Here is a 444,714-nt window from a genome sequence, read left to right on the forward strand (position 1 = left end):
CGCTTGCCGAACAGGTCCTCGGCGACGCTTTCGGGATGCAGGCGCACCGGGATGTCGACGCCGTCGCGGATATCGCCGAAGACGACGGCGAGATGCTGCATCGGGTCCCAGGGCAGCGAATAGGTATGCGCCCGCGCCTTGCCGAACGGCGTCTCGATATCGAAGCTGTCCCCGAGCTCGATCAGGGTTTCCTTGCGCTGGCGGTAGGCGATGAGATCGGCGACGGAAACGAGCTTCAATCCGTGCTGCTCGGCGAATTCGACCACCTGCTGGCCGCGCGTCACCGTGCCGTCGTCATTGACGAGTTCGCTGATGACGCCGATCGGCGGCAGGCCGGCGAGCCTGCAGAGGTCGACCGCGGCTTCCGTATGACCGGAGCGCATGAGCACGCCGCCTTCGCGTGAGACGAGCGGAAAAATATGGCCCGGGCGGACGAAATCGTTCGCGCCGACATTCGGATTGGCGAGGTTGCGCACCGTCAGCGTCCGGTCGTCGGCGGAAATGCCTGTCGTCGTGCCGTGCTTGAAATCGACGGAGACGGTGAAGGCCGTCGTATGCGCGGAATCATTCTCCGCCACCATGGCGTTGAGGTTGAGCCGCTTGGCTTCCTCGCGCGGCATCGGCGTGCAGACGATGCCGGACGTGTGCCGGACGATGAAAGCCATCTTTTCGGACGTGCAGTGAACGGCGGCGACGATCAGGTCGCCTTCGTTTTCGCGGTCGTTATCGTCCATGACGACGACGATCTCGCCGGCCTCGAAGGCCCGGATGGCATCGACAACGCGCTTCTGGTCGTAAGACATCTCGAAATTCCTACCTCTGCTGGCCCGTCTGGCCGCGATCCCTCAGATAATGGTCGGCAACGGCGCAGGCAACCATCGCTTCGCCGATCGGTACGGCGCGAATGCCCACGCACGGATCGTGGCGGCCCTTGGTGCGCACATCGACATTGTTGCCGTCGGCATCGATCGACTGGCGTTCCGTCAGGATCGAGGATGTCGGCTTGATGGCGAAGCGCGCGACGATCGGCTCGCCGGTGGAAATGCCGCCCAGAATGCCGCCGGCGTGATTGGACAGGAAGATGCGCTTGCCGTCATTGCCCATGCGCATCGCATCGGCATTTTCCTCGCCTGTCAGTTCGGCGGAGGCGAAGCCTTCGCCGATTTCGACGCCCTTGACGGCATTGATCGACATCAGCAGCGAGGCGATATCCTGGTCGAGCTTGCCATAGATCGGCGCGCCGAGCCCTGCCGGCACGCCTTCGGCCACGACTTCGACCACGGCGCCGATCGAGGAGCCGGCCTTGCGGATGCCGTCGAGATATTCTTCCCATACCGGCACGATTTCAGGATCCGGGGCAAAGAACGGGTTCTGGTTCACCTGCGCCCAGTCCCAGTTGGCGCGGTTGATCTTGTGCTTGCCGATCTGTACCAGCGCGCCGCGGATCGTCACGCCGGGCACGACGAGGCGGGCGATGCCGCCGGCCGCGACGCGTGCCGCCGTCTCGCGCGCCGACGAGCGCCCGCCGCCGCGATAGTCGCGGATGCCGTATTTGACGTCATAGGTATAGTCGGCATGGCCGGGGCGGTAGCTCCGGGCGATCTCGCCGTAATCCTTCGAACGCTGGTCGGTATTCTCGATCAGCATCGAGATCGGCGTGCCGGTCGAGATCATCGTCTCGCCGTCCTCGTCCATCATCACGCCCGAGAGAACCTTGACGAGGTCGTCCTCGCGCCGCTGTGTGACGAAGCGGGATTGTCCCGGCTTGCGCTTGTCGAGCCAGGCCTGAATGTCTTCGAGCTTGAAGCGGAGGCCGGGAGGGCAGCCATCGACGACGCAGCCGAGCGCCGGGCCATGGCTTTCGCCCCAGGTGGTGACGCGGAAAAGATGACCGAATGTATTGTGCGACATGGGAAACGACCGGTTTGCTGCAGCCTGATGAACAGACCGCCTTTTCTCTCTTGCAATTGCGGCACACTCATAGAGCATGATGCCGAAAAGTGTAAGCGGTTTTCGGGCGACATCATGCTCTACTTATTTGTTTGATTCCAATGCTAGATGATCGAGGCCGAACCGACCTCGATCATCTGGCAGAGCCAAAAGGCCGACAAGACAAAATCTTTCTTTTCGCCGCTGAAGAAGCGCCGCCCGATGCCGTCTCCCGCCGGTCATCGGTATGGTAAACAAAGATTAATCCGCACTGTGGATTGTGACGGCGCATTCACCAATTGGGCGAGCTAAGCCACTATTGGGGGCAACTTCCGCCATATTCGACGTGTTTTCTACGCCGCATAAGAAATCACAATCAAATGACCTGAAGGGTGACGACCATGCGCTTTTTTGTAGCGACGCTTTTGGCCACGGCAAGCCTGCTTGCGCCCGTCGCAGGCTTTGCCGAAAGCGCCGATGTCGAGGCAACGATCAAGAAGGTCGATGCGAAGAATTTCAGCATCACCCTGGATGACGGCAAGAATTATCAGGTGCCGGAGGATTTCGATTTCAACGGCTTACAGGCCGGCGTGAAGGTTGTCGTCTTCTACACGGAAGTCGACGGCAAGCGTGTCGTCAACGATCTCGATATCGTTCGGTAAATGACGGTGCCGCCCGGCGGCTCGGAAATAATTCAAAGCTTCAGGAAACGGTCGTTCCTTCGCGGTTTTGCAGACCACATCGCCCTCGGTCTTGCCGCTCTACATCCAGCCGATAATCCTCATGTCCGGATCGACCCTCAGAATCTGGTCCTGGTGAATCGGGATTTCGGCGGCCTCTTCCTTTTCGACATCGCCGATCAGCCGGAATAGCGTGCGGATGACGCCGCCATGCGAGACGCAGACAGTTGGCCGGTCGATGGATGTCAGCCATGAGCCGACGCGCCAGGAGAGGATTTCGTAGCTTTCGGCATCATCGCCCGGTGGGATGAAATCCCATTTGTTCGCCTTGCGCTCGGCAAGACGATCGGGCTCGGTCGCCTTCAGTTCCTTGAGGGTGAAGCCTTCCCAGGCGCCGAACGACAGCTCGACCAGCCTGTCGTCGGTGCTATAGTCCTTGGGCGGCAGGCCCATGGCGTCCCTGGCGATCTCCATGGTCTCGCGCGTGCGGCGCAGGGGACTAGCGATGAAATCGAAGGGCCGGTTTTCGAAGGCGAGGATTTCTGCAAGATCGATGCCGTTCTGCCGCGCCTGTTCGCGGCCGATGGCATTGAGATCGATATCCCTCTGCCCCTGCAGCCGACGCTCGGCATTCCAGTCGGTCTGACCGTGACGTATCACATAGAGGATGGGCGACACGGTCAGTCTTCCTGTTGGTCAGTCCTTCGCGACGGAAATGTCAGGCGCGTCCACGGCCTTCATGCCGACCGTGTGGTAGCCGGAATCGACATGGTGGATTTCGCCGGTAACGGCCGTCGACAGGTCGGACAGCAGATAGAGGGCGGAGTTGCCGACTTCGTCGATCGTAACAGTCCGCTTCAGCGGAGCATTATACTCGTTCCACTTCAGGATGTAGCGGAAGTCGCCGATGCCGGAAGCTGCGAGCGTCTTGATCGGGCCAGCCGAAATCGCGTTGACGCGGATGCCGCGGCCGCCGAGATCGACGGCGAGGTAGCGTACGCTTGCTTCCAGAGCCGCCTTGGCGACACCCATGACGTTGTAATGCGGCATGACCTTCTCCGCACCGTAATAGGTGAGGGTGATCATCGAGCCGCCGTCATTCATGATTCGCTCGGCACGCTGTGCAACCGCGGTGAAGGAATAGACGGAGATGTCCATCGTCTTCGTGAAGTTGTCGCGGCTGGTATCGAGGTAGCGGCCGGTCAGCTCGTCCTTGTCGGAGAAGGCGATGGCGTGCACGACGAAGTCGATCTTGCCCCATTTCGCTTCCAGCGTGTCGACGACTGCATCGATCGTTGCCGGCTCGGTCACGTCGCAATGGCCTGCCATGAAGGCGCCGAGTTCCTGAGCGAGCGGCTCGACGCGCTTCTTCAAAGCGTCGCCCTGCCACGTCAATGCGATTTCGGCTCCGGCATCCGAACAGGCTTTGGCAATACCCCACGCTATCGAACGGTTGTTTGCTACGCCGAGGATGACGCCGCGCTTGCCTGCCATGAGGCCAGTGGATTGAGCCATATTCTGCTCCCTTGAACTTTCGAATGACCCTGCCTATGGCATAGGCCGTTCCCCTGTTCAAGCATCGTAAAGATCATCAACTGTTAGGGATCGTAACAAAGGGTGCTGTTGTCACCAAAATTTCACAGGAAAAGCCCTTCACGCATGCTGCGCATCAGATCGGTAACCTTATCATCCGGTTTTTCCCACAGCATCAGCCGCAATTCGACGACGAGATCGCCTTTTCCGCCGTCGCCGTCGGGCAATCCCTCGCCAGGAATGCGAACGATCTGATCCGAACCGGACCAGGCCGGCACCGTGATCTTGACCGGCCCGTTCAGCCCTTCGACGGTCGTTTCGCAGCCGAGGACCGCATTCTCGATGGTGACGGGCAATATGGTGCGCACATCGCCGCCGTCGAGCGTGAAGCGCCCATCGGTGGACAGATGTACTGTGATGGCGACATCGCCACGCAGCATGCCCTGCAGCTTCAACCCCTGGCCCTTCAGATGCAGCACCTGGCCGTTGCCGATATCCGTCGTCGCCTGGAAGCGCGCCTCGCGGCCATCCGACAGCGGAACGGTGATCCAGCGGCTCTTCAACATGTCGTCGAGCGTCACTGTGGCTTCGGCGGCAACTTCGGGCGTCTTTTCGGGCGGCTTCTCCTGGACACTGCCGCCGGTGAAGCGGCGTACGAGCGAACCGAGAATGCCGAAACTGGAGCGTGGACCGGCGGGAGAGGTTCCCGTCGCCAGCAGTTCCTCCTCGGCAGCGGTTTCTTCCGCCGCGGCTGCGTTGGCCTCCTGCTGCTTCTCGGCGTGCTGCGCGACCGTCTCGGCTGCGGCCTGGTCTTGTTGTTGCGCGCGACCGGATTTTACCCCGAATATGCGCTCGACCACGTCTTCAGGCGTCTCGCTTGTCGCATTGTGCTGAGCTGATGCGGCGGAAGCGGCTGCCTTGCGCGCATTCGCGCGGGCAAGTTCCTCCATGATCTTGTCGGCATTGGCGCGGGCGGCCTTGGCACGCTCGGCAGCCTGGCGCGCCGCCTGCCGCTGCTGCATGATCGTCTGCTCCTGGCTCTGGCCGTTCGCGTCCGCCATGCGCGCGATCTGATCGTAACGGCTGCGCTTCTGCGGATCCTTCAGCGTCTCGTAGGCAAGGCCGATTTCGGCGAAACGCTCCGACGCCGTCGGGTCGCCCGGATTGTGATCGGGATGGGCGGACTTTGCCAGTTTGCGCCAGGCAGCCTTGATTTCGTCGGCTCCAGCATCTTTCTTAACGCCCAACACCTTGTAAGGATCGCGCATATTTCCCGCCATCGTTTATGGACATGCCCGGCCCCGTCGGAGCAGCCCAAACAAAGAAACCTGTTGATCGCGCGTCGACACCCCTGCTTCCGTTGAGGAGGCATGGTGCATGCGCGGATGAACTGATCCTGCGGGAAGAGTTGCTAATCATGAGTTACGCCGGACGGGGGCCATCGACCTCCATTTCGGCGCATGGTTAGCCGATCGCTAACGACGAATGCCAGGAAGTGGTAACGGCATCACGCGTCTATCATTCTGCCGTTCGGCAGGATCGATGGCACGCGGGAAAAGAGGGTGAAAAGGCGCGATCAGCCGGCCTGCTGGAAACTCAGCAGCTGCCATTCGCCCTGGCCGACGAGGCAGGTCCTGCCGGAAAAATTGGCGATGCCCTGATAGGAGTGGCGGCTGGTGCGGAACTGGCGGCAAACCACGCCGGACGCATTGCTTTCGACGATCGCGTCGATGACGCCGGCGCTGCCTGTGGAGGCGTTCGCCCAGGGGATGGATTGGCCGTTGAGCTTGTGCAGATCCGCCGAGGTCACCGCATTGCGTACCGTGGTTTCGTCAGAAATGCTGTCCGTGGTTACAGGCGCCGTCGGCACCGTGCCCGTCGATACGCTGCGATCCACCTTGGCCGAGCTCAGATAGTCCATGCCGCCGCCGACGCAGCCGCCAAGGGTGAAAAGGGAGACAAGGACGACAGTCATCGTCACGCCTTTTGCAAGCTTGCGCTTTGTATGAACGGTCGACTTTGCTATGACTTCCACCCGAGCGTTTTTTGGCCTGCCAGAGGGGCCGGCGGTTATTAGGAATTGCGGAGTATTTGAACTAATATGTCGGAAAACGAGTTAACAACCGGTGACTTCACCGAGCAGAACGAACCTTTCACTCTTTTCGCGGCCTGGCTGCGCGAAGCAGAGACCACGGAGCCGAACGATCCGAATGCGGTCGCCTTGGCAACGGTGGATAAGGATGGATTGCCAAATGTCCGCATGGTTCTTCTGAAGGGTTTTGATAGCGACGGATTCGTCTTCTATACGAACTTCGAAAGCCAGAAAGGTCAAGAAATTCTTTACCACAAGAAAGCGGCCATGTGTTTCCACTGGAAATCGCTGCGCCGCCAGGTGCGCCTGCGCGGTTTGGTTGAAGTGGTGAGCAATCAGGAAGCGGATGAGTATTTCAAGACCAGGGCGCGCGGCAGCCGCATCGGCGCCTGGGCCTCGAAGCAGTCCCGCCCGCTCGAGGGTCGTTTTGCGCTGGAAAAGGCGGTTGCCGAATATACCGCCCGCTATGCCATCGGCGATATTCCGCGCCCGTCTCACTGGTCCGGCTTCCGCATCCGGCCGCTCTCGATCGAGTTCTGGCACGACCGCCAGTTCCGTCTGCATGACCGCATCGAGTTTCGCCGCGAGGTGCCGGAAGGCGCCTGGCAGAAGGTGCGGATGTACCCGTAAGATTTATGCCGTTAGATTTATGCCGTTTCCTGGCGCCCCATCAATCGCATGGGGATGCCGGAGGCGAGAGCCGATGCATATCGAGGCTTCTGGTAATGGCCATTCAGCGATAGCCGCGGCAGGAGCATAGGTCCTGTTCCATTCGTCGGCATGATCGTGCCGGCGCGCGTCGTGACGCCGACGGAAAAGCCGAGTTCTGCCGCGAGCCGGCCCTCGCGTGGCGAAACGGCCTCCAGCGTGCCATAGGGATAGGCGATCGAGATCGGCCGCCGTCCCGTGATATCGGCGACGTAATCGGCCGAAAGCGCCATTTCCGCCGCTGCCTCCGCCTCTGGCAGCCGCGACAGCGCGCGGTGGCTCACGGTATGCGCGCCGAGCGAGGCGAGGGGATGGCGAGCGAGCTGCCTCAACTCGGTCCGATCCATGATCGATGCGCTGACGATGTCGAGCGGTTCCAGACCGTGGCGCCGGCCAAGCTCGTCGATCCGGCCGACGGCTTCGCTTTCCTCATGGCCGTGGACGAAGGCGGCGAAACGGGCAAATGCCGCATGCTTGTGGCTCTCCTTGCCAAGCGGCAGGAATTCCTCGCCGGAGCCGAAATCGAATGTCAGCCGATCCAGCCGGCCGAGTAGTTCGGCGAGCGTTTCCCACCATATGCTGTGGCGCCGCTCCGAGAACCCTTGCGCGACAAAGACGGTAAAGGGCACATCGTGACGCGCGAAGACCGGCAGGGCGTGATCGAGGTTGTTCCGATTGCCATCGTCGAGCGTGAAGGCGACGAAGGGCGGCTTGTCCGCGGCATTCGCCAGCCGTGACGGAAGAGCGTCAAGGGCGATGAATTCATAGCCATCCTTTTTCAGCCGTGCGATCGTGCGGTCGAGAAAGTCGGGCGAAACCTCGAGATGCGCATTGGGCGCAAAGCTGCGGGAAAAGGCAGGGCGGACATGATGAAGGGTGAAGATGACACCAAGGCCGCCAACATCGCGCATCAGGCCGGCGCCCTTCAGTATTGCGGCAGCCTCCAGCCCGCTGGAAATCATCGCGCGCTTGAGGCGGACCTTGATGCCCTGTTCCATGCGGATCGACCCGGTTGACCAACGTCAACGCTGTAGCGCATCCCCGTTAAACCTTACTGAATCTTTGTCATAATTTCCAATGCGTTAATGGTTATTTTACCAGGAACGGCAAAATTGAAGAACTATCGAGGCTGTTGCCTCAATATCGCACCGGTATCAGGTTTTTTGTCGCAAAATCATACAGGGATTGATGCGGTGTGTTGGCATTCTTTCGGTTGGGGACAATTATGAAAAGACTTTTGATGGCTCTGTCTGCGGCCGTCTTGCTGTTGAGCGCTCCCGCGGCGAGCCTCGCGGGCAGCGCCTATTTCATCATGGATGCGAAGACCGGCAAGGTACTTGCATCCAGCAATGCCGATGACCTCAACCATCCGGCATCGCTGACCAAGATGATGACCTTGTACATGGCCTTCGAGGCGATCCATCGCGGCAAGCTCAGCTGGAACACAAGGATAGCGGTATCGCACGCCGCCGCCGCCAAGCCGCCGACCAAGCTCGGCCTGAAGCCCGGCAGCACTGTGACCGTCCGCGAAGCCGTCGACGGCATGATCATCAAGTCCGCCAACGACGCCGCAGCCGCCATGGCGGAAGCGCTCGGCGGCAGCGAAAGCGGCTTTGCCCGGCTGATGACGCAGAAGGCGCGGGAAATCGGCATGCGCCGCACCGTTTTCGTCAATGCTTCCGGTCTTCCGAACATGCAGCAGGTGACGACGGCACGCGATATGTCGACGCTCGCCGTCGCGCTCATCAATAATTATCCCCAGGAATACCGGCTCTTCTCGCAGACGAGCTTCAACTATCGTGGCCGCAGCGTGCGCGGTCATAACAACCTGATGTATCGCTATGAAGGCATGGACGGGATCAAGACCGGCTATACCAATGCCTCCGGCTTCAATCTCGTCAGCGCCGTGCGCCAGGGCAATCGCCGGGTCATCGGCGTCGTCATGGGCGGCGCCACGGCGCGCGGGCGCGATGGGCTGATGGCATCGCTGCTGGATCGCAATATCCCGAAGGCTAGCTCCGTTTCGTCATCGCGCCTGGTGGCAAGCGTCGGCGGCGGCAAGGTTCCGACGCAGGTCGAAGTGGCCTCCGCCTCCGATGATGTTGGGGTCGATGTCGATACCCAGACCACGTCCACGACGACGCCAGCGCCGGCGCGCAAGCGCGTCGAGGTCGTGCCGATGGCATTTGCCGCGGCCTCGAACGTCACCGTGCCGATGGATCGCCCGGCTGCGATGGATGAGATCCTCGTCGCCAACAAGCCGGCTGCGACCGGCAGCTGGCAGGTGCAGATCGCCGCAACCCCGACCGCCCAGGCCGCAAAGGATCTGCTTTCGGAAGCGAAGTCCAGGGCCGGCAATGCGCTCGCCAACGCTTCACCCTATACCGAAGCTGTCGGCAAGGGCGGCAACACGGTCTATCGCGCCCGATTCGTCGGTTTCGCAAGCCGCGACGATGCGAATTCCGCTTGCTCCGCTCTGAAGCGCAAGGACTTCGATTGCATGTTGCTGCCGAGCAAGGGCTGAGCATAGTCCCACTTGGATAAAGTCGAGCCGGCGGGGCAAGCCTCTGCCGGCTCGACTTTTTTGTAGGAATCGTTCATCAATGCATGGAACATAAGAGGAACGATATCGATGCTGTCAGATCTGATGAAGCAATTCGAAGCGGCTTCGGCAGCCTATGCCGCCGATAATGGCCTGGAACGCGACGACGATTGGTTCGTCCTGAAGCTTCAGGAGGAGATGGGCGAACTGGCCCAGATCTGGAACAAAGTCACAGGCCGCGGACGCCGCAAGGGCATGAGCGAGTCCGAACTGGCGACGGCGTTGGCGGACGAGACGGCCGACGTGCTCGGCCATATCCTTCTCTTCGCGCACCGCAACGGCCTGGATCTCCACGCCGCAGTCGAGCGAAAGTGGCGCTTCCGCCCACGGGACTAGCGAGGGCAGGGGGCCGGCTTAAGCCTTGGTGCCGCCCACCGTGATCTGATCCATCCGCAGATGCGGCTGGCCGACGCCGACGGGCACCCATTGGCCCGCCTTGCCGCAATTGCCGATGCCGGTATCGAGCTTCATGTCGTTGCCGATCATCGAAACGCGCTTCATGGCATCCGGCCCGTTGCCGATCAGCATGGCGCCCTTGATTGGCGCGCCGATCTTGCCGTCCTCGATGAGATAGGCCTCGGTGCAGCCGAAGACGAATTTGCCGGACGTAATATCCACCTGGCCGCCGCCGAAGGAGACGGCATAGATGCCCTTCTTCACCGAGGCGATGATTTCTTCCGGCGTCTTGTCGCCGCCGAGCATGTAGGTGTTGGTCATGCGCGGCATCGGCGTATGGGCATAACCTTGGCGGCGGCCATTGCCGGTCGCCTTCATGCCCATCAGCCGCGCATTCTGCCGGTCCTGCATATAGCCGACCAGCTTGCCGTTTTCGATCAGGACGTTGTAGGCCGAAGGCGTGCCCTCGTCATCCACGGTGATCGAGCCGCGGCGGTTCTCGATCGTACCGTCATCGACGACGGTGACGCCCGGTGCGGCAACCATCTGGCCCAGCAGCCCCGCGAAAGCCGACGTCTTCTTGCGGTTGAAATCGCCTTCCAGCCCGTGGCCGACGGCTTCGTGCAGCATGACGCCCGGCCAGCCGGAGCCGAGCACGACGTCCGTCGTGCCGGCGGGCGCTTCGATCGCCTCGAGATTGACGAGTGCTTGGCGCAAGGCCTCGTCGGCGCCGCGATGCCAGTTGTCCTGGGTGACGAAGTCGCCGAAGCCAACGCGCCCGCCGGTGCCGAAGGAGCCGGCTTCCTGCCGGTCGCCGTCACCGACGATCACGGAGATGTTGATGCGCGTCATCGGACGGATATCGCGCACGCGATGCCCGTCGGCGCGAAGGATGTCGACCACCTGCCAGCTCGCGGCGATCGATGCCGTCACCTGGCGCACCTTGTCGTCCTTGTCGCGCAGATAGCTATCGATCTGCTGCAGGAGCTTTGCCTTTTCCTCGAAGCTCGGCGTGCCGATCGGGTTCTCGTCGCCGTAAAGCACCTTGTTGGTGCGCTGGGGCGCCGCGGCGTAGGAGCCGGCATAGCCTGAAGTGACCGCGCGCACGGCATCGGCGGCGCGTTTCAAGGCGGCCTCGGAAAGATCCCCCGCATGGGCATAGCCCACGGCTTCACCGGCAACGGCGCGAAGGCCGAAGCCCTGTTCCGTGTTGAAGCTGCCGCCCTTCATCCGACCATTGTCGAATGTCAGCGATTCCGCCTGGACATGCTCCACGAAGAGCTCGCCGTCATCGGCGCCCGACAGCGCTTCGGCAACGATGCCGCGCAGCTTGGCTTCGTCGGCATCGAAAAGAGTAAGGAGATCGGTATTCATGGGTCAGTGCTCCGTTCAGAGCCGATGTAGGCCTCGCATGGCGCAAGAGCAAGCCCATCCCGTCAGGGAAGGGCGTCGTAGCCGTCCGCGAAGCCCTTCAAGTCCACAGGAATACCGATGCCTTCCTCCGGCGACTGGAAGACGATGAAGGTTGCCGTCGCGCCGCTGCGCAGCGTCTTCAGCAATTCGTCCTCGAGCACGACTTCGGCGTAGCAGCCATCGGAGAAGCAGCGCACGAAATAGGCGCGGCCGATATCCTTGCCGTCGATATTGAGGCCGAGACCGTTCGGCAGCAGCACGCCGAGCGGCGCAAGCACGCGCAGGATCTTCGACTTGCGGTCAGCCGTCTTCAGCACGACAACGGAAAGGCCGATTTCCGGACGGTCCTCGGCAATCACGTTCTGCATCAGCGCGCATTGCTCGGTCGCTGCACCCGCCGGCTTGTCGCAGACGACGGACCACGCGCCGTGGCTGGAGCGTACCGTGCCCGGAGGTTGCGGAACCTGGCTTGTCGGAACCTGCTGCGTATGCGGCTGTGGCTGGCCCTGCTGTTCGGGCTGCAACTTCTGGGTCTGCTGCGCCGGCGGCTGAGTCTGTTGCGCCCATGCGGGCGCCGCAACCGCAGCAGCGACGCTGCTGGTAACAAGCAAAAGCCGGGCGAGGGAACGAAAGCCCATGGAAACCTCTAGATTCGAATCAGTGCCGATATTGTTGAAGCCCAGGCCGGCAAATGAAAAGCCCCGGCTGCTGGATTCCAACCGAGTGCGGCGGAAATACGACGTCTACTCCATTTTGTCCCGGCGGCGCCATGGACCATCATGCAATTTTTCGTATGATGATGAAATGCTTGCCATGTCCGGGGCGGGCATGGGGGATATTCGCGCAAAAATGCCGCACTAACAAATCTCTTGAGTTGTTGCGGAGCACCCCAAACTGTGGTTTGAAGCGCAGTGGATTGTAGGGATACTGCGTTTGAGGAAGATCTGGGATCAAACGCTGGAGGGAGAGACATCGTGATTAAAAGAGCTTACGCGGCTCTGACGGCTATGATCTGTCTGCTTTTCGCGACAGGCAGTTATGCCGATCAGCCGAGACCCTGGGAAACCGGTATGCAGCAGGCGGCGACCGGCAACATGCATCAAATCCGCTGGTTTGAGGCATACACGCTTTGGTTTATCATTCCGATCACGCTGCTGGTTCTCGTCCTCCTGGTGGTGGTCATGGTGAAGTTCCGGGCTTCCAGGAACCCGGTTCCGTCCAAGACGAGCCACAACACCTTGATCGAAGTCATCTGGACCATCGGCCCGGTTCTCGTCCTTCTCTTTCTGGCCATTCCCTCCTTCAATCTTCTCACAGATCAGCTGACATTCCCGGAGCAGACGGATGTAACCGTCAAGGCGACGGCGACGCAGTGGCAGTGGAATTACGAATATGAGAACGGCGGCCCCACGCCGGTCGCTTTCGATTCCTTCATGCTGAAGGAGCAGGATCGCACCGCCGCCGGCAAGGACGACAAGTCGAAATATCCGCGGCTTCTCGCCGTCGACAACGAAATGGTTGTGCCGGTCGGCAAGAACGTCCGCGTCCTCGTCACGGCCGCGCCGGCCGACGTCATTCATTCCTTCGCAATGCCTTCCTTCGGCGTCAGGATCGACGCCATTCCCGGCCGCCTGAACGAAACATGGTTCAAGGCCGACCGCGAAGGCCTGTTTTATGGTCAGTGTTCCGAGCTCTGCGGCAAGGATCACTCTTTCATGCCGATCGCCATCCGCGTCGTCTCCGATGATCAGTACAAGCAGTGGCTGACCTCAGCCGCAACTGATCTGAGCAAGGCGAACAAGGCTCTGATGGCCGCCGTCGACGAACCGACGACCGTCAAGGTCGCCGAAAACACGGCCAAGTAAGAGGGGTAGGAACAATGGCTGGATCCAAGGCACACGACGATCACTCGCACGATCTTCAAGACGCGCACGCGCATGACGATCACCATGCGCACAAACAGACCTTCGCCGAGCGTTGGCTGTATTCGACGAATCACAAGGACATCGGCACGCTCTACCTGATCTTCGCGATTTTCGCGGGCGTGATCGGCTTCCTCCTGTCCGTTGCCATCCGCATGGAATTGCAGGAGCCCGGCATCCAGATCTTCAGCGGTCTGGCGTCGATGGTCTATGGCTTTTCGGGCGATGCCGCCATCGATGGCGGCAAGCAGATGTACAATGTTTTCGTCACCGCCCACGCGCTGATCATGATCTTCTTCATGGTCATGCCGGCGATGATCGGCGGTTTCGCCAACTGGATGGTGCCGATCATGATCGGCGCGCCTGACATGGCCTTCCCGCGCCTGAACAACATCTCGTTCTGGCTTCTCGTCCCGGCCTTCCTGCTGCTCATCCTCTCGATGTTCGTCGAAGGCCCCGCGGGCGCCTATGGCGCGGGCGGCGGCTGGACGATGTATGCGCCCTTGTCCGGCACGGTCGGCCATCCGGGGCCGGCGATCGATCTGGTCATCTTCGCGCTGCATATCGCGGGCGCTTCCTCGATCCTCGGCGCGATCAACTTCATCACGACCATCCTCAACATGCGCGCTCCGGGCATGACGCTGCACAAGATGCCGCTGTTTGCCTGGTCGGTTCTGATCACCGCCTTCCTGCTGCTGCTGTCGCTGCCGGTTCTGGCCGGCGCCATCACCATGCTGCTGACGGACCGCAACTTCGGCACGACCTTCTTCTCGCCGGAAGGCGGCGGCGACCCGCTGCTCTACCAGCACCTCTTCTGGTTCTTCGGCCATCCGGAAGTCTACATCCTGATCCTGCCCGGCTTCGGCATGATCAGCCACATCATCTCCACCTTCTCGCGCAAGCCGATCTTCGGTTATCTCGGCATGGCCTACGCCATGGTCGCGATCGGCGCCGTCGGTTTCGTCGTCTGGGCCCACCACATGTATGTGACCGGCCTTTCGCTCGACACGCAGCGCTACTTCGTCTTCGCCACGATGGTCATCGCCGTCCCGACGGGCGTGAAGATTTTCTCCTGGATCGCGACGATGTGGGGCGGTTCCATCGAGTTCCGCACGCCGATGATCTGGGCGCTCGGCTTCATCTTCCTGTTCACGCTCGGCGGCGTGACCGGCGTTCAGCTCGCCAATGCCGGCCTCGACCGTGAATTGCATGCGACCTACTTCGTCGTCGCTCACTTCCATTACGTGCTGTCGCTCGGCGCCGTCTTCGCCATCTTCGCCGCCTGGTATTACTGGTTCCCGAAGATGACCGGCTACATGTACAATGAGCGGATCGGCAACTGGCACTTCTGGATCACCTTCATCGGCGTGAACATGGTGTTCTTCCCGCAGCACTTCCTCGGCCGTGCGGGCATGCCGCGCCGCTACATCGACTATCCGGATGCCTACGCCGGCTGGAATTTCGTCTCCTCCATCGGTTCCTATGTCGCAGCCGTGGGCCTTTGCTTCTTCTTCTGGGGCGTTATAGATGCATTCTCGAAGAAGCGCGTTGCAGGCAACAATCCCTGGGGCGAAGGCGCAACCACGCTCGAGTGGCAGCTTTCGTCGCCGCCGCCTCACCACCAGTGGGAAGAGCTGCCGCGCATCAAGTAGCCTGTTTCCGGACGCCGTGATAAACGGCGTCCGGCTCAACTGACAATTGGAAGAAAGAATGACGCTCATCGACAATCACGAAGCGCTCGCAAAGAAAGGCGAAACCGGCCTGTCGGAAGCGAGTGCGCGCGATTATTTCGAGCTTCTGAAGCCGCGGGTCATGTCACTGGTCGTCTTCACCGCCTTCACCGGTCTGGTGCTGGCCCCCGGTCACATCAATCCGGTCCTCGGCTTCATCGCCATTCTCTGCATCGCCGTCGGTGCCGGCGCATCCGGCGCTTTGAACATGTGGTATGACGCCGATATCGACGCCGTGATGAGCCGCACCGCGCGCCGGCCGATACCGTCAGGTCGCATCAAGCCATCTGAAGCACTGGCCTACGGCCTCGTGTTGTCAGGCTTCTCGGTGACGATCCTCGGCCTTGCCATCAATTGGCTTTCCGCCGGCATCCTCGCCTTCACCATTTTCTTCTATGCCGTCGTCTACACGATGTGGCTGAAGCGCTCGACGCCGCAGAATATCGTCATCGGCGGTGCCGCCGGCGCCTTTCCGCCCGTCATCGGCTGGGCCTGTGTGACCGGCAGCGTGACGATCGAGAGCGTCGTGCTCTTCCTCATCATCTTCCTGTGGACGCCGGCGCATTTCTGGGCGCTGGCCTTGTTCAAGATGGGCGACTACGAGGCCGTCGGCGTGCCGATGCTGCCGAATGTGGCCGGCATCCCGACGACGAAGAATCAGATCGTCGTCTATGCCGTTCTGACCGCCGTTGTCGGCGTCGTCCCGGCCTTCATGGGCTTTGCGAGCCTGGGCTATGGCGTCGTCGCCGCGCTGCTGGGCGCGATCTTCGTGCACTGTTCGATCGCCGTCTGGCGCATGGCCGACGGCGACGTGAAGATGGTGCCGGCAAAGAAGCTTTTCGGCTTTTCCATCTTCTATCTCTTCGCGATCTTTTCCGCGTTGCTGATCGACCGGCTCGTTGCCGTGCTGATGTCGGGCGGCGTCGGAGGCTGGCTATGATCGAGCTCGTCAAACTGACGGATGCGCAGAGGAAATCGCGGCGCGGGCGCAATATCGCGCTCGGCCTGGTGCTTGCTGGCCTGGTGGTGCTGTTTTACGCGATCACCATCATCAAGGTCGGTTCCGGACACGTTTGAGGAGGCGTGATGGAGGGGGAGGTCACAAAGAGCACAAAAGCCGGCGCCCGTAACAACGGGATGATCGTTGCCATGTGCCTGAGCTTCGTCATCGGCATGAGCGCCATGTGCGCCGCCGCCGTGCCGCTCTATCGCATGTTCTGCCAGGTGACGGGTTATAACGGCACGACGCAGCGCGTCGAGCAGGTGTCCAACCTCATCCTCGACAAGCGGATCCAGGTTTCCTTCGACGCCAATGTCGCGCCCGGCCTACCCTGGGATTTCAAGCCGCTGCAGAAGTCGGTAAGCCCGAAGATCGGCGAGACGATCGAGGTCAAGTTCGAGATCGAGAACAAGTCGGACAAGATGGAGCGCGGTCAGGCGATCTTCAACGTCTCGCCGCTGGAGGCCGGGGTCTATTTCAACAAGGTCCAGTGCTTCTGCTTCAACGAAACGGATCTCGCTCCGGGGGAAAAGCGCGAGATGTCGGTGGTTTTCTATGTCGATCCAGAGATCACCAGGGCCGTGGAAACCAAGACGATCAGCGCGCTGACACTGTCCTACACCTATTATCCACGGGAAGGCGCAAAGCCCGTGGCATCCAATGACGGCGCTGCGAAGCCGGTGGAAAAGAAACTTTGATGGAGAGTGCTTTCGGCTTGACCGAAAGCAATATGGGAAAAGTTATTCGGGGATTGCTGATATGGCCGAAGTGCATCAGAGAAAACACGATTATCACATTATCGAGCCCAGCGCGTGGCCGATTACCGCGGCCGTCGGGGCCTTCGTGATCACCTTCGGCGGTGTCTGCTTCATGCGCTACCTCAATGGTGGCGCGGTGCATCTGTTCGGGATCAATTTCGCGCAGCCCTGGCTGTTCTTCATCGGCCTGGCCGTGATCCTCTACGTCATGTACGGCTGGTGGGCCGATACGATCAAGGAGGCGCATCAGGGTGCGCACACCCGCGTCGTGTCGCTGCATCTGCGCTACGGCATGATCATGTTCATCGCCTCCGAGGTGATGTTCTTCGTCGCGTGGTTCTGGGCCTATTTCGACGTCAGCCTGTTCCCGAACGAGGCGATCCAGGCCTCGCGAACGGCGTTCCTGGGCGGCCAGTTCCCGCCGAAGGGCGTCGAGGTCCTCGACCCCTGGCACCTGCCGATCTACAACACCATCATCCTGCTGCTGTCGGGTACCACGGTCACCTGGGCGCACCACGCGCTGCTGCATGGCGACCGCAAGGGGCTGATCCAGGGCCTGACGTTGACCGTCCTGCTCGGTGCGCTGTTCTCCTGCGTGCAGGCTTATGAATATGCGCATGCACCCTTCGCGTTCAAGAACTCGATCTATGGCGCGACCTTCTTCATGGCGACCGGCTTCCACGGCTTCCACGTTCTGATCGGTACGATCTTCCTGCTGGTCTGCCTGGTCCGCGCCATCAGGGGCGATTTCACGCCGAAGCAGCATTTCGGCTTCGAAGCTGCCGCCTGGTACTGGCACTTCGTCGACGTCGTCTGGCTGTTCCTGTTCTTCTGCATCTATATCTGGGGCAGCTGGGGCGCGCCGGTCGCGGCCGGCTGATCGGTATCGATCTTTCGAAAACAAAAGGCGGGCGCCAAGCGCCCGCCTTTTGCATATGAGCCTTACTCTCCCAATGCCAATTTCTCGAAAGCGGTCGGATGGGGTAAGCCTCTTGCAAGCAATCGCCGGATTTCCTCGGCACAGGCCTCAGAACTGCTCACCGACGTATCGACCTCCAGATCGTAGATCCCCGGCCGATGCACTTGCTCCTCCCAGGCAATGACCGGCGCGGGGGCGGGCATGCCGGCCTCAACCTTCACGTAAACCCCTTGTCTGTCCGGTCCTTCCGCCAGCCGCCGCTGCATCACGACATCGATCGGGCAGCGCACGCCGACGAACAAAACGGGCAGCCCCGCCAGCAGCCGGGCGCAATCGGCAAGGATCCCGAGCGGTTGCGAATAGGCGTCGTGATGGCCGAATTCGGCGACGACATTCAGCCCCATGCGGCTGTGCGCGGCGATCGAGGCATAGAGTGCGGCATAAAAGCGCCGAACCAGCGGCTCAAGATCGGCCTGCTCGCCGCCGGGACGCAAACCGATGCCTGGGCGATAGCGTGGGGGCGTCACATGCCGCACATAGGCGTCGACACCGAGATTGACCCATACGCCCTCGAATTCAGCCTGAATCGCCTCGACGATGCTGCTTTTCCCAGATCGCGGCGCGCCGTTCAGAATGACGATGTGGCCGGGCGGCGTGCCTTCGCTGAGCGCCATGGATCCAATCCTTTTGACATGTTTTCCAGACTGACGACGAGGATATCCGAGCTTTTGGATTGGACGGATGCGCGCATCGCGGTTACTGATGGTGGCAGGGGCGAAATCCATATGTTCGCCCGCAATGGCAGGCTGATAGAGACAGAACTTTGAACTCAGAGCAAGACAAGACGCCCGACAGGACATCCCATAGCGACAGCGCTCTCTTTGCGCCCGTCGATCCGTTCAAGGTCGGCATCCAGGGATGTTGTCCGCGCTGCGGCCAGGGCAAGCTCTTCAATGGATTATTGTCGCTGAAGCCGCGCTGCGCCGCCTGCGATCTCGACTATGCCTTCGCCGACGCCGGCGATGGTCCGGCCGTTTTCGTCATCCTGATCGTCGGTTTCATCGTCATCGGCCTCGTCCTGTGGACACAGATCAATTATGCGCCGCCGATCTGGGTCTATATCGTGCTGTTCGCGCCGCTGACCATCATTCTGTCGCTGCTTTCCCTGCGCTGGTGCAAGGGCATTCTGATTGCGCTTCAATATCGCAACAATGCCAGTGAGGGGCGCATCAGCGGTGACTGAGTCAAGCATGCCGGCCCGTCGCGCCAATCCCTTGTGGCAGATCGGCAAGGCATTGCTCCTGCTCGTTGCTCTCGTCATTCTGATCGGGCTCGGCACCTGGCAGGTCGAGCGGCTGCAGTGGAAGGAAGGCCTGCTGGCCGATATCGCTGCGCGCAAGGATGCGCCCGCCGTGCCGCTGTCGGCGATCGAGGCGATGGCTGCCTCCGGCGGCGACATCGAATATCGCGTGGTGACCGCCGCCGGCCATTACCTGAACGACAAGGAGCGGCATTTCCTCGCCACCTATGACGGCGATCCCGGCTTTCATGTCTACACGCCGCTGCAGCTGGACGATGGCCGCTACGTCTTCGTCAACCGGGGCTTCGTGCCCTCCGAGGCAAAGGCGCCTGAAAAGCGCAGGCAAGGCCAGCTGGCCGGCGAACGGACCGTCATCGGCCTCGCACGCGCCAAGCTTGCCGGCCAGCCCTCGGGCATGCCCGATAATGATTTCGCCAAGAACATATTCTACTGGAAGGATCTGGACGTCATGACGTCCAGCGTTGGCTTGCCGAAGGACAAGGTGCTGCCGTTCTTCATCGATGCCGACAAGACGCCCAATCCGCAAGGCTTGCCGATCGGCGGCGTTACCATCATCGATCTGCCGAACAATCATCTGCAATATGCGGTGACATGGTATGGGCTGGCGGTGGCGCTGGTGGCAATCGTCGCCATATCCTGGTGGCGCAAGCGCCATCCGGACGCGCCCTCACAATAGAGATCTGCAATAGAATAGCTTCATTTCGATGGAATATTCGGCTAGAGCATGATCCCAAAAAGTGCGCAGTGGTTTTGGAATAAGATCATGCGGACTAAATAGAGCAGGCGACATAGCGCACCTATCTTGGCTGAGCCATCGTCGCGCATTTCGGAAGAGACATGAACATAGCCGTTTCCAAACCTGACCTGACCATCCGGCTTTGCGGGCCGCGCGGCTTCTGCGCCGGCGTCGACCGCGCCATCCAGATCGTCGTTCTGGCGCTGAAGGCCTATGGCGCGCCCGTTTATGTCCGCCACGAGATCGTGCACAATCGCTATGTGGTCGAAGGGCTGGAAGCCAAGGGCGCCATCTTCGTCGAGGAGCTGAACGAAATCCCGGCCGAGCATCGCGCCCAGCCCGTCGTCTTCTCGGCGCATGGCGTGCCGAAGTCCGTGCCGGCCGATGCCGATGCGCGCAATCTCTTCTATCTCGATGCCACCTGTCCGCTGGTCTCCAAGGTGCACAAGCAGGCCATGCGCCACAATCGCCTCGGCCGCCATGTCGTCCTGATCGGCCATGCCGGCCATCCGGAAGTGATCGGCACCATGGGCCAGCTGCCCGAGGGCACCGTGTCGCTGATCGAGACGGTGGAGGATGCCGACGTCTACGAACCCGTCGACCCCAACAATCTCGGCTTCGTGACGCAGACGACGCTCTCGGTCGACGATACCGCCGGCGTCATCGCGCGCCTGCAGGAGCGCTTCCCCAATTTGACCGCACCATCAGCCGATTCGATCTGCTATGCCACGACCAACCGCCAGGAAGTGGTGAAGGAGGCGGCTCCAGGCTGCGATCTCTTCATCGTCGTCGGCGCGCCGAATTCGTCGAATTCCAAGCGCCTCGTCGAAGTGGCGCTCAGGGCAGGGGCGAAGAAATCCGTGCTCGTCCAGCGCGCTTCAGAGATTGATTGGGATAATATCGGCGACATCAAGACGGTTGGCCTTTCGGCTGGTGCGTCTGCGCCAGAAGTCATCGTCAACGAGATCATCGAAGCGTTCCGCGCCCGCTACAATGCCGTGGTGGAACTCGCTGAAACTGTGAAGGAAACCGAAAATTTCCTCGTCAATCGCGAGTTGCGCAGCATCGAGCTGACGACCGCTGATATGGCTTTCGTCAACGGGGATTGAAGAATCGCCACCTCGTCCTTCGAGGCCTTGCCGCCTGCGCTGACGTTGCATCGGCAAAGCATCTCAGGATGAGGGGACAAGAATTTCGACGCCGGGCGCCAAGGATCAGCCCTCACGGTGAGGAGGCCTTAAGGGCCGTCTCGAACCGCGAGGGGCGGGTGGTTGCGGTGGCTGGCGTGTATCAAGCAGGGAATAGTTCGTGGCTGTTTATACCGATATTACCGAAGACGATTTGAAGTGGTTCCTAACCGAATATGATGTCGGCGAATTGCTGTCCTATAAGGGCATTGCCGAAGGCGTCGAGAATTCGAACTTCCTGCTGCATACGAGCCGCGATCCGCTGATCCTGACGCTTTACGAAAAGCGCGTCGACAAGGGCGACCTGCCGTTTTTCCTGGGCCTGATGCAGCACCTGGCAAGCAGAGGGCTGTCCTGCCCCTTGCCGCTGCCGCGCCGCGATGGCGAGCTGCTCGGCCATCTCTCCGGCCGCCCGGCTGCTCTGATCTCCTTCCTCGAAGGCATGTGGCTGAGGAAGCCCGAAGCGCAGCATTGCCGCGAAGTCGGCAAGGCGCTGGCCGCCATGCACGTTGCCGGCGAGGGTTTCGACATCCGCCGCCCGAACGCGCTGTCGCTTGAGGGCTGGCAGGCGCTCTGGGAAAAGTCCGAGGCGCGCGCCGACGAAGTCGAAACAGGCCTGCAGGGCGAGATCCGCAGCGAGCTCGATTTCCTCGGTCAGCATTGGCCGAAGGATTTGCCCGAGGGGGTCATCCATGCCGATCTTTTCCCGGACAACGTCTTCTTCCTCGGCGATAGGCTCTCCGGCCTGATCGATTTCTATTTCGCCTGCAACGATCAGCTCGCCTACGACGTCTCCATCTGCCTCAACGCCTGGTGCTTCGAGAAGGACCATGCCTACAACATCACCAAGGGCATGGCATTGCTCGAAGGCTACCAAAGCGTGCGGCCGCTGAATGCTGCCGAAATCGCCGCATTGCCGACGCTTGCGCGCGGCTCGGCGCTGCGCTTCTTCCTGACGCGGCTCTATGATTGGCTGACGACGCCGGCCGGCGCGATGGTCACCAAGAAGGACCCGATCGAATATCTGCGCAAGCTGCGCTTCCACCGCCAGATTGCTTCCGCCGCCGAATACGGGCTGAAGGCATGAAGCACGTCGATATTTTCACGGACGGCGCCTGCTCGGGCAATCCCGGTCCCGGCGGCTGGGGGGCTGTGCTTCGCTACGGCGAGGTGGAGAAGGAACTCTCCGGCGGCGAGGCGGATACGACCAACAACCGCATGGAGCTGATGGCGGCGATCTCGGCCCTCGGCGCCCTGAAGGGGCCGTGCGAGGTCGATCTCTACACCGACAGCGTCTACGTCAAGGATGGCATCACCAAGTGGATCTTCGGCTGGAAGAAGAACGGCTGGAAGACCGCGGACAAGAAGCCGGTGAAGAATGCCGAACTGTGGCAGGCGCTGGACGAGGCCTATGGCAGGCACAAGGTGACGCTGCATTGGGTCAAGGGCCATGCGGGACACCCCGAGAACGAGCGGGCCGACGAGCTGGCCCGCAAGGGCATGGAGCCTTTCAAGCGGAAGTAGCCCACTGGCGATAAGCCTGGACTAGCCGCGCCGGCCTCGAAGCGATCAGGTCAGGATGTGATCGAGCGCACTTTTCACTCTCGGCCTTTCGGCTGCGGAGAGTGGCAGGATCGGGCGCGGCGGATCGGCACGGCAAAGATCGAGCGCTTCCGCAATCGCATACATGACGCGGAAGCTGCCGAACTCCTTGAACAGGCTCCATAGCGGCTGAAACGCCTGATCGAGCCGTTCCGCTTCGGCAGTGTCGCCGGCTTGGGCCGCTCGCGTGAGCGCCAGTGCTTCGGCGGGCAGGAGGCCGGCGATCACGCTGTACCAGGCGTCACAACCCGCCAGCAGGCCGGCCGCTGCTCCCCAATCGCCGCTATAGCCGATGGAAAAGCCCTGTGGTGTCTCCTGGCGCAAAAGCGCCAGCTCTCCCTGGAAGTCGCCCCCTTGCGGCAAGGGCATCTTGACCGCCGCGATATTTGCCACCTTTGCCAGCCGCGCAATCAGCTCATTGCTGAAGGTAAATTTCGTCGTGCCTGGATTGTTGTAGATGCAGAGCGGCAGGTCGCCGGCCTCCGCGACGGCGGCGAAATGCTGGTAGACCTCTTCCTCCAGCAGTGGCGTATAGGACATGGGAGCCAGAAGCAGCCCGTCCGCGCCGGCCGCCTTGGCGTCACGCGCCAATGCCTGCGCTTCGTCGGTTCGCAGCGCTCCGACGCCGACGATGACGGGGATCTTGCCGCCGACGCTTGTGATCGCCGCCTGCACGGCGCGCCGGCGCTCCTCGCGTGAAAGAAAAGCGTAACCGCCGGTGCTGCCGAGCAATCCGATGGAATCGGCGCCGGCCAGATGGATGCGGTCAAGCAGGCGCGTGAGTGCTGCAATATCAACGCGTCCGGAAGCATCGGTCGGGGTGATGGGAAAGGCCGAAAGACCGGTAAAGAGCGTCACGATTGTCTTCCTTCTTTGTCAGGCTTCGGACAACCGCAGCGATCGGAAATCGGCTGTTTGCCCATGAATACGCCGCGCAAGTCATACCCCGCTCAATAGTTTGGTGGCAATCATCCACATGGTAAAAGCGATGAGCGTTTCCAGAATGCGCCAGGACAAGGGTTTCGCGAAGATCGGCCTCAGCCACCTCGCGCCAAAACCGAGCGAAAAGAAAAACAGGAAAGAGCCGGACATAGCGCCCGCCGCAAACGAAATCTCATGCCCGGGAAACCGGGTCGAGATCGTGCCGAGTAGCGCAACGGTATCGAGATAGACATGCGGGTTGAGCCAGGTGAGCGCCAGGCACATGGCGAGCGTCTGCCGAAAGCTCGATGATTTCGCCTCTCCGGCGGCCAGCACTGCAGATGAACGCAAGGCGGAGTAGAGGCTCTTGGCCCCATACCAGATGAGGAAAGCCGCTCCCGCGTAGCGCATGACCGGATCGAGCCAAGGCAGCAGGGCGGAAATTTGGCGAAAGCTCGTCACCCCAAGCACGATGAGAGCTGCATCCGACAGGGCGCAGGCAAGGCAGACGGCGAACACATGCTCGTTGCGGAGGCCCTGACGCAGGACGAAGGCGTTTTGCGCGCCGATCGCGACAATCAGGCTGAGGCCCATCGTGAGGCCCGTCATGTAAATCGAAAAATTCATGCTTAGAGCAATTCCAGGAAAAGTGCGAAGCGGTTTTCCGTCCGGAATTGCGCGAAAACGAAAGGCTCTAGCGAAATGCTCCGAAACGAATGAGTATTTCGGGTATCGCCACAAGAGGATTTAGGCTAGTTAATGTTGCTAATCCGGATTAAGCAAAACTAAGCAATGCTCGACTATTCCGCTCTCCGTGCCGTCTCCATGGTCGTACAAACCGGCAGCTTCGAAAAGGCCGCGGGCATGCTGAACGTGACGCCTTCGGCCATCTCCCAGCGGGTGAAGCAGCTTGAGGAGCGCCTCGGCGTCGTCCTGATCGTCAGGGGCAATCCCTGCACCGCGACGGAGAAGGGCGAATGGCTCTGCCGCCATATGGAGAATGTCGGCATGCTCGAAGACGAGCTGTTCGGGCGCCTGCCGGCGCTCGTCGATCCGGGCGAGCCCAAGCAAAGGGTAACGCTTCACATCGCCACGAATGCCGATAGCCTCGGGACGTGGTTCTTAGAAGCCATTTCGGGTTTTGCCAAACGCTCTCCCTATCTGCTGAATATCGCCATCGATGATCAGGATCATACCGCCGAATGGCTGCAGCGCGGGCGGGTGATCGCAGCCGTCACCGGCCTGGAAAAGCCGATCCAAGGATGTCGGCGCATATCCCTAGGCGCGCTTCGCTATCAAGCGACTGCAAGCCCTGATTTCATTGCCCGGTATTTTAAAGCGGGTGTGACCCCGGAAGCGATCATGGATGCGCCGGCCTTGACCTTCAACCAGAAGGACAGGCTTCAAAGCCAGTGGATACGCCAGACATTCGGAAAGGATTTTGCCCATCCGAGCCACTGGCTGCCGTCGACACAGGGTTTCGTCGATGCCAGCCTTTCAGGCATGGGGTGGGGCATGAACCCCATCCAGCTCGTGCGGGAACATCTGGAGGCCGGACGCCTGGTCGAGCTGGTCCCCGGCTCCCCGTTGGACATTCCATTATATTGGCAGGTGAATCGTCTCGCCGCCGATCGGCTTGCCGAATTGACGCGCGAGATCACCGCGACAGCCAAATACCATCTGTTGGCGTGAGCTATGCTTCGAGCCGAACACGCTGCCATTCGCCCCGCCACCTCGAACGCAATGTTCGCGAATCCGTGCCTTGCCCCGCTGCCCTTTCCCTCTATGCTGGCCGCGATTTCCAGGGAGTTTCACTCATGATCCTGCATTGCGTTTTTCTTCGGCTCAAATCCGCCATGACACAGGACGAGAAGAGAGCGCTCTTCGAATCCGTCGCCGCCTTGCAGAAGGTCATTCCGGGCATTGTCGACGTGAAATACGGGCCAAACGTCTCGCCCGAGGGCCTGCATGGCGGTTTCGCGGATGGATTTGTCGTCACTTTTGAAAGTGTCGAAGCACGCGATGCCTATCTGGTGCATCCCGATCACGTCGCTGTCGGCGAGCGGATCGTGTCGTCCACGGATGGCGGCCTGGCCGGCCTGATGGTCTTTGATTTCAATCTTTAGGCCGGGAAGGGGGCCGCAGGTAAAATATACCTGCAGCCCCGATCGCGTGATGTTCGCTTAGCTCGATTTCGCCATCGCCGCTGCGAGCTGGTCAACGTTATAACGGAACATTTTTTCGTAAGTCGAAGCCGGTCCGTTGGCCTTTGAAAGCGATTCGACATAAAGCTCGCCGCCAGGCTCCGCGCCGGTTGCCTTGGCGACCTGCTTGACGAGGCGCGGATCGTTCGAGTTTTCGAAGAAATAGGTCTTCACATGCTCGGTCTTGATCTGCTCGATCAGCTTGGCGACCTCGGCGGCCGACGCTTCCGTTTCCGTGGAAACGCCAAGCGGCGACAGGAAGCTGACCTTGTATTCGCGGCCGAAATAGCCGAAGGCGTCATGGCTCGTCAGCACCTTGCGGCGATCATCCGGGATCTTGTCGAACTTGCTGTGCGCATAGGTGTCAAGTTCGGTCAGGACCTTCGTATAGCGTTCGGCATTGGCCTTGAAGTCGGCGGCGTCGGCCGGATCGGCTGATGACAGCGCCTTCTCGATGTTGGCGACCCAGATCTTCACATTGACCGGGCTGTTCCAGACGTGCGGGTCGGTGACCGTCTTGCCGTCATCGACCATGGTGCGGGTGTTGATGCCCTCGGAGGCGACAACAGGCGTTCCCTTATAGCCGGATGCAGTGATCAGCCGGTCCATCCAGCCTTCCAGGCCCTCGCCGCTGACGAAGACGACCTTGGCGGCATTCAGCGTCTTGGCATCGGCCGGCGAGGGCTCGAATTCATGGGGGTCGCCATTTGGGCCAACGAGGCTCGATACCTTCACATGGTCTCCGCCGACATGCTTGACGACATCGGCAAGCACGGTGAAGGACGCGACGACATCGAGCGTCTCGGCGGAGGCCGGACGGGCGACGCCGAAGGCGACGAAGGCTGCCGCCGCGGCCGAGAGGAGCAGTCTCTGTTTATTCATGCGAGTCTCCTTGTTTGGATTAGCCCCGGAGATGGGGACGGGGGAAAAACCGCCGGGCAAGGCCCGAAGGTGCGAAGAGAATGGAGAAGCCGTAGATCAGGCTGGCGGTGATGATGATCGTCGGGCCGGAGGCAAATTCGAGATGGTAGGAGGCAATGAGACCGAGATAGCCTGAAGCCATCGCCGTGCCCGTGGCGATCGCCATCATCGCAGGCAGGCTGCGCGACCAGAGCTGCGCGACGGCGGCCGGCAGCATCATCAGCCCGACCGCCATCAGCGTGCCGAGCGCCTGGAAGCTGGCGACGAGGTTGAGCACGACAAGCAGTAGGAACAGGAAGTGATAGAGCGGCCCGCGCCCGCCGACGGCACGCAGAAAGCCGGGATCGAAGCACTCCATGACGAGCGGCCGATAGATGACGGCGAGCGCCAGCAGCGTCACCGTCGTGATCGCGCCGATCTGGTAGAGGGCAGGCGCATCGATTGCGAGAATGGTGCCGAAGAGCACATGCATCAGGTCGATGTTGGAGCCGCGCAGCGACACGATGAGAACGCCGAGCGCCAGCGAGGTGAGATAGAAGCTCGCAAAGCTCGCATCCTCCTGCAGCACCGTCGCGCGGCTGACGAGGCCTGATAGCAGCGCCACCGAAAGACCGGCGACAAGGCCGCCAAGCCCCATGGCCGTCAGCGACAGCGAGCCGGCAATGAGATAGCCGATGGCCGCCCCGGGCAAGACGGCATGGCTCATGGCGTCGCCCATCAGGCTCATGCGCCTGAGCATCAGGAAAACGCCGATCGGCCCGGAGCCGAGGCCGAGGCAGACGCAGGCAATCAGCGCGCGCCGCATGAAACCATAATCCGCGAAGGGCGCGAGGAAGATATCGTAGACGGTCATTCGGCCGGCTCCCTCTTTGCCAGGCCGCCTTCGTCATGCTCCTCTTCCGGCAGGCATGCTTCGGCTTCCTCATCCCAGCGTTCGGCCATGGCGCGCGCCTTGATGAGATTGGTTGCGCTCATGACTTCTTCCGTCCCTCCCCATCCCACAAGTTCGCGGGCAATCAGCAGCGTTTCGGGGAAATAGGCTCGTACCTGCTCGAAATCGTGCAGCACGGCGATGACTGTGCGTCCTTCCTTGTTCCATCGCAGCACGAGGTCGAGAAGATCGCGTGTCGTGCGCTGATCGATCGCCGTGAACGGTTCGTCCAGCAATATGACGCGGGCATCCTGCAGCAGCAGCCGCGCAAAGAGGACGCGCTGGAACTGCCCGGCCGAAAGCGAGCCGATATGTCGGCTTTCGAAACCGGAGAGCCCGACGATGCCGAGCGCCTCGCGCGCCCGTTCGGCATCCTTTCGGGAGACTTGGCCGAAGGCGCCGGCATTCTTCCAGGCGCCGAGCATGACAGTATCGGCAACCGAAATCGGAAAGCGTCTGACCATCTCGGCCGCCTGCGGCAGATAGCCGAAGTCGTTGCGCGTCAGCGCGCCGCGATCGATCGAGCCCGCCGCCGGCCGCAATTCGCCGACGATCGCTTTCAGAAGCGTTGACTTGCCTGCCCCGTTTGGCCCGGCAATCGCCGTCAGGCTGCCGGCGGCAAAGCCGCCCGAGATATGGTGCACGGCTGGGTGACGCTCATAGGTGACGGTGAGATTGCTGAGACGGATCAGATCGTTCATGCCAATGCCACCGCCCAGCCGATGGCCGTCCAGAGCACCACAATGCCGATCGCCACATAGGCAAGGCGCGTCAAGGCGGAGCGCGCCATAAGGGACGGCGCGAAAGGATCACGATCAAAAGGCATTCTGGGGCTTTTAATAATGTAATAACATTACATCTAGTAGCCGATGAAATACGGCAAAAAAGAGGCGAAGTGTGGATCGATGGTGGTTGAGCACCGGCAATTGGCGCTCCCTGTCAATAATGCTATAAATAGCGCATTATCTGTTATTCATCGGCCTGACTTGACGGGAGAGATGCTTATGAATGTTTCTATCGGCGAGCGTTGGGAAAAATTCGTGGAGAAAACGGTGGAAGAGGGACGTTATAGCTCCGCCAGTGAAGTGGTACGGGAGGGTCTCAGGCTCGTGGAGGAACGTGAGACGAAAATTGCGGCCTTGCGGCATACTCTGGAGGCATCGATCGCTCGTGGAGGCGATATATCCGACGAGGAGCTGGGTGCCGCTTTGGAAGCTAAGGCTGCTGAACTGGCAAAGGAAGGTTATTAGGTGGCTCGGCTTCGTTATACAGCCGACGCTCAAAGTAATATTCTTGATATTCTCATATATATAACGCGCCAAAGTGGCAGCCAAAAAGTCGCTTTGAAATTTACTGAGCAACTGCGTCGCAAGTGCGCAAATCTTGCGGCTTTGCCAGGCCAAATAGGCCGCCTGCGGCCAGAGCTAAGAGACGATATGCGCAGCTTTGCATTTCGTGGTTATGTAATCTTCTTCCACTATATCGATGGTGTCTTCGAGGTTTTGAATGTGCTCGAGGGACACCGCGATTTCGATACTCATTTCATCGAAGAAGAATAAAGCAGGAGCGCCTCTGAGGCGCTCCGCTTCTTCCATCTGGATAATATCAGAGCTGCTCGATCATCGCGGCTGCACCCGAGACCGTCGCCTGGCCGGGGCTTTCCTCGATGTTGAGCGTCTGGACCACGCCGTCTTCCACCAGCATCGAATAGCGCTTCGAGCGGACGCCGAGACCGCCGGCGGAGAGGTCGACGTCGAGACCAAGTGCCTTGGTGAAGGAGCCGTCCCAGTCGGCAAGGAAATGGATCTTGCCGAGGCCGCCTGACGATTGCGCCCAAGCGCCCATGACGTGCCAGTCGTTGATGGAGACGACCGCGATGTCGTCGATACCCTTGGCGAGAATGGTGTCGCGGTTTTCGAGGAAGCCCGGCAGGTGATTGAGCGAACAGGTGGGCGTGAAGGCGCCGGGAACGGCAAAAAGCACGACGCGCTTGCCGGCAAAAAGCTGCTCGGTGCTGATCTCGACCGGGCCGTCGGCGGTCTTTTCCTTGAAGGTGGCGTCAGGCAGCGTGTCGCCGATGGCGATAGACATGGTTCTCTCCTTGGGTCGTGGTTTCGGGGCGCTCGAACGGCCGCCGATGGCATGAAGGCGGTTTCGCGAACTATAGATCCGGACTATTCGAGCGCAAGTGTGGTTTCCATCGCCCGATCGCCGTCGACCACCAGAATGCCCCAGCTCTTGCCCTTCGGATCATAATTCTTCGGCAGCTTGCCGACCTCGATATCGGTCGAGAAACTGCTCCCATCCCGCTTTGCATTGATTTGCTGGAAGAAGACATAGCCCGACGGTCCCGTCACGTAGATCGTCGGCGCGTCGCCGGTTGCCTCCGGCAATGTCAGGCGCAGCGAAAGTTTCTTGGCATCGGCGGAGATTTTGTGGCTCTGGATGGCGAAATCGGATGAAGGGGCTTCCGGCAGCAGCGCTTTCGCCGCATCCAGCAGGGCCAGCTCATGCGATGTCGGCTGCTCGCCTGCCGGCAGCGGCAATGAATAATCAGCCTGGAAGGGGATGCAGATCTCCTTGCAGAGACCCACGAAAGCGGTCAGCTTGAGTTTCGCCGGTATCTTGTCGGTAACGCGAAAATCGAGCGGCAAGATCACCGGTGCATCATAGCCGATCTCCTTGATATTGCCGACCGTAATCTGCTTCGGCACGGGATATCCGGCCTTTTCCAGCGTCACGCCACTATCGGGCGCCAGCGTCACCTGGGGCGGAATTCCGCCCTGGCCCGGCTCGCGCCAATAGGTGATCCAGCCGGGTTCCGGTTCGATCTGCAGGGCTGCGCGGATATGCCCTTCCGCGTCCGGCGCCAGCGCTACCAGGCGCATGCGTCCGCCTTGATTGTCCACCCATTCGCTCGTGGCGGCATGGGCCGTTGCGGCGGTGAATAGGATAGAGACGAACAATGCCGAAAGGCGTGCAAGGGTGCTTATTCCAATCATGAAACAAGGATTTAGCGGATTGGATGGCCCGGAGCCAGCACGACAGGAGAGGGAAATGATCATTTTCAGTTGATTGATTTATGACATTGCCCCATCTTGATTATAGGCGGTGCAGTTGCGGACTGCGGTCAGGAGGCACAATGTCCCTATCGACGCTGGAGAATAGACGCGAAAGAGGTTTTCTCGACGGTCAGTTCCTGATCGCCATGCCCGGCGTGGAGGATCGGAACTTCCATCGGACGGTGGTTTATATCTGCGCCCATTCCGATGCCGGTGCGATGGGGTTCGTCATCAATCGGGGCCAGAAGCTGACATTCACCGACGTCCTCTTGCATCTCGAAATGATCAAGGACGACGATGCCATCGTGCTTCCTAAGGTGGCGCGAGATTTTCCCATCCAGACCGGCGGTCCCGTTGAAAGCGGCCGCGGCTTCGTTTTGCATTCCGACGATTACATCAGCGACAGCAGCATTCCGGTCAGTGACGATATCAGCCTGACGGCGACGCTCGATATCGTTCGGGCCATTTCCAAGGGGAGCGGTCCGAAGCGCGCGACAATGCTGCTCGGCTATGCCGGCTGGGGCGCCGGTCAGCTTGAGGCGGAGATCGGCAATAACGGCTGGCTGAACTGCCCGGCGAATGAAGAGCTGATCTTCGATCGCAGCCTCGACAACAAGTATGATCGCGCCTTGGCGCTCATGGGCATCAACGCAGCAATGCTCTCGCCGCACGCCGGCCACAGCTGAGCCGATTTGCGTTATTTCGGAACGAAATAGCGGGTGTGGCGTTTCCCAGGCACGCAACGGCAATTTCGCCGTGCCAGCCAGGGAGGCGTCAGACATGAGCAGCACGACCGACAAGGTGTCCGGTAAGGTGAACGAAATGGCCGGCAAGGCCAAGCAGATGACCGGCAAGGCGACCAACAACAAGGAAATGCGCGCCAAGGGCGCTGCGCAAGAAGCCAAGGGCAAGGTCCAGACCGCCGTTGGCAAGGCCAAGGACAAGGTCAAGGGCGCAGTCGACCGGATGTGACCGGATGCTTGTATTGCCAATCCATGGTCGTTGCTCCGTTTGAATTGACGTTGTAGCAGCGATGTTGGGAGGAAGAGCCTGTTACGGAAACGTGGCAGGCTCTTTGTTCTCGCCAATAGGTCTTTTCGAGGGGAGCATGCGGCTTTTCACCTGTGACCATTGTGGCCAGCCCGTCCATTTCGACAACAGGCAGTGTGTCCGCTGCGGCCATCAGCTCGGCTTCGTTCCCGATCGCCTGGCGATCTATGCACTCGACGCCGATGACGATGCGACGTGGCATCCGGTTTCCGAGCCCGAGCGGCATGTGCGTTTCTGCGCCAATGCCGAACTCGATATCTGCAACTGGCTCGTCGATGCCGACGATCCGCAGCCCTATTGCATCGCTTGCCGCCATAATCGGCTGGTACCGAATACCGGCACACAGCAGGGCATAGACCGCTGGCGGCGTATCGGTCAGGCTCAGAGGCATTTGTTCTATTCCCTGCTGCGCTGGAATTTGCCGCACCCCGATCGGCAGCAGGATCCGGATGGCGGCCTGGTGTTCGATTTCCTTGAGGATGAAGTGCAGGGCGACATCATCGTCCCGGCCAGGACCGGCCACGAGGAGGGGCTGATCGCCATTCGTGCCGCCGAAGCGGATGACGCGACGCGCGAACAGACGCGCACATCCATGAACGAGCCCTATCGCACCTTGCTCGGTCACTTCCGCCACGAGACCGGTCATTTCATCTGGAACAAGCTTGTCCGCGACCGCGGACGGTTCGATGGCTTCCATGCCGTCTTCGGCGACGAGCGCGCCGATTACGGCATGGCGCTTCAGGCCCATTACGACAACGGTCCACCCGCGAACTGGCAGGAGAGCTTCATCAGCGCCTATGCAAGCGCCCATCCATGGGAGGATTTTGCCGAGTGCTTCGCGCATTATTTGCACATCGTCGATACGCTGGAAACAGCGCGTTCCTTCGGCCTGGCGATCGACCCCTATCGCTATCACGACATGGCCGCGGAAGTGGATTTCGATCCCTATAAGGCTGAAAGCGCCGAACAGCTCGTCAATTCCTGGATCCCGTTGAGCGTGGCGATCAATTCGATCCAGCGCAGCATGGGGCAGCCGGATTCCTATCCCTTCATCCTCTCGCCGGCGGTGGTCGCGAAGCTCGACTACATCAGGCAAGTGATTGACGGTCCGTGATCATTACCCTCCCCTTGAGGGGGAGGGTCGGAGCAACGCTCCGGGGTGGGGTGATTTCCGAGCGGGGTCACCCCCGCCCGCGCGTTCCGCGCGACCTCCCCCTCAAGGGGGAGGTGGACTTTGTTGTTAGGCGCGCTTCGTCAGCGGAAAGCGTTCCTTCAATAGACGGAGCACCGAATCCGAGCCCATCGGCGGTCCGAAGATGAAGCTCTGGCCATAGGTGCAGCCGATCTTGGCAAGCTCCAGCGCATCCTCTTCCGATTCGATGCCCTCGGCGACGACGCGCATATTAAGTTCGCGCGCCATGGAAATGACCGAACGCAGCAGGACGGCCTTCTTGTCGCTGTCGTCGCGGACCATGGCCTTGTCAAGCTTGATCGTATCGAAGGGGAAGCGGGTGAGATAGGCGAGCGACGAATAGCCCGTGCCGAAATCGTCGAGCGCCAGACCGATGCCGGCGTCGCGCAGCTTCTCGAGCACGAGCCGCGCCTGTTCCGGATTCTCCATCACCTGCGATTCCGTCAGCTCCAGCTTGATACGGCTTGGGTCGCAATGGGTCTTGGCGAGCAGGGCACGGATATCGTCGTAAAGCTCGTTGTTGAGCAGCTGCACGCTGGAAAGATTGATGGAGACGAACAGCGGCAGGTCGCCGGTCTGTCGCTGCCAGGCCTTCAGGTCATTGGTTGCCTGTTCGAGCGCGAACATGCCGAGCGGGCCGATGATGTCGGACGCCTCCGCGATCGGAATGAATTCCGTCGGCGGAATATTGCCGCGCTTGGGATGCTCCCAGCGCATCAGCGCCTCGAAGCCGGCGACCTCGGCATCTTCCAGGCGGACGATCGGCTGATAGACCAGCGAGAGTTCCTTGCGCTCGACGGCGCGGCGCAGATCGGTTTCGAGCTGCAGCCGGTCGGTACCGAAGCTGCGGAAGGCCGGCTGGAATGGCTCGACGCGATTGCCGCCGGCGCGCTTGGCGCGGTACATGGCGAGTTCCGCATCGCTCAGCATGCCGGCCGCATTTTCCTGCTGGTCGACCCACGATGTCAGCCCGACCGACGCCGTCAGGATGATTTCGCGATTGGCGAAATTGATCGGCACCATGATCGCCTTGCTGATCGCATCGGCAAAATCCGCGACCTTGGCCGGATCGCGTTCGGAAATGAGGATGAGGCCGAACTGGTCGCCGGAAAGGCGAGCGAGCGTATCCTGCGGCTTCATCAGGCGGCGAAGGCGCCGGGTCAGCGCGATGAGAATGTTGTCGCCCGCGGCGAAACCAAGGGTATCGTTGACCAGCTTGTAGCGATCGATATCGATGACCATGACCGTCGGCCTGAGTTGATTGCCATCCGACGCGAGCGTCAGAACGGCCTGCAGGCGGTCGAGGAAGACCTGGCGGTTCGGCAATCCGGTCAGGTTGTCATGCACGGCGTCGTGCAGCAGCCGTTCGACCGAATTCTTCTGCTCGGTAATGTCGACGATCGTGCCGACGCAGCGAATGATCTCGCCGTTCGATCCCAGCACCGGCCGGGCGCGGATCGACAGCCAATGGAAATGCCCATCCTCCGCACGGATGCGGAATTCGTGGTTCAGCCGGCCGCGGCGATGCTCCAGAAGCACGTCGAGAGTCGCGCGGAAGCGGTCACGGTCGTCGGGATGCAGCCGCGGCAGCCAGTTGCGTGCCGCGCCGTGCATGCTGCCGGGGGAAAGGCCGAGCTTCATCGAGATATCGGGCGTCGTCACGACGCGGTCGCGCGCCACGTCCCAATCCCAGACGGTGTCGCCGGAGCCGGTGAGCGCCAGGGATTGCCGCTCCAGATCCGAGAACAGGCCCTGCTGGAAGGCACCGCCGGCAAAGGCGTGCTGCATGACGGTGAAGCCGATCAGCAGGACGATGAGCACGAGGCCGCCGCCGAGTGCGGGCTGGATGATGTCGTTGTCGAGCTTGCCCATGACCGTCATCCAGGCTCCGAACAGCCAGACGAGGATCAGTGCCCAGGCAGGCACGAGCAGGATGGCGCGGTCATAACGGCTGAAGCCGAGATAGATGATCAGCAGCAGGCCCGCCGTCGCCGTCAGCGCCAGCGACAGCCGGGCGATGCCGGCCGCAATCGACGGATCGTAGATCGCCACGCCGAAGAGCAGGGCAAGGCCGAGAACCCAGGCAAGCGTCACATAGCCGAGATGCGCATGCCAGCGATTGAGATTGAGATAGGTGAACAGGAAGATCACCAGGCTCGATGCGAGTGCCACCTCCGCACAGGCGCGCCATATTCGCTGGTCGCCGGAGGTTATGGTGATGAGCTTGCCGAGGAAGCCGAAGTCCACGCAGATATAGCCGAGCACCGCCCAGGCGAGAGCCGCCGTCGCCGGCAGCATCGACGTGCCCTTGACCACGAAAAGGATGGTCAGGAAGACAGCCAGCAGGCCGGCAATGCCGAGCACGATGCCGCGATAGAGCGTGAAGGCGTTGACCGTGTCCTTATAGGCGTTCGGTTCCCAGAGATAGAGCTGCGGCAGGTTCGGCGACGAAAGCTCGGCAACGAAGGTTACGACGGCGCCGGGGTTCAGCGTGATGCGGAAGACATCGGCCTCGTCGCTGGGCTGCCGGTCGAGCGCAAAGCCTTCGCTCGGCGTGATGGCGACGATGCGCTGCGAACCGAGGTCCGGCCAGAAGACTTTCGAGTTCACCAGGCGGAAATGCGGGGCGACGATGACGCGTTCCAGCTGCTCTTCGGACACATTGGCGAGCGCGAAGACAGCCCAATCCCCCTGATGGTTCGGCGAGGAGGATCGTACCTCAATGCGGCGCCGAATACCGTCGGCGCCGGCGGCTGTCGAGACCTGAAATGCCTCACCCTGATTGGTGTAGATCTCGGTCGTCGCCGTCAGGTCGAGTGCGGTGTCGTCGCGGGAAATCTTCACGGGCTCGGCGGCGTGCGCCATACCGACAAAAAGCAGCAGCAGGGCGGCGGCAAGTGTCGCGAGCAGCGCGCCGAACCGCTTGGCGATCGGCATTGTCAGTATCATTCCTGCGGTCATCGCTGGTCGTATTTTCTGTTCGGGTCGGCATCCCCTGCCAACCTGGAAAACATCACATGATCTCGCCACTGACCGTTGATTTTCAGATAACCGCGCAAATGACCTTCCCGCTGGAAACCGGCTTTTTCCAAAAGCCGCATGCTACGCTCATTGTCCGGAATACAGGCTGCTTCAATTCGGTGCAACTCAAGTCCGGAAAAGATATAGGGTATAACCAATTGAAGTGCGGCGAACATATGGCCCTGGCCGGAATAGCGCTCGCCCATCCAATATCCGATCATGCAGCTCTGCGCGGCACCGCGGCGAATATAACCGATCGTAATCCCGCCAACCAGCGTCATGTTTCCCCTGAGGAAAATGAACAGCGGGATGGCCTGGCCGGAACTGTATTCCTGCTTGCCGCGAATGACGCGTGCCCGATAGGCGCCCTCTGTCAGCTCGTCGTGCCGCCAGGTCGGCTCCCAGGGTTCCAGGAAGCGGCGGCTCTCCGCCCGGAGCCTGTGCCATTGGTTGAAATCGGAGTAGCGCGGCAGGCGCAGCAAATATGTGTCGTTTTCGAGTTCAACCGCGTCCGGATGACGTGAGAGAAACCGAAAGACAGATTTTTGCATGCCGCCAAGCACCCCCCCGAGAATTAAACCCATCGGCCCGCGGCGAGCCCTTAGCCGCTTGCGCTTTTGGAAGCAGGTGCCGGCGACGACAATGACGTGATGATGTCTTCCATCGGCGCGAGCTGCTCCAGCGGCCCGATCGCCGAAAGCGTCGGTACTGTATCGAAGAACAGCCGGCCGGCAAGATCCGTCAGACGGTCGATCGTGATGCCTTCCAGGCGTTCCAGCATCTCCTGGTTCGGGATGGTGCGACCATAGAGCATCATCTGCCGGGCGATCTGGCCGGCGCGAGCGGCCGGGCTTTCCTGGCCCATCAGTAGCTGCGCACGGATCTGGGCGCGGGCGCGCTCGATTTCCTGCTGCTGGATGTCATGGGAAGACTTGCGCAGCTCATCGACGATGACGGGCAGCAATTCCGGCAGGTTCTCGCCGCCGGTCGCTGCGTGGATGCCGAAGATGCCGGTGTCGGAGAAGCCCCAGTGGAAGGCATAGACCGAATAACAGAGGCCGCGGAACTCGCGCACTTCCTGGAACAGGCGCGATGACATGCCGCCGCCGAGGATGTTGGCGAGGATCTGCGAACAATAGAAATCGCGGGTGTGATAGGCCCGGCCTTCGAAGCCGAGCAGGATCTGCGCATCCATCAGGTCGCGCGTTTCCCGGATGTTGCCGCCGATATAGCGGGCCGGCTCGATAACGGGCGGCGCGGACGGTTTCGTCGGCAGGCTGGAGAAGCGCTCCTCGACCTGACGCACGAAGCTTTCATGATCGACCGCGCCGGCGGCCACCACAAACATGCGATCGGTCGTGTAGTTGCGGCCGAGATAATGGCGGATCTGTTCCGGCGAGAAGGAGACGACGGTTTCCGGCGTGCCGAGAATGGCACGTCCGAGTGTCTGGCCGCGATAGGCGACCTCGGAAAACTTGTCGAAGACGACATCGTCAGGCGTGTCGTTCGCGGCATTGATTTCCTGCAGGATGACCTGCTTTTCGCGCGCCAGCTCTTCCTCGTCGAAGGCCGACTCCGTCAGGATATCGGCAAGGATATCGACGGCGAGCGGCACGTGATCCTTCAAAACGCGCGCATAATAGGAGGTGGTTTCGGTCGAGGTAGCGGCGTTGACTTCGCCGCCGACATTCTCGATTTCCTCGGCGATCTCGCGGGCGGTGCGCCGCCCCGTGCCCTTGAACGCCATATGCTCGAGCAGATGCGCGATACCGTGTTCTGCTTCAGTCTCGTTACGCGAACCCGATTTGATCCAAACGCCGAGCGCCACGCTTTCGAGGTGTGGCATCGATTGGGTCGCTACTGTCAGCCCGGACGCAAGCCGGGTGCACTCCACTGTCATCGCTTGTCTTTCCGCGTCTGTTATTCGCCGGTCCGGGCGTGCTTGCCGATAAAGTTTTCAACGGCTTTGAGTTCCGGATCGAGAATGTCGAAACGCTCCTCCCTGGTCATCAGACCAGCAAGCCACGTCGGAAGCGCCGGGTCAATACCGGATGCGGATTTTACTGCGGCGGGGAATTTTGCCGGATGCGCGGTGGCAAGCGTCACCATCGGGCTGCTGGGACGCTCGTTCTTCCCGGCGACGAAGACGCCGATAGCGGTATGCGGATCGAGCAGATAGCCTGTATCGGCGAGGGTTTTGCGGATGGTTTCGGCCACCTGCTTCTCGCTGGCCCGACCGGCGCGGAAATCCTTCTTGATGAACTTCACGGCCTCCTCGCTGATCGAAAAGCCGTTCGATTGCTTCAGGCTTTCCATGGCGGCGCGCACCTTGGACGCGTCGCGGCCGTTCGCTTCGAACAGCAGCCGTTCGAAGTTGGAGGAGATCTGGATATCCATCGACGGCGAGGTGGTGGCCTTGACGGAACGCATCTCGTAGCGGCCGGTCTTCAGCGTGCGCGCCAGGATATCGTTCTCGTTGGTGGCGATGACCAAGCGTTCGATCGGCAAGCCCATGCGCTTGGCGACGTAGCCCGCGAAAATATCGCCGAAATTGCCCGTGGGCACGGTGAAGGAAATCTTCCGGTCCGGGCCGCCAAGGGCGACTGACGTGGTGAAGTAATAGACCACCTGCGCCATGATTCGCGCCCAGTTGATGGAATTGACGCCGGAAAGCTTGACCTTGTCGCGGAAGGCGGCGTCGTTGAACATGGCTTTGACCAGGTTCTGGCAATCGTCGAAATTGCCCTTGACCGCCAGCGCGTGAACATTGGCCGCTGTCGAGGTGGTCATCTGCCGCTGCTGTACCGGCGAGACCTTCCCATGCGGGAAGAGAATGAAAATGTCGGTGCGCTCGCGTCCGGCAAAGGCGTCGACCGCGGCGCCGCCGGTATCGCCCGATGTGGCGCCGACGATGGTGGCCCGCTGCCCGCGCTTCTCCAGCGCATAGTCCATCAGCCGCGCCAGCAGCTGCATGGCGACATCCTTGAAGGCGAGCGTCGTGCCGTGGAAGAGCTCCATGACGAAGCTGTTCGGCCCGGTTTGCACCAGCGGCGTCACCGCGGGATGCCGGAAGGTGGCGTAGGCATCGTCGATCATGCCACGGAAGACATCCGCCGGGATCTCGCCATTGGTGAAGGGCGAGAGGACCGCGAAAGCGACCTCCTGGTAGCTCTTGCCGCGAAAGGCACGGATTTCCTTCTTCGTCAGGACAGGCCATTCTCGGGGAACATAGAGCCCGCCGTCGCGAGCAAGGCCGGCCAGAAGGGCGTCGCAGAAGCCAAGGGCAGGGGCTTCTCCCCGCGTTGAAATGTAATCCACGGTCTTAGAATTCCTTTGGTCGCAAAATTGCCTGAGTGATCGATTGAGAGGGTAGAGGAGCGAAGCGACGGCGGCCTGTCTTTTTGCGTCGAATCAGCCGCGTGATTTTCGCGTTTGCGCAAGGCGCGTGGGATCGGCGCCATGCGGCGGCTGTCTATGGCAATGTGCCGATCTCGAAAAGTGAGCCAAAACGGTGTCTACCCAATCGATTTTTCGCTGCGTCGCTGGTATAGACCATCGCCAAGTGTCATAAAAGGCCCGTTTGACGGGCTGCAGGCCGATAATGTGAAATATATGGAGAGGGTGGAATAATAGTGTTTGGCAAGGTTTCGCGTCGTCTTTTCTCCGCTTCGCTTCTGGCATTGCTGACGGGTTGCAGCACTCTCGGTATCGGTGGCAATAGTGAAAAACAGCCGGCAACGGATGTAACGGTTGCGCCGCAAGCCGGGACCGCGACCGCGGCTCCGACCGGTGGTCAGACCTACGTCGCCGGCAAATGCCCGCAGGCTGTCATTCGCGACGAAGACTCGGTCTATCGCGTTTACGCCAAGGGCGCCAAGGACGATCCGAACCAGCTGGCCTATCAAGCCTCGCTCGCGCAGGCGACCCGCCAGTGCACCAGCGACGGCACCAGCCTCGGCATTCATGTCGTCGCGCAAGGGCGCCTGGTTGCAGGCCCGATGGGCAGCTCCGGCAAGGTCACCTTGCCCATCCACGTTGCCGTCATGGACAATGACAAGGCCCTTTACAGCAAGACCATCATGTATACGGCGGAAATTCCGCCGGGCGACACAACGACCCAGTTCCTCTTCACCGATGACGATATCCAGGTTGCCGGCGGTTCCGGCGGCTTCACGATCGTCCAGCTCGGCTTCGACCAAGGCCCGCAGAAGCCTGTAAAGGGCGAGAAGCCGGCCCGCAAGAAGCGTCAGTAAGGTTGGGATCAGGCAGTAGGCAGTAGGCAGTAGGAAAAGATCATCTTGTCCTTGCTACCGTCGGCACCATAGCGGCAACATTTATTGCCTATTGCCTATTGCCTATTGCCTATTGCCTCATAAAACGCCGTCCCATTCAGCCAGCGCCATCACCACACCGGGCAGGTCGGCCATGCGGCTGACGACGGTCTCGGCGCCCGCATCGGTCAGCCGGTCGGCATGCGAAGGATAGGTATGCGACGCGCCGGTGAAGCCGATGACGCGCATGCCGGCGGCTCGCGCCGCCTGGACGCCATGAACCGAATCCTCGACGACGATCGTATTGGCCGGGCTGACATTCATCTCTCTGGCGCCGTGCAGGAAGATGTCCGGCTTCGGCTTCACGCGGTCGGCGCCGAGATCCTTGGCGGAGTAGATATGCGGCGCAAACAATTTGATGTAGCCGACTTTGGTCAGCATCATGTCGAGGCGCGCGGCGCTGGAGTTCGAGCAGATGCAGCGTGGCATCGGCAGTCGCGACAGTGCAAGCGGAACGCCTGGTATCGCCTGAACCTCATTGGCAAGCTTCAGGTCGAGCAGCTTTTCCGACTTGTCGAGCAAGGACGCGGAGAGCGGGATGCTCGCCTCGCGCTCGACTTCGAGCAGGATGTTGTGCCAGGTCATGCCGGCGAAGCGTTCACCCATTTCCTCGGTGCTGATCGGGTAGCCCGCATCGGTCAGCAGTTTCGATTCGACCTGTGCCGCGATGATTTCCGAATCGACCAGAACGCCGTCGCAGTCGAAGATGATGAGGTCGAAGCTGTTGCTCATGAGAGTTGCTGCCTTTGATATGGGCTGAATTCGGCATGCTTCACGGAAGGCCGTCGGTGGCTCGGAGCATGCTCTGGAAAATGACGGTGGGGCTTTACACGATATGTCGCCAAAGCTCAACCAATTGGCCGGCATGGCTGCGCTGCAGTTAGCGAAAGGGTCGAAATGTACAAAAGAGGTGATGACTTTTGCTTGCCGCTCGACATCCGGCAGGCCCGCCTTTAAGGATCGGCCATGGCCAAGGAGCGCGACGACACCATTGCCAGCCGCATCAGCAGGGTGCTTGCCGACCGCATCATCCGTGGAGAGATCGCGCCCGATGCCCGCCTGCGGCAGGATCACATCGCCGAGGAGTTCGGCACCAGCCATGTGCCGGTGCGCGAAGCGTTCCGGCGGCTGGAGGCGCAAGGACTGGCGATCAGCCTGCCGCGCCGCGGCGTTCGCGTCGCCTCCTTCGATCTCAAGGAAGTCCGCGAGGTCGCGGAAATGCGGGCGGCACTCGAAGGCCTTGCGCTCAAACATGCGGCCCCGCACCTGACGCCTGCCATTCTCGATGAGGCGGAGCAGGCGACGCGCGATGGCGACGCCGCCGGCGATGTCCACGCCTGGGAGGAGGCCAATCGCCGCTTCCACCGGTTGATCCTGGCGCCATGTGGCATGGCGCGGCTGCTAGCCGCCATCGATGACCTGCACGCCGCCAGCGCTCGCTTTCTCTTTTCCGCCTGGCAATCCGGCTGGGAGAAGCGCACGGATCACGACCACCGCGCCATTCTGGCGGCGTTGCGCCAGGGGCGGGCCGACGAGGCGGCGGCGATCCTGCAGAAGCATGTGCAATGGATCGGCCGCGCGCCGGTGCGCACGCCCTCGGGATCGACGCGCGAAGCCTTCGCAATCGTCGGCTAACTGCCTCTATAAATCATGGGCGATTTCGCGCTAGGCTAGTGGGTTTTTAGCCTACAGCGCCGCGCATCATATATGATGCGCAAAGGTCGCTGTAGCACTTTAAATCTGCTGCATAATTTTATCCTTAAATCGATTCCGATTTAAGGAATTATGCAGTAGGGGTGTCACTCGTCTCGAGCGGAAAGAGTGCCAGAAAGCGGCGCTCGCCCTCGGGTGTGAAGAAGATCGAGCGGCTGTTTTCGGTTCGCCGCGCCCAACCATTGTCGAAAAAGTTTGAAAGCAGTGCCTTGCCAAGGCTGCCGGCCAGATGCGCCCGTCGCTCGCTCCAATCCAGGCAGGATCGGCAAAGCGGACGGCGGTTGGAGCGCAGCCCGGAGACATCGATGCCGATCGATCCCAAATGCTTCTCGCCTTGCGTCGTCAGGCTGAGACCTTCGCCCATGACGGAAATCGATCCGGCCTCAACGAGGCTGTCGAGCATGCGCACGCCGTAATCGCCGGCAAGGTGGTCGTAGCAGATGCGCGCCTTGCGCAGGGCCGGTTCCTTCGGGCCGGGGCGGTGGCGCAGATGTCCGCGGCTTGCGGCAAAGCCCATGATCCCTTCGAGCAGCTTGCCGACGCGATCGTCGGCAAGCGCGAAGTAGCGATGGCGGCCCTGCTTGCGTTGCGCCAGCAAGCCGCCCGCTTCGAGCTTGGAAAGATGGGCGCTTGCGGTCTGCAGCGTCACGCCGGCGGCACCCGCAAGTTCCGTTGCCGTCAATGCGCGGCCGCCCATCAGCGCCGTCAGCATGTTCGCCCGCGCGGGATCGCCGATCAGCGAGCCGATCTGCGCAATGTCAGGACCTTCTTTCATACTTCGATCGTAACCGAAGCATCTCCGTTCCGCAATGTGCGAAAACATCGTCATCAGCAAAGGAGAAAGCCAATGATCACCTGTCTCATCCGCTATCAGATCGACCCGTTCAAGCAGGAAGCCTTCGCGGAGTATGGCAAGGCCTGGGGTCAGGTCATCCCGCGCAACGGCGCGGATCTGATCGGTTACTTCGCGCCGCATGAGGGTTCGCTGACGACGGCCTACGGCATCTACAACATCGAAAACCTGGCCGCCTATGAGACCTATCGAAAGAGCCTCGCCGCCGATCCGCTGGCGCGGGCCAATCACGATTTCTCCCGCCGCGAGCGTTTCATCTTGCAGGAGGATCGTATTTTCCTGAAAAATATATCCTTGCCACATGCTCCGAGGATATCGCCATGATCGCAGTTATTTTCGAAGTCGTCCCGCATCCCGATGAACGTCAGCACTATCTCGACATTGCCGGACGGTTGCGCTCCGAACTCGAAACCATCGACGGCTTCGTCTCCATCGAACGCTTCGAAAGCCTCAGCCAGCCGGGCAAGATCCTGTCGCTTTCCTTCTGGCGCGACGAGGCCGCCGTTCGTGAATGGCGAAACCGCGAGGCCCATCGCGCCGCGCAGAAAGCGGGCCGCAAGACGGTATTTGCCGATTATCGTTTGCGCGTCGCGCAAGTGCTTCGCGACTACGGGATGACGGAACGGGCCGAAGCGCCCGATGACAGCCACGCAGTGCACGACATCCAAAGCATGTCGCGCAAAAGTGTGTAGCGGTTTTGCGACAACGATATGCGCAAAATCAAAGATCTAAAGCGCGAGAAGCGAATCTGAAAGATCGCCACGCGCTTTAGGGCTTTCAAGACGATAGCGCCTTTCGACGAGGCCCGCATTCCCGGGAACTTGTTCGAGAATTTGGAAAATATGCCGCCGCTTTAGCCTTTGGTAACCAAGTTAGGTAACCATAACACTCAATTAAGAACACCGAGTAAGTGTAACAGCGAGTATCACATGGCGTCAGTTTTCCCGCTTGCCGACCTCAGGACCTCCGCAGTTCCGGGTTCCTGGATCGACACGATCATCAAGGGCGATTGCGTGGCCGCTCTTGAAGCACTGCCCAATCAATCCGTCGACGTCATCTTCGCCGACCCACCCTACAATCTCCAGCTTGGCGGCACACTGCATCGTCCGGACCAGTCGCTGGTCGACGCCGTCGATGACGAGTGGGACCAGTTTGCCTCCTTCGAAGCCTATGATGCCTTCACTCGCGCCTGGCTGCTTGCCTGCCGCCGCGTGCTGAAGCCGACGGGCACGATCTGGGTCATCGGCTCCTATCACAACATCTTCCGCGTCGGCGCGACCATGCAGGATCTGAACTTCTGGATTCTCAACGACATCGTCTGGCGCAAGACCAATCCAATGCCGAATTTCAAGGGCCGCCGCTTCCAGAACGCCCATGAGACGATGATCTGGGCGAGCCCGAACGCCAAGGCGAAGGGCTATACCTTCAATTACGATGCGATGAAGGCCGCCAACGACGACGTGCAGATGCGCTCCGACTGGCTGTTCCCGATCTGCAACGGCAATGAGCGGCTGAAGGGCGACGACGGCAAGAAGGTGCATCCGACGCAGAAGCCGGAAGCGCTGCTTGCCCGTGTTATCATGGCTTCCTCCAAGCCTGGCGACATCATCCTCGATCCCTTCTTCGGATCGGGCACGACGGGCGCCGTTGCCAAGCGCCTCGGCCGTCATTTCGTCGGCATCGAGCGCGAGCAGGATTATATCGATGCGGCAAGTGCCCGCATCGCCGCCGTCGAGCCGCTCGGCAAGGCGGAGCTGACCGTCATGACCGGCAAGAAGGCCGAGGTGCGCGTGGCTTTCAACGTGCTCATCGAGAGCGGCCTGATCAAGCCTGGCCAGGTGCTGACGGATGCGAAGCGCCGCCATAGCGCCATCGTTCGCGCCGACGGCACGGTTGCCTCCGGCGGCGAGGCCGGTTCTATCCATCGCCTTGGCGCGAAGGTCCAGGGCCTTGATGCGTGCAACGGATGGATGTTCTGGCACTTCGACGACGGCAGTTCCCTGCGCCCGATCGACGAACTCAGGGCGATCATCCGCAGCGATATGGCAAAGGTGGGGTAAGCCTCAGTCATTTCCCAGAAGCATACCCGCTTTCTTCCGTCGTGTACCTCCAGTTAGGGAAGAAGGTGAAACGCCCAGGGCCTTGCCGGATATGTCGTCCGGCAAGGCCCTGGGCGTCTTTAGTTTCAGATCTCAGAATTCCTGATAGTCCGTGACGTCGACGCGCACGACGCGGCCGTCTTCGTTGAACGTAATCGTTTCCTCGCCTTCGCGGATCAGCGGCTTGCCCGTCTTGCTGTTGGTGGCGCGAACCGACCAGACGGCACGGCCAGAAAGCGGCGTCAATGTCTCCACCAGGGAGTTCGATGCCGTCTGATCGGGATAGGTGTCGAAATAGCCGCGGAACGCTTCCATGATTGCCGCGCGGCCGGCAAGACTGCCGACACCGTTGGAGACGTAGGTGGCATCCTCGGCGAAGAAGTTCTCGATCGCCTCATAATCGAGGCGATTGATGGCGTCGTGGAAAAGATCGATGCGTTCTGCGGGATCGAAGATCATCGGCTCAAACCTTTATGCTATGGGCGGCGAGATCGCTGCGCAGCTTCTCGGCACCGGTGAAGTGAACTGCATGCCAGCCGGCGGCCCGTGCGCCTTCGACGTTCGGATAGGAATCATCGATGAAGATCGTCGAAGCCGGATCGAGGTCGAAGCTCCTCGCGTGGGTATCGTAGATCGCGACATCCGGCTTGATCAGCCCGATATCGCCGGAAACCGTAACGCCGCGCGGCTTATTGAGGAACGGATAGCGCAGCTGTGCCTCGCGAAACGTATCGGAGGCGAAATTGGTCAGCATGGTGACGTCACGTCCCTCAGCGATCAATCCTTCGAAGATCGCGACGCTGTCTTCGTAAGGATGCGGGACCATCTCGTGCCAATATTTGCGGAAGGCGCGGATCTGCTCTTCGCGCTCGGGATGGTCGGCGATCAGCAAGGCTTCTGCATCTCCCCAGGTGCGGCCGCGATCCTGCTCGAGGTTCCATTCATGGGTGCAGACGTTGGCGAAAAACCACTCGCGCTCGGCATCGTCCGGAATGATGCGGCTGTAGGGAAGGCTTGGATCATAGTGAAGCAGAACCTTGCCGATATCGAAAACGATGTGCCGTATTTCCGTCGTCATGAATGAATTCCTGATTTTTAGCCTATGCGCATTTTTGCGAACGCATTGGGAATAGCCTGAGCGATCGCTTTTTTCATGACTGTCGGCAGGGCCTGCCCTTCAAGATTTGTAACCGGCGCCCACCATCCGTCATGGTTGTCTTTCTCGGAAACGGCCTTCGCCCGCCAGATCGACAGCCGCAGCTCGAAATGCGTGAAGACGTGCGTCACCGTGCCCGCTGGCTGCCAGTCGGCCGGGAAGGGGGCTGCCTCACTGCCGGTCTCGCCGTCGATGCGCGCCGTCCACCCCGTCGTCGGCACTTCGGTCATCCCCCCAAGCAGGCCGCTTTCGATGCGGCGCCGCAGAAAGATTTCGCCCTCGTCGTTAACGGCGACGAAGGCCGCTCCGTGGCGCACTGGCCTGTCCTTCTTGGCGGCCTTGACCGGGAAACGCTCGGGATCGTGCCCGGCCAGCGCCTGACAGGCGCCGTTGAAGGGACAGAGCGAACAGACCGGGCGCTTCGGCGTACAGATCGTCGCGCCGAGATCCATCATCGCCTGAGCGAAATCGCCCGGCCGGTCGGCTGGTGTCAGCAAGGCGACCTTCTGCTTCATCAGTGGCTTGGCGCCGGGCAGGGGCGTCGAAATCGCGTAGAGGCGGGAAATGACCCGCTCCACATTGCCGTCCATCACGGCTGCCTGGCGATTGAATGCAATGGCGGCAACGGCGGCAGCGGTATAGTCACCAATGCCGGGGAGGGCTCGCAACCCATCCTCGGTATCGGGAAAGCGGCCGTTGTGGCCTGTCGCCACCGCCTCGGCGCATTTCTTCAGGTTGCGGGCGCGGGCGTAATAGCCGAGCCCCGCCCAGGCGGCCATGACGTCGTCGTTCGCGGCTGCAGCGAGATCGTTGACCGTCGGCCAGCGCTCCAGGAATTTCGCGAAATAGGCTTTGACCGCCGGTACCGTCGTCTGCTGCAGCATCACTTCCGACAGCCAGATGCGATAGGGATCGGGTTTGACGCCGCGTGCCGCCATGGGCGGTGAGACGCGCCAGGGCAGGTCGCGATGGTGTCGGTCGTACCAGGCAAGCAGGGATGCGGCCGTGGGGGATGCTTGTGATGAAAGATCCATAATTCCCTTCGGTGAAGCGTTTACTCCAGCCTCCTTAGACACAATTGTTTGGTGGGTGAACGTCGAAAAATACGAGGCCTCTTAACAGGGGCCATGAAAGGAGAATCATCATGCTCTTTGAGCTCTTCGATCGTCTGCTAAATGTGAGTCCCAATCTGCAGCTGTTGAACCATTGCGTGTTGGAGATTCTTTTCCTGCTGTCCGCGTATTATATGATTTGGAAGTTGTTGCACACGCAGCCGTTCAAACCTCTCGTAACCTACCTCAAGAAGGAGTTTCAGGCGCAGTCTACGAAGCGCTCTCGCCGATGGCAGCTATTTCATCACGCATTTGGTATGTTTCTGTTTCTCCTTATGGCAATAGGCGTATACATTGTTTCATCGATGGTTTTACTCGTTGCCGCCTGGCACACGGGCCAAAAGGACGTTTTCCCGTTACAACTTCTGGCGCTGGGATTTTTCTTCGTTGGCCTTGTTGTAAGCGCGCTGATGCGTGAGAATGCAAGGAAAGAGTGGACGTCGTTTCGCGCCCTTTTTGCAAATGGAAGAGGCGGGTCACTTTGACGTTCCAACCGAAGATAATGGCTTGTTGCGATTACGAGAAGCGGACAGCCACGTCGAAATGAGCGAATATGGCGTGTTGAAAATGTCGCGTCGTGGCGTACGGCAGATTTCCGAGCTGACCAACGGCATCGTCGATCCGGTGCTGGCAAAGCGTGCCGGCATCAACACGACGCTGCTCGGCTGCTGGGATGAGATCGCCGGCGAAGACTTTGCCGACTGCACGCGGCCGGAAAAGATCGCCTGGGCGAAGCGAACCGGCCCCGGCATGGACGACCGCTATCAGCCGGGCGTGCTGACGATCGCCTGCGAGGGCGCCCGCGCGCTCTTTTTGACCCATGCGCAGGGTGAGCTCATCCAGCGCATCAATAGCTTCTTCGGCTTCTACGCCGTCAATCAGATCCGCATCGTGCAGAAGCCGGTCTCCGTCGCGTCCAAACGTTCCCGCACGCCGCCTCCATTGAAGGGTGAGGCGGCACGCAAGCTGGCCGACATGATGGATGGCATCGAGGATGAGAAGATCAGGGCTGCCGTTCAGCGTTTGGGCACGGCGATGGTGTGGAAGCGGGGTAGGACGTAACGGACTGAGATATCAAAATCGAATTGGATATCTGTTCCCGACTTGCTATATCTGTATAGCACGATGGAGTTAAACGCGATGTTGGCCCTAAGGCTTCCGCCGGAAATTGAAGCAAGACTCGATGAACTCGCCAAGCGTACCGGGCGCAGCAAAAGTTTCTATGCGCGCGAAGCAATTCTTGAGCATCTTGATGATCTTGAGGATATCTATCTGGCGGAGAAACGTCTGGAAGAGTTTCGCCGCGGCGAGAATGGCAGCGTTTCGCTGGCCGAACTGATGGCGCGGTATGGCGTGGCGGATTGAGTTTCAACGAGCTGCCGAGCGCGAACTGGACAAACTTGGGCACGAGGCTTCCCGCCGGATTTTGAGATTTCTCCATGACCGCGTTGCCAAGCTGGATGATCCGCGCGCCATCGGAGAAGCGTTGAAAGGCTCGGAGCTCGGCAATTTCTGGAAATACCGAGTGGGGGATTATCGAGTGATCGCGCACATCGAAGATAGTACCGTTCGGATACTGATTGTTCGAATTGGAAATAGGCGCGAAGTCTATCGAAAATAATCCGAAACAAGGCCCCATCGACGGCTTGAGACGATTCCGACCAAAATTTAACCTCTCCGTCTTTGCCAGGTCACAATTCTTTGAAGAAAGTTGGTCAACCGTGCCTTGTTAGCGGCAAGCTGCCGTTATATCGCATGAATATTCGAAGACCTCTTTCAACGACGGGTGACTCTATGCCGATGTCCGACATGCTCTTGACCAAACGCCATCTGCTGGGCGGCTCTGCCGTTGCAGCCCTTTCCGTGGCGTTCTCTGCCTTCGCTGACACTGCATCCGCCGCAACCGCCGAAGACGAAGTGCCGCTGTCGGACGGCAATGTCGACATGAACGAAGTGCTGAAGCCCGGCCCGCTGCCGGAAATCGCGTTCGGCAAGGAAGATGCGCCCGTCAAGATCGTCGAATACATGTCGCTGACCTGCCCGCACTGCGCGCATTTCGCCGTCACGACCTTCGACACGATCAAGCAGAAATACGTCGATACCGGCAAGGTCCGCTTCATCATCCGCGAATTCCCGTTCGATCCGCGTGCCGCCGCGGCCTTCATGCTGGCCCGTTGCGCCCCGCAGGAACAGTACATGCCGATGGTCGAAATGCTGTTCAAGCAGCAGATCGCCTGGGCTTCGCCCGATGTCGATGGCCGCGCCGCATTGCTGCAGATGTCGAAACTCGCTGGTTTTACTGAGGATAGCTTCACGAAATGCTTGACGAACCAGAAGCTTCTGGATGATGTCAACTCAGTACGGGAACGCGCAGCCAAGGATTTCGGCGTCAATGCAACGCCGACCTTCCTGATCAATGGCAAGCGCTACGCAGGGGACATGTCTGTTGGTGCCATGTCGAAACTTATCGACAGCCTGCTCTGATCCGCGCCTTTTTTCATCACAGGCGGGCGGCCGAGGTCGTGCGCCTGCTTTCTATTACCTCCCCCTCGAAGGGGGAGGTCGCGCTGAAAGCGCGGGTTGGAGCGATTTCTGGGGTGAACGCATGATCACCCCACCCCGGACCTTTGGTCCGACCCTCCCCTTCAAGGGGAGGGTGGAGATCACCCTATGAAATTCAACAGGCTGAGACTTGTCGGCTTCAAATCCTTCGTCGAACCGGGGGAGTTTGTCATCGAGCGTGGCCTGACCGGCGTCGTCGGGCCGAACGGCTGCGGCAAGTCCAATCTCGTCGAAGCGCTGCGCTGGGTAATGGGCGAGAATTCCTATAAGAACATGCGCGCCTCCGGGATGGACGACGTGATCTTTTCCGGATCCGGCAATCGCCCCGCCCGCAACACCGCCGAAGTCGGCCTTTACCTCGACAACAGCGATCGCACCGCGCCGGCAGCTTTCAACGACAGCGATGAGATCCAGGTCACGCGCCGCATCGAGCGCGAGCAAGGCTCGGTCTATCGCATCAACGGCAAGGAGGCCCGCGCCAAGGATGTGCAGCTGCTGTTTGCCGACGCCTCCACCGGCGCCCGCTCGCCCTCCATGGTCGGGCAGGGGCGTATCGGCGAGCTGATCCAGGCGAAGCCCCAGGCGAGGCGCCAACTGCTGGAAGAGGCTGCCGGCATTTCCGGCCTGCATTCGCGCCGGCACGAAGCCGAGCTGCGCCTGCGCGCCGCCGAGAGCAACCTAGAGCGGCTGGATGACGTGACGTCGCAGCTCGAAAGCCAGATCGAAAGCCTGAAGCGTCAGGCCCGGCAGGCCAACCGCTTCAAGACGCTCTCGGCCGATATTCGCGCCCGCGAAGCCATGCTGCTGCATATCCGCTGGGTGCAGGCGAAGGAAGCCGAGGCCGAGGCCGACAGTGCCCTGAACCAGGCAACGGTGCTGGTCGCCGAAAAGGCGCAGATCCAGATGGAGGCGGCAAAGGCGCAGGGCATCGCCAGCTTCAAGCTGCCGGAGCTGCGCGATGACGAAGCGAAGGCCGCCGCCGCCCTGCAGCGTCTGCAAATCGCCCGCTCGCAATTGGAAGAGGATGTCAATCGCATCCTGCGGCGGCGTGATGAATTGATCCGACGCCTGGCGCAGCTGGCCGAGGATATCAGCCGCGAGCAGCGCCTTGTCGCCGACAATGCTTCCATTCTTGCCAAGCTGGATGCCGAAGAAGCCGATCTCACCGACATCCTTGCCGATTCCGGCAGGCTTGCCGAGGAGACGCGTATCGCGTTTGAGGAAGCGGCCACCAAGCTCGCCGACAGCGAGCGCATCTTTACCGCCCTGACCGCCGAACGCGCCGAGACCGCCGCCGCCCGCAATCAGCTGGAGCGCGCCATCCGCGATCTGGCCGACCGCAAGATGAGGCTGGAACGACAGGCGGACGAAGCGAACCGCGAGCTTGCCGCCATCGACGAGAAGATGGCCGATCTGCCCGATCCCAGCGAAAAGCGCGATATGGTCGAGGCGGCGGAAAATGTCGTTGCCGATGCGGAAGGCGAGATCCAGCGCGTCGAAGCGGTTCTTGCCAAGGCGCGCGAAACCGAGGCGCTGTCGCGCGGACCGGTCGAGCAGGCACGGGCGCGTCTGAACGCGCTCGAGACCGAAGCGCGGACCATTTCCAAGATGCTGGCGGCGGGCGATACCTCAGGCGCTTTTTCACCGGTTGCCGAAGAGCTGCGCGTCGACCGCGGCTTCGAGACCGCACTTGGTGCGGTGCTCGGGGATGATCTGGAATCCTCGCTCGATTCCGAGGCGCCGGTCTATTGGTCCGACAATGGCAGCGGCGCCACCGATCCGGCTCTGCCAGAAGGCGTTGCACCCTTGATCACCCATGTCGGCGCGCCGGCGGCATTGACGCGGCGCCTGCGCCAGATCGGTATCGTTTCGGCTGAAGACGCGTCGCGATTGATGCCGGCGTTGAAGCCTGGACAGCGGTTGGTCACCCGGGACGGCGCGGTTTTCCGCTGGGATGGTCATGTGACCGGCGCCGATGCGCCGAGTGCCGCTGCCTTGCGGCTGGCGCAGAAGAATCGCCTCTCCGAGCTGGACGCAGAAGCCGAGCTCGCGCGCGATGTGCTTGTGGAGGCTGAAGAGCGTCTGTCGGCCGCCGCCGAGGCGATCAGAGCCGAAGAGGGACATCTGGCCACTGCCCGCGACGCCAACCGGCTTGCGGCCCGGCATCTGGCCGAGGCGCGCGAAGCGCTCGCCGCCGCCGAGCGGGCCTCCGGCGACCTCATCCGTCGCCGCGATGTCGTCGTCGAGGCCGTCAGCCGGTTGCGGGAGCAGCTTGAAGATGTGGCGATGCAGGATGAGAATGCCCGCATCGAACTGGTAGACGCGCCGGATCTCGACGGTATCGATGTGAAGCTGCGCGACCAGCAGGCGGAGGTCGCGACGGATCGCGGCGCGCTCGCCGAAGCGCGTGCCCGGCATGAAGGCCTGAACCGGGAAAACGAGGCGCGGCAACGCCGCCTCCTGGCGATCCGGCAGGAGCGTGATACCTGGCGCCAGCGCGCGGCCAGCGCCGAGGAGCATATCCAGACGCTGCGCGACCGTGAAGAGGAAGCGCGCGAAGAAGCGGCCGAACTCGATCTCGCCCCCGATGAATTCGACGATAAGCGCCGCGCCTTGATGAACGAGCTGCAGAAGGCAGAGGAGGCGCGCCGCCGGGCTGCCGACCGCCTTGCCGAAGCGGAAGTCGTTCAGCGCGAGGCCGATCGTCATGCGACGACGGCCCTTTCCGAACTGGCGGAAAGCCGCGAGAAGCGTGGTCGGGTCGAGGAGCGGCTGGTCTCTGCCCGCGAGCGTCGGCAGGAGAGCGAACTGCGCATTCGTCAGGCGCTCAATGTCGAGCCGCACGAGGCTATGCGCCTGACCGGCCTTTCGGCAGTGCAGAACGTGCCGGATCTGCGTGAGGTCGAACGCGAGCTGGAACGGCTGAAGATCGAACGCGAGCGTCTTGGTGCCGTCAATCTGCGCGCCGAGGAGGAGAGCAAGGAGCTGACGGAGCGGCTGCAGGCCCTGATCAAGGAACGCGATGACGTCATCGACGCCATCAGGAAGCTGCGCGGCGCGATCCAGAGCCTCAACCGCGAGGGCCGCGAACGTCTGATCGTTGCCTTCGACATCGTCAATGCGCAGTTCCAGCGCCTGTTCACCCATCTTTTCGGTGGCGGCACGGCCGAACTTCAGCTCATCGAGTCGGACGATCCGCTGGAGGCGGGCCTGGAAATCCTCGCCCGCCCGCCGGGCAAGAAGCCGCAGACTATGACCCTGCTTTCCGGCGGCGAGCAGGCGCTGACGGCCATGGCGCTGATCTTCGCCGTCTTCCTCACCAATCCCGCACCCATCTGCGTGCTGGACGAAGTCGATGCGCCGCTCGACGACCACAATGTCGAGCGTTACTGCAACCTCATGGACGAGATGGCCGCCTCGACCGAGACGCGCTTCGTCGTCATCACCCACAATCCCATCACCATGGCGCGCATGGACCGCCTCTTCGGCGTGACCATGGCGGAGCAGGGCGTATCGCAGCTCGTCTCCGTCGATCTGCAGACCGCCGAGCGGCTGCGGGAAATCGCCTGATATTTTCCGTCGCCCGGCGGCAACTTCCGTCAAGGCGTTGATTATCCGGACCAATCCGGGATGAGATTCGTCGCTCCGAAAAGGGTCTTCGGGGGAATTCTCATCGGTAGCCCGTGGGCCGTCGACGCTTTAACCTTTGGCGACAGGCGCCGGCGGCACGGGGAGGATGATTTCGGATGCGACCTTCCAGTCCCTTTTGATCCTGATCCAATTGATGATCATCAGGAACGGCTTCGGCGTGCCGTCCTGACCGGCATAGGAAACCGTAATGTTCATCGGCGCATAGGATTCAGCCATTTCGCGGGTCAATCCGACGACCTTGAGCTTGGAGAAATCGGGCGCAAGCACGACTGGTCCCGACCCGGCGATGTCGTGGAGCTTCCGGTCCACGGCCTCGTTACCCCAAAATCCAGCCCAGTTGCCTTCAGAGGGGATGGCGCTTTTTGCGACCAGAAGCGCGGAAGGTGACTGCCAGAACATGTTGTGCAACGCCTTGAGATCATGCTTGTTCGCCGAATCCATGAGCTGACTGAAATGCGATTTGATCGTGCTCAGCGTCTGAGTGTCCAGCGGATCCTTATGGGCGACTGGCGCTGCCGCCGCTGATCCGGCCGAAAGCACTGCCAAAGCGAAGGCGGCGGAGAGCATTTTTCGCATGTTCAATATCCCTTGCGTTCGTTGATGAGGGGCGAATTCCAAAAAAGAGGAACGGAAAGTCGGGCCGGCCGTGAAACCGACCCGGCACATCCCATTGTTCTTAGCTTTTCCCTTTGGCGGCGTTCGAGGCACCCCAAAGTGAGCCCGGATTGGCGCGATTGGGATAGAGCTCCAGCATGGCGTCGTAGAGCTCACGCGCGGTCGTCGTTGCCTCGTTCAGGCGATTGAAATCGAGAAGATATTGCCGTGTCTCGCCGATGATGCGGGGATCATCGGCGTTTGCCGGCAACTTATGCCCGGCGATCACCGCCCTGGGCTGCAGTGCCTCGAGCTTGTCAAGCGCGGCAATCCATTCAAGCCGGCTCCGCGCATCGGTCTCGCCAAGGTAAAGGTGGATGCCATTGTAGACGACATCCCCGCCGACGATCAGCCCGATCGATGGGGCGTACAAGCAGGTTGAGTGGCTCGTGTCGGTATGCCCGGCGTTCACCACGACAAGCTTATGTCCTTCCAGTTCCAAAGTATCGCCGTCGAGCGGCTCGGCGATCAGCAACCGGTCGGGAATCTGGCCGGGAAAGAGCCTGCGCCAGAAATTGTCGATCGACGCTGGCGACAATTGCGCATGCATGGTCTCGACCACCGCCGGCGTCGCAAGCGCCCTCGCATTGGGAAAACGCTCCAGAAACGGTGCGAGGCCAAAGAAATGATCGCCATGTCCGTGGGTGATATAGATCGTCGTGAGGTTCTTGCCGCTCGCGACGACCCAATCCAGCAAGATCTGCGCGTGCCCGGCTGTAAGAAACGTATCGACAAGGATTGCGTCGCGCTCGCCATGGATGAGCGTCGATGAATTCACCACCCACATCAGCTCTTCCTTGCCAGGCGGCACGTCTCGGCCAAGGCCGGGGCGTTTGATCGTCAGTACATCCCAGTTCAAGCTCGTCTTGGAAAACACGATCACTATCCTTCCAACCAATTGATCTCATTGGATCCGCTCATGTTCGCGATGATCCGAAGGCGCGCTTTGCCGACGGGCGTCCCCAACGAGGATGCCCGTGCCCGCATTCGATCTTCGGTATGATGCGCGTTGGCATGCCGCTCTCTTGACACATGTCCCGAGAGTTGCGATTAATATCGTATGACCGGTTGGTCGGAATTAGTCAAGGGGCCTGAAATGAAATCTCCTGCAGGCGCCAAGCGCGGCCCGAAGCCAAAGCCTGATACGCGTAACAATCTCCTTCAGGTGGGGCTGCGGATGATCCACGCCGAAGGCTATGCGGCGACCGGCATCCAGAGCATCGTGGATGGGGCGAATGTTCCCAAGGCCTCATTCTACAATCATTTTCCGAGCAAGGAGGCGTTCGGAATCGAAGTCATCGATGCCTATTTCGATCGCAACGAGGGCAAGTTGCGTGACTTCTTCTGCAATTCGAATGTCGGGCCGCTGGCCAGGTTGGAGGCTTATTTCGACGATCGCATCGCCGCCTTCAGGGCGAATGGATTTGCGCGAGGATGCCTGCTTGGCAATTTCAGCGCGGAGATCGCCGATCACAGCGAGCTGATGCGCGAGCATCTGGCCGAACATTTGGAAGCGTGGAGCAGTTTCTTTGAAAAATGCATCGCCGAGGCGCAGGAACGGAGACTGATTAGCGACAAATTTCCCGCAGCTTTGCTCGGCCGTTTCGTATTGAACAGTTGGGAAGGCGCGTTGCTGCGTATGCGAGCCGAAAAGAGCGATGCAGCGCTGGTTGAGTTCAAGGAAGTCGTCTTTGGCGGGCTCTTCGCCTAGCGGGATGTCCGGGCTAGATGCCTGGGCGAAATTTCCGTTCGGTCACCATTGCGGTGCGGAAAGCGAGGCTTGCGGAAACCGCTGTCGATGCCGCTTTTCTGCGTATCCCGGCAACATCCCTTGAAAAGGCAAAATGTTTCTCTTATCGACAAGAAATTGCCGTCTTGGCTGCCGTACAGCCGGAAAGCGTGTTAGGTTTCTTTTCGATCAACAACATGGGCGCTGATCCGCCCGGAAGGGAAGTATGTCTGGTTCGGCTGGCGGTATTTTCGATTTCCTCGGAATATTCGCCGTATTGCTGCTTGTCGCCGCCAACGGCTTTTTCGTTGCGGCCGAGTTCTCTCTGGTGTCCGTCCGCCGCAGCCGCGTGACGGAGTTGGTTGCCGAAGGGCGGATGAACGCCAAGGCGCTGCAGAAGGCAGTCGACAATCTCGATGCCAATCTCGCGGCGACACAGCTCGGCATCACCATTTCGTCACTTGCCCTCGGCTGGGTCGGTGAACCTGCTCTTGCTCATCTGCTGGAGCCGCTGCTCAATTTTCTCCCCGGAGCATGGGCCGCGGCCGGATCGCATGCGATCGCCGTCGCCATTTCCTTCATCATCATCACGGCGCTTCATATCGTGCTCGGCGAACTTGCGCCGAAGAGTCTGGCCTTGCAGCGCAGCGAAGGCACCGCGCTCGGCGTCGTGCGGCCGCTCGGCCTGTTTCTCTTTCTGCTACGCCCGGCAATCACCGTGCTCAACGGCCTCGGCAATCTCGTCCTTCGCCTTTTCGGCCTACGCCCCGGCGCCGGCGAGGGCTCGCTGCATTCGCCGGCCGAGATCAAGCTTCTGATCGCCGAAAGCCAGGAGGCGGGCCTCCTGGAACAGGCCCAGCAGGATCTGGTCGAGCGTGTCTTCAACATCGGCAACCGCGATGTCTCCAACATCATGACGCCACGGCTGGAGGTTGACTGGATCGATGCCGACGATACGCCGGAAGAAATGCAGAAAACCATTCGCGACAGCCGCTATGAGCAGCTTCTCGTCGCCCGCGGATCGATCGACGAGCCGATCGGCATGATCCTGAAGAAAGACCTTCTTGATCAGCTCCTGAACGGCGAGCCGCTGAACCCGATGGCCGTCATTCGTCAGCCGCTTGTTGTCCACGAGGCGACGGCGGTCTTCAAGGTGCTCGAAAGCTTCAAGCGCGCACCCGTGCGCCTCGCCATGGTCATCGACGAATATGGCAGCCTGGAAGGCATCGTCACGCAGACGGACCTGCTGGAAGCGATCGCCGGCGATCTGCCTGATATGGAGAACGAAGCCCCTGACGTCGTCGAACGTGCCGACGGATCGCTGCTGATGGAAGGCATGATGCCGGTCTATGACGCCTTTGCGAGGCTGGGACTGCGCTTCAGCGAGGAGGACGTCAATTTCCATACGCTCGCGGGCTTTGCCCTCTACCAGCTCGGCCATCTGCCCGAAGTGGGCGAAAGCTTCTCCTTCGGCGGCTGGCATTTCGAGATCGTCGATCTCGACGGCATGCGAATCGACAAGATTCTGGCTCAACGCGAGCCGCACGCTTAGTCATCTGGAAGCTCGGTCTCGAGGCGAAAACGTTCGAACCGTCGGGTGCTGTGAATGACCCGCAAGCTCCCGGTTTCGATCAATCGATTGAAATCGGAAAGCTTCGCCTCATATTTATTGTGCAACGCAACATTTTGCCGCATTTGTCGATTTTCATTTGTGGCTCAATGAATTAAGTTCAACCGGAGGAGTTGGACGGAGACAATGACGAAGTGGGTCTATACATTCGGCGGCGGCAAGGCCGAGGGAGGCGCCGGCGATTTTGAACGGCTCGGCGGCAAGGGCGCAAATCTTGCTGAAATGTGCAATCTCGGCCTGCCGGTTCCGCCGGGGCTGACGATCGTCAGCGATGTCTGCGCGTTCTACTACAAGAATGGCCGCGACATCCCCGAAGAGCTGAAGCCGCAGGTCATGCAGGGCTTGCAGCGGATGGAAGCCACTACCGGGCGCAAATTCGGCGATACCGAGCGGCCATTGCTGGTTTCCGTGCGCTCGGGCGGCCGCGCTTCCATGCCGGGCATGATGGATACCGTCCTCAATCTCGGCCTCAACGACGCCACGGTGCAGGCGCTCGGCCATGATGCCGGCGACGCCCGTTTCGCCTGGGACAGCTACCGCCGCTTCATCCAGATGTATGCCGATGTGGTCATGGGTCTCGACAATGAGGTCTTCGAAGAGATCCTGGAGGATGAAAAAGCTCGCTTCGGCCACGAGTTCGACACCGACCTGACCGCTGTCGAATGGCAGCATGTGGTCTCGCTCTACAAGACCGTCATCAAGGAAGAATTGGGCGAGGCCTTTCCGCAGGAGCCGGAGGTTCAGCTCTGGGGCGCCGTTGGCGCGGTCTTTGCAAGCTGGATGAACGCCCGCGCCGTCACCTATCGGCAATTGCACAATATCCCCGAGGCCTGGGGAACCGCAGTCAACATTCAGGCGATGGTTTTCGGCAATCTCGGCAATTCCTCCGCCACCGGCGTCGCCTTCACGCGCAATCCCTCGACCGGCGAGAAGGAGCTTTACGGCGAATTCCTCGTCAATGCGCAAGGGGAGGATGTCGTCGCCGGCATCCGCACGCCGCAGAGCATTACGGAGATGGCCCGCATCGCCTCCGGCTACGACAAGCCGTCGATGGAAAAGCTGATGCCCGAGGCCTTTGCCGAGTTCCGGAGCATCTGCACGCAGCTGGAATCGCACTACCGCGAGGTCCAGGATCTGGAATTCACCATCGAGCGCGGCAAGCTCTGGATGCTGCAGACCCGCAATGCCAAGCGAACCACCAAGGCAGCAATGAAGATCGCCGTCGACATGGTCGACGAGGGGCTGATCACGGAAGACGAAGCGGTTTCCCGCATCGAGCCGACGACGCTGGACCAGCTGCTGCACCCGACGATCGATCCGCGCGTCCGCCGCGAGGTCATCGGCTCCGGTCTCCCCGCATCGCCTGGCGCGGCCACGGGCGAGATCGTCTTCACGGCTGAAGAGGCAATTATCGCGGAAGAGGAAGGCCGCAAAGCCATCCTCGTGCGCATCGAGACGAGCCCGGAAGACATTCACGGCATGCATGCCGCCGAGGCGATCCTCACCACCCGCGGCGGGATGACCAGCCATGCGGCCGTGGTCGCCCGCGGCATGGGCATCCCCTGCGTCGTCGGTGCCGGCACCATGCGCATCGACATGCGCAATGAAAAGCTGATCGGCATCGGCATCACCTTGAAGAAGGGCGATATCGTCACGATAGACGGATCCACCGGCCAGGTCCTGAAGGGCGAGGTGCCGATGATCCAGCCGGAACTGTCGGGGGATTTCGGCCGCATCATGGCCTGGGCAGATCGCTCGCGGCGCATGACGGTGCGCACCAATGCCGATACGCCGGCCGACGCGCGCGCGGCCCGCTCCTTCGGCGCCGAGGGCATCGGCCTATGCCGTACCGAACACATGTTCTTCGAGGGCGATCGCATCCATGTGATGCGCGAGATGATCCTCGCCGAAGACGAAAAGGGTCGCCGGGCCGCCCTTGCCAAGCTCATGCCGATGCAGCGCCTCGATTTCACCGGCCTGTTCACCATCATGCACGGCCTGCCGGTGACGATACGCCTGCTCGATCCGCCGCTGCACGAATTCCTGCCGAAAACGGATGAGGAGATCGCCGAGGTCGCCGGCATCATGGGCATGGAGCCGGCCACCCTGCGCCAGCGGGTCGATGCGCTGCACGAGTTCAATCCCATGCTCGGCCATCGCGGCTGCCGGCTGGCGATTTCCTATCCGGAAATCGTCGAGATGCAGGCCCGCGCCATTTTCGAGGCGGCAGTCCTCGCCGCGCGCGAAACGGGGGCTGCTGTCGTGCCCGAGATCATGGTGCCGCTTGTCGGCCTGCGTTCCGAACTCGACTACGTCAAGGCCCGCATCGACGAGGTGGCGCGCGCCGTCATGTCGGAAGCCAGGATGAAGATCGACTATCTTGTCGGCACGATGATCGAGCTACCGCGCGCCGCATTGCGCGCCCATATCATCGCCGAGGCGGCCGAATTCTTCTCCTTCGGCACGAACGACCTGACCCAGACCACATTCGGCATGTCGCGCGACGATGCCGCCGCCTTCATCCCGACCTATCAGCGCAAGGGCATCATCGAGCACGATCCCTTCATATCGCTCGATTTCGATGGGGTGGGCGAACTCATTCGCATCGCTTCCGAGCGCGGTCGCCGCACCCGCAACGACATGAAGCTCGGCATTTGCGGCGAGCATGGCGGCGATCCCGCCTCCATCCATTTCTGCGAGGATATCGGGCTGGATTACGTGTCCTGTTCCCCCTTCCGCGTGCCGATTGCGCGGCTTGCGGCGGCGCAGGCGGCAATCAAGGGACGAGGCTGATTTTCTGAAGATCAGCGGCGCCAGTAGCCGCGATGATATCCCGGGCCGCCGACCACGATTGTCGGTCCCCAGAAGAAATCATCGTTGCTTTCCATGAAGGCCCTTTGATCTGCCCGCCGGCTAAGATCTTGATTCATCAGGCAGTTGGCGAAATTCTCCGACCCGCGCCTGAAGCCGTAGCCGCCGCATCTCGCCTCGTCGGCCGCGCGGATTTCCTCGGCCGTCTGGCAGGAGGAAAGCACGAGCGTAGTGGTGAGGAGGGAGAGGATGGAAGCGGCGATGCGCATGGCTTTATGTCCTGAGTGCAGATGTGCAGGCACGAACTATAGCGCCGCGCGGCATGGCGCGAAAGGCGGATCGGGCCGTAGGCGGGAACGCCTATGCGGCTTCCTTCGGCTTTGCCGGCAATCGCCGCAGCAGATCGACGAAGGCATCGGCAAACCGCAAAAGGTGCTCGGTTTCATCGTCCGGTTGCAGCAACCGGATTTCCGCGCCGTCTTCGTCGAGCGCGGCAAAGAGAGTGCGCGTCGTCGCATCTCCTTCGGGAATGCGGATGACCGCCAGCCTGCGGCAATCGGAGATCAGCCCCGCGGCCGGAAGATCGAACAGGAAGTCGCCGCGTATGGCTGAAGCCGCGTTTCGCACGGCCTCGCAGAAGCCTGGCTCTCCGCCGGAAAAACCTTCGAGCGAAAGCTCCAGTTCCAGGAGTTCCAGCGGCAGGATCGGATCGGCCGCGTCGGTCCCCGCAATGGCCGCTCCCGGCAACCGCTTGCCGATGGCGTCTTGAGAAACTATCGGTTCCATCTCACCAAGTCCTTTCACAGTCTCGATAAAACGCTGAAGAATGGCCTTTTTTGGGAATTTAAGCAAGCGCTCACGTTTTTGGTCTAGGCGTTACTGGTTTCAGCCTTGACGAAACATGGGGCGTTGATGTCGTGACATTCGATTTATTTTCGCCGTTTCTTGATCTAAACATAAGTCGCTTCCTGGGATTCGGTGCATCCGGCTTCCGATCCGACGCGCCGACGAGCCCTTGATGACCATCCGCTTCGACCGTCCCGTTTCACATGCCGCCCGCGCCGCGCGTCTGATCGCTTCGTTTGCCCTGGTGCTCTGCGGCGTGACGCTGATCGGCTATCGCTTCGGGCCGCTGGAAACGCCTTATTTCGTGCTGCTGCTGCTGATTTCTGCCGGCTGCGCCGTGCTTTCGGTGCTGCTGGCGCTGGTCGGCCTTGCACAGCTCTGGCGGAATGCCGCCATCGGCGGCGTCTCCGCCGTCAAGGCGCTCGTCTATGCCGCTTTGCCGCTTGCTATTTTCGGTTTCGGCGCCGAACGCCACTGGAGCCGACCGCCGATCTACGAGATTTCGACCGATCTAAACGAGCCGCCGGAATGGCTGGCAACGCCGGACGCCAGGCAGATGTGGCTGCCGCCGCGCCATCTGGTGACGCAGCAGGAGCGCGAGGCGCAGTTCGACGCCTATCCCGCTTTGATCAGCCGTCGCTACGAGGGGGCTTCCGACCGCGTGCTGGAAGCGGTGCGCAAGGTCGCGCGTGACCGTCACATCACCATCGTCAAGGCTGATGGCGCCGATGTCGCGGATCCGAATGGCAATGTGAAGCCGAAGCGCCGCGCCCGCTCGCGGACCGTCAATCCCGCGCAGAATGACAGTGTCGTCGGCGACGTGCCCGATATCGTCCCGGTGCCGACGCCGCGTCCCTTCCGCGATGGCGTGGCGGAAATCATCCGCCAGAATACCGACGTCATCCTGCAGGGCGAAACCCGCACCCGCATCTTAGGCCTGCCGTGCGACCTGGTGATCCGCATTCGCGAGGAGGCGGAAACGACGCTGGTCGATATCCGCGTCGCCTCCCGCTACGGCCAGAACGATCTCGGCGTCAGCGCCGACCTGGCCGATGGCTACCTGAAGGCGCTGGACGCGGAATTGCTCGGCATCGCCGGAAGCTGAGGCTTGCGCGCCCAAAGGGGAGGGGAAATCGCATATGAGGCATGTCGGCGCCGCAAGCTCCTTCTCCCCGAGGTGGTCCGAAGGACGGGTTGAGACCCGCGGCTCAACCCCGGCGAGGTGGCCCGAAGGGTCGGATGAGGGGGAGTGCGGCAAAGAAATAATTCTTTGAAAAACAAGAATCTTTCTTTCCCGTGGTGACACCCCCTCACCCTGCCCTCTCCCCGAGGGGAGAGGGGGAAATCGTGCCCGCCATTCAAACTTCGGAAATCGCCGATAGCCAGCCGTCCCGGTTCAGGCGGGACGATAGGCCCCGAAAAGCGCCGGCGGCCCGTCGGTTTCCACCTGACCCTTCTCGACCAGATCTTCCAGATGCGCCAGCACCGAAAGGGCGGCCGCTCCATGCAGGCGCGGGTCGGTATCGCGATAGATGGCTTTCACCATGTCCGGGATCAGCCGGTCGCCGGCCTTGATGCGCTCCAGCACGGCGCGCTCGCGCATGCGGCGATGGGTCCGCAATCCTCGCATGAAGGATGCGGGCTCCTTCACCGGCCCGCCATGGCCGGGCAGGAACAGCCGGTCCTCGCGGACAAGAAGCCGCTCCAGCGACGCCATGTAATCCGCCATGGAGCCGTCGGGCGGCGCCACGATCGAGGTCGCCCACGCCATGACATGATCGGCGGAAAAGACGATGCCGGTGCCGTCGAGCGCGAAGCAGGCATGGTTTGCCGTATGGCCCGGCGTCGTGAGCGCCGTCAGCTGCCAGCCGTCTCCGGAGACGCTTTCGCCGTCGGCAAGCACGATGTCTGGCTGGAACTCCATGTCGGAGCTTTCGGCGAAGGGATTGACCTCGCCTTGATGGAGCGGCCGCGCGGCACGATGCGGCCCTTCGCCGACGGTCAGCGCCCCCGTCGCCTCCTTCAGCCTTTTCGCAAGCGGCGAGTGATCGCGGTGGGTGTGGCTGACGAAGATATGCGTGACCTCGCGCCCCTTCAGCGCCGCCATCAAAGCGGCGAAATGCGCCTCATTCTCCGGACCGGGATCGATGACCGCGACGGAAGAGCCGCCGACGATATAGCTGTTGGTGCCGTGAAAGGTGAAGGCGCTGGGATTGTTGACCGTCATCCGCTCGATGCCGGGCGCGACCGGTACGGCGCGGCCGTAGGCGGGTTCGAAGGCAAGGTCGAAGTCAGGCGTGCTCATGATTGCTTGTATTCGATTTCGATAAAGGACATCGGCTCGGCGCCGGCATTGACGACATTGTGCTCGACACCCGCCTCGCGCCGATAGGCGGCACCCTTGGCGATATCGACCCGCCGGCTGCCGCCAGGTTCCTCCAGCAGAAACCGGCAATCGGTCATCGGCACCACGACATAGCCGAGGCCATGGACATGATGCCCGGTATCGGCGCCGGGCTCGAAATCCCAGCGGGTGATGCGGCAGACGGCGTCATCGAGAAGCACGGTGGGCACGGCCGGCGGGCGGGCGCGAAACTGGCTCATCGGATCTCCTCATGCGCAATGCAATGCCGCAAGACCTATCATAGCCGCCCGGAAAGCACACAGAAATATGCATCCGCTCATCACTTAGTCATTGTAGCCGGATGCGACCTTTGCTAATCAGACGCCGATTGGCTGGTGTAGCCGCCATTTCCTCTGTTGGGGCGTCGCCAAGCGGTAAGGCACCGGTTTTTGGTACCGGCATTCCCAGGTTCGAATCCTGGCGCCCCAGCCATTTGCTTTCCAATATTCTAAATCACATGAACTTCATGATCTACGCGTTGCAACAATAGTCTTTGCAACATCAAAGACATTGGCTGAAGAAATTCCCGTCGCGGCCGCCGTTATCTCCACCACTTAAATATTGTTTGACCATTTTCCTCCATCCTGTTCGCCATCATCTCGATACAGGCGATCATGAACCACGCTCCCTACGAATTGCTGCTTTCCATCGTTGCCCCCTGCCACAATGAGGAGGAGGGGCTTGGCGAATTTTGCCGGCGGGCTGTTGTGACGGCGCGGGGGATTGCCGGTGAGGCTTTCGAGATCATCCTGGTGGATGACGGGTCGACTGACGGCACCTGGGAGGTGATCGCCTCGCTTGCCGTGGAGACGCCGCAGGTGCTTGGCGTGCGGCTGATGCGCAATCACGGTCACCAGCTGGCTGCCACCGCCGGCCTTGCCGCCTCGCGTGGCGAGCGGGTGTTGCTGATCGATGCCGATCTGCAGGATCCGCCGGAACTGTTGCTGATGATGATGCCGGTCATGGATCGCGGCGCGGATGTCGTCTATGGCCAGCGCGTGCGCCGGCAGGGGGAGAGCTGGTTCAAGCTCGCTTCGGCCTCGCTCTTCTATCGGCTGCTGTCGCGGCTCGCCTCGGTGGCGATCCCGCGCGATGTCGGCGATTTCAGGCTGATGCGGCGCCGCGTCGTCGATATCCTGCTGGCGATGCCGGAGCGGGACCGTTTTATCCGCGGCATGGTGAGTTGGATCGGCGGCAAGCAGGTGGCGCTGCCCTACGAGCGCGATGCGCGCTTTGCCGGCACCACCAAATATCCACTGCGCAAGATGATCAATTTCGCGCTCGATGCCATCACCAGCTTTTCGACCGTGCCCCTGCGCATCAGCACTTGGCTCGGCCTCGTCAGCGCCGGCTGCGCCGCCATGCTGCTGCTCTATACCCTTATCCGCTGGTTTGCGGGCGAAACGATTGTCGGCTGGTCGAGCATCATGGCGGCCATCACCGCCTTCAGCGCTATCCAGCTCATCTGCATCGGCATCATCGGCGAATATGTCGGCCGGCTGGTGCAGGAGAACAAGCGGCGGCCGATGTTCATGATCGAAAGCCTGCTGCAGGGCGGCCGATCGCTCGATATCCCCAGCGACTTCTCCGATCTGGATGCGACCGGCAAGCGGCAGGCGCTCGAGCGTGTCTTGAGCGGCCCCAGTGAAGGGGCTGACAGCGCGGAGCAGGTGAGGGCGATCCGCTGATGCCGCAACCATCAGCAAGCGCGCTATCGGCCGAAGGCGCGGCCGCTTCCCCGCATGTGCACGAAACAGTCGATACCGATGCCATCATCGTCAGCCAGAAGCCGGGCCTTGCGATTGCCGCCTTTCTGATCCTCGTCGCCATTTTCGTAACCCTCTTCAAATTCCCGCCGATCCTTGATTATCCCAACCACTATGCCCGCATGTGGCTGCTCGCCGGCGGCATCGACACGCCGCCGTTTGACGAGATCTATACGCTCGATTGGAACCGGACCTTCACCAATGTCGGCATCGATCTCGCCGCCTCTTGGCTGGGGCCGCTGATCGGCGTTTCGCTGCTGGCGCGCAGCTTGCTCTTCCTGGCGATCGTGCTGCCGCCGCTCGGCGCGATAGCGCTGCACCGGCGCCTCTATGGCGGCGGCTATTACTGGCAGATCGGCATATTATACTTCGCCTGGTGCGCGACGCTGATCGGCGGCTTCATCAATTTCCAGATCGGGCTCGGCTTGGCGCTGCTTTTCGCCAGCGCCGATCACGCCCTGCAATCACGCAATCCGGCTGTATTGTTTGGCTGGCGGCTGCTGGCCGGCCTGCTGCTGACCGTCATGCATATTTTTTCGCTGGGCTTCTACATGGCGCTCGTCTGCGGCCTCGAATTCTCGCCGACGATGGCCGCCTTGAGATCGCCTGGGGCCTTCCTGCGCCTGTGCGGCAGGCTTCTGATCGCAATGCTCGCCTGCACCCTGCCGGCGATCTGCCTGTTCCTCTATCAGCCTGTCTTGCCGGATGGCGGCGGCGGCCTGGATGCATCCTGGAACGATTCCGTCGTCCTGATCCTGGCAAACCTCATGTCGGCGCTGTGGAGCTATGCGCTGCTCGCCGACATGCTGCTCCTGATCCCGCTGATCCTCGTCTGCACCTATGCGGCGCGCACGCGCCGTCTGACCATCCATGCCGGCATGGCGGTCGCGGCTGCCGGTCTGCTGCTTCTGTCCTGCGTTGCGCCGCGTCATATGCTCGGTACCGGCTGGATCAGCTGGCGCTTCCCCATCATGATGGCGCTTGCGGCCATGGTGACGGTCTGCCCCTTGCCACGCTTGCCGCGTCGCCAGGCTTTCCTCGTCATGCTCGTGCTCTCGACCGTCGTACTGGGACGAACAGCCTGGATCGGTTTCAACTGGTGGCAGGGGGACGCCGATGCCGCCGCCGTTCGCACTGTGCTTGCGGCCGTGCCCGAGGGCGCAGCCGTCCTGCCGGTCATGCGGCAACCGAACGAGCACGGCGTTGCGGATCATCGCTATTTCGCCTGGAACCAGGATACGTTCCGGCATCTGCCGACGCTTGCCGTCCCTTACGCCCATGCCTTCGTGCCGACGGTCTTCACCGCCAAGGGCAAGCAGCCGCTGACCGTGTTGCCGCCCTGGAGCGATATCGCCGTGCCGGAAGGCAACCTGCTCTCCATAAGCCTGCTGGATTGCCCCGACGAGATCAGGGCCGTCAGCGGCATCGCGCCCTATCTCAACGATTGGCGGCGGCGCTTCGATTTCATTCTGCTCGTCAATGCGGATGTCGAGGATCGTTTCGGCGGCGCTGATCCGCAAGGCGTGAGGCTCGCCGCCGAAACGCCCTTTGCCAAGCTCTATGCCATCGACAAGGCCTTCATGCCGGCGGCCGACGTGCCGCCGCCGAAAAGCTGCGCCAAAATCGCGGCTGCCGACGGCTGAGATCTGCAAACGCAACCGGCGGCCCTTGCAGGCCGCCCGCTGGCATTGTCCCGTGATGAAGCTTTACAGCGCCGCGCGTCTTTTAAGACGCGCCAAGGACGCTGTAACACTTTGAAATGCTGCATAATTTTCCCTTAAATCGATTCCGATTTAAGGAATTACGCAGTAGCCTCAGCCGTCCGCTGCTTCTGCCTTTTCCGGCGGAGCCAGAAGCTCGGCGCAATAGGACGAGCCGCTGGCACCCGGCTGGTCGCCGAGAATTTTGACCGAGCGGATCTCGTAGCTCTGGTTGGTGACGATATCGGCCTTGCAGCTGAGAGAGCGCTTGCCGGCCTTCTTGCCGTCCTTGTTGACGATGGTGACGTTCTTGTAGCCGCCGCGCCAGGTGTAGACGCGGCTGCCGCCTTCGTCACGGTCGGAGAGCGGCGGGCCGTAAGCCGCGAAGAAGCGGCCTGCGGATTGGCCCTGCCAGCGATCCTGAACGGGATTCTTCGCAAGCAGCGGCAGGGCTGCTGTCGTTGTCGTCGTCGTGGTGCTGCAGCCGGCCAGTGCCAGCAACAGTCCAGCCGCGGTGATCATGCGGATATTCATCGTGTCGTCCTTGAGCTTCTGTCACGCATTCGGTTGCGGAAAAGCCGCTGTCCCACGGCATTTTCCACCTGTCCCGCCTAGGGCTTTAGCGCCAAAGCCGGCAAAAGAAAATTCCCATCCGCGTGTACAAGCGGGATTTTACTCGATCTGTTGCGTCTTTTGCACGCCCGCATTTTCACCCCCGGTTTCCTGCCGATTTTCTAGGCAGACACGGCTGTAATTTTTTCGTCAAAAATCAAAAGGTTTTTTGAGATTGGTGCTTGTGCATCAAAAATGGCTGGTCTATAGAAGCGCCGCTGGTCACGGAGTGTAGCGCAGTCTGGTAGCGCACCACGTTCGGGACGTGGGGGTCGAGTGTTCGAATCACTCCACTCCGACCAGCTTAAAACACTGATCTCCTTCCCGAAAAATCTCCCCCCGAAATTATGATCTGAGATCCTGTCCGAAGATCGGGCAGTTATTGGCTGATGCGCGATTGCCTTTTCCGCACCGCTACATGGCGGCCTGGAGATCGGCTCGCCTAAGATCGTCTTCAGCGGCCGGATGGCTGGTTTGGAGACTGGATGCATTTCTCCGCCAGCATTACCGGCTAACATCATACCGCGCATCACGCCAGCTTTTGCAAAACCGGCTCTTTTTGTCGCCCGAAGCACTATATACAAGGAAGAGGGGCGTGCATCCGACTCAGACAAGAGTTCGGCTGGCAGGTGCTGGAGCGGAGTGACGGAATGGATTTTGTCGATGGGGCGGCCCGGGTGGCCGGTGAGAAATTTGCGAGCGCGCAAAGGCGGCGTGCTGCATGGTCGGGCGCCATGGGGCGGAGAATGGGGATAGCCACGGGTCTTGGCGTATTGGCGCTGAGCGCGGTGTTCCTGCTAGGCCCCGGCACCAATGCGCTGCGTGCTGGCGATTGCGGCAATGTCGCAGCACCCGGCCTCGATTGGAGCGGATGCAGCAAGACCAACATCATGCTGCCGAACAGCGATCTGCATGGTGCCAATCTCGCCGGTGCCCATCTCGATAGCACCGATTTGAGCGATGCCAACTTGACCTCCGCCAATCTCGAGAAGGCGACGCTGGTGCGCACTTGGCTGAAGAATGCCAAGGCCGACGGCGCGAACTTCGCAAAGATCGAAGCCTATCGCTCCGATTTCAGCAAGGCCTCCGCCAATGGCGCTTCCTTTGCCAATGCCGAATTGCAGCGGGCCGAATTTGCCGACGCGCAGCTCAACAGTGCCGATTTTCAGAAGGCGGAACTCGGGCGCGCCGATTTCGACAAGGCTGTGCTGACGGGTGCGAATTTCTCCTTTGCCAATCTTTCGCGGGCGACGCTGAACGGCGCCGTGATGGACGGCGCAACCTCCTTCAGCGGCGCGTTCATGTATCTCACCCGCATCGAGGGCCTCGATCTGTCGAAGGCAAGCGGCCTGCAGCAGGCGCAGATCAATCTGGCTTGCGGGGACAAGACGACCATATTGCCGTCCTGGCTGAAGGCGCCGTCCAACTGGCCTTGCCCGCCGGATGAAAAGGACTGACGATCTCTCAGACGGGCATCTTCGAAAGGCCAAGCCATGTTCGTGGAAAAAGCGATTCAAAACGACAGCAAGCCTGAATTCTATCGCGAGCTTGCCGATCAGCTGAAGGCCTTGCTTGATGGCGAGCGGGATTCGATTGCCAATGCCGCCAATACCTCCGCGCTGATCTTCCAGATGCTGCCTGACCTCAATTGGGCGGGATTCTATTTCCTGCGGCAGGCAAATGAACTCGTGCTCGGGCCGTTCCAGGGCAAGCCCGCTTGCGTGCGCATTGCCGTCGGCCGTGGCGTCTGCGGGACGGCGGTCGAGAAGGCCCGGTCGGTCCTCGTCGAGGATGTACATGCTTTTCCCGGACATATCGCCTGCGATGCGGCCTCGCGATCGGAGTTGGTCGTGCCGCTCTTCCGCGAGGGAAGGGTCTTCGGCGTCATCGATCTCGACAGCCCGCTTCCAGGCCGTTTCGACGGCGACGATCAGGCCGGCATCGAGGCGCTTGCTGCAATTTATGCCGCCTCATGCAAGGGGAATGGCTGAGGCGCGGGAATGGCAGGGCGTCACGCAGTCGTGATCGATATGGCAAACCGATCGCGTGATGCCTATATTGGCTCTGCAAACACTCCCTTAGCGCTGATCGAGCTTCATCCGGCCTTCTTGCGTCCCTTAGAGGACCCGGCTCAGCTCGGAATGCGTGCCGAGGGGCATGGAGAACAACAATGGGCAAATACAGCAAGACGGCAGAGGCCATAGCCAAGCTTACCCCTGAACAATATCGCGTGACGCAGCAAAGCGGCACGGAACGTCCCGGCTCCGGCGAACATCTCTACAACAAGCAGTCGGGCATCTATGTCGATATCGTTTCCGGCGAGCCACTTTTTGCCTCTGCGGATAAATTCGATTCCGGCTGCGGCTGGCCGAGCTTTACCAAGCCGATCGAGCCTGCCAATGTCAGCGAGTTGACGGATGCGTCGCACGGTATGGTGCGCGTCGAAGTGCGCTCGGCAAATGGCGACAGCCATCTCGGCCATGTTTTCCCGGACGGACCGATCGATCGCGGCGGCCTGCGCTATTGCATCAATTCCGCGTCCCTTCGCTTCGTGCCGCGTGACCGGATGGAAGCCGAGGGCTATGGTGCCTATATCGATCAAGTGGAGGATATAAGATGACAACGGAACGTGCAGTTCTCGCCGGCGGTTGCTTCTGGGGCATGCAGGATCTCATCCGCCGCTATGACGGCGTCATCTCGACGCGCGTCGGCTATAGCGGCGGCGATGTCCGCAACGCCACTTACCGCAACCACGGCAGCCATGCCGAGGCGATCGAGATCATTTTCGATCCGCGGAAGATCGGCTACCGCGATGTGCTGGAATTCTTCTTCCAGATTCACGACCCGAGCACGCGCAATCGCCAGGGCAACGATGTCGGCTTGAGCTACCGCTCGGCGATCTTCTACACCAGCGAAGAGCAGAAGCAGGTCGCGCTCGACACGATCGCCGATGTCGACGCTTCCGGCCTGTGGCCCGGCAAGGTCGTCACCGAGGTCGCGCCGGTCGGTGATTTCTGGGAAGCCGAGCCGGAGCACCAGGATTATCTGGAGCGCTATCCGAACGGCTATACGTGCCACTTCGTCCGGCCGGGCTGGAAGCTGCCACGCCGGCAGACTGATACAACGCAGCGCGCGGCTTCTTGATGAAAGGATCGGCCGGCATCGACCGGCTGAAACCCTATCTCGGGACTTGGGAGGTGAGGCGGCGGATCATTGACCGCTTCAATCGCTTCCTGATCACATTCGAGGGACAGGCGTTCGTCACGCCTGTCCAGTTCGAGGAGCATGGCGATACGCGAAGCGAGCACGCGACGCTAAGAAGCAGTCGCACCTATCGGCTTGATGACGCAGATGACGATGTCGTCGTGCGTTTCCCCAATCTTTCGGAATTCATCCGCATCGGTGAAGGCGCCTCGCAACGCGTCACCCATCATTGCGGCCCCGATCTTTACCGGGGCCGTCTCTTCTTTCGGACATCCGATGCCTGGGCGGAGATGTGGCATGTGCGCGGACCAAGAAAGCATTATCTGAGCCTCGCGCATTATCGGCGTATCTGACCCCAGCCTGTCTCCACGAATGGGAGACGGTTTCAGCGCGCCAGCCGTCGCCGTGCCTGGGCGGCCCTCGCCAGGTCTTCCAGCGTGCGAACGGAAGTCGGCCAGTCGATGCAGCCGTCGGTGATGCTCTGGCCGTAGACCAGCGGCTTGCCGGGCACGAGGTCCTGGCGGCCGGCAACGAGGTTGCTCTCCATCATCATGCCCTTGATCCGCCGATCGCCCGCCGAGACCTGCTCAGCGACGGAAGTCACGACGAGCGGCTGGTTTTCCGGGTTCTTGCTGCTGTTGGCGTGGCTGGCGTCGATGATGATGCGCGGCTCGAGCCCGGCCTTGAGGGACTGTTCCGCCGTCGCCTGCACGCTGGCGGCATCATAATTGGGCTGCTTGCCGCCACGCAGGATGATGTGGCAATCCTCATTGCCGCGCGTCGAGGCGATCGCTGCCAGGCCTTCCTTGGTCACCGCCGGGAAGTGATGCGGCTGCGACGCCGCGACGATCGCGTCGAGCGCGATGCGCACGTCGCCATTCGTGCCGTTCTTGAAGCCGACGGGGCAGGAGAGGCCCGATGCCAGCTGCCGGTGCACCTGGCTCTCGGTCGTCCTCGCGCCGATCGCACCCCAGCTCACCAGGTCGGAAATATATTGCGGCGTGATCGTATCGAGATATTCGCAGCCCGCCGGCAGGCCGATCTCGTTGACGTCGAACAGCAGCTTGCGGGCGATGCGCAGGCCTTCCTCGATACGGTAGCTGCCGTCGAGATGCGGGTCGTTGATCAGGCCCTTCCATCCCACAGTCGTGCGCGGCTTCTCGAAATAGACCCGCATGATGATTTCGAGATCGTCTGAGAAGCGGTCCTGCTGTTCCTTCAGCCGCGCTGCATAATCGAGCGCTGCGACCGGATCATGAATGGAGCAGGGGCCGATGACGACGATCAATCGGTCGTCCTCGTCGCGCAGGATATTGTGGACGGCATTGCGCGCCTTTGTGACGGTGGCCGTCGCTGCCTCGTCGCGGGGAATCTCATCTATGATCCGGGACGGCGGCGTCAGCGCCGTGATCTCGACAATGCGCAAGTCATCAGTGGAATTCAACACGGTATCGGTTCCTTTAAGGGTCATACCGTGGCGACAAAAAAGCCGCCAGGTAGACTAGCGGCTGTTCGGGTCTTTGCTGTCGTGTCTCTTCTAACTACGCACAGGCCCGCCTCCGCTGAGAGCAGCGGTACGAATAAAATCGCGAGGCATATGCGTGAGCGAATGACATGCGCTGTCTCTACGACAAAAAATGCTGGATGTCGATGCGTTGATCGCAGGGAAATGCAGGCAATTGGCCGCGGCGCGGCTATTTGCTCGACAATCGAAGCGATCGCTGGCCGGCTGATTTTCCGGCCTGCATGGGCACGCAATTTTGGCGGCGGAAGCACGCCATTCGAACGGCATCCGCAAAATGAATCGACCCCTTCTCGGAAGGACCGGCCCGACTTCGCTGGAAGTCGGACCGGTCCCCATCCGATCAGGGGTCAAGTCAGATCAGATCTCGGTAAAGAGGTCTTAGAAGCTACGCTGGAAGCGCAGAACGCCAGCCCACTGGTCCTGGTTGATGGAGTCCCAGTTGGTGTAGGAAACTTCCGGCTGAACCAGGAGGTTCTTGACCGGGTTCCAACGAACGTTGGCGGTTGCTGCGAAGATCTTCGAGTCGGTGTAGGCAACCTGAGCGTTAGCCTGCAGCTTTTCGTTGATCGGAACGGTGAAGCCGCCCCAGACAGCCCAGTCGCCCCAGCCGATGCCCTTGGCAGCGCCAGCGCCGTTGGCGTTTGCGTACTTGTTCAGCTTGTCGCCGTCGGTGTTCCAGCCGCCCATCAAGAAGGCCTTGAAGACGCCGAAGTCGGCATCGACGCGAGCCTTGACAGCGCCTTCTTCGACGATGGAGTCATAACCACCGACGATCTTGAAGCCGAAGTTGCCAGCCTTGTAACCAACACCGGCAACAGCGTCTGGAGCGTAGTGGTTGGAGCTGTCTTCGCCGTTGACGCCGGTAGCGCCAGCGCCGGAGTTGCTGTCTTCAACCGAGATCACAGCCGTGAAGCCGTTGCCGGCGTCGTAGTTGTAGGTCAACTGGTTGAGTTCGTACGGGCCGTCATTGACCACGTCGTCGTTGATGACGTTGCCGGCGTAACCGATGTACGAGTTGTACTGCGAGTCGGCCTTACCAACGAGGAAGCCACCGAGGCTGATGTTGGCGAACAGCAGCTTCGTGGTGGTGGAACCACCATCCTGCCAATCGAAGCGGTAGACCGTGTTGGTCTTCAGCGGGCCGTATTCGGTGTCGGTCGCGGTGTCGACGCTCAGCTGAGCGCGCGTGTGCCAAACCGTGCCATTCTTGCTGGTCGGGTTGTAGGCATCGTACCACTTGCCTTCGGTACGGACCATGCCGCCGATCTTGAGGCAGGTTTCCGTGCCCGGGATGAAGAAGTAGCCAGCGCCATATGCGTCGCAGATGCGGACGTATTCGAGCGGTTCCGGCTCGGCAGCAACGATAGCGTCAGCTGCATGGGCGCCAGAAACTACTGCCAGGGCAGCAGCGGAGCCGAGAAGAAGGCTCTTGATGTTCATAAAAACTCCAATCCAATATAGATTGGGCATAGGCCATCGCGCCGAAGAATCGACGTGCCTTACCCTATCCCTGTTTAAATACCCCGACTCGGGAGAAACGGGCCCCACCCGCTTCTGGTCCTTATTAGAGACGAATACCGAGAAAGTTATGTGATATATTTTTATCAGAATGCCTTTTTCGAGATTTTTAAATTTCAGTTGCAGGAAAGCCACATCTGCAAATACAGATAGTAAGTCACGCATAATATTGGCTACGTAATAGTCATCTCGAGGTACGAAATGACCGCCATCTCGATTTCAGTCTTCTTGCGGATACTGTGAGATGAGATCGAACGGCCGCGACTGGCGGCCATTTTACGTTTAACCGCAACGGTCATACTCGACCGGCGGCAGAAAGCGCCCCGTCGAAAGAACTGCTGGTTGTTTCAGTAGGATGCAGGCCGCTTCGAGGCGGAGACGATCAGCTTGCTGAGGGCCGAACCGATCATGATGCCCCAGAGCCCGCTGGTCATCCCGACGATGATATCGAACGTCGAGCCATAGTTGCCGTTCGCCACGAAATGCGACACGGAAAGAGCAAGCACGCTGCCGATCATCAGAAGGCAAGTGAAGGAGGGGGATTGCGGGTAGGCGAGGCGGGCAAGCATGCCCGCTATGCAGAGCGCGCCGGCACGAAAGATATCGAACGGATTGCCAAATGCGGCCTGCCAATCGAAATGCGCAAGGGTTACGCCGATGAGCGCCGCTATGTAGGTCCAGGCAATAGTTTTCAAAAACCGGTCTGATATCATGGGGATATCATATAACAGCAGTGCATATGAACGCCAACCTCGCGCCGTTCCGCAAATTGTCCGCGCACCTCTTCGGTGCGCACATTTTATGTGGTGGCGAAACATTCTGTTGCATCGCGCCAGGGTTTTCGGCCCTCCTAGGCCTTTGATTTGCCGTCTTGCTATGCCGCGATCACTGGCCCGACCGCCGAGGCCAAGGCCCCGGCTGACCGAAGACGCTGCCTAAGCTTTCGATGTGCGAAGCGTCTCTTCATCCTCTTGCAATTGATCCGCGTCTTCAGCGGTGACGGTCGATGACGCCCGGCCAAGGAAGGAAAAAACGACGATTGCCGTGACGGCGGTGATGGCCGTCAGGAGCCACAGCAGCGTGCTGAAGGCGTGGCCATAGTCCTGAACAAGAGCTTCATGCCCGATCGCCGGCGCATTCGAGGCAGCAGCGGCCAGATTGCCGGTGACGAGCTGTTGCGCGGCGGCCGAAGCATGCTCTCCCGCCGATATCCCGAGCTTCGACTGGATAAGGGCGGAGAGAACGGCGCTGACGATTGCAAGCGCCACGCCTTCGCCGGCGACGCGGGTGGTGCTGAAGATGCCGGTCGCCATGCCGGCGCGCTCCTTGGGAACGACGCTGACGGCAAGCCCATCCATCAGGCCCCAGGGCAGGCTGATGCCGATGCCGATCGCTAGCAGCGGGCCGATGAGCGCGGCAGGAGCCGAACCCGTTGTGAAATGGCTGAGCCAGAACAAACCCGCAGCCGAGATGACAAGGCCGGTGCCGCAAATCATTGCGGGGCTGAACCAGCGGGTCAGAAGGCCGGCGACGATCGGCAGGATGAGCAGCGGCGCCGACAGCGCAACCATCATCCGCCCGGCGGCGATCTCGCTCATGCCCTCGATGCCGACGAAGCGAACCGGCAACAGGATCAGCAGCACGACGAAGGCATAAGCGGGCGCCGCCGCCAGCAGCTGCACGCCGACGAAGCGCGGATAGCGAAACAGGCTGAGATCCAGCATGGGCCGCTTCACGATGCGCTCGATGATGCCGAAGGCAAGGAAGAGCAATGCGGCGCCGACCAGCAAGGCGATGACGAACGGATCGCTCCAGCCGGTTTCGGGCGCGCGCAGCATGCCGTAGGTGAACAGCGTCAAGGCGAGGGTGAAGCTCAGCGCGCCGGGCCAATCCAGCCCCGCCGCATCCGGATCACGGGACTCGCGCAGGAAATAGGCACCGAGACCGAGGGCGAGCAGCGCCAGGAAGACAACAAGGAGGAAGATCGACGGCCAGCCGAAGGCATCGATCATCAGGCCGGAGGCGATCGGCCCGAAGGCGAGCCCGACGCCGAAGCTGGAGCCGACGATGCTGAAGGCCCGCATACGCGCCGCGCCGTCGAATTCCTGCGCGAGCGAGGCCATACCGCCGGAGAAAGCGGCTGCGGCGCCGAGACCCTGCAAGGCGCGTAATATATCGAACCAGACGATATCGCCGGCAAATGCCAGCCCGGCCGAGAACAGTGCGAAGCAGCCGACACCGGAAAGAAAGATGCGGCGCCGGCCAAAACTGTCCGCCAGCGCGCCTGATGCCATCAGGCAGCTGCCGAAGGTCAGCATGAAGGCGTTGGTGACCCAGTTGAGGGCGATCGGGCTGCCGCCGAGCGTTCGGCTGATAGCCGGCAAAGCGACGGCCGGGCCGGTGAATGTGAGCGGCATCGCCGCCGCGGCGCAGCAGACGGCGACGAGCACGAAGAACTTTTCGGTCGGACTTGCGACCTTCATGTCGGTTGAGGTCATCGGATTACCATTGGGTTTGAGCAAGGGGAAAGCCGCGGGCAATCCTGGGAGTGGTGCTGGCCAAAGGGCCATCGTCCGCGGGCTTCAAATGACCCGAGCAAGATAGTTTTGCTGCAATCGGATGATAATAGCACTACAACTCCATATATACTGGAATAAAACTCTCGAATGGAATGTGCCCATGGATCGCTTGAGTGGATTGACGGCTTTCGTTCGCACGGCGGATCTCGGCAGTTTCGCTGCCGCAGGGCGCGTCCTCGGTCTTTCGGCCTCCGCCGTGGGCAAGGCGGTCAGCAATCTGGAACGCCAGCTTGGCGTTCGGCTGCTGCAGCGCTCCACGCGCAGCATCCGGCTGACCGAGGAGGGGCGCCTCTTTCACGAGCGTTGCCGGCGCGTGCTCGATGATCTCGACGATGCGCAGGCCTCGCTTGCCCAGGCGGTGGCCGTGCCGCGCGGGCGGCTGCGCGTCAGCGTGCCGATCGTCAGCTATCATTTCCTGCTGCCTGTCGTGCCGGAATTTGTAGCTCGCTACCCCGAAGTCGAACTCGATATCGATTTCAACGATCGCATCGTCGACATGATCGAGGAGGGGGTCGATGTCGCCATCCGCAGCGGCGACCTGCCGGATTCGCGGCTAATATCGCGCACGTTGCGGCCATTTCAGATGCTGCTCTGCGCCGCGCCCTTCTATCTTGAACGCTTCGGCATTCCCGATTGCCCGCGCGCGCTCAATGAGCATCTGGCCGTCAGGTTTCGCTTTCCCAACAGCGGCAAGCTACAGGATTGGCCGCTGACCATGCCGGAAGGCGAGCCGGAGCTGCGGATGCGGACGGCTTTTGCCTGCAACAACATGGAGGCGGTGCGCGGCGCGACGGTCGCCGGCCTCGGCATCGGCTGCATGCCCGATTTCCTCGTGCGCAGCACGCTTGCGGAGGGGAAGCTCAGAACCGTTCTCGATGATTTCATCGATGAGCCCGGCCATTTCCATCTCCTCTGGCCGTCCAATCGTCACATGTCGCCCAAGGTCCGCGTCTTCGTCGATTTCCTGAGCGAGCGGCTTTTCGCAAAAAGCTGCGAGGCTTTGCCGGCAACGGCTACTGTTTGAGAAAGAGACCTGGCAGCCGGTTTGAAGCCTGCATGCGCTCAGGCGGGATATTTTCCAGAATCGTCTTCGAAACGGTTGTCGCAGGAATTCGATTTTGCGACGGTAGAGATCTTACATTTAATTTGCCGCGTCGATCCGAGATCGGCGGCGGCCAGGTTGGAAATCACGATGAGCCGTTTCTGGAGTCCGATTGTTCATTCCTTGACCCCCTATGTCGCCGGCGAGCAGCCGACCACAGGCGGCATAATCAAGCTGAACACCAATGAAAGCCCTTACGGCCCTTCGCCGCTTGCGCTGGAGGCAATTTCGAAGGCAGCGTCCGACACGCTTAGGCTCTATCCGGACCCGACGGCGCGGGAGTTGCGCGCCACGATCGCCGAGAGCTTCGGGATCGACAAGGACGAGGTCTTCGTCGGCAACGGATCGGATGAGGTTCTGGCGCATACGTTCCAGGCGCTCCTCAACCATGAAAAGCCTCTGCTTTTCCCCGATATCACCTACAGCTTCTACCCGACCTATTGCCGCCTCTACGGGATCACGTTCCGGCAGGTTCCCGTCGATGCGGAGATGCGTGTTCGCCTTGACGATTATCGCCAGCCCTGCGGCGCGATCATCCTGCCCAATCCTAATGCTCCCACCGGGATCGGCTTGCCCTTATCGGATATCGAAGCACTCGTCCGGAAGCATCCCGATCAGGTCGTGGTCATCGATGAGGCCTATGTCGATTTCGGCGGCGAGAGCGCCGTCTCGCTCGTCAAGTCATATCCGAACCTTCTGGTGATCCAGACATTGTCGAAATCTCGCGGGCTTGCCGGTCTGCGCGTCGGTTTCGCCGTCGGGCAGCGGCCCTTGATCGAAGCCCTGGAAAGGGTCAAGGACAGCTTCAATTCCTATCCCATCGACCGGCTCGCCTTGGCGGGCGCCGTTGCGGCCTGGAAAGATCGCGACTGGTTCGAGCATCATCGCGCCCTGATCATTGCGAGCCGCGAGCGTCTGGCCGTCGGGCTCAAGGAACTCGGCTTCCACGTCCTCCCGTCATCCACCAACTTTCTGTTCGCGCGGCATCCAAACAGGCCGGGTGCCGATCTGGCGGCGGAGCTGCGGAGCAAGGGGATTTTGATACGGCGATTTTCGGCGGAGCGTATCAGCGATTTCCTGCGCATCAGCATCGGCACGGATGAGGAATGCGACCGCCTGCTGGCGGCGCTCGGCGAGATATTGCGGTGATCTGAAACCTCGAACGATCGCTCCGAGGTAGATTGTTAGCCTTCGGGCGGGGCAGCTCCTCCAAATAAAAAAGGCGGCCGGGCCAAGCCCGCCACCTTCTTTTTGTTATGCTATAGCGATCAGATGTCGCTTGCGGCATTCGTCCAGATTTCCGCGGCCTGTGCTGCGGTCACGCGGCGCACATCCGTTTCATCGCGGCGGCTGGCGAAGAGTTCGCTTGCCATGATCTGCTCGGCGAGATCGGCCGGCAGGGACAGGAGAACGCGCTGGCCTTCCTTATGGATGCCGCCAAGGTCGGAACGCCTGCCGGTGATCATGCCGCCGGCAACGGTGTTGTTGCTTTCGGGATCGATCAGGATGAAGGAACCGGTCGAGCGGTTCTGTTCGTAGGGGTCGAAGATGGCGCTCTCGTCGAACGTCAGGCGGACCTTGCCGATCGCGTTCATCCAGAGCGCCTGCGCCGGTGCCCATGCGCCCGTCTTGAGTTCGAGCTGGGCGATCGGCTGAACCTGCACGCGCTGGCGGCGGCTGCCGCTCTTCAGCCAATAGCGCTTGCCAGGTTCGATCCCTTCCGGCTGCAGCGCGACGATCTGGGCATCGAAGGAGAGGCCAGCCTGCGGCTGGCTGTCGATGGCGACGATCATGTCGCCGCGCGGCACGTCGACCTGACGATCAAGGACGAGGGTGATGGCATCGCCGGCAACGGCCGCATTGCGCACCAGATCGAAGGTCACGATCTTCGAGACATTGGCGACCATGCCCGACGGCAGGATCATGACGCTGTCTCCCGGCTTCACCGAGCCGCCGGCAACCGTGCCCTGATAGCCGCGGAAGCTCTCGCCGGGGCGGGAGACGCGCTGCACCGAAAGACGGAAGCCGACCGCCTGCGCCGAGCGGACGGTCGCCAGTTCCAGCGCCTCGACCAAGGTCGGGCCGTTGTACCAGGGCATGACGGCCTGGCCAGAATAGACGACGTTCTCGCCCTTCAGCGCCGACATCGGAATAGCCGTGATCTGCTTCACGCCGAGCGAAAGGGCGAATTCGCGGAATTCGTTGGAGATCTTCTCGAAGCCGGCGCGGTCGTAATTCGTCAGGTCGATCTTGTTGATGGCGACCACGAACTGCCTGATGCCGAGCAGCGAGGCGATGGTTGCGTGCCTGCGGGTCTGTTCGAGGATGCCCATGCGCGCATCAACCAAAAGCACGGCAAGATCGGCCGTCGAAGCGCCGGTTGCCATGTTGCGGGTATATTGCTCGTGGCCGGGTGTGTCGGCGACGATGAAGGAGCGCTTGTCGGTCGAGAAATAGCGATAGGCGACATCGATGGTGATGCCCTGTTCGCGCTCGGCCTGCAGGCCGTCGAGCAGCAGCGCGAAGTCGGGCAGGCCGAGATCGTTCTGCTTGCCGGTGGAATCGCGCTGGAGCGTGGCGGCCTGGTCTTCCTTGACCGCCTTGGTATCCCAGAGAAGACGGCCGATCAGCGTGGACTTGCCGTCATCGACGCTGCCGCAGGTGATCAGGCGAAGGGGGCGCGAGTCGCGAAGGGCTTTGGCCGGTTCGGCAGCAGGCCCAACAGCGGGAATCGTGACGACGTTGGCGTTTACGGTCATCTCAAAAATATCCTTCGCGCTTCTTCTTTTCCATGGAGCCGGACTGGTCACGGTCGATGGCGCGGCCCTGTCGTTCGGAAACCGTAGCGATTTCCAGCTCTGCAATAATGTCTTCCAGCGTCGTCGCTGTTGAACGGATGGCCCCAGTCAGCGGGAAGCAGCCCAGCGTACGGAAGCGGATGAGTTCTTCGCGCTTGGCTTCGCCCGGCAGCAGCTCCAGCCGCGGATCGTCCGCCATGATCATCATGCCGTCGCGCTCGACGACGGGACGCTTCGCAGCGAAATAGAGCGGCACGATCGGAATATCCTCGGCCTGGATGTAGCGCCAGATATCGACTTCGGTCCAGTTGGAAAGCGGGAAGACGCGAACGCTTTCGCCCTTGCGGATCTGGCCGTTATAGACGTTCCAGAGTTCCGGGCGCTGGTTGCGCGGATCCCAGCGGTGGTCCGGCGTGCGGAAGGAATAGATGCGCTCCTTGGCGCGCGAGGCTTCCTCGTCGCGGCGGGCACCGCCGAAAGCGGCGTCATACTGGCCGGCATCGAGCGCCTGGCGCAATGCTTCGGTCTTCATGATATCGGTATAACCAGCCGAACCATGGGTGAAGGGCGTAACATTCTCCGCCTTGCCGCGCGGATTGATGTGCTCGATCAGATCGAGATCGTACTTCTTCACGATCTCGTTGCGGAAGGTGATCATCTCGGCGAATTTCCAGCCGGTGTTCACATGCAGCAGCGGGAAGGGGATGCGCCCGGGATAGAAGGCCTTGCGCGCCAGATGCAGCAGTACCGAAGAATCCTTGCCGATCGAATAGAGCATCACCGGACGCTCGAATTCGGCAGCAACCTCGCGGAAGATATGGATGGCCTCGTTTTCCAGCGCCTTTAGATGCGGATCGAGCGGCGGCTTGATGCTTTGCGGATTGGAAATTTCCGTATCCGGACGGCTATCGGGCATTGATGACTCCAGAACTTTCAAGTGTCCCGACCGGAATATGGGCCGGAAAGAATGGACGCTTTGGCTCCCGGCAGATCGGCGGCGTAGGAAACGCGCCTTGGATCGAAAGACGAGAGCCGGCGGGTATTTTACTGTGCGGCGCCCGTGGCTTCTTCATGAACGTGCAGACCGCATTCGCGCTTTTCGTCGTTTTCCCACCACCAGCGGCCGGCCCGTTCGGGCTCGCCGGGCTTGATGGCCCGCGTGCAGGGCTCGCAGCCGATCGAGGGATAGCCGCGGGCATGCAGCGGGTTCACCGGAACGCTGTTGTCGGAGACATAAGCGCGGATGACATCGATGTCCCAATCGGCCAGCGGATTGATCTTGATCAGGTTGCGCTCGGGATCGAATTCGGCAAAGGCCGTATCGGCGCGGTTGGCGGACTGGCCGCGGCGCAGGCCGGTGATCCAGATGGTGGCGCCGGCGAGCGCTCGCGCAAGCGGCTTGAGCTTGCGCACGCCACAACAGGCATGCCTGGCTTCGACGCTCTCGTAGAAACCGTTCAGACCGTATTTTTCAGCATAGGCATCGATATCGGCCTGTTCCGGCTCGTAACGGATGATGCGGATATCGTATTGGCTTTCCGTCTCGTCGATGAGGGCGAGCGTTTCCGGAAAGAGGCGGCCTGTCTGCAGGGTTGCCACCTCGATCGGCAGGCGGTGATTGCCGATCTCCGCCGTGATCACCTGATCTTCTATCCCGAGCGACGTCGTGAACACGGCGCGGCCACCGAGGCCGGCGACGAGGGACAGACGGCCAGCAAGATCGAGCGATGCGAGCTGGCTGTTGAGCGTCGCGGCGTCTTCAATTGATGTAATGGCAGTCATGGTGGATCCTGTCCTGATGTTGGCAGGAGTATCGCAGCTCGTAACGTTCGCGGACAGAAAAATAGATTTCGAAACGAAGCGGATGGAGAGTAAATATCTCCATGAAGCAGCACCGATAAGGAAAAGCGAACGCCTCGGCTTTGAACCAAGGCGATTTGCCGCCGGCAGCGGCTCTTCGGAAGCACTTGATATGGCTGGCCATGTTTAAGTGCTTGCTTTAATGTCTATAGAAATAGTAGAGTTACACATAGCTTGTCAAACGGAAATCGGAAGTGATGCCCAAAATGATGCGCAGCGGCGGATTTTGCGCTAAACTATGGGCATAGCGACAAAGAATGACAACAAGTCTGGGTTGCTAGCGTCTCCTGGCGTTGCGCCATGGGTGTGAGTGCTTCGAAATTGCCCCGGGGACGAGGGCTGAGGAGTTCTGGAGCGGACCGGCTGAATCGATCGGCCGAACGTACCCGCATGTGTGTGTGAAGCGGTTCGAAATGATTACTCAGAAAGCAAAATATGCGCTGCGCGCGCTTTCGGCTTTGGCGCAATCCGAGGCCGGCGAGCCGATGATGATTTCCGAGATCGCGGCCCAGCAGAAGATCCCGAAGAAATTCCTGGAACAGATCCTTCTCGACCTGAAACATCAGGGCATCGTGATCAGCCGTCGCGGCAAGCAGGGTGGTTATTTCCTGCGCAAGCCGGCGGATGAGATCACATTCGGCGAAATCCTGCGCCTCATCGACGGTCCGCTGGCGCCGCTGCCCTGTCTGTCGCTCACCGCCTATCGCCGCTGCGACGATTGCGACGGTGAGCAGACCTGCGAAATCCGGCATGTCTTTGCCCGGGTGGCGGATGCGACGCGCAAGGTCCTTTTCTCGACGACCATTGCCGACGCCATTGCTCAGCCCGATGGGGCTGAGGTCACGAGGTTGATGGCCTAAAGCATGTCGCGCAAAAGTGCGCAGCGGCTTTGCGAGAACAGCATGCGCAAAAACAATGAATTAAAGTGTGCAAAGCGAATCCGAAGGATCGCGTCACGCTTCAAGTATCTTGTCCTGGTTGAGATGATACGGCTCTCGACATCTCGATCCGCATCGCGGCAATTCAGTCGGTTGCCGCTGCGAGTATGGGGCCACCCTGTTGCTCCTGAACCAGAATTGCGGTGCGAAGCTCATCCGGTGCTTTCGAGAAATCGAACGTGGTAGGCTTTCCATCCCATTGCCCGAGATGCTTCAACGCATGCACGACGTGGGTGTGGGGCAAAGTGCTGCCGGCGTTTTCGCCACGCGCGATCGGCACATTGATGAGGTTTGGATCATATCGGATCAACCAGACGTCCGCTGCCGATCTCGGGGCTTCACCGCCCCCTATCCGAGCGCCGCTCTGGCTAAGGGCAATGGACGGTCCCTTCAAGCGGGAGACGGTTGCCAGAAGCTGGGTCACATCGGCCAGGTTGTTTCCAACGACTGTCCTCGTTCCGTTGACGACCATCTGAGGGGTATAGGGCCCTGACTGATGGAGCGGGGCCTCATACGCAACCTGCCTGTCCGTAAATTCCTGTTTGTCGAAAATGTCCTTCCAGCCGAGATAATCCCAGTATGTCACGGCGAAGCTCAAGGTGAGGACGTCATCACGCTTGCTGAGCTTTATGAGGTTCGCGTTCGCCGGAGGACAGGACGAACATCCCTGGCTCGTGAAGAGTTCGACAACCGTGAGGGAGCGGCTATCGCTTGATGCGCCATACGAAACACTCGCCATGACACACACAGCTGCTCCGGTGATCAACAGTCTTGTTAGTTGCTTCATCGCTTCTCTCCCAATGGCTTCATCATGGGCTTCGTGAAGAAATCGCCACTTGTTACACGCTCACAGTTTTGTGACCGAGTGGATCGGGCGTCTTTGGCCGGGTAGCCCCTGAGCGTTCAAGCGGAATGGCGGGGTTCGCCCCCAAAAATTATTTCGCCACGCCTGTAACAACCGCACTTCATCGCTCGTATTCCCTAGCAGCACAGCCGTGTAGCTGGCGCGAGAGGAGCGACCATGGCCACCGTGGACCACCTGGATACATCACCGCCGGCCGGCCCGACGAAGATATTGATTCGACGGCATTCACTCGTCACCCGGATCACCCATTGGCTCAACGTTATCTGTCTCAGCCTGCTTCTGATGAGCGGCTTGCAGATATTCAATGCCCATCCCTCGCTCTATTGGGGGCAGTACGGTGCCGATGCCGATCCATCCTGGCTTTCGATCGGGTCCGTCCAGGATGGGGACAGCACCCGCGGTGTCCTCCGCATCGGTCGCCTGTCCGTCGTGACAACAGGCATTCTCGGCGTCTCGCGGGAGGGCGGCGAGCTGACGGAGAGGGGTTTCCCAACCTGGGCGACCATCCCGAGCTATCAGGATCTCGCGACCGGCCGCCGGTGGCATCTATTCTTTGCCTGGCTCTTCGTGATCAATGGATTGATCTATGCGCTGTACGGCTTTGTCGGTGGTCATTTCCGGCGCGATCTCGCACCGAGCGCTGAAGAACTCTCACCCGGCCATCTGAAGCAGGAGATTGCCGACCATGCGCGGCTGCGCTTCCCGAAGGGGGAAAAGGCGCGGCGCTACAATGCCCTCCAGAAGCTCACCTATCTGATCGTCATCTTTATTCTGCTGCCGCTGATGCTCGCAACCGGGCTGACCATGTCGCCGGGCATGGATGCCGGTTTTCCCTTCCTGCTCGATGTCTTTGGTGGACGACAGTCGGCACGCTCCATCCATTTCATTTGCGCCTGGTCGATCGTGCTCTTCGTTCTGGTGCATGTCGCCATGGTCATCCTCTCCGGCCTTTGGAACAACATGCGTTCGATGATCACCGGCCGCTACAGGATCGAAAGCGAAGGGGTCCGGAAATGACATTCTTCATCACACGACGCCGCCTGTTGATCGGATCAGCGGCTGGGCTGAGTGCAATCGGCCTGACCGGCTGCGACGGCGTCGTCCAGAACATCAAGGTTCAAAATGTACTGGCGATGGCGGAAAAACTGACGATGAAAAGCCAGCGGCTTCTCGTCCCCAAGGACAAGCTTGCCCGTGAATTTTCCGAGGCGGACATTTCACCGACCTTCAGGCCGAACGGCACGAGCCAGCCCGACAGCGAGGACTATGCCCGGATGATGGCGACGGGCTTTGCGGACTGGCGATTGAAGATCGACGGGTTGGTCGAGCATCCGGTCGAGCTCTCATTGGCGGATCTGAAAAAATTGCCGTCGCGCACACAAATTACCCGACATGACTGCGTGGAGGGTTGGAGCGCCATCGGGAAATGGACGGGCGTACCGCTCGGACCTATCCTCCAGAGTGCAGGCTTGAAGCCAGGAGCCCGCTACGCCGTGTTCTACTGTGCCGACCAGCTCGAGCAGACGATCGACGGCAGCGGTACCTACTACGAAAGCATCGATCTGATCGACGCCTTTCATCCGCAGACAATTCTTGCCTATCAGCTCAACGGCAAAGACCTCGAAGTGGCTCATGGTGCACCGCTCAGACTGAGAGTCGAACGGCATCTTGGCTACAAGCACGCAAAATACCTGATGCGCATCGAAATCAAGGACAGCTTCGCCAGCCTTTGGGGTGGCAAGGGCGGGTTCTGGGAGGACCGCGGCTACGAGTGGTACGCGGGAATATAGCCGTTCGGAAAACGTTTGACTGCGGGCAATGATGCCCATCACAAGGAGAAGACCATGTTGAAGATTACTGCGGTAGCCATCGTTCTTGCATCCGCCTTCACGCTTCCGGCTTTTGCCGATGACACAATGATGGCCACGAAGTGCGACGACGCATCGATGATGAAGATGCAAGCGAGCATGGACAAGATGACCGACCCGATGATGAAGGACAAGAAGGAAATGGCCTCCAAGGAAATGATGATGGCCAAGGACTCCATGAAGGCCCACAAGATGGACGATTGCAAGATGCACATGGACAATGCCATGAAGAGCATGGGCAAGATGTAGCAATGATCCGTGGCGGCCGGGATTATCCGGTCGCCACATTCCTTACAGTATTGCCGGGGCCGTCTGCACGGGGCTCTTCGCCAGGATGCGATGCCAATTCTCAGTGGATATCGGCAGCGTCCACAACGCAAACATCCGATCGAGATCGACATAGATATAGCGGCGGTTTGCTGTCCGGAATTGCGTGAGACTACTTTGACGCTTAGTGAGCGGCGTGTTCTTCGCCGGCTTCTTTCTCCATGGCGCGCCGGGCGCGAATAGCCGCCGCAATGAAGACGCGCGACAGGCCGTGATAGAGCGGCTCGCGCGACAGCAGCCGCGAGGTCACATAGCCGATCATCGATACCGCCATGATCGGGATAACGGCCTGATGGTCGCCTGTCATTTCCAGGATGATGACGAAGGCGGTCATCGGCGCCTGGACCACGCCAGCGAAATAGCCTGCCATGCCGAGGATTGCCGCAAGCGCCACGCCCCCGCCGACCAGCGTGCCGACCGTGCTGCCGAAGCCGGCGCCGACGGCCAGCGACGGGGCGAAAATGCCACCGGGAATGCCCGAGATCATCGACAGGAAGCTCGCCAGCAGTTTTTCGAGAAAGAAGAGCAGCGGCAGCGCATGCCCTTCCACCGCGCCGCGAGCCTGCTCGTAACCGGTGCCGAAGGTCTGGCCGCCGGACATCACGCCGATGGCGGCAACGACAAGGCCGCAGAGGCCGGCAAGGATCAGCATGCGCCCAAGTGGCTGCGGCTGCGCCCAGCGGCGGATGCGGATGCCGGCATAGAGCGCCAGCCCGCTGAAAGTGGCGCCGAGCGCGCCGCCGCCAACGCCGCAGATCAGCATGACGATCCAATCCCGAAGCATCGTTGGGGCGACATCGGCCGTGCCGAAATAGTTGTAGCTGCCGGAAAGTCCGAGTGCTGCCAAGCCGGAAAGAATGACGGCGGTCAGAACGAGGCCATTGGCGCGGGATTCGTAGGTGCGGCTCATCTCCTCGATGGCAAAGACGATACCGGCAAGCGGCGTGTTGAAAGCGGCCGCGATGCCGGCAGCGGAGCCGGCGAGAATCAGCCCCTTTGCCTGCGCCATGCCGCTGAAGCGAGCGACAGCCAGCATGAAGGAGGCGCCGACCTGTACCGTCGGCCCCTCGCGGCCGATCGAGGCGCCGCTTAGGAGCCCCAATATGGTCAGCGCGATCTTACCGAAAGCGAGCCTGAGCGAGAGCAGTTTCGTGCGATCCTCGTCATGATGCAGATGCCGTGCGGCAATCGCCTGCGGAATGCCGCTCCCTTGCGAATTGGGAAACAGGGTCGCCGCGATATAGGCCGACAGCACGAAACCGAGCGGCGTCAGCAGCAGCGGCAGCAGCCACATCCACTCGCCCGATTGGGTCGCGCCGGTAAAGGCGCGCTGCGCCAGATCCGCCAGCTTGGCAAAGCCGACGCTGATCACGCCGATCGCCAGAGCACCCGTCCAGAAGACCAGGCGCGGCCGCCAGAGATTGAACGAGCCCCAGAAAACGCGGGAACGGCGCAGCAGCTTGGATTTGCGGTAGATAGGGGGCATGGGCTGCTCTTCAGCGCAATGGGAATCGGACAACGCTATTCCGTCCTGGCAACCGATCTATGCACCGATTGCCGAGCCAATGCCACAAAACGTTGTTTCACTTCGTTAAAAAGACTTGGCGGCAATGGCCCGAGATAACCGCTATCCGTGTCTGCTGGACGAATATCCGGTCCCGGCCAAGCAAAATAGTTGCTTTCAGAAAGTATGATCCATGAGGGTCTGTCGTCCAGACCGAGGCGGAATTTGACCGGTGAAGGAAGTTCGATGGCCATGGATGCAGTCTCCGGCGGCGAATGCGTGATGGGAAGAACACGAACCTGCTTGTTTCCATCCGCATCATTGATGACAAGCGCCAACACGAGACAGGGGCGATCTTTTACCCCTTCTTCGCGCCCCTCCAGCCGCTCCCTATGCCAGAGATAAGAATAGCGAAAAACGAAGCCGACTTTCACCTCAGCGGGTAGCATGCGGCTTTAGTTCATTGTCAAGATGCTCATGCCCGGCTTCCATCTCGGACGCTTCGACCGCGGCAATATCGGCCTCTGAAAGATCTGCTGTCAGTTGGACCTGTCTATCTCGTCGCAGCAGTCGCTGATAGTCTTCATAAGCGAGCAGAACCGTTCGCGGTCGGCCGTTCTTGGTAATAACAACCGGATCGCGCATGGCCGCATCCTGAAATGCGCCAAAATTCTTGGAAGCTTCGGCGGCAGTTACCGTTTTCATGATAAATCTCCTTGCCGGAAATATACGGATTTTCCGTAAATCCCGCAAGTTATTTGGCTAAAACCGGCGCTGTCTGGCGGCTGCCTACCGATCGCTCGTCTCCCACCGCGGATTGATCCACGGCTCCTGGTTCGAACGCGACAGCCGCGGCTTGCCGAGGATATGATCGGCCGCCTTTTCGCCTGTCATGATCGATGGGCCGTTCAGGTTGCCGTAGGTGACATGCGGGAAGATCGAGCTGTCGGCGACGCGCAGGCCATCGACGCCGATGACGCGGGTATCGGGATCGACCACCGCCATCGGATCCTCCTTCGAGCCCATCCGGCACGTGCCGCAGGGATGATAGGCGCTTTCGAGATGCTCGCGCAGGAAGGCGTCGATCTCATCGTCCGTCTGGACGTTTGCTCCCGGCTGGATCTCCGCTCCGCGATAGTCGTCGAAGGCCTTCTGCGTGAAGATCTCGCGGGTGAGGCGCACGCAATGGCGGAATTTTTCCCAGTCTTCGGCGTGGCTCATATAGTTGAAGCGGATCACCGGGTCGGCTTTGGGGTCGGAGGAGCGCAGCGTCACCGCGCCGCGCGATTTCGACAGGTTGTAGCCGACATGCACCTGGAAGCCGTGGCTCTTGGCCGCCGCCTTGCCGTCATAACTGATGGCGACCGGCAGGAAGTGATACTGGATGTCGGGTTGCTTGACGCCGGGCGCCGAGCGCAGGAAGGCGCAGGCTTCGAATTGGTTCGACGTGCCGAGGCCTGATTTGAAGAACATCCATTGCGCGCCGACGATCCCCTGCATGTACCAGGGCAGCCAGGAATAGAGTGAAACCGGCTTCAGGCTGGTCTGTTGGAAATAGAATTCCATATGATCTTGCAGGTTTGCGCCGACGCCCGGCCGGTCCACCTTTACCTCGATGCCCATATCGCGCAGATGCTGCCCCGGCCCGATGCCCGAGAGCATGAGCAGCTTCGGCGAGTTGAACGAGGAGGCGGAAATGATCACCTCGCGGTTCGCCTTGATGATCTCGACCCTACCGCCGCGCTCCACCTCGACGCCGGTGGCACGGCCGTTTTCGATGACGATCTTGCGGGCGAAGCAGCGGATGAGTTCGACATTCGGCCGCCTGAGGGCCGGCTTGAGATAGGCCGTGGCAGCGGACCAGCGCCGGCCCATCCAGGTCGTCTGCTCCATCAAGCCGAAGCCTTCCTGCTTGCTGCCGTTATAATCCTCTGTCGCCTCGAAGCCCGCCTGCTTGCCGGCTTCGATGAAGGCGTGGAAGAGCGGGTTGCGGGCGTCGCCCCGGCGCACATGCAGCGGGCCGTCCGTACCGCGCCAGCCGTCCTCGCCGCCATGCGAATGCTCCATCCGCTTGAAGTAGGGCAGCACGTCGGCATAGGCCCAGCCCTGAGCGCCGAGCTCTTCCCAACGGTTGAAATCCTCCGCATGGCCACGCACATAGACCATGCCGTTGATCGAGGACGAGCCGCCGATTACCTTGCCGCGCGGCGCGGTGATGCGGCGGTTGTTGAGCTGCGGCTCGGGCTCGGAGAGATAGCCCCAATTGTAGCGGTCCATGCTCATCGGCCAGGCAAGGGCTGCCGGCATCTGGATGAAAGGGCCGAAGTCGCTGCCGCCGAATTCCAGCACGATCACCGAATGCTTGCCGTCTTCCGACAGACGCGCAGCCATGGCGGAGCCGGCCGAGCCCGAGCCGACGATGACGAAATCTGCTTGCTGCATGGTTATCTCCCTGTGGCCGCCCCGATCCTTCGAGGCCCGCCTTTGGCGAGCACCTCAGGATGAGGCGGATCATCGTCCGTGCTTGGGTTGGTCGCTCTCGACCTCACCCTGAGGTGCCGCCGTAGGCGGCCTGAGGTGCCGCCGTAGGCGGCCTCGAAGGGCGAGGGCGAGCCCCGAGGTTGCATCAATAAGGCGCCTGTACCGGCCCCATGCCGACATAAACGGTCTTCAGTTCCGAATAATGCTCCAGTGCCGCCAGCGAATTCTCGCGGCCGAAGCCGGATTGCTTGGAGCCGCCAAAGGGAATTTCCACCGGCGCGAGATTGTAGCTGTTGATCCAGAGCGTGCCGGCCTCGAGCTGGTCGACGACGCGGTGGGCGCGGGTGAGATCGGCGGTGAAGACGCCGCCGGAAAGGCCGAACTCGGTGGCATTGGCGCGGGCGATCACCTCGGCCTCGTCATCGAAATCGAGGACGCACATGACCGGGCCAAAGATCTCTTCGCGCGCGATCGTCATGTCGTCGGTGACATCGGCAAATACGGTCGGCTGGATGTAATAGCCTTCGCCGGAGACGTTGTTCGGGATGCCGCCGCCGGCCACCAGCGTCGCGCCCTCGGCCTTGCCCTTCTCGATGTAGGCAAGTACCTTTTCGCGCTGCGCCCAGGACACCATCGGACCGATCTGCGTGGCCTCGTCCATCGGGTCGCCGATGAGCATGGCGTCGGTGCGGGCCTTCAGGCGCTTCAGGAATTCGGACTTGATCTTGCTGTTGACGAAGACGCGCGTGCCGTTCGAGCAGACCTGGCCCGTCGAGTAGAAATTGCCGAGCATCGCGCCGCCGACGGCGCTGTCGATATCGGCATCGTCGAACACGATCAGCGGCGACTTGCCGCCGAGTTCCATCGTGACATGCTTGAGGTTGCCGGCGGCCGATGCCGCCACCTTGCGGCCCGTCGGCACTGAGCCGGTCAGGGACACTTTCGCCACATCCGGATGGTTGATGAGCAGCGGCCCGGTTTCGCGATCGCCCTGGATGACGTTGTAGAGGCCCTTCGGCAGCCCGGCCTCGATCAGGATCTCGGCAATCTTGAGTGCGCCGAGCGGCGTATTTTCCGAAGGTTTGAACACCATGGCGTTGCCGGCGACGAGGGCTGGCGCACCTTTCCAGCAAGCAATCTGCTGCGGATAGTTCCATGCGCCGATGCCGACGCAGACGCCGAGCGGCACGCGCTTGGTATAGGCGAAATCGCCGCCGAGCGGGATGTAGGAGCCGTTGAGACCGGCTGCCGCGATGCCGCCGAAGAATTCGAAGCTGTCGGCGCCGGAGGTCGGGTCGGCGACGATGGTTTCCTGGATCGGCTTGCCGGTGTCGAGCGTCTCCAGCTCGGAAAGCTCGCGGTTACGCTCGCGCATGATCTCGGCCGCCCGTTTCAGGATGCGGCCACGCGCCGTCGGGCTCATGGCGGCCCATTCCGGCTGCGCGCGCCGGGCAGCGGCGATCGCTCGTTCGACGATGGCAGGCGTTGCCGCATGCAGGCGGGCGATCACCTCGCCGGTGGCGGGATAGATGCTTTCGATAAGAGTGCCGTCGGTGTCCTCGACATATTCTCCGTCGATGAAATGCGAGGCTTTCGGTTGTGCGCGCATCATAGAACCCTCAGTTCTTCATAGGACACCATGACATGCTCTTGAAAAGCAGGTCGTTCGGTCAGGTTTTGGTAGTAGCGCTCAAGCCGCGGATGGGCAGGGCGCTGAATGTCGATGTCGAAATAGCGATAGAGCAGATGCCCGAATTGTATGTCGGCAAGCGTCAGATTATCGCCGGTAAGGAAGCGATGCCGTTCGAGCTGCGACTCGGCGATGTCAAGCTTCGCACCGAGGGCCGCGACAGCCGCAACGATCGCCTTCTCATCGCGCAGGGCAGGGGCGGTGCGCACCACGCGCCAGAACACCGGGCCGGTGAAATTCAAGGCGATGTTGATCTTGGCCCATTCGGCCCATTTATCGATCTGGGCGCGACGCCGCTCGTCCTTCGGCCAGAAGGCATCGTCGCCATATTGCGTGGCGAGATAGCGCAGGATGGCGCCGGTTTCCCATAGCGGCTCGCCGTCGCCGTCCCGCAGCACCGGAACGGTGCCGTTCGGGTTCATCGCCAGGAATTCGGGCGTGTCGTTGACGCCGTATGTGAAGCCGGCATCGATACGCTCGTAGGCAAGGCCTAGTTCGCCGATGCACCACATCAGTGCCTGCACATTGGATGACGATTTGCGGCCCCAGACGGTCAGCATGGTTTTCAGCCTTTCAACGCGTTGAGATGGGTCGTCAGATAGTCTTCGGTCAGTGCGATCGACGCCTCGGTGCTGATCGGCGCGGATCTGAGGCCCTGGCGGATATAGAGCCCGTCGATCATGGCGGCCGCGCCCTCGGCAATCCGCCTGGCGTCGCCGGTCGGGCACAATGGCTTGAGGTTGGCGACCAGATTGGAATGCAGGCGGCGTGCGTAGATGACGAGAAAGCGCCGCGTCTCCTCCGACCGCTGCGCCTCGGCATAGAAGGCGAGCCAGGCGGCGATCGTCTCCGGCGCGAACTGGTCGGCCTGGAAGCTGATGCGGATGATGGCGGAGAGCTTTTCTCGGGGTGTCTTGGCGGCCCGCAGCGCCGTCACGACGCTGTCGCGCAGCCGCTGTAGATGCACACGCACGGTCTCGATCAGCAACTGTTCCTTGCTGCCGAAATAATGATGCGCAAGTGCGGGGGAAACGCCGGCCTGCTTGGCGATTTCGGACATGGTGACGGTCAGCGAGCCGTGATCGCCGATCACGCGCATCGCGGCATCCACCAGCGCCTTGCGGCGCAAAGGTTCCATTCCGACTTTCGGCATGCGTCAATCTCCAAGGCTGAGGCTAAGTGTATTTTTGATTGACTGATCAATCAATAAAAAAATCACGCAACGGGCGATCCGTGCCAAAAAATCCGCAAACTCTTTCCGAGGCGCGTTTCTGTGCCATACTTCGGAAGAGGAGGAGGTGCAGTCATGGTCGATATTCTTGATGAAGTCCCGCCATCCGCAATGCGTAGCAAATGGGGCTGGTTTGTCGGGCTCGGCATATTGCTGCTGATCTGCGGTGGCATCGCCCTTGGCAATCTGTTCATCGCCACCGTCGCCTCGGTCTATTATGTCGGCATGCTGATGTTGATCGGCGGTATCGTGCATCTGGCCCATGCCTTTCAGGTGAGGGGCTGGGAGCACATCCTATTCTGGGTTCTCAGTGGCCTACTCTATACGATTGCCGGCGTGCTTGCCTTTGCCAATCCGTTGCTTGCCTCTGAGGCCCTGACGCTGTTCCTCGCCATAGCGCTGCTCATCGCCGGCACGTTTCGTGTCTGGGTCGGCCGCAAGCTGAAGCCGGAGCGCGGCTGGGTCTGGATCGTCATCAGCGGCCTTGCAACCGCCGTCGCCGGCATCGCCATCGCGGTCGGCTGGCCGGTCAACAGCCTCTGGATCCTCGGCCTTTTCCTGGCATTCGATCTGATCTTCCAGGGTTGGACGCTGGTGGCCTTCGGTCTGGTGCTCAGGCGGTAGGCGATCTCCCAAAAGGGGTAACGAACTGCTGCTTTTTGACAAGGAGCGTGAGCGGCGCTACTCTTCGTCTCTCCGCCGAATAGGGCGGAGCGGCGTTGAGTTGTTGTGACGGCGGTACCTTCATCTGGAAGCATGCATGTCCGAGACATGCCCTGAAGGCACTGGTCGAGGCCGCGGAACATGCTTCCAGCCAGGTTTCCGCGTAACAACGTCAAGGGAGGAATATCATGCCAATGGTAACGGTTTCCATCTCCCCGCTTCAGGCTGCTGGCATCCGTGCAGCGGTCGATACCGGCACCTATGCCTCAAGCAGCGAAGTCGTGCGGGAAGCCTTGCGCATGTGGGATGCGGCCCGTAAGCGCGACGACGTTTGCGATGTGCCGCTTGCGGCCAATGATGGCGGAGACACGGCAAAAGGCGGCCGTTGCGTCGCCGACATGTTTGCCGATTACGACGCGGAACGGCACACGCATAACTAGAGCATTTTCGCGTTTCTTCGAATCGCGAAAGCGCTCTATCTTCTTGTTTTTACGCATTCCGGACGGAAAACTGCTGCGCACTTTTCCTGGAAACGCTCTAGCTCGCAAGCTGCCGGTGACAGCAGCGGCGCTTGCCGGCGCGGCTGCTTTCTGCCCTGACGAATGGTTAATATTGCTTTACCATTCATGAAACTTTCACATACGGGAAAGGTTTCGTTGACGCTTATGGCGCATCTTGGGGCGAAAACGCGGTAAATCCAAAGTTTTACTCAAATAAATTAGAACAGAATCCGCAAAGTGGAGATGGGCATGTCACTGACTGCCACGGTCGAGCCGGGCGTATTGCGCCGATATGCCAGCGACCAGATTGTCACTCTCGCCAAGCTCGTTATCGAGAATGCATTTCAGCCGATCGTCGAGGCCGGCACTGGGGCCGTTTTCGGCTATGAGTCGCTCATGCGCGGACAGGAACGTATCGGTTTCAGCAGCCCGGTCGATATCCTCGACGAGGCCGAGCGGACCGGCCAGCTTCTTGGTTTGGAACAGATGGTCACCAGCCGGGCGCTGGCGAAATTCGCCACGTTGCCCAATATCGCCGCCGCGACCCTTTTCCTCAATCTGGATGTCCGGTTGATCCCGCAAGGCACGGCATTGCTGGATAGCCTGCTGCAGCACATGCGAAAGGCCGGGATTGCGCCTTCGTCCGTCTGCTTCGAATTCTCCGAGCGCTTCGACAATACCATCGTGCCCGGGTTTCGCGATCTGGTCGCCAAGATGCGAAATGCAGGCTTCAAGCTGGCGATCGACGATTTCGGCGTCGGTCACGGCGAGATGAAGCTCCTGTCCGATTATCCCGTCGATTATCTGAAGATCGACCGGCACTTCATCGTCGACATCGACCGCAGTGCCCGCAAACGCCATATCCTCAGGAATCTCGTCAATATCGCCCATGTCCTCGGCACGCGCGTCGTCGCGGAGGGTATCGAGACCGAGGCGGAATTCCTGACCTGCCGCGAATTCGGCGTCGATCTCGTCCAGGGCTGGTTCATTGCCCGCCCGACGGTGCTCGTCAACGAGCTCAAGCCGAGCTTTCCGCACCTCAGGCATCTGGGCAAGACCGCGCGCAACAGCCAGTCGCTGGATGAAATTCTCATCCGCAAACAGATAGAGATGTTGCCGACCATCCGTGAGAGCGACAGCATCGACAGCGTCTTCGAGCTTTTTCGCCGCAATCCGCGCCGCGCCTACTTTCCGGTCGTCAATGCCAATGACGAGCCACGCGGCATCATCCACGAATACCAGCTGAAGGAATATATCTATCAGCCCTTCGGCCGCGATCTCTTGAAGAACAAGGTCTACGAGCGTTCGATCTCGCATTTCGTCGAAATGGCGCCGATCGTCGGCCTCGATTCCGATGCGGATACATTGATGGCGATCTTTGCCAACATGGAAAGCAGCGATTGCCTGATCGTCACGGAAGGCACGCATTATGCCGGCATCGTTTCGGCCGCCTCGCTCATCAAGGTCATCAATGAGAAGCAGCTCAAGATCGCCCAGGATCAGAATCCGCTAACCGGCCTGCCAGGCAACAGGGCGATCCACGATTTCATGCAGCATGCCGGCCGGGACGGCGATGAGATCAGGCATTTCTGCTATTGCGACTTCGACAATTTCAAGCCGTTCAACGATGCCTATGGCTTCCATCTCGGCGACCATGCCATTTCGTTGTTCGCGGCGCTGATGCGCCGCTATTTCTTTGCCGAGCGCCATTTCCTCGGCCATGTCGGCGGCGATGATTTCTTCATCGGCGTCACCGGCTGGAGCACGCAGGAGCTGCGTGAGGTTCTGGACCGGCTTCTTGCCGATTTCCACGCGGACGTTCTCGATTTCTATTCCGCCGAGGATCGAGCGGCCGGCCGTATTCGCGGCCACGACCGCAGCGGCGCCGAGGCGGAATTCCCGCTGATGCGTTGCTCCATAGGCATCCTGCAACTGCCCGAAGGACTGGTGATCGACAATATCAACCGCGTCAGCACCTCCATTGCAGGTATCAAGACCAAGGCAAAGGAGAGCGATACGGGCATCGCATTCCTCGGCCTGGCCGAGACGAATTGACGCCCTCCCGTCCCCGATCCTTTTCAAGCGCCCTGCGCTAAACTATCTCCACTACTTTACTGGGAGAGGAGATAGCGCCATGCCCTTGCCATCTGAAATGCGTTTCGTGGATTTGCCGACCTTTGGCGGGCCGGAGGTCATGACCATCGCCCGCAGGCCTTTGCCGGTCTTGAAGCCGGGCGAGATCCTCGTCCGTGTCGAGGCGGCCGGCGTCAACCGCCCGGATGTGGCGCAACGCCAGGGCAATTACCCCGCACCGAAGGATGCAAGTCCCATCCTCGGCCTCGAAATCGCCGGCGAAGTCGTCGATGTCGCGCCCGGCGTGACGGAATTTGCCATCGGCAACAAGGTTTGCGGTCTCGCAAATGGCGGCGCCTATGCCGAATATTGCGTGCTTCCCGCGGGCCAGGCGCTCCGCTTCCCGAACGGCTATGACGCGGTGCGCGCGGCGGCTTTGCCCGAGACGTTCTTCACTGTCTGGGCCAATCTCTTCCAGATGGCCGGCCTCACGGAAGGCGAAAGCGTGCTGATTCATGGCGGTTCCAGCGGCATCGGCACGACGGCAATCCAGCTCGCCCGCGCTTTCGGCGCGACGGTCTACACCACGGCCGGTTCGAAGGAAAAGTGCGAGGCGTGCGAGAAGCTCGGCGCAAAGCGGGCAATCAACTATAGAGAAGAGGATTTCGCCGAAGTCATCGCGGCGGAGACGGATCAGGGCGTCGATGTCATTCTCGACATGATCGGCGCGGCCTATCTGGAAAAGAATCTCGCTTCTCTGGCGCGCGACGGCTGCCTTTCGATCATCGCTTTCCTGGGCGGTGCAGTTGCCGACAAGGTCAATCTGGCGCCGGTCATGGTGAAGCGATTGACCGTGACCGGCTCGACCATGCGCCCGCGCACGGCCGAGGAGAAGCGCGCCATTCGCGACGACCTTTTCTCCCAGGTCTGGCCGCTGCTGGACGAAGGCACGGTTGCCCCCGTCATCTACAGGACCTTCTCCCTTGACGATGTAGTCGAGGCGCACCGGCTGATGGAGACCAGCGACCATATTGGCAAGATCATGCTGACGCTGGCTTGATCGTGACGGACAGCGCGATGGCGATCAGGCCGGGTATCGCCATCAGGGCATAAAGCCAGGTCACCGCGGAAAGGCTGCCGGCAATGCCGCCCGGATGGGTCAGGCCCGCGCCATTGACGATGACGCCGGCAAGGGCTGCGCCGAACGCGCCGCCCAGCGATTGCGTCATCGAGATCGCAGCGGAGGCCTTGTCCTGTTCGGTTCTGCTGGCAATGCCGATGATCCTGGTCACGAGATGCGCCCAGCCCAGCCCGACGCCGAACCCCATCAGGAACATGGCGATCGCGGCGGGCGCAAACTTGGCGACCTCGTCGAAAGGCGTGGTCGTTGCCAGCAAGGGAATGAGCGATGCGGTCGCGGCGGTTTCCAAGACGCAGCCAGCAATGATGGCGATGGCGGCCTGCCTGCCCGAAAGCGATGCGCTGAAGAAGGCGGCGATCGTCCACCCCAATGCGACGAGCGCAACAAGATAGCCGGAGGCCAGCGGCGTGACGCCATGCAGGGTCTGCAGGAAGTAGGGGATGTAGATGTCGCTCGTCAGCACCATCATGAGCGTGAAGATGGTGAGGTAGAGCCCCGAAATGGGATTGGTGAGTATCACGGCGCCATAGGGAAACAGGCGTGTGTCGCTCTTTCTCTCGATTGCCACCATCACCGCGACGAGTGCGATCGAAGCTGTGATCAGCACCACCTTGGACTCTCCATGCTCGATCGTGCTGGCGATGTTGACGAACAGGACGGCAGTAAGCAGCAGTGCAATCTGGACCAGCGGCGTCCTCGTGTCAGCCCGATCATCCGCAACGTCTGGCAGTAGCCAGCGTGCGGAAAGCGACATGATCAAGGTCAGCGGCACGAGGATGATGAAGGCCTCGCGCCAGGCGCCTCCGGCGGCGAAGAGGCCGCCGAGCGTCGGGCCGAGCACCGTCGCCATACCCCATATGGCGGCATAGAGCGTGGACGCCTTGCGCCAGAGTATTTCCGGATAGACGAAACGAATGAAGGCATAGGCAAGGCCGGACAGCATGCCCGCGCCATAACCCTGCACGGCGCGGCCGGCGAGCAATACCGGCATGGCCGGCGCGACGGCGCAGAGCAGGCTTCCCATGCCGAATGTGATCGCCGCTGCAATATAGACGGCGCGCAGACCCATCCCCTTCGGCCGGGTTGCAACCGTGATCGAGCCGAGTACGCCGGCGGCGACGAAGAGCGTCGTCATCCATGAGAATAATTCGAGGCCGCCGATATCCCGGACGATCGAAGGGGCGATGGTGGCGGTAATATAGGACTCGACGGCATAAAGGGTCACGCCGCCGCCGAGCATCAGCGTCGCGGACAGGAGCTTCGGCGAGAACAAGGCGAAGACGGAGGAGGAGGGAGTGGAAGCGGTGTTTTCGATGCTGGACATCGGAGGATCCTCGGTATTTTCCCTAGCGGTTAATTATTTTCCAAGTTATAGTTTGGAAAACTACATGACAGTCGGATTAAAACAAGAGAAAACTTGGAAAAATGCGTCAATCGCCCGTCAATCGAATTTTGATCCTGTTGAAAACCGAGGGACCGCAACTGGCAGCGGCTGTCGGCGATGCGCTCGGCATATCGTCCGAGGCGGCCCGTCAGCAGCTGACGAAGATGGCGGAGGAGGGATTGGTCGAGCCGGTGGCGGAGGCGGCAGCGGGCAGGGGCAGGCCGCGCCAGCTCTGGCATCTGACGGCTGACGGCAACAAGCAATTTCCCGACGGCCATGCGGATCTGACCGCCACCTTGCTTGCGACCATGGTCAGCCAATTGGGGCAGGGCGCCGTCGACACCGTCATCTCCGCCCGTGAAACGGAAACGCTTCGGCGCTATCGCAGCGAAATCGACCTCGCCGCCGATCTGCCGTCACGCGTCGCAAGCCTCGCCGCCATCCGCACGCAGGAAGGCTATATGGCCGATCATTGGCAGGACGAGGATGGTTCGGTCATGCTGGTGGAAAATCATTGCCCCATCTGCGCGGCCGCATGTGCCTGCTCCGGCTTCTGCCGTTCTGAGCTGGAGGCCTTCCGTATAGTTCTTGGCGCGCGAGTGGAGCGGGAAGAACATATCCTCCTCGGCGCCAGACGTTGTGCCTACAGGATTCGGCCAACCGTTTGAGTTGCGAGGTTTTCGATATCGGCAGGCGTCATCGGCGATTGGCAATCCATGGTGCAGCGGCTATCACTGGCCATCTGGCAAATCAAAGGCTGCATCCCATCATGTCCAATCCGGTCTGCGTCGAAGTCACCCGTGGCAACCAGGTCGAAAGCCTTCATCGCGGCTCCGTCGTCGCGGTCGATGGCGATGGGAAGGTGGTCTTCTCGGTCGGCGATATTGAAAGCGGCGTCTTTCCGCGCTCCGCCTGCAAGGCGATGCAGGCCCTGCCGTTGGTCGAAAGCGGTGCCGCGGATGCCTATGGCTTCGGCAACAAGGAATTGGCGCTCGCCTGCTCCTCCCACAATGGCGAGGATGAGCATGTAGCACTCGCCGCCTCGATGCTGGCGCGCGCCGGCCGCGATGTCGGTACGCTCGAATGCGGCGCGCATTGGTCCTTCGACCAGAAGACCCTCATCCATCAGGCCCGCACCATCGAGAAGCCGACGGCGCTGCATAATAATTGCTCAGGCAAGCATGCCGGTTTCGTCTGCGCCTGCTGCCATCAGGATATCGATCCGAAAGGTTATGTCGGCTATGATCACCCGCTGCAGCAGCAGATCCGCGACACCATGCAGAGCCTGATGGGCGCCATTCTCGGCCATGACAATTGCGGCACGGACGGCTGCTCGATCCCGACCTATGCGGTGCCGCTTAAGGGACTGGCCCATGGCTTTGCCAGGATGGCGACGGGCGTCGGCCTGGAGCCGCTGCGCGCCAAGGCGTCGCGCCGGCTGTTCGAGGCCTGCATGGCCGAACCCTTCTATGTCGCCGGCACCGATCGCGCTTGCACTAGGCTCATGCAGATCGCTCCCGGCCGCATCTTCGCCAAGACCGGCGCCGAAGGCGTGTTCTGCGCCGCAATCCCCGAGCAGGGCATCGCCATCGCGCTCAAATGCGACGACGGCACCGGCCGCGCGGCGGAAGTCATGGTCGCGGCAACGCTGGCCCGTTTCTTCGAAAAGGAGAGCGCGGTTCATGCCGGTCTCATGGCGATGGCCGACAGGTCGTTCAGGAACTGGAACGGCATCCATGTCGGCGATATCATGCCGGCAGCTATACTAACTGCCTAGCCTCCGCTCTCCGGTTCAGCCGATCGTCTGCCGGGCCAGCACATGTTGCTGGACGATCCTGTATTCCTTCCAGATCAGGACCATCACCACCAGGTCGAAGACGGTGAGGATGATGAGCCCGATACCGTGCGTGTCGGTGAAGCGGTAAAGCTGGTAGACGATGAAAAGCCCCAGGGCGATCAGCGATGCCGGATAGGCCCACATCTTGCCCCTGAGCAGCCCGATGACGAGCAGCACCTTCACCAGCCCGTGGCTCAGTAGGTAATAGGCGTAGAAGTTCTTGGTGCCGACGGAGAAATCCTGCGCCCAGGTCAACAGGTGTGTCGCGATGAAATCATGCGACTCGTTGAGCAGCTCGGGCTGCGTGATCCTGTTTGCCAGGCGAAGGATGGACTCGGTGCTGACGAGCGCGAGCACAATGCCGCCGATGCATTCGATCAGGGCGTGCGCGCCCTTCAACAGGACGCTGATTTCGAAGAGCTGATGAATGCGGCGTTCGTTCACGGGCGATCTCTTGGGCATGGTGATGCAGGTTTGACCGGCGACAACGGCAAGACAAGCCGATGTCCGATCGGCATAGGATGAATCTTCGACCGCATCATGATGACGATGACACAAATCCCGGCGTGATATCTCAATTCCGTGAAGCGGATGCGCAACCGGCGTCAGGCCAGCAAGAGCGGAACCTCGGTCTCCCGATAGGGCGCCAGGTTTTCCTCCGCAACATCGGATGGCACGATCAGACCGGAAACGCCCTTCATTGGCAGGATCTGGCATGGGGAGGCGGCGTCGAGCTTTTCGCTCGTCGCCAATACGTAGGTTTCGGCCGAGCATAGCGCGATATGCCGCTTGATGGCCGCTTCCTCGAAATCGCCGGTCGAAAAGCCGCGGGCGGGATGGATGGCAGTGACGCCGAGAAAGAAGATATCCGCCCTAATGGATGCGATCGTTGCCATGGCGGCAGCACCCGTCGCCACCATTGAATGCTTGTAGAGCTTGCCGCCGACCAGGATCACCTCGGCGGCGGCATGATGCTCCAGTTCGCCTGCGATCGTCGGGCTGTGGGTGACGATGGTGACGGCGAGATCCTTCGGGAGCTGGCGGGCGATCTCGGCATTGGTGGTGCCGCCATCGAGGAATACGGTCTGGCCCGGCTGTATCATTTTGGCCGCATAGGCGCCAAGCCGCCGCTTCGCATCCGATGAGACCGCCTGCCGGGCCGTGAAATCCGGCAGATCAGGCGAAAGCGGCAGCGCGCCGCCATGCACCCGCTTCAGCAGTTTCTCCGTCGCCATTTCCCTGAGATCCCTGCGGATCGTGTCTTCGGAGAGGCCGAGATCGTCGGCCAGAGCCTTGGCGATCACCTGGCCGTCCCGGCGCAATCGATCGAGGATGAGGGCTTGGCGTTGGCTGGTCAGCATGTCGGTCTCTGCATGTTATTTCACGAATAATCTTGAATCTATCAGAATCGATTCGACATTCAAGAAAATATGCGCATATTCGTGCAAATTCCTGCAGGAAGCAGGAGTTGGAAATGGAGACATGACATGTTGATCTTGATTGCCGGGCCCTATCGCTCCGGCACCGGCGACGATCCGAAGAAGATGGCCGAAAACCTCAAGCGCCTCGAGGAGCCGTCCTATGCCCTGTTCAAGGCCGGGCATCTGCCCATGATCGGCGAATGGGTTGCCCTGCCGGTATGGCATGCGGCCGGCGGCAAGAGCATCGGCGACGATCTCTACGAGGGGATCTTCCACCCGACGGCGGGTCGCCTGCTGCAGCTTTGCGAGGGTGTCCTGAGACTGCCCGGCGACTCCAAGGGCGCCGACAATGATGTCCGCATCGCCCGCGAGCGTGGCATTCCCGTCTGGTACAGGCTGGAAGACGTTCCCGGCTGCGCATAAACATCGCCGCCCATCCCTGCGGCCCGATGTTGTGGGGATGGGCTTCGATCCGATCGATCAAAACCTTTTGTAGCGCCCATCAGCATCAGCCACTTCCGTATTTGCCGGGTTGCCATTAGCTTCCCTTGGAATCCAATCGAGGAACGGAACATGCTGACATTCTATTTTGCGCCCGGAAGCTGCGCGCTCGCCAGTCTCATCGCCCTGGAAGAGTCGGGTCTTGCTTACGAACATCGACGCCTCAGCCTCGCCAATGGCGATCAGCGCCAGCCGGATTATCTGGCCATCAACCCCAAGGGCCGGGTTCCAGCGCTGGTGACGGACAAGGGCGTCATTACGGAGAATATCGCGATCCTAGCTTACCTCGCCCAGATCGTGCCCGCCGCGAATCTGGCGCCCCTCGACGATCCCTTCGCATTCGCGCAGATGCAGGCATTCAACAGCTATCTGTCGTCGACCGTCCATGTGAACCATTCGCACAAGGCACGCGGCGCTCGCTGGACAGACGATGCCGCTGCCATCGAGACGATGAAGGCCAAGGTGCCGCAAACCATGGCCGAAAGCTTTGCCCTGCTCGAAGGCAAGATGCTGAAAGGACCCTGGGTGATGGGCGAGCAGTATACCGTCGCCGACGGTTATCTCTTCACAACGTCAAAGTGGTTGCCGGGAGACAATGTCGATCGCAACCAGTTTCCGAAGGTGAGCGCCCACTATCAACGCATGCTCGAACGTCCGGCCGTTCAAAGGGCGCTTGCCATCGAAGAGGGCTGATTGCGTCAGCCGAATGTTGCCAAAAGCTTTTTCGGGGCGCGGTGTTGCCACGCCTCGATCAGGCGCTGTTGCAGTTCCTCGTCGCCGATCGCGGTGATGCGCAGGGGCAGGGAAGGCCAGCCGACATAATGATCGGTCTGGAAATAGATCTCCGGCGCCATCTCCATGAGCTGTTCCTTGCGGTCGATCGGCAGCGACAGCACGATGGTCTCGTTATTCTTCACCGTCACGAATGCCTTGCCGCCGACTTTGAGGGCCGGCAGGCCGTAATGCAGGCCAGGTTCAACCGCCGGCAGTCGGGCTTGGGCCAAAAGCCGCTGCAGTCGTTCCACGATGGTGTCCATATTGACGTTCGAAGTCATGCTCGCGTCACGGAAACAGGCTCTCTCAGGCGCATTCTTCCGGCTGAACGCGTCGCTTGTCCATAGGCCGCCCGAGATTTTCCGGCATCAACGGAAGGTCGGCGAGCTCCTCCAGGGACATCGCCGCAAGCATGGGATGCTGCAGCGGATCGTCTTCGGGTTTGCGATCCTCATTCAATAAGTGACTAAAGAAAAGCTTCAAGATCGACATTGCATGCCTCCTTGGATCTCCGCATGGATGCAACCGTAAGGGCATCAGCCGGGCGGGCGGCGGCGGTTTTGAATTCCATGCTGCAATAATCGCGCGAATTATCGCTTCAAGCAATTGAGAATGACGCGATGCTACTATAGTTATTCTATAATGAGAAACCTCAACAACGTGCATCTGAATGGCCTGCGTGCCCTGGAAGCGGTCGGGCGGCTCGGCTCGCTGCAGGCAGCGGCCGACGAACTCGGCGTGACGGTCGGTGCCGTCAGCCAGCAGGTCATCAAGGCCGAGGCGCAGCTCGGTCGCCCGCTTTTCGAGCGCACGCCCAAGGGCATGGCGGTCACGGCTTCGGGATTGGCGGTGCTGGCAAGGCTTGGCGAAGGTTTTCAGGCGCTTACGGCCGCAGTCGCCCTCGCGCAGCACAAGGACGAGAATATCCTCACCATTTCGGTCGCGCCGGTCTTCGCGGCGCGCTGGCTGGTATATCGGCTCGATCGATTTGCCAGCCGCCATCCGGATATCCGCCTGCGCATCGATGCCACCACGCGGCTGATCAGTCCGGCGGCGTCGGATGTCGATATCGGCATTCGGGTCGGCAGCGGGCAATGGCCGGGCGTCAAGGCCGAGCTGCTGCTGGCGCAGGAAGTATTCCCGGTCGTTACGCCGCAGATCGCCGGCACGCTCCGCGAGCCCGCTGATCTCCTGAAAATCCCCGCCGTCATCGACGGACACGCGATGTTCGGCTGGGAAGTGTGGCTGCGCAAGGCCGGGCTTTCAGGCCATTGCATGGAAGAGCGGCACATCTTTAACGACGCGTCGCTCTGTCTGGATGCGGCCATAGCGGGGCAGGGGGTGATGCTCGCCTGGCAGACCCTGGCTGCCTATGCTTTGAAGCAGAAATGCCTCGTCGATCCCTTCGGCATCCGCGCAAAGACGGGTTTCGGCCATTACTTCGTCACGGCCGCGGGCGTGCGCGAACCGAAGAAGGTGACCGCCTTCAAGGCCTGGATCCACGAGGAAATGGAAGAGAGCATGCGTCTCTTCCAATAAGAGCAGTTCCAGGAAAAGTGCGCAGCGGTTTTCCGTCCGGAATGCGCAGCGAAACAAGAAGATAGTGCGTGTCTCGCAAACTGTGCAGCCGCTTTACACTACGCGATTTAAGTGCCGTCAGGCCGGCTCCTTGCCGCGCGTCGCCTGCATGGCCTTGTAGGCATCGCGCGACTGGCAGCGTTCGATCCAGGCTTTCATCTTCGGGCGCGCGTCGAAGAGTTCCTGTTCGGTCTGGGCGTAGCGCATCACTTCCGCAAGGTTGAGATCGGCGGCGGTAAAGCGGTTGCCGACGAGATAGTCCTGATTTTGCAGGTGCTTCTCCAAGACGTCGAGCGGCTTTTTCAGCGAGCGGCAGGCAACCGCGATCCCCGCCTTGCCGGCCTCGCTGTTTTCCTGGGCATTGTCATAGATGCGGACGAGCGCGACGCTGTAGGGCTCGACTTCGGTCGCGGCCCACATGGTCCACATCGACATCTGCCCTTCTTCCTCCACCGTCTTGCCGGCAAGCGGGCCGCCATATTTGCGCGCGAGGTAGAGGTTGATGGCGAGCGACTCATGCATCATAAGATCGCCGTCCTTGATGCAGGGGATCATGCCCATCGGATTGATGGCCAGAAACTCCGGCGACATCGTATTGATCGGCGCATCGGCGGCAAGCGGGTTGGGCAGCCGGCCGGCCTGGATGACCGGCACGGATTCGAACTCGATGCCGAGCTCGTGAGCCATCCAATAGTTGCGCGAAGCGCGCGAGCGATAGACACCGTAGATCGTCAGCATATGCGTCTCCCAGATTCGAGTCGGCGCGACATTATTGGTCGCTTGGGAAGAGCGGAAGGCCTTACGGTTGATATCTCGATGAAAGCTTGTGATGAGTGGTGTATGCTGGGGCCGCCTCGTCCTTCGAGGCTTCGCCCTGTGGGCTCCGCACCTCAGGATGAGGCGGAGTTGGCCGCGTAGTCCGTTGCACATGCGTAAGGGGTTACCACCGCTGCCATGAATGACCAGCCCTCACCCTTGTACGTTGGCGATAGTGTAAGATGGGTGGCGTGACGGAGGTGCGTGTCATCCTTGGGTCTTGAACCCGTACCTCAGCAAGCGCCTCTGTCGCATCCTTTCTGCTCGAACGGTTGGCTGGGCTTCGAGCCCGCGTTGCAAGGAGGAGCACCCATGAATGCCTCACAGGATGTTATGGTCGGGATAGACGTCTCCAAGGCTTATCTTGACGTCGCGCTCGACGGCGCCACATCGGTGGCGCGATGGAACAATGATGCGGCAGGTTGCGATGGGCTTGCAGCCGCGGTCGCGGGAGCTAGTCTGGTCGTCGTCGAAGCAACCGGCGGCTACGAGATGCGCATGGTGCGCACATTGATGGCGGCCGGTATTGCGGTTGCCGTCGTCAATCCCCGCCAGGTCCGCGATTTTGCCAGAGCCAGTGGCCGATTGGCCAAGACCGATCAGGTCGATGCCCGGGTCATCCTGCACTTCGCCAAGGCGATGCGGCCGGCACAGATCCCCCATATCGACGACGGCCGCATCGCCTTGGCCGCGCTGGTGGCCCGCCGTCGGCAACTCATCGACATGGCCGTTGCCGAGAAGAACCGCCTCGAACATGCATCTGCGGATATCGCCGCCCTCATTCACGAGCTGCTTGCCTCCTTCAAGGCGCAGCTTACCCGCATCGACACGGCCATCACCCTGGCCATCGAGACCGAACCCGATATGGTCGAACGGCGCGATCTTTTGCTTTCCGTGCCCGGCATCGGCGAGATCACCGCCGCCATTCTCATCGCCGAACTCCCTGAACTCGGCAGCATCGATGACAAGAAACTTGCCGCCCTGATCGGCGTTGCACCAATGGCCCACGACAGCGGCGCCATGCGCGGCCAGCGCCATATCGCAGGTGGACGGTCCGCCGTGCGCTGCGCCCTCTACATGGCGACCTTGTCAGCCCTCCGCTGTTCGCCAACCATCAAGGCCTTCTACGCAAGGCTGCGCGATGCCGGCAAACCGCCAAAGGTCGCCATCGTCGCCGCTATGCGAAAACTCGCAACCATCCTCAACACAATCGTCCGAAGACGGACACCCTGGATCAACCAACACGGTTGCTGAGGTGGCCCGGAGGGCCCTCGAAGGGCGAGGGCGGGTGGTAGGCATGGAGCAAGCACGAAAATATCAGCCGTCACCCCGAATTCTTTGCAAATCATGCTGCTGATGCCCAGCCTTCGTTCGGAAATTAGCGCCCGCGCATGTTAGATTCGAATCGTGATTTCATTGGAAGCGGTAGGAGGCTTCTGGTGAAAATGGTGACTGCGATCTCGGGAGGAGAGCAGATGCTTGCGACCAGTGTATCGCTAGACGACAAATATACCGCAGAAGAAGGCCGCGTTTTCATGAGCGGCCTGCAGACGCTGGTGCGGCTGCCCATGACCCAGATGCGGCGTGACCGCGCTGCCGGTCTCAATACGGCAGCCTTCATATCGGGTTATCGCGGCTCGCCGCTCGGCGGCTACGACCAGCAGCTTCTGAAAGCCAAGACTTACCTCGACGCCCACGACGTCACCTTTCAGCCAGGCATCAATGAGGATCTTGCCGCGACCGCCGTCTGGGGCTCGCAGCAGGTCGGCCTTTCCCCCGGCGCCCGCAAGGATGGTGTACTCGGCATCTGGTACGGCAAAGGCCCCGGCGTCGACCGCTCCGGCGATGTTTTGAAGCACGCCAATGCCGCCGGCACCTCCAAGCATGGCGGCGTCCTCTGTTTCGCCGGTGACGACCATTCCGCCAAATCCTCCACCATGCCGCACCAGACCGACCATGATTTCATGTCTGCAGTCATCCCGGTCATCTACCCTTCTTCCATCCACGAATTTCTCGAATACGGCCTGCTCGGCATCGCCATGTCGCGCTATTCCGGCTGCTGGGTCGGCATGAAGTTCATCGCCGACACCATCGAAACGACGGCCGCTGTCGATCTCTCGGGCGAGAGGCGGCAATTCGTGCTGCCGACCGATTTCGAGATGCCTCCCGGCGGTCTCAACCTGCGCTGGCCTGATCCGCCGCTGGTTCAGGACGATCGTCTGCAGACCTACAAGGCCTATGCGGCTATCGCCTTTGCCCGTGCCAATCGCGTCGACGAAATCACGCACGATGTGCCGAACGCCCGCTTGGGCATCATCTCCTCCGGCAAGGCCTACGAGGATGTCCTGCAGGCGCTGCGCGAGCTCGAGATCGGCCCGAAAGAAATGGCTGATATCGGCCTGCGTATCCTGAAAGTGCGCATGCCCTGGCCGCTGGAGCCGGAGGCTGTCCGACATTTCTCTGAAGGGTTGGACGAGGTTCTCGTCGTCGAGGAGCGGCGCGAGATCATCGAAAACCAGATCAAGCAGCAGCTCTTCAACTGGCGGGCCGATGTCCGTCCGCGCATCGTCGGCAAGTTCGACGAACACGATAAACCCTATCTCAGCCTGTCTGCGGCACTGACGGTCGGCGCGGTCGCGAGAGCCATTGCGGGGCGCATCGTCAAGCTCGATCTCGATCAAGGCCTGCATGACCGCATCGCCGCCAAGCTCGCCTATCTCGCCGAACGCGGCCAGATCAGCCGCAGCCATGTGGCGCCGCTGAACCGTACGCCGTTCTTCTGCTCCGGCTGTCCGCACAATACGTCCACCCGCGTTCCGGAAGGCAGCCGCGCCATTGCCGGCATCGGCTGCCACTACATGGTCACTTGGATGGATCGCAACACCGAGACCTTCACCCAGATGGGCGGCGAGGGTGTGCCGTGGACGGCGATCGCCCGCTACACCGACGAAAAGCACATGTTCGTCAATCTCGGTGACGGCACCTATTTCCATTCCGGCATTCTCGCCATCCGCCAGTCCGTCGCCTCCAAGGTCAACGTCACCTACAAGCTGCTCTATAACGACGCCGTCGCCATGACCGGCGGCCAGCCGATCGATGGCTACCTGACACCGGAGCTGGTGACGAAGCAGCTGCACGACGAGGGCGTCAAGCCGATCTATCTGCTGTCGGACAATCCGGATGCCTATCGTGCCTCTGAGATGGCCCCCGGCGTCAAGGTGCTGCATCGCGACCATATCGATCAGGTGATGCTGACGCTGCGCGAGACCGAAGGCTGCTCGGCGATCGTCTATGTCCAGACCTGCGCTGCCGAGAAGCGCCGTCGCCGCAGCCGCGGCCTGATGGAAGACCCGGCCAAGCGCGTCTTCATCAATCCGGCTGTCTGCGAGGGCTGCGGCGATTGCTCGGTGCAATCCAACTGCATCTCCGTCGAGCCGCTGGAAACGGAATTCGGCCGCAAGCGCCAGATCAACCAGTCGAGCTGCAACAAGGATTTCTCCTGCGTCAAAGGCTTCTGCCCGTCCTTCGTGACTGTTCATGGCGGCAAGCGCCGCAAGCGGAAGGCGCTTGATCATGCCGATGTCGATGTGCCGATGCCCGAAATCCCGGTCATCGGCGATCGGCCGTGGAATATCGCCATTGCCGGCGTCGGCGGCACCGGCATCCTGACGATCGGCGCCATCCTCGGCATGGCAGCGCATCTGGACGGCAAGGTGCCGATGATCCTCGACATGGCGGGCCTTGCCCAGAAGGGCGGCGCGGTCATGAGCCATCTGCGCATCGGTCACAATCAGGCCGAGGTCACCTCCTCGCGCATCGTCAATGGCGGTGCCGACCTGCTGCTCGCCGCCGATGAGGTGGTCGGCGCCTCGAAGGATGCGATCACGCTCTGCTCGTCGACGCGGACGGCGGCCATCGTCAACACCGGCCTGATGCCGGTCGCCGATTTCGTCCGCAACCGCGATTTCGATTTCAAGGTCGGCTCGATACAGCACACCATCGCCAAGACCGTCAGCGACAAGTCCGTCTTCCTCGATTTCAATCACGTCGCGACCGAGGTGACCGGCGATGCCATATCGACCAATATCCTGCTGACCGGTTTTGCCTGGCAGCGCGGCCTGCTGCCGCTGTCGCTGGAAGCAATCGAAAAGGCGATCGAGCTCAACGGTGTCGCGGTCAAGGCGAGCCTTTCCGCCTTCCAGTGGGGCCGGCTTCTGGCGCATGATCCGCAGGCCGTGCATGCCATGATGGCCGAGCCGGAGGCGGGCAAGACGCTGGCGGAGATGAGCCTCGATGAGCTCATCAAGCATCGCAAAGCGCATCTGACGGCCTATCAGAATGCAGCGCTTGCCGAACGCTATGCCGCCTTTGTTGCCCGCGCCAATGCGCTGGCTGCAAGGGAGCGGCTTTCGGACAAGGTACCCTTTGCCGTCGCCGTCACCTATGCGCGGGTTCTGGCCTATAAGGACGAATACGAGGTCGCCCGCCTGCTGACCGATCCCGCTTTCGAGGCGCATCTGCGCGAAGAGATGGAAGGCGATTTCAAGCTGGCTCTCAACCTTGCCCCGCCCATCCTCGGCGGCAAGGATCCGAACGGCCGGCCAAAGAAGCGGGAATTCGGCGCCTGGATACTGCCGTTGCTGCGGGCGCTCGCGCCGATGAAGCGGCTGCGCGGCACCGCCCTCGATCCCTTCGGCTATATGGCCGAACGCCGGCTGGAGCGCCGCCTGATTGCCGACTACGAAAAGATTGCGGAGCGGGTGCTTGCCGGTCTGCGCCATGACAACGAGGCCGAGGCCCTTGCCATCCTTTCGCTGTTTGATGAGATAAGAGGCTTCGGACCGATCAAGGAGGAAGCCGCTCGCAAGATCATGGTGAAAATCGCTGACAAGCTGAAGGCCTATGAGACGCCTGAGGAGAAGCAAGGCAAGCAGCATGTGCCTGCCGATGCGGCATGACGGCTGCGACGGAAACTTGAAGCGGGCATAAAGAGATATAGGTTCGTAAGGATCATGCGTTCGGAACGATCGGGAGGAGAAGCCGGATGTTTGCAGGGGGATTGAACTTCGCGCTTGGCGAGGACATCGAGGCGCTGCGCGAGCAGGTGCGCCGTTTTGCCGGCAACCGCATCGCGCCGTTTGCCGACGAGATCGACCGCAACAACAGTTTTCCGATGCATCTCTGGAAGGAGATGGGCGATCTCGGCTTGCTTGGGATCACCGTCGACGAGGCTTTCGGTGGCGCGGGCCTTGGTTATCTCGCCCATACGGTCGCCATGGAGGAGATCAGCCGTGCTTCGGCTTCTGTCGGCCTGAGTTACGGCGCGCATTCCAACCTCTGCGTCAACCAGATCCATCGCAACGGCACGACCGCACAAAAAGAGCGTTACCTGCCGAAGCTGATATCGGGCGAGCATGTGGGTGCGCTGGCGATGTCGGAGCCCGGCGCCGGCTCCGATGTCGTCTCCATGAAGCTGCATGCCGAAAAGCGCAGCCGCCACTATGTGCTGAACGGCAGCAAGATGTGGATCACCAACGGTCCCGATGCAGACGTCCTCGTCGTCTATGCCAAGACCTCGCTGGATGCCGGCCCGCGCGGCATCACCGCCTTTATCGTCGAGAAGGGCTTCGCCGGCTTTTCCGTCGGCCAGAAGCTCGACAAGCTCGGCATGCGCGGCTCGAACACCTCGGAGCTGATTTTCCTCGATTGCGAAGTGCCGGAGGAAAATGTTCTGGGCCAGCTCGATGGCGGCGTCAGCGTGCTGATGTCCGGTCTCGATTATGAGCGCGTCGTGCTCTCGGGCGGTCCCATCGGCATCATGGCCGCCTGTATGGATGTCGTGCTGCCTTACATGCATGAGCGCAAGCAGTTCGGCCAGTCGATCGGCGAGTTCCAGCTGATGCAGGGCAAGCTTGCCGACATGTATGTCACCATGAATGCCGCGCGCGCCTATGTCTATGCGGTGGCCGCCGCCTGCGATCGCGGCGAGGCGGCACGCAAGGATGCGGCCGGCTGCATTCTTTACTCGGCCGAGAAAGCGACCGCGCTGGCGCTCGAATGCATCCAGGCGCTCGGCGGCAATGGCTATACCAATGATTATCCCGCCGGCCGGTTGCTGCGCGACGCCAAACTCTATGAGATTGGCGCCGGCACCTCCGAAATCCGGCGCATGCTGATCGGCCGTGAGTTGTTCGGCGAAACGGCCTGATTTTGAATTCCATTTTACTCGATCCGCGAGGCCGCATGACCGTCCTGAAATCGGAGATATCGACGCATACGGATCGCTTTCGCGACAATCGCGCCGCGCTGCTCGAAGCGGTCGGTGTCGCCGGGGCCGCGGCGTCGCAGGCGGCGGAAGGCGGAGGCGCACAGGCGCGCGAGCGCCATATCAGCCGCGGCAAGATGCTGCCGCGCGATCGTGTCGCCGGATTGATCGATCCCGCTACGCCGTTTCTGGAAATCGGCGCGACCGCAGCCCATGGAATGTATGGCGACGAGGCGCCCGGAGCCGGCCTGATCGCCGGCATCGGCCGCGTTTCCGGCCGCGACTGCATGATCGTCTGCAATGATGCTACGGTCAAAGGCGGCACCTACTATCCGATCACGGTGAAGAAGCATCTTCGCGCGCAGGAGATTGCGGCGGAAAACAATCTTCCCTGCATCTATCTTGTCGATTCCGGCGGCGCCAACCTCCCGAACCAGGATGAGGTATTTCCGGATCGCGATCATTTCGGCCGCATCTTCTACAATCAGGCCAATATGTCGGCCGCCGGCATCCCGCAGATTGCCGTCGTCATGGGCTCCTGCACCGCAGGCGGCGCCTATGTGCCCGCCATGTCCGACGAAACGATCATCGTCGAGAAGCAGGGGACGATCTTTCTTGCCGGCCCGCCACTCGTCAAGGCCGCGACGGGGGAGGTGGTCTCGGCCGAGGATCTTGGCGGCGGCGATGTGCATACGCGGCTTTCCGGCGTTGCCGATCATCTGGCGCGCGACGATGCCCATGCGCTTGCGCTTGCCCGGCAGGCGGTCGCCAACCTCAATCGCCGCAAGCCTGAGAGCGTCGAACTTCGCACGCCGGAGGCACCGCTCTACGATCCCGAAGAGATCCTGGGCATCGTCCCCTCCGACCTGCGCACGCCCTATGACGTGCGCGAAGTCATCGCCCGCATGGTGGACGGCTCCCGGCTCGACGAGTTCAAGGCGCGTTACGGCACGACGCTGGTTTGCGGCTTTGCCCATATCCACGGCATTCCCGTCGGGATCATCGCCAATAACGGTGTCCTCTTCTCGGAGTCGGCGCTGAAGGGCGCCCATTTCGTCGAGCTTTGCTCGCAGCGCAAGATTCCGCTGGTCTTTCTGCAGAACATCACCGGCTTCATGGTCGGCCGCAAATACGAGACGGAGGGCATTGCCAAGAACGGCGCCAAGCTGGTGACGGCTGTTGCCACGACCAAAGTCCCGAAGATCACCATGCTGATCGGCGGCTCCTTCGGCGCCGGCAATTACGGCATGGCCGGCCGTGCCTATTCGCCGCGCTTCCTCTGGACCTGGCCCAACAGCCGCATCTCGGTCATGGGCGGAGAGCAGGCGGCCGGGGTGCTCGCCACCGTGCGCGGCGAGGCGCTCGCTCGCGCCGGCAAGCCATGGACGAAGGAGGAGGAGGCCGCCTTCAAGGCGCCGACACTCAAGATGTTCGAAACCCAGAGCCACCCGCTCTATGCCTCGGCCCGCCTCTGGGACGACGGCATCATCGATCCGCGCAAGAGCCGCGACGTGCTGGCTCTCTCGCTTTCAGCAGCACTCAACGCGCCGATCGAAGACACGCGCTTCGGTCTTTTCAGAATGTGAGGAGATGGAGATGAAACGCGATGCCATCAATGCCAAGAATGCGCCGCAGCCCCGCGGCGGCTATTCGCAGGCCGTAAAGCTCGAGAATTTCGAGCGATTGCTTTTTGTCAGCGGCCAGATTCCGACTGATGTCGACGATACTCTGCCGGAAGGTTTTCCGGCGCAGGCTCGTCAGGTCTGGCACAACATCGACGCCCAGCTGAAGGCGGCCGGAATGACCAAGGACGATATCGTCAAGGTCACCACCTTTCTCGCCGACCGCCACCACACCCTGGAGAACCGCGAGATCCGCGGCGAATATCTGGGCTCCCTCACGCCGGCCATGACTGTCGTGATCGCGGGCATTTTCGATAAGGCCTGGCTGCTCGAAGTCGAGGTCATCGCCGCGCAATAGGATCCCGCCGATGTTTTCGAAGATACTGATCGCCAATCGCGGGGAAATTGCCTGCCGGGTCATCCACACGGCAAGGCGCATGGGCATCCGCACCGTCGCCGTCTATTCCGACGCCGATCGGGATGCGCTGCATGTGACGCTCGCCGACGAGGCCGTTCATATCGGCCCGGCGGCGGCGAGCGAAAGTTATCTTTCGAAGCAGAAGATCATCGCGGCGGCTGAGCGAACCCGAGCGGAGGCCATCCATCCCGGCTATGGTTTTCTCTCGGAAAATGCCGATTTTGCCGAAGCGGTCGAGGCGGCGGGTTTCGTCTTCATCGGCCCGTCGCCGGCCTCCATCCGCGCCATGGGGCTCAAGGATGCCGCCAAGGCGCTGATGGAGAGGGCAGGCGTGCCCGTTGTTCCCGGCTATCATGGCGATAAGCAGGAGCCCGGCTTCCTTGCCGAGCAGGCCGAGGGCATCGGCTTTCCTATTCTCATCAAGGCGCGGGCAGGTGGCGGGGGCAAGGGCATGCGCCGTGTCGACGGACCGGTGGATTTCGAGGCTTCGCTGGAGGCGGCAAAGCGCGAGGCGAAATCGGCTTTTGGCGACGATGCCGTGCTGATCGAGAAATATCTGATCAAGCCGCGCCACATCGAAATCCAGGTCTTCGGCGATATCAATGGCAATGCCGTGCATCTCTTCGAGCGCGATTGCTCGCTGCAGCGTCGGCACCAGAAGGTGATCGAAGAGGCGCCGGCGCCTGGCATGACTGAGGAGATGCGCAGCGCCATGGGCGAGGCGGCCGTTCGCGCCGCCCGCGCCATCGATTATCGCGGCGCCGGCACGGTCGAATTCATCGCCGATGTCTCCGACGGCCTGTCGCCGGACCGCTTCTTCTTCATGGAAATGAACACCCGCCTGCAGGTCGAGCATCCCGTCACCGAGGCGATCGCCGGCGTCGATCTGGTGGAGTGGCAATTGCGCGTTGCGAGCGGCGAGCCGCTGCCGAAGACGCAGGACGAACTCACCATAAACGGCTGGGCTTTCGAAGCGCGCATCTACGCCGAAGACCCGGCGCGCGGCTTCCTGCCGGCAACCGGCACGCTCGCGCACTTAAGCTTTCCCGAAGGCGATGTCCGCATCGATGCCGGCGTGCGCGAGGGCGATAGCATCACCCCGCATTACGATCCTTTGATCGCCAAGCTGACGGTGCATGCGCCGGATCGCCCGGCTGCCCTTGCCAAGCTCACGCGAGGGTTGGAGCAGACACAGGTTGCGGGAACCACCACCAATCTCGATTTCCTCATCCGGCTCAGCCGCCAACCGGACTTCGCCGCCGGTCATCCGGATACGGGGCTGATCGATCGGGACATAGAGGCGCTGACCGCGACGCAGCAGCCCGACGATGCGGCGCTTGCCATCGCCGCCATTGTCGAGGCGGGCGGCTTTGCTAAAACCACCGGCAACGACCCCTGGCATTCGCTCGGCGCCTGGCAGCTCTGGGGCGAAGCAAGCCGTCCCGTCACGCTGCATTTTGCCGGCGACCATAGGAATTGCCGGGTGATTGCAAAGGGTCCGGCGCTTTTCAGCGTCACCTTCGATGATCGCTCCATTCTCGTTCGTCTCTTCGAAGATGACGATGTTGCCCGACGCATCGAAATCGACGGCCGGCAGTCCCGCGTCGATATCTTTGAGACGTCCTCAGCCGTGACGCTGTTTCTCGACGGACACACCCATCATTTCCATCGCCTCGATCTGCTCGATGGCGCGGAGGAGGCGGCTGGCGGCGGCGACCGCGTGGTTGCGCCGATGCCGGGCCTCGTCAAGATCGTCCGCGTGCGTGAGGGCGATACGGTGGCGAAGGGCCAGGCACTGGTCGTCATGGAAGCCATGAAGATGGAGCTGACGCTGACGGCGGCGCGCGACGGCATCGTCGAAAGCCTGCATGTCGGCGAGGGGGATCAGACCAGCGAAAGCGCCGTACTTCTGTCACTTCGGCCGGAGGACACGGCATGACCGACAAGCCCCCAAACCACGTCACCATTGTCGAGATGGCGCCGCGCGACGGCCTGCAGAATGAGAAGCAGCCGGTCGATACCGCGCGGAAGATCGAGCTGGTGGATCTGCTCTCCGATTGCGGTTTCGAACGCATCGAGGTTACCAGCTTCGTCAGTCCGAAATGGGTGCCGCAGCTTGCCGATGCCGCCGCCGTCATGGCTGGGATAGAGCGGCGTTCCGGCGTTCGTTATGCAGCGCTGACGCCCAACATGAAGGGCTTCGAGGCGGCACTTGCAGCCGGTGCCGATGAGGTGGCGATCTTTGCATCTGCTTCCGAAACCTTCTCCATGCGCAACATCAATTGCTCTATCGCCGAAAGCATCGAGCGCTTCCGACCGGTCGCGGCAGCCAGCCGGGATCGTGGCGTTCCGTTGCGCGGCTACGTCAGCTGCGTCGTCGAATGCCCCTATGAGGGTGCCGCGCCGCCGCAAAACGTCGTGGGCGTTGCCCGGCAATTGCGGGAGCTCGGCTGTTATGAAATCAGCCTTGGCGATACGATCGGCAGAGGCGAACCGGAGGCGGTGGACAGAATGCTGGACGCCGTTCTTGCCGAACTGCCTGCCGCCATGCTCGCCGGACATTTTCACGATACGTCAGGCCGGGCATTGGACAATATCGGTGTCGCTCTCGATCGGGGTCTGCGGGTATTCGACGCCGCCGCCGGCGGTCTTGGCGGCTGCCCCTTTGCCCCCGGCGCCAAGGGCAATGTCGATACCGTGGCGGTTCACCACTATCTGGCGCTGCATGGCTTCGAGACCGGTCTCGATGATGAGAAACTTGCCCGCGCCGCCGCCTTTGCCCGCAGCCTCAGGAGTGCCTCATGACATCACAAACGATCCGCATCGATACCGATGAGCGGGGTGTCGCCCACCTCACGCTGGCGCGCCCCGAAAAGCACAATGCCCTGTCTGCGGAGATGATCGATGCCCTGACGGCGGCAACGCACGATCTCGCCCATGACAAGGCGGTGAGGGTCGTCGTACTCACCGGCGAGGGCGCGAGCTTCTGCGCCGGCGGCGATCTCGGCTGGATGCGCGCCCAGTTCGACGCAACGCGCGCGGGGCGCATGGTCGAGGCGCGCCGGCTCGCCATGCTGTTCAAGGCGCTGAACGAGCTGCCGAAGCCGCTGGTTGCCCGTGTGCATGGCAATGCCTTCGGCGGTGGCATCGGCATCTTGAGCGTCTGCGATATGGTGATAGCGGCATCGACGGCGCGCTTCGGTCTGACGGAAGTGCGCCTCGGCATCATTCCAGCCACCATCAGCCCCTATGTCATCGCCCGGATCGGCGAGACGAATGCCCGCCCGCTCTTCCTCTCCGGCAAGATCATCGATGCCTGGCAGGCGCATGCCGCCGGCCTGCTGTCGCGTGTCGTGGCGGAGGAGGCGCTGGATGAAGCCGTGGAAGCGGAGGTTCGCCATTTCCTGGCGGCCTCACCCCAGGCGGCCGCCCGCGCCAAGGCCCTGGCACGCTCCGTCGGCAGGCCGGTCACCGATGGCATGATCGATCACGTCGTCGAGCAATTGGCGGATGCATGGGAAACCGAGGAGGCGAAGGAGGGCGTCACCGCCTTCTTCGAGAAGCGTCAGCCGAACTGGCGATCGGCCTAAAGCATGTCGCGCAAAGGTGTGCAGCGGTTTTGCGATAACGACATGCGAAAAATCAAAAGTTTAAAGCGCAGGGAGCGAATCTGAAAGATCGCGACGCGCTTTAAAGGAGCCTGTTGTTTTCGATGGTCAATTGCGGGAACTGCGAGTTCCCCTTTGCCAACTCACCCGATGCCGGCTTGTCCCAGCGAAAGCCCATGATCGCGCCTTGCTCCATCTCCTGGAAGAGATTGCCTGAAATCACTGCCGAGCCGGCACCGTCCGCCACCGAGACGACGCAACCGATGCCGGCATGTCTGACGATATTGCCGGTCGCGACCACGTTGCGGAGATATAGACCCCAGCCAAGCCTTAATCCCCAGAGCGGGGCGTTCTCGATGACATTGTCGGTAACAAGCGTATCGGCTTCGGCCGAAATGCCGATGCCAAAGCCGCCATCCTGCGCATAAGGTGCTGTAAGCGAGAGGTTGCGGATGACATTGCCCGTCACCGCAGCGAGCCTCCCGCCCCTGTCGAAATTGGTGACCGAGATGCCGTTGGCGGCGCCATCGACCAGATTGTCGTTGATCGTGGCGCCGACGAACTCGAATTCGCAATAGATGGCGGTTTCGCCCGAACGCAGGCATTGATTGCCGGAGATCTGCACATTCGATGCCGAGTTGGCGCGGATGGCGGTGAAGGCGCAATCGGCAATCTGGTTGCCCGAAACCGTCACGCCATCGGCGCGGAAGACATTGATGCCGTTGCCGTTCTGGCCGGTGCCGCCGCCGTTGGCGCGGATGCGGGCAATGCGGTTGTTGGTGACGCTGCTGCCATCCTCGGCCTTTTCCCAGCGATGGATGAGGATGCCGCCATTGCCGCAATCCTCGACGCGATTGCCGGTGACAGCCAATCCGGCTGACTGGACGGAATAGATGCCGGCCTCGGCGGCGCCGGAGATGCGGCTGCGTTCGATCCGGCCGCCGCAGCGCTCCAGCTGCAGCGCATGCTTGCGGCTGCCGGTAACATCGCAATTGTCGATCAGCACCTCATCGACGCCGGTAAATTGCAGGAGCCCGCCGGCATAGTCGGCAAGCCAGCGATTGCCGCCGTCAAGCACGAGGCCGGAAAGCTCGATGCGCTTGGCCTTATCCGCATTCATCAGATGGCCGTCACCGCTGTAGACCAGCCGCGAGGCACCGGGAACACCATTGATGCGCGTATTGTTGGGGAGTGTCAGGTTGGAGACGGTGTATGTGCCCGGCGGCAGGAAAAGCGGCATGTTGGTGCGCGCCGCATTGTCGATCATCGCCTGCAGCTTGCCGCTCTTGAAGTCGCTCGCTCCCGGTGTCGTCTTCAACGCAATGGCGTCGATCGGCCCCCGCAGCTCGGCACCCCTCATCCTGGCAAGCGGCGCGGCGAAAACCCGGGGCGCAAGCAAGCCGGCCGCTGCGGAAGCGGTGAGGGAAGCGATAAAGGCGCGGCGTTGGATCATTGTGAACTCCCAGGGCGACACCGACAAAGCAGAAATCATGCCAAGGCTATCTGTCTCGTTTTGGTACGGAGGCGGCTCATCAAACGCGCTTGGCTTGCCCAAAAGCCCCAGATCTTTGCCATTTCATTTACCAGTCCGGCACAGACGAAGCTCCGCCAACGATCGATCCGCGCTAGAGATCGGCAACCCAAACGCGGATTCGATCAAAAAGCTGCTGTCATCGCTACCTAATCGTGCAAATCGCGCTATCCTCATAAGTCATGAGACCCGACCAACTGCTTTATCCGGCGCCTGAGGGATTGTTCTGTCCGATCGGCGGCTTCTACATCGACCCCGTACAGCCGGTCGGTCGGGCACTTGTCACGCATGGCCATTCCGACCATGCCCGTTCCGGCCATGCCCATGTGCTCGCCACGCGCCAGACGCTGGATATCATGCGCATCCGCTATGGCGATGGTTTCGCGGCATCGGAACAGGCGATCGGCTTCGGCGAAGAGGTGACGATCAACGGCGTCAAGGTGCAGTTCCACCCTGCAGGCCATGTTCTCGGCTCGGCGCAGATCGCGGTGGAGAAGGATGGGCTGCGCATCGTCGTTTCGGGGGACTACAAGCGCCGGCCGGACCCGACCTGTGAAGCCTATGTGCCAGTTCCCTGCGATGTCTTCATCACCGAGGCCACTTTCGGGCTGCCGGTATTCCACCATCCCGATCCGATGGCCGAGACACGCAAGCTCTTGGCCTCGCTTCGCCAATTCCCCGAGCGAACGCATCTGATCGGCGCCTATGCGCTCGGCAAGGCACAGCGCGTCATCCGTCTTTTGCGCGATGCCGGCTATGACAAGCCGATCTACATTCATGGCGCGCTGGAAACCCTGTGCGACTATTATGTCAGCCAGGGCATCGCGCTCGGCGAGCTCAAGCCGGCCACCATCGAAAGCCGCGACCAGTCGATCTTCCAGGGTGCCGTCGTCGTCGGCCCGCCCTCCGCTTTCCAGGACCGCTGGGCGCGGCGGTTCCACGATCCGCTTCCGGCCTTCGCGTCCGGCTGGATGATGGTGCGACAGCGCGCCAAGCAGCTCGGCGTCGAGCTGCCGCTCGTCATATCGGACCATTGCGATTGGCCCGAACTGACCGAGACGATCTCCGACTTGAAGCCGAGCGAGGTCTGGGTCACCCACGGCCGCGAAGAGGCGCTGGTGCGCTGGTGCGAGCTGCAGGGCATCGCCGCCAAGCCGCTGCATCTCATCGGCTATGAAGACGAGGGAGACTAGATGATGAGGGTCGTCGTTTGTCTCGCCTTCTCCCCAGCGGGGAGAAGGTGGCCCGAAGGGTCGGATGAGGGGGATTTACGCAAAGATATTGCAACGCTGCAACCTGTGGATGGCGCGAGGGACTACCCCTGCTCCCCCTCATCCGCCCTCCGGGCACCTTCTCCCCGAGGGGAGAAGGAGGCACTCAGATGAAAGCCTTTGCCGACCTCCTCGACCGCCTGGTGCTGACGCCGAGCCGCAACGGCAAGCTGAAGCTGCTGACCGATTATTTCCGCGATACGCCCGATCCCGACCGCGGCTATGGTCTCGCCGCCATCGCCGGCACGCTCGAGGTGCGCAACGTCAAGCCCGCCATGCTGCGCGAGCTCGTTCTCGAGCGCATGGACGATGTGCTGTTCCGCTATTCCTATGATTATGTCGGCGACCTTGCCGAAACGATCTCGCTGGTATGGGACAAGGAGAGCGACATCGAGCGTCCCGCCGGCGAACAGCCGAAGCTCGGCGACGTCGTCCACCGCATGAACGCGCTGGGGCGGACTGAGGTGCGCAGTTTCGTCCGCGACCTGCTGGACCGGCTGGATACGTCGGGTCGTTTCGCCTTCCTGAAGCTTGCAACCGGCGCCCTGCGCATCGGCGTCTCGGCTCGGCTTGCCAAGCAGGCATTGGCGGAGCTTGCCGGCAAGGACGTCGCCGAAATCGAAACGCTGTGGCACGGCCTGCAGCCGCCCTATGAGAGCCTGTTCCAATGGCTTGAGGGCAAGGGAGAGCGCCCGATATTGGCGACGCCGGCGATCTTCCATTCCGTCATGCTCGCCAATCCGGTTGAAACAGGCGATCTCGATGGGCTCGACCCGCGGGATTTCGCCGCCGAATGGAAATGGGACGGCATTCGCGTCCAGCTTTCGCGCTCCGGCGACACGAGCAAGCTCTATTCGCGCTCGGGCGACGATATATCCGGCGCCTTTCCCGACGTCGTGGACGCCATGAATTTCGAGGGCGTCATGGATGGTGAGCTGCTGGTCGGCGGCACCGTGCGCTCGAACAGCCTGACGCGCAGCTTTTCCGATCTGCAGCAGCGCCTCAACCGCAAGACCGTCACGACAAAGATGCTGGAGGAATTCCCGGCCTTCATCCGCGCCTACGATCTTCTGTTCGATGGCGCGGAGGACGTGCGCGCCCGCGGTTTCCTCGATCGGCGCGAGCGGCTGACAGAGATCATCGAGGCTGCGCCGCACGACCGCTTCGATCTGTCGCCGCTCGTCGATTTCGCCTCCTGGGAGGAGCTGGACCGGCTGCGCACCTCGCCGCCCGATCCGGTGATCGAAGGCGTAATGATCAAGCGCAGGGACAGCGCCTATCTCGCCGGTCGCGCCAAAGGTCCCTGGTTCAAGTGGAAGCGCGATCCCTACAATGTCGATGCAGTGCTGATGTATGCGCAGCGCGGCCACGGCAAGCGCTCCAGCTACTATTCCGATTTCACTTTCGGCGTATGGGCCATGACCCCGGAGGGCGAACAGCTCGTACCCGTCGGCAAAGCCTATTTCGGCTTCACCGATGCCGAGCTGGAAGTGCTCGACAAATTCGTGCGCAACAATACGGTCGATCGTTTCGGCCCGGTGCGGGCCGTGCGCGCCGATCGCGATTTCGGCTTTGTGCTCGAGGTGGCCTTTGAAGGCATCAACCGCTCCACCCGCCATAAGTCGGGTGTCGCCATGCGCTTTCCCCGCATCTCCCGGTTGCGACCCGACAAGCCGCCATACGAGGCGGATCGGCTGGAAAGTTTGATTGCGATGATTGACGCCAAGTCTCCGGTTGTCGATGAATAGGACAGGGCGATTCCTCACCACAATGTGAGTTGGCCTTGCCTTTCAACCCGTGCAGATTTGCGCTGCGCCGGGATATTTGGACAGAGCTATGACCATGTCTGACGACCACCTATTCCGTCTCAATCGCCGCGGCGTTCTGGCCGGCATCGCTGTCGCCCTTTTTGCGCCCAATATCATCCGGGCATCCGATGACAGCACGGTCGGGAGCAAGCCCGCCGAAAACAAGGGCGCGATTGCGAGGAGCGATGAAAAGGCCGAGGATGCACCGCCGCTGCAGTCGGGCGACTATGCCAAGGAGCGCCACCTGTTCCGGACCGACCTCCTGAGCAAGGGGCCGGCTCCCGACATCTACGAACCGCTGCTCACGCCCTCGACGGCCGACCAGCTTTTCTATCGCAGCGGCCTCGGCGGCGAACTGGAACTCGTCGCTTGGGTTTCCCGCTATACGCGCTCACTGAAGCCGAAGCCGGCCGTGCTTTTCCTGCATGGCGGCAACGCCATCGGCCAGGGGCACTGGCAGCTGATGAAGCCCTATATCGATGCCGGTTACGTCGTCATGATCCCGTCCATGCGCGGCGAGAATGGCCAGAGGGGCAATTTCTCGGGCTTTTACGACGAAGTTGCTGATGTGCTGGCGGCCTCCAACCGGCTACGGCACCTGCCGGGCGTCGATCCGCATCGCCTGTTCCTGGCGGGACACAGCATCGGCGGCACGCTTGCCATGTTGACCGCCATGTCGACGAAGCGGTTCCGTGCTGTCGCGCCGATATCAGGCAATCCGGATGCCTATGCCTTTTTCGGCCGCTATCCGCAGGATATTCGCTTCAATACGAAGAACACGCGCGAATTCCAGATGCGGTCGCCGCTCTGCTATCCGCACAGCTTCAAAAGCCCGGTAAAGCTGTTCCATGGCACCGAGGAAGCCCATTTCGACTCGCGCCTGGCGCTGCTCTCGAAGCGGGCGACGGCCGCCGGCGTGAAGATGGAGATGGCAACCGTGCCTGGCAGTCATAATTCGGCTCTGCCGGGCGAGATCGAACAGAGCATCGAGTTCTTCAGGAGCGTCGCCGTCTAAATAGCCGCTTACGCCATCAGCTTTTCTGTCAGCGCCGATGCCGCCTGCGCGATCACGGTTCCGGGCGGAAAGATCGCATCCGCGCCCGCCGCTTCGAGGGCTGCGAAATCCTGTGGCGGAATGACGCCGCCGACGGCGATCAGCACCTTGCCGGCATGGCGGCGCGCAAGCGCAGCCTTCAATTCCGGCACCAGCGTCAGATGGCCGGCGGCAAGCGACGATGCGCCGACGATGTCGACCCCCTCGCGCACGGCGACGTCGGCCACTTCCTCCGGGGTCTGGAACATCGCGCCGACGACGACATCGAAACCGAGATCGGCAAAGGCCGTGGCGATGACCTTCTGGCCGCGATCGTGCCCATCCTGGCCCATCTTGGCAATGAGGATGCGCGGCTTCTCTCCCCGTGCCCTGCGGAACGCCTCGACTTTGGCCACCGCCGCATTGAAGACCGGATCTTCAGAGCCGACTTCCTTGCGGTAGACGCCGGAGATGGTCCTGATCTCGGCGACATGACGGCCATAGGCTTTTTCGAGAGCTAGCGAGATTTCGCCGACGGTGGCTCTCGCTCTTGCCGCCTGGACGGCAAAATCAAGGAGATTGCCGGTGCCGTTTCGCGCGGCATAGGTCAAAGCATCCAGGGCTGTTTCGACGGCAGCGGTCTCGCGCGTTCCCTTCAGTTGCTGCAGCTTGGAAAGCTGGCGTGCCCGCACCTCGGAATTCTCGACCTTCAGGACATCGACTTCGATATCCTTTTCAGGCTTGGAAAAATTGACGCCGACGACGGTTTGATGGCCGCTGTCGATGCGCGCTTGCGTGCGAGCGGCCGCTTCCTCGATCCGGAGTTTCGGAATGCCCTTCTCGATCGCTTTCGCCATGCCGCCCAGCGCCTCAACCTCCTCGATGTGGGCAAGGGCACGCGCGGCAAGATCATGGGTCAGCCGTTCGACATAGGCCGAGCCGCCCCATGGGTCGATGATCCCTGTCGTGCCCGATTCCTTCTGCAGGAGGATCTGCGTGTTGCGTGCGATGCGGGCGGAATGGTCGGTCGGTAGCGCGAGCGCCTCGTCGAAAGAATTGGTGTGGAGCGATTGCGTGTGCCCCTGCGTCGCCGCCATCGCCTCGACCATGGTGCGAATGATGTTGTTCATCGGGTCCTGGGCCGTCAGCGACCAGCCGGAGGTCTGGCTATGGGTCCTGAGCGCGAGGGATTTCTGGTCTTTCGGCGCGAAATTCTTCTGCATCAAGGCGGCCCAGATCAGCCGTCCGGCGCGCATCTTGGCGACTTCCATGAAGAAGTTCATGCCGACGGCCCAGAAGAAGGAGAGGCGAGGGGCGAAGCTGTCGATATTGAGCCCCGCCGCGACGCCGGCCCGCGCATATTCTATGCCGTCGGCGATCGTGTAGGCGAGCTCCAGATCCGCCGTCGCACCGGCCTCCTGCATATGGTAGCCGGAGATCGAGATGGAGTTGAACTTCGGCATTCGCCGGCTGGTATAGCTGAAGATGTCCGAAACGATCCGCATCGAGGGTTGCGGCGGATAGATATAGGTGTTGCGGACCATGAACTCCTTGAGGATGTCGTTCTGGATCGTGCCGGAAAGCTTGTCCTCGGAGACGCCCTGTTCCTCAGCGGCGACGATATAGAGCGCCATGATCGGCAGTACCGCGCCATTCATGGTCATCGACACGCTCATCTCGTCGAGCGGAATGCCGTCGAAAAGCTGGCGCATATCGAGGATGGAATCGATCGCCACACCCGCCATGCCGACATCGCCGGCGACACGCGGATGATCGCTGTCATAGCCACGGTGGGTGGCAAGATCGAAGGCGACGGAAAGACCCTTCTGCCCGGCCGCGAGATTGCGGCGGTAGAAGGCGTTGGATTCCTCGGCGGTCGAGAAGCCGGCATATTGGCGGATGGTCCAGGGCTGCTGGACATACATTGTCGGGTAGGGGCCGCGCACGAAGGGTGCCGCGCCGGGATAGGTCTCGAGGAAGTTTAGGCCGGAGAGATCGCTTTCATTGTAAGCGCGCTTGACGCTAATGCCTTCGGGTGTTTCCCACGCTGGGGTATCGGTTGTCGGCGCCGTTGCTTGCGGTTTGGCCCAGTGGATGGTGCTGAAGTTCGGAATCTTGGTCATGGGGCCGAGGCCTCCGTGGATGCCGGACGTGCGACACCCCCCTCTGTCGCTGTCGTGACATCTCCCCCACAAGGGGGGAGATTGGAAACTCGCGGAGCCTTTTCACGCCAAATCGATATCGAATCCGCAGGAGCTAAATTTGATGCTCCTGTGGCATGGAGCAGCTGTTTTGGAACGATCTCCCCCCTTGTGGGGGAGATGTCACGAAGTGACAGAGGGGGGTGCGCAGCCTCCGAGAACGCGATGTTCATTCTCATCCCTCCACCACCGCATCCAGCCGCACCGGCATCAGCCCCATGCCGCCAGCAACCGGCCCCAAAGCCCCCAAAACAGTCACCAGCCGCTCCGTCTTCATGGCAAACAGCGTCGTCCCCACGATTGGTCCAGCGGCACGACCTGCACGCGCCTCGGCAACCATCGCCGCAAGCTCGCCGCTGGCGATCACCTTCGCCAATCCGCCCTTGCTTTCGATATCGGTGAAAATATCCCATGCCCGCTCGGCCAGCGCGTCGGTCAGCGCCTCGATGCCGCCGGCTCCGGCGGCGGGATCGACGACATGATCGAGATGGCTCTCGGCCATGAGGATCGTCTGCGTGTTGCGCGCAAGGCGCCGCGCCAGCGGATCGGGAATGCCGTGCGTCAGGCTGTGCGGCAGAACGGAGATCTCGTCGGCGCCGCCGACGCCGGCTGAAAAGACCGCGATCGTATTGCGCAGAATATTCGTCTCGGGATCGCGGTGGGTGAGCATGCGATAGCTCGTTTCCGCCAGGAGATGCGCCGGCTGCCGATTGGGGACGCCGCAGGCTTCGGCGATCCGGGCGAAGATCAGCCGCGCCGCGCGTGTCTTTGCCATCGTCGTGAACTGGTTCTGATCGGCCGAAAGGCAGAGGCTGGTTGCCCGAAGCGCTGCTTCCGGCGAAAGGCCGGCCTTATCCAGCAATCGCAAATGGCCGACGAGACTTGCCGCCATGACGGCCAGCTCCTGTGCCTCGGTGCCGCCGGCATTGTGCACCACGCGGCCGTCCGCATTGACGATCGTGCCTGGAAATTCGCGCTCGGCGAAGCTCTTGATGTCGTTTGCACTAATAATCTGTTCGCCGCTCGCTGAAAACGCATCGATACCAATATGCAGTGCGTGGGTGCCGTCCGGGAGAGCGGCTGTGAGGGCGTCGATAGAGCCGGGTTCGAAACCGTCAAAGCGCAGGGCAACAGTTCTGTCCGCCATTGCGGCTGCCAGCGCGCCTGAAAAGCCAGGCGCTTGTGCATCGAGGCCAGTGCCGAAGGCGGAAGCCGAACTCTTCGAGACAAGCGAGATGCCGGTTGCGCCATTGGCCAGATCGTCCCCGAGTTGCGCCAGCGCCCGCTCTACGTCCGGATCATCCATACGCTGGCTCACCGTCCAGGGCATGTCGGCCCGCTGGCGCGCAAGCGGCGTGCAATCGCGGCGGCGCTGGTAAAGCGGATCGATGGCAATGCCATCATCGGTCCGCGACACCAGGGTTTCCTGGAAATCCTGGCCTTTCAGCGCCCGTTCCACCAGCTTCAGCCAGCCCTTGCGGTCGGTCTGGTCGAAGGTGGCCGGGTCGAGACTGTCGATATTCATGCGATCCTCCGTCCCGCAATGGTCTAGCCCATGATGCCGCGAGGGAAAACAGGAGTTTGGTCAACCCGGGCAATATCTCGCCGATGACGCCAGCCTCGCTCCAGCCGCGCCGTTCATCATGCGGCTGATCCGATATGTCCCAACTGGTTTCCGATGATGGCCGATCTGCTGCCCGTTTCCCGTCACCTGCTCGCCGCTGCCGCCCTGGCGGCATTGTCCGCCTGCAGCATCATTCCCGATACCGGCGCGACAGACCCGGACCGATTTGCGCAGGAGACCTCGCCGATCTTCTATCGTCCTGAAGGCATCGATCCACAGAAGGTACAGCGCCTGCCGGTGCAGCCGGTGCCGCAGTCGCGTGATCTCTTCCGCACGCAGTTCCATCAGACCTACGGCCTGCCGACCTTCAATCCGGTGCATCAGGCCATGTATGCCCAGCGAAACGAAGACGATTTCATGCTGCCGGCCATACCCTACAAGCGCATCGATCCGCGCTTCCTGCGGCAGGAGGTGGATTATCGGACCAATGAACGGCCCGGCACCATCATCGTCGATACGCGAAGCCACTTCCTTTATTTCGTCGAGCCGGGCGGCAGGGCCATGCGCTATGGCGTCGGCCTCGGCGCCGCGGGATATGCCTGGCACGGCAGGGGCGTGATCCAGTGGAAGCAGAAGTGGCCACGCTGGACGCCGCCCGCCGAGATGGTTGCGCGCGACCCGCAGATCAAGCCGGTATCGGCCGAGCGTGGCGGCATGAATCCAGGGCCGACCAACCCGCTCGGAGCGCGTGCGCTCTATATCTATCAGAGTGGCCGGGATACGCTTTATCGCGTTCACGGTACGCCGGATTGGCAGTCGATCGGCAAGGCGGCGTCCTCCGGATGCGTGCGCATGCTTAACCAGGACGTGATCGATCTCTACAACCGGGTGCCCGATAAGACGGAAATTGTCGTTCTGTAGGGATATTTTATCACAAATTTTCGTGATGTTGCATAAGTGCGATAGCGGGCTCCAGCTACGCTCTTTAGTTTTGCTCCTGTCTCTGCGAACCTCTCGGGGAGCCGAATCAGCTTGTGTGTTGCGGGTTCTTGCTTTCCCTTCAATAGGAACGATGCTGTCGACATGAGTCTGCCTTCATCTCTATCCCGACGTAATTTTCTCGCCCTTGCTGGTATCGGCGCGGTTTCGACGCTCGCCGGCTGCGCTTCCACCATCGACAACGGCCCCGTCGTCAGCCCGGTGCAATATTCCGGCTCGCCAAGGCCGTTCCGCACTTGGTTCTCCAGCTATGATGGCGAGCAGCCGGATCCGGCGGTCATCTATGCGGCCATGGACGATGGCGGTTTCCATATCCCCCCGGTTCCCTACCAGCAGATCGACCGGCGGTTTTATCGTCAGCGCGTCGTGGATCCGACCGGAGAGGCGCCGGGTAGTGTGATCGTCAACACGACTGAGCGCATGCTCTACGTCACTGAGCAGGGTGGCACGGCAATGCGCTATGGTATCGGCGTCGGCCGCGAGGGCTTTGCCTGGCAGGGCCGCGGCGTCATTCAGTGGCGCAAGAAATGGCCGCGCTGGAACCCGCCGGACGAAATGGTCGCCCGTCAGCCGGAGCTTGTGAAGTTTTCTATTTCCAATGGCGGCATGGATCCGGGCCTGAAGAATCCGCTCGGCGCGCGTGCGCTGTATATTTTCGAAGACAAGCAGGATTCGCTCTACCGCCTGCACGGCAATCCCGACTGGCGCTCTATCGGCAAGGCCGTATCCTCTGGCTGCGTCCGCTTGCTGAACCAGGATGTCATCGACCTCTATGATCGCGTGCCGGAGCGCGCGCCGATCCTCGTAACGAGCTGATACGGCACTATCGTAAAAGGGCGCTCGAGGCGCCCTTTGCAGTTTTTGCTGGAAGTGGCAGTTTTACTGGAAGTAGCGGCATCCCGAAGCCAGGTTCAACCCTGAAGCCAGTTCAAATCGTCGTCAGATTGGTTTTCAGCTGCTGCAGCCGGTCGCGCAGATTGGCTATTTCGGTCATGTCGCAGCCGGTCGCCTGGCCGATGGTATCCATGATCATGCCAACCTGGCACCTCAAGCCCGTGCCATTTTCCGTCAGCGAAATGATCACTTGCCGTTCATCCTTTGGATCGCGTGCGCGGCTGATCAGGCCGGCCTGTTCGAGCCGCTTCAGCAGTGGCGATAGCGTTCCGGAATCGAGATCCAGCTTCTCGCCGATGGCCTTGACCGACAGGCAGCCCTTTTCCCACAACACGAGCATGACGAGATACTGCGGATAGGTAAGGCCGACGCGGTCGAGAATCGGCTTGTAGGCCCGGTTAAAGGCATGCGCGGCGCTGTAGACGGCAAAACAAAGCTGGCTTTCCAGCCGCTTTTCCTCGTCGGGTATCATGGTCTGCCCATCCGTCTTGTCCGTCATTGCTGCTCCGCCATTTTTCTTGTTGCCGGCATTGTCACAAATTCACTTTGCAAAATCAAATTGCAAAAAATACATGTTGTGCACGATTAAATCGTGATGTATATAATCGCTATCCAACACGAAAAGGAGACATGACATGCCAATTCTCTACACCACCAAAGCTTCCGCCACCGGTGGCCGCGCCGGCCATGCGGTTTCCGAAAACGGCGTCCTCGACGTCACGCTGACCGTACCGAAGGAACTCGGCGGCGACGGCGCCACGGGCACCAATCCGGAGCAGCTTTTTGCAGCCGGCTATTCCGCCTGCTTCCTCGGTGCCCTGAAATTTGTCGCGGGCCAGCAGAAGGTCAAGATTCCGGAAGACGCAAAGGTAACCGCGACTGTCGGTATCGGCCCGCGCGCGGATGGCAGCGGCTTCGGCATCGAAGTGTCCCTGGCGGTCCATATCCCCGGCATGGACAAGGCCGAAGCCGAAAAGCTTGCTGCCGCCGCCCATATCGTATGCCCCTACAGCCACGCCATGCGCACCTCGACTGAAGTGCCGGTTGCGGTTGTCTGAGGCGGACGGCCACCTACGTCATTGAAAGCTTCAGGAGCAGGGATTTTGTCTCTGCTCCTTTTCTTTTGCAAGAAAGATGCTATATTTTTTCCTAGGAAAGGATGTGGCTATGACAATGGCACAGGCAATAGGCCAGGCAAAACCTGGCGAAGCGCTCGTCATCACCAAGGCGGTTGTCAATGCTGCCGAGCGACTGGGATTGAATGCCCGCATATTGGCCGCCGTCATCGGCGTCTCGGAAGCGACGGTATCGCGCATGAAGCGGCAGGATCATTTGCTGGAGCGCGGCAGCAAGCCGTTCGAACTGGCCGTGCTTTTCGTTCGTCTCTTCCGTTCGCTCGATGCCATCGTGGGTGGCGACGAAGCTGTGGCCCGCCAATGGCTGCGCAACGGCAATCTCGCCTTTGGCGCGGCACCCATCGATAAGATCATCTCGATTTCTGGTTTGACCGATGTCCTTGCCTATCTGGACGCCCGCCGCGCTCTCATCTGAAGCCAGGGCCATTTCCGGTCGTTACTGGCGACTGGTGGAATCGCAGCATCAGGTCTCGACGCTGAAGCTGGTCGATACGCTTGAGGAGCAGACGCTTCTCGAAAGTCTATTGGAGGAGAGCAAGCCAGCCCTGCCGCCGGAGTGCGCCGGTCTCGACTATCTGCTCGCGACTCCCTTCCGCTATGGCGCAATCTATCCGCACGGCTCTCGTTTCCGTCGCGCTGGCCGCACGCTCGGCGTTTTCTACGCTTCCGAGCAGGTGGAGACGGCCCTGGCGGAGATGAGCTTCTATCGGTTGCTCTTTTTCCGCGATTCCCCCGATACGCCGCTGCCCGTCAATGCCGCCGAATATACCGCCTTTGCGGCGGCGATCGCCACGAAGACAGCGATCGATCTGACCATGCCTCCCCTGGATCGCGACTGGCAGCACTGGACGGATCCGGTCAACTACGAGGCATGCCAGTCGCTTGGCGAGGCGGCGCGGGCCGGTGGCATCGAAGCAATCCTCTATCGATCCGTCCGGGATCCTCGGGGCGGCAGGAATATCGCGCTCCTGAGCGCGAAAGCCTTTTCTGGGCGAGAGCCGGTGGAGCGTCAGACCTGGCGCATCCGGCTGTCGCGCGTCGGCGTGCAGGCGCTCTGCGAATTCCCCCGGCGTCGCATCGGCTTCGAAAGGCAGGATTTCGACCGCGATCCGCGGTTGTCGGGGCTGCCGTTCAGAGCAGAATAGCAAGGTCGCGGCGCAAGCGGTCGCCATTGCTGTCGGGCAGCCGCTCTTCGAGGGTCGCATGCGTTGTCTTCCAGGCCGGCACGGCGGCGGCAAGCGCTGCCTTTCCGGATGGCGTGAGGCTGAGAAGGCGGGCTCTTCGGTCTTTGGGATTGGGTACGATGTTGATCCATCCGCGCCGCTCCAGCGGCTTTAAGGCCGCCGTCAGCGTTGTCTGATCTATTGCCAGCAACGCCGTGACCGATCCCATGGATGCCGGCGCCGGCCGGTTCAGGGACATCATCAGGGAAAACTGGCCGTTGGTCAGCCCAAACGGCCTCAGCGCTTCGTCAAAACGACGGGCAAGAGCGCGCGCCGCGCGCTGCACATGCAGGCAGAGGCAGGTATCGCGCACTAACAGTGTGGTTTCAAAAGGGATTTCGACCGAGTTTGACATGATTCATTAATATTGATATCAATGTATTTGTCAAGATTTGGGAATGAAAACGCCGGAGGAGGGCGCTGACAATGAACCAGGTCGTTTCCAGGGAAGTGTGGCTCGAAGCCCGCCGCCAGCTACTCGCCAGGGAGAAGGAGGCAACCCATCTTCGCGATCGCGTCAATGTGGAACGCTTGGCCTTGCCTTGGGTGAAGGTCGATAAGGATTATGTTTTCGACACGACGGCCGGCAAAAAGACGCTTGCTGATCTCTTCGATGGCCGCAGCCAGCTGATCATCTATCACTTCATGCTCGGCCCGGATTGGGAGGCCGGATGCACCGGATGCTCCTTCCTCGCCGATCATTTCGACGGAGCGCTTCCGCATCTCAGCCATCATGACGTCACGCTGGTCGCCGTGTCGCGCGCGCCGCTGGAGAAGGTGGAGGCCTACAAGAAGCGCATGGGCTGGAACTTCCCCTGGGTGTCGTCCTTCGCCAACGACTTCAACTTTGATTACCACGTCTCCTTCACGAAGGAGCAGCTTGCCGGCGAAAAGGTCTTCTACAATTTTACGCCGATGGATTCGGCTGAAGGGTTTGACGAGCTTCCCGGCCTCAGCGCCTTCTACAAGGACGATGCCGGCAATGTCTTCCACACCTATTCGAGCTATGCCCGTGGCCCCGAGGAACTGATCGGCACGCTGATGATCCTCGATCGTGCCCCCAAGGGCCGCAACGAAGACAGCACGATGAACTTCGTTCGTCGCCATGACGAATATGAGGATGCGGCGAAGGCGGATTCCTGCTGCCATTGAGGCATGTGAGGCCGCTGAATTCACGCCATGTGGTGTGGGGCTCGAATTCTTGCGCTTTGTGCCTAGTTAAGACTTTGTGCCTAGTTAAAACTTGGAGCCTGCTTGCCGAGGAACGACGGATCGATCGATTGACCATCGTTCGGCCGTCACTTTCATCGGTCATGATGCGCTTGCGCCGACATCAGGCTCAGGACGAGACGGGTGACCGCAACAATCACAATAGGGAGAGAGATACCATGGCTGAGAAGGGATATTTTGTCTGGTACGAGCTGATGACCACCGATATGAAGGCGGCCGAAGCTTTCTATACCAAGGTTGTCGGCTGGGATGCCGCAGATGCCGGCATGCCGGAAGTCGGCATGGATTATACGCTGTTTAGTGCCGGCGCAGGCCCTGTCGCCGGCTTGATGATATTGCCGGAAGAGGCAAAGGCCATGGGCACGCCGCCTTGCTGGACCGGTTACATCGGCGTTCCCAATGTCGACGAGGCGGCAAAGACGGTCGTTGCCAAGGGTGGCAAGATCTATCGCGAGCCGACGGATATTCCAAGCGTCGGCCGGTTCGCTGTCGTCTCCGACCCCTACGGCGCGGCCTTCTGCCTCTTCACGCCGCTGCCGGGTCAGGATTGGGAGCCCGCGGCGCCCGCTACCCCGGGTTATTTCGGCTGGCACGAGCTCTATGCCGGCGACGGCCCGAAGGCCTTCGATTTCTACAGCGAGATGTTCGGCTGGGAATTGAGTTCCGATTTCGACATGGGGCCGATGGGCAAATACAAGATCTTCAAGATCGGCGACCGAGACTTCGGCGGCATCATGACCAAGCCGGCAGAAATGCCGATGCCAGCTTGGAATTTCTACATCAATGTCCCGGCGATCGATGCGGCGATTACCCGCATCACCGAAGGTGGCGGCGCGATCGCGAACGGTCCGATGGAGGTTCCCGGTGGCAGCTGGATTGTCCAGGCCACCGACCCGCAAGGCGCGTTCTTCTCTCTGGTCGCTCCGGCGCGATAAAACAACACCTCCCCCTTGAGGGGGAGGTCGCTGCAAAGCGGCGGGTGGGGGTGACATTCGGACCTGCAGAGATCGTCGCAGATCACCCCACCCCGGACCTGCGGTCCGACCCTCCCCCTCAAGGGGAGGGTAGCCCTCTATCGCTTCAGGCTGCCGAGGATGCCCCGCACCAAGGCGCGGCCGACTTGCGTCGCGACCGTGCGCGCCATGCTTTTCATCGTTGCTTCCAGTATCGTCTCGCGCTGATAGCCCGAACGACGGCCGGATGGCTTGTTGCTGTCGCCGCCGAAGCCGGGCAGCGTCCAGCCATCGCCCGCGCTCTCGCTCTGCGGCGCGGCTGCTTTGCGCGCACGCTCCGCCAGGATTTCATAGGCGGATTCGCGGTCGATCGTCTCGTCATAGACGCCGGCGACCGGGCTGGCATTGATGACGGCCTGGCGCTCGGCGTCGCTGACCGGGCCGATACGGCCGGATGGCGGGCGGATCAGCGTGCGCTCGACGATCGACGGCGCGCCCTTGCCCTCCAGCATCGACACCAGCGCTTCGCCGGTACCGAGCGTGGTAATGACGGTGGCGCAATCGAAAGCGGGATTGGGCCGGAATGTCGAGGCCGCTGTCTGCACGGCCTTCTGCTCGCGCGGTGAATAGGCGCGCAAGGCATGCTGCACGCGGTTGCCGAGTTGCGCCAGCACCGTCTCCGGCACATCGAGCGGGTTCTGGGTGACGAAATAGACGCCGATGCCCTTGGAGCGGATCAGGCGCACCACCTGCTCGACGCGTTCGATCAGCACCTTCGGCGCGTCGTTGAAGAGCAGGTGCGCCTCATCGAAGAAGAAGACGAGCTTCGGCTTTTCCGGATCGCCCACTTCGGGCAGCTCCTCGAACAGTTCGGAGAGCAGCCACAGCAGGAAGGTGGCGTAGAGGCGCGGGTTCATCATCAGCTTGTCGGCTGCGAGCACCGAAACCTGGCCGTAGCCGTCGTTGCTGACGCGCATGATGTCGGAGATTTTCAGCGCCGGCTCGCCGAAGAAGTTTTCGGCGCCCTGCTGCTCCAGCACCAGCAAGGCGCGCTGGATCGAGCCGACCGAGGATTTCGAGATCAGGCCGAATTTGCTGGAAAGCTCGCTGGCATTCTCGCCCATATAGTTCAGCAGCGCCTGCAGGTCCTTGAGATCAAGCAGCGCCAGCCCGTTTTCATCGGCGATCTTGAAGGCGATGTTGAGCACGCCTTCCTGAGCTTCGGAGGCATCCATCAATCGCGCCAGCAGCAGCGGACCCATCTCGGCGATGGTCGTGCGCACGCGATGGCCCTTTTCGCCGTAAAGATCCCAGAAGATGACCGGGAACTGATCGAACTCATAAGGAGAAAGGCCGATCTCTTCCGCCCGCTTGAGCAGGAAATCCTTGGCCTCGCCCTTGACGGAGATGCCGGAGAGATCGCCCTTGATGTCGGCGCAGAACACGGGCACACCAGCCTTGGAAAACCCTTCCGCCAGCACCTGCAATGTCACCGTCTTGCCCGTACCGGTCGCGCCGGTGACGAGGCCGTGGCGGTTGCCGAATTTCAGCGTCAGGAATTCGTCCTTGTTGATGCTCTCATCCGGATTGCGGCTCGCGCCGACGAAAATCTGTCCATCCTGCTGCGGCATGGTGTCGTCTCCCCTTGGGCGGCGGCACAGCAGCCTTTTTCGGGCTGCCAGGGCCATTCATCGATTTGTCCTGACACTGTTATAAGAACTGACCGGAGCGGGGACAACCATTCGCATCATAGTTCCGCTTCTGGTAGCGTAATGACCCTCCGGCGCGGCTTGTGCCGGTTGCTTCATTCAGTTACGTTGACGTTAACGTCGTAAAGGCAGGAGGCCACAGTGAACGAAGTTATTGATCAGATCGCGACCAAAGCCGGCATCGCTCCCGACCTCGCGGAAAAGGCCGTCGGCATGATTCTCGGCTTCCTGCAGCGCGAAGCTCCGGATGGTCCCGTCACCAAGATGATCGAGTCCATTCCCGGCGCCACCGATCTCGTTGCGCAGTATAACGGCGAAGAAACCACTGGCGGTGGCGGTCTGCTCGGCGGCCTGCTCAGCGCCGTTGGCGGTGGCGGCGGCCTGATGGCTCTCGGCCAGCAGCTGATGAGCAGCGGCCTCAGCATGGGCGAAATCTCCTCGCTCGCCAAGGAGACGATCGCAACCGCCCGCCAGCATGCCGGCGACGAGGTAGTCGACCAGGTCGTCAATTCCGTCCCGGGCCTGCATCAGTTTATTTGATCGGTATTTTTCTAAAGTATGTCGCGGAAAAATACGCCGCAGTTTTGCGATAACGACATGCGAAAAATCAAGAGTTCAAAGCGCACGGAGCGAATCTGAAAGATCGCGACGCGTTTTAGATGCCAAAAAAGCCTCGTGGCGATCCCACGAGGCTTTTGCTTATGAGGAAGGGACTTGCTTCAGCGGATACCGGCCCGTTTTCTGCCCTAAACCCTTCTGCCACTCGGCGTCGCCCCATCGATCTGATGCCAGGTGCGGCCGTCGCGTTCGATAAGTTCGTTGGCGCAGGCGGGACCCGTGCTGCCGGGGGCATAAGGGTCGGGCCGGCCGCCTTCCGCCCAGAGATCGAGGAAAGGCTGCACCGCGGCCCAGCCGGCTTCGATGCCGTCGGCGCGCTGGAACAGGGTCTGGTCGCCGACGAAGAGTTCGTAGAACAGGCTTTCGTAGCCGGTCTGCTTGCCGATATCGAAATTGTCGGCATAGCGGAAGTCGAGCGAGACCGGGGCTGTTTTCAGCACCAGCCCCGGCGATTTGATGGAGATTTCCATGTCCAGCCCCTCGTCGGGCTGCACCTGGATGATCAGCCTGTTCGGCGGCAGTTCGGGGCGGGAGCCGTGGCGCGGGAATTGTGCAAAGGGCACCTGCCGGAAGGTGATGACCACTTCCGTATCGCGTGCTTTCATTGCCTTGCCGGTGCGCAGGTAGAAGGGCACGCCGGCCCAGCGCCAGGTGTCGACGAGGAGCTTCAGCGCCACGAAGGTTTCGGTGTTGCTGTCGGGCGCGACGTCCGCGGTCTCGGTAAAGGCAGGCAAATCCCTGCCGGCAATTGGGCCGGCGGTATAGGCGCCGCGCACGCCGTTCTTTCCCGCTTCTTCGCGTGAATACAGCCGCAGGGCCTTCAGCACCTTGCCTTTTTCGTTACGGATCGATTCGGCGTCGAAACTGTTCGGCGGCTCCATCGCCACCATCGCGAGGAGCTGGAAGAGGTGGTTCGGCACCATGTCCCGCAGGGCGCCGGTCGCATCGTAGAACTTGCCGCGCGTGCCGACATCGACCACCTCGGCCGCCGTGATCTGGATGTGGTCGATATAATTATTGTTCCACAACGCCTCGATCATCATGTTGGCGAAGCGCGTCGTCATGATGTTCTGGACGGTTTCCTTGCCGAGGAAATGGTCGATGCGATAGATCTGGCTTTCCGCAACATGGTTTAGAAGCCGCGCATTCAAGGCCTGTGCGGAGGCAAGATCGTTACCGAACGGCTTTTCGATCGCGATGCGGCGGAAGGCGCCGGTCGCCTCGTTCATCAGCCCGTTTTCGGAGAGCTTTTCGGCGATATCGCCGAAGAAGCGCGGCGGTACGGCAAAATAGAAGGCCGCATTGGCGCTCGGCGCATGCGAGAGGTGATCGGTGATCTCCTTGTAGACGCCATTCTGGGTGAAGTCGCCGGAGATGTAGCTGATGCGCTTGCGCAGGCTCTGCCACGCCGCCTGCCGTTCTGGATCATCCATGTCGCCGGAGGTCTTCAGGAACGATTCCAGGCGCTCCAGCAGCATGTCGACGCCGCCGGTCTCGATGCCGATGCCGAGAATGTGCAAATCCTCTCCGACAAGCCCGCTGCGGGTCATATTGATCAGCGTTGGGATCAGCAGGCGCCGGGTGAGGTCGCCGGCAGCGCCGAAAATCACGAATGTCAGGGGCGGGGCGGGCGCGACGTCGGGGGTGGTCATAGGCGCATCTCCTTCTGGCGGACATAGATCGGGCTTCTGGGCGACATCGACTATCTCCTCGGGCCTGTTGCTGTTTCAGCTCTGGCAGCTGGTGTTCTACTGCATAATTCCTTAAATCGGAATCGATTTAAGGATAAAATTATGCAGCAGATTTAAAGTGTTACAGCGACCTTTGCGCGCCACATGTGGCGCGCGGCGCTGTAGCGCGGGCAGGCGCCGGTTGTCGATGGGATCGGCACGCCGGCCAGCCTGTTTTCGGGATGGATCGGTTGGCTAGAGCGTTTCCGCTTTTCTTCGAATCACGAAAACGCTCTATCTTCTTGTTTCGCTACGCATTCCGGACGGAAAACCGCTGCGCACTTTTCCTGGAATTGCTCTAGTTTTTCACGGCAACGAGGAAAAGCCGCGGGAATCGCAACAGCACCTTGCCGTCGGCGAGCGGCGGATAGGCCTTCTCGATGTGCTTCAGATATTCGGCGGCGAAGGCATCGCGATGCTCCGCGCCGGCATGGTCGAGGTAGGGGCGCAGGCCCGTGCCCTTCACCCATTCGACGATGGCTGCCGCATTCTCCAGCGCGTGATTGTAGTTGGTGTGCCAGATATCGACCCGGGCCGACTTGCCGATCAGCCTGTTGTAATAGACCGAGGGCGCAGGCAGCGGATTGCGCCGCACGCTTTTCTTCTCAAATGTATCGCTCCAGGGTCCGTGCTTGCCGGTCTCTTCCATCATCAGATGGCTGGGTTCAGTCAAATTGTCAGGCATCTGCACGGCAAGCACGCCGCCGGGCTTCAGGCCGTCCATCAGATGATCGAGGATATCGAGATGATCGGGCAGCCACTGAAACACGGCGTTGGCAAAGAGCAGGTCCACGGGTTCTTGCGGCCGCCATGTGGCGAGATCGGCCTTGACGAAGCTCGTGCCCGGCAGACGCTTGCGAGCGGCCTCCAGCATGTTGTCGTCGCTGTCGAGGCCGGAAACGCCGGCTGCGCCATATCGTTCGGCGATCAGCTCGGTCGAGTTGCCGGGGCCGCAACCGAGATCGACGGCGCGCTCGATACGCTCCAGCGGCACCTGCGCCAGAAGGTCTCGCGCCGGGCGCGTGCGTTCATCCTCGAATTTAACATATTGGCCGGCAGACCATGCCATGGACTTATCCTCTTCGTGGATTGTCGTTTCCCCCGCTGCGCATAGCACCGGGATATATCAGAACCGTGTAATGACGCTGATGCCTTTGCCCTCGGCCTTGTCCAGCAACATGAGCGCCGGAATGGCCTCCTCCAGGCTTATCCGGCGGCCGATGAGCTTCTGCGGCGCGATCTTGCCGGCGGCGAGCATGTCGAGCATGGCATCGTAGCGCCAGGCCTGCATGCCGTGGCTGCCGTAGATCTCGAGCTCGTGGCCGATGACTTGCGCCATCGGGATCTGCGGCGTCGCATGCTCGCCAAGCATCAGGCCGACCTGCACATGCCGGCCGCGGCGGCGCAGGTTCTTGATGGAGTTGAAGCAGGTGGTGGGATGGCCGAGCGCATCGATCGAGACATGCGCGCCGCCCTTGGTGATCTCACGCACCGCCTCCGCTACGTCGGCAACGCCGGCCGCATTGATCGTCGCCACCGCGCCGCATTCGCGAGCGAAGGCGAGCTTCTCGTCGGAAATGTCGATGGCGATGGCGTTGGCGCCAAGGGCGCTGGCAATCATGATCGCCGAGAGGCCGACGCCGCCGCAGCCATGCACGGCGATCCATTCGCCGGGACGGGTCTTCGCCTGATCGGCAACGGCGCGGAAGGAGGTGGCGAAGCGGCAACCGAGGCTCGCCGCCGTCGCGTCGTCGACCGCTTCTGGCAGGTGAACGAGATTGGTGTCGGCATAGTCGATCGCGACATATTCGGCAAAGGAACCCCAATGGGTGAAGCCGGGCTGGAACTGGCTGGGGCAGACCTGCTGGTTGCCGGAATGGCATTCGGCACAATGGCCGCAGCCGGATACGAAGGGGACGGTGACGCGATCGCCGACCTTGAAGCGGACGACGCCGCGACCGGTCGCCACCACCTTGCCGGCAAGCTCGTGACCCGGCACGTGCGGCAGCCTGATATCCGGATCATGTCCCATCCAGCCATGCCAGTCGCTGCGGCAGAGCCCGGTCGCGCCAACGGCGATGACGACGCCGTCCTCGCCCGGCGTCGGGTCCGGCAGGTTACGGATTTCGGGTGTTGCCTTGAAGGACTCGTAATACATCGCTTTCATGGGAGTTCTCGCTGTTCCCTGACCTTCAGTCCCATCAATCATTTTTCCTGATGGACCCATTCGTCAAGCTATTGTTTCGACGCATGAAAATTGCGCTATGAATGCGGTATCAGGCGCTTTGTTGCAAATGAATTTTGCCGCGCAGTTTCCGCTTGACCCTGGGATTGCGCGGTTATTTGCTCTTCGCCACCTAGAGCAATTCCAGGAAAAGTGCGTAGCGGTTTTCCGTCCGGAATTGCGAGACAACAAAGAGATAGAGCGGTTCAGAGATTCCGTGAAAAGCTGAACCGCTCAAAGGGAGGAAACCACCATGTCCGTCGATACGTCGCCCCGCACCACCACCTGGACCTATGTCGAAGGAGAATGGCTTTCCGGCAATCCGCCGCTGATCGGGCCGACCTCGCACGCTATGTGGCTGGGATCGACCGTGTTCGACGGCGCGCGCTGGTTCGACGGCATCGCGCCCGATCTCGATCTCCATTGCCAGCGCATCAATCGCTCGGCTGTGGCCATGGGGCTCAAGTCAGTGAAGACGGCCGAGGAGATCGAGGCGCTTGCCTGGGAAGGCATCAGGAAATTCGATGGCAAGACGCCGATCTACATCAAACCGATGTATTGGGGCGAGCACGGTTCGCCGGGCAGCGTCGTCGCCGTCGATGCGGAATCGACGCGTTTCGCACTCTGCCTGTTCGAAGCGCCGCTCGGCGGCACCGGCGGCATCACGCTTACCGTTTCGCCCTTCCGCCGCCCGTCGCCGGAAACGGCGATGACCGATGCCAAGGCCGGCTCGCTCTATCCCAACAGCGGCCGCATGATACTGGAGGCGAGGGGCCGGGGCTTCAACAATGCGCTCGTGCGCGACATGAACGGCAATGTCGTCGAGACGGCATCCTCCAACGTCTTCATGATCAAGGATGGCATTGTCTATACGCCGGTTGCCAACCGCACTTTCCTTGCCGGCATCACACGCGCCCGCGTCATGGGCCTGCTGCGCCAGGAAGGCTTCGAGGTTCGCGAGGAAACCCTGTCCGTTGAGCAGTTCATGGCCGCCGACGAGATTTTCACGACCGGCAACTATTCCAAGGTCGTGAGCGTCAATCGCCTCGATGACCGTGAGTTCCAGACGGGGCCGATCGCCCGCAAGGCATTGGAACTCTACATGGATTGGGCGCACGGCCGCAGCGCCAGCGAGGAATGAATTTGCGGCCCCACGCGATCATGCGGAAGTGATCGCGTGGGGCAAATCATGTCGCTGCTTCGCTGTCAGCCGTCGAGCTCCGCTTCCTTCTTCGGGCTGACCCACCAGCAATAGATGGCGCCGATCGCCAGCAGGACGCAGGTTCCGAGGAACACGGCGCGCATGCCGATATGGCCGCCGACGAAGCCGCCGATGACGGGGCCTGCCACCTGGCCGACATATTGCGACGAGATGGAGAGGCCGAGGATGCTGCCCGTGGACGCGTCAGGCACATTGTGCCGGATGAGGGCCGTGATGCAGGGCAGAAGACCGCCGAGAGCCACACCCATCAGGAAGCGCAGCGCGATCAATTGCCAGGCCGAGGTTACGAAAGCCTGTGGGATCAACAAGAGCGCCGCGACGGCAAGGGCGGCCATGATGACGTTCCAATGGCCGACGCGGTCGGCGAGCTTGCCGAGCCAGGAGGCCGACAGGATGCTGCCGAGCGCCGCGGCGGCCATGACGACGCCGGAGACCATCGTCACCTGCGCCTCGCTGACGAACTGCGCGACATAGACTGTGATGATCGGCTCGATCGACATATTGGCCAGCATCAGCAACAGGCCGAGCGACAGCATGGCAAAGACAGGGCGCTTGTCCGGAATGGAGGCCCAGCCGCCGCTGGCCTTCGCGGCCTTCTTCCGAGCCGTGGATTTCTCCTCCTTGATCAGGAAGGTCGTCGCGAGAAAGGTGAAGAAGATCACGCCGCCGGCAAGCAGGAAGGTGCCGCGGATGCCGATCAGCGGCGGCAATGCGCCTCCGATCAGCGGCCCGACGAGATTGCCGGCCATGATGCCGGAGGACAGCGTGCCGAGTGCCCAGGCCGAGCGATGCTTCGGCGTCTGTGCCGCCACCAGCACCATCGATCCCGATGAGTAGCCGCCGGCAAGGCCAGTGAACAGGCGCAGCGCCACCAGCTGCCAGACATTGCCGGCCATGCCCATCAGCGAGATGGCGATCGTCATGCCGAGGCTCGCGCGTATCAGCATCAGCTTGCGGCCGTAGATATCGCCGAGCCGCCCCCAGAGCGGTGCGACGAAGGCGGCGGCAAAGAAGGTGGCTCCATAGGCGATGCCCGACCATTGCACGATCGCGGCCTTATCGGTGACGCCAAGCTCTTCGATATAGAGCGGCAGGAAAGGGAGCAGCAGCGTCATCGCCACGATCGTCGTGAACGAGCCGACGAGGCAGATGATCAGGTTCCGCATCCAATGAGCGGTTTCCGGCTCGGCTGGTGCTGCCGCATCCCATCTCGTCTCGGTCATTTCTCGGCCTTTGCATTCAATGTGTAAAACAGTTCCCGGCTGCCCGATGCCAGGATATGACCTTTCGCGGCGGCGAAGAGATCGGCGCGGGTGAAGAGATCGGGAAGGTTCAGTCGGTCGACGTCGAGCGCATAGACGGTGACGTGGTAGCTGTGGACGCGCTCGTCGTTCCAGGGCGGGCAGGCGCCCATATAGCCGCCATGCGGTCCGTCTTTCAAGTTGCCGCCGCCGGCGCCGTTCTGGCCGCGCCGTCCGCAGGCGGTGCGCTCGAGCGGCAGGCCCTTGGCTGAGGGGCCGTTTCCGTCGGTGCCTTCGGCAAGGCTGGTGCGCGACGCGGGGATATCGGCCAGCACCCAGTGAACGAATTCCATCCGCTTGAAATCCTTGGGGATGGTCTTGTCGGCCTTGTTGAACAGCGAGAAGTCCGTCGGAACGTCGGGGTCGACCATGGTCAGCGCATAGGAGCGCGTTCCCTTCGGCCCCTTTGACCAGGAGACGCCCAGGCTCTTGTTCGGCCCGGGCGCGGACTTATCGGATCCTGACGAAATGCAGGAGGCATTTTCCGGCAGCAACATCCGGCCGTTGCTTTTTGCGAACGTCACCTTGAGATCGGCCGATAGCGCCGGCGTGGCAATAGCTGCTGCGATGACGGCGGCGTTCAGAAGGTTGAGCATGGTTTTCATGATGTTGCCCTTTCGCGGTTCGCTTCCGTGAGCTTTCGAGGGGACGGTCTAGCAAATTCGCGGCGAGCGCCAGCGTACGAAAACGCTCAAAACACGGCCTAGAACGCTCACGCGCTGCGAAGTCGATGGGCAAAGCGGCGAGGCGAGCGATAGCCGGTGGCAAGGGCGGCTTCGCGCAGGGATAGCCCGTCCTCGGCAAGAAGGGTCGTTGCCAGTGCCACGCGCTCGCTCGCCAGCACCTCCCGCAGGGAAGCGCCCTCGCGCGACAGGCGTCGACGCAGCGTCGCGTTGCTCGTACCGAGTTCGGCGGCGATGAGATCCGCCGTCCACGGGCGATCCGGCTGCCAGCGCACCAGCGCACGCACCGCATCGGCTGTCGTTTCCGGTGCGCCGGGCAGGGCGCCGCGCATGCCGAGCACCATGAGGATTTCCAGGAGCCTATGCTCGATCAGCGGGATCGGCAGGTTGCCGCTGGCAATGCCTTCGCCGGCATGGCCGATGGCAGCGGCCAGCAGCGGATCAAGCTGCAGGTCGATCTGCGACGCGGTTTGGGCCGGCGGAAAGGCTTTTGCAGCCCGCCGGGTCAATTCCTCGGGAAAGGTGATGAAGATCGCCCGATAGAAGCCGGTCTGCGGATCGGGATCGTTGACGACATCGCCGCTCCAGCCGGCCGGCAGGACGAGCACCGTACCGGCCGCAAAATGCCGCTGTCGTCCCATGCTGACGATTTCCTTGGAACCTTCGAGGATGGCAACGATTGAAACCTGAGAAAAGGCCGAGCCGGCAATGCGCTCTCGTTCGCGCGTCACAAAGGTGAAAAGCGTGGAATAGCTGCCGATGCCGCTCGGCGCGACCGTCGGGCGGTTATCCTTTGCCGCCAGGCGGCGCAGCTTTTCCAATATGGGATGATGAGCCTCGGACACCGCGATGGCTTCCTGCTGTTGGGGGTGCCGCGGAGTTTGAACCAGGCGGGCGACAATGCCAAGTCCGCAAAGCGCCTTGTTGGTTCGCTCGTCTCATGTTATAAACTGATTGCAATTTGCAATCAGTTGCAAATTAACTGCTTGTGACCGGACGACCAAAAATCGTCCTGATGCAAAGGAGGAGATACATCATGAATTCTCTCGAAAATGTCCGCTGCGATGCGGTCAAACGCTTGTTTGCCGCCTATGTCGCGCAGCATCCCGATATCGTCGATCCGATGCTGACCCGGAATTTCACCTTTTCCAGCCCGCGCGACGATCATATCGACCGGAAGCGCTATTTCGAGCATTGCTGGCCGAAGGAGAAGGCCTTCCGCGATATTCACATCGAACATCTGGTCGCCGACGGCGATGACGTCATCGTCAGCTACCGCGCCGAGAAGATGGATGGCGGCAGCTTTCGCAATGTCGAGATGATCCGCTTTGCCGGCGACCGCATCGCCGAGGTCAATGTCTATTTCGGGCGGAACTTATAACGAGCAAGCCGTCGCAATTTTCGCTATCGCCGCTGCAAGGGCGGTCGCCGGGCCGGTCATCGGTCGTTCGACCTCTTCGGAAAGAAGATCGGCAGCATCGGTCATGGACGCCTGCGCGAAAGCGATCGTGACCGCGCCTTCGCCATGGGCCACCTTCACCGCATCGGCGATGCAGGAAAGGTAAGCCGCCAAGTTGCCCGCTCGGAAGTGTGTCCATGCGCCGAGAACCAGCCGAACCTCGATCTCGGCACCTGTTGCCTTTGCAGCAGCCTCGAAGAGCGCCGTCGTCGGGATGATGGTTGTTTCGACGGTGCAGAGAACGATGACCTTGCCGCCGGCCTTAACAGCCTGCTCGGCTAGCGTCGCATCCGCCCTGATGATCGGCGCTCCAGCACCGGCCGCGACCTTCGACACGGCCGGGCCGAGCGTCGAGCAGTTGAGCACGACGGCATCGGCATCCTCGGCCAGATGCCACAGGAGGGCTGCCGTTTCCGCTGAAATCTCCTCGGTCAGGCGCCCCACCTTTTCGGCGGCGAGAAGAAGATCGGCGCGGACATGATGACGCAGCGTGCCATCGGGCAATCCGAGTGCTTTTGCCGCCGCCTCATAGACGGCGATGTTGCTTTCGGCGGTGTGCAGGCAGGCGATCGTCACGGCATGTCTCGCAGGTGGCGGAAGATCCGCAAACCTAGCTTTGGCGATGCGCTTTGTCGACGTTTCGGCATTGCCTTTCGCCATGCATCAACACGTCATTTTATGCAATGAGGTAAACTTCTAAGCTGATACTATACATGATTGAAAAATAGGGCAATTTTTGCTCCCGTACGCAACTTTTTTGGCATGTCGCCGGTTGCTCTTCCAGGCGACCGCTCCTATGTTCCGGTTCACCTGCCGACGCAATTTTTTCCCAAGAGGAGATATGACCATGGCTTTCGAATTGCCTGAACTTCCTTATGATTACGATGCACTTTCGCCCTTCATGTCGCGTGAGACGCTCGAATATCACCACGACAAGCACCACAAGGCCTATGTCGACAACGGCAACAAGCTCGCTGCGGAAGCAGGTCTTGCCGACCTGTCGCTCGAAGAGGTCGTGAAGAAGTCTTTCGGCACCAATGCCGGCCTCTTCAACAATGCAGCCCAGCACTACAACCACATCCATTTCTGGAAGTGGATGAAAAAGGGCGGCGGCGGCAACAAGCTGCCCGGCAAGCTTGAAGCAGCCTTTGCTTCCGATCTCGGCGGCTACGACAAGTTCAAGGCCGATTTCGCCGCTGCCGGCGCCACCCAGTTCGGCTCGGGCTGGGCATGGGTTTCCGTCAAGAACGGCAAGCTCGAAATCTCCAAGACCCCGAACGGCGAAAACCCGCTCGTTCACGGCGCCAACCCGATCCTCGGCGTCGACGTTTGGGAACATTCCTACTACATCGACTACCGCAACCTGCGTCCGAAGTACCTCGAAGCCTTCATCGATAGCCTGATCAACTGGGATTATGTCCTGGAGCGCTACGAAGCCGCTACGAAGTAAGGTCTACCGAATAGGCTGGCTTTCGCACCCGGCGCCTCCCAGGCGTCGGGTGTTTTCATATCCGCCAGCTGTCAATGACGCATCCGCACGCCGCTCTTCCGCCCAGGAAGGCAGCCCAAGGAGACTGAATGCCATCAACACCGCTCTTCCGCTTTGGTGTCATCGCCGATCCGCAATATGCCGATCTGGAACCCAATCTGACCCTCAATCGCTATCCGGCAAAAAGCCTCGACAAGCTTCGCGAGGCGATAGAGGAGTTCAACCGGCACGATCTTGCCTTCGTCGTCACGCTCGGCGACATCATCGATCGCGAATGGAAGAGCTTCGACGCCATTCTGCCCGTCTACGAGGCGTTGCGTCATCCCAGGCATTTCCTTCTCGGCAACCATGATTTCGCCGTGGCGCCCGAACATCTGAGCGCGGTGCCGGCCCGTGTCGGCATGCCGGCTGCCTATTACGATTTCGGTCTTTCCGGCTATCGCTTCATCGCGCTCGACGGCAATGAGATCAGCGTCTTCGCTCCGCCGGAAGGCGATCCGCGCCGCCAGGAAGCGAGGGATCTGATGAAGGCGCTGGAGAATGCCGGCGCGCTCAACGGCCAGCGCTGGAACGGGGCGATCAGCAATACGCAATATGACTGGCTTGGCGCGAAACTGCGGGAGGCCAAGGTATCCGGCGAGAAGGTCATCGTCATGAACCACTATCCGATCTTCCCGGATAATTCGCATAATGCGCTCGACAGCGACCGCATGCTGGCGCTTCTGGCCGAGCAAGACCATGTCGTCGCTTACCTCAACGGCCATAATCACGCCGGCAATTTCGGGGTGTCCGGCGGGACCTATTTCGTCAACTTCAAGGGCATGGTCGATACTGAAGACACCAGTGCCTATGCAATCGTCTCGGTCCACGCGGATCGGTTGGAGATTGCGGGATTCGGACGCGAAGAAAGCCGGGTGCTGGCGCTGTAGGCGCCTTACGAGATCTCCGGCAATTTGGTGCCCGTAGGGAACGATCCGTACCGCTGAAAGTTTAGGGAACGGAGGTTGCCCGTGAGGCGGAGCCGATGTTCCCGACGTTGCAAATCCTGACAATCCTGATTGTCGCAGTCGCCATGGCGTTGGCACTGGCGCATGTGCTGGAGCTACCGGGAAAAATGCGGCTGTCGAAAGAGGACTACCTGACAGTTCAGCGCATTTATTATCCAGGCTTTACGATCGGTGGTGTCAGTGAGCCGCTCGGCGCTCTCTTGCTTCTGCTGCTCCTGTTCCTGACGCCAGCCAATACGACCGCATTCTGGCTGTTGGCCGCTGCCTTTGCTGCCATGGTCGCCATGCACGCCGCCTTTTGGCTGCTGACGCAACCGGTAAACAATTTTTGGCTGCAGGATGCGAAACTGAAAGGGATGGGCGCAGGTTTCTTTTCTCACGATCCATTCGGTGGTCATAAGGTCGACGCTGCCGTCAAACCGGACTGGACCACGCTGCGCGACCGCTGGGAATGGTCGCATGCCGTGCGCGCCGCCCTGGGATTGCTGGCTTTTATTCTGTTGGTGACTGCGGTTGCTTTGTAGCGACGCGCAAATCCGATCGTCGGCCCGCCCTCATTCCGCCGCCATTCGCATTGCGGTGACGTCTCTTGGGCGGGATAATCCTCCGGCCCCCGATCGCATCCTCGACGAGCTACAACACCTCAGCCGGTTGCGGCTGGGTGTTCGCCTGCCAGCCATTCACCCAGATCTGCCGCAGGCCGTCGCCTTCGCCCTTGAACCAGAGCCCGGTCGGCTGGCAATCCTCGATCCGGTCGCTGCGGAAATTGCGGATCGCCTGACGCAACTCGCACCAGGCGACGATATTGGCCGTTTCGGCATAATAGATCAGCGCGATCGGCCGGATGATACGTTGGGTCGCGCGGCCGAGCTCGTCGCGATAGGCAAGGTCTAGCTTTTCCTCATCGCGGATGGCGCGGCGCACCAGCGCGAGATCGATCGCCGAGGCCGAAGGTGCCGCAAAGCCCCAGGCATGCAGCGCATTGGCATCGAGGGTTTGGCGCAGCGGCGGCGGCACGGCGCCGGCGATCTTGGCGCTCACGCGCTTGGCCGCCTGCTTCAGCTCGGCGTCGCCAGTGCGCTCCAGCAGCGCCAGCGACAGCACGATCGCCTCCATTTCCTCAATCGAGAACATCAGCGGCGGCAGGTCGAAGCCGGGCCGCAAGATATAGCCGATGCCGCGTTCGCCCTCGATCGGCACCCGCATCGCCTGAAGTGCCGCGATGTCGCGATAAACAGAGCGCACCGTCACTTCCAGCCGGCCGGCAATATCGGCCGCCGTAACCGGCCGCTTGGCGAGCCGCAGGATCTGGATGATCTCGAACAGGCGCGATGCCTTGCGCATTTCTTCCCCTCAAAGACGAAGGCTACTGACACCACCCCGTCAGTTGGCTCGATTTATAAGATCGCCCATTCGCTTGAAAATCAACCATTTCCTCTCCGGCTCTCAAGGAGAGGACGATAGGCAACTGACATGGGTTATACAGAAAATCTCTGGCTCTTCTTTATCCTTCTCTTGGGGATCGTCATCGTGCCGGGCATGGACATGCTGTTCGTGCTCGCCAATTCCTTGACCGGCGGCAGCAATCGCGGCCTTGCCGCGACGGGCGGCATCATGCTTGGCGGCGCGGTGCATTCGCTGAACGGCGCTATCGGCATCGGTTTGCTGATGCATTTCGTGCCCGTCCTCTTCAATCCGCTGCTGATTGCCGGTGGCGCCTATATGGCCTTCATCGGCTATACGCTGATGCGCAGTTCCATCACCGTGGAAAGCGCGGGGCCGGCCGGCAGTCGCTCCGCCTGGAAAGCGTTCCGGCAGGGTGCGGTGACTTGCCTGATCAATCCGAAGGCCTATCTCTTCATCTTTGCTGTGTATCCGCAGTTCCTGAAGCCGGATTACGGCCCGGTGTGGATACAGGCGGTCATCATGGGGGCCATGACCATCGTAACGCAGTTTGCCGTCTATGGCGGACTTGCCATCACTGCCGGGCGCAGCCGCGATCTGCTGATTGCCAATCCCAAGGCAACCGCCCTTGCTGGCCGTGCGGCCGGACTGCTGCTCGTCGCGGTTTCAGTGTTCACGGTCTGGGAGGGCTTGAAAATCGCCTAACGGCTGATGCGGCGAATGAGTGTGTCGATAGCATGACACTGATTTCACTCTGTTCTCACCACTTTGTGACTTCATTGCCGGATGGGAAACCGGCAAACATGTCGCCGTAATCATGCGCCGGCCGCATGGGCGGTCTGATCACTCGGAGAGGTAGGAGTACGAAATGAAGTGGAAAGCGATTGTGGCGGCAACGGCCCTGGCCGGCATCGCGCTGGGTTCGGTCGTCGCGGCCGACGGCACGCATGATGCCCGCATCGGGATGATGAAGAAGATCGGTGGTGCCGCGGGGGCTCTGGGCGCGATTGCCAAGGGCGACAAGCCTTATGATGCCGATGTCGTCAAGGCGTCGCTGACGACGATCGCCGAAACGGCCAAGGCTTTTCCGGATCAGTTCAATCCGCAGAGCGACAAGTCCGATGCCGAAGTCAGCCCGAAGATCTGGGACAATCTCGATGACTTCAAGGTGAAGGCCGCCAAGCTCTCCACCGAAGCCGAGACGGCGCTTGCCCAGCTTCCCGCCGACATGGCCGGCGTCGGCGCGACGCTGAAGACCCTTGGCGGCAGCTGTGGCGCCTGTCATCAGGCCTACCGCATCAAGAAGGACTAAGCGGTAGGTCGGCCTCGTCTAAAAATCGGTTTGAAGTCCGCACCGGTTTTGCCGCCGGTGCGGAGCTTTGTGGCTTTAGAATCAAGGCTAGGGGATAATTGTGATGGCGCGGTTTGTCCGGTGGCTGCTTTGCCTTTTCGGCGTGATCATCCTTGGCTTTGGCGCATTCTACGTCGTCACCGCCCCGTCGCCTTTGCCCGCGAGCCATTGGGCCAATCTCGGCAATGCCGATATCAAGAACGGCGAGCTGGTGTTCTGGGCTGGCGGCTGCACGAGCTGTCACGCTGCGTCAGGTGCTCAAGGCGATGCCAAGCTGGTGCTTTCGGGCGGCCTGCCGCTCACCAGTCCCTTCGGCACCTTCCATGTGCCGAACATCTCGCCGGACGAGAGGGCGGGGCTCGGAACCTGGACGCTTGCCGATTTCGGCAATGCCATGAAGCGGGGCATCGGCAGACAAGGCGAGCATCTCTATCCATCCTTTCCCTACGGCTCCTATGCCCGCTTGAGCGACAAGGACATCAACGATCTCTGGGGCTTCCTGAAGACGCTGCCGAGGAGCAGCAATGTTGCCCCGCCGCACGAGCTGCCCTTTCCCTTCAATATCCGGCTGGCGCTTGGCGGCTGGAAATTCCTCTATTTCAACGATCAGCCACGCGTCGTGCTTGCCAATGCCGACGAGAAGATCAAGCGCGGGCAGTATCTGGTGGAAGGGCCCGGCCATTGCGGTGAATGTCACACGCCGCGCGACAGCCTCGGCGGCTTCGTGAGCGGCCAATGGCTGGCGGGAGCGCCCAATCCGGAAGGCAAGGGCCAGATCCCGGATATCAGGCCAGGCTCTAAGGCGATCGGTAGATGGAGCGCCGGCGATATCGCCAACTACCTCGAGACCGGCTTCACGCCGGATTATGATTCGGCCGGCGGCTCGATGGCCGAAGTCCAGCGGAACATCGCCCACCTACCGGCGACCGATCGCGAGGCGATCGCGGCTTATCTGAAGGCGCTGCCGGCGAAATAGGCATGGGTTGTTCAGGTCACGGCCGAACGCTTGGCGAGATAGAGATGCGTTTCGTAATGTAGCTCGAATTCGCCGCCTTGGGCAGCGATTGCGTCTGCGAGTTCGGAAAGCAAGGCTTCCCTCCGATCGTCAGGTAGGAGCCGGTAGCTTGAGAGCGTGCGCAGCAGATCGGTATAGCTTTGCGCCGTGTGCGATAGGCTCCAACGATAGCAATGATGCGTCGGCGCTTCGAAATAAACCGATTGCCGCAATAGCTCGGCGAACGGGCCGTCGGGCAGATACCAGGCTTCCACGGGCGGTCCCGCAAACTGCGGGGCATGGCGGGCATGGATGTTTGCGAATTTTGCGGCGAGCGGCGCCGCGGGCGGCATCGGCACATTGCCGAAGACGGCGAGTGCTCCTTCCGGCGCGAGGAGAGCGGCCGTCTTGGCGAAGCGCAGTTCCGGCGAAACCCAATGGAAGGATTGAGCTGCTGCTATCAGCTTGAAGCGCTGTCGGTCGCCCGGCCATGCTTCGAAGGTGGTCTGCTGAAACCGCACTTGCGGAAATCCCGCCAATCTTTCCCTCGCTGCCGCAATCAGCTCCGCGCCGGGATCGAGCGCGAGAACGGAAAGGCCTCGGCCGGCAAAACCCTCCGTCGCCTGTCCTGTGCCGCATCCGATTTCGAGAACCTGATCCTTGGCCTCAAGCCCGGCGAAGGCGGCGATGTCGGCGAAAAGCGCATCGGGGTAAGGCGGGCGGGAGATATTGTAGAGGCTGGCGACGCCATCAAATGTGAACCGCTGTTCCAAGGCGCACTCCCTCCAGTTGCAGATCGAAGCCGGCAGCCATTTTTCTAGCGCATTTCCAATCAAGCTTATAGCGGCGAGAGCGTGGGATTCGGCAACGGGAGAGCGACTGTCTTGTTTGTCAAGCGTTTTGCCACGGTCGTGCGTCCCTGATGATGGCGTTGAGGATGGTGAGCAGCTTTCGCATGGTAGCGACGATGGCGACGATCTTTGGCTTTCCGGCTGCCACGAGGCGGTCACGGAAGGCCTTGAGGCTTGGGTTATGGCGGCTGGCGACGAGGGCGGCCATGAACAGCACGGCGCGCACCTTGCCTCTGCCGCCGCCGATGAAGCTCTTGCCTTTCCATTGACCCGATTGCCGCGTCCAGGGCGCAAGCCCTGCCAGTGAGGCGATCTGGCGCCGGTCGAGGCTGCCGAGTTCGGGCAGCTCGGCCAGCAGCGTGCGCGCCGTTGTCGGCCCGACACCTGGCACCGAGACGAGCAGCGTCTCGCGCACCCGCCAGACCGGCGATTTGCGGATATGGTCGTCGAGATCGGCATCGAGGCTTTCGAGTTCGCGCCGCAAGGCCGCAAGCAATCGCTTGATGCTTTTCTGCGCCTGTTTGGCCAGCGCCATGCGCAACCGGTTCTCCTCGGCCACGATCATCTGCACGATCTGGCGCCTGCGGGCCACCAGCTCGGACAGAGCCTGTGTCTCGGCATCGCGCAACGGCCGGATCTCCGGCTTCGTCGCCAGGACGAAGGCGGCGATGACGGCGGCATCGATCGGATCGGTCTTGGCCCTGCGGCCGATCGCATGGGCATAGGCGCGCACTTGCGCCGGATTGACGACGAGAACCGTCAATCCGGCCGATGACAGACCGGCCACCGCCAGCGTCTCGAAGCCGCCCGTCGCCTCAAGCGCAATCACATCGACGCCGACCGCCTGCAGCCGCTCGACCAACGCATCGACACCGGCATGGTCATTGCCAACGGCAAAAACCTCCCCTTGCGGCAGGACTGCAACATCCAGCCGCTCTTTCGAAACATCAATGCCAACAATCGTTTCCATCTGATCCCATCCTTGCCTAAGCGGGCTTTGCTTGCGCAAGCGGCCCTGGCGACTGTTCGGGTTCAATGGAACGGCGGATGAAGACCCAAGCTCTCCCACGGGCTTGGTGTCCCAAAGGTGCATCGGTCTTCCATCCGCCACCGCAACAGGCATTACTACGCCAGCAGCGGGTAAAGGGAAGTTACAAGGGTGGTCCGTGGACGCGAGGGTGACACAAGAGGTTCCTTATTTCAGCCAATGGGAAACGCCTGACATGACGCTGGCTGTCGTGGCCGAGGGCGCGCAGGCTGCCTTGCTGAAGGACCCCCTCTGGGCCTCTTCCGGCGCTGATAGCGTCGAGGACTATGCCCGCTGGGCCGGCAATCTCTGCGGCATGGCCTGCCTGAAGATGGTGCTCACCGCCCGCACCGGCAAAACAATCCCGATCATGGATCTGGCCATGGGCTGCCGGGATTATGGCGGCTATGTCGAGGAGCCGGATGGCAAGATCAAGGGCCTGATCTATGCGCCCTTCGTCCCATTCGTTAAGGCTCGCTTTGATATGAATGCCCGGGTCGTCACCGGGATTTCCGTCGCCGACATCACGGATATCCTTACGCAATCGCAGTTCTTCATCGCCTCGGTGCATCACTCCATCCGCTGGCCCGAGACCGAGCCGCCGGCCAGGGGCGGCCATCTCGTGCTGGTGACATCAATCGATGGAGAGACGATCCGCTTCCACAATCCTTCTGGTCACATCGATGCGACGCGTGAGAACGCAGAAATGCCGCTGGAGATATTCGGGAGGTTCTTTGCCGGCCGCGGGATCGCCATCGATCGCTGATATCGAGCGCTAGACGGCGATCCCGTTAAAGGCCGGCATCAGGCGAGCGCCTGCAGGTAGCGCATACCGGTGACCGGACGCGGCTTGAAATCCATGTTTTCGTAGAAGCGATGGGCCTGGACATTGCCCGTCGCAGCTCCCACGGAAAGGTAGCTGCAGCCGGCCTTGCGGGCGATATCGCGGGCGCGGTCGACGAGATGCTGTCCGACGCCATGGCCGCGATGGCCGTCGCGCACGAAGAGATGATGCAGGTCCATGCCGCGCTGGCCTTCCTGCGCCTTGTAGAGCGGCACGAGGATGGCGTAGCCGATCAGCCCTTGCTCTCCTTCGGCGACGAGCGCCGTGATCCAGGGCAGCGGGCCGAAAAGGTCGCGCTCGAGCTGTTCCGGCGTCGTGCCGGATGGATCGCCGTGATGGGCGGCGAGCAGCCGGATCATGTCGTTGAGATCCGGCAGGTCGCGGGGCTGCGCGTTGCGGATGGTGAGCACGGGCGGGCGGAGAAGTGAGATGTCGCTATCGTCTAGCATGGCATTTTGCGTCCTTGTTTTTCAATGAGCCGTCAGGACGCTGCCGATACAACAAAGCCGCCTGACGGCGGCTTGTTGACAATATGATCTGTCTTGGCCGCCCGTTACAGGTACAGCCAAAAATACGAGCAATTATGGAGCGCGTGCGTGATCATGGGCGCATAGATGATCCGGTTCGGCGCATTTGTCAATGGCCCCCTCAATGCTCCCCTTCGCACAGTCCGTGGTCGGAAAGCGCGCGGATCACGTAGCAGTCTTCGATGCTGTGGCCGTCGCAATGCGAGACGATGCGCTCCAGCTCATGCTCCAGTTTCTTCAGCCTGGCGATCTTGGTGCGTACGTCGTCCAGATGCTCCTTGGCGATGCGGTCGGCGCCGACGCAGGGGCGATCCGGATGCTGACTGAGCGAGATCAGTTCCTTGATGGCATCGATCGTCAGGCCGAGGTCGCGGCCATGGCGGATGAAGGCCAGGCGCTCAAGATCGGTTTTGGAATAGCGCCGCTGGTTGCCTTCGCTGCGGTCGGGCTCCGATATCAGCCCCATCTGCTCGTAATAGCGGATCGTCGGCACTTTCACGCCGGTACGTTTGGACAGGTCGCCGATCGTCAGCATTGCTCGCCTCCAATACCTCTAGTCTCTATAGCATTATATGAGGCCTCGTGCAGAATTTGCAAGGGTTGCCGAGGCCTGCGACGGCCTGTGGTTATTTCCATCACCAATGGGCCTGCATGCCGCTGCCTTGAGAAGGCAGCTTCCAATCCGTTCGCAAAAATAGTATACCCCCCTATATTATAATTCGAGGCCGCAATGTCCCATACCGTTCGTCAGCAAGCCAAGCTTCTCTCCCGCATCCGCCGTCTCAAGGGGCAGATGGAGGCCGTAGAGCGAGCGCTCGAGGCCGAGCGGCCGTGCGGGGAGGTGCTGCAGCTTCTTGCCTCCATTCGCGGCGCCCTGACGGGGCTGACCGGCGAGGTCCTGGAAGATCATCTGCATGAGCATGTGCTCCATGCGGAAAGCGAAGAGGCCCGCCGTCAGGCGGTCGATGAGATAGCCGACGTGCTGAAGACCTATCTGCGATGATCGGAACCTGTCGCGCAAAGCGGCGCGGCGGATTTAACAGGAGACCGATGTCATGAGTATTTCCTCCGAAACGGGCCACAGCCATGTCTTTCTCGGCTCCGACCACCAGCGCAACGAGCGCCGCATCCGGCTCGTCATCGCGCTGACCGCCGTCATGATGGTGGTCGAGATCGCCGCCGGCACGGCCTATGGCTCGATGGCGCTGATTGCCGACGGCTGGCACATGTCCACCCATGCCAGCGCCATGCTGATTTCGGCTCTCGCCTATCTCTATGCCCGCCGGCATGCGTACAATGCGCGCTTCACCTTCGGCACCGGCAAGCTCGGCGATCTCGCAGGCTTCGCCAGCGCCATCGTGCTGGCGCTGATCGCGCTGATCATGGGGTGGGAGAGCATTCTGAGATTGCTCGATCCGGTAGCGATCAACTTCCGCGAGGCCATCGCCATCGCGGTGGTCGGGCTTGTCGTCAATCTCGTCAGCGCATGGCTTCTGCGCGACGATCACAGCCACCATCATCACGGCCATTCCGGCCATGGGCACAGTCACGGTCACGACCATGATCATGACCACCATCACGACCATGATCATGGCGGCGGCAGGGACAACAATCTCCGTTCCGCCTATGTCCATGTCATTGCCGATGCGATGACCTCGGTTCTGGCGATCGTTGCCCTGCTGCTCGGCAGCCGTTTCGGCTGGACCTTCCTCGATCCTATCATGGGCATCGTCGGTGGTCTGGTGATCCTGCAGTGGGCATGGGGCCTGCTGCGCATTTCCGGCGCGGTTCTCCTTGACTTCATTCCGCCGGGTGAAGATCTGCCCGATGAAATCCGTGAGGCGATCGAGACGGACGAGGACCGCATCACCGACCTCCATGTCTGGCAGGTCGGTCCCGGGCATCACGCCGCGATCGTCGCGGTCGCAACGCCCGTCTCGCGCGACCCGTCTTTCTACAAGGCCCGGCTTGCCGCTATTCATGAATTGTCGCACGTTACCGTTGAAGTCACGGTCGACAAGGCCGCATAAAATCCGCTAGCAATCGGTGAAGTCAGAGGCTTGCCATATTCCTCGCATAGCCCAAAATCTGCCCGATTCTGCTGGAGGCCCTTCGCATGCCCACATTGCTCACCCGCCGCCGCCTCATGGCGGGCTCGGCGCTGCTCCTTCCCGCCCTGACGCTTGGCCCCCATGCGCTGTTCGCCCAAGAGAGCGGTGCCCCACCACAGACGCCCCCGGCAACGGATAATTCGGCGGCACCCGACGCAAGCGGCCAGGACATGGAAGGTGGCGGCGGATCGCAGGATAGCTCGCAACTGTCCGACGATGTCGACAAACAGCTTACGGATCTTGAAAAGAAGACCGGCGGCCGGCTCGGCGTCTCCGTGCTCGACACTGAAACCAATATCTCGCTCGGCCATCGCGAGGAGGAGCGTTTCCCCCTGTGCAGCACCTACAAGGCGCTCGCCGTCGGCTTCGTGCTGGCGCGCGTCGATCAGGGCACGGAAAAGCTCGACCGTCGTGTCACCTATGGCAAGGATAAGGTGGTCACCTATTCGCCGGAGACGGAAAAACATGCCGGCACCGACGGCATGACCGTGGCGGAGCTTTGCGGTGCGGCGATCACGCTGAGCGACAATACGGCCGGCAATCTGCTGCTTGAAAGCTTTGGCGGCCCCGCTGCCTTGACCTCCTGGCTGCGCACGACAGGCGACACCGAAACCCGCCTCGACCGCAACGAGCCTGATGTCAACCAGGCGGTCAAGGACGACCCGCGCGATACGACGACGCCGGACGCGATGCTTGACAGTATCGGCCTCCTGACTCTCGGCAATACACTGTCGGAAACCTCCAGGGATCAGCTGGTCAACTGGCTGGTTGCTAACACCACGGGCAATAATCGTCTGCGCGCGGGCCTGCCGAAGGAGTGGAAGGTCGGCGACAAGACCGGCACCGGCAACAACGGCTCCTATGCGGATATCGCCGTGATCTGGCCGCCGGAACGTGGCCCCGTTTTGGTTACAACTTTCGTTGCGGAGGCGACCGCGTCTGCAAAAGACGTAGAGGCTGTCTTTGCCGAGGTCAGCAAGATCGTTACCGGAATGGTCGGTCAGTAGCGAAACATATCAAACGAAAACAAGGCGATACGACCATGATGTGAATCAAGGTCGTATCGCCTTCATCCAGTTTCGTAATTCGTTCAGGCGATGGATAATGCCGAGGTGGTGCTGTCCGTTTCCTTGTCGCCATCGCCGCCGGCATTGCCGACACCGAGCTTCTGCTTGATCTCGGCGGCGATCTGGTCGTTGATTGCCTTCTGGTCGTCCGACGACAATGCCTTGAAGGAATCTTCCGTCAGGCCGTGCGCATCGAGATACTGTGCGCGGATCTTTTCCGCCGGCGTCATATTCGCCCATTTGGCAAACTCGTCCAGAATGTCCTGATCGGATTGCTTGCTCGACGAAGCCGAGCTGCTGCCGGAAGCGCTCGCACTCGACTGATCGTCAGTGGTCCCCGATGCGGAGGATGGCGCCTGGCTGAGCTGGTTGAGCCAGAAGCCGGAGGAAATGGAGGAGGGGACGCCGCTGGACGAGATGGAAGGCCCCTGCGAATCCTTCTGTTGGCCGCCGCCATCACTCAGTAGCGAGAATGCCGAGCTGTCGTCGCTGTCGCTGCTCTGCTGGCTGCGGATTGGCGTGCTGAAATAGTTCTGGGTGCTGTGGTGCACTTTCATCGTCATATCTCCCCATGGGTTGAGGAGACGATGACTCTGCAAGCATGCCCGGGGCTTATGGCGCGGCTTTCTCAGGTGCCGCAGAAGGTCTGCAGCACGCGCTCGCTCGGCAGCGGAGGTTCCGCATAGGGTGCGAAGGCGGGCTGATCTTCATAGGGTGTCGCGAGCACCTTCAGCAATGCCTCGAACAGCGAAAAATCACCGTCTTCGGTGGCGGCTTCGATAGCTTGCTCGATTCGGTGATTGCGGGGGATGAAGGCCGGATTGACCCTGCGCATCGCTGCCGCGCGGGTCGCCGGCGTCTGAGGATCGCGGCTAAGGCGCTCGCGCCAGCGTTCAAGCCACGGCGCCGTTGATTGCGGATCGCTGAACGTGGCGGCAAAATCGGTGACGTCCTCATCCGCGGCGAGGGCGGCAAGCCGGCGGAACGCGAGCGTGAAATCCGCACCTTGCTGCTGCATCATCGCGAGCAGCGACTGGATCAACTCCAGATCGCCGTCCTCCTCGCTTGCAAGGCCGATCTTGGCGCGCATGCCGGAAAGCCAATGGGCCTGGAAGCGCTCGCCATAGGCCTTGATGATGGTGTTCGCCAGCTCGATTGACGTATCGACGGATGGGTCGATCAGCGGAATGAGCGTTTCGCCGAGGCGCGCGAGGTTCCATTGGCCGATGGCCGGCTGGTTGGCATAGGCGTAGCGACCGTTGCGGTCGATCGACGAGAAGACCGTCGCCGGATCGTAGGCATCCATGAAGGCGCAGGGACCGAAATCGATCGTCTCGCCCGAAACGGTCATATTGTCGGTGTTCATCACGCCATGAATGAAGCCGACATGCAGCCAGCGCGCGATCAGCGCCGCTTGCCGCTCGGAAACTGCCTCCAGCAGCGCGAGATAGGGGTTTGCCCGGTCTCTGATCTCGGGATAGTGCCGTGCGATGACGTGGTCCGCCAGTATCCTGACGCTCTCCGTATCGCCGCGCGCGGCAAAGAACTGGAAGGTGCCGACGCGGATGTGGCTCGCCGCCACGCGCGTAAAGATAGCGCCAGGCAGCACCTCCTCGCGATAAACGGGCTCGCCCGTGGTCACCGCCGCAAGCGCCCGCGTCGTCGGGATACCGAGGGCGTGCATGGCCTCGCTGACTATATATTCGCGCAGGACCGGGCCGAGCGCGGCACGCCCATCGCCACGGCGGGAAAATGGCGTCGGCCCCGACCCCTTGAGCTGGATGTCGCGGCGCCTGCCGTTGCGATCCTTGACTTCGCCGAGAAGGATCGCACGGCCGTCACCGAGCTGCGGCACGAAGCTGCCGAACTGGTGGCCGGCATAGGCCATGGCAATCGACTGCGATCCCGGCAACAGCTCATTCCCGGAAAAGATCGCCGCGGCACTGTTCCTCAAGGCATCCACATCGAGCCCGAGTTCCCGCGCCAGGGCCTCGTTGAACTTGATCAGCCTCGGTGCGGCAACCGGTGTCGGCGCCTGATCCGCAAAGAATTGCGGCGGCAGGCGCGCATAGTTGTTGTCGAACTGAATCGGCGTTTGCAGTAGCTGTGTTTCGGACGGAAGAGCGCTCATGTTCCTAAGGTAGGGCCGACAGGGAGGCGGTGCAAGGCGCTTGCTTGGAGTGGTAAATCATCCTACTTTATCCCACCGGATATGAGGAATTCGCGATGAACGAGAAACTGAGTATTTCGCTCCCCAGTGAAATGGTGGCTGCGATCAAGAGCCGGGTGGATGCTGGAGCTTATGCCTCCACCAGCGAGGTGCTGCGCGCCGCCGTGAGAATCTGGTTGCGGGAAGAGGAGGAGTATCAAGAACGCATTTCAGCAATCCGGCAAAAGGTTGCTGCATCCTTGGATGATCCGCGCCCGAACTTGAGCGGACACGACGTAAAACAGCGCCTTGATGCCTTTTTTGACAAGCATCGGTAGACCATGGAACGATATGCGGTCGAGTATCGCCCGGAAGCCATGGAAAATCTGCTTGAGCTCGCAGCTTACGTGTTTGAGCTAAGCCAGAATATCAGAACAACGGAGGGGTATATTGGCCGTATTTACGCACGCTGTGAAAAGATCGGCGATGCTCCGTTTGGAGGCGTTGTTCGAGACGACCTAGGTCCCGGCATTCGTATGGCGGTCTTCGAAAAGAGCGTCGTCATCCTTTATACTATTGTTGAAAATGCAGTCTGGATTACCAACATCTTCTCCGGCAGCAGAGACTACGCAGCACTTGTGACACGTCCCTAGCTCTCCTCCAGCTCGCGCGCCATCTCCGCAAGCTTCCGTACAGTATTGAGATTTCTCGCCGTTCCCGCCTTCAGCGCCGGCAGCTTCAGTTTCGAGCGTCCGGCGCCATCGGGGTAATGCACGTAGATTTCCCTGCCGGCGATATGCACCTCCTCGCCGTCGGGTGCGACGAGCTTGTCCAGCGCATCCCTTGGCGCCGCATCCTGCAGGAAGGCGATCAGCAGGTAGTTCGGTTTGGCGTGCGGAAAGGGCGAATGTTCCGCCGCCCTTTCCAGAGCCTCGCGGCTGCGCAGGATTATGCCCGGAGACTTGCCCATCTTTCGCGCCAGAGCTTCCCGAAGCCTAGCCTGCACCGTCGTCTCGTCCTCATCGGTGCGGAAGACGACGTTGCCGCTCTGGATGTAGGTGCGCACATCCCTGAAGCCGATCTCCTCGCAGAGGGCCCTGAGGTCCGCCATGGGCAGCATGCCGGTGCCGCCGACATTGACGGCACGCAGCAGGGCGACGAAAACGGTCATGGCTTCCTCCCGCCGTTCGGCTTACATCTTCTCGGCGACCTTGACGGCGAAGGCATATTCGAACGCCACTTCCTCAAGGCGCTGGAAGCGGCCCGAAGCGCCGCCGTGGCCGGCATCCATGTTGGTCTTCAAGAGGATGGGTGCGTTGCTCGTCGTTTTCTCGCGCAGCTTGGCGACCCATTTTGCCGGTTCCCAATAGGTGACGCGCGGGTCGGTGAGGCCGCCGAGCGCAAGGATCGGCGGGTAGGGCTTTTCACCGACATTGTCGTAGGGGCTGTAGGTAGCGATCTGCTCGTACTCTTCCTTGCTGTCGATCGGATTGCCCCATTCCGGCCATTCCGGCGGCGTCAGCGGCAAGGTGTCGTCGAGCATGGTGTTGAGCACGTCGACGAAGGGCACGGCGGCGATGATGCCGGCGAATTTCTCCGGAGCCATGTTGGCAACGGCGCCCATCAGCATGCCGCCGGCCGATCCGCCCTCGGCGACGATGTTCGCGTAAGAGGTGAACTTCTCCTGATTCAAATAATCGGCTGCGGCGATGAAGTCCTTGAAGGTATTGGTCTTCTTTTCCATCTTGCCATCTTCGTACCAGGCAAAGCCCTTGTCCTTGCCGCCGCGGATATGGGCGATGGCATAGACGAAGCCGCGATCGGCGAGCGACAGGCAATTGGTGTTGAAGCCGGCGGGAATGGTGACGCCATAGGCACCGTAGCCATAGAGAAGACAAGGCGCCGAGCCGTCGAGCGGCGTATCCTTGCGATAGAGCAGCGTCACCGGCACTCGTTCGCCGTCCCAGGCCGGTGCAAAGACGCGGCGCGTCACGTAATCGGCCGGATCATGGCCCGAGGGCACTTCCTGCGTCTTCAGCAGGGTGCGCTCGCGCGTCACCATGTTGTAGTCGTAGAGCTGGCTCGGCGTCGTCATCGAGGAATAGGAGAAGCGTATGACATCCGTGTCGTATTCCGCGGCCCCCTGCAGGCCGAGCGCATAGGCTTCCTCTTCGAAGGCGATGGCATGTTCCTCGCCGCTGCGGCGATCGCGAATGATGATGCGCGGCAGGCCGTCCTTGCGCTCCAGCCAGATGAGGTGACGGGCATAGGCGAGGTGGCTGAGGATCAGCGTGCCCGGCTTGTGCGCCACGACTTCGCGCCAGTTCTCCTTGCCCGGCTTCTCCGCCGGCGCCTCCATGATCTTGAAATCCTTGGCGCCGCCGTCATTGGTGAGGATGTAGAAGACGTCCCCGCCCTCGGTGATCTCATATTCGATCCCCGTTTCGCGCTCGGCGACGATCTTTGGCTCGGCAGTCAGATCGGAGGTCGGGATGATCCGGTATTCGCTGGTCTCGTGGTCATGGATATCGATGAAGATATAGTCGTCGAGCAGTGAGCCGCCGACGCCCATGAAGAAGCCCGGATCCTCTTCCTCGTAGACGAGCCGGTCCTCGGACTGCGGCCTGCCGATAATGTGATGGAAGATCTTCGAAGGGCGATGGTTCTCGTCCTGCAGCGTGTAGAAGAAGCTCTTGCCGTCGGGCGCCCAGACGGCATCGCCGCCGCTATTCTCGATCACATCGGCCAGATCCTCGCCGGTCTCGAAATTGCGGACCTTCAGCGTGAAATATTCCGAACCCTTGTCGTCATAACCCCAGATGCCGTGGCTGTGATCGGTCGAGTGCTCGAGGCCGGAAAGACGGAAATAGGATTTTCCTTCATTCTCCTTGTCGCCGTTCAGCAGCAGCTTGCGGTCGCCGCCATCGCGCGGTTCGCGGAAGAAGCGGGGCTGCTCGCCGCCGGTCACGAAGAACGTGCCGTAGGCGTAAGGACCGTCCTTGACCGGAATGGAGCTGTCGTCTTCCTTGATGCGGCCTTTCATCTCGCCGAAAAGAACCTTCTGCAGCTCCTTCGTGTCCGCCATCGCGGCGTTCATGTAAGTGTTCTCAGCCTCCAGATGCGCCCGGATTTCCGGCGCCAGGATCGACGGATCCTTGAACATCGCCTGCCAGTTATCGGCGCGCAGCCAGGCATAATCGTCTGTGCGGGAAATCCCGTGACGCGTATCCGTAAGCGGCTTTTTCTCGGCGACGGGCGGGGTGGGAAGATTCTTGAAAACTGGCACGGGAGCACTTTCTCTGGTGTGAAAGTCGGATGTGAAGAGAAGAGAGAAATAGAGGGCGCCGCCCTCAGGTTCAAGCGGCAAGTCCGCTCCTCAAGCTTCATGCAAGCCGTCGATATTAATCTCGACCAAACAGGCGGCTCCTCGAAAACGCGAATGGTGCGCTGCCTTGATGAGACCACATTCTTTATCGAAGTCGGCATACAGTGCGTCGACATGAAGGCGGTCAAGGCCTTCCCGATGGAACGGGCGCACTCAAAATCCAAAAACAATGCAGGGGACCGGTCTTCATGCTGAAACTCTTCGCCATCCTTATTCCAATGGCTTCCGTCGCCACCTCCGCCTTCGCCGTCGATCCGGCCATGAAGAAGCAATTGGAGAAACTCGATCCGTCGGAGCGGATGGAGCAGGCATGCGATGCCGAAGCCATGAAGCGCATCGGCACGGACAAGACGGGATTCAAGCCGGACAAGGTGATCGCCTATACCTTCAGCGACCCGGATATGAAGCCGGATTCGATGGATGCGCCCGGCGCGGTCTTCCGCAGCAAGGGTGATTGGTATCACCTCTCGTATATGTGCGTGACCGGCCCGCAGCACATCCATGTCCGGGATCTGAGCTACCAGATCGGCGACAAGGTGCCGCGCGACGCCTGGCAGCAACATTATCTCTACGACTGAGCGCTTCCGCACCCCTGAAGACTGCTATGGCGACCACATTCCATCTTGATGTCGCCATCGTCCGATGCGACCGAACGTTACCGCCGTCTCTGAGACTCTACGCGGGTCAGCTCTGACAAGATATGCTCCTGTACGTCGGACGGCTGCCGGCAGAGAGCATCCGTCAGCTCGCGCAGCGTCGCCCTGAGGCTGTGAAGCTGATCCACCAGGTCCACGACGACATCGACGCCAGGTTCGTTGACGCCCATTGCGTTGCTGAGATCGAGGATCAGCCGGCCGCGCGCAATATCGGCTTCGCGGAAATTCGGCCCCTGATCCGTCTCTTCCGGCACCAGCCAGCCCTGTGAGATCCAGACTTCCAGCACCGTGGTCTCGATTTGGAGGTGTAGTCGAAACTCGCTCTCGTTCATCGCTTATCCTCCCATGGTCTTTCTGGGATCTTGTTCCTTGCCTGCCTCCCATTCGGAAACGAAGCGTGTCAGCTCCGGATCAGGCGTATCCGGCAGAACGATCTTCAGGGAGACATAGGCATCGCCATTCTCCTTGCCGCGCACGGGTGCGCCCTTGCCCTTCAGCCGGAACACCTTGCCTGTGTTGGAGTTCGGCGCGAGGGTAATGGTCACCGCGCCGGAAGGGGTGGGCACCCGGATCTTGCCGCCGAGCACCGCTTCCGTCAGCGAGATCGGCAGTTCCATCCGGATGTCGTCGCCATCGCGGGTATAGACGCGGTGCGGGCGGACATGCACCGCAATCAGCGCATCGCCGGCGGCACCTCCGCCGAAGCCGGGATCTCCCTTGCCCTTGAGGCGAAGTGTCTGCCCGTCGCGGGTGCCGGGCGGGATCTGGACGTCGAGCGCCGGTCCGTCGGGCAGGCTGATCTGCTTCTTCACGCCGTTGATGGCGTCAAGGAAATCGACCTCCATCGTATAGTGACGGTCTTGACCCTGCATTTTGGTTTGGCCTCGGCTGCGCCGCGAAAAGAAGCTGGAAAATACGTCGTCGGCATCGCCGAAATCGGCAAAGCCGCCGCCATTCTGGTAGCGGCCGCGCTGGCCCTCATTCGCCGCATAGTCACGGTAATAGTTGCGCGGCGCCTGCTCGGCGCCGCTGCCGTCGATCTCGCCGCGGTCGAACCGCGCGCGCTTCTCCTCGTCGCCAAGGATGCCATAAGCCGCCGAGACTTCCTTGAACTTGTCCTCGGCCTGCTTGTCGCCGGGGTTGAGATCGGGGTGCAGCTTCTTGGCAAGCTTGCGATAGGCGCTTTGAATGTCCTTTTGCGGGGCGTCCCGCTTTACGCCCAGAACTTCATAGGGATCGCGACTCATGCATGTCTCTCTTTGGGAGCACGGAAAAATACGCAGATAGTGCTACGGCAACCTCATATCAATCGTAGCATAGACGCCGTCCGGTTGAAGCCCGGAGTTCGCGGCCTTTATGCCTGGCGCACTTGTGATGTGAAATGAGCGTGAACCTCGCCGGTCTGCCATATTTCCGGCGTGTTGCCGGATGATGGCGGCGTTGCAGCTGAAATGGTAATCGTTCGGCCGCCCGATTTCGTTTGTTTGATCAACCCGGTGGCCACCTCGATGAAACGCCTGTTGCCGACATTAATGGTTCTGCTTGCCGCGCGAGCTGTCCTTGCAGCGCAGCCCGAGCAGCCGCCCGCCGGCTGGCCGCAACTGCCGCCGAAGGCGCCGGCCTCGAACATCAAGCTTGTCGAACCGCATCTGCACGTCGATCGGGCGGGCAAGGGCGCACCCCGCATCGCGCTCACTTTCGATGCCTGCATGGGCAAGACCGATCCGCGTATCCTGAGCACCCTTGTCGATCAGCGCATCCCGGCGACGATCTTCGTCACCGCGCGCTGGCTGCGCACCAATCCCGATGCGCTTGCCGTCTTCCTGGCCAATCCCGACCTCTTCGAACTGGAAAATCACGGGCAGAACCACATTCCGGCCGTCGACATTCCGACCAAGGTCTACGGCATCCCCGCCGCCGGCTCGCCGCAGGCTGTCGCGCAGGAAGTCAAGGGCGGTGCCGATGCCATGATCGCAGCCGGGATTCCGCAGCCACGCTGGTTCCGTGGGGCGACCGCGAAATATAGCCCCTCCGCCATCGCGGAGATTCGCGGCATGGGATATCGGATTGCCGGCTATTCGGTGAACGGCGATAGCGGTTCGCTATTGCCGGCCAAGATGGTGGAGAAGCAATATGCCTCCGCCAGGGACGGCGATGTCATCATTTCCCACATCAACCAGCCGACGCATGCGGCGGGCGAGGGGGTTGCCGCAAGCATCCTCGCATTGAAGGCGAAGGGCGTGGAGTTCGTTCGCCTGCAGGATATCCCCGAAAAGGGCGACGACGGCACGACGAATTAGGGGTTTAAGGGGTTAACCCGGCAATTGCGGCTGGACCTTTTCCTCGATGAACAGCTCGTCGATGACCGTCATGACGATGAGCGACAGCGGCAAGGCCAGCATGGCGCCGACGGCACCCCACATCCATGTCCAAAAGAGGATGGCAAGAAAGACGACGAAGGGGTTGATCTCCCATTGGCGGCCCATGATCGCGGGAAAGACGAGGTTTTCAACCGCCAGATGCACGGCGAAAAATGCGATGGCGGGCGCGAGCCCGAAGATGATATCGGAATGCGTGACGATACCGGCGATCGCCAGGGCAATCGTCATCGTCGTGATTCCGAGGAATGGAATGAAACTCGAAACGAAAGCGAAGACGCCCCATAGCACCGGCACGCTCATGCCGCCGACATAGGCGATAACAGTCATCGCGACGCCAATTCCGGCATAGATCAGCGAGGCCGTTGCAAAATAGAAGCCGAGCACCTGTTCCACCGCATTGAGAATCCGGATCGCGGTCAGCCGCGACGCGTGGGTGGAAAAGGCCAGGATGATCGTCTTGCGCAGGCTCATCCTGCCGGCAAGAAACAGCAGCAATGCCGCGAAGAAAATCAGGATTTGCACGATGGCCGGCGTTAGGCTGGCGGATACGACATGCAGGACATTGCCGCTGTTTTCCAGCAGGGTGCTGATCGACATCGGGCCGCCCTGAAGGCTTTCGGATGAAATATGCAGCCATTTGAACCGGTCGAGATAGGGCATCAGCCGGTCGGAGGTGCGCTGGAAGAAGTCCGGCGCTTCCTGGGCGAGCTTGGCGACCGGCCCAGCGAGCGCGTTGATGACGAGGAAGATGGCCAGCGCCACGGCCGAAGACAGGAGAATGGCGTTCAGGATGCGGGGCACGCCGAGCTTGCTGAGCTTCTCCGCCACCAGCCCGAGGATCATGCCGACGACGACCGCGAGCGTCACCGGGATGAGGATCAGCGACATCATGTAAACGCCGGCCAAGGCCAGGATGAGGAAGATGCCTATGGTCGCCCAGGATGCGGCGATGGCGAGCCTGCCGCGCATCGATCCGTGGGACATGTCGAAAATACTGTCCTCGTCGCGCTCATCTTGAGATGTGTTGCGTTCTGCGTCGGTCCTGCCTTCGCGCGTAACTGTTGTTTCCGATCGCGTGGTGACGATTTTATCGACTTCCATGCCTTACAGGTTCCCAAAGGCACAATCGCCTCGCTACTTCAACGCGAAAAGCCCGTTCCGGTTCCGCAACGGGCATGGCGATGGTAGCGACTCAGGCAGATCAAGCGATCAGGTTCAGCCCGATGCCCCAGGGGTCGCGCAGCGAAACGCCGCCGTCGCGCTTTTCCGTCTTGATCTCGTGCTGCTCCAGGGCGGCTACGGCCGTGTGGAGCGCGGCCTTGTCGTTGAAGCGCAGCGTATAGTCGGAAAGTCCGGTCATGTGTTCGGAGCGCAGGCCGGCGCCGCGGCTGTTCCAGGTATTGGCGCCGAGGTGATGGTGGTAGCCGCCGGTGGCAAGGAACGTCGCGCCGGGATAGCGCGCGGCCATGACCTTCATGCCGAGCACGTCGCGATAGAAGGCGTTGGCTTCCGCCACATCGCCCACCTGCAGGTGGATATGGCCGATGGCCGATCCCTCAGCCATGCCATCCCAGCGATCCTGGGGCGCGCTTTCGTAGAGCGTCTGCAGATCGAGCCGGAGGGTGGCCATCTCGACCGTGCCGTCATCGTGGAAGGTCCACTCCCCGTGTGGCCGGTCGGCATAGATCTCGATGCCGTTGCCCTCCGGGTCGGAGAGATAGATGGCTTCGCTGACGATATGGTCCGATGCGCCTTCCAGCACGACATTGTTTTGGGCGGCATGACGAAGCCAGCGCGCCAGCTCGACGCGGCTCGGCATCAGGAAGGCGGTGTGGAAGAGGCCCGCCGCCGTCTTCGGCGCGCGCGTCGCGGCCCGATCCGTCGTCAGCGTCAGCAGGGGATGGTCAGCAACGCCGAGAACGTCGCCACTCGCCGTCTTCTCGATCACCTTCAGGCCGAGCATGTCCCGGTAGAAGCGCGACACCAGCGGCAGGTCGGTGACGACCAGATGCGACTGGCCGACATAGGCGGGGCGGGTGAGCGCGTAGGAAGGGGCGGTTTCGGTCATGGTCAGTTCCAACCTCGATACTATTAAAAGGCAACCGGCGTCGGCGGCAATGGCCGCCAGGGGCGGGTAGGAGGTTTCGCCGGTTGATAGCCTCTTTGGATATCCTATGGCCCGCTGTACTTGCACCCTGATATGGCGGATTTTGATTGTTCACAGAAGACTATAAATTGCGGATTGAGCGTTCGCTTTCCATTGACGCATGGAGTGGATACGCGTGTTTACGAAGATTGATCGATGCGCTCGTTTGGCGCAGTTGCTTCCTCATTGTCCCGGTGCAAAGATCGATTTCGGACGGAAACGGAACCGAATGAAATGACCGAATACAGGGGCATCCGTTGGGCCTATGATCGCTATGAGATTATCGCTGACAGCATCGTCAACGGTGTCGGCGTCGTCTTTGCATTGATCGGCGCGACCGTATTGATCTTCTATGCGACGGTCTGGAGCTCCCACGGAGGGATTGCAGCTGCGTGGATCTATGGTGTTGGCCTGGTGCTGACGCTCGGAATGTCCTTCACCTACAATCTCTGGCCGGTGTCCAGGACGAAATGGTTTCTCCGGCGTTTCGACCACTCCTTCATCTATGTCCTGATCGCCGCCACCTACACGCCCTTTCTCGAGCGGGGAGCCGAGGAACCGCTACTGCTCGGCGTGCTGATCGCCGTCTGGGTCTTCGCCGCCTTCGGCATCATCTTGAAGTGTCTGTTTCCAGGGCGCTACGACCGATTGGCGATCCTGCTCTACCTGGCCATGGGTTGGAGCGGCATCCTTGTCGCCAAGCCGGTTTCCATGCATATCCCATTCGCCTCGATGCTGCTCATCGTCATCGGCGGCGTGATCTACTCGCTTGGCGTCATCTTTCACGTCTGGGAAAAGCTACGTTTCCAGAATGCCATCTGGCACGGCTTTGTCGTCGCCGCGGCCGCCGTGCATTATTCGGCGGTGCTGACCTGCTTCAGCCTGTCGCCGGAAAGCTTTTGACGATCTCAGCCGTCGGCGTGCACTTCCTGGTCGAGCGCAGGCTGCGCACCAGGCGCATGACAATGGCGTCGTAGCGCTGCATATCCGTTTTCGAATAGTCCATCTGGAAGAAGGCCGCCGCTCCGTTGCAGAGCGCGACGCCGCGCACATAGACGATGCGCCCCTGCTTGGTGCCCGAGAAGCTGATGCCGCGCGAGTTCGATTTCGAATAGGAGATCTTCCAGCCGTCATCTCTCGCCAGTGCTACGCGACCATTCGCTTCCGATGCAAAGTCGCCATTGGCGATCGTCGTGCCGAAAACCTGCAGCGTCGCCGAGCGGTCCGCCGGCGACAGCGAGAGCCGATCGATATCGCTGGAAGGAGCCGCAAGATGGAATTCCGGCGGCAGCTCAATCGCATAGCCGAGACCTGCATTGTCATAGGACCGCCAATCCGCGGCAAAGGCCGAGGCGGGGGAAAGAAGGAGGAGAACGATCAGGCGGGTGAGCATTGCGGTTTCCGGGAGGCTGGATCTGCAAACCGATCAAGAGTAGCGCATTTTTCAGCGAAAATTCCATAGCGATTCAAGAAGCGCCCGTAAATTAGCATCGGTTCGTTACAGCTTCGTTGCGAGCTATGCGTAATTGGCAATTGCCCGTCGGCGCCTGCGGTTCGAGAAGAAGCTGCCGCGGCGACAGACACCTGCAACTTCTACAGGTCGCCGTTTCAAAAGCCGATTTCGGTGGTTTACGTCCGGTTTTCCTTTTCCGGGACTTGAGGCGATGTGCCCTTTCGCCTATCCCTTCAGGTCAGCTCCGGTATTGCCGGATTCGATGATCATTCAGCAAAGGGGGGGACATGGCCGCCGCCGCCGCGGGCCTGACATTCCTGGCACTATGCTTGCCCTTTCTCGGTGCATTGATCGCGCCCATCGCTGTTCGGCGGCTAGGTCATAACGCGGCCTGGCCCTTGGCGTTGCTCCCAGCGCTTGCCTTCCTCCATTTTGTGGGATTCCTCCCTGCCATCGCAGCCGGGCGGGTTGAATTGGGCGGCTTCGATTGGGTACCGAGCCTCGGTCTGCGGTTTTCCTGGCTGATCGACGGCCTGTCACTGACTTTTGCCTTGCTCATCACCGGCATCGGCGCGCTGATCGTCCTCTACGCCGGCGGCTATCTGAAGGGGCACGCGGATCTCGGACGCTTCTTTTCCTTCATCTTCCTCTTCATGGGTTCGATGCTCGGCCTTGTCGTTGCGGATAGTTTCCTGACGCTCTTCGTCTTCTGGGAGCTGACCTCGATCACGTCCTTCCTCCTGATCGGCTTTGACCATCAGCGGGAAGCATCTCGCCGGGCGGCGCTGCAGGCGCTTGTCGTGACCGGCGGCGGAGGGCTGCTGCTCTTGGCCGGCCTGCTGCTGCTCTGGCAGATAACCGGCATCGCCGCGATGTCCGATCTATTGAAGGCCGGCGATGTCGTGCGTGCGAGCCCGCTCTATCTTGTGGCCCTGATCCTGGTGCTTGGCGGCGCCTTCACCAAGTCGGCGCAGTTTCCGTTTCATTTCTGGCTGCCGAATGCCATGGAGGCGCCAACGCCCGTTTCGGCCTATCTCCACTCGGCAACCATGGTGAAGGCGGGCGTCTATCTTGTGATGCGGCTCAATCCGGTCCTTGGCGATACGCCGGCCTGGCAGACCATCCTTCCGCTTTTCGGTGCCGCCACGCTGCTCGTCGGAACCCTGCTTGCCATCCGCCAGACCGATCTGAAGCTGAAGCTCGCCTATACGACTGTTTCCTCGCTCGGCCTGCTGGTGATGCTCACCGGCTTCGGTACGGATTATGCCGTCGAAGCCGCCGTCCTCTATCTGGTGGCGCATTCGCTGTTCAAGGGCGCCCTGTTCATGGTCGCCGGCATCGTCGACCACGAGACGGGGACGCGTGATATCACCCGGCTGGGCGGCCTGCGCTCGGCCATGCCGTTGACCTTTGCCGCCGCCTTGGTTGCGGCCGTGTCGATGGGCGGCCTTCCGCCGGCTTTCGGTTTCCTCGCCAAGGAAGAGATCTATGCCGCGCTGGCGCAGACATCGCCGGCCGCGATCATCCTGACCGTCATCACTGTTGCCGGCAACGCGCTGATGTTCGCCATCGCCTTCGCCGTGGCGCTGAAGCCTTTCCTGGGGGCGCGGACCGAGACACCCCGCCACCCGCATGAAGCACCGCCCTTGCTCTGGCTCGGGCCGGTGGTGCTTGCCTCGCTCGGCATCGCTTCGGCCTTGTTCGCGGCTCCGTGGCACGCTTATGTCTCCTCGCCGATGGCGAGCGCCGTCGGTGGCAAGGGTTTGCAGATCGCGGTTTCGCTGGCCCCGCATATCGGCGTGCCCTTGGCACTCTCCATCGTGACCGTGCTGATCGGCATCCTTGTCTATTGGCAGCTCGACCGCGCCCGTTTCCTCATGTCCCTTGTCCTGCGGATGCTGGGACCGGGGCCGGACCGCGGTTTCGACGCATTCATCTCCGGCCTGGTGCGGCTATCGCATGCGGCATCGCGTGTGCTGCAGCCCGGGCGGCTGGAAATCTACGTCACCGTCACCTTCCTCTGCCTGGCCGCGATGCTGCTGATCCCCCTCGTGATCCACGACGAATTGCCTCATGTGCCCGCCTGGCCGAACCTGCAATGGCACGAAGCGGCGATCTTCCTGATCGCCATCATCGGCGTTGCCGCGGTCGTGTTTGCGCGAGACCGGCTGACGGCGATCGTTTCGCTCGGCATTCAGGGCTTTGCCGTCGCTGTCATCTTCCTTTTGTTCGGGGCACCGGATCTGTCCTTCACGCAGTTCATGGTCGAGACCCTTTCGGTCGTGATCCTGGCCCTGGTGATGACGCGCCTGCGCCTCTCGCCTTCGGATCGCCGGCCGCCGCTCGCCAGGATCGCTCATGCCGTACTGGCGATTGCCTGCGGCATCGGCTTTGCTCTCCTGTTGCTGAAGGCGACCCAAGCGCCGTTCGATCTGACGCTGACGGCCTTCTTCAATCAATATTCGAAGCTGATCGCGCATGGCGACAATGTGGTGAATGTCATCATCGTCGATTTCCGCGGCACGGACACGCTCGGCGAGATTGCCGTCGTCGCCATGACCGGCCTTGCGATACTGGCGTTGATCCGCATCCGTGCCGGCGGCGAGCGCAAGCTTGCGACGAACGACCCCGATCTTGAGGAGAAGGCCAGTCTTGGCGACAGGATGGAGGCCGAGCGCTCGTGAATACGCTCATCTTCCGCACCGCCGCACCGTTTCTGACCGCCCTGATGCTGCTCTTTTCCGTTTTCGTGCTGCTGCGCGGCCATAACGAACCCGGCGGGGGCTTTATCGGTGGCTTGATCGCGGCCTCGGCGCTCGCGATCTACGGCATTGCCTGTGGCGTGGCGGCGGTCCGGCGTGCGATCATCTTTCATCCGCTGGCGATTGCCGGCTTCGGCCTGCTGGCGGCGACGCTTGCCGGCTTCCTGTCCGTCTTTTCCGGCGTGCCGTTCATGACCGGCCTTTGGATCTATCCGCATCTCTTCGGCGTCGAAGTGCCGCTTTCGACCGTCATGCTCTTCGATATCGGCGTCTATCTGGTGGTCGTCGGAGCCATCACCTCGATCGCGCTGGCGCTCGAAGAGCGGGAGGTGGATTGATGGAGGCTGTCTTTGCCCTCGTCGTCGGTCTCTTCTTCGCCGCCGCGATCTACCTGATGCTGTCGAAATTCACGATCCGCATCATGCTCGGCATCGCCATCCTCGGCAATGCCGTCAACCTTCTGCTGTTTACCGCCGGCCGGGTCACTCCCGAAGTGCCTCCTATTATCCAGAAAGGCGCGAGCACGCTCGACAATGCAGCCGCCAATCCGCTGCCGCAGGCATTGATCCTGACGGCGATCGTCATTTCGTTTTCGTTCCTCGCTTTTCTGCTGGTCCTGACCTATCGCGCTTATCAGGACCTGCAGACCGACAACACCGGCGAGATGCTGGTGGCCGAACCGGACGAGCGGCCGCTTCCGCCCTTGGGATACTGACGCGATGGCCGGACCGACCGATATTCCCGTCGATCTCTCCGCTGCGCTCGTTGCGGCACCCGTGCCCGTGGGACATTGGCTTGTCATCCTGCCGGTCGCTTTGTGCATCGGGCTCGGTGCCATTCTGCTGATGTTGCGCAACCGCACCGAATGGCATGCCGTGATCGCTATTCCCGGCCTGCTATTGCTAGTGCTCATCGACGCCGCCTTGCTCTACAGGGTTGCCAGCGAGGGCGCCGTGACGATGGTCATGGGACGATGGCTGCCGCCTTTCGGCATCGCCTTCAGCGTCGATATTTTCGGCGCGCTCATGGCGCTGACGGCGGCGATCGTTGCCCTGTTGGCGAGTTTCTACGCGCTCGGCGAAATCAGCGTGAGCGGCCGGCGATACGGTTTCTTCCCCTTCCTGATGATGTTGCTGGCGGGCGTCAGCGGCGCATTCCTGACGGGCGACATCTTCAATCTCTATGTCTGGTTCGAGGTGCTGCTGATCTCGTCCTTCGGTCTGCTGATCCTCGGCTCGGAGCCGCAGCAGATCGACGGCGCACTGAAATATGCCGTCCTCAATCTCATCGCCACCACGCTGTTCCTCGTCTCCGTCGGCTATCTCTATGCTGTCTTCGGCACGCTCAACATGGCCGATATCGCCATGAAGGCGAGGGCTGGTGACGGTAGTGCGCCGCTGACGACCTTGGCCGGCCTGTTCCTGCTGGCCTTCGGCATGAAGGCGGCCGCCTTCCCGGTCAATTTCTGGCTCCCGGCTTCCTATCACACCCCCCGCATCACCGTTTCGGCGCTTTTCGTCGGCCTTTTGACCAAGGTCGGCATCTATGCGCTCATCCGGGTTTTGGTCATGCTGCTGCCTGTCGAGCGGGCGGGCCTCGGCCCGCTGGTCACGGTCATCGCCATCGCGACCATGCTTGCCGGGGTGGTGGGTGCGCTCGGGGCAAACGATATCCGCCGCATGCTGGGCTATATTGTCATATCGGGCATCGGCACGATGCTGGCGGGCGTTGCCCTCGGCAACGCCGACGGCCTCAGCGGAGCGATCTTCTATGCGCTGCATTCGATGGTGTTGATGACCGCGCTTTATCTGCTTGCGGGGCAGGCGGCACGGCTCGGCGGCAGTTTCTCACTCGCGGCTCTCGGCGGGCTTTATCGGCGGAGCGGCTGGTTTGCCGGCCTCTCGCTGGTGCTCTTCTTCGCCATCAGCGGCTTGCCGCCCTTCTCGGGCTTCTGGCCCAAGGTCGTTCTGGTCAAGGCTGCGCTCGCAACGGGCGCCTGGTGGCTCGCCGCAACAATCCTGCTGGCCGGTTTCCTGACGATGATCGTTTTTGGGCGGGTGTTCCTGCTGGCCTATTGGCGACCCGCGGCGGACGGCGGCGTAGCGGCGGAGCCGATCACGTGGCAGGCCGCTTTGCCGCTTCTTGCTCTTTCGCTGCTGGTTGTCGGCGTCGGCCTGTTTCCGGAGTGGCTCCTGCACCTGACGCAGGCTGCCGCCGCCGGCCTTGAGCAGCCATCGGCCTATCTGCACTCAGTCTTTCCCACAGCGGGAGGGGCTCAATGATCCTCTTCATCTTCAATCTGCTGCTTGCCATCGTCTGGGTCGCCATCACCGGCAGCGCCTCCTTCATCAATCTGGTCTTCGGCTTCGTCCTTGCGGCGATTGCGCTCGCGATCGTGCGATCGTCCTACGGAGGCGTGCTCTATCTCGGTCGCATCAGCCGCATCCTTGCGCTGCTGGTGCTGTTCATATCCGAGCTTGCGAAGTCCGCCTGGGCCGTCGCCGTCGCCGTCATGAGCCCCAGGATCGATGTGAAGCCCGGGATTTTCGCCTTTCCCCTGACGGTCGACCGTGATTTCGAAATCACGCTGCTTGCCAACCTCATCACGCTGACGCCGGGCACGCTGTCCGTCGACGTTTCCGATGATCGCAGGACACTCTATGTGCATGCGCTCGATTGCTCCGATCCGGAAACCATCAGGCGCGGCATTGCCGACGGCTTCGAGCGCCGCATCATGGAGGCCTTCCGATGATGGTCGCATCCGTCGTTTCGGCTGCAGCCATGGTGGCGCTCGGCATTTTGAGTATCGCCTTCCTGTTTACGGTCTATCGCGTGGTTGCCGGCCCGACATTGCCGGACCGGGTTCTGGCGCTCGATATGCTGGTGGCAATCGCCATCGGCTTCATTGCCGTCATCGCCATCAAGACCGGCTTCACGCTTTACATCGATATTGCCATTTCGCTGGGCCTTGTCGGCTTCCTCGCCACCGTCGCCTTCGCCCGGTTTATCCTGACGCGGGCGCAATCCGATATTTCGAGCCGCCGTGTCGCGCGCCCGGAAAGTATTGCTGCTTCCGAAAGTAAGAAGACGCGCAAACGGAACAAGCCGCAAAAAGGAGGACGCTGATGGATTTGCTTTGGGCTGTCCTGGTCGCCATGCTTCTATTGGCCGGCGCATTGTTCTCGCTCATTGCCGCCATCGGCATTGTTCGCCTTCCCGATCTCTACAGCCGCATGCATGCGGCATCGAAGGCAGGCACGGTGGGCTCCGGCCTATTGCTACTTGCGGTCGGTATTCATTCGCAGGACCTGTCGATATTGGCGCGGGCGCTGGCCGGATTCGTCTTTTTCGTACTGACCGCACCGATTTCGGCACATCTCCTTGCGCGTGCGGCGCACAAGGCGGGGCATCGCCTAACCGCGCCTTCGGTGCGCGATGAATTGCTGCGGCACGGGCAGTTCGCGAAACGCGCGAATGGAAAAAAGGGCTAACAAACGCAGAAATTGTTAATGAAGAATATCTGTTCGCGTTATTAGTTATCCACTTTTTTGTAGATGAATTTTTTGCGAAGAAATGTTGGGATTAAAAACTGGACATTTGGGTAAAGAGTGCTAATTCAGATTCAAGTAGAGTTCTGATGTTAAGTTAGTCTCGACCGGGTTTAAGCTCTCAATGCTTTTATCTTTCTTTGGTACAAAGCTGAGCAAAACTTTGTTCCGATAAGCGATTAGAGATCGCTATCGTGGTCGCTAACTCTGATATCAGGCAGCAAGGGGCGGTTTTCCCTCGTGTGAAGTCTAGGGGTGGATTTCATGCGGCAGGAAATGTGGCGTTATGCACCGTTTTCTTGCTGATGGCTGCTACGAATACGAGCAATACGTTTGCGCGTATTGCTCGGCGCTGGGAAACTCCGGAATCAGCAGATTTCCGTAGCCAGGCGCAGACTATACAGCAACGCTGTGCCCTGCGCTCTTTTGGAGACTCGGCGCGGCAAGCAAGCCGATGAACAGGAGAACACAATGACAGACGCGGCCCTTGGCAACGGGCAGGAGTTACTGGTTGAACTGACCGCCGACATCGTTGCGGCCTATGTCAGCAACCATGTCGTACCGGTCAGCGACCTTCCGAACTTGATTTCCGACGTACATTCCGCCTTGAGCAGCACCTCGGCTCCGGTTCCCGCCGTAACCGTGGTCGAAAAGCAGAAGCCGGCCGTATCGGTCCGCAAATCCGTGCAGGATGATCAGATCACCTGCCTGGAATGCGGCGGTAGCTTCAAGTCGCTGAAGCGCCATCTTATGACCCATCATGGTCTTTCGCCGGAAGAATATCGCGAGAAGTGGGATCTGGCCGCCGACTACCCGATGGTGGCCCCGGCCTATGCGGAAGCCCGTTCGCGTCTTGCAAAGGAAATGGGCCTCGGCCAGCGTCGCAAGCGCGGCAGCCGCTGAGAGTTCCATTGCTGAACCAAAGAAAAACCCGGCTTTCAAGCCGGGTTTTTGTCAACGGATGCTGTAGATCCGAGTCTATGCCGCGGCTCTGACGCGGGCTTCCTCACGGATGCGCTTGATCATCGACCGCAGCCCATTGGCGCGCTGCGACGAGAGATGCTCCACAAGACCGATCTTGCCGAAGACGTCGAGTGCATCGAGTGCAACGATTTCAGAGGCGGGCTTGCCCGAATAGGTGGCCATCACGATCGCCACCAGACCCCGAACGATATGAGCGTCGGAATCGCCTTCGAACGTCAGGATTGGGTTCTCGGGATCGCCGGAGGCATGCGTGACGAGCCAAACTTGACTGGCGCAGCCCTGAACCTTGTTTTCCAGCGTCCGCTTGTCCTCGGGCAGGTCGGGCAGCGCCTTGCCGAGTTCGATCACGTAGCGATAGCGATCCTCCCACTCGTCCAGGAAGGAAAAGTCCTCGATGATCTTTTCAAGCGATGCCATTGCGATGATCCAGATTGTCCGTATGCCTTGGATATAGGCGAAGTGACAGGCGATTTGAACCCGTGGCAAAAAAGAACGCCGCTGACCATGGTCTGGTCGCGGCGTTCAGGCTGGGCCAAAGGAGAGGGCGTCAGATGCGTGGGCGCGGCGTCGGCAGCGGAACGGAGGATGGCAGCCGGACCGTGCCGGTAACGACCACATCGGCCGTTTCGGCGGCGGTCATGCGCTTGGCCGGCATCGGCTGGGCCATGGCGGCGACCTGATCGCCGCTTGCGCGAGCCGAAGCGGCATTAGCGGATGCATTTGCGGGCTGATCCTTGAAGTGCTGGCCGAGCATGTCGTAGGCGACGCGGGCGCCGTCACCTACCTGATATCCGAGGGCGGTCAGCGTTTCGCCACCCTTTACGCAGACATCCGGCTTTTCGGTGCACATGGCGCCGACATATTGAACGACGCCCGAGGCAGCCGAAATCGCGTCGGAAACCTGCACCGTCGGTTCGCCCGCCGGCCGCGGATCGCCCTGGGGCTTTGCGAAGATCGGCAGGAACATGAGAACCAGCGAAAACCAGAACCCTGCTCTAATCAGAAACCACATCGCCTTGCCCATCCTCTCTGTCGTTCGGCCCGGTGGCCGATTCGGACTTGCCCGTCCGATCTGCTTCGAAGCCTATCCGGCAGAGGACAACAGCGCTTTTCAAAACTCGGCGGTATTTTCCGCTAATTTGATTCAAATTTTAGCTTTCCGACTTTGAGCGGCATTTGGTTCAAATTGTAGCAATTGATGTTAAGCATGTCTCGCCCGATGCCGTTGATATGCAGGGCTTTGCGGCAGCAGCCCTTGCCAGAAAAGTTAACGCGCGGCGGAAATACGAATAAAATCCGTTGCTTACCCGCTGTTAACCACAAAAAACAAAGGTCCGGCATTCTGCGCCAAAACGGGATTTTGGAGCCTTTCGGGCCGTCCGGCGCGTTCCTCCTTTATTCTTTCCTTAAGCCCGCGAGGCCTATTGTGCAGTCCAATAAGTGACCGTTTTGACGGGTTGTAGTGTGCGCGTATTGAGTGACATGGTTGTCGGGGCTGGAGCCTTCGTGGACCGGGTGGGCGGAAGCTGGCTCTCCCGGACGAGCGGGAATGGCGAAGTTCATGGACAGGAGCTGGCGATCCTGCGCCGGCTTGCGCTCGTCTCGTCCGTCGCCGTCTTCGCTGTTCCCGCGGGGCTCTCCTTCATTACCAGCCCGGCCGTGGCCCTGCCCGTGGGTGTCGCCACGGTCTGTGCCGCTTTCCTGTTTTCGGCCGTCGGCAGCATCGCATTGTCGCGTCAGCGGCCGTCGTCCCTTCCCGCGGAGGCCGTCGTCGTCGAGCACCGCGACCTGATGCTGGAAGCCGCCTTCGGCTTGGTATTGCTGCTTGATCCGCAAGGAAACGTGACGACCGTCGGCGGTCGTGACCGTGTCGAATTCCTGAGCTGGATGCGCGATCCCACAGGCCGCGGCTTCGTCGAGCAGATCCACGTCTCGGATCGCATCGTCTTCCTGCAGGCGATCGATGTGCTTCGCCAGGGCAGGGATTCTTACGGCGCAGACCTGCGCCTGGAGCGTTCCGCTGTTGTCGGCGGCGATGCACAGTTCGTCCATGTCCGCATGGAGCTGACGGCGCGCCGCGACGGCGAGGGGCGCCTGACCGCAATCGTCAGCCAGCTGCGCGACATCTCCCAGGATCAGCAGCTTCGTGAAGACGCAGCCCGCAAGACCGCGGAGGCGGAATCGGCCAACGACGCGAAATCGCGTTTCCTTGCCGCTGTCAGCCATGAACTACGCACGCCGCTCAATGCGATCCTGGGTTTCTCCGACATCCTCAGCGGAGAATATTTCGGCAAGCTCGAAAATAACCGCCAGCGTGAATATGTCGGCCTGATCCGCCAGTCGGGCGCGCATCTGCTGTCGGTGGTCAATACCATGCTCGACATGAGCAAGATCGAGGCGGGCCGCTACGAATTGCTGCCCGAATCCTTCTCGATCGGGGATTCCATCGCGACATGCGAAGCGATGCTGGGCCTGCAGGCGAAGGAGAAGGGCCTGACCTTGACGAGCCGCGTCCAGCGCGGCCTTGGCGAGATCGTTGCCGACCAGCGCGCCATCCAGCAGGTCCTCATCAACCTTGTCGGCAATGCCATCAAGTTCACCGATGCGGGTGGCGCGATTACCGTCGATGCGGCATTGACCGATGGCATGCTAAAGCTGTCGATCGGCGATACGGGGATTGGCATCGCAAGCGAGCGGCTGGCCTCCCTCGGTCAGCCTTTCGTGCAGATCCAGAACGATTATACGCGCCGTTACGCCGGCACCGGTCTCGGCCTGTCGCTGGTCAAGGGCCTCGTCGGCCTGCACGGCGGAAGCTTTTCCATTGCCAGCGCACCGGGAGAGGGCACGGTGATTACCATCCTCATTCCGTTCGACGGCTCCGGTGTCGTGACGATGCAGCAGCCTGTGGATGTCAATCGTCCCGTCGATTTTCCGCCGCGCCTGAAACATACTGTGGAGATAGACGAAGGGCGAAACAAGGAAGAGATGAATGGCCCCGCAAAAGCGAAAATCGCCTAAGGGAAGAGGAAAGGGCAGGCGCAAGCAGCCTGGTCTCGCTTCTCGCGGAGCGGTTGCCCTGGGCAGCCTGAGCCTGCGCGGCGGTACCGCGCTGGGCGGCCTCGGCCTTCGCGGTGTGGGCGCGCTCGCCGGTGCGATCGGCGGCGCGGTCGGCCGTCATCCTGCCGTTGCCGGCGGTGTCGCACTCTTCTTCGGTATTTTCGGCTTCGTGACCGCGAATGCACTTTGGTATCAGACCGGTGCGCACCCATCGCCCATGCTGCGCACGCGTGATCCAGGCTCGCCCTATCAGATTCCCGGCCGCAAATCGTTCCTGCATGCACAGCAGGCCGATGGCGGCAACGTCACGACATTCCGGATAGAGCGGCAGGATTCGGCTTCCGATCCCGCCACGCCTGCGTCAAGCGGGCAGATAGCCAACCCGTCCGCTGCCCCATCGAAGCTGGTTGCCGACGTGCAGGCGGAACTTATCCGTCACGGGCTTTATGATGGCGTTGCCGATGGAAAGCCGGGATCGCGCACGACATCAGCCATTCTCTTCTTCCAGGAAGCCTCGGGCCTGGCGCAGACCGGTGTCCCGACGCCGGAGCTTCTGGCGGCTCTGAAGGCCGGCAATGTTGCCGACACGACGCCGGCTGGCGGCAGGGCAGGTGCCGCCGCGGTGCCTGCCGAGCGTCCCGTCAATGTCTCCGCCACCCCGGATGCTGTCGATCCGGTCGCCGCCGCCATTCAGAATGCGGACAAGGGCCTGAAGACCGGTGCCGTCGCGGTGAAGGCCGCCCCGGGCGATGCGGTCAACAAGGTCAATCTGGTCATGCAGATCCAGAAAGGCTTGACCAACATCGCCTATAGCAATGTCAGCATCGACGGCGTTGCCGGAGAGCAGACGAAGGCGGCCATCCGCCGCTTCCAGAAGCACTATCGTCTGCCGGAGACCGGCGAGCCGAACATGGCGGTTCTGAAAAAACTGCAGGATATCGGCGCGCTCTGAGGCCTATCGAGAGCATATCTGCAAACTCCGCATATCGATGCACTCCGAACCGGCTTGAATTGCCTTGGCCGCCTCTCGCCGCTATAGCTCGCCTATGAGATTGCGCAGCGACATCTTTGTTTCCGCTCTAGTCCGCCGCCTATTCGCCCGTGGCGATTTTGCCGCCGTCGAGCGAAAGGGTGAGGAGCAGGCGGGCGCGATCTTCATTCGGCAGCGATTCCGTGATGGATCGGAAACCCTTTACGCACCTGCTCCGCAGAGCCTGTTCGATGGCGAGGGGAGCGGAATGAGGCTCTTCGAAATCCGCAGCGAGCGGAAGGAGCCGCAGGACATCCGCGAGACGCTCGATCGCGAGCTGAAGTTCGATCCGGATTTGTGGATCGTCGAACTGGAGACGGACGATATCGCCGATATAGTCCCTTTAGCCGGTTTGCGCTCCAATCCGCTGGATTGACCCGTCTCTATCGCCGGTTTGCGACGCGCAATTCGCGGATAGAACCGGATTTCGCGCCAAACAATGGCGCTGCGGGCCGCTGTGCCGGCTTTTCCTGCGGCAGATAGGTGTAGCTGTCGGCGCGACGCCACGCCTCGACGCGGGCCTGGCTCTCTTCGGCATCGATGCCGTCGAGCACGAGCCATGCCCGGCTGACGCTGCCGTGCCGTTCCGCCAGATGCGGATAGAAACGCTCGAGCGAATAGACGGCATCCGCGATGCCCATGCCGAGGCTGACGAGCGTGACGGCAAGCTGTTGGCCCGATGTGTCGAGCAGGATGCGTTCCGTAAGCCAGTGGCTGGAGGAGAGCGCGTCGGCAAGCGTGGTCGCAAACTGCCGCGCATCGCGTTCACGCGCAAAACGCACGAGCAGGGCTTCCTGCGTTTCGCTGAGGCTGCGTAGGCCGAGGCGATCCTTGTCGTCGCGGCCCATATGGCGGGCAGCCTGCTTGATCTGCTGGCGTAAGACTTCTTCGCGCGACAGCCGTTCGGTTTCCGTCATCTCTGCCTGCGCCGAAACAGCCTCCGCTTGCTGTTCCGGCATTGTCATGCCGCGCTCCGGCTCGGCCTGGTGCAGGCCAACGAGAGCGTCGATGACCTTGGGGGAGAGAGACGGCCGGCGGACGATGGCCCGCGCATGGACGGCGCCCTGCGTGCGGGCGATGGTGATCAGCGTATCGTCATCGATCGCCGGCGAACCCGTGAGGAAAGGGGCGGCGATGGAGATCGGCTGACAGCCGATGAATAGCGCAACCGCCTGCGGCACTGTCTGGCATTGGGAAAGGGCCGCGACGGCCTGCCGCTTCGCCTCTTCCGAAGACGCCTGGAAGACGGGCGTGAAAAGCTCGGCGAATTGACGGAGTTCCGATTTGGATGGGTGCCCCATGCTTTCGAAGCTGGTGATCGTTGCCATCAGAACCACGTCCTTCTTGCGGACTGTCGCAGGCTCTTCAAGGTCTCGAAACCGGTCACGCACGCCAACACCCATACTGATACTCGGAACAAAAAAGCAGGGAGCCGGATGGCCGACCATGGATCCCGCAGCACTTCTTTCCGATCGTGCCAGACGGCCCTTTCGATGAAGAAGGCGTCTTCGGCGGCGATTGTCGAAACGGGTATGGACACGGTCGTCCTTATCTGGCTTTCGCAAAAGACTAAGGCCGCCAGGGTTAATGGTTCGTGAAAACTTTATTAAAATCCGAATAGAAATTGCGCGTTAAGCTTGCGCGGGGGTAACTGCCTGACATGGGCCGTATCCACGGCGGTTTAACGGGCCAGACCTCCTGTGGATAAGCTTTCGCAGGACGCGCGTCCGAATGGGTGCTCAACCTATGAGGGCTTCGTTTGAAAAGGTTGGGACAGGCATACAACCACGCCTGCGAAACGCCGTCAGGGGCTTCGGCTGGTACCGTGATGGGAGTGAGGATAGTTCAGATGCCCTTATGCTCGCGCATGGCGGCGAGCAGCTTTTCCGCGGTATTGTAGCCCGATTGAAAAAGGCCGATTGCGGCCGTCGCCGCAAACTCGGCTTCGGCACTTTTTATATCGATCCGCTTTTCCAGACACCACTTGTCAAGCGCACCGCGCAGGACGATGACATCCTCTGGAGAAAAGACGGAATTGCCCGCCCCGTTCATTGATCGCCCTCGAATTTCGACCTTACAATACGTTAATTTTTCGTGAGCGCAAATAATATTTGCGTGACGTTTTTCTGCAACGCATCGACTGAATTTCCATTTCCGGTAACCCCATCCGCTTGCGTAAGAATATGATATCGCTTGCTTTCTTATAAAAATTCGCCCTGGCGATTTTTCGCCGGCCGATGAAACTAAAGTCGCCGTCACAGCGTTATTAGAGCATGACGAGTCATGCCGAGGGTGACGAGCGACGATGATTAGCATTCTGTTAACTGCGATATGTCTGAATTCCGGCTGAAAGCAGCGATTGGCAGAATGTGAGCAAGTGTAGAGGGAGCATGGAGGTCGCAAGCGGCAGCCATGCCACGGTGTCAGGGAAATGCCGTGAGAAGGCGCGAATGCCTCTATTGCAGCCGAAAGAACAAGGCTGAAATGGAGGGGAGCGTCAGCCCGCTTCAGCGGCGGGCAGGGTGAAATCAAGTCGCAAGTTCATCCGTCTCGAGACGTAAATGGAGACGAGAATGGCAAAGATCATATCTCTTTTGGATTGGCGATTGCGCTTGACGCCGCGCGCCCAGAAGGAGCCGGTGGAAGCAAAGATACTTTTGTTCACCGGCGTGCGCTACGAACATCTGGACACGCCCACCCATCGACCGGGAGCCGGACCGAAGCGGGCAAAAGGAAAGTAACGCCCTTCCGTTTCGGGCAGAGCGTATCCATGTGCGCACCTACTGGTTGCTGATATAATTCAGCCGTCTCCCCATTGCGGCGAGACGGCGCGCAAGATCGCGCAAATCCCCTTGCCGCCCGAAGTTCAGTTATCTCAGCCTCAGTCATCTCAGCCATTGTCAAATTCGTCGCAACCCGCTTCCGATAGGAATTCGCGGGCGGCGTTATCAAAGCTGCCTTGCGGCGCCATCGTATGCAGCACCGCATAGCCTTGGGCGCGCGGCACTTCCACCAGGATCGATTGGGCGAGGGCTGGCGGCAACGCCTTGCGTATGCCCGTGAGCTGGACGGGGGATGCGAGCAGCAAGTCGAGCGCGCCGCCGACGGACGTGCGGTCGCTCATGCTGAACACTTCATTCGATGCGGCATCATAGACGGCGAGCGACCAGAACGGCACCTTGCCTTTCGCGGTCAAATGAACGGGAGTGTCCTCGATGTCGAATGCGCAGACGGCGGTACGGATATAGGGATCGGTGTTCGAAAGCCCCGCCTCGTCATCCTTTTCGTCGAGCATGTAGAAGTGGTTCTCGTCGCCCTCGTCCGATACGCGGGTATAGGCATCGCGGTCGGAAAAATGCGGCAATGACAGGATGATGACGATGTGCAGCAAAGCTGCTCCGAACAGGCCGGTCAGGATCGCGAAAACGAATCTAAACATTGCCGCACCCGATTTTTTCGAGTTTCGGCATGCCAAGATCGATCAGGCCGGAATTGCCGGCCGCCGGCGAATCCAGCAGCGTCCATATCAGGCGGAAATTCCCGGCCGCCGGCAAGGCGAGCCAGTTGCCCGCCTGGGCATTGGGTGAAACCGTGATGCTGAAGCTTGAATCCGGATTGCGCAGGACGATCCAGGAATTGATAGTGGAAGGACGTCCGGCGGCGCCTTCGATCGGTTGCCCGTCATTGCCCGAGATGAACAGCGTCCAGAGCCTCGCTGGCGGCGTCTGGCCGCTGATGCGATAGCTGCAATTCGCCATCAATCGCGCGCCGGCATCGTCGTCGGAAGCGGTAAACACGAGCCCTTCCGCTGTGCCATAGAGCAACCGCCCGCCACGAGCCCTGTGGGATTTCGCATAAGGATCCGCATCGGCCGTCTGCATTTCCGGAAATGCCTGCCAGGCACCGAGCTTGATCGCACCGAAACCGGAGGTCGCATCCAGCGCCAGGAGCGTGAACACGATACCGCCGCCAAAGGCGATGACAAGCGAAAGCGCAACAAGAAGGGGAACTCGGAACACCCTAAGATCGTCCTCGTGACAAATCAATGTCGATTTATTCCTGATTCTGACGGTAGGGGGAAGGGCAGGACGCTCTCGGACCGCAGTCATACAGAAATGCAGCCGATAGAAGAACAAAGCGGTCCGCGGCCGAAACACCAGCTGCTGTCGGGCCATCAGCCCATCGGTCGGCCTTGATGCGACGCGGCATATTCCCTCGTATTTTCGTTGGAAAACACGTCCGGGAGGCCGCATGTGCGTCCTCCGTTTTCATCTCGCTGGGGTGATCTCTATTCCGCCGTCGCCACTTTCTGCGCTCCGAGCCGGTTCGCGGCTTTCAGCCTTTCGCCGATATTGCGCAGGATGTTCGTCGAATCCACCGAGAGGGAGCGCGGCCGCACGAGCGGAGGCAGGCTGGGACTGGAGGCATCGGCAGGCTTCTTGGCCGCAACGGTTTGCGGCTTCTGGACCGGGAACGGGTTGCTGATGCCAGGTATGGGTTTCAGCACGATGCCCTGATGCGCGTAGTCCATGATCTTCTTGAAGGTCATGGCCGGCAGCGTGCCGCCCGTCATGTTGTTCGTGGAGGTATAATCGTCATTGCCGAACCAGACGGCGCAGGTGTAGTTGCCGGTAAAGCCGATGAACCATGCATCGCGATAGGCCTGCGTGGTGCCGGTCTTGCCGCCGACCACGATGCCGTTGTCGAGCGCGGCTCTGCGGCCGGTGCCGATGACCGGAACCTGCGTTAGCATCTGGTTCATGTAGGACGTCGCCTTTTCACTGAGGACGCGCTTGGCCGACTGCTCGTCGTGACTGAAGTCATAGAGCACCTTGCCGTCATAGCCGGCGATCTGATCGATGCCGTGACGCCGCGACTGCATACCGTTGGCGGGGAAGACGGCATAGGCCGTCGCCTGGTCGAGAACGGTCACTTCCGAGGTGCCGATCGGAATGGTCTTGTCGTTGCGGATCGGCGTTTCCACGCCCATGGCCTTGGCCATGTTGCGAATGGGCTGGATGCCGAACTTCTCCTTCGCCAGCCGCACCGGGATCGTATTGATCGACTGCGTGATCGCCTGCGTCAGCGTCACCTTGCCTTCATAGCGGTTCTCGTAATTGTGCGGGCTCCAGTTGCCCCAGCTGATGGGCGCGTCGACGATGGTGGATGTCGGCGTCATGCCGTTCTCCATCGCGACGGAGTAAGTATAGATCTTGAAGGAGGAGCCCGGCTGGCGCAGCGCCTTGGTCGCGCGGTTGAACTGGCTCTCGCCGTAGTCGCTGCCGCCGACCATGGCGCGAACGGCGCCACCATTTTCGATCATGACGCTGGCGCCCTGCTTGGCATGGTAACGTTCGCCGAACTCCATCAGGCTGGATTGGACGGAATCTTCCGTCGCCTTCTGCAGCCCCATGTCGATGGTGGTGCGAACGATCAGCGAGCGCTCGGGGAACCGCGTCGCGAGCCGCTGCACTTCGTCGAAGGCCCAGTCGAGGAAATAGTCCGGGGATTCGATCTGGGCGCGGTCGACGACGGAGGCCGGATTGCGGCGCGCGGCGATCACCTGCCCCTCCGTCATCAGCCCGCTCTGAACAAGGTTGGAAAGCACATCGTTGGCGCGGGCGCGGGCGGCTGGCAGATTGACGTGCGGCGCATATTTCGCCGGCGCCTTGAACAGGCCGGCCAGCATCGCAGCCTCCGCCAGATTGACGTCGGCAATGCTCTTGCCGAAATAGAATTGCGCGGCTGCCGCCGCGCCGAATGTACCGCCACCCATATAGGTGCGGTCGAGATAGAGGCTCAGGATCTCCTTCTTGGAGAGATTGGCCTCAAGCCAGATCGCCAGAAAGGCTTCCTTGATCTTGCGGTCGATGGAGCGCTCGTTGCTGAGAAAGATGTTCTTGGCAAGCTGCTGCGTCAGCGTCGAGCCGCCCTGGACGACGCCGCCGGCTTGCGCATTGACGGTCACCGCGCGGAACAGGCCGAACACGTCGATGCCGAAATGGTCGAAGAAGCGCCGGTCCTCGGTGGCGAGCACCGCCTTGACGAAATAGTCCGGCAGCTGGTCGACCGGCACGGAATTTTCATGAATGATGCCGCGGTGGCCGATGACATTGCCGTAGCGGTCGAGGAAGGTGACGGCGAAATTGCCGCGATTGCGCCAGTCGCCCTGCGTCGCCTCGAAGGCGGGCATGGCGAGCATCAGCATCACGACCGAACCGGCCGCACCCAGTGTCAGGCCTTCGCCAAGCAGCTCGAAAACGATGCGTTTCCAGCCACGCACGCGGAAACGGCGGAAGAAGATCGTGATCTCCTCCCAGGCTTCCGCAAGACGAAAGCCGGCGCTCCACAAGGTGGAGTCGATCCATGAATCGAGGCGCAGAAAGAAGTAGCGTTTCCGCCGCCGCGGCCTTTCGGCCCCGCTGTCCTTCTGCGTCTCAGGCTCCGCCTTCGGCCCGTTTTCTGGATTGGATGGGTCTTCCACGCTCTACTTCCCGACCACAATATTGCTGTGTGCTTCCTTGCGGCACACACAAAGCTCATTATCTCATAGAACGGCTATTTGAATAATTGGTTGATTTAGAGAAAAGAACAAGAGACATGCATGCCGCAGCCCGAATTCTCCTTGTCGGGTGCGAGGACGACGATGATGACAGACGAGTTACCCTTCTGGAAAACCAAGGCCCTGGCGGAAATGAGCTCGCCGGAATGGGAAAGCCTTTGCGACGGCTGCGGTCTCTGTTGTCTCAACAAGCTCGAGGACTGGGATAGTGGTGACGTCTATTTCACCTCCGTCCGCTGCAAGCTCATGGATGGTGAAAGCTGTCGTTGCACCAGCTATCCGAACCGTTGGGATTTCGTGCCGGACTGCGTGCAGCTGACGCCGGAGAAGGTGCCGGGGCTGGCTTGGCTGCCGCCCACCTGCGCCTACCGTCTCGTCGAGGAAGGTCGTGATCTCTACTGGTGGCACCCGCTGATCTCGGGCGATCCGGAAACGGTGCATATCGCCGGTGTTTCCGCCCGAGGACGCACCGTCAGCGAGAACGATGTCGATGTCGAGGATTTCGAGGATTACGTCGTCGATTGGCCGCTGACCGCGGAAGATGACATGGAGCCTAATCCTCCGGCAAAGCCATAGATTTCGGCGCCACGTTTCGCCATGCGCGATGCACCAGTGACTTGATCGCCTCATGATCGGCATCGTGATGGAACAGCCGCGTAGAGCCCTTCAGGCCCCAGCCGCCCGGCACGGCCATGACGTCGCCAGGCATGGTTGCCAATGCCATTTGCTGCTGGTCGGGTGTCAGCTTGACGACGCAGAAATCCGGGCCTGGAAGGGTCATGAAGATCTTGCCCCGAACGCGAAAATCGCGGGTTCCGAAGTGTGAGCTCTCTGCCGCCTCCGGCAGGCCGAGGGCAAGGGATATAAGATCCTCGTCGGTCATGGCCACGATGATAACACGCTCCGCCGCCATGCGGTAAATGGCAGCCTGCGTGGCCTGCGACGAAACGGCCACGGAAGCGAAGCGGTCAATTTATTGAATTGCGCCTATACGCATGGTATCGCGCCATGCCCTCGCATATGCACAAGGAGCCGCCGCGTGATCCGTCATATCGTCTTCTTCACCGTTCCTGATCGCGCCAATCTCGAGGAGGTCCGCTCCGGCCTCTCGATCCTGACAGCCATTCCGCATGCGCGGCTCCTGGAAATCGGCATGAATGTGAAGACCGACCAGCTCGGAACCGAAGTCGATCTCGTCGTCTATGGCGAATTCGATGATGAGGCGGCGCTTGCCGCCTATAAGGCGCATGCAAACTATCAGCGGTCCATCGAGCGCGTTCGTCCGCTGCGCGAAATGCGGATCGCCGCCGATTATGAGACCACGAAGGCCGTCCGCGAGCCGTTCTGAACGCGCGCCACCGGGACCGGCTCCCGCCAGCCATTTCAATGGATTGGGCATTCGAGCGGAATCGGATTGTTGATCTCTAGACTCTCTGCGTGAGGCTCTTCAATCAACCTTTGAAGTTCCGGACTCGACGTGAGAGGAAATCGCCCCAAGCGATTCAAAGGACTCAAGGAAATCCCCGCGCCTTGCCTCGGCAAAGCGCTTGAAGGCCGGTGTCCATCGGCCTATGGCGGCGTGCATGCCCATGTCGCACCCACGGGCAGATGATAAGCAAGAATGATTAAAAATGACTGAGCCTGCGGCTCGAAGAAGGGTGCTTCGAAGCCAAATATGCACCTCGCTTCGCATATCGCTGATAGATTGTATCGATGCGGGGCGATGGAACGCCAATCGGTTGCCGTCGTGGCGAGCCTGCCACTTTGCATTCAATCATTTCAAATAGTTAAGAAACAGGTTGTGTGCCTTGCTTGCGCAGCGGGCCGAAAATTACAGCCCATTCATTTGCCATTCAGACGTGTTTGGGTAAATAATCACCAAGTTAATATCCCTGTGGGAAGTCCGAAGCATGGCCTCATTTTCAAGCATAGCAGCGGCGGCCCTCGTCATGGCCGGCTCGGCTGTTCTGCCAGCGCCGACGTCGACCCTGGTGGCTCGCGCCAACAGCGACTGTAGCGAGGCTGCCGCCGAGGTCGTTGAGAAGACCGGCGGGCAGCTCCTGTCCGCACAACCGGCCGGCGACAGCTGCATCATCACCGTTTTGGTGCAGGGCAACGGGCAGCGCCCCCGCAAGGTGACGATGAAAGTGCCGATGTGATCGTGGACGCGTTGAATCATAATGCCCGGCGGACGTTCTAAAGCCTTGAATCCCACACAAATTCTTATTGTTTCCGTGATTCCACTGTAGCTCGATTTACAGTAGTGTTTTTCGAACCGGGGAAATTGGGTCCAAACATGCGCATTCTTATTGTCGAAGACGATACCAACCTGAATCGTCAGCTTGCCGAGGCCTTGAAAGAGGCAGGTTATGTCGTCGATACGGCCTTCGACGGTGAAGAAGGGCATTTCCTCGGCGATACCGAACCCTATGACGCGATCATCCTGGATATCGGCCTGCCTGAAATGGATGGCATCACCGTATTGGAGAAATGGCGCGGCGCCGGGCGCACGGTGCCGGTGCTGATTCTGACCGCCCGCGACCGGTGGAGCGACAAGGTGGCGGGCATCGATGCCGGCGCGGACGACTATGTTGCCAAGCCCTTCCATGTCGAGGAGGTGCTGGCGCGCATCCGTGCTCTGATCCGCCGCGCCGCCGGCCATGCTTCCTCGGAAATTGTCTGCGGCCCCGTGCGGCTCGATACCAAGAGCTCGAAGGCGACCGTCGACGGCAAGCCGCTCAAGCTCACCTCCCATGAATATCGCCTGCTTGCCTATCTCATGCATCACAAGGGCGAGGTCGTCTCGCGCACAGAGCTTGTCGAGCACATGTACGACCAGGATTTCGACCGGGATTCCAACACGATTGAAGTCTTCGTCGGTCGTCTGCGCAAGAAGATGGGTGTCGATCTGATTGAAACGGTCCGCGGCCTTGGTTACCGAATCCAAGCTCCGACCAATGCGAATTAAGTCGCTCACCGCTCGCGTCCTGCTGTTGACCACACTCTGGTCTGCCGTGGCGCTGGTGGTGATCGGCCTCGTCATCTCCAATATCTACCGCAAGAGCGCCGAGCGCGGTTTTCAGGACCTGTTGCGTGCACAGCTCTCCAGTGTCATCAATTCGGTCACAATCGGCGATCAGGGTGGGCTATCAGGCAAGCCGGAACTTGGCGACCTGCGCTTCGCCCAGCCGAAGACCGGCTGGTACTGGATAGTCGAGCCGCTCGGCACCTATACCGCGACACCGCTGGTATCGCCGTCGCTGGGTGCGTCGAACCTGCCGGTGTTGTCGGTGCTGGAGGCACCCTTCGACAAGCAATACCAGCGCTATTACATCGTCACGGATGCCTTCGGAAACCGCGTGCAGGTGGCTGAAACCGAAATCCAGTTCGATACGGACCACGCGGCTCGGTTTCGCGTCACAGGCAATGTCGCTGTCGTCGAGGACGATGTCCGTAATTTCTCCCATAGCCTCTATTTCGCGCTGGTCGGCTTCGGTGTCGGCAGTCTCATCGTCAATGCGCTCGCCATTCTTTACGGCCTGAAGCCGCTCGATAAGGCCCGCGCAGCGCTGGAGCGCATCCGTGCCGGCGACAGCGAGCGGCTGCAAGGCGATTTCCCACGAGAGATCCTGCCGCTTGCCAACGAGGTCAATGCGCTGATCGAAAGCAACCGGCGCATCGTCGAGCGTGCCCGCATGCAGGTCGGCAATCTCGCCCACTCGTTGAAAACGCCGATCGCGGTCCTTCTGAACGAATCCCGCGTGCTCGAGCGTTCGCATGGCGATCTGGTGAAGAACCAGGCGGAAGCGATGCAAGGCCAGGTGCAATCCTATCTCAATCGCGCCCGCATCGCCGCGCAGCGTGAATCCGTGCTGGCCCGCACTGAGGCCGAGCCGGCGCTGGAGCGGCTCGTCCGTGTCATGCGACGGCTGAATGCCGACAAGGAATTCGAGCTCACCGTCTCGCCCAATCTGGCGCTCGCCATGGAGCAGCAGGATCTGGAGGAGACCGTCGGCAATCTCTTGGAAAATGCCGCCCGTTTTGCCGAACGCAAGGTGCGCCTTTCTGCGAGCGAAGCGCCGCCGGAAATCAAGGGCATCGATCCCGTGCGACGTCATTGGGTGGAACTGGTGGTCGAAGATGATGGGCCAGGACTAGAGCCGGATCAGATTCGCGAGGCGATGAAGCGCGGCCGCAGGCTGGATGAGAGCAAGCCCGGCACCGGGCTCGGCCTGTCGATTGTCAGCGAGATCACCAATGAATATCAGGGCCGTTTCGAACTGTCCCGGGGCACCTGGGGCGGACTTCGCGCGAGCTTAATTCTTCCGGGCCTGATGAAGGATGTTGCGTGAGGCCCGGCATGATGCCAAAAGACGTTGTGGGTCATGACGATGCCGCAGCGCAGTACCTATGGTTTTGCTTTTTGATACTGGTTCGGTTGTATGAAGCTTCGTACCTTTTCTCTGGTCGCTCCCTCCCTTTTCGCCGCGATTGCGCTTTCCGGTTGCTCGACGACGAGCGGCTTGGGGGGCGGCAAGAGCCTGTTTTCGTCTGCGAAGCCTCCAGCCTCCGCAACCTTCATCAATGCTCTTGATGGCGGCATTGTCGAGCGCACTGGTATCAAGCTCAGCGACGGCGATAAGCAGCGCGCGCTAGAGGCGGAATATCGGGCGCTTGAGACCTCACCTCTTGGCCAGCCTGTGGCATGGAAGGGCAGGAATGCAAGTGGCGAGGTTATTCCCGCCGCGCCCTATCAGGTCGGTTCGCAGAATTGCCGGCAATATACCCACACCGTCACGGTCGACAGCAAACCCACGATGGCAAGGGGTGCGGCCTGTCGCAATGACGACGGCACCTGGACGCCGCTCGAATAGGTTTCCACGTCGAAAGGCGCGGCCAAACGCCTCAAATCTTCGTCAGAAAGGCTTTCTCGGTTGGAATAAGCGCCCCGTTAAAGTATTGGGCGTGTATGCTGTTCTGGATTCTCGTGGCCGTTCTCACGGCTGTTGTCGGCGCTGTGCTGCTCTATCCCCTTCTGCGAAGTGCAAAGGAGGCGGATGACTATCGTTCCGGAGAGACCGAGGTCTATCGCGATCAGCTCCGCGAACTGGATCGGGATCTGGCAGGCGGCTTGATTTCCGCGGAGGAGGCCGGCTATGCCCGCGCCGAGGTCGGCCGGCGCCTCATCGCAATCGCCAAGGACGGGAACATGGCGACGAAATTGCCGGCGCGCGGCAATTATCGCCTTGCCCAGGCCTTCATCATCGTCATTCTTCCGGCAGTCGGGCTCTGTCTTTATCTCGCGAACGGCGATCCGGGATTGCCGGCGCAGCCGCTGCAAGCGCGGCTCGACAAGCCCGGAAACGATCTTGCCATTTCGATCGTCAAGATCGAGCAGCATCTGGCCAGGAACCCGGATGACGGCAAGGGCTGGGAAGTCCTGGCACCGATCTACTTCAAGACCAACCGTATCGGCGATGCCGAGCTTGCCTATCGCAACGTCCTCCGTCTTCTGGGACCGAATGCGGCGCGCCTCGGCGATCTGGGCGAAGTTCTTGTCGTCAAGGCCAATGGCGTCGTGACGGCGGAGGCGCGCAGCGTGCTGCAGCAATCCCTAGCACTCGATGCCGCCAATCCACGTACGCTTTTCTACCTGGCGCTGGCGCTGGAGCAGGAAGGCAAGGCGGCCGAAGCGAAGACCGCCTTCGAGACCCTGGCGAAACAATCGCCGCCGGATGCGCCCTGGCTTGCCGCCGTCGACGCGCATATCATCAAGAATGGCGGCCAGCCTGAAGCATCCGCCAATGGCAATGCGCCCGGCAATCCGACCGCCGAGGACGTCGCCGCGGCGAACGCGCTCAGCGGCGGCGATCGCCAGCAGATGATCCGCGGCATGGTCGATAGCCTCGATGCCAGGCTCAAGGAGGATCCGAAGAATTTCGAAGGCTGGATGCGGCTGATCCGCTCTTATGCCGTATTGAACGACCGGGATCGCGCCGCTGATGCGCTGAAGCGCGGCCTTGCGGCGTTTCCGGCCGATGGAGGGCAGGGCCAGCAGCTTCTGGCGCTGGCGAAGGAATTGGGACTGCCGACGGAGGTGAAGCAGCAATGACCCGCAAGCAGAAACGTCTGGCAGTCATCGCCGGCGGCATGGGTTTCATCGCCGCCGCCATACTGCTCGTGCTCTTCGCCTTCAGTCAGTCGGTCGCCTATTTCTACATGCCGGCGGATCTGGCGAAAACACCGGTCAATGCCGGGACGCTGATCCGCCTGGGTGGCCTCGTCGGCGAGGGCTCGATCGTGCGCGGCCAGGGCACGCAGGTGCAGTTTTCCGTTACCGATGGCACCGATACGATTAAGGTCAAATATGATGGCATCCTGCCGGATCTCTTCCGCGAGGGGCAGGGTGTGGTGACCGAAGGCAAGTTCGAACCGGGCAGCGACGTTTTCGTTGCCGACAGCGTGCTCGCCAAGCATGATGAGCGCTACATGCCGAAGCAGGTCGCCGACAAGCTGAAGGCCGATGGCGTCTGGAAGGGTGAGGAGGCGGCGCAATGATCATCGAGCTCGGACATTATGCCCTGGTGCTGGCGCTCGCGACCGCGCTCGTCGTCTCCATTCTGCCTGTCGTCGGTGCCCGGCGCGGCGATGTCTCGATGATGGATATTGCCCCGGTCGGCGCGATCGTCATGTTCCTGCTGGTCGCCTTTTCCTTCGGCGTGCTGACCTACGCCTATGTGGCCTCCGATTTCTCGGTGCTCAATGTCTGGGCCAATTCCCATTCGCTGATGCCGCTGATCTTCAAGATTTCCGGCGTCTGGGGCAATCACGAGGGATCGATGATGCTCTGGCTGCTGATCCTGGCGCTGTTCAGCGCGCTTGTCGCGCTGTTCGGGCGCAATCTGCCCGATGCGCTGCGCGCCAATGTGCTGGCCGTGCAATCGTGGATATCATCGGCCTTCCTGATCTTCATCCTGCTGACCTCCAATCCCTTCACCCGCCTCAATCCGGCACCGGCGGAGGGCAAGGATCTCAATCCCGTGCTGCAGGATATCGGTCTCGCAATCCATCCGCCCTTGCTCTATCTCGGCTATGTCGGCTTCTCCGTCTGTTTTTCATTTGCCGTTGCTGCGCTGCTGGAAGGCCGCATCGATGCCGCCTGGGCGCGCTGGGTCCGTCCGTGGACGCTGGCAGCCTGGAGCTTCCTGACGCTCGGCATCGCCATGGGCTCCTATTGGGCCTATTACGAGCTCGGCTGGGGCGGCTGGTGGTTCTGGGATCCGGTGGAAAATGCCTCCTTCATGCCCTGGCTTGCCGGCACGGCGCTACTGCATTCGGCGCTGGTCATGGAAAAGCGCGACGCTTTGAAGATCTGGACCGTGCTGCTGGCGATCCTCACCTTCTCGCTGTCATTGCTCGGCACCTTCCTCGTCCGCTCCGGCGTGCTGACTTCCGTCCACTCCTTCGCCAGCGATCCGACGCGCGGCATCTTCATTCTCTGCATTCTCCTCTTTTTCATCGGTGGCGCGTTGTCGCTCTTCGCCTTCCGCGCGCCGAAGCTTGCCGCCGGCGGATTGTTCGCGCCGATCTCGCGTGAGGGCGCGCTTGTGTTGAACAACCTGATCCTGACGGTCGCCTGCGGCACGGTGCTGACAGGCACGCTCTATCCGCTGGCGCTCGAAACGCTGACCGGCGACAAGATTTCCGTCGGTCCGCCCTTCTTCAACATGACGTTCGGGCTGCTGATGACGCCGATCCTCATTGCCGTGCCGTTCGGCCCGCTGCTGGCCTGGAAGCGCGGCGATCTGCTCGGCGCATTGCAGCGGCTCTATGTCGTGGCAGGGTTGGCCTTTATCGCCGGATTGGTTCTGTTTTACATCAGGCATGGCGGGCCGGTCCTCGCCGTTCTTGGCCTCGCCGCCGGCTTCTTCCTGATCTTCGGCGCCTTGGCCGATCTCTGGTATCGCGCCGGTATCGGCAAGGCGGCTGCGAATGTCGCCTGGCGGCGCCTCAGCGGGCTGCCGCGCTCCGCTTTCGGTACGGCGCTCGCGCATGCGGGCCTCGGCATCACCGTGCTTGGCATTATTGCAGTGACGACCTTCGAGGGCGAGAACATCACCAGCATGAAGCCGGGCGAGACAGCTGAACTCGGCGGCTACAGCCTGCGCTTCGAGGGCATGCAGCCCGGCGTCGGTCCCAATTTCACCGAGGATCGTGCCCGCTTCACGGTCAGCCGCAGCGGCGTCGCCTTTGCGGAAATGTCCTCCGCCAAACGTGTCTTCACCGCGAGCCGTACGGCCACCACCGAATCCGGCATTCTTACGCTTGGGCTCAGCCAGCTTTATGTGTCGGTCGGCGATGCCAGCAAGGATGGCGGCATGGTCGTGCGCATCTGGTGGAAGCCCTTCATTCTCTGCATCTGGATGGGTGCGCTCGTCATGGCGATCGGCGGCTTCGTGTCGCTCAGCGACCGCCGCCTGCGCGTCGGAGCCCCCAGCCGCAAGGCGAAGCCGGTTCGCCCGGCGATGGAGCCGGCCGAATGATGCGTTTGAACCAGCCCCCCTCATCCGCCCCCCCGGGAAGAAGGTGCCCCGCAGGGGCGGATGAGGGGGCATTCCATCACAAGAAGAGCAGGGCGGGGCAGAAGATAGGAATGTTCGCCCGCCTGCTCATGCTGCTGGCATTGCTCTTTGCCGCCGCCCCCGCCTTCGCCGTCAATCCGGACGAGGTCCTGTCAGATCCGGCACTGGAAGCGCGGGCACGTACGATTTCGGCCGAACTGCGCTGCATGGTCTGCCAGAATCAATCCATCGATGATTCCAACGCGGATCTTGCCCGCGACCTGCGCCTGCTCGTGCGCAAGCGCCTTGCCGACGGCGATACGGATCGGCAGGTGCTCGACTACATCGTTTCCCGCTATGGCGAGTTCGTGCTGCTCAAGCCGCGCTTGAGCGAAAAGACGTACATACTCTGGGGCGCGCCGATCGCGCTCTTCGTTGTCGGCGGATTGGCCTTGGTCGTCTACGCCCGGCGCCGCGCCGGCAAACCCACCGGCAAGCCTCTGAGCGACGAGGAAGAGGCGCAATTAAACGAGATCCTGGGAAAATAACGTCGCCGTCATTTCCTTCACCTCATTGCCACCATTTCCTTACATTACGAATTTTTCATGGGGCGGACAGTTCGCTGTAAGGTGTCGCGCCCTATATATTTATCACCACGAGCCAAAGCCGGTTTCGCCGGCGCAAATTCGACGAGAAAAGAAAAGGTAACTTGCATATGTTCAGGAATATCAAGAACAGCCTGTCCCGCAGCACCGCTATGAAGGCCTCGGTCATCGCCGGCCTCGCTGTTGCTGCCCTGGCCACGGGTGTTCCGGCCGAAGTCAGCCGTTCCTATGCCGACGCCGTCAATGTCCAGGCGCCGCAGGTTCCGAGCTTTGCCAACGTGGTCGATGCCGTGTCGCCGGCCGTCGTCTCGGTTCGCGTCGAATCCCGTGTCAATGCGGCTGCGGATGAAGACGACTCCTTCGGTCTCGGCCGTGGCTTCGACGATCTTCCGGATGACCACCCGCTGAAGAAGTTCTTCCGCCAGTTCCAGCAGCAGCAGGGCCGAGGCCAGCAGCATGGCCAGAACCAGCAGAAGAATCCCGATGACAAGGGCCACCTGCGCCCGGTCGCTCAAGGGTCTGGCTTCTTCGTCTCGGAAGATGGTTATATCGTCACCAACAACCACGTCGTTTCCGACGGAGCTGCCTTCGTCGTCATTCTCAATGACGGCACCGAGCTCGATGCCAAGCTCGTCGGCAAGGATTCCCGCACCGATCTCGCGGTGCTGAAGGTCGATCCCAAGGGCAAGAAGTTCACCTATGTCGGCTGGGCCGATGACGCCAAGGTCCGCGTCGGTGATTGGGTCGTTGCCGTCGGCAATCCGTTCGGCCTCGGCGGCACCGTCACCGCGGGTATCGTATCGGCTCGTGGCCGCGACATTCATTCCGGTCCCTATGACGATTACATCCAGATCGACGCGCCGGTGAACAAGGGCAACTCCGGCGGCCCGACCTTCAATCTCAACGGCCAGGTGGTCGGCATCAACACCGCTATCTTCTCGCAGTCGGGCGGCAGCGTTGGCATCGCCTTCGCAATTCCGGCGACGACCGCCAAGGATGTCGTGGCCGACCTGATCAAGTCCGGCACCGTCTCGCGCGGCTGGCTCGGCGTGCAGATCCAGCCGGTCACCAAGGATATCGCCGAATCCCTCGGGCTTTCCGAGGCAAGCGGCGCGCTCGTCGTTTCCCCGCAGGACGGCTCGCCCGGCCAGAAGGCCGGCATCAAGAACGGCGACGTCGTGACGGCGGTCAATGGCGAGCCGGTCAAGGATCCGCGCGATCTCGCACGCCGCATCGGCGCGATGCAGCCGGGTTCCAAGGTCGAGGTTTCGATCTGGCGCGCTGGCAAGTCGCAGTCTGTCACCGTCGAGCTCGGCACGCTTCCGGCCGATCAGAGCCAGGCCTCCAACGACGACTCGCAGCCGAGCCAGCCGCTGCAGCCATCCTCCGAAAAGGCGCTCGCAGACCTCGGCCTCACTGTCGGCCCGTCCGATGATGGCAAGGGCGTTGCAATCACCGCCGTTGACCCCGATTCCGATGCCGCCGACAAGGGCGTGAAGGAGGGCGAGAAGATCACCTCGGTCAACAACCAGCAGGTTTCGAGCGCCGGCGACATCGCCAAGGTTATCGAGCAGGCGAAAAAGGATGGTCGCACGCGCGCCCTGTTCCAGATCCAGTCCGGTGACGGCAGCCGCTTCGTCGCTCTGCCGATCAACGCCGGCTGATCCCTTCGGCGTGTGAAATGCATTCAGGAAGCCGCGCAAGCCACGGCCTGCGCGGCTTCTTTTTTAGAGCAATTCCAGGAAAAGTGCTGCGCGGTTTTCCGTCCGGAATTGCGAGACGACAAAGCGATGGAGCGGTTCAGAGAACCCGTGAAAAACTGAACCGCTCCAGCACGTTCAATCAGGCTGGCTCCAAGGCAGGTGAAAGATGACAACCACTGGCCAACATGCCGTGAATTCTTCCGATTCTGGTTGTGCCGAGGCGACCTCGGCGGGTAATGTCGCCCACATGAAGATTCTGATCATCGAAGACGATCTCGAGGCGGCGGCTTATCTCACCAAGGCGTTTCGCGAGGCTGGCATCGTTGCCGATCACGCGAGCGATGGCGAGAGCGGTCTCTTCATGGCCACCGAGAACACTTACGATGTCGCCATCATAGACCGCATGCTGCCTCGCCGCGACGGGCTCTCCGTCATCAGCGAACTGCGCCGCAAGGGCGTGCATACGCCGGTTCTGATCCTTTCCGCGCTCGGCCAGGTCGACGATCGCGTCACGGGCCTGCGCGCCGGCGGCGACGACTACCTGCCGAAGCCCTATGCCTTCAGCGAGCTTCTGGCGCGCGTCGAAGTGCTCGGCCGCCGCAAGGGCACACCGGAGCAGGATGTCCTTTATCGCGTCGGCGATCTGGAGCTGGACCGGCTCTCGCATGAGGTGCGTCGCGGCGGCAAGGAAATCCCGCTGCAGCCGCGCGAATTCCGCCTGCTCGAATATCTGATGAAGAATGCCGGCCAGGTCGTGACCCGCACCATGCTGCTCGAGAATGTCTGGGATTATCATTTCGATCCGCAGACGAACGTCATCGACGTCCATGTTTCGCGCCTGCGCTCCAAGATCGAGAAGGATTTCAGCCAGCCGCTGCTGAAAACGATCCGTGGCGCCGGATACATGATCAAGGACGAGGGATGAGTCGCTTCCGCGTCCTCTTCAAGTCCACCGCCGTCCGCCTTTCCGCCCTCTACATCCTTCTCTTTGCACTTTGCGCCGCGACGCTGGTCTTCTACGTCACGGCCATGTCCGAACGGCTGCTGACGGGGCAGATCCGCGACGCCGTTCAGCAGGAGGTCAATCAAGTCAAGCGCGCCTACGACATCGGCGGGCTGAACCTGCTTCTGCGCACGATGGAGCGCCGCGCCCGCCAGCCGGGCGCCAACCTCTATGTCATTGCCGGTCCTTCCGGCGACATTCTGGCCGGCAACGTCGCCTCGGTGCAGCCCGGCGTGCTCGGCCAGGCCGGCTGGACGGAGCTGCCCTTCGTCTACGAGCGCTATACGGACGCTTCCAATGATCCGGAGCGGCGCCATCTGGCGATCGCCAATATCTTCATCCTCGACAACGGCCTGCGCATCCTGATCGGCCGCGATCTCGGCGAGCCGGAGCGCTTCCGCGTGCTGGTGCGCCAGGCGCTGATGCTGGCGCTGGCGATCATGGGCGTCGGCGCGCTGGTCATCTGGTTCGGCATCGGCCGCAACGCGCTGAAGCGCATCGACCGGATGACGGATGCCAGCCGCAAGATCATGGCCGGCGACCTTTCCCAGCGCCTGCCGGTCGGCGGCTCCGGCGACGAGTTCGACCGCATGTCGGCATCGCTGAATGCGATGCTTGGGCGCATCGAGAAACTGAACGAGGGGCTGCGGCAGGTCTCAGACAATATCGCGCATGACCTCAAGACCCCGCTGACACGCCTGCGCAACAAGGCCGCCGATGCGCTCGACAATGCCGACAGCGACGGCCGTCGCGTTGCCCTCGAGGGCATCATCGGCGAGTCCGACCAGCTGATCCGCACCTTCAATGCGCTCTTGATGATTTCCCGCGTCGAGGCGGGATCGGTGGCCGCCGAAATGACTGATGTCGATCTTTCCTCCATCGTCGCCGATACGGCCGAACTCTATGAGCCGGTTGCCGAAGAAGCAGGCCTGGCGCTGACGGCGGATATCGAGCCTGACGTCGTGGTGCAGGGCAACCGCGAACTGATCGGTCAGGCGCTGTTCAACCTCATCGACAATGCCCTCAAATATGCTTCGGGCTGCAACGGCAAGCAGGCGATAATCTTCAGGCTGGCGCGCACCCATGATGCGGTCACGCTCGCCGTCGCCGATCACGGACCGGGCATTCCCGCCCATCAGCGCGCCGATGTGGTCAAGCGGTTCTTCCGCCTGGACGAAAGCCGTTCCAAGCCCGGAACCGGCCTTGGCCTCGCTCTGGTCGAGGCGGTCATGGAGCTGCATGGCGGCCGGCTGGAGCTTTCCGATACCGATCCAAACAGTCCCGACGCCAAGGGATTAACGGTCACCATGATCTTCCCCATGCAGAAACAATAGGTTAATCCTGCAGTATCCGCTTGCTGTTGGGGAGAACTGCATGACGACGCAAGGCGATTTGCTGCGGGATGTTCCGTCTGGGCGGTTGCGGCCTTTGAACCAGACCGAGATGAAGTCAGCACTTGCCGATCTCAGACAGATCGGCGGGGCGGAGCCTGCCATCGCTGCCTTGCTTGCCGAGGAGGGCGCATTGCGGGATTTCATCGTCGCTGCGTTGACCTTGTCTCCTCATCTGCGCGAGATCGCCAATCTCGAGCCATCGCTCCTCGTTGCCGCCATCGAGAGGCCGTTGTCGCCTCAGATCGAGGCGCTGGTCGAGGAGGCCCGCCGCGCCTGGCTGCCGGGTGAGGAGGCAAGCTCTTCGCCCTCGGAATCCGAGGTGATGAGCCGCCTGCGCATCGCCAAGCGCCGCGCCGCCTTTCTGATCGCGCTCGCCGATCTCGCGGGCATCTATAACGGCAAGACGACGACCCTTCGGCTGAGCAGACTTGCCGAAGCTTCCATTTCCGCGGCGATCGACCATCTGCTGCTGTCGTCGCACCAAGCCGGCAAGATTTCGCTCCCCGATCTCGCATCGCCGAGCCAGAAATCGGGGCTGATCGTGCTCGGCATGGGCAAGCTTGGCGCTGAAGAGTTGAACTATTCGTCCGACATCGATCTGGTCGTCTTCTTCGATGAGACGGCGGGCATCGTGCCCGATCCCGACGACGCTATCGAGATTTTCCCGCGGCTGATGCGGCGGTTGGTGCGCATCCTGCAGGAGCGCACGGCGGATGGTTATGTGTTCCGCACCGATCTTCGCCTGCGTCCCGATCCCGGCTCGACGCCGCTGGCGATCCCGGTCGATGCGGCGATGATCTATTACGAGGGCAGGGGGCAGAACTGGGAGCGCGCGGCCTTCATCAAGGCGCGTGCCGTTGCTGGCGATATCGCCGCCGGTCAGGCTTTCATCCGCGATCTCGTGCCCTTCGTCTTCCGCAAATATCTGGACTATGCCGCGATATCAGACATTCATTCGATCAAGCGGCAGATCCATGTGCACAAGGGGCACGGAGCGATCGCCGTCAAGGGCCATAACGTCAAGCTTGGCCGCGGCGGCATTCGCGAGATCGAGTTCTTCGTGCAAACGCAGCAGCTTATTGCTGGCGGCCGCATGCCGGCATTGCGTTGCCGGTCGACGGAGCAAACGCTCGCCGAGCTGACCGAGGCGAAGTGGATCGACGCGGAAACCCGCGATGAGCTGACATCAGCCTATTGGTTCCTGCGCGATGTCGAACACCGCATCCAGATGGTGCGCGACGAGCAGACGCATCTGCTGCCTGAAACCGATGCCGAGCTCCGGCGTATTGCCTTCATGATGGGCTTTGCCGACGTAACGGCTTTCTCCGAGGCTCTGGTGACGACGCTGAAGACGGTCGAGCGGCGTTATGCGCGCCTGTTCGAGCAGGAAATGAAGTTGTCGTCCGGAACGGGCAATCTGGTTTTTACCGGCCAGGGCGACGATCCCGACACGCTGCAGACGCTACGCCGCCTCGGCTTCGAAAGGCCGTCCGACATCGCCAACGTGATCCGCACCTGGCACTACGGCCGATATCGCGCCACCCAATCGGTAGAAGCGCGCGAGCGGTTGACGGAATTGACGCCCGAGCTGCTGCGCGTCTTCGGCGAAAGCAAGCGGGCGGATGAGGCGCTGCTGCGCTTCGACAGCTTCATTTCCGGCCTGCCGGCGGGCATTCAGCTCTTCTCGCTGCTGGGCACCAATCCGGCGCTGCTCTCCCTCATCGTCAACATCATGTCCTCGGCGCCGCGTCTTGCCGAGATCATCGCGGCCAAGCCGCACGTTTTCGACGGCATGCTGGACCCGGGCCTCATGGCCGAACTGCCGACACGCGATTATCTGGCCGAACGCATCAGGGGTTTCCTGGCGCCTGCGAGACACTATGAAGAGGTGCTGGACCGCCTGCGCATTTTCGCGTCCGAACAGCGCTTCCTGATCGGTATTCGCCTGCTGACGGGCGCGATCGGCGGGCAGATGGCGGCTCGAGCCTTTACTTACCTCGCCGATCTGATCGTCGAAGCGGCGCTGGATGCTGTGATGAAGGAAATCCGCGCAGCGCATGGCGAATATCCAGGCGGTCGCATCGCTATCGTCGGCATGGGCAAGCTCGGCAGTTTCGAGCTGACGGCGGGGTCCGACATAGACATTATCCTGCTTTATGACTACGACGACGCGGCCGGTGAATCGACCGGTGCGAAGCCGCTCGATGCCACCCGCTACTTCACGCGCATTACCCAGCGCCTGATCGCGGCGCTCTCGGCACCGACGGCCGAAGGCATCCTCTATGAGGTGGACATGCGCCTGCGTCCCTCCGGCAACAAGGGACCCGTCGCCACGCGCATCAACTCCTTCGAGAAATATCAGCGCGCGGAGGCCTGGACCTGGGAGCACATGGCGCTTTCCCGGGCGCGGCTGATCGGCGGCGATGAGGCGTTGGTAAACGACGCCGAACGCATCATCGGCGAGGTTCTCTCGGCAAAGAGAGACACTGCCAAGATCGCCAGGGATGTTCGCGAGATGCGCGGCCTGATCGATCAGGAAAAGCCGCCCGAAAATATCTGGGACCTGAAACTGATCCCCGGCGGTCTGATCGATATCGAATTCATCGCTCAATATTTGCGTTTGATTGCACCCGAGCGTGGCGTCGGCATCGACGCGAACGGGCTCAGCACGGCGGAAGCGTTGAAACTGCTGGGCGCCAGCCTAGTGGATCGCAATGACCTCGATGTCTGCCTGGAGGCCCTGCATCTATATACGGAATTGTCGCAACTCATCCGGCTCTGCATCGACGGCTCCTTCGATCCGCAAAATGCGCCTTCGGGGCTGATCGAGCTGGTCTGCCGCGCCGGCGACTGCCCGGATATCCGCACCTTGGAAGCGGAGCTGAAGCGGCTGTCGAAGGCGGTCCGAAAGATATTCCAGGCGACCGTTGGAAGCTGATCAGCGCTGATCCGGGATGCGGATCGCGATGACCGTGCCGATGCCTTCGCGCGAGCGGATGCGCATGCGGCCATGATGCAGCGCGGTCAGGGATCTGGAAATGGCGAGCCCGAGGCCGGAGCCTCCCTTGCTCTTCGCATATTGGCTCTGCACCTGTTCGAAGGGCTGGCCGATCTTGCTCAGGGCCGATTTCGGAATGCCGATGCCCGTGTCGGCGATGACAAGCACGACAGCATCTTCGACCCTGCGCGTGCGAACGGCGATACGGCCGCCGTCATTGGTGAATTTCACGGCGTTGGACAGCAGGTTGAGGACGATCTGCTTCATTGCCCGCCGGTCGGCATTCAGCTTGATCTCGGAGGAAATATTCTGCTCGACGAGAATGTTCTTCTGCGCGGCCGGGATGCGGGTGAAACGCAGGCATTCCTCGATGAGCGGCGCCAGATTGATCCGCTCGCAGGAGAGCTTCATATGCCCGGCTTCGATCTTGGACATGTCGAGAATGTCGTTGATGACATTCAGAAGATGCTTGCCGCTGTCGTGGATATCCTTGGCATATTCGTCGTAACGAGAGGAGCCGAGCGGACCGAACATCTGGTCCTGCAGGATTTCCGAGAAGCCCAGGATGGCGTTGAGCGGCGTGCGCAGCTCATGCGACATGTTGGCGAGGAATTCCGATTTGGCCCTGTTGGCCGCCTCGGCCCGCTCTTTTTCCGCAAGGTAGTTCGCGTTGGCGGTCGAAAGCTCGGCCTTCTGGCGCTCCAGGATCTGCCGCGAGGCGGAGAGATCGTTGATCGTCGCCATCAGCCGGCGTTCGGACTCGCGAAGGCGCTCCTGGTTGCGTTTCAGCTGCGTGATATCACTGCCGACGGAGACGAGGCCGCCGTCTCGGGTGCGGCGTTCGTTGATCTGCAGCCAGCGCTCGTCGGCCAGCTGCACCTCCGTCGTCTGTGAATGGCTGACACGGACGGGATCGACGATGCGCCGCTCGATGACCGGCCGAGCTGCCGCCGCATTGACGACGGCGCGCTCGGTGCCGGGCACGAGCACGTTGTCGGGCAGGCCGTAAGCCTGCTGGAAATGCGCATTGCACATGACGAGACGATCGTTCTTGTCCCACAGCACGAAGGCTTCGGAGGTGCATTCGATAGCATCGGCCAGCCGTTGGTCGGCTTCGGCATAACGCTGCGCCAGCCGGTGCTGTTCGGTCACGTCCATGGCGATGCCGATCATATGCACGCGGCCGGAATTGGTGCGGATCACCTGGGCGCGGGCGCGCATCCAGACATAATGCCCCTTGGCATGGCGGATGCGCAGGATCTGGTCCACCTGGCCGGCATTGCCGCGGGTGACGGAGCGGGCGAGCATGTGCAGGCTGTTGTCATCCGGATGCATCAGCCGTGCCGCATCCGTGAAGGCGAGCGGCTTGTCGGCGGCCGGCAACCCGAGCATGTCGTACATCGAGCGCGACCAGAAGAACTTGCGGCTGGTGAAATCGAAATCCCAGAGACCGCAGCGGCCGCGCGAAAGCGCCGTCTCTACCCGCAGGTTCGATTCGAGGAAGATTTCATCCGCGTCCCGGGCCCGCTTTACCTGGGTGTAATAGGCATAGAGAATGACGAGCAGGATGGAGGAGATACCGGCAAAGAGCGTGACGTTGAGCGTGAGCTCGTCGCGCCAGAGCTTGTCGATCTGATCCATCGATGCGGCCGACAGAATGAAATCGCCCTTGTCGCCGATCAGGGAAATCGCCGCATAATAGGGCTCGCCGCCGATCATGGTTTCGATCACGCCGGCATGGTCGCCGAAATTGCGGACGGCCGACACTTCGGGAAAGAAGTCGGAGATCAGCATGCCGATATAGCCCGAGCCGGCCGCCGATGAGCCGAACACCCGCCCGCTCGACTGTACCAGCAGCACGAAGGCCCCGGGATCCAATCGATCCTGCGGCAAATAGGAAGCCAATTTCCGCTCTGCGCCCCTGCGGTCGCCGGCCTGGAACAAGCTGGCATCGTTCGAAAAGGCGGCGGATGCGGCGGCGATGGAAAGCGAAGTCGTGCGGCGGGCAGACGCCGCCATCCGACCATGTTCCGTTATCATGCCGAAGAAATGCGAGGCGGCAACGACCATCAGGAAGGAAACGATGAGGACCGGAATGATGCGCTTGAGAATATGTTCCGTCTGCGGGAAATGACGCGAGATCGTCTCCACACGCACGCCGGTTCGATCGGTAACGCCGCTATGCCAGGATTTCAGACCGTCGAAATTAACACGCAGCCGTCCATCGGCCGCGGTTGTCCGCCGCACGTCCACCATCGCTTTAGCCTTGTCCCTCGTGTGATTCGCTGCGCCGCTCGCCCGAATCTGCCTTAATGAATCATTCGTGATTCGGCTTGTCCAGAGGGTGCGGTAAAACTTTCTTAACCATCTGCGATTTCAGCGTATTTTACACACGCAGCGGTAAGTTGCGCATATACGGGACTCGCTGAGGATGAAAAGGCCGACGCAAATCAGCCTTTGAGATCGGTATGAGGGGAGATCGCAATCACTCCTTCAGGATGCGGTCCACGATGTCGCGCACGTCGGTCGAAAGGTTGCCCGAGTGTTCGATCCGCATCAGCGCCGAGCGGGCGTGGTCGGCGCGCACCGGTTCCAGCAGGCGCCAGGAGCGCATCGACGTCAGGACGCGGGCGGCGAGCTGCGGGTTGCGCTGATCGATCTCGAGGATCTCGTCGGCCAGGAAATGGTATCCAGCGCCGTCGGCCCGGCCGAAGCCGGTCGGATTAGCGAAGACGAAGGTACCAAGGACAGCGCGTACGCGGTTCGGATTGGTGCGCTTGAACAGCGGCGTTTCCATGAGCAGCCGAATACGCTCCAGCGCGCCCGCGCCAGGGATTGCGGCCTGAATGGCGAACCACTTGTCGATGACGAGCGCATTGTCCGCGAAGCGGTCGCGGAAATGCGCAAGCGCGGCCGCCGTCTCAATCGTATCCGGGAAGCGCTGCGCCAGAATGGTCAGCGCGGCGCTGAGATCGGTCATGTTGTTTGCGGCATCATAGGCTGCCTTCGCTCTCGCCGGCGTTTCATCCGACTGGGAGAGATAGGCGAGCGCTGTATTGCGCAGGGCGCGGCGGCCGGCGCTTGCTGCATCAGGCGTGAAGGCGCCTGACGTCTGCATGCCGTCATAAAGCGCGGTGAAGACATCCTTTCCCGCCTCGGCCACCCGCTTGACGATCGTCTGGCGCGCGACATGAATGGCATCCGGATCGTTGTTGCCGCCAAGCTCGCGAGCGATATCGGCCTCGCTCGGAAGGGCGAGCGCCTGAGCACGGAATGCCGGCTCCAGGCTTTCGTCGGCCGCGGCTGCGAGCAGTGCGTCGGTGAAGGCTGGATCGCAGGTGATGTCGATGCCTTGACGCGCATCCCGCGCCGCCTGCAAAAGGTTGGGCAGGCCAAGGTCGCTCAGCGCCTGCCAGCGGGCGAAATGATCGGTCTCGTAACGCGCGATCAGCGAGAGATCGCGGGCGCTCTGGCTGAATTGCAGGTTGACCGGCGTCGAGAAGCTGCGATTGAGCGACAGAACCGGCCGCGACGGAATGCCGTGGAACGTCACCGTCTGCGTCTGCTTCGTCAGGTGCAGGACATCGTCGGTGAGCTCCGCTCCGGTGACGGATGCGGGCGTGATGACAGCGCCGTCTTCGGCCAGCAAGCCCATGCGCAGCGGGATATGCATCGGCTTCTTGGCGGTCTGGCCAGGCGTCGCCGGCACCATCTGTTCGAGCGACAAGGTGAACGTCTTGCCGTCGGCATCATAGGCGCCGGATGCGGTGACAAGAGGCGTGCCGGCCTGATGATACCAAAGCGAAAACTGCGTGAGATCGCGGCCGCTGACATCCTCGAAGCACTTGACGAAATCTTCGATAGTGACGGCCTGACCGTCATGCCGATCGAAATAGAGATCCATACCCGTCTTGAACAGATCGCGGCCGAGCAGGGTTGCGATCATGCGCGTGACTTCGCTGCCCTTCTCATAGACGGTCGTCGTATAGAAATTGTTGATTTCACGGTATTTTGTCGGGCGAACCGGATGGGCGAGCGGCCCGCTGTCCTCAGGAAACTGTTCCGATTTCAGGTGCCGGACCTCGGCGATGCGCTTGACGGGACGCGAGCGCTGGTCGGCGGAAAATTCGTGATCGCGATAGACAGTCAGGCCTTCCTTGAGGCAGAGCTGGAACCAGTCGCGGCAGGTGATGCGATTGCCTGTCCAGTTGTGGAAATATTCGTGGGCGATGATGGCTTCGATGTTGGCATAATCGGCATCGGTCGCCGTTTCGGGATCGGCGAGCACGTATTTGTCGTTGAAGACGTTAAGGCCCTTGTTCTCCATCGCCCCCATGTTGAAGTCCGACACCGCGACGATCATGAAGATGTCGAGATCGTATTCGCGGCCGAATCGCTCCTCATCCCACTTCATCGAGCGTTTCAGCGCATCCATGGCGTAGGCGGCACGCGGCTCCTTGCCATGTTCGACATAGATCTTCAGCGCCACTTCGCGGCCGGACATGGTCGCGAACGTATCCTCGACGACGCCGAGGTCGCCGGCGACGAGCGCGAAGAGATAGCTCGGCTTCGGGTGCGGATCGAACCAGGCGGCGAAATGCTTGCCTTCGCCATAGCCGGCGCCACCGAGGAAATTGCCGTTCGACAGCAAGAGCGGATTGGCTTGCCTGTCGGCGATGATGTTGACCGTAAAGGGCGCGAGAACGTCAGGCCGATCCGGGAAATAGGTGATGCGGCGGAAACCTTCGGCCTCGCACTGCGTGCAATAGATGCCGCCGGTGCGATAGAGGCCCATCAATTGCGTGTTGGCTTCCGGATTGATCACGGTCGTGATCGTCAGCTCGAAAGGCGTGCTCTCAGGCAGATCGCGAACGCTCAGGCTTTCCGGCGTGGCGTCATATTGTTCGGCGGGAAGTTCGTTCTGGTCGAGCAGCAGCCCGGACAGCACCAGCTCGTCGCCGTCGAGCACCAGGGGCGCCTTGGGATCGGTGCCTTCGCGACGATGGAAGATCAGCCGCGCTTCGACCTTCGTTTCGGTTGGATGTAGATCGAAGGTAAGGTCCACGCGTTCCAGAACGAAGTCGGTGGGGCGGTAGTCTGCCAGATTGACGATCTGGCCGGTGTCTGTTCGCATGGTCTATCCTGATCAGGCTAAGCTATGGCGGGTGCAGTCCGAAGCCTCCCTCGGACTGAGGTGTCGCATCATTACATCGAAATCTGAACCAAAGTTAAAGTCATGTCACGACATCGATATGTTTTGTTATGGCACAGTAAGTATTTACCCGACAGACTGTCTTCGTTTCAGGTTGAATGCAATTCCTGAATGGATATCGGATCGATCAGACGCCAATTTTCGCCCGCATTTGCAGACTGACATTACAATTGCTACCATCGCGCTCGGATGGATCATCATGGCTCCACTACCAGCGAATGCAGACTGTTCGCGCGAGGAAACGATAATTTAAAGTAAATTATTTGTTTAACCTCTTGCGATATAAGAGCAGTTGCATAACTATAGCATGCTATTAAATTTCGGAATTATGATCGATTCCGGTGAATTCGTTCACAAAAATGAAACATCCTCTTTTTGTCGCTGATTGAAATGGGCACCCCAAGGAGGCCCGATTGAGTTTTTCCATCGAGCAACTTGCTCGTCATCCCAAATTCGTCGCGTCATTGCGCTTTCTTGCCGAGGCGTTGCGGAACCGTTACGACAATGGTCCGAGGATCGCGCGCATGCTCGCCTCGCATCAGCGTTGGCTTCTGACGCAGACGGCCTATGCGCTTCATCTCGAGTACGACCCCGTCGTTCCCGGGTCGGGGCTGACTGTCGTCGCGCTTCGCGATCTTATCACGCGTTATCGTATCGCCAGCCGCAATACGGTCTTGAGCTTCATCAAAGAGCTACTGACCTATCGTTTCCTCGAACTGGCTTCCGGCCCCGCCCGCCGTCCGCGCCGTTATGTGCCGACCGAGATGAGCTTCACCGGGATGTTCGGTTGGTATCTCGCCAATCTGACCGCACTTGATCTGCTTGATGATGGCGAGCGGGCTGCGGCGCTTGCCGCCTCGCCGACGCTGTTGGATCTCGCCCAGCCGCGCATGGCGCGCAATTGCGTGGAAATGGATATCTGGCGTGAGCCGCCCGAATGCATTGGCTTGTTTCTTTGGACGGAAGCCGGCGGCCTTGTCGTCGATCATATCATGTCGAAACTGGATCTCACCGGGGAGCTAGGAGACAGGATCGACATCGGTCGCGTTGACGCGCGGGCGCTGGCGGCGCACTTCATGATATCGCGAACCCATCTGCAGCGCCTCCTGCGCAAGTCCGCCGAGCGCGGGGACATCGGCTGGCATGACGAAGTCAAGAAGACGCACATGTGGGTGTCGCGCAATTTTCTGGATCAATATTGCGGATGGCAGGCTGTGAAGCTGGCTGCGATCGACGAGGCTTTTGCTTGGGCGCGATCCGTCGCGGGACGCCCCGGTCAGAGCTGAAGCATGTCGCGCGAAAGTGTGCAGCGGTTTTGCGATAACGACATGCGGAAAATCAAGAGCCTAAAGCGCGCGGAGCGTATCTGAAAGATCGCCGCGCTTTAGGTGTAGCTATTGAGGAGGAAAGGCCGGGTCGCCGGCTTGGCCATCAAGCAGCGGCTGACGGGCGGCGCGAATCCACCTTTGAAAACTCAAAGGGGAATGCTTGCCGACGCCCGGATGGCGCCTGTCTCGCGGCATTCGCCCTTGCGGAAGTTGCGCGCACGTTCAAATTCCTCGGCAGCTCGCACTGCGGAGCCGATATGGCCAACCGAATCGAACAAGGCGATGAGCGAACGCAAACCCGAAGACATGATGTAATTCCTGATAATCAAACGCTACGCTGCGGCGCCATCGGCGCCTATGTTCAGCAGGTACGGAAATCCGCGAAGATTGCCGTCGGCCGGCTGACGCGAGCCGAAACGCCGGTACCCCGCGCAGTCATCTGCTCATTGGCAGCGATGCCGAGGTTGCGATGTCCATTTATCGCGCGCACGGGCTCGATGGCGCGGCGCAGGGTATCAAACCCGCAGTGAATAGGGCGAAAACGTGCAGTCATGGCCTTGGTTCCTTTCGATTCCTCCCAAGACACCAATCTATATTGCAGCGCAACATTGATTTTGCAATGCACAACGCGAGAAGACTGCCATGCCGAAAACGCATGACTTATGTCATTTTTTGTTAATCGTGGTGGAAATCAGCCTAATATTTCGGCGTTGATATAATTTTTGAAGGCCAGCAGGTCGTTCCAGGCCAGACGCTTGTTGATCGGCGCGGTCAGCAGTTCCTGCGGATGAAGACTGGCGATCGCCGGCACGGTCCGGCCGAGAATGCTTAATTCGCGCCACTGTCCGCGCAGTCCATGAATGGTTTCGCCCCCACCGAAGAAGTATCGGGCGGTAAAATTGCCGAGCAGCAACAAGGCTTTCGGCTCAGCGAGCGCAATCTGCCGTTCTATGAACGGACGGCATATCTCGATTTCGGGCGCGGATGGCGCGCGGTTGCCGGGCGGCCGCCACGGAATGACGTTGGCGAGCAGGATCCCATCGCGTTGCAGGCCGATGGCGGCCAGCATCTTGTCCAACAAGAGGCCGGCGCGGCCGGAAAACGGTGCGCCTTCTCTGTCATCGTCGGCGCTCGGCATCGGACCGATCACCATGATTCGGCCCTCCGCCGTACCGCTTGCGAAGATCGTCGAGCGGGCGCTGTTCTTGAGATTGCAGCCGTTGAAAGCTTCGATCGCGGTTTTCAATTCGCTGAGCGACCGTGCGCTTTCGGCGGCGAATCGGGCCTGCTCCACGGCCTGCTCGTCTGGAATTGCCGGCGCGCCGCGCGCTGGCGCAGTCGGTGAAATCGCCACCGCCGCCGGCTTTGCAGCCTGCCGACGATCAGGCTGCGCCTTCGCCACGGGTGGCGGCGCGTCGGCTCGTTGCTGAGGCGCTCTTGCCCCTTGCCGCGCGGCGCGCATGGCCTCGAACTCGGCAAACCGATCCACCGGCTGTTCCTCCAGCAGCCAATCGACGCCGGCATCCGCATGAAAATGCAGAAGCGCGGCAAGCTCGGCGGGGGTGAGGTCGCTGGCGGAAATCATCGCTGAACTTTAGCTAAAGCCGCGCAGGAACGAAAGAGCGGGACGGGTGCTATGTCAGGCCGTCCACTGGGCGATATCGTCCCGCTCGCCGATCAGGGCAAGGCCGTGGGCGATCGACAGCAGTTCGCCGCCTGTCTCGATGCGCTCCTGGCCGAAACGCTCCGTAAAGATGCGCCGCACCGCCGGCACGAAAGACGTGCCGCCGGTAAGAAATACCTTGTCGACGGCGTCGGGCAATGTGTTCGTGGTCGTCAGCACGTCGTCCAGCGCGCCCTCGATGCGGGCAAGGTCGTCGGCAATCCAGCTCTCGAAATCAGCCCGGCGAACATGCTTGCGGCCGGCCTTGCCGAGCGGCGGAAAGTTGAATTCCGTTTCTTCCTCGCTCGAAAGAGCCATCTTCGTGGCCGATACGGCCTGATAGAGCGGATAGCCTTCGTCATGTTCGACGAGTTCGATGAAGGTCTCAAGCTTCTCCGGCTCAAGGCTGCTGCGCACGAGCGTCTTCAGGTCGGCATATTCGCGCGAGGTCTTGAAGATCGAAAGCTGGTTCCAGCGCCCGAAATTGGCGTAGTAGGAGGTGGGCACTTCCAGCAGCTTGTCGAAGCTCTTGAAGTAGCTGCCCTTGCCGATCGCCGGCGAGACGATGTTGTCGATCATCCTGAAATCAAAATGATCGCCGGCGATGCCGACGCCCGAGTGGCCGATGGGCGTGGCCGTTAGCTTTCCGGCCTGCGTTTCAAAGCGGATGAGCGAATAGTCGGTCGTGCCGCCGCCGAAATCCGCCACCAGCACGGTCGCATCCTTCTTCAGATGCTGGGCGAAGTAGAAGGCGGCTGCCACTGGTTCGTAGACATAATGGACTTCCGGAAAGCCGAAGCGCGTCAGTGCCGCATTATAACGCTGCGTGGCAAGAGCGGCGTCCGGATTGGCGCCGGCGAAATGCACAGGGCGGCCGGTAACGATGCGGGAAATGTCGCCCGGCCAATTGTCTCCGGCATAGGCGCGCAGGCGCCGCACGAAAATCTCCATCAGGTCTTCGAAGCTGTGCCGCTTGGCGTAGATCAGCGTGCCCTGGAAGAGCGCGCTCGCCGCAAAGGTCTTGATCGACTGCAGGAAGCGACAGTCGCCGGGATTGTCGATGAATTGCCGGATAGCCGCATGCCCGGCCTCGACCTTCAATGCTGCCGCGCCAAGCCCCGGATCCTTCATGAAGGAGAGCGCCGTGCGCATGCTGTCTGCCGTGCCTGCCGCGCTATGGAAGGCGACCGATTGCGTCGCGGCTCCATCGGCCTTTGCCAGAACCGTGTTCGTCGTGCCGAAGTCGAAACCAAGCGCCCGAGCCATGCCCGCACTCCTTTCCGTCGAAATTGTCTGGATTGGGGCCAAGCCCCGTGTGAGACGCAAGACGCGCCCTTGTCGCAAAGAGGGCGCGTCATGCCATGGCTGGACGTCAAGTTCAAGACGAGAGGGCGCTTTTATTTTCGCTGGTCGCAGTATCCATCGCGAGCGTTTCAGGGGCGAAGCGCTTCCGGTTCCTTGCAAAAGAAACGGGCGCTTTCGGCGCCCGTTGCTGTCACTCGGCGGCGATAGCCGCTGGCGGCTCCTTGCGGTGCGGATCCTTGTCCTTGCGCTTGCCCAGGCGGCCGAGGAAGTCGTTCAGGCGGTTCATCTCCAGGAAGATGACCGGCGTGATGAACAGCGTCAGGATCTGCGAGACCACCAGGCCGCCGACAACAGCGATGCCGAGCGGCTGACGCAGCTCGGAGCTTGCGCCGCCGCCGACCGCGATCGGCAGGGCGCCGAGCAGGGCGCAGAAGGTGGTCATCATGATCGGGCGGAAACGGCGAACGCAGGCTTCGTGGATCGCTTCCGCCGGCGACATGCCGGCACTCGATCGCAGCGTTTCAAGCGCCACGTCGATCATCATGATCGCGTTCTTCTTGACGATGCCGATCAGCATCAGGAGGCCGATCAGCGCGATGATCGACAGGTCGAAACCGAAGACCTTCAGCGCAAGCAGCGCACCGAGAGCGGCAGCCGGTAGACCGGAGAGAATGGTCAGCGGATGGATGAAGCTCTCGTAGAGAACGCCGAGGACCACGTAGATCGTGAGGACGGCGGCCAGGATCAGATACGGCGTGCTGCCCTGCGACTGCTGGAAGATCTGGGCAGTGCCGCCATAGGATGTAAAGACATCCGCCGGCACGTTCAGATCCTTCTTGATCTGCTCGATCTGTGCCGTGGCGTCGCCGAGCGCTTCGCCGGCCGGCAGGTTGAAGGATACGGTGGTCGAGACGAGCTGGCCAGTCTGGTTGATGGTGACGGGGCCTGTCGTGCGCTCGACATGGGCGAAGTTCGACAGCGGAACGAGCGCGCCGCTCGCAGACGCGATCTGGATTTCCTGAAGCTTCTGGTCGTCCCAGGGCTTGCTCGTGTCGAACTCGACGATGACGTCATAGCTGTCGCCGGTCGACTGGATCTGCGCGGCGACGTAACCGCCGAAGCCTTCTTGCAGCGACGTGCGCAACTGGTTGTTGTTGATCCCGTATTGTGCTGCCTTTTCGGTATCGACGACGATGTTGGCCTGCAGGGCGTTGTTCTGCTCATCCGAGGCAATATCCGTGAAGCGCGGATCGCGGCGCATCGCGTCGAGCATCTTGTTGGCCCAGAGATTAGTCTGCTCGGCGCTCAGCGCCTGGATGACGAGCTGATACTGGCTGGCCGTCTGGCGGCCGCCGAAGCGCAGGCTCTGCTGCGGGGTGATGTAGGCTTTCAGGCCGGCGATCTTACTGATGCTGGCGCGCAGCTCCCGCAGGGTTTTGTCCAGCGGCTCGCGCTGGTCTCTCGCCTTCAGCTCGACATACATGGTGCCGTTGTTCAGCGGCTGGCGCGCATTGCCGCCGACGATGGACATGACGTGGGCAACGGCCGGGTTTTGTTTCACGAGCGCGGCGGCCTGGTTCTGCAGGTCCTGCATTGCCGGATAGGAAATATCCTGCCGGGCCTGCGTGGAGACCGTCAGGCGGCCGATATCTTCCGTCGGAAAGAAGCTCGCGGGCAGGACCATGAAGAGGTATACCGAAAGCGCCACCGAGCCGAGGAAGCTCAGGAGCACCGTGCCGCGATGGCGCAGACACCAGGCAACGCCTCGGTCGTAGCCGCGCTGGGTCCAGTCGAAGCCCATGTTGAAGAGCCGCACCGGATAGGGCGGCTCGCCATGGCCCGCCGACAGACGGGAGCTGAGCATGGGCGTGACGGTGAGCGAAACGATGGCCGAAGACACGATGGCGATGGCGACGACCATGCCGAATTCGTTGAAGATGCGGCCGACGACGCCGCCCATCAAGAGGATCGGGATGAACACCGCGATCAGCGAGATCGACATCGAGATGATGGTGTAGCTGACTTCAGCCGACCCCTTCAGCGCCGCCTCGAGCACCGGCATGCCCTCTTCGACATGGCGCAATATGTTCTCGAGCATGACGATGGCGTCGTCCACCACGAGGCCGACCGCAAGCGTCAGGCCTAGCAGCGAGATATTGTCGATACTGTATCCTAGCACATACATCATGCCGAATGTCGCAATCAGCGACAGAGGCACGGCAAGGCCTGGGATGATCGTCGCCGTGACGTGACCGGTGAAGAGATAGATCACCAGCACGACAAGGCCGATCGTCAGCAGCAGCGTGAATTTGACGTCGGAAATCGCATCGCGGATCGGCTGCGCCGCATCGTTCATGACGGTCGTCTTCACCGATGCCGGTATTTCCGCATGCAATTGCGGCAGCTTGGCGTTGATGGCATCGACCACGTCGACCGTATTGGCATCCGGCTGGCGCTGGATGGCGAGAATGATCGCGCGCTTGCCGTCATACCAGGAGCCGGTATTGGTGTTCTCCACGCTGTCCTGCACGTCGGCGACATCGCCGAGATGGATCGGCGCGCCTTTTGGATTCGCGATGACAAGCGAACGGAATTCCTCGGCATTGGTGCGCTGGGTATCGGAATTGATGGTCATGCTCTGCGAATTGTTCCGCAGAGTACCGACCGGGACCTGGCTATTGGCGTTAACGAGCGCACTATTGACGGTGTCGATGCCTATGCTGCGGTTCTGCAGCTTGGCGGGATCGACTTCGACGCGTACGGCATAAGTCTGGGCGCCGAAAACAGTCACTTCCGCCACGCCGGGAAGTGTCGAAAGTGACGGCGAGATGATGTCTTCGGCGATCTCGTCGAGCTTGCTGCGCGGCATCGTATCGCTCTGCACGGCCAGCAGCATGATCGGTGCGTCCGCGGGGTTGGTCTTGCGGTAGCTCGGTGGCGTCGTCAGGTTATCAGGCAGTTGTCGGGTCGCGTGCGAGATTGCCGCCTGAACGTCGGCGGCGGCGGCATCGATATCGCGGCTGAGGTCGAATTGCAGCACGATACTGGTGTTGCCGAGCGAGTTGGTCGACGAAATCTCGCTGATGCCGGGGATCGTCTCGAACTGCTTGATCAGCGGCGTCGAAACCGACGTCGCCATGGTCTGCGGCGAGGCGCCATTCAACTGTGCGGTGACGTTGATGGTCGGGAAGTCGACTTGCGGCAGTGCGGCCACGGGAACAAGCTGGTATCCCGCCAGGCCAGCCATGATCACACCTAGGGCCAGAAGCGTCGTCGCGACCGGCCGTCGGATACAGAAGGCGGGAATCATTGCTGTGCTCCGACGGAAATCGTTTCGGTTTTCTGACCCGACTGATCGTCAGCCGAGGCGACTTTCCGCGGCGTGCCATCGCTGAACTGCTCGACTACGCTCTGGCCGTCATTCAGCTGCACCTGTCCTTCCGTGACGACATGGTCGCCTTCCGAGAGGCCCTTGGCGACTGCTGTAAATGCGCCGTTCTGCCTAGCAACCGTGACCGGCGTCAGATGCACCTTGTCATCCTTGACGACATAGGCAAAAAAGCCATCCGGACCGGGGCTGATCGAAACAGTGGGCGCGACGATGACCGGCTGGTTGTCGTTGAAGTGCATGACGATGTTGACCGACTGGCCGGGCCAGATGGCGCCGTTCGCGTTGTCGAACTTCGCCTTGGCGAGAATGGTGCCGGAAGCCGCATCGACCTGGTTGTCGTAGAAGCTCATGGCGCCCTGGCGCGTCTTGCCTTCGGCGGACCGCGGCACGGTGCTGACCGGCACGGTGCCGCCCTTCATGGCCTCTTCGAGTTCGCGAAGATGGCTTTCCTGCAAATGGAACTTGACGTAGATCGGGTCATATTGCGCGATCGAAACAATCGCGGTCCCGGCGCTGACATAGGCGCCGACGCTGAGCTGCACATCGCCGAGGCGGCCGTCATACGGCGCCCGGATTTCGGTATGCTCCAGAAGCACCTGGTCAGATGCGAGCTGCGCCTTGTCGCCGTTGACTGTCGCAACGGCCGTATCGCGTGCCGCGACCGCCTGATCGACCGTCTGCTGCGTGCCGGCATTGTTGAGCAGGTTCTTGGCGCGGGTAAGCGCTGCTTCCGCCTCGACGAGGGTTGCCTGATCCTTGGCGAGGTTTGCCTTATCCTTATCGACCAAGGCTTGCGCTGTGCGCGGGTCGAGCTTGGCAATCAGGTCGCCCGCCTTGACCATGGCGCCATCCTGCGCCTCGATCTCTGTGATCAGGCCTGCTTCCTGTGCGGCTATGGTGGTGGTGTCCTGCGCATCGGCCCAGCCGGTGGCCGTCACATCGTTCGCCAACGACCTTTTCGTTACGGCAACGGACTTGACGGCGACGGCTTCGCGCTTGTGACCGCCCGCTTGCGTCGTCTTGCTGGCGTCTTTGGTCTCTGCGGATGCTTGGTCGACAAATGCGGAAAGAAAAGGAATACGGTCGCGATAGCCCCAGGCAACAAGGGCGGCGACGACAAGAAGGCCGAGGGGAAGCCAGAATTTTTTCATATTAAAGAACCGGTCGAGGCGAGTTGCGGGAAGCGCGATGACGTTGAAGTGTATTTATTGCGTCGCACAACAAAGACGAGCTTCGCCGCAATTCATCACATCGCTGTTACCGCTAACGTTCGGTAATTCTGTCCCTATAACGTGAATTCGTGAACGTTGATCCAGCCCAATTTACCACAGTTCGGCAGGACGAAAAATTAAAGCTTGGAAAGCTTTGGGATTGCTTTCGTTTGTGCAGTGCAACAAATAGTCAAATGACTACTTTTTGATTGCCGTCATGTAATAATCGGACGGCTCGACGGCTGGATGCGGTATTTACAGTGGAGAGGTGGTCGCAAACCTCATAGCAGGTTGCCGTCATCGCTCACGTAATTGTGTTGTCGGGGCCTGCTTAAAAAGCCCCTTCTTTTGTTCGCGGTTGGCGACCTTAAAGTGACTTTGCAGCCCCGCCGTCGCAACGGACCAATGTTCCCGTGACGTAGCTTGCCGGTTCGCTGCAGAGGAAGGCGGCCGTTGCAGCGAATTCTTCGACACGGCCATAGCGGCCGACGGGAATGCGCTGCTGACGCTCGGCGCTGACGTCTTCCAGGCTCCGGCCTCCACGCTTGGCAGCAGCCGTGTCAAGCTCGGCCAATCGGTCGGTGGCGATGCTGCCCGGCAGAAGCATGTTCACCGTGATGCCATGCGCCGCCACTTCGCTCGCCAGCGTCTTGCTCCATCCGGCAAGGGCCGGGCGCAGCGTGTTGGAGAGCGCAAGGTTGGGAATGGGCTCGATGACGCCGGAGGAGGCGACCGTGAGGATGCGCCCCCAGCCTTGTGCCTTCATGCCTGGCAGCAGCGCGTTGGTCAGCGTGATGATCCGCGACACCATGGAGATGAAATAGGTCTCCAGCCGGTCGGCGGTCATATCCTCCGTCGTTCCAGGCGTCGGGCCGCCGCTGTTGTTGATGAGAATGTCGATGCCGCCGAGCTTCTCGGTTGCAGCCTTGGTGACGACATCAACGAAGTTCTCGTCGTTGAGGTCGGCCCAAATCCAATCCGCGCGACCCTTGCCTTCGGCATTGATGGCCCTGCAATTGCCGTCAAGCCTTTCGCCGCTGCGGCCGCAGAGCAGGACGTTCACGCCCTCGCGGGCCAGCGCTACCGCGATCCCATGGCCGAGCCCCTTGGATGAGGCAAGCACCAGCGCGCGCTTTCCGCCGATACGAAGATCCATCTTGATCACCCTTCATGCTATACGGAATTCCCGATCGGCTCTTATAGAGCGCCATCGGGCGATTATGGAAGTCACGCTCCGGAGATGGCGACAAATACCATTAGAATATTGACGTTGACGTAAGGGTAATTTAACTTGTTTCGCGCGGTGGACGAATTGGAGGATTGCCTGTCGCTTCCCGGCTCGACAATCCTCTCCCGTTTTGACAAGAGATAATCGAAACGGGGAAGACGCCCAAAGGGGACAAGGTTGCGATCCGATATCATCGGACGCCGCCAAGCGGAGAAGATGAATGACTGACGCGAGCGAGCTGCCGGAACGCGAGAGCATGGAATTCGACGTTGTGATTGTCGGCGCGGGGCCTGCGGGCCTGTCGGCTGCAATCCGGCTGAAGCAGATCAACCCGGATCTGACCGTCGTCGTGCTCGAGAAGGGGGCCGAAGTCGGCGCGCATATCCTGTCGGGCGCCGTCGTTGACCCGATCGGTATCGACCGGCTGCTGCCGGATTGGCGCGAAGAGGAGGGGCATCCCTTCAAGACCGAGGTGACGGACGATCACTTCCTGTTCCTAGGCCCCGCCGGATCCGTCCGCCTGCCGAATTTCATGATGCCGCCGCTGATGAGCAATCACGGCAATTACATCGTCTCGCTCGGCAATGTCTGTCGTTGGCTGGCCGAGAAGGCCGAGGCGCTGGGCGTCGAGATCTATCCCGGCTTTGCCGCGACCGAAGTGCTCTATAATGACGAGGGCGCCGTCATCGGCGTCGCCACCGGCGACATGGGCATCGAGAAGAATGGCGAGCCCGGCCCGAACTATACGCGCGGCATGGCATTGCTTGGCAAATATGTGCTGATCGGCGAGGGCGTGCGCGGCTCGCTCGCCAAGCAGCTCATTGCCAAGTTCGATCTGTCGCGGAACAGCGATGTGCCGAAGTTCGGCATCGGCGTCAAGGAACTCTGGGAGGTCAAGCCGGAGAACCACAAAAAGGGTCTCGTGCAGCACTCCTTCGGCTGGCCGCTCGGCATGAAAACCGGCGGCGGCTCGTTCCTCTATCATCTGGAGGACAATCTGGTTGCCGTCGGCTTCGTCGTGCACCTGAACTACAAGAACCCCTATCTCTATCCCTTCGAGGAATTCCAACGCTTCAAGACGCATCCGGCGATCCGCGGCACCTTCGAGGGCGGCAAGCGCATCTCCTATGGCGCCCGCGCCATCACCGAGGGCGGTTACCAATCGGTGCCGAAGCTGACCTTCCCAGGCGGCGCCCTGATCGGCTGTTCGGCCGGCTTCGTCAACGTTCCCCGCATCAAGGGCAGCCACAATGCGGTGCTGTCGGGCATGCTGGCGGCCGACAGGATCGCCGAGGCGATCGCGGCCGGTCGCGGCAATGACGAGGTGATCGAGATCGAGAACGAATGGCGTGCTTCCGACATCGGCAAGGATCTGAAGCGGGTCAGGAACGTCAAGCCGCTATGGTCGAAATTCGGCACGGCGATCGGCGTGACGCTCGGCGGTCTCGACATGTGGACGAACCAGCTCCTCGGCTTCTCCTTCTTCGGCACGCTGAAGCATGGCAAGACGGATGCGCAGAGCCTGGAGCCGGCCTCCAAGCACACGAAGATCGACTATCCGAAGCCGGATGGCGTGCTGACCTTCGACCGTCTTTCCTCGGTGTTCCTGTCGAACACCAATCACGAGGAAGACCAGCCGGTGCATCTGCAGGTCAGGGACATGGCGCTGCAGGTATCGTCGGAACACGACGTCTATGCCGGTCCGTCGACGCGTTACTGTCCGGCGGGCGTTTATGAATGGGTGGAGAAAGACGGCAAGGAAACCTTTGTCATCAACGCCCAGAACTGCGTCCACTGCAAGACCTGCGACATCAAGGATCCGAACCAGAACATCAACTGGGTCCCGCCACAGGGCGGCGAGGGGCCGGTCTATCCGAATATGTGAGATGCGATGACCGAGATCGGGCAAGACACCTGGCTGATCCGCCCAGCCAGGGCCGGCGAGCTGCATTTGCTTGCTGATATCGAGATCGATGCCTTTTGGGCTCTGCATGAGGCCGGCGCTGTCGCCTGCGAGCCGACAACCCTGCCTCTCGACACCCTGCGACAATCCCTGGCGGAAGACTTGCTGTTCGTTGCCGTCGACGGCGATAACAAGCCGTTTGGTTTCCTGGCCGGCCTACGGAAGGACGGTTCCATATATATAGCCGAAATCGATGTCATCAGGCGCTGGCAGAAGCGAGGCGTCGGACGCCGGCTGATGGAAACAGCCATTGCCGCGGCGAGAGCGCAAGGAGCCTCAGGCGTCACTCTGACGACGGACCGGCAGGTGGCCTTCAATGCGCCGTTCTACGCTTCTGTGGGATTTCGCATCCTGGAGGGCGAGGATAGGCCAGCCGTTCTCACGCAGATTCTGGAAAATGAGGTTGCCTACGGCGCCGATCCGCTCAGACGCGTGGCTATGGCGGTTCGATTTTGATCTTTGTTCCCTGAATTGCGTTGGAACAAACAGAAAGAGCGATTCAGTATTTCGCTGAACCGCTCCGTATTTCCGCAAGGTGCGAATTAGTGCTGAACGGACTTCCGGGCGAGCAGGCCAGTGGAGAGTGCGACGCCCGCGCCGGTTACGATCGCCGCCGCAATCCCTGCTGTTCCGATTTCCTCACCAAGCAGGAAGCCGCCGCCGATCGTGGCGAGGACTGGCGTGATGGCGGTGAAGGCTGCGGCCTGCGTGCCGCCGAGAGCCTGCACGGCAAGGCCATAGGCGAGGGTGGCGGCAAGGCCGGACAGCAGGCCCTGGCTGACGATCTGCAGGCCGATTTCCGGCAGCGGCACCGACGTCAGCGAGCTGCCGAAGATGGCGGCCAATCCGACATGGATCAGGAACGACCAGACGGCGATGATGGCGCTTGATTGCACGGCGTTCAGCCCGGAGCGGCGGAAGGCATGGGTGTAGCTTGCCCAGAGCACGGCGGAAAGCGGCAGCAGCGTGAAGCCCTCGCAGGAGATCTGCACGCCATAGAGGCTGCGGGCAAGCAGGATCACGACGCCGGCGACGATGCCGCCAAGGCCGAGCCAGCGGGTGACATCGAGCCGTTCACGAAAGATCAGCACGCCGATCAGAGCGGTTGCCAGCGGCATGGAGCCGCCGAGCAGGATGCCGGCCGAGGAGGCGGGCGTGAATTGAATGGCAAGGGTGGTCAGCTGGAAGAAGAGGGCGCCGGAGCCGCAAACCATCAGCACCAGCAGTTTCAACGGTACGCCCTTCGGCAGCAGGCCGGTCCGCCACCAGACGGGGGCCAGCACCAGCGCCGGCACGCCATAGCGCAGCAGGCCAAGGTCGATCGTGCTCATCTGGGTTTCGGCCGTATGGCGCGTGGCCAGAATCCAGTTCGCCCAGATCAATACGGTGACGACGGCGCCCGCATAGCCGATCGCGGTTGGGGTTGCCTTGCGGGTGGAGAGAGACAAAGCGGTCATCGACATATCCTTCCAACGATCCGATTAACTTTCGAATGAGGAAAAGATAGCGCCGAAAGCCGAGGCATGTCCTTGCTAGTTATGGCTCAGAAATCATGCTATCAGCAATAATATGCCAATATTGGCAATTGGGTTTATTGGATATGCTAAAACTGGATAAATTCGATATTGCGATCCTCAACTGCCTGCAGGAGGATGCGCGCGCCACCAATGTCGAGATTGCCGAGCGGGTGAATCTTTCGCCATCACCCTGCCTGCGGCGTATCCGCAATCTGGAAAAATCAGGGCTTCTGCGCGGCTACCGCGCCGATATCGACCGCAAGGAAGCCGGTCTCGGCCTGACGGTCTTCGTGGAACTCAAGGTCGGTCATCACTCGAAGGAGAATTCGGAAGCGCAGCAGGCGGCACTGCTTGCCATTCCGGAAATCGTCGCCTGCCATCTGATTTCAGGCACGGCCGATTTCCTGGCGGAGGTCGTGGTGGCGGATCTTGCCGCTTACGAAAAGGTGATGTCGGAAAAACTTCTGGTCCTTCCGGGCGTGGTCGATCTGCGCTCGAACTTCGCGATCCGGACCCTCAAGACCAATGGCGTGCTGAAACTGCCGGTGCCGGAGTGAAAATGAAAAGGGGCCGTCGCCGGCCCCTTTGTCGTGGGAGTTTCGTCATCCTCAGAGCATCGTGCCGCTGAGGATCATTAGAGCGACCGAGAAGTAGATCACCAGGCCGGTAACATCGACCAATGTGGCGACAAAGGGCGCCGATGCACTGGCCGGGTCGAGCCGCAGCTTCTGCAGGATGAACGGCAGCATCGAGCCGGCGAGCGAACCGAAGGTGACGATGCCGATCAGGGCCGCAAAGACGGTAAGGGCGACCAGCTGCCAGTGCGGGCCATAGTCGAAGAGACCGATGTTCTGCCAGAGCACGATGCGGGCAAAGCCGACGAGGCCGAGGATCGCGCCGAGCACGATGCCCGTCGGCAGTTCGCGGAACGCCACGCGCCACCAATCGGAAAGCTTGAGTTCGCCGAGCGCCAGCGCCCGGATGATTAGCGATGTCGCCTGCGAGCCGGAATTGCCGCCCGAGCTCATGATCAGCGGGATGAACAGGGTCAGCACGACGGCCTTTTCCAGCTCGCCCTCGAAGTGCTGCATGGCGCTTGCCGTCAGCATTTCCCCGAGGAAGAGGGCTGCGAGCCAGCCGGCACGCTTACGGATCATGCCGGCAAAGCTGATCTTCATATAGGGCTGGCCGAGCGCTTCCATGCCGCCGAACTTCTGCGCGTCCTCGGTCGTATCGGCGATCATCGTGTCGATGACGTCATCGACCGTGACGATGCCGAGCATCATGCCTTTATCATCCACGACCGGAAGCGCCAGCAGATCGTGCCGCCGGATCAGGCGGGCGACATCCTCCTGCTTCATCAGCGGCGGCGCCGTGACCGGTGTGCCCTTTTGCGCAACCGTCAGGATACAGGCATCGGGCTCGCCGGTGATGAGACGACGCAGCGTCACGACGTGCAGCAGCACATGCGTCTCGTCGTCGAGCACATAGATGGCGTAGACGGTTTCGCGCGAGCGCTCGACCTGGCGAACGTGATCGAGTGTCTGCGCAACGGTCCAGCTGGCGAGAACGCTGACGAATTCCGTCGTCATGATGCCGCCGGCCGTGCGTGGCGGATAGCCCATCAGGCCCTGGATTGCCAGCCGGGCATGCTCGTCGAACGTGGCGAAAAGCCGTCCGCGCGTCTCGACATCCATTTCGAGCAGCACGTCGGCGACGCGGTCGTTGGACATGCCATGCAGCAGCCGTGCGGCATCCGCATTGCCCATGACTTCGAGGATCGCGGGTGCGTTGCGCAGTTCAGGCCGGTCGAGAATGCGCACGGCGCGCTCTTCCGGCATTTTGGCGAGGATGCGCGCAGCCTCTGCCACATCGAGCACGTTCAAGGACTCGACGCGTTCCGCGATGCTTACGGCACGGTTGTTATTGATGAAGGCACGAGCGGCATTGCCGGCCCGTGCGGGAAAGCTGTTGATGTTCATTATAGCTCGCCTTTCCGGTCGATCCGCCGTCGTAGCGGATCGTGGCGAGCCGACAGGAGTCGGTTAGTGCACGAATGCTACTGACGGCAAAGGCAATCGACTACTACTGTCGCTAGGCATCGAAAGATGACTCCGGTTGATCGGTATGGAAAACGCTGTTCCCCACGTTCGGAGAAGTCGCGCCGAAGGCATAAAAAGTCAAGAGGTGGAAGCGTTTAAAGGCACAATGTCGCAGTAAAAATTTGTTTAGGCGGCTGAAAGTTTGTGCGATGCAACAAAGCGTCGTGCAAATGCGTTGAATTGCAATGGCCGGATGTTCCGCATCCGGCCTGAATTGTCCTGCATTTCCGCCTTTAGAAGCCCGCGAGGACGACCTTGCCCTTCATCTTGCCGGTCTCGACAAGGGCATGCGCCTTCTTCAAATTTTCCGCATTGATCGCGCCTCCGGTCTCCGTCAGCGTCGAGCGAATCTTGCCGGCATCCACGAGCTCGGCGACCTTCGTCAGTAGCCTGTGCTGTTCGATCATGTCGGCCGTGTTGAAGAGGGGGCGGGTGAACATCAGCTCCCAGTGGATCGACACCGCCTTGCGCTTGAAGGGCACGACATCCAGCGTCTTCGGATCGTCGATCAGGACGAACCGGCCCTGCGGCGCGATGGCTTCGACGATCGAGCCGATGTGGTCTGACGTGTTCGTCGTCGAAAACACGAAGGCGGGAGCGCCGATGCCGAGCGCCTCGATCTCAGGCGCAAGCGGCTTCGAATGATCGATGACGTGATGGGCGCCGAGTTCCTTTACCCAAGCCTGCGTTTCCGGCCGCGACGCCGTAGCGATGACAGTGAGATCGGTCAGCGCGCGGGCGATCTGGATGGCAATCGACCCGACCCCGCCGCCACCGCCGATGATGAGGATGGCATTGGCGACGCCGGGAACCGGGTCCTGCACCTTCAGCCGGTCGAACAGCGCCTCATAAGCGGTGATCGAGGTCAGCGGTAATGCGGCGGCCGCCGGAAAATCGAGGCTCTTCGGCTTGGCGCCGACGATGCGCTCGTCGACGAGATGGAATTCGGCATTGGAGCCGCCGCGATTGATGGCGCCGGCATAGAAGACTGCGTCTCCCGGCTTGAACATGGTGACATCGGGACCTACAGCCTTGACGATACCGGCGGCATCCCAGCCCAGAATCTTGTATTCGCCTTCGGGCGGGGCGACATTGGCGCGGACTTTGACATCGACCGGATTGACGGAAACGGCCTTCACTTCGACGAGTAGGTCATGACCTTTTGCCTCGGGCATCGGCAGCTCGATGTCGACCAGCGATGTCTCTGCGGAAATGGGTTGCGGTTGCTTGTAGGCGACTGCGCGCATGGGAGAAGCTCCTGGGTTCGTTGCACAGAGGCTAGATGCGCATTATCGTCAAAAGGCGCAAGAATGCACAAATTCTGTACGTAGGTACAAAAAGGATACTGTCGATGTCGGTTCCCCGTTCCAAGCTTGTCAGGAATTTTCCGGGATGCCCGGTCGAGGCGACGCTGAGCCTGCTCGACGGTAAATGGAAGGGCGTGATCCTGTTTCACCTGATGGAGGGAACGCTGCGCTTCAACGAAATCCGCCGCAAGCTGCCGTCGGTGACGCAGCGCATGCTGACGAAGCAATTGCGGGAATTGGAGGAATCCGGGCTGGTCTCACGCACCGTCTTTCCAGTGGTGCCGCCGCGCGTTGATTATGCGCTGACGCCGCTCGGCGCCAGCTTGCAGCCAATCATCAAGGCAATGGCAGTATGGGGCGAGGAGAACGTGTTCTGCCATAATGGCAGGCAGGAGCTGGCTGCCCCCGCAGGCTCATGCGTGTCCGGTGCGGCGCTCCAGGCCAACTGAGATAGCGAAGACGGCAAGGCCGCCAACTGAGAGGATCGCGCCGACATAGCCGGTCGCAGCAGCCGTGAAGCCCCAGGAAATCACGAGGCCGCCGAGCCAGGCGCCGAGCGCATTGGCGATGTTGAAGGCGGAGTGATTGGAGGCCGCAGCCAGCGTCTGCGCATCCGCCGCCACATCCATCAGGCGCGTCTGCACGGCCGGACAGGCGGCGAAGCCGCAGCCGATCAGGAAGACGCAGATGCAGAGCATGACGGGATTGGCAGCCGTCAGCGAGAAGAGCGTCATGATGACGATGTTGAAGATCATCATGCCGCCGATCGTTCCCTTGATCGAGATGTCGCCGAGGCGCGAACCAACGACGTTACCGACATTCATGCCGATGCCGAAGAGCGCAAGCACGACAGGCACCATGGCGGTGCCGAGGCCGGCAACGTCGGTGGTCGTCGTCGCGACGTAGCTGAAGATGGAAAACATGCCGCCGAAGCCGACGGCGGCGACGGCAAGCGAAAGCCAAACCTGGATACGCTTCAGCGCACCCAGTTCGCGGGTGATGCTGGCGCCTTCCTCGACCTTGTCCCTTGGCAGGAAGAGGGCGATGAGCAGCATGGTGACGAGGCCGACGCCGCCGACCATCATGAAGGCCGCGCGCCATTCGAGCATCTGCCCGAGGAAGGTAGCAATTGGCGTGCCGATGAGCGTCGCGATCGTGAGACCGAGCATGACCTGGCCGACGGCGCGGACGCGGCGATGGACCGGCACCATGGAGGCGGCGACGAGCGCGGCAACGCCGAAATAGGCGCCGTGCGGCAGGCCGGTGATGAAGCGCAGTATCGTGAAGCTTTCGAAGGTCGGCGCAAAGGCGCTGGAAATATTGCCGGCGGCAAAGATCGCCATCATCAGCAGGAGCAGCGTGCGCCGCGCCATCTTGGCGGCAAGCACGGCAATGATCGGCGCGCCGACAACGACGCCGAGGGCATAGGCGCTGATCACATGGCCCGCTTCCGGCGTGCTGACGCCGAAGGTGCCGGCGACGTTGGGCAGAAGTCCCATGATGACGAATTCGCCCGTGCCGATGCCGAAGCTGCCGACGGCCAGAGCCAAGGTCACCAGCGCGATGGCGGCTCGCGACGGCGCTTCCAGGGAAGTTTGGGTATCGAGGGCCTCGACGGCTATATCGCTCACGAAAACTCCTTGGGCGGCAGCCGGACTAGATGCCGCGAATCACGCACCGAACCCCGGTTTCGGCGTTCGGTGCATCAAGACGGAATAAGGGACTGAAAGGGCACGGACATGCCTCGCGCGACAATATCGATGACACCGGTACTTCTGTCCCGTGCATTTCTTGCAGTGCAGCATATCCCGTGATGCATAAGTGCGCGCCGCACAATCCGACGGAGGCGACGATTCTTGAAATCGCGTCGTCCGGAACCATTTGTGAAGGAGCGCACGGGGCTTCAGCCCCTTATTGAAATAAAGTTTGCGGAAAAACCGAGAGCCCCAATGAAACTGATCGGCTTTTTCAATCGTGATGGCGGTACTTTCCGCACGACGGACATGACGGCCTACGAGAGGACAGCGGAACAGGTCTTCCGCGACGCCGGTCACGATTTCGAGGCCGTGGTCGTGGAGGGACGCAACATCGTCTCGGCGATGGAGCGCGCGGCGCGGCGTGACGACATTGACGGGATTGTTGCCGGCGGCGGGGATGGCACGATTTCGGCCGCTGCCGCCATCGCCTGGAAGAACGGCGTCGCTCTTGGCGTCATTCCGGCCGGCACCATGAACCTGTTTGCCCGTTCGCTACGCCTGCCGCTCGACATCTGGCAGACGCTGGGCGTGCTGGCGAAGGGCGAGGTCGACAATGTCGATATCGGCAGTGCTAACGGTCGCGCCTTCGTGCACCAGTTTTCGGCGGGCCTGCATGCACGCATGGTGCGCTATCGCAACGGCTATACCTATCGCTCGCGCATCGGCAAAATGTCGGCCAGCACCCGGGCCGCCTTCGGCGTCATCGCCAACCCGCCGGAATTCGACGTCGATTTCGAGGCCGGCGGCATTCGCGAGCGCCGGCATGTCTCGGCGATCTCCGTTTCCAACAACCCTTTCGGCGCCAACGCGCTGCTTTACGCCGATAGCCTGCGCAGCGGCGAGCTCGGCTTCTACACCGCAAAGCCCCTGCGGCCGCTTGGCGTTGCCCGTCTTGCCATCGACATGTTGCGCGGTCGAGTTCGCGAAAACAACGATGTCATGGTCATGCATGCGCCGCAGGTGCATCTGCATTTTCCGAAGCTGCGCCATCTTGCGAACTGCGTTATGGACGGCGAGCTCCTGCCGCTCGAGCGCGACGTGACGCTCAAGGTGCATCCCGGCGAACTCAAGGTGATGGTCCGAGAGGGAACCGCCGCCAGTATCGCCCGCGAGGGCGCCGTCGACAGCGTCGCCATCTGACGGATTTAGAGGCGGGGCAGGTAGGTCCGGTAATCGAAATCGGAAACCGTGCGCAGGTGGCGGAGCGCTTCCTTGTGCTTCGTCTCGCCGTAGAGCTTCTGATATCGCTCGCCGAAAATATCGGCAATGAAGGCGGAGGCGCGGAAGCGCTCGACGGCGGTCAGGAAATCATGCGTCAGCCGTGGCGCGTCGGCCGGCACATGGGACGGCGTCGTTTCCTCGCCGGGGTCCAGGTCGTTCTTCAGGCCGAGCAGCATGCCACCAAGGATTGCCGCCAGCATCAGATAAGGGTTGGCGTCGGCGCCGGCGACGCGGTGCTCGATGCGCGCACCCGGCCCATCTTTCTCGGGAATGCGCACGGCGGTGCCGCGATGGCCGTAACCCCAGGTCAGGTCTACAGGGGCGAACGAGCCCGGCTGGAAACGGCGATAGGAATTGGCATAGGGCGCAAAAATGAGCTGCGCATCCTGCAGCGTCAGCAGCAGTCCGGCGCAGATCGACTTCAGTCTCTTCGGCTCGCCGCCTGCCGCATCGAGGATATTACGGCCCTCGCCGTCGATGATGCTGGCATGCACATGCAGCCCCGAGCCGGCATGATCGGTGTAGGGCTTGGCCATGCAGGTCGATTTCAAGCCATGCTTGCGGGCGGCCTGCTCGGCTATGCGCTTGAGCATAATGCAATCATCCGCAGCGGCCAGCGGATCCGGGCGATGCAAAAGGTTGACTTCGAACTGGCCCGGGCCGAATTCCGCCGTTGTCGCATCCGCCGGCAGCCCCTGTGCCCGCGCATAGCTGCGCAGCGTTTCGAGGTAATCGTCGAGGAGATCGACGGCATCCATGTCGTAGAGCTGAAAGCCGTTCGGTTCGCCTTGGTAGGTCAAGGCCGCCGGTGGCGAGGGGATGCCTCTGTCGCGCCAGTCTCCAGCCAGCAGATAGAATTCCAGCTCGGTCGCGATGACGGGCGTCAGGCCGAGCGCCGTGTAGCGGTCGACGACGGCGGAAAGAATGGCGCGCGGATCCTGAAAGCTCGCGCTGCCGTCGAGTTCATGCATGGTGGCCAGCACCTGCTTCGATCCCGGCGGCGCCCAAGGCATGTCGGCCAGCGTGCGCTCATCGGCAACGCAGGTCCCGTCCGGATCGCCGATCGTCATCGACAGTCCGGTGATCTCGTCATTGTCGTAGCCCCAGATATCGAGCGATTGCGTCGAGGTCGGCAGCCGCACGGCGCCGGACCAGACCTTCTTTTCGGCCGCAATCGGGATCTGCTTGCCTCTGAGCCGGCCGTTCATGTCCGAGATCAGCACTTCGATGCGCGCGTTACCTTCGGTTGCGTTGTCGGCCGCCATGCTCTTGTAAATCCCCGATGCTCAAGGCATGGTCGTAAACCATGATAGCTTCCAGTCAAGTCTGGCCATGCTGCGGCTTGGAGCTTAGCCCCTCACCCTAGCCCTCTCCCCGCAAATGCGGGGAGAGGGGACCCGCCAGTGCTCGGCCGCGGCTCAAGCGAACGGGGTCTAGCAGGATAACCCCCTCTCCCCGTTCGACGGGGAGAGGGCTGGGGTGAGGGGCCGTGCACATAATCGCGGCGCTGACAGATTTGCCTGACAAGCACTAATTCAAACAGGGTTCGAATAAGCCATGCCCGATACATCCAAGCGCTCCAATCTCGCCGCCCTTGATGCCGCCCATCATCTCCACCCCTTCGCCGATATGAAGAAATTGAACGCGGATGGCGCGCGGATCATCCAGCGCGGCGAGGGCGTCTACATCTTCGATAGCAACGGCAAGAAATATCTGGATGGATTCGCCGGTCTCTGGTGCGTCAATATCGGCTATGGCCGTACGGAGATCGCCGATGCCGCGATCCGGCAGATGAACGAGCTGCCCTATTACAACACCTTCTTCGGCACCACGACCACGCCGGCAACGCTGCTGTCGGAAAAGGTCTGCGCCCATGCAGGGCCGCATTTCAACCACGTCTTCTTCACCAATTCCGGTTCGGAGGCCAATGACACCTGGTTCCGTATGGCGCGGGTCTACTGGGGCGCTGTCGGCAAGCCCACCAAGAAAGCCGTCATTGCCCGCAGGAACGGCTATCACGGCTCGACGGTTGCCGGCGCCAGCATGGGCGGCATGAAATATATGCATGAGCAGGGCGACCTGCCGATCCCGGGCGTCGTTCATATCGGCCAGCCCTATTGGTATGCCGAGGGCGGCGATCTCTCGCCGGAGGAGTTCGGCCTCAAGGTCGCCCGCGAACTGGAAGCGAAGATCGGCGAATTGGGCGAGGATAATGTCGCGGCCTTCATCGCCGAGCCGGTGCAGGGCGCGGGCGGCGTCATCATCCCGCCGTCCACCTACTGGCCGGAGATCGCGCGCATCTGCAAGGCGAGGAACATTCTGCTCGTCTGCGATGAAGTCATCTGCGGCTTCGGCCGTCTCGGCGCATGGTTCGGCTATCAGCATTTCGGCGTCGAGCCCGATCTCGCGCCGATCGCCAAGGGCCTTTCGTCAGGCTACCTGCCAATCGGCGGCGTGCTTGTCAGCGACCGCATCGCCGATGTGCTCATCAACGAAGTCGGCGAATTCAATCACGGCTTCACCTATTCCGGCCACCCGGTCTGCGCGGCCGCCGCCCTCGAAAACCTGCGGATCATCGAAGAAGAAAGACTGGTCGAGCGCGTGCGTGACGATATCGGTCCCTATTTCGCCAGAGCCTGGGGCAATCTTGCCGATCATGACATGGTCGGCGAAGCTGTCAGCATCGGCCTGATGGGCGGCCTGCAGCTCGCCGCTGACAAATCGACACGCCGGCGCTTCGTGAAGCCGGATGCGATCGGCTCGGCCGTGCGCAACCATGCCCTGGCGAACGGCCTGGTGCTGCGCGCCACCGGCGACCGCATGCTGGCCTCGCCGCCGCTCGTCATCAGCCATGAGGAAGTGGATGCCATGGTACGCATCGCGCGCGGCGCGCTCGATGCCGTCTGGGCGGAGGTGACGTCGTGATCAGGGCTTGGGTTCTGGTACAGGCACGTCCCACTTGCCCGCCTTGTGAAGAGCAAGGGTCAGCGCCGCAACATGGATGACCTGGATCATCTTGCCTTCCAGCGCCAGCTCTATCGCCTGGCGGATCGGCATGCGGATCAATCGGATGCGCTCGGTCGGGTCTTCCGCCGGCTTGGTGGCAAGCTCGACATTGCGGGCAATGACGATATGCGAGTGGTTGGTATGCGTGGCCGGATTGGGCGCAAGCTTTCCGACATACTCCCAGTCGATGGAAGAGAGGCCGGTTTCTTCGCGCAGCTCGCGCGCTGCGGCTTCGACCGGGCTTGCATCGCTCGCATCCACGGCGCCGCCGGGAAGCTCGAGCGCCACGACACCCAATCCATGACGATATTGCTGGACGAGATAGATATGATCCTCGGCATCGAGCGCGATGATCCCGACCCAATCGGGATATTCCAGCACGTAATAGGGCGCGATCTCCACGCCGTCGGCCGTCACGCAGCTGTCGGCGCGGACTTTAAGCCAGCGATCATGAACCAGATGCGTTGAGTTCGTCGTCTGCCAGGACGGGAGATCCGCGGTGTCGGACAGCAGGCTTGCGATATCGTCTTTCGGGCTCATGCGCGGTTCAGCTCCTGTTGCGGATAAGTCCGCGCATAAGCGAACGATGCCTAAGCGTCTTGGTGATCACGGTCGAAGATCTTGCGCACGATATAGTTCGGCGAGAGATCGTCGCGGTAGTAGATGCGCGCGATCATCTCGGCGAGGATGCCCGTGGTGATCATCTGGACCGACGACAAGAGCAGCACGACGCCGACCATCAGCAGCGGACGGCTGCCGATATCGTCGCCGAAGATGAACTTGTCGACGAAGAGCCAGAGCAGGATCAGGGTAGCGAGCGCGCCGAGGCCGAGACCGAGCGAGCCGAAGAAATGGCCCGGCCGCGCCTTGTAGCGCATGAAGAACATTACCGACAGCAGGTCGAGAATGACACGGAAGGTGCGGGAAATCCCGTATTTCGAGGTGCCGTGCTGGCGGGCGTGGTGGGTGACGGGAACTTCGCCGATCCGCGAGCTCGGCACGACGCCGGCGACCCAGGCGGGGATGAAGCGATGCATCTCGCCCATCAGCTTCACCTGCTTGATGATGGAGGCGCGGTAGATCTTCAGGCTGCAGCCGTAATCATGCAGCTTGACGCCGGTGATGCGGCCGATCAGGTAATTGGCGCACCAGGAGGGGATCTTGCGCAGCAGGAGGCCGTCCTGGCGGTTCTTGCGCCAGCCGACGAGCAGATCGAGCTGTCGCCGTTCCAGCTCCTCGACCATCGAAGGGATATCCTTCGGGTCGTTCTGCAGGTCGCCATCCATGGTGGCGATCAGGCGGCCGCTTGCCGCATCGATGCCGGCCTGCATGGCGGCCGTCTGGCCGAAATTGCGCTGGAGCTCGACGATGCGCAGCGTCAGCCCGTCGCGCGTGAGCGAGCGGCGGGCATTGACGAGCGTCGCGTCCGTGCTGCCGTCATCGATCAGGATCAGCTCCCAGGATTTGGCAAAGCCCGCCATGGCGGAACAGATGCGCTCGATCAGCGGTCCGACGCTTTCTTCCTCGTTGAAGACGGGCACGACCAGCGAAAGCTCGAGGGGGCTTGCCGTATCGGCCTGGGGGAGGGTCGACTCTGCCGTTGTCTGCAACACTTCTTTCTCCTAAAAGACCGGCAGTACCTGCCGGACGAAACGAGCGAGAAGTCCGGTTTCAGCCTCCGCTCGCCTTTGGGTGCCCTAACTACATGAAGACTCCGACGGTTGCCAGCCGACAGAATTGGTTTATTCGCAACCGAATGACGCTGCTGACGCTCGCGGTCGTCGTGGCTTATGCGGCTTTCATCGAATGGTTCTGGGGATGGAGTTCCATCCTGGCGCAATGGGGCAAGGTCGGCGCCTTGCCGATCCTTCTCGCCCTCGCGCTTCTGACCGGCACCTATTTCCTGCGCACCTGGCGTATCTACGACTATTTCCCGAAGGAAACATCAGGTCGTTTCGCGGCACTGTTCCGCGTCACCCAGGTTCATAATCTGCTGAACATCATGATGCCCTTCCGCACTGGAGAGACCAGTTTTCCCGTGCTGATGCGCTCGGAATTCGGCATTCCGCTGGCGCGTGGAACCTCGGCGCTGTTCGTCATGCGGCTGCTCGACCTGCACGCGCTGCTGGCCGCCGCCGGCATCGGCCTTGCGCTTGCCTCGCCGTATCATGTCCTGGCCTGGATCGTATGGAGTGCTTTCCTGCTCCTGCCGGTCGCAGGCTTTGCCTCCCGCCGGCCGCTGATCCGCCTTGCCGCCCGTATCCTGCCGAAGAAGGCGCAAGGGCTGGTGCATGAGCTTGAACGCGGCCTGCCGGTCGATGCCAGCGCCTTTGCGCGCGCCTGGTTGACGACTGTCATCAACTGGCTGGTGAAGGTCGCCGTACTTGCCTGGGCGCTCGGCCTGATGAACGTCACGCCGCTTTCGGCAAGCTTCGGCGGCGCGCTCGGCGGCGAGCTGTCCTCCGTCCTGCCGGTGCATGCGCCGGGTGGTGTTGGCACCTATCCGGCGGGCATCACCGCCGGCGCCATGGCCTTCGGTGCCTCGGGCGAGAAGGCGGCGATCGAAAATCTCGCCCAGGCCAGCATCAATGCCCACCTGCTGATCGTCGTTTCGGCGCTGACGGGGACCGCGATCGGATTGCTGGTTTCGCGCAAGCGCGGCTGATCTGGCTATTGCAGCGTCCTGCTCTCAAGCTCTGCCAACCGCTTGCGCAGGAATGCCTGCTCCGGCGCCTGCTGACACAGCGAAAGCGCCGTCTCGTAGGATTGCCGCGCCTCGTCCGATCGTCCGAGCTGCCTGAGGAAATCGGCCTTTGCGGCATGGGTGAGGTGATACCGCGCCATGCGCTCCTCCTGCAGCAGCCCGTCGACGATGGAAAGTGCTGCCGTTGGACCATCGCACATGCAGATGGCGACCGCCCGGTTGAGTTCGATCACGGGCGAGGGGCTTGCCGTCAGCAGCAGGTCGTAGAGCGTCACGAGCTGGCGCCAATCGGTATCGTCTGCGGTCACGGCGCGGGCATGTTCCGCCGCGATCGCGGCCTGCAGCGCGTAGCTGCCGACACTATCGGCCGCCATCGCTCGCGCCGACAATGCTAGGCCTTCACGGATCTGGCCGTGATCCCAGAGCGCGCGATCCTGATCGACAAGCAGCACCAGATCGCCTGATGCCTCGGTGCGCGCAAGCCGCCGCGAATCCTGCAGCAGCATGATCGCAAGCAGCCCCTCGACCTCGGAATCCGGCATTAGCTGCAGCAAAAGCCTGCCGAGGCGAATGGCCTCGGCCGCAAGGTCGGCGCGGACGATCGCCGAGCCTGATGATGCCGAATAGCCCTCGTTGAAGACGAGATAGACGACGTGCAGCACCTGCGCCAGACGCTCCGGCAGCTCGGTCTTGCCGGGCACTTCATAGGGAATATGGGCGGTGCGGATGCGGTTCTTGGCGCGCACGATGCGTTGGGCGACGGTGGGCGCCGGGATCAGGAAGGCATGGGCGATTTCTTCCGTCGTCAGGCCGCAGACTTCGCGCAACGCCATCGCCATGCGCGCTTCGGCCGGCACGAGCGGATGGCAGCAGGTGAAGATCAGCCGCAGCATGTCGTCTTCGATCTCCTCGTTTTCGGCGATTTCCATCGCCTCTCCCTCCGGATAAAGGCTGTCTGTAATGTCCGAGCGGGCCGCATCGAAGCGTGTTCGCCGTCGGATGTGGTCGATGGCGCGGAAGCGTCCGGCGGAGACGAGCCAGGCATAGGGATTGGCCGGGATGGTCTCGGCAGTCCATTGTTGCGCTGCCGCCGCGAAAGCATCGTGAAGCGCTTCCTCGGCCCGGTCGAAATCACCGAGCAGACGGATGAGCGTTGCCAACACGCGGCGCGAATGGCTGCGATAGATGCCCTCGATGGTCTGGTTCAGCGACACGGTGTCAGCCTTCCTCCGCCAGGTCTCCCCGAAGGGTCAGGATACGCACCGGACGGATCTCGATGGCGCCGTGGCGCGCCGAAGGAATGCGCTTGGCAATATCGGTTGCGCTATCCAGATCTGGGGCATCGATGAGATAGAACCCGGCCAGATATTCCTTCGTCTCCACGAACGGCCCGTCCGTCACCGAAAACCTGTCGCCGTCGGGGCGGATGACGATCGATTTGTTTCTAAGCTCCAGCGCATCCGAAACGATCAGCGTTCCGTCCTGCCGCAAGCCTTCGTCAAAGACGAAATGCTCGCCGATCAGATGGTTCATTTCGTTCTGCGTCAGCCTTCCGTCGACATCGACGGATGTGTAGATCAGACATAGAAACCGCATGTCCTTTTTCCTCCGCAGCTATTCGTCCGGAAAGCGGATGTCGAAGGCCGCGCGAACCTCGATCATGCCGTAGCGCGCGACGGGGAAGGTGGCGGCGATATCAATTGCTTCCTCCATGTCCCGCGCCTCGATCAGCACGAAACCGCCGAGATGCTCCTTGATCTCGGCGAAAGGGCCGTCGGTGACGACCGCGTCACCCTTGCGCACCCGAACCGTTCTGGCGGTCTCCGGCTCGCGCAAAGCGTTGGCGACGATGAGATGGCCGCTCTCGCGCAGCTGATTGTCCTTGCCGATCGAATCCCGCGTCAGCTTTCGTCCTTCCTCTTCGGAAAGCTTGGCGATCTCGGTGCTATCAAACCATACTTGGCAAAGGAATTTCATCTTAGCCTCCTCAAACGTCAGGGCCGAAGGAATGGATCGGCCGCACCTCGATGCTGCCGAGCTTTGCGAGCGGGATGCCGGCGGCGACGCGGATCGCGTCGTTCAGGTCTTTCGCTTCGATCAGGATGAAGCCGCCGAGATATTCCTTGGTTTCGATGAAGGGACCATCGGTCACCGATGTCTCGCCGTTGCGGACCCGCACCGTCACCGCCGAGCTTGGCGACTGCAGCGCCTCGGCATGGATCATGTGGCCGCTCGCCATCAGATCACGGTCATAGCCGAGCGAATCCAAACCGAGCCTGTGTTTTTCCTCTTTGGTCCTAGCGGCGAGCATCGCGCCATCGAACCAGACTTGGCAGAGATATTTCATCACAGCGTCTCCTCTTTCAATTTGCTGACAGCCATAGACGAGCGACCCGCCTGCAAATCGACATCCCGATGCGCAGCATGACAAAAATTTTCGGCCCTGTCGAAAAAGGCGATCACCAGTCGACCAGTTTCGTCAACTCGATAAGGAGAGACGGAAATGTACAGTCTGGAAGCCGCAATCGTTCATTATTGGCAACGGAAGACGCTGTTGGAAAAGGAATTGCTTGATGCAGCGGATGCCGGGAGGGTCGTGTACCGCATCTGGATCGGATTTGCAGGCTTTGCCTTGCTGATCCTTTGCCTGAGCTGGGGCGCGGCGCCAAACGACGAACGGCCGCAAGTCGCGGGGAGCCAAAACATCGGCATCGTCACCCCCGTGATTGAGAATTAGGAAATAGGGAGCTTGTGTTAAAAGCGCTGCACAAAATCCGAAATGGCAGCATAAAATCTGGAGATCTCACCGATTGGCGCGTCGTTGTCAGGTCAAATCGCGATCAGCGCATCAAGATTAGTCTTGATCGCATGGAAGGTGTCCAAAGCTTCCTGCTCACTGCCGATAAAAACAGTATGAGCCATGCTGCCGTAAAGGCCGCAGGTAATTGCAAACGGCACGCGAACACACCTTTCAAGTGTGACGCGCGCGCCGTCGCTATGTTCTTCGTCCAAAAGAATAATGCCGCATTCTGAACCCTGATGGCCGATTGTCGAACCGCCATCAAAGTTTATCCACGCCACGTATTCTCCTCGGTCAATTGTGATAGCGGCCTATCTATATATCACTGGAACGCCGTTTCGAAGAAGCTGCGCAGCTTGCGCGAATGCAGTGCTTCCGGCGGCATGGCGGCCAGCTTCTGAATGGCGCGGATGCCGATCTGCAGATGCTGGTTCACCTGCGTGCGATAAAAGGCGGTCGCCATGCCCGGCAGCTTCAACTCGCCATGCAACGGCTTGTCAGAAACGCAGAGCAGCGTGCCATAGGGAACGCGGAAGCGGAAGCCGTTGGCGGCGATCGTTGCCGATTCCATGTCGAGCGCGACGGCGCGGGCCTGGGACAGCCGCTTGACGGGGCCGGCCTGATCGCGCAGTTCCCAATTGCGGTTGTCGATGGTGCCGACGGTGCCCGTGCGCATGATGCGCTTCAGCTCGAAGCCTTCATAGCCGGTGATCTCGGCAACGGCAGCCTCAAGCGCCACCTGCACTTCGGCGAGCGCCGGGATCGGCACCCAGACCGGCAGGTCGTCGTCTAGAACGTGATCCTCGCGCATATAGGCATGGGCGAGCACATAGTCGCCGAGGCGCTGGCTGTTGCGCAGGCCGGCGCAATGGCCGAGCATCAGCCAGGCATGCGGGCGCAGCACGGCGACGTGGTCGGTGATCGTCTTGGCGTTGGAGGGGCCGACGCCGATATTGATCATGGTGATGCCGGCATGGCCCTTCTTTTTCAGATGGTAGGCCGGCATCTGCGGCAGCCGCGGCGGCGTGGTGTCACCCTCCGGATGGCTTGCGCCCGCCGGCGTGATGATGTTGCCGGGCTCGACGAAGGCGGTGTAGCCGTCGCCGCCCTTGGCCATCACGTCGCGCGCCCAATTGCAGAATTCGTCGATGTAGAACTGATAGTTCGTAAACAGCACGAAATTCTGGAAATGTGACGCACTGGTCGCGGTGTAGTGGACGAGGCGGGCCAGCGAATAGTCGATGCGCTGCGCGGTGAAGGGCGCAAGCGGCGATGGCTCGCCCGGCGGCGGTATATATTCGCCGTTGGCGATCTCGTCGTCTGTCGTGTTCAGGTCTGGCGTATCGAAGAGGTCGCGCAGCGGAATATCCTCGAAGACGGCGGCGGATGCCTCGACATGCGCACCCTCGCCGAAGGCGAAGTGCAGCGGGATCGGCGTATTCGATTCCGAGACGACCACCGGCACATTGTGGCTGCGCATCAAGAGCGTCAGCTGCTCCTTGAGGTAATGCTTGAAAAGCTGCGGGCGTGTGATCGTCGTCGTGTAGACGCCGGGCGCCGTGACATGGCCGTAGGAAAGACGCGAATCGACATGGCCGAAGCTGGTCGTCTCGATGCTGACCTGCGGATAGAAGGCGCGGTAGCGCGCCATGATCGGCGCGCCTTTGGCGAGCTTGGTGAAATTGTCGATCAGGAAGGCGGTATTGCGCTCGTAAAGCTCCGTCAGCGCCTCGACGGCTTTGCCCGGATCATCGAAGGTCCGCGACTGGAACGGGCTGGGGGAGGAGATGTCGAGGGGTGAAAAAGGAGAGATTCTGTTGCTCATGAGCCATTATAGAGTGTCGTTGGTAACAATCAAACGACGTCACAAGAGGTGGCCCGGATTCTCGCAGCTATTTTTGCAGCCATGCTCAAGGCCTGCGCGGGTCGTCGCGCAGGCATTCGTCATTGCACCGTAGTGCAATAAGGCGTGCCGGTCTCCACACAGGTGAAGCTTGCACCGAAATGCGACTGCGCGCCGCTGCGGCCCGCGTTTTCGACCGCAACCGAGAAGCTGAATGCAAAGATGGCGGCAAACAGCATGATGATGACGAAACGCCGTGCCATGATGATCGAGTCCATGTCCGTGGCCCTACCCGTGCCCTATACTGGACACTGTTTTGCCATGGTCAGGCTGAACAGGTGCTGAGATACCGGTTCATCCGGCGTTCATAAATATGACCGATTTCGAATGGTCGCCTGCGTGTGTCCGCAGGCAAATAAGAACAGGCCTGCCCGACGAAGGCAGGCAGGCCGATGGTGTTTCCTGAATAGGAAATCGCCCTTTTACAGCCTTGTCCAGGTCTGCGACTTGCAGAATATTTTGAGCACGCAGCCCCTCATCTTCACGCTATTGCCGCTCACGGTGCCGGAGCCGCTATAGGTCTTGTCTTCGGAAGGGTCGGTGAGCTCGCCTGAATAGCTGCCGCCCTTGCCCTGCATCTTGCCGATCTGCTTGCCGGCATATTTTCCGGTCTTCAGCGTCACGCAATAGCTGTCCGCGCAGGGCGCGATGACGGCGGTATCGCCCTCAACTGTTTTCCAATTGCCGACGATCGGCTCTTCGGCGAAGGCCGCACTCGCGCTCAGCAGCAGCGCGGCAGCAAGAATGGTGGCACGGATCATGGTGTTATTATTCCTCCCCCAAGGCGCCATCCGGCTCCATAGCCGGGAACGTGGCGAGATTATCTAACGCGAACGTAAAGGTAAATATGGTTTTTATTACGCAATCTCCTGTCCCGCCGGCCACCCACGCCTCATCAAAACAAGCCATCGGATTGAAGTGCGCTGATTTTGTGGTGAAGGAAGGGTTTAAATCCAAATCCTAACAAAACGTAAAGTCCGCCCGAAAATCCTTAATTTGCAAGGGAAGCGATGTTTAACAAAATCCCAAGTTTACCAAGCATTTGTACTTTGTTTGCATCGAATTAAGCATGCATTTTAGGCGTTTTTTGAAGGCCGTCTGCGATAGTGAAGCCATCAAACGAGCGGGGCAAACCCGCCGGCCGGAAGAACCGGAAAGCCGCGAACGACGGCAAGGTTCCGACGGAAAACAGGGCAGATACGAACAGAAGTAAAACAGGGATAAAACCGATGGCACGCTTCGAAACGACGATGTCTGGAAATGCCATGATGGGTGGTAACGGCGCCGATGCCCTTTGCGAATTGGGCGTGAACTACGCGACCGGCAGGGGCTGCGCCGCAGACCTCGTTGCCGCCCACAAATGGTTGAATATCGCCGCCATCCGTGGCAGCGAGCGCGCCGCCGAGCTTCGCGCCGACGTCGCCGCGACCTTGACCAAGATGCAGCTCGCTGCAGCGCTTCGCGCCGCCCGCGAGTGGATGACCACGCACTGAGGCATGCCGAAAACAATACGACTTACTGGCTGATCTCGAAGGAGGGGATGTCGGCGGTCGATGGAGATGCCAGCCGAAATGATGAAAACCGCGACCGGCCGGGACAAGGCAGGCGCGGTTTCGTCGTTTTAGAGCAATTCCAGGAAAAGTGCGCAGCGGTTTTCCGTCCGGAATTGCGTGAGAATATCGACGTAGAGCGATTCCGCGAAACGCTCCACGCCTCAGCCGATCGCCTTCAGCACCTTCGGCAGCGCTTCGGCCAGCAGGTCCAGATCTTGGCTGGGTCCGACGCTGACGCGGATGCAGCGGTTGAGCGGCGCCACGCCAGGCATGCGGATGAAGACGCCATGCTGGATCAGCCCGTCGACGATCGCGCGGGCATAGGTGTCGTCGCGGCCGCAATCGATGGCGACGAAGTTGGTGGCGGAGGCGAGCGGCAGCAGTCCGTTGTCGCGGGCGATCACGCCGATCTCTTCGCGCGCGGCCTGGATTTTACCGACCACCTCGGCGAGATAGGCCTGATCATTCAGCGCGGCGAGGGCCGCTACGGTCGCAAGCCTGTTCATCCCGAAATGGTTGCGGATCTTGTCGAAGGCCAGCACCGTGTCGGGCGCGCCGATGGCATAGCCGACGCGGGCTCCAGCCAGGCCGTAGGCCTTGGAAAAGGTGCGGGTGCGCAAGACATTCGGCTGGTCGATGAGGTCAGAGATATCAGGCAGCGAGCCGGCAGGCCCGGTCTCGCTATAGGCCTCGTCGAGGATCAGCAGGCAGTTTTGCGGTAGCGCGCGGGCAAAGGCGACGATCCTGTCGGCCTCCCACCAGCTTCCCATCGGGTTGTCGGGATTGGCGAAATAGACGAGCGGCGCGTTCGCGCGCTTGACCGCCTCCAGCAACCCATCGAGATCCTCGCGGTCATCGACATAGGGTACGGTGACCAGACGCCCGCCGAAACCGGCAACGTGGAAATTGAAGGTGGGGTAGCCGCCGAGCGAAGTGACAACAGGCGTGCCCGGTTCGATCACCATGCGGGCGATCAGGCCAAGCAGACTGTCGATGCCTTCACCGACGGCGATATTGGCGGATTGAACGCCAAGATGTGCCGCAAGCGCCTGTTTCAGCTCGAAATTTTCCGGATCATTGTACATCCAGATATCGCCGGCCCGTTCGCGCATGGCTGATAGAACGGAAGGCGCAGGCCCGAAGCCGTTTTCATTGGCGCCGATGCGGGCATTGACGCTCAGACCGCGCTGACGCTCCAGCGCTTCGGGGCCGACGAAAGGAACGGTGGAGGGAAGGGCACTGATCAGCGGCGTGAAGCGCGAGAAGGCGGACATGCTGGCTTTGTTTCCCGAATTCAGTTGTAGGGGCGGCAGAATAGGCGCTTGGCGGGTGGTTGCAAGGGCGGAGGCTGTGGAATCCACGTGCGTGGGAGCAAATTCTACCGCGCCGCTAGAGACGACATTTGCCGTCCATAAGCACGCGCCAACCGCGGAAAACGTCGCGTCTGGAACACGCTGCCAGCGCCCCCAAAAGCCGCCGCTATTCCCGTGGTGCAGACATCGCCGCGATCCGCTTTTCCAGTTCGGCGATCTTGTGATCTTTCTCCGCCAGCAGGTTTTGAACGGTGGCAGCATCAATAAGCTGCGGTATGTGCTGCGGGCAGTTCGCGTCCCACGCCGTTACGGTGAACAGGATTACCTGTTCGACCCGGGCATTATACCCGTCCGGAAAGAGGCGCTCGGCGAGTTCAGCATCACCCTCGATCACTCTTGCCTCGCCCCAGATTTTGACGCGCTGCCGATAAGTATAATCCATCAGAAACAAGTGAGCCTTGGGATTTTCGACGAGATTGCCCTGGGTGATGTATTGGCGATTTCCGGCGAAGTCGGCAAAACCAATGGTCTTTCGATCCAGGACCTTCAGAAAGCCGGCCGGACCGCCGCGATGCTGGATATACGGTTGTCCGGCCGCGTTTGCTGTCGCCAGAAACGCGCCCGTGCGGCTCTCGATGAAGGCGGCGATCTCAGCCGTGATATCGGTCTGCCATGACCCTCCGATTTCCATTCTGGCATAACCACGCCTGGAACCCTTGCGACTCTGAATAGCCTTCACGGCGGGAGTGAAGGCGACGTCGCTCGAAAACTCGAAATCTGCACTGGACATCGCCAGCTCCTGACGGTTCGTTATGATCTGAATGGGTTCAACGAATGCCCCGCTGCCTGCGATGCGAGACATTGGACTTCTTTTGCTTCAAGCTTGGTAACGCAAAGGTATTTCCTTCCGATTTATGTGAATATCTGCTATGTTCAGAAATAATCCTCTCATTTTTTGGAAGTCATGCCTGATCGCCTGGAAGCCATGTCCGTCCTTCTCTCCGTCGTCGACGCCGGAAGTCTTTCCGCAGCATCACGTATTCTCGGCGTGCCATTGGCGACTGTCAGCCGCAAGGTGTCGGAGCTTGAGAGTCATCTCGGAACGCGCCTCTTTCAGCGCGCCGGACGCGGCCTCATCCTGACCGAGACAGGCCAGACCTATGTGTCGTCCTGTAGACGCATCCTGGATGACATTGCCGAGGCGGAGCGTACGGCCGCGGGTGAGTTCCAGGCGCCGAAAGGCAATCTGACAATCACTGCGCCGGTCGTCTTCGGTCGATTGCACGTACTGCCTGTCGTCACCGAATTTCTGAAGACCCACCCCGAGATTGACGTCCGGCTCATTCAGTCGGATAGGCTGATCGACCTGCCGGAGGAGCATGTCGATCTGGCCGTCCGAATCGGTAAATTGCCTGACAGCAGCTTGATCTTTCGCAGCGTAGGAGAGGTCAGGCGGGTCGTGTGCGCAAGCCCAGCATATCTACAGGAACGGGGAACACCTGCAGTTCCGGATGATCTCCGTATGCATGACTGTGTCACCTTCGAAAATCTGATGTCGATACGATCATGGTCCTTCTGGAAGGAACGATCGGAAACCAGTGTTCCAATCCATTCCCGGCTCGTCGTCGACACCGCCGAGGCAGCCATCGGCGCCGCGGTCGGCGGGCTCGGTCTTGCCCGCGTGCTCTCCTATCAGGTGAGTAAGCACATATCCGAAGGGGTATTAAGAACCGTTCTTGACGATGCTGAGCAAGACCCTTGGCCGGTCAGTCTGGTCTATCCTTCGCGAGGGCTTATGGCGTTGAAAATCAGAGCCTTCCTCGATTTCGCCGCCCCTCGGTTAAAGGAAAGTCTCGGTAGCCACAGCGAATGGAGAACCGCCGGCAGCGGCGCTCCTGCATAATATCGACTTTGGACCTATCGCCTTCTGCCGCGTGCGGCCATTGCTTCGGCATTGCCGATCATGAAATCGGCGCGTACGACACGGCGCAGTGTTTCCGGTTCGATCAGGTTGATGAAGCGGACGTGGACGCGGTTTTCATTGCGGCTGACCTCGGCGCAGGCGATGCGGTAGGCGAGACCGAGAATGTTCAGGTAGTAATGGCTCGGCAGGCCGACGGTCGTGGCGACGGTGAAGCTGGCGCCGCCGCGCGAGATATCGCTAATTTCGGCGCTGCGCACGGAAATGCCTGTCAGACAGGGACGGACCGCCACGAGACGCGCCGGCCTCTGGACGTAGAACCGTTCCCAGCTGCGTTCGTAGACTTCGGATTTGACTTTCGCCAGATGGGTTGCGCGAAGCATTGTCATTCCCTGTTGAAGAACAGACCGAATTCATCTCGGTTACACTACGAACCTTGCACGGAGATTTTGCGGAAGCGTCAATTCCATAGATAGAATTTTAACGGGTTCGTCTTTTGTGCCGATTTGAGCGCATCTTGACAGCGGGATTGGCTTCGATCATACGGATTGACGGTTCGAGGCGCCTGCCGCTCGCGGATGAAAATCCAAGGTGAAGTCCTCGCAGTTTTGGTCACAGCCATTATAGGGCATGCTGACTGACGGTAATGCGAGCCCCGTTTCACGGTCGTAATTGCGTGCCTTAGCAAAGGCTGATCCTATGACGACGTATCCGTCCATAGATGAATTGAAGGCTCAAGCCCGGCGTTTGCGTCAGGCCATGGCCGAGCGCGGCGACGACATGAGCCACTCGACGACGCTGGAACTGATCGCCAAGCAACATGGGCTGCGCGACTGGAACACGCTATCGGCGCTTGCGGCGAAGCCGAATGACGGGCCTGATGCGCCCTTCGATGTCGGCTCCGCCGTTCGCGGGCGCTACCTGAACCAGCCCTTCACGGGCAGGGTGGTGGCCATGTCGGCGAAATCCGGCGGGCTCTACAAGATATCGATCCATTTCGACGAACCGGTGGATGTGGTGGAGTTCGAGAGCTTCTCGGCCTTCCGCCAACGCATCAATGCCCAGGTCGACTCGGATGGCATCTCGCCGCGCAAGACGTCGAACGGCCTGCCGCATCTGGTTCTCGACATCTGAACGATCTTTCATCGACCGGTTACTATCTCCGCCGATAGCGACTAATTCCGTCCGGATTCCCCATGACGCACAGTACTGAAACCAATATGTTCCTCACCGGCTGGCTGCCCGGCGTCTTTGCCAAAACTGCCGCGCCGATCATCGTCATCACCACGGTCAACGGCCTCTTTGCCGTCGTCGACGCTTATTTCCTCGGCGTCTATGTCGGGGCCGCCGCGCTGTCCGCCGTCAGCCTCATCTTTCCCGCGCTCATGCTGCTGGTCGCGCTGCAGACGCTGGTTTCGAACGGCATGGCGAACATTCTCGCCCGCCGCCTCGGGGCAGGGGATCGCGCTGGCGCGCGAACGGTGTTCACTAGCGCCCATGCGCTGGCGATCGCCGTCGTCATTGCCGTCAACCTCGTCTATTGGCTCGTCGGCCGGCAGGTCATTGCCCTGGCGGCGGCCGGAAACACCGATGTCGCTCAGAGCGCCGAAGCCTTCATGGGCGTCATGATCGCATTCGCGCCGGTCAGTTTTTTCCTGTCGCTGCATATCGATGGCCTGCGCTGCGAGGGAAAGCTCGGCTTCATGACGCTGGTCATGCTCGCCTCGACGCTGCTCAACATCCTGGCAAACTGGCTGCTGATGGCTGTGGCCCATTGGGGTGTCGTCGGCTCCGCCGGCGGTTCGATCCTGGCGCAATTCACCTGCCTGGCGATCATCCTCGCCTATCGTCTGCGTCGCCCCAGCGCGCTTTCGCTCGACATGAAGCTGCACCTGTCCGAATGGCGGGGCATCTTTGCCTATGGCGCACCGATGAGCCTTGGCTTCATCGGTATTTCGCTGAGCTCGGCCGCCATCCTCTTCAACCTGTCGATCTGGCACGAGGGGAATTATGTCGCGACCGTCGGCGCTTATGGGATCGTCACCCGGGTGATGACCTTCGCCTATCTGCCGCTTCTCGGCCTCAGCATCGCTCTGCAGACGATATCGGGCCACAATCATGGTGCGGCACTTCCTGCCCGTGTGGCCCATAGCGTTGTCATCGCCATGGTCTCGGCCCTGGTCTATTGTGCCGCCGTCGAGCTGATCGTCGAGATGCTGGCGGGACACTTAGGGTCAATCTTCGTCGCCGATCCGGTAATCGTCGAAGAAGTCGGCCGCATCCTGCCATGGACGATCGGCGCCTATTTCCTCTTCGGTCAGGCGATCATCCTATCGTCCTACTTTCAATCGATCGGCGATGCCAGGCGCGGCGCGATCTTCGGCCTGTCACGGTCCTACCTGTTCGCGTTGCCGTTGACATTCCTGCTGCCGCTCGTCTTTGGCGAACGGGGGATCTGGATGACACCCATCTTTGCCGAGGCAGGAATGATCCTGCTCACCTGGCTGGTGCTGTCGCGCAATGCCAGGGATAGGAAATGGCGCTACGGCCTGCTGCCCACATGACATGGAAAAGGCCGCGCTTTCGGACGCGGCCTCATTTGGTGGGAAGTGCGCTCCATCCTCGCCCTTCGAGGCTTCGCTCCTCAGGGTGAGGATGGAGCGCACTTGCCATTTGAAGCCAGCTCAGTGTGCTGTCTTGCACAGGAGATTAGCCCTCATGGTGAGGTGCGTAGGCGCCTGAGCTTGGCGAAGGGGCCTGAGCCTCGAACCACGAGGGCGGGTGGTTGAGAACCACGACACTACCTCAGGACTTGAGCAGCCATTCGTGCTCGACGGCGTTGTGGAATTTCCAGATGCGCTTCGGGCCGGCCATGACGTTGAGATAGTAGAGATCGTAGCCGTGGCAGGCGGCGCATGGATGGTATCCTTTCGGCACCAGCGTCACGTCGCCGTCCTCCAGTACCATGACCTCATCCAGCGACCGGTCGTCTGTATAGACGCGCTGGAAGCCGAAACCCTGCGGCGGGTTGAGGCGATGATAATAGGTCTCCTCGAGGAAGCTTTCGTTCGGGAGATTGTCCTGATCGTGCTTATGCGGCGGGTAAGAGGACGTATTGCCCCCCGGCGTGATCACTTCGACAACCAGCAACGAATGCGCAGCGTCGTCGTCTTCCGGCATGATGTTGTTGACGTGGCGGACATTGCTGCCCTTGCCGCGCGTCAGCGCCGGATGCGTACCCGGCGGAATGGCGCGTGCTTCATGGGAGCCGCCACCCGGTGCCGAGCAGACGGCCAGTTCCAGCTCGGTCTCGGCTGTTACCGACCAGCTCGATCCAGAGGGAATATAAAGCGCGTGGGGCGCGCCCTCGAAGGGACTCATACGGCCGCCGAGCGAACCGAAATCCTTCGTACCCGCCTTGGCGCTTCCCTTGCCGCTGACCCAAACGAGGCAGACTTCGCGATCGCCGGTCTCGGCCGAAGCGGTTTCGCCCGGCTTCAGGCGGTAGAGGTCGAAGCCGACATAGGTCCAGCCGGCGCTTTCGGGCGTGACATGGGTGACGCGGCCACGGGAGCCGTCAGGTTTGACCTTGAGATTTGGCATGGTTCTTCCTCTATTGCTTGGGAGAACGCCCCTCAATATCCCTTGACGGAAGAGGGGCGCTCATCTCTAGCTATCCCTTCGGAAAGCCTTCGGTTTCAACCGTGTAACCCGCTGCCGTCATGACACGCATCAATTCGGCATGGCCGATCTCGGCCATCTTCTGCGGCGGCGCGTTGCGTGGATCCTGCTCGGCTTCGACCACGAACCAGCCTTCATAGCCGTAATCGGCGAAACGCTTGACGATGGCCCCGAAATCGAGCGAACCGTCGCCCGGCACCGTGAAGGCGCCAAGCGCCACCGCATCGAGGAAGGATTGCCGGCTGCGATCCAGCCCATCGACGACCGACTTGCGGATATCCTTGACGTGGACATGATTGATACGGGCATGATGATTGTCGATGGCGCGCAACACGTCGCCGCCGGCAAAGGCCAAGTGACCAGCATCGAGCAGCAGCGGAATACCTGCGCCGGAATTGCGCATGAAAGCATCGAGCTCCGGCTCGGTCTCGACAACGGCCGCCATATGATGATGGTAGGAGAGCGGCATGCTCTGCGCAGCGCACCATTCGCCGAACTCGGTGACGCGGCGGGCATAGGCCTTCATCTCGTCATCCGAAAGGCGCGGCTTGGTGGCGAGCGGCTTGGAGCGGTCGCCCTGGATAGAGCGGCCGACTTCGCCATAGACGATGCAGGGCGCGTTGACGGCCTTGAACAGCGCGATCATCGGCGCGATGCGGTCCTTGTTGGCGGCAAGCTCCTCGTTGACGAGCGTGCCGGAGAACCAGCCGCCGCAGAGCGTCACGTCGGCAGCGCGCAGGATCGGCAGCATCTCATTTGGGTTGCTGGGGAAGCGCCGGCCCTGTTCCATGCCGGTGAAACCCGCACCGCGTGATTGCCGCAGGCATTCCTCGAGGGATACGTCGTCGCTGAGCTCAGGAAGATCGTCGTTCCACCAGGCGATGGGCGACATGCCGAGTTTGGCCTTCATCAATGGTCTCCTTGAAAACACTGTTGGAGGAGCTGAAACGCTCCTCCAGAAATAGGACGGAAATCGATCAGCCGATGCGCTGGGAGGTGCGGGCCTTTTCATAGGCGGCGCGGGCCTTGTTGACCTCGGCGCGCGGGCTGACCTCCGGAACGGCGACATCCCACCAGTGGCCGCCTTCGTCCGTGGTGATCAGCGGATCGGTATCGATGACGAGGACCGAGCTGCGGTCGTTCTTCCTGGATGCCTCGATCGCCTGTTCCAGCTCGCCGATGGAGGAGACCTTCACGGCAATCGCGCCCATGCTTTCCGCATGCGCCCGGAAGTCGATCTCCGGCATCACTTCGAAACGCGAGTCCTTCAGCAGATTGTTGAAGTTCGCGCCGCCGGTCGCCATCTGCAGGCGGTTGATGCAGCCATAGCCCCGGTTGTCGAGCAGGACGACGGTGATCTTCAACCCGAGCATGACCGAGGTCGCCAGTTCGGAATTCAGCATCATGTAGGAGCCGTCGCCGACCATGACGACCACATCCTTCTCCGGCCGCGCCATCTTGACGCCGAGCCCGCCGGCAATCTCGTAGCCCATGCAGGAGAAGCCGTATTCCATGTGGTAGCTGCCGGGCGCTGTCGCAGGCCAGAGCTTGTGCAACTCGCCCGGTAGACCGCCGGCGGCACAAAGCACAATGGTTTTCTCTCCGCCGAGCGTGCGCGTGACGGCGCCGATCACCTGGGCGTCGGAAGGCAGGGCGGCATTCGTGGTCGCCATCGCCTTGGCGGCGGCTTCCATCCAGATCTTCTTTTCCTGCGTTGCCCGTTCGGCAAGCGCTGTCGGCGCCTTCCAGCCGGCAAGGCCGGCGCTGAGGGCCTTCAGACCTTCGCGCACATCCGTCACCAATGGGTGACTATCGTGCTTCAGTGCATCATAGGCAGCGATGTTGAGGCCGATGATCGCCATCTTATCGTTCTTGAACAGCGCCCAGGAACCAGTGGTGAAATCCTGGCAGCGGGTGCCGATGGCAATCACCAGGTCGGTATCCTCGGCAATGGCGTTGGCGGCCGACGTGCCAGTCACCCCGACCGAGCCGAGCGCCAGCGGATGCGTTTCGTTGATCGCCGATTTGCCGGCCTGCGTTACGACGACTGGAACGCCATGCGCTTCGGCGAAAGCCGTGAGTTCCTTGGTCGCCTGCGAATAGAGCACGCCGCCACCGGCGAGGATAACGGGCTTTTCGGATTTGCGGATCAGCGCGATGGCGTTGGCCAGCTCGTCCGCATCCGGTTGCGGGCGGCGCTGGGTCCAGACATGCTCCTCGAAAAAGCTCTCGGGATAGTCGAAGGCCTCGGCCTGCACGTCCTGGCAGAGCGAAAGCGTCACCGGGCCGCAATCGAGCGGATCAGTCAGGACCTGCATGGCGCGCTTCAGCGCCGTCATAATCTGCTCGGGACGCGTGATGCGGTCGAAATAGCGGGAGACCGGGCGGAAGGCATCGTTGGCGGAGACAGTGCCGTCACCGAAATCCTCGATCTGCTGCAGCACCGGATCGGGCGCGCGGTTGGCGAAGATGTCGCCGGGCAGGAACAGGACCGGAATGCGGTTGACATGCGCGACGCCGGCGGCCGTCACCATATTCAGCGCGCCGGGGCCGATGGAGGTCGTGCAGGCCATGAAGCGCTGGCGGAAGCTTGCCTTGGCATAGGCGATGGCGGCATGGGCCATGCCCTGCTCGTTGTGGGCGCGGAAGGTCGGCAGCTCCTCGCGCACCTGATAGAGCGCCTCGCCGATGCCGGCGACGTTGCCGTGACCGAAGATCGCCCAGACGCCACCGAAGATCGGCTGCTTCTGTCCATCGATGATGGTCATCTGCTTCTTGAGGAAATGCGCGACGGCCTGTGCCATCGTCAATCGGATCGTCTTGCCCATCGGGCGCCTCCCAAATGCTCTAATTTTACAGATCGCGGGTCTTGAGCCACGCATCCGTCAATTGCTGGAAACGGCCGGCCATGTCGGCAATCGCTTCCTCGTCGTTCATGCCGCCCGAGAGCCATGCGCGAGCTGCATCGGAAAATATGGTCCGCCCGACGGCGAAACCCTTGACCGAGGGAGCGGCCAGCGTCGCCTCGAAGCTTCGGATCAACTCCTCCGCCGGCGCCTCCAGGCCGAGCAGCACGATACCACGGCACCATGGATCATTTTTGGCGATCACGGCATCGATTTTTTTCCAGGCCGATGCCGATTCCTGCGGCTCCAGCTTCCACCAGTCCGGCTTGATGCCGAGCGCATAGAGTTCTTCCATCGCCGTCGGGATCGTATCGTCGGTCAGCGGCCCGTTCTTGCCGGCGATGATTTCGATCAGGAGCTCGCGGCCGACCTTGCGCGCGGCTTCGAACAGCGTGCGCAACTTTTCCTGCTGCTCCGCCTTCAACTCTTTCGGATCGTCGGGATGATAGAAGCACAGGCATTTGATGCAGTGATTGAGCGGCCATTCGACGAGCTGCGAGCCGATATCCTGGCTGAATTCAAATTTCAGCGGCTTCGATCCCGGTAGCTCGACCGGGCGGCCGATCCAGGAGAAATTCTTCGTTGCGGCATCGAAGAACGCGTCGCGTCCGAAGCGTTCGTCGATCAGCATGCCATAACCGGGCCGGCCACCGGCCACCCGCGCCGCCGCCTCGACGGCCAGCCGCTTGAAGGCGACAATCCTGTCGTGGCCGACGCTCAGTTCGTCGGCGACGCTGACGAGCTGCGAGCGGTGGTCGATGGCGAGCGCCATCAGCAGCGGGATGTTGCCGCGCCGGTTCGTCGCCCAATGAATATGGTTGATCGCCTCATCCTTGCGCAGCGCCCGGTGCTTGCTGCCCGTCTTCAGGAAGAAATCGAGCTCGGTCCAGGTCGGGTATTCCGGCGAGCAGAGCAGGCGGGAGACGGCAAAGGCACCGCAGGCATTCGCCCAGGTGGCGCAGGTCTTCAGCGGCTCGCCGCGCAGGTAGCCGCGCAGGAAGCCGGACATGAAGGCATCGCCCGCGCCGAGAACATTGAACACCTCGATCGGAAAGCCCTCGCCGACGATGCCGGCTTCGAGGTCGTCCGAGATCGGCCCTTCATAGACGATGCAGCCCATGGCGCCGCGCTTGAGCACGATGGTCGCCGGAGAGAGGCGGCGGATTTCCTTGAGCGCGCCGAGCACGTTGTCGACGCCCGAGCCGATCATGATTTCCTCTTCCGTGCCGATGATGAGATCGCAATCCGGCAGCGTCTCCCTCATCTTCGAGGACACGCGATCCGATTTCACATAGCGCTCGAAGCCCTCGGCATGACCGGCGAGGCCCCAGAGGTTCGGCCTATAGTCGATATCGAAGATCACCTTGCGGCCGGCAGCCTTGGCGATGCGGATCGCCTTGCGCTGCGCCGCTTCGGTATTGGGCTTGGAAAAATGCGTGCCGGAAACCAGGACCGCCTTGGAGGACTTGATGAAGTTTTCGTCGATATCGTCTTCGTCGAGCGCCATGTCGGCGCAGTCGGAGCGATAGAAGATCATCGGCGAGACGCCCTCGGCCTCGACCGCCAGCAATACCAGCGCCGTCAGCCGTTCCTTATCCGTCGCGATGCCATCCACGGCTACACCCTCGCGGGCCGCCTGTTCGCGGATGAAGCGGCCCATCTGTTCGTCGCCGACGCGGGTAATGAGGCCGGATTTCAGACCCAGCCGCGCAGTGCCGATGGCGATATTGGCCGGGCAGCCGCCGACAGACTTGGCAAAGGAGGCGATATCCTCAAGGCGCGAGCCGATCTGCTGGCCATAGAGATCGACGGAGGACCGGCCGATGGTGATCACATCGAGTTTTGCTTCCGGCTGCGCGCCAGGATTGTCGTGTGCCATGATGTCCTCCCGTCGGGGCATGACCTCTTTCGCTCTTCAGCCAGCGCCGAGATCATGCGTTATTGAAAGTGCCGGTGTTCGTTTCGTCCCGGTTGCGACGGATCGGGCGGCCATCTCCCATGGCCGTGATCCTGGTCGCAGTGAAACATTGGTTCCGAGATTTTGTCAATTCGGAATATTTATTCCATTTTCGTTTTGTCTACTTTTATCGTGCCTTTTCGCCGGCGTTCGGCAATGGCGACCGGAAAGGCCATGATCAGCGCCATCGATGCCGATAGCGAGCGGAAGCCGGCAAAATCGGCCTCGGCCACTTCGAACCAATGGGTCGCGCAGGCGGTGAGCGGGGAAAAGGCCGAATCGGTGATGGCGATGACCGGCACATTGCGCGAGGCGAGATCCTGCGCCTGCGCCAGGCTGTCGGCGGCGTATGGCGAAAAGCTCGCGGCGATCGCTGCGTCCTTCTCCGTGGCGAAGCGGGCAATCTCGCCGTCGATGCCGTTGGGCGAGGCGACGATCTGGTGGCGTATGTTCAGCTTGGAAAAGGCGTAGGTCATATGTGCCGTCAGCGGATAGGAGCGGCGCTTGGCGATGAGATAGATCGTCTCGGCCGCGGCAAGGACATCCACTGCCTTTACAAAAGTCTCCGTCTCGATGGTCGCGGCAAGCTTGTTGACCGATTGGCTCGCAGCGGAAAGGAAGCCGGAGAGAATGCCGGCCTCCTCGTCCTGAATGCCGGAGCGCTCCAGCGTCACCAGCCGCTCTTCGTAGCTTAGCGTGCGATCGCGCAGCCTTTCGCGGAAGATGCTCTGCAGATCGGAGAAGCCCTCATAGCCGAGGTGATGAGCAAGACGCACCAGCGTGGAAGGTTGCACCTCGGCTGCCGCGGCAATGCTGGCCGTCGTGCCGAAGGCGATTTCGTCGGGATTGCCGAGCGCGAAGGCAGCGACCTGCGCGAGACGCTTCGGCATGGCGTTCTTGCGCTCTATGATAATGCTGCGCAGGCTTTCGAAGTCGCGCGGAACTCTCGTCCGCGTCTCGATATTGTTGTCCATGCGCCGTCCTTATGCTCCCCCAACACCGTCAATGAAATAAATGTTCCATATTTGCAACGATACCGGATTTTGATTCGCTCGGCACGAAATATTTTAAGTGTCTGCTTTTAAATATATAAATATGGATTTCTGCTCTGACGGGAGTTTCGAGTTTATAAGCACGCTTGTCAAAACGGTCTAAATATTCCAAAAATCGCGTCGACTTCGGGAGCAGTTTGAGGAGGAAAGGCAAATGAAGCCGTTGGGCGTTGGACTGATCGGAACCGGCTATATGGGCAAATGCCATGCGCTGGCATGGAATGCGGTGAAAACCGTGTTCGGCGATGTTGCGCGGCCGCGCCTGGTGCATTTGGCCGAAGCCAATGCCGATCTTGCAAGGGCGCGCGGCGATGAGTTCGGCTTTGAAAAGGCAACGGCCGACTGGCGCGCGCTCATCGCGGACCCGGATGTCGACGTCGTTTCCGTCACGACGCCCAACCAGTTTCATCCGGAAATGGCGATCGCGGCGCTTGAAGCCGGCAAGCATGTCTGGTGCGAAAAGCCGATGGCGCCGTCCTATGGCGATGCGGAGCGCATGCTGGCCGCAGCCGAGAACTCCGGCAAGGTCGCCATCCTCGGCTACAATTATATCCAGAACCCGGTGATGCGGCACATCAAGGCGCTGATCGCCGAAGGCGCGATCGGCGCGGTCAACCATGTCCGCGTCGAGATGGACGAAGATTTCATGGCCGATCCGAACGGCCTCTTCTACTGGAAGAGCGAGCTTGCCTCCGGCTATGGCGCTCTCGATGATTTTGCCGTGCACCCGCTTTCGCTGCTCTGGTTCCTGTTCGGCCATGTGGAGGCCGTCATCAGCGATATGGTGAAGCCCTATGCCGAACGGCCGTTGAAGGATGGCGGCCGCCGCGCCGTCGAAAACCACGATCTCGCCAATGTGCTGATGCGGCTTGGCGGCGGCATTTCCGCCGTGCTGATGGCCAATCGCTCGGCCTGGGGTCGCAAAGGGCGGATAGTCCTGCAGATCTTCGGCTCCAAGGGCTCGATCTCGTACGATCAGGAGCGCATGAACGAATTCGAGCTCTACCAGGCCGAGGGCAGGGACAGCGAGCAGGGCTTCCGCAAGGTGCTGGCCGCACCCGCCCACAAGCCTTATGACCGTTTCATCCCCGCGCCCGGCCATGGACTCGGCTTCAACGATCTGAAGATCATCGAATGCCGCGAGTTGATCCGCGCCATTTCCGGCGAGGCTGCGTCGGTCGTGGCTTTCAAGGATGGCTTACGCATCGAGAAATCGGTGCATGCCATGGCGCAATCCTTCCACGAACGGCGCTGGGTCGAAATCGAGAGCTGAGCATTCGGCCTAATTTTCTCCCGATCCGGGGCGCAGGGTCAGCTATGATTGACGCTTGCGGATGCAAGCGTTACCCCTGAAGCCCATAGGCGTCCTCCCGCGTTGCGCGGAGGATCGCCATAATAACAATGGAGTACGGATCGTGACGGGCAGATTGGTCATAGTCGGGGCCGGGCAGGCAGGTTTCGCGCTCGCGGCCAAATTGCGCGGGCTGGGTGATTCGAGGCCGATCACCATCGTTGGCGCCGAGGAAAACCTTCCCTATCAGCGACCGCCACTGACCAAGAAGTACCTGCTCGGCGAGATGATCTTCGATCGCCTGCTGTTCCGGCCCGAACATTGGTATGCCGACAACAATGTCGAGATCCGCGTGTCGACCTGGGTGGAGCAGATCGATCGCGCCGCAAAGCAGATCGTCATGCAGGACGGCTCGAGACTGGATTACGAGACGCTGGCGCTTGCGACGGGCGCGACGCCGCGTCGCCTGCCGCCATCCGTCGGCGGTGCGCTGGAGGGCGTCTATCTCGCCCGTGACAAGCGCGATGCCGATCTCCTTGCTGGGGAGATGCGCCCCGGACGCCGGGTGCTTATTATCGGTGGGGGGTATATCGGGCTTGAGGCGGCCGCGGTCGCGCGCCATCGCGGCCTCGAAGTGACCCTCATCGAGATGGGCGACAGGATCCTGCAGCGTGTCGCCGCCAAGGAAACCGCCGATATTTTCAGGGCCATCCATCAGAAACATGATGTCGTCATTCGCGAGAAGACCGGATTGAAGCAGCTCGTCGGCCGCAATGGGCATGTTGCCGCCGCGGAACTTTCCAACGGCTCGACGATCGATGTCGATTTCGTCGTCGTCGGCATCGGCGTTGCGCCCAATGACAGGCTCGCCAAGGAAGCTGGCCTTGAGGTTGGCAACGGCATCGTGGTCGATTCGTTTGCCCGCACCTCCGATCCCTATATCTTCGCCATGGGCGATTGCGTCGAGCTGCCGTGGGAGGGTGGGCGAATCCGCCTCGAATCGGTGCAGAACGCAGTCGACCAGGCGGAGGCCGCGGCCGAAATCATCGCCGGCGGCGATAAGGCTTATGATCCGAAGCCGTGGTTCTGGTCGGATCAATATGACGTGAAGCTGCAGATTGCCGGTTTCAATCTGGGTTACGACGAGACGCTTCTGCGCCCCGGCGCTCGCGAGGGCGCGGCTTCTATATGGTATTTCAAGCAGGGCCGCTTCATCGCCGTCGATGCGATAAACGACGCAAAGGCTTATGTGACGGGCAAAAAGCTCCTGGAAGCCGGCGCCAATCCGTCCAGGGCGATCCTTGCCGACCCGGCCGCCGATTTGAAGCAGCTATTGGCATGATATGAGTTTTCAAGTCGGACGGACGACGTTCCGGCCGACAACCGGCTGTTGCCGAATCTCTGAAAGAACGCAGCTGAAGGCGAAAAAGCGCTTGCGTCGATAAATGAATGGCCCTATCAGGGCCGCACCGGAGAGGTGGCCGAGTGGTCGAAGGCGCTCCCCTGCTAAGGGAGTATACCAGAGATGGTATCGTGGGTTCGAATCCCATCTTCTCCGCCATTTTCCAAAATATCAGGAATTGGTCGCTGTCAGTCCCGCAAACGGAATTATCGGTTTATGCGGCTTGGGTGCGGCGCCGTCTGCGGTTCTCGTCTTATGCGGGCCTGCTTCGCTCGCCGGGTGCGGAGCTTTCCTCGATTCGGCAGCCAATAGGCGCCTGAGCCCCCGGAGTATTTTAGATGCCGTGGCTCCCGGCTGCGAATCGGCGGCGGGAATCGTTTGAGCACGTGCGTCGATTTGGGACGGCTGCAAGCTGGACTTGTCCGCTTTCACTACCGGAAGTCGTCGCTTGAGATGACGCAGGTGATCAGCCTGCTGTCATGGAGATCCTAAAATCGCCGCGGATTGGCCATTTTGCCGCCCGTTCGCATATCCTGCGTCTCTTTTATAGTGTGCCGCCTAAGTACCCGTAGATTAAAGGATTTCTTAACGAAGTCTAAATCTTTGTGGCAGCGGTGTTGCCGACTTGTGTCCTTTCGGCAACAGGACTGGCGGAAGGTTCACGCAAATCCCCCTTTCGGAGAAGATGTCGATTGCGTGACAGAGCACGTCTTGTATTTTCACTCTCGGAAGCGAGGGCGATTGATCGTCCACTTCTTGAAACGCGAGGATGGGACAGGGAATACCTTCGGGTAGTTCTCATTCTCGACATAAACTTTGACTGGAGGTCAATATGAACATCAAGAGCCTTCTTCTCGGCTCCGCTGCTGCGCTCGTAGCAGTTTCCGGTGCTCACGCAGCAGACGCTATCGTCGCTGCTGAGCCGGAGCCGCTTGAATACGTTCGCATCTGCGATGCTTTCGGCGCTGGTTACTTCTTCATCCCGGGCACGGAAACCTGCCTCAAGATCGGCGGTAAGGTTCGTACCGAAGGTCAGTGGTACGATGCCTACGACCCGGACTCTCGTCGGGGCACGCTCTGGCACACCCGCGCCGAGTTGAACGTCAACACCGCGACCGACACCGAATACGGTCCGCTGAAGACCGAAACCATCATTCGTTGGGATTGGAACGACGGCAACGCCACCAAGACCAACCTGCTCTGGGCTTACATCAGCCTCGGCGGCTTCACGGTTGGTAAGACGGACTCGCAGTTCAACCAGTTCACCGGTTATGCCGGCGACGTCATCAACGACGACGTTGTTTATGACGGCCCGTACGAACTGAACCAGATCACCTACAACTACGACGCCGGCAACGGCTTCACGGCTGTGATCTCGCTCGAAGACAGCAACTCTGGCGTTGGCGCTACCGGCTCCAACGGCGAAGACAGCTCGAACCACTACGCTCCCGACGTTGTCGCAGGTGTTGGCTACAAGGCCGGCGCATGGGGCTTCAAGGTCGTCGGCGGTTACGACTCGATCGTTGAAGAAGGCGCCATCAAGGCTCGCGTTGACGCCGACTTCGGCGTATTCTCGGCCTTCTTGATGGGCGGCTACAACACGGACGGCGACAAGCTGAACAAGTATGCTGGCGCTGGCGGCGGTGGCTCTGCCTCCGGCATCGGCTGGGGCGACTGGGCAGTTTGGGGCGGCGTTGGCGTTCCGATCAACGAAAAGCTGAAGTGGAACCTCCAGCTCGCCTACACCGACTCGAAGATCTTCGCCGCTACCACGAACGTCAAGTGGAACCCGGTCAAGAACCTGCTCATCGAGCCGGAAGTCTCCTACACCAACTGGGACTCCATCAATCAGGACCAGTGGGCTGGTATCCTCCGCTTCGAGCGCAGCTTCTAATCTGATCTGACTTCGGTCAATCCGATTTTCACTACGGTGAAGAAAAAGCCCGGCCAATGGCCGGGCTTTTTCTTTGCTTACAAGTATTAGCAAGATAAGATGTGATATCTTTTACCGGCGCGCAGCCATCGCTAAATACACCCCTCTGAATTCGGCGAATTTCCAAGCTGATCCAAAGTAGAATTCGGCCTGCGATGCGTCTGCGATATGACGGTTTTGCGACGTGATTTTTGTGCAACGCACCCTTTGAAACGCCCGTCACAATTGCTGATAGTTTATCTCTGATATTGCTCTGCAAAAAACCATCTGTAGGTTCCAAATCGGAAGCAAGACTTACTGTCTTGGTTCTCCCAGATCAGGGGTCAACTTTTAAAACTAGGTGGGGTAGGGCGCGTCGATTTTTTCGGCGTGATTTCTCATACCTAATTGATATTGAAACTGGAGTTACTATGAACATCAAGAGTCTTCTTCTCGGCTCCGCTGCTGCGCTGGCAGCAGTTTCCGGTGCTCACGCGGCCGACGCTATCGTCGCTGCTGAGCCGGAGCCGCTCGAATACGTTCGTATCTGCGACGCTTACGGTGCTGGCTACTTCTTCATTCCAGGCACGGAAACCTGCCTCAAGATCGGCGGCATGGTCCGTACCGAAGGCGGCTGGTACAATGCTTACAAGGCTGGCCAGGACGCAGCTGGCCGCGGCACCTATTGGCATACCCGCGCCGAGCTCAGACTTTCTACCGCGACGGATACCGAATACGGCCCGTTGAAGACCAGCACGGTCTATCGCTTCGACTGGAACGACGGCAACGCCACGACGAATAAGCTGCTCTGGGCCAATATCAGCCTCGGTGGCTTCCTTGTCGGTAAGAACGATTCGGTTTACTCGACCTTCCTCGGTTATGCCGGCGACGTCATCAACGACGACGTGATCGAGTACGGTATCAATGGTACCGACGAACTGAACCAGATCACTTACAGCTATGATGCCGGCAATGGCTTTACCGCCGTCGTCTCGCTGGAAGATTCCAATTCCGGCACGGGCGCAACCGGTGCAAACGGCGAAGACAGCTCCGGCCACTATGCTCCGGACGTTGTCGCCGGTGCGGGCTACAAGGCTGGCGCCTGGCAGTTCCGCGTCGTCGGTGGCTACGACTCCATCGTTGAAGAAGGCGCCGTCAAGGCTCGCGTCGATGCCGACTTCGGCATTCTCACCGCTTTCGTTATGGGCGGCTGGAACACCGATGGCGACAAGCTCAACAAGTATGCCGGTGCTGGCGGTGCTGGGCTTGGCTGGGGCGACTGGGCCGTATGGGGCGGCGTTGGCGTTCCGATCAACGAGAAGCTGAAGTGGAACCTGCAGCTTTCCTATGACGACGCGAAGACTTTCGCTGCGACGACGAACGTCAAGTTCAACCCCGTCAAGGACCTGCTGATCGAGCCGGAAGTGACCTACGTCAACTACGACGCCGTCAACAAGGACACCTGGGCTGGTATCCTCCGCTTCCAGCGCACCTTCTAATTCGGTTCGCCGAATCGAATTTGGCAGATCTCCCGATCAGACCTCTGATCGGAGGAGGAAGGGCCCGGTTTTCCAACCGGGCCTTTTTATTGCAAGCAGGGACCGAAACACGCGAGGTTTCGTCCTCAAAGTCCTGAGATGAAATCCCGGATCGCAAGTGGGATATCGCCGAAATGCAGGATGGGCGCATGCCCTTGTCCATTGGCGATCTTGACGACGGTGCCTGGATGGCGTCTTGCCATCTCATCGGTCGTGGATTGCGTCAGGAGCTTCGAATTCTCGCCGCGAATCACCATCAGCGGAATGTCCTGAAATCCCTGGAATTGCGTCCACAGGTCGGGAATCGGCGTTTCCAGGTCGAGTGCCTGCATCTGGGCTGCGATAGCGGGGTCGTAATCGGCAGCGGGTTTGCCGTCGACAGAAGCGTAGATCGCTCGCGCCATGTCCTGCCAGTCCTCTTCGCCAAGCGCGGTAAAGGCGCTGCCATGGTTCTCTCGCAAGATCTCGATCGCCTCGCTCCAATTGGCAGGCCTCTTGTCACGGTTGAGATAGTCGCGAATATCCGCCAGCCCGATCTTCTCCAGGACGGGACCGATATCGTTGAGGATGACCGCTTTCAGGACATCCGGTCGGCTGGCCGCAAGCATATGCAGGACCAGACCGCCGCGCGACGTGCCGACGAAGATGGCTTGTTGAATATCGAGGGCGGCGCAAACCGTCAGGACGTCCTGCGCTTCGACGACGAGATTGTAGTGGGACTTGTCGGGATCCCGCTCGGATAGCCCGCGTCCGCGAGCGTCGAGTGTGATCACCCGGTGCGGAGCGGAGGAATCCTGCGACAGAAGCAGCGCCGATTGATGAAAATCGCGCGAATTGCGCGTCAGTCCCGGCAGGCAGAAAACAGGCGTCCGGTTTCGTGTTGCCGCTTCGTTGCCGGCGTAATCCCGCACATGAAGCCTCAAGCCATCCCCGGCCGTGATCGTTCTGGCAAGGAAGCCGCTTTCATCGTCGCTGCGCATGCATCGTCCTCGTGCTTCGGATATCACGAGCGATGTAACGGCATTTCCCCAACACGCACAACTGCGGTTCTGGGCTAACCTCGGCCGTTGACCAGATCCTGTACGATGTCGGCCTTTTGTCCGAGCCGCGCCTTATAGACCTGGTAGTTTTCCATGACCCGCTGGACGTAGTTCCGGGTCTCGGGGAAGGGGATGCGCTCGATCCAGTCGATCACGTCGTCGAGCGACTTGCCGCGTGGGTCGCCATAGCGGCTGATCCATTCCGGCACCTTGTTCGGCCCGGCATTGTAGGCGATGAAGGTGAGGATGTAGGATCCGCCGAACGTATCGATCTGCTCGCCGAGGTAATGAGCCCCGAGCGTGGCGTTGTAGCCGGCATCCTGTGTCAGCTTGTCGGCGGAGTAGGCCATCCCGTGCCGGCCGGCAACGGCCTTCGCCGTCTTCGGCAGCAGTTGCAAAAGGCCGCGTGCATTGGCGGAGGAAATCGCCGCCGGGTTGAAGGCGCTTTCCTGGCGGGCAATGGCATAGGCGAGCGCCTTGCCGGAGCCGGAGATATTGGCACTGTCCGGAATGACGCCGATCGGGAAGGCGAGCGCTGCCACGTCGACGCCACGCCCGTAGGCAATCTTGCCGATCTGCAGCGAGAGCTGGTGGTTACCGGAACGCTCGGCTTGAGCGGCCAGCATGGCGATTTCGCCGGGGCTCTCCAGCTGTTTTGCCAGGGCGCGATAGAGCGCTTCTCCACGCCAGCCATGCCCCGCCGCCTCAAGCCGCGAGACTGCCTGCACCGCTTCGCGCTCCTGGAAGCGCTGGCGGTCGGCAGCCGAGGGCGAGGGGTAGCTGACATTCAGCGTGCGGCGGCCGAGCTTTTCGGCGGCGAGCTGTCCGTAAAACGTGCTCGGATAAGAGGCCGCCTTCGCATAGAAATCGGCTGATTTGCCCGGGCCGCCCGCCTCGGCCGCGCGGCCGAGCCAATACCAGCCGCGCGATTGCGAGATCGGCCCGTTCGAGACCTGCAGGATCTTGCGGAAATGGCTTGCCGCGCTTGCACCGTCCTGTAGGCCGCGCAGAGCGTACCAGCCGGCATGGAATTCGGCCTCGCCGATATCTTGCGGACTTTCCGCGACACTGGCGTCGACAACGCGGTAGGCCGCCTTGAATTCACCCTGATCCGCCAGGCCGCGGCTGACGATGCGCTGCTCGTTCCACCATTGGCCGGGGCTGACGAGCACGCTGCCGTCGCGCGGCATTTGCGCCAGAAGATTGGCCGCGTCATCATATCTGTCCTGGCGACGCGAGGTTTCGATCCGCATGAAGAGATAGGCGGGATCCTTGCGCCATTGCGCATCGACGGCTGCTATCAGAGCGTCGGCCTTCGGCAAGCGGTCATTGACGGCGGCCCAGGCCTTGTAGAGCGATTGCGCCTTGCCGAGATCGCCGAAGCGTTTGGCTTGCGCGGTCCGGTCGCGGTAAAGCAGATAGTCCATGCGCGCCTTGTGATCGGCAGGCGACAGCAGGCTTGGGAACTCGGCGAGGATCTTGTCCTCGAGAGACTTGTCGAGCGGCTCGTCGCGCCAGATCTTGCGGATCAGCTTGCCGGCTTGAGCGGATGAACCGCGAGCCATGAGCGCGCGGGAAAGAATGATGGCGCCTTCCACGGTCTCCGGCTGCGTATTGCCGAAAGCAGCAAGGATTTGATCCGTCGCCGGGTTTTCGCTGTAGAGCGCGCGCTCGGAATTGGCGCGCAAGCTGCCGAGCCCCGGCCATCCCAGAAGCTCGCGAGCGGCGGTGGCAATCTCGCCCGAGGGAATGCCCGGCTGGCCCGAAGTGGCGATCGCCCAGGTGAGGACATGGCGATCAAGCGTGCCTTGGTCCATGCTGTTGCGGATGGCAAGCGCCTGCATCGGGTTCTTGTTGGAAAGCGCGTCCAGGCCAGCCTTCAGGTCTCCGCTCACCGGCGCGATGGCGCCGCTGCGCGGGATCGCGGCCGTGCTTATGGGATCCGTCGCCATGGCGAGATCGGCGCTGGCGCGTGTAGATGTCTGCTGGCCGGGAAGCTGCGAGGCAACGGCGCCCCAGGCCACCGCCAAGCCCACAGCGGTCCAGATCGTGACGGGTCTCTTCATCCGGCTACTCACAAAACAAACGGTCCCATTCCATTTGCCAAATGTTATATTAACGAAACCTTACCGGTGGTCCGAATTTCAATCAATTATGATATCGGAAACTGCCCTCTACCATCCAAAGCGTGCTTGTCGCCGTCAAGCCGGCGCTTTATGGTGCGCGGATTCATAACCATGGATTGCGGCCGAAGCATGGATGCCGCGCCGCTAGGAGACTTGCATGTTCCAGGGATCCATTCCCGCACTCGTTACGCCCTTTACTGACGCCGGCAAGGTGGACGAGGCATCCTTCGTCTCGCATGTCGACTGGCAGATAAAAGAGGGTAGCAAGGGTTTGGTCCCCGTGGGCACGACGGGGGAATCGCCGACCCTGTCGCATGACGAGCACAAGCGGGTTGTCGAGCTTTGCATCGAGGTCGCCAATAAGCGCGTCCCGGTCATGGCGGGAGCGGGTTCGAACAATACCCGCGAGGCGATCGAGCTTGCGCAGCACGCTGAAAAGGTCGGCGCAAACGCGGTTCTGGTCGTCACGCCCTATTACAACAAGCCGACGCAGAAGGGGCTCTACGCGCATTTCGCCGCCGTTGCCGAGGCGGTGAAGCTGCCGATCTATATCTATAACATTCCGGGTCGCTCGGTCGTCGACATGACGCCGGAGACGATGGGTGGGCTCGCAAAGACCTACGCCAACATCGTCGGCGTCAAGGATGCGACGGGCAAGATCGAGCGCGTCTCCGAGCAGCGCATCAGCTGTGGCCACGATTTCCGCCAGCTTTCCGGTGAGGATGCCACGGCGCTGGGCTTCAATGCGCATGGCGGCATCGGCTGCATTTCCGTGACCGCCAATGTCGCGCCGCGCCTGTGCGCCGAATTCCAGGCGGCAACGCTCGCCGGTGACTATGCCAAGGCTCTTGAATATCAGGATCGCCTGATGCCGTTGCACAAGGCGATCTTCCTGGAGCCCGGTCTCTGCGGCGCCAAATACGGTCTCTCCCGTCTTGGCCGCATGAGCCGCAATGTGCGCTCGCCGCTGTTGTCGACGCTGGAGCCGGGCACGGAAGCTGCGATCGATGCCGCCATGCGCCATGCCGGCCTCCTGAACTGAGACGGCATCGCAGATCCGTTGCCGCAACTCCGCCGGACCGCTCTCTTCACAAGGAGGGCGGTCTCGCTTATTTAGGGGTCACGAACTTGGCACGCCTTCGGCCGCTGCCGTAATGACGCAAGAAAAGAAGAAGAACCATGGCACCCAAAGGCAGCCAGCGCGTGGTGAAGAAGATTGTGGCGGAGAACCGCAAGGCACGCTTCAACTACGAGATCATCGACACTTACGAAGCAGGGCTTGTGCTGAAGGGCACGGAGGTCAAGTCGCTGCGTGAAGGCAAGGCCAATATCGCCGAATCCTACGCCTCGGACGAGGATGGCGAGATTTGGTTGATCAATTCCTATCTGCCGGAATATCTGCAGGCCAATCGCTTCAACCATGAACCGCGCCGCCGTCGCAAGCTGCTGCTCTCCAGCCGCGAAATCGGCCGGCTGCGCTCGGCCATCAATCGCGAAGGCATGACGCTTGTGCCGCTGAAGATCTACTTCAACGACAACGGCCGCGCCAAGCTGGAACTGGCTCTCGCCAAGGGCAAGAAGCTGCATGACAAGCGCGAGTCCGAGAAGGAGCGCGATTGGAACAGGCAGAAGAGCCGCCTGCTCAAGGACAATAGGTGAGGGTGAGAAGCGGTCGGGCAACCCCCGAGCAATCGATCCAGTGAATCGATTGCAGCGACGAACGCCCTGAGTCTCAGCGAGGGGCCGGCTGCCGCGGCAGACACGAAACGCTTCCGCCGCGCGCAACTACCCCTTGGCAAACACCGAACCTGTCCGATACAGTCCCGAATTACTCTTCGGCATCCGTCGCGGCGGGCGCCGGTTCGACGGGACGTTGCGGACGCTCCGAAGCCTCGCGGCCGATCTCCGCCTTCAGCGATACGAGATCGATGAAATGGTCGGCCTGGCGGCGCAGGTCGTCGGCGATCATCGGCGGCTGGGTTGCCATGGTCGAGATGACCGACACCTTGCGACCACGGCGCTGCAGGGCTTCCACGAGGTTCGTGAAGTCGCCGTCGCCGGAGAAGATCACCAGATGATCGACGGTTTCGGATTGCTCCATGGCGTCGATCGCCAGCTCGATGTCCATGTTGCCCTTGATCTTGCGGCGTCCCATGGAGTCCGTGAATTCCTTGGCCGGCTTGGTGACGACCTTGTAGCCGTTATAATCGAGCCAATCGATCAGCGGGCGGATCGAGGAGTATTCCTGATCCTCGATAAGAGCGGTGTAATAATAGGCGCGCAGGAGATATCCGCGTTTCTGAAAAGCTTTCAGGAGCTTGCGATAGTCAATATCGAAACCGAGGCTCTTGGATGCGGCGTAGAGATTGGCGCCATCTATAAAGAGTGCAATTTTTTCGCGTGGGTCAAACATCACTTAGATATCCACTGTTATAAAAACGTAATGATCTCGTTCAAAGTTTAGCTAAAACAATCCGTTGCAAGGCGTTGCAGAATAATTCGTAGTACTTTATGAATTATTCATATAACCGAGATGTAGGGCACGAAATGTGATATTCCAAGCAACCGCAGGTAGAAATCACCCTTTGTCTAGGGGAATTTTAGCACTTTCCCAGGGGGTGCAAAGGCGCTCAAACAGGAAAAACTTGAATTTGCCATCGTTTGCTTGTATCGGCGTGCTACTCCGAGACATGATGACGACATCACGACCGCAAAGGACAGGCAATGGCCCGTGTCACAGTAGAAGATTGCATTGATAAAGTAGAGAACCGGTTCGAGCTCGTGCTGCTCGCCAGCCATCGCGCCCGTCTGATTTCGCAGGGCTCCTCGATCACGATCGACCGCGACAACGACAAGAACCCGGTTGTAGCGCTGCGCGAAATCGCCGACGAGACGCTGTCGCCTGATGATCTCAAGGAAGATCTCATCCATTCGCTGCAGAAGCATGTCGAAGTGGATGAGCCCGAGCCCGATCCGGCAAGCCTGCTCGCAACCGGCGTCTCCGCCTCCAGCGACGAGGAAGAAGATCTGCCGGAGACGGTTACGTTCGACCAGATGTCGGAAGAAGAACTTCTGGCCGGTATCGAAGGCCTGGTTCCGCCGGAAAAAAGCGACGATTACTGATCGTCGACCTTGATGCTCCGGGCGGGAGCGATATGATGGGGAAATGCGTGCGCCGGTCACATGACTGGCGCGCTTTTGTTTTTGCTGGAGTAGCTTTGGAATGATGCGGCAATACGAGCTTGTCGAGCGCGTGCAGAAATACAAGCCCGATGCCAACGAAGCTCTGCTCAACAAGGCCTATGTTTATGCAATGCAGAAGCATGGCCAGCAGAAACGCGCCAGCGGCGATCCCTATATTTCCCATCCTCTCGAAGTTGCTGCCATCCTGACGGATATGCGTCTGGATGAATCGACCATCGCGGTCGCCCTTCTCCACGACACGATCGAGGACACGACGGCGACCCGGGCCGAGATCGACGAACTGTTCGGCGAAGATATCGGCCGCCTGGTCGAGGGGCTGACCAAGATCAAGAAGCTCGATCTCGTCACCAAGAAAGCGAAGCAGGCGGAAAACCTGCGCAAGCTGCTTCTCGCCATTTCCGACGACGTGCGCGTGCTGCTGGTCAAGCTTGCCGACCGCCTGCACAATATGCGCACGCTGGATCATATGTCGCCGGAAAAGCGCGCCCGTATTTCCGAGGAGACGATGGAAATCTATGCGCCGCTCGCCGGCCGCATGGGCATGCAGGATATGCGCGAGGAGCTGGAAGAGCTCTCCTTCCGCCATATCAATCCGGAAGCGAACGATACCGTCACCAAGCGCCTTGAGGAGCTTTCGCGGCGCAACGAAGGCCTCGTCAAGAAGATCGAGACCGAACTGCGCGACCTGCTTGTTGCCAACGGCCTCGCCAATGCCATGGTCAAGGGCCGGCTGAAGAAGCCTTATTCGGTCTTCCGCAAGATGCAGTCGAAATCGCTCTCCTTCGAGCAGCTTTCCGATATCTACGGCTTCCGTCTTCTCGTTGACGATATCCCGTCCTGCTACCGTGCGCTCGGCATCGTGCACACGCGCTGGCGCGTCGTTCCCGGACGGTTCAAGGACTATATCTCGACGCCGAAGCAGAATGACTATCGCTCCCTGCACACGACGATCGTCGGTCCTTCCAGCCAGCGTATCGAACTGCAGATCCGCACCAAGCGCATGCATGAGATCGCCGAATTCGGCATCGCCGCCCACACGCTCTACAAGGACGGCACGAACGGCAATAACAGCAATGGCGATGGCGAACTGCTGTCGCGGGAAAGCAATGCCTATTCCTGGCTGCGCCACACGATCGAGGCGCTGGCCGAAGGCGACAGCCCTGAAGAATTCCTCGAGCACACGAAGCTCGAACTGTTCCAGGATCAGGTCTTCTGCTTTACGCCCAAGGGTAAGCTGATCGCCCTGCCGCGCGGTGCGACGCCGATCGACTTCGCCTATGCCGTCCATACCAACATCGGTGACACGACCGTCGGCGCCAAGATCAATGGTCGCATCATGCCGCTGGTGACGCGGCTGAACAATGGCGATGAAGTCGAGATCATCCGATCCGGCGTGCAGGTGCCGCCGGCCGCCTGGGAAGAGATCGTCGTCACGGGCAAGGCGCGCGCCGCCATTCGCCGCGCGACCCGGCTCGCCATTCGCAAGCAATATGCCGGCCTTGGCCACCGTATTCTGGAGCGCACCTTCGAGCGCGCCGGCAAGGTCTTCTCGCGCGACGCCCTGAAGCCGGCCCTGCATCGCCTCGGCCAGAAGGACGTGGAGGATGCCATTGCTGTCGTCGGGCGAGGGGAGCTGTCGTCGCTCGACGTCCTGCGCGCCGTCTATCCCGATCATCAGGATGAGCGCGTGACCGTGAAGCCCGCCGGCGACGAAGGCTGGTTCAACGTCCGCAGCGCTTCGGGCATGATCTTCAAGATCCCGGGCAAGACCAAGGCCGATCTGGCTGACGGCACCGATGCCGATGCGCCGCCGATCCGCGGCCTGGCAGCCAATGTCGAGGTACATTTCGCCCCGACCGGCGCGGTTCCCGGCGACCGCATCGTCGGCATCATGGAAAAGGGCAAGGGCATCACCATATATCCGATCCAGTCGCCGGTCCTGCAGCGGTTCGATGACGAGCCGGAGCGTTGGATCGATGTGCGCTGGGATCTCGACGAGGCCAACAAATCCCGCTTCGCGGCGCGTATCATGATCAATGCGCTGAACGAGCCGGGCACCTTGGCCAAGGTGGCGCAGACCGTCGCCGATGTCGACGTCAATATTCGCTTGCTCAACACCGTTCGCGTCGCCGCCGATTTCACCGAGATGGCGCTCGACGTGGAGGTCTGGGATCTGCGCCAGCTCAATCAGCTTCTGGTGCAGCTCAAGGAGCTCGACTGCATCGCCACTGTGAAGCGCCTTTACGAGTGAGATCTGTCTGGCACATCTTCGATCCAATGCAGGCTGCATATTTTGTGATCATTTTATGACCAAATTTGAGCACATTTCCGGATTGATATGCATTGAATGCATGGCTGTGTCTATTTAAGAGCGGTGGTAATTAACCGTTGTCGGCCTTATCTTCTGGTCATCGAAGAAACGAAACAGAGATGAGAGAAGACAATGTTTAGCCCGATCAAGAAAATCGCCCGCGCCCTGCGTGTTCCGAGTGTCGAAGACCGCGAAATGGCTTACCTGAATGGCTCGCACGACCGTTTTGACCTTGAATATCGTCAGCGTCAGGTTGACCGCGGCCTGTTCCGTCAGCGTTAACAGCCGTTAATACTTAAAAGACCAAGAGGGGCGCGTCGCTGTTGCGCCCTTGGAGCATCCCGACATAGAGGGATTTCTTCAGGTAGATGAATGGAGAACGTCCATTTTCTGCACCCTAAGCAGGCGACGCTCCAAAAAGGGCCGTAGTTTCGGTTCTTAATCGGCACGTGACACGTTTGGCCGCTCTTGTCACGACGGCCTCCATTGCACTAGATAAGCCGCATGCTATTTCGTCGCCGAAAACCACTGACACTCAAGGAAAAACTGCGGGAGCACCTATGGCCCCGCAAGGGTTTCGTCCGCTCGTTCCAATATTTCGGCAAGCGCCTCGTTCGTCTTGCCGCGTCGCCGCACTCGGTTGCGGCTGGTTTTGCTGCGGGCATCGTCGTATCGTGGACGCCCTTCATCGGCGTGCATTTCGTCATGGCGATCATCATCGCCTATCTGATCGGCGGCAATGTCATCGCCTCCGCGCTCGGCTGTCTCGCGGCCGGCAATCCCATTACCTATCCCTTCATCTGGGCTTTCACCTGGGAAATCGGCCATTTGATCCTGGCGCGTGATGGCGGCGGCCAGGGTGAAGGCATCGATCTGCCGGCGCTGTGGCACAAAGGCGATCTCCTGCAAATCTGGGATCCGGTTTTGAAGCCGATGCTGATCGGCGGCATTCCGCCGGCGATTGTGACCGGCGTGATCGTCTATGCGCTCACCTATTATGGCGTGAAGACCTTCAAGACGCGCCGCAAGGAACGCCTGTTGGAGCGCGCCCGCGAGCGGCTGGCGCTTGCCGAGAACGCATCGAGCGTCTGACGGCGCCTGTGATATCGCCCCGGGCCGCCAGGAGGGCCTTCCCATGATTATCGGCATAGGCAGCGATCTTATCGACATCCGCCGGGTGGAGAAGACGATCGAACGTTTCGGCGCCCGGTTCACCGAGCGCTGCTTTACCGACATCGAGCGTGCCAAGTCCGAAGGCCGCAAGAACAAGGCGGCATCCTATGCCAAGCGCTTTGCCGCCAAGGAAGCCTGTTCCAAGGCTTTGGGCACAGGCCTGGCGCAAGGCGTCTTCTGGCGCGACATGGGCGTCGTCAATCTGCGGAGCGGCAAGCCGACGATGCAATTGACCGGCGGAGCCGCCGAAAGATTGGCTTCCATGCTGCCGCCAAATCATCGCGCCGCCATTCATTTGACGATAACGGATGATTTTCCGCTTGCTCAGGCTTTTGTGATCATCGAGGCGCTGCCGATGGACGGCTGAATCGCAGCCATGTGTCGCTTTTGGCATCCGCGCCATTGCCGCAATGATGTGAAGCGAGTAGACAGTGCCTGAAAGCAAGTGCGCCGGTGGGGTGCGAAAAAGGAATAAGACTGCGTGTCCGAGAAAGCCGTAAAACAGCAGAACGCCCTGTGGGAAAACATCAAGGTCATCGTCCAGGCGCTCGTCCTGGCCATGATCATCCGCACGGTTCTCTTTCAGCCGTTCACCATCCCGTCCGGCTCGATGATGCCGACGCTTCTTGTCGGCGACTATATCTTCGTCAACAAATTCGCCTACGGCTATTCGAAGTATTCGCTGCCGTTCTCGCCGGATCTGTTCAGCGGCCGTATTTTGGGCAGCGAGCCGAAGCGCGGCGACGTCGTCGTGTTCCGTTTCCCGCCGAATCCGGACGTCGACTACATCAAGCGCGTGATCGGCCTGCCGGGCGACCGCATTCAGGTGAAGAACGACATCCTCTACATCAACGGTCAGGCCATTCCGCGCGAGCCGCACGGCACCTTCTCGTCCGATTACAGCCAGGAGCCGGGCGACAACATCCCCGTCTACAGCGAGCGCCTGCCGGATAGCGGCAAGGTCTATGACACGCTGGATCTTTCGCCGAATTCCCGTGGCGACAATACCCAGGAATATGTCGTACCGGCCGGTCATTACTTCATGATGGGCGACAACCGCGACAATTCAGACGACAGCCGCTTCGACGTCGGTTATGTGCCTGCCGAAAACCTCATCGGCCGCGCCAGCGTCATCTTCTTCTCGCTGGGTCATGACACCTCGTTCCGCGAGGTCTGGAAATGGCCGACCAACATGCGTTGGGATCGCCTCTTCAAGGTTGTCGAATGACGAAGGCGCAGGCGCTCTCCCAGGCGGATCGTACAAAGCTTGAGGTTGTGATAGGCCATGAATTCGCCGAGAAGGAGCGTCTCGACAGTGCGCTGACACATGCCAGCGCCCGCGCGCACAAGACGGGAAACTACGAACGGTTGGAATTTCTCGGCGACCGGGTTCTCGGTCTCTGCATCGCCGAGCTGCTGTTCAAGACCTTCGGCGCGGCGACGGAAGGCGAACTCTCGGTTCGCCTCAACCAGCTTGTGAGCGCCGAAACCTGCGCCGAAGTCGCCGATGAGATGGAGCTGCATCTTTACATCCGCACGGGCGCCGATGTGAAAAAGCTGACGGGCAAGCGCATGCTCAACGTGCGCGCCGATGTCGTCGAAAGCCTGATTGCCGCGCTTTATCTCGATGGCGGGCTGGAAATCGCCCGCAAGTTCATCCTGCGTTTTTGGGAGCGCCGCGCCATCAGGCCGGAAGGTGCAAGGCGCGACGCCAAGACGGAACTGCAGGAATGGGCGCATGCGAAATTCGGTGTCACCCCGGTCTATAGGGTTGATGATCGCAGCGGACCGGATCATGATCCACGCTTCACCGTGACGGTGGAAGTGGCGGGAACGGCGCCCGAGACAGGAATTGAGCGCTCCAAGCGTGCCGCCGAGCAAGTGGCGGCGACGCGGATTCTGGAGCGTGAAGGTGTATGGCAGCCTCAGTTGACTGAGACGTGACTGCCGGGGAATAATGGAAAAATGAGCAATCAGCAGGATACGCCCGCCGAGGACGGCGCGGTTGAACATATCGGCCCGACGCATTCGGGTTTCGTGGCCCTTATCGGCCCCACCAATGCCGGCAAGTCGACGCTCGTCAACCGGCTCGTGGGCGCGAAGGTTTCGATCGTCAGCCACAAGGTACAGACGACCCGCGCGATCGTGCGCGGTATCGCCATTCACAACAATGCGCAGATCGTCTTCATGGATACGCCCGGCATCTTCAGGCCGCGCCGCCGTCTCGACCGCGCAATGGTGACGTCGGCCTGGGGCGGCGCCAAGGATGCCGATCTCATCATGCTGCTGATCGACAGCGAGCGTGGTTTGCGCGGTGATGCCGAGGCCATTCTGGAAGGGCTGAAAGAGGTTTCGCAGCCGAAGATCCTGGTGCTGAACAAGATCGACCGCGTCCGTCGCGAGGATCTGCTGGCGCTCGCCGCCGCGGCCAATGAGAAGATCGCCTTCGATCAGACCTTCATGATCTCGGCCGAAAATGGCTCCGGCTGCGACGACGTCATGGACTATCTGGCGAAAACCTTGCCGGAAGGACCCTGGTACTATCCCGAGGATCAGATTTCGGATCTGCCGATGCGGCAGCTTGCCGCCGAAATCACCCGCGAAAAGCTGTTTCTGCGCCTGCATCAGGAGCTTCCCTATTCCTCGCATGTCGAGACGGAAAAGTGGGAGGAGCGCAAGGACGGTTCGGTGCGCATCGAACAGGTGATCTATGTCGAGCGCGAAAGCCAGAAGAAGATTGCCCTTGGCAAGGGCGGCGAGGCGATCAAGGCGATTTCGACCGCATCGCGCAAGGAGCTCTCCGAAATCCTGGAGCAGCCGGTACATCTTTTCCTCTTCGTCAAGGTTCGCGAGAACTGGGGAGATGATCCAGAGCGTTTCCGGGAGATGGGGCTGGACTTCCCGCGTTAATCGAGCTTTGCTTCCATGAGTGCTTTTATATTGCAGCGGTTTATCGGGCATATCGCCCACACCGCTGCAATTCAGGGGAGCGTTTCATGGCCAAGGCCGCTGCGACGATGCATGGACAGCGAACATCCTGCCAACGCTGTCCATTAAGGTCTCTGCCGCATTTTCGTGAATTCGAGCGCGATGAGCTGAATTTCATCAACAGCTTCAAGAGGGGCGAGCTGTTTGTCGACGCCGGCGCCACGATTTTCCTCGAAGGTGCCCACAGTGCCCACCTGTTCACCATCCTGTCGGGATGGGGTTTTCGCTACAAAACGTTGGAGGACGGCCGACGCCAGATCCTCAACTATGTGATGCCCGGCGATCTCATCGGGCTGCAGGGTTCGATCATGGGAGAGATGCAGCACTCGACCGAAGCGCTGTCGCCGGTATCACTCTGCGTTTTCGAGCGCACCGAATTGATGACCCTCTACAATTCGCACGCCTCTCTTGCCTTCGACCTGACGTGGATTGCTGCAAGGGAGGAGCGGATTCTGGACGAACATCTCCTAAGCATCGGGCGCAGGTCCGCGGTCGAGCGCGCTGCCTATCTGATCGCATACTTGCACCAGCGCGCGAGCGCGCTTCGCCTCTTCAATGGCAGCAAGGTCATCCCCGTCACGCAGCAGCATGTGGCGGACACGCTCGGCCTCTCCGTTGTTCACACCAACAAGACATTGAAAAAGTTGGCCGCACGAGGATTGCTTCTCTGGCAGGAGCGAGGCTGCGAGGTTTTGGATGATGAAGGGCTTGCCGCACTCGCCGGTTGGGACGGACTTGATTCGGGCAAGCGTCCCTTCATTTAGAGGCAATTTTTGTGATCGGACGCATGTCTTTTTTAAATGCTGACGGCAAGTGTATCAGCATAGATTATTCTCACCGTCACTTTTCCACCAGTTTCACCTTTTACTAACCCCGGCGGCAAAAGCGATTGGAGCACGTCAACGAGCCCATAGTGCCGCAGCGCAAAAAGTGCGAAGCGGTTTGGAGGCAAGGTCATGTTTCAAGAGACCAAGCCAGTACGAATGGAGAAATCCGTTCACTCATTACGGGCCGATGATCGGCGCCGGAGGGATAGATGTGGGACTTTTTACGGGCAGCGCCAGCTGGCGCGCGCATGCAAGGATGGCGTTGATATGACGTTTCAGCGCGTCCTTATTCTGGAAGACAATCTCATCATCGCCATGGAGGCGGAGGAAATTCTTCGTCTCGTGGGAATTCAACAGATTGAGATTGCTTCAAATCTGGAACAGGCGGTCAACGCTGTTCATTCCGAACACTATGATTTTGCGATGCTGGACGTGAACCTCGGGGAGTCGACGAGCTTCGGCTTTGCCCGATTGTTGATGGATCGCGGCATCTCCTTTGGTTTTGTCAGCGGTTATTCCGACACGCTCGATTTCCCGGCGGATCTGCGGCATGTGCCGCTTTTGAACAAGCCTTTCGATGAGCAGTCCATGCGCCTCTTTGTCCGGACATTGGAGGCCGGCGGTTCCCGTGCCATGTGACAGCGGCGGGCATTTGTCCTAAATTCGAATCGCAAAAATCTTTCGGGGCAACCGGCCGATGCAGTGGCAGGACCATGCGATCATCCTGGGCGTCAAGCGCCTTGGCGAGACCAGCGTCATCGCCGAGGTGATGACGCGTGCGCGCGGGCGCCATATGGGGCTGGTACGATCGGGCCGTTCGCGCGCCATGCAGCCGGTGCTGCAGGCCGGCAATCTCGTCGAGATAACCTGGCGGGCAAGGCTGCATGAGCATCTTGGCGAGTTTCGCATGGAACCGATTACGCTCCGGGCCGCGCGGCTGATGGAGACTGCGACGGCCGTCTATGGCGTGCAGGCGATGGCCGCCTTGCTGCGGTTGCTGCCGGAGCGTGATCCGCATCCGCATCTCTACGATGCGCTCGACGTGATCCTCGAAAACCTGCAGAATCCCGCCGATGCCGGTGAGCTTTTCGTGCGCTTTGAACTGGCCGTGCTGAACGATCTGGGCTTCGGCCTCGATTTGACCGAATGCGCGGCAACCGGCGTGCGCGAGGACTTGGCTTTCGTTTCGCCGAAGACCGGGCGTGCCGTCTGTCGTGCGGCCGGCACGCCTTGGGCGGACAAGATGCTGGCGCTGCCGCCGTTTCTCTCAACCGGAGCCTTGGTCGCCGCGGATACGGAAAGCCTCGCGGCCGCCTTCCGCCTGACCGGCTTCTTCCTGCATCGCCATGTCTACGAACCGCGCGGCATAGAGATCGCCGCGGCGCGCGAGGGCTTTATTCAGGCCGCGATGAAGGCGCTGAATGCAGCGTCGCAGGAGCGGTCAACCGCTGCAGCCAAAAGGTAGAGCAAGTCGCGCAAAAGTGCGCGGCAAATAGGATCATGCTCAAGCGTGTTCGGAGCTGAAAGACCGCTCGCTTCAAACAGCCATGTTCGATGCCGCCGACATCACCTCACGCGGGGCGGGAATGCCGAACATATGACGACCGGCCTCTTCGGCTTCGGTGAAACACCAGCGGATGACGCCATCCCGATCGAGCAGGAATTCACCGACGAGCTGGCCTTCGCCGGTGGCAACCATCTGTTTGTCGTCCTCCGTGATTTCGTACCCGTCCGCCTTGTCGAGGAACTCCATCGCCGTCATCGGATCCATGGGCTGGGGAAGTTCGCCGGGCATGTCGATGCGCATCGACCGCACGGCACTGATGCCGACCTTGTGCGGCCAGTCGGTCTCATCTTCGGTGAACTGGACATTCGGCAGGCCGAAGGCCTTGTGCGATACCCGCTCCGGATCGGAAGCGGCCAGCAGATTGGGAAGCGGATGGAAGCGGAAATAGAGGCGCGCGCGTTCGATCGGCGTGTTGACGACGGTCAGGCTATCGATGCCTTTTTCCTGCAATGCATCGGTGAGTTCGGCCATGGCGGCGATCTGCCGACGGCAGAAGGGACAATGCAACCCGCGGAACAACCCGACAAGCACCGGCTTCTGGCCGCGAAAATCGTCGATGGCGATCTTGCCCTGGCGAGTGATCGCATCCAGCACAACGTTCGGCGCGCGATCTCCAGGCTGCAATGGTCTTTCGGTGTGGTTCTCCTGCATGTTTCGTTCCTCCCTTTATGTGTTTGGATCGGTTCTCCCAACGAATCTCGGACGATCGTCCTGACGAGAACAGTCAGTCGAGAAACGGCAATACGACGAGTGTGCCTGGATCGAGGTTGTGGCGGATGCATACATCCTGTGCCAGCGTGAAAAATCGCTCTGCCTCGGCCAGATCGTCATGTTCCAGGCTCAGTGTCGCCAAGCCATCATAGCATGGAAAGAGCAGTTGCGGTTCATCGATTTCCTTCGCGACCTCAAGAGCTTCCTCGTAATACCTGCGCGCTAGCTTCGGCTGGCCGTGACATTGATGGATCTGTCCGAGGACGATCAAGGGCACGGAAAGGTGATCGCGCTGATCGAGCGCCCGGTCGATCTCCACCGCCTTCTCCGCTGCCGGCACGCCCTCGGCGGCGCAGCGGTCGGTAAAGGTACAGCAGGAAACGGCGAGGTTGGCGAGAAGGCGCGCCTGGAAGCCGAGATCGCCGATGCGGGTCGCGACCTCCAGCCCGCGCCGGCAGATCCTGATGGCGTGGGCCGGATCGACGATGGTGTAGAGCACGCCAAGATTGGAATAGGCGCGACAGGCAGCACTTTGCAGATCGGCTTTTTCGGCGACCGTGAGGCTGCGCTCCACTTCCTGCACGGCATCGCGGCGGCGGCCGAGCCGCGCAAGAGCCGCGCCCTTGGTGTTCAGCGCCTCCGCCATTGCGCGTGCCGCCTCCCGTCCGGCCTCGGTCGTTCCGTCGATGGGGAGCGTTTCCAGCCGTTGCAGGGCCTGCGTCGCCCATTCGGCGGCTGCGGCCTGGTCGCCCATGCGGAAGGCCAGATGGCCGCGCTCCTGCAGGAGATGCGCGTGTTCGACCGGTGCGTCGATCGTCGCGATCATAGCTTCCGCCTCGGCGCAATGTGCCTCGGCTTGATCACGGCGCCCCGCCTCGAGATGCAGTCGGCCGATTTTTCGCAGTATCCTCGCTGCCGCGATCCGATCGTCTCCCGTGCGATGGATCGCCAGCGCTTGCTGATAATGGTTCAAGGCAGCGTCGCGGCGGCCGGCAGGGCCGTAGAGATCGGCAAGGCGCTCCAGCAGCGCCAGTTGTTCCGGTGCCACCTCCGGCTCGTTTGCGAAGGTGGCAAGAGCCTGGCGGTAGAGGCGCATCGCGTCGTCATTGGCGTAGGTCTTGCGTGCCAGATCGCCGGCGGCCATCAGATAGGTGGCACCTTTCGCCTTCTCGGTGGTCAGGCTGAAGTGATGGCCGAGCTGGGCCAGATGCTCGGGCCGGTCAGGCGCTGAGCCATATTGGCGCTCCAGAACCCGGCCGATCCGGAGGTGAAGCTCCGTGCGCCGCTGCAACAGGAGATTATGGTAGATGACGTCGTGCAGTAGGGATTGGCTGAAGCGATAGGCGGGAGAAACACCGGCATCCGGCCCGCGCAATTCCTCGACGATATTGGCATCGCAGAGATAGTCCAACGCAGCATCGATGGCAGCCGGGTCGGTGGCGATGGTGCGGAGCAGAGCGGTGTCGAATTTCGGGCCGATCACCGCCGCCTCCTGTGCCAACCGCCTGATCTCCTGCGGCAGACGATCGACACGGGCGAGCAACAGCGCCTGCAGATTGACCGGAATATCGACATCCGTGTCTTCCGCCGCGACTTCCCAGCGCCGTCCGTCATTGTGCAGCCTGCCCATGTCGATCAATCCCCGAAGGATCTCCTCGATGAAGAGAGGATTGCCGCCGGCGCGATCGAGGATGCGCTGGCACACTGCGACCGGCAGCTTGCCATGACTCTCGCCGAAAAACGCGGCGAGCAGCTTCCGCCCGTCGGCTGCGACGAGTGGGCCGAGACGCTGCACTGTGACGCTGACCCGATTGGAATCCAGCGGGTCGATCTGCGATGTCGGCCGGTAGATCGCCAGCAGCATCAGCCGGCTGCGCTCCAGCCGATCCATCATGAAGCGAAGCACTTCCAGCGAGGCGGCGTCCGCCCAATGCAGATCCTCGATGACAAGCAGCAGGGGGCCTTGCGCCAGCCGCCGCTCGAAGACAGTGCGGACCGCATAGAAGATCTGACGCCGCAATTGCTCCGGCTCGATGTGCCGCAATGCTCCGTCGGGATCGCCGAGGCCGAGGACATGCAGGAAAAGCGGTAGAAGTCCGTCGATATCCTCCTGGGTGAGATCGAGCGCGCGGAACCCCATCGCCAGCAACTGTCGCATCCTGTCGAGATCGTCGCGCTCGCCGATGCCGTAGGCACTGCGCACGACCGCGGCAAGCGTCCCATAGGACTGTTCGCCAAGAGGGGAGCAGGTCGCCTTGCGGATGGCGAGGCCCGGAAAGCGGGCTGCATTGCCGGCAATGCCGATGAACTCGTTGACAAGGCGTGACTTGCCGATGCCGGCCTCGCCGATGAGGCGGACAAGTTGCGCCGCACCGCCGCAGGCAAGTTCGAGGCAGGTCTGCAGCCGCGACAATTCCGTATCCCGTCCGATCATCGGCGCCTGAAGGCCGAAACTCTCGAGCCCACGCGCTGTATGCGGCGCTTCCAAGGCGCCTGTCAGCCGATGGACAAGCACATTGCCGCTTTTGCCGCGCAAGGTCTGGGCGCCGAGACTGTCGAAGGCGAAGGCATGGCGGGTGAGGCGATAAGTCAGCGGACCGACGAGGATATCGTTTTCGCCCGCCATGGATTGCAGCCGTTGGGCGGTGTTCACCGTGTCGCCGGTCACGGAATAGGATTTGGTGCTGACGGCGCCGAAGCCGCCGGTGACGACAGGACCGCTATTGATGCCGATATGCAGGCGCAGCGGCACGCCGGCGCGCGGTTGCCAGCGCTCGCCGACCTGCGTTGCCCGATCGATCATATCGAGTGCGGCGTTCAGTGCCCGCACCGGATCGTCTTCATGAGCAACCGGCGCGCCGAACAGCGCTAGCAGCGCATCGCCGACGAACTTGTCGACGAAGCCGCCATAGGCCTCGACCGCTTGGGTCATCTCTTCGAACAATTCGTTCTGCAGCATCCGCATGACTTCCGGGTCGATCTGCTCGCTCAGTGTCGTGAAGCCGCAAAGATCCGCGAAAAGCACGGTCACCGGTCGCCGGTCGGCATCATCATTGGATTTTGCCGGTGTAGCCTTGATGTTTGGTTTGGCTGCGGGTTGGGCCTTGTCGGAAATCGCGGCGCCGCATCGGGGGCAGAAAGCAAAGTCAGGCTGGCAGGGATAGCTGCAAGAAGCACAGGAGATAGGCTGCCTTGCCCCGCATCGCGGACAGAAAGCAAAGCCGCTCTGAATATCGAAACCGCAGCCGACGCACTCCATCGGGCGCACCTCGCGCAAGCCCGCGTGCCACGGCTATCCCAGCCGCAACCGACGGGTTCAAAACGAGTGATAAGCATGCGCCTGCTGCGTTAGGTCTGCAAGCCAAACAAACGGCGGAACGATCATCGCCGCTTCAGAGCCCAGCCCTCCGGCCGTTCCTCAAGTACGGTCACCATATCGCCGATCTTCACCGAGCCTTCGCCGCGCGGCACGGCGTTCCAGCCGAAGAGCGGGCCGGGAACACGGCGGTCTGCCGACATGCGGATGCGGCCCATGGCGGGCATCGGGTTCGGCACCTCGCGCGAGCCGGTCTTCTGGTCCTGCGTCGTCATGATGCAGCGTGAGCAGGGCTTGACGAGATCGAGGCGAATGCCGCCGATCTCGATTGCCGCCCAACGGTCCTCCGGCCACTCCTCATCGATATCGATGACGATATTCGGGCGGAAGCGCTCCATGCCGACGGCGCCTTCGCCATGGGCGGCGAGATTGGCGTTGAGCGCATTCAGCGAACCGATGGTGGTGACGAGAATCGGATATCCGTCGGAAAACGTAACGGGTGCATCCTCGCCCGCCCATTCCGGGTTGGCGATGCGCTTTGCGAGCCTGTCGAAGAACACCATCCTGACCTCGCGGTCCATCCAGGCCGAAAGCGCCTTGTTGGTTTCCTCGTCGGCAACGGAGGCGCTGACGTTGGATTTCCAGACGACGATATCCATGCGGTTGTCGGGGTGGGGCGGCGGCACGATGATGTCGGCCTTGCCATCCATCTTCAGGCGCAGATGAGAGGGCGCCGGCTGGATATTGATCTGGGCCAGCGCCTGCAGCTCGCGCTGGGTGATGAATTGGCCGGAAGGGTCGACCAGCATGGCGCGACGATCGCCCGCGAGGCCGAAGGCGTCGATGGCGGCCGACGGAATGGCGATGCCGCGCGCGCTCTTGAGGGGATAGATGAAAAGATCGCTGACGCGCATGGATGGCCCTCAGATTTCGTCGATGAACATTGCCAGCACGGTTTTCAGCCGGTCGTGCCGCGCCTCGGCAAACTTGGCCCCGGTCCCGGTCTGGAATCCATCCGCCAGTTTGAACAGCTTCGTCTCAAAATGGTCAATGGCAAAGCGTTTGTCGTCGAGCGGCCGCTCGCCCGCCAGTGGATCGAACGGATCATAGAGGCCGGAGCCGAGACGCCCGGCAATGTAGAAACAGCGGGCAGCACCGACCATGCCGATGGCGTCCAGCCGGTCGGCATCCTGCAGGATCTTCGCTTCCAGCGTTTCCGGCGGCAGGTTTGCGGAGAAACTATGCGTGGTGATTGCATGCGCCGCAGCCGCAATATCCTCATCGGCCCATCCGAGTTGCCGCAGAATGCCCGAAGCCTTCTCGGCGGCAAGCCGCGAAGCCTGTGCCCGATGCGGCGAATTCTTCTCCACGGCAACACAATCATGCAGCAAGACGGCGGCGGCGAGAATGCGGGCGTTACCGCCTTCCTCGGCCTGAATGGCCATGGCATTGCGGAAGACGCGCAGGATATGGGCGATATCGTGCGAACCGTCGTCGCCATCCGCAGCGTGGGGGATGAGATCCACAGCCAGTGCTTCGAACGGGGCGAAAGCCCGCGCCATTCTGTTGGTGTCCATCTTCGGCCCCGCGTCGGAATGATCTGTCGGAATTATCTTATGCGTTCCTATCGAGCGTGGAGATTCGCCGCAATCATTCCGTGGCCTTCTTGCGCGTCAGGATCCTCTGGTAGAACAGGCCGATGCCGATCAGTACGGCGCCAAGGCCGATGAAGGAGAGGGCGCGCAGGAAGCCTTCGAGGTTTGCCATGTCGATCAGGAAAGCCTTGACGACGGCGATGAAGACCAGCGCCGCCGAGGCGATGCGCAAGCTACGGGCCTCGAAGCGGGTTCCGAGCCAGAGAAGAGCAATGCCGATCAGCAGCCAGACGACGGAATAGGAATAGAGCTCGCCCTGGATGAAGCCGTTCCAGAAGGGAATATATTCGCCCTGCCAGAAGCGGCGCACCGACAATGTCGCCCATGCGAAGGCCATGACGGCTGCCGCCAAGGCCAGCATGATGACATAGGGCGGAGGGCGTCGGTTGCGGGCATAGAGCGCCAGTCCGCCATAGGCGATACCAGGCAGCAGATAGGCAAGCAGCAGCAGGTTGAATACGGGGATCCGGCCCGTGCTTTCGCCCGTCATGAAAGGGTTCAATCCCAGCAGATGCAAGGTCAGGATCATGGCGACCGAAGCGACGCCGAGCGCCATGCCGCCGTAGCGGAAGACCGGACTTGCCGCGCTCAGATCGAGCGCCATCAGCGTCGCGGAAGCGCCGATTGCCAGCAGCGTATAGATCGATTGCTCGCCGAGCGTCGGAACCGCGTCGCTCAGGACGCCGCCGTTCATGGCGTGACGCACGAGAACGGCAATGGTCAGCAGCACGAGGAAGCAGGCAAGAGCTTGCAAGGCATTGCGCAGCCGCAGGCTCGGCGAATGGCGCGTGATGAAGGCCGCAAAGACGGCGAGGGCTGCCGGAATGCCGTAGCCGGCAAGCAGCATGTTGAAGAGCGGCGTCGTGCCGAGCTCCGCCGGATCGACGATGGTCGGCTGCCAGGCGATGCGTCCCATGGCGATGATCAGCGCGGCAACCATCGTCCACGGAAGAACAGGCCAATTGCGCATGCGTCCCGCCAGCAGGTAGACGATGCCGAGGACCGGCAGCAGGATCGTGGCGGTGGCATGATGCGCCAGCGTATGAAGTGCAAAGGCGGCCGCGGCAAAGGAGCCGGCGGCGAGAATGTTTGTCGGCAGATCTTGCGCCTCGCCTTCGCGGCGATATTGCCATTCGGCAAGCGCGATCAGCACGACAGCCAGCCCGACGCCATAAAGGCCATGCAGCCAGTCGAGCGTCCAGTTGCCGAAGTTGACGAAGCTGATCGTGGCGATCGCCAGCGGCGCGGCGGCCATGACAAGGCTCCAGAGAGCGGCATAGGGCTTCTCTTGCCTGGCGAAGCGTCCGAGGAAGAAGGCGCCGAGCAGCACGAAGATCGCGCCGAGGCCCAGCACTTCATAGAGCACCGTGCTTTGCAAGCTGACGGTGCCGTCCGTGCTGCTGCTTTCGACGCCGGCGATCCATCGAGTCAGGACACCGAATACGCCGATGATAGCGATGAGTGCGGACAGGATCGTTGCCCAGGCCGCGTAGAGGCGGCCGGCGCCGAAGGCCGCAACGGCGGCAACGACGGCCGCGAACATGAATGTGGCGTCGACGATGGGGTATCCCTGTTGAAGGCTGAAGGTGATGAGGCAGAGCGACACCGTGAGCGCGCCGATCGATGCCGTCAGCGTCATGCCGAGCGGCGCCCTGCCGAGAAACGCTGCCCATTGGCCACCTGCAGCTAGCGGCAAATGAATACCGTCAGCCGGCGTTGCCTCGGTACCTTCCTTTATCGGTTCCAAGACCGGGTAGGGCCCGGGCCAAAGGACGAGGGTGCCGCCGATCATTGCAAGCATGGAAAGCGTGACCGGCGTCAGGTCGACCACCGGGCTGAAGCTAATATAGAGCAATGGCCAGAGGCTCAGCAGCCCATTGGCAAGGGATGGCGCAATCAGCCAGCGGCGCAGGCGCGACGCCAATAGGGTGGCAAGCCAGGTCAGCACAAGATAGCCGAAGAGAATCCAGGGTCTCGGCGCGGTCGAAGCGATCAGCGCGGGGGTCGCCATCGATGCCAGAAGGCCGAGGCCGGCGAGTGCTTGTCCATGCAGCAGCGAGAGCCCGAGCGTGGCGAGCGAGATCAAAGCAAGCAGCGTGAAGGCTGTGGCCGGCCCGATGAAGCCATAGATGCCATGGGCCGCATAGGTGGAGCCGAACAGGGCAACGACGCCGGCAGCCGTCAGCACGCCGGGGATCATCGCATTCTGGAAGGCGTCGTTCAGCACCGGCGCGACGCGACGGCGGATCACTTCGCCCGCGGCAACCAGGACAAGGCCGAAGAGCGCCGCAAGGCCGAGCCGGACGCCGGGGCTGAGAAGGCCGCTTTCGATCGAATATTTGACCATGAAGATGCCGCCGAACGCCAGCGCGATGCCGCCGACCCAAACGGCCCAGCGTGCGCCGATCGTGCTCTCCAGGCTTTCCCTCGCCTCTATGGGTGTCTCGCTCGCAACGGGCGCAGGGCCTTCATCAAACGTATCGGCGATGCTGCGTTCGGCGGCGGCAGGTTCCAGGGTGTCGGCCGCCGAACCGTCGTCGATTGTCGCTTGCCGCCCGTCCTCGGCAGGCTGTGCCACAGCATGAGTCATTGAATCAGGCACGGGAATCGATTCGCCCGAATCCGCCGTCAGCACCTTGTCGGCAAGGGCATTTTGCAGCTCTTGGACGCGCGCTTCCAGCCGCTTTATCCTGACGTTGTGGCCTCGCAGCACCAGAATGCCGACGATCAGGATGACGAGCGGTAGCAATTCCATCATAGCTTCTCCCCAGGCGGTCAGTCGCACAATATACGAAACGGCTCGCGCGGTAAGAATAGATAATCAGATTTGCCTATGATTCCAGGGGATTATGCCAGGCAGCCTCATGCCGGCTCGCCAAAGAAATATTAGGAAACGCGGATTTACCGCTGAAAAACTATGGTTAATACTCATTAACAATTTGTCTTTACGGGCAGCGCGAAGCAGCTTAATAGCATTCCGTAGTTCAAATCCGAATGTATTGCGTGCAAACGACGTCGCATGAGGCGGCTCCTACCATAGGAGGTTTGTATGTCCCATGTTTCTTCCACATCCAGCAGTTCTTATCCGTATCGAGGCACTCTCTCGCGTCTCGACTCGAATGATGACGGCGTCCTCAGCCGTGGCGAGCGCGAAGCCGACGAGCGTCCCGGTATTCTCGAAGCCGATAATCCCGAGGGCGATACCGCCGACGGTTCGAACGGTGCTTTGGGCAGCTTGATGGCCAAGCTCATGCAGTTGCCGAATGCCGATGCCGCCTCGATGGCTCAATCGCCGAAATCCAGCGTCGCTTTCGATCTGGGCCCGCTGTCGCCGATGGATGCCTACAACAGCACCTACGGTCAGTATGACGTTGACAGCGTAGCGGCCTGACAAGACCTTATGCCCGATGATATTGGCGGCCTGCCGGGATACCGGCGGGTCGCCCTATCGTTTTGAAGTAGGTTCATTTTCCCGATCGCCGGAACACTCGTGCCTGTTATCGCGTTGGGCAATTGCCAAACAGAGCAGGGCAATCGGAACAGGGAGGGTCTTTCCATGAAGCGGATGATGATCGTTACAATTCTCGCGCTTGCAGCAGCCATGCCCGCTGCCGCGCAAACCCAAAGTGAAGGCACCGCGACCGCCGATTTTGTCGGTCTCGACGGCAAGCCGGCGGGGCGGGCGACCTTGACGGAGGGCAAGAAGGGCGTGCTGATCGAGATGGAGGTTTCCGGCCTGCCCGTCAATCGCTGGGTCGCCTTCCATATTCATGAAAACAGCCATTGCGACCACGACCACGGGTTTGAATCGGCCGGCAGCCATTTCAATCCCAGCAAGACCGAGCATGGCTTCCTCGCCGCCAATGGGCCGCATGCCGGCGACATGCCCAATCAGTACGTCGATGAGGATGGCAAGCTGCGTGCCCAGGTCTTCAACGGCATGGTGTCGCTAAACGGCAAGAATGGCATTCGCGGTCGCACGCTGATGATCCATGCCGATTCGGACGACTATCGCAGCCAGCCCGTCGGCGGCGCCGGCAAGCGCCTGGCATGCGCCATTATTCAATAACACCGCGAATACGTCGTTTTTTGCAGCCTATCGCCTTATGTGGCCAGTGGCAGCATGAAAGGTGCGTTGCCGTCCGCATCCGCGCCGCGGCCGATCTCCTTGACCGCGGCGATCAGGCGCCCCTGGCGTCCGAGCATGGCGTCGCCGATCGCGATCAGCCGGGAATTCGGCGTGGCAAATGGAGAGCTTGAGCGCAGGCGGCGGGCGAGCGTCAAATCGTCTTCCTCGGGGCGAATGGCCAAGGCCACGATCAGCGCCGCCGCCGGCGAGCGTGAAACGCCCATCCAGCAATGGATGAGCAAGGGTGCGCTACGGTCCCATCCGGTGGCGAAATCGACGATGGCGCGAACATGCGCCTCTTGGGGGGCGACGAGATCGCCGGTTCCGGCAAAGCTGATATCGTTCATGTTGAGCAGCAGATGACGATCCGCCTTGATGACCGCGGGACGGTGAAAAGCATGCTCCTTCGCCATCAGGCTGATCATCTCGCAGGCGCCATGCCGAACGGCCATTTCGGCTATACGCGCCAGCGGCGATACGACGATCGCCGTCATGCGCCGATCCTCATCGCGGCGCGCTCGGCCTCGATCGCCTCGAAGCGTTTAAGGAACATCCGCTGTGCCTCGATCGCCGGCATGGGATCGATCGGCAGCATCTCGCGCGTGATGTCGCGCGGCTGGCCGAAGAACTTGCGCGCTTCCTCGGGCGCGAAGCCGGCGAGCAGCGTCGCCTCGAAATAGGCCGAGATCGTATCGGCCTTCTTGATCTTTTCCTTGAGCTTTGGCGCGCAATGCGGGGGCAGGGCGAAGCGGCGGTAGATCGCTGATTCCAGCCGCTGTTCCACAAGCTTGTAGTCACCGCCGACGACGGACTTGAACGGCGAGATCATGTCGCCGATCACATATTCCGGAGCGTCATGCAACAGCGCGGCAAGACGTTCGTCGGGCGTCGCAGCGTTGAGGTGGCGGAAGATCGCCTCCACCACGAGGCTGTGCTGCGCTACCGAAAAGGCGTGGTCGCCGGAGGTTTGCCCATTCCAGCGCGCAACACGGGCAAGCCCGTGGGCAATGTCGCCGATCTCGACATCGAGCGGCGAAGGATCTAGCAGGTCGAGCCTGCGCCCGGAAAGCATGCGCTGCCAGGCGCGCTCAGTCTTGACCGATGTCATGCCGACGCCTCGTCGGACCGCTCGGGAAAGGAGAGGCCGGACCAGGCCGGAAGTGACACGGAGACCTCGACACCGGCAGCCCGTATCGGAGTGCCCTCGGCAATGGCTTCGCCGGCCCGGTCTGTGCGCACGATGGCAAGGCCCATATTGCCGACGGTCGAGCCGAGCGTGCCGATCGGCTTGCTGCCAACGGTCAGGTCCGTACCGGAAGCCGGCAGCTCGGCACTGCCCTTGACGATGACGACGCGTCTGCGCGCCGTGCCGCGATGCTGCATGCGGGAGACGACTTCCTGGCCGACATAGCAGCCCTTGCGGAAGCCCAGACCGCCGTTGAGATCCATCAGGACATCATGGGGGAAGGCATCCTGCAGCGCGAAATCGCGGCCCGAGACGGCGACGCCGTTGGCGATCCGCAGCTCGTCATAAAGGGTCTCGGCATCGTTCCCATGCTCGCCGGGCATGCGGGTCAGCACGATGCCCGCCTTGGCGAAGCGGCTGTCTTTGGGACCGTCTGCAACAGCATCACCCCACGCGACGGTGACGCCCTGAACCTCCTCCATGCCGAAATCGACCTTGGCGCGCAGCCGATACATGGTGAGCCGCTTCAGCAGGCTCTCTCGTTGCGCGGTGTCGGTTTCAAGCAGAAAGCCGGCGCCATCTAGCCAGATCATGAAATCGAACAGGATCTTGCCCTGCGGTGTCAGCAGGGAGCCCGGGCGCGCTTCATCGGCGCCGAGCGAGACGAGATCGGTGGTAATGAGATTGTGCAGAAACGCTTCTGCCTCCACGCCGGCAATACGGATGAAGGAACGCTCTCTCAGGAATACGGCTGGCATGATGGATCCGCTGATTTGGCCTATCACGCAGAGGTAGGGCCTTCGGCGGGGAACCGCAAGTTCCCCGACCGGATCATTCGCCCGAGGTGAAGAATTTCCAGCGGCCGTCCGGCGTGATGCCGACGCGATAGAAGTTATAGCCGCCGAATTCCAGCATGTCGGCATAGTCACCGGCCGTGACGATGCGCATCAGGTCGACCTTTTCCGGCGTGGAGAGCGTCTTGATGTCCTTCTGGGCAAAGTAGGGCCAGACATAGACCTCATCAGGGGTTCCCTGGCCGATATGGGCAAAGCCGGTCGACATGATGTCGAGGAGAATGGATAGAATCTCGATGCCATCGGGATCGCCCGAAAGATCGTGCAGGGTCTTGATCGGGTCCTCGCCGGGATCGTCGGCGGTGACCTGTGTCTGCTTGAGACCGGCACCGACATTCATCAGCGGACGCAGGCGCTCCAGATCGCCGGAGGCGGCAGCCTCCACGATCGCCGCGCGCAGCTTGCGCACCGGTTCCGGCGCCTTGTCGATGTCGAAGAGGAACTCGACCGATTTGTTCGCGTTCGAAGCGTCACCGCTGCTCTGGCCGGCCTGCTTGTTGATCAGCGGATCGGGCGCGGGCAGCGTATTGTTGTTCGAGGGCGCCTCCAGCGCCTGCTCGATAGGCTTCTCGTTCTTTTGTTGTGCGGTTTGGGTCGCGTCCTTCGCCTGGGACGCCGATGGATTGAGCTGGGAAAAGGCAAGGGCCGGCAATGGCAGGGCAGTGCTGCCCAAAAGCAGGGTCACGGCAGCAAGCGAGGCAATGGAACAGGAAAGCGCATTGCCCGGAAAGATACGCATAAGCAATCTCTGGTTGTTATTGCAGGGTACGGTTCGGAGAGAATTCACCAGCCAGCATGCGTTCACGCAACGATTCGAGCAAGGCTTCCGCTCCCTGCTCACCCTGAATGCGGATCGTCTCGCGAATAGCATGGGCAATGGCCGCATCGGCGATGATCTCAGGCTCGATACCGTCAGCCATGCCGTCGGCCCAAGCTTCATTCTGGTATTCCAGCGCTGCCTGCATCTTTTCATGGACGATCATGTCGTCGATTTCGTTCAGGCTGGTTTCCATTGCTTCTTTCCTTAAGACGTTCATGTCCTTACCACTTGCTTAACAACTTTATCAGCCTTTTCCCAAAACGACACGGCTCGCTATGAAAAGAGGTTAATAAATCGTCAATTTCCAAAGCGGGCTGCGATTTCTGTTGCCAGTGTTGCACCTTCGTTACGGTATCGCTCTTCCGCCACGAGAGCCTGCCGCGTGCAATTCGTGTAAACCGATGCGAAGGACCGATACCCACGGTTGAAGGCTGCCGTCAGCTTTTCTTTGCGTTTCTGCTCGCCCTTGGTCTCCGTATCGAGCAATTGCTGCATATCGCCCCGCCATCCGTCTTCCCGTCTCGGACTGCAGAGATTGCGCAAATAGTCGATCGAGCCGAGAATTTCGGCGAGCCGGGAAAGCTGCTCGTCATAGGGCGCCGGCCGTTCGACATTCCCGGCATCGGGCGCCTGAGCGGGCGGCGCGCTTGCTGCCGGCTGTGCCGCGGCGGGAAAGGCGGCACAGCCGGCAGCAAGCGCGATGCAGATCAGAAGCGGTCGGCCAAGGCTGTTATGAATCATGTAACCATGTTGACCGAACAAGCATGACGGGAACAAGGCGGGGCACGGGGTTTCCACGCCGATATTGCTCAGCATCGTTAATATCGCGGCCGGGCTTCAAGCTTTCGCGGCCACAAGCCGTTCCACGCATTCGAGTACGCTGGCCGGAACGGGCAGGCGGCGCACCTCCTCCAGCGTGTACCAGCCGATGGCGGCCGCGTCGTCGGCCGCCTCCGCAACAGCATCCTCGTCGGCGTCGACGAGAAAGACCGAAAGCAGGAAGTGGCTCGTCAGCGTCCCATCTGCTGCATGGGAGCGCAGGTCATAGGTTTCGAACAGGCGCGGATTGCGGGCCATTATGCCGGTTTCCTCCCCGAGCTCGCGCAAGGCCGCATCATCAGGCGTTTCTCCTTCTTCGGCCCGTCCGCCGGGAAAGGCATACATATCGGCGGACGGCGGATTGCTGCGCAGCACCAGCAGGAAACGACCGTTGCGCTCGAGGATGGCGGAGGAGGCAGGGCGGGGCAGGGAGGTCATGGATCGCGTCGCATCCGGGTGAGGAGATCGGGGTGATGATGGGAGGTTATCGACGACCAACCTCTACAGGAAACGGCCCTTGCTGTCCCTAGCGAAAGCCCCTTAACTCGCCCTCGATAGGCGCGGCGAGTCGCATGCGCCGAATGTGCGGGCGATCGTCGGGATGATTTACGGACTGTATGCTTTGGCGGCCTTGGCGGAAATTGCCGGTTGTTTTGCCTTTTGGGCCTGGATTCGCCTGGCAAAGCCCGTCTGGTGGCTTGCGCCCGGCCTCGTCTCGCTGGCGCTCTTTGCCTGGCTGCTCGCATTGGTGCCGAGCGACGCAGCCGGGCGCACCTTTGCTGCTTATGGCGGCGTCTATATCGTTGCCTCCATTCTCTGGCTCTGGCTGGCCGAGGGGCGGCTGCCGGATCGGTGGGACATATCGGGCGCCGTCGTTTGCCTTGGCGGCGCCGCGATCATTCTCTTCGGCCCTCGCGGCTAAGCTTGACCCGCCGCCTTCCGAGTGCAAAACAAAACGCATGTGCGGACGTTTCGCTTTGACATCGACGGCAGACTACGTGGGGGAGGCGCTCGGCGTCCTGCTGAATGAAGGTTTTCCTGCGCGCTACAACATCGCCCCGACACAGCCGATCCTCGTCGTCATCGCTGGCGACAGGCAGCTACCGGGCAGCAACCTGCCGGATCGCCGCGCCCTGCTCGTGCGCTGGGCCTTTACGCCCTCCTGGGTGAAGGATCCGAAGGAGTTTCCGCTGCTGATCAATGCGCGCGCGGAAACGGCGATCGGCAAGGCCTCCTTCCGCGCCGCCATGCGCCATCGCCGCATCCTCATTCCCGCATCCGGCTTTTACGAATGGCATCGCCCTTCGAAGGAAAGCGGCGAGAAGCCGCAGGCCTATTGGATCCGACCGCGGAACGGCGGCGTGATCGCCTTTGCCGGGCTGATGGAAACCTGGTCGTCGGCCGACGGTTCGGAGGTCGATACCGGCGCCATCCTGACGACGGCCGCAAACAGCGCGATCCGGTCCATCCATGACCGCATGCCCGTCGTCATCAAGCCGGAGGATTTTGCCCGCTGGCTCGATTGCAAGACGCAGGAGCCGCGTGAGGTCCTCGATCTGATGGCGCCGGCCCAGGAGGATTTTTTCGAGACGATTCCAGTTTCGGATCGCGTCAATAAGGTCGCCAACATGGGGCCGGACCTACAGATACCCGTAACGCTCGATCCGGTCAGGAAGCCGCCGAAGAAGGCGGATCCGGACGACGGCCAGTTAAGCCTTCTATAAGCGGCCGCCATTCGGCGGCCAGCGCCGGAAATGCTGCCTGCCGGCATTGGTCGGCGGCGGGCAGGGCTGTATGCTCTTAAGCGATCTTCTTCTTGGTGGGCTTGGTCTTCAGCATCAGATGGGCTGCAAGAACGGCTTTCAGGCCCAATGGGCGGTAATGCTTGCTGGGGTCGATCTTTGCTTGCGGTTGTGCCGCCTGGTCTTTCTTCTGTGTCATGTCTTACTCCTCACCATGCTCTCCCGGAGCATTTCTCGATTCACTATCAAGTAGTGCTATTTTGTCGAGAATCATGACAAATCGAAGGCATTTTCCAATCAGCTTTTGTGAACAACGACCATATTTCGCGAGTTTAGCGCCAAATCCTCGTGTAGAATCCGCACTGCCGCAATGTTTGAATTTGCCGAAAAGCGGGCTTCGGCGGCTCGCCATTCGATCCGTGACCGATCGCCACGTCCCTGATTTGATAAGGGAAACTTACAGACTTGCGGTTGCAGCAGGACGACGCCGGCAAAAGCTCGTGACGTGCTGGCTAGATATGTCGCCCGATATCGTCGTTGGAATCGTCGACATCCGGATCGCCAGGACCGTTGATGGTATAGGTGCCATATTTCTTCGCCCAGGACCGCGCGCCGAGGGGCAGGGAGAGCAGATAGGCGACCACGGTCACCACCATGACATGCCACGTATAGCTCATCAGCATCGCGACGTAGACGACGAGGCCGAGCATGACCGGCAGAACGAGGTCCCGCCTTATGCGGCTGCCTTCCGATTTGCCGGACCAGACGGGCAGGCGGCTGACCAGAAGGAAGGCGATCAGAACGGTGTAGGCAGCGCCCCAATAGGCGAAGGCGCGGTCCGGCGTCAGCCCCAGAAAGCCGAGGTAGACCGGCAGCAGCACCAGCATGGCGCCGGCCGGCGCGGGCACGCCGACGAAATATTCCGACTGCCATGAGGCCTTGTGTTCTCGCTCGGCCATGACGTTGAAGCGGGCGAGGCGAAGGCCAGCGGCAATCGTGTAGATCAGCGCGGCAATCCAGCCGAGGGAGCGGGCCTGGTCGAGCAGGAAGACATAGACGACAAGCGCCGGAGCGACGCCGAAATTGACGATATCCGCGAGCGAATCCATCTGCGCGCCGAATTTCGAAGTGGCCTTCATCAGCCGCGCCACGCGCCCGTCAATGCCGTCGAGGAAGGCGGCGACCAGCACGGCAACGACGGCAAGCTCGTAGCGGTTCTCGAAAGCGAGACGAATGCCCGTCAGGCCCGCGCAGATCGCCAGCACGGTGATCATGTTCGGCACGATCAGTCGCAGCGGGATTTCCCGAAGGCGCGGTCCACGAGCCTCGTCATTAGGCCCATGCGGCTCGAAAGGCGGAAAAGGCGTCTTCATCTCGTTCGTGTTCCTAGAGCAATTCCGGCAAAACTGCGAAGCAGGTTGGCGTCCGGAATTGCGTGAAAACAATGATATGGGGCATTTCCGCAACTCGGGTTAAAGCGGAAATGCTCGAGGTTCAGCTGCGGCGGCTAAGGGTTGCGCCCTTTGCCGAGCCGAATTCGGCAATGACGGTTTCGCCGGCGATCGCCCGTTGGCCGACGGCGACGCGCGCCGACGCACCCTCGGGCAGGAAGATATCGAGGCGCGAGCCGAAGCGGATCAGGCCGATGCGTTCGCCGGCGTCTAGCGGTTCGTTCGGATTGACGAAGCAAAGGATGCGGCGGGCGACGAGGCCGGCGATCTGCACGACGCCGATCTGGCCATGCTTGGTTTCGATGACGAGACCGTTGCGCTCGTTCTGTTCGCTGGCCTTGTCGAGTTCGGCATTGAGGAAACTGCCCTGGCGATAGGCGATGCTGGTGATGCGGCCGCGCATCGGCGAACGGTTCACATGGCAGTCGAAAACGTTCATGAAGATCGAGACGCGCAGCATCGGCTGCGTGCCGAGCTCGAGCTCCGCCGGCGGTGTCACCATCTGCACGCCGGAGACCTTTCCGTCGGCCGGCGATATTGCGAGATCGTCGTCCTGCGGCGTCATGCGTTCGGGATCGCGGAAGAAGTAGGCGCACCAGAGCGTGAGGATCAGGCCGATCCAGAAGAGCGGCTTGAAGATCCAGCCGAGCACGAGCGACGCGACGAAGAAGCCTGCAACGAAGGGATAACCCTCTTTGTGTACCGGAACGATGACGTTGCGTACGCTGTTCAATAAGCTCATCTATGGCTTACTCCGTTAGGGCACCCTCGCCAAAAACCGGGTCGCGGTCGCGGAGAGAGATCTTGCCGGTCAAAAGAATGAGAACAAGATACGCAGTCTTGCTCTGATTACCAGACGAGCGTGACTACAGGCAAATGCTGTCATGGGCAATGCTCTCGCACGCTCGCCCCCAGCGCAATCCGCGCTGTGCCAAGATGCCAACGATCCTCGGTGTTGAAAAGAGTTGCCTGTGGAAACTCGCGTCGGATGCAACGAAAAGGCCGCCGGCGGAAGCGGCGGCCTTACATGCTCAGCGGTTTTTCGTCCGGAATTGCTAGGAAACAAAGAGATGGAGCGGTTCGCCGATTCTATGAAAACCGAACCGCTCTACGCTGAAATCAGAGGCCGAGGGCGGCGCGCAGTTCAGCCTTGGCGCCCTCATATTCGCTCTTGTAGTCGTCATGCGTCATGATGGTCTCAGTGATGACGGTGCCTGCAATGTGGGCGGCTTCGATGTCGGAGGCGTAATGGATGCCGCCGACGATGCGGTTATGGCCATATTCCCAGGCTCGGGTCATGATGACGGCGCGCTTTTCCGGCACCATGTTCGACAGCACGATGCCCATCAGCGTGCCGAGCGTGGCGTGGCCGGACGGGTAGGAGCCTGACTTGGAGAGCGGCACGATCGGTTTGACCAGATCGCTGTAGAGATGCGGGCGCGGGCGCTTCCAGACATCCTTGGCCGGATCGACGACAGCGCCTTCGGTTTCGACGATGCGATCGAAAAAGGCCGAGAACTTCGGCAGGTTTTCCTTGGTGAATTTCGGGTTGTCGATGACGTCGGAGAAGCGCCAGACGTTCTCTTCGGCATCGGCCACGGCGCGAGCCGCCATTTCCGGCGTGCGGGTCACCTGGATCGTCAGGATTTCGCCGAGCTCGGCCTTCATCTGCGCCGAATCATTGGCGGGCGGAGGCGGCAGCAGGTTGAGGAGGTTGATCTCCTTGGCATCCGCGAACGGCTTGGCATCCTCGGCGAAAACAGGCGAGGCAAGGCCGACGACAAGCAATATGCTTAAAGCTTTGGCAATAGTACGCATTTTGGGGGGCTCCGTTGAAGGGACCCTCGTACCTAGCAAGCTGTCATCTCAGCCTCGTGACAGCGATCCGTACATAACTTGTCGTGGCGTTCCCTGGGCGAGCCGTTTGTGGCAGCTTCTCCAGGGCAGCCTCAGCTTGCGGGCGCCAGCCGGTCGACCACGCCGAGATCGTCGTTTTCGCGCACCTGCTTCAGATGTTCTTCGGCTTGCGTTGCCTCGCGCTGGCGGCTCCACATGGAAGCATACAGCCCATTCTGCGCCAGAAGATCCGCATGCGTGCCGCGCTCGGCGATCACGCCGCTTTTCAGCACGATGATCTCGTCCGCGCCGATCACGGTCGAAAGGCGGTGCGCGATGACCAATGTCGTACGATTCTTCGAAACGACGTCGAGGGCGGCCTGTATTTCGCGCTCTGTCGTCGTGTCGAGCGCCGAGGTCGCCTCGTCGAGGATCAAGACCGGCGGCGCCTTGAGAATGGTGCGGGCGATCGCAACGCGCTGCTTCTCGCCGCCCGACAGCTTGAGCCCGCGTTCCCCGACCTTCGTATCGAAGCCCTCCGGCAGACTGCGGATGAACTCGCCGATCTGGGCGATTTCGGTCGCCGCCGTCACTTCGGCATCGTTCGCGCCCGGTCGTCCGTAGCGGATGTTGTAGGCGATGGTGTCGTTGAAGAGCACGGTATCCTGCGGCACCATGCCGATGATCTTGCGCAGGCTTTTCTGCGTCACGGTGCGCAGGTCCTGACCATCGATGGTGATGGAACCGCTTTGCACATCGTAGAACCGGTAGAGCAGGCGCGACAGCGTCGATTTTCCGGCACCCGAAGGCCCGACCACGGCGACGGTCTTGCCGGCCGGCACCTCGAAGGAGATGCCCTTCAGGATCGGCCTTGCTGGATCATAGGCAAAATGCACGTCCTTGAACGAGATCGCGCCGCTGCCGGTCACGAGTTCCTTGGCGCCGGGTGCGTCGACCACCTCGGGCCTGACTTCGAGCAGATCGAACATCTCCTCGATATCGGTCAGACCCTGGCGTATTTCGCGATAGACGAAGCCGATGAAATTCAGCGGCACAGAGAGCTGCAGCAGCATGGCATTGATGAAGACGAAGTCTCCGACCGTCTGGTGGCCGTTCAGAACCGACCAACCGGAAATGACCAACATGACCGTCGTGCCCAGGCCGAAGATCACGCCCTGGCCGAAGTTCAGCCAGCCGAGCGATGTCCAGACGCTGGTGGCGGCCTTCTCGTAGCGCGCCATCGATTGATCGAAGCGCTTGGCCTCCATCTCCTCGTTGCCGAAATATTTGACGGTCTCGAAGTTGAGGAGCGAATCGATTGCCTTTGTATTGGCGTCCGTGTCGCTGTCGTTCATCGTCCGGCGGATGGAGATGCGCCAGTCGCTCGCCCTGACCGTGAACCAGATGTAGAGCCAGACGGTCACCGCCGTCACGGCGAGATAGGAGAAGCCGTAGCCGCGCCAGAAGATGATGGCCGTCAGCAGGAACTCGATGAAGGTCGGGAACGTGTTGAGGATGGTGAAGCGGACAATGGTCTCGATGCCTTTTGTCCCGCGCTCTATGATGCGCGAAAGGCCGCCGGTCTTTCGTTCCAGATGGAAGCGCAGCGACAGCTCGTGCATGTGCACGAATGTCTTGTAGGCAAGCTGGCGCACCGCATGTTGGCCGACGCTCGCAAACAGCGCATCGCGCAGCTGGTTCAGGCCGAGCTGGATCAGGCGCGTCAGGTTGGTGGCGATGATCAATGCGATGGCGCCGACCATGAAGGCCGGCAGGATGCCCTGCATGTCGAGCTTGCCGTTCAGCGCATCGACGGACCATTTGAAGAAATAGGGAACCAGCAGCAGGAAGAATTTGGAGACCAGCAGGAAGACGGTCGCCCAGACGACGCGCATCTTCAGGTCCATACGCCCGCTCGGCCACATATAGGGCCAGAGATTGACGATCGTGTTCATCGGATTGCTGGAATCCGCCGATATTGTTTTATTGCGGTCAGCCATGTCCGTCTCCGGCGGATGATTGGGACAGCCTGGCGCGGCAACCATTGCGCGGCTGGCTGTGAAACCTTCGCATGCGGGGCAAGGCCGTTCGGCGAAGGCGATGAGGGTCGCGCGACGCTTACACTATTTTTATGACGCATAAAAGCATTGGCCAGGCGCTGGGGGCGCCTGGCCAATGATGATGGTCCCAGGAAGCTGCTCTTGCCCTAGAGATGTGCGCCGGACAGCCGCTTGCGGTGAAGCTCCTCGGCATTCGGCAGCGCATCCTTCGGCAGGCCGAAGACCTGGCCGGGCAGGATCCTGTCCGGATTGTTGATCTTGTCCTCGTTCGCCAGATAGATGGTCGTATAGCGCACGCCGGCACCATAGGTGCGGCGGGAAATCTGCCAGAGCGTATCGCCACGGCGGATGATGACGGCATTGGTGTCCTGCGAAAGCGGTGCCTGCTCCAGCGTTTTCGGGCCGCTTTCGCTGGAGGACACCTCCACGTTCGGCTGTGCCGGCGACGTCTGCGTGGGAGCGGTAATGGCTGCGACGAGCTGCTCGAGGCCTGGCAGCGCCGCACCGACCGATTTCGCATCCTTCGGCAGAAGCTCCAAGACACCCAGTGCCTTCGCCGCAGCCTTTGCTGCGTCGGCCGCGGCCTTCTTCAGGTCCGCGGTGGCATTGATGGACGGACGAAATTCCGAAAGCGATTTCAGGGCGATTTCCGTGCCGGAGCGAGCAGCGGCAAGCTGTTCCACATTTGGCTGCTTGCCGTCGGTAAACAGGCCCTTGAGCAGTACGAAGGCCTTGCCGGCGCCTTCCTTGAGCTTGGCGAGCTCGCCTTCATCGAGCGGCACCATGCTCGTGGTCGCCACCTGTCCCGGGCTATTGGCGGCAGCCGGCGTCTGGGCCGCCACCGTCACCTGATTGCCCTCCGGCCGCGTGAAGTTGACGTTGGTGCGGACGATGACCTTGCCCGCTCCGTCGAGCACGTCGACGCGGATCTTGTGATCGCCGACGGCAAGCGGCATCGGTCCGTCAACGACGAAATGGCCGTCCGCTTCCGCGACGCTCTCGCCGATGAGCTTGTCGTCGGCATAGGCGCGCACCTTGGCATTCGGCTTCGCGCTGCCGGCAACGAAAATATGGTCGTTTTCGATTTCGACGGCGTTGACCACGGCGTCCGGACCCGCACCCGTCTTCGCCGCCGGCGGCGCTGTCGTGCCGGCTGCGGGGTTGGCGGACGCGACAACTCCGCCGTCCTGCTGCGGCTTGGCATCTGTTGCCGTCGCAGCGCCGTCGGTTGCCTTCGTCTGCGGTTGCGCGGCCGGCGCATTCTGCTCGGCTGATGTCAGGCGACCTTGCTTGACTGAGGGAACGGTGATGATGCGGCTTGCAGCACCCGGCTTGGAGACCATGGCGAGAAGCTGCGTCGAATCGTCTTTCGGCACGGAAATCGTTGCGACTTCCTCTGAGGTGGCAACCTTGCCGTCTTTGCCGGTTGCCCGCAGCATCAATTCATGGTCGCCGGGCGGCAGCGGATTGTCGAGGACGGCGGCAAAATCGCCACTGGGGCCGACATTGGTCGTGGTGACCACTTTTTCCCCGTCGATGATCTCCAGTTTCGCGTTCGGCTCGGCCGAGCCGGCAATGACGGTTGAACCGTCCGGCTCGACACGCAGCACGTCGAACGACGGTACCCGAGGCTTGCCAGCTGTGTCGGTCCCAGGTGCTGTCTGGCCGGTCATCGCGGCCATTGCCTTGTCGATCGCGCTGCCGGCTTCGGCCGCGTTATCGGGGAGGGATTGGGTGATGGCGAGCGCCTTGGCCGCGCCGTCTTGCACTTTCTTCACGAACCCCGTCGTCGTCGCGTCGATGCCTTCCGGAAGGGCGAAGCCGACGATCGACTGCAGCGCCGTGATCGCCTTCGTCTTTGCAGCCGCGAAGACCTCCTGCGCCGGGGTGGCGCCATCCTTGAACAGCGCCTTGAGATCGGTAAGCGAGGCCGTGGCCGCCCCCGTCAGATCGGTCAGCTTCTTGGCGAGGTCAGCGGTGTTGACGGCGCCCGAAGTGGCATTCTGCGTGGCCTTGTTCGCGGTCTCGCCGGCCTTTTGCGCGTTTTCGTCGATCGTATTCTTTACCGCGTCGCCGGCCTGATTGACGGCGTTGCCGATCGGGTTCTTGTCGCCGTTGATGCGTGGCATCACGAAAAAGACCATCAACAGGGTCGCAATTGCCAACACCAACAGAGCCAGCCAACCGGCACGGTTCTTCATCATCATTCATCTCCACGCGGCGAAGTCGTCGCAACTCCTGAAATTGCTAGCGATTTCGCCTGCTTTTACAAGCTTTCTCAGCCATTTTCGCATGTCCTGACACAAGTTTTCCTTTGAAAAATCTTGACTGAGCATCTGCAGCATAGTTGTTTGGAACCATGACTGACGATTCTGCGCCAATTCGATCCATTTGCGTTTATTGCGGCTCAAGGCCGGGGCGCGATCCTTCCCATATGGCTGCCGGCCGCGAGCTGGGCAAAAGCATTGCCGAAAACGGCCTGCGCCTGATCTATGGCGGCGGAACGAAAGGCATCATGGGCGCCGTCGCAAGCGGTGTCCTGTCGCATGGCGGCCAGGTCACCGGCATCATCCCGGAATTTCTCGTCGACATGGAAGCGACGCGCCATTCGCTCGGTCAGCTCGACGAGCTTATCATAACCCCTGATATGCATGCGCGCAAACATGGCATGTTCGAGCGCGCCGACGCCTTCGTGGCATTGCCGGGCGGTATCGGCACGCTGGAAGAGATCGTCGAGATCATGACCTGGGGCCAGCTCGGCCGTCATGAAAAGCCGATGGTCTTCGCCAATATCAACGGCTTCTGGGACCCGATGATGGAGCTTATCCGCCACATGACGGAAGAGGGCTTCGTCCATACCGCCCATCGCGTCCAGCCGCTGGTTGTCGACAAGATTGCCGATATCATCCCGGCCATCCGCAAGCACGCCGCCGAGACGCATGGCGACCGCGGCGGCGAAGAGGCCGTTATTTCCAAGCTCTGATTAGCGATTTTCTAACCATATCGCGCCGTTAGCGCCCTCTGCTCTGACGCAGCATCGACCAGCTGTAGAGTATGAGCCCGGCCCAGATCAGCGAGAAGGCAATCAGCTGCGTCGTGCCGAAAGGTTCCTTGAACAGGAAGACGGCGATCAGGAAAACCATCGTCGGCACGATGTACTGCATGATGCCGATGGTCGACATTCTGAGAAGCTTCGCGCCGTTGGCGAAAATCATCAGCGGCAGCGCCGTCACAAGCCCGCAGCCGAGCAGAAGCGCGGTGTCCGACAGGCCGGTCTGGTAGAAATGGCCTTCGCCGCGCGTCTCCAAATAGAGAATGTAAAGCATCGCCGGAATGCAGAGCAACAGCACCTCGATGAAGAAGCCCTGATTGGCACCGACGGGCAGCGTCTTGCGGAAAAAGGCGTAGAAGCCCCAGGAGAAGGTCAGTGACAGCGCGACCCAGGGCAGGGTGCCGGCCTTGATGGTCAGGATGACGACGGCTATCGCCGCCAGGCCGATCGCGACGATCTGCGTCGGTGCCAGCTTTTCCTTGAGGAGGATCGCGCCGAGCGCGATGCTGAACAGCGGGTTGATGAAATAGCCAAGCGCGGCGTCGAGCGAATGGCCGGCGCCGATCGCCCAGACATAGGTTCCCCAGTTGATGGTGACGAGCGTCGCCGTCAGCGACGCCATGGCGATTGTCCGCGGGTTGCGAAACGCCGCCTTCACATCACCCAGGCGTCCCAGCGCCAGCAGTACGATGCCGGCGACCGGAACCGACCAGACAATGCGATGGGCGATGACCTCGAAAGCCGGGATATGCGCCAGCGCCTTCATATAGAGCGGCAGCACGCTCCAGAAGAGGTAGGCCGTCAGCACGAAGCCGAAACCCCGGGCGCCGTCGCTGTTCTTGATTTCCGGTTGGACCGCATCGGTGGCCATGAATTTTCCCGTCACTCTCTGTTATTTGAGACGGGATTACTCCAACGCATGCCGTGTGGCCAATTCATTTCCTTGACGGCATCGTCAAGCTTTTTGATGAGCGGCGGATCACTCCGCCGCTATTCTGCCCGCCATATGCCGGTTCTTCATCAGCTTGTAGATGACGGAATCCATCAGCGCCTGGAAGGAGGCGTCGATGATGTTTTCGGACACACCGACCGTCCACCAGCGCACGCCGCTGCTGTCGGTGGATTCGATCAGAACGCGGGTGATGGCCTCCGTGCCGCCATTGAGGATACGCACCTTGAAATCCGCCAGTTCCAGATCGTCGATCTCATGCTGGTATTTGCTGAAATTCTTGCGCAGCGCCAGGTCGAGCGCATTGACCGGGCCGTCGCCTTCCGCGACCGACATGATGGTCTCGCCGTCGATGATGATCTTGACCACCGCTTCCGATACGATCTTTACCCGGCCGTGGGAATCGAAGCGGCGTTCGACCATGACGCGGAAGCCGTCGATCGCGAAGAATTCCGGGATGGTGCCGAGCGTGCTGCGCGCCAGCAGCTCGAAGCTCGCATCAGCGCCTTCGTAAGCATAGCCCGTCGCTTCGCGCTCCTTGACGATCTGGATCAGCCGGTCGAGCTTGGGGTCGTCCTTGCCGACCTCGATGCCGCGCCGCTTCAGGGCGTTGATGAAGTTCGACTTCCCGCCCTGATCGGACACCATGACCTTGCGGAAGTTGCCGACGCTTTCCGGCGGCACATGTTCGTATGTGCGGGGATCCTTCAGCAGCGCCGAGGCATGGATGCCGGCTTTGGTGGCAAAGGCCGAGGCGCCGACATAGGGCGCTTGATGGTCCGGAGAGCGGTTCAGCAGCTCGTCGAAGGCGTGCGAAAGGCGGGTGAGGCCGAGGAGCCGCTCCGCATCGATCGTCGTTTCGAAACGCTCGCTATAGGCTCTCTTCAGCGCCAGCGTCGGGATCAGCGTGATCAGGTTGGCGTTGCCGCAGCGTTCGCCGATGCCGTTCAAGGTGCCCTGGATCTGACGCACGCCGGCTTCTACGGCGACGAGCGAATTGGCAACCGCTTGGCCGGTATCGTTGTGGGCATGGATGCCAAGACAGTGCCCGGGAACGCCGCAGGCGATGACGGCCTCGACGATGGCGCGGACCTCCGGCGGCTGCGTGCCGCCATTGGTGTCGCAGAGCACGACCCAGCGCGCGCCGGCGTCATAGGCCGTCCTGGCGCAGGCAAGCGCATAGGTCGGATTGGCCTTGTAGCCGTCGAAGAAGTGCTCGCAATCGACCAGGGCTTCCTTGCCGGCGTTGATGGCCGCCTTGACGCTCTCGGCGATGCTTTCGAGGTTCTCCTCGTTGGTACAGCCGAGCGCGACCTTGACGTGATAGTCCCAGCTTTTGGCCACGAAACAGATGGCATCGGATTTCGCCTGCAGGAGGCTCGCAAGGCCCGGATCGTTGGAGGCGGAAATGCCGGCGCGTTTCGTCATGCCGAAGGCGACGAAGGAAGCCGAATTCGTGCGCTTCTCGTTGAAGAAAGCCGTGTCGGTCGGGTTGGCGCCGGGATAGCCGCCCTCGACATAGTCCAGGCCGAATTCGTCCAGCATGGTCGCAATGGCAATCTTGTCCTCGACCGAGAAATCGATGCCGGGGGTCTGCTGCCCGTCGCGGAGCGTCGTGTCGAAGAGATAGATTTTTTCGCGTGTCATACTGTTTCCTCCGGCGAACCGGTTCTTGATAATGGAGTGCCCCTCATCCGTCCTCTCTCGGTTTCGCCTTGCTAAACCGTTCGAGTCCACCTTCTCCCGTTTACACGGGGCGAAGGGGCTTTTGAGGTCGTTCCCTCTCCCCGTCCTGAACCTGTCGAAGGGCGGGGAGAGGGTTAGGGTGAGGGGCCCTACTCGGCCGATGCTTTCCCGGCAAACCTATCCGTGGCACGGATCAGCTGATCGAGAATGCCAGGCTCGGACGAGGCATGGCCCGCGCCCTCGATCAGATGAAACTCCGCTTTCGGCCAGGCCTTGTGCAATGCCCAGGCATATCTTGCCGGGCAGGGCATGTCGTAGCGGCCGTGAACGATGAAGCCGGGGATGTCTTTCAGCTTGTAAGCGTCGCGCAGCAGCTGGCCTTCCTTGAGCCAGCCGGCATTGACGAAGAAATGGTTTTCGATGCGGGCAAAGGCATGTGCGTATTCCGCATCCTCGAACTGGGCGCTGACGGACGGCTCCGGCAGCAGGGTGATCGTCTCGCCTTCCCAGATCGACCATGCCTTGGCGGCCTCCAGGCGGGCTGATTTGTCTGGATGCGTCAGCAGGCGGTGGTAGGCGGCCATCATTTCATGCCGCTCTTCCGGCGGGATCGGTGCTACGAAGCGTTCCCATTTGTCGGGGAACATCTCGGACACGCCAAACTGGTAGTACCAGTCGAGCTCGGCTTTCGTCAGCGTGTAGATGCCGCGCACGACCAGTTCGGAAACCCGCTCCGGATGCGTTTCGGAATAGGCGAGCGCCAGCGTCGAGCCCCAGGAGCCGCCGAAAACAAGCCATTTCTCCGCGCCGGCCATGTCACGCAGCCGCTCGATATCCTCAACCAGATGCCAGGTCGTGTTGGCTTCGAGGCCAGCATGCGGCGTCGACCGTCCGCAGCCGCGCTGGTCGAACAAGGTCACATCGTAAAGCGCCGGATCGAACACGCGGCGATGGCTCGGCGAGATGCCGCCGCCCGGCCCGCCATGCAGGAAGACGGCCGGCTTGGCGCCAGGCGTTCCCACACGTTCCCAATAGATCACATGACCATCCCCGACATCGAGATGGCCGGAGGCGTAGGGTTCGATTTCCGGATAGAACGTGCGCAATATCTCGGTCATATTTTCAGCCCTTCCGCCGGCCAGATATCCGTATCGTGGTCGGGATGCTGGAAGGAGATGATCTGCTCCTGCCGCGAGTAGAAGTCCGGATCCTGATGGACGGGCTTTTCGAAGATCGTCTCCACCCAGGGCAGGCGTGAGGCATGGTTCACCTGGATCTGCGGCGCCAGATCGTCGCGCACGTCGAAAGCGCCGATGGCGATTTCGAGGCCGCCGGGATGACGATAGGTCAGGGGCGTGCCGCAGTTCTTGCAGAAACCGCGGTCGATATTGACCGACGACTGGAAATAGGTCGGCCCGCCGCGCGTCCATTCCAAGCTTTCTTCAGGTGCCGTGACGAGGGCGGAGAAGAAGCTGCCGAACTGCTTCTGGCACATGCGGCAGTGGCAGATCGAGGGGCGGCCGAGCTGGCCGCGAATGCGAAACCGCACCGCGCCGCATTGGCATCCTCCGCTTCTGGTAGCTTCAGTCATGACGCTTCTCCTCTGGCCAACTTGGGGTATCGTAATCGGGATGCTGATGGTTGGATGAGCGGATCGCCCGGGCACGATCGGAACCGTCTTCGTCTTCCTCCGCAGGCAGCACGTCGAGCGCATGGAACCAGGGCATCTTTGCCGAGAGATTCGACTGCGAAACCGGCCGCACCGCCATCGGCTCGTCCAGCGAGCCGAGCGTCACATTGATGAAATCCGTGCCTGGAATATCATAGAACAACGGGGTGCCGCAGGTGCCGCAAAAGCCACGGCGCACGAGATCGGACGAATGAAACCATGAAGGGTCGCCACGCGTCAGCTCGAAGTCGGCGCGCTTGGCGCTGCCCAGCGGCAGGGCATAATTGCCGGAGGCTTTCTGGCACATGCGGCAATGGCAGAGATGCGGATAGCCGAGCGCGCCGGTGGCGCGATAGCGAACCGCGCCGCATTGGCATCCACCGCTATATGTCTCCGCGATTGTCATTTGCCAGCCTCCGGTGGCCATGCCGCCGTATCGTGATCGGGATGCTGATACGACACAAGCTCCAGTACGAAGGGCGCGTTTTCCGCATCCTCTTCCGTCCTGTGCCCCGGCAGCAGATGCAGGCGATCGACGAAGCCGATCTTGGCTTCCGTGCCATATTGCACGACAGGCGGCAGCTTCGAAGGGTCGTCGAAGGCGCCGGCCGCGACCGCGATGCCATCCGGCGCCTCATAGGTCAGCGGCGTGCCGCAATCCCCGCAGAAGCCGCGCTTGACGCAGTTGGAAGACTGGAACGTTTTCCGCTCGCCGCGTGTCCATGTGAGTTCGGCACCACGCGTCGAGACCAGCGGCGCATAATAGGCGCCGAAGGCTTTCTGGCACATGCGGCAATGACAGATCGACGCATCCTTCAGCTCGCCCCGCACCCGGAAGCGAACCGCGCCGCACTGACAGCCGCCGGTGTAGGTCGAGACGGTCATGATCTATCCTTTCCAGCGACGATGAGGATATGCATGCAGACATTATCTATGTCTTTCAGGACGTCGTCGTTCCAGAAGCGCAGAACAGTCCAGCCTTCTGCTTTGAGGCGAAGAGTGCGAACTTGGTCGTAAGCTTGATCGCGGTCGTTTGCGTGCTGCGAGCCATCGACTTCAACGATGAGTTTTTCAGTGGGGCAGGCGAAATCGACGATGTATCCCGCGATAGGCAGCTGGCGGCGGAAGCCGAGGCCCATGAGGCGGTGGGCGCGCAATTCGTTCCACAGCCGAAGTTCCGCGTCGGTCATGACCTTGCGCATGCGGCGTGCGTTAGTCCGGACCTTCGGTGGGACTGGAGTATGCGGCAGGGTACCCCCCTCTGTCACTTCGTGACATCTCCCCCACAAGGGGGGAGATTGTTCGCGGCGAGCCGCTCGCTTTCGATCTTCATTTGCAGCGATACGGAAGCATATTGCCTCTGTCGGGGACGTTAGTTTTGGACTGAAAACGCGCGGCAAACTCCCCCCAATCTCCCCCCTTGTGGGGGAGATGTCACGAAAGTGACAGAGGGGGGTAACCAGACTCACCGCTTGACCTCCCAGCTCGTGATGCGTTCACCCGTCGCCGCATCCTTGCCGTCCTTGAGTTGAACACCTCTTGCCACAAGTTCTTCGCGAAGCTTGTCAGCCTCGGCGAAGTTCTTCGCCTTCAGCAATTCCAGCCGCTGACGCACCTTGGCATCGATCTCCGTGACGACGGCTTCATCGACCTCCGCCTTCTTCGGCAGCAGGCCGAGAAGATCGGCACTGGCCGCAAACACAGGCAAAAGGCTTCCATCGGCATTGGCCGCTTGTGCCAGCGCATGGAGCGCCTGGATGGCGGCAACGGTGTTGACATCGTCGGCGAGGGCGGCGAGGATCGTTGCATCCGGCGCAGCGCCGCTGGCATCCGCCGCCGGCCATCTGGCGATCAGCCGTTCGGCTTCCTCGAGGCGCTTGACCGAGAAGTCGATCGGCTCGCGATAATGCGTCATCAGCATGGCAAGCCTGAGCACATCGCCCGGCCATGTCCGGCCGCCGAGCTTTTCCGTCTGCAGCAGCTCATGGATGGTGACGAAATTGCCTTCCGATTTCGACATCTTGCGGCCTTCGACCTGCACGAAGCCGTTATGCATCCAGACATTTGCCATCGCATGCGTACCGTGCGCGCAACGGGATTGGGCAATCTCGTTCTCATGATGCGGGAAGATCAGGTCGAGACCGCCGCCATGAATATCGAAGACGTCGCCGAGATAGCGGCCACTCATGGCCGAGCACTCGATATGCCAGCCCGGACGGCCGCGGCCCCACGGGCTTTCCCAGCCGGGTTCGTTCTCATCCGACAGCTTCCAGAGAACGAAATCGCCGGGGCTCTTCTTGTGTTCGTCCACCGCGACGCGGGCGCCCGCCTGCTGCTCGTCAAGATTGCGTTTCGAAAGCTGGCCGTAATCGGCCATCGACTTGGTGTCGAACAGCACTTCGCCGGCAGCCCGGTAGGCATGGCCCTTGGCGATCAGCGTTTCGATGATCGCTATCATCTGCGCGATATTATCAGTCGCGCGCGGCTGCGCCGTCGGTTCCAGGCAGCCCAGATCAGTCGTATCTTCGCGATACTGCCGCTCGGTCTTCTCCGTCACCAGGCGGATCGCCTCGTTCAGCGGCAGGCCGGGATGGTCGCGGAGCGCGCGCGCGTTGATCTTGTCGTCGACATCGGTGATGTTGCGGACATAGGTGACATGGCTTTCGCCATAGACATGCCGCAGCAACCGGAAAAGCACGTCGAAGACGATGGCCGGGCGGGCATTGCCGATATGGGCGAAATCATAGACCGTGGGGCCGCAGACATACATGCGGACGTTATTGCGATCGATCGGCTGAAAATCGACCTTTTCGCGCGTCAGCGTGTTGTAGAACTTCAGTTGCGGCTCGGCGCCCATTTCACTCTCCCAAGGCATAAATCCGAAAAATACCGTCACCGGCAGGCCGGACGTTTGTCATCTTGGATTTTGGGAGACGAAAACGGCCAGGCCAGCGAAACGCTAGCGAATAATTTTCCGGCAGATAATGCAGATAACCGTTTTCATGGCAGGCTTTATCGCTCGACTACGGTGATTGGTCAAGAGCCCAATCTCTCCTTCTCCTCTCGGGGAGAAGGTGGCCCGAAGGGTCGGATGAAGGAGCGACAGGCGTTCGTTCGGAGCGCCCCGAGCGAAGGCAAAGCGTAAGCCTTACGGCGAAACACTCAACGCGTGCTGCGCGCGAATTTCGCCCGCGCGAAGGTGTTTTTTATTCCGGCATCCGATAGCCGACGAGCTTGTTCTCGCGCACGATGAAGAGCTTGCCGGTTTCGGTGACGTCGGGGCCGACGAGCGGCAGGATCGCCTGGGCGACGTCGCGGGGGTGCGGCAGCGTATCCGGATCTTCGCCGGGCATGGCCTGGGCGCGCATGGCGGTGCGGGTGGCGCCGGGATCGACGCTGGTGATGCGTAGCGGCGTGCTCTCCGTTTCCCCGGCCCATGTCCGCGCTAGCGCTTCGACGGCCGCCTTGGATGCGGAATAGGGACCCCAGAAGGGCCGGCAGCGATGGGCGGCGGCAGACGACAGGATAACCGCGCGTCCCGCTTCGGAGCGCATCAGCAGCGGCTCGACGGAGCGGATCAGCCGCCAGGTCGCGGTGACGTTGATGGTCATCACCTTCTCGAACACCTTGGCCTCGACATGGCCAATCGGCGAGATGACGCCGAGCACACCGGCATTGGCGACGAGGATGTCGAGCTTGCCCCAGCGTTCGAAGATCGAGCCACCAAGTGCGTCAATGGCATTCATGTCGGCGAGATCGAAGGGAACGAGGGTCGCGGAGCCACCTGCCGCCTTGACGGCGTCGTCCAGCTCCTCAAGTCCGCCGACCGTGCGGGCGCAGGCGATCACATGCGCGCCGGCCTTGGCCAATTCCAATGCCGTGAAATAACCGATGCCGCGCGATGCACCGGTGACGAGGGCGATCTTGTCCTTGAGATTGACGCTCATGCTGTCCTGATCCGAATGCGTGGAAGAGAAAAAGGAGGCAGGAATGCCCCCGTCAACCGTGGCTGAGGTCAGCCGTTGCTGGCGAGAACGGAAAGCTTGCGCACGTTGCTGGTGCTTTCCTTGTCGAGCAGGCGGGTCGGATAATCGCCGGTGAAATAATGGTCGGTGAACTGCGGCTGCGCATTGTCGCGCGGCTCGCCGCCGACGGCACGATAGAGGCCGTCGATCGACAGGAATTCCAGCGAATCCGCGCCGATGAAATCGCACATGGCCTTCAGGCTGCTGTATTGGTTGGCGAGCAGCTTGTCGGCATCCGGCGTGTCGATGCCGTAGAAGTCCGGATGAAAGATCATCGGGCTGGCGACGCGGATGTGCACCTCGCGGGCGCCGGCTTCGCGGATCATCTGCACGATCTTGACCGAGGTCGTGCCGCGCACGATGGAATCATCCACCAGCACGACCCGCTTGCCCTCGATGATGGCGCGGTTGGCCGAATGCTTGAGCTTGACGCCGAAGGCGCGGATCTGCTGCGTCGGTTCGATGAAGGTGCGCCCGACATAGTGGTTGCGGATGATGCCGAGCTCGAAGGGAATGCCGCTTGCCTGCGCATAGCCGATCGCCGCCGGCGTGCCGCCGTCCGGCACCGGCACGACGACATCGGCCTCGATGGGAGCTTCCTTGGCGAGGTTGATGCCCATGTTCTTGCGCGCAACATAGACGTTGCGGCCGCCGACGACGGAATCGGGGCGGGCGAAATAGACATATTCGAACAGGCAGAGCCGCTCGGGCTTCGCAGCTTCGGGCTTGCGGGCGTCGATGGTGATCGAGCCGTCGGGCTGGATCTCGCAGATGACGACCTCGCCGTTTTCGACGTCGCGGACGTATTTCGCGCCGATGATGTCGAGCGCACAGGTTTCCGAGCAGAAGATCGGCTTGCCGTCGAGCTCGCCCATGACCAGCGGCCGGATGCCGATCGGGTCGCGGGCGGCGATCAGCTTCGTGCGCGTCATGGCGAGCATCGAATAGCCGCCTTCCATCTGCCTGATAGCATCGATGAAGCGGTCGGAGGAGGAGGCCTGCTTTGAACGGGCGATGAGATGCAAGACGACCTCCGTGTCCGAGGTCGACTGACAGATGGCGCCGTCGGCGATCAGCTGCCGGCGCATGGTCAGGCCATTGGTGAAATTGCCGTTATGGGCAATCGCGATGCCGCCGACTTCCAGCTCGGCAAACAGCGGCTGCACATTGCGCAGGATCGTCTCGCCCGTCGTCGAGTAGCGCACATGGCCCATGGAGCGGTCGCCGGGCAGGCGGGCAAGCGTCGCGGGATCGGTGTAGTGATCGCCGACAAGGCCCATCCGTCGCTCGGAATGGAAGCGCTGACCGTCGAAGGAGACGATGCCGGCCGCTTCCTGGCCGCGATGCTGGAGAGCGTGCAGGCCGAGCGCCGTCAATGCCGCCGCATCCGGGTGTCCGAGAATGCCGAATACGCCGCATTCCTCGTGCAGCGTGTCGCCGTTGATATCATCCTCGATAGAAAGGGAATGGTTCATGGCTGCTTGCCTTTGCTCTCAACGTGGGCGGATCGGGGCGGCGTCACGACTGCTTGTTAAAATAGCTGAAAATCCGGCCGGAAAAAATATCGGGCCGGATCTTCAAGTGTCTTGCCGCTCAAATGGCGATTATCGCGCGGCGGGTCAAGCCTGTAAACACACCGTTAATTGTTTGTCTGCGGCGCGGGTGCATCATCCGATGGGGCGGCGTCGTTCGGCGCGGTGTTGTCGCCACCTGTCTGCGGCTGCGTCTGTTGCTGCTGGTTCGGCGCGATCTTGTTGATGATCTCCGGCGGCAGCATCGCCTGAACGTTTTCAGGAAGCGCCGACTTCAGCTTTTCGACCATCGAATCCAGGAAGGGCTTGGACTTGGCGTTGTTGACCCAATCGGGACGGGCGGCAGGGGCCACCAGCCAATTCCAGAAGGCCACGATGACGACCATCAGAAGCAGGCCGCGGGCCGCGCCGAAGAGGAAGCCGAGCGTCCGGTCGAGCGCGCCGATGCGGCTGTCGATGATGAAATCGGCAATCCGGATGGTGATGAAGGAAATGATGATCAGCGCCAGCAGGAAGATGACGGCGGCCGAGGCGATCGTCGCGATCTTGGTATCGGCCTTGTATTGCAGGGCATAGGGAACGAGAAGCGGATAAAGATAGTAGGCGGCGACCGCAGAGCCGCCCCAGCTGACGATCGATAGGATTTCGCGCGAAAAGCCGCGAACCATGGCCAGAACGGCGGAGAAGAGAAGAACGCCGATAACAATACCGTCGAAAATCGTAATGGGCATCTAAAATCCACTTCAAGACTTGCCAAACCTCATGGTTGGGCATCGGCCTCAATCATGAGCCTCATCCTCGCCAAGAACGGCTGAAGTAAGGCTCAGTCTTCGTCTTCCGCGCGCTTGAGCGCGCCCTTTGATCCAGCAATGCGCGCCACCAGATCCGGTAGGCTGTCGATCTCGCTCCAGCGTCCGCCGTTGACTTTCGGCAGGTCGGCGGAAGAGGCAGGCAGGACGGCCCCGGAAAATCCCAGCTTCTCAGCTTCCTTGAGGCGCTGGGCAGTGTGCGCAACCGGCCGGACGGCGCCCGACAGGCTGACTTCGCCGAAATAGACGCAATCGGCGGGTAGGGCAAGACCGGCCAAGGAGGAAACCAGTGCAGAAGCGACGGCAAGGTCCGCAGCCGGCTCGGAAATGCGATAACCGCCTGCAATATTGAGGTAAACATCGTGCTGGCCGAGGCGCACGCCGCAATGTGCTTCCAGAACGGCGAGAATCATCGACAGGCGCGCCGAATCCCAGCCGACGATGGCGCGGCGCGGCGTACCGAGCGATGTCGGCGCGACCAGAGCCTGTACCTCGACAAGCACCGGGCGCGTGCCCTCTATCCCTGCAAAAACGGCCGCCCCAGGCGACTTTTCGTTGCGCTCGCCGAGAAAGAGTTCGGACGGGTTGGCAACGTCGCGCAGGCCGGCGTCGGACATTTCGAATACGCCGATCTCGTCGGTAGGGCCAAAGCGATTCTTCACCGTGCGCAAGATGCGGTAGTGATGGCTGCGATCGCCTTCGAAATAGAGGACGGCATCGACCATATGCTCGACGACGCGCGGTCCGGCGATCTGGCCGTCCTTGGTGACGTGGCCGACAAGCACCATCGCAGTGCCCGTCTGCTTGGCGAAGCGGATCATCGCCTGGACGCCGGTGCGCACCTGCGTGACCGTGCCGGGCGCGGATTCGGCAAGTTCGCTCCACAGCGTCTGGATGGAATCGATGATGACGAGATCCGGCCGCTTGCCTTCTGAAAGCGTCGCCAGGATATCCTCGACATTGGTTTCCGCCGCGAGCAGCACTTCGGTGTCGGCCGCCTTCAGTCGCTGGGCGCGCAGGCGAACCTGCGCCACGGCTTCTTCGCCGGAGACATAGATGATTTTGTGCCCGCGCCGGGCGAGCGCGGCTGCTGCCTGCATCAACAGCGTCGACTTGCCGATGCCGGGATCGCCGCCGACGAGAACGGCAGAGCCACGGACGAAACCGCCGCCAGTCGCGCGGTCGAGTTCGGATAAGCCGGTATGGATGCGCGGCGCTTCCTCGATCTCTCCCGAGAGCGTCGTCAGTGTTACGGGCTTGCCCTTCTTCGGCGTCCTTGCCGGGCCGCCACCGATCCCGCCCAACGGATCTTCCTCGACGATGGTGTTCCATGCGCCGCAGTTGTCGCACTTGCCGGCCCAGCGATTGTGGACCGTGCCGCAGTTCTGGCAGATGAATTGTGTGCGGGCTTTAGCCATCGGATGCTGTTCTCAAGTTCAAATGCTTCGCTTTTCGCGACGAATCGCGATCGGCTGTCAGATAATGTCTTTCCCGGCCTATCAAAACTAATGATTTCCGTATCAACGGTGATCGTGTCAGTTTTTATGCCGGGTTTTATGGATGATGATCGATGTTTGACTACACACTTGCTCACTGGATCGCGTTTCTGACCGCCGCAACGCTCCTTAATCTGTCGCCTGGGCCGGATATCGCTTTCATTCTCGGTCATACGATCAGAAGCGGCATGCGCTCGGGCTTTGCGGCCCTGTTCGGGATCTGGAGCGGCGCGTGCCTGCATGTGCTGATGGCCGCCGCCGGCCTGTCGGCGATCCTGGCGGCTTCCGCGTTGGCCTTCTCGACGGTCAAATGGGTCGGCGCCGCCTATTTGATCTGGCTCGGCATACAGGCGCTACGCTCGAAGGGCGAGGGGGCCTGGATCAAGGAGGCGGGCAAGGCCTTGTCCTTTAGCCGCATCTATCGGCAAGGCATCATGGTCTCGCTGCTCAATCCGAAGGTCGCGATCTTCTTTCTGGCCTTCCTGCCGCAATTCGTCGTCGAAGGCGCCGGTCCGGTCTGGGCGCAGCTTTTGCTGCATGGCAGCCTGATCATCGTCGTGGCCGCCTTCATAGAGCCGCCGCTCATCCTGCTGGGCGGCCGACTGAGCGAAGCCCTCCGGCGCAATCGCAGCCTCGGCCTGTGGCTCGATCGTGGTCTCGGCACGCTGTTTGTGGCTCTCGGCCTCCGGCTGGCAATCAGCGCGCGCTGAGGCTATGCCTCGACCTCCTCCGAGATATACCGGCGCTCGTGCCGCAGCCCCAGGCTGGTCAGCATCTCGTAGCCGATCGTGCCAGCCGCCCTTGCGGCCTCGTCGACCGGGATGTTGCTGCCGAAGAGCTCGACATAGTCGCCGGCGCGAGCCAGGTTTTCCGGCAGGTCGGTGACGTCGAAGATGGTGAGGTCCATGGTGATGCGGCCGGCAACGGGCACCTTGTGGCCGGCAATGAAGCCATGACCGCCTGCGACGCCGGCCTGGCGTAGCGGCACGCCGCCGCTCGACTGGCTGCGCATATAGCCATCGGCATAGCCTGCCGAGACGATCGCCAGCCGGCTGTCGCGGGTCAATTGAAGCGCGCGGCCATACCCCACGGTTTCGCCTGATTTCACCGAGCGGGTCTGGATGATCCGCGCCTCCGCCGTCGCCACCGGACGCATCGGATTGGCCATGCCGGGAACCGCCTCGCCGCCATAGGTGGCAATGCCGGGGCGGGTGAGGTCGAAATGATAGTCCGATCCAAGAAAGATGCCGGCCGAATTGGCGAGGCTTGCTTCTATGCCGTCGAAGGCGGTGCTGACCTTGCGGAAGGCCTCGAGCTGCTGCTTATTCATCGCATTGGACGGATCGTCGCCACAGGCGAGATGGCTCATTACGAGAACGGGCGCAAAGCTTGCCGGACGGGAGACGTCGTCTGCAAGCGCGATCGCATCGTCCATCGGCAGCCCGAGCCTGTTGAAGCCCGTGTCGACCTGCAGGGCGCAGGGATAGTCGCCATACTCCGATAGCACCGCCATCCAGAAGGTCAGTTGCTCCTCCGAGGCGATGACGGGCACGAGATCGTTCTCGAAGAACCGGCGCTCCATGCCCGGCCAGATGCCGCTTAAGACGAATATGCGCGCTTCCGGAGCATAGAGCCGCAATGTCGCGCCTTCATCGGCGGTGGCGACGAAGAAATCGCGCGCGCCGGCGGCGTAAAGCGTTTCGCCGATATCCTCGATCCCCAGCCCATATGCATCCGCCTTGACGACAGCCGACGTGCGAGCCTTGCCCGAACGCCGAGCCAGGTCGCGCCAGTTTTCGACGAGCGCGCCGAGATCCACCGTCAGCCGCAGGCCGGCGAAAGCAAAAGCATCATCGTCTTCGAAGGGGAGGGAAAAATCTGTCATGAATCGCCGCGATGAAAGGGAAGTTGTTCAGCGCACTTTAGAGAGCATTGTGGCAAAGAGAAAGCGCGGACAGGTGAATACCAGCCTTTCCCACACGCGATCACTTTTGTTCAAGACGTGCGGGAGTCGGGGCGCTAATGTGCGGGGATGCAGAACGTTTCGCAGAAAGAGGCGGCTGACGCCATGCCGCTTGCCAAGGTGGAATCGACCCGCTTCTGGCGGGACGGTCGTTTTCGCGGCATGGAATGCCTGAGCGCAAGCTTCGTGACGCATGAATATGCGCCGCATGCGCATGACACGTTCAGCATCGGGACGATTGAAAGAGGCAGCCAGATCACCACACTGCTCGGCAGGCGGGAAGAAGCCGGACCGGGCGATCTCTATCTGATCAATCCTGGCATGGTGCATGACGGCGCTCCGGGCGACGAAGGCTATCGCTACCGCATGATCTACCCGGACACGAAGCTCTTCGTCGACATTCTGGAAGACGTCACGGGCAAGGCCTTCAACGCGACGCCATCCTTTGCCGGTTCATTGTTGCGCGATCCGCAGCTTGCCAGCGCCTTCCAGAAGGCGCACCGCACACTCGAGAGCGGCGCTGGCGCGCTGGAATCCGATGAAGGCATGTTCTCGGTGCTGGCGGCGCTCTTTGCGCGCTACGGCAGCACGATCGTCCTTCCCGTCGATACCAAGGAGCGTAGCGCCGTCGCGCGCTCCCGCGATTACCTCAGTGAGAATTTCGACAGCGATGTCGGATTGGAGGAATTGGCCAAGGTCGCGGGGCTGAGCCGCGCGCACCTGATCCGCGCTTTCCGCAGGGAATATCATATTACGCCCCATGCCTTTCTGACCGATCGGCGCGTAATCGTTGCCCGCCGATTGCTCAGGGAGGGCCGCATGCCGGCCGATGTCGCCATGGAATGCGGTTTCGCCGATCAAGCACATTTCACGCGCCACTTCAAATCGCGCACCGGCGTCACCCCGGGCCAGTTCCGCGTCGGCTAGCGCATTTTCGCTTTTCTGCGAATATAGAAAAGGCTTTGCGGATTCTGATGGAACTCTAATCACTTTCGTTCAATACAGCGCCGGCTGCCGTCGGCTACCTTTCCGTCATTGTTGAAGTGGAGGTTGCCAATGTTGCAGCAAAGCCGGCCGGCCGGCGAATTCAAAGCCGGGATGCGTGCCATTTTTCCGCTGATCGTCGCCGTTCTGCCCATCGGCCTCGTGTTCGGCGCGGTTTCGGCGACCAAGGGGCTTTCGCCGCTGGAGACCACACTGATGAGCGCGCTCGTCTTCGCTGGCGGCTCGCAATTTGTGGCGATGGATATCTGGACACATCCCGCAAGTTGGATTGGCGTCGGCTTCGCGGCCCTGCTTGTCAATATCCGCCACGTGCTGATGAGCGCTTCGATCGGCGTGAAGATGCAGTCTTTCTCCGGCGTCAAACGCTATAGCGCCATGCTGTTTCTCGCCGATGAGATTTGGGCCATGGCGGAATTCCGCGCCGGTGCGACGCGGCTCACGCCCGCCTGGTATGCGGGCATCGTCACGCCTTTCTATTTGACCTGGGTCGGCTCGTCGCTTGCGGGCGCTTTGCTTGGCGCCTTTCTCGGCGATCCCGCCGTCATCGGTCTCGACTTCACCTTTCCGGCCGTCTTCATCGTGCTGGTCATGGGTTTCTGGAAAGGACCGGAAACCGGCGCCGTGCTTGCCGCAAGCGGCGTTGCAGCCGTTGCGGTCCACCAGTTCGTGCCCGGTGTCTGGTATATTGCAGCCGGCGCACTGGCGGGGCTGGCGGTGGCTTTCTGGAAAGGCAGAGCGCAGGAGCAGACGGCATGACGCTCGATCTCAACACGCTGCTCGCCATCCTCGCCATGGCTGCTGCGACGATTTTCACCCGCGTTGGCGGTCTTGTCTTGATTCGCTACGTGGAGATTGGCGAGCGCCGGCGAACCGCAATCGAAGCCATTCCACCGGCCGTGCTGATGGCTGTCATTGCCCCGACAGCCTTTGCTACCGGCTGGGCGGAGACGCTGGCCTGCGCGACCACTGCAATAGCCTCCCGCCGCTTGCCGATGCTGGCTAGCGTTGTGGTCGGCGTTGCCATGGTGGCTTTGCTGCGCGCTGCGGGACTCTGAAGCGTTTCCGGAAAAAGCGCGTAGCGGCTCTCCGTCCGGAATGCATAAGACAGCAAAGCGGAAGCGCTCCAACGGGACATCGACGCCGCAAACTTCTCGTCAGTGTTCCTCATACTGAATGAAGGAGGAATCGGCGAGGTCGGCAAAGCGGGTGAATTCCGACTGGAAGGCGAGCCGCACCGTGCCCGTCGGTCCGTGGCGCTGCTTGGCGATGATGACATCGGCCGTGCCCTTCACGCGCTCGAACTGTGCTTCCCATTCCGCGTACTTCGGATCGGCCACATCGCGTGGCTCGGCATTCTTCACGTAGTATTCCTCGCGGAACACGAAGAGCACCACGTCGGCGTCCTGCTCGATCGAGCCTGATTCGCGCAGGTCGGAGAGCTGTGGCCGCTTGTCTTCGCGGCTTTCGACGGCGCGCGAGAGCTGGGAGAGCGCGACGATCGGAACATTCAGCTCCTTGCCGAGAGCCTTCAGGCCGGTAGTGATCTGAGTGATTTCCTGGACGCGGTTCTCGTTCGATTTTCCCGAGCCGGTCATCAGCTGAACGTAGTCGACCACGAGCACATCGAGGCCGCGCTGTCGTTTCAGGCGCCGCGCGCGGGCGGACAACTGGGCGATCGAGATACCACCCGTCTGGTCGATGTAGAGAGGCACCTTCTGCATCATCATCGAGCATGCCACCAGCTTCTCGAAATCCGCATCGTTGATATCGCCGCGACGGATCTTCGACGAGGAGACTTCCGTCTGCTCGGAGATGATACGGGTGGCGAGCTGTTCGGACGACATTTCCAGAGAATAGAAGCCGACGACGCCGCCGTTCTTCGCCTTGGTGGAACCGTCCGCCTGCACCTCGCCTTCGAAGGAGGCCGCAATGTTGTAAGCGATGTTGGTGGCAAGCGAGGTCTTGCCCATGCCGGGACGGCCGGCAAGGATGATCAAGTCGGAGCGCTGCAGGCCGCCCATCTTGCTGTCGAGCGAATGAATGCCCGTGGATATGCCCGAAAGACCGCCGTCGCGCTCCTTGGCGACGGCCGCCATGTCGATCGCCAGCGCCACCGCGTCGTTGAAGGCTTGGAAGCCGCCATCGTAGCGGCCGTTTTCGGCGAGTTCGAACAGCCGTCGCTCCGTGTCTTCGATCTGGGCCTGCGGCGGCATGTCGAGCGGTGCGTCGTAGGCGATATTGACCATGTCTTCGCCGATGGTGATCAGCGCCCGGCGCAGCGCCAGGTCGTAGATGGCGCGGCCATAGTCCTCCGCATTGATGATCGACACGGCTTCGACGGCGAGGCGCGCGAGATATTGCGCGACCGTCATGTCGCCGACCTTTTCCTCCGCCGGCAGGAAGTTCTTGATGGTGACCGGGTTGGCGGTCTTGCCCATACGGATGATGTCGCCGGCGACCTCGAAGATCTTCCGGTGCAGCGGCTCATAGAGATGGACGGGCTTCAAAAAGTCGGAGACGCGGTAATAGGCATCGTTATTGACGAGGATGGCGCCGAGAAGAGCCTGTTCCGCTTCGATATTGTTGGGCGCTTCGCGATAGTGCTGTTCGGCGGGAGCAATGGCGGCGAGCTTGCGCGCAGCTTCGTTCATTTTCCATCTCTTCGTACTTTAGGGTGTCGACTGGTTTGCGACGATCCGATGTCATGGTCAACCAAGCAAATGCGCGGGGCGCAGCGAACGGAGCAAATCGGCCTAGGCTATCAACGTTGTTCCACTCGTCCACAGGGACAAGTTTCCGCCGCGTAAAAAATCCCTTGTCGCTGCTTTGCAACGCAACGATCGACACACGAATCACGTAGCAAACCATCTGTGGGGAATATTTTAGCCGGGTCTTTTGCCGTGTACATCAATTGTTGCGGCTATCATGCTTGAAAAGCTATGGAAATCCGGTTATTCCCTATAAATTAGGGTAGGATGCTAATAGTATAAAGTTGCAATAATGTCCGGTGTGCCATCAAGACAAGAGCTTTTCGACGATCTTTTTGCGTTCAATCGCAAGCTGAGGGCGGCCTTCGACGCGCTCGTTCGCGAACATGGCATGACTCTTTCCCGCGCCAGGGTTTTTCGCAAACTCTCCCGTCGGGATGGGATCAACCAACGGGAACTAGCCGACGAGCTGGAGCTTGAAACGCCGACGCTCGTGCGCATCCTCGATGCCATGGAGGCGCAGAACTTCATCGAGCGCCGTGCCGCCCAGTCCGACCGCCGCGCCAAGCAGATCTTCATGACGGAAGCCGGAAAACTCGTCGCCGCCGAGGTCGAGGCTCTTGCCACCGGTGTGCGGGCGGATATCTTGGAAGGCATTTCGGACGAGGATATCGGCGTGGCGCTCAAGGTTATCCGCGCCATGACGGCGAACCTCCAGAATGTCGGCAAATCATGAGGTAGTGCATGAGCGGTGATCCGGACCCGGTCGCCAACGCGGAAGCCAACGCCGTCCCACCCGCTCCACCGCCTATGCCGGGCTGGAAAGTGCCGCTCTATATTGCGGCATCCGTCATGTTCTTTCTGACCCAGGGCCTGGGTCTCAATCTCGCTTTCGCCAATCTGACCCAGATCCAGGGAACCATCGCGGCAACGACAACCGAATCCGCGTGGCTTTCCGCCGCCTATATGGCGCCCAATGTCAGCCTCGCCATCGCGCTGGTGAAGATCCGCCTGCAATATGGCATTCGCAATTTCGCCGAGGTCAGCATTCTTGGCTTTCTGCTTGCCTCGCTGCTCAATCTTTTCGTTTCCGACCTGCATTCGGCGATTGTCGTCCGGTTCCTCAGCGGCATCGCCGGCGCACCGCTTTCGACGCTGGGCTTCCTCTATATGCTGGAGGCCTTCGAGCCGGCGAAGAAGCTGACGGTCGGCGTCAGCCTGGCGATGATGAATACGCTGCTTGCCGCTCCCATCACCCGCCTCGTCTCACCTTCGCTGCTGGATTACGGCGAATGGCGCGGCCTTTATACGCTTGAGATGGCGCTGGCGCTGCTTGTCATGCCGATCATCTATCTCTTGCCGCTCACGCCGCCGCCGCGCGTCAAGGTCATCGTTTTGGGCGATATCTTCAGCTACCTGCTTGTGGCGATCGGCTTCGGCTGCTTCGCGGTCGCCCTGTCGGTCGGGCGTCTCTATTGGTGGCTGGAGGTGCCGTGGCTCGGGGTCGTATTGGCGATCGCCGTCGCGTCCCTGACAGTCGCCATCGTTGTCGAGCTGAGGCGCTCGACGCCACTGATCGATGTTCGCTGGCTGCTGCGTCCTGAAATCCTGCACCTGACGGGCATTTTGCTGGTCTTCCGCCTGATCGCCGCGGAACAGACTTCGGTCATCATGACCTTTTATCAGAATGCGGTCGGCCTGCTCTACGACCAGCTCTCCATGCTGTACTGGATTATCCTGGCCTTCTCGATCATCGGCGGACTCATCTGTACCGTCTTCATGACCTATGGGTTCAGCTGGCAGATCCAGTTCGTCGCGCTCATCCTGATGGGCGTGGGCTCGCTGATGGATTCGCAGGTGACGAACCTCACCCGGCCGGAGCAGATGTATCTCAGCCAGGCGCTGGTGGCGGCCGGAGCGGCACTATTCCTGCCGCCCTCCATGTCGCAAGGCTTCAAGGCTGCGCTGAGCAAAGGACCGCCTTATCTGGTGACCTTCTTTGTCGTCTTCACCTTCACGCAGAGTGTCGGCGGCCTCATCGGCTCGGCCTTCTACGGCACGCTGATCACCATTCGCGAGAAGTTCCATTCTGCGGCGCTGACCGAACATGTGCTGCTGACCGACCCGAATGTAGCCGACCGTGTCAGCCGGCTTTCATCTTCCTATGGCAAGGTGATCGGGGATAACGCGGTCCTGAAGGGGGAGGGGCTGGCGCTGCTCGGCGCTCAGGTCAGCCGCGAGGCCAACATGCTTGCCTATGGTGATGCATTCTTCGTCGCGGCCGTGATCGCCTTCCTGTCGCTTGCCGGCCTCTCAATCCATGTCTTCTTCCGCTTCGTCAGGGCTCGCCTGGCCGACGATCGGGTAGAGGTCGTGACATCTAACCCATGAGGATATGAAATAGCTCCATGTCGAGGCTCGTTCGCTCCCCCATCGAAGTCATCGCCGTTCTCGCCGGCATAGGCGGCCTCATGCTGGTGCTTTACGCCTGGCATCTGCCGCCGTTCAAAACCTCGGTCGAGACCACGGACGACGCCTATGTCAAAGGCTATGTCACGACGATCAGCCCGCAAGTCAGCGGCTATATCACCGGCGTGCCGATCAAGGACTACAAGCTCGTCAAGGAGGGCGATGTGCTCGCCCAGATCGACGACCGCATCTACAAGCAGAAGGTGGCGCAGGCGCGCGCGACACTCGCCGGACAGAAGGCGGCGCTCGCCAATTCGCAACAGCAGGAGCAAGCCGCGAAGGCCGGCATCGCCTCCAGCCAGGCGCAGATCGATAGCGCCAATGCATCGCTGAAGCGCGCGCAACTTGCAGCTGATCGCGTAACGACGCTGGTCGCCAGGGGCGTATCGACGACAAGCGATTCCGAACAGGCACAGGCGACGCTGCAGCAGGCGCAAGCCTCGCTCAATCAGGCGAAGGCAGCGCTTGATGTGTCGCAGCAGAACCTGACGACCATCATCGTCAACCGTGCATCGCTCGAAGCCGGTGTCAGCGGCGCGGAGGCTGCCGTGCAGCTTGCCGATATCGATCTGGACAATACGACGATCAGGGCGCCGCAGGACGGTCGCGTTGGAGAGGTCGGCGTACGCCTTGGCCAATATGTGACGCCCGGTACCCAGCTCATGGGGTTGGTGCCGAAGGATGTCTGGGTCATCGCCAATTTCAAGGAGACGCAGCTCGATGGCATGAAGCTCGATCAGCCCGCCACGATCTCTGTCGATGCACTCGGTCATCGCAACATCAATGGCCGCATCCAGCGCTTCTCTCCGGCGGCGGGTTCCGAATTCGCCGTCATCAGGCCCGACAACGCCACGGGCAATTTCACCAAGGTCGCCCAGCGCATCGGGGTTCGGGTCAAGATCGAGGAAGGTCAGGCGCTGGCGGATCAACTGGCGCCCGGCATGTCCGTCGTCGTCTCGGTCGACAAGGACACCGCTCCCTTGCCGGAGCCTGGCGCCGGCGACTGATCCGTCTGGCGCATCGACGGTTGGGTGACAAACAAAAAGCCCGGATCGAGTGATCCGGGCTTTCGTGTTTCCAGCAATGGGCTGAAAATTATGCGTCGTCGTCTTCGGCGTTGCCGTCGGCTTCCGGATCGAAGAAGTCTTCCGGACGCAGGGCGTCTTCGTCAACGCCGTAGATGGCGTCGGCGGAGGTGAGGGTCTCGCCCTTGGACTGACGCTCGGCTTCTTCAGCGGAACGGGCAACGTTGAGCTCGACCTTGATTTCGACTTCGGCGTGCAGGCCGATGGCAACATCGTGCAGGCCGATTGCCTTGATCGGGGTGTTCATGTGAACCTGGCTGCGGCCGATGTTGAAGCCTTCGGCGGCGAGGATTTCGACGACGTCACGGGCAGCGACCGAGCCGTACAGCTGGCCGGTTTCGCCAGCCGAGCGAACGACGATGAAGGACTTGCCGCCGAGAACGTCGGCAACCTTCTGGGCTTCGCTCTTGCGCTCGAGGTTGCGGGCTTCGAGCGTTGCGCGCTCGGCCTCGAAACGAGCCTTGTTGGCGGCATTGGCGCGCAGCGCCTTGCCGAGCGGCAGCAGGTAGTTACGGGCAAAGCCGTCGCGAACCTTGACGGTTTCGCCCATCTGGCCGAGCTTGGAGATGCGTTCGAGAAGAATGACTTCCATTTTCTTGTTCCTTTCGATGTCAGATTTTCGTGTCTGTTTGTTTGGATGTATCGGCATTCTTGTTCGGGGTCAGCGATATCGCCTTGCGGGTATCGGAAAGGCCGAGAACAAGGATGATGAAGAGCGGTAGCGTCAGCAGGAAGGACATCAGGTAGCAGATGACCAGCACGGGTATGCGCCAGTCCTTGCCGCGCGTCCGGTAATGCAGCGACGCAAAGCCGGAAACGATGAAGCCCGCGCCGAAGGCGCCGAGAACGGCGGCGGCGATGAGGCCGATCACGCCGCCGAGGAAGATGGCGACGATCGCCACGAGAAAGACGAAGATCGCATTGCGGTTCATGCGCAGCGACGAGGGAATGTCCTCGCGCGGGCGTAGATTGTGGCTCGAAGCCGCGACGATGCGGGTCGCGACGTAGTAGGCGGCGAGCAGCATCATCACCCAGATCATGCCCCAGGCGACAGGGATCGCGTAGAGCATAAGGCTCTTGGTCTTCTGGATCGCTATGGGATCGAGCGGCAGCGATGGTTGCTGCTCGTTCATGGCCTTGGCGTAGAGATCGACGACCTGGCCGACGAGATCGGCATTGTAGCCCATGACCGCGCCCGCGACGATGATGACGACGGCGGCGAGGCCGCACAGGTACAGCATGATGTCGGAGAGCGGATACCATGCCATCAGATTATCCGGTCCTCCGAGTTCGGAGGCGGGACGCGCCAGGTTGGCAAGATGGCTGAGCCATGCCGGGATCAGCGCCAGCAGGACGACGAAGAGCCCGAAATAGAACGATTGCGCGATCGTACCGACAATCCCGGCAACGACGACGGCGGCGATGACGGCGATGTTGCCCCAGCCGAGGCCGACGATCAGGATCGGGAGAGCGGAAAGCGCGCCGAACAGGATGAACAGCAATGGCTGCACCGTCGCGCCATACACGAGTAGGGCGGCGGTAAGACCGGCGAGCGCGCCGATACCAAGCTCTTTTGCGTTCAATTTTTTCACGTCGCTGTCCTGCTTCATGATCGAGCAGTTAGAGGATGCCTTCGGCACTCGGGCCTGAAAGCCGTCCCCAACATGGGTTTTCAAGGTTCCGATCCGCGCCCATCGCGAAAGGGAGAAGGGAAGGCATCGCTGCCTTCCCCTTATTCATCCGGCGTCGGCTTTATTAAGCGACGACGTAGGGCAGCAGGCCGAGGAAACGGGCGCGCTTGATCGCCTGGGCGAGTTCGCGCTGCTTCTTCTGGGAAACGGCCGTGATGCGGGAAGGAACGATCTTGCCGCGCTCGGAAATGTAGCGCTGCAGGAGGCGAACGTCCTTGTAGTCGATGCGCGGCGCATTGGCGCCCGAGAACGGGCAGGTCTTGCGGCGGCGATGGAACGGACGGCGAACCGGTGCGGAGGAAACTTCAGACATTGTTCAAAATCTCCTTATACGCGGTCTTCGCGCGGACGGCGCGGACGGTCTTCGCGGTCACCACGATCCGGGCGCGGACCACGATCGCCGAAGCTGCGCTCCGGACGGTCGCCATCACGACGCGGACGATCGTCACGGTCGCGCTTCTGCATCATGGCAGACGCGCCTTCTTCGTGCTTCTCGACAGCGATCGTCATGTAACGCAGGACGTCTTCGCTGATGCGCATCTGGCGTTCCATTTCATGGATCGCAGCGGCCGGAGCATCGATGTCCATCAGGGCGTAGTGAGCCTTGCGGTTCTTCTTGATGCGGTAGGTGAGGGACTTGAGGCCCCAGTTTTCGATACGCCCGACTTTACCGCCATGAGCTTCGATAACACCCTTGTACTGTTCTACGAGGGCGTCGACCTGCTGAGCGGAAATATCCTGTCGAGCAAGGAATACATGTTCATAAAGAGCCATGGATAGCTTTGCCTTTCTTGCGTTGATCTGAACCCGATATTCGGCGGCTAAGCCTCAACGACTGCTCCTGAGAGGGATAACCCCAAGCAAGAAAAGCGTTTCCGAGACGGTCGAGAGCGGAGACACGGGAGGCTGGAACGCTTCCGTTCCGAACGATCTTCCTTGCGAAAAACCGGCCCTCCGTTCAGCCACCAGCCAGAAGACCGGGTTGCGAACAGGGCGGCTTATACGGATTTTTGCGGGAAAGGCAAGGGGAGCTGAGAAATTGTGCTGCTATTACCTTGCGTGCGTCTGGCTCTCCCATAGGATGAGACACGATTGCGGCAATACGGATTGTTCATGCGCATCTTTCTCGTCCGGCACGGCGAATCCCTCGGAAATATCGACGATCGGGCCTATCGGCAGTTCGGCGATCACAATGTTCCGCTGACCGAATGGGGGCATCGGCAGGTGCTGCAGGCAGGGCAGGCGATCGCTGCCTATCTGAAGGGGCTACCATCAGCCGAATTGCGCAAGCTGAGCGTCTGGTATTCGCCGTTCATGAGGACGCGGCAGAGCAAGGATGCCTTGCTGGCGGTCCTGCCGGCCGAACTGATCGAGGATGTCAGGGAAGATTATCTGCTGCGCGAGCAGGATTTCGGGCTCTTCACCGAAATCTACGATCATGCCGAACAGAAGCGGAAATTCCCCGACGAATTCGAGAAATGGGCAAGGCTGCGCAACAATAACGGCAAGTTCTATGCGCGTCCGCCCGACGGCGAAAGCCGGGCGGATGTCGCCCAGCGCGTGCGCCTGTTCCTGCAGACCGTCATGCATGACGCCGAAAACGGCAGAAACAATGTCGTCATCGTCGGCCACGGCGTGACCAACCGGGCCTTCGAGATGAATTTTCTGCATCATCCGGTCGATTGGTTCGAGCGCTCGGACAATCCGGGAAACGCCGATGTCACCTTGATCGAGGGTCGGAGTTCGGAAGGCTATCGCTCGATCCTGCTGCACAAGTCCGTGGACCGGGTGAAGGGGCAGGAAGAGTTGCGCGAAGCCTATGGCTCCGAATTGGTGATTGCGCCGAAGATCTCGCAATAACTGCTGCGGCGGTCGGCTAGACACTCCCGCTGTGCTAGAGGTCAGCTCCCCATGCTAGCCTTAGGGTCGCGCAACTCTTGAAATATGCGCTGCAATCATGACTTGTGAAATGATAGGACCTGTGGAATTCATGACTTGGCTGATACTGTGGGCTGGGTTGTGAAAGTAATGAGAAAAAACTTTGTTTTGGTAGGTCTTGCTTTGGGCCTCACCCTTATCGCTCAGAATGCAACAGCGAGATTGAGCTATGACGTCCACAGCTTGAAAGATGGTTCTAAGTTCATCATGGTAAATGGTCAGTTCGAAGCTGACGATGACTTGACCATATTTCGAAACAAAGTTCTTTCCAGCCATGCGTTTTCCGTTAGTTTCTTCAGTGGTGGCGGAAACGTATACAAGGCCATGGAGTTTGGCCGTCTGATCCGATCTTTGGGCCTCCAAACCGTGGCTGCGCGAGGCTCGGAATGCGCCTCGGCTTGTTCCTTGGCATTTCTTGGTGGGGTAACTCGTTATGCCGAGCCGGACGCAATCGGCGTTCATAAATCCTCGTTCGGCGATACCAGGGGAATGAATGTCGAGGACGCCGTTGCGGCCGTTCAGCAGCAAACGGGCGACGTGATTTCCTATATGAGCGAAATGGGCGTCGATCCTAGTTTGCTGCAACTTTCCCTCAAATACGACAGCAATGATATGCGTTATTTGACATCGAGCGAAATGACACAGTTTCGGGTTACGACGGTTTCGTTCCAAGAAGTTCATGAATCTGAGGCCAAATCGTCGTCTGGCAAAGCCCAGGCACCGATTGCTGATGGTCGCAAGGCGTCAAAGACGTTGAACGAGGGGCTGCCACTTCTGCAAATTCCTGCCCCAAGAAGCGGCATTGTTCAAGATGACAGTGGGTCGGCGCAATTAAAGACCAGCCGGGATATGCGCGCCAAGACGATTGCGACTTTTGCGAATGGGAGCAAGCTGCAGATCGCGAAGAGCATCGGTGACTGGTATCGCGTGTCGATCGGCAAAAAATCCGGCTATATGCGCCAGGCGTCGGTGTGGGTGCGCGAATTTGAAGAAAGACAGCTCGGGAGGCGATACATCGAAATAACCACCGAAAAGTTTTTAGAGCCTGCAATGTCTTTCGCTAAGCGGTCATTTATTCCAATGGCAGTTCATCTAACCGTACAGGGGAGTTATGCCGTCACAATTGTTGGGACGTACGAGGGAGATGTTGATTCCCTTGTATTTCAGCCTCTGATTAAAACCAAAAGCATCCCTCCGACCGCTTTCGTCACCTATGGCAACAATTACGTTCGCGAAATCTGCTGTAGCGCTTCCACCGCGACGGCTAAATAAGCGGGTAGACGTGCCCGCTTAATCGTTTTGAAGCTTACGGGCATGCTACTCACATCGGCATCGGATACTTGCGATGCACCTGCTCGATCTCGGCCAATACCTCTTCCGGCAGCGTCACATAAGCTGAAGCGATATCGGTCTCGAGCTGCGCCATCGTCGTGGCGCCGATGATGACGGAGGCCATGAAGGGCTTGGTGAAGCAGTATGCGAGCGCCAGCTTCGAAGGATCGATGCCGTATTTGGCTGCGATTTCCAGATAGGCCTTTACCGGCGGTTCCTGCAGCGGCTGCAGGCGGCCGCCGATGTCGAGGTTGATCGAGCCGCGCGAACCGGCCGGCCGTGCGCCGCCGACATATTTACCGCTGAGGATGCCACCGGCGAGCGGCGAATAGGCGAGCAGCCCGACATCCTCGTGATGCGATAGCTCGGCCAGGTCGAGATCGAAATGCCGGTAGAGCAGATTGTATTCGTTCTGCGTGGTCGCGACGCGCGGCAAGCCCTTCCGCTCGGAAATCGTCAGATATTTCTGGATGCCCCAGGTCGTCTCGTTCGACAGGCCGATGGCGCGGATCTTGCCGGCTTTCACCATCTCGCCCATCGTCTCCAGGATATCGGTGATATTGGCGGCCACCTTTTCGCGATCCTGGTTGAAGGGATTGTAGCGCCAGTTCTGGCGGAAGTGGAAATGGCCGCGGCTCGGCCAGTGAACCTGATAGAGGTCGATGTAATCGGTCTTCAGCCGCTTCAGGCTGGCGTCGATCGCCGCGCGGATATTGGCGGCATCGGCGCCCTGTCCGCCGCGCAGATACTCGCGGCCAGGGCCGGCAACCTTGGTGGCGAGCACGACATCCTTGCGCTTGCCGGTCTTTTCGAACCATGTGCCGATATATTCCTCGGTGCGGCCTTGGGTTTCCGGCCCGACCGGCGTCGTCGGATACATTTCGGCGGTGTCGAAGAAATTGATGCCCTTGCTGACGGCATAGTCCATCTGCTCGTGCGCTTCAGCTTCGCTGTTCTGCGTGCCCCAGGTCATCGTGCCCAGGCAAATCTGCGAAACGGAAATATCGGTACGGCCTAAATTCTTATATTTCATGGGAGAACCTTGGAGATGGGAGGACGCTGAAACGAAGAAGATCGCGAGAATTTAGGCGCGAACCGAGCGAGCGCAAGAAAAAAATCATTGCGTTTCGCAGACGCAAAAGCCGTTGGCGACAGGGCTTGCGCTATTGACTCCGGCGCAAACAATGTCATTGGGAAGCAAAACGACCCTCAAAAGGACGCTTTACAATGACTGTTGCTTTCACATTTCCCGGCCAGGGCAGCCAAGCTGTCGGCATGGGCAAGGACCTTGCCGACAATTTCGCCGAGGCGCGCGCAGTCTTCGAGGAAGTCGATGAAGCGCTCGGTGAAAAGCTCTCCGACGTCATCTTCAACGGCCCGGAAGACAGGCTGACCCTAACGGCCAATGCGCAGCCGGCGCTGATGGCCGTGTCGCTGGCCGTCATCCGTGTGCTACAGGCTCGCGGCCTCGACCTGAAAAGCAAGGTCGCCTATGTCGCCGGCCATTCGCTCGGCGAATATTCCGCGCTTTGTGCCGCCGGCACCTTCTCGCTTACCGACACAGCGCGTCTGCTGCGCATCCGCGGTAATGCCATGCAGGCGGCCGTGCCCGTCGGCGTCGGCGCCATGGCCGCGATCATCGGGCTCGAACATGCCGATGTCGCCGATGTTTGCGCCGAAGCCTCCGCGCTCGGCGCCTGCCAGATCGCCAACGACAATGGCGGCGGCCAGATCGTCATTTCCGGCGAAAAGGCTCCGGTCGAGAAGGCCGCGGAGCTCGCGACCGCCAAGGGCGCCAAGCGGGCTATCCTGCTGCCGGTCTCCGCACCCTTCCATTCCGCTTTGATGGCCCCGGCCGCCGAAGCGATGCGCGAGGCGCTTGCAGGCGTCGCCAAGGCCAATCCGGTCGTGCCCGTCATCGCCAATGTCAGGGCTGCTCCAGTCACGGATGCGGATGAGATCGCCAGGCTTCTCGTCGAACAGGTCACCGGTCAGGTACGCTGGCGCGAGACGGTGGAATGGTTCGCCGCCAACAATGTGACAACATTGTATGAAATTGGCGCCGGCAAGGTGCTGACGGGCCTCGCTCGTCGTATAGATAAATCGGTCAACGGCATTACCGTCAACAATGCCGCCGATATCGACACGGCGCTCGCCGCATTGCTCGGCTGATAGATTAAGGAACGAGGGACACACATGCTTGATTTGACCGGCCGCAAGGCCCTGGTAACCGGTGCATCCGGCGGCATCGGCGAAGAAATTGCCCGGCTCCTGCATAAACAGGGCGTGCTCGTCGGCCTGCACGGCACGCGTGTCGAAAAGCTGGAGACGCTGGCGTCCGAACTCGGCGATCGCGTCAAGATCTTCCCTGCCAACCTGTCTGACCGCGACGAGGTGAAGGCGCTTGGCGCCAAGGCAGAGGAGGAGCTCGGCGGCGTCGATATCCTCGTGAACAATGCCGGCATCACCAGGGACGGCCTGTTCGTGCGCATGAGCGACGAGGACTGGGACAGCGTGCTGGAAGTCAATCTCACCGCCGTCTTCCGCCTGACCCGCGAGCTGACCCATCCGATGATGCGCCGCCGCTATGGCCGCATCATCAACATCACCTCCGTTGTCGGCGTGACCGGCAACCCGGGACAGGCGAACTACTGCGCCTCCAAGGCAGGCATGATCGGCTTCACCAAGTCGCTGGCGCAGGAAATCGCGAGCCGCAACGTCACGGTCAACTGCGTCGCGCCGGGCTTCATCGAAAGCGCGATGACGGGCAAGCTGAACGACAAGCAGAAGGAAGCCATCATGGGCGCCATTCCCATGAGGCGCATGGGCACGGGTGCGGAAGTTGCCTCGGCCGTGACCTATCTTGCTTCTTCTGAAGCCAGCTATGTCACGGGCCAGACGATCCATGTCAACGGCGGCATGGCGATGATCTAAAGGGAATTGCTCGTTGGAGGGAACTTTCCCTCCAATAGCATGTTGAGCAACCCGGAGCCGGCTATTTTCTGGCTTTGCGACGGACTTAAACCGTGTTAAGCGGGCCATGACTGTGAACAGTCGTCCGGAAAATGCAGACGGACTGGGCCGCTTTCAAGGCGCCGGACCGGATCTCAATGCCGGGTTGAACGGGTTTGCCAGCGGCGTCAGGACAGATGCTGCAGGTTTGAATTAGGGTAGGGATGTCACAAGGCATTCCGATCAGGACATAAGGTCGAGGAAACCGACATGAGCGATATCGCAGAACGCGTAAAGAAAATTGTTGTTGATCATCTTGGCGTTGAAGCCGACAAGGTTGTTGAAAGCGCAAGCTTCATCGACGATCTGGGCGCGGACTCGCTCGACACGGTCGAACTGGTCATGGCCTTCGAAGAAGAATTCGGCGTTGAAATCCCCGACGACGCTGCCGACTCGATCCTGACGGTCGGCGACGCGGTGAAGTTCATTGAGAAGGCCCAGGCCTAATCTTTCGCGCTTTTTGAAGGGGCGGGCTGAAGAGTCCGCCCTATTTCGTCCGGCGACGCCGGACGAAGCAATTTTATACGCATATCATTATAAAAAGACGGGGGTCTGCGGGCGATGAGACGTGTCGTTATCACGGGTACCGGCATGGTATCACCTTTGGGCTGCGGCACGGAGGTGTCCTGGTCGCGCTTGATCGCCGGACATAATGGCGCGCGCCTCGTAACCGAATTCGAGGTCGAGGACCTCCCCGCCAAGATCGCATGCCGCATTCCGGTTGGCGATGGCACCGACGGCACCTTCAATGCCGATGATTGGATGGAGCCGAAGGAGCAGCGCAAGGTCGACTCCTTCATCATCTATGGCATGGCAGCTGCCGATATGGCACTGGCAGACGCTGGCTGGCACCCGGCCACCGACGAGGACCAGATCGCCACCGGCGTCATGATCGGCTCCGGCATCGGCGGCCTCGAAGGCATCGTCGAAGCCGGCTATACGCTGCGCGACAAGGGTCCGCGCCGCATCTCGCCCTTCTTCATTCCCGGTCGCCTCATCAATCTCGTTTCCGGCCAGGTCTCGATCCGCCACAAGCTGCGCGGCCCTAACCATGCCGTCGTTACCGCATGCTCGACAGGCGCTCATGCGATCGGCGATGCTGCCCGGCTGATCATGCTCGGCGATGCTGATGTCATGGTGGCAGGCGGCGCCGAAGCTCCGGTCTGCCGTATCTCGCTTGCCGGCTTCGCCGCCTGCAAGGCGCTGTCGACGGATTATAACGATGCTCCGCAGAAGGCTTCGCGCCCCTATGACCGCGACCGTGACGGCTTCGTCATGGGCGAGGGCGCCGGTATCGTCGTCCTGGAAGAGTTGGAACACGCCAAGGCACGCGGCGCAAAGATCTACGCCGAAGTGGTCGGTTACGGCCTTTCCGGTGACGCCCATCACATCACAGCACCGTCCGAGGATGGCGAGGGCGCGTTCCGCTGCATGACCTCGGCGCTGAAGCGCGCTGGGCTAACCCCGGCCGATGTCGACTACATCAATGCCCATGGCACATCGACCATGGCCGATACGATCGAGCTCGGCGCTGTCGAGCGGCTGGTCGGCAATGCCGCGTCGAAGATCTCGATGTCGTCAACCAAGTCGGCAACCGGTCACCTGCTCGGTGCTGCCGGCGCGATCGAGGCGATCTTCTCCACGCTCGCCATTCGCGACAACATCGCCCCGCCGACGCTCAACCTGGATAATCCGGAACGCGAAACCGCCATCGATCTCGTGCCGCACAAGGCCCGCAAGCGCGAGATCAATGTTGTGCTGTCGAACTCCTTTGGCTTCGGCGGCACGAATGCGTCGCTTGTCCTGCGCCGCTATGAGGCATAATAACGGCACGTAACTTCGAAGCGGGAGCGTTCTCGGCAAGCCTGCGCCCCCGCCTTGAATATTGCCGCGAGTCCGTAAACCGCGGATGTCCCGTGGCAATGTCTGATCGGTCGAAGTCGGGGCCTGACCGGTTCCGCCTTATCTTCTGAACCTGTTTTTTGCCGCATTGCTTGGCCAAAGAGCAGGCAATCACAAAAAGGAAGGGATTGCCGGTGAGTGATACGAACCAGAGCAACGGAACTCCGAATGGGCAGAAAGGACCGATCATCCCGAAATCGGCCAATGAAGCCCTGCGTCCGGAGCGTGTTCCGGATCCGCCGAAGCGCTCGCGCAAGGCTCGCAGCCAGATGATCATTTTCCTGAACTTCCTGATGACACTGGCGGTTTTCGTCGCTGTTGTCGCAGTCGGAGGTGCCTATTATGCGTTTTCGGCCTATCAAAGCGCAGGCCCGCTGACGACCAATACGAATTTCATCGTGCGCAATGGCGCCGGCCTCGGTGAGATCGCCAATCGCCTGGAATCCAACAACATCATCACCAATGAGCGCATCTTCCGCTGGCTGACGGCTACCTATCTCCATGACGGCGAAACCCTTCGCGCCGGCGAATATGAGATCAAGGCCGGCGCCTCCATGAAGGACATCATGGAGTTGCTGAAGTCAGGCAAATCGATCCTCTATTCGGTTTCCCTGCCGGAAGGCCTGACGGTGCGGCAGATGTTCAACAAGCTGCAGGCCGATCCCGTGCTGGAAGGCGATCTGCCGTCGGCCCTGCCGGCGGAAGGCAGCCTGAGGCCGGATACCTATAAGTTCACGCGTGGCACGAAGCGCGCGGAAATCATTCAGCAGATGGCGGCATCGCAGATGAAGCTTGTCGACCAGGTCTGGGAAAAGCGCGACTCAAGCGTGCAGCTGGCAAGCAAGCAGGATTTCATCACGCTCGCCTCCATCGTGGAGAAGGAAACCGGTCTGGCCGACGAGCGCGCCCATGTCGCCTCCGTCTTCCTGAACCGCCTCGGCAAGGGCATGCGCCTGCAGTCGGATCCGACTGTTATCTACGGTCTCTTCGGCGGCGAGGGAAAGCCGACCGATCGTCCGATCTATCAGTCCGATCTGAAGAAGGACACGCCTTACAACACCTACGTCATCAAGGGTCTGCCGCCGACGCCGATCGCCAATCCGGGCAAGGATGCCCTGGAAGCCGTCGCCAATCCCTGGAAGTCGCAGGATCTCTATTTCGTGGCCGACGGCACCGGCGGCCATGTCTTTGCCGCCACGCTGGATGAGCACAACGCCAATGTCCGGCGCTGGCGCAAGCTCGTTGCCGAAAAGGGCGAAGACCCCAGCACCATTGCCGTGGACGGTCAGCCGGACGACGCTGCCGTTGCCCCCGGCTCGGGTGCCCAGCAGAAGAAAAAGACCAACTGATCCTTGCCGCGCCTTGGCTTCCATAAGAAGCGCGGCGCGGATTCACTTTACATTGGCCCATAATGCGAAGATTTTCGGCGGATTGGGACAGGAACTATCGGAGGCTTGCATGGCATTGCAGTCCATGACCGGCTTTGCCCGGCGTGAGGGAACGAGCGGTCGCGGTCGCTGGGCATGGGAGCTGCGTTCGGTGAACGGCAAGGGGTTGGATATCCGCCTGCGCCTGCCGACGGGCCTGGAACGTCTGGAGACCGATATCCGCAAGTCTATCGCCGACGGGCTTTCCCGTGGCAACCTGCAGGTCAGCCTGTCACTGTCAGTCGAAGAGAGCCGCGTCGAGGTCGTCGTGAACCAGGAAGCGCTGATGGCGGTCCTGGCGCTGCGCGATCAGCTTGGCGGCATCGTCGATCCCGCGCCATTGCGGCTGGAAAGCTTGATGGCCGTGCGCGGTCTGGTGGAGTTCAAGGAAGCCGTGGAAGACGAAGTGGCGCTTGCCGCGCGCGATGCCGATATCATGGCGGGTCTCGAAACAGCGCTTGGCGATCTCCGTGACATGCGTCGGCAGGAAGGCGAAGCTCTTGGCAAGGTTCTGCTCGGCCAGGTCGCAACCATCGAGGCGCTGACGTCAACCGTCGAGCTCGATCCGTCTCGTTCGCCGCAGGAGATTGCCGCGAGACTGGCGACACAGGTTTCCATGCTTTTGGAAGGCTCGTCGGGCTTCGACCGCGACAGGCTGCACGCCGAAGCCGCTCTTCTTGCGACCAAGGCGGACCTGCGCGAGGAAATCGATCGCCTGAAAGCCCATGTGGCCGCTGCGCGCGATCTTATTTCCAAGGGCGGGCCTGTCGGACGCAAGCTCGATTTTCTTGCACAGGAATTTAACCGGGAATCGAATACTATCTGTTCGAAGTCGAATGCGGCGGCGGTAACCGCCGCCGGCATCGAACTGAAGGTGGTTATCGACCAGTTCCGCGAACAGGTCCAGAATTTGGAGTAGGCCATGAAGCCGGCGACATCCACATCCATCCCGATCGCCCGCCGGGGGCTGATGCTTGCCATCTCCTCGCCGTCGGGCGCGGGCAAGTCGACGATCGCGCGTAACCTGCTGGAGAAAGATGGCGAAGTCAGCCTTTCCGTCAGCGTTACGACCCGACAGCGGCGGCCGAGCGAGATCGAAGGCGTGCATTATCATTTCGTCTCGCAGCGCGAATTCGAGCGTCTTCGCGATTCAGACTCGCTGCTCGAATGGGCTGAGGTGCATGGCAATTTCTACGGCACGCCGCGCGAGCCGGTAGAGGTGGCGATGGCTGAGGGTCGCGACATGCTTTTCGATATCGATTGGCAGGGCGCCCAACAGTTGCAGGAGAAGATGCCGGCCGATGTCGTCTCCATCTTCGTGCTGCCGCCGACGATGACGGAGCTGCAATCGCGGCTGCATCGCCGCGCCGAGGATTCAGAAGAGGTGATCGCCAGACGTCTTGCCAATTCACGGGCCGAGATCGCCCATTGGCGCGAATATGACTATGTCATCGTCAACGATGATCTGACCCTGGCCTTCAACGCCGTCCAGTCCATCGTCAAGGCCGAGCGCCTGCGCCGCGACCGGCGGCACGGCATGTTCGATTTCGTTCGGGACTTGCTGGAAGAGACGCCTAAGCTCTGAGCCTACAGGTAATTCGCCAGCTGGCAGAATTCTTCCACGGAAAGCGTTTCCGCGCGGCGCTGCGGGTCGATATCGGCTTTTAGCAGAAGCGACTCGCCGCCAAGCGGCTTCAGGCTCTGGCGCAGCATCTTCCGACGCTGGCCGAAGGCCGCCTGCGTCACCTTTTCCAGTTTACCGACATCACACGGGATAGGGTTCTCCCTCGGCGTGAGATGTACGACTGAAGACGTTACCTTCGGTGGCGGCGTGAAAGCCTGCGGAGGCACGTCGAAAGCCATGCGCGCCTCCGTCCGCCAGCCGCACAGCACGCCAAGCCGGCCATAATGGTCGTCATCCTCCTGCGCAACGATCCGCTGGCCGACTTCCTTCTGAAACATCAAGGTCAGGGATTGCCAGAAGGGCGGCCATTGCGCCGGCAGGAGCCAGTTGACCAGAAGCTGGGTGCCGACGTTATAAGGCAGGTTGGCGATGATCTTGACCTCGCCTTGCGGGGCAAGTGCCACGAAATCCGTCTTCAACGCATCGCCCTCGATCACATCAAGCCGGCCGGGATAATGATCGGCGATTTCCGCCAGTGCCGGCAGGCAGCGTGCATCGCGCTCGACCGCGATGACCTTGGCCGCGCCGAGCGCCAGAATGGCGCGTGTCAGGCCGCCCGGTCCGGGACCGACTTCGAAGACCGTAACACCTTCCAGCGATCCGGCCGTTCTGGCGACTTTCTGTGTCAGGTTGAGGTCGAGAAGAAAATTCTGGCCGAGCGCCTTGCGCGCGTCGAGGCCGTGACGCTGGATCACATCGCGAAGGGGTGGCAAACCGTCCAGTGCAGCCATCAGCGATCGCTTCCGGTCTTGCCGCTGATTTCGCTCGCCAATCTGAGGGCCGCGACAAGGCTGTCTTCCCTGGCGATACCCTTGCCGGCGATACCGAACGCCGTGCCGTGGTCCGGAGAGGTGCGGACGAAGGGTAAGCCAAGCGTGACATTGACCGAATCGTCGAAGCCGAGTGCCTTGGCCGGGATCAATGCCTGATCGTGATACATGCAGATAGCGACGTCGTATCGGCGGCGAGCCTCGTCGTGGAACATCGTATCGGCGGGCAGGGGGCCGAATGCATCGATGCCTTCGCTGCGCAGCGTATCGATCGCAGGACGGACAATCTCATCGTCTTCCTTGCCGAGCGCGCCATTTTCGCCGGCATGCGGATTGAGACCCGCAACCGCGAGGCGTGGCTTGGAAATGCCGAAGCGGTGACGCAGGTCATGGTCGGTGATCCGGCAGGTCTCGACGATCAGCTCTGAAGTCAGTGCCTGCGGCACATCTTTCAGGGGAATATGGATGGTGACCGGGATGGCGCGGAGCTTCGGGCCGGCGAGCAGCATGACCGGCGTGACCGGTTTTCCGGTTGCGCGCGTTGCGAGATCCGCGAGGAATTCCGTATGGCCTGGAAAGCCGAAGCCGGCGTCATAGAGCACCGATTTGGCAATCGGATTGGTGACAACAGCGGACGTCCGGCCGCCCATGCTGAGCGACACGGCCATTTCTATGGCTGCAATCGTGCCTTTGGCGGTGGCGACATGCGGTTCGCCGGCAATGACGTCCATTCCAGCCTCGATCGGCAGGACCGGCAGTGCATCCTGAAAGATGGTGCAGGCGGTCGCTGGACCCGTCTCCTTCAGCGGCACAGCAAGGCCGAGTTGCGAGGCCCGCGCGGCGAGAATCCCGGCGTCGCCGAGAAACAGGAAGGGGGGTAGATCGAGCTCGCCGCGGCGCAGCCAGGCGGCGAGCGTGATGTCGGGGCCTATGCCAGCCGGATCCCCCTGCGTGAGCGCAAGGGGGAGAAGGGAGCGCGGCGGCATCGTCAATCAGCGATAGACGATCTGCGCCTTGGAGCGCAGTTCATCCATATATTTCTTGTCATTGGCGCTCACACCCTGGGCATTGTTCTTGCCGATATCTTCGGCACGGAACACGGCGGCAGCGGCCACGTCATCGTTTACCTGACGTTGCGAGCAGATGGCAATGTACTCGACGCCGCGGTTGGTGACGACAGAGGCGGTCGTGTTGCCGGAGGCCTTCTCGAGTAACGGCTTCCAGATTTCGGGAACCTCCGGTGCGAGCACGCGGCCGAGGTCCTGAACGGAAACATCGCGCATGGTCGCGGCAAAGACCTTCGCCTGATCGCAGCCGGGGAACTTGGAGCGCGATGCTTCGGCTTCGGCCTTGCGCGAATTGAGGATGGCGTTCCTCTTCGCAGCCGGAACGACAAAGACGACCTGCTTGAGGAAGTATTCCGTCGTGACAGGCTTCGTCTTGTTTTCCGTCATGCGCGTCACGAGATCGTCGTTCGATATGCGGCTGCTCGAGCCGAAACGGGCATTGACGACGCGAGGCCAGCTCATGGAAACGGCAATGTAGGATTTGAAATGTTCCGCGCCGACGCCGGCCTTCTCGAGGATCTGGCCGAGCTGTTGCGTCGTCATCTTGTTGCTTGCGGCAAAACGGCCGAAGGCGGCATCGACATCCGTCGTCGAAACGGACATGCGCAGGCGAGAGACTTCCGCCCGCTTCAGCGTCTCGTCGACGAGTTGTTCCTTGGCCAGCTTGTTGAAATCGCCCTTCTGGTGCTGCAGCTTGAGGAAAGCGACGCGCTTGGCAATGTCGCCCGATGTGATGACCTGGTTATTGACGAGGACCTTCACCTCACTTGCAGCGAAAGCGACATCGCTGCTCGGCATGGCGAAGCTTGCCATAACCAGGGCCGCGGCTCCAAACAGCAGCGCGCGCATCGGTGTCTTTCCAGAAAACATCAACTACCCCTTCCCAAAGGTCTTTCCTGCCGGCGTTGCGCCATATCGGCACGCCTTCGGCGCGATACGGCAAATTTGCGCCACATGTCTACATCAAGCGCGATGAATTGCAAAATCCTTGCGGCGAAACAATGACGCCGGCGAATAGCAACCGCCTCGACGCAAAAGAGCCGGCTATAAGGCCGGCTCCCCGCAGTTTCGATTTCTATCAGAACGTTGCGTCCTGAACGCTGCCGAGGTTGACGTCGCCCAACGTACGGAAGGTCAAACGAGCACCGACCGTCCAATCGCTCGCCGAATTGGCGGTCGTATCCTTCTTGTCGAGGAACGAGATGGTGAAGATCGTGCACTCGTCCTCGTAGGAAAGACCGACGCCCTGACGGGTGATCTCATTGCTGTTGAGATCGTAGCTGACCGTGCCGAAGACGGACCAGTATTCCTTGAACTTGATCTGTGCGCGCGACTGGATTTCATCCTGATTGCTGGTGAAACCATATTGCGGCTGTGCGGAAATATGCGTGTAGATCAAGGACGTCTGGAATACATCGTTCGCAAAGCCGACGGCTGTATCGCCGCGGCGGAAGGCGAAGTCCTTCTCGTCGAAACGATAGGAGGTCGACAGCGAAATACCCTGCGGCGTCGTCAAGCCGAACATGGTGACATAGTCGGAACGGGTCGTTTCAAGTCCGGATTCCGAACCGACGCCCGCCAAATCCGTTTGCGCGAAGGAATTGCGTCCCGCGAGCTGGTAGGATTGTCCGAAAATGTGCTGCAACTTGTAGCCGCTGTCGAAGCTGGCGGTATAGCGCCATCCGAGATTGGCACGCGTGCCGCCTTCTATACGATCGAAGCCCGAGAACTTGTCGCGATCGAACAGGTTGGTCGCGTCGAAGACGAAGCTCTGTGCATCCTCGTTCGGCAGGCGGCCGGCAAGCTGCTCATCGGGCCGCACATAGATCTGCGCGATCGGCTCGAAGACATGCGTGCTGTTGCTTGTCGTGATCAGGAATGGGTACTTGGCTTCAAGGCCGGCAGTAACCATGCCTCGGGATGCAAAGTCGCTGGTGTCGTAATTGCCCGGATAGCTGAAGGATCCACCCAGCGAATTGGGTGAATCCATATCCAGGCCATAGACGTCGCCGCGCGCGGCGGCCAACGGCGTCAGAACCAGACCTTCGTCGGTCGTGAACGTACGCTGCCACTGCAGCTCGGTGCTGAGGCGTGTATAGCTTCCGGAAAGGCCCAGGAAGCGGTCGTTCAAGCCGGCGTCACCCAGATTGTTGACGTTGTCGAGCACGGATGTCCTGTCACGCGACAGATGGGTGAGGTTCATCGTCGCCGACAGCTCGCCACCATAGACCGATTTCGGATCGACATAGTGATAGTCGACGGTCGGATAAACGACGGCCTGCTGCTTTTCAGCTACGCTGTTATCGTCGGCATTCTGCTCGTTATAGTAGAAGGCGCGCATATCGAAGTAATTGCGCTTTCCGATGCCGGTCAAATAGGCCTCGTTGGTATGGGTGCTCTGGCTGAGGCCATTCAGACCATAGGTGCGCGAGAAGTTGTTATCGCTCTGCACCATGACGTCCCAGCCGAACGTCCAGCGGGGATTGATCCTGAAATCCGCCTTGGAGTTGATCATGCCGCGAGTTTTATGCTCGGCATCGCTGGTGCCGGCGGTGAAGGTGCCCGGATCCATCTGATTGATACCGGCAACGCGCAGGATATGCGTACCGTTTTCAAACCGCTGGCGGAACTCGCCCTCGAGCAACAGGCCCTGGTTGGTAAAGCCGGTCGCGGTGACCGTCGCGTCCATGCTCGGCGAAATGACGTAGTAATAGGGAACCCTGACGCCGACGCCGAGACGCTGGGAGACGGTCGCCGACGGAAACAGGAAGCCGGACTTCCGCTTGACCGTATTGTCCGGAACTTCGATCCACGGAATATAGGCAATCGGCTGGCCGAACAGTTCGAAACGGGCATGTTCCAGGCGCACGGTATGCGTGACGCCATTCTGGACGACACGCTGTGCCTTGACCTGCCATAGCGGCGCCCGGCCCTGCTCGGAGCAGGCCATGCAGGCGGTGTAAACACCCTTCGTCAGAATAAGCTGGTTGCCGCCGACCCGCTCGCCCTTTTCGGCGACCATGCGGGTGTTGTCTGGCATTTCGATGCGCAGGGCATTCACGAAGCCGTCGGAGAAGCTGTCGGTGACGTCCATTTTGTCACCGTACATGCGATTGCCATCCGGAGTGATCAGCTCGACATTGCCGAGAGCTGTCATTCGCCCGGATTTCTGGTTATACTCAACCTTCTGGGCAACCATCTTGTAGCTGCCGTAGTTGATCTGGACCGCACCGCTTGCGGTGACGATCTGCGTATCCTTGTTGTAGACCAATTCGTTGGACGAAAGGACCAGCTTTGCGCCTTCCGGCACCTTCACCTTGATAGGCGAGGTAACAGTGCCGGCGCCATTATTATTGTTGCTGGCCTGGGCGTAAACCACGACCGGGCTCATAACATATGCGCATGCAGCCGTGCCCGTAACGAGGGCAGCCACAATCTTTTTAATACTCTCGCGGTTGCCTGCCGCCACTTAGCCATCCTCCTGATGAAGCAGGATCGTTGCTCCGAATGCCAGTGCGACGATCACGGGTATCCATGTCGCCACATAGGGAGGAACCACTCCGCTGCTCCCGAATGCCTTTACAAGCACGGTGACAACATAAAGCACGAAGCCGGAGAGGATTCCACCCAGAATCACGGAGCGCGATTGATTGAATCTACTGAATTTTAGGGACACGGTTGCTGCAATCAACGTCATTGCTATGAGAAGGAATGGTTGCGATAGCAGCGAATGAAACTGTGTCTCAAGTGCGTTGGTCGATATGCCGAAGGAGCGCGCGATCTTTATTCGATTAGAAAGATCATAAAAAGCAATGGTTTCGGGCTGCGCCAGGCGCTGCGAAACGAAATCCTGTTTCAGATTCGTACGGACCTGTATCGAACTCTTATGATCCGGTATTTCACCCGGCCGCCGTTCGATGACATTGTTAAGAAGCCAGTAACCATCTTCCAATTTTGCCGACTGCGCGTCCTGCCGCAGGACGATATTTCCCTGTGAATCGAAGTGGATAAAGACAACGCCCATCAGCGTCGTTCCATTGTCCAGAATGGCCTTGGCGCCGATGATCGTATCGTCCTTGCCGTTCGATTGACGCAGCCACGGAACCGAAAGCTTGTTGTGATAAGAGGGGTCGCCGCGCAGATCGGCTTCCATCGTTTCCGCCTGGCGCTGGCCCCATGCGGCGACCGGATTGAGGGCGAGCATGGTCAGCAATCCCACGAAAAAGGCGCCCATGATGAACGGTGTCATGAACTGCCAGACGGAGATGCCGGCCGCACGCGCAATAACCAGTTCGCGACGGCGGTTGAGCGCGATCAGTACCGTCATGCCGACGAAGAGCGCGATGAACGGCACCGTTTGCTGCAGAATGAACGGCAATCGGACTGCTGTCATCACCAGGCCGAGCGAGACCGTATAGCCTGGCAGTCCGGCCAGCCGGCCAGCTGTTTCGCTGAAGTCGACGAGATAGACGATCGAGATGACGCCCAGGAAGAACCAGAACGTCGTCACGATGTAACGCGTAAAGAAATAACGCCCGAGCGTGCCGAAAATCATGCGTCGCTCCCGTTGGAGCCGCCCGGCGCCGCCGGCATGCGATCCTGGATTCGTTGCCGCCAGTTGCTGACGCGGTTTCGGATCGATACCGGCATCGACATCTTCCGGTTACGCAAGAGCAGCGCCGTCGCGACAACGGCGGCGATGATGTTGATGGCGTAGAGAATGCCGACGAAGCGCGGCGAATTATCGATCTGGTTGGCCGCATAGAAATCGGCCCAGCGCAACGCGAAGGCTATCGACAAGGCGGACACCATCGGATGCAGCCGTGCTTCGCGATGGGAGCGGGCATCACCGGCAATCACCAGGGATATAAGCGCGAATATCGCGGGCAAGGCCCATTCGTTGAGGCGCCGATGCAACTCGGCCCGATAGCTGCCCGGTCTTGTCTTGTAGTCTGGATCGTTCGGGTCCGGATTGAACAGGAAGCCGAGGCTGCGATCGCTGGCGCGCAAGTTCGCCTGGCCGCGGCTTTGCGTCATGTCGGAGAGGTCGAAGGAATAGGAATCGAACTTGATGACCGAGACGTTGCCATCGGCCGTCTTGCGATGAACCTCGCCATCTTTCATCAGCAGCGACGTGCCGCTGGCATCAACGGCGCCTTCCTTCGCATAATAGATGAGATCGAAGGCGGGATCGCGGGAATCGACCACGAACAGCCCCTTGAGGATGCGTCCCGACATGCGCTGCGAAATCTGTACGTAGAGCCCGTCTTCGATGCGCCGGAAATTCTTCTCTTCGATCACGGTGGAAAGAAGGTCGGCATAGGCCTCGGCCACCATCTGGCGGGCGGCGACGCGTGCCCTGGGCTCGACCATGTTGTCGACGAAGAAGGAAAACGCGCTGATGGCGATGGCGAGAATCATGATCGGACGGATGATGATGCTGCGTTTCGCGCCTGCCGCTTCCATGACGGTCAGCTCCGAATCGCTGTTCATCGCCGTCAGTGTCTGCGTGATGCCGATGACCAATGCGAAGGGCAGAACGATCGGGATGATCGTCGGGAGAATGAGCGTCGCGAGCTTTGCGAACGAGCCCATCGACTGGCCGCTATCCGTCACGAGATTGATGCGCTGCAGCACCTGGGTCGTCCAGATAATGGCGAGCACCGGCAGCAGTGCTACCAGGAACATCATACCGACGCGCCGTACGATATATGTCTCGAATAACTTCATGCCGGCCCTTAAACGCAACAGCTACCGTGCGAGCCGGCAGAGATTCACCCTCATCTACGCTGTTTAAGTTTTTTTGGCGACAACCAACTCGAAAAAAATCGTTAATTTTCCGAGATTCTTTTGTCGTGTGTCGTTTGGGATAATGCCAGCAGCGCGGCGAATATGACAAGCGATGAGAGCCAGCCGAGCACGGCATCGGAGAGGTAATGTCCGCCAAAAGCCACCCGAAGCGCGGGAATGAGGATTGAAACGGCTGCGATCGGCAGGGCGGCCGCCGATCGGTATGGCTGCGGGATGATGAAGATCAGGCAGAACAGCCAGCCGGCAGCCGCCGCTTCGCCCGAGATGAACGAACAGTTGCTGACGCATTTTCCAGCGAAGGATCCCGCGTGCACGAAATCGAGCGTGCCGCCGAAGAGGTCGGTCTGCCTCGGGCGCGGGCGCCCCGAAAAAGCCTTCAGCCAGAGATTGACGATCAGCACCGGGCCGATCAGCAGCGACCCGAGCGCGATCTTGAGATTGCACGCCCGCAGCCTGTTGAAGGTTGCCCCGTGATGCTGCCAGCACTGGAACAGCATCCAGGCGAGAACGGCTGCTACGATGTAGGGGAGCTGGAAGAATATCTCCCGCAACAGCCGCATATGCGTGTCCGCATTATAGGGGAAGATGCCGCATATCTGTTCGGGACGAGCGCTCGCCAGGCACTGCTGCGGCAGAAAAAACATGTTGGCGACGGCGAGATCGATCTGTGGAAAAACCGAGAAGAGGCCAAGCAGTGCCCACCAAAGACAGAAGAGGCCGATGAAGGCATCGCCCGCAGTGCGCGGTCGCAGAATCTCGGGGAAGCGGTCTTCGCGATTGAAGCTGTTGAAATCTATGATCAAGGCGGCTTTCCGGCAAAAGGTCGGGCCGCCACGGAGGGCGGCTAAAACACCATTGCGTGTAGCCTAGCCGCGATAAATGACAGGGATTTGAAACCGCCGAACAGGCTTCTTTAGCGGATGCTTTGCCAACCGCTTGTGTTCCCTAGTCAAACCTAGAATGATGGTTGTGCAAACTTCCCTTATTAAGACGCATGTTTATCGGAGCAGAAATGTCTGTGAAATTCGAGATTTCCTTCGCCAAGTCGGCTCGCCTCAGCGGCGGTCTGGCCATCCTCCTGAAAGGCACGGACAGTGAGCTGCCGGCGGGCGCCGAAAGCGCCGATCCGGCCAATGTTTTCGCCAAGGCCGCCCCCATATCCGGCTTCAAGAGCAAGGCGTTGAGCGCTCTGGATATCATCGCTCCCGAAGCCTCGCCCGTCGATCGGATCATTGTCATCGGCACCGGCAAGGCCAGGGATCTGGCTGCGCATGACTGGCTGAGGCTTGGCGGCAGCGCCGCGGCGAAAATCCGCAACGTCGAGAAAGTCGCCATCTTCCTGGACGCGCCGGCAATCGAGGTTGGAGCCAAGGAAGCCGCTGATTTTGCCCTGGGCATGCTCCTGCGCGGCTATAGCTTCGATACATATAAGACGAAGAAGGGCGACGATGACGAAAAGAACGGCTCCCGCAAGGCGGTGAAGGTCACGATCGTCACCCAGGAGGCCGCGGCCGCCAAGAAACTTTATGCAACCTCCGAAGCCGTCGCGGGCGGCGTCCTCCTTGCGCGCGATCTCGTCAACGAGCCGCCGAATGTCCTCGGCCCCGTGGAGTTCGCGGCCAAGGCCAAGGAGCTGGAAAAGCTTGGCGTCGAGATCGAGATTCTGACGGAGCGCGAGATGCGCCGGTTTGGCATGGCCGCTCTGCTCGGCGTCGCGCAGGGTTCTGCCCGGCCGCCGCGCCTGGTGGTCATGCAATGGAAGGGCGGCAAGGCCAAGGAGAAGCCGGTTGCCTTCATCGGCAAGGGCGTCGTCTTCGATACCGGCGGCATTTCCATCAAGCCCGCCGCCGGCATGGAAGAAATGAAGGGCGATATGGGCGGGGCGGCGGCCGTCACCGGCCTGATGCACACGCTTGCCGTGCGCGAAGCCAAGGTCAACGCCATCGGCGTCATCGGCCTGGTCGAGAACATGCCCGACGGCAATGCGCAGCGCCCCGGCGATATCGTCACTTCCATGTCCGGCCAGACGATCGAGATCATCAACACGGATGCCGAGGGGCGGCTCGTTCTGTGCGATGCGCTCTGGTACACGAACGACCGCTTCAAGCCGCAGTTCATGATCAACCTGGCGACCCTGACCGGCGCCATCCTCGTCGCGCTCGGCAACCTGCAGGCCGGCCTGTTCTGCAACAACGACAAGCTCGCGGACGAGCTGACCGCGGCAGGCCTCGTGACAGACGAGCGCTTGTGGCGCATGCCGCTCGGCAAGGACTACGACAAGATGATCGACAGCAAGTTCGCCGACATGAAGAACACCGGCGGCCGTCATGCCGGCTCGATCACCGCCGCCCAGTTCCTCAAGCGCTTTGTCGGTGAAACCCCGTGGGCGCATCTCGATATCGCCGGCACGGCGATGGGCTCGATCCAGGACGAAATCAACCAGTCCTGGGGTTCCGGTTTCGGCGTGCGCCTGCTCGATCAGCTGGTCCGCGCCAACTACGAATCGTGACCAGCAGGATTTTGTGAGATAGAAGGGACGGCATGACCGACGTTCTCTTCTATCACCTGACGGAATCGAAGCTCGAAGACGCCCTGCCGCCGTTGATCGACAAGAGTGTCGAGCGCGGCTGGCAGGTCGCCGTGCAGATGCGCGAGCCGGCGCGCCGCGATCTCCTCGATTCGCATCTGTGGACCTATCGCGAAGACAGTTTCCTGCCGCATGGCACGGATGAAGGCGAGATTGTGGACAGGCAGCCGGTGCTTCTGACCGTCTCCTCCGACAACCTCAACAACGCCACGGTGCGCTTTTTCATCGATGGCGCCGAGGCTACGGATGTCGGAACGTACCAGCGCGTCGTGCTGATGTTCGACGGCTATGATCAGGAGCAGCTGGAAAGCGCACGCGCGCAATGGAAGCGGCTGAAAGGCGAGGGGCATAACCTCACCTATTGGCAGCAGACGCAGGATGGCCGTTGGGAAAAGAAGGCTTAGAGCATTTTCGCTTTTTTCGAATCGCGAAAGCGCTCTACCTCTTTGTTTTTACGCATTCCGGAAGGAAACCGCTGCGCACTTTTCCCGGAAATACTTTAGTCGCCTTCCGCCAGAATCTTTTGAATGAAGTCCTTCTTGGCGGCGGTATAGGCTGCGCGATCATTGGCATGTTTTGCCGCAAGCTCGACCTTCAGAGCCTCATAGGCATGTGCGAGATCCGGACGCTTGCGCATTCTGTCCCGGAAGAGGATGAACTGGCGCCAATTCAGGCCGCCATGCTCGACCACATGCACCAGGTGCGTGCGGGTATCCCCTTGGATATCACGACCGAAAATATGATCGTCCGGAACGATATTGCTGCCGGCATAGACATAGCCGATCGATGCCATCGGCTCGACGCAGGCAAGGCCATCCTCGAAGCGCCGAACGCCGACTGCTATGTCGATGATGGGCTTGGCCTTGATTTCGGGGATGGAGGTGCTGCCGAAATGCTGCACGTCGACGGCGAGGTCTCCGAGGGCGCTGCGAATGGCAGCTTCCTCCAGCAAATAGGCCTCGTGCCAGCTCTGGTTCGGCTCCGCAAGCTTGACCGATTTATTGCCGACGCCGAGGCCGAAGGGTTGTACATTTTCCGTTGCCATCGGCAACTCCCCGATGAAGATAATGCACCACGCTAGCATGTTGCGGGGCGCGTTGTCTCCATCGGGTAAAGCCCATCAATCGTAAAATGCTTCGACGAATTTGCGCTTGCCGAGCATGAAGGCATCGGCGACGTGGCGCAGTGGCGAAACGTCGACATCGGACGTGCCGGCTTTGACGATTTCGGCAAAGCGGCGATAGAGCGAAGGATATTCGGCTTCAGGCGCGGAGAATGTCAGCTCGCCGTTGACCGAAAGCTTGGAGCCGCCTTCGGCGAGAACCATCTGTCCGGCGTCGGTTTCGGCGACGATATCCCAGCTCTGCTTGCCGGTCTGGCGCCAGTCGAATTCGGCATGAACCGGAAGGCCCTGACCGCTCTTGAAGTGCAGATCGGCGGCAATCGGCGAATCCCGGTTTTCCGGGAATTCGAGCGTCGCGCCGGTCAGGAAGAGCGGCGGCAGGATGTGGGTGACGATCGACAGCGCGTTGATGCCGGGGTCGAAGACGCCGAGGCCGCCCGCCTGCCAGATCCATTCCTGGTTCGGATGCCAATGGCGCACGTCTTCCTTCCAGATCACGTGGGCGCTGTGGATAGTGGTGCCCGCGAGGAAGGTCTTTGCCGCCTCCACGGCCGGAGCATAGCGCGAATGCCAGCTTGCAAAGAGCGACACACCCTTTGCTTTTGCGAGGTTTTCGAGATCGGCAACTTCGCTCAGCGTCGCGCCCGGCGGCTTTTCAAGAAAAACATGCTTGCCGGCCGAAAGCGCCTTGTAGGCGGCTTCATAGCGATATTGCGGCGGCATGCAGAGCGATACCGCATCGATCGCCGGTACGGCATCGAGCATGGTTTCGATGGTCGTAAAGGACTGGATGCCTTCGACGGTGCCATGGCGGCTTGCCGTCGCGATCAGTTTGAGATCCGCGTTGTTCGCGATGGACGGAAGGTGCTGGTCGCGGACGATCTTGCCGACACCGACGATAGCGAGGTTGATGGGGGACATGGGTGTCTCTCGATTAGTATGATTATTGATGCGATCTTTATCAGAATGCCGCATGTGGGCAAGGGCGGCAAATCGCAAATGCAGCGACTGGATCCAATGTACGAACATTGTACCCAACCGTCATCACGCTTGGAAAACCCGTGCCGGCTCTTGATTCACCGTTTGAAATCGGCACTCTAGCTCCGTGCAGCCAAAAGAGCTTCGGAAAGAATCGCTGCGGGGGGAAATCATGAAAGCATTGCTCGGCTTCAGCCGATTCGTTGACTATGTGACCGAGATCATTGGAAAATCAGTCTCATGGCTCATTCTGGTCGCTGTCTTGGTCAGCGCCGGCAATGCCATCGTACGCAAGGTCTTCAACACCTCGTCCAATGCATGGCTGGAAGCGCAATGGTATCTGTTCGGCGCGGCCTTCATGCTCGCCGCCGCTTACACGCTCCGCCAGAACGAACATATCCGCATCGATATCGTCTACGGCTCCTTGCCGCGCCGGGTGCAGCACTGGATCGACTTGCTCGGTCATTGCCTGTTCCTCATGCCCTTCGCACTCCTGATGGTCTATGACCTCGTGCCCTATGTCCGCACCTCCTTCCTGTCGGGAGAAGTTTCCTCCAGCGCCGGCGGCCTGATCATCTGGCCGGGCAAGGCGCTACTGCTGGCCGGCTTCTTCCTGCTGGCATTGCAGGGGATCTCCGAGATCATCAAGAAGATCGCGATCATGCGCGGCGATATGGACGATCCGACCCCCTATGTACCGACACATGCGCCCCTTGATGTCGAAACCCCGGCAGGGGAGGCGCGCTGATGGTCGAATTCATTGCCGCGAATATGGCGCCGATCATGTTCGCCTCGCTGATCGTCTTCTTGCTCCTGGGTTATCCCGTCGCCTTCGCGCTTGCCGCGAACGGACTGCTGTTCTTCTGGATCGGCGTCGAGCTCGCGCCCCATTCGGGCGGCACCATCCATCTCTCCTGGCCGCTTCTCAACGCCCTGCCGGATCGCTTCTGGGGCGTCATGTCCAACGATACGCTGCTGGCAATCCCGTTCTTCACCTTCATGGGCATCGTGCTGGAGCGATCCGGCATGGCCGAGGACCTGCTCGAAACGATCGGCCAGCTTTTCGGGCCGATCCGTGGCGGTCTCGCCTATGCGGTGATTTTCGTCGGTGCGCTGCTCGCCGCCACCACCGGCGTCGTGGCGGCCTCCGTTATCGCCATGGGGCTGATCTCGCTGCCGATCATGCTGCGCTATGGCTATGACCGGCGGGTCGCCTCCGGCGTCATCGCCGCTTCCGGCACGCTGGCGCAGATCATTCCGCCATCGCTCGTCCTGATCGTGCTTGCCGACCAGCTCGGCCGTTCGGTCGGTGACATGTATGCCGGCGCACTCATTCCCGGCCTGGTTCTGACCGGTCTCTACATGCTCTATGTATTGATCATGACGATCATCCGGCCGAACTCCATGCCCGCCCTGCCGAAGGAGGCCCGTTCGCTCGGCTCCGGCGTCACGTCGCTTTTCATCGCACTCTTGATCTGCGCCGGCGTGGCCTATGCGGCACATGTCTACCTGACGCCGAGCTACGGCGAAAATGCCGATATTCTCGGCGCCACGGTCGGTGTCGCCTTCATCTACGCCATTGCGGTCCTGGACAAGGGGATGAAAGTCAACCTGATGTCCCGGCTGGCGCAGCAGGTCATCATCGTCCTCATCCCGCCGCTCGCTCTGATCTTCCTCGTGCTCGGCACGATCTTCCTCGGCATCGCGACGCCGACGGAGGGCGGTGCCATGGGGGCGGTCGGTGCGCTTGCGATGGCCGCGGCCAAAGGCAGGCTGAACATGGAGGTCGTCCGCTCGGCGCTGACGTCCACGACGCGGCTTTCGGCATTCGTGCTGTTCATCCTGATCGGCTCGCGCGTCTTCTCGCTGACCTTTTACGGCGTCAATGGCCATGTCTGGGTTGAGCATCTGCTGGTGTCGCTGCCCGGTGGCGAAGTCGGCTTCCTGATTGCCGTCAACGCGCTCGTCTTCTTCCTGGCCTTCTTCCTGGATTTCTTCGAGCTCGCCTTCATCATCGTGCCGCTGCTGGCGCCCGCAGCCGACAAGCTCGGCATCGACCTGATCTGGTTCGGCGTGCTCCTCGGCGTCAACATGCAGACGAGCTTCATGCATCCGCCCTTCGGCTTCGCGCTGTTCTATCTCCGCTCGGTGGCCGCGCGCGTGCCCTATCTCGACAGGGTGACGGGCAAGCAGATCGCACCCGTCACGACGGGGCAGATCTATTGGGGCTCGGTGCCTTTCGTGGGCATCCAGGTCCTGATGGTGGCGCTGACCATCATGTTCCCGCAGATGGTCATGCACTACAAGGGCGCGGGTGCTGCGGTCGATCCGAATACGATCAAGATCGAGGTTCCCGGTTTCGGCGCGCCCGGCCAGGACAATGGCAACGGCCTGCCGGGCTTGCAACTTCCAGGCGGCAATCCGCTTGATGGTAAGCCGGCCGACCAGGGCGGCGGGCAGCAGAAGCCGCCCGCCAACGATCTCAGCCAGCCGCCGTCTTTCAATTAAGTTCGATCCGCTTCGTTTTGTCTTGATTGGGCACAATGAAAAACCCCGGAGCGCTGCTCCGGGGTTATGTGTCTCAAAACCGCGAGCCGGTCAGATTTTGCCGGCACGCTGCAGCGTCATCATGTAGACGTCATAGCTGTATTCGGCGACCTGGGCATAGAGATAATGCTGGCCGCGGAAGCCCTTGATCGAGCCCCAGATCTTCTTGAAGGTCGGGTTGTTGGCTTCCATTTCCGCATAGACCTCATTGGCCTTGTCGAAGCAGGCGTTCATGATTTCGGTGCTGAACGGCCTGAGCTTCGCGCCTTCGGCTACGACGCGCTTGATGGCGGCAGGGTTCAGATAGTCGTATTTCTGCAGCATGTTGGCGTCGGTCGCCTGTGCGGCCGTGCGCAGCAGAGACTGATAGGCCTTGGGCAGGCCCTCATAGGCGGCCTTGTTGAACATGACATGCACGGTCGGGCCGCCTTCCCACCAGCCGGGATAGTAGTAATAGGGCGCCACTTTGTAGAAGCCGAGCTTTTCGTCGTCATAGGGGCCGACCCATTCGGCGGCATCGATGGTGCCTTTTTCCAGTGCCGGGTAGATATCGCCGCCGGCGATCTGCTGCGGCACGACGCCGAGGCGTTCGACGACCTTGCCGGCAAAGCCGCCGATACGCATCTTCAGGCCCTTGAGATCGGCGACCGTATTGATTTCCTTGCGGAACCAGCCACCCATCTGCACGCCCGTATTGCCGGCCGGAAAGCCGATCAGCCCCTGCGTCGCCAGGAACTCGTTGAAGAGATCGATGCCGCCGCCATGATATTGCCAGGCGTTCATGCCGCGAGCGTTAAGCGCGAAGGGAACGGCCGCGCCCAGGGCCCAGACCGGATCCTTGCCCCAATAATAATAGGCGACCGAATGGCAGGCCTCGACGGTGCCCGCCGAGGTCGCGTCGGCTGCCTGCAGGCCGGGCACGATTTCGCCGGCTGCAAACACCTGGATGTTGAAATTGCCATCGGTAGCTTCCGAGACGTATTTCGACAGCACTTCGCCGCCGCCATAGATCGTATCCAGCGACTTCGGAAACGATGACGTCAGGCGCCAATTGATCTTCGGATTGCTCTGGGCAATGGCCGGAGCGGCAAGGGTTGCAGCAGCTGCAACCGAGCCGGCGCCGGCGACGCCGGCTTTCCTCAGAAATGAACGACGATCCATATGTTACTCCCCCCGGATACGAGCGGGCGAGCTGGCCCGCTCTTCGTGATCACGCAGCAACTAACCATGCCGCTCGGCGCGTTTCAAGCGTATCTGAACGCCGTGCAACCATTGAGCTAGGCGTCTGCGTCGATGTTCGTTTGCAAGCCCGCCTCAGCGCACCATTTTGGTGTCGGCCTGGGCAACCAGGTTGGTCGCCGGAGCCGGAGCGTGCCTGTATTTCAGCGTAACGACCTTGTAGCCCTCTTTCTCGAGGCGGCTCAGAAGAACAGGCAGCATCCGGACCGTGCGCTGGTGGATATCGTGCATCAGGACGATGCCGCGGCCGCGCCGATAGAGCTGCTTCATGGTGCGGTCCACCACCGAAAGGGGCGTCGACGTGAAGTAATCCTTGCTGTCGATATCCACGTCCATGACGATCATGTCCCGGCCGGCAATCGCCGTGCGCAGGCGCTTGGAGTCGGCAAGATAGGGGAAACGAAAGAAGGGGACATTCGTGCCGATCGCCTTGGTGACGGCATCCTTGCCACGGGCGATCTCGGTCATCGCCGCGTCGAAGGTCATCTTGTCGAGATCGGGATGGCGGAAGGTATGGCTGCCGATTGCGTCGCCATGGGCGAGGACTTCGCGAGCGGTCGCCGGATGGGCCTGCGCCATTTCCCCGACCATCATGAAGGCCGCCTTGACGCCGAACCTGTCGAGCGTGGCAAGGATGCGCTCCGTCTTGCCGGGCGCGGGGCCATCGTCGAAGGTCAGGATGACTTCCTTGTCGGCGAGCTTGATGTCCTTGAGCGAGGAGACTTCCAGTGTGCGGCCGGCAAGATCGTGCGGTCCGCTGGCGTCCTCCAGCGCGCGGGTCTCGAGATCGGCGACGAGCCATTTCTTCGGCTCCATCTCTACGGGATCATTCGCCTTTAGCGGCTTGTGACGCGGCTCTTCGGCAGCGTAGCCGCTCTTGAGCGATGCATCGTTGGCCGGTTTCGTCGCACATCCTCCCAGAGCCAGGGACACGGCGAGGCCAGCCAGCAGAACACGGTAATTCATCAGAATCGCTCAACAATTATGTCTATGAAAGTTGAGCGTATTTTCCGCAGTTATGGTTAATGATCGGTTAGGATCGGTCGCGAAACGGTTAAGATCGCGATGCGCTTCAGCCGGCCATGCCGCTTTCGTATTCCGATGAGAGTTCCAGCCATTGCTCCTCGGCCGCGGCGAGCTTTTCAGCGGCGTCAGAACGCTGCTTTGCCTTTTCAGCAGCTTTTGCCGGCGCCTTTTCGTAGAGCGCGGGATCCGCAAGTTCCACATCAAGCGCCTGAATCAATTTCTCAAGCTTACCGGTCAAGGATTCGATTTCATTGATCTTCTTCTTGAGTGGAGCAAGCGATGCGCGCCGATCGGCGTTGAGCTTGCGCTGGTCGGCCTTGGAAACGGAATCGTCGATGCCATTCATCTTGGCCTTGTCGTCCTTCGACTTCGGGCTGGCGACCACGAGGCTGCGGTATTCTTCCAGGTCGCCGTCGAAGGTCGTGACCGTGCCGTCGCGCACCAGCCAGAGCCGGTCGACGGTGGCTTCGATCAGATGTCGGTCGTGCGAGATCAGGATGACCGCGCCGGAATAGTCGTTCAGTGCCTGGATCAGCGCATTGCGGCTGTCGATGTCGAGATGGTTGGTCGGTTCGTCGAGGATCAGCAGGTTCGGCGCGTCGAAGGCGGCGAGGCCCATCAGCAGCCGCGCCTTCTCGCCGCCAGAGAGATCCTTGACCTGCGTGTCCATCTTCTCGGTCGCAAGGCCCATCTGAGCGACGCGGGCGCGCACCTTCGCCTCCGGCGTTTCGGGCATGCGACGGCGAACATGTTCGACAGCGGTCTGGTTGGGGATGAGGTCGTCGAGCTGGTGTTGGGCGAAGAAGCCGATCTTCAGGCTCGGCGCCAGCTTGACGTCACCGCTTTCCGCGCCGAGTCGGCCCGAAATGAATTTCGCGAAGGTCGATTTGCCGTTGCCGTTCGAGCCGAGCAGGGCGATGCGGTCGTCTGCGTCGATACGCAGGTTCAGGCGCTTCAGGATCGGCTTTTCCGGTTCATAGCCGACGGCGCCGCCGCTGATCGCTATGATGGGCGAGGCAGGCTGCTTTTCCGGTTCCGGAAAGCTGAAGCCCATCACATGGTCTTCGATGACGGCGGCGACGGTTCCCATTCGCTCCAGCGCCTTAACGCGCGATTGCGCCTGCTTGGCCTTGGAGGCCTTGGCCTTGAAACGGTCGATAAAGCTCTGCAGATGCTTGCGCGCGGCGTCGTTCTTGGCTTTCGCCTTCATCTGCAGCTCGTCGGCCTCGGCCTTCTGCCGCTCGAACTGATCGTAGGAGCCGCGATAGAAGGTGAGCTTCTTCTGGTCGAGATGCACGATGGAATTGACCGCCGTGTTCAAAAGATCGCGGTCGTGCGAGATGATGATGACCGTATGCGGGTAGCGGCGAATATAGTCTTCCAGCCAGAGCGTGCCTTCAAGGTCGAGATAGTTCGTCGGTTCGTCGAGCAGCAGAAGATCCGGCTCGGAGAACAGCACGGCGGCAAGGGCGACGCGCATGCGCCAGCCGCCGGAGAAGGAGGACGCCGGGCGCTTCTGCGCCTCGTGGTCGAAGCCGAGGCCGGCAAGGATGCTGGCGGCGCGCGCTTCGGCCGAATGCGCGCCGATATCGGCAAGCCGGGTCTGGATATCGGCGATGCGATGCGGGTCGGTGGCGGTTTCGGCTTCCACAAGCAAGGCGGAGCGTTCCTTGTCGGCCGCAAGCACGATATCGATCAGCGGATCCTCGGTACCTGGCGCTTCCTGCGCAACCTGGCCGATGCGGGCATTGCGCGGGATCGAGACCGAACCGCTTTCCGCGGCGAGATCGCCGGTGATGATCCTGAACAGCGTGGACTTGCCAGCGCCATTCTTGCCGACAAGACCCGCCTTCGCGCCCGCCGGAAGCGTCACGTTGGCATGGTCGATGAGAAGACGGCCGGCGATCCGGGCGGAGAGGTCGGAAATCGAAATCATGGCGCGGTTTTGGCCGAACTCGGCGCCGAAGGCAAGAGTGTGAAGACGCTTAGGTGGTAGCGTTTTGCGAGGACTTCGACGGGTTCGCGCAGTTGCGCAGCCGCTCGGTCAGCTCCGTTTCATAGAGCATGAGGTTGCTGAGCGAGGCATTGAGGCTGTCGAGAGCGGCATAGCCAAGCGGGGTGGCGTCGATCTCGCGAACAAAACGTTGCTTCTTCATCAGCCCCTTGGCGAGCTGATCCGCGACTTCGCGCAGCATTTCGGCCGCATCGCTTTCCGATTTACGGGCCACCAGCCCGCAATGGCTGACAAGGCGATGCTTCAGGCCGATTTCGTCGAGCCCGTTTTGCGAGGGAAGAGCGCCCAGCGCCTCGACCTCTTCGGCAAGACAACGGTCCTGGCCATAGAGCGCTTCATGGAAGAGCTGATAGTTGCGCGGCAGGTTCTTCACCTTCAGCCGCGTCATGAAGCGGCCGATAACCTCGAGCTCGGTTTCCGTTTCATCGTCATCGATGGAATATGCCGAAACGCTTTTGTGGGAGTTCTTCATGCCTGCCCGTGACCGTGATCTGATATATCCTATCAATCTGTAGGAGGGCAGGTTAAGGGAACATGAACAAAATCGCCGGTCCTCGTCGCAGCGCAACAAAATGAGGCATGTGGTGAACGCCCAGGCGAAGATGGGGAACGACGGTTCCCCTCTTGGCTACATCCAATGCTGTCCTTCGCTGCGCAGGAAATGCAGGAGATCCAGCACCAGGGACGGCTTGCCCATGGAGGTCAGGATCATGTGGCATTGGCCGCGGTGATGGGTGTGGTGGTTGAACATATGTGCCACTGCCAGATGGAGGGGAACGGTAATGGCGCCTGGCCGCAGCACGGATGTATAGGTGATGTCGGCGGCAAGAGCATCGGCATCGAGCGCTTCTACCCAGTCCGTGATGCGCCGATCCTCCGCCTCCCGCATCGTCCGAAGCCCGGCTAGATCGTCGTGCAGGCCGACGTCCAACGCCCTCGGTATTTCACCCGTGCCGTTGAAACGATGCATCCACAACCGGTCCGCCACCAGCAGATGGTTCAGCGTTCCGTGGAGCGAACCGAAGAAGGCGCCGCGATCTTCGTGGAATTCCGTATCGCTGAGGCGTGCCGCAGCGTCGTAGACCTGAACATTGGCCCAACGATTGTAATCCGCGAGCATTTTGAAATGTCTGAGCATATGCATCTCCTCCATGGTCATGATGATGTCGCGCGCGAAGTCCGCCACCGAGCCACCGCTTCGCGGCCTGGCTGACTGCGAATCGGCCGCTCGGACTGTGACAGCAGCGTGAAATTGGCCGATCCCCCTTGTTTTCGGGCTTTGAGGCAGGTAAACACCGCCCACTTTTCTCTGATTACAAGGAATGGATCCATGGCGATTGAACGTACTTTCTCGATGATCAAGCCGGACGCGACGAAGCGCAACCTGACCGGCGCCATCACCAAGGTTTTTGAAGACAACGGCCTGCGCGTCATCGCCTCCAAGCGCGTCTGGATGAGCAAGCGCGAAGCTGAAGGCTTCTACGCCGTTCACAAGGAGCGTCCTTTCTTCGGTGAGCTCGTCGAAGGCATGACCTCCGGCCCGACCATCGTTCAGGTCCTGGAAGGCGAAAACGCCATCCTGAAGAACCGCGAAATCATGGGCGCGACCAACCCGGCAAACGCTGACGAAGGCACGATCCGCAAGACCTTCGCGCTTTCGATCGGCGAAAACTCCGTTCACGGCTCGGACGCTCCGGAAACGGCTGCCGTCGAAATCGCCTACTGGTTCTCGGAAACCGAAATCGTCGGCTGAATCGGCCTCTCAGCTCTGATGCTGAACGATTTGAATTGACTCATGAAAGCCGGGATCTCGATCCCGGCTTTTTTCATGCCGGACAGGCGGCATCATGCCCGTAATCGGCGCTGCCGTCACCCTTGAAAATATCCGGATTGGCGGTATAGACCGGGCCGACGACGAGCGGCTTGGTCGGCAGCACCGTCTGGTCGAGATCGGATTTGACCTCAGTCTTGATCGTCTGGATCGTCTTGTCGCCGGCGTCCACCAGCTTGATCGAAACGGAGTAAGGGCGGTCTTTGCGCACGCAGTGCAGGTCCGGACTTTCCAGCGTGATCTTGTCCCAGAAGGTATAGATCTTCTGGTTGACGACGAGCGGATCGCCGCCCGCTGGATTTTCGAATTCCGCCACGGCGGTCGTTCCCTCGGGGATCGGGGCGATCTTCTTCAGCGTGATCATGTAGCTCGCGCTCGCCACGCGGTAGTTGAACACAAAGAGGCGGCCGGTAAGCTGGGTCGGGCCGTCATCGTCTTTCCTCTGGCAGCCGGCCAGCGACAGGCCGGCGATTATCCCAATGCTCATCGTTGTCAGCATGATCCTTCGCATTGTCATGGCGCGGTCTCCTCCTTCTTGCGCCGGTAATGCCGGCTTGCCTTGGCGCGGTTGCCGCAGACCGCCATATCGCACCAGGCGCGGCTCTTGTTCTTGCTGCGGTCGATGAAGAGCCAGCCGCAGTTGCGGCATATTTTCATCCGCTCGGGATCGGACATGGCGATGAGGCGCAGCGTCGAATGTACGGTCGCGGCATCGAGCCCATCGGCCGAGGCTTGCCGCAAGACCTTCGCCAACGCGGCAAGAAGATCGGCCAGAAGCAGGTCGGCGGGCTCGCCGAGAACGCGCGCCCGGAAATAGCGGTCGATCGTCTCGCGCAATGAGATGAAGTCGGCCTTGTCTTCCCGCCGCACAGGCAGGATATCACCGAAGAGCGTCCGCTCGGCGCAGAAATTCATGGCCGCCTTCGGAAAGCTCTCCATCTGTCCATGCGCTTCAAAGCGGTCGATCCGGCGCTCGTCGTCATGGCGCAGGATGACGCTATTGGCGACATCGAGCGCGAGTGCGCCACCGGAAAAACGATGTGGGGTCCAGGAAAAGCTCATGGAGAAAATTATAACTGGTAAAATTCATTTTGCCAGTTACTATTTGCCTGTTCCTCGGAGGGGTGAATGGCCTATCTTCTGCAGCAACTGGCGAATGCCGTTCCGCTCGCTGCACTCTATGCGGCGCTGGCCTTCGGCTATTCCATTGCGTTCGGGGTTATGAAGCGGGCCGATATCACCTATGGCGCGCTGTTCGCCTTTGCCGGCCAGATGCTCGTGCTCTTTACCGATGTCGGCTACACGAGAATGTATCTGATCCTGCCGGCGGCCTTTGCCTTCGGCGCCGTGATCGCCGTCGGCTATACGCTTGGCACCAGCCTTCTCGTCGGCCGCGCGATCATGCTGCCCTTGTCGCGCAAGTCCCCGAATACCGTCATCGTCGCGGCACTCGGCATGATGATCATTCTCATGGAAACCGCCCGGCTGGCCTCCAACACGCGTGGCATCTGGCTGCCGCCTTTCCTGAACGGTGCGATCGTCTTCTGGGATAGCGGTGATTTCCGCGTGACGCTGACCGAAATCCAGCTGCTCAATACCGCCTTGATGATCCTGGTCGTTCTTGCAGGCGCCTATGTGCTGAAACGCACCGCATGGGGCCGCATCTGGCGGGCGGTGACCGACGATGCGCTTGCCGCCGAACTTTGCGGTGCCAGCGCCAATCGCGTCTTCCTGCTGGCCTATGTCGCCTCCGCGCTCGTCGCGACCATCTGTGGCCTGCTCGCCACCTCCTATTACGGAACGATGGATTTCGGGGCAGGGCTGATGTTCGGGCTCAAGGTGCTGATGATTGCGGCGGTCGGCGGCTATTCCGATCCGCTGAAGTCGGCGGGCGGAGCAGCACTCCTCGGCCTCACCGAAACGATGTGGGGCGCCTACGGCCCGTTCCTGTGGCGCGACTTTGTCATCTTCTCGCTGCTCGTGCTGCTGCTGGTCTTGAGCCGCCGCGAGCGGGTGGTGCCTTAAACCTATTTATTGCCGGCCCATTTGTCGCGCGCCGCACCGTCGGCATCCTTGGCGGAAACCCAGCCGCCTTGCGCGCCATCCCTGCCATGCTCCTTCTTCCAGAAAGGCGCGGAGGTTTTCAGGAAATCCATGACGAAATTGGCGCCGTCGAAAGCGGCCTGCCGATGTGGTGCGGCGGCGATGACGAGGACGATATTCTCGCCGGGCGCGATCTTGCCGTAGCGGTGGATGGCGGTGAGGCCAAGAAGCTCGAAGCGTTCGATGGCAAGTGTGGCAATGCGGGTGATCTCCGCCTCCGCCATGCCCGGATAATGTTCGAGTTCCAGCGCACCCAAAGTGCCGCCTTCGTCACGGCAGAGGCCGGAGAAGGTCACGACCGCGCCGATGTCGCGCCGCCCGTCGGTCAGCCGGTCGATCTCCGCCTGGAGATCGAAATCCTCGCGCTGAACTTTGACGAATGGTGAAATCATCGCAATTTCCTTGATCGTCCTCGCAATCGGGCTGAGGACCTTCCGGCCCTTCGCCTTGGCTCAGGGCGTTCGTCGCTGCAATCGATTCACTGGATCGATTGCTCGGGCCGTCGCCCGACCGCTCCTCACCCCCCCGTCATCGGTGGGAAGAGCCCGATCTCCCGCGCTCCGACGATGGGCTCGTCGTGATCGGCATGTTCCATGTCGATGGCGACGCGGATCGCCTCGGGGAATTGAAGTGCTGCCTCGTATTCCTCTCCCAAGCTCTTCAAATGACTGAGGAGATCGCCGACGGTGACGACATCGGCGGGCAGGGAAATATCCTCCTCCGCTTTGCCGATCCGCTCACGCACCCAGGCGAAATAGACGAGCTTCGTCATCATTCCTCATCCACGACATGCTTCAGCCCGGCGCGGAAATAATCGTAGCCGGTGTAGATGGTCAAAAGCGCCGCGATCCAGAGCAAGACGATGCCCATCTCCGTCGTATAGGGTAGCACCTTGTCGCCCGCCGGCCCAGCCAGAAGGAAGGCGATGGCCACGAGCTGGGCGGTCGTCTTCCATTTCGCGATCCGCGTCACGGGAACGCTCACTTTCAATCCGGCCATATATTCGCGCAGGCCGGATACCAGTATTTCTCGGCAAAGGATGATGATCGCAGCCCACAGTGACCAGCCGGCGATCGTGCCGTCGGCGGCCACCAGCAGCAGGATCGCGGAGACCAGCAGCTTGTCGGCGATCGGGTCGAGCATGCGGCCGATATTCGAGGTCTGGTTCCAGATGCGCGCGAGATAGCCGTCGAGGAAATCGGTGATCGAGGCGATGACGAAGATCCAGAGCGCGACCCATCGCGCGAAATCGGAGCCTTCCAGCTTGCCTTCGATGAAGAAGCAAAGAACGATCAGGGGAACGCAGAGAATGCGGCCGTAGGTGAGCAGATTGGGGATGCTGTAAGCGCGCGAAGCCATGGAAATCGTTTCGTTTCGGTTGTCTCGGCGGACAGCGATGAGGCTCCGTTTCGGTCTCATCGTGTTCCGAGCATTTGATGATCTCGATCCTCTCCAAAAACCGCTTCGCACTTTTTGGGATCAAATCCTAGATGATGGTTTGGCTGCCTTATCGTCAATATTGTTTCTGTTTTTTCACCGCCATTGCGTGGAATTTGCGACCAGCTTTTTCTATTTCGCGGCGTCTTCGTGAAAATGATTATAGACCTGCCGCGCCACGGCTTCCGATATGCCCTCCACCGCCATCAAATCCGATAGGGCGGCGCGCGATACCGCTTTGGCGGTGCCGAAATGCTGCAGCAGCGCGCGCTTGCGTGAAGGGCCGATGCCGCCGATCTCGTCGAGCGGGTTTTTCACCATCTCCTTCTTGCGCCGGGCGCGATGGGAGCCGATGGCGAAGCGGTGCGCCTCGTCGCGCAGGCGCTGGATGAAATAGAGCACGGGGTCGCGCGGCGGCAGCGTGAAGCTTTCGCGCGATGGGGCGAAGAAGCGTTCGCGCCCGGCGTCGCGGTCGACACCCTTGGCAACGCCGATGGCGATGACGCTGTCGGTAATCCCGAGCTCCTCGAGAATGGCGCGCACCGCCGTCATCTGCCCCTGGCCGCCGTCGATCAGGATGATATCGGGCCAGACGGGGAAGGGGCGGTCGGCTGCATCCACCGTCGCATCAGCCATGCCGCTGCGGTCGGGCTTGCCTTCCTCCTTCAGGAGCCGGGAGAAGCGACGGGTCATGACCTCGCGCATCATGCCGAAGTCGTCGCCCGGCGTGATGTCGGTCGATTTGATGTTGAACTTGCGGTACTGATTTTTGACGAAGCCTTCCGGCCCGGCGACGACCATGCCGCCCACGGCATTCGTACCCATGATATGGGAGTTGTCGTATATTTCGATGCGCTGCGGCACATAGGGAAGCTGGAACGTTTCCTTGAAGCCTTCGAGCAGTCGCGATTGCGAGGCGGTTTCCGCGAGCTTGCGGCCATGTGCCTCGCGGGCATTGGCGATGACGTGTTCGACCAGATCGCGCTTCTCGCCGCGCTGCGGCACCAGGATCGCAACCTTGTGGCCGGCCTTCTCGCCGAGGGCCGCCGCCAGCAGCTCGATTTCCTCGACCGTCTCCGACAACAGGATCTGCCGCGGCACCGGCTTGTCGTCATAGAACTGCGCCAGGAAGGCGTTCAGCACTTCGGCGCCCGAGAGCGACGGATCGGCCTTCGGGAAATAGGCGCGGTTGCCCCAGTTCTGGCCCGTGCGGAAGAAGAAGACCTGGATGCAGGAAATGCCGCCCTCGTGGTGGATCGCGAAGACATCGGCTTCCTCGACGCCGGCGGGATTGATGCCCTGATGGCTCTGCACATGCGACAGCGCGGCCAGCCGATCGCGGAAGATGGCGGCGCGTTCGAAGTCCAGATCCTCAGCGGCGGCGTTCATCGCCTCGGCCATGTGGGCCTTGACGTTCTGGCTCTTGCCCGAAAGGAAGTCCTTCGCTTCCTGCACCAGCTCTCCATAGCCTGCATCGCTGATCTCATGCGTGCATGGCCCGGAACATCGTTTGATCTGATGAAGCAGACAGGGGCGTGTGCGCGTCTCGAAAACGCTGTCCGTGCAGGTGCGGATCAGGAAGGCGCGCTGCAGCGAATTGATGGTGCGGCCGACGGCGCCAGCCGATGCGAAGGGGCCGAAATAGTCGCCCTTGCGCGCGCGCGCGCCACGGTGCTTGAAGATGGCCGGCGCGCGATGATCGCCCGTGATCAGAATATAGGGAAAGGATTTGTCGTCTCGCAGCAGAACGTTGAAGCGCGGGCGCAAGCGCTTGATAAGGTTCGCTTCCAGCAGCAGCGCTTCCGTCTCCGTGCGCGTGGTGACGAATTCCATATTGGCGGTTTCGCGCACCATGCGGGCGATGCGGTTGGAATGCACCTTGCCCAAGGCATAATTGGAGACGCGCTTCTTCAGGCTGCGCGCCTTGCCCACGTAGAGCACGTCACCACCCTCGTTGAACATGCGGTAGACGCCGGGATTGTTCGGCAGCCGCTTGACGAATTCGGCGATCAGCTCGGCGCCGCGAAGTCCGGTCTCGTTCCTGCCGCCTTCGTTCCAGTCGATGGGCGCGACAGGGGAGGCGGCGGCATCGCCCTCCACCTCGATGTCGTCTTCGATATCGTCTGATTCGTCGTAGAGAACGCCGCCATCGGGCAGCTTTCTTCCGTTCATTCCGCACTCTCCGACACGTCTGGCGTTTCCCAGGCAAGATGCTGGCCGCCATCGAGCGCTATCATTTGGCCCGTGATCGAGGGCGTGTCAAAAAGAAAGCGGACGGTCCGGCCGAATTCTTCGAGCTCCGGCGCCGCCTTTAATATGAGGCCGTCGATCTGTGCTTGAAAGTCCTCTTCGCTCTGGCGCGCGCTGCGCACCGTCGGGCCCGGGCCGATGGCATTGACGCGGATGCGGGGGGCGAAACTCTGCGCCATCGTCTGCGTCGCGGTCCAAAGTGCTGCCTTCGACAGCGTATAGGAATAGAAGCGCGGATTAAGCGCCCAGACCCGCTGGTCGACCATGTTGACGATCAGTCCCGGATGCGGCTCGGGAAGCTGCCGCACGAAATCGGCCGCCAGGATCGAAGGCGCGCGAACATGCACCGCGAAATGCGCCTCGAAGGCTTCCGCGTCGAAACGATCGGCTGAATCGCCGAGGAAAGCCGAGGCATTGTTGACCAGCAGATCGAGCGGGCCGAGAGCATCCGTGGCCCTTTCGACAAGGGTTGACGTATCGGCCAAATTTTGCAGATCCGCCTTGATCGCAATTGCCTTTCGGCCCATTTGCCGCAATTTCGCCACGATTTCCGAAGCCTCGGCGAAGGATTGGTTGGCATGCAACGCCACCGCGAAGCCGTTGGCCGACAAATCCTCGGCAATTGCCCAGCCTATTCTTTTGGAAGCGCCCGTTATCAACGCCGTGCGTAGTTTTTCCTGGCTCAAGAGATTGCCTTTTGCTGGTCGTTATCCAATCGACGCTCATATAGGGCGTCGATACACCATATGAAAAGGTGCGTGAGCAAATGACGCTCTTTGGGTTTCTTATGTAAAGCTTGAGATGTATTTAGTTTAAAATAAGTATACACGCTTTAACCATTGGTTATGGTTAATAATTCATCTGTTGCGATGAAGCAACATCGAAATTCAGCCATGTCTGTGCCACAATGATATCATATTTTGGCTCTTCCAATTCCTCATTTGCATTCCAATTTCAACCTCGATCCGGGAGGGATGTTTTTTAATTGCTCGTGACGCTTCGAAGTTAAAGATAGTAGCGAAGCACACGGGCCTGAAAGGAGAAAAGTATGCGTACTCTTGCAACGACCCTCATGGTCTCGGCTCTCGCTCTCGGCGGCTACACCGCGGCTCACGCTGCCGACGCTGTTGAGCAGATCCCGCAGCCGCCCGTCGCTCAGGAAGCAGCTCCGGTTGTCAACAACTGGTCCGGTTTCTATATCGGTGGTGCAGGCGACTGGAACAAAGGTCACTTCAACCACAACGGCAGCGCCTACGGCTTTGGCGGCCAGGCCTTCACCGGCTACAACTGGCAGCAGGGCCAGATCGTATACGGCGTTGAAGCTGACCTTGGCTACTCTGGCGCCGACGCAACCCGCAACGGCCTGACCGCTAAGAACGGCGTCAACGGCTCGGTTCGCGGCCGTCTCGGTTACGACTTCAACCCGTTCATGCTGTACGGCACGGCCGGTCTGGCAATCGGTCAGAACAAGCTCGAGGACGCTACCTCGTCTGACAGCAAGACGGCTGTTGGCTACACGGTCGGTGCTGGTGCTGAAACCTTCATCACCAACAACATCACGGCTCGTCTCGAGTACCGCTACACGGACTACGGCAAGAAGAACTTCGACCTCGACTCCGGTCGGTTCTCGCGCGGCTACGACGAACAGAGCGTCAAGGTTGGTATCGGCGTCAAGTTCTAATCATTTGACGGCATGGAATGAAGAAAAAGCCGGGGTTTCGCCCCGGCTTTTTCCGTTTCATGGTGCACACTGTTTACGCGACGTCCTTCGGGAAGTCCGTCGAGACAGCCAGTGCGCGCCAGTCGGCCAGTTCCCTGGCGACATATTCATTCTTGGTCTCGATCGCGCCGACCGTATCCGAGCCGAAGGGCATGCGCAGCGGCGGGTTGGCCGAATGCGCAAGCGTGATCATTGATTTTGCAAGTCGTTTGGGATCACCGGGCTGGCCGTGATTGTGACCGGCGGCGAAATCGCGCATCGCCCCCGCAGGCGTGTCCTTATAGTCGGCAATCGAGCTCGGGCTGACGGCGAGCGAGCTTTCGTCAAGGAAGTCGGTCCGGAAGAAACCGGGTTCGACGACGGTAACCTTGATGCCGAGCGGCTGCAGTTCTGCCGCCATTGCCTCGGACAGGCCTTCGATGGCGAACTTCGTCGAGCAATAGACGCCCCAACCGGCAAAGCTCTGGTAGCCACCGACCGAGGACATGTTGATCACATGACCGGAATGCTGGCGGCGCATGTGTGGCAGGATGGCGCGAGTGACCTTGAGCAGGCCGAAGACGTTCGTGGCATAGAGCTTTTCGATTTCCTCGGCGGTTGCCTCTTCCACAGCACCCAGCAGCCCGTAGCCGGCATTGTTGACCAAGATATCGATCTTGCCGAAGCGCTTGACGGCCGCTGCGGCGGCCTCGTGGGCCTGCGTCTCGTTCGAAACGTCGAGGGCGACGGACAGGAGGTTCGGATGATTACCGAACTTCTCCGCCAGGCCGGCGGGGTTGCGGGCCGTTGCAACGACGGCGTCGCCGGCATTGAGGGCTTCCTGGGCGATGAGGGCGCCGAAGCCGCGGGAAGCACCCGTAATGAACCAAACACGCATGACTTTCTCCTTCGTGGGTTAGTAATTCCGTGGGTGGAATTCGTTTGCAGGAGAAAGGTAGCTTGATGCCATCGATGAGATAATCTAGTTTCTCTTCCATGAAGTGCTGAGAAAATCTCATCAATGCGACGCATCCGTTCGACCGATCTGGCGATCTTCCTGGCGATTGCTCAACACCGCAGCTTTCGCAAGGCGGCGGTGGAACTCGGCGTGACCGCGTCCGCGCTCAGCCATTCGCTGCGGGCGATCGAGGAACGGCTGGATGTGCGGCTGGTCAATCGCACCACCCGCGGCGTCGGGTTGACGGAGGCCGGCGAGCGCCTGTTTGACCGCATCCGCCCGGCTTTCCTCGATATCGACGATGCGCTCGATGATCTCGATAAATTCAGAAGCCAGCCCTACGGCAAGCTGCGCATCAATGCCCCGCGCCCCGCCACCAAGATGGTGTTGCTGCCGATCGTGTCACGGTTCCTGAAGGCTTACCCGGCCATCGAAGTGGAAATCGTGGTGGACGATGCGCTCGTGGACACGGTCTCCGCCGGTTTCGACGCGGGCATACGCTTCGGCGAAAGAATCGCTGCCGACATGATCGCAGTTGCCATCGGCCCTCGCCAGCGGACGGCGATCGTCGGCTCGCCCGAATATTTTCAGCGTTTCCCCAAACCGGTCACGCCCCATGATCTGAAAGATCACCCCTGCATCCGCTACCGTTTCGCGAGCGGCACCTATTATCGCTGGGAGTTCGAGCGCGGGGGCATCGAGCTGGAGATCGACGTACAGGGGCCGCTGACGCTGGGCGATCTCGACATAATGCGGGACGCCGCCATCAATGGCTCCGGTCTCGCCTTCCTGTTTGAGGATCACTCGCTGCCGGCTTTAGAGGATGGCCGGCTGATCCGCGTGCTGGAAGACTGGTGCCCCTATTATCCCGGCTTTTTCCTCTATTATCCGAGCCGCCGTCAGCTGCCGACGGCTTTGCGCGCCTTCGTTGATTTCGTCAGGAACGACGGTGCTCGCCAGAGCTAAGCCTGCTGCGGCTTCATCGCTTGATAATCCGGAAAATGCTTTTCGAATTTGCATGCCCAATCGATCAGATCGGCATGATCAGCTTCCCATTGCCCCGCGAAACGCAGCTGCAGATAACCAAGCATGGAAGCGAGTGCGAAATGCCCGCCATGCAGCTTCTTGCCGATCTTCGGCGGTTCAGCGTTGAGATGAGCGAGCGTGCGGCTTACCTTTATCCACTGTCGATCGATCCAGGGCTGATATTGCTTTTCGGCCTCGCGAAAGCGCCGCTCGTAGACGATCGACAGAAGGCACTCATTGGCGCCGTCGCATAATGCTTCCAGGACCTCGATTTCGGCGCGCTTGCTCTTCTTCGAAGGGTAGAGCCTGCCTTGCCGCCGATCGAAATAATGCATGATCGCGCGGCTGTCGAAGATCGCTTCGCCCTCATCGGTCAGCAATGTCGGGATCTTGCCGAGCGGATTATTATCGATGAGCAGCGTCGGCCCGGCATTCGTGTCGACGTGAATCTCCTCAAGCTTGATGCCGAGATGGCGTGCCGCCATGCGCACCTTGCTGGAGAAGGGGGAGGTGGACGAGCAGAGAAGTCTCATGGAATCACCTATCGGCTATGTGCGTGAAATATCTCAATGTTCACCGCGCAGCCAGAAGGCGCGCTGCGAGGCGAAACGGTCCTGCGCCAATATGTCTTTCAGCGCGGGCAATAGCGCGTGCAACTCGTCCTTCAGCGTGAAGGGCGGATTGACGATGATCAGGCCGGAACCGGTGAGCCCGGTGAAGCCGCGATCGCTTTTGACCGTCAACTCCGCGCAGAGTATCTTCGGAATTTCCAGCGCCTGTAGCGCTTCATGAAACTGCTTGATCGGCGCATCTTTCTTGATCGGATACCAGAGGCAGTAGGTGCCGCCGGGAAAGCGGCGCCAGGCCTTCGCCAGGCCGTCGATCAGCCGCTCATATTCGCCTTCCTCTTCGAAAGGCGGATCGACGAGCACGATGCCGCGTTTTTCTTTCGGCGGCAGATGCGCGCCGAGCGACAGCCAGCCGTCAAGTTCGGTAATGCGCGCATGGTGATCACCCTCGAATAGGCGGTGCAGCCGCTGGAAATCGTCCGGATGCAGTTCCATGGCCGAAAGCCGGTCCTGCGGGCGAAACAGCATGCGGGCAAGCTTCGGCGAACCGGGATAGAGCCTGACGCCGCCTTCGGGGTTCAGCTCGCGGACGGCGGTAAGATAGGGTTCCAGCAGATCGGCCACCTGCGGCACGAGTTCCGCCTCCAGCACCCTGCCGATGCCGTCGCGCCACTCGCCCGTCTTCTGCGCTTCCTCGGACGAAAGATCGTAGAGCCCGATGCCGGCATGCGTGTCGAGGACGCGAAACGCCTTGTCCTTGTTCTGCATGTAGCGGACGAGGCGCGCGAGGACAGCGTGTTTCAAGACATCGGCAAAATTGCCCGCGTGGTAGATGTGCCGATAGTTCATTGTCGGTGAAGTCCGCATGAATTGTTGAGATGGGCCGGATTAATCCCTAGTGGCCGGACATCGCTTGAAATATACAAACATCATGAACATTGCGACCCCCATCCAGGCCAAATCGCGCATCGGCCACACGGCCTGTCCGCACGACTGTCCCTCCACCTGCGCGCTGGAAGTCGATCTGACTGAAGACGGCAGGATTGGCAGGGTGCGCGGCGCCAATGATCATTCCTACACGTCGGGCGTCATCTGCGCCAAGGTCGCGCGCTACGCCGAGCGCCTTTATCACCCCGATCGCCTGATGAAGCCCCTGCGCCGCGCCGGCGCTAAAGGCGAGGGCCGCTGGCAGGAGCTTTCCTGGGACGCGGCGCTGGACGAGATCGCCGAAGCCTTCGTCAAGGCTGAAGCCAGGGATGGCAGCGAGGCGATCTGGCCTTACTTCTATGCCGGCACGATGGGCTGGGTGCAGCGCGATTCCATCGAGCGGCTGCGCCACGCCAAGCGCTATTCCGGCTTCTTTTCGTCGATCTGCACCAATCCGGCCTGGACTGGCTTCACCATGGCGACGGGCGTGCTGCGCGGTCCCGATCCGCGGGAGATGGGCCGCACGGACTGCGTCGTCATCTGGGGCACGAATGCCGTGGCTACCCAGGTCAACGTCATGACCCATGCGGTGAAGTCCCGCAAGGAGCGCGGCGCCAAGATCGTCGTCGTCGATATCTACGACAACCCGACGATGAAGCAGGCCGATATGGCCTTGATCGTCAAGCCGGGCACGGATGCGGCACTTGCCTGCGCCGTCATGCACATCGCCTTTCGCGATGGCTATGCCGATCGCGCCTATATGGCAAAATATGCCGATGATCCCGCCGGCCTCGAAGAGCATCTGAAGTCGAAGACCCCTGCGTGGGCGGCAGATATCACCGGCCTTTCGGTGGACGAGATCGAAGCCTTCGCAAAGCTCGTGGGGACGACGAAGAAGACTTACTTCCGTCTCGGCTATGGTTTCACCCGCCAGCGCAACGGCGCAATCGCCATGCATGCGGCCGCATCGGTCGCGACGGTCCTTGGCTCCTGGCAATATGAAGGCGGCGGCGCCTTTCATTCGAACAGCGATATCTTCCGCATGGACGCGAGCGAACTGACCGGCCGTGGCATGAAGGATCCGGATATCCGCATGATCGACCAGTCGCAGATCGGCCGCGCCTTGACCGGCGATGCCGTCGCGCTTCGCCATCGCGGCCCGGTGACCGCCGTGCTGATCCAGAACACCAATCCGGTGAACATTGCGCCGGAACAGCGGCTGGTGAAGCGTGGCTTTGCCCGCTCCGATCTCTTCGTCGCCGTGCACGAGCAGTTCCTGACCGATACGGCCGAGATGGCCGATATCGTCATCCCCGCCACCATGTTCGTCGAGCACGACGATATCTATCGCGCCGGCGGCCAGAACCACATTCTCCTCGGCCCGAAGCTCGTCGAACCGCCGCCGACGGTGCGCAGCAATCTTTTCGTGATCGAGGAGCTCGCCAAACGCCTCGGTGTCGCGGATCGCCCCGGCTTCGGCTTCTCCGCCCGCGAGATGATCGATCGGGTTTTGTCGAGGAGCGGCCTGCCGGACTACGATTATTTCCTCGAGCATAAATGGTTCGACCGCCAGCCGAACTTCGAGGAAGCGCATTTTATCAATGGTTTCGCCCATCCCGACGGCAAGTTCCGTTTTCGCCCGGATTGGGTCAACCAGCCCGCGCCGAACCGGCCGCCCGCGTCGGTCGGATTGCTCGGGCCGCATATCGCGCTGCCGGAGTTTCCGGATCAGGTCGATGTCATCGAAGTGGCCGATCCCGAGCATCCGTTCCGGCTCGCGACCTCGCCTTCGCGCAATTTCCTGAATTCGAGCTTTGCGGAAACCAAGACGTCGCGGCAGAAGGAAGGCCGTCCCGAAGTGATGATCAATCCGGCCGATGCCGAAGCGCTCGAGATTATCCATGGCGAGTTGGTCCGTATTGGCAATGGTCGCGGCGATATCCGCCTGCATGCGCGCGTGACGACGGAAGTGAAACCGGGCGTGCTGATTGCCGAGGGTCTTTGGCCGAATAAGGCCCATATCGACGGCGAGGGCATCAACGTGCTCACCGGCGCCGATCCGGTCGCGCCCTATGGCGGCGCGGCTGTCCACGATAACAAGGTATGGCTTCGCAAGGACGTGGCATGAGTAAATTTGACAAGGCGAAAGCCGAAATCGTCGGCGAAAAGACGCTGGCGGATCAATGGACACGGCTCAGCACTTTTGAGGTCGACTACACGGATTCGCAGGCCGAAAAGCATCGGCTGAAGCGTGAAGTCTATCATCGCACGCCGGCCGCCTGCATCCTTCTCTATGATCCCAAGCGCGAAACCGTGGTGCTGGTCCGGCAGTATCGCCTGCCGTCGCAGCTTGTCGGCTTGCCGGAGAGAATGATCGAGGTGCCCGCCGGCCTGCTTGACGGTGACGATCCGGAATCCGCGATCCGGCGCGAAGCCATGGAAGAGACCGGCTTTCGCGTGCGCGATGTCCGCTTCCTCTTCAAGGCGATGACGTCGCCGGGAGCCGTGACGGAGATCATCCATTTCTTCGCGGCGTTGATCGATACGTCCGACCGTGTTGCCGACGGCGGCGGGCTTGCGGAAGAGCATGAGGATATCGAAGTTCTGGAAGTTCGGCTGTCCGATGCGATGGCGATGATCGAGAAGGGCGATATCTACGACGCCAAGACGATCATGCTGCTGCAATGGGCGGTTTTGAATGTTGCGAGCTTGAAGTAGGCTGTTGCGTGGGGGAAGCTTTGTGGAAACTCTGCTCCGCATTCATCACAATGTCACGAATCGAGCTTACCGGGGCGTGCTGGCCGGAAACATTCGAATGTTTCCGAGCCTCCTTCGATCATGGACGCCGTTTCAGGAGAAAGCCGATGTGGCTCAGCAATTTCACGCTCGTTCTTCCCAATGAAGTCGTCGAGAGGGGCGCGGTGCGCATCGAGGACGGCGTGATTGCCGAAATCCGCTCCGAGCCGGTAGAGCGGCCAACCTTCGACGGCGGCGGCCGTTTGCTGATGCCGGGTTTCGTTGACCTGCACTGTGACATGGTGGAGCGCGAGATCGCGCCGCGGCCGAATGCGATGATGCCGATCGATTTCGGCATTCATGAGCTCGACAAGAAGCTGGCGGCGGCCGGCGTCACCACCGCCTTTGCGGCGCTCTCCTTTGCGACCGAAAGCGTCTACGGTCACGTCCGTTCGCTCGAAACCACCTCAGCTGTTATCCGCGGCATCGGCAGTCTGCGCGGCGAACTGCTGATCGACCATCGCGTCCATGCGCGCTATGAAATCACCAATCTCGGTGCTGCCCCGACCCTGGAGCGGCTGCTGGAGGAAGGCTCCGTCGACATGGTCTCGCTCACCGACCACACGCCGGGGCAGGGGCAGTACAACGACATCGAAAGCTATATCCGCAGCATGTCCGAGCGCCGCTCCATGTCGCGCGAGGCGGCCGAGGAAGTCGTGGCGAAACGTATCGCGCAACGCCAGGACCCGGAGATCGAGCGTAAGCTGCATGACGTGGTCGGACTATCGCTGAAGCACAAGCTTTCGCTGGCCTCGCATGATGACGACAGCGCCGAGAAAGTGGCGGCGATGCACGATCTCGGCGTGACGATCAGCGAGTTTCCGGTAACGCAGGCGGCTGCCGAAGAAGCTTGCCGCCGTGGTCTGTGGACGCTGATGGGCGCGCCGAACGCACTGCGCGGCCAGTCGATGTCCGGCAATCTCAGCGCCCTGGATGCCGCTCGTTCCGGTCTGCTTGGCATCATCGCCGCCGATTACCACCCGGCTGCCTTCGTGCCGGCGATCTCTAGGATTGCCGATGTTGTTGCAGGCGGTCTGCCCGCTGCCGTTGCGACGGCAACGTCCAACGCTGCCCGTTCGGCCGGTCTCAAGGATCGCGGCGAAATCGCTGTCGGCCAGCTCGCCGATCTGGTTGCCGTCGAGCCCGGCTCGGTTCACCGTATCCGCGCCACCTTCCGCGGCGGCCGCATCGTCTATAGCGACGGCACGCTGCATCCGCTGATGGCGATGGCGGCTTGAGGAAAGGCAATTAAGCGGGACAAATTAGGGTAGCCCGCAGCCCCCTCATCCGCCCTTCGGGCACCTTCTCCCCGAGGGGAGAAGGGGTTTTTCTAGACGCACCAATCCCGACAAAATGTATGTCTTACCAAGATGGTGAAGTTCCCGCGTTCAAAGGAAAGTTGCGTGGCTCTGCCTGGTGCGGCCTCGGTACCGAAACGGGAGGGACCGGAAGCGCTCCTCCCTTCTCCCCTCGGGGAGAAGGTGCCCGAAGGGCGGATGAGGGGGCGTTTGACGCTACAGGTCCCTACTTAGCCCACATCCCCAAGCAGCGACAAAATCTGCCGCCCATCGACAGCAGATGCTTCGGCAAGGCTTACGGCCCGGCCATCTTCCATCCTGACCTTGCCTTCCGCCAGCAGCCGCAGCGATTGCGGATAGAGCTGATGCTCGATCGTCAGCACGCGGGCGGCGAGGCTATCAGCCGTATCATCGGTCAGGACAGGTACGGCGGCCTGGCCGACGACCGGGCCTTCGTCCATGCCTTCGGTGACGAAATGCACGGTGCAGCCCGCAATGCGCATGCCGGCGTCGATGGCGCGCTGATGCGTGTGCAGGCCGGGGAAAAGCGGCAGCAGCGAGGGATGGATATTGATGATCCGGCCTTCGTAAGCCTGGATGAAGCGGCCGGAGAGCAGCCGCATATAGCCGGCAAGGCAGATGATGTCTGGGGAGAGGGCTTCCAGCTGCGAAAGGATCGCCTCTTCATGGGCTTCCTTGCTGGCAAACCCCTTGCGCACGAAGGCGAAGGTGGCGATGCCCTCGGCGGCAGCCTTTGCCAGTCCGCCGGCCTCCGCCTTGTCGGAGATGACGCCGACGATCTCGGCCGGAAAGTCGGCCGCTTTCGTGGCTTTCAGGAGAGCCAGCATGTTGGAGCCGCCGCCCGAGATGAAGACAACGACGCGTTTGCGCGGCGTGGTCATAGAGCCAGCGCGCCCTTGTAGACGGTGCCGTGGGCGCCTTCTTCGCGAGCGATCATGCGGCCGAGCGTAATGACTGCTTCGCCTTCCGCTTCGAGCGCGGCCTTCACGGCCTCGACGTTTTCGGCAGCGACGACGACGATCATGCCGATGCCGCAGTTGAAAGTGCGCAGCATCTCCTTGGCCTCGACGCCGCCGACCTTGGCGAGCCAGGAAAAGACCGGCGGCACCTTGACGGCGGCAAGATCGATTTCGGCGGCGAGATGCTTCGGCAGCACGCGCGGAATATTTTCCGGGAAACCGCCGCCGGTAATGTGGGCAAGCGCCTTGAGAGCTTGGGTTTCGCGGATGGCCTTGAGCAGCGGCTTCACATAGATGCGGGTCGGCGTCAGCAGTGCTTCACCAAGCGCCTTGCCTTCGGCGAAGGGAGCAGGCGCATCCCAGCCGAGGCCGGAAAGCTCGACGATCTTGCGCACCAGCGAGAAGCCGTTGGAGTGGACGCCAGAGGAGGCGAGGCCGAGAATGACGTCGCCTTCGACAATGTCGCCCGAGGGCAGCAGCTGGCCGCGCTCGGCGGCACCGACGGCAAAGCCCGCCAGGTCGTAATCGCCGTGGGAATACATGCCCGGCATTTCCGCCGTCTCACCGCCGATCAGCGCGCAGCCCGCCTCGCGGCAGCCGGCGGCAATGCCGCCGACGATCGCCGCACCCTGATCGGGATCGAGCTTGCCGGTGGCGAAGTAATCGAGGAAGAACAGCGGCTCGGCGCCCTGGACGACCAGGTCGTTCACGCACATGGCGACGAGGTCGATGCCGACGGTATCATGATAGTTGGCGTCGATCGCGATCTTCAGCTTGGTGCCGACACCATCATTGGCGGCGACCAGCACCGGATCGGTGAAGCCCGCGGCCTTGAGGTCGAAGAGGCCGCCGAAGCCGCCGATCTCGCCATCCGCTCCGGGCCGGCGCGTCGAACGGACGGCAGGCTTGATCTTTTCGACCAGCAGGTTGCCGGCGTCGATATCGACGCCCGCGTCGCTATAGGTCAGACCGTTTTTTCCAGACTGGCTCATGCTTCCGCCTCCGATGGCCGCCTGTCCATTATGACAGGGCTTTGATCGGGTCGCCATTGCATGATAGGGGCCTTTATGCAAGGCGCAAGCGCCGCAAACCCTTCGATTTTCCCCGCTTCCCATTGCCTGAGGTGGATTTCCCGCCTCAGGCTTGACCATAATTGCGGCATCATCCTATGTCCTAAGCGAGCGGCAAACGGGCCGGAAACGACGGGGAAGATGATGGAGCAAAAGGTCAGCGGGGCGAGCCTCAAGCGTCAAGTCACGTTCTGGGTGATCGTGCTCGTCGTCTTCGTCGCCTTTCTCTATATTTTCAGCACGATCCTGCTGCCGTTCATCGTCGGCATGGCGATCGCCTATTTCCTCGATCCGGTCGCCGACCGGCTGGAGCGGATCGGGCTTAGCCGCCTCATGGCGACAGTGGTGATCCTCGTATCCTTCGTGCTGATCTTCGCGCTGGCGCTGACGATCTTCATTCCGATCATCATCAACCAGTTCAACGATTTCGTTCAGCACATACCGACCTACGTGCAGCAAGCGCAGCAGCTGGTCGCCAAGGCGCAGACGATGGTGCTACCGGACTGGATCCGCAATCAGCTTGGAGCCATCAAGGACAACTTCTCCAGCATCATGTCTGACGGGCTGAGCTTCGTCGGCGGGCTGTTTGCGCAGATCTGGAGCTCCGGCAAGGCGCTGGTCAATATCATCTCGCTGATGGTCGTCACGCCGGTCGTCGCCTTCTACATCCTGCTCGATTGGGATCGCATGGTCACCAAGGTGGACGACTGGATACCGCGCGACCATGTCGCCAGCGTCCGCCAGATCGCCCATGAGATCGATCAGGCGATCGCCGGCTTCATCCGGGGCAGGGCTCGCTCTGCATCATCCTCGGCGTATATTACGGCGTCGGCCTGTCGCTGGTCGGCCTGAACTTCGGCCTCCTGATCGGCCTCTTTGCCGGCATGATCAGCTTCATTCCCTATGTCGGTTCGCTGGTCGGCCTCATCCTGGCGGTCGGCGTCGCCCTGGTGCAGTTCTGGCCCGACTATCTCTGGGTCGGCCTGACGCTTGCCGTCTTCTTCACCGGCCAGTTCCTCGAAGGCAACGTGCTGCAGCCGAAGCTCGTCGGCGAAAGCGTCGGCCTGCACCCGGTCTGGCTGATGTTCGCCCTTTTTGCCTTCGGCGCGCTCTTCGGCTTCGTCGGGCTGCTGATCGCGGTTCCCGCAGCGGCCGCATGCGGCGTTCTTGTCCGCTTCGCTCTTTCGCGGTACCTTCAGAGCGATCTCTATTACGGACGCTCGGAGGCGGGCAAGGCGCGCAGAGCCAAGGCCGGCAAACCCGAGAACAGCTAGACATGACCGACGCAAAGAACGCTGATCTGAGGCGCAAGGCCGCCGAACAGCTGCCCTTGGCCTTTACGCACGATCCCGCAAACGGGCGTGACGACCTGCTCGTCGCCGATCCGTTGAGCGCGGCGGTGAAGATCGTCGACTCCTGGCCGCGCTGGCCGTCGCCGGTGGTTGTCCTGGCCGGTCCCGTCGGCTCTGGCAAATCGCATCTCACCAGCATCTGGAGCGAGCGGTGCGGCGCTGTCCACATTCACCCCGTGGCTGGATCCGATGCCGCGATCGCGGCGTCGAACGGTCCTGTCGTCTTCGAGGATGTAGATCGCCTAGGCTTTGACGATACCGAGCTTTTTCATGTCATCAACAGCGTTCGGGAGAACGGCACCAGTCTTTTGATGACCAGCCGGCTCTGGCCGATGTCCTGGCCGGTGACGCTGCCCGATCTGCGTTCCCGCCTGAAGGCCGCGACGGTGGTCGAGATCGGCGAGCCGGACGAGGAATTGCTGTCGCAGGTGATCGTCAAGCTCTTCGCTGACCGGCAGCTTTATATCGATGACAAACTCATCCTTTATATTGTCAATCGCATGGAGCGTTCCCTGAACGCAGCACAGCTGATCGTCGATAGGCTGGATCGGCTGGCGCTTGGGCGGGGCACAAGGATCACGCGCCTGTTGGCTGCTGAGGTCTTGGACGAACTGGGCAATTCCGATCAGCCGGATTGAGCTGACATCGACTGTCACAGTTCCGTCGTCAAACTGATATACGTGGCACAAAATTGGAAAAGAGGGTAGGTGGAACATGGACTCGGCACTCACGGAACATCAGGACGCCAACCAGGAAGCCCCAGAGGCAGCACCTCCCGTCAGCGAACTGCTGACCAGCCCAGAGCGCTTTATCAACCGCGAATTTTCCTGGCTGCAGTTCAACCGTCGCGTCCTCGAGGAGACGTTGAACACAGCCCATCCGTTGCTGGAGCGGGTTCGCTTTCTCTCGATTTCCGCCGCCAACCTCGATGAGTTCTTCATGGTGCGCGTCGCTGGCCTCGAAGGCCAGGTCCGCGAGAAGATCCTGGTGCGCACGCCCGATGGCAAGACGCCTGCCGAGCAGCTCGACGACATCCTGCGCGAGATCGACAATCTGCAGATGGAACAGCAGGCTTCGCTCGCTGTCCTGCAGCAATATCTCGCCAAGGAAGACATTCTGATCGTTCGCCCGGCCGCTCTTTCCGACATGGACCGGCAATGGCTCCACACCGAGTTTGAGCAGGCGATCTTCCCGGTCCTGACGCCGCTCTCCATCGACCCGGCGCATCCGTTCCCGTTCATCCCGAACCTCGGCTTCTCGATCGCGCTGCAGCTGAAGAGCATGAACGGCCGCGAACCCATGACGGCGCTGCTCCGCCTGCCGCCGGCGCTGGACCGCTTCGTCCGCCTGCCGGACGCCAGCAACGTCATCCGCTACATCACGCTTGAAGATGTGGTAAACATCTTCATCCACAGGCTCTATCCCGGATACGAGGTGCAGGGCTCGGGTACGTTCCGCATCATCCGAGACAGCGATATCGAAGTCGAGGAAGAGGCCGAAGACCTGGTGCGCTTCTTCGAAACCGCGCTGAAGCGCCGCCGCCGCGGCTCGGTGATCCGCATCGAAACCGACTCCGAAATGCCGCTCGAGCTTCGCCAGTTCGTGGTAGAGTCGCTGAACGTTCCGGGAAACCGCATCGCGGTTCTGCCCGGCCTGCTCGCGCTCAACACGCTTTCGGAAATCTGCAAGGCCCCGCGCGACGACCTTCGTTTCGAGCCCTACAATGCCCGATTTCCTGAGCGCGTCCGCGAACACGCCGGCGATTGTTTCGCCGCGATCCGCGAAAAGGACATGGTGGTCCACCACCCCTATGAATCCTTCGACGTTGTGGTCCAGTTCCTTCTCCAGGCTGCGCGCGATCCTGACGTTCTGGCGATAAAGCAGACGCTTTACCGCACCTCGAACGACAGCCCGATCGTCCGTGCGCTGATCGATGCCGCTGACATGGGCAAGTCCGTCACGGCGCTGGTGGAACTCAAGGCCCGCTTCGATGAAGAGGCAAACATCCGCTGGGCGCGCGATCTGGAGCGCGCCGGCGTGCAGGTCGTGTTTGGGTTCATCGAACTCAAGACCCATTCGAAGATGTCGATGGTTGTGCGCCGCGAGGACGGCAAGCTGCGCACCTATTGCCATCTGGGCACCGGCAACTACCATCCGGTTACCGCGAAGATCTATACCGACCTTTCCTACTTTACCTGCGATCCGAAGATCGCCCACGATATGGCGAACATCTTCAACTTCATCACCGGCTACGGCGAGCCGGAACATGACATGAAGATCGCGGTTTCGCCTTACACGCTTCGCAGCCGCATCCTCCAGCATATCGAGGGCGAGATCGAGTATGCCAAGAACGGCCATCCGGCGGCAATCTGGATGAAGATGAATTCGCTTGTCGATCCCGACATCATCGACGCGCTTTATCGCGCCAGCAATGCCGGCGTCGAGGTCGATCTTGTCGTGCGCGGCATCTGCTGCCTGCGTCCGCAGGTGGCCGGCCTTTCGGAGAATATACGCGTCAAGTCGATCATCGGCCGCTTTCTCGAGCACAGCCGCATCTTCTGTTTCGGCAATGGCCAGGGCCTGCCGTCGGACAAGGCGCTCGTCTATATCGGCTCGGCGGACATGATGCCGAGAAACCTTGATCGTCGCGTCGAAACCCTCGTGCCGCTGACCAACAAGACCGTGCATGAACAGGTGCTTTCACAGATCATGCTGGGCAATATCATTGACAATCAGCAAAGCTACGAGATATTGCCGGACGGGACCTCACGGCGCATGGAAGTGCGCCAGGGAAAAGAGCCATTTAATGCGCAGCAGTATTTCATGACCAACCCCAGCCTGTCCGGTCGTGGTGAAGCCTTGAAATCCAGCGCACCGAAACTCATCGCTGGGCTGCTGTCAGGCCGCAGCAAATAAAATGGACCTGCATGGTTGAGTCTGAAGCCCAGGGGCGCCTTCCGGGTGTTGCCCCTGTCTCCGTTGTCGATATCGGGTCGAACTCGGTCCGTCTTGTCGTCTATGAAGGCCATTCGCGGTCTCCGACCATCCTTTTCAACGAGAAGGTGCTATGCGGCCTCGGCAAGGGCATAGCGCTGACCGGCAGGATGGATGAGGAAAGCGTGGCGCGAGCCTTGGCTGCGCTGCATCGTTTCAAGGCGCTCTCCGATCAGGCGCGCGCATCCACCATCTATGTGCTCGCGACGGCGGCAGCGCGCGAAGCCAGCAACGGCCCGCATTTCATCCATCAGGCCGAGGTGATTCTGCAGCGCAAGGTCCGCGTGCTGTCCGGCGAGGAGGAGGCACGCTTCTCCGCGCTCGGCATCGTCAGCGGCTTCTTCCATCCGGATGGGATTGCCGGCGATCTCGGCGGCGGCTCGCTGGAGCTGATCGACATCAAGGACCGGGACATCGGCAAGGGCATCACGCTGCCGCTCGGTGGCTTGCGCCTGTCCGAATATGCCGGCGGCTCGATCGAAAAGGCACGCGGCTTCGCGCGCAAGCATGTCAAGACGGCGAAGCTGTTGAACAAGGGCGAAGGCCGCACGTTCTATGCGGTCGGCGGCACATGGCGAAACATCGCCAAGCTGCACATGGAGATCCGCAAATATCCGCTGCACATGATGCAGGGCTATGAAGTGTCGCTCGACGAGATGGTGCGCTTCCTGGATCAGATCGTCGACTCGAAGGATTCGAAGGATCCGGCGTTGCAGGCGGTTTCCAAGCATCGCCGTTTGCTGCTGCCTTTCGGTGCGGTCGCCATGCGCGAAGTGCTGACGGCGATGAAGCCGTCCGTTATCTCCTTTTCCGCACAGGGTGTCCGCGAGGGCTATCTCTACTCCCTTCTGACCGAAGCGGAGCGTAACAGCGATCCGCTGCTCGTCGCTGCCGGTGAGCTTGCCATCCTGCGTGCCCGCTCGCCGGAGCATGCCCGCGAACTGGCCGATTGGACCGGGCGGATGATGCCTTTCTTCGGGATCACCGAAACGGAGGAGGAAAGCCGTTATCGCCAATCCGCATGTCTGCTCGCCGACATCAGCTGGCGCGCGCATCCGGATTATCGCGGCCTGCAGGCATTGAACATCATCGCCCATACGTCCTTCGTCGGCATCACCCATGCCGGCCGCGCCTTCATCGCGCTTGCCAATTACTATCGCTTCGAGGGATTGAACGACGACGGGGCGACCGAACCTCTGGCGACGATCGCCACCCCGCTATACATCGAACGGGCCAAGCTGCTCGGCGGGCTGTTGCGTGTCGTCTATCTCTTCTCGGCATCGATGCCCGGCATCGTCCGCAATCTGTCGTTCCGCCGCTCGACGAACCCGGATCTCGATCTCGAATTCGTCGTTCCCGCCGAATATCACGATTTCGCCGGCGAGAGGCTGGACGGACGCCTGCAGCAGTTGGGCAAGCTGACGAACCGTCGTCTGGCTTTCTGCTTCGAATAGGGTTTTGAAGCCTCTCCCCACAAAGCAGGGAGAGGCTGTTTCGTCGTGACTTATTTCGCGTTCAGGAAATCACCGACTTCAAGAAGGCTGAACTCGTTATCGTCGGCCTTGTCGACGGCGCGGCCTGCCGAGAAGGGCAGGTTGTTGTCGTTGCCGATGATGATATGCGTGGCATCGACGCGGTCGACATTCTCGATGGTGACGAAAGGCATGTCGTAGAAGCCGTCACCGCCGCCCTGGCGACGCTTGTGATCCGGATCCTCGATGTGCAGCAGGTCGATATAGCCGATCTTGCGAACGGACTTGCCGACATTGGCGTCGCTGAATTCGATCTTGTAGACGCGCTTCAGCTCGGCCGGAGCCTCGAAGCAATCCGGCTTCGGCTGCTTGGGATCGGCGCAGGCCTTGTCCTTCGTGCCGGCGCCGTTGTCGCGTTCGATGACCAGGGCCGTCGTTTCGTCGAGCATGTTGAAATCGCCGATCGAGGCGCCCTTGTCCGCGAACGGGTAAAGCCAGCTGCGGCCGGTCCAGCTCTTCGAGGCGACGTCGAATTCGATGACGCGGACGGCCGTTTTGCCATCGACGCTCTCCATCTGGCCGTCATCCTTGTAGATCGCGCCTTCAAGCAAGCCATAGAGCTTGGAGCCGTCCTTCGACATGGCAAGGCCTTCGAAGCCGCCCGAGCGCTTCAGGTTGAAGGCCGGCATCTTCTGCGTCGGATTGCCCGGCAGCTGCAGCAGGGCGTTGTCGGGAGACATGACGGGCTTGCCGTCGAGCGTCGTCGGGAAGACGTCCGTCAGCTGGCCGCTCGTATCGAACTTCAGGAGATAAGGACCGAACTCGTCGCCGATCCAGAAGCCGTCGGCAACCGGCTGGACCGATTCGATATCGAAATCGGAGCCAGTCAGATAGCGTTTGTCGGCGCCTTCGAGAACGATCGGGAAGGGGGCCTTCTTGTTCGGATCGGAGAGGAACAGGTTCTTGACGACCTCGACCTTGCCGCTATCCCAGTTGAATTTAAGCTGATGCAGGAAGAGCATTGCATCGCTGGAGTTCTGCTTGGAGCCGAAGCCGTTGTCGGAGAGTGTCCAGAAGGTGCCGTCAGGCATGGTCTTGATGCCGGAAAAGCCCTGGATCGGCTGGCCGTCGAAGGGTAGCTTCAGATCGGTGACGCGGGCGCCGTCCTTGCCCGGCACGGTGCCGAGCGCGTCGGTGCGCTTGCGATCCGGCGTAGTGAACTTGCCGGAGGTCTTCAGGAAGCCGGGCGCATCGGCAGGGGCGGCAGTGACGGTGTTGGCCGGCAGAATGGCCTGTCCGGCAAGCTTTGCCTTGAATTGCTGCTCGTCGGCCTGGGCCGAGGCAGCAAACAAAATGAAGAGCGCCGTGGAGGCGGAAAGAATTCGGGTCATCATGTCACCTTGTTGGCGAGGAGTGGCGAAACAATCCCGCTTAACAGGCGAGCCATGTCGGCGAATTAACGCTCAGGTGAAGTTTTGGTGACTGTGGACAACCCATAAGGTGTGAAGCTCAGGCGCGCATCGATCTCGAAATGCAGCCGTAACGCTGCATTGTCTACAATCTGCCGCGGATTGTTTTCAGAGCTTCCCGGCTTTGCGTATGAAGCGCGATCACGCCGAGAGGCTGATCGCGGCCGCGAACGGCATGCTCCCCGAGCTCCTCCTTGATGATCGCTTCGGGCAGATCGAGCCGTCTGGCAAGATCGCTCGAAATCAGCACCTGGCGCTCCAGCGTCTTGCAGAGCGATTCCAGCCTCGCGGTGGTGTTCACCGTGTCGCCGAAATAGGCGATCTTGTGATGGTCGACGCCGATTTCGCCCGTCACGATGCTGCCGCCATGCAAGGCGGCGCGCAGGCGCGGCACCCTGCCATAGGATTTCAGCCAGGTTTCGGCATTCTTTTCGATATCGTTGAGGATATTGAAGACGCAGCGTACGCAATTGGCATTCTTCACGCCGCGTCGAAGCGGCCAGGTGATGATGGCGGCATCGCCGATATAGTCGTCGATCGCACCCTTATGTCGCCGAACGGGTTCGGCCATGGCGCCGAACACCGCGCCCAGAAACTCCTGTGTCTTCAGGTCGCCATGCTCCTCGGCGAAGGCAGTCGAGCCGACGAGATCGATGAAGAGGAATACGCGCTCCTCCTGCACAGGATTGCGGTACCGGCCGGTCAGCAGGCTGAGGAAGACGTCGCGGCCGAGCAGTTCCCGCACGCGGCCGATGAAAATGATGATGGCCGTTACCACGACGGCATAGAGATAGACGTCGATCTTCAGCAGCGTGAGGTCTTCCCAGGAGCCGTCGACCAGGCCAAGCAGTTTCATGAGGCTGCCTGCTGTGGCATAGCCGACGCTCATCAGGAGGAAATCGACGATGAGAGCCGAAAGGATAAAGGCCGGCGTCGGCAGGCGATGCATCCAGACGTTCAGCCGCGGCAGGATCATGCGGCGTTCGAAGGCGAGCAGCGGCATGCCGCAGAACACGGCGAAGATCGCGCCGATATACATTGGCGCTTGCGGGAAAAATATCTTGCCGTAGATGACGCCGGTCGAGGCGACAAGCAGCGATATCAGGATCCAGTTGCGTATCGAATGGAGAATGCCCATTCATTTTTCCGCCGAGAAACGACGCCTGTCATCGACGCGGAATTGCGTCGGCAAACCGGAACGTCATCGAATAGAACGATTACATCGGACGTTCATTCCACGAGATTTGCGGCGCAATCGTGATTGCGGCCGCCATATCCCTTTGCGAATCATACGCAATTGCAAGGGATTGGGGAAGGATAATGTCGCCGCTAGAGGGTGACGGTCTCGATCCGCTTGCCGACGAAGCGCAGGGCCACCTGGCCCTGGATCAGCTGCAGGGCCGTCTCGCCGAAGAGATCGCGCCGCCAGCCGGTCAAGGCCGCCACATCGGCTTTTTCTCCTTCGGCGGCGATCTTGTCGAGATCGTCGCTGTTGGCGATCACTTTCGGTGCGACGCCATGCTTCTCGGCGATGAGCTTCAGCAGCACTTTCAGCAGTTCCGAGGCTGCTGCCGTACCTTCGGGCGCCTGCTGATGGCGCGGCGGATGCGGCATATCCGATTTCGGCAATGCCAGCGCCTCATTGATTGCCTCGAGCACTGTCGTGCCGGCGGCCGAACGTTCCCAGCCTTTCGGGACGGTGCGCAGCCGTGCAAGCGCCTCGCTGTCCTTCGGTTGCTGCTGGGCGATCTCATAGATCGCGTCATCCTTCAGCACGCGGGCGCGCGGCACATTGCGGGCGCGCGCTTCACGCTCGCGCCAGGCAGCCACATATTTCAGAACCGCGAGCTCCTGCGGCTTGCGCAGCCGCATCTTCAGGCGCTGCCAGGCGTCATCGGGATGCAGATCGTAGGTTTCGCGTGCCTCGAGGATTGCCATTTCCTCCTGCAGCCAGGAGGCGCGGCCCTCTCGCTCCAGCTGCTCGTTGAGCGAGAGGTAGACGTCGCGCAGATGGGTCACATCGGCAAGCGCATAGTCCAGCTGCTTTTCCGAGAGGGGACGCCGGCTCCAATCGGTGAAGCGCGAGGATTTGTCGATATGGACGTTCTTGATGCGGCTGACGAGCTGATCGTACGAAACCGAATCGCCGAAGCCGCAGACCATCGCCGCGACCTGCGTATCGAAGATCGGATGCGGAATGAGGTTGCCGCGATGGAAAATGATTTCGATATCCTGGCGCGCGGCGTGGAATACCTTCAGAACCGAAGGATTGGCCATCAGCTCGAAAAATGGCGCCAAATCCAAACCTTTGGCCAGCGGATCCACCAGCACCTCGGTTGTGGGGCTTGCCATTTGTATCAAACACAGTTCCGGCCAGAAGGTCGTTTCTCGCAGGAACTCCGTATCGATCGTAATGAATTCCGACTTGGCCAGCTCGCGGCAGGCCGCCTCCAATTGGGCGGTATTTTCGATCATCTCAACACATTCATCGGTAAAATAGTTGTTTAACTTCCTTCTCCTTTCAGCCGGATATGTCAATACTTTCGCGGGCAAAGCCTTTGCCGCATTTCACTTTTGGCTGAAATTAATGCAAGCGGAAGGCGCTTCGATCAAAACCGGGATCGAAACCGGCCTGGCGCCAGTGCCGTTTGCCGCTGCCTATGCCACCCGCACATAGCTGGTCATGCCCGTCTTCTGATGCTCGATGATGTGGCAATGCAGCAGCCAGTCGCCGGGATTGTCGGCAACGAAGCCGAGCTGAACCTTTTCATTCGGCTGGATCAGATAGGTGTCGGACACGAATGGCTGTACCTGCCGCGTCGAGGAGGACAGAACCGTGAAGCTCATCCCGTGCAGATGGATCGGATGGCTGTGCGGGGTGACGTTTTCCATGTCGATGACATAGCTCTTGCCGAGCTTGAGTTCGGCAAGCGGCGCCGTCGGATCGGGGGTATCGCCGGGCCAGGGCACCTTGTTGATGGCCCAGAAGCTGTAGCCGAGCGAGCCGCAAATGCTGTTGTCGGCCGTATTCTCCGCCGTGGCGCTGAGAATGAGCGGGATATGCGTTGCCGCGCCAAGATCGGCCTTCTGCACGGGATTGTCTTCCAGCGGCGCCAGATCGCGGACGTCGCGCTTCAGCGAGCTGCCGACCGCGCGCAGCGTTGCCAGCACCTTCGGATCGGTGCCCTTGATATCCTCGAGCTTGACGACCGCGCCCTCGCTGTCGGGCATGCGTACGGCAAGCTCCAGCCGCTGACCCGGGCCGAGCTGCAGGAGATCGAGCGGAAATCGTTGCGGCACGGGATTGCCGTCGATCGCGATCACGGTCGCTTCCGCGCCGTCCATGCGGAAGGAGTAGATGCGCGTGACGTCGGTGATAGCAATGCGCAGGCGCACAAGGCCGCCAGAGGGCGAGTCATATTGCGGCTGCTGCTGCCAGTTCGCGGTTCGGACTGTCCCGTAGGTTCCGGACTTGGCGGCATCGCGTGGCCGGAACTGCGCAATGAACTGTCCATCTCCCCCCAGGCGCCAATCGCGCAGATTGAGCACCACTTCCGAATCGAAAGCAGGATCCTTCGGGTTTTCGACCACGATGACGCCGGTCATGCCATGGCCCATCTGCTCCAGCGTGTTGCAATGCGGATGATACCAGAAGGTGCCGGCGTCGGGCGGGGTGAAGGCATAGTCGAAATGATCGCCGGTATAGACGTAGGGCTGGGTGAGGAACGGCACGCCGTCCATGGCGTTCGGAAGGCGGATGCCGTGCCAGTGGATGGTCGTCGGATCGTCTATGCCGTTGATGAGCCGGGCCGCGAAAGCCTCGCCCTTCTTCATGCGCACGACCGGCGGCATGCCGGCGTCGCCATAGGTCAGCACACTCCTGGTGGCGCCGCCATCCGTCAGATTGGCCTCGATCTTGGCCGTCTTCAGCGAGAGCGGCTCGGCTGCCGCCGCCTTGCCCGCAAGCCTTCCGGCGATGCCGAGACCAACGCCATAGGCTCCGGCAACGGCTGAAGCTTTCAAGAGATTGCGGCGGGTGAGGATCGGCATGTCAGGCTCCGGGGACGAAGATCTATGGATGCCTGTTTAAAGTTGACCTCGATGTTCAGCAATAGCATCGAGGTAGCCAAACTGCCGCAGCGGCTACTTGTGGATGCTGATATGGGTGGTGGTGAGTCTCGCGATGCTGGATAAAACACTGGGGAATGAGCTAGAGGGCGGGAGAGGAGCGGCTCTATCCTGCCCCTGGCGGGCGGGAAAGCAATTTCATTGGTTTAGGAATTGCGAAACAGAGTTTTCACGGTATTCTGAAGCTTGGCGCAATTTCTAAGCCATTGAAATTGCAAGAGCGGGGGTCCGCTTCTTGTTCAATCTAGTTCAAGAGCTCTGTGCGTCCCTGCCTACCCCCTCTCTTGCAAAAACTAAGACTTAGAGGAGGGACGAGCCCTCATCTAAGTCTTAGTTTTTGCTTTCTCGCCCGCCTGGGGCGAGATAGAAGCGGTGTTCGAGCCTTGACAAATCGGGCGCACCATGCGCTTTTCCGCCCGATTTTCTCGTCGGCGGGCGAGGGGCCTGCGTGTCCTTTCGCCGCCGCCCGCCAAGTCCAGGATATATATAATATGCATCGCTATCGCAGCCACACATGCGCCGCCCTGCGCAAGTCCGACGTCGGTTCGACCGTCCGCATCTCCGGCTGGGTTCATCGCGTCCGAGATCATGGCGGAGTGCTGTTCATCGATCTGCGCGATCACTATGGCATCACCCAGGTCGTTGCCGACCCGGATTCTCCGGCCTTCAAGCTCGCCGAAACCGTGCGCGGCGAATGGGTCATCCGCATCGACGGCCTGGTGAAGGCGCGTACCGAAGACACGATCAACAAGAACATGCCGACCGGCGAGATCGAGCTCTACGCTCAGGAGATCGAAGTGCTCTCCGCCGCCAAGGAATTGCCGCTGCCTGTTTTCGGCGAGCCCGACTATCCCGAAGACGTTCGCCTGAAGTATCGTTTCCTCGACCTTCGCCGCGAAACGCTGCACCGGAACATCGTCAAGCGCACGCAGGTCATCTCCTCCATGCGTCGCCACATGGGCGAAGTCGGGTTCACCGAATACACGACCCCGATCCTGACGGCATCGTCGCCGGAAGGCGCGCGCGACTTCCTGGTGCCAAGCCGCATTCATCCCGGCACTTTCTATGCCTTGCCGCAGGCGCCGCAGCAGTACAAGCAGCTGCTGATGGTTGCCGGCTTCGACCGCTATTTCCAGATCGCGCCCTGCTTCCGCGACGAAGACCCGCGCGCCGACCGGCTGCCGGGCGAATTCTACCAGCTCGACCTTGAAATGAGCTTCGTGACGCAGGAAGACGTCTGGAACACGATGGCCCCGCTGATGACCCAGGTCTTCGAGGAGTTCGCCGAGGGCAAGCCGGTCACCAAGGAATGGCCACGCATCCCCTATGACGTCGCCATCCGCAAGTATGGCTCCGACAAGCCGGACTTGCGCAACCCGATCGTCATGGAAGCGGTAACCGAGCATTTTGCCGGCTCGGGCTTCAAGGTCTTCGCCAACATGATTGCCTCGAACCCGAAGGTTCAGGTCTGGGCGATCCCGGCCAAGACCGGCGGCTCCAGAGCTTTCTGCGACCGCATGAACGCCTGGGCGCAGAGCCAGGGCCAGCCGGGCCTCGGCTACATCTTCTGGCGCAAGGAAGGCGAGAAGCTCGAAGGCGCCGGCCCGCTTGCCAAGAACATCGGCGAGGAGCGTACGGATGCGATCCGCACCCAGCTCGGCCTCGGCGACGGCGATGCCTGCTTCTTCGTTGCGGGCGATCCGGACAAGTTCTACAAGTTTGCCGGCGAGGCCCGCACCAGGGCCGGCGAGGAGCTGAACCTGGTCGACCGCGATCGTTTCGAGCTTTGCTGGATCGTCGACTTCCCGTTCTTCGAATGGAGCGAGGAAGAAAAGAAGGTCGACTTCGCGCACAACCCGTTCTCGATGCCGCAGGGCGGCCTTGAGGCGCTGCAGAGCCAGGATCCGCTAACGATCAAGGCCTTCCAGTACGACGCCGTCTGCAACGGCTTCGAAATCGCTTCGGGCTCGATCCGTAACCAGTCGCCGGAGACCATGGTCGCCGCCTTCGAAAAGGTCGGCCTCAGCCAGACCGACGTCGAAGAGCGTTTCGGCGGCCTCTACCGCGCCTTCCAGTACGGCGCGCCTCCGCATGGCGGCGCTGCCTTCGGTATCGACCGCATCATCATGCTGCTGGTCGGCGCCAAGAACTTGCGCGAGATCTCGTTGTTCCCGATGAACCAGCAGGCGCAGGATCTACTGATGGGCGCTCCCTCGACCGCAACGCCGACGCAGCTGCGCGAACTGGCCATCCGCCCGGTACCGCCGGTCAAGAAGGACTGAGGTCTTTACAAGCTTGATGAAATGCAAAACCCGGCGATCGAAATCGCCGGGTTTTTGTTTGGCATGTGCTTTGGCTAGAGAGCGGCGTAAATCGCGTCGCGAAGGTCGATGGTGAATTGGCCCCACATGCCTTCGAGCGCCGTGTTGGTCAGCGCCACCACAGTTAGCTTTTTCTCTGGATCGACGAACCAGCTGTGGCCGTAAACGCCGCCCCATTTGATCGTGCCTGCGGAGAAGGGAACCTGCGCCACGACAGGATCGAGGACGACGGACCAGCCATAGCCGAAGCCGAAGCCGGCCTGCTGCGCGTTCATATGGCCGCCCGCCTGATCGGTCATCATCGTCTTCACGGTCTCGGCAGAAAGCAGCGGCGAGCCGCCCTTGCGCACGGTTTCGAGGATCGCAAGGATGTCACTGGCCGTTCCGGCCATGCCCGCGCCGCCGGACTGGTAGGAACTTGGATCGAATATCCTGTCCGGCGCAAAGCGGATCGTGCCATCGAGGATCGGGGCCAGCGCCTCGTCCCCCATCCGCTGCGGTTCCGATGCGCCATTGATATAGGCGGCAGCCAGGCGGCTGCGGTCACGGACGGAGAAGGCAGTATCGGAAAGACCGAGCGGCTTCATGACAAGCTCTGCAACCGCATCGCCGAGAACGCCGCCGGTTTCCTTTTCGAGGACGCCGCCGAGCACGTCCATTGCGAGCGAGTATTCCCAGCCTTCGCCGGGTGCGAAACGCAAGGGAGCGCTCCCAAGGCGACGCAGGTTTTCCGCAAGCGGCAGGCCGGGTTGGTCGAGCCCGTCCGACACGCCGGCGCGGGTATAGGGGTCATTCTCGTCGCCGGAGAACGCGTAGCCCAAGCCGGATGTATGGGATAGCAGATGCCGGATGCGGATCACCGCCTCGCCGCCATCAAGCAGACGCGGCCTGAAATCCGGCAGCCATTTGGTGATCGGATCGTCGAGCCCGATGCGGCCCCGTTCGATGAGCCGCATGGCGGCAATTGTGACGATCGGCTTGGTGATGGAGGCAAGGCGGAAGATGGCATCCTCCCGCATAGCCACACTGTTTTCCCGATCCGCCAGCCCGGCGGCACGGCGATAGACCAGCTCTCCGTGCCGGGCGATGAGGACCACCGCTCCGACCAGCCTCTTGTCCGACAAGGCGGAATCAATCGCGATGTCGACGCCTTCAGCAAGGCTGCCGGCGTCCGGGTACGTGGAATTTTTCAAGGGAAGACTCATGGGGCAAAACCTTCTATAATCACAACGACCATTCCTGAGTAAACCAGATCGGAAGATATTTCTAGAGTGACCATTGTGAAAAATAAGAAAGAGACGGAAAATCCTTCGCCGCGCAAACGCGGGCGCCCGCCTGCCTTCGATCGCGAAACGGTTCTCGCCGCGGCGCGCGACACATTCTGGAGACATGGCTACGACGGTTCCTCCATCGCCGATTTGACGGCGACGATGGGGATCACGCCGCAGAGCCTCTATGCCGCCTTCGGTTCGAAGGCGGAGCTTTATCGGGAGACGCTCGAACAGTATCGCCGCATGCCGCGGCCGGAGCCCGGCAATCCGTTTCAGGACAAGATGGATACGGCGGCGGCCTTCGAGCGCTTTCTGACGAATTCCGCCAAGATCTTCACTGCCCCGGAACACCCGAAGGGCTGCATGATATCGACGGCGGTGCTGAATTGCGCCGAAGAAAACGAACCGATCGCCCATCACGTCGCATCGATGCGCTTGCAGACGCTGGATATCTTCACCGCTAGGATCGAACGTGGCATCGCGGAAGGCGACATGCGGTCGGACGCTGACGCTCGCTCGCTTGCGCGCTTTCTTGGAGCGATCGTGCAGGGCATGTCCGTCCAGGCGCGCGACGGTGCGACCACGGACGAATTGCTTGCCCTGATGTTCCACGGTCTCAGCGAACTGAAGAAGTATCAGCTGAGGCAAGAAACCTAACTCGCCGCAAAGAAAAACCCGGCGACCGAGATCGCCGGGTTTCTGAATAGCATCGGGAACGAACGACGGCTTAGTCGTTCGAGGAGACCTTGAGGCCGATGACCTGCGGGATCGTCTGCGGCGCGCCCATGGCGGCGCCGATGATCATCGGCACCGGCACCGGCTTGCCGGGGGCGGCGGTGACGGTCAGGCTCTTCGGATTGTCGAGATAGGCATTGACTGCCGATGAAACGGCGTTCTGCAGTTCCGGAATGTTGAGCTGCGCCATCATGATCGGCGTCATCGCCTTCAGCGTGTCGGCCAGCTGCTTGCCCGTGACGCCCTGCTGCTTGCCGGCGAAATCGAGCGCGCGCGTGGTGATCGAGGCATCGTCGAAGCGGATCGCGGCACTGTTGAAGGTCAGCTGCTGAAGAAGGCCCAGCATGGCGAGGCCAGCCGACTGTTGCGCTTCCTGCTGGTTCGGATTGGAGCGAACCGTCTTGAGCGCTTCCTGCAGCGACTTCGCGAAAGCGGGCGTGTAGCCGGAAATGCTGAAGGCGAGGTTCAGCTTGCCGATATCCTTGAAGTCGAAGGAATATTCGGAGATATTGATCGTGCCGGGACCGATCTCCCAGCTGCCCTTCATGGCGATCGTGCCATCGATCTGTTGCAGCTTGAGCGCTTCGATCGCTTCCTTTGACTTCTGGTCGTCGACCTTGCTGAGATCGGCTTTGACGCCGTTGATCTTTGCGTCGAAGTCGAGGCCCGACTTGTCGCCGCGCTTGTTCATCGTTGCATCGGCGCCCTCGATCGAGAACACTTCGGTGCCGTCTTTGGTGACGGAGAGGGCGCCGGCATGGGCGCTCTTGTAATAGAGGAGCGAGGCGAGGTCGCCCTTGGTTGCGTCAGCCGGAACTTCGACGCCGTTCAGCTTGAGGTCGCTGGCCGAAAAAGCCGCGCCATCCTTGTTGAAATCGACATCCGCGAAGTCGATTTCCTCGATCGTGTAACCGCCGTTGTTTTCCTCGACGCCGTCCAGGGTGATTTCGCCGAGCGGGATGCTGTCTTCCATGCCGGTCGCCTTGAAGCTTGCGTCCTTCAGCGTCACGGTGTCGCCGTCGATATCGATACCCCCAGCGGCAATCGAAGCGCCCTGCTGGCCGTAGATGTCGTTGATCTTCTTCAGCAGGTCGTTGCCGTCAAGGGCGAAGGCCGAGCTGGCGAAGGACAGGATGGCAGCGCTGCAGAGCATCAGCCGCGTGGTCCGATAGAAAGTCATTATGGCGTTTCCTCGTTGAGCCGGTAGTATATTGGCGGGGGCGTACAGATTGAGCGTGTACTGCGCTGACTTATATTGATCTTTCTCCGAAAATCCAATGACAATGAGCGTTGAAAGCAGGTGCAGCAAAAATGTATCGGTGGCCATCTCGCAGGATGGCCGAAATGCCTTCATCCACAGGTGCTTTCCGCTGATTTCTTGCCGGGAATCGCCATCTCCGATAGTCAAGGGCCATGGGACAAAATCTTACACCGCCGTCCGGTGACGGCGACGACAACATCGTTCCGGTCGACCTGAAGGCCGCGCTCGAAGAGCGCTATCTGGCCTATGCTCTGTCGACCATTACGCAACGCGCGCTTCCCGACGTTCGCGACGGGTTGAAGCCGGTGCATCGCCGCATCGTCTATGCGATGAGCGAGATGGGGCTTCGCCCCAATGCCGCCTTCCGCAAATGCGCCAAGATCGTCGGCGAGGTGATGGGTAACTATCACCCGCATGGTGACCAGTCGATCTATGACGCGCTGGCGCGCCTGGCGCAGGATTTCTCGCAGCGCTACACGCTGGTCAACGGCCAGGGCAATTTCGGCAATATCGACGGCGATAGCCCGGCCGCGATGCGCTACACCGAGTCCAAGATGACGGCGGTTTCCGAACTGCTGCTCGAAGGGATCGATCAGGATGCGGTCGATTTTCGCGATACCTACGACGAGTCGAATTCCGAGCCGATTGTTCTGCCGGGCGCCTTTCCAAATCTGCTCGCCAACGGTTCCTCCGGCATTGCTGTCGGCATGGCGACCTCCATTCCGTCACACAACGCCCATGAGCTCTGCGACGCCGCGCTGCATCTGATCAAGGATCGCGATGCCACCGTCGAGAAGCTCGTGGAACTCTATATTCCCGGCCCGGATTTTCCGACGGGTGGCATCATCATCGACGATCGCCAGAGCATCATCGAAAGCTACAAGACCGGCCGCGGCGGCTTCCGCGTTCGCTCCAAATGGGAGATCGAGGATCTCGGCCGTGGCGGCTACCAGATCGTCATTACCGAAATCCCGTTCCAGGTGCAGAAGTCGCGGCTGATCGAAAAGATCGCCGAACTGCTTATCGCGCGCAAACTGCCGCTGCTCGAGGACATCCGCGATGAATCCGCGGAGGATATCCGCGTCGTCCTGATCCCGAAGAGCCGTACCGTCGACGCGACGATCCTGATGGAATCGATGTTCAAGCTGACGGAGCTGGAGAGCCGCTTCCCGCTGAACATGAACGTTCTGTCCATGGGCCGCATTCCCAAGGTCATGGCGCTGAACGAAGTGCTGAAGGAATGGCTGGATCATCGCCGCGAAGTGCTGCTGCGCCGCTCGCGCTTCCGGCTCGCCGCCATCGAAAAACGGCTGGAGATCCTCGGCGGCTTCCTGATCGCCTACCTCAACATCGACGAGGTCATCGCCATCATCCGCGAGGAGGACGAGCCGAAGCCCGTGATGATGGAGCGGTTCGGCCTCACGGACAATCAGGTCGAGGCGATCCTCAACATGCGGCTGCGGTCCTTGCGCAAGCTGGAAGAGTTCGAGATCCGCAAGGAATTCGACGGCCTGACCAAGGAGAAGGCCGATATCGAGGCATTGCTCGCCTCGGAAGAAAAGCAGTGGCAGACGGTTTCCTGGGAAATCGGCGAGGTGAAGAAGAAATTCGCCAAGGCGACCGAGATCGGCCGCCGCCGCACGCAATTTGCCGAAGCGCCGGAAGCCGACGATGCCGCCATTCAGCAGGCGATGATCGAGAAGGAGCCGATCACCGTCGTCGTCTCTGAAAAAGGCTGGATCCGCGCCCTGAAGGGCCATATTTCCGATACCTCGTCGCTGACCTTCAAGGAGGGCGATGGTCTGAAGGTTGCCTTCCCGGCGCAGACGACGGACAAGATCCTCATCATCACGACCGGCGGCAAGGCCTATACGCTCGGCGGCGACAAGCTGCCAGGCGGCCGTGGCCATGGCGAGCCGCTGCGCATCATGATCGACATGGAGAACGACCAGGACGTGCTGACCGCCTTCGTCCACGATCCTCAGCGGAAGCAGTTGATCGCGTCGACGGCGGGCAACGGCTTCATCGTGCCCGAGGCGGAGCTGGTCGCCAATACCCGCAAGGGCAAGCAGATCATGAACGTCTCCTATCCCGATGAGACGAAGCTTCTCGTGCCGATTTCCGGCGATCATGTCGCCGTGGTCGGCGAGAACCGCAAGATGGTCATCTTCCCGCTTTCGCAGGTGCCGGAAATGTCGCGCGGCAAGGGCGTGCGCCTGCAGCGCTACAAGGATGGCGGCATTGCCGACATCCGGTGCTTCGTGATTGCCGACGGCCTGACATGGGAAGACAGCGCCGGCCGTACCTTCACCAGGACCAAGGACGAACTGGCGGAATGGCTGGGCGATCGCGCCGGCGCCGGCAGAGCCGTGCCAAAGGGCTTCCCGAGAAGCGGCAGGTTTTCGGGGTAAGGCTTGGTTGAGCTGAGCTAAAGGCAATCGGCCGTCGCGGTCGATTGCAGCGACGAACGCCCTGAGCCCTGGCGAAGGGCCGGGTGGTATGGCGTCTCGACTGCGAAAGCCTGAAGCTTGACGAGGGCCGATCGACGCCTGAAGGCTTCAATCAGTGTGGGGGACGCAGACGTCTCGCAGAAAACGTGTAGCTCCCTCTTCATCGATTTCTCCGGTGGCCACCGCTATGACGAAGCTGTAAAGATTGGCGTCCGTCGTTTGAATACGGTAGCCGTTTTCCATAAGAAAGACTGCGGTCGCCACGATGGCGATGCGTTTGTTGCCATCTATGAAGGCGTGGTTTTTCACCAGCCCAAATAGATAAGCGGCCGCTAGTTCGATGATGTCATCACCGCCGTATTGAGCTTTGTTAATCGGGCGTGCCAAGGCGGATTCGAGGGAGCCCTCGTCTCGTAGACCATAGGAACCGCCGAACCTTTTGATCTGCATCTTGTGCAATTGCTCAATGAGCGGCCTAGTCAGGAAGATAAAGGGCATTACTCCGCCAGCTTCTTGAGCGCCACTTTGTATTGATCCATGAAGCGCTGCGCATGCTCCATCTGGCGTGCAAAATCCGCGTCAGCCGGCTGCATCAGCAATCCACCATCTTTCAAACTGACTTCCAAGCTGTCACCGGCTCCAAGACCAAGCTGATCAAGGATTTCCTTCGGAATAATCACGCCTTCGGAATTGCCGATCTTGCGGATGGTGACGTTCATATCTCAGCTCCAATGTAATAACCTAGTTATAACATTGGAGGAGCGTTGCTTCAAGGCGCGAGGGCTTGCGCGATGATTGCTGCTCTCGCCTTCACCCGCGCCTGCCAGAGCGAGTGAGCGGCAAGCGCCAGGATCAATATGCCGCCGCCGGCAAGCGTCATGTTGGTGGGCGCCTCGAAGAAGATCAGCCAGACCCATATGGGCGCGAGAATCGTTTCCAGCAGATAGAACATCGCTACTTCCGGTGCCGAGAGAAAGCGCGGGCCGGTGGCAAGGCACCAGAAAGAAAGCGGCATCAGCACCGCGCCGTCGAAAAGGATCCAGCCGGGATGTTCGATGGAAAAGCCCGAGGGCGCTATGTGGTAGAGCCCGACGGCGGCCGGGATGACGGCGGCCAGCAAGGAAGCGAAGCCCATATCCCGACCCGAGGCACGGCTGATGGTGATGGCGCAGGCGATGGAAAACGATGCGAGTACGGAGAGCGCATCGCCCAAGAGATGGCCACCTTCCATGCCGTCGCCAACGATCAGGCCGACCCCGAGGATCATGACGCCCATGGTGATGAAGGTCGAAAGGGCAGGGCGCTCCTTGAGGAAAATCCAGGAGAGAAGCGCGGTGAACATCGGGTTGAGCGCGATGATGAAGACGACGTTTGCCGCCGTCGTGTAATAGACGGCAAGGAGAAAGGCGATGGTCGTCAACCCGTAGAAGAAGCCGACGGGAAGTCCGAGCCAACCGGGCAGCACGCTTCGCAGCGAACCCGTAACACGGCGGACGACGAAAAGTGCGGCGAGCGCCACGACGATGGTCGCAAGGCTGCGTGCCGACAACACCGACCAGACCTCACCGCTGGAAAGCCGGATCAGCGGTATGTCCATCGATAGGGCGAGCCCGCCGAGCGTGGTCAGCAACAGGCCCTTTTGATGATCCGAAAGACGGGAGGACATTCAGCGGAAAGTGTCATTGTCGCCGTCGGCGGGATCGAAACGCTCCCAGCCGCGCGGCGTGAGATGTTCCTGCGGCTGAAAGCGCGTCTTATAGTCCATCTTGCGCGAGCCCTTGACCCAATAGCCGAGATAGATATGCGGCAAGCCGAGCGCCTTCGTCCGCTTGATATGATCGAGGATCATGAAGGTGCCAAGCGATCGCGCGTCGAAATCGGGATTGAAGTAGGAGTAGACCATCGACAGCCCGTCGCTCATGACGTCGGTCAAAGCCGCCGCCAGCAACTCGCCTTTCGGGCGCTGTTCCAGCCCAGCCCCTTCCTCGCGGCGGCGATATTCGATGATGCGGGTATTCACATGCGTGTCCTCGACCATGATCGCATAGTCGAGCACGGTCATGTCGGACATGCCGCCGTGCTGGTGGCGATAGTCGAGATAGCGGCGGAAGAGCGAATATTGCTCGCTTGAAGGCTGCGCGGGAAATTCGGTGGCGATAACGTCGCTATTGGCGGCCAGAATGCGCCGCATCGAGCGGCTGGGCTCAAATTCTTGGGCGAGGATGCGTACGGACACGCAGGCGCGGCATGCTTCGCAGGCGGGCCGATAGGCGATGTTCTGCGAGCGCCGGAAGCCGCCTTGGGTCAGGATATCGTTCATCTCGGCTGCGCGGGGGCCGACGAGATGGGTGAAGACTTTGCGCTCCATCTCGTTCGGCAGGTACGGGCAGGCAGCCGGTGCCGTCAGATAAAACTGCGGAGAAGGCGTCGACTGCGTGTTCATCTGCCGTTGATTGCCCTTTCTTTCGGCACCTGTTTTCTACAAGCATGGCCCAAGTTTGGAAAACGTCAACTACGTCCTTCGCTAAAGATCGAAGTTTCCTAATTCATGATGCATTCGGGTGCCGCCTCGCGGATCGTTTGCCCCGCGAGGGGTGGTCTATTTGATATCGCGATGTGCGTGTTTCAGGCGGTGCGGGCGATGACCGTGCCAAGCAGCAGGTCGTGCACCAGTCGGCTGCGCTCGGTAAAAAGGCCCACCAGCAGGATCAGCGGCGTCAGCACCGAGTTCAGAATCCAGAATAGCGCCAGGTGGACGATCGCCGTCAGGAAATCCATCCGCCGGCCATCGACGCGGACCATGGTGAGGCCCATGGCGCGCATGCCGAGCGAAGCCTGGTAGGGGCCGCCGAGCGTCCAGCCGAAATACGATCCGGCAACGATGATGAAGAGCGCGGGATAGAGGATGAAACCAAGTCCCAGCGTCAGGATCGAAACGAAAAACAGCACGACGGCGGCTGGAATGCAGAGCAGCGCGACGATGATGTAATCGACGATGAATGCGAAGATGCGCCGGCTCAGCACGCCACTATAGGCGCGCCAATCGTCCGGTGCTGCATAGAGCGGGCTGGGGTTCAGGCTCATCGTTTTTGCTCCTTCGCGCTAGCCCCTTCAATCCTTCGGATCTTCGAGGGGCCAATGCCAGTTAAAGATCCCTCTGCGACTTTTATGCGACCGACAGGTCACGCAAGGCCGCGGCAAGGGAAACATTGGCCGAACATATGGTATCAGGTCCGGCAAATACAATAAGCGAATGGCGCGGCGCTATTTTCGTGCGAGATGTCTTGCCACGTCCATTGCGAAATAGGTGAGGATGCCATCGCAGCCGGCGCGCTTGAAGGCGAGCAGGGTTTCGAGCATCACCCTGTCGCCGTCGATCCAGCCATTGGCGGCGGCCGCCTTGATCATCGCGTATTCGCCGGAGACCTGATAGGCAAAGGTCGGAAGCCCGAAAGCCTCCTTCAGCCGCCAGCAGATGTCGAGATAGGGCAGGCCGGGCTTGACCATCAGCATGTCGGCGCCTTCCTCGACGTCGAGCATGGCGTCGCGCACGGCTTCCGTGCCGTTGGCCGGGTCGATGTAATAGGTCTTCTTGTCGCCCTTCAGCAGGCCACCGGTCGAAATCGCCTCGCGATAGGGGCCGTAGAAGGCCGAGCTGAATTTCGTCGCATAGCTCATGATGCCGACATTCTGGTGGCCGGCGGCGTCGAGCGCCTGGCGGATCGCGCCGATGCGCCCGTCCATCATTTCCGACGGCGCGATAATATCGGCACCCGCATCCGCCTGGTAGACGGCAGCCAGCGCTACCTGCTCGACAGTCTCGTCGTTGACGATTTCATTGCCGCGCAGGATGCCGTCATGGCCGTGGCTGGTGAAGGGATCGAGGGCGACGTCGGTGATGACGCCGATATCAGGCACGGCCTTCTTGATCGCGGCAGTGGCAAGATTGATGAGATTGTTCTTCTTGAGGCTGTTGGAGCCGGTCTCGTCGCGCAGCTCCATTTCGATGTTCGGAAAGGTGGCGAGTGCGGGAATACCGAGATCGGCTGCTTCCTTCGCCGCTTCCACGGCCTTGTCCACCGTCATGCGGTTGACGCCGGGCATGGCGGGGATCGGCTCCAGGATGCCGGTGCCGGGGATCAGGAAGATCGGCCAGATCAGATCGTCGACCGTCAGCCGGTTTTCCTGCACGAGGCGGCGCGTCCAATCGGCCTTGCGGTTGCGTCGCATGCGGCGATGTCCGGTGATCTCGTCGACGAGATGCGTCTTGTTCTCCATGATGCCGCCATCCTTCTTCGTCTATTTATGGCACTCTATATAGGCCGCGTACCTATCACGCTGTCCCCAGGATTCAAAACCAGGCGAAAAGCCGCAGCCATTATATTCTGGCGGGGCAGAAGCCTCCTACGTATTGTTCGCGCATGGAACCTGATTCTTCGACCGTACCCAAGAATACGCTGACGGACATCCTGTTCGTGCTGTTCATGCGGCTGATCGCGATCGCCTGCTTTTGGCTCGGCTTGCAATATTGGGCGATGCTGGTCGGCTATTCGCTGGAAGGCCATGCCCGCTTCGATCTGCTGACGCTGCCATGGAAGGTCGCGGGCGCCGGTCTTGCCGTCGTCTTTCCAGTTGCCGCGCTCGGATTGTGGCTGACTGTCTCTTGGGGGCCAGTCATGTGGGTGTTGGCGGCAGGCGGGCAGGGGTTGATGTATGGGGTCTGGCCGGAGATATTCGGCTCCAATCCGCTGATCATGATTTTGCATGCCTGCGTCGCCGTAATCTATTGCCTCTTCCGCGTCCTGCTGTGGCAGGAAAAGCGCCGGCGTCGTCGGCAGCAGGTAATGGTTGATTTACCTTGAGACACCAAGACTTCATGGTAAGGTGCTGTTAAGCCTGCAGTTTAAGTAGAATTTTATGTGTATTCGATAGGGTCTCACTCAAGGCGGGAAGAAAACGACACCGCCAAACAAACAGTGAGGCCAAGTCATGATGAACACGAAAATCAAGCCGCAGGCAGTTGCAAATGCTCGGGATCAGCAGGTTGATGATATCCGGGGTCTCTACATGGAATCGCTCCACCTGGTCGAGCGTCTGCACCGCCGCCTGCTCGACGTCATCAAGGACGAGTTCGACCGTCAGGGTCGCGACGACGTCAACGCCGTCCAGGCACTCCTCCTTTTCAACATCGGCAATTCCGAGCTGACGGCCGGCGAGCTGCGCTCCCGCGGTTTCTACCTCGGCTCCAACGTTTCCTACAACGTCAAGAAGCTGGTCGACCTCGGCTTCATCAACCACCAGCGCTCGCGCATCGACCGTCGCTCGGTCCGCATCAGCCTGACGGAAACGGGCCAGGACATCGCCGAAACCGTCGCAAAGCTCTATGACCGCCACGTCGGCTCGATCGACAAGGTCGGCGGCATCGGCACCGACGAATTCACCCAGATGAACAAGCTCCTGCAGCGCCTCGACCGCTTCTGGAACGACAGCATCGCTTACCGCATGTAAATAACGGTGCGGCTCGATCATAAAGCCTTCCAGTAAAAGCAAGCTGGACACGTTTCCCTGCGTGTCCGGCTTGAATGCGTTGCAGCGTTTGCAATTGTGCGTTTTTTGCCACGTCCGCTCTCCACCTTCCGTCGCATGTAACCCGCAAGACGCGTGCGCCATTGACCGGGGGTTAATACACGCTATGAACCACACGCAGCTGTGGTATTTTAGCAAATGCAATAAGGCTTCTATTTCGCTCTCGCACGGCAAGGCAAGTTCCATGCCGGGTGACACGAATTGGCCATATTGCTATGACAGCGGAAACGAACGGCAAGCGGCGTTCTCGAAATTCGACCTTCCGGCCTCAAGATCCTGGCTTCGCGATATTGTGATAGTTCGGGGCTAAGTTTTTGGTGGTGCTTTAAGGGAACGGATTGATACTGAGCTGCGTTACCTGGCGCAAACCGCGCTATTTACTGCTTCCTCTCTAAGCTGCCGATGATTGGATCGCAGCGCTGAACGGTTGGGATATGTCGAAGAAAAACGGAATTGAACCCTTTTCGCGCCGCTCTTTCCTGCGGTCGGCTGCAACTCTTGGGGCTGCCGCATTGGCCGCTCCGGCCCTTGCGCAGAACGCGACTCCTCTGGAGGCGCTGATCAACGACCGTTCTCGCGGCAATTGGGATGATCAGTTCGACGCAAAGGCGGCGGCGCGCACAGCAGCCGCTGTCCAGTCGAACACGCCAATCCTCGGGCCTGATTCCGTGCCGAATATCCAGCAGGCGATTGCCCAGTACCAGAGCATCGTTGCGAATGGCGGCTGGCCGCAAGTTAACCCGACCAGCCAGCAGCCTCTACAGATCGGCGTTACCGATCCCGCCGTGCCGTCCTTGCGCCAGCACCTGATGGTCAGCGGTGACTTGCCGCGTGAGGCGGGCACGTCCTCGTCCTTCGATTCCTACGTGGATGGCGCCGTCAAGCGTTTCCAGGCGCGCCACGGCCTGCCGCCGGATGGCGTTATCGGCGAGTTCACGCTGAAGGCGATGAACATTTCCGCCAATGTCCGCCTGCAGCAGCTCAACACCAACCTCGTTCGCCTGCAGACGTTCCCGTCCGATCTCGGCCGTCGTCACCTCATGGTCAATATCCCGGCGACCCGTGTCGAAGCCGTAGAGGATGGCCAGGTGGCGTTGCGCCACGAAGCTATCGTCGGTCGGGAAACGCGACCGACGCATATCATCAATTCGAAGATCTACGAGGTCATCCTCAACCCCTACTGGACGGCACCGCGCTCCATCATCATTAAGGACATCATGCCGCTCATGCGGAAGGATCCGACCTATTTGACGAGGAGCAATATCCGCCTTCTGGACGGCAAGGGTCAGGAAGTTTCGCCCGAGACCATCGACTGGAATTCGGACAAGGCGCCGGATCTGATGTTCCGCCAGGACCCCGGCAAGACGAACGCCATGGCGTCCACGAAAATCAACTTTCATAACCCCAACAACGAATATATGCACGACACGCCTGAGCAGGGCCTGTTCAACAAGCTGATGCGTTTCGACAGCTCGGGCTGCGTGCGCGTTCAGAACGTGCGCGACCTGGCGACCTGGCTGCTGACCGAAACTCCTGGCTGGCCGCGTCAGCATATCGAGCAGGTCATCTCCACCCGCGTCAACACGCCGATCACATTGGCGACAGAAGTGCCGGTTTATTTCGTCTACATCTCCGCCTGGAGCGCTCGCGACGGCATCGTCCAGTTCCGCGACGACATCTATAATCTCGACGGCAATTCCCAGTTGGCGCTCGACACGACCCAGGGCATGGAGCAGCCGGTTCAGTAACCGGCGGTCTTCGAACAGGATCCATATGGAAGCCGCGTCCTCGATGCGGCTTTTTCCTTTGCCGGTGCCGCTCTGCGTAGAATGCCCAGCAAATGTCGCTGGTCGTATTGCTCTCCGGCGACCCTGACGCTAATACCGTCTGCATTGCCGTTCCGGCCCGTTCAGGAGCTTTCACGATGACCAATGCGTCCACCGAACCCTTCTTCAATCGCTCGCTTGCCGATACCGATCCGGAAATCTTTGGTGCGATCGGCAAGGAACTGGGTCGTCAGCGGCACGAGATCGAGCTGATCGCCTCGGAAAACATCGTCTCGCGCGCCGTCCTGGAAGCGCAGGGCTCGATCATGACGAACAAATATGCCGAAGGCTATCCGGGCAAGCGCTATTATGGCGGCTGCCAGTTCGTCGACATCGCCGAAGAACTCGCCATCGAGCGCGCCAAGAAGCTGTTCGGTGTCAATTTTGCCAACGTCCAGCCTAACTCCGGTTCGCAGATGAACCAGGCCGTCTTCCTCGCGCTGCTGCAGCCGGGCGACACCTTCATGGGTCTCGACCTCAATTCGGGTGGCCACCTGACGCATGGTTCGCCGGTCAACATGTCCGGCAAGTGGTTCAACGTCGTGTCCTACGGCGTGCGCGAAGGCGACAACCTGCTCGACATGGATGAAGTGCAGCGCAAGGCCGAGGAAACCAAGCCGAAGCTGATCATCGCCGGCGGCACGGCCTATTCCCGCATCTGGGACTGGAAGCGCTTCCGCGAGATCGCCGATAGCGTCGGCGCCTATCTGATGGTCGACATGGCCCACATTGCCGGTCTCGTTGCCGGCGGCCAGCATCCGTCGCCGTTCCCGCATTGCCATGTCGCCACCACGACCACGCACAAGTCGCTTCGTGGTCCGCGCGGCGGCATGATCCTCACCAATGACGAGGATCTGGCCAAGAAATTCAATTCGGCCGTCTTCCCCGGCCTGCAGGGTGGCCCGCTGATGCACGTCATCGCCGCCAAGGCCGTTGCCCTCGGCGAAGCGCTGCAGCCTGATTTCCAGGATTATGCCGCGCAGATCGTCAAGAACGCCAAGGCGCTCGCCGAAACGCTGATCTCGGGCGGCGTCGACGTCGTCTCCGGCGGCACGGACAACCATCTGATGCTGGTCGACCTGCGCAAAAAGAACGCCACCGGCAAGCGCGCGGAAGCAGCGCTCGGCCGTGCTTACGTCACCTGCAACAAGAACGGCATTCCGTTCGACCCCGAAAAGCCCTTCGTCACGTCAGGTGTTCGCCTCGGCACGCCGGCCGGCACGACGCGCGGCTTCAAGGAAGCCGAATTCCGCGAAATCGGCAATCTCATCATCGAAGTGCTCGATGGCCTGAAGGTTGCCAATTCCGACGAAGGCAACGCTGCCGTCGAAGCCGCCGTGCGCGAGAAAGTGGTCAAGCTCACCGACCGTTTCCCGATGTACGGCTATATGGGCTAAGGAGAGCGCATGCGCTGCCCTTACTGCGGCTCAGAAGATACCCAGGTCAAGGATTCGCGCCCGGCGGAGGACAACACGTCCATCCGCCGTCGGCGCATTTGTCCGGATTGCGGCGGCCGCTTCACCACCTTCGAGCGCGTGCAGCTCCGCGAGCTGATGGTCATCAAGAAGACCGGCCGCAAGGTGCTTTTCGACCGCGACAAGCTGGTGCGCTCCTTCGAGATCGCGCTGCGCAAGCGCCCGGTCGATCGGGACCGGATTGAGCGCGCCGTTTCCGGCATCGTCCGTCGCCTTGAAAGCTCCGGCGAGACGGAGATCAGCTCCGAGCAGATCGGTCTCCAGGTGCTTGAGGCGCTGAAGAGCCTCGATGACGTCGCCTTCGTGCGCTATGCCTCCGTCTATCGTGATTTTTCGCATGCGGAAGATTTCGAGCACGTGATCGAAGAGATCAACGCGAAGATCGCCCGCGATCCGCTGGATCCCTGACCATGGCGCCGCGGCCCGAAGACGAGCGTTTCATGGCCACAGCTATCCGTCTGTCGCGCCGGCATCTTGGACTGACCTCCACCAACCCGTCCGTCGGCTGCCTCGTCGTCAAGGATGGCGTCATTCTCGGCAGCGGCGTAACCGCGCTTGGCGGGCGGCCGCACGCCGAGCCTCAGGCTCTGGCCGAGGCAGGTGAGGCGGCGCGAGGCGCCACCGCTTATGTGACGCTCGAGCCCTGTTCCCACTATGGCAAGACGCCGCCCTGCGCCGAGGCGCTGATCGCCTATGGCGTGGCGCGCGTGGTCATCAGCGTCACCGACCCCGATCAGCGCGTTTCCGGGCGCGGCATCAACATGCTGCACGACGCCGGCATCGAGGTCGATACCGGCATTCTGGAGACGGAGGGCAGGCGGGCTCTTGCGGGCTATCTCATGCGCCAGACGAGAAACCGGCCCTATGTGACTCTCAAGCTTGCCATTTCCGCCGATGGCATGATCGGCAAGACGGGCGAGGGGCAGGTGCGCATCACCGGCGACGTCTCGCGGGCGCAGGTGCAGATGTTGCGGGCCGAAAGCGACGCCATTCTCGTCGGTATAGGCACGGCAATTGCCGACGATCCGGAGTTGACCTGCCGGCTCCCCGGCCTGGAAGACCGCTCGCCCTTGCGCATCGTCATCGATGAAGATCTTCAGTTGCCGCTCGGCAGCAAGCTGGTAAGAACGGCGCGGCAATATCCGGTCATTGCCGTTGCTGGCCATCAGCCACCTTTCGACGAGAACACCGACAGCGCCTTCTTGGGCCGCCGCGCAGCCCTCGATGCCGCCGGTGTCGAGGTATTGCAGTCCAATTTGGGCGAACCGGGAGAGTTGCTGGAAGCCCTGGGCACGCGCGGGATTTCGTCCCTGCTGGTCGAGGGTGGCGCCAAAACGGCGCGGCGCTTCCTCGCGGCCGACCTGGTCGACCGCATCCTGCTCTTTCAGGGGCCGGCCGATATCGGCGAAGGCGGTATTGAATCGCCCGTCCTCAAATCCAATATCCCAGCAAGTTTCATGCATATCGGCGAAAGCCGCTTCGGCGATGATCGCTGCGACGAATTTGAAAGAGGTCTTTGATGTTTACCGGAATTGTCACCGACGTCGGCACGGTCGAATCCATTGCTCCCTTGAAGGAAGGCATCAAGCTGCGTGTTGCCACCAATTACGATCCTGCGACGATCGACATGGGCGCCTCGATTTCACATGCCGGCGTTTGCCTGACGGTCACCGGACTGCCGGAAGAGGGCAGCAACGGACGCTGGTTCGAGGTCGAGGCCTGGGAAGAGGCGCTGCGCCTGACGACCATCGGCGCCTGGGAAACCGGAGCCAAGATCAATCTGGAACGTTCCCTCAAGATTGGTGACGAGCTCGGCGGCCACATCGTTTCCGGCCATATCGATGGCAAGGCGGAAATCCTCTCGGTCACTGCCGAGGGCGATGCGACCCGCTTCCGCCTGCGCGCGCCGGAACATCTCGCCAGGTTCGTCGCGCCGAAGGGTTCGGTCGCGCTCGACGGCACCTCGCTGACGGTCAATGCTGTCGAGGGTACGGAATTCGACGTGCTTTTGATCCGCCATTCGCTTGAGGTGACGACCTGGGGTGAGCGCAAGGCCGGCGATTTCGTCAATTTCGAGGTCGACACCATGGCGCGCTACGCCGCCCGGCTGGCGGAATTCCCGGTCGTCCGCGAAGCCTGAGTTCAACGCGCTGGCTATATGGAGGCGTCTGTGGACGCCTCGGCAACCTAGGTGAGCGTCTTTTCCATCAGGAAGTTCGACAATATCTGGCCGCGCTTCTCTACTTGCTGCGCGGCCACGACGACAAAGCCCTTGCGCTCGAAGAAGGGGCGGGCGGTCAGGCTCGCCTCGGTGAAAATCCGCTGAAGACCCTGTTCGCGGGCAGCCCTTTCGACCGTTGCAAGCAACAGGCTGGCGACACCCTTTCCCTGATAATCAGGCGAAACGAACATCATATCGAGGCAGCCATCCGATTTCAGATCGGTAAAGCCGACCGGCAGTGAACCATCCATCGCAAGCCAGGTCGGCCGGCTCGCTCGATATTGGGCCCAGACCTCGGGATCGTCGACCTTCGCCCAGGCAGCGATCTGGGCGGGGCTGTAATCCCTCGATGCCACCTCGCGAATGGCCCTTAGGAAAATGTCGATCGTGGCTTGGGCGTCACCCGGTTCGTAAGGTCTGACCGAAAACTTGTCCTGCGAAACCGGCATGATAGTCCTCTCGACAGCGCCTAACGCTCGAATATGGCATTGCACCTGTCCTTGAACGTTACTTCGCCGATACGGCGGAAGCCGATCTTTTCGGCGACCCGCAGGGACGGTACGTTCTCCAGGTCCACGATGCAGGTCATGCGTCGGCCTGCGAACTGGCTGTCCGCCCAGGCAATCGCCGCGTTCATGGCTTCCGTCGCATAGCCCTTGCCCTGCATTGGCGGCGTAATGCCCCAGCCGGCCTCCAGCGTGCCTTCCGTCATCGGCGTCATGTCACGGTGCAGATCGAGAAATCCTACTTCGCCGATCAATCGGCCGCTTTGGCGTTCCTCGACGGCAAAGAAGCCGAAACCGAGATGATGCCATAGGCCGGCATAGCGCAGGAGGCGGGCCCAGACCTGTTCGCGTGTCGGCATTTCGCCGCCGATAAAGCGGACGACCTCCTTGTGTTTCCAGAGGTCAAGGAATTCTTCGAAATCATCGAGCCTATGGCCGCGTAGCAGCAGGCGATCGGTCGTCAGCGTCGGAATATGGGTCATGGTGATATGGAGCTTTGCTGAACTACATCTTTGATGGTGCTTAGTCGTTCGAGGCGCCGGGCTCGCCGTCCCAGTAATCGAGATTGCCGGCGGCAGTGCGGCCGATCGTACGGAACGTCGCCTTGCCGTCGTTATTGGTCTTCGCCAGGAACTTGCCGGAATCGGGATATTCGACAATTTCCGTTCGTGCCTTGGTGGAAATGGCGAGATAGATGAGCACGCCGGGACCGGTATTGATCAGCTGATGTGCCGTCTCCGGGCCGCCTGCCGGCGCACCCAGCACATCGCCGTTGCTGACGGCAAGACGCTGGTCGCCGAAGCGATATTCGCCTTCGCCGTCGAGAATGACGAAGAGTTCTTCCTCGACATGATGGTTGTGAAACGGACAGCCGGACTTTCCGGGCGGTACCTCGTTATAGCTGATCCCAAGGCCCTTCAGGCCGAGCATCGCCCCGAACGAGGCGTCGCTGCCGGCAAAGAAGCTGCCCTGTTGCCAATGCTCCAGCTCGAGCGCGCCGATATTGACGGCGGGTGTGAATTTCTTCGTCATGAACCTCCCCCTCGCAGGCTTCAAATTATTATCGAAGCGGTTGCGTGTGCGGAAGCCACAATTTCCGCGGTGCGCCGATCATTTCCAAATAGGGCCGGAATCGGCGCGGGCCATTGAAAAACACTTGCCAAGCGAGGCCCGCCGTGGTTTGACCCGGCCTAACAAGGTGCCGCGCCCTCTCAATCCGCAGGTGATGTATGACCAGCTCTTCCAATGCTCATATCCTTATCGTCGAAGCCCGCTTCTATGACGATATGGCCGATGCCCTGCTCGACGGCGCCAAGGCCGCTCTCGATGCGGCCGGTGCGACCTATGACGTCGTCACCGTCCCCGGCGCGCTGGAAATCCCGGCGGCAATTGCCATGGCGCTCGATGGCGGCGACAATGGTAATGTCGTCTATGACGGCTATGTCGCTCTCGGCATGGTCATCCGCGGCGAAACCTATCATTTCGATATCGTCGCCGGTGAATCCTCGCGTGCGCTGATGGATCTGGCCGTCAGCGAATCCCTCGCGATCGGCAACGGCATCCTGACGGTCGAGAACGAAGAGCAGGCCTGGGCTCGCGCCCGCCGGTCGGATAAGGACAAGGGCGGTTTTGCCGCTCGCGCAGCGCTGACCATGATCGCGCTGAAAGAGAAGTTGGGTGCATAATACATGAGCAATCAGGATAACGAGCGACCGGCAAAACCCGCGAACCAGCGGGGCGCAGCGCGCCTTGCGGCGGTGCAGGCGCTCTATCAGATGGATATCGGCGGAACCGGCGTTCTGGAGGTGGTGGCTGAATACGAGGCCCACCGTCTCGGACAGGAGCTGGACGGCGAGACTTATCTGAAGGCCGACGCCTCTTGGTTCCGCTCCATCGTATCAGGCGTCGTGCGCGATCAAACCAAGCTCGATCCCCTGATCGGCTCCGCCCTTCAGGACGACTGGGCGCTTTCGCGCCTCGACAGCACCGTGCGCGCCATCCTGCGCGCCGGCACATTCGAGCTTCTCGACCGTAAGGACGTGCCGGTTCCGGTCATCGTCACCGAATATGTCGAAATCGCCCATGCCTTTTTCGAGGAGGACGAGCCCAAGCTCGTCAATGCGGTGCTCGACCGAATCGCCAAGCAGGTTCGCGGCGAAGCCAAGAAATAAGGTTCTGCGAGCGCGCAAGTGGTGACGCCAGTCACTTTCGTTTCCTTCGTTCGCGCCTGATTTCACCTTCGAATATTCTTTTGAACCTCCTGCGGGTATTTTACCCGCGGGCGGTCTTGACGTGACGTTATCCCAACAGCAATCTCGCAACTGCACATTGGTCGATCCCCTGGAGGAAGGGGCTGACCGTTGTCGCCACGCGGCCGCGGGAGGAGTGAACCGCCGGCTTTTTTGGAGGGAAAAAACGAAATGTCGATTCTTTTAGGAGTGATCGCATGCGGACTGCTCTCGGTGATCTACGCCGTATGGGCAACCCGGTCGGTGCTATCAGCCGATCAGGGCAATGCACGCATGCAAGAGATTGCCGGGTATATTCGTGAAGGAGCGCAAGCCTATCTGGCGCGCCAGTACAGAACCATCGCCATCGTCGGGATCATCGTTTTCATCGTGGCCTGGCTTCTTTTGTCGTCCGAGGCCGCTTTCGGCTTCCTGATCGGCGCAATCCTCTCAGGCGCCGCAGGCTTCATCGGCATGCATGTCTCCGTGCGCGCCAACGTCCGCACCGCGCAGGCCTCGTCGCAAAGCCTGTCGGCGGGCCTCGATATCGCCTTCAAGTCGGGCGCCATCACCGGCATGCTGGTCGCGGGCCTCGCCCTGCTCGGCGTCTCCATCTACTTCTACGTCCTGACCGGCATCCTCGGCCATGAAGCCGGATCGCGCGATGTCATCGACGCGCTGGTGGCGCTGGGCTTCGGCGCTTCGCTGATTTCGATCTTCGCCCGTCTCGGCGGCGGTATCTTCACCAAGGGCGCCGACGTCGGCGGCGACCTCGTCGGCAAGGTTGAAGCCGGCATTCCGGAGGACGATCCGCGCAATCCCGCCACCATCGCCGACAATGTCGGCGACAATGTCGGCGATTGCGCCGGCATGGCGGCCGACCTGTTCGAAACCTATGCGGTTTCCGTGGTCGCGACCATGGTTCTCGCCTCGATCTTCTTCGCCGGCTCGCCGCTCCTCGGCTCCGCCATGATCTATCCGCTGGCGATCTGCGGCACCTGCATCATCACCTCGATCATCGGCACCTTCTTCGTGAAGCTCGGCGCCAACGGCTCGATCATGGGCGCCCTCTACAAGGGCCTCATCGCCACAGGCATCCTGTCGATCGTCGGACTGGCTGTCGCTACCTCGCTGACCATCGGCTGGGGCTCGGTCGGTACCGTCGCCGGCTTCGACATCACCGGCACGAAGCTGTTTACTTGCGGCATCGTCGGCCTGATCGTCACGGCGCTGATCGTCGTCATCACCGAATATTACACCGGAACGAACAAGCGGCCGGTCAATTCCATCGCCCAGGCGTCGGTAACCGGTCACGGCACCAACGTCATCCAGGGTCTCGCTGTCTCGCTCGAATCGACGGCGTTGCCGGCAATCGTCATCGTCGGCGGCATCATCGCCACCTATCAGCTTGGCGGCCTCTTCGGCACCGGCATCGCTGTCACCGCCATGCTCGGCCTTGCCGGCATGATCGTCGCACTCGATGCCTTCGGGCCTGTCACCGACAATGCCGGCGGCATTGCGGAAATGTCGCATCTTCCGCCGGAAGTGCGCAAATCCACCGATGCCCTGGATGCGGTCGGCAATACCACCAAGGCCGTCACCAAGGGCTATGCCATCGGCTCGGCCGGCCTCGGCGCACTGGTATTGTTCGCGGCCTATTCGAACGACCTGCGATATTTCGCGGCTCACGGCGACAAGTTCCCGTATTTCGCCAATGTAGGCACGATCTCGTTCGAGCTTTCGAACCCCTACGTCGTCGCCGGCCTGCTGTTCGGCGGCCTCATCCCCTATCTCTTCAGCGGCATCGCCATGACGGCCGTCGGCCGGGCCGCCAGCTCGATCGTGGAGGAGGTGCGCAGGCAGTTTCGCGAGAAGCCGGGCATCATGCAGGGCACCGAACGCCCGGACTACGGCCGCGCCGTCGACCTCCTGACAAAAGCCGCCATTCGGGAAATGATCATCCCGTCGCTGCTGCCGGTGCTGGCTCCGATCGTCGTCTATTTCGGCGTCCTGCTCCTCTCCGGCTCCAAGGCTTCGGCTTTCGCTGCTCTCGGTGCATCGCTGCTCGGCGTGATCATCAACGGTCTGTTCGTCGCCATTTCGATGACGTCGGGCGGCGGTGCATGGGACAATGCCAAGAAGAGCTTCGAGGACGGTTTCGTCGACAAGGACGGCACGCGCCATATGAAGGGCTCTGAAGCCCACAAGGCGTCGGTGACGGGTGACACCGTCGGCGACCCCTACAAGGATACGGCGGGCCCGGCAGTCAATCCGGCAATCAAGATCACCAACATCGTTGCCTTGCTGCTGCTCGCCGTTCTCGCCGGTTAAAGCATATCGCGCAAAAATGCGCAGCGGTTTTGCGTCCGGAATTGCTAGGAAACAAAGAGATGGAGCGGTTCAGAGATTCCATGAAAAGCTGAACCGCTCTAAGCCCGATGAAGACTTAAGGAAAGCAAACCGAACGCATAAAGAAAACCCGCGGGGCGCGTGCCTCGCGGGTTTTTCTTTGAAGGCTTCCCGGCTTATTGGCCCGGGTTGAGGTTGTTGAGGAAGTTCCTCGCACCATTGACGCCGCCAGCGCCGCCGCCCTGCAGGATCTGTTGCAGGAAGGTAATGTCGCGACCGCCGGTCGGTGTCGTACGGCTGATCATGTCGAAGACCTTGCCTTCCTTCAGCGTATAGTTGGCTTCCTGCTTCACGATACCGTCCTTGTCGAAATAGATCGCCAGGATGTTCTGGTCGACCAGCTTCGGCTTCATGAAGGCGACGGCGCGCGTGCGCTTCTGGGAGATATAATAGAAGACCTCGCCGTCGAAGGTCGCGGTGGTCGACGGCGTGCCGAGCGAGAGCAGGACCTGCTCGCGGCTGGAGCCGACCGGCGCAAGCGCGAGCGACTGCTGATCAAAGATGTAGCCGTTGTTCATGACCTCGCTGGTCTTGCAACCTGAAAGTCCCACGGTCGCAATCACCAGGGCGATGGCGGCACCGCTGCTGAAAGTAATGTCAGACTTGAAATACCGTCTGGTCAACGACATCTCATCTCCCCTAATGAATCAATCCGATGGCCGGGCGGCCGGTATGACCTTGCTGTGCACATCATTGTGGCCTTTCCGCGATTGGAAAAGGCACAAGGACGTTGTTCGGCACTCTTCATCACCGATCATGCACAATGTGACGACGGTAAGGGCAGGAGCCTCGAAGCGGGCACAAACGGCATTGCAATTCGCGCCTGCTTCGGTAAACCAGCTTTTGCGTGGATGCAACACGGCCAAGCAAAAACGGCGCGCTCTAAAGGAGCCAATTCCGGGAATTCGCATGATTTTTGGGCTCTTCCGCAAAAGAAATCACAATCAGATCATCGTCGTCAGGCAGTATGAGGTCCTGACGTCCGTGGCGCGGCAGCCGGTTTTCTATACCGACTATGACGTGCCGGATACGGTGATGGGGCGCTTCGAATTGCTGTCCGTGATGATGATCCTGTTCTTCCGCCGCACGCGGTCGTCGGCGACCAGCGGCCAGGAACTTGCACAGGAAATCGTGGATGCGTTTTTCGAAGATATCGATTATTCGATCCGCGAGCTTGGGATAGGCGATAACAGCGTGCCGAAGCGCATGAAGAAACTGGCTGGTATGTTCTATGGGCGGCTTGAAAGCTATGCGGCTGCCATGGATGGCAATGATCGCGCGGCGCTTGCTACGGCACTGCAGCGCAACATCTATCCCAAGGCGGAGCAGGCGGCGGCTTCCATGGCCGAGCTGGCCGGCTGGATGCTGACGGCGGAAGTGCATCTGGCGGCGATAACTGAAGATCAGATCGCCACGGGATCCGCGACGCTACCGCAGCCGGCCAAACTCGACCGACACGTCGGTTAGGAGAAGAAAAATGAAAAGACATGATTCAGAAGAAACGCCATTTTCCTATCCGGTGAAGGTCGGCCATATTTCCGCCAACCCGGTGGACGTGCACATCGAAGCGGATAATCGCGAGCTTGTCGGGCTTGCCGCCCTTTGGAATGTCCTTTCGGTGGGCAAGCTCGAAGCCGATCTCAAGATCTCGCGCTGGAAGCGCGATGGCGTTCGCATCAAGGGTAATGTCAGGGCAAAGATCGTTCAGGCCTGCGTGGTAACGCTGGAACCGGTCGACTCCGAGATCGATGAGGATTTCGAGCATATCTTCGTGCCCGAAGACTCCAAGCTGGCGCGTGCGCCCTCCATGGATACCGGCGAAATGGTGCTTGATCCGGACGGTCCGGATCTTCCGGAGACCTTTACCGGCGATACGATCGACGCCGGCGCGGTCGTTACGGAATTCGCCGCGCTTGCCATCGATCCTTATCCACGCAAGCCCGGCATCGAATTCGAAGCGCATATTGAAGACACCGGCGAAGATGACAGGAAACCTTCGCCCTTTGCCGTTCTGAAAGACTGGAAAAAGGAATAAACCCCGGTGCCGACCGAGCACAATTCAGTTGTAACCGAGGGAGAAAACGGTATTTTGACGCCAAATTCGCCAGGCTGGTGGAGAAAAAGGACTAGGGACGCGTGATCAGAATTTCTCTTGACCTAATGGGTGGCGACTTTGGCCCAGAGGTTGTTGTTCCCGGCGCGGCCAAGGCGCTGGATAGGCATCCCGATATCACGTTCATCATGTACGGACAGAAGGATCGCTGTGAAGCGGTCCTCGCCAAATATCCGAAGCTTCGGGAAAAATCGATCTTTCACGAGTGCGATGTCGCCATCAGCATGGATGAAAAACCGAGCCAGGCGTTGCGCCGCGGTCGTTACGTTTCCAGCATGTGGCGTTCGATCGAGGCCGTGAAGGTGGGCGAGGCCGATGTCGTCGTATCCGCCGGCAATACCGGCGCGCTGATGGCGATGGCAAAATTCTGTTTGCGCACCATGGCCAATATCGAACGTCCGGCGATCGCCGCGATCTGGCCGACGCTGCGGGGCGAAAGCATCGTGCTCGATGTCGGCGCGACCATTGGCGCCGATGCGCAGCAGCTGCTCGATTTCGCCCTGATGGGCGGCGCCATGGCGCGCGCGCTCTTCGAGATCGAGCGCCCGACCGTCGGCCTGCTGAATGTCGGCGTCGAGGAAATCAAGGGCCAGGAAGACGTCAAGGATGCCGGCCGCCTGATCCGCGAGGCCAATCTCGAATCGCTTGACTATTTCGGCTTCGTCGAGGGCGACGATATCGGCAAGGGCACCGTCGACGTCGTCGTCACGGAAGGTTTTTCCGGCAATATCGCGCTGAAGGCGGCGGAAGGCACCGCAAAGCAGATCGGCGCCTATTTGCGCGCGGCCATGTCGCGCACGCTGCTGGCGCGCATCGGCTATGTCTTCGCCAAAGGTGCTTTCGACCTGCTGCGTGAAAAGCTCGATCCCAGCAAGGTCAACGGCGGCGTGTTCCTGGGCCTCAACGGCATCGTCATCAAGAGCCACGGCGGCGCGAATGCAGAAGCCTTCGCCGCCGCCGTCGACGTCGGCTACGACATGGCCAAGAATGGTCTCACGCAGAAAATCGAAAACGATTTGAAGAAATATCATGCCAAACGGCTGCCCCCGATCGGGCCGGAAGCGGCATGAGCGACGGGGTACACGCAGAATGATCCGTTCAATAGTTCGCGGTTTCGGGGCGGCGCTCCCCAAACGCGTCATGACCAATGCCGAGATGGAGCAGATCGTCGACACGAGCGACGACTGGATCGTGCAGCGCTCGGGCATTCGCCAGCGCCATATCGCCGGTGAAGGCGAAACCACGGCGTCCCTGGGCGAGCAGGCGGCGCGTGCCGCCCTCGCCAATGCCGGTTTGACGCCGGATGATCTCGATCTGATCATCGTCGCCACCTCGACGCCGGACAATACCTTTCCGGCAACGGCGGTGAATATCCAGAGCCGGCTCGGCATGCATCATGGCTTTGCCTTCGACGTGCAGGCCGTCTGCACCGGCTTCGTCTATGCGGTGACGACGGCTGACGCCTATATTCGCTGCGGCCTTGCCAAGCGCGTCCTCGTCATCGGCGCCGAGACGTTTTCCCGCATCCTCAATTGGACCGACCGCACGACCTGCGTGCTCTTCGGCGACGGCGCCGGCGCGCTGATCCTGGAGGCGGGCGAGGGGAGCGGCGCGACGACCGATCGCGGCGTGCTCACGGCAAGCCTGCGTTCCGATGGCGCGCACAAGGACAAGCTCTATGTCGATGGCGGTCCTTCCACCACAGGTACGGTCGGTGTGCTGCACATGGCGGGCCGTGAAGTGTTCAAGCACGCCGTCGGCATGATCACCGATGTCATCCAGGCTGCCTTCGATGCGACGGGTACCACGCCTGATGATCTGGATTGGTTGGTGCCGCATCAGGCCAATCGCCGCATCATCGACGCATCCGCCAAGAAGCTTGGAATTGCTCCCGAGAAAGTTGTGGTCACCGTCGACCTTCATGGCAATACCTCGGCCGCATCGATCCCTCTCGCGCTTGCCGTTGCGGCTGGCGACGGTCGAATCAAGAAAGGCGATCTGCTGATGCTGGAAGCCATGGGCGGCGGCTTCACCTGGGGGGCGGTGCTGCTGCGATGGTAGCGCCACATCTCTAAAAGCCGTTCCGAACAAGAGCTTGACCGCTCGTCGCAAGGGCAATAGTCTCGCAAGACTTGAAGAAGATTACGCATTGATATGGGCGGGGAGCTATGACGGGCAAGACAGTGACGCGCGCAGACCTGGCGGAGTCGGTATTCCGGAAAGTCGGTCTCTCCCGAACGGAGTCGGCGGAGCTCGTCGAGACTGTGATCGATGAAGTTTGCAACGCCATCGTGCGTGGAGAGACCGTGAAGCTCTCCTCGTTCGCGACTTTTCAGGTGCGCGACAAGAACGAGCGTATCGGGCGCAATCCGAAGACCGGCGAGGAAGTGCCGATCTCTCCGCGGCGGGTCATGACCTTCAAGGCGTCGAACGTCCTCAAGACCCGCATTCTGAAAGCGCATGCAAGCCGCAAGGCGAAGACCAAGCCGGCAAATCCCGCCTCCTGACCCATCCCAGAGATTCGTAGCGATATCGGCCGCATGCCTTGTTCAGCGGCCTTTTTGACGTGCCGCTGCCTGTCTTTCGGCGCTTGCCTGTGCAGGGGCTGAAGAGATGACTTGAATTTCCGCCGCCAAACCGTTGAAATATGGTGAGTCGCATCGGTATGAAGACCCATACCCGCCTTTGCGTGATCCGGCCCGAATGGCGCCGCACGCGCCCTGTAGGAGTAAGATGATGGACAAGAGCCCGGATGCATTTCGCACGATCAGCGAAGTCGCGGAAGACCTTGATCTGCCGCAGCATGTCCTACGGTTCTGGGAAACCCGGTTTCCGCAGATCAAACCGATGAAGCGCGGCGGCGGCAGGCGCTACTATCGCCCCGAGGACGTCGACCTGCTGAATGGCATCCGCCATCTGCTCTACGATCACGGTTATACGATCAAGGGTGTTCAGAAGCTTCTGAAGACCAATGGCAACAAGTTCGTCATCGCAGTCGGCCATGGCGATCTCGCCAGCGTCGAGGCGCTTGCCGCGGCGCAGGAGCCCGCGACCGTCGAGCCGCGTGTTGGTTCCGGCAATGCCGAAGAAGATCAGATTGTCGGCCGCGCCAAGGCGCCCATTAGTCGTCGTTTCTTCAATTTCGTGAGCGGCGACGATAGCATGCCCGATGTTTCCATCGGCAAATCCAGTGTCGGCAAGGAAGATCGCGCCCTGCTGCAGGAAACGCTTTACGATCTTTTGGAATGCAAGCGTCTGCTCGATCAGGTGCGATAACTGAACCTGATCACGTTGTGGATCATGCAGGACGTGTTGCGTTCCGGCAATGTGCAACGACAGTTAGGTCTCGTCATGACTTGCGCGTTCCCTGGCTATGCAGGGATTGTAACTTCATTAGCCGGAAAATGAGCGTGATAATTTTGTCACGCCCGCACTCTTCTGCATTATGAAAATTAGTTCGTAATCCTTATTAACTTGCCGAGGCCGCGTCGCAGGTCCAGCTTGGCGACGAAGCTTCTTTGCTTCGCCCTGTATGAGGGGAACAGCCAGTCAGGCTATGGAGGGGCACGCTGTTGTCCGCCGGGAGACTCCATCCCTGATGGATAGTCGAATGGAGACACCATGAACATCAAGAGCCTTCTTCTTGGCTCCGCCGCTGCCATCGCTGCAGCGAGCGCCGCCCATGCCGCTGACGCTATTGTCGCCGCCGAACCCGAACCGCTTGAATATGTCCGTATCTGCGATGCGTACGGAACAGGCTATTTCTATATTCCCGGTACCGAAACCTGCCTGAAGATTGGCGGAAAGGTTCGTACGGAAGGCGAGTGGTATGATGCTTATAATCCGCGCAGCAGGGTCGGAACGCTCTGGCACGAGCGCGTGGAACTCAATGTCGATACGGCGACCGACACCGAATATGGTCCGCTGAAGACCAACACCATCTTCCGCTGGGAGTGGAACGATGGTGGTGCGACCTCTTCCAAGCTCCTGTTTGCCAATATCAGCCTCGCTGGCTTCACGGTTGGCAAGCTCGACTCGCAGTTCAACCTCTATGCCGGTTATGCCGGCGATGTCATCAACGACGACGCGATCTATGACGGTCCGTACGAACTCAACCAGCTGACCTACAACTACGACGCGGGCAACGGCTTCACGGCTGTGATCTCGCTCGAAGACAGCTACTCCACCTCCGATGGCGAGGCATCTTACGGCGCCGGATGGTGGACGGACGACAAGTCCAATCATTACGCCCCCGACGTCGTCGCCGGTGCTGGTTACAAGGCCGGCAACTGGGGCTTCAAGATCGTCGGCGGCTACGATTCGATCGTCGAAGAGGGTGCGATCAAGGCTCGCATCGACGCCAAGTTTGGCGGCGTGGAAGCCTTCCTGATGGGCGGCTGGAACACCGATGGCGATAAGCTCAACAAATATGCCGGCACCAACCAGGACGTTTCCGCCTGCACGACCTCGAGCGGTGCTGTCAACGCTGCCAAGTGCGGCTGGGGGGACTGGGCTGTTTGGGGCGGCGTCGGCGTGCCGATCAATGACAAGCTGAAGTGGAACCTGCAGCTTGCCTACACCGAGTCCAAGATCTTCGAAGCGACCACCAATCTCAAGATCCACCCGGTCAAGGATTTCCTGGTCGAACCTGAATTGACCTACATGCACTATGATTTCATCAAGGACGACACGCTTGCCGGCATTCTCCGCTTCGAGCGGAATTTCTGATCCGAGATGAAATGTGATCTCCATCGCCCGCGTGTGTATGCACGGGCTGAATGAAGAAGGCCCTGTTGTTCGACAGGACCTTCTTCATTTTTCGGCTTTATCCTATTGAGTTGTTAAGCAAAATACCATCTTCGCGAGTGCTTTCAGGCGTTTCCGCCGGTCCTCTGGCGCTATTTGCACGACTCTTGCTTGCTAAAGCTTACCGTTGGCTGTATTCCGCTCCCTTGGGACTATATCTTAAATTGCCGGAGGGAATATGCGTATACGTGCCACCGTGGCCGCGAGCCTCGTCGCCATTACCACCATTCTGTCGAGCTGCCAGACGCCGCAGGAATCTGCGATGAGTGCCGAAATGACCTGTCAATCGCAGGGGCTCCGTCCCGGCACGCAGCGCTACAATCGCTGCGTCGGCACGACCTATCAGGCCAACCGCGTCCAGGCGCAGCAGGCTGAAAATCAGGCTGCCGGACTTGCCGCTGCCGGGATCATCGGCGGCGTTCTCGTCGGCGCTGCCGTCAGCGACAATCATCATCGCGGCTACTATGGCCGGCCTTATTATCGCCGCTGCTATCGCTGCTGGTAAGCTTGGCCGTCGCCAGCTATTCGAATGCGTCCTCCGTCGGCTCACACCGGCGGAGTTTTCGTTTCATGAGCAACCTATGCAATTCCAGGAAAAGTGCACAGCGGTTTTCCGTCCGGAATTGCGTAAAGCAAAGAGTTAGAACGGTTCAACGATTCCATGAAACGCTGAACCGTTCGCCGTCAGAGTGGCGGGCTCGTCACCTGGCGGTTGACGAGCTTCAGGCTCCGGTCGGGTTGGATGATGTAGGTTTCCACGACATCCTCGCCCCACTGGTTGGTGAAATGATGCTGGAATTGCGAGCCGGGAGGCGATTGTGTCAGCTTCATGTGTGGTTGGCCGCCATAGGTGATGCTGCCTGGAATGGGCTGCAGCGGTTCGGCCGTGTTGCATGCGGCAAGCAACGGTGCGCACAGCATCAGCATTATAACGGGTTTCATGGCTTTAACCTTCCGCTCGCTTTGTATCCCCTGAAATCCGTCGCGCAATAAAGACGGAGGGGCATCTATGAGTGTGGCTCCAAATCACTATATACACATAATCACGGCATGCTCGGCAGCAAGGTTTTCACGCAGAAGTGCACGCCGCCGTCGCCGGATTTCGAAGGAGTCGCATATGTTTACGATTGCCAGGTCGATAACCGCCGCGGGCTTTGGTCTTTTGCTGGCGGCCGGTGTCGCCATGCCTGCCGGCGCCATCACCATGCCGGCCCTATCCGTGCCCGCACCCGCACAATCGGACATTATCCAGGTGCATGATCACGGGCATGGCCACGGCCATTGGCATCACCACAACCGTTGGGGCAGCGGCCATAGGCTGCATGGTAACGATAGTTATTATGACGACAATTCGGACAGCGGCGTGCTCTTCAAATCCTTCGTGACGGGCACACTCTTCAGTGGGCAGCGCGCTCAAGGCTATTACGACGATGGTCATGCCCGCGCCTGCGCCAGCCGTTATCGCTCCTACCGCGCTTCGGACAATACCGATCAGCCGAGCTATGGGCCGAGGCGGGCGTGCCGCTAAGCGGCAACTTTTTCTGAGCAAGCCGCTACTTTTCGCTTGCGTCGGGAAACTCTAAACTCTAAACGAAACAAGCCGTTTCGGCAGGTCGGGGCGTAGCGCAGCCCGGTAGCGCACTTGACTGGGGGTCAAGGGGTCGCAGGTTCAAATCCTGTCGCCCCGACCATTAAAATCAATCACTTAGCCCCAGATAAGTGATTTGGCTAAAAAATTTATAGCCATATTATAGCCAGCAGGCACGCCTCATGAAAAAGCTGCTTGTGAGGTTCACCATCTCTGCTGTGTTGATTGGAATGGCCCGCGGTAGCCAACGAATGGGCAACGGTGTAAACACATCGTATGGCTCTAAAGCGTGTCGCGTTTTACCGGATTCGGGATTCCCTTGACGGCTAAGTTGTGATTCCCTTCTGCGATGGAAGGAGCTGTGTCATGGGCAAGCCGCATCCGATCGAATTGCGTGTGCGTGTGGTTACGTTTGTGAAGGAAGGCCACAGCCACCGTGAGGCGGCACGGCATTTCCGGGTATCGCCGCGCTTCGTCAACAACATGATCATCCTGGATCAATCCTGCGGCTCGCTTGAGCCGCCCAAGCAGGGTCACCCGCCAGGAGGCAAGTTGACGGAGCACAGCGAATGGCTTTCTGATCGCCTGGCACAGAACGGCGATCTCACGCTTGATGAACTGTGTGTTGAGCTGGGCGAGCGGGGTGTCGCGGTCCACCGCGCCACGGTCGGCCGATTTCTCAAGCAGCTTGGACTGAGCAATAAAAAAAAGCCTCAGGGCAAGCGAACAGTTGCGGCCAGATATCGCCAAGACGCGTGAGCTGTGGATCCACCGGCGCGCACGCTTCTTCCGGAAGGCATTGTCCCGCTTAATCTTTATCGATGAGACTTCGACCAATACCAAATTGACCAAGCGTACCGGCTGGTCACTGAAAGGCCGGCGCTATTATACCTATTCGCCCTTCGGCCAATGGAAGACCCAAACCTTCATCGCCGGTCTCAGGTGTCACGGCCTGGTCGCGCCGTGGATCGTTAATGCACCGATGAACCGGCGCAGCTTCGAGATCTGGGTCGAAACGCAGCTCGCCCCGACTTTGTCGAAAGGCGATGTCGTCATTCTGGATAATGTCGCCTTCCATAAGAGCGAACGGGCCGAACAATTGGCCAAGGCCAGGGGCGCATGGCTCTTCTTCCTGCCGACCTACTCCCCCGACCTCAACCCGATCGAGATGGCCTTTTCCAAGCTCAAAACCTTATTGCGAAAACGCGCTGCCCGCAGCTTCGATGCCATCTCCAAGGCGCTCGGCGAAATCGTCGGCCTCTTTTCCGTAACCGAATGCCGAAACTTCTTTAAAGCCGCAGGCTATGAGGCAGATTAAATGCGACACGCTTTAGATCCGATCAAAGCTTTTTCAGACTATGCTGAGGCGGATTGCACCGTGCAGTTCTGGATTGCTGACGCTCCTGCAGTTGAATTCAAATCTCTAAAGTCCGCCGTCAGCTACGCCAAAGATCATGGTGGGCGATGGCAGGAGATCGAAATCACAGTGCACTTGCCCCGTGAGGACATCGTCTATGCAACGGAGAAAGTGCACCGATTGATCGATTCACTACAAACCCGCGGCCAGAAGTAGACTTCCAATTTTCACAGCCTTCAGGTGAATGGTGCGTGGCGCACGATAAAGCCGCCGCCCTTGCGGGCACGGCGCGATTGTGGTGGGCGCCCAGGGGTTTCCGCATGGTGACTGGACGTAGGATATAACGGTCGCCTTTGCCATAATGTCTGCAGCGTTAAGGTTCACCGGAGCGTGGCTTACCCACCCAATCACCAGGAAGCGGCATTGCCCAGAGCGCTCTTAGACTGGTCGCAACAGAACCTAGCCGAATATTCAAAAATCGGTAACGCGACCATACGAAACTTTGAGGGAGGCAAATCAGCGCCTCAGCATGCCACCCTCGATGTTCTGAGGAGATGCATCGAAGCTGCCGGCGTCATTTTTATCAATGGCAGCTATTCGGGCAGCGGCGGGCCACGCGTTCGTCTTTCCGCACCAAGTGGCTCTTCGATCGATACTGATGACTCAGAGGTCGTCCAATATCGTGAGAATCTTGAAAACGACGCGCCTCCCGGCGCAGGTGGGTGATTGGCGCCCGTCTGTGTGATCGGACTTGATTGTCACCGCCGATACTATGCAGACCAGCAAAGAACGCGACTGCCGTCAACTTTAGGGCGGGGTCGGGCGGCCGATTGACGTCACGCTGCTGCCACGAGATCACGTGGCCGTTCTCTAATTCCATGCGCCGCGTCTTGACCGCGCCGAAATGCGCTAATAGCTTCCAGTCGCGGCCTACCAACCCGCACACCACCACACTGAGGAGACAACAACAGGCTTTCGGCATTCGTGCCGGCGGCATTGTGTTTTCTTTAACGTGGAGGTGATTTTATCCCCTGCGATATCTTTGGACACCATCTACACCGCCGACGAAGCAGCAGACCGTTTGCGGCTCACTAACCGCGGCGTTATCAAGCTCGCAAAGCAATACGGACTGTGCTCGCGACGAGGCCGCGACTATCTCTTCTCAGAGGCCGGCTTATTGGGGCTATGGGAAGTCTTGCGAGAGCCGGCGAAATCGCCCAAGCCGCCGACCGTAAAGGCGTACGTTTCTGATTTCAGGCTGTATGAGAGCCTGCAGAAACTTACGGCGAAGAAAAAGGGCCGGGGCGCAAAAGATGGGAAGCGACAAACGCCAAAAATAAGGAACTACGCGAGGAGACGAAAGCGGCGCTAGAGAAGTGGAAGGATGATGAGCCACTGGATCATTCACGTCATGAGCCAGAGTACTGGACCTTGGAGCGCAAAGAGCGTCGTCACCTCGATAGTTTGGCAAAGAAGAAGGGCTGGACGGTCGCAATGACCGCATATGGGCGGTGACCAATGAGGGGCGTGAAGAAATAAAACGGATTGATCAATGGTATTATGGGAAGTCGGGCGATTAGCGTTGAGCTTCCAGGCGTAACGCGAAAATCACAATTGACCCCTCTCGCATCGCGTGCATAAATCGCGACAGGTATTGAGGGGAAATCATGAAAATCAAAATGGTCGCCGCGGCCGTGGTCGCATGCATGGCTGTTCAACGACGCCAGAGCAATTGGAATCATCAAAGTCCACCGCGACGCAAACGCGTAGTTTTCCCGACAATTATCAGGCGAGTGCCTGCTATCCACCCACTATTCTTTGATTTCTTCAACGGCGAGCGTAGCGCACGCGCCGAAGCACCTGGCGAGAGCAACGATCTGGCTGCCATCCGAGACCGGCTGTCAAAACATGGTCAACTAACCGCAAGGTTGTATGGCGTGCTTGTAGCGAGCATTCTTTAATGTTATCCCGCCTTACGCAAGGGAGCTAACATGATAATGAATCTGAGAGAGCCGAAACCGTGGACGGCCGCCGACGGTTTGTTTAACCATGCAGTCAACTATGCCTGCGGAGTCAAACCAATCAATGGTTGGGTCAACCTAGACATATTCGACGCATCGTTCACGTCTTCGCTGGAAAAGGGTGCGTCTCTGGAACACCTTGACTCCGTCTTCAATGTTGACTTGCTTGGACAACATCCCTTTAGCGACAACTCGTTCAACTTGGCGTACTGCGAGGATTTCGTGGAGCACCTTGATCAACGTGAGGCAATTTTGTTCTTCACGGAGGTTTTAAGGACGCTACGACCAGGCGGAGTATTCCGCTTGGCAACCCCTAGCCTCGACGGCGTTATGAACCAACATTTTCGATACCCGACCCGAGAAATTGCCTACCATCAGGCCGACAATGCGTTTACTAGATGGGGTCATAAGCATTTCTTCACCCACGAATCTTTGAAAGTCATGATTACTTCGATAGGATTTACAGATTATAGGGAGTGCAGGTTCGGGGTTAGCGACAGTGTGGGTCTTCGTGGACGCGAAACCAGACATGCGCAAATAGGTCTTAATCTTTACGCAGAGATGCGGAAACCGCTATGAGGGGATGCCGGTTAGAACACCGGGACATACCCACCAGCCACCTTACGGTGTCCCCATGAACGAAATTCCCGACAGTGACGCGCTTGTTGCATTCGCCGCTGTCTGGAAATTCATCACGCCGCTTGTGGCTACGTTGATCCCCACAAGCGCAGTCTGTCCAAGCGTCACAAACTGGCAATTCTCTATCGGACGGAACCCTACGGGCAATGTGGCGAACACCGTGCCGGCCGTTGTTGCCCGCCCGCGTCAACAACGCCGGAGCCGCTGTTGTTGACGGTCAGATTGCCAACGACTGTGTAGTAGTCTGTGCCGCTTTGAACAGCGATACCGTTGGTACAACCGCGGATTCGATTGTTGTTGACGATGATGCAAACCCCAGCGACGAGCCGGACGCCGTTCTCGGCCGTACTGTTACCGTGGATCAAGTTCGCATCGATCACGATGTCTGTCCCGGCGTTCACGAGAATCCCGTCGCCACCGCCGGCATTGTCCGTGTCCGCGGCGTAAATCGTGTTACCGGTGATATTCCATCTCGCCGCTGCACCGTCTACCTTGATGTTATCGCCGTTTACTGCCGCGAGATGGCACCCCTCAACTTTACGAAATTCGGATTTCCAGAAACCACGACGAGGTTAGAAACGGCGTTATGGCCGCCAAGGAACGAACAACCGATGAAATCGATGTTCGAAAAGTTCGCCGAGACGCCGCCCTCGAGCGTTACGCCGATGCCATCATAGTTGTCGAACCAACAATTGTTGAATTTGACGCCCGCAAGAAACACACCGGCCAGGGCGTTGAAAAGATACGCCGCCGAATTCTTGAAGTAGCCGAAGTAGGAGTTCGTCACGAATAGCCCGTCGACCGTTACCACTTCTATGCCGTAGCGGGCTCCCGCGCTTCCAGACGCTCCGGATGCAGTTCTGAAGGCGCAGTTATCAATGAAGATGTTTCCGCCGTAAGCACCAGTATACGTCGACACGCTGACAACAACACCAATCTCGCCTGCCTCCGTGACCTCACCGAATGCAGCAGCAACGTTTGAGATATGAACGTCGAAACAGCCATTGAGAGCGATCTGCCAGAATCCACCCGCAATATTTATGTTCGTCAACCATACGCCGACGGCGGTCTCAAACATTATCATTGCGCTGCTTGTGGTGCAGCGGACTGTTGTATCCATTGAGAAGTCGGAGAGATGAACGCTTTGGATGTTGTTCGGAGACGCGGATGCAACATAAATCGCATTGCCGGTTGCGAAAGTTCGCCGGAGCGTCGTCGCGCCAATCCCGGCGCCGCGCAGCGCCATGTAGCCCGAATTAAAATTGATGACAGAACCAAACCGAATGACACCTGCCGGTAGCTTAATGGACAGCTTGCCGAGCAACCTCGTAACCGTGATCGTCGTATTGAGTGCCGCGGCATTGTCCGTAGAATCGTCACCGACCACGCCAAACCACGCCGCCTGGATGTCGCCGTATAGACGCGCACCCACGCTCCCGCCGTCGAGGCAATAGCATTAGCCTTGATGAACATGCCTTCCGCCGTATCTGCGGAAATTTTAGAACTATAATCACCACTTCGCCAAACGAATTGCCCCTCGCGGCTGGCCTCCTTAAGGAATACACTCTTGAGCGTCGCGGTATTAAGACCCTTAAGCGCTGTACGAGTGAGTGCAAACACATTTGGAACGGCGCCGAGAGCGGCCTCAGCGGCTGCCTGCGCGGCTTCCGCAGCGGCTACAATCGAGTTCGACACTTGGCCGTTAATGCAGCGAAATGTCGAGCCGGAAATATACCCGAAGAGCAACATGCCGGCCGCTAACCCATCGCTGGCAACGTCATTGCCTGAATTGGTTTTAATCGTGAGTGCAGCGCCACCGTTAAATGATACGGTTACCGGGCTGGCGGTATTTGCCTCAAAAACGTTCATAACGCTGAGCGCGGATCCGCTAACCGGAATGGTGCTTGTCGCCTGAATGGCGGTCGGCGTGCCGGCGCCAATGTCACTGGCAATGACGAAGCTGAACGGCAGATCGCCAGCACGCGCCCACGAGCCTGAGCCAGATGCGCCAGCCTTAACGTAAATGCCATTGTAAGCTGTCGTCGCATCGCCAAGCACCCAAGCCATAGCCGGGGCTGCGTGAGCAAGGTCGGCATAAAGTGCGGCGCGCGAGGTGTAAAGAAGGCCGCCGTTTGAGGTAAAGGCGTTGACTATTGATTCGAGCCAAGTGCCCCATGCACGGATGTCTGATTTAAGTGGTTGGATGGGGTCCGTGTAGGGACCGTCGGCCCAAATGCTTGCTGCCAACTGCGGCATGATTTCTCCAATAGAAAAAGCTCGGCGCGCGGCTAGGCTGAAAGATGGGATTGTTTGTGGGGTGGCTGGCCTTTAACGGCCAACAAAATTGTGGGATTAGGATCTGTCCTGGCCTCAACCCATAGACGTACGAATTGCCATACGCTTCATTTGCACAATGAAAGTTCTACTCGCTGGCATCGTTGGTTCCGTCCTTGGGCTACTGCTTTTTGCAGTTGGTCGCGAGGTGTGGTTTGCGTTTCAGGAGCGGCCGACACCTGAAGTGTTTGATGCTGCATTCGATGCCGTAGGATCTCTGCGCTGGATCGACACCACTCTCGTAACTGGCCTAGCGGCTGTTGCGGCAGCTTTTGTCAGCGTGCGTGCTGTGCACCGGCAGATCGACTCAGATCGGCAAATGGAGGCAGATCGAATTGCAGCGCAGCCTGCCGCTAGTCGTGCAACGCTGCCGTTGGTACTCAGCAGGATCTGCAGATACGCAACGGACCACGGTATACGACTTTATGCCGCCCTAGTTGTGTAGTCCCAACATGTGATGGTGCATCATTGATCCTGAGTCGTGAGGAAGAGGATGCATAGTGCCGCCGTTTCGGAAGCTTGGCAGCGGCTCGGTGCAGAATATCTGGAATCCTGGACCGATCAGCGCACGGAACCGTGGGCGCTTCGTGAATTCGGACCACCGGCCGGTCGCGCCTGGTCGGATCGGAAGGATAACGTCGTGTGACCCGACCGATCAGAGCATCTCGTGCAAAATCGCAAATTCCGAAAGCACCTAAAGCTGGGAAGATAGTTCGAGACCAATGTCTTTACTGTTTGGCTACTACGGAGGTCCGATCTGTCCTTGGCTAAGTCCTTCCCAAGGCCGGCGTGCGCGATAGCTTTGCGCGCCGCTTCTCTCGCTTCATTCGCTTTTAAGGTTCCGACACGGCCAAGCTTGATGCGCTTTTTTGCCCCGCCTGCGATTGGTCGGAACTCGGCAAAGAACGTGCCCGTTCCCGATGTCGTTCTGTACATGCCGAACCCGGTGAGATCCCCAATGCGGCTTGTTCTTCTTGCACGAGATGATCATCGCCTCGACCGGCTCAGGCAGTTGGTTGGCGTAACGCACCGGCCGTCGAGACCGATCCGTCAGCGCCTCCAGGCCGTCTTGCCTGTAGCGATTGAAGATTTTGTAGCCGGTCTTGCGCGAGATGCCGAACTCCCGGCACACATCCCTCATGCCTTCGCCCTCAAGCAACCGGGCGACAAAACGTAGACGTTCCTCCATCACCGAAGTCTCTTTCCACGGCATCAACACCTCCCGCAAAAAAAACGAAAAGTGTTACCCATGTCTCCGGTACAAAACGTCACCCATCTCTCAGCCCAGGCACTCCTTGAACTCCCAATCGAATTTCCAAAAAAATCACCCGCACCAGGACAGCACCTGTCCCGTCCAGCGGTGCGCAAGGCCTTCGGAAACCATTTGGTCGCCGATCGAGCGGCCGGCGCGCATGGCGATTCGCAGCTTGCCGCCATTCCGGTCGTCGGGGCGGTTGCTGCCGGAAAGTACGAAGGTCCCGTCATTGAGAATGGCCTGCAGGCGCAGTTTTGCGGCCGCGGCCTTCTGCCTTTCGCCGGGGCAGCGCGCGGCATCTGCATCCGGCACGTCGATATCGGCCAGCTGGATCCTGGCGCCGTTCTGCCAGAAGGTATTGCCGTCGACCACGCAATTCGTTCCGGAACCGCGGCCGCAAAACACGAAGCGGCCGCCGGTCTGGGGCCGCAGGCTGGGGACTGGCCGTTCGATCGGTATCTTGCTGACCGGCAACGCCACGGGAATGGCGGCGGGTGGTACGGGCAGGGCCGACGTCGCGCGCGGCTCGGGTGTGATCGCGGCTGTCTTTATTTGCGGCTTGGCTGCCGGCACCGGCGCTTCCTGGGTCATGTGCGGCATACCGGCGACCGCGCCGGCATGGGCAAGCATGGACGGCATCTCCTTGCGATGCTGATAGGCATAAATGCCGGCCACGGTCGCCAGGCCGACGGCGCCCCACAGCCACATCGAAGTGCCCGCTTTGGACTGCGGCCTGCGCCGCGTGCGTCGTTTCGCTTTCACCATGATATCGTCCCTCTATTGCGAGGGGATTATCGCCGCGATTTCTTACCGATCCGTTGGCTTGGACCGGATTTGCACACTCTGATGGGGAAAGGCTACTTCGCGGCGGCTGCCGCCGGCTTGAGTTTCACCGACATCGTCACCTGTCCGCTGATGGAAAGTCTTGTGCCATGGTTGTCGAGATTGTTGACCGAGCTATTGCTCGACATGGCGCTGATCTGGCAGGCGTCGGCAATGGTATCGAGCAGGGTCGCGCAACTGCTTGCGGCGATCTTGTAGAAGGATTTCAAGGCCTTCTCCTGCTGCTCCTCGCCATCGCCATCCGCCACCGGATAGGAGATCGATATTCCCGATTGGACGGAAATATATCCCTCCGGAGCCTGGCGGGGATTGCGCAGAGGAAGGTTTTGAAAATTCTGTGCAAGGGCGGGCAACGTCGCGCCGAAAAGCACCATGCCCAAGACAGTCGGGATCAAAAATCTGTTCATCGTCTTGCCTCCGTTTTTCCCGCTTATCGCAGATGCGGATAAAGGCTTGGTGATGCGGTAACTTAAAATTGTACTCTTGGTGGGAATTGCCGCTGCATTTGCGAATCAGGCGTGCGTCGGGGGGGCGTGATTGCTGAAATGCTTCCTTGCCAAGGCTGCGAGCAAAGCGCATAGTCCAGCCCTATCGTCGGATATAATGCGGGTGACGGCGAGGTTCAGCGTGCTTCTGCCCGAAAGATGACGAGATGCACGAATGTTGGAAACTCCTATACATCCGCGGGATTTGCCCCTGTTTTCAGACGATCTGGATCGCTTGGAGAAGGTGCTGGACATGGTTTGCAAAGATCGTGGCATGAGCTCCCGCAGTCCGGAAGCCGAGCGCCTCGGGGCGTTGATCATCCAGCTTTATCGCCAGGGCGTGAAGGACGACGCAAAACTGCTTGCGCTCGCCAGGGCTTATTTCTGACGCAACCGCGTTTTTTTATGGCCAACAATCTAATCGATTTAAGCTGATTTCACATAGCAGCAATGAGGCTTTGTGCCTGTTCGAAGCGGACTTGCCTCCCTATATTTGCTGCGTTGCACAAAGAGATTCGATTTCTCGATGTCACTGCTTCTGGAAAAGAACAGTGCGCGCCTGCCGCAGCGGATGAAAAACGATCGCGGTGGCGTGGATGGAAAGGTCTATAATGAATTTTAAAGTTCCGAGCCGGCTTCGCCGCTTGCTTGTTGATTCCGTGGAATTGCCACAGCTCAAATTTCCGATGACGCGGCCACTGTCGCAGCCATCGCGCCGCCGTATTTCCGCGCGGACTGCGCCGCAGCGACTGACGGATGTTTTGTGGTTCGGCCGCAATCCCGGCGATCTGCGCATGCTCGAATATGTGCCGCCGGGTGTCAAAGGCCCGATGCCGCTCGTCGTTGTCCTGCACGGCTGTCACCAGAATGCCGAGGATTTCGATCGCGCCAGCGGCTGGACTGCGCTGGCTCGCGCGCATGGCTTTGCCGTGCTTTATGCCGAGCAGAAGATGTCGAACAATCCCAATCTGTGTTTCAACTGGTTTCGTCCGAGCATGGTGACGCGCGACCGCGGCGAACTCGGCTCTATCCGTGAAATGATCGATTTCAGCCGCCGGCTGCACGACATCGATGACAGCAGGATTTTCGTCATGGGTCTATCGGCAGGCGGCGCCTTGGCGGCAGCACTGCTGGCAACCTATCCGGAGCTGTTTGCAGCGGGCGCCATCATCGGCGGCCTGCCTTTCGGCGCCGCCCGAGATGCGATGTCGGCGCTTGATGTCATGAGGCGGGGCTCCACCCGGACCGCCGAAAAATGGGGCGCGCTCGTGCACGAAGTCTCGCCCGAGGCTGCCCGCTATCCGGTCGTTTCCATCTGGCACGGCGATGCCGACGAAGTCGTGTCCTTTGCCAATGCCGAGGCATCCGTCGCGCAATGGCTTACCGCGCGTGAGCGTCCGCGCACCAAGGGTCGCCTGCGTCTCTTCGACGGCGGCGAGCGGCGCGAGTGGCGCGACGATTACGGCAACATGATCCTGGAACTCGTAACGCTGAACGATTTCGGGCATGGCCTGCCTGTCGGCTCCGCCGTCGAGGGCTGGGAACCGGCCAACGACACGGAACGCTTCATCCTGCCCGCCGCGCTGTCGGCGCCGGAAGAGCTCGTCAAAAGTTGGAAGCTGGCGGCCTGAAGCACGCCGTATAAGCGGCATGCGAGAGACCAGGATCTAAAGCGCCTGGAGCCAATCTTGGAGATCGCGACGCGCTTTCGCCGTCAGTCGTCATTGGTGGCATTCAGGTTTTCCGGCCGAATGCCGTCATTTTCCGACCAGTGCTTGAAGCGTATGCCGGGGCCGCCTGTCCCGTCGCTGCCGCCGGCGAGGAAAAGCACGCCGTGGTTTTCGAGAACGGAACGGACCGCCGCGAGTGCCTTGATATCCGTCGAACCGACGCCTGTTTCCAGTGCTTCGATCGTCGAAGCCGGTAGTTTGCTCTCGCTGGCAAGCGTTTCCAGTGTTAGTCCGAGCATGGCACGCGCGCCGCGCAATTGTGCTGAAGTAATCATGAGTTAAGTCTATCGCATCGGTTCAAAAAGCGGAACCGGTTTCGCATAAAAATCACGCGGAAGCTTAAAGAGCGGCCGCGCTCTTCCTTCGGCCTTCCATCGTATCGAGCAACCTCGCATTTCCCTCCAATTCCAATGGCGCTGGGAGGGGATGGCCGAGCAAATCATGATAGATTTTCTCGGTCGCGTCGGCCATGCCGGCCAGCGTATAGCCATCCTTGCGGCGCCGTGCTTCGGCGGTGAGATTTGCCAGCAGCATCGGATCGGCAAGGCGCGCCATCGCGGCTGCCAATGCTTCCGGGTCGTCGCTGTTCGGGACGATGTAACCATTCTTTCCGTGTTCCAGCACAGTGCGCGCGCCACCGACATCGGCGAGTAGCAGCGGCTTGCCGGCAGCTGCGGCCTCCAGCATCACATAGGACATCGCCTCGTAGCGGCTCGGCATGACCACGGCGTCGAAGGCATCGATGGCCGTGACACCCGGCATGCCGCCGTCGAAATGGGCCCGATGTTCGAGGCCGGCAGTCCTGATCATTTCCTTGACGGTTTGGGCAAGCTCGCCCCCCCCGATCATCAGAAGATGGGCCTGCGGCGATTTCACCGCCATGCGGGCGAAGGCTTCGACAAGGCGTTCCGGCGCCTTTTGCCGGGTCATTCGGCCAACGAAGCCGAAAAGTAGGGCATCCTGCGGGATGCCATATCGCTTGCGGATGGCGGAGCGCTGGCTGATGGGCGGCGCATTGACGCCGTTGACGACGATGCGCAGCTGGGTCCTGGGAATTCCGATCGACAGCGCATGATCATACTCATCCTGCGAAACACAGATCAGGCGGTCCGTCAGCCATGTGCCGAGAAAGCGCTCGATGCCGCCATAGATCAACCGTCCCTTGGTCCCCAGCGTCGGATCCATGGTGCGGAAGGCATGCGGCGTATAGAGGACCGGTACATGTCGTCCCGGCAGGCGCAGGCGCGTCAGGGCGCCGGCCTTCGAGCTATGGCCGTGGATCAGGTCGAACGGCCCGTGCACGGCCGCGATCTTGCGAAGCTGCCACCATGCCGTCAGGTCCCAGGGGCCTGGCGCGCGCCGCATGGCGAGCGGAACGACGTTGTCTACGCCGATACTCTCCAGTTCGGCGACGAAGGCAGGCTCGGCGCGCACCGGCGAATAGATGGCGGTCACCGAATGGCCGCGATGCTGCATCGCCCGGCACAGATCGAGAAAATGCCGTCCGGAGCCGCCACCGCTCGGTTCGAGAACCTGCAGCAGCGACAGACGCTTGACGTTGGTGCGGATATTCAAGGCGCTGCTTCCCTTCTACTCAAACTACGCTGATACTTTTGCTCGAGAGCGCCGCAGCCCCAGACGATGCCGATCAACATGTAAAGATGGCGCCAATGGTCGGTATCGATGACATTGCCGATGCCGACATGGCCGAGAATGACGATCCAGGCGATCATCACGAAGGGTTGCCAGGGCCGCTCCCTCAGGAGGTTGCGGAAGCCGATATAGATGGTCCAGCAGATCATGCTGATCCAGGTGACGAAGCCGAGCCAGCCGTATGTGGTCAGCGTCTTCAGCCAGGTATTGTGCTCGTCCTCGCGAAAGATTTGACCGAAGACCAGCGGTCCTATGCCGAGCGGCCGTTCCATCGACATCATGAAGCCGATGCCGTGGCGTTCGAAACGGCCGAGATGCCCGCCGTCATAGCTCTGCACGAGCTGCGTGCGCGTGGAAAACAGGTCGCTGACCTGCGGAAACTGCAGCGCGACCACCAGCAGGACGACCATCAGGATGATCGCCGTCAGCGACATCACCAAAATGCGCAGGCGGAACCTATTGCTGCGATGCTTCAGCAGCATGCAGAAGATCAGCATCATCGAGGCGAATGCGAACAGTGCCCAGGCCGCGCGGGAGAAGGAGAGGAAGATACCGAAGGCCAGAACGAAGAGGCAGATGCCCTTGATCGGCGCTTTCTTCAGGTCGCCGATCAGGATGCCGTGCATGAGGTAGATGCTCGGTGTCACCAGATAGGGACCGAAGACGTTCGGATCTTGAAAGGCGCCCATGGCGCGGTCGTAGCGGGTGAAGATGTCGAAACCCGGCACGGCATGGAAATAGCCGAGGATGCCGAGGCTTGCGGTGATCAGCGCCGCCACCACCCAGGTGTTGAAGATCAGCTTCAGCCGTCTTTCGCTATCTTCGACGATAGCCGCATAGAAGACGGAGCTCAGCGCCAGAAAGGTGGATACGGCGATATAGATCGGACCGTCCAGATGGTTGCCGGCGGTGAGATCATGCATCTGCGTGATCGAGAGCATGCCGCCGACGTTGAATGCCAGGAACAGAGCCAGAAGCGGAGCGATGCTCCGCGATATCTTCAGCCCGAGGACGAACCACGTGCCGATGAGAAAGGCGAGCCACAGCTCGTAAGGCGCCGGCTCCGCGATCACGAAGCCGGAGAGAAACACGCCGATGGCGACGCTCGCCGTACCGACCAGCCGCATTGCGGCAAGCTGCGGCTGGGCGACGCGGGATGATGGAAAATCGATCGCGCTCAATAGGCGTTTTCCGTATTGAGCAGACGGAACGGCGTCAGGAACAGGATCTTCAGATCGAAGAGCAACGACCAGTTCTCGATGTAGTAGAGATCGTAGGCCGTACGGAACTTGATCTTGTCGTCGCTGTCGATCTCGCCGCGCCAGCCGTTGATCTGCGCCCAGCCGGTCACGCCGGGCTTGACGCGATGGCGCGCGAAATAGCCTTCGACGACATCCGCATAGGTGCGGTTATGGCTGGCGGCAAGGACGGCATGCGGCCGCGGACCGACCAGGGAGAGGCTGCCGAGCAGCACGTTGAAAAGCTGCGGCAGCTCGTCGATCGACGTCTTGCGGATGAAGCGGCCGACAGGGGTGACGCGTGGATCGTTCTTCGTCACGGCGTTGCGCGCCGTCGGATCGCTCATATGCGTATACATGGAGCGGAACTTGAAGACCTTGATGATCTCATTATTGAAGCCGTGGCGCTTCTGCATGAAGAAGACCGGCCCCCTCGAGGTTGCCTTCACGGCGATCGCGGCGCCTAGCATCACCGGCCAAAGCAGGGCAAGTGCCACCAGGCTGAAGAAGATGTCGAAGATGCGCTTGGCAACGCCGTCCCAATCGCGGATCGGCTTGTTGAAGATATCGAGCATCGGCACGGCGCCGACATGCGAATAGGCGCGTGGGCGGAACCGCAGCTTGTTGGCATGCGCGGCCAGGCGAATGTCGACGGGCAGCACCCACAGCATCTTGAGCAGCTGCAGGATGCGGTCTTCGGCGCTGATCGGAAGCGCGATGATCAGCATGTCGACGCGCACGAGGCGGGCGAATTCGACGAGTTCCATCACCGTACCCAGCTTGGGATAGCCGGCGACCATGACGGGTGAGCGCTTTTCTCCGCGATCATCGAAGATGCCGCAGATGCGGATGTCGTTGTCTGGCTGGTGTTCCAGCGCGCGGATGAGTTCCTTGGCGGGTTCGCCTCCGCCGATGATCACGGCGCGTCTTTCCATGATGCCGTTGCGGGCCCAATTGCGAATGCCGTAGGCGAAAAGCAACCGGGCGACGAGCAGGAAACCCGCGCCCGCCGCGAGCCACAGGCCGAGAAGGTGGAACGAATAGATGTTGTTGATGTCGAACGGGATAAGGGCGATGGCCATGACCGCAAAGGCGGCAGCCCACGATCCGAGAATCCGGTGCAGGAAGCGATGCGGCGCGCGCAGCATCGGTATCTGATAGGCGTCGGCGATCTGCAGAAACACGATGGCGAGCCCGCTGAGCGCGACGGTTACGGCAGCCTTCGACACGAAGGGGTGATTGCCCGCCGCCGTTCCGAAGAAAAGGATTGCGAGCCCGAGGGCAAGCAATGACAGGAACTCGAATAGCCGGTACTGCCCTACGATGATCGCTGGAGACTGATTGGTTTCGCGAAACTGTTCGGCGATTTGCCGGGCATAGGCGTTCAAGCTGCTCGGGCGGTCGCCGCGCGGCTCGTCGGAATCGCGGGTGCGGATTTCCGAAACCTGCTTGCGAATATTGTCCAAGTTAAATTGCTCGGACTTCTCAGTAGTGTTCATGGCAATTTATCCGGTCGTTACCGGAAAAAGGCCTATCAGATATCAGCTAAGAAACACTTACAACACTTGCTTGTATTCTAACCGTCGGTGTCCATGCCAAGTATATTTTGATACAGGCGCAGAGTATCCCGCGCCATGGCCGAGGCCGAAAAGTTCAACCGGATTGTTTCGATATGGGGCATGTTGCGGCGGCCGAACTCCGGCTCGCTTATCGCCTCGGCCATCACGCGCGACAGGTCGTCGGCGTCCTCCGGCCTGGCGAGTGCCGGACTGTTTTCGCCGAGCGCTTCCGGGATGCCGCCGACGCGCGAGGCGATGACGGTCTTTCCGGCTGCAAGCGCCTCCAGGACGATATAGGGCATGGCTTCGGCGCGGGAGGGAACGATAACGTTCTGCGACACGGCAAAGGCCTCCTGGACGCGCATGGCCGGAAGCATGCCTATGCGATGGCCGAGGCCGCGTTCGGTCATCATCCTCTGATACTTGTCCCTGTCCGGCCCGTCGCCGATCATCAGCGCCGAAAGCGGCCTGCCGATCCGACGCTCTGTCCTCGCAAAGGCGTCCACGAACAGATCGGGACCTTTGAGGTCCCGCAGCATGCCGATGTAGACAAAATGCACTGAGTCCGATCGTGTCGGCACATTGCGGAAATCCCGCTCGCTGATGCCGTTGTAGATCATCACGGAGCGAGTGCGCGGCTTGCCGATCTTCCTCTCGTAGGTGCGCCGCTCGAAGTCGCAGATGAAGATCAGCCCGTCGGTCAGAAACTCCAGCATGCGTTCCATGCTATGCACCAGCATGCCCTGCAGCGAGGCGCGAGGAAAGTGCAGGCTGCCGCCATGCGCGGTGTAGAGGCGGGCTACGCGATACCTGTTGACCCGCAGGATCGAGCCGAGAAGGCGCGCAAGCAGGCCGCCCTTGGCGCCGTGCCCATGCAGCACGTCCGGCCGCAAACTCCTGATTTCCTTGTAGCTGCTCCAAAGCGTCGCGGTATCCGACAGGCTGATCTGCCGCCGGATCGGCAATCGGATCACGCCAAGCGCCAGAAAGGGTGCGATATCGCTGAACAGGCGGTCCTCATGCTCGCCCCCCGTGAGGCTGTCGCAAAGGATGCCGACCTGGTGTCCCGCCTTGCTCTGCTCTTCCACCAGGTCGCGGACATGGCGGAAAATCCCGCCGACCGGCGATCTGAAGCAATGGAGGATTCGAAGTGGTCTGGCCATGGCGGGTGCGGTTAGAACAACCGCTCTCTGACGTAGATCGTGTCGCCTGCCAGCACCGGATCCGAAATGCCGACCCGTCCCGTCATGACATGAGCGTTGATCTTGCGGGTGACATCGGCATTGGATTGGTTGGCCCGGCTCGTGAAGCCGCCGGCAACCGCAATGGCGTTTTGGATCGTCATTCCAGGCACGTAGGAATATTGGCCGGGCTGGCCGACTTCGCCCATGATATAGACCGAGCGATAGCGGTCGATGTCGATGGTCACGTCGGGATCACGGATGTAGCCTTGGCGGAGCTTCTGCGCGATCTGGCCGGAGAGTTGCTGCAAGGTCCTGCCGCGGGCGGGCACCTGGCCGATCAGCGGGAAGGCGATGTAGCCGGCCTGATCGATCGTATAGGTATTGGTCAATCCCGGCTGATCGAACACAGTCACGCGCAGCCGGTCGCCACTATCCAGCGCATAGGGCTGGATTGTGGCCTCATTGAAGGCTTTCGGCGCGGGCTGATAGGTATTGCAGCCGGTAAGCGCGGCGCTCACGGCTGCCACGCCAAGTGCCAGGAAGATCTTTGGCTTTGCGAAGGGCATTTCGCGCTCATAAGAAAGGGGAAAACACTATCGTCGTTATCAATCCGTTAGGGTTAACGGTCGGTAAAGAGCAAAAGGAATTCCGGCAAAAAATTAGTGAAGCCAAAAATAACCCAAGCGAAATACTATTAACGCTTGGGTTACCATAGTCGTTTACGATTAATTCTGGCTTTCTATTACGGAGTTCTTGTATATGTCCGGTGTCAACAACACCCAGCAGGATGTGGACATCGATCTCGCGCAGCTCTTCCGCGCCGTGTGGCGGCGGCGGTTGCGCGTCATTGCCATCACGCTGGCAGGGGCCTGTCTGGCTTTCGTCTTCGCGAAGTTCGTTTCACCGGAATATCGCAGCGAGGCGCGTATTCTGATAGAGCAGCGCGCGCCGGCATTCGCGACGACGACGACCGGCAACGACTCCAGTTCCGCGCCCTTGCTGGACGAGCTCAACATTGCCAGCCAGGTGCAGATCCTGCAATCGGCAGATCTGGTCAAGCAGGTCATTACCAATCTCAAGCTCTACGATCGCACTGAATTCGCAGCCGGCAACAATGGCTCCGCGCTCTCCGATATTCTGGTCAAGCTGCACCTGAAGCGTGCCGCCTCCGACAAGGCGCCGGAAGAGCGGATGCTGGATGCTTTCAACAGCCGCCTGCAGGTTTACCAGATCAACAGTTCGCGCGTGATCGGCATAAGCTTCACCTCCCGTGATCCGGATCTTGCGGCCAGCGTCCCGAATGCGATGGCGCAGGTCTATCTGTCGATGCAGAGCGGCGCCAAACTCGATTCCAACAGCGAGGCGACACGCTGGCTGGAGCCGGAGATCACCAAGCTGCGCGAAAAGGTCAGCGAGGCCGAAAAGAAGGTCGCGGATTATCGCTCCGCCAACGGTCTTCTTCAGACCAGCCAGAATAGCAATTTCGCCACGCAGCAGCTTGCGGATATTTCCACGCAGCTCGCCCAGGTGCGCGGCGACCGTGCCAATGCCGAGGCGCGAGCACAGGCAGTGCGCAACGCACTGTCCACCGGCCGCTCCACCGACACGCTCGCCGACGTCTCCGGGTCGCTGACCATTCAGCGGCTGAAGGCGACGGAATCCGGCCTGGAATCGCAGATCTCGGATCTGTCCACGACGCTGATGGACGGCCATCCTCGCTTGAAGAGCCTGCGCGCGCAGCTCGCAGACATCCGACAGCAGATCAATCGCGAGACCCAGAAAATTCTGGCAAGCATCGAAAATGAGGCAAAGGTGGCGCAGCTGCGCGAACAGCAGCTGTTGGCGCAATCGAACACCCTGAAGGCCGACAGCGCGCGGGCAGGGGAGGACGAAGTCGGCCTCAACGCACTGGAACGCGAGGCCACGGCCGAGCGGCAATTGCTTGAAACCTATCTCGCGCGCTATCGTGAGGCTGCCTCGCGCGCCGACAAGAATTCCAGCCCCGCCGATGCCCGCGTGGTCTCCACCGCGGTCGAGCCGGTCGATCCGTCGTTCCCAAAGATCGGTCCCATCGTTGTCGTCGCAACCTTGGCGACGTTCATCCTGACTGCCATCGTCATCATGCTCGCGGAGTTGTTCAGCGGCCGGGCATTGCGGCCCATCGGTCCCGCGCGCAAGGAAGCGACCGCCTCGGTCGAAACGCCTGAGCGGGCTCAAGCCGAGACCCCAGCCGATATCGAGGTGATGCCGGCTCGCACCGCCGTCAGGGCAAGCCACGGCGAGATGCCCGCCAGCCTGCTTTCGGTTCCGGTAAAGGACACCCCGACCCAGGCTGCGAACCCCGCTATCGATGGGGAAGATGCGAAGGGCGAGATTCACGCGGTGGAGGAAGAGGAGGATTTCTCCATCCAGTCCGTCGCCGACTATTTGATCGACAACGGCTCACGGCTGGCTATCGCCATATCTCCGACCGGTGACGACGGATCCACCGCGACGGTGATGCTGGCGCGGACCATCGCCGACGCGGGAAGCCGTGTCGTACTGGTCGACATGACCGGTTCGGGATGCCCCTCCAGGCTGATGGCCGAACATGGCGAGCTTGCCGGCGTGACGGATCTGCTTTGCGGCGAAGTTGCCTTTGGCGATACGATCCATCCGGATCGGCTGTCCGATGCCCATCTCGTTCCGCAAGGCACGAGCGATGTCGGCCGTGCCATGCGCGGTGCCGACCGCCTGTCGCTGATCCTCGATGCGCTCGGTTCGGCCTATGACATCGTTCTGGTGGAATGCGGCGCGGCCGAAGTTTCCGGTGTCGCGCGGCTGACGCGCAGCAAGGACACGGAAATCATCCTTTCCATGCCGGAGCCAGAAGAGGGCCGATTCATGGCCGCGATGACGGAATTCCAGAAAGCGGGCTATGAACACATCATCCTGATGTCCGGCTGGCGCGAGGAGCATGATCCCGATACGCGCCGCGACGCCGCCTGATCAGTCCCCGTCGCCATCGCCCGCTGCTGCTGCGTTGGCGCCGCGGCTCGCCCGCATCCGCTGGATGAAAGCATAGAGCTTTCGATTGGACTTGATCGCCGCTTTCATGCGCGTCATGCTCCTTTGTGCCGTTGCGGCGAGATGGCCGACGCCTGAGATCGGCAGGAACAGATCATGCTGCACCGTTTCCATCGGGCACCACGAGCGTTTGTAGATCTGGTCGCCGATGCCGAAATCGAAGAGGGCGGCGTCTTCGCGATGCAGCCGCTCGATCATCAGCCAGAACAGCAACTCGCCGGGGCTTGCCTCGGCAACCAACGTCTCGTCGATGGAGGCGAACTGGCAGATGACGTGATCTCCCTTTCGGGAGAGGGCGGCGATCGCCGGGATGTGCCCCTCATGCTCGCCCTTGAGGCGCAGCGCATGCATCTGCAGCGTCGCGTCAAAATCGTTGCTTCTGCGCGGGTGCAGCAGCGCGTGCAGCGCCGTTTTGGTCGGAGCATCGTCGAAGACGTCGGGCAGGCCGGCATCGCGGAAACGGACCGATTTCTGGTGGAAGAACAGGTCCAGGAGAGCGTCCTGCTGCTCGGGCGCGGCAATCACATATTCGTAGCCGCCCTTGGCGTCGAGAATCCTGCTTTGATGCTTGAACTTCTTGCGGCGCCGCTTGGCGTTCACCTGCTTCAGGCTTGCTTCAAAACTGCCAAGAAAGGGCATCTGGAAGGCATGGTTCTGGTTTTCGACGGCGGGGAGGGAGGCAAGCGGGCTGGCGCGGCCACGCCATTCGAGAGGTACATTGCGCAGGATGGCAAGATCCGTCCTGCCGCGCAACGCTGCCGCGATGGCTGCCGCCTGGGCCGAGGTCAATTTTCCGTTCGCGAGAAACTCGGCCGAAAACAGGCCGGTATTGATATTGCCGTGACGGCTCCCGATGAATTCCGCCCGTCTTATTCCACGGCTGCGAATCATCTCCAGTGGCAGGATGAAGGCAGGGCGATCTCGGATGGAACCCCGCACGATGGCGAGAGGATGCCGGAAGCTCTCCACCCAGGCCACGCACCAATCATAGCTCTGGTGCAGCGAGGCGAGATCGTCTTGCTCCAGCATGCGCCATTCGGCTTCGAGCGGTGCCATGCTGTCGAAGATGTCGACCTGCAGGTGATCCTCGCTGCCGGGCTGCATCGGAATGGATGCAGTGCGACCATCCGCTGCCTCGGCGGGGGGCATGCCGACGATATCTCGCATTTGGGTCTGCATCCGATCTTCTCCGCTCCGGCGGCATTCGAAGGCAGTCTGGCGGGCAACGGCTTATTTTTGGCTTAAGATGGGACATCACGCGCTGGAAGGCGCGGATCAGGGTTAGCCTTGTGTAAATCATGGCTGGGCGAGCCTCATTGCGGGCGCGGTCCTGCCATCCACTTGATGATACCCATTGCCGGCAATACCCAGATGATGCCGCTGAAAAAGAAATACAGGAAATGAACCCAGCCGGGTTGATCCGCAAGCGTTCGCACTGCAACGATCATGGCAACGATCGCATAGATTGCAACCAACAGCACGAGCAGGATCATGCCTATGAATTTGCGCAGGCGAAGCGGCACGGGATTTCCTCCTCTTTACGACGACATGCCGCGACGGCATGCCGCAAACTCCCGGGACTTGTTTTGCACGCCCCTATCGGGCAAATCAACAGCCTGATCGAAGGGAGAAGCCATGGCCGCCACTAATTTTACGACCGAAGAGGCTATTCTGAAGGAAGTGGCCCGTCAGGACCGCAATCGCCGCGCCATCCGCATCTGGCTTGCCTGCGTGCTTCTGGTTCTGTTCGGCCTCGTGCTGGTGGGTGGCGCGACGCGCCTCACAAATTCAGGCCTGTCGATCACGCAATGGCAGCCGATCCACGGCGTCATCCCGCCGCTGAATGCGCAGGAATGGGAAGAGGAGTTCACCCTCTACAAGCGCATCCCGCAATTCCAGATCCTGAACAAGGACATGACGGTCGACGAGTTCAAGAGCATATTCTGGTGGGAGTGGGCGCATCGCCTCCTGGCGCGCGCCATCGGCATCGTTTTCGGCGTGCCGTTGCTGTTCTTCGTCCTAACCGGCCGCGTCGAGCGGAAACTCTGGCTGCCGCTGGCCGGCATTTTCGTGCTCGGCGGTCTTCAGGGAGCGATCGGCTGGTGGATGGTCTCCTCCGGTCTCGAGGCCCGCACCGATGTCAGCCAGTATCGCCTAGCCACCCATCTCGTCACCGCCTGTCTGATCTTTGCCGCCTGCATGTGGTTCATGCGCGCCTTGTCGCCGCATTCGAACGAGCCGCCGCCGACGCGTTATTCGGTGACGCTTGCCGGTCTTATCGCCTTCATGGCGCTGTTCCAGATCTATCTCGGCGCGCTCGTCGCCGGCCTCGATGCCGGCCTTTCCTACAATACCTGGCCGCTGATGGACGGCGCCGTCGTCCCGAACGACCTTTTCATACAGTCGCCGGGCTGGATCAATTTCTTCGAGAACCCGAAGACGGTCCAGTTCGTCCACCGCCTCGGCGCCTATGCGCTGTTCGTCGTCGTCGCCTTCAACATGATCATCTCGCTACGGGCAGCGCCGCAAACGACGCATGCTCGCCGGTCCGTCGTCGTGTTCGTGCTCGTGCTGATCCAGGCGATCCTCGGCATTTCGACGCTGCTGCTGCATGTGCCGCTGGATCTGGCTCTTGCGCATCAGGCGGGCGCCTTGATCGTCTTTGGCTTTGCAATTGCCAACTGGCGCGGTTTCTATGGCGAACTGCCGCACCAGACGTCGATCGTCGTGAGAAATTGAAGGCTTACGTCTCAGCGTGCCGAGGCGACGCTTGCCGCCGACGACACGCGCGAGACGACCTTCAGACGCTTGATTTCGCCGCGCTTGAAGGCGGCCAGAAAGCGGCTGTAATCCTTAAAGACCACGCAGCCATTCGATTCTGCACGGCCTCCCCTGAGCATGTACGTGTGAGCCAGCAGACCATCGCGGCCATAGACGCGGGCGCCGCTTGCGGGTGTCAGGCGCAGCGCCTGCACGCCATGGAACAAGCTTTCTCTAAATGTCAGGCTATAAGTTTCAGGCGGCGTCGGGCCGGTGTTTTTGCGGTCGACATAGCGGGGATTGTCACGCATGTGGCCGAGGCCGGAATGCGCCTCGAGGCGTTCGCCGCTCGGCAGGTAGACGGTCTTTGCCTCGATATCGTAGATCGCAGTACCTTGGCCGGGGCTGATTGCGGCAAAGGGATTGATGAAGGGCTTTGCCTTGCGCACGGAACTTTCGTCCGGGTCCGCATAGGCCATCACGCGCGACGGCGGCTGAGCCGTGGCCTCGCTGCCCGTTGCCCTGGCGATAGCGGTGGTGGCGCCGTCGCGCTGCACGGGTGTTTCGCGGGCAGGGCGGGTCATGGGAATGACGTTCAGCACCGCCTCAGCCACGGCAATGTCGGCGTCCTTGGCGGGCAAGGGCTTTGCTTCGGCGATGGCAGGCAGGCTCACCTCGGGCGCTGCCGTGGCAATGGCAGCCGGCTGCGCGGTCGTATTTGCGGGGCTCGCGGCGGGTATCAGGGCCGCGGCATATTTCACCCGGTTCAGCTGCTGCACGGCGGTAGCGAAGTTTATGGCGATCACCTTGCGCAGATGGTCGATCGTCTCCGGCGGGGCGGCGGCCACTTCGATACGGCCGCTCTTGAGGCTCGCCGCGGCGTTTTGCGCCTGCTTGATTTCGGAGGCCTGCTGCGCCAGAGCATTCGCCAGTTGCAAGCGAACCGTGTCCGCGCCGGCGGCTTTCGCTTGAACTTCCGCGTCCGCCGCGCTGCCGAAACGGCTTTGTCCATGCAGCGATGTCGTCTGGGCGGCGAGATGGGTGGGACGTATCATGCGAGCCGGCGGGACAATGAAGGCTGAGGCACGCGGCGCCAGGAAATTGTCAGCCGAAGCCGCCGCGCCGGGGAGGGCTAGCACCATGGACTGTGTTGTCATCAGCGTCGCGGTGATCCAGGCGAAGGCCGCTACGGCAACGCCGGTTGCCAAGGTAGCGGGACGGATGCGGAAGGGTTTTTTCGATCGCGGGGCGTAGCCGGAACGCGAATTGAAATTACCGAAAGTCTCGGTCGCAAACGCCATGATACTCGTTATCCAAACTACACAGACACTACGCCGGCTCAAAAACGCACACGCGCCCTGACGCGAAAACCGCGTCCGGCCGCCGACTTGCCGACTGTCTGGAAGCATGCCGAATTATGGTAACCAATTCCTTTACGATGGTTCATTCTCGGATATTCATTGAAAAAAGGGATAGTTTTGAACGCCCCATGCACTCGGTCAGTGAAGCCGTTAAAGAGCAAATCCGCCCGACAATTGGTCGCGGAGCCCAATGGCTGGTCACTTTTCCGTGGGGTGCCAGCTAATTTAGCGAGAAGGCGGAAATATGGCCGAGGGAATTTGCGAGCGCGAAATCACGAATAAGCCGTTGCTGGCATAAGAAAGCCCGGCCCCGTCGATCCTTTGCGGAGAACGGGCCGGGCCGATGGTGTTTACCTGCGTTGGGCGCTTTAGGCGCCGAGCATCAGGTCCATATTCTGCACGGCGGCACCCGAGGCGCCCTTGCCGAGATTGTCGAGCAGCGCCACCAGATTGACCTGCTCGCCACCAGGCGTGCCGAAGACGAAGAGCTTCATCGTGTCCTGGCCGGCGAGCTCGACCGCATTGACGCGGGGCAGGGCGCGGCTCTCCTCAAGCGAGATGACCTGAACGATGTCTTGGCCGGCGTAGTGGTTGGAGAGAGCGGCGTGGATGCTTTCCAGCGTCGTGCCTTCCATGAGATCGCCGAGATACAGCGGCACCTGCACGATCATGCCCTGCGGGAAGCGTCCGACGGAGGGCGCGAAGATCGGCGCGCGGTCGAGCAGGCCGTGCGTCGTCATCTCGGGGACGTGCTTGTGGGTGAGCGGCAGGCCGTAGAGGAAATGCGGCGCGGTGATCGCATCCGGATGATCCGGATTTTCCATCTGCGCAATCATCTGCTTGCCGCCGCCGGTATAGCCGGAAACGGCATTGACGGTCACGGGATAGCCCGTCGGGATGATGCCGGCGGCGCGCAGCGGCCGGATGAGGCCGATCGCTCCCGTCGGATAGCAGCCGGGATTGGCGACGAAACGCGAAGACTGGATCCTGTTGCCTTGACCCTTGTCCATCTCGGCGAAGCCATAGGCCCAGTCGGGATGGATACGGAAGGCCGTCGAGGTGTCGATGACGCGAACATTGTTGTTGGCCGCCACCATCTTCACCGCTTCCTTCGACGCATCGTCGGGCAGGCAGAGAATGGCGATGTGGGCGCTGTTCAGCATGTCCTCGCGCATGGCGGCATTGCGCCGTTCGGCTTCCGGAATGGACAGAAGCTCGACATCGCGGCGGTCGGCCATGCGCGTGCGGATCTGCAAGCCCGTGGTGCCGTGTTCGCCATCGATGAAAATCTTCGGTGCCATCTTATTCCTGCTCTTTCAATAGGTTGAGAGTGTTTCCGGACTCAGTTTGCCATGCAGTTGATTCAATTTCATAACGGCCGCTTCGGATATGGCGCGATGGTCTTCGAAAACCGTCGCGCATGTCCCGAAATCTGGTGTCAGCGACCGCTCGCACGCCGTTCAGCGTGGAGACCGAGCATATACATCGCCACGGTCGCCCCCGCAATGGCGGTGATATCGGCGTGATCATAGGCGGGGGAGACCTCGACGACATCGGCGCCCCTGATGTCGAGCTGATGCAGCCTTTGCAGCACCGACAGGATCTTGGCGCTGGAGGGGCCACCGGCCACCGGCGTTCCCGTGCCTGGCGCATAGGCGGGGTCGAGGCAATCGATGTCGAAGGTCAGGTAGGTCGGCGCACCCTTGGTATGGGAAATGATCGTCGAAGCGATATCGCCGGCGCTCATGTCCTCGACCTGATGGCCATGGAGAATCCGGATGCCGAAATCGTCGGGCGCATGCGTGCGGATGCCGATCTGGATGGAGCGGTCCGGATCGATCAGTCCGTCGCGGACGGCGCGGGCAACGAAGGAGCCGTGATCGATGCGCCTGCCATCGTCGAACCAGGTGTCCTGATGGGCGTCGAACTGCACCAGCGCCAGCGGCCCGTGCTTTGCGGCATGCGCCTTCAACAGCGGCCAGGTGATGAAGTGATCGCCGCCGAGGGTCAGCAAGAAGGCGCCGCTGTCGAGGATCGTCCTTGCCTGCCGCTCGATCGCATCAGGCGTATCCTGATGATTGCCATAGTCGAGCAGGCAGTCGCCATAGTCGACGACGGCCATCTCTGCGAAGAGATCGCGGTCGAAGGGATATTGCGGGTCGTTGTCGAAGATAGCCGAGGCGCGACGCATCGCCTGCGGACCGAAGCGCGTTCCCGGGCGGTTGGAGGTCGCGGCATCGAAGGGAATGCCCCACACCACGGCATCGACGCCTTCAAGCGATTTGGTGAAACGGCGGCGCATGAAGGAGAGGGCGCCTGCGAAGGTTGGGTCGCTGGCGGCCGAGGTCAGGCTGGTTGCGGTAAAGGCATGGTCAATCGACGTGCTCGGCAAGGCTATCTCCTTTGCTTGCCTGGAAGTCATAGGCTCGTTCTACCCGCGCTATGCGAACCTTGTATTGTTCGTACCAGCGTTCGCGCCCAAGTTTTTGGGCGGCCAGATGCGCAACGACATTCTTCCAGGCAAGAATGCTTTCCTCGTCCCGCCAGAAGGAGTTGGTGATGCCGAAGCCATCGGCGCCTCTCGCGCTCTCAAGCCCGAGACAGCCGTCCTGCGCCAGCGCCAAGGCTTCCATGCGCTCGCCCATGGCGCCGTAGCCATTATCTCCTTCCGTTCGGATCGAAGCGAAGGAAACGATGTAGTAGGGCGGCTCGGGGGTGGCCGCAAAACGGGATGTTCTGTGCGTGCTCATGGCGTGCCTCACGGGAGTGAACTGGATTCCGGTTCTGTTGGAGATCGCAGACAAGTGCGTTTGACGCCTATTTGCCCGATCTGGCGGTGCATTGATATGCCTTTTTCACGCAGGCGATCTGGGGCGTCGAGCAGTCGGCCCGCCCGTTTGTCGCGACGCAATAAGAGCAGCTGTCGTTGAACTCCCGACAATCCGGGTTCGCTTGGAGAAAATCCTTCATGCTCTGCATGTCCGCCACCCTTTCGGTTGGCTCGGCGGGTTTGGCATCGTCGCACAGAGCCGGCGAGACGCTGGCGATCAAGAGCAGAAGCGAAAAGATGAATCTATGCATGGAATTCCCCCTATGCTTGTGGTCGGGGACTTTGCCACAAAACATGTCCCTTGCATTGGCGGAACTGCATTTTTTTCCAAGGTTGCAAAAGAAAAAGGCCGGGAAACTCCCGGCCTTTCCAATGTCCGATCTCGGATAAGCGATTAGCGCTTGGAGAACTGGAACGAACGACGTGCCTTCGCGCGGCCGTACTTCTTGCGTTCGACGACGCGGCTGTCGCGGGTCAGGAAGCCGCCCTTCTTCAGGATCGAGCGCAGGCCCGGTTCGAAGTAGGTGAGCGCCTTGGACAGGCCGTGGCGAACGGCACCGGCCTGGCCGGAAAGGCCGCCGCCGGCAACGGTTGCGATGATGTCGAACTGGCCGTCACGGGCAGCAGCGACGATCGGCTGACGCAGGACCATCTGCAGAACCGGGCGGGCGAAATACGCCGTGTAGTCCCGGCCGTTGATGATGATCTTGCCCGAGCCGGCCTTGATCCAAACACGGGCGACGGCGTCCTTGCGCTTGCCGGTCGCGTAGGAGCGACCGAGCGAGTCAACCTTGCGGACGTGAACGGGAGCAGCTGCTTCCGATACCGTGCCGAGATCCTTCAGGGAAGAGAGATCAGCCATTATCAGGCGCTCCTTACGTTCTTCTTGTTGAGCTTGGCCACGTCGAGAACGACGGGCTGCTGGGCTTCATGGGGATGGTTGGAGCCGGCGTAGACGCGCAGGTTCTTCATCTGGCGACGGCCGAGCGGGCCGCGCGGAACCATACGTTCGACAGCCTTCTCGACGACGCGCTCCGGGAAGCGGCCTTCGATGATCTGACGAGCCGTACGCTCCTTGATGCCGCCGGCATAACCGGTGTGCCAGTAGTAAACCTTGTCTTCGTACTTCTTGCCGGTGAAAACGATCTTGTCGGCATTGATGACGATGACGTTGTCGCCGTCGTCGACGTGCGGCGTGAAGGTAGCCTTATGCTTGCCGCGCAGACGCATTGCGATGATAGAAGCGAGACGGCCAACGACGAGCCCTTCGGCGTCGATGAGGATCCACTTCTTCTCCACCTCTGCAGGCTTCTGGGAGAAGGTTGCCATGTTGCATACTCTCTTTTAGGACCCTTGGCCCGAAGGCATCTGGGCGTTTCTTGTTGCTTGGTTTGGCGTGCTTGACGCGTGCCAAAAAGAAAACAGCCCGGAAAGGCTGCTATCTGCGGCGGCTTATAGAGTGAATGAGCGTCTCGGTCAATATCGCCGAATTGAACGGCTGTAAAAAATACGAAGTAAAATCAATAGGTTGAATGTGTGGTATAATAGAACCACATATTTTGCTGTCAGCCCAGCCGCAAAACCAGCACTCCGGCGGCTATAATCACGCCGGCAATATAGCGCCAGATGCTGGATCGCTCCTTCAGGACCACGACGGATATGACCAGCGCAAAGAGGATCGACGACTCCCGCAAGGCGGCAACCATCGCCACCGGCGCCTTCGTCATCGCCCATAATGCCAGTCCATACGAGACGATCGAGCCGCCACCGCCGATCAGCCCGCGCCACCAGTTGTAACGGACGTGGGCGGCGACCGCCGCGATGCCGCGTTTCGAGATTGCCCAGACGAACAGGAGGACCGGCGGCAGAAGCGCCATCCACAGCGTATAGGAGACGGAATTGCCCGAAATCCGCGCGCCGATACCGTCGACATATGTATAGGTCGCGATGACGACGGCATTGGCAAGCGCAAGAATGATGGCCCTGCGGCCGCCTTTTCGTGCCTCGAAGGCCAGCGTCAATATGCCAGCGCAGATCGTCATCGTGCCGATCAGCGCGCCGCCCGAGAGCGTCTCCTTAAGGATGAAGCTGCTTGTGGAGACGATAAGCAGCGGTGCCACGCCGCGCATTAGCGGATAGACGAGCCCGATATCCCCGGCGCGATAGGCGGCGGCGACAAGCTGGAAATAAGCAAATTGCAGAATTGCCGAAGCACCGATGAACGGCCAGGCGGCAGCGGCCGGCAATGGAAGAAACGGCAGCAAGGGCAGGGCTGCAACCGCGCCGCCGGCCGAGACCAGCGCAGCATCGAGCGATTTATCGGTCCCGGCCTTGATGATCGCATTCCATGTCGCATGCAGCAAGGCGCCGAAAAGGACGAGCGCGATAACGTCGAGAGACACGAAAAACCTCGAAAATTGGCGGATCAGACACAGATGCTTGGCATTTTGTGGGAGTCAGGCTTTCATATGATCCGCAATACATCAAAAAGCAACGAAATATACTCTGTTACGAAGACTTGCCTCATTGGCCAAATTCAAACGGCTGGCGATTGGAGAGGCGTTTCCTCTATGTTCCGAATCCCGCTTCCGCGCATTATAAATAACTAATTTACTAGAGTATGAAGCGCGAACAAATATCGCATGTCCTGTGAACGCGGGGGTAGCATTAGACAAAACTTACTTAAAAACGACAGCGCGCTTCGTCGACGGAAGGCATGGGGCGGATCACGGGAGAGCCGCGCGGACGAAATCGCGGGCAAAAGCCTTCCATAAACTCAGCCATGCCGCCGAATATAGTGGATATTTCTGCAGGTAATGAAAAATATTTCAATTCGCACTCGTGGTGCCTGATGGAGTCCGCACGGAAAAATTGCTCATATAAATAAGTATAGAAGCTGGATCTCTGGGTATAATCCTGTGCGAACGTGAAAATTATGCTGTGAAGTATATATGAAATATCATATTTTTTCATGTTCACAATCGGTTCTCATTTCAAATGCAACTTCATGAGGCATTTCTAATTTATATGCGAATAAATAGAGAACAAAGATTGCATTTCCGGAGAACGCAACTCCACGGTATGGAGAAAAACTATGCAAGCGCTTTGAGGGAGCCCTGAATGACAGCACGCGACGCGGCAGGCAAGGCCGTCATGTCGATAGCACTTCGTGCTGTGAGCAATCGATAGTTGTGCAGCGCGACTTGAGCCGTCTTTGATAACCAGCCGCAGCGCACTGCGGTCAGCGTCGGAAAATCAATTCGTCGTCATCGAGATCGGTGGCCGGCCGGCATGTATAGAC

445 protein-coding genes, 4 tRNA genes and 2 pseudogenes (2 of these 451 cut by a window edge) are annotated in these 444,714 nt (G+C 60.7%); 224 read left to right on the plus strand and 227 right to left on the minus strand.

Annotated elements, in window-relative coordinates:
- Positions 1–803: the 5' portion of a 3,4-dihydroxy-2-butanone-4-phosphate synthase gene (gene ribB / locus CCGE531_RS04945; protein ID WP_120663182.1), read on the minus strand. 301 nt of this gene lie to the left of the window's left edge; only the first 803 of its 1,104 coding nucleotides appear in the window; it begins with the start codon at positions 801–803; the stop codon falls past the left edge of the window.
- A gap of 10 nt (positions 804–813) precedes the next feature.
- Positions 814–1,911: a chorismate synthase gene (aroC, locus tag CCGE531_RS04950; protein ID WP_120663183.1), complete on the minus strand. Its 1,098-nt coding sequence runs from the start codon at positions 1,909–1,911 to the stop codon at positions 814–816.
- A 147-nt stretch (positions 1,912–2,058) separates the two neighbouring features.
- Here aroC and CCGE531_RS04955 point away from each other — a divergent pair, with 147 nt between their 5' ends.
- A complete protein-coding gene (locus CCGE531_RS04955) occupies positions 2,059–2,241 on the plus strand; it encodes a hypothetical protein (protein WP_120663184.1) in 183 nt (60 codons plus the stop codon).
- Positions 2,242–2,330: 89 nt separating this feature from the next.
- Positions 2,331–2,591: a DUF1344 domain-containing protein gene (locus CCGE531_RS04960; RefSeq protein WP_120663185.1), complete on the plus strand. Its 261-nt coding sequence runs from the start codon at positions 2,331–2,333 to the stop codon at positions 2,589–2,591.
- A gap of 99 nt (positions 2,592–2,690) precedes the next feature.
- On the opposite strand, the gene CCGE531_RS04965 is transcribed toward CCGE531_RS04960, so the two are convergent.
- From CCGE531_RS04965 to CCGE531_RS04980, 4 genes are all read right to left on the minus strand, one after another.
- The gene (locus tag CCGE531_RS04965) at positions 2,691–3,287 is read right to left on the minus strand and encodes a histidine phosphatase family protein (RefSeq protein WP_120663186.1); all 597 of its coding nucleotides are present in this window, start codon (positions 3,285–3,287) and stop codon (positions 2,691–2,693) included.
- 18 nt (positions 3,288–3,305) lie between these two features.
- Positions 3,306–4,124: an enoyl-ACP reductase FabI gene (gene fabI / locus CCGE531_RS04970; protein WP_120663187.1), complete on the minus strand. Its 819-nt coding sequence runs from the start codon at positions 4,122–4,124 to the stop codon at positions 3,306–3,308.
- Positions 4,125–4,246: 122 nt separating this feature from the next.
- Positions 4,247–5,410 (minus strand): DnaJ domain-containing protein, encoded by a 1,164-nt coding sequence (locus tag CCGE531_RS04975; RefSeq protein WP_120663188.1) that lies wholly within the window; start codon positions 5,408–5,410, stop codon positions 4,247–4,249.
- Between the two features lie 308 nt (positions 5,411–5,718).
- Positions 5,719–6,177: an RT0821/Lpp0805 family surface protein gene (locus tag CCGE531_RS04980; protein ID WP_120663189.1), complete on the minus strand. Its 459-nt coding sequence runs from the start codon at positions 6,175–6,177 to the stop codon at positions 5,719–5,721.
- Positions 6,178–6,243: 66 nt separating this feature from the next.
- On the opposite strand from CCGE531_RS04980, the gene pdxH reads away from it, so the two are divergent.
- Entirely contained in the window at positions 6,244–6,864 is a 621-nt protein-coding gene (pdxH, locus tag CCGE531_RS04985; protein WP_120663190.1) for a pyridoxamine 5'-phosphate oxidase, read from the plus strand.
- A 17-nt stretch (positions 6,865–6,881) separates the two neighbouring features.
- Here pdxH and CCGE531_RS04990 read toward each other — a convergent pair whose 3' ends face one another.
- A complete protein-coding gene (locus CCGE531_RS04990) occupies positions 6,882–7,940 on the minus strand; it encodes a polysaccharide deacetylase family protein (RefSeq protein ID WP_120663191.1) in 1,059 nt (352 codons plus the stop codon).
- Between the two features lie 227 nt (positions 7,941–8,167).
- Here CCGE531_RS04990 and CCGE531_RS04995 point away from each other — a divergent pair, with 227 nt between their 5' ends.
- Both CCGE531_RS04995 and CCGE531_RS05000 read left to right on the plus strand, forming a co-directional pair.
- Positions 8,168–9,466, plus strand: coding sequence for a D-alanyl-D-alanine carboxypeptidase (locus CCGE531_RS04995; protein ID WP_120663192.1), 1,299 nt, complete (start codon positions 8,168–8,170; stop codon positions 9,464–9,466).
- 108 nt (positions 9,467–9,574) lie between these two features.
- Positions 9,575–9,880, plus strand: coding sequence for a pyrophosphatase (locus CCGE531_RS05000; RefSeq protein ID WP_120663193.1), 306 nt, complete (start codon positions 9,575–9,577; stop codon positions 9,878–9,880).
- An 18-nt stretch (positions 9,881–9,898) separates the two neighbouring features.
- Here CCGE531_RS05000 and tldD read toward each other — a convergent pair whose 3' ends face one another.
- Both tldD and CCGE531_RS05010 read right to left on the minus strand, forming a co-directional pair.
- Positions 9,899–11,314, minus strand: coding sequence for a metalloprotease TldD (gene tldD / locus CCGE531_RS05005; protein WP_120663194.1), 1,416 nt, complete (start codon positions 11,312–11,314; stop codon positions 9,899–9,901).
- Between the two features lie 62 nt (positions 11,315–11,376).
- The gene (locus CCGE531_RS05010; protein WP_120666504.1) at positions 11,377–11,991 is read right to left on the minus strand and encodes an invasion associated locus B family protein; all 615 of its coding nucleotides are present in this window, start codon (positions 11,989–11,991) and stop codon (positions 11,377–11,379) included.
- A 336-nt stretch (positions 11,992–12,327) separates the two neighbouring features.
- Here CCGE531_RS05010 and coxB point away from each other — a divergent pair, with 336 nt between their 5' ends.
- From coxB to CCGE531_RS05035, 6 genes are all read left to right on the plus strand, one after another.
- A complete protein-coding gene (gene coxB / locus CCGE531_RS05015; RefSeq protein WP_120663195.1) occupies positions 12,328–13,218 on the plus strand; it encodes a cytochrome c oxidase subunit II in 891 nt (296 codons plus the stop codon).
- A gap of 14 nt (positions 13,219–13,232) precedes the next feature.
- Positions 13,233–14,927: a cytochrome c oxidase subunit I gene (gene ctaD / locus CCGE531_RS05020; RefSeq protein ID WP_120663196.1), complete on the plus strand. Its 1,695-nt coding sequence runs from the start codon at positions 13,233–13,235 to the stop codon at positions 14,925–14,927.
- 58 nt (positions 14,928–14,985) lie between these two features.
- Positions 14,986–15,945: a heme o synthase gene (locus CCGE531_RS05025; protein WP_120663197.1), complete on the plus strand. Its 960-nt coding sequence runs from the start codon at positions 14,986–14,988 to the stop codon at positions 15,943–15,945.
- The gene (locus CCGE531_RS34130) at positions 15,942–16,082 is read left to right on the plus strand and encodes a hypothetical protein (RefSeq protein ID WP_162943847.1); all 141 of its coding nucleotides are present in this window, start codon (positions 15,942–15,944) and stop codon (positions 16,080–16,082) included. The genes CCGE531_RS05025 and CCGE531_RS34130 overlap by 4 nt, the downstream gene beginning before the upstream one ends.
- Positions 16,083–16,091: 9 nt before the next feature.
- Entirely contained in the window at positions 16,092–16,703 is a 612-nt protein-coding gene (locus CCGE531_RS05030; protein ID WP_120663198.1) for a cytochrome c oxidase assembly protein, read from the plus strand.
- A 61-nt stretch (positions 16,704–16,764) separates the two neighbouring features.
- Entirely contained in the window at positions 16,765–17,643 is an 879-nt protein-coding gene (locus CCGE531_RS05035) for a cytochrome c oxidase subunit 3 (protein WP_120663199.1), read from the plus strand.
- A gap of 62 nt (positions 17,644–17,705) precedes the next feature.
- Here the strand turns inward: CCGE531_RS05035 and CCGE531_RS05040 are convergent, their stop codons facing one another.
- On the minus strand, positions 17,706–18,356 hold the full coding sequence (locus tag CCGE531_RS05040) for a chloramphenicol phosphotransferase (protein ID WP_120663200.1): 651 nt from the start codon (positions 18,354–18,356) through the stop codon (positions 17,706–17,708).
- Between the two features lie 149 nt (positions 18,357–18,505).
- Here CCGE531_RS05040 and CCGE531_RS05045 point away from each other — a divergent pair, with 149 nt between their 5' ends.
- From CCGE531_RS05045 to rnhA, 5 genes are all read left to right on the plus strand, one after another.
- Positions 18,506–18,925 (plus strand): DUF983 domain-containing protein, encoded by a 420-nt coding sequence (locus CCGE531_RS05045; RefSeq protein ID WP_120666506.1) that lies wholly within the window; start codon positions 18,506–18,508, stop codon positions 18,923–18,925.
- Positions 18,926–18,932: 7 nt separating this feature from the next.
- Positions 18,933–19,679 (plus strand): SURF1 family protein, encoded by a 747-nt coding sequence (locus CCGE531_RS05050; protein ID WP_245458987.1) that lies wholly within the window; start codon positions 18,933–18,935, stop codon positions 19,677–19,679.
- A gap of 161 nt (positions 19,680–19,840) precedes the next feature.
- Complete coding sequence (gene ispH, locus CCGE531_RS05055; RefSeq protein WP_120663202.1) at positions 19,841–20,848, plus strand: 4-hydroxy-3-methylbut-2-enyl diphosphate reductase; 1,008 nt, start codon at positions 19,841–19,843, stop codon at positions 20,846–20,848.
- Between the two features lie 199 nt (positions 20,849–21,047).
- Positions 21,048–22,013: a homoserine kinase gene (locus tag CCGE531_RS05060; RefSeq protein ID WP_120663203.1), complete on the plus strand. Its 966-nt coding sequence runs from the start codon at positions 21,048–21,050 to the stop codon at positions 22,011–22,013.
- Complete coding sequence (gene rnhA / locus CCGE531_RS05065) at positions 22,010–22,450, plus strand: ribonuclease HI (RefSeq protein ID WP_120663204.1); 441 nt, start codon at positions 22,010–22,012, stop codon at positions 22,448–22,450. The genes CCGE531_RS05060 and rnhA overlap by 4 nt, the downstream gene beginning before the upstream one ends.
- 45 nt (positions 22,451–22,495) lie before the next feature.
- Here the strand turns inward: rnhA and CCGE531_RS05070 are convergent, their stop codons facing one another.
- The gene (locus CCGE531_RS05070; protein WP_120663205.1) at positions 22,496–23,386 is read right to left on the minus strand and encodes a dihydrodipicolinate synthase family protein; all 891 of its coding nucleotides are present in this window, start codon (positions 23,384–23,386) and stop codon (positions 22,496–22,498) included.
- Between the two features lie 81 nt (positions 23,387–23,467).
- Positions 23,468–24,076 carry a LysE/ArgO family amino acid transporter gene (locus tag CCGE531_RS05075; protein ID WP_120663206.1) on the minus strand — a complete coding sequence of 203 codons (609 nt, stop codon included), beginning with the start codon at positions 24,074–24,076 and terminating at the stop codon, positions 23,468–23,470.
- A 165-nt stretch (positions 24,077–24,241) separates the two neighbouring features.
- Here CCGE531_RS05075 and CCGE531_RS05080 point away from each other — a divergent pair, with 165 nt between their 5' ends.
- Positions 24,242–25,141 (plus strand): LysR family transcriptional regulator ArgP, encoded by a 900-nt coding sequence (locus tag CCGE531_RS05080; RefSeq protein WP_120663207.1) that lies wholly within the window; start codon positions 24,242–24,244, stop codon positions 25,139–25,141.
- 125 nt (positions 25,142–25,266) lie between these two features.
- Positions 25,267–25,575 (plus strand): Dabb family protein, encoded by a 309-nt coding sequence (locus CCGE531_RS05085; RefSeq protein ID WP_120663208.1) that lies wholly within the window; start codon positions 25,267–25,269, stop codon positions 25,573–25,575.
- Positions 25,576–25,632: 57 nt separating this feature from the next.
- Here CCGE531_RS05085 and CCGE531_RS05090 read toward each other — a convergent pair whose 3' ends face one another.
- Genes CCGE531_RS05090 through CCGE531_RS35175 form a run of 4 tightly spaced genes read right to left on the minus strand, consistent with a single transcriptional unit; the run spans position 25,633 to position 28,331 of the window.
- Positions 25,633–26,535 carry a metal ABC transporter substrate-binding protein gene (locus tag CCGE531_RS05090; RefSeq protein WP_120663209.1) on the minus strand — a complete coding sequence of 301 codons (903 nt, stop codon included), beginning with the start codon at positions 26,533–26,535 and terminating at the stop codon, positions 25,633–25,635.
- A 19-nt stretch (positions 26,536–26,554) separates the two neighbouring features.
- Positions 26,555–27,427, minus strand: coding sequence for a metal ABC transporter permease (locus CCGE531_RS05095; protein WP_120663210.1), 873 nt, complete (start codon positions 27,425–27,427; stop codon positions 26,555–26,557).
- Positions 27,424–28,206, minus strand: a complete 783-nt coding sequence (locus CCGE531_RS05100) for an ABC transporter ATP-binding protein (protein ID WP_120663211.1) — start codon at positions 28,204–28,206, stop codon at positions 27,424–27,426. Before CCGE531_RS05100 ends, CCGE531_RS05095 begins: the two co-directional genes overlap by 4 nt.
- Complete coding sequence (locus CCGE531_RS35175; RefSeq protein WP_281024442.1) at positions 28,203–28,331, minus strand: hypothetical protein; 129 nt, start codon at positions 28,329–28,331, stop codon at positions 28,203–28,205. Before CCGE531_RS35175 ends, CCGE531_RS05100 begins: the two co-directional genes overlap by 4 nt.
- A 43-nt stretch (positions 28,332–28,374) precedes the next feature.
- Between CCGE531_RS35175 and CCGE531_RS35295 the strand changes: the two genes are divergently transcribed.
- Together CCGE531_RS35295 and CCGE531_RS05110 are read left to right on the plus strand one after the other, a co-directional pair.
- Positions 28,375–28,755: a type II toxin-antitoxin system ParD family antitoxin gene (locus tag CCGE531_RS35295; RefSeq protein ID WP_348633014.1), complete on the plus strand. Its 381-nt coding sequence runs from the start codon at positions 28,375–28,377 to the stop codon at positions 28,753–28,755.
- Complete coding sequence (locus tag CCGE531_RS05110; RefSeq protein WP_120663212.1) at positions 28,756–29,064, plus strand: type II toxin-antitoxin system RelE/ParE family toxin; 309 nt, start codon at positions 28,756–28,758, stop codon at positions 29,062–29,064. It begins immediately after the preceding gene.
- Between the two features lie 46 nt (positions 29,065–29,110).
- On the opposite strand, the gene CCGE531_RS05115 is transcribed toward CCGE531_RS05110, so the two are convergent.
- Together CCGE531_RS05115 and CCGE531_RS05120 are read right to left on the minus strand one after the other, a co-directional pair.
- The gene (locus CCGE531_RS05115) at positions 29,111–29,596 is read right to left on the minus strand and encodes a peroxiredoxin (protein WP_120663213.1); all 486 of its coding nucleotides are present in this window, start codon (positions 29,594–29,596) and stop codon (positions 29,111–29,113) included.
- A gap of 83 nt (positions 29,597–29,679) precedes the next feature.
- The gene (locus CCGE531_RS05120) at positions 29,680–30,507 is read right to left on the minus strand and encodes a protein-disulfide reductase DsbD domain-containing protein (RefSeq protein ID WP_120663214.1); all 828 of its coding nucleotides are present in this window, start codon (positions 30,505–30,507) and stop codon (positions 29,680–29,682) included.
- A gap of 140 nt (positions 30,508–30,647) precedes the next feature.
- Here CCGE531_RS05120 and CCGE531_RS05125 point away from each other — a divergent pair, with 140 nt between their 5' ends.
- From CCGE531_RS05125 to CCGE531_RS05135, 3 genes are all read left to right on the plus strand, one after another.
- Positions 30,648–31,253, plus strand: a complete 606-nt coding sequence (locus CCGE531_RS05125; protein WP_120663215.1) for a YqgE/AlgH family protein — start codon at positions 30,648–30,650, stop codon at positions 31,251–31,253.
- Positions 31,254–31,347: 94 nt separating this feature from the next.
- The gene (locus tag CCGE531_RS05130; RefSeq protein ID WP_120663216.1) at positions 31,348–31,539 is read left to right on the plus strand and encodes a CsbD family protein; all 192 of its coding nucleotides are present in this window, start codon (positions 31,348–31,350) and stop codon (positions 31,537–31,539) included.
- 136 nt (positions 31,540–31,675) lie between these two features.
- The gene (locus tag CCGE531_RS05135; protein ID WP_120663217.1) at positions 31,676–32,731 is read left to right on the plus strand and encodes a putative zinc-binding metallopeptidase; all 1,056 of its coding nucleotides are present in this window, start codon (positions 31,676–31,678) and stop codon (positions 32,729–32,731) included.
- 126 nt (positions 32,732–32,857) lie between these two features.
- On the opposite strand, the gene CCGE531_RS05140 is transcribed toward CCGE531_RS05135, so the two are convergent.
- The 4 genes from CCGE531_RS05140 to thrC are packed head-to-tail and all read right to left on the minus strand — an operon-like array spanning position 32,858 to position 39,148.
- Entirely contained in the window at positions 32,858–35,770 is a 2,913-nt protein-coding gene (locus tag CCGE531_RS05140) for an EAL domain-containing protein (RefSeq protein ID WP_120663218.1), read from the minus strand.
- Positions 35,767–36,381: a GNAT family protein gene (locus CCGE531_RS05145; protein ID WP_120666510.1), complete on the minus strand. Its 615-nt coding sequence runs from the start codon at positions 36,379–36,381 to the stop codon at positions 35,767–35,769. The genes CCGE531_RS05140 and CCGE531_RS05145 overlap by 4 nt, the downstream gene beginning before the upstream one ends.
- Before the next feature lie 50 nt (positions 36,382–36,431).
- Positions 36,432–37,730, minus strand: a complete 1,299-nt coding sequence (locus CCGE531_RS05150; RefSeq protein WP_120663219.1) for a pitrilysin family protein — start codon at positions 37,728–37,730, stop codon at positions 36,432–36,434.
- Between the two features lie 20 nt (positions 37,731–37,750).
- Entirely contained in the window at positions 37,751–39,148 is a 1,398-nt protein-coding gene (thrC, locus tag CCGE531_RS05155) for a threonine synthase (protein WP_120663220.1), read from the minus strand.
- Positions 39,149–39,462: 314 nt separating this feature from the next.
- On the opposite strand from thrC, the gene CCGE531_RS05160 reads away from it, so the two are divergent.
- On the plus strand, positions 39,463–40,083 hold the full coding sequence (locus CCGE531_RS05160; protein ID WP_120663221.1) for a hypothetical protein: 621 nt from the start codon (positions 39,463–39,465) through the stop codon (positions 40,081–40,083).
- A gap of 117 nt (positions 40,084–40,200) precedes the next feature.
- On the opposite strand, the gene CCGE531_RS05165 is transcribed toward CCGE531_RS05160, so the two are convergent.
- Complete coding sequence (locus CCGE531_RS05165) at positions 40,201–40,893, minus strand: HAD family hydrolase (protein ID WP_120663222.1); 693 nt, start codon at positions 40,891–40,893, stop codon at positions 40,201–40,203.
- Between the two features lie 234 nt (positions 40,894–41,127).
- Here CCGE531_RS05165 and CCGE531_RS05170 point away from each other — a divergent pair, with 234 nt between their 5' ends.
- Positions 41,128–41,796: a GntR family transcriptional regulator gene (locus CCGE531_RS05170; RefSeq protein WP_120663223.1), complete on the plus strand. Its 669-nt coding sequence runs from the start codon at positions 41,128–41,130 to the stop codon at positions 41,794–41,796.
- Positions 41,797–41,944: 148 nt separating this feature from the next.
- Here the strand turns inward: CCGE531_RS05170 and CCGE531_RS05175 are convergent, their stop codons facing one another.
- The gene (locus CCGE531_RS05175; protein WP_120663224.1) at positions 41,945–42,649 is read right to left on the minus strand and encodes a metalloregulator ArsR/SmtB family transcription factor; all 705 of its coding nucleotides are present in this window, start codon (positions 42,647–42,649) and stop codon (positions 41,945–41,947) included.
- A gap of 72 nt (positions 42,650–42,721) precedes the next feature.
- On the opposite strand from CCGE531_RS05175, the gene CCGE531_RS05180 reads away from it, so the two are divergent.
- The 3 genes from CCGE531_RS05180 to CCGE531_RS05190 all read left to right on the plus strand — a co-directional run bounded on the left by CCGE531_RS05180 (position 42,722) and on the right by CCGE531_RS05190 (position 44,787).
- A complete protein-coding gene (locus CCGE531_RS05180; protein ID WP_120663225.1) occupies positions 42,722–43,051 on the plus strand; it encodes an NIPSNAP family protein in 330 nt (109 codons plus the stop codon).
- Positions 43,048–43,419, plus strand: a complete 372-nt coding sequence (locus CCGE531_RS05185; protein ID WP_120663226.1) for an antibiotic biosynthesis monooxygenase — start codon at positions 43,048–43,050, stop codon at positions 43,417–43,419. The genes CCGE531_RS05180 and CCGE531_RS05185 overlap by 4 nt, the downstream gene beginning before the upstream one ends.
- 237 nt (positions 43,420–43,656) lie before the next feature.
- A complete protein-coding gene (locus CCGE531_RS05190) occupies positions 43,657–44,787 on the plus strand; it encodes a site-specific DNA-methyltransferase (RefSeq protein WP_120663227.1) in 1,131 nt (376 codons plus the stop codon).
- A gap of 132 nt (positions 44,788–44,919) precedes the next feature.
- Here the strand turns inward: CCGE531_RS05190 and CCGE531_RS05195 are convergent, their stop codons facing one another.
- The 3 genes from CCGE531_RS05195 to mutY are packed head-to-tail and all read right to left on the minus strand — an operon-like array spanning position 44,920 to position 47,016.
- Positions 44,920–45,285 carry a nuclear transport factor 2 family protein gene (locus tag CCGE531_RS05195; RefSeq protein ID WP_120663228.1) on the minus strand — a complete coding sequence of 122 codons (366 nt, stop codon included), beginning with the start codon at positions 45,283–45,285 and terminating at the stop codon, positions 44,920–44,922.
- Between the two features lie 4 nt (positions 45,286–45,289).
- Complete coding sequence (locus CCGE531_RS05200) at positions 45,290–45,904, minus strand: HAD family phosphatase (protein WP_120663229.1); 615 nt, start codon at positions 45,902–45,904, stop codon at positions 45,290–45,292.
- A 17-nt stretch (positions 45,905–45,921) separates the two neighbouring features.
- Positions 45,922–47,016 carry an A/G-specific adenine glycosylase gene (gene mutY / locus CCGE531_RS05205; protein WP_120663230.1) on the minus strand — a complete coding sequence of 365 codons (1,095 nt, stop codon included), beginning with the start codon at positions 47,014–47,016 and terminating at the stop codon, positions 45,922–45,924.
- Positions 47,017–47,126: 110 nt separating this feature from the next.
- Between mutY and CCGE531_RS05210 the strand changes: the two genes are divergently transcribed.
- The 6 genes from CCGE531_RS05210 (at position 47,127) to CCGE531_RS05235 (ending at position 53,226) form a co-directional block, all read left to right on the plus strand.
- Positions 47,127–47,579, plus strand: coding sequence for a hypothetical protein (locus CCGE531_RS05210; protein WP_120663231.1), 453 nt, complete (start codon positions 47,127–47,129; stop codon positions 47,577–47,579).
- A gap of 76 nt (positions 47,580–47,655) precedes the next feature.
- Positions 47,656–48,156, plus strand: coding sequence for a DUF721 domain-containing protein (locus CCGE531_RS05215; protein ID WP_120666511.1), 501 nt, complete (start codon positions 47,656–47,658; stop codon positions 48,154–48,156).
- A gap of 78 nt (positions 48,157–48,234) precedes the next feature.
- On the plus strand, positions 48,235–48,459 hold the full coding sequence (locus tag CCGE531_RS05220) for a DUF6290 family protein (protein ID WP_120663232.1): 225 nt from the start codon (positions 48,235–48,237) through the stop codon (positions 48,457–48,459).
- The gene (locus CCGE531_RS05225) at positions 48,443–48,715 is read left to right on the plus strand and encodes a type II toxin-antitoxin system RelE/ParE family toxin (protein WP_120663233.1); all 273 of its coding nucleotides are present in this window, start codon (positions 48,443–48,445) and stop codon (positions 48,713–48,715) included. The genes CCGE531_RS05220 and CCGE531_RS05225 overlap by 17 nt, the downstream gene beginning before the upstream one ends.
- A gap of 173 nt (positions 48,716–48,888) precedes the next feature.
- Complete coding sequence (locus tag CCGE531_RS05230) at positions 48,889–49,578, plus strand: DsbA family protein (RefSeq protein WP_120663234.1); 690 nt, start codon at positions 48,889–48,891, stop codon at positions 49,576–49,578.
- Positions 49,579–49,764: 186 nt separating this feature from the next.
- Positions 49,765–53,226 (plus strand): chromosome segregation SMC family protein, encoded by a 3,462-nt coding sequence (locus tag CCGE531_RS05235; RefSeq protein WP_120663235.1) that lies wholly within the window; start codon positions 49,765–49,767, stop codon positions 53,224–53,226.
- Between the two features lie 129 nt (positions 53,227–53,355).
- Here the strand turns inward: CCGE531_RS05235 and CCGE531_RS05240 are convergent, their stop codons facing one another.
- Entirely contained in the window at positions 53,356–53,883 is a 528-nt protein-coding gene (locus CCGE531_RS05240; RefSeq protein WP_120663236.1) for a hypothetical protein, read from the minus strand.
- A gap of 100 nt (positions 53,884–53,983) precedes the next feature.
- Entirely contained in the window at positions 53,984–54,838 is an 855-nt protein-coding gene (locus CCGE531_RS05245; protein ID WP_245458989.1) for an MBL fold metallo-hydrolase, read from the minus strand.
- Positions 54,839–55,057: 219 nt separating this feature from the next.
- Here CCGE531_RS05245 and CCGE531_RS05250 point away from each other — a divergent pair, with 219 nt between their 5' ends.
- From CCGE531_RS05250 to ppdK, 3 genes are all read left to right on the plus strand, one after another.
- The gene (locus tag CCGE531_RS05250) at positions 55,058–55,672 is read left to right on the plus strand and encodes a TetR/AcrR family transcriptional regulator (protein WP_120663237.1); all 615 of its coding nucleotides are present in this window, start codon (positions 55,058–55,060) and stop codon (positions 55,670–55,672) included.
- A gap of 244 nt (positions 55,673–55,916) precedes the next feature.
- Entirely contained in the window at positions 55,917–57,242 is a 1,326-nt protein-coding gene (locus CCGE531_RS05255) for a hemolysin family protein (protein ID WP_120663238.1), read from the plus strand.
- A gap of 204 nt (positions 57,243–57,446) precedes the next feature.
- A complete protein-coding gene (ppdK, locus tag CCGE531_RS05260) occupies positions 57,447–60,113 on the plus strand; it encodes a pyruvate, phosphate dikinase (protein ID WP_120663239.1) in 2,667 nt (888 codons plus the stop codon).
- An 11-nt stretch (positions 60,114–60,124) separates the two neighbouring features.
- On the opposite strand, the gene CCGE531_RS05265 is transcribed toward ppdK, so the two are convergent.
- The gene (locus CCGE531_RS05265) at positions 60,125–60,400 is read right to left on the minus strand and encodes a hypothetical protein (RefSeq protein WP_120663240.1); all 276 of its coding nucleotides are present in this window, start codon (positions 60,398–60,400) and stop codon (positions 60,125–60,127) included.
- Positions 60,401–60,491: 91 nt separating this feature from the next.
- The gene (locus CCGE531_RS05270) at positions 60,492–60,917 is read right to left on the minus strand and encodes a hypothetical protein (protein ID WP_120663241.1); all 426 of its coding nucleotides are present in this window, start codon (positions 60,915–60,917) and stop codon (positions 60,492–60,494) included.
- A 232-nt stretch (positions 60,918–61,149) separates the two neighbouring features.
- Between CCGE531_RS05270 and CCGE531_RS05275 the strand changes: the two genes are divergently transcribed.
- Positions 61,150–62,082 (plus strand): DUF1499 domain-containing protein, encoded by a 933-nt coding sequence (locus tag CCGE531_RS05275; RefSeq protein WP_120663242.1) that lies wholly within the window; start codon positions 61,150–61,152, stop codon positions 62,080–62,082.
- 291 nt (positions 62,083–62,373) lie between these two features.
- Here the strand turns inward: CCGE531_RS05275 and CCGE531_RS05280 are convergent, their stop codons facing one another.
- Together CCGE531_RS05280 and CCGE531_RS05285 are read right to left on the minus strand one after the other, a co-directional pair.
- A complete protein-coding gene (locus tag CCGE531_RS05280) occupies positions 62,374–63,282 on the minus strand; it encodes an MBL fold metallo-hydrolase (protein WP_120663243.1) in 909 nt (302 codons plus the stop codon).
- A complete protein-coding gene (locus CCGE531_RS05285; protein WP_120663244.1) occupies positions 63,279–63,581 on the minus strand; it encodes a cupin domain-containing protein in 303 nt (100 codons plus the stop codon). The genes CCGE531_RS05280 and CCGE531_RS05285 overlap by 4 nt, the downstream gene beginning before the upstream one ends.
- Positions 63,582–63,738: 157 nt before the next feature.
- Here CCGE531_RS05285 and CCGE531_RS05290 point away from each other — a divergent pair.
- The 3 genes from CCGE531_RS05290 (at position 63,739) to CCGE531_RS05300 (ending at position 66,790) form a co-directional block, all read left to right on the plus strand.
- Positions 63,739–63,813, plus strand: a tRNA-Gln gene (locus tag CCGE531_RS05290).
- Positions 63,814–63,995: 182 nt separating this feature from the next.
- Complete coding sequence (locus CCGE531_RS05295; RefSeq protein WP_120663245.1) at positions 63,996–65,069, plus strand: glycosyltransferase family 2 protein; 1,074 nt, start codon at positions 63,996–63,998, stop codon at positions 65,067–65,069.
- Positions 65,069–66,790: a hypothetical protein gene (locus tag CCGE531_RS05300; RefSeq protein WP_120663246.1), complete on the plus strand. Its 1,722-nt coding sequence runs from the start codon at positions 65,069–65,071 to the stop codon at positions 66,788–66,790. Before CCGE531_RS05295 ends, CCGE531_RS05300 begins: the two co-directional genes overlap by 1 nt.
- Positions 66,791–66,961: 171 nt before the next feature.
- On the opposite strand, the gene CCGE531_RS05305 is transcribed toward CCGE531_RS05300, so the two are convergent.
- Positions 66,962–67,381: a hypothetical protein gene (locus CCGE531_RS05305; protein ID WP_120663247.1), complete on the minus strand. Its 420-nt coding sequence runs from the start codon at positions 67,379–67,381 to the stop codon at positions 66,962–66,964.
- Positions 67,382–67,684: 303 nt separating this feature from the next.
- On the opposite strand from CCGE531_RS05305, the gene CCGE531_RS05310 reads away from it, so the two are divergent.
- From CCGE531_RS05310 to CCGE531_RS05335, 6 genes are all read left to right on the plus strand, one after another.
- Positions 67,685–67,761, plus strand: a tRNA-Pro gene (locus CCGE531_RS05310).
- A 444-nt stretch (positions 67,762–68,205) separates the two neighbouring features.
- Positions 68,206–68,916 carry a pentapeptide repeat-containing protein gene (locus CCGE531_RS05315; protein WP_120666515.1) on the plus strand — a complete coding sequence of 237 codons (711 nt, stop codon included), beginning with the start codon at positions 68,206–68,208 and terminating at the stop codon, positions 68,914–68,916.
- Between the two features lie 36 nt (positions 68,917–68,952).
- Entirely contained in the window at positions 68,953–69,450 is a 498-nt protein-coding gene (locus CCGE531_RS05320; RefSeq protein WP_120663248.1) for a GAF domain-containing protein, read from the plus strand.
- Positions 69,451–69,629: 179 nt separating this feature from the next.
- Positions 69,630–70,079, plus strand: a complete 450-nt coding sequence (msrB, locus tag CCGE531_RS05325; RefSeq protein WP_120663249.1) for a peptide-methionine (R)-S-oxide reductase MsrB — start codon at positions 69,630–69,632, stop codon at positions 70,077–70,079.
- Positions 70,076–70,603: a peptide-methionine (S)-S-oxide reductase MsrA gene (gene msrA, locus CCGE531_RS05330; protein WP_120663250.1), complete on the plus strand. Its 528-nt coding sequence runs from the start codon at positions 70,076–70,078 to the stop codon at positions 70,601–70,603. Before msrB ends, msrA begins: the two co-directional genes overlap by 4 nt.
- The gene (locus CCGE531_RS05335) at positions 70,603–71,016 is read left to right on the plus strand and encodes a DUF6314 family protein (RefSeq protein ID WP_120663251.1); all 414 of its coding nucleotides are present in this window, start codon (positions 70,603–70,605) and stop codon (positions 71,014–71,016) included. Before msrA ends, CCGE531_RS05335 begins: the two co-directional genes overlap by 1 nt.
- Positions 71,017–71,048: 32 nt before the next feature.
- Here CCGE531_RS05335 and CCGE531_RS05340 read toward each other — a convergent pair whose 3' ends face one another.
- The 4 genes from CCGE531_RS05340 to CCGE531_RS05355 form a co-directional block, all read right to left on the minus strand.
- The gene (locus CCGE531_RS05340) at positions 71,049–72,110 is read right to left on the minus strand and encodes a 3-deoxy-7-phosphoheptulonate synthase (protein ID WP_120663252.1); all 1,062 of its coding nucleotides are present in this window, start codon (positions 72,108–72,110) and stop codon (positions 71,049–71,051) included.
- A 456-nt stretch (positions 72,111–72,566) separates the two neighbouring features.
- On the minus strand, positions 72,567–73,628 hold the full coding sequence (locus CCGE531_RS05345; RefSeq protein ID WP_120663253.1) for a porin: 1,062 nt from the start codon (positions 73,626–73,628) through the stop codon (positions 72,567–72,569).
- A 425-nt stretch (positions 73,629–74,053) separates the two neighbouring features.
- Complete coding sequence (locus tag CCGE531_RS05350; RefSeq protein ID WP_245458990.1) at positions 74,054–74,419, minus strand: hypothetical protein; 366 nt, start codon at positions 74,417–74,419, stop codon at positions 74,054–74,056.
- Between the two features lie 222 nt (positions 74,420–74,641).
- Positions 74,642–76,204 carry an MFS transporter gene (locus CCGE531_RS05355; protein WP_120663254.1) on the minus strand — a complete coding sequence of 521 codons (1,563 nt, stop codon included), beginning with the start codon at positions 76,202–76,204 and terminating at the stop codon, positions 74,642–74,644.
- Positions 76,205–76,385: 181 nt separating this feature from the next.
- Here CCGE531_RS05355 and CCGE531_RS05360 point away from each other — a divergent pair, with 181 nt between their 5' ends.
- A complete protein-coding gene (locus CCGE531_RS05360; RefSeq protein ID WP_120663255.1) occupies positions 76,386–77,309 on the plus strand; it encodes a LysR family transcriptional regulator in 924 nt (307 codons plus the stop codon).
- Between the two features lie 168 nt (positions 77,310–77,477).
- The gene (gene hisC, locus CCGE531_RS05365) at positions 77,478–78,536 is read left to right on the plus strand and encodes a histidinol-phosphate transaminase (RefSeq protein ID WP_120663256.1); all 1,059 of its coding nucleotides are present in this window, start codon (positions 77,478–77,480) and stop codon (positions 78,534–78,536) included.
- A 119-nt stretch (positions 78,537–78,655) separates the two neighbouring features.
- Here hisC and cysN read toward each other — a convergent pair whose 3' ends face one another.
- The 3 genes from cysN to CCGE531_RS05380 all read right to left on the minus strand — a co-directional run bounded on the left by cysN (position 78,656) and on the right by CCGE531_RS05380 (position 81,967).
- Positions 78,656–80,146, minus strand: coding sequence for a sulfate adenylyltransferase subunit CysN (cysN, locus tag CCGE531_RS05370; protein ID WP_120663257.1), 1,491 nt, complete (start codon positions 80,144–80,146; stop codon positions 78,656–78,658).
- A 1-nt stretch (position 80,147) separates the two neighbouring features.
- Positions 80,148–81,101 (minus strand): sulfate adenylyltransferase subunit CysD, encoded by a 954-nt coding sequence (cysD, locus tag CCGE531_RS05375; protein WP_120663258.1) that lies wholly within the window; start codon positions 81,099–81,101, stop codon positions 80,148–80,150.
- Positions 81,102–81,229: 128 nt separating this feature from the next.
- Positions 81,230–81,967 (minus strand): phosphoadenylyl-sulfate reductase, encoded by a 738-nt coding sequence (locus tag CCGE531_RS05380; RefSeq protein ID WP_120663259.1) that lies wholly within the window; start codon positions 81,965–81,967, stop codon positions 81,230–81,232.
- Between the two features lie 491 nt (positions 81,968–82,458).
- Between CCGE531_RS05380 and CCGE531_RS05390 the strand changes: the two genes are divergently transcribed.
- Positions 82,459–82,905, plus strand: coding sequence for an Rrf2 family transcriptional regulator (locus CCGE531_RS05390; RefSeq protein ID WP_120663261.1), 447 nt, complete (start codon positions 82,459–82,461; stop codon positions 82,903–82,905).
- A 163-nt stretch (positions 82,906–83,068) separates the two neighbouring features.
- Here the strand turns inward: CCGE531_RS05390 and CCGE531_RS05395 are convergent, their stop codons facing one another.
- Positions 83,069–83,722 (minus strand): DUF1223 domain-containing protein, encoded by a 654-nt coding sequence (locus CCGE531_RS05395; protein ID WP_245458991.1) that lies wholly within the window; start codon positions 83,720–83,722, stop codon positions 83,069–83,071.
- 282 nt (positions 83,723–84,004) lie between these two features.
- Here CCGE531_RS05395 and CCGE531_RS05400 point away from each other — a divergent pair, with 282 nt between their 5' ends.
- Genes CCGE531_RS05400 through CCGE531_RS05410 form a run of 3 tightly spaced genes read left to right on the plus strand, consistent with a single transcriptional unit; the run spans position 84,005 to position 85,965 of the window.
- Positions 84,005–84,865 (plus strand): cytochrome b/b6 domain-containing protein, encoded by an 861-nt coding sequence (locus CCGE531_RS05400; RefSeq protein WP_120663263.1) that lies wholly within the window; start codon positions 84,005–84,007, stop codon positions 84,863–84,865.
- Complete coding sequence (locus CCGE531_RS05405; protein ID WP_120663264.1) at positions 84,862–85,638, plus strand: molybdopterin-binding protein; 777 nt, start codon at positions 84,862–84,864, stop codon at positions 85,636–85,638. Before CCGE531_RS05400 ends, CCGE531_RS05405 begins: the two co-directional genes overlap by 4 nt.
- Positions 85,639–85,692: 54 nt before the next feature.
- A complete protein-coding gene (locus tag CCGE531_RS05410) occupies positions 85,693–85,965 on the plus strand; it encodes a hypothetical protein (protein ID WP_120666519.1) in 273 nt (90 codons plus the stop codon).
- A 202-nt stretch (positions 85,966–86,167) separates the two neighbouring features.
- Here CCGE531_RS05410 and CCGE531_RS05415 read toward each other — a convergent pair whose 3' ends face one another.
- The 7 genes from CCGE531_RS05415 to betI all read right to left on the minus strand — a co-directional run bounded on the left by CCGE531_RS05415 (position 86,168) and on the right by betI (position 92,871).
- Positions 86,168–87,529 (minus strand): chloride channel protein, encoded by a 1,362-nt coding sequence (locus CCGE531_RS05415; protein ID WP_120666520.1) that lies wholly within the window; start codon positions 87,527–87,529, stop codon positions 86,168–86,170.
- Between the two features lie 35 nt (positions 87,530–87,564).
- Complete coding sequence (locus CCGE531_RS05420) at positions 87,565–87,996, minus strand: plasmid maintenance toxin (PemK-like) (protein WP_120663265.1); 432 nt, start codon at positions 87,994–87,996, stop codon at positions 87,565–87,567.
- Positions 87,983–88,255 (minus strand): type II toxin-antitoxin system Phd/YefM family antitoxin, encoded by a 273-nt coding sequence (locus tag CCGE531_RS05425; RefSeq protein ID WP_120666522.1) that lies wholly within the window; start codon positions 88,253–88,255, stop codon positions 87,983–87,985. Before CCGE531_RS05425 ends, CCGE531_RS05420 begins: the two co-directional genes overlap by 14 nt.
- Before the next feature lie 81 nt (positions 88,256–88,336).
- Positions 88,337–89,989 carry a choline dehydrogenase gene (betA, locus tag CCGE531_RS05430; protein WP_120663266.1) on the minus strand — a complete coding sequence of 551 codons (1,653 nt, stop codon included), beginning with the start codon at positions 89,987–89,989 and terminating at the stop codon, positions 88,337–88,339.
- A 184-nt stretch (positions 89,990–90,173) separates the two neighbouring features.
- Positions 90,174–91,637: a betaine-aldehyde dehydrogenase gene (gene betB / locus CCGE531_RS05435; RefSeq protein ID WP_120666524.1), complete on the minus strand. Its 1,464-nt coding sequence runs from the start codon at positions 91,635–91,637 to the stop codon at positions 90,174–90,176.
- Positions 91,637–92,278: a glutathione S-transferase family protein gene (locus CCGE531_RS05440; RefSeq protein WP_120663267.1), complete on the minus strand. Its 642-nt coding sequence runs from the start codon at positions 92,276–92,278 to the stop codon at positions 91,637–91,639. Before CCGE531_RS05440 ends, betB begins: the two co-directional genes overlap by 1 nt.
- A 5-nt stretch (positions 92,279–92,283) precedes the next feature.
- Positions 92,284–92,871: a transcriptional regulator BetI gene (gene betI, locus CCGE531_RS05445; protein WP_120663268.1), complete on the minus strand. Its 588-nt coding sequence runs from the start codon at positions 92,869–92,871 to the stop codon at positions 92,284–92,286.
- A gap of 153 nt (positions 92,872–93,024) precedes the next feature.
- Here betI and CCGE531_RS05450 point away from each other — a divergent pair, with 153 nt between their 5' ends.
- The 4 genes from CCGE531_RS05450 to CCGE531_RS05465 all read left to right on the plus strand — a co-directional run bounded on the left by CCGE531_RS05450 (position 93,025) and on the right by CCGE531_RS05465 (position 97,245).
- Positions 93,025–93,573: an HdeD family acid-resistance protein gene (locus CCGE531_RS05450; RefSeq protein ID WP_120663269.1), complete on the plus strand. Its 549-nt coding sequence runs from the start codon at positions 93,025–93,027 to the stop codon at positions 93,571–93,573.
- A gap of 227 nt (positions 93,574–93,800) precedes the next feature.
- Positions 93,801–94,052: a type II toxin-antitoxin system ParD family antitoxin gene (locus tag CCGE531_RS05455; RefSeq protein WP_120663270.1), complete on the plus strand. Its 252-nt coding sequence runs from the start codon at positions 93,801–93,803 to the stop codon at positions 94,050–94,052.
- Positions 94,053–94,361: 309 nt separating this feature from the next.
- Positions 94,362–96,167, plus strand: a complete 1,806-nt coding sequence (locus CCGE531_RS05460) for an EAL domain-containing protein (RefSeq protein ID WP_120663271.1) — start codon at positions 94,362–94,364, stop codon at positions 96,165–96,167.
- A 79-nt stretch (positions 96,168–96,246) separates the two neighbouring features.
- A complete protein-coding gene (locus CCGE531_RS05465) occupies positions 96,247–97,245 on the plus strand; it encodes an NAD(P)H-quinone oxidoreductase (protein ID WP_120663272.1) in 999 nt (332 codons plus the stop codon).
- Here the strand turns inward: CCGE531_RS05465 and CCGE531_RS05470 are convergent.
- Positions 97,226–98,650: an MFS transporter gene (locus tag CCGE531_RS05470; RefSeq protein ID WP_120663273.1), complete on the minus strand. Its 1,425-nt coding sequence runs from the start codon at positions 98,648–98,650 to the stop codon at positions 97,226–97,228. The genes CCGE531_RS05465 and CCGE531_RS05470 overlap by 20 nt on opposite strands.
- 101 nt (positions 98,651–98,751) lie before the next feature.
- Between CCGE531_RS05470 and CCGE531_RS05475 the strand changes: the two genes are divergently transcribed.
- Both CCGE531_RS05475 and CCGE531_RS05480 read left to right on the plus strand, forming a co-directional pair.
- Entirely contained in the window at positions 98,752–99,378 is a 627-nt protein-coding gene (locus CCGE531_RS05475; RefSeq protein WP_120663274.1) for a MarR family transcriptional regulator, read from the plus strand.
- Positions 99,379–99,479: 101 nt separating this feature from the next.
- Entirely contained in the window at positions 99,480–100,487 is a 1,008-nt protein-coding gene (locus tag CCGE531_RS05480; protein ID WP_120663275.1) for an asparaginase, read from the plus strand.
- 15 nt (positions 100,488–100,502) lie between these two features.
- Here CCGE531_RS05480 and CCGE531_RS05485 read toward each other — a convergent pair whose 3' ends face one another.
- Both CCGE531_RS05485 and CCGE531_RS05490 read right to left on the minus strand, forming a co-directional pair.
- Positions 100,503–100,991 (minus strand): DUF2127 domain-containing protein, encoded by a 489-nt coding sequence (locus CCGE531_RS05485; RefSeq protein WP_120666526.1) that lies wholly within the window; start codon positions 100,989–100,991, stop codon positions 100,503–100,505.
- Positions 100,992–101,152: 161 nt separating this feature from the next.
- Positions 101,153–101,908 carry a DeoR/GlpR family DNA-binding transcription regulator gene (locus tag CCGE531_RS05490; RefSeq protein ID WP_120663276.1) on the minus strand — a complete coding sequence of 252 codons (756 nt, stop codon included), beginning with the start codon at positions 101,906–101,908 and terminating at the stop codon, positions 101,153–101,155.
- A 126-nt stretch (positions 101,909–102,034) separates the two neighbouring features.
- Here CCGE531_RS05490 and CCGE531_RS05495 point away from each other — a divergent pair, with 126 nt between their 5' ends.
- Both CCGE531_RS05495 and CCGE531_RS05500 read left to right on the plus strand, forming a co-directional pair.
- Positions 102,035–102,391 (plus strand): DUF4406 domain-containing protein, encoded by a 357-nt coding sequence (locus tag CCGE531_RS05495; RefSeq protein WP_120663277.1) that lies wholly within the window; start codon positions 102,035–102,037, stop codon positions 102,389–102,391.
- A gap of 150 nt (positions 102,392–102,541) precedes the next feature.
- Positions 102,542–103,162: a glutathione S-transferase N-terminal domain-containing protein gene (locus CCGE531_RS05500; RefSeq protein ID WP_120663278.1), complete on the plus strand. Its 621-nt coding sequence runs from the start codon at positions 102,542–102,544 to the stop codon at positions 103,160–103,162.
- Between the two features lie 5 nt (positions 103,163–103,167).
- Here CCGE531_RS05500 and CCGE531_RS05505 read toward each other — a convergent pair whose 3' ends face one another.
- Together CCGE531_RS05505 and CCGE531_RS05510 are read right to left on the minus strand one after the other, a co-directional pair.
- A complete protein-coding gene (locus CCGE531_RS05505) occupies positions 103,168–103,524 on the minus strand; it encodes an MmcQ/YjbR family DNA-binding protein (protein ID WP_120663279.1) in 357 nt (118 codons plus the stop codon).
- A gap of 25 nt (positions 103,525–103,549) precedes the next feature.
- On the minus strand, positions 103,550–103,735 hold the full coding sequence (locus CCGE531_RS05510) for a hypothetical protein (RefSeq protein ID WP_120663280.1): 186 nt from the start codon (positions 103,733–103,735) through the stop codon (positions 103,550–103,552).
- A gap of 150 nt (positions 103,736–103,885) precedes the next feature.
- On the opposite strand from CCGE531_RS05510, the gene CCGE531_RS05515 reads away from it, so the two are divergent.
- On the plus strand, positions 103,886–104,782 hold the full coding sequence (locus tag CCGE531_RS05515) for a LysR substrate-binding domain-containing protein (RefSeq protein ID WP_120663281.1): 897 nt from the start codon (positions 103,886–103,888) through the stop codon (positions 104,780–104,782).
- 117 nt (positions 104,783–104,899) lie between these two features.
- Here CCGE531_RS05515 and CCGE531_RS05520 read toward each other — a convergent pair whose 3' ends face one another.
- On the minus strand, positions 104,900–105,559 hold the full coding sequence (locus CCGE531_RS05520) for a glutathione S-transferase family protein (protein WP_120663282.1): 660 nt from the start codon (positions 105,557–105,559) through the stop codon (positions 104,900–104,902).
- A gap of 390 nt (positions 105,560–105,949) precedes the next feature.
- On the opposite strand from CCGE531_RS05520, the gene CCGE531_RS05525 reads away from it, so the two are divergent.
- The 8 genes from CCGE531_RS05525 (at position 105,950) to CCGE531_RS05560 (ending at position 117,532) form a co-directional block, all read left to right on the plus strand.
- Complete coding sequence (locus tag CCGE531_RS05525; RefSeq protein ID WP_120663283.1) at positions 105,950–106,891, plus strand: IS110 family transposase; 942 nt, start codon at positions 105,950–105,952, stop codon at positions 106,889–106,891.
- Positions 106,892–107,082: 191 nt separating this feature from the next.
- The gene (locus tag CCGE531_RS05530; RefSeq protein WP_120663284.1) at positions 107,083–110,595 is read left to right on the plus strand and encodes an indolepyruvate ferredoxin oxidoreductase family protein; all 3,513 of its coding nucleotides are present in this window, start codon (positions 107,083–107,085) and stop codon (positions 110,593–110,595) included.
- An 86-nt stretch (positions 110,596–110,681) separates the two neighbouring features.
- On the plus strand, positions 110,682–111,845 hold the full coding sequence (locus CCGE531_RS05535; RefSeq protein WP_120663285.1) for an isovaleryl-CoA dehydrogenase: 1,164 nt from the start codon (positions 110,682–110,684) through the stop codon (positions 111,843–111,845).
- A 35-nt stretch (positions 111,846–111,880) separates the two neighbouring features.
- Positions 111,881–113,488 (plus strand): carboxyl transferase domain-containing protein, encoded by a 1,608-nt coding sequence (locus CCGE531_RS05540; RefSeq protein ID WP_120666528.1) that lies wholly within the window; start codon positions 111,881–111,883, stop codon positions 113,486–113,488.
- A gap of 10 nt (positions 113,489–113,498) precedes the next feature.
- Positions 113,499–113,882: a RidA family protein gene (locus CCGE531_RS05545; protein WP_120663286.1), complete on the plus strand. Its 384-nt coding sequence runs from the start codon at positions 113,499–113,501 to the stop codon at positions 113,880–113,882.
- Between the two features lie 10 nt (positions 113,883–113,892).
- Complete coding sequence (locus CCGE531_RS05550) at positions 113,893–115,881, plus strand: acetyl/propionyl/methylcrotonyl-CoA carboxylase subunit alpha (protein ID WP_120663287.1); 1,989 nt, start codon at positions 113,893–113,895, stop codon at positions 115,879–115,881.
- A complete protein-coding gene (locus CCGE531_RS05555; protein ID WP_120663288.1) occupies positions 115,878–116,747 on the plus strand; it encodes a hydroxymethylglutaryl-CoA lyase in 870 nt (289 codons plus the stop codon). The genes CCGE531_RS05550 and CCGE531_RS05555 overlap by 4 nt, the downstream gene beginning before the upstream one ends.
- Positions 116,744–117,532: a crotonase/enoyl-CoA hydratase family protein gene (locus CCGE531_RS05560; protein ID WP_120663289.1), complete on the plus strand. Its 789-nt coding sequence runs from the start codon at positions 116,744–116,746 to the stop codon at positions 117,530–117,532. The genes CCGE531_RS05555 and CCGE531_RS05560 overlap by 4 nt, the downstream gene beginning before the upstream one ends.
- A 100-nt stretch (positions 117,533–117,632) precedes the next feature.
- Here the strand turns inward: CCGE531_RS05560 and CCGE531_RS05565 are convergent, their stop codons facing one another.
- Positions 117,633–119,003, minus strand: coding sequence for a TIGR03808 family TAT-translocated repetitive protein (locus tag CCGE531_RS05565; protein ID WP_120663290.1), 1,371 nt, complete (start codon positions 119,001–119,003; stop codon positions 117,633–117,635).
- Between the two features lie 260 nt (positions 119,004–119,263).
- On the opposite strand from CCGE531_RS05565, the gene CCGE531_RS05570 reads away from it, so the two are divergent.
- From CCGE531_RS05570 to CCGE531_RS05580, 3 genes are all read left to right on the plus strand, one after another.
- Complete coding sequence (locus CCGE531_RS05570; protein ID WP_120663291.1) at positions 119,264–120,274, plus strand: ligase-associated DNA damage response exonuclease; 1,011 nt, start codon at positions 119,264–119,266, stop codon at positions 120,272–120,274.
- A gap of 188 nt (positions 120,275–120,462) precedes the next feature.
- Complete coding sequence (locus CCGE531_RS05575; RefSeq protein ID WP_120663292.1) at positions 120,463–122,100, plus strand: cisplatin damage response ATP-dependent DNA ligase; 1,638 nt, start codon at positions 120,463–120,465, stop codon at positions 122,098–122,100.
- An 88-nt stretch (positions 122,101–122,188) separates the two neighbouring features.
- The gene (locus CCGE531_RS05580; RefSeq protein ID WP_120663293.1) at positions 122,189–123,175 is read left to right on the plus strand and encodes an alpha/beta fold hydrolase; all 987 of its coding nucleotides are present in this window, start codon (positions 122,189–122,191) and stop codon (positions 123,173–123,175) included.
- 8 nt (positions 123,176–123,183) lie between these two features.
- Here the strand turns inward: CCGE531_RS05580 and scpA are convergent, their stop codons facing one another.
- Both scpA and CCGE531_RS05590 read right to left on the minus strand, forming a co-directional pair.
- Positions 123,184–125,316, minus strand: coding sequence for a methylmalonyl-CoA mutase (gene scpA / locus CCGE531_RS05585; RefSeq protein WP_120663294.1), 2,133 nt, complete (start codon positions 125,314–125,316; stop codon positions 123,184–123,186).
- Positions 125,317–125,569: 253 nt separating this feature from the next.
- Complete coding sequence (locus CCGE531_RS05590) at positions 125,570–126,919, minus strand: methylmalonyl-CoA mutase family protein (protein WP_120663295.1); 1,350 nt, start codon at positions 126,917–126,919, stop codon at positions 125,570–125,572.
- A gap of 153 nt (positions 126,920–127,072) precedes the next feature.
- Here CCGE531_RS05590 and CCGE531_RS05595 point away from each other — a divergent pair, with 153 nt between their 5' ends.
- Both CCGE531_RS05595 and CCGE531_RS05600 read left to right on the plus strand, forming a co-directional pair.
- Complete coding sequence (locus tag CCGE531_RS05595; protein ID WP_120663296.1) at positions 127,073–127,879, plus strand: L,D-transpeptidase; 807 nt, start codon at positions 127,073–127,075, stop codon at positions 127,877–127,879.
- A 162-nt stretch (positions 127,880–128,041) separates the two neighbouring features.
- A complete protein-coding gene (locus tag CCGE531_RS05600; RefSeq protein ID WP_120663297.1) occupies positions 128,042–128,773 on the plus strand; it encodes a L,D-transpeptidase in 732 nt (243 codons plus the stop codon).
- Positions 128,774–128,885: 112 nt separating this feature from the next.
- Here CCGE531_RS05600 and CCGE531_RS05605 read toward each other — a convergent pair whose 3' ends face one another.
- Positions 128,886–129,350 carry a MarR family transcriptional regulator gene (locus tag CCGE531_RS05605; RefSeq protein WP_120663298.1) on the minus strand — a complete coding sequence of 155 codons (465 nt, stop codon included), beginning with the start codon at positions 129,348–129,350 and terminating at the stop codon, positions 128,886–128,888.
- A gap of 136 nt (positions 129,351–129,486) precedes the next feature.
- Here CCGE531_RS05605 and CCGE531_RS05610 point away from each other — a divergent pair, with 136 nt between their 5' ends.
- The 3 genes from CCGE531_RS05610 (at position 129,487) to CCGE531_RS05620 (ending at position 131,132) form a co-directional block, all read left to right on the plus strand.
- Positions 129,487–129,909 carry an organic hydroperoxide resistance protein gene (locus tag CCGE531_RS05610; RefSeq protein WP_120663299.1) on the plus strand — a complete coding sequence of 141 codons (423 nt, stop codon included), beginning with the start codon at positions 129,487–129,489 and terminating at the stop codon, positions 129,907–129,909.
- Between the two features lie 109 nt (positions 129,910–130,018).
- Positions 130,019–130,402: an MbcA/ParS/Xre antitoxin family protein gene (locus CCGE531_RS05615; protein ID WP_120663300.1), complete on the plus strand. Its 384-nt coding sequence runs from the start codon at positions 130,019–130,021 to the stop codon at positions 130,400–130,402.
- On the plus strand, positions 130,362–131,132 hold the full coding sequence (locus CCGE531_RS05620) for an RES family NAD+ phosphorylase (RefSeq protein WP_120663301.1): 771 nt from the start codon (positions 130,362–130,364) through the stop codon (positions 131,130–131,132). The genes CCGE531_RS05615 and CCGE531_RS05620 overlap by 41 nt, the downstream gene beginning before the upstream one ends.
- On the opposite strand, the gene CCGE531_RS05625 is transcribed toward CCGE531_RS05620, so the two are convergent.
- Positions 131,119–131,565 carry a MarR family transcriptional regulator gene (locus tag CCGE531_RS05625; RefSeq protein ID WP_120663302.1) on the minus strand — a complete coding sequence of 149 codons (447 nt, stop codon included), beginning with the start codon at positions 131,563–131,565 and terminating at the stop codon, positions 131,119–131,121. The genes CCGE531_RS05620 and CCGE531_RS05625 overlap by 14 nt on opposite strands.
- Positions 131,566–131,636: 71 nt before the next feature.
- On the opposite strand from CCGE531_RS05625, the gene CCGE531_RS05630 reads away from it, so the two are divergent.
- Both CCGE531_RS05630 and CCGE531_RS05635 read left to right on the plus strand, forming a co-directional pair.
- Positions 131,637–132,362, plus strand: a complete 726-nt coding sequence (locus CCGE531_RS05630) for a thioredoxin family protein (RefSeq protein ID WP_120663303.1) — start codon at positions 131,637–131,639, stop codon at positions 132,360–132,362.
- Between the two features lie 236 nt (positions 132,363–132,598).
- Positions 132,599–133,375, plus strand: a complete 777-nt coding sequence (locus CCGE531_RS05635) for a VOC family protein (protein ID WP_120663304.1) — start codon at positions 132,599–132,601, stop codon at positions 133,373–133,375.
- Positions 133,376–133,512: 137 nt separating this feature from the next.
- Here the strand turns inward: CCGE531_RS05635 and CCGE531_RS05640 are convergent, their stop codons facing one another.
- Positions 133,513–135,024 carry a helicase HerA-like C-terminal domain-containing protein gene (locus tag CCGE531_RS05640; protein WP_120663305.1) on the minus strand — a complete coding sequence of 504 codons (1,512 nt, stop codon included), beginning with the start codon at positions 135,022–135,024 and terminating at the stop codon, positions 133,513–133,515.
- A 219-nt stretch (positions 135,025–135,243) separates the two neighbouring features.
- On the opposite strand from CCGE531_RS05640, the gene CCGE531_RS05645 reads away from it, so the two are divergent.
- Positions 135,244–135,642: a hypothetical protein gene (locus CCGE531_RS05645; protein ID WP_120663306.1), complete on the plus strand. Its 399-nt coding sequence runs from the start codon at positions 135,244–135,246 to the stop codon at positions 135,640–135,642.
- Between the two features lie 206 nt (positions 135,643–135,848).
- Here the strand turns inward: CCGE531_RS05645 and zwf are convergent, their stop codons facing one another.
- From zwf to CCGE531_RS05660, 3 genes are all read right to left on the minus strand, one after another.
- Positions 135,849–137,372 (minus strand): glucose-6-phosphate dehydrogenase, encoded by a 1,524-nt coding sequence (gene zwf, locus CCGE531_RS05650; protein ID WP_120663307.1) that lies wholly within the window; start codon positions 137,370–137,372, stop codon positions 135,849–135,851.
- 376 nt (positions 137,373–137,748) lie between these two features.
- The gene (tam, locus tag CCGE531_RS05655) at positions 137,749–138,519 is read right to left on the minus strand and encodes a trans-aconitate 2-methyltransferase (protein WP_120663308.1); all 771 of its coding nucleotides are present in this window, start codon (positions 138,517–138,519) and stop codon (positions 137,749–137,751) included.
- A 57-nt stretch (positions 138,520–138,576) separates the two neighbouring features.
- On the minus strand, positions 138,577–139,617 hold the full coding sequence (locus CCGE531_RS05660; RefSeq protein WP_120663309.1) for a zinc-dependent alcohol dehydrogenase family protein: 1,041 nt from the start codon (positions 139,615–139,617) through the stop codon (positions 138,577–138,579).
- Positions 139,618–139,927: 310 nt separating this feature from the next.
- On the opposite strand from CCGE531_RS05660, the gene CCGE531_RS05665 reads away from it, so the two are divergent.
- On the plus strand, positions 139,928–140,815 hold the full coding sequence (locus CCGE531_RS05665) for a branched-chain amino acid aminotransferase (RefSeq protein ID WP_120663310.1): 888 nt from the start codon (positions 139,928–139,930) through the stop codon (positions 140,813–140,815).
- A gap of 65 nt (positions 140,816–140,880) precedes the next feature.
- Here CCGE531_RS05665 and CCGE531_RS05670 read toward each other — a convergent pair whose 3' ends face one another.
- The 3 genes from CCGE531_RS05670 to CCGE531_RS05680 form a co-directional block, all read right to left on the minus strand.
- Positions 140,881–142,119: an MFS transporter gene (locus CCGE531_RS05670; RefSeq protein ID WP_120663311.1), complete on the minus strand. Its 1,239-nt coding sequence runs from the start codon at positions 142,117–142,119 to the stop codon at positions 140,881–140,883.
- Entirely contained in the window at positions 142,116–142,802 is a 687-nt protein-coding gene (locus CCGE531_RS05675) for a YbhB/YbcL family Raf kinase inhibitor-like protein (RefSeq protein ID WP_120663312.1), read from the minus strand. Before CCGE531_RS05675 ends, CCGE531_RS05670 begins: the two co-directional genes overlap by 4 nt.
- A 107-nt stretch (positions 142,803–142,909) precedes the next feature.
- Complete coding sequence (locus CCGE531_RS05680; RefSeq protein WP_120663313.1) at positions 142,910–143,725, minus strand: helix-turn-helix domain-containing protein; 816 nt, start codon at positions 143,723–143,725, stop codon at positions 142,910–142,912.
- A 191-nt stretch (positions 143,726–143,916) separates the two neighbouring features.
- On the opposite strand from CCGE531_RS05680, the gene CCGE531_RS05685 reads away from it, so the two are divergent.
- The gene (locus CCGE531_RS05685) at positions 143,917–144,261 is read left to right on the plus strand and encodes a nuclear transport factor 2 family protein (protein ID WP_120663314.1); all 345 of its coding nucleotides are present in this window, start codon (positions 143,917–143,919) and stop codon (positions 144,259–144,261) included.
- Here the strand turns inward: CCGE531_RS05685 and CCGE531_RS05690 are convergent.
- Positions 144,256–144,999: an aspartate/glutamate racemase family protein gene (locus CCGE531_RS05690; protein WP_245458992.1), complete on the minus strand. Its 744-nt coding sequence runs from the start codon at positions 144,997–144,999 to the stop codon at positions 144,256–144,258. The genes CCGE531_RS05685 and CCGE531_RS05690 overlap by 6 nt on opposite strands.
- 187 nt (positions 145,000–145,186) lie before the next feature.
- On the opposite strand from CCGE531_RS05690, the gene CCGE531_RS05695 reads away from it, so the two are divergent.
- The 3 genes from CCGE531_RS05695 to CCGE531_RS05705 all read left to right on the plus strand — a co-directional run bounded on the left by CCGE531_RS05695 (position 145,187) and on the right by CCGE531_RS05705 (position 147,359).
- A complete protein-coding gene (locus CCGE531_RS05695) occupies positions 145,187–145,789 on the plus strand; it encodes a superoxide dismutase (protein ID WP_120663315.1) in 603 nt (200 codons plus the stop codon).
- A gap of 128 nt (positions 145,790–145,917) precedes the next feature.
- Entirely contained in the window at positions 145,918–146,757 is an 840-nt protein-coding gene (locus tag CCGE531_RS05700) for a metallophosphoesterase (RefSeq protein ID WP_120663316.1), read from the plus strand.
- Positions 146,758–146,852: 95 nt separating this feature from the next.
- Entirely contained in the window at positions 146,853–147,359 is a 507-nt protein-coding gene (locus CCGE531_RS05705) for an anthrone oxygenase family protein (protein WP_120663317.1), read from the plus strand.
- Between the two features lie 109 nt (positions 147,360–147,468).
- Here the strand turns inward: CCGE531_RS05705 and CCGE531_RS05710 are convergent, their stop codons facing one another.
- Entirely contained in the window at positions 147,469–148,179 is a 711-nt protein-coding gene (locus CCGE531_RS05710; RefSeq protein ID WP_120663318.1) for a YafY family protein, read from the minus strand.
- Positions 148,180–148,308: 129 nt separating this feature from the next.
- On the opposite strand from CCGE531_RS05710, the gene CCGE531_RS05715 reads away from it, so the two are divergent.
- The 3 genes from CCGE531_RS05715 to CCGE531_RS05725 all read left to right on the plus strand — a co-directional run bounded on the left by CCGE531_RS05715 (position 148,309) and on the right by CCGE531_RS05725 (position 150,566).
- Positions 148,309–148,944, plus strand: a complete 636-nt coding sequence (locus CCGE531_RS05715; RefSeq protein ID WP_120663319.1) for a LysE family translocator — start codon at positions 148,309–148,311, stop codon at positions 148,942–148,944.
- Between the two features lie 163 nt (positions 148,945–149,107).
- Positions 149,108–149,551: a cytochrome c gene (locus tag CCGE531_RS05720; protein WP_120663320.1), complete on the plus strand. Its 444-nt coding sequence runs from the start codon at positions 149,108–149,110 to the stop codon at positions 149,549–149,551.
- Between the two features lie 100 nt (positions 149,552–149,651).
- Positions 149,652–150,566 (plus strand): cytochrome c, encoded by a 915-nt coding sequence (locus CCGE531_RS05725; RefSeq protein WP_120663321.1) that lies wholly within the window; start codon positions 149,652–149,654, stop codon positions 150,564–150,566.
- Between the two features lie 11 nt (positions 150,567–150,577).
- Here CCGE531_RS05725 and CCGE531_RS05730 read toward each other — a convergent pair whose 3' ends face one another.
- Entirely contained in the window at positions 150,578–151,357 is a 780-nt protein-coding gene (locus tag CCGE531_RS05730) for a class I SAM-dependent methyltransferase (RefSeq protein ID WP_120663322.1), read from the minus strand.
- A 118-nt stretch (positions 151,358–151,475) separates the two neighbouring features.
- Positions 151,476–152,405, minus strand: a complete 930-nt coding sequence (locus CCGE531_RS05735) for an IS110 family transposase (protein ID WP_120662389.1) — start codon at positions 152,403–152,405, stop codon at positions 151,476–151,478.
- Positions 152,406–152,613: 208 nt separating this feature from the next.
- On the opposite strand from CCGE531_RS05735, the gene CCGE531_RS05740 reads away from it, so the two are divergent.
- Positions 152,614–153,228: a C39 family peptidase gene (locus tag CCGE531_RS05740; protein ID WP_281024444.1), complete on the plus strand. Its 615-nt coding sequence runs from the start codon at positions 152,614–152,616 to the stop codon at positions 153,226–153,228.
- Between the two features lie 38 nt (positions 153,229–153,266).
- Here CCGE531_RS05740 and CCGE531_RS05745 read toward each other — a convergent pair whose 3' ends face one another.
- Together CCGE531_RS05745 and CCGE531_RS05750 are read right to left on the minus strand one after the other, a co-directional pair.
- The gene (locus CCGE531_RS05745; protein WP_120663324.1) at positions 153,267–153,755 is read right to left on the minus strand and encodes a GNAT family N-acetyltransferase; all 489 of its coding nucleotides are present in this window, start codon (positions 153,753–153,755) and stop codon (positions 153,267–153,269) included.
- Positions 153,756–153,954: 199 nt separating this feature from the next.
- Positions 153,955–154,368 (minus strand): helix-turn-helix domain-containing protein, encoded by a 414-nt coding sequence (locus CCGE531_RS05750; protein ID WP_120663325.1) that lies wholly within the window; start codon positions 154,366–154,368, stop codon positions 153,955–153,957.
- Positions 154,369–154,563: 195 nt separating this feature from the next.
- Here CCGE531_RS05750 and dmeR point away from each other — a divergent pair, with 195 nt between their 5' ends.
- The 3 genes from dmeR (at position 154,564) to bla (ending at position 156,951) form a co-directional block, all read left to right on the plus strand.
- Positions 154,564–154,836: a Ni(II)/Co(II)-sensing transcriptional repressor DmeR gene (gene dmeR / locus CCGE531_RS05755; RefSeq protein ID WP_120663326.1), complete on the plus strand. Its 273-nt coding sequence runs from the start codon at positions 154,564–154,566 to the stop codon at positions 154,834–154,836.
- Positions 154,837–154,888: 52 nt separating this feature from the next.
- Positions 154,889–155,863, plus strand: a complete 975-nt coding sequence (dmeF, locus tag CCGE531_RS05760) for a CDF family Co(II)/Ni(II) efflux transporter DmeF (RefSeq protein ID WP_120663327.1) — start codon at positions 154,889–154,891, stop codon at positions 155,861–155,863.
- Between the two features lie 86 nt (positions 155,864–155,949).
- A complete protein-coding gene (gene bla / locus CCGE531_RS05765; protein WP_120663328.1) occupies positions 155,950–156,951 on the plus strand; it encodes a class A beta-lactamase in 1,002 nt (333 codons plus the stop codon).
- Positions 156,952–157,034: 83 nt separating this feature from the next.
- Here bla and CCGE531_RS05770 read toward each other — a convergent pair whose 3' ends face one another.
- Complete coding sequence (locus tag CCGE531_RS05770) at positions 157,035–157,568, minus strand: hypothetical protein (protein ID WP_120663329.1); 534 nt, start codon at positions 157,566–157,568, stop codon at positions 157,035–157,037.
- A gap of 71 nt (positions 157,569–157,639) precedes the next feature.
- Entirely contained in the window at positions 157,640–159,142 is a 1,503-nt protein-coding gene (locus tag CCGE531_RS05775) for a protein adenylyltransferase SelO (RefSeq protein WP_120663330.1), read from the minus strand.
- Positions 159,143–159,237: 95 nt separating this feature from the next.
- Here CCGE531_RS05775 and CCGE531_RS05780 point away from each other — a divergent pair, with 95 nt between their 5' ends.
- Both CCGE531_RS05780 and CCGE531_RS05785 read left to right on the plus strand, forming a co-directional pair.
- Positions 159,238–159,498 (plus strand): type II toxin-antitoxin system ParD family antitoxin, encoded by a 261-nt coding sequence (locus CCGE531_RS05780; protein WP_120663331.1) that lies wholly within the window; start codon positions 159,238–159,240, stop codon positions 159,496–159,498.
- Positions 159,499–159,501: 3 nt separating this feature from the next.
- Positions 159,502–159,813, plus strand: coding sequence for a type II toxin-antitoxin system RelE/ParE family toxin (locus CCGE531_RS05785; RefSeq protein ID WP_120663332.1), 312 nt, complete (start codon positions 159,502–159,504; stop codon positions 159,811–159,813).
- Here the strand turns inward: CCGE531_RS05785 and CCGE531_RS05790 are convergent.
- Both CCGE531_RS05790 and CCGE531_RS05795 read right to left on the minus strand, forming a co-directional pair.
- Positions 159,810–160,331: a DUF1697 domain-containing protein gene (locus CCGE531_RS05790; RefSeq protein ID WP_120663333.1), complete on the minus strand. Its 522-nt coding sequence runs from the start codon at positions 160,329–160,331 to the stop codon at positions 159,810–159,812. The two genes, CCGE531_RS05785 and CCGE531_RS05790, sit on opposite strands and share 4 nt — an antisense overlap.
- A 21-nt stretch (positions 160,332–160,352) precedes the next feature.
- Positions 160,353–162,446, minus strand: a complete 2,094-nt coding sequence (locus tag CCGE531_RS05795; protein ID WP_120663334.1) for a S9 family peptidase — start codon at positions 162,444–162,446, stop codon at positions 160,353–160,355.
- 287 nt (positions 162,447–162,733) lie between these two features.
- Between CCGE531_RS05795 and CCGE531_RS05805 the strand changes: the two genes are divergently transcribed.
- Positions 162,734–163,123 carry a DUF930 domain-containing protein gene (locus CCGE531_RS05805; RefSeq protein WP_120663336.1) on the plus strand — a complete coding sequence of 130 codons (390 nt, stop codon included), beginning with the start codon at positions 162,734–162,736 and terminating at the stop codon, positions 163,121–163,123.
- A 77-nt stretch (positions 163,124–163,200) separates the two neighbouring features.
- Here CCGE531_RS05805 and CCGE531_RS05810 read toward each other — a convergent pair whose 3' ends face one another.
- Entirely contained in the window at positions 163,201–163,533 is a 333-nt protein-coding gene (locus CCGE531_RS05810; RefSeq protein WP_120663337.1) for a chaperone modulator CbpM, read from the minus strand.
- Positions 163,534–163,536: 3 nt separating this feature from the next.
- The gene (locus tag CCGE531_RS05815) at positions 163,537–164,448 is read right to left on the minus strand and encodes a J domain-containing protein (RefSeq protein WP_120663338.1); all 912 of its coding nucleotides are present in this window, start codon (positions 164,446–164,448) and stop codon (positions 163,537–163,539) included.
- Positions 164,449–164,709: 261 nt separating this feature from the next.
- Here CCGE531_RS05815 and CCGE531_RS05820 point away from each other — a divergent pair, with 261 nt between their 5' ends.
- Positions 164,710–165,501 (plus strand): polysaccharide deacetylase family protein, encoded by a 792-nt coding sequence (locus tag CCGE531_RS05820; RefSeq protein ID WP_120666531.1) that lies wholly within the window; start codon positions 164,710–164,712, stop codon positions 165,499–165,501.
- 12 nt (positions 165,502–165,513) lie between these two features.
- Here CCGE531_RS05820 and CCGE531_RS05825 read toward each other — a convergent pair whose 3' ends face one another.
- Entirely contained in the window at positions 165,514–166,683 is a 1,170-nt protein-coding gene (locus CCGE531_RS05825) for an AI-2E family transporter (RefSeq protein ID WP_120663339.1), read from the minus strand.
- 100 nt (positions 166,684–166,783) lie between these two features.
- Positions 166,784–167,650 carry a VOC family protein gene (locus tag CCGE531_RS05830; RefSeq protein WP_120663340.1) on the minus strand — a complete coding sequence of 289 codons (867 nt, stop codon included), beginning with the start codon at positions 167,648–167,650 and terminating at the stop codon, positions 166,784–166,786.
- Between the two features lie 312 nt (positions 167,651–167,962).
- Here CCGE531_RS05830 and CCGE531_RS05835 point away from each other — a divergent pair, with 312 nt between their 5' ends.
- Positions 167,963–168,631 (plus strand): hemolysin III family protein, encoded by a 669-nt coding sequence (locus CCGE531_RS05835; RefSeq protein ID WP_120663341.1) that lies wholly within the window; start codon positions 167,963–167,965, stop codon positions 168,629–168,631.
- Here CCGE531_RS05835 and CCGE531_RS05840 read toward each other — a convergent pair.
- A complete protein-coding gene (locus CCGE531_RS05840; protein ID WP_120663342.1) occupies positions 168,606–169,121 on the minus strand; it encodes a hypothetical protein in 516 nt (171 codons plus the stop codon). The two genes, CCGE531_RS05835 and CCGE531_RS05840, sit on opposite strands and share 26 nt — an antisense overlap.
- 347 nt (positions 169,122–169,468) lie before the next feature.
- Here CCGE531_RS05840 and CCGE531_RS05845 point away from each other — a divergent pair, with 347 nt between their 5' ends.
- From CCGE531_RS05845 to CCGE531_RS05880, 8 genes are all read left to right on the plus strand, one after another.
- Positions 169,469–171,865 carry a putative monovalent cation/H+ antiporter subunit A gene (locus tag CCGE531_RS05845; RefSeq protein WP_120663343.1) on the plus strand — a complete coding sequence of 799 codons (2,397 nt, stop codon included), beginning with the start codon at positions 169,469–169,471 and terminating at the stop codon, positions 171,863–171,865.
- Positions 171,862–172,281, plus strand: a complete 420-nt coding sequence (locus CCGE531_RS05850) for a Na+/H+ antiporter subunit B (protein WP_120663344.1) — start codon at positions 171,862–171,864, stop codon at positions 172,279–172,281. Before CCGE531_RS05845 ends, CCGE531_RS05850 begins: the two co-directional genes overlap by 4 nt.
- On the plus strand, positions 172,281–172,658 hold the full coding sequence (locus CCGE531_RS05855; protein WP_120663345.1) for a Na+/H+ antiporter subunit C: 378 nt from the start codon (positions 172,281–172,283) through the stop codon (positions 172,656–172,658). The genes CCGE531_RS05850 and CCGE531_RS05855 overlap by 1 nt, the downstream gene beginning before the upstream one ends.
- A 4-nt stretch (positions 172,659–172,662) precedes the next feature.
- Complete coding sequence (locus tag CCGE531_RS05860; protein WP_120663346.1) at positions 172,663–174,225, plus strand: Na+/H+ antiporter subunit D; 1,563 nt, start codon at positions 172,663–172,665, stop codon at positions 174,223–174,225.
- Complete coding sequence (locus CCGE531_RS05865; protein WP_120663347.1) at positions 174,222–174,695, plus strand: Na+/H+ antiporter subunit E; 474 nt, start codon at positions 174,222–174,224, stop codon at positions 174,693–174,695. Before CCGE531_RS05860 ends, CCGE531_RS05865 begins: the two co-directional genes overlap by 4 nt.
- Positions 174,692–175,069: a cation:proton antiporter gene (locus tag CCGE531_RS05870; RefSeq protein WP_120663348.1), complete on the plus strand. Its 378-nt coding sequence runs from the start codon at positions 174,692–174,694 to the stop codon at positions 175,067–175,069. The genes CCGE531_RS05865 and CCGE531_RS05870 overlap by 4 nt, the downstream gene beginning before the upstream one ends.
- Complete coding sequence (gene mnhG, locus CCGE531_RS05875) at positions 175,066–175,434, plus strand: monovalent cation/H(+) antiporter subunit G (protein ID WP_120663349.1); 369 nt, start codon at positions 175,066–175,068, stop codon at positions 175,432–175,434. Before CCGE531_RS05870 ends, mnhG begins: the two co-directional genes overlap by 4 nt.
- A gap of 528 nt (positions 175,435–175,962) precedes the next feature.
- A complete protein-coding gene (locus CCGE531_RS05880; protein ID WP_120663350.1) occupies positions 175,963–176,394 on the plus strand; it encodes a MucR family transcriptional regulator in 432 nt (143 codons plus the stop codon).
- Between the two features lie 75 nt (positions 176,395–176,469).
- On the opposite strand, the gene CCGE531_RS05885 is transcribed toward CCGE531_RS05880, so the two are convergent.
- Positions 176,470–176,892, minus strand: coding sequence for a SufE family protein (locus CCGE531_RS05885; RefSeq protein ID WP_120663351.1), 423 nt, complete (start codon positions 176,890–176,892; stop codon positions 176,470–176,472).
- Positions 176,893–177,022: 130 nt separating this feature from the next.
- Positions 177,023–177,487, minus strand: a complete 465-nt coding sequence (locus CCGE531_RS05890; RefSeq protein ID WP_120666533.1) for a DUF5330 domain-containing protein — start codon at positions 177,485–177,487, stop codon at positions 177,023–177,025.
- A 470-nt stretch (positions 177,488–177,957) separates the two neighbouring features.
- On the opposite strand from CCGE531_RS05890, the gene CCGE531_RS05895 reads away from it, so the two are divergent.
- The 3 genes from CCGE531_RS05895 (at position 177,958) to CCGE531_RS05905 (ending at position 180,938) form a co-directional block, all read left to right on the plus strand.
- The gene (locus CCGE531_RS05895) at positions 177,958–179,493 is read left to right on the plus strand and encodes an ATP-binding protein (RefSeq protein WP_205586491.1); all 1,536 of its coding nucleotides are present in this window, start codon (positions 177,958–177,960) and stop codon (positions 179,491–179,493) included.
- Positions 179,465–180,484 (plus strand): peptidoglycan-binding protein, encoded by a 1,020-nt coding sequence (locus CCGE531_RS05900; RefSeq protein ID WP_120663353.1) that lies wholly within the window; start codon positions 179,465–179,467, stop codon positions 180,482–180,484. Before CCGE531_RS05895 ends, CCGE531_RS05900 begins: the two co-directional genes overlap by 29 nt.
- A 94-nt stretch (positions 180,485–180,578) precedes the next feature.
- On the plus strand, positions 180,579–180,938 hold the full coding sequence (locus CCGE531_RS05905) for a DUF1491 family protein (RefSeq protein WP_120663354.1): 360 nt from the start codon (positions 180,579–180,581) through the stop codon (positions 180,936–180,938).
- 7 nt (positions 180,939–180,945) lie between these two features.
- Here CCGE531_RS05905 and CCGE531_RS05910 read toward each other — a convergent pair whose 3' ends face one another.
- Both CCGE531_RS05910 and CCGE531_RS05915 read right to left on the minus strand, forming a co-directional pair.
- Entirely contained in the window at positions 180,946–181,965 is a 1,020-nt protein-coding gene (locus tag CCGE531_RS05910) for a DUF2336 domain-containing protein (RefSeq protein WP_120666535.1), read from the minus strand.
- 442 nt (positions 181,966–182,407) lie between these two features.
- Positions 182,408–182,614 (minus strand): hypothetical protein, encoded by a 207-nt coding sequence (locus tag CCGE531_RS05915; RefSeq protein ID WP_120663355.1) that lies wholly within the window; start codon positions 182,612–182,614, stop codon positions 182,408–182,410.
- Between the two features lie 521 nt (positions 182,615–183,135).
- Here CCGE531_RS05915 and CCGE531_RS34135 point away from each other — a divergent pair.
- Positions 183,136–183,303 (plus strand): hypothetical protein, encoded by a 168-nt coding sequence (locus CCGE531_RS34135; RefSeq protein WP_162943850.1) that lies wholly within the window; start codon positions 183,136–183,138, stop codon positions 183,301–183,303.
- A 149-nt stretch (positions 183,304–183,452) separates the two neighbouring features.
- Here CCGE531_RS34135 and CCGE531_RS05920 read toward each other — a convergent pair whose 3' ends face one another.
- From CCGE531_RS05920 to CCGE531_RS05930, 3 genes are all read right to left on the minus strand, one after another.
- Positions 183,453–184,001 carry a DUF1254 domain-containing protein gene (locus CCGE531_RS05920; protein ID WP_120663356.1) on the minus strand — a complete coding sequence of 183 codons (549 nt, stop codon included), beginning with the start codon at positions 183,999–184,001 and terminating at the stop codon, positions 183,453–183,455.
- Positions 183,994–184,581, minus strand: a complete 588-nt coding sequence (locus tag CCGE531_RS05925) for a DUF1214 domain-containing protein (RefSeq protein ID WP_120663357.1) — start codon at positions 184,579–184,581, stop codon at positions 183,994–183,996. Before CCGE531_RS05925 ends, CCGE531_RS05920 begins: the two co-directional genes overlap by 8 nt.
- Before the next feature lie 269 nt (positions 184,582–184,850).
- A complete protein-coding gene (locus tag CCGE531_RS05930) occupies positions 184,851–187,046 on the minus strand; it encodes a transglycosylase domain-containing protein (protein ID WP_120663358.1) in 2,196 nt (731 codons plus the stop codon).
- A 165-nt stretch (positions 187,047–187,211) separates the two neighbouring features.
- On the opposite strand from CCGE531_RS05930, the gene CCGE531_RS05935 reads away from it, so the two are divergent.
- Positions 187,212–187,700 carry a YcgN family cysteine cluster protein gene (locus tag CCGE531_RS05935; protein WP_120666537.1) on the plus strand — a complete coding sequence of 163 codons (489 nt, stop codon included), beginning with the start codon at positions 187,212–187,214 and terminating at the stop codon, positions 187,698–187,700.
- Here CCGE531_RS05935 and CCGE531_RS05940 read toward each other — a convergent pair.
- A complete protein-coding gene (locus tag CCGE531_RS05940; RefSeq protein WP_162943944.1) occupies positions 187,678–188,007 on the minus strand; it encodes an MmcQ/YjbR family DNA-binding protein in 330 nt (109 codons plus the stop codon). The two genes, CCGE531_RS05935 and CCGE531_RS05940, sit on opposite strands and share 23 nt — an antisense overlap.
- Positions 188,008–188,163: 156 nt before the next feature.
- Here CCGE531_RS05940 and CCGE531_RS05945 point away from each other — a divergent pair, with 156 nt between their 5' ends.
- The 13 genes from CCGE531_RS05945 to CCGE531_RS06005 all read left to right on the plus strand — a co-directional run bounded on the left by CCGE531_RS05945 (position 188,164) and on the right by CCGE531_RS06005 (position 203,328).
- A complete protein-coding gene (locus CCGE531_RS05945) occupies positions 188,164–188,472 on the plus strand; it encodes a Dabb family protein (protein ID WP_120663359.1) in 309 nt (102 codons plus the stop codon).
- A gap of 562 nt (positions 188,473–189,034) precedes the next feature.
- Positions 189,035–189,283 carry a hypothetical protein gene (locus CCGE531_RS05950; protein WP_120663360.1) on the plus strand — a complete coding sequence of 83 codons (249 nt, stop codon included), beginning with the start codon at positions 189,035–189,037 and terminating at the stop codon, positions 189,281–189,283.
- A gap of 137 nt (positions 189,284–189,420) precedes the next feature.
- Entirely contained in the window at positions 189,421–190,092 is a 672-nt protein-coding gene (locus tag CCGE531_RS05955; protein WP_120663361.1) for a response regulator transcription factor, read from the plus strand.
- On the plus strand, positions 190,082–191,476 hold the full coding sequence (locus CCGE531_RS05960) for a HAMP domain-containing sensor histidine kinase (protein ID WP_120663362.1): 1,395 nt from the start codon (positions 190,082–190,084) through the stop codon (positions 191,474–191,476). The genes CCGE531_RS05955 and CCGE531_RS05960 overlap by 11 nt, the downstream gene beginning before the upstream one ends.
- A 90-nt stretch (positions 191,477–191,566) precedes the next feature.
- Complete coding sequence (locus CCGE531_RS05965; protein WP_120663363.1) at positions 191,567–191,998, plus strand: hypothetical protein; 432 nt, start codon at positions 191,567–191,569, stop codon at positions 191,996–191,998.
- A gap of 95 nt (positions 191,999–192,093) precedes the next feature.
- On the plus strand, positions 192,094–193,236 hold the full coding sequence (gene ccmI, locus CCGE531_RS05970; RefSeq protein WP_120663364.1) for a c-type cytochrome biogenesis protein CcmI: 1,143 nt from the start codon (positions 192,094–192,096) through the stop codon (positions 193,234–193,236).
- A complete protein-coding gene (gene ccmE / locus CCGE531_RS05975; RefSeq protein WP_120663365.1) occupies positions 193,233–193,682 on the plus strand; it encodes a cytochrome c maturation protein CcmE in 450 nt (149 codons plus the stop codon). The genes ccmI and ccmE overlap by 4 nt, the downstream gene beginning before the upstream one ends.
- Positions 193,679–195,667, plus strand: coding sequence for a heme lyase CcmF/NrfE family subunit (locus CCGE531_RS05980; RefSeq protein WP_120663366.1), 1,989 nt, complete (start codon positions 193,679–193,681; stop codon positions 195,665–195,667). The genes ccmE and CCGE531_RS05980 overlap by 4 nt, the downstream gene beginning before the upstream one ends.
- Before the next feature lie 110 nt (positions 195,668–195,777).
- Positions 195,778–196,233, plus strand: a complete 456-nt coding sequence (locus CCGE531_RS05985) for a cytochrome c-type biogenesis protein (RefSeq protein ID WP_120663367.1) — start codon at positions 195,778–195,780, stop codon at positions 196,231–196,233.
- Positions 196,234–196,400: 167 nt separating this feature from the next.
- Positions 196,401–197,954 (plus strand): Do family serine endopeptidase, encoded by a 1,554-nt coding sequence (locus CCGE531_RS05990; protein ID WP_120663368.1) that lies wholly within the window; start codon positions 196,401–196,403, stop codon positions 197,952–197,954.
- Between the two features lie 286 nt (positions 197,955–198,240).
- The gene (locus CCGE531_RS05995) at positions 198,241–198,918 is read left to right on the plus strand and encodes a response regulator transcription factor (protein WP_205586492.1); all 678 of its coding nucleotides are present in this window, start codon (positions 198,241–198,243) and stop codon (positions 198,916–198,918) included.
- On the plus strand, positions 198,915–200,330 hold the full coding sequence (locus CCGE531_RS06000) for an ATP-binding protein (RefSeq protein WP_120663369.1): 1,416 nt from the start codon (positions 198,915–198,917) through the stop codon (positions 200,328–200,330). Before CCGE531_RS05995 ends, CCGE531_RS06000 begins: the two co-directional genes overlap by 4 nt.
- Positions 200,331–200,370: 40 nt before the next feature.
- Complete coding sequence (locus CCGE531_RS06005) at positions 200,371–203,328, plus strand: bifunctional [glutamine synthetase] adenylyltransferase/[glutamine synthetase]-adenylyl-L-tyrosine phosphorylase (protein WP_120663370.1); 2,958 nt, start codon at positions 200,371–200,373, stop codon at positions 203,326–203,328.
- Here CCGE531_RS06005 and CCGE531_RS06010 read toward each other — a convergent pair whose 3' ends face one another.
- Both CCGE531_RS06010 and pepN read right to left on the minus strand, forming a co-directional pair.
- Positions 203,329–205,644: a PAS domain-containing sensor histidine kinase gene (locus CCGE531_RS06010; RefSeq protein ID WP_120663371.1), complete on the minus strand. Its 2,316-nt coding sequence runs from the start codon at positions 205,642–205,644 to the stop codon at positions 203,329–203,331. It abuts the gene before it with no gap.
- A gap of 229 nt (positions 205,645–205,873) precedes the next feature.
- Positions 205,874–208,522, minus strand: a complete 2,649-nt coding sequence (pepN, locus tag CCGE531_RS06015; protein WP_120663372.1) for an aminopeptidase N — start codon at positions 208,520–208,522, stop codon at positions 205,874–205,876.
- 491 nt (positions 208,523–209,013) lie between these two features.
- Between pepN and CCGE531_RS06020 the strand changes: the two genes are divergently transcribed.
- On the plus strand, positions 209,014–209,886 hold the full coding sequence (locus tag CCGE531_RS06020; protein ID WP_120663373.1) for a hypothetical protein: 873 nt from the start codon (positions 209,014–209,016) through the stop codon (positions 209,884–209,886).
- Between the two features lie 188 nt (positions 209,887–210,074).
- On the opposite strand, the gene CCGE531_RS34140 is transcribed toward CCGE531_RS06020, so the two are convergent.
- The 7 genes from CCGE531_RS34140 to CCGE531_RS06050 all read right to left on the minus strand — a co-directional run bounded on the left by CCGE531_RS34140 (position 210,075) and on the right by CCGE531_RS06050 (position 218,654).
- Positions 210,075–210,236: a hypothetical protein gene (locus CCGE531_RS34140; RefSeq protein WP_162943851.1), complete on the minus strand. Its 162-nt coding sequence runs from the start codon at positions 210,234–210,236 to the stop codon at positions 210,075–210,077.
- A gap of 53 nt (positions 210,237–210,289) precedes the next feature.
- Entirely contained in the window at positions 210,290–210,481 is a 192-nt protein-coding gene (locus CCGE531_RS06025) for a hypothetical protein (RefSeq protein WP_120663374.1), read from the minus strand.
- 138 nt (positions 210,482–210,619) lie between these two features.
- Positions 210,620–211,513 (minus strand): uracil-DNA glycosylase, encoded by an 894-nt coding sequence (locus CCGE531_RS06030; RefSeq protein ID WP_120663375.1) that lies wholly within the window; start codon positions 211,511–211,513, stop codon positions 210,620–210,622.
- A 54-nt stretch (positions 211,514–211,567) separates the two neighbouring features.
- Complete coding sequence (locus CCGE531_RS06035; protein ID WP_120663376.1) at positions 211,568–212,857, minus strand: Hsp70 family protein; 1,290 nt, start codon at positions 212,855–212,857, stop codon at positions 211,568–211,570.
- Positions 212,858–213,086: 229 nt separating this feature from the next.
- Complete coding sequence (locus CCGE531_RS06040) at positions 213,087–216,206, minus strand: efflux RND transporter permease subunit (protein ID WP_120663377.1); 3,120 nt, start codon at positions 216,204–216,206, stop codon at positions 213,087–213,089.
- Entirely contained in the window at positions 216,203–217,438 is a 1,236-nt protein-coding gene (locus tag CCGE531_RS06045; protein WP_120663378.1) for an efflux RND transporter periplasmic adaptor subunit, read from the minus strand. The genes CCGE531_RS06040 and CCGE531_RS06045 overlap by 4 nt, the downstream gene beginning before the upstream one ends.
- Positions 217,439–217,865: 427 nt before the next feature.
- Positions 217,866–218,654: an SDR family oxidoreductase gene (locus CCGE531_RS06050; RefSeq protein WP_120663379.1), complete on the minus strand. Its 789-nt coding sequence runs from the start codon at positions 218,652–218,654 to the stop codon at positions 217,866–217,868.
- Positions 218,655–218,946: 292 nt separating this feature from the next.
- Here CCGE531_RS06050 and CCGE531_RS06055 point away from each other — a divergent pair, with 292 nt between their 5' ends.
- Both CCGE531_RS06055 and CCGE531_RS06060 read left to right on the plus strand, forming a co-directional pair.
- On the plus strand, positions 218,947–220,611 hold the full coding sequence (locus CCGE531_RS06055; RefSeq protein ID WP_120663380.1) for an electron transfer flavoprotein-ubiquinone oxidoreductase: 1,665 nt from the start codon (positions 218,947–218,949) through the stop codon (positions 220,609–220,611).
- A 6-nt stretch (positions 220,612–220,617) separates the two neighbouring features.
- Complete coding sequence (locus CCGE531_RS06060) at positions 220,618–221,145, plus strand: GNAT family N-acetyltransferase (RefSeq protein WP_120663381.1); 528 nt, start codon at positions 220,618–220,620, stop codon at positions 221,143–221,145.
- 86 nt (positions 221,146–221,231) lie between these two features.
- Here CCGE531_RS06060 and CCGE531_RS06065 read toward each other — a convergent pair whose 3' ends face one another.
- Positions 221,232–222,146: a DMT family transporter gene (locus CCGE531_RS06065; protein ID WP_120666543.1), complete on the minus strand. Its 915-nt coding sequence runs from the start codon at positions 222,144–222,146 to the stop codon at positions 221,232–221,234.
- Positions 222,147–222,289: 143 nt separating this feature from the next.
- Here CCGE531_RS06065 and CCGE531_RS06070 point away from each other — a divergent pair, with 143 nt between their 5' ends.
- Positions 222,290–222,763: an Lrp/AsnC family transcriptional regulator gene (locus CCGE531_RS06070; protein ID WP_120663382.1), complete on the plus strand. Its 474-nt coding sequence runs from the start codon at positions 222,290–222,292 to the stop codon at positions 222,761–222,763.
- A gap of 51 nt (positions 222,764–222,814) precedes the next feature.
- Here the strand turns inward: CCGE531_RS06070 and mgtE are convergent, their stop codons facing one another.
- Together mgtE and CCGE531_RS06080 are read right to left on the minus strand one after the other, a co-directional pair.
- Positions 222,815–224,188 (minus strand): magnesium transporter, encoded by a 1,374-nt coding sequence (gene mgtE / locus CCGE531_RS06075; RefSeq protein ID WP_120663383.1) that lies wholly within the window; start codon positions 224,186–224,188, stop codon positions 222,815–222,817.
- A 353-nt stretch (positions 224,189–224,541) separates the two neighbouring features.
- Positions 224,542–225,555, minus strand: a complete 1,014-nt coding sequence (locus tag CCGE531_RS06080; RefSeq protein WP_120663384.1) for a zinc-binding alcohol dehydrogenase family protein — start codon at positions 225,553–225,555, stop codon at positions 224,542–224,544.
- Between the two features lie 104 nt (positions 225,556–225,659).
- On the opposite strand from CCGE531_RS06080, the gene CCGE531_RS06085 reads away from it, so the two are divergent.
- Positions 225,660–226,064, plus strand: coding sequence for a helix-turn-helix domain-containing protein (locus CCGE531_RS06085; RefSeq protein ID WP_120666545.1), 405 nt, complete (start codon positions 225,660–225,662; stop codon positions 226,062–226,064).
- Here the strand turns inward: CCGE531_RS06085 and CCGE531_RS06090 are convergent.
- Positions 226,029–227,237: an MFS transporter gene (locus CCGE531_RS06090; protein WP_245459081.1), complete on the minus strand. Its 1,209-nt coding sequence runs from the start codon at positions 227,235–227,237 to the stop codon at positions 226,029–226,031. The two genes, CCGE531_RS06085 and CCGE531_RS06090, sit on opposite strands and share 36 nt — an antisense overlap.
- Positions 227,238–227,564: 327 nt before the next feature.
- On the opposite strand from CCGE531_RS06090, the gene CCGE531_RS06095 reads away from it, so the two are divergent.
- Positions 227,565–228,512: a diacylglycerol kinase family protein gene (locus CCGE531_RS06095; protein ID WP_120663386.1), complete on the plus strand. Its 948-nt coding sequence runs from the start codon at positions 227,565–227,567 to the stop codon at positions 228,510–228,512.
- A gap of 5 nt (positions 228,513–228,517) precedes the next feature.
- Here CCGE531_RS06095 and CCGE531_RS06100 read toward each other — a convergent pair whose 3' ends face one another.
- Positions 228,518–229,858, minus strand: a complete 1,341-nt coding sequence (locus CCGE531_RS06100; RefSeq protein ID WP_120663387.1) for a glutamine synthetase family protein — start codon at positions 229,856–229,858, stop codon at positions 228,518–228,520.
- A 292-nt stretch (positions 229,859–230,150) separates the two neighbouring features.
- Between CCGE531_RS06100 and CCGE531_RS06105 the strand changes: the two genes are divergently transcribed.
- The gene (locus CCGE531_RS06105; RefSeq protein ID WP_120663388.1) at positions 230,151–231,518 is read left to right on the plus strand and encodes an aspartate aminotransferase family protein; all 1,368 of its coding nucleotides are present in this window, start codon (positions 230,151–230,153) and stop codon (positions 231,516–231,518) included.
- On the opposite strand, the gene CCGE531_RS06110 is transcribed toward CCGE531_RS06105, so the two are convergent.
- Together CCGE531_RS06110 and CCGE531_RS06115 are read right to left on the minus strand one after the other, a co-directional pair.
- Positions 231,519–232,139 (minus strand): NUDIX hydrolase, encoded by a 621-nt coding sequence (locus CCGE531_RS06110; protein ID WP_120663389.1) that lies wholly within the window; start codon positions 232,137–232,139, stop codon positions 231,519–231,521.
- A 50-nt stretch (positions 232,140–232,189) separates the two neighbouring features.
- Positions 232,190–233,209 (minus strand): glycosyltransferase family 2 protein, encoded by a 1,020-nt coding sequence (locus CCGE531_RS06115; protein WP_120666547.1) that lies wholly within the window; start codon positions 233,207–233,209, stop codon positions 232,190–232,192.
- 95 nt (positions 233,210–233,304) lie between these two features.
- Here CCGE531_RS06115 and CCGE531_RS06120 point away from each other — a divergent pair, with 95 nt between their 5' ends.
- Positions 233,305–234,264: a lysylphosphatidylglycerol synthase domain-containing protein gene (locus CCGE531_RS06120; RefSeq protein ID WP_120663390.1), complete on the plus strand. Its 960-nt coding sequence runs from the start codon at positions 233,305–233,307 to the stop codon at positions 234,262–234,264.
- 5 nt (positions 234,265–234,269) lie between these two features.
- Here CCGE531_RS06120 and CCGE531_RS06125 read toward each other — a convergent pair whose 3' ends face one another.
- Genes CCGE531_RS06125 through CCGE531_RS06140 form a run of 4 tightly spaced genes read right to left on the minus strand, consistent with a single transcriptional unit; the run spans position 234,270 to position 236,650 of the window.
- Positions 234,270–235,511 carry an RNA polymerase sigma factor gene (locus tag CCGE531_RS06125; protein WP_162943945.1) on the minus strand — a complete coding sequence of 414 codons (1,242 nt, stop codon included), beginning with the start codon at positions 235,509–235,511 and terminating at the stop codon, positions 234,270–234,272.
- Between the two features lie 10 nt (positions 235,512–235,521).
- On the minus strand, positions 235,522–235,899 hold the full coding sequence (locus tag CCGE531_RS06130) for a YciI family protein (RefSeq protein WP_120663392.1): 378 nt from the start codon (positions 235,897–235,899) through the stop codon (positions 235,522–235,524).
- A gap of 18 nt (positions 235,900–235,917) precedes the next feature.
- Positions 235,918–236,280 (minus strand): YciI family protein, encoded by a 363-nt coding sequence (locus tag CCGE531_RS06135; protein ID WP_120663393.1) that lies wholly within the window; start codon positions 236,278–236,280, stop codon positions 235,918–235,920.
- 10 nt (positions 236,281–236,290) lie between these two features.
- Entirely contained in the window at positions 236,291–236,650 is a 360-nt protein-coding gene (locus CCGE531_RS06140) for a YciI family protein (RefSeq protein ID WP_120663394.1), read from the minus strand.
- Positions 236,651–236,857: 207 nt separating this feature from the next.
- Here CCGE531_RS06140 and CCGE531_RS06145 point away from each other — a divergent pair, with 207 nt between their 5' ends.
- The gene (locus CCGE531_RS06145; protein ID WP_245458993.1) at positions 236,858–237,040 is read left to right on the plus strand and encodes a hypothetical protein; all 183 of its coding nucleotides are present in this window, start codon (positions 236,858–236,860) and stop codon (positions 237,038–237,040) included.
- 92 nt (positions 237,041–237,132) lie between these two features.
- Here CCGE531_RS06145 and CCGE531_RS06150 read toward each other — a convergent pair whose 3' ends face one another.
- The 4 genes from CCGE531_RS06150 to CCGE531_RS06160 all read right to left on the minus strand — a co-directional run bounded on the left by CCGE531_RS06150 (position 237,133) and on the right by CCGE531_RS06160 (position 239,767).
- Entirely contained in the window at positions 237,133–237,384 is a 252-nt protein-coding gene (locus CCGE531_RS06150; protein WP_120663396.1) for a hypothetical protein, read from the minus strand.
- A gap of 41 nt (positions 237,385–237,425) precedes the next feature.
- Positions 237,426–238,928: an AMP nucleosidase gene (locus CCGE531_RS06155; RefSeq protein WP_120663397.1), complete on the minus strand. Its 1,503-nt coding sequence runs from the start codon at positions 238,926–238,928 to the stop codon at positions 237,426–237,428.
- Between the two features lie 119 nt (positions 238,929–239,047).
- On the minus strand, positions 239,048–239,224 hold the full coding sequence (locus CCGE531_RS34145) for a hypothetical protein (RefSeq protein ID WP_162943852.1): 177 nt from the start codon (positions 239,222–239,224) through the stop codon (positions 239,048–239,050).
- A 204-nt stretch (positions 239,225–239,428) separates the two neighbouring features.
- Positions 239,429–239,767 (minus strand): DUF2147 domain-containing protein, encoded by a 339-nt coding sequence (locus CCGE531_RS06160; protein WP_120663398.1) that lies wholly within the window; start codon positions 239,765–239,767, stop codon positions 239,429–239,431.
- A 468-nt stretch (positions 239,768–240,235) separates the two neighbouring features.
- On the opposite strand from CCGE531_RS06160, the gene CCGE531_RS06165 reads away from it, so the two are divergent.
- Positions 240,236–240,499 (plus strand): sel1 repeat family protein, encoded by a 264-nt coding sequence (locus CCGE531_RS06165; protein ID WP_120663399.1) that lies wholly within the window; start codon positions 240,236–240,238, stop codon positions 240,497–240,499.
- Between the two features lie 221 nt (positions 240,500–240,720).
- Here CCGE531_RS06165 and CCGE531_RS06170 read toward each other — a convergent pair whose 3' ends face one another.
- Together CCGE531_RS06170 and CCGE531_RS06175 are read right to left on the minus strand one after the other, a co-directional pair.
- On the minus strand, positions 240,721–241,833 hold the full coding sequence (locus CCGE531_RS06170) for a pyridoxal phosphate-dependent aminotransferase (protein ID WP_120663400.1): 1,113 nt from the start codon (positions 241,831–241,833) through the stop codon (positions 240,721–240,723).
- Positions 241,834–242,038: 205 nt separating this feature from the next.
- Positions 242,039–242,662 carry a pyridoxamine 5'-phosphate oxidase family protein gene (locus tag CCGE531_RS06175; protein WP_120666549.1) on the minus strand — a complete coding sequence of 208 codons (624 nt, stop codon included), beginning with the start codon at positions 242,660–242,662 and terminating at the stop codon, positions 242,039–242,041.
- Positions 242,663–242,836: 174 nt separating this feature from the next.
- Here CCGE531_RS06175 and CCGE531_RS06180 point away from each other — a divergent pair, with 174 nt between their 5' ends.
- Entirely contained in the window at positions 242,837–243,775 is a 939-nt protein-coding gene (locus tag CCGE531_RS06180; protein ID WP_205586472.1) for a LysR family transcriptional regulator, read from the plus strand.
- A 14-nt stretch (positions 243,776–243,789) separates the two neighbouring features.
- Here the strand turns inward: CCGE531_RS06180 and CCGE531_RS06185 are convergent, their stop codons facing one another.
- Entirely contained in the window at positions 243,790–244,182 is a 393-nt protein-coding gene (locus CCGE531_RS06185; RefSeq protein WP_162943853.1) for a PilZ domain-containing protein, read from the minus strand.
- 310 nt (positions 244,183–244,492) lie between these two features.
- Between CCGE531_RS06185 and CCGE531_RS06190 the strand changes: the two genes are divergently transcribed.
- Positions 244,493–244,927 carry a glyoxalase superfamily protein gene (locus CCGE531_RS06190; RefSeq protein WP_120663402.1) on the plus strand — a complete coding sequence of 145 codons (435 nt, stop codon included), beginning with the start codon at positions 244,493–244,495 and terminating at the stop codon, positions 244,925–244,927.
- Positions 244,928–244,989: 62 nt separating this feature from the next.
- On the plus strand, positions 244,990–246,357 hold the full coding sequence (locus CCGE531_RS06195) for an MATE family efflux transporter (RefSeq protein WP_120663403.1): 1,368 nt from the start codon (positions 244,990–244,992) through the stop codon (positions 246,355–246,357).
- A 241-nt stretch (positions 246,358–246,598) separates the two neighbouring features.
- On the opposite strand, the gene iolB is transcribed toward CCGE531_RS06195, so the two are convergent.
- The 5 genes from iolB to CCGE531_RS06220 form a co-directional block, all read right to left on the minus strand.
- Positions 246,599–247,396: a 5-deoxy-glucuronate isomerase gene (iolB, locus tag CCGE531_RS06200; protein WP_120663404.1), complete on the minus strand. Its 798-nt coding sequence runs from the start codon at positions 247,394–247,396 to the stop codon at positions 246,599–246,601.
- 70 nt (positions 247,397–247,466) lie between these two features.
- Complete coding sequence (gene iolE / locus CCGE531_RS06205) at positions 247,467–248,384, minus strand: myo-inosose-2 dehydratase (RefSeq protein ID WP_120663405.1); 918 nt, start codon at positions 248,382–248,384, stop codon at positions 247,467–247,469.
- 67 nt (positions 248,385–248,451) lie between these two features.
- The gene (gene iolD, locus CCGE531_RS06210) at positions 248,452–250,302 is read right to left on the minus strand and encodes a 3D-(3,5/4)-trihydroxycyclohexane-1,2-dione acylhydrolase (decyclizing) (protein WP_120663406.1); all 1,851 of its coding nucleotides are present in this window, start codon (positions 250,300–250,302) and stop codon (positions 248,452–248,454) included.
- A 25-nt stretch (positions 250,303–250,327) separates the two neighbouring features.
- Complete coding sequence (gene iolC, locus CCGE531_RS06215; protein ID WP_120663407.1) at positions 250,328–252,259, minus strand: 5-dehydro-2-deoxygluconokinase; 1,932 nt, start codon at positions 252,257–252,259, stop codon at positions 250,328–250,330.
- Positions 252,260–252,438: 179 nt separating this feature from the next.
- The gene (locus CCGE531_RS06220; protein WP_120663408.1) at positions 252,439–253,311 is read right to left on the minus strand and encodes a MurR/RpiR family transcriptional regulator; all 873 of its coding nucleotides are present in this window, start codon (positions 253,309–253,311) and stop codon (positions 252,439–252,441) included.
- Between the two features lie 232 nt (positions 253,312–253,543).
- On the opposite strand from CCGE531_RS06220, the gene CCGE531_RS06225 reads away from it, so the two are divergent.
- From CCGE531_RS06225 to CCGE531_RS06245, 5 genes are all read left to right on the plus strand, one after another.
- Positions 253,544–254,662 (plus strand): Gfo/Idh/MocA family oxidoreductase, encoded by a 1,119-nt coding sequence (locus CCGE531_RS06225; protein WP_120663409.1) that lies wholly within the window; start codon positions 253,544–253,546, stop codon positions 254,660–254,662.
- Between the two features lie 142 nt (positions 254,663–254,804).
- The gene (locus CCGE531_RS06230; protein ID WP_120663410.1) at positions 254,805–256,022 is read left to right on the plus strand and encodes an FAD-dependent oxidoreductase; all 1,218 of its coding nucleotides are present in this window, start codon (positions 254,805–254,807) and stop codon (positions 256,020–256,022) included.
- Positions 256,023–256,151: 129 nt separating this feature from the next.
- Positions 256,152–256,241: transfer RNA gene (locus tag CCGE531_RS06235), tRNA-Ser, on the plus strand.
- 673 nt (positions 256,242–256,914) lie between these two features.
- The gene (locus CCGE531_RS06240; RefSeq protein ID WP_120663411.1) at positions 256,915–257,976 is read left to right on the plus strand and encodes a porin; all 1,062 of its coding nucleotides are present in this window, start codon (positions 256,915–256,917) and stop codon (positions 257,974–257,976) included.
- 449 nt (positions 257,977–258,425) lie between these two features.
- A complete protein-coding gene (locus CCGE531_RS06245) occupies positions 258,426–259,493 on the plus strand; it encodes a porin (RefSeq protein WP_120663412.1) in 1,068 nt (355 codons plus the stop codon).
- A gap of 125 nt (positions 259,494–259,618) precedes the next feature.
- On the opposite strand, the gene CCGE531_RS06250 is transcribed toward CCGE531_RS06245, so the two are convergent.
- Complete coding sequence (locus CCGE531_RS06250; RefSeq protein WP_120663413.1) at positions 259,619–260,512, minus strand: alpha/beta hydrolase; 894 nt, start codon at positions 260,510–260,512, stop codon at positions 259,619–259,621.
- 74 nt (positions 260,513–260,586) lie between these two features.
- The gene (locus tag CCGE531_RS06255; protein ID WP_120663414.1) at positions 260,587–262,638 is read right to left on the minus strand and encodes a lytic transglycosylase domain-containing protein; all 2,052 of its coding nucleotides are present in this window, start codon (positions 262,636–262,638) and stop codon (positions 260,587–260,589) included.
- Positions 262,639–262,855: 217 nt separating this feature from the next.
- Here CCGE531_RS06255 and dapA point away from each other — a divergent pair, with 217 nt between their 5' ends.
- Together dapA and smpB are read left to right on the plus strand one after the other, a co-directional pair.
- Positions 262,856–263,740 carry a 4-hydroxy-tetrahydrodipicolinate synthase gene (gene dapA, locus CCGE531_RS06260; protein WP_120663415.1) on the plus strand — a complete coding sequence of 295 codons (885 nt, stop codon included), beginning with the start codon at positions 262,856–262,858 and terminating at the stop codon, positions 263,738–263,740.
- 137 nt (positions 263,741–263,877) lie between these two features.
- Positions 263,878–264,357: an SsrA-binding protein SmpB gene (gene smpB, locus CCGE531_RS06265; protein WP_120663416.1), complete on the plus strand. Its 480-nt coding sequence runs from the start codon at positions 263,878–263,880 to the stop codon at positions 264,355–264,357.
- Between the two features lie 169 nt (positions 264,358–264,526).
- On the opposite strand, the gene CCGE531_RS06270 is transcribed toward smpB, so the two are convergent.
- Complete coding sequence (locus CCGE531_RS06270) at positions 264,527–265,111, minus strand: NYN domain-containing protein (RefSeq protein ID WP_120663417.1); 585 nt, start codon at positions 265,109–265,111, stop codon at positions 264,527–264,529.
- Positions 265,112–265,422: 311 nt separating this feature from the next.
- On the opposite strand from CCGE531_RS06270, the gene rpoZ reads away from it, so the two are divergent.
- From rpoZ to recO, 11 genes are all read left to right on the plus strand, one after another.
- Complete coding sequence (gene rpoZ / locus CCGE531_RS06275; RefSeq protein ID WP_120663418.1) at positions 265,423–265,821, plus strand: DNA-directed RNA polymerase subunit omega; 399 nt, start codon at positions 265,423–265,425, stop codon at positions 265,819–265,821.
- A 100-nt stretch (positions 265,822–265,921) separates the two neighbouring features.
- Positions 265,922–268,153: a bifunctional (p)ppGpp synthetase/guanosine-3',5'-bis(diphosphate) 3'-pyrophosphohydrolase gene (locus tag CCGE531_RS06280; RefSeq protein WP_120663419.1), complete on the plus strand. Its 2,232-nt coding sequence runs from the start codon at positions 265,922–265,924 to the stop codon at positions 268,151–268,153.
- Between the two features lie 192 nt (positions 268,154–268,345).
- Positions 268,346–268,495: a DUF3563 family protein gene (locus tag CCGE531_RS06285; RefSeq protein ID WP_120663420.1), complete on the plus strand. Its 150-nt coding sequence runs from the start codon at positions 268,346–268,348 to the stop codon at positions 268,493–268,495.
- A 222-nt stretch (positions 268,496–268,717) separates the two neighbouring features.
- Positions 268,718–269,305 carry a DUF2062 domain-containing protein gene (locus tag CCGE531_RS06290; RefSeq protein ID WP_120663421.1) on the plus strand — a complete coding sequence of 196 codons (588 nt, stop codon included), beginning with the start codon at positions 268,718–268,720 and terminating at the stop codon, positions 269,303–269,305.
- A gap of 43 nt (positions 269,306–269,348) precedes the next feature.
- Positions 269,349–269,753 (plus strand): holo-ACP synthase, encoded by a 405-nt coding sequence (gene acpS / locus CCGE531_RS06295; protein ID WP_120663422.1) that lies wholly within the window; start codon positions 269,349–269,351, stop codon positions 269,751–269,753.
- Positions 269,754–269,867: 114 nt separating this feature from the next.
- Positions 269,868–270,614 (plus strand): signal peptidase I, encoded by a 747-nt coding sequence (gene lepB / locus CCGE531_RS06300; RefSeq protein ID WP_120663423.1) that lies wholly within the window; start codon positions 269,868–269,870, stop codon positions 270,612–270,614.
- Complete coding sequence (gene rnc, locus CCGE531_RS06305) at positions 270,611–271,330, plus strand: ribonuclease III (protein WP_120663424.1); 720 nt, start codon at positions 270,611–270,613, stop codon at positions 271,328–271,330. Before lepB ends, rnc begins: the two co-directional genes overlap by 4 nt.
- 21 nt (positions 271,331–271,351) lie before the next feature.
- Positions 271,352–272,296, plus strand: a complete 945-nt coding sequence (gene era, locus CCGE531_RS06310) for a GTPase Era (protein ID WP_120663425.1) — start codon at positions 271,352–271,354, stop codon at positions 272,294–272,296.
- 86 nt (positions 272,297–272,382) lie between these two features.
- Positions 272,383–273,138, plus strand: coding sequence for a Crp/Fnr family transcriptional regulator (locus tag CCGE531_RS06315; protein WP_120663426.1), 756 nt, complete (start codon positions 272,383–272,385; stop codon positions 273,136–273,138).
- A gap of 192 nt (positions 273,139–273,330) precedes the next feature.
- Positions 273,331–273,840, plus strand: coding sequence for a response regulator (locus CCGE531_RS06320; RefSeq protein ID WP_245458994.1), 510 nt, complete (start codon positions 273,331–273,333; stop codon positions 273,838–273,840).
- A 58-nt stretch (positions 273,841–273,898) separates the two neighbouring features.
- A complete protein-coding gene (recO, locus tag CCGE531_RS06325) occupies positions 273,899–274,666 on the plus strand; it encodes a DNA repair protein RecO (protein ID WP_120663428.1) in 768 nt (255 codons plus the stop codon).
- Positions 274,667–274,738: 72 nt separating this feature from the next.
- Here recO and CCGE531_RS06330 read toward each other — a convergent pair whose 3' ends face one another.
- The 5 genes from CCGE531_RS06330 to CCGE531_RS06350 all read right to left on the minus strand — a co-directional run bounded on the left by CCGE531_RS06330 (position 274,739) and on the right by CCGE531_RS06350 (position 283,208).
- Positions 274,739–275,419, minus strand: a complete 681-nt coding sequence (locus CCGE531_RS06330; RefSeq protein WP_120663429.1) for a peroxiredoxin-like family protein — start codon at positions 275,417–275,419, stop codon at positions 274,739–274,741.
- Positions 275,420–275,492: 73 nt separating this feature from the next.
- Positions 275,493–278,738, minus strand: a complete 3,246-nt coding sequence (locus CCGE531_RS06335) for an adenylate/guanylate cyclase domain-containing protein (RefSeq protein ID WP_120663430.1) — start codon at positions 278,736–278,738, stop codon at positions 275,493–275,495.
- A gap of 122 nt (positions 278,739–278,860) precedes the next feature.
- The gene (locus tag CCGE531_RS06340) at positions 278,861–279,709 is read right to left on the minus strand and encodes an MOSC domain-containing protein (protein WP_120663431.1); all 849 of its coding nucleotides are present in this window, start codon (positions 279,707–279,709) and stop codon (positions 278,861–278,863) included.
- A 9-nt stretch (positions 279,710–279,718) separates the two neighbouring features.
- A complete protein-coding gene (locus CCGE531_RS06345) occupies positions 279,719–280,372 on the minus strand; it encodes an HD domain-containing protein (RefSeq protein ID WP_245458995.1) in 654 nt (217 codons plus the stop codon).
- A 73-nt stretch (positions 280,373–280,445) separates the two neighbouring features.
- The gene (locus CCGE531_RS06350; protein ID WP_245458996.1) at positions 280,446–283,208 is read right to left on the minus strand and encodes a DUF2339 domain-containing protein; all 2,763 of its coding nucleotides are present in this window, start codon (positions 283,206–283,208) and stop codon (positions 280,446–280,448) included.
- Between the two features lie 291 nt (positions 283,209–283,499).
- Here CCGE531_RS06350 and CCGE531_RS06355 point away from each other — a divergent pair, with 291 nt between their 5' ends.
- Both CCGE531_RS06355 and CCGE531_RS06360 read left to right on the plus strand, forming a co-directional pair.
- Positions 283,500–283,841: a hypothetical protein gene (locus tag CCGE531_RS06355; RefSeq protein ID WP_120663433.1), complete on the plus strand. Its 342-nt coding sequence runs from the start codon at positions 283,500–283,502 to the stop codon at positions 283,839–283,841.
- Positions 283,842–284,006: 165 nt separating this feature from the next.
- Positions 284,007–284,519, plus strand: a complete 513-nt coding sequence (locus CCGE531_RS06360; protein ID WP_120663434.1) for a superoxide dismutase family protein — start codon at positions 284,007–284,009, stop codon at positions 284,517–284,519.
- Between the two features lie 35 nt (positions 284,520–284,554).
- Here CCGE531_RS06360 and CCGE531_RS06365 read toward each other — a convergent pair whose 3' ends face one another.
- The 7 genes from CCGE531_RS06365 to CCGE531_RS06395 form a co-directional block, all read right to left on the minus strand.
- On the minus strand, positions 284,555–285,073 hold the full coding sequence (locus CCGE531_RS06365) for a tyrosine phosphatase family protein (RefSeq protein ID WP_120663435.1): 519 nt from the start codon (positions 285,071–285,073) through the stop codon (positions 284,555–284,557).
- A complete protein-coding gene (locus tag CCGE531_RS06370) occupies positions 285,070–285,687 on the minus strand; it encodes an HD family hydrolase (protein WP_120663436.1) in 618 nt (205 codons plus the stop codon). The genes CCGE531_RS06365 and CCGE531_RS06370 overlap by 4 nt, the downstream gene beginning before the upstream one ends.
- A complete protein-coding gene (locus CCGE531_RS06375; RefSeq protein ID WP_120666555.1) occupies positions 285,684–286,523 on the minus strand; it encodes a folate-binding protein YgfZ in 840 nt (279 codons plus the stop codon). The genes CCGE531_RS06370 and CCGE531_RS06375 overlap by 4 nt, the downstream gene beginning before the upstream one ends.
- 73 nt (positions 286,524–286,596) lie before the next feature.
- Positions 286,597–287,358 (minus strand): hypothetical protein, encoded by a 762-nt coding sequence (locus CCGE531_RS06380; protein WP_120663437.1) that lies wholly within the window; start codon positions 287,356–287,358, stop codon positions 286,597–286,599.
- 16 nt (positions 287,359–287,374) lie between these two features.
- On the minus strand, positions 287,375–287,632 hold the full coding sequence (locus CCGE531_RS06385) for a hypothetical protein (RefSeq protein WP_034507811.1): 258 nt from the start codon (positions 287,630–287,632) through the stop codon (positions 287,375–287,377).
- A 104-nt stretch (positions 287,633–287,736) separates the two neighbouring features.
- Positions 287,737–288,180: a TIGR02301 family protein gene (locus CCGE531_RS06390; protein ID WP_120666556.1), complete on the minus strand. Its 444-nt coding sequence runs from the start codon at positions 288,178–288,180 to the stop codon at positions 287,737–287,739.
- A gap of 96 nt (positions 288,181–288,276) precedes the next feature.
- Entirely contained in the window at positions 288,277–288,696 is a 420-nt protein-coding gene (locus CCGE531_RS06395) for an NUDIX domain-containing protein (protein WP_120663438.1), read from the minus strand.
- Positions 288,697–288,859: 163 nt separating this feature from the next.
- Here CCGE531_RS06395 and CCGE531_RS06400 point away from each other — a divergent pair, with 163 nt between their 5' ends.
- Complete coding sequence (locus CCGE531_RS06400) at positions 288,860–289,180, plus strand: YnfA family protein (protein WP_120663439.1); 321 nt, start codon at positions 288,860–288,862, stop codon at positions 289,178–289,180.
- 37 nt (positions 289,181–289,217) lie between these two features.
- Entirely contained in the window at positions 289,218–289,982 is a 765-nt protein-coding gene (locus CCGE531_RS06405) for an SOS response-associated peptidase (protein ID WP_120663440.1), read from the plus strand.
- Positions 289,983–290,058: 76 nt separating this feature from the next.
- Here CCGE531_RS06405 and CCGE531_RS34150 read toward each other — a convergent pair whose 3' ends face one another.
- From CCGE531_RS34150 to CCGE531_RS06430, 6 genes are all read right to left on the minus strand, one after another.
- A complete protein-coding gene (locus CCGE531_RS34150; RefSeq protein ID WP_162943854.1) occupies positions 290,059–290,199 on the minus strand; it encodes a hypothetical protein in 141 nt (46 codons plus the stop codon).
- Between the two features lie 313 nt (positions 290,200–290,512).
- Positions 290,513–291,373, minus strand: a complete 861-nt coding sequence (gene pssA, locus CCGE531_RS06410) for a CDP-diacylglycerol--serine O-phosphatidyltransferase (RefSeq protein ID WP_120663441.1) — start codon at positions 291,371–291,373, stop codon at positions 290,513–290,515.
- A 121-nt stretch (positions 291,374–291,494) separates the two neighbouring features.
- Positions 291,495–292,193, minus strand: a complete 699-nt coding sequence (locus tag CCGE531_RS06415; RefSeq protein WP_120663442.1) for a phosphatidylserine decarboxylase — start codon at positions 292,191–292,193, stop codon at positions 291,495–291,497.
- 377 nt (positions 292,194–292,570) lie between these two features.
- Positions 292,571–293,269: a phosphatase PAP2 family protein gene (locus tag CCGE531_RS06420; protein WP_120663443.1), complete on the minus strand. Its 699-nt coding sequence runs from the start codon at positions 293,267–293,269 to the stop codon at positions 292,571–292,573.
- A gap of 131 nt (positions 293,270–293,400) precedes the next feature.
- On the minus strand, positions 293,401–295,287 hold the full coding sequence (locus tag CCGE531_RS06425) for an ABC transporter ATP-binding protein/permease (RefSeq protein WP_120663444.1): 1,887 nt from the start codon (positions 295,285–295,287) through the stop codon (positions 293,401–293,403).
- A 206-nt stretch (positions 295,288–295,493) separates the two neighbouring features.
- Entirely contained in the window at positions 295,494–297,551 is a 2,058-nt protein-coding gene (locus CCGE531_RS06430; RefSeq protein WP_120666558.1) for a LysM peptidoglycan-binding domain-containing protein, read from the minus strand.
- Between the two features lie 155 nt (positions 297,552–297,706).
- Here CCGE531_RS06430 and CCGE531_RS06435 point away from each other — a divergent pair, with 155 nt between their 5' ends.
- Positions 297,707–298,330, plus strand: coding sequence for a TIGR00730 family Rossman fold protein (locus tag CCGE531_RS06435; protein WP_120666560.1), 624 nt, complete (start codon positions 297,707–297,709; stop codon positions 298,328–298,330).
- A 28-nt stretch (positions 298,331–298,358) separates the two neighbouring features.
- On the opposite strand, the gene rarD is transcribed toward CCGE531_RS06435, so the two are convergent.
- The 12 genes from rarD to radA form a co-directional block, all read right to left on the minus strand.
- Positions 298,359–299,270 carry an EamA family transporter RarD gene (gene rarD, locus CCGE531_RS06440; RefSeq protein ID WP_120663445.1) on the minus strand — a complete coding sequence of 304 codons (912 nt, stop codon included), beginning with the start codon at positions 299,268–299,270 and terminating at the stop codon, positions 298,359–298,361.
- 108 nt (positions 299,271–299,378) lie between these two features.
- Positions 299,379–300,995: a citramalate synthase gene (cimA, locus tag CCGE531_RS06445; RefSeq protein WP_120663446.1), complete on the minus strand. Its 1,617-nt coding sequence runs from the start codon at positions 300,993–300,995 to the stop codon at positions 299,379–299,381.
- 188 nt (positions 300,996–301,183) lie between these two features.
- Positions 301,184–302,152 (minus strand): prolyl aminopeptidase, encoded by a 969-nt coding sequence (pip, locus tag CCGE531_RS06450; protein WP_120663447.1) that lies wholly within the window; start codon positions 302,150–302,152, stop codon positions 301,184–301,186.
- Positions 302,149–302,625, minus strand: a complete 477-nt coding sequence (locus CCGE531_RS06455) for a GFA family protein (protein WP_120663448.1) — start codon at positions 302,623–302,625, stop codon at positions 302,149–302,151. Before CCGE531_RS06455 ends, pip begins: the two co-directional genes overlap by 4 nt.
- Positions 302,618–303,109 carry a GFA family protein gene (locus CCGE531_RS06460; protein WP_245458997.1) on the minus strand — a complete coding sequence of 164 codons (492 nt, stop codon included), beginning with the start codon at positions 303,107–303,109 and terminating at the stop codon, positions 302,618–302,620. Before CCGE531_RS06460 ends, CCGE531_RS06455 begins: the two co-directional genes overlap by 8 nt.
- On the minus strand, positions 303,106–303,588 hold the full coding sequence (locus CCGE531_RS06465; protein WP_120663450.1) for a GFA family protein: 483 nt from the start codon (positions 303,586–303,588) through the stop codon (positions 303,106–303,108). The genes CCGE531_RS06460 and CCGE531_RS06465 overlap by 4 nt, the downstream gene beginning before the upstream one ends.
- Positions 303,585–303,953 (minus strand): DUF559 domain-containing protein, encoded by a 369-nt coding sequence (locus CCGE531_RS06470; protein ID WP_120666562.1) that lies wholly within the window; start codon positions 303,951–303,953, stop codon positions 303,585–303,587. The genes CCGE531_RS06465 and CCGE531_RS06470 overlap by 4 nt, the downstream gene beginning before the upstream one ends.
- Before the next feature lie 215 nt (positions 303,954–304,168).
- Positions 304,169–305,560, minus strand: a complete 1,392-nt coding sequence (cysS, locus tag CCGE531_RS06475; protein WP_120663451.1) for a cysteine--tRNA ligase — start codon at positions 305,558–305,560, stop codon at positions 304,169–304,171.
- A 349-nt stretch (positions 305,561–305,909) separates the two neighbouring features.
- Complete coding sequence (locus CCGE531_RS06480; protein WP_120663452.1) at positions 305,910–306,650, minus strand: SDR family NAD(P)-dependent oxidoreductase; 741 nt, start codon at positions 306,648–306,650, stop codon at positions 305,910–305,912.
- Between the two features lie 68 nt (positions 306,651–306,718).
- Positions 306,719–308,203, minus strand: coding sequence for an amidophosphoribosyltransferase (gene purF / locus CCGE531_RS06485; RefSeq protein ID WP_120663453.1), 1,485 nt, complete (start codon positions 308,201–308,203; stop codon positions 306,719–306,721).
- A gap of 164 nt (positions 308,204–308,367) precedes the next feature.
- Entirely contained in the window at positions 308,368–308,991 is a 624-nt protein-coding gene (locus tag CCGE531_RS06490; protein ID WP_120663454.1) for a CvpA family protein, read from the minus strand.
- A gap of 92 nt (positions 308,992–309,083) precedes the next feature.
- Positions 309,084–310,487 (minus strand): DNA repair protein RadA, encoded by a 1,404-nt coding sequence (gene radA, locus CCGE531_RS06495; RefSeq protein WP_120663455.1) that lies wholly within the window; start codon positions 310,485–310,487, stop codon positions 309,084–309,086.
- A 152-nt stretch (positions 310,488–310,639) separates the two neighbouring features.
- Here radA and CCGE531_RS06500 point away from each other — a divergent pair, with 152 nt between their 5' ends.
- Positions 310,640–311,275, plus strand: coding sequence for a LysE family translocator (locus CCGE531_RS06500; protein WP_120663456.1), 636 nt, complete (start codon positions 310,640–310,642; stop codon positions 311,273–311,275).
- A gap of 2 nt (positions 311,276–311,277) precedes the next feature.
- Here the strand turns inward: CCGE531_RS06500 and alr are convergent, their stop codons facing one another.
- A complete protein-coding gene (alr, locus tag CCGE531_RS06505; protein WP_120663457.1) occupies positions 311,278–312,450 on the minus strand; it encodes an alanine racemase in 1,173 nt (390 codons plus the stop codon).
- A 183-nt stretch (positions 312,451–312,633) separates the two neighbouring features.
- Here alr and CCGE531_RS06510 point away from each other — a divergent pair, with 183 nt between their 5' ends.
- From CCGE531_RS06510 to CCGE531_RS06520, 3 genes are all read left to right on the plus strand, one after another.
- Entirely contained in the window at positions 312,634–313,455 is an 822-nt protein-coding gene (locus tag CCGE531_RS06510; protein ID WP_120666564.1) for an AraC family transcriptional regulator, read from the plus strand.
- Positions 313,456–313,584: 129 nt separating this feature from the next.
- Positions 313,585–314,289, plus strand: coding sequence for an AzlC family ABC transporter permease (locus CCGE531_RS06515; protein WP_120663458.1), 705 nt, complete (start codon positions 313,585–313,587; stop codon positions 314,287–314,289).
- Positions 314,286–314,588 carry an AzlD domain-containing protein gene (locus CCGE531_RS06520; RefSeq protein WP_120663459.1) on the plus strand — a complete coding sequence of 101 codons (303 nt, stop codon included), beginning with the start codon at positions 314,286–314,288 and terminating at the stop codon, positions 314,586–314,588. Before CCGE531_RS06515 ends, CCGE531_RS06520 begins: the two co-directional genes overlap by 4 nt.
- Positions 314,589–314,687: 99 nt before the next feature.
- Here the strand turns inward: CCGE531_RS06520 and CCGE531_RS06525 are convergent, their stop codons facing one another.
- Complete coding sequence (locus CCGE531_RS06525) at positions 314,688–316,184, minus strand: replicative DNA helicase (protein WP_120663460.1); 1,497 nt, start codon at positions 316,182–316,184, stop codon at positions 314,688–314,690.
- A 349-nt stretch (positions 316,185–316,533) separates the two neighbouring features.
- Here CCGE531_RS06525 and CCGE531_RS06530 point away from each other — a divergent pair, with 349 nt between their 5' ends.
- The 3 genes from CCGE531_RS06530 to CCGE531_RS06540 are packed head-to-tail and all read left to right on the plus strand — an operon-like array spanning position 316,534 to position 319,717.
- On the plus strand, positions 316,534–316,977 hold the full coding sequence (locus CCGE531_RS06530) for a MarR family transcriptional regulator (protein WP_120663461.1): 444 nt from the start codon (positions 316,534–316,536) through the stop codon (positions 316,975–316,977).
- Positions 316,978–316,985: 8 nt separating this feature from the next.
- Entirely contained in the window at positions 316,986–318,632 is a 1,647-nt protein-coding gene (locus tag CCGE531_RS06535) for an MFS transporter (RefSeq protein WP_120663462.1), read from the plus strand.
- Positions 318,633–318,649: 17 nt separating this feature from the next.
- Positions 318,650–319,717: an HlyD family secretion protein gene (locus CCGE531_RS06540; RefSeq protein WP_120663463.1), complete on the plus strand. Its 1,068-nt coding sequence runs from the start codon at positions 318,650–318,652 to the stop codon at positions 319,715–319,717.
- 88 nt (positions 319,718–319,805) lie between these two features.
- Here the strand turns inward: CCGE531_RS06540 and rplI are convergent, their stop codons facing one another.
- From rplI to rpsF, 4 genes are all read right to left on the minus strand, one after another.
- Complete coding sequence (gene rplI, locus CCGE531_RS06545; RefSeq protein WP_120663464.1) at positions 319,806–320,387, minus strand: 50S ribosomal protein L9; 582 nt, start codon at positions 320,385–320,387, stop codon at positions 319,806–319,808.
- 19 nt (positions 320,388–320,406) lie between these two features.
- A complete protein-coding gene (locus CCGE531_RS06550) occupies positions 320,407–321,387 on the minus strand; it encodes a DUF2232 domain-containing protein (protein WP_120666566.1) in 981 nt (326 codons plus the stop codon).
- A 163-nt stretch (positions 321,388–321,550) separates the two neighbouring features.
- Positions 321,551–321,799, minus strand: a complete 249-nt coding sequence (gene rpsR / locus CCGE531_RS06555; RefSeq protein ID WP_004122103.1) for a 30S ribosomal protein S18 — start codon at positions 321,797–321,799, stop codon at positions 321,551–321,553.
- A gap of 14 nt (positions 321,800–321,813) precedes the next feature.
- Positions 321,814–322,260, minus strand: a complete 447-nt coding sequence (gene rpsF, locus CCGE531_RS06560; protein ID WP_120663465.1) for a 30S ribosomal protein S6 — start codon at positions 322,258–322,260, stop codon at positions 321,814–321,816.
- A gap of 339 nt (positions 322,261–322,599) precedes the next feature.
- Between rpsF and CCGE531_RS06565 the strand changes: the two genes are divergently transcribed.
- Positions 322,600–323,346 carry a phosphoglycerate mutase family protein gene (locus tag CCGE531_RS06565; protein ID WP_120666568.1) on the plus strand — a complete coding sequence of 249 codons (747 nt, stop codon included), beginning with the start codon at positions 322,600–322,602 and terminating at the stop codon, positions 323,344–323,346.
- A gap of 135 nt (positions 323,347–323,481) precedes the next feature.
- Positions 323,482–324,696 (plus strand): hypothetical protein, encoded by a 1,215-nt coding sequence (locus CCGE531_RS06570; RefSeq protein ID WP_205586473.1) that lies wholly within the window; start codon positions 323,482–323,484, stop codon positions 324,694–324,696.
- 49 nt (positions 324,697–324,745) lie between these two features.
- On the opposite strand, the gene CCGE531_RS06575 is transcribed toward CCGE531_RS06570, so the two are convergent.
- Entirely contained in the window at positions 324,746–325,789 is a 1,044-nt protein-coding gene (locus CCGE531_RS06575; RefSeq protein ID WP_120663467.1) for an aldo/keto reductase, read from the minus strand.
- Positions 325,790–325,983: 194 nt separating this feature from the next.
- Between CCGE531_RS06575 and fabD the strand changes: the two genes are divergently transcribed.
- From fabD to gmk, 7 genes are all read left to right on the plus strand, one after another.
- Positions 325,984–326,928, plus strand: a complete 945-nt coding sequence (gene fabD, locus CCGE531_RS06580) for an ACP S-malonyltransferase (protein WP_120663468.1) — start codon at positions 325,984–325,986, stop codon at positions 326,926–326,928.
- A gap of 24 nt (positions 326,929–326,952) precedes the next feature.
- Entirely contained in the window at positions 326,953–327,690 is a 738-nt protein-coding gene (fabG, locus tag CCGE531_RS06585; RefSeq protein ID WP_120663469.1) for a 3-oxoacyl-[acyl-carrier-protein] reductase, read from the plus strand.
- A 288-nt stretch (positions 327,691–327,978) separates the two neighbouring features.
- Positions 327,979–328,215, plus strand: coding sequence for an acyl carrier protein (locus CCGE531_RS06590; RefSeq protein ID WP_120663470.1), 237 nt, complete (start codon positions 327,979–327,981; stop codon positions 328,213–328,215).
- A 114-nt stretch (positions 328,216–328,329) separates the two neighbouring features.
- Positions 328,330–329,592, plus strand: a complete 1,263-nt coding sequence (gene fabF / locus CCGE531_RS06595; RefSeq protein ID WP_120663471.1) for a beta-ketoacyl-ACP synthase II — start codon at positions 328,330–328,332, stop codon at positions 329,590–329,592.
- A 212-nt stretch (positions 329,593–329,804) separates the two neighbouring features.
- Positions 329,805–331,019, plus strand: coding sequence for an endolytic transglycosylase MltG (gene mltG, locus CCGE531_RS06600; RefSeq protein ID WP_120663472.1), 1,215 nt, complete (start codon positions 329,805–329,807; stop codon positions 331,017–331,019).
- A gap of 109 nt (positions 331,020–331,128) precedes the next feature.
- Positions 331,129–332,016, plus strand: coding sequence for a YicC/YloC family endoribonuclease (locus CCGE531_RS06605; RefSeq protein ID WP_120663473.1), 888 nt, complete (start codon positions 331,129–331,131; stop codon positions 332,014–332,016).
- A gap of 3 nt (positions 332,017–332,019) precedes the next feature.
- The gene (gmk, locus tag CCGE531_RS06610) at positions 332,020–332,682 is read left to right on the plus strand and encodes a guanylate kinase (protein ID WP_113347447.1); all 663 of its coding nucleotides are present in this window, start codon (positions 332,020–332,022) and stop codon (positions 332,680–332,682) included.
- A gap of 2 nt (positions 332,683–332,684) precedes the next feature.
- Here the strand turns inward: gmk and rsmA are convergent, their stop codons facing one another.
- The 7 genes from rsmA to CCGE531_RS06650 form a co-directional block, all read right to left on the minus strand.
- Complete coding sequence (gene rsmA / locus CCGE531_RS06615) at positions 332,685–333,512, minus strand: 16S rRNA (adenine(1518)-N(6)/adenine(1519)-N(6))-dimethyltransferase RsmA (protein WP_120663474.1); 828 nt, start codon at positions 333,510–333,512, stop codon at positions 332,685–332,687.
- Positions 333,512–334,537, minus strand: coding sequence for a 4-hydroxythreonine-4-phosphate dehydrogenase PdxA (gene pdxA / locus CCGE531_RS06620; protein WP_120666569.1), 1,026 nt, complete (start codon positions 334,535–334,537; stop codon positions 333,512–333,514). The genes rsmA and pdxA overlap by 1 nt, the downstream gene beginning before the upstream one ends.
- A gap of 6 nt (positions 334,538–334,543) precedes the next feature.
- Positions 334,544–335,431: a peptidylprolyl isomerase gene (locus CCGE531_RS06625; RefSeq protein WP_245459083.1), complete on the minus strand. Its 888-nt coding sequence runs from the start codon at positions 335,429–335,431 to the stop codon at positions 334,544–334,546.
- 265 nt (positions 335,432–335,696) lie between these two features.
- A complete protein-coding gene (locus CCGE531_RS06635; protein WP_120663477.1) occupies positions 335,697–338,087 on the minus strand; it encodes an LPS-assembly protein LptD in 2,391 nt (796 codons plus the stop codon).
- A complete protein-coding gene (gene lptG, locus CCGE531_RS06640; protein WP_120663478.1) occupies positions 338,088–339,173 on the minus strand; it encodes an LPS export ABC transporter permease LptG in 1,086 nt (361 codons plus the stop codon).
- Positions 339,170–340,348, minus strand: a complete 1,179-nt coding sequence (locus CCGE531_RS06645; RefSeq protein WP_120663479.1) for an LptF/LptG family permease — start codon at positions 340,346–340,348, stop codon at positions 339,170–339,172. The genes lptG and CCGE531_RS06645 overlap by 4 nt, the downstream gene beginning before the upstream one ends.
- Positions 340,349–340,449: 101 nt before the next feature.
- On the minus strand, positions 340,450–341,232 hold the full coding sequence (locus CCGE531_RS06650) for a phosphatase PAP2 family protein (protein ID WP_120663480.1): 783 nt from the start codon (positions 341,230–341,232) through the stop codon (positions 340,450–340,452).
- A 209-nt stretch (positions 341,233–341,441) separates the two neighbouring features.
- On the opposite strand from CCGE531_RS06650, the gene CCGE531_RS06655 reads away from it, so the two are divergent.
- Together CCGE531_RS06655 and CCGE531_RS06660 are read left to right on the plus strand one after the other, a co-directional pair.
- Entirely contained in the window at positions 341,442–342,938 is a 1,497-nt protein-coding gene (locus CCGE531_RS06655; protein ID WP_120663481.1) for a leucyl aminopeptidase, read from the plus strand.
- Between the two features lie 32 nt (positions 342,939–342,970).
- Positions 342,971–343,420 (plus strand): DNA polymerase III subunit chi, encoded by a 450-nt coding sequence (locus CCGE531_RS06660; protein WP_120663482.1) that lies wholly within the window; start codon positions 342,971–342,973, stop codon positions 343,418–343,420.
- A 95-nt stretch (positions 343,421–343,515) separates the two neighbouring features.
- Here CCGE531_RS06660 and CCGE531_RS06665 read toward each other — a convergent pair whose 3' ends face one another.
- A complete protein-coding gene (locus tag CCGE531_RS06665) occupies positions 343,516–344,061 on the minus strand; it encodes a GrpB family protein (RefSeq protein WP_120663483.1) in 546 nt (181 codons plus the stop codon).
- A gap of 75 nt (positions 344,062–344,136) precedes the next feature.
- The gene (locus tag CCGE531_RS06670) at positions 344,137–345,060 is read right to left on the minus strand and encodes a Gfo/Idh/MocA family oxidoreductase (RefSeq protein ID WP_120663484.1); all 924 of its coding nucleotides are present in this window, start codon (positions 345,058–345,060) and stop codon (positions 344,137–344,139) included.
- A 229-nt stretch (positions 345,061–345,289) separates the two neighbouring features.
- Here CCGE531_RS06670 and CCGE531_RS06675 point away from each other — a divergent pair, with 229 nt between their 5' ends.
- Positions 345,290–345,865, plus strand: coding sequence for a TRAP transporter small permease subunit (locus tag CCGE531_RS06675; RefSeq protein WP_120663485.1), 576 nt, complete (start codon positions 345,290–345,292; stop codon positions 345,863–345,865).
- On the plus strand, positions 345,865–347,625 hold the full coding sequence (locus CCGE531_RS06680; RefSeq protein WP_120663486.1) for a TRAP transporter large permease subunit: 1,761 nt from the start codon (positions 345,865–345,867) through the stop codon (positions 347,623–347,625). The genes CCGE531_RS06675 and CCGE531_RS06680 overlap by 1 nt, the downstream gene beginning before the upstream one ends.
- Before the next feature lie 90 nt (positions 347,626–347,715).
- On the opposite strand, the gene CCGE531_RS06685 is transcribed toward CCGE531_RS06680, so the two are convergent.
- The 5 genes from CCGE531_RS06685 to CCGE531_RS06705 form a co-directional block, all read right to left on the minus strand.
- Positions 347,716–348,825 (minus strand): TRAP transporter substrate-binding protein, encoded by a 1,110-nt coding sequence (locus tag CCGE531_RS06685; protein WP_120663487.1) that lies wholly within the window; start codon positions 348,823–348,825, stop codon positions 347,716–347,718.
- A gap of 153 nt (positions 348,826–348,978) precedes the next feature.
- Positions 348,979–349,869 (minus strand): polysaccharide deacetylase family protein, encoded by an 891-nt coding sequence (locus CCGE531_RS06690; protein WP_120663488.1) that lies wholly within the window; start codon positions 349,867–349,869, stop codon positions 348,979–348,981.
- A 106-nt stretch (positions 349,870–349,975) separates the two neighbouring features.
- A complete protein-coding gene (locus tag CCGE531_RS06695; protein ID WP_120663489.1) occupies positions 349,976–351,865 on the minus strand; it encodes an ABC-F family ATP-binding cassette domain-containing protein in 1,890 nt (629 codons plus the stop codon).
- Between the two features lie 49 nt (positions 351,866–351,914).
- A complete protein-coding gene (locus tag CCGE531_RS06700; RefSeq protein WP_120663490.1) occupies positions 351,915–352,415 on the minus strand; it encodes a hypothetical protein in 501 nt (166 codons plus the stop codon).
- A 156-nt stretch (positions 352,416–352,571) separates the two neighbouring features.
- Positions 352,572–353,081, minus strand: coding sequence for a DinB family protein (locus CCGE531_RS06705; protein ID WP_120666571.1), 510 nt, complete (start codon positions 353,079–353,081; stop codon positions 352,572–352,574).
- A gap of 192 nt (positions 353,082–353,273) precedes the next feature.
- Between CCGE531_RS06705 and ndk the strand changes: the two genes are divergently transcribed.
- A complete protein-coding gene (gene ndk, locus CCGE531_RS06710; RefSeq protein WP_004122188.1) occupies positions 353,274–353,696 on the plus strand; it encodes a nucleoside-diphosphate kinase in 423 nt (140 codons plus the stop codon).
- 73 nt (positions 353,697–353,769) lie between these two features.
- Here ndk and CCGE531_RS06715 read toward each other — a convergent pair whose 3' ends face one another.
- Both CCGE531_RS06715 and CCGE531_RS06720 read right to left on the minus strand, forming a co-directional pair.
- Positions 353,770–354,291 (minus strand): hypothetical protein, encoded by a 522-nt coding sequence (locus CCGE531_RS06715; RefSeq protein ID WP_120663491.1) that lies wholly within the window; start codon positions 354,289–354,291, stop codon positions 353,770–353,772.
- Positions 354,288–354,836, minus strand: coding sequence for a CGNR zinc finger domain-containing protein (locus tag CCGE531_RS06720; protein ID WP_120663492.1), 549 nt, complete (start codon positions 354,834–354,836; stop codon positions 354,288–354,290). Before CCGE531_RS06720 ends, CCGE531_RS06715 begins: the two co-directional genes overlap by 4 nt.
- A 66-nt stretch (positions 354,837–354,902) precedes the next feature.
- Between CCGE531_RS06720 and CCGE531_RS06725 the strand changes: the two genes are divergently transcribed.
- Positions 354,903–355,799 carry a branched-chain amino acid ABC transporter permease gene (locus tag CCGE531_RS06725; protein ID WP_120663493.1) on the plus strand — a complete coding sequence of 299 codons (897 nt, stop codon included), beginning with the start codon at positions 354,903–354,905 and terminating at the stop codon, positions 355,797–355,799.
- 2 nt (positions 355,800–355,801) lie between these two features.
- On the opposite strand, the gene CCGE531_RS06730 is transcribed toward CCGE531_RS06725, so the two are convergent.
- The 5 genes from CCGE531_RS06730 to CCGE531_RS06755 form a co-directional block, all read right to left on the minus strand.
- Positions 355,802–356,269, minus strand: coding sequence for a molybdenum cofactor biosynthesis protein MoaE (locus tag CCGE531_RS06730; protein ID WP_120663494.1), 468 nt, complete (start codon positions 356,267–356,269; stop codon positions 355,802–355,804).
- A gap of 125 nt (positions 356,270–356,394) precedes the next feature.
- The gene (moaD, locus tag CCGE531_RS06735) at positions 356,395–356,649 is read right to left on the minus strand and encodes a molybdopterin converting factor subunit 1 (RefSeq protein WP_120666573.1); all 255 of its coding nucleotides are present in this window, start codon (positions 356,647–356,649) and stop codon (positions 356,395–356,397) included.
- The gene (gene pgsA / locus CCGE531_RS06740) at positions 356,649–357,236 is read right to left on the minus strand and encodes a CDP-diacylglycerol--glycerol-3-phosphate 3-phosphatidyltransferase (protein ID WP_120663495.1); all 588 of its coding nucleotides are present in this window, start codon (positions 357,234–357,236) and stop codon (positions 356,649–356,651) included. The genes moaD and pgsA overlap by 1 nt, the downstream gene beginning before the upstream one ends.
- Before the next feature lie 210 nt (positions 357,237–357,446).
- The gene (uvrC, locus tag CCGE531_RS06750; protein WP_120663497.1) at positions 357,447–359,486 is read right to left on the minus strand and encodes an excinuclease ABC subunit UvrC; all 2,040 of its coding nucleotides are present in this window, start codon (positions 359,484–359,486) and stop codon (positions 357,447–357,449) included.
- Positions 359,483–360,250 (minus strand): SDR family oxidoreductase, encoded by a 768-nt coding sequence (locus tag CCGE531_RS06755; protein WP_120663498.1) that lies wholly within the window; start codon positions 360,248–360,250, stop codon positions 359,483–359,485. Before CCGE531_RS06755 ends, uvrC begins: the two co-directional genes overlap by 4 nt.
- A 362-nt stretch (positions 360,251–360,612) precedes the next feature.
- Here CCGE531_RS06755 and CCGE531_RS06760 point away from each other — a divergent pair, with 362 nt between their 5' ends.
- Positions 360,613–361,245: an outer membrane protein gene (locus tag CCGE531_RS06760; RefSeq protein WP_120663499.1), complete on the plus strand. Its 633-nt coding sequence runs from the start codon at positions 360,613–360,615 to the stop codon at positions 361,243–361,245.
- 73 nt (positions 361,246–361,318) lie between these two features.
- Here CCGE531_RS06760 and CCGE531_RS06765 read toward each other — a convergent pair whose 3' ends face one another.
- Positions 361,319–362,161 (minus strand): oxidoreductase, encoded by an 843-nt coding sequence (locus CCGE531_RS06765; RefSeq protein WP_120663500.1) that lies wholly within the window; start codon positions 362,159–362,161, stop codon positions 361,319–361,321.
- 123 nt (positions 362,162–362,284) lie between these two features.
- On the opposite strand from CCGE531_RS06765, the gene CCGE531_RS06770 reads away from it, so the two are divergent.
- Positions 362,285–363,187: a LysR family transcriptional regulator gene (locus CCGE531_RS06770; protein WP_120663501.1), complete on the plus strand. Its 903-nt coding sequence runs from the start codon at positions 362,285–362,287 to the stop codon at positions 363,185–363,187.
- Here CCGE531_RS06770 and CCGE531_RS06775 read toward each other — a convergent pair.
- Both CCGE531_RS06775 and CCGE531_RS06780 read right to left on the minus strand, forming a co-directional pair.
- A complete protein-coding gene (locus tag CCGE531_RS06775) occupies positions 363,184–363,780 on the minus strand; it encodes a glutathione S-transferase (protein WP_120663502.1) in 597 nt (198 codons plus the stop codon). The genes CCGE531_RS06770 and CCGE531_RS06775 overlap by 4 nt on opposite strands.
- Positions 363,781–363,813: 33 nt before the next feature.
- Positions 363,814–364,665, minus strand: coding sequence for a 23S rRNA (adenine(2030)-N(6))-methyltransferase RlmJ (locus CCGE531_RS06780; protein WP_120663503.1), 852 nt, complete (start codon positions 364,663–364,665; stop codon positions 363,814–363,816).
- 82 nt (positions 364,666–364,747) lie between these two features.
- On the opposite strand from CCGE531_RS06780, the gene CCGE531_RS06785 reads away from it, so the two are divergent.
- The 3 genes from CCGE531_RS06785 (at position 364,748) to CCGE531_RS06795 (ending at position 368,777) form a co-directional block, all read left to right on the plus strand.
- Positions 364,748–366,871: a molybdopterin oxidoreductase family protein gene (locus CCGE531_RS06785; protein WP_245458999.1), complete on the plus strand. Its 2,124-nt coding sequence runs from the start codon at positions 364,748–364,750 to the stop codon at positions 366,869–366,871.
- Positions 366,868–367,461 carry an NUDIX domain-containing protein gene (locus CCGE531_RS06790; protein WP_120663505.1) on the plus strand — a complete coding sequence of 198 codons (594 nt, stop codon included), beginning with the start codon at positions 366,868–366,870 and terminating at the stop codon, positions 367,459–367,461. The genes CCGE531_RS06785 and CCGE531_RS06790 overlap by 4 nt, the downstream gene beginning before the upstream one ends.
- Before the next feature lie 146 nt (positions 367,462–367,607).
- Positions 367,608–368,777 (plus strand): alpha-D-ribose 1-methylphosphonate 5-triphosphate diphosphatase, encoded by a 1,170-nt coding sequence (locus CCGE531_RS06795; protein WP_120663506.1) that lies wholly within the window; start codon positions 367,608–367,610, stop codon positions 368,775–368,777.
- A gap of 290 nt (positions 368,778–369,067) precedes the next feature.
- Here the strand turns inward: CCGE531_RS06795 and purN are convergent, their stop codons facing one another.
- Together purN and purM are read right to left on the minus strand one after the other, a co-directional pair.
- A complete protein-coding gene (gene purN, locus CCGE531_RS06800) occupies positions 369,068–369,739 on the minus strand; it encodes a phosphoribosylglycinamide formyltransferase (RefSeq protein WP_120663507.1) in 672 nt (223 codons plus the stop codon).
- A complete protein-coding gene (purM, locus tag CCGE531_RS06805; RefSeq protein WP_120663508.1) occupies positions 369,736–370,809 on the minus strand; it encodes a phosphoribosylformylglycinamidine cyclo-ligase in 1,074 nt (357 codons plus the stop codon). Before purM ends, purN begins: the two co-directional genes overlap by 4 nt.
- A gap of 222 nt (positions 370,810–371,031) precedes the next feature.
- On the opposite strand from purM, the pseudogene CCGE531_RS06810 reads away from it, so the two are divergent.
- From CCGE531_RS06810 to ppx, 4 genes and pseudogenes are all read left to right on the plus strand, one after another.
- A pseudogene (locus tag CCGE531_RS06810) lies at positions 371,032–372,161 on the plus strand (AI-2E family transporter).
- Positions 372,162–372,163: 2 nt separating this feature from the next.
- Entirely contained in the window at positions 372,164–372,877 is a 714-nt protein-coding gene (gene hdaA, locus CCGE531_RS06815; RefSeq protein ID WP_120663509.1) for a DnaA regulatory inactivator HdaA, read from the plus strand.
- A 76-nt stretch (positions 372,878–372,953) separates the two neighbouring features.
- Positions 372,954–375,155 (plus strand): RNA degradosome polyphosphate kinase, encoded by a 2,202-nt coding sequence (locus CCGE531_RS06820; protein ID WP_120663510.1) that lies wholly within the window; start codon positions 372,954–372,956, stop codon positions 375,153–375,155.
- 11 nt (positions 375,156–375,166) lie between these two features.
- On the plus strand, positions 375,167–376,687 hold the full coding sequence (gene ppx / locus CCGE531_RS06825) for an exopolyphosphatase (protein ID WP_120663511.1): 1,521 nt from the start codon (positions 375,167–375,169) through the stop codon (positions 376,685–376,687).
- A 50-nt stretch (positions 376,688–376,737) separates the two neighbouring features.
- Here the strand turns inward: ppx and CCGE531_RS06830 are convergent, their stop codons facing one another.
- The 3 genes from CCGE531_RS06830 to rnd all read right to left on the minus strand — a co-directional run bounded on the left by CCGE531_RS06830 (position 376,738) and on the right by rnd (position 380,649).
- On the minus strand, positions 376,738–378,096 hold the full coding sequence (locus tag CCGE531_RS06830) for an esterase-like activity of phytase family protein (RefSeq protein ID WP_120666574.1): 1,359 nt from the start codon (positions 378,094–378,096) through the stop codon (positions 376,738–376,740).
- 163 nt (positions 378,097–378,259) lie between these two features.
- Complete coding sequence (locus tag CCGE531_RS06835; RefSeq protein ID WP_120663512.1) at positions 378,260–379,312, minus strand: adenylate/guanylate cyclase domain-containing protein; 1,053 nt, start codon at positions 379,310–379,312, stop codon at positions 378,260–378,262.
- A gap of 191 nt (positions 379,313–379,503) precedes the next feature.
- Positions 379,504–380,649 carry a ribonuclease D gene (rnd, locus tag CCGE531_RS06840; protein WP_120663513.1) on the minus strand — a complete coding sequence of 382 codons (1,146 nt, stop codon included), beginning with the start codon at positions 380,647–380,649 and terminating at the stop codon, positions 379,504–379,506.
- Positions 380,650–380,674: 25 nt separating this feature from the next.
- Between rnd and CCGE531_RS34155 the strand changes: the two genes are divergently transcribed.
- Positions 380,675–380,851: a hypothetical protein gene (locus CCGE531_RS34155; protein ID WP_162943855.1), complete on the plus strand. Its 177-nt coding sequence runs from the start codon at positions 380,675–380,677 to the stop codon at positions 380,849–380,851.
- On the opposite strand, the gene CCGE531_RS06845 is transcribed toward CCGE531_RS34155, so the two are convergent.
- The gene (locus CCGE531_RS06845; protein WP_120663514.1) at positions 380,833–382,224 is read right to left on the minus strand and encodes a multicopper oxidase family protein; all 1,392 of its coding nucleotides are present in this window, start codon (positions 382,222–382,224) and stop codon (positions 380,833–380,835) included. The two genes, CCGE531_RS34155 and CCGE531_RS06845, sit on opposite strands and share 19 nt — an antisense overlap.
- Before the next feature lie 569 nt (positions 382,225–382,793).
- On the opposite strand from CCGE531_RS06845, the gene aspS reads away from it, so the two are divergent.
- Entirely contained in the window at positions 382,794–384,584 is a 1,791-nt protein-coding gene (gene aspS, locus CCGE531_RS06850) for an aspartate--tRNA ligase (protein ID WP_120663515.1), read from the plus strand.
- A gap of 74 nt (positions 384,585–384,658) precedes the next feature.
- On the opposite strand, the gene CCGE531_RS06855 is transcribed toward aspS, so the two are convergent.
- The gene (locus tag CCGE531_RS06855) at positions 384,659–385,828 is read right to left on the minus strand and encodes a serine hydrolase domain-containing protein (protein ID WP_120663516.1); all 1,170 of its coding nucleotides are present in this window, start codon (positions 385,826–385,828) and stop codon (positions 384,659–384,661) included.
- 66 nt (positions 385,829–385,894) lie between these two features.
- On the opposite strand from CCGE531_RS06855, the gene CCGE531_RS06860 reads away from it, so the two are divergent.
- Positions 385,895–386,551, plus strand: coding sequence for a TetR/AcrR family transcriptional regulator (locus CCGE531_RS06860; RefSeq protein WP_205586474.1), 657 nt, complete (start codon positions 385,895–385,897; stop codon positions 386,549–386,551).
- 70 nt (positions 386,552–386,621) lie between these two features.
- Here CCGE531_RS06860 and CCGE531_RS06865 read toward each other — a convergent pair whose 3' ends face one another.
- Positions 386,622–387,809 carry a hypothetical protein gene (locus tag CCGE531_RS06865; RefSeq protein WP_120663517.1) on the minus strand — a complete coding sequence of 396 codons (1,188 nt, stop codon included), beginning with the start codon at positions 387,807–387,809 and terminating at the stop codon, positions 386,622–386,624.
- Positions 387,810–388,042: 233 nt separating this feature from the next.
- On the opposite strand from CCGE531_RS06865, the gene parC reads away from it, so the two are divergent.
- Positions 388,043–390,301: a DNA topoisomerase IV subunit A gene (parC, locus tag CCGE531_RS06870; RefSeq protein WP_120663518.1), complete on the plus strand. Its 2,259-nt coding sequence runs from the start codon at positions 388,043–388,045 to the stop codon at positions 390,299–390,301.
- A 147-nt stretch (positions 390,302–390,448) separates the two neighbouring features.
- On the opposite strand, the gene CCGE531_RS06875 is transcribed toward parC, so the two are convergent.
- From CCGE531_RS06875 to hemB, 6 genes are all read right to left on the minus strand, one after another.
- Positions 390,449–390,838 (minus strand): type II toxin-antitoxin system death-on-curing family toxin, encoded by a 390-nt coding sequence (locus CCGE531_RS06875; RefSeq protein ID WP_120663519.1) that lies wholly within the window; start codon positions 390,836–390,838, stop codon positions 390,449–390,451.
- Positions 390,838–391,059, minus strand: a complete 222-nt coding sequence (locus CCGE531_RS06880; RefSeq protein ID WP_120663520.1) for an AbrB/MazE/SpoVT family DNA-binding domain-containing protein — start codon at positions 391,057–391,059, stop codon at positions 390,838–390,840. The genes CCGE531_RS06875 and CCGE531_RS06880 overlap by 1 nt, the downstream gene beginning before the upstream one ends.
- A gap of 50 nt (positions 391,060–391,109) precedes the next feature.
- Positions 391,110–392,006, minus strand: a complete 897-nt coding sequence (locus tag CCGE531_RS06885; RefSeq protein ID WP_120663521.1) for a DMT family transporter — start codon at positions 392,004–392,006, stop codon at positions 391,110–391,112.
- A complete protein-coding gene (locus tag CCGE531_RS06890; RefSeq protein WP_120663522.1) occupies positions 392,007–392,783 on the minus strand; it encodes an arginyltransferase in 777 nt (258 codons plus the stop codon).
- Positions 392,784–392,965: 182 nt separating this feature from the next.
- Positions 392,966–393,424 (minus strand): RDD family protein, encoded by a 459-nt coding sequence (locus tag CCGE531_RS06895; protein ID WP_120663523.1) that lies wholly within the window; start codon positions 393,422–393,424, stop codon positions 392,966–392,968.
- A 180-nt stretch (positions 393,425–393,604) separates the two neighbouring features.
- Positions 393,605–394,618 carry a porphobilinogen synthase gene (gene hemB / locus CCGE531_RS06900; protein WP_120663524.1) on the minus strand — a complete coding sequence of 338 codons (1,014 nt, stop codon included), beginning with the start codon at positions 394,616–394,618 and terminating at the stop codon, positions 393,605–393,607.
- 143 nt (positions 394,619–394,761) lie between these two features.
- On the opposite strand from hemB, the gene CCGE531_RS06905 reads away from it, so the two are divergent.
- The 7 genes from CCGE531_RS06905 to CCGE531_RS06935 all read left to right on the plus strand — a co-directional run bounded on the left by CCGE531_RS06905 (position 394,762) and on the right by CCGE531_RS06935 (position 401,367).
- Positions 394,762–395,202, plus strand: a complete 441-nt coding sequence (locus tag CCGE531_RS06905) for a DUF6163 family protein (protein WP_120663525.1) — start codon at positions 394,762–394,764, stop codon at positions 395,200–395,202.
- Positions 395,203–395,332: 130 nt separating this feature from the next.
- A complete protein-coding gene (locus CCGE531_RS06910) occupies positions 395,333–395,848 on the plus strand; it encodes a MarR family winged helix-turn-helix transcriptional regulator (protein ID WP_120666578.1) in 516 nt (171 codons plus the stop codon).
- A gap of 512 nt (positions 395,849–396,360) precedes the next feature.
- Entirely contained in the window at positions 396,361–397,674 is a 1,314-nt protein-coding gene (locus CCGE531_RS06915; protein ID WP_120663526.1) for a L,D-transpeptidase family protein, read from the plus strand.
- Between the two features lie 176 nt (positions 397,675–397,850).
- A complete protein-coding gene (gene glyA / locus CCGE531_RS06920) occupies positions 397,851–399,149 on the plus strand; it encodes a serine hydroxymethyltransferase (protein WP_120663527.1) in 1,299 nt (432 codons plus the stop codon).
- A 9-nt stretch (positions 399,150–399,158) separates the two neighbouring features.
- Positions 399,159–399,635, plus strand: a complete 477-nt coding sequence (gene nrdR, locus CCGE531_RS06925; protein ID WP_120663528.1) for a transcriptional regulator NrdR — start codon at positions 399,159–399,161, stop codon at positions 399,633–399,635.
- A 2-nt stretch (positions 399,636–399,637) separates the two neighbouring features.
- Positions 399,638–400,747, plus strand: coding sequence for a bifunctional diaminohydroxyphosphoribosylaminopyrimidine deaminase/5-amino-6-(5-phosphoribosylamino)uracil reductase RibD (gene ribD / locus CCGE531_RS06930; protein WP_120663529.1), 1,110 nt, complete (start codon positions 399,638–399,640; stop codon positions 400,745–400,747).
- A complete protein-coding gene (locus CCGE531_RS06935) occupies positions 400,747–401,367 on the plus strand; it encodes a riboflavin synthase (RefSeq protein ID WP_120663530.1) in 621 nt (206 codons plus the stop codon). Before ribD ends, CCGE531_RS06935 begins: the two co-directional genes overlap by 1 nt.
- A gap of 47 nt (positions 401,368–401,414) precedes the next feature.
- On the opposite strand, the gene CCGE531_RS06940 is transcribed toward CCGE531_RS06935, so the two are convergent.
- The 3 genes from CCGE531_RS06940 to CCGE531_RS06950 are packed head-to-tail and all read right to left on the minus strand — an operon-like array spanning position 401,415 to position 402,986.
- Positions 401,415–401,897, minus strand: coding sequence for a GNAT family N-acetyltransferase (locus CCGE531_RS06940; protein ID WP_120663531.1), 483 nt, complete (start codon positions 401,895–401,897; stop codon positions 401,415–401,417).
- A gap of 20 nt (positions 401,898–401,917) precedes the next feature.
- On the minus strand, positions 401,918–402,436 hold the full coding sequence (locus tag CCGE531_RS06945; RefSeq protein ID WP_120663532.1) for a GNAT family N-acetyltransferase: 519 nt from the start codon (positions 402,434–402,436) through the stop codon (positions 401,918–401,920).
- Between the two features lie 40 nt (positions 402,437–402,476).
- On the minus strand, positions 402,477–402,986 hold the full coding sequence (locus CCGE531_RS06950) for a cupin domain-containing protein (RefSeq protein ID WP_120663533.1): 510 nt from the start codon (positions 402,984–402,986) through the stop codon (positions 402,477–402,479).
- Positions 402,987–403,183: 197 nt separating this feature from the next.
- On the opposite strand from CCGE531_RS06950, the gene ribH reads away from it, so the two are divergent.
- The 3 genes from ribH (at position 403,184) to CCGE531_RS06965 (ending at position 406,513) form a co-directional block, all read left to right on the plus strand.
- Positions 403,184–403,639 carry a 6,7-dimethyl-8-ribityllumazine synthase gene (ribH, locus tag CCGE531_RS06955; RefSeq protein ID WP_120663534.1) on the plus strand — a complete coding sequence of 152 codons (456 nt, stop codon included), beginning with the start codon at positions 403,184–403,186 and terminating at the stop codon, positions 403,637–403,639.
- 3 nt (positions 403,640–403,642) lie between these two features.
- Positions 403,643–404,125 carry a transcription antitermination factor NusB gene (nusB, locus tag CCGE531_RS06960; protein ID WP_112344153.1) on the plus strand — a complete coding sequence of 161 codons (483 nt, stop codon included), beginning with the start codon at positions 403,643–403,645 and terminating at the stop codon, positions 404,123–404,125.
- A 249-nt stretch (positions 404,126–404,374) separates the two neighbouring features.
- Positions 404,375–406,513 carry a sodium-translocating pyrophosphatase gene (locus CCGE531_RS06965; RefSeq protein ID WP_120663535.1) on the plus strand — a complete coding sequence of 713 codons (2,139 nt, stop codon included), beginning with the start codon at positions 404,375–404,377 and terminating at the stop codon, positions 406,511–406,513.
- A 194-nt stretch (positions 406,514–406,707) separates the two neighbouring features.
- On the opposite strand, the gene CCGE531_RS06970 is transcribed toward CCGE531_RS06965, so the two are convergent.
- Entirely contained in the window at positions 406,708–407,220 is a 513-nt protein-coding gene (locus CCGE531_RS06970) for an outer membrane protein assembly factor BamE (RefSeq protein WP_120663536.1), read from the minus strand.
- Between the two features lie 280 nt (positions 407,221–407,500).
- Between CCGE531_RS06970 and CCGE531_RS35300 the strand changes: the two genes are divergently transcribed.
- The 8 genes from CCGE531_RS35300 to CCGE531_RS07010 all read left to right on the plus strand — a co-directional run bounded on the left by CCGE531_RS35300 (position 407,501) and on the right by CCGE531_RS07010 (position 414,015).
- Positions 407,501–408,058, plus strand: a complete 558-nt coding sequence (locus CCGE531_RS35300; protein ID WP_120663537.1) for a ubiquinol-cytochrome C chaperone family protein — start codon at positions 407,501–407,503, stop codon at positions 408,056–408,058.
- A 10-nt stretch (positions 408,059–408,068) separates the two neighbouring features.
- Positions 408,069–408,626, plus strand: coding sequence for a DUF177 domain-containing protein (locus CCGE531_RS06980; protein WP_120663538.1), 558 nt, complete (start codon positions 408,069–408,071; stop codon positions 408,624–408,626).
- A gap of 101 nt (positions 408,627–408,727) precedes the next feature.
- Positions 408,728–409,774 carry a phosphate acyltransferase PlsX gene (gene plsX / locus CCGE531_RS06985; protein ID WP_120663539.1) on the plus strand — a complete coding sequence of 349 codons (1,047 nt, stop codon included), beginning with the start codon at positions 408,728–408,730 and terminating at the stop codon, positions 409,772–409,774.
- A 19-nt stretch (positions 409,775–409,793) separates the two neighbouring features.
- Positions 409,794–410,765 (plus strand): beta-ketoacyl-ACP synthase III, encoded by a 972-nt coding sequence (locus CCGE531_RS06990; RefSeq protein ID WP_120663540.1) that lies wholly within the window; start codon positions 409,794–409,796, stop codon positions 410,763–410,765.
- Positions 410,766–410,872: 107 nt separating this feature from the next.
- Positions 410,873–411,211: an integration host factor subunit alpha gene (locus CCGE531_RS06995; RefSeq protein WP_120663541.1), complete on the plus strand. Its 339-nt coding sequence runs from the start codon at positions 410,873–410,875 to the stop codon at positions 411,209–411,211.
- A gap of 229 nt (positions 411,212–411,440) precedes the next feature.
- Entirely contained in the window at positions 411,441–411,980 is a 540-nt protein-coding gene (locus tag CCGE531_RS07000; RefSeq protein WP_120663542.1) for a MerR family transcriptional regulator, read from the plus strand.
- A gap of 345 nt (positions 411,981–412,325) precedes the next feature.
- Positions 412,326–413,432 (plus strand): porin, encoded by a 1,107-nt coding sequence (locus tag CCGE531_RS07005; protein WP_120663543.1) that lies wholly within the window; start codon positions 412,326–412,328, stop codon positions 413,430–413,432.
- Between the two features lie 256 nt (positions 413,433–413,688).
- The gene (locus CCGE531_RS07010) at positions 413,689–414,015 is read left to right on the plus strand and encodes a hypothetical protein (RefSeq protein ID WP_120663544.1); all 327 of its coding nucleotides are present in this window, start codon (positions 413,689–413,691) and stop codon (positions 414,013–414,015) included.
- A 179-nt stretch (positions 414,016–414,194) separates the two neighbouring features.
- Here CCGE531_RS07010 and CCGE531_RS07015 read toward each other — a convergent pair whose 3' ends face one another.
- A complete protein-coding gene (locus CCGE531_RS07015) occupies positions 414,195–414,452 on the minus strand; it encodes a hypothetical protein (RefSeq protein WP_120663545.1) in 258 nt (85 codons plus the stop codon).
- A gap of 175 nt (positions 414,453–414,627) precedes the next feature.
- Here CCGE531_RS07015 and CCGE531_RS07020 point away from each other — a divergent pair, with 175 nt between their 5' ends.
- The 7 genes from CCGE531_RS07020 to CCGE531_RS34160 all read left to right on the plus strand — a co-directional run bounded on the left by CCGE531_RS07020 (position 414,628) and on the right by CCGE531_RS34160 (position 418,416).
- Positions 414,628–415,038, plus strand: a complete 411-nt coding sequence (locus CCGE531_RS07020) for a BA14K family protein (RefSeq protein ID WP_120663546.1) — start codon at positions 414,628–414,630, stop codon at positions 415,036–415,038.
- Positions 415,039–415,124: 86 nt separating this feature from the next.
- Positions 415,125–415,201 (plus strand) — tRNA-Pro (locus CCGE531_RS07025).
- Between the two features lie 263 nt (positions 415,202–415,464).
- Positions 415,465–415,857, plus strand: a complete 393-nt coding sequence (locus CCGE531_RS34735; RefSeq protein WP_245459004.1) for a transposase — start codon at positions 415,465–415,467, stop codon at positions 415,855–415,857.
- Positions 415,858–415,942: 85 nt separating this feature from the next.
- Positions 415,943–416,416 (plus strand): IS630 family transposase, encoded by a 474-nt coding sequence (locus CCGE531_RS34740; RefSeq protein ID WP_245459007.1) that lies wholly within the window; start codon positions 415,943–415,945, stop codon positions 416,414–416,416.
- Positions 416,417–416,671, plus strand: a complete 255-nt coding sequence (locus tag CCGE531_RS07035; RefSeq protein ID WP_120663547.1) for a hypothetical protein — start codon at positions 416,417–416,419, stop codon at positions 416,669–416,671.
- Between the two features lie 174 nt (positions 416,672–416,845).
- Complete coding sequence (locus tag CCGE531_RS34745) at positions 416,846–417,181, plus strand: helix-turn-helix transcriptional regulator (protein ID WP_120663548.1); 336 nt, start codon at positions 416,846–416,848, stop codon at positions 417,179–417,181.
- 941 nt (positions 417,182–418,122) lie between these two features.
- A complete protein-coding gene (locus CCGE531_RS34160; protein WP_162943856.1) occupies positions 418,123–418,416 on the plus strand; it encodes a hypothetical protein in 294 nt (97 codons plus the stop codon).
- An 836-nt stretch (positions 418,417–419,252) separates the two neighbouring features.
- Here CCGE531_RS34160 and CCGE531_RS07055 read toward each other — a convergent pair.
- From CCGE531_RS07055 to CCGE531_RS07085, 6 genes and pseudogenes are all read right to left on the minus strand, one after another.
- A complete protein-coding gene (locus tag CCGE531_RS07055) occupies positions 419,253–419,612 on the minus strand; it encodes a right-handed parallel beta-helix repeat-containing protein (protein ID WP_120663551.1) in 360 nt (119 codons plus the stop codon).
- An 11-nt stretch (positions 419,613–419,623) separates the two neighbouring features.
- A complete protein-coding gene (locus tag CCGE531_RS34165) occupies positions 419,624–420,193 on the minus strand; it encodes a hypothetical protein (protein ID WP_162943857.1) in 570 nt (189 codons plus the stop codon).
- Positions 420,194–420,195: 2 nt separating this feature from the next.
- A complete protein-coding gene (locus CCGE531_RS34170) occupies positions 420,196–421,371 on the minus strand; it encodes a hypothetical protein (RefSeq protein ID WP_162943858.1) in 1,176 nt (391 codons plus the stop codon).
- A gap of 1,015 nt (positions 421,372–422,386) precedes the next feature.
- Positions 422,387–422,638: pseudogene (locus tag CCGE531_RS07075) on the minus strand (helix-turn-helix domain-containing protein); the annotation flags it as partial.
- Positions 422,639–422,773: 135 nt separating this feature from the next.
- Entirely contained in the window at positions 422,774–423,469 is a 696-nt protein-coding gene (locus CCGE531_RS07080; protein ID WP_120663555.1) for a thermonuclease family protein, read from the minus strand.
- 92 nt (positions 423,470–423,561) lie between these two features.
- Positions 423,562–423,954: a hypothetical protein gene (locus tag CCGE531_RS07085; RefSeq protein ID WP_120663556.1), complete on the minus strand. Its 393-nt coding sequence runs from the start codon at positions 423,952–423,954 to the stop codon at positions 423,562–423,564.
- Between the two features lie 253 nt (positions 423,955–424,207).
- On the opposite strand from CCGE531_RS07085, the gene CCGE531_RS07090 reads away from it, so the two are divergent.
- Both CCGE531_RS07090 and CCGE531_RS07095 read left to right on the plus strand, forming a co-directional pair.
- Positions 424,208–424,420 carry a hypothetical protein gene (locus tag CCGE531_RS07090; protein ID WP_120663557.1) on the plus strand — a complete coding sequence of 71 codons (213 nt, stop codon included), beginning with the start codon at positions 424,208–424,210 and terminating at the stop codon, positions 424,418–424,420.
- A 223-nt stretch (positions 424,421–424,643) separates the two neighbouring features.
- Positions 424,644–425,663, plus strand: a complete 1,020-nt coding sequence (locus CCGE531_RS07095) for a PHB depolymerase family esterase (RefSeq protein ID WP_120663558.1) — start codon at positions 424,644–424,646, stop codon at positions 425,661–425,663.
- Between the two features lie 83 nt (positions 425,664–425,746).
- On the opposite strand, the gene CCGE531_RS07100 is transcribed toward CCGE531_RS07095, so the two are convergent.
- The 6 genes from CCGE531_RS07100 to CCGE531_RS07125 all read right to left on the minus strand — a co-directional run bounded on the left by CCGE531_RS07100 (position 425,747) and on the right by CCGE531_RS07125 (position 431,962).
- On the minus strand, positions 425,747–426,037 hold the full coding sequence (locus CCGE531_RS07100; RefSeq protein ID WP_120663559.1) for a helix-turn-helix domain-containing protein: 291 nt from the start codon (positions 426,035–426,037) through the stop codon (positions 425,747–425,749).
- Positions 426,038–426,101: 64 nt separating this feature from the next.
- Positions 426,102–427,337 carry a glycosyltransferase family 4 protein gene (locus tag CCGE531_RS07105; RefSeq protein WP_120663560.1) on the minus strand — a complete coding sequence of 412 codons (1,236 nt, stop codon included), beginning with the start codon at positions 427,335–427,337 and terminating at the stop codon, positions 426,102–426,104.
- Positions 427,334–428,596, minus strand: a complete 1,263-nt coding sequence (locus CCGE531_RS07110; RefSeq protein ID WP_120663561.1) for an O-antigen ligase family protein — start codon at positions 428,594–428,596, stop codon at positions 427,334–427,336. Before CCGE531_RS07110 ends, CCGE531_RS07105 begins: the two co-directional genes overlap by 4 nt.
- Entirely contained in the window at positions 428,593–430,152 is a 1,560-nt protein-coding gene (locus CCGE531_RS07115) for an undecaprenyl-phosphate glucose phosphotransferase (RefSeq protein ID WP_120663562.1), read from the minus strand. Before CCGE531_RS07115 ends, CCGE531_RS07110 begins: the two co-directional genes overlap by 4 nt.
- A 77-nt stretch (positions 430,153–430,229) precedes the next feature.
- Positions 430,230–431,375, minus strand: coding sequence for a glycosyltransferase family 4 protein (locus tag CCGE531_RS07120; RefSeq protein WP_120663563.1), 1,146 nt, complete (start codon positions 431,373–431,375; stop codon positions 430,230–430,232).
- An 11-nt stretch (positions 431,376–431,386) separates the two neighbouring features.
- On the minus strand, positions 431,387–431,962 hold the full coding sequence (locus tag CCGE531_RS07125; protein WP_120663564.1) for a polysaccharide biosynthesis/export family protein: 576 nt from the start codon (positions 431,960–431,962) through the stop codon (positions 431,387–431,389).
- A gap of 193 nt (positions 431,963–432,155) precedes the next feature.
- Here CCGE531_RS07125 and CCGE531_RS07130 point away from each other — a divergent pair, with 193 nt between their 5' ends.
- Positions 432,156–434,384 (plus strand): exopolysaccharide transport family protein, encoded by a 2,229-nt coding sequence (locus tag CCGE531_RS07130; RefSeq protein ID WP_120663565.1) that lies wholly within the window; start codon positions 432,156–432,158, stop codon positions 434,382–434,384.
- On the opposite strand, the gene CCGE531_RS07135 is transcribed toward CCGE531_RS07130, so the two are convergent.
- Positions 434,385–435,641, minus strand: coding sequence for a GNAT family N-acetyltransferase (locus CCGE531_RS07135; protein WP_120663566.1), 1,257 nt, complete (start codon positions 435,639–435,641; stop codon positions 434,385–434,387). It abuts the gene before it with no gap.
- Positions 435,642–435,775: 134 nt separating this feature from the next.
- Positions 435,776–435,985 (minus strand): DUF2842 domain-containing protein, encoded by a 210-nt coding sequence (locus tag CCGE531_RS07140; RefSeq protein WP_047627098.1) that lies wholly within the window; start codon positions 435,983–435,985, stop codon positions 435,776–435,778.
- Positions 435,986–436,097: 112 nt separating this feature from the next.
- Between CCGE531_RS07140 and CCGE531_RS07145 the strand changes: the two genes are divergently transcribed.
- Positions 436,098–437,201 (plus strand): COX15/CtaA family protein, encoded by a 1,104-nt coding sequence (locus tag CCGE531_RS07145; RefSeq protein ID WP_120663567.1) that lies wholly within the window; start codon positions 436,098–436,100, stop codon positions 437,199–437,201.
- An 11-nt stretch (positions 437,202–437,212) separates the two neighbouring features.
- Here CCGE531_RS07145 and CCGE531_RS07150 read toward each other — a convergent pair whose 3' ends face one another.
- From CCGE531_RS07150 to CCGE531_RS07190, 8 genes are all read right to left on the minus strand, one after another.
- Positions 437,213–438,523 (minus strand): DUF2778 domain-containing protein, encoded by a 1,311-nt coding sequence (locus tag CCGE531_RS07150; protein ID WP_120663568.1) that lies wholly within the window; start codon positions 438,521–438,523, stop codon positions 437,213–437,215.
- 428 nt (positions 438,524–438,951) lie between these two features.
- Positions 438,952–439,884, minus strand: a complete 933-nt coding sequence (gene argC, locus CCGE531_RS07155; protein ID WP_120663569.1) for an N-acetyl-gamma-glutamyl-phosphate reductase — start codon at positions 439,882–439,884, stop codon at positions 438,952–438,954.
- Positions 439,885–440,021: 137 nt separating this feature from the next.
- Positions 440,022–440,975 carry an agmatinase gene (gene speB / locus CCGE531_RS07160; RefSeq protein ID WP_120663570.1) on the minus strand — a complete coding sequence of 318 codons (954 nt, stop codon included), beginning with the start codon at positions 440,973–440,975 and terminating at the stop codon, positions 440,022–440,024.
- Entirely contained in the window at positions 440,956–441,333 is a 378-nt protein-coding gene (locus CCGE531_RS07165; RefSeq protein ID WP_120663571.1) for an antibiotic biosynthesis monooxygenase, read from the minus strand. Before CCGE531_RS07165 ends, speB begins: the two co-directional genes overlap by 20 nt.
- 474 nt (positions 441,334–441,807) lie before the next feature.
- Entirely contained in the window at positions 441,808–442,275 is a 468-nt protein-coding gene (rpsI, locus tag CCGE531_RS07175; protein ID WP_120663573.1) for a 30S ribosomal protein S9, read from the minus strand.
- A gap of 2 nt (positions 442,276–442,277) precedes the next feature.
- The gene (gene rplM / locus CCGE531_RS07180; protein ID WP_034507580.1) at positions 442,278–442,742 is read right to left on the minus strand and encodes a 50S ribosomal protein L13; all 465 of its coding nucleotides are present in this window, start codon (positions 442,740–442,742) and stop codon (positions 442,278–442,280) included.
- A 236-nt stretch (positions 442,743–442,978) separates the two neighbouring features.
- A complete protein-coding gene (locus CCGE531_RS07185) occupies positions 442,979–443,815 on the minus strand; it encodes an EamA family transporter (RefSeq protein WP_120663574.1) in 837 nt (278 codons plus the stop codon).
- 839 nt (positions 443,816–444,654) lie between these two features.
- Positions 444,655–444,714, minus strand: partial view of a hypothetical protein gene (locus CCGE531_RS07190; protein WP_120663575.1) — the end only. The gene runs 267 nt beyond the window's last position; the window shows 60 of its 327 coding nt (coding positions 268–327); its start codon lies beyond the right edge, outside the window; it ends in the stop codon at positions 444,655–444,657.

The organism is Rhizobium sp. CCGE531 (genome assembly GCF_003627795.1).
Taxonomy (GTDB): domain Bacteria; phylum Pseudomonadota; class Alphaproteobacteria; order Rhizobiales; family Rhizobiaceae; genus Rhizobium.

What these genes read in the sequence shown, in the direction of transcription:
- CCGE531_RS06565 (WP_120666568.1), top strand. Translation starts at nt 322,600, where the DNA reads ATGCGCATCTTTCTCGTCCGGCACGGCGAATCCCTCGGAAATATCGAC.
- aroC (WP_120663183.1), bottom strand. Translation starts at nt 1,911, where the DNA reads ATGTCGCACAATACATTCGGTCATCTTTTCCGCGTCACCACCTGGGGC.
- CCGE531_RS05570 (WP_120663291.1), top strand. Translation starts at nt 119,264, where the DNA reads ATGAGACCCGACCAACTGCTTTATCCGGCGCCTGAGGGATTGTTCTGT.
- CCGE531_RS07150 (WP_120663568.1), bottom strand. Translation starts at nt 438,523, where the DNA reads ATGGCGTTTGCGACCGAGACTTTCGGTAATTTCAATTCGCGTTCCGGC.
- CCGE531_RS04990 (WP_120663191.1), bottom strand. Translation starts at nt 7,940, where the DNA reads ATGGAACAGGGCATCAAGGTCCGCCTCAAGCGCGCGATGATTTCCAGC.
- scpA (WP_120663294.1), bottom strand. Translation starts at nt 125,316, where the DNA reads ATGACCAAGATTCCGAACTTCAGCACCATCCACTGGGCCAAACCGCAA.
- CCGE531_RS06255 (WP_120663414.1), bottom strand. Translation starts at nt 262,638, where the DNA reads ATGAAGAGACCCGTCACGATCTGGACCGCTGTGGGCTTGGCGGTGGCC.
- CCGE531_RS05415 (WP_120666520.1), bottom strand. Translation starts at nt 87,529, where the DNA reads ATGCCCCCTATCTACCGCAAATCCAAGCTGCTGCGCCGTTCCCGCGTT.
- CCGE531_RS05785 (WP_120663332.1), top strand. Translation starts at nt 159,502, where the DNA reads ATGGAACGATATGCGGTCGAGTATCGCCCGGAAGCCATGGAAAATCTG.
- CCGE531_RS05025 (WP_120663197.1), top strand. Translation starts at nt 14,986, where the DNA reads ATGACGCTCATCGACAATCACGAAGCGCTCGCAAAGAAAGGCGAAACC.
- CCGE531_RS06935 (WP_120663530.1), top strand. Translation starts at nt 400,747, where the DNA reads ATGTTTACCGGAATTGTCACCGACGTCGGCACGGTCGAATCCATTGCT.
- CCGE531_RS06000 (WP_120663369.1), top strand. Translation starts at nt 198,915, where the DNA reads ATGAGTCGCTTCCGCGTCCTCTTCAAGTCCACCGCCGTCCGCCTTTCC.
- CCGE531_RS06385 (WP_034507811.1), bottom strand. Translation starts at nt 287,632, where the DNA reads ATGGAAACCAGCCTGAACGAAATCGACGACATGATCGTCCATGAAAAG.
- ctaD (WP_120663196.1), top strand. Translation starts at nt 13,233, where the DNA reads ATGGCTGGATCCAAGGCACACGACGATCACTCGCACGATCTTCAAGAC.
- CCGE531_RS06160 (WP_120663398.1), bottom strand. Translation starts at nt 239,767, where the DNA reads ATGATCCGTGCCACCATTCTTGCTGCCGCGCTGCTGCTGAGCGCGAGT.
- bla (WP_120663328.1), top strand. Translation starts at nt 155,950, where the DNA reads ATGCCCACATTGCTCACCCGCCGCCGCCTCATGGCGGGCTCGGCGCTG.
- iolC (WP_120663407.1), bottom strand. Translation starts at nt 252,259, where the DNA reads ATGGCACACGACAATCCTGGCGCGCAGCCGGAAGCAAAACTCGATGTG.
- ccmI (WP_120663364.1), top strand. Translation starts at nt 192,094, where the DNA reads ATGCTGTTCTGGATTCTCGTGGCCGTTCTCACGGCTGTTGTCGGCGCT.
- CCGE531_RS05085 (WP_120663208.1), top strand. Translation starts at nt 25,267, where the DNA reads ATGATCCTGCATTGCGTTTTTCTTCGGCTCAAATCCGCCATGACACAG.
- CCGE531_RS05295 (WP_120663245.1), top strand. Translation starts at nt 63,996, where the DNA reads ATGAACCACGCTCCCTACGAATTGCTGCTTTCCATCGTTGCCCCCTGC.
- rnc (WP_120663424.1), top strand. Translation starts at nt 270,611, where the DNA reads ATGACGAAGGCGCAGGCGCTCTCCCAGGCGGATCGTACAAAGCTTGAG.
- CCGE531_RS06140 (WP_120663394.1), bottom strand. Translation starts at nt 236,650, where the DNA reads ATGAAATATCTCTGCCAAGTCTGGTTCGATGGCGCGATGCTCGCCGCT.
- CCGE531_RS05315 (WP_120666515.1), top strand. Translation starts at nt 68,206, where the DNA reads ATGGGGATAGCCACGGGTCTTGGCGTATTGGCGCTGAGCGCGGTGTTC.
- CCGE531_RS05630 (WP_120663303.1), top strand. Translation starts at nt 131,637, where the DNA reads ATGAACCAGGTCGTTTCCAGGGAAGTGTGGCTCGAAGCCCGCCGCCAG.
- CCGE531_RS06315 (WP_120663426.1), top strand. Translation starts at nt 272,383, where the DNA reads ATGGCCAAGGCCGCTGCGACGATGCATGGACAGCGAACATCCTGCCAA.
- CCGE531_RS07100 (WP_120663559.1), bottom strand. Translation starts at nt 426,037, where the DNA reads ATGATTACTTCAGCACAATTGCGCGGCGCGCGTGCCATGCTCGGACTA.
- CCGE531_RS05405 (WP_120663264.1), top strand. Translation starts at nt 84,862, where the DNA reads ATGACATTCTTCATCACACGACGCCGCCTGTTGATCGGATCAGCGGCT.
- CCGE531_RS06530 (WP_120663461.1), top strand. Translation starts at nt 316,534, where the DNA reads ATGTCCGGTGTGCCATCAAGACAAGAGCTTTTCGACGATCTTTTTGCG.
- CCGE531_RS05825 (WP_120663339.1), bottom strand. Translation starts at nt 166,683, where the DNA reads ATGGAAGTCGATAAAATCGTCACCACGCGATCGGAAACAACAGTTACG.
- CCGE531_RS07145 (WP_120663567.1), top strand. Translation starts at nt 436,098, where the DNA reads ATGGCCGCCACTAATTTTACGACCGAAGAGGCTATTCTGAAGGAAGTG.
- CCGE531_RS05090 (WP_120663209.1), bottom strand. Translation starts at nt 26,535, where the DNA reads ATGAATAAACAGAGACTGCTCCTCTCGGCCGCGGCGGCAGCCTTCGTC.
- CCGE531_RS06775 (WP_120663502.1), bottom strand. Translation starts at nt 363,780, where the DNA reads ATGAGACTTCTCTGCTCGTCCACCTCCCCCTTCTCCAGCAAGGTGCGC.
- cimA (WP_120663446.1), bottom strand. Translation starts at nt 300,995, where the DNA reads ATGACACGCGAAAAAATCTATCTCTTCGACACGACGCTCCGCGACGGG.
- CCGE531_RS05095 (WP_120663210.1), bottom strand. Translation starts at nt 27,427, where the DNA reads ATGACCGTCTACGATATCTTCCTCGCGCCCTTCGCGGATTATGGTTTC.
- CCGE531_RS06280 (WP_120663419.1), top strand. Translation starts at nt 265,922, where the DNA reads ATGATGCGGCAATACGAGCTTGTCGAGCGCGTGCAGAAATACAAGCCC.
- CCGE531_RS05300 (WP_120663246.1), top strand. Translation starts at nt 65,069, where the DNA reads ATGCCGCAACCATCAGCAAGCGCGCTATCGGCCGAAGGCGCGGCCGCT.
- smpB (WP_120663416.1), top strand. Translation starts at nt 263,878, where the DNA reads ATGGCACCCAAAGGCAGCCAGCGCGTGGTGAAGAAGATTGTGGCGGAG.
- CCGE531_RS06500 (WP_120663456.1), top strand. Translation starts at nt 310,640, where the DNA reads ATGTTTGACTACACACTTGCTCACTGGATCGCGTTTCTGACCGCCGCA.
- CCGE531_RS06330 (WP_120663429.1), bottom strand. Translation starts at nt 275,419, where the DNA reads ATGCAGGAGAACCACACCGAAAGACCATTGCAGCCTGGAGATCGCGCG.
- CCGE531_RS06510 (WP_120666564.1), top strand. Translation starts at nt 312,634, where the DNA reads ATGCCGCTTGCCAAGGTGGAATCGACCCGCTTCTGGCGGGACGGTCGT.
- CCGE531_RS06910 (WP_120666578.1), top strand. Translation starts at nt 395,333, where the DNA reads ATGAACACGAAAATCAAGCCGCAGGCAGTTGCAAATGCTCGGGATCAG.
- CCGE531_RS06285 (WP_120663420.1), top strand. Translation starts at nt 268,346, where the DNA reads ATGTTTAGCCCGATCAAGAAAATCGCCCGCGCCCTGCGTGTTCCGAGT.
- CCGE531_RS05520 (WP_120663282.1), bottom strand. Translation starts at nt 105,559, where the DNA reads ATGCTGACGATCTACGGTGTCTATCGCTCGCGCGCTTCGCGCAACTAT.
- CCGE531_RS35175 (WP_281024442.1), bottom strand. Translation starts at nt 28,331, where the DNA reads ATGCCTTTTGATCGTGATCCTTTCGCGCCGTCCCTTATGGCGCGCTCC.
- radA (WP_120663455.1), bottom strand. Translation starts at nt 310,487, where the DNA reads ATGGCTAAAGCCCGCACACAATTCATCTGCCAGAACTGCGGCACGGTC.
- CCGE531_RS04955 (WP_120663184.1), top strand. Translation starts at nt 2,059, where the DNA reads ATGATCGAGGCCGAACCGACCTCGATCATCTGGCAGAGCCAAAAGGCC.
- CCGE531_RS34150 (WP_162943854.1), bottom strand. Translation starts at nt 290,199, where the DNA reads ATGACACAGAAGAAAGACCAGGCGGCACAACCGCAAGCAAAGATCGAC.
- CCGE531_RS05320 (WP_120663248.1), top strand. Translation starts at nt 68,953, where the DNA reads ATGTTCGTGGAAAAAGCGATTCAAAACGACAGCAAGCCTGAATTCTAT.
- CCGE531_RS05200 (WP_120663229.1), bottom strand. Translation starts at nt 45,904, where the DNA reads ATGACGACGGAAATACGGCACATCGTTTTCGATATCGGCAAGGTTCTG.
- CCGE531_RS06970 (WP_120663536.1), bottom strand. Translation starts at nt 407,220, where the DNA reads ATGTCGTTGACCAGACGGTATTTCAAGTCTGACATTACTTTCAGCAGC.
- CCGE531_RS05500 (WP_120663278.1), top strand. Translation starts at nt 102,542, where the DNA reads ATGCTGACATTCTATTTTGCGCCCGGAAGCTGCGCGCTCGCCAGTCTC.
- tldD (WP_120663194.1), bottom strand. Translation starts at nt 11,314, where the DNA reads ATGAATACCGATCTCCTTACTCTTTTCGATGCCGACGAAGCCAAGCTG.
- CCGE531_RS04975 (WP_120663188.1), bottom strand. Translation starts at nt 5,410, where the DNA reads ATGCGCGATCCTTACAAGGTGTTGGGCGTTAAGAAAGATGCTGGAGCC.
- CCGE531_RS05550 (WP_120663287.1), top strand. Translation starts at nt 113,893, where the DNA reads ATGTTTTCGAAGATACTGATCGCCAATCGCGGGGAAATTGCCTGCCGG.
- CCGE531_RS05685 (WP_120663314.1), top strand. Translation starts at nt 143,917, where the DNA reads ATGAATTCTCTCGAAAATGTCCGCTGCGATGCGGTCAAACGCTTGTTT.
- CCGE531_RS05140 (WP_120663218.1), bottom strand. Translation starts at nt 35,770, where the DNA reads ATGACCGCAGGAATGATACTGACAATGCCGATCGCCAAGCGGTTCGGC.
- CCGE531_RS05705 (WP_120663317.1), top strand. Translation starts at nt 146,853, where the DNA reads ATGTTCCCGACGTTGCAAATCCTGACAATCCTGATTGTCGCAGTCGCC.
- CCGE531_RS05810 (WP_120663337.1), bottom strand. Translation starts at nt 163,533, where the DNA reads ATGAACGAGAGCGAGTTTCGACTACACCTCCAAATCGAGACCACGGTG.
- CCGE531_RS05075 (WP_120663206.1), bottom strand. Translation starts at nt 24,076, where the DNA reads ATGAATTTTTCGATTTACATGACGGGCCTCACGATGGGCCTCAGCCTG.
- CCGE531_RS06395 (WP_120663438.1), bottom strand. Translation starts at nt 288,696, where the DNA reads ATGACCTCCCTGCCCCGCCCTGCCTCCTCCGCCATCCTCGAGCGCAAC.
- CCGE531_RS06025 (WP_120663374.1), bottom strand. Translation starts at nt 210,481, where the DNA reads ATGACTGCACGTTTTCGCCCTATTCACTGCGGGTTTGATACCCTGCGC.
- CCGE531_RS06080 (WP_120663384.1), bottom strand. Translation starts at nt 225,555, where the DNA reads ATGCGCGCAGTCGCCTACAAGCAACCGCAACCCATTTCCGCAGAGACA.
- CCGE531_RS07165 (WP_120663571.1), bottom strand. Translation starts at nt 441,333, where the DNA reads ATGAGCACGCACAGAACATCCCGTTTTGCGGCCACCCCCGAGCCGCCC.
- CCGE531_RS06055 (WP_120663380.1), top strand. Translation starts at nt 218,947, where the DNA reads ATGACTGACGCGAGCGAGCTGCCGGAACGCGAGAGCATGGAATTCGAC.
- dapA (WP_120663415.1), top strand. Translation starts at nt 262,856, where the DNA reads ATGTTCCAGGGATCCATTCCCGCACTCGTTACGCCCTTTACTGACGCC.
- CCGE531_RS06480 (WP_120663452.1), bottom strand. Translation starts at nt 306,650, where the DNA reads ATGAGCGTCAATCTCAAGGACAAGATCGCCCTCGTCACCGGTGCATCG.
- CCGE531_RS05490 (WP_120663276.1), bottom strand. Translation starts at nt 101,908, where the DNA reads ATGCTGACCAGCCAACGCCAAGCCCTCATCCTCGATCGATTGCGCCGG.
- CCGE531_RS06225 (WP_120663409.1), top strand. Translation starts at nt 253,544, where the DNA reads ATGAAGCCGTTGGGCGTTGGACTGATCGGAACCGGCTATATGGGCAAA.
- CCGE531_RS05895 (WP_205586491.1), top strand. Translation starts at nt 177,958, where the DNA reads ATGGTTGTCGGGGCTGGAGCCTTCGTGGACCGGGTGGGCGGAAGCTGG.
- CCGE531_RS05985 (WP_120663367.1), top strand. Translation starts at nt 195,778, where the DNA reads ATGTTCGCCCGCCTGCTCATGCTGCTGGCATTGCTCTTTGCCGCCGCC.
- betI (WP_120663268.1), bottom strand. Translation starts at nt 92,871, where the DNA reads ATGCCGAAAGTCGGAATGGAACCTTTGCGCCGCAAGGCGCTGGTGGAT.
- CCGE531_RS05640 (WP_120663305.1), bottom strand. Translation starts at nt 135,024, where the DNA reads ATGCCGCAGCAGGATGGACAGATTTTCGTCGGCGCGAGCCGCAATCCG.
- CCGE531_RS05515 (WP_120663281.1), top strand. Translation starts at nt 103,886, where the DNA reads ATGAGAAACCTCAACAACGTGCATCTGAATGGCCTGCGTGCCCTGGAA.
- CCGE531_RS05525 (WP_120663283.1), top strand. Translation starts at nt 105,950, where the DNA reads ATGAATGCCTCACAGGATGTTATGGTCGGGATAGACGTCTCCAAGGCT.
- CCGE531_RS06670 (WP_120663484.1), bottom strand. Translation starts at nt 345,060, where the DNA reads ATGTCCCCCATCAACCTCGCTATCGTCGGTGTCGGCAAGATCGTCCGC.
- CCGE531_RS05960 (WP_120663362.1), top strand. Translation starts at nt 190,082, where the DNA reads ATGCGAATTAAGTCGCTCACCGCTCGCGTCCTGCTGTTGACCACACTC.
- CCGE531_RS06790 (WP_120663505.1), top strand. Translation starts at nt 366,868, where the DNA reads ATGAGTAAATTTGACAAGGCGAAAGCCGAAATCGTCGGCGAAAAGACG.
- CCGE531_RS34130 (WP_162943847.1), top strand. Translation starts at nt 15,942, where the DNA reads ATGATCGAGCTCGTCAAACTGACGGATGCGCAGAGGAAATCGCGGCGC.
- CCGE531_RS06190 (WP_120663402.1), top strand. Translation starts at nt 244,493, where the DNA reads ATGACGACGTATCCGTCCATAGATGAATTGAAGGCTCAAGCCCGGCGT.
- glyA (WP_120663527.1), top strand. Translation starts at nt 397,851, where the DNA reads ATGACCAATGCGTCCACCGAACCCTTCTTCAATCGCTCGCTTGCCGAT.
- CCGE531_RS05660 (WP_120663309.1), bottom strand. Translation starts at nt 139,617, where the DNA reads ATGAAAGCGATGTATTACGAGTCCTTCAAGGCAACACCCGAAATCCGT.
- CCGE531_RS06165 (WP_120663399.1), top strand. Translation starts at nt 240,236, where the DNA reads ATGGCACGCTTCGAAACGACGATGTCTGGAAATGCCATGATGGGTGGT.
- CCGE531_RS05780 (WP_120663331.1), top strand. Translation starts at nt 159,238, where the DNA reads ATGAACGAGAAACTGAGTATTTCGCTCCCCAGTGAAATGGTGGCTGCG.
- parC (WP_120663518.1), top strand. Translation starts at nt 388,043, where the DNA reads ATGGGACAAAATCTTACACCGCCGTCCGGTGACGGCGACGACAACATC.
- ribH (WP_120663534.1), top strand. Translation starts at nt 403,184, where the DNA reads ATGACCAGCTCTTCCAATGCTCATATCCTTATCGTCGAAGCCCGCTTC.
- CCGE531_RS05565 (WP_120663290.1), bottom strand. Translation starts at nt 119,003, where the DNA reads ATGATCCAACGCCGCGCCTTTATCGCTTCCCTCACCGCTTCCGCAGCG.
- iolB (WP_120663404.1), bottom strand. Translation starts at nt 247,396, where the DNA reads ATGCCAAATCTCAAGGTCAAACCTGACGGCTCCCGTGGCCGCGTCACC.
- CCGE531_RS05555 (WP_120663288.1), top strand. Translation starts at nt 115,878, where the DNA reads ATGACCGACAAGCCCCCAAACCACGTCACCATTGTCGAGATGGCGCCG.
- CCGE531_RS06525 (WP_120663460.1), bottom strand. Translation starts at nt 316,184, where the DNA reads ATGAACGAAGCTGCGCGCAAGCTCGCCGCCATTGCTCCCGCCGAACAG.
- rsmA (WP_120663474.1), bottom strand. Translation starts at nt 333,512, where the DNA reads ATGGCTGCACTGGACGGTTTGCCACCCCTTCGCGATGTGATCCAGCGT.
- CCGE531_RS05190 (WP_120663227.1), top strand. Translation starts at nt 43,657, where the DNA reads ATGGCGTCAGTTTTCCCGCTTGCCGACCTCAGGACCTCCGCAGTTCCG.
- CCGE531_RS06785 (WP_245458999.1), top strand. Translation starts at nt 364,748, where the DNA reads ATGAACATTGCGACCCCCATCCAGGCCAAATCGCGCATCGGCCACACG.
- fabG (WP_120663469.1), top strand. Translation starts at nt 326,953, where the DNA reads ATGCTTGATTTGACCGGCCGCAAGGCCCTGGTAACCGGTGCATCCGGC.
- CCGE531_RS05805 (WP_120663336.1), top strand. Translation starts at nt 162,734, where the DNA reads ATGCTGAAACTCTTCGCCATCCTTATTCCAATGGCTTCCGTCGCCACC.
- mutY (WP_120663230.1), bottom strand. Translation starts at nt 47,016, where the DNA reads ATGGATCTTTCATCACAAGCATCCCCCACGGCCGCATCCCTGCTTGCC.
- CCGE531_RS06835 (WP_120663512.1), bottom strand. Translation starts at nt 379,312, where the DNA reads ATGGGCATTCTCCATTCGATACGCAACTGGATCCTGATATCGCTGCTT.
- CCGE531_RS05235 (WP_120663235.1), top strand. Translation starts at nt 49,765, where the DNA reads ATGAAATTCAACAGGCTGAGACTTGTCGGCTTCAAATCCTTCGTCGAA.
- CCGE531_RS06980 (WP_120663538.1), top strand. Translation starts at nt 408,069, where the DNA reads ATGAAAAGACATGATTCAGAAGAAACGCCATTTTCCTATCCGGTGAAG.
- CCGE531_RS05455 (WP_120663270.1), top strand. Translation starts at nt 93,801, where the DNA reads ATGCCAATGGTAACGGTTTCCATCTCCCCGCTTCAGGCTGCTGGCATC.
- CCGE531_RS05965 (WP_120663363.1), top strand. Translation starts at nt 191,567, where the DNA reads ATGAAGCTTCGTACCTTTTCTCTGGTCGCTCCCTCCCTTTTCGCCGCG.
- CCGE531_RS06780 (WP_120663503.1), bottom strand. Translation starts at nt 364,665, where the DNA reads ATGAACTATCGGCACATCTACCACGCGGGCAATTTTGCCGATGTCTTG.
- CCGE531_RS06320 (WP_245458994.1), top strand. Translation starts at nt 273,331, where the DNA reads ATGTTTCAAGAGACCAAGCCAGTACGAATGGAGAAATCCGTTCACTCA.
- purM (WP_120663508.1), bottom strand. Translation starts at nt 370,809, where the DNA reads ATGAGCCAGTCTGGAAAAAACGGTCTGACCTATAGCGACGCGGGCGTC.
- CCGE531_RS34160 (WP_162943856.1), top strand. Translation starts at nt 418,123, where the DNA reads ATGAAAATCAAAATGGTCGCCGCGGCCGTGGTCGCATGCATGGCTGTT.
- gmk (WP_113347447.1), top strand. Translation starts at nt 332,020, where the DNA reads ATGAAGCCGGCGACATCCACATCCATCCCGATCGCCCGCCGGGGGCTG.
- CCGE531_RS05255 (WP_120663238.1), top strand. Translation starts at nt 55,917, where the DNA reads ATGTCTGGTTCGGCTGGCGGTATTTTCGATTTCCTCGGAATATTCGCC.
- CCGE531_RS05995 (WP_205586492.1), top strand. Translation starts at nt 198,241, where the DNA reads ATGAAGATTCTGATCATCGAAGACGATCTCGAGGCGGCGGCTTATCTC.
- CCGE531_RS06940 (WP_120663531.1), bottom strand. Translation starts at nt 401,897, where the DNA reads ATGCCGGTTTCGCAGGACAAGTTTTCGGTCAGACCTTACGAACCGGGT.
- msrB (WP_120663249.1), top strand. Translation starts at nt 69,630, where the DNA reads ATGGGCAAATACAGCAAGACGGCAGAGGCCATAGCCAAGCTTACCCCT.
- CCGE531_RS06290 (WP_120663421.1), top strand. Translation starts at nt 268,718, where the DNA reads ATGCTATTTCGTCGCCGAAAACCACTGACACTCAAGGAAAAACTGCGG.
- CCGE531_RS05845 (WP_120663343.1), top strand. Translation starts at nt 169,469, where the DNA reads ATGGCCGCCGCCGCCGCGGGCCTGACATTCCTGGCACTATGCTTGCCC.
- CCGE531_RS05400 (WP_120663263.1), top strand. Translation starts at nt 84,005, where the DNA reads ATGGCCACCGTGGACCACCTGGATACATCACCGCCGGCCGGCCCGACG.
- CCGE531_RS06170 (WP_120663400.1), bottom strand. Translation starts at nt 241,833, where the DNA reads ATGTCCGCCTTCTCGCGCTTCACGCCGCTGATCAGTGCCCTTCCCTCC.
- CCGE531_RS34170 (WP_162943858.1), bottom strand. Translation starts at nt 421,371, where the DNA reads ATGCCGCAGTTGGCAGCAAGCATTTGGGCCGACGGTCCCTACACGGAC.
- CCGE531_RS06540 (WP_120663463.1), top strand. Translation starts at nt 318,650, where the DNA reads ATGTCGAGGCTCGTTCGCTCCCCCATCGAAGTCATCGCCGTTCTCGCC.
- CCGE531_RS05240 (WP_120663236.1), bottom strand. Translation starts at nt 53,883, where the DNA reads ATGCGAAAAATGCTCTCCGCCGCCTTCGCTTTGGCAGTGCTTTCGGCC.
- CCGE531_RS05950 (WP_120663360.1), top strand. Translation starts at nt 189,035, where the DNA reads ATGGCCTCATTTTCAAGCATAGCAGCGGCGGCCCTCGTCATGGCCGGC.
- CCGE531_RS05195 (WP_120663228.1), bottom strand. Translation starts at nt 45,285, where the DNA reads ATGATCTTCGATCCCGCAGAACGCATCGATCTTTTCCACGACGCCATC.
- CCGE531_RS06095 (WP_120663386.1), top strand. Translation starts at nt 227,565, where the DNA reads ATGAAACTGATCGGCTTTTTCAATCGTGATGGCGGTACTTTCCGCACG.
- CCGE531_RS05450 (WP_120663269.1), top strand. Translation starts at nt 93,025, where the DNA reads ATGGTCGATATTCTTGATGAAGTCCCGCCATCCGCAATGCGTAGCAAA.
- CCGE531_RS06995 (WP_120663541.1), top strand. Translation starts at nt 410,873, where the DNA reads ATGACGGGCAAGACAGTGACGCGCGCAGACCTGGCGGAGTCGGTATTC.
- CCGE531_RS05695 (WP_120663315.1), top strand. Translation starts at nt 145,187, where the DNA reads ATGGCTTTCGAATTGCCTGAACTTCCTTATGATTACGATGCACTTTCG.
- acpS (WP_120663422.1), top strand. Translation starts at nt 269,349, where the DNA reads ATGATTATCGGCATAGGCAGCGATCTTATCGACATCCGCCGGGTGGAG.
- CCGE531_RS05955 (WP_120663361.1), top strand. Translation starts at nt 189,421, where the DNA reads ATGCGCATTCTTATTGTCGAAGACGATACCAACCTGAATCGTCAGCTT.
- CCGE531_RS34145 (WP_162943852.1), bottom strand. Translation starts at nt 239,224, where the DNA reads ATGGACTCGATCATCATGGCACGGCGTTTCGTCATCATCATGCTGTTT.
- CCGE531_RS05410 (WP_120666519.1), top strand. Translation starts at nt 85,693, where the DNA reads ATGTTGAAGATTACTGCGGTAGCCATCGTTCTTGCATCCGCCTTCACG.
- purF (WP_120663453.1), bottom strand. Translation starts at nt 308,203, where the DNA reads ATGAACCATTCCCTTTCTATCGAGGATGATATCAACGGCGACACGCTG.
- zwf (WP_120663307.1), bottom strand. Translation starts at nt 137,372, where the DNA reads ATGACCACCCCCGACGTCGCGCCCGCCCCGCCCCTGACATTCGTGATT.
- CCGE531_RS04995 (WP_120663192.1), top strand. Translation starts at nt 8,168, where the DNA reads ATGAAAAGACTTTTGATGGCTCTGTCTGCGGCCGTCTTGCTGTTGAGC.
- CCGE531_RS05135 (WP_120663217.1), top strand. Translation starts at nt 31,676, where the DNA reads ATGCGGCTTTTCACCTGTGACCATTGTGGCCAGCCCGTCCATTTCGAC.
- CCGE531_RS05905 (WP_120663354.1), top strand. Translation starts at nt 180,579, where the DNA reads ATGAGATTGCGCAGCGACATCTTTGTTTCCGCTCTAGTCCGCCGCCTA.
- ribD (WP_120663529.1), top strand. Translation starts at nt 399,638, where the DNA reads ATGGCGCCGCGGCCCGAAGACGAGCGTTTCATGGCCACAGCTATCCGT.
- CCGE531_RS06535 (WP_120663462.1), top strand. Translation starts at nt 316,986, where the DNA reads ATGAGCGGTGATCCGGACCCGGTCGCCAACGCGGAAGCCAACGCCGTC.
- CCGE531_RS06070 (WP_120663382.1), top strand. Translation starts at nt 222,290, where the DNA reads ATGCTAAAACTGGATAAATTCGATATTGCGATCCTCAACTGCCTGCAG.
- CCGE531_RS07000 (WP_120663542.1), top strand. Translation starts at nt 411,441, where the DNA reads ATGGACAAGAGCCCGGATGCATTTCGCACGATCAGCGAAGTCGCGGAA.
- pssA (WP_120663441.1), bottom strand. Translation starts at nt 291,373, where the DNA reads ATGAAGACGCCTTTTCCGCCTTTCGAGCCGCATGGGCCTAATGACGAG.
- CCGE531_RS05440 (WP_120663267.1), bottom strand. Translation starts at nt 92,278, where the DNA reads ATGCTGACCGTCTGGGGCCGCAAATCGTCATCCAATGTGCAGGCACTG.
- CCGE531_RS05745 (WP_120663324.1), bottom strand. Translation starts at nt 153,755, where the DNA reads ATGCTAGACGATAGCGACATCTCACTTCTCCGCCCGCCCGTGCTCACC.
- CCGE531_RS05285 (WP_120663244.1), bottom strand. Translation starts at nt 63,581, where the DNA reads ATGAGCCAGTTTCGCGCCCGCCCGCCGGCCGTGCCCACCGTGCTTCTC.
- CCGE531_RS06720 (WP_120663492.1), bottom strand. Translation starts at nt 354,836, where the DNA reads ATGAGCTTTTCCTGGACCCCACATCGTTTTTCCGGTGGCGCACTCGCG.
- CCGE531_RS05000 (WP_120663193.1), top strand. Translation starts at nt 9,575, where the DNA reads ATGCTGTCAGATCTGATGAAGCAATTCGAAGCGGCTTCGGCAGCCTAT.
- CCGE531_RS06680 (WP_120663486.1), top strand. Translation starts at nt 345,865, where the DNA reads ATGGTCGAATTCATTGCCGCGAATATGGCGCCGATCATGTTCGCCTCG.
- CCGE531_RS06730 (WP_120663494.1), bottom strand. Translation starts at nt 356,269, where the DNA reads ATGATTTCACCATTCGTCAAAGTTCAGCGCGAGGATTTCGATCTCCAG.
- CCGE531_RS05010 (WP_120666504.1), bottom strand. Translation starts at nt 11,991, where the DNA reads ATGGGCTTTCGTTCCCTCGCCCGGCTTTTGCTTGTTACCAGCAGCGTC.
- CCGE531_RS05870 (WP_120663348.1), top strand. Translation starts at nt 174,692, where the DNA reads ATGATGGTCGCATCCGTCGTTTCGGCTGCAGCCATGGTGGCGCTCGGC.
- CCGE531_RS06855 (WP_120663516.1), bottom strand. Translation starts at nt 385,828, where the DNA reads ATGAGTCTTCCCTTGAAAAATTCCACGTACCCGGACGCCGGCAGCCTT.
- rnhA (WP_120663204.1), top strand. Translation starts at nt 22,010, where the DNA reads ATGAAGCACGTCGATATTTTCACGGACGGCGCCTGCTCGGGCAATCCC.
- CCGE531_RS05165 (WP_120663222.1), bottom strand. Translation starts at nt 40,893, where the DNA reads ATGAGCAACAGCTTCGACCTCATCATCTTCGACTGCGACGGCGTTCTG.
- CCGE531_RS07015 (WP_120663545.1), bottom strand. Translation starts at nt 414,452, where the DNA reads ATGAAACCCGTTATAATGCTGATGCTGTGCGCACCGTTGCTTGCCGCA.
- CCGE531_RS06220 (WP_120663408.1), bottom strand. Translation starts at nt 253,311, where the DNA reads ATGGACAACAATATCGAGACGCGGACGAGAGTTCCGCGCGACTTCGAA.
- recO (WP_120663428.1), top strand. Translation starts at nt 273,899, where the DNA reads ATGCAGTGGCAGGACCATGCGATCATCCTGGGCGTCAAGCGCCTTGGC.
- cysN (WP_120663257.1), bottom strand. Translation starts at nt 80,146, where the DNA reads ATGACCGTAAACGCCAACGTCGTCACGATTCCCGCTGTTGGGCCTGCT.
- CCGE531_RS06100 (WP_120663387.1), bottom strand. Translation starts at nt 229,858, where the DNA reads ATGGCGGCCGACAACGCAACCGAAGGTAACGCGCGCATCGAAGTGCTG.
- pdxA (WP_120666569.1), bottom strand. Translation starts at nt 334,537, where the DNA reads ATGCCGCCGCGCTCCCTTCTCCCCCTTGCGCTCACGCAGGGGGATCCG.
- CCGE531_RS05865 (WP_120663347.1), top strand. Translation starts at nt 174,222, where the DNA reads ATGATCCTCTTCATCTTCAATCTGCTGCTTGCCATCGTCTGGGTCGCC.
- CCGE531_RS04960 (WP_120663185.1), top strand. Translation starts at nt 2,331, where the DNA reads ATGCGCTTTTTTGTAGCGACGCTTTTGGCCACGGCAAGCCTGCTTGCG.
- CCGE531_RS05535 (WP_120663285.1), top strand. Translation starts at nt 110,682, where the DNA reads ATGTTTGCAGGGGGATTGAACTTCGCGCTTGGCGAGGACATCGAGGCG.
- CCGE531_RS05250 (WP_120663237.1), top strand. Translation starts at nt 55,058, where the DNA reads ATGAAATCTCCTGCAGGCGCCAAGCGCGGCCCGAAGCCAAAGCCTGAT.
- alr (WP_120663457.1), bottom strand. Translation starts at nt 312,450, where the DNA reads ATGACAGATTTTTCCCTCCCCTTCGAAGACGATGATGCTTTTGCTTTC.
- CCGE531_RS05560 (WP_120663289.1), top strand. Translation starts at nt 116,744, where the DNA reads ATGACATCACAAACGATCCGCATCGATACCGATGAGCGGGGTGTCGCC.
- CCGE531_RS05770 (WP_120663329.1), bottom strand. Translation starts at nt 157,568, where the DNA reads ATGAAAGTGCACCACAGCACCCAGAACTATTTCAGCACGCCAATCCGC.
- cysS (WP_120663451.1), bottom strand. Translation starts at nt 305,560, where the DNA reads ATGGGCGCCGAGCCGCAACTGAAGTTCTACAACACGCTGACGCGCGAA.
- CCGE531_RS06060 (WP_120663381.1), top strand. Translation starts at nt 220,618, where the DNA reads ATGACCGAGATCGGGCAAGACACCTGGCTGATCCGCCCAGCCAGGGCC.
- CCGE531_RS06795 (WP_120663506.1), top strand. Translation starts at nt 367,608, where the DNA reads ATGTGGCTCAGCAATTTCACGCTCGTTCTTCCCAATGAAGTCGTCGAG.
- CCGE531_RS05220 (WP_120663232.1), top strand. Translation starts at nt 48,235, where the DNA reads ATGTTGGCCCTAAGGCTTCCGCCGGAAATTGAAGCAAGACTCGATGAA.
- CCGE531_RS06465 (WP_120663450.1), bottom strand. Translation starts at nt 303,588, where the DNA reads ATGACCGTCTCGACCTACACCGGCGGCTGTCAGTGCGGCGCGGTTCGC.
- CCGE531_RS06875 (WP_120663519.1), bottom strand. Translation starts at nt 390,838, where the DNA reads ATGCCCTTTATCTTCCTGACTAGGCCGCTCATTGAGCAATTGCACAAG.
- CCGE531_RS06010 (WP_120663371.1), bottom strand. Translation starts at nt 205,644, where the DNA reads ATGGTGGACGTGCGGCGGACAACCGCGGCCGATGGACGGCTGCGTGTT.
- CCGE531_RS06340 (WP_120663431.1), bottom strand. Translation starts at nt 279,709, where the DNA reads ATGCGCGTCAGCGATCTTTTCATCTATCCCCTCAAGAGCGCGCGCGGC.
- CCGE531_RS06990 (WP_120663540.1), top strand. Translation starts at nt 409,794, where the DNA reads ATGATCCGTTCAATAGTTCGCGGTTTCGGGGCGGCGCTCCCCAAACGC.
- CCGE531_RS06195 (WP_120663403.1), top strand. Translation starts at nt 244,990, where the DNA reads ATGACGCACAGTACTGAAACCAATATGTTCCTCACCGGCTGGCTGCCC.
- CCGE531_RS06355 (WP_120663433.1), top strand. Translation starts at nt 283,500, where the DNA reads ATGTCCCATGTTTCTTCCACATCCAGCAGTTCTTATCCGTATCGAGGC.
- CCGE531_RS06335 (WP_120663430.1), bottom strand. Translation starts at nt 278,738, where the DNA reads ATGGAGTGCGTCGGCTGCGGTTTCGATATTCAGAGCGGCTTTGCTTTC.
- CCGE531_RS06415 (WP_120663442.1), bottom strand. Translation starts at nt 292,193, where the DNA reads ATGAGCTTATTGAACAGCGTACGCAACGTCATCGTTCCGGTACACAAA.
- CCGE531_RS05180 (WP_120663225.1), top strand. Translation starts at nt 42,722, where the DNA reads ATGATCACCTGTCTCATCCGCTATCAGATCGACCCGTTCAAGCAGGAA.
- CCGE531_RS05150 (WP_120663219.1), bottom strand. Translation starts at nt 37,730, where the DNA reads ATGACAGTGGAGTGCACCCGGCTTGCGTCCGGGCTGACAGTAGCGACC.
- argC (WP_120663569.1), bottom strand. Translation starts at nt 439,884, where the DNA reads ATGGCACCGAAGATTTTCATCGATGGCGAACACGGCACCACGGGCTTG.
- CCGE531_RS06695 (WP_120663489.1), bottom strand. Translation starts at nt 351,865, where the DNA reads ATGATTTCGATTTCCGACCTCTCCGCCCGGATCGCCGGCCGTCTTCTC.
- CCGE531_RS05855 (WP_120663345.1), top strand. Translation starts at nt 172,281, where the DNA reads ATGGAGGCTGTCTTTGCCCTCGTCGTCGGTCTCTTCTTCGCCGCCGCG.
- CCGE531_RS06605 (WP_120663473.1), top strand. Translation starts at nt 331,129, where the DNA reads ATGGCATTGCAGTCCATGACCGGCTTTGCCCGGCGTGAGGGAACGAGC.
- CCGE531_RS06240 (WP_120663411.1), top strand. Translation starts at nt 256,915, where the DNA reads ATGAACATCAAGAGCCTTCTTCTCGGCTCCGCTGCTGCGCTCGTAGCA.
- purN (WP_120663507.1), bottom strand. Translation starts at nt 369,739, where the DNA reads ATGACCACGCCGCGCAAACGCGTCGTTGTCTTCATCTCGGGCGGCGGC.
- rpsF (WP_120663465.1), bottom strand. Translation starts at nt 322,260, where the DNA reads ATGGCTCTTTATGAACATGTATTCCTTGCTCGACAGGATATTTCCGCT.
- CCGE531_RS07085 (WP_120663556.1), bottom strand. Translation starts at nt 423,954, where the DNA reads ATGAACAGATTTTTGATCCCGACTGTCTTGGGCATGGTGCTTTTCGGC.
- rpsR (WP_004122103.1), bottom strand. Translation starts at nt 321,799, where the DNA reads ATGTCTGAAGTTTCCTCCGCACCGGTTCGCCGTCCGTTCCATCGCCGC.
- CCGE531_RS06050 (WP_120663379.1), bottom strand. Translation starts at nt 218,654, where the DNA reads ATGGATCTTCGTATCGGCGGAAAGCGCGCGCTGGTGCTTGCCTCATCC.
- hdaA (WP_120663509.1), top strand. Translation starts at nt 372,164, where the DNA reads ATGACCGACGCAAAGAACGCTGATCTGAGGCGCAAGGCCGCCGAACAG.
- CCGE531_RS06390 (WP_120666556.1), bottom strand. Translation starts at nt 288,180, where the DNA reads ATGATTCATAACAGCCTTGGCCGACCGCTTCTGATCTGCATCGCGCTT.
- CCGE531_RS05120 (WP_120663214.1), bottom strand. Translation starts at nt 30,507, where the DNA reads ATGATTGGAATAAGCACCCTTGCACGCCTTTCGGCATTGTTCGTCTCT.
- CCGE531_RS06765 (WP_120663500.1), bottom strand. Translation starts at nt 362,161, where the DNA reads ATGCGTGTTTGGTTCATTACGGGTGCTTCCCGCGGCTTCGGCGCCCTC.
- CCGE531_RS06005 (WP_120663370.1), top strand. Translation starts at nt 200,371, where the DNA reads ATGACGACGCAAGGCGATTTGCTGCGGGATGTTCCGTCTGGGCGGTTG.
- ispH (WP_120663202.1), top strand. Translation starts at nt 19,841, where the DNA reads ATGAACATAGCCGTTTCCAAACCTGACCTGACCATCCGGCTTTGCGGG.
- pgsA (WP_120663495.1), bottom strand. Translation starts at nt 357,236, where the DNA reads ATGGCTTCGCGCGCTTACAGCATCCCCAATCTGCTCACCTACGGCCGC.
- CCGE531_RS05345 (WP_120663253.1), bottom strand. Translation starts at nt 73,628, where the DNA reads ATGAACATCAAGAGCCTTCTTCTCGGCTCCGCTGCTGCCCTGGCAGTA.
- CCGE531_RS34135 (WP_162943850.1), top strand. Translation starts at nt 183,136, where the DNA reads ATGGCAAAGATCATATCTCTTTTGGATTGGCGATTGCGCTTGACGCCG.
- betA (WP_120663266.1), bottom strand. Translation starts at nt 89,989, where the DNA reads ATGCAGCAAGCAGATTTCGTCATCGTCGGCTCGGGCTCGGCCGGCTCC.
- rpsI (WP_120663573.1), bottom strand. Translation starts at nt 442,275, where the DNA reads ATGGCTGATCTCTCTTCCCTGAAGGATCTCGGCACGGTATCGGAAGCA.
- CCGE531_RS06655 (WP_120663481.1), top strand. Translation starts at nt 341,442, where the DNA reads ATGTCTGTGAAATTCGAGATTTCCTTCGCCAAGTCGGCTCGCCTCAGC.
- CCGE531_RS05530 (WP_120663284.1), top strand. Translation starts at nt 107,083, where the DNA reads ATGGTGACTGCGATCTCGGGAGGAGAGCAGATGCTTGCGACCAGTGTA.
- lptG (WP_120663478.1), bottom strand. Translation starts at nt 339,173, where the DNA reads ATGATTTTCGGCACGCTCGGGCGTTATTTCTTTACGCGTTACATCGTG.
- CCGE531_RS05355 (WP_120663254.1), bottom strand. Translation starts at nt 76,204, where the DNA reads ATGACCTCAACCGACATGAAGGTCGCAAGTCCGACCGAAAAGTTCTTC.
- CCGE531_RS06030 (WP_120663375.1), bottom strand. Translation starts at nt 211,513, where the DNA reads ATGATTTCCGCCAGCGACCTCACCCCCGCCGAGCTTGCCGCGCTTCTG.
- CCGE531_RS05615 (WP_120663300.1), top strand. Translation starts at nt 130,019, where the DNA reads ATGACAATGGCACAGGCAATAGGCCAGGCAAAACCTGGCGAAGCGCTC.
- CCGE531_RS06660 (WP_120663482.1), top strand. Translation starts at nt 342,971, where the DNA reads ATGACCGACGTTCTCTTCTATCACCTGACGGAATCGAAGCTCGAAGAC.
- CCGE531_RS05130 (WP_120663216.1), top strand. Translation starts at nt 31,348, where the DNA reads ATGAGCAGCACGACCGACAAGGTGTCCGGTAAGGTGAACGAAATGGCC.
- CCGE531_RS06520 (WP_120663459.1), top strand. Translation starts at nt 314,286, where the DNA reads ATGACGCTCGATCTCAACACGCTGCTCGCCATCCTCGCCATGGCTGCT.
- CCGE531_RS05230 (WP_120663234.1), top strand. Translation starts at nt 48,889, where the DNA reads ATGCCGATGTCCGACATGCTCTTGACCAAACGCCATCTGCTGGGCGGC.
- CCGE531_RS05545 (WP_120663286.1), top strand. Translation starts at nt 113,499, where the DNA reads ATGAAACGCGATGCCATCAATGCCAAGAATGCGCCGCAGCCCCGCGGC.
- CCGE531_RS05635 (WP_120663304.1), top strand. Translation starts at nt 132,599, where the DNA reads ATGGCTGAGAAGGGATATTTTGTCTGGTACGAGCTGATGACCACCGAT.
- CCGE531_RS05665 (WP_120663310.1), top strand. Translation starts at nt 139,928, where the DNA reads ATGTCCGTCGATACGTCGCCCCGCACCACCACCTGGACCTATGTCGAA.
- CCGE531_RS05465 (WP_120663272.1), top strand. Translation starts at nt 96,247, where the DNA reads ATGCCCTTGCCATCTGAAATGCGTTTCGTGGATTTGCCGACCTTTGGC.
- CCGE531_RS06245 (WP_120663412.1), top strand. Translation starts at nt 258,426, where the DNA reads ATGAACATCAAGAGTCTTCTTCTCGGCTCCGCTGCTGCGCTGGCAGCA.
- CCGE531_RS05210 (WP_120663231.1), top strand. Translation starts at nt 47,127, where the DNA reads ATGCTCTTTGAGCTCTTCGATCGTCTGCTAAATGTGAGTCCCAATCTG.
- CCGE531_RS05305 (WP_120663247.1), bottom strand. Translation starts at nt 67,381, where the DNA reads ATGAATATCCGCATGATCACCGCGGCTGGACTGTTGCTGGCACTGGCC.
- CCGE531_RS06185 (WP_162943853.1), bottom strand. Translation starts at nt 244,182, where the DNA reads ATGACAATGCTTCGCGCAACCCATCTGGCGAAAGTCAAATCCGAAGTC.
- CCGE531_RS05380 (WP_120663259.1), bottom strand. Translation starts at nt 81,967, where the DNA reads ATGACTGCCATTACATCAATTGAAGACGCCGCGACGCTCAACAGCCAG.
- CCGE531_RS05035 (WP_120663199.1), top strand. Translation starts at nt 16,765, where the DNA reads ATGGCCGAAGTGCATCAGAGAAAACACGATTATCACATTATCGAGCCC.
- CCGE531_RS06725 (WP_120663493.1), top strand. Translation starts at nt 354,903, where the DNA reads ATGGCCTATCTTCTGCAGCAACTGGCGAATGCCGTTCCGCTCGCTGCA.
- rarD (WP_120663445.1), bottom strand. Translation starts at nt 299,270, where the DNA reads ATGGCCACCGATGCGGTCCAACCGGAAATCAAGAACAGCGACGGCGCC.
- CCGE531_RS05590 (WP_120663295.1), bottom strand. Translation starts at nt 126,919, where the DNA reads ATGAATATCGACAGTCTCGACCCGGCCACCTTCGACCAGACCGACCGC.
- CCGE531_RS05460 (WP_120663271.1), top strand. Translation starts at nt 94,362, where the DNA reads ATGTCACTGACTGCCACGGTCGAGCCGGGCGTATTGCGCCGATATGCC.
- CCGE531_RS05115 (WP_120663213.1), bottom strand. Translation starts at nt 29,596, where the DNA reads ATGTCTATCGCCATCGGCGACACGCTGCCTGACGCCACCTTCAAGGAA.
- CCGE531_RS06045 (WP_120663378.1), bottom strand. Translation starts at nt 217,438, where the DNA reads ATGAAAAAATTCTGGCTTCCCCTCGGCCTTCTTGTCGTCGCCGCCCTT.
- CCGE531_RS05575 (WP_120663292.1), top strand. Translation starts at nt 120,463, where the DNA reads ATGAAAGCCTTTGCCGACCTCCTCGACCGCCTGGTGCTGACGCCGAGC.
- CCGE531_RS05280 (WP_120663243.1), bottom strand. Translation starts at nt 63,282, where the DNA reads ATGAGCACGCCTGACTTCGACCTTGCCTTCGAACCCGCCTACGGCCGC.
- CCGE531_RS06965 (WP_120663535.1), top strand. Translation starts at nt 404,375, where the DNA reads ATGTCGATTCTTTTAGGAGTGATCGCATGCGGACTGCTCTCGGTGATC.
- CCGE531_RS07115 (WP_120663562.1), bottom strand. Translation starts at nt 430,152, where the DNA reads ATGAACACTACTGAGAAGTCCGAGCAATTTAACTTGGACAATATTCGC.
- CCGE531_RS05270 (WP_120663241.1), bottom strand. Translation starts at nt 60,917, where the DNA reads ATGGAACCGATAGTTTCTCAAGACGCCATCGGCAAGCGGTTGCCGGGA.
- CCGE531_RS06880 (WP_120663520.1), bottom strand. Translation starts at nt 391,059, where the DNA reads ATGAACGTCACCATCCGCAAGATCGGCAATTCCGAAGGCGTGATTATT.
- CCGE531_RS06830 (WP_120666574.1), bottom strand. Translation starts at nt 378,096, where the DNA reads ATGACCCGAATTCTTTCCGCCTCCACGGCGCTCTTCATTTTGTTTGCT.
- CCGE531_RS05185 (WP_120663226.1), top strand. Translation starts at nt 43,048, where the DNA reads ATGATCGCAGTTATTTTCGAAGTCGTCCCGCATCCCGATGAACGTCAG.
- CCGE531_RS06435 (WP_120666560.1), top strand. Translation starts at nt 297,707, where the DNA reads ATGACTGACGATTCTGCGCCAATTCGATCCATTTGCGTTTATTGCGGC.
- CCGE531_RS06380 (WP_120663437.1), bottom strand. Translation starts at nt 287,358, where the DNA reads ATGCGTATCTTTCCGGGCAATGCGCTTTCCTGTTCCATTGCCTCGCTT.
- CCGE531_RS05580 (WP_120663293.1), top strand. Translation starts at nt 122,189, where the DNA reads ATGACCATGTCTGACGACCACCTATTCCGTCTCAATCGCCGCGGCGTT.
- CCGE531_RS06375 (WP_120666555.1), bottom strand. Translation starts at nt 286,523, where the DNA reads ATGCCAGCCGTATTCCTGAGAGAGCGTTCCTTCATCCGTATTGCCGGC.
- CCGE531_RS05715 (WP_120663319.1), top strand. Translation starts at nt 148,309, where the DNA reads ATGGGTTATACAGAAAATCTCTGGCTCTTCTTTATCCTTCTCTTGGGG.
- CCGE531_RS34140 (WP_162943851.1), bottom strand. Translation starts at nt 210,236, where the DNA reads ATGTCTTCGGGTTTGCGTTCGCTCATCGCCTTGTTCGATTCGGTTGGC.
- CCGE531_RS05670 (WP_120663311.1), bottom strand. Translation starts at nt 142,119, where the DNA reads ATGACCGAGACGAGATGGGATGCGGCAGCACCAGCCGAGCCGGAAACC.
- CCGE531_RS06180 (WP_205586472.1), top strand. Translation starts at nt 242,837, where the DNA reads ATGCCTGATCGCCTGGAAGCCATGTCCGTCCTTCTCTCCGTCGTCGAC.
- CCGE531_RS06455 (WP_120663448.1), bottom strand. Translation starts at nt 302,625, where the DNA reads ATGACTGAAGCTACCAGAAGCGGAGGATGCCAATGCGGCGCGGTGCGG.
- CCGE531_RS05080 (WP_120663207.1), top strand. Translation starts at nt 24,242, where the DNA reads ATGCTCGACTATTCCGCTCTCCGTGCCGTCTCCATGGTCGTACAAACC.
- CCGE531_RS06065 (WP_120666543.1), bottom strand. Translation starts at nt 222,146, where the DNA reads ATGACCGCTTTGTCTCTCTCCACCCGCAAGGCAACCCCAACCGCGATC.
- CCGE531_RS05100 (WP_120663211.1), bottom strand. Translation starts at nt 28,206, where the DNA reads ATGAACGATCTGATCCGTCTCAGCAATCTCACCGTCACCTATGAGCGT.
- CCGE531_RS06645 (WP_120663479.1), bottom strand. Translation starts at nt 340,348, where the DNA reads ATGAAGTTATTCGAGACATATATCGTACGGCGCGTCGGTATGATGTTC.
- iolD (WP_120663406.1), bottom strand. Translation starts at nt 250,302, where the DNA reads ATGGGCAAGACGATCCGATTGACGATGGCACAGGCCGTCGCGCATTTC.
- CCGE531_RS05900 (WP_120663353.1), top strand. Translation starts at nt 179,465, where the DNA reads ATGGCCCCGCAAAAGCGAAAATCGCCTAAGGGAAGAGGAAAGGGCAGG.
- CCGE531_RS05885 (WP_120663351.1), bottom strand. Translation starts at nt 176,892, where the DNA reads ATGGCATCGCTTGAAAAGATCATCGAGGACTTTTCCTTCCTGGACGAG.
- CCGE531_RS06360 (WP_120663434.1), top strand. Translation starts at nt 284,007, where the DNA reads ATGAAGCGGATGATGATCGTTACAATTCTCGCGCTTGCAGCAGCCATG.
- CCGE531_RS05835 (WP_120663341.1), top strand. Translation starts at nt 167,963, where the DNA reads ATGACCGAATACAGGGGCATCCGTTGGGCCTATGATCGCTATGAGATT.
- hemB (WP_120663524.1), bottom strand. Translation starts at nt 394,618, where the DNA reads ATGGAGAACAAGACGCATCTCGTCGACGAGATCACCGGACATCGCCGC.
- CCGE531_RS05225 (WP_120663233.1), top strand. Translation starts at nt 48,443, where the DNA reads ATGGCGTGGCGGATTGAGTTTCAACGAGCTGCCGAGCGCGAACTGGAC.
- nrdR (WP_120663528.1), top strand. Translation starts at nt 399,159, where the DNA reads ATGCGCTGCCCTTACTGCGGCTCAGAAGATACCCAGGTCAAGGATTCG.
- CCGE531_RS07035 (WP_120663547.1), top strand. Translation starts at nt 416,417, where the DNA reads ATGCGACACGCTTTAGATCCGATCAAAGCTTTTTCAGACTATGCTGAG.
- CCGE531_RS05145 (WP_120666510.1), bottom strand. Translation starts at nt 36,381, where the DNA reads ATGCAAAAATCTGTCTTTCGGTTTCTCTCACGTCATCCGGACGCGGTT.
- CCGE531_RS06590 (WP_120663470.1), top strand. Translation starts at nt 327,979, where the DNA reads ATGAGCGATATCGCAGAACGCGTAAAGAAAATTGTTGTTGATCATCTT.
- CCGE531_RS05540 (WP_120666528.1), top strand. Translation starts at nt 111,881, where the DNA reads ATGACCGTCCTGAAATCGGAGATATCGACGCATACGGATCGCTTTCGC.
- CCGE531_RS05990 (WP_120663368.1), top strand. Translation starts at nt 196,401, where the DNA reads ATGTTCAGGAATATCAAGAACAGCCTGTCCCGCAGCACCGCTATGAAG.
- fabF (WP_120663471.1), top strand. Translation starts at nt 328,330, where the DNA reads ATGAGACGTGTCGTTATCACGGGTACCGGCATGGTATCACCTTTGGGC.
- cysD (WP_120663258.1), bottom strand. Translation starts at nt 81,101, where the DNA reads ATGCCCGATAGCCGTCCGGATACGGAAATTTCCAATCCGCAAAGCATC.
- CCGE531_RS05920 (WP_120663356.1), bottom strand. Translation starts at nt 184,001, where the DNA reads ATGTTTAGATTCGTTTTCGCGATCCTGACCGGCCTGTTCGGAGCAGCT.
- CCGE531_RS05790 (WP_120663333.1), bottom strand. Translation starts at nt 160,331, where the DNA reads ATGACCGTTTTCGTCGCCCTGCTGCGTGCCGTCAATGTCGGCGGCACC.
- pepN (WP_120663372.1), bottom strand. Translation starts at nt 208,522, where the DNA reads ATGCGAACAGACACCGGCCAGATCGTCAATCTGGCAGACTACCGCCCC.
- rnd (WP_120663513.1), bottom strand. Translation starts at nt 380,649, where the DNA reads ATGATCGAAAATACCGCCCAATTGGAGGCGGCCTGCCGCGAGCTGGCC.
- CCGE531_RS07095 (WP_120663558.1), top strand. Translation starts at nt 424,644, where the DNA reads ATGAATTTTAAAGTTCCGAGCCGGCTTCGCCGCTTGCTTGTTGATTCC.
- pip (WP_120663447.1), bottom strand. Translation starts at nt 302,152, where the DNA reads ATGACCGAGATATTGCGCACGTTCTATCCGGAAATCGAACCCTACGCC.
- CCGE531_RS06430 (WP_120666558.1), bottom strand. Translation starts at nt 297,551, where the DNA reads ATGATGAAGAACCGTGCCGGTTGGCTGGCTCTGTTGGTGTTGGCAATT.
- CCGE531_RS05170 (WP_120663223.1), top strand. Translation starts at nt 41,128, where the DNA reads ATGGCCAAGGAGCGCGACGACACCATTGCCAGCCGCATCAGCAGGGTG.
- CCGE531_RS05820 (WP_120666531.1), top strand. Translation starts at nt 164,710, where the DNA reads ATGAAACGCCTGTTGCCGACATTAATGGTTCTGCTTGCCGCGCGAGCT.
- CCGE531_RS05935 (WP_120666537.1), top strand. Translation starts at nt 187,212, where the DNA reads ATGACAGACGAGTTACCCTTCTGGAAAACCAAGGCCCTGGCGGAAATG.
- betB (WP_120666524.1), bottom strand. Translation starts at nt 91,637, where the DNA reads ATGCGCGCACAACCGAAAGCCTCGCATTTCATCGACGGAGAATATGTC.
- CCGE531_RS07125 (WP_120663564.1), bottom strand. Translation starts at nt 431,962, where the DNA reads ATGCCCTTCGCAAAGCCAAAGATCTTCCTGGCACTTGGCGTGGCAGCC.
- CCGE531_RS06820 (WP_120663510.1), top strand. Translation starts at nt 372,954, where the DNA reads ATGGACTCGGCACTCACGGAACATCAGGACGCCAACCAGGAAGCCCCA.
- CCGE531_RS05860 (WP_120663346.1), top strand. Translation starts at nt 172,663, where the DNA reads ATGGCCGGACCGACCGATATTCCCGTCGATCTCTCCGCTGCGCTCGTT.
- CCGE531_RS06690 (WP_120663488.1), bottom strand. Translation starts at nt 349,869, where the DNA reads ATGAATTACCGTGTTCTGCTGGCTGGCCTCGCCGTGTCCCTGGCTCTG.
- uvrC (WP_120663497.1), bottom strand. Translation starts at nt 359,486, where the DNA reads ATGAACGGAAGAAAGCTGCCCGATGGCGGCGTTCTCTACGACGAATCA.
- CCGE531_RS06460 (WP_245458997.1), bottom strand. Translation starts at nt 303,109, where the DNA reads ATGACAATCGCGGAGACATATAGCGGTGGATGCCAATGCGGCGCGGTT.
- tam (WP_120663308.1), bottom strand. Translation starts at nt 138,519, where the DNA reads ATGGCATGGTCTGCCGGCCAATATGTTAAATTCGAGGATGAACGCACG.
- CCGE531_RS05475 (WP_120663274.1), top strand. Translation starts at nt 98,752, where the DNA reads ATGCGTCAATCGCCCGTCAATCGAATTTTGATCCTGTTGAAAACCGAG.
- CCGE531_RS06040 (WP_120663377.1), bottom strand. Translation starts at nt 216,206, where the DNA reads ATGATTCCCGCCTTCTGTATCCGACGGCCGGTCGCGACGACGCTTCTG.
- CCGE531_RS06915 (WP_120663526.1), top strand. Translation starts at nt 396,361, where the DNA reads ATGTCGAAGAAAAACGGAATTGAACCCTTTTCGCGCCGCTCTTTCCTG.
- CCGE531_RS06105 (WP_120663388.1), top strand. Translation starts at nt 230,151, where the DNA reads ATGCCCGATACATCCAAGCGCTCCAATCTCGCCGCCCTTGATGCCGCC.
- CCGE531_RS06110 (WP_120663389.1), bottom strand. Translation starts at nt 232,139, where the DNA reads ATGAGCCCGAAAGACGATATCGCAAGCCTGCTGTCCGACACCGCGGAT.
- CCGE531_RS34165 (WP_162943857.1), bottom strand. Translation starts at nt 420,193, where the DNA reads ATGTTTGAGACCGCCGTCGGCGTATGGTTGACGAACATAAATATTGCG.
- CCGE531_RS05470 (WP_120663273.1), bottom strand. Translation starts at nt 98,650, where the DNA reads ATGTCCAGCATCGAAAACACCGCTTCCACTCCCTCCTCCTCCGTCTTC.
- CCGE531_RS06120 (WP_120663390.1), top strand. Translation starts at nt 233,305, where the DNA reads ATGAAGACTCCGACGGTTGCCAGCCGACAGAATTGGTTTATTCGCAAC.
- CCGE531_RS06700 (WP_120663490.1), bottom strand. Translation starts at nt 352,415, where the DNA reads ATGAAGAACTCCCACAAAAGCGTTTCGGCATATTCCATCGATGACGAT.
- CCGE531_RS05505 (WP_120663279.1), bottom strand. Translation starts at nt 103,524, where the DNA reads ATGACTTCGAACGTCAATATGGACACCATCGTGGAACGACTGCAGCGG.
- CCGE531_RS05915 (WP_120663355.1), bottom strand. Translation starts at nt 182,614, where the DNA reads ATGAACGGGGCGGGCAATTCCGTCTTTTCTCCAGAGGATGTCATCGTC.
- CCGE531_RS06575 (WP_120663467.1), bottom strand. Translation starts at nt 325,789, where the DNA reads ATGAAATATAAGAATTTAGGCCGTACCGATATTTCCGTTTCGCAGATT.
- CCGE531_RS06760 (WP_120663499.1), top strand. Translation starts at nt 360,613, where the DNA reads ATGCGTACTCTTGCAACGACCCTCATGGTCTCGGCTCTCGCTCTCGGC.
- CCGE531_RS05605 (WP_120663298.1), bottom strand. Translation starts at nt 129,350, where the DNA reads ATGACGGACAAGACGGATGGGCAGACCATGATACCCGACGAGGAAAAG.
- CCGE531_RS07090 (WP_120663557.1), top strand. Translation starts at nt 424,208, where the DNA reads ATGTTGGAAACTCCTATACATCCGCGGGATTTGCCCCTGTTTTCAGAC.
- CCGE531_RS05940 (WP_162943944.1), bottom strand. Translation starts at nt 188,007, where the DNA reads ATGACCGACGAGGATCTTATATCCCTTGCCCTCGGCCTGCCGGAGGCG.
- CCGE531_RS06130 (WP_120663392.1), bottom strand. Translation starts at nt 235,899, where the DNA reads ATGCGGTTTCTATGTCTGATCTACACATCCGTCGATGTCGACGGAAGG.
- CCGE531_RS06715 (WP_120663491.1), bottom strand. Translation starts at nt 354,291, where the DNA reads ATGACAATGCGAAGGATCATGCTGACAACGATGAGCATTGGGATAATC.
- CCGE531_RS05980 (WP_120663366.1), top strand. Translation starts at nt 193,679, where the DNA reads ATGATCATCGAGCTCGGACATTATGCCCTGGTGCTGGCGCTCGCGACC.
- CCGE531_RS05600 (WP_120663297.1), top strand. Translation starts at nt 128,042, where the DNA reads ATGAGTCTGCCTTCATCTCTATCCCGACGTAATTTTCTCGCCCTTGCT.
- CCGE531_RS06400 (WP_120663439.1), top strand. Translation starts at nt 288,860, where the DNA reads ATGATTTACGGACTGTATGCTTTGGCGGCCTTGGCGGAAATTGCCGGT.
- CCGE531_RS06895 (WP_120663523.1), bottom strand. Translation starts at nt 393,424, where the DNA reads ATGAGCCTGAACCCCAGCCCGCTCTATGCAGCACCGGACGATTGGCGC.
- CCGE531_RS05890 (WP_120666533.1), bottom strand. Translation starts at nt 177,487, where the DNA reads ATGTGGTTTCTGATTAGAGCAGGGTTCTGGTTTTCGCTGGTTCTCATG.
- iolE (WP_120663405.1), bottom strand. Translation starts at nt 248,384, where the DNA reads ATGAAGGCCAAACTCGGCATGTCGCCCATCGCCTGGTGGAACGACGAT.
- CCGE531_RS06350 (WP_245458996.1), bottom strand. Translation starts at nt 283,208, where the DNA reads ATGATGGAATTGCTACCGCTCGTCATCCTGATCGTCGGCATTCTGGTG.
- CCGE531_RS05880 (WP_120663350.1), top strand. Translation starts at nt 175,963, where the DNA reads ATGACAGACGCGGCCCTTGGCAACGGGCAGGAGTTACTGGTTGAACTG.
- CCGE531_RS05040 (WP_120663200.1), bottom strand. Translation starts at nt 18,356, where the DNA reads ATGGCGCTCAGCGAAGGCACGCCGCCCGGCCACATCGTCATTCTGAAC.
- nusB (WP_112344153.1), top strand. Translation starts at nt 403,643, where the DNA reads ATGAGCAATCAGGATAACGAGCGACCGGCAAAACCCGCGAACCAGCGG.
- CCGE531_RS07010 (WP_120663544.1), top strand. Translation starts at nt 413,689, where the DNA reads ATGCGTATACGTGCCACCGTGGCCGCGAGCCTCGTCGCCATTACCACC.
- CCGE531_RS06250 (WP_120663413.1), bottom strand. Translation starts at nt 260,512, where the DNA reads ATGCGCAGCGACGATGAAAGCGGCTTCCTTGCCAGAACGATCACGGCC.
- CCGE531_RS05910 (WP_120666535.1), bottom strand. Translation starts at nt 181,965, where the DNA reads ATGGGTGTTGGCGTGCGTGACCGGTTTCGAGACCTTGAAGAGCCTGCG.
- CCGE531_RS05775 (WP_120663330.1), bottom strand. Translation starts at nt 159,142, where the DNA reads ATGAGCGCTCTTCCGTCCGAAACACAGCTACTGCAAACGCCGATTCAG.
- CCGE531_RS05830 (WP_120663340.1), bottom strand. Translation starts at nt 167,650, where the DNA reads ATGACCGAAACCGCCCCTTCCTACGCGCTCACCCGCCCCGCCTATGTC.
- CCGE531_RS35300 (WP_120663537.1), top strand. Translation starts at nt 407,501, where the DNA reads ATGATTTTTGGGCTCTTCCGCAAAAGAAATCACAATCAGATCATCGTC.
- CCGE531_RS06085 (WP_120666545.1), top strand. Translation starts at nt 225,660, where the DNA reads ATGTCGGTTCCCCGTTCCAAGCTTGTCAGGAATTTTCCGGGATGCCCG.
- CCGE531_RS06705 (WP_120666571.1), bottom strand. Translation starts at nt 353,081, where the DNA reads ATGCTCAGACATTTCAAAATGCTCGCGGATTACAATCGTTGGGCCAAT.
- ccmE (WP_120663365.1), top strand. Translation starts at nt 193,233, where the DNA reads ATGACCCGCAAGCAGAAACGTCTGGCAGTCATCGCCGGCGGCATGGGT.
- CCGE531_RS05360 (WP_120663255.1), top strand. Translation starts at nt 76,386, where the DNA reads ATGGATCGCTTGAGTGGATTGACGGCTTTCGTTCGCACGGCGGATCTC.
- CCGE531_RS05350 (WP_245458990.1), bottom strand. Translation starts at nt 74,419, where the DNA reads ATGATATCAGACCGGTTTTTGAAAACTATTGCCTGGACCTACATAGCG.
- CCGE531_RS05735 (WP_120662389.1), bottom strand. Translation starts at nt 152,405, where the DNA reads ATGGAAACGATTGTTGGCATTGATGTTTCGAAAGAGCGGCTGGATGTT.
- CCGE531_RS05265 (WP_120663240.1), bottom strand. Translation starts at nt 60,400, where the DNA reads ATGCGCATCGCCGCTTCCATCCTCTCCCTCCTCACCACTACGCTCGTG.
- CCGE531_RS06905 (WP_120663525.1), top strand. Translation starts at nt 394,762, where the DNA reads ATGGAACCTGATTCTTCGACCGTACCCAAGAATACGCTGACGGACATC.
- CCGE531_RS07080 (WP_120663555.1), bottom strand. Translation starts at nt 423,469, where the DNA reads ATGGTGAAAGCGAAACGACGCACGCGGCGCAGGCCGCAGTCCAAAGCG.
- CCGE531_RS05275 (WP_120663242.1), top strand. Translation starts at nt 61,150, where the DNA reads ATGACCATCCGCTTCGACCGTCCCGTTTCACATGCCGCCCGCGCCGCG.
- era (WP_120663425.1), top strand. Translation starts at nt 271,352, where the DNA reads ATGAGCAATCAGCAGGATACGCCCGCCGAGGACGGCGCGGTTGAACAT.
- dmeF (WP_120663327.1), top strand. Translation starts at nt 154,889, where the DNA reads ATGAGTATTTCCTCCGAAACGGGCCACAGCCATGTCTTTCTCGGCTCC.
- rplM (WP_034507580.1), bottom strand. Translation starts at nt 442,742, where the DNA reads ATGGCAACCTTCTCCCAGAAGCCTGCAGAGGTGGAGAAGAAGTGGATC.
- moaD (WP_120666573.1), bottom strand. Translation starts at nt 356,649, where the DNA reads ATGACGAAGCTCGTCTATTTCGCCTGGGTGCGTGAGCGGATCGGCAAA.
- CCGE531_RS06270 (WP_120663417.1), bottom strand. Translation starts at nt 265,111, where the DNA reads ATGTTTGACCCACGCGAAAAAATTGCACTCTTTATAGATGGCGCCAAT.
- CCGE531_RS05395 (WP_245458991.1), bottom strand. Translation starts at nt 83,722, where the DNA reads ATGGCGAGTGTTTCGTATGGCGCATCAAGCGATAGCCGCTCCCTCACG.
- mgtE (WP_120663383.1), bottom strand. Translation starts at nt 224,188, where the DNA reads ATGAACATCAACAGCTTTCCCGCACGGGCCGGCAATGCCGCTCGTGCC.
- rplI (WP_120663464.1), bottom strand. Translation starts at nt 320,387, where the DNA reads ATGGAAGTCATTCTTCTCGAACGCATCTCCAAGCTCGGCCAGATGGGC.
- CCGE531_RS05050 (WP_245458987.1), top strand. Translation starts at nt 18,933, where the DNA reads ATGCCGGCCCGTCGCGCCAATCCCTTGTGGCAGATCGGCAAGGCATTG.
- CCGE531_RS06175 (WP_120666549.1), bottom strand. Translation starts at nt 242,662, where the DNA reads ATGTCCAGTGCAGATTTCGAGTTTTCGAGCGACGTCGCCTTCACTCCC.
- CCGE531_RS06370 (WP_120663436.1), bottom strand. Translation starts at nt 285,687, where the DNA reads ATGACATCGGTCAAGACTGAGCGCGCCTGGCAGCGCATGCTTTCCGGG.
- CCGE531_RS07130 (WP_120663565.1), top strand. Translation starts at nt 432,156, where the DNA reads ATGTCCGGTGTCAACAACACCCAGCAGGATGTGGACATCGATCTCGCG.
- msrA (WP_120663250.1), top strand. Translation starts at nt 70,076, where the DNA reads ATGACAACGGAACGTGCAGTTCTCGCCGGCGGTTGCTTCTGGGGCATG.
- CCGE531_RS05495 (WP_120663277.1), top strand. Translation starts at nt 102,035, where the DNA reads ATGTTGATCTTGATTGCCGGGCCCTATCGCTCCGGCACCGGCGACGAT.
- CCGE531_RS05510 (WP_120663280.1), bottom strand. Translation starts at nt 103,735, where the DNA reads ATGTCGATCTTGAAGCTTTTCTTTAGTCACTTATTGAATGAGGATCGC.
- CCGE531_RS05125 (WP_120663215.1), top strand. Translation starts at nt 30,648, where the DNA reads ATGTCCCTATCGACGCTGGAGAATAGACGCGAAAGAGGTTTTCTCGAC.
- fabD (WP_120663468.1), top strand. Translation starts at nt 325,984, where the DNA reads ATGACTGTTGCTTTCACATTTCCCGGCCAGGGCAGCCAAGCTGTCGGC.
- CCGE531_RS05610 (WP_120663299.1), top strand. Translation starts at nt 129,487, where the DNA reads ATGCCAATTCTCTACACCACCAAAGCTTCCGCCACCGGTGGCCGCGCC.
- CCGE531_RS06625 (WP_245459083.1), bottom strand. Translation starts at nt 335,431, where the DNA reads ATGGCAAGCTTCGCCATGCCGAGCAGCGATGTCGCTTTCGCTGCAAGT.
- rpoZ (WP_120663418.1), top strand. Translation starts at nt 265,423, where the DNA reads ATGGCCCGTGTCACAGTAGAAGATTGCATTGATAAAGTAGAGAACCGG.
- CCGE531_RS07020 (WP_120663546.1), top strand. Translation starts at nt 414,628, where the DNA reads ATGTTTACGATTGCCAGGTCGATAACCGCCGCGGGCTTTGGTCTTTTG.
- CCGE531_RS05175 (WP_120663224.1), bottom strand. Translation starts at nt 42,649, where the DNA reads ATGAAAGAAGGTCCTGACATTGCGCAGATCGGCTCGCTGATCGGCGAT.
- CCGE531_RS05720 (WP_120663320.1), top strand. Translation starts at nt 149,108, where the DNA reads ATGAAGTGGAAAGCGATTGTGGCGGCAACGGCCCTGGCCGGCATCGCG.
- CCGE531_RS06155 (WP_120663397.1), bottom strand. Translation starts at nt 238,928, where the DNA reads ATGAGCAACAGAATCTCTCCTTTTTCACCCCTCGACATCTCCTCCCCC.
- aspS (WP_120663515.1), top strand. Translation starts at nt 382,794, where the DNA reads ATGCATCGCTATCGCAGCCACACATGCGCCGCCCTGCGCAAGTCCGAC.
- CCGE531_RS05420 (WP_120663265.1), bottom strand. Translation starts at nt 87,996, where the DNA reads ATGCTACCCGCTGAGGTGAAAGTCGGCTTCGTTTTTCGCTATTCTTAT.
- CCGE531_RS06420 (WP_120663443.1), bottom strand. Translation starts at nt 293,269, where the DNA reads ATGCGTACTATTGCCAAAGCTTTAAGCATATTGCTTGTCGTCGGCCTT.
- CCGE531_RS34735 (WP_245459004.1), top strand. Translation starts at nt 415,465, where the DNA reads ATGGGCAAGCCGCATCCGATCGAATTGCGTGTGCGTGTGGTTACGTTT.
- CCGE531_RS05815 (WP_120663338.1), bottom strand. Translation starts at nt 164,448, where the DNA reads ATGAGTCGCGATCCCTATGAAGTTCTGGGCGTAAAGCGGGACGCCCCG.
- ndk (WP_004122188.1), top strand. Translation starts at nt 353,274, where the DNA reads ATGGCGATTGAACGTACTTTCTCGATGATCAAGCCGGACGCGACGAAG.
- CCGE531_RS06345 (WP_245458995.1), bottom strand. Translation starts at nt 280,372, where the DNA reads ATGGACACCAACAGAATGGCGCGGGCTTTCGCCCCGTTCGAAGCACTG.
- CCGE531_RS06490 (WP_120663454.1), bottom strand. Translation starts at nt 308,991, where the DNA reads ATGCCCATTACGATTTTCGACGGTATTGTTATCGGCGTTCTTCTCTTC.
- ppdK (WP_120663239.1), top strand. Translation starts at nt 57,447, where the DNA reads ATGACGAAGTGGGTCTATACATTCGGCGGCGGCAAGGCCGAGGGAGGC.
- pdxH (WP_120663190.1), top strand. Translation starts at nt 6,244, where the DNA reads ATGTCGGAAAACGAGTTAACAACCGGTGACTTCACCGAGCAGAACGAA.
- CCGE531_RS05750 (WP_120663325.1), bottom strand. Translation starts at nt 154,368, where the DNA reads ATGCTGACGATCGGCGACCTGTCCAAACGTACCGGCGTGAAAGTGCCG.
- CCGE531_RS05840 (WP_120663342.1), bottom strand. Translation starts at nt 169,121, where the DNA reads ATGCTCACCCGCCTGATCGTTCTCCTCCTTCTTTCCCCCGCCTCGGCC.
- CCGE531_RS07120 (WP_120663563.1), bottom strand. Translation starts at nt 431,375, where the DNA reads ATGGCCAGACCACTTCGAATCCTCCATTGCTTCAGATCGCCGGTCGGC.
- CCGE531_RS06135 (WP_120663393.1), bottom strand. Translation starts at nt 236,280, where the DNA reads ATGAAATTCCTTTGCCAAGTATGGTTTGATAGCACCGAGATCGCCAAG.
- CCGE531_RS05690 (WP_245458992.1), bottom strand. Translation starts at nt 144,999, where the DNA reads ATGGCGAAAGGCAATGCCGAAACGTCGACAAAGCGCATCGCCAAAGCT.
- CCGE531_RS05595 (WP_120663296.1), top strand. Translation starts at nt 127,073, where the DNA reads ATGATGGCCGATCTGCTGCCCGTTTCCCGTCACCTGCTCGCCGCTGCC.
- CCGE531_RS07005 (WP_120663543.1), top strand. Translation starts at nt 412,326, where the DNA reads ATGAACATCAAGAGCCTTCTTCTTGGCTCCGCCGCTGCCATCGCTGCA.
- CCGE531_RS06035 (WP_120663376.1), bottom strand. Translation starts at nt 212,857, where the DNA reads ATGGCTCGGGCGCTTGGTTTCGACTTCGGCACGACGAACACGGTTCTG.
- CCGE531_RS05710 (WP_120663318.1), bottom strand. Translation starts at nt 148,179, where the DNA reads ATGCGCAAGGCATCGCGCCTGTTCGAGATCATCCAGATCCTGCGGCTC.
- CCGE531_RS06685 (WP_120663487.1), bottom strand. Translation starts at nt 348,825, where the DNA reads ATGGATCGTCGTTCATTTCTGAGGAAAGCCGGCGTCGCCGGCGCCGGC.
- CCGE531_RS05625 (WP_120663302.1), bottom strand. Translation starts at nt 131,565, where the DNA reads ATGTCAAACTCGGTCGAAATCCCTTTTGAAACCACACTGTTAGTGCGC.
- CCGE531_RS06515 (WP_120663458.1), top strand. Translation starts at nt 313,585, where the DNA reads ATGTTGCAGCAAAGCCGGCCGGCCGGCGAATTCAAAGCCGGGATGCGT.
- CCGE531_RS06845 (WP_120663514.1), bottom strand. Translation starts at nt 382,224, where the DNA reads ATGCCGATCCTCACCCGCCGCAATCTCTTGAAAGCTTCAGCCGTTGCC.
- CCGE531_RS06865 (WP_120663517.1), bottom strand. Translation starts at nt 387,809, where the DNA reads ATGACTTTCTATCGGACCACGCGGCTGATGCTCTGCAGCGCTGCCATC.
- ppx (WP_120663511.1), top strand. Translation starts at nt 375,167, where the DNA reads ATGGTTGAGTCTGAAGCCCAGGGGCGCCTTCCGGGTGTTGCCCCTGTC.
- CCGE531_RS06890 (WP_120663522.1), bottom strand. Translation starts at nt 392,783, where the DNA reads ATGAACACGCAGTCGACGCCTTCTCCGCAGTTTTATCTGACGGCACCG.
- CCGE531_RS05335 (WP_120663251.1), top strand. Translation starts at nt 70,603, where the DNA reads ATGAAAGGATCGGCCGGCATCGACCGGCTGAAACCCTATCTCGGGACT.
- dmeR (WP_120663326.1), top strand. Translation starts at nt 154,564, where the DNA reads ATGTCCCATACCGTTCGTCAGCAAGCCAAGCTTCTCTCCCGCATCCGC.
- CCGE531_RS06675 (WP_120663485.1), top strand. Translation starts at nt 345,290, where the DNA reads ATGAAAGCATTGCTCGGCTTCAGCCGATTCGTTGACTATGTGACCGAG.
- CCGE531_RS06665 (WP_120663483.1), bottom strand. Translation starts at nt 344,061, where the DNA reads ATGGCAACGGAAAATGTACAACCCTTCGGCCTCGGCGTCGGCAATAAA.
- CCGE531_RS06945 (WP_120663532.1), bottom strand. Translation starts at nt 402,436, where the DNA reads ATGACCCATATTCCGACGCTGACGACCGATCGCCTGCTGCTACGCGGC.
- CCGE531_RS06885 (WP_120663521.1), bottom strand. Translation starts at nt 392,006, where the DNA reads ATGTCCTCCCGTCTTTCGGATCATCAAAAGGGCCTGTTGCTGACCACG.
- CCGE531_RS06770 (WP_120663501.1), top strand. Translation starts at nt 362,285, where the DNA reads ATGCGACGCATCCGTTCGACCGATCTGGCGATCTTCCTGGCGATTGCT.
- hisC (WP_120663256.1), top strand. Translation starts at nt 77,478, where the DNA reads ATGAGCCGTTTCTGGAGTCCGATTGTTCATTCCTTGACCCCCTATGTC.
- CCGE531_RS06365 (WP_120663435.1), bottom strand. Translation starts at nt 285,073, where the DNA reads ATGACGGCGATCGTCGTATCGCCGCTGGCGCGTATAGCCGAAATGGCC.
- CCGE531_RS07135 (WP_120663566.1), bottom strand. Translation starts at nt 435,641, where the DNA reads ATGCAGACCCAAATGCGAGATATCGTCGGCATGCCCCCCGCCGAGGCA.
- CCGE531_RS06950 (WP_120663533.1), bottom strand. Translation starts at nt 402,986, where the DNA reads ATGACGAAGAAATTCACACCCGCCGTCAATATCGGCGCGCTCGAGCTG.
- CCGE531_RS05030 (WP_120663198.1), top strand. Translation starts at nt 16,092, where the DNA reads ATGGAGGGGGAGGTCACAAAGAGCACAAAAGCCGGCGCCCGTAACAAC.
- CCGE531_RS06405 (WP_120663440.1), top strand. Translation starts at nt 289,218, where the DNA reads ATGTGCGGACGTTTCGCTTTGACATCGACGGCAGACTACGTGGGGGAG.
- CCGE531_RS05700 (WP_120663316.1), top strand. Translation starts at nt 145,918, where the DNA reads ATGCCATCAACACCGCTCTTCCGCTTTGGTGTCATCGCCGATCCGCAA.
- CCGE531_RS05480 (WP_120663275.1), top strand. Translation starts at nt 99,480, where the DNA reads ATGTCCAATCCGGTCTGCGTCGAAGTCACCCGTGGCAACCAGGTCGAA.
- fabI (WP_120663187.1), bottom strand. Translation starts at nt 4,124, where the DNA reads ATGGCTCAATCCACTGGCCTCATGGCAGGCAAGCGCGGCGTCATCCTC.
- CCGE531_RS35295 (WP_348633014.1), top strand. Translation starts at nt 28,375, where the DNA reads ATGAAATACGGCAAAAAAGAGGCGAAGTGTGGATCGATGGTGGTTGAG.
- CCGE531_RS05620 (WP_120663301.1), top strand. Translation starts at nt 130,362, where the DNA reads ATGTCCTTGCCTATCTGGACGCCCGCCGCGCTCTCATCTGAAGCCAGG.
- CCGE531_RS05675 (WP_120663312.1), bottom strand. Translation starts at nt 142,802, where the DNA reads ATGAAAACCATGCTCAACCTTCTGAACGCCGCCGTCATCGCAGCAGCT.
- CCGE531_RS05390 (WP_120663261.1), top strand. Translation starts at nt 82,459, where the DNA reads ATGATTACTCAGAAAGCAAAATATGCGCTGCGCGCGCTTTCGGCTTTG.
- CCGE531_RS06425 (WP_120663444.1), bottom strand. Translation starts at nt 295,287, where the DNA reads ATGGCTGACCGCAATAAAACAATATCGGCGGATTCCAGCAATCCGATG.